Origin of the sequence: Aquabacterium fontiphilum, from assembly GCF_009909205.1 — a bacterium.
In the GTDB taxonomy this organism is placed as follows: Bacteria; Pseudomonadota; Gammaproteobacteria; order Burkholderiales; family Burkholderiaceae_C; genus Aquabacterium; species Aquabacterium fontiphilum.
The window spans coordinates 1-382,750 of sequence record NZ_JAAAPN010000002.1; the positions used below are offsets into that span (position 1 = coordinate 1).

The window sequence follows — 382,750 nt, forward strand, 5'->3', positions numbered from 1 at the left end:
GCAAGGTGGGCGATGTGATCGTGCGGGTGGACCCGCGCTACTACCGCCCCACCGAGGTCGAGACGCTGCTGGGCGACCCGACCAAGGCCAAGACCAAGCTGGGCTGGGAGCCCAAGATCACGCTGCACGAGTTGGTGCGCGAGATGGTGCAGAGCGACTACACCAGCGCCAAGCGCGATGACCTGGTCAAGCAGGCCGGCTATCAGGCTTACGACTATCACGAGTGAGCGGTGTTGTTTCGTTCAAAGCCGCTGGATCTGAGTCGAGGCGTCGGCGGGGCCGACGCCTATCGCCAGAGTGGTCGACACCAGATCAGGGTGTCGCACATGGTCTTCTGGTTTGCGTTGGTGGCCGCGCTGATCAGCGCGACCTTGCCGCCGTTTCGCTACTTCTTCCTGTTGACCCCGTTCCTCGTGGTGATTGCCTTGCTGGCAGACGGCGCGGGCAAGTTGCCTGAGGAGATGTGGGTCTATGTGGCGTTTCTGCTGGGTGGTTTGATCTTCTTGCCGCTGGCGGGCAAGGAGGGAATGCGTGACCTGTTTCTTGCCTTTGCGGGCATCAGCGTAGGCTTTCTGGCTTCGGTGCCCAAGATTCGTCTGTGGACGATTGCGCTGCTGACGTTCGGCAGCACGATGGCGTTCTTCGCCATGTTTGGCAACTGGCGCGATTTCCTTCAGTTCGACTTCATGGCCTCGCATTCGCCTTTTGAAAGCGCGACAGCGTTTTACATGGGCGCGTTTGCGGTGTTTGCGGTGTACAGGCGGCAGTGGTTGCTTTACCTCTTCTGTCTGGTGTGTACGGTCTTCTTCCTGAAGCGGATCGCGTTGGTGGGCGCTTTGCTGGTTGGTTTGCTGTTCTTGCTGGGCGAGAAGCGCACGCGATGGTTCCTCAATCCGCTGTTCATGGTGCCAGCCAACCTGTTGGTGATTGGGTTGACCATGGCCTATGCCCTGGGGGTGTTCGACTACGAGATCATGCGCTGGACCAACCAGAGCGCGAACGCGTTCGGGCAGGGGCGGCAGACTTTCCTGTCGGTGCCTTCGCGTGAGATCGTGGAAGAGTGGGGACGCTTTCTGGTGATGGGCAAGGGCGCTGGCGCGGTGTATGACCTGACTCTGTCTGTCGGCGTGATGGACGGGGCCGACAAGATCAACCTGCACAGCGATCTGATGAAGCTGCTGTATGAGTACGGGTTGCTCTGGTACATGGTCGTGATCGGGGTCATGTACTCGGTGCGCAGCTTCCGGGCCAAGCTGTTGGCGGTCTTCATCAATGTGCTGTTCGTCACCGACAACAGCCTGATCTACTACCTCTTGATCTTCTACATCGTGATGTGCGCCCGCATTGACCCGGCCGATCAGCCTGCGCCCGGTGCACCGGCGCAGCCTTCCAAAGGCGCCTCGTTGAAGGGCCGGCCAGCGCGGTCATGGTGATCTCGGTCGTTATTCCCCTGTACAACAAGGCCCACACGATCGACGCTGCCATTGCGTCGGTGGTGGCGCAATCGTTTCCGGAATGGGAGCTGGTTGTCGTGGACGACGGCTCGCGCGACGAGGGGCCGGATGTTGTCGCGCGGTGGGCGGCGGAGGATGGTCGCATCCGCCTGATCCGCCAGCCGAATGGGGGCGTGTCGGCTGCGCGCAATCATGGCGTCCGTGTTGCACGCAGCGAGCGCGTGGCGTTTCTCGATGCGGACGATGTGTGGCTGCCGGGGCATCTGGCGCAGCTCGACGAATTGGCCAGCAAGGTGCCCGATGCGCCCATGTGGGCGACGGCTTATCGGCTGCAGGACGATTCGGGTCTGGATCGGGTCGTGAGGCTGCGTGAGGATGGATCCGCGGACTGGTATTTGATCGACGATTACTTTCTCGAGTCGGTCGAGCGGGAGTTTCCGGTTCACAGTTCGGCGGTCATGGTGTCGCGCGCGGCTTTGCAGGCGGTAGGGGGCTTTCCGGTCGGGGTGGCATCGGGCGAGGACGTGCTGACCTGGGCTCGGCTGAGCTGTCTCGGTGCCTTTCCAATGGGACGCTCGGCGACGGCCATTTACATGGCACCGCCTGTGGCGCCGGACCGTCGCAGGGCGGCAGTGCGTCGGCCAGTGAGTCCATGTCCGGTCTTGGCAGGGCTGGATGCCTTGGCGGGCCGGCATCCCGAACGCGCGCGCAGCTTGGCGCTGTTCAGAGGGCTGTGGTTGCGGATTCGCTCGATGTCCCATTTGGAGCTGAATGAGCGTTGGTCGGCGCTGGTCGATGTACTGGCCGCCGCACGCTGCTCTGGCTTGCGGCGCAGGGATGTGTTGACCGTGCTGCTGCTGTGCATGCCGTATGGGCTGCGCACCCAGGCGCTGGCTCGCTCGCGCGGCTACCGGCCAGCCCGCTCGGGAGCCTGACGCATGCGGGTGTTGCTTGCGCACAGCTACTACCAACAGCATGGTGGAGAGGACTCGGTTGTGGAGGCCGAGTTGGCGTTGTTGCGCGACCATGGCCATGAGGTAGAGACTTGCTTCGAGCACAACAACTGCATGTCGGAGTTGTCGCCGCCTCAGGCAGCGCGGCGCACGATCTGGTGGTCGCAGGGGCACGCGGCCATGCGCAAAATGGTGCGTGCATTCAAGCCGGATGTGGTCCATGTGCACAACACGTTTCAGGCGCTTTCTCCGGCTGTGCTGCAGGCGGTTTCGGCAGAGGGGGTGCCCCTGGTTCAGACACTGCACAACTTCCGCCTGATCTGTCCGCAGGCGATGCTGCTGCGTGACGGCAAGGTGTGCGAGGACTGTGTGGGCAAGCTGCCCTGGCGAGGCGTGGTGCGTGGTTGTTACCGGGGCTCCGTGGCGCAAACAGCCGTGTTGTCGGGCATGCTGTTGGTGCACCGCGCGTTGGGCACCTATGCGAGCGAGGTGGATCGCTTCATCGCGCTGAGCGAGTTCAGCCGGCGTAAGTTGATCGAAGGCGGGCTGCCGGCGGACCGGATCGCGGTCAAGCCCAATTTTTTCGATTGGCCGGAGTCGCCGGTGGTGGAGGGGCGTGCGGGTGGACTGTTCATCGGGCGTCTGTCTCAGGAGAAGGGCATCGGGGTCTTGCTGGCTGCGCGCCGCGAACACGGCTTGTCTGATGTCACCGTGATTGGCGGCGGTGAGGCATACGAGCATGAGGTTGCCCAGGCGTTTGGGGCCGCCTACATGGGCTTTCAGCCACTCGATGCCGTCGTGGCGCGCCTGCGGCAGGCAAGCTTTCTGGTGCTGCCCAGCATCTGCTATGAAAACTTTCCTCGCACCATCGTGGAGGCGTATGCCTGCGGTGTGCCAGTGCTGGCGAGTCGCATGGGCGCCATGGCCGAGCTCGTCGATGACGGGGTTACCGGCTTGCTGTTCGAGCCGGGCGATGCCAGAGACCTCGCGGCCAAGGTGGCGTGGGCCCAGGCGCATCCCGCGGACATGCTGGCCATGGGCCGGCGCGCTCGCGCGGTGTACGAGCAGCGGTATCGACCTCAGGTGAACATGGAGGCGCTGTTGGCCATCTATGAGCAGGCGCGCGAGCATCGTCGACTGCGACAGGGGCGCCGTGATGGCTGAGGGACGGCGCCTGGGCGTGGTGGTCGAGAACGTGCTGTCGAACTACGCCTATGTGGGGCTGATGGCGGGGGTGACGCTGTTCTTGACGCCCTTGTATGTTCGTTGGCTTGGCGCGGAACAGTGGGGGCTGGTGGCGCTGTGTATCACGGTGCAGGCGGTGTTGTTTCTGCTGGATGCTGGTCTCGCCCAGGTGGCACCGCGAGAGTTTGCATCGGCAGTAGAGGATCGCGCCGCGCAGTGGCAACTGTTCGTGCGCTTTCGGGCACTTTATGGCCGCATTGCACTGGCGGCCTTTGTGGTGGGACAGTCCGCCGTGGGTTGGATGCTCGCGGATACGCAATTCGCGTCTGTGGCTGGCGCAGAGTTGGCGCTGCGGTTGGTGTTGTGCCAGTTTGCGTTGACGTTCCTGAACTCGGCGCCCATGGCCTTGTGGAACGGGCTGCAGGAGCAGCGTCGGGCAAACGTGCGCCAGGCGTCGTTCCTCGCGGGCAAGCATGCGCTGGCCCTGGGGATGGTGGGCGGGGGCTGGGCTTCGGCTTGGGCGTATGTGCTGCCTTTTGTGGTCGTGGGCGCGATCGAGGTGGGTTTGAACTACCGCGCGGTGCGCCGCCGCTATGCAGATGTCGCGGCGGCGAAGCCGGTCGAGTCAGTCGGCTCGGCAGGGCTGCTGTCCCGCATCGGCGGATTCGGGGTTGCGGTCCTGGCCGGGATGGCCACCACGCAGATCGACCGCGTGCTGATGGCGTCTTGGCTCACGGTGGATGTGTTTGGCGCATACGCCGTCGTGGTGACATTCGGGCTGGCGTTCATGAACCTTCAACAGCCCTTGCAGAAGGCCTTTCTTCCGAGAGTGGTCAGCGCAGGCGCGGGCTCGGCATCGACGCTGTTCTGGCTGACAGCCGTCCTGTGCGCCTTGCCTTGCTTGCTGGTGGCATGGCAGGCGCATCGGGTGTTGGTGCTCTGGCTGGGGGCTGAGTTGGTTCATCCCGACGCAGCCCGGGTGCTGGCCTGGGCGTTGGTCGGGGTGGCGCTGAACGGCCTGTATGCAGCCGATTACACGCGGATGGTGGCGGCCAATGCCTGGCGTGTGGTGTTGTTCATCAACCTGACGATTCTGGTTGGTCAGGCTGCGTTGCTGGCTTGGGCCGTGCCGCGATGGGGCATGGTGGCTGGCGGATGGTCCTGGGCGTTGTGCGGCGCCACACAGTTCTGTCTGGGGCGCTGGTGGGCGTTGCGGGAAGGTAAGGGGTCATGAAGACGTGGGTGCTGGTTCGCGGCGGTCTGGGCAATCAGATGTTCCAGGTGGCATATGGCGCAGCCTTGAAGGCCCGATATGGCGCCGAGGTGGCGTACGTGGACTTCTCGCAGGATGCGCGGGTGAAGCGTGATTGGGGGCTGGCTCCATTCGGAATTGAGCGTGTGACGCTGTCCCCCGCGCGCTGGCGGCTGGTGCGGTGGGTTGTGATTGGGGCGCGCCGGTTGCAGGACCGCGCCGGCTTGCCGGTGCCCGACCATGTCTGGGTCGAGCCCGAGGTGGGTGGTTGGCGGCCATGGCCCCGGCGCGCGCCGTGGCTGGTGGACGGCTACTGGCAGCAGGTGCGTTATCTGGAAGGCATGCTGCCTACGCTGCGGCGCTTGTTTGCGGTGGATCTGCGCGATCACGGGGCCAGTGTGACGGCGTGGCGGCAGGCCGCACGACCACTTGTGGCGCTCCATGCGCGCCGCGGTGATTACGTGTCAGACCCCGCCGCAGCCATGCACCTGGTATGCGATGTGGGCTACTACCGCCGAGCCTGGGAGCATCTGCGGCAGTCGGTTCCTGACGCTCGCCTGGTGGTGTTCTCGGATGACCCGCAATGGGCTCGGGCGAACCTGCAGTTTGCAGAAGACATGATTTTTGCCACGCCCGCTGCGGATCAGCCAGCCTGGGTAGACATGATGCGCATGCGTGCATGCGATCATTTCATCATCTCCAACAGCTCTTACAGCTGGTGGGCCGCCTTCCTGGCCGAGGGGCCCGACAAGCGCGTGGTGGCACCGGATCACTGGTTGGTCGGTGTGCCTACGAGCGGGATCGGAATTTGCCCGGAAGACTGGACCTTGCTGAGGTAAGGACAACCGACATGGCCTTGATGCGTCGAGCGTGGGAATGTGTGTTCGCCGTGCTGTTCGCCAGTGCGCACGCAGCGCCAGTGGATGTGGTCATCCGCGTTCCAACGGGCGGCGGCTCGGACGCCGTGACCAAGGCGCTCGCCGAGGCCAGGCAGGCACGGCAGAAGCTGCCCAGTGGGGCAACTGGCGCGATTCGAGTGGTGTTTCCAGCAGGCGAGTTTCCGATATTCGACACGGTGGAGTTGACGCCGGCAGACTCTGGAACCTCGGCCGTACCGTTGGTGTTGGAAGGCGCGCCATCCGGTGCCTCGCGCTGGGTGGGGGCCTGGCGGCTGCAGGATCCGCGGCAGGGGCCAGGCGGGCGCCTGGAGTACGCACTGCCGGCGTCCCGACGTACACCGGACTTCCGCGTTGGCGGGCAGTTCTTTGTGGGCGACCAACGCGCGGTATTGGCTCGCTCGCCCAACTTGGGTAGCCACTGGGTGGTCAAGGCACCAGCGTCCGCGGGCAGCAAGGCGGCTTTTGTGGCCGACAAGGCCGCTGCGGACGTGTTGGGTGCCTTGTCGGCGGACGAACGCGAGCGGGCGTGGCTACATGTCTACCAGTCCTGGACCACGGGCCGCCACAGGGTGCGATCAGCGGCGCGGGACGGGGGCACAGTCACGATCACCCCGGAGGCGAACTGGCCTTTCCAACAGTTTGGCGCGACGCAGCGCTACCTCCTCGAGAACGCGCCAAGCGCGCTGGATGCCGCTGGCGAGTGGCTGATGACTGCTGGGGCCGTATGGTATGTGCCCAAGTCGGCGAACGACCGCGGGACAACGGCGTACTTGCCGGTCAATGAGCGGCTTCTGGTGTTCAAGGGCGATGCCGCTCGCGGGCGGTGGGTGGAGCATGTGCACGTCAGGGGACTGCGCTTCGCCTACACGTACCAACCACTGTTGGGTGGTGCGGCGCAGGGCGACTGGCAGGGCGCCGTTCGTGTTCCGGCGGCCATCGAGATGCAGGGCACCCGGTTCGTCAAACTGCAGGACTGCGAGATCGCCCACACGGGTGGCTATGCCGCTTGGCTGCGCGATGCCGTGCAGCATGTGACCATTGAGCGCTGCGCAATGCGGGACCTCGGCGCGGGAGGGGTCAAAGTCGGTGAACCTGACAAGCCTGTGCCGGGCCGTCCGGCGACCGGATTCAACCGCCTGCTCGAGAACGTGATCACCGGTACCGGCGAGGTGTTTCCCGGGGGGCTGGGGGTCTGGATCGGTCATTCGTTTGGCAACGTGATCCAGGGCAACGTCATCGCCAACACGCGCTATTCCGGGATCTCGGTGGGGTGGCAATGGGGGTATGGGGCGGCCACTTCGGGCGACAACACGGTGCGGCGCAATGTGTTGTGGAACATCGGGCAGGGCGAACTGGCTGATTTGGGCGGCATCTACACCCTGGGCCGGGCACCCGGGACGGTCATCAGTGGCAACTATGTGCGCAGGGTGCGTGGCTTTCCTGACTATGGTGCCGGTGCCTGGGGCATTTATGCCGATGAGGGTTCGTCAGATTTTGCCGTGCGCGGCAATGTGGTGATGGAGGCCCAGTCGGGGGGCTTTCATCTGCACTATGGGCGGGATCTGACCGTTGCCGACAATTTCCTCCTGGGTAGCGGTGCGCCGGAGGTCAGTTGGACGGACGTTCGCCAAAGCGGTCCCTGGAGCCTGGAGAACAATGTGCTTCTGGGGAAGGATGATGCCGCGCTCAAGATCGCTGGGACGCTTGCCGGGTGGGTGGCTCGCGGCAACCTGCTGCCGGAAGGGCAGCAAGCCGGTCGTGGCGTCTGTAAAGAGGGCTGCCAGTCCCGGCCGGGCCTTCGCTTGATCGGCGGTGAGTCCGACGTGGCCGCGCTGGAGTTGCAAGGTTTGCCTCCGGAGCGCAACGCGGTGTTTCGCGAGGTACTCAGCCAGGCCCAGGCTCGCGTGGAAGCGGTCCGACGGGACCTTCCCGGCGTCATGCCGGGGGCAGGGGCGCGTGAGCTTCGGTTCGCGCCTCAGCCCCAGGTGCCCGGCGTGAGACTGGATTTTGCCGACATGCCGTTGGCCACCCAGCCTGCGCCCTTGCGGTACTCGCCTTCGGGGCGCCCCGATCTTGCTCAGGTCGCCATGGCGGAGCCCGGTCGAGGTCGCCACTGCCTGCGATTGACTGATGGGGTGCCCGGACTGGCGAGCTTCGATCCCCATGTGTTTCTGGATTACAAGGCTTCCGCCGGCACCGTCACGGTGGTGTTTGACGTGTGGGTGGACGAACTGACGCGGTTGGTTCACGAGTGGCGTGACGGCTCCGAGCCTTTCCGGACGGGGCCGAGCCTCACCTTGCGCGGCGATGGCTTGGAGGTGGCTGGCAGGACTTTGCTGTCTTGGCGACCACGCGCCTGGTACAAGGTGGCGGTGAGCGCCCGCACGGGCGGTGGGCCGGCACGATGGGAGCTCACCGTGACCATGCCGGATGGACAGGTCAGGAGATGGCGAGACTTGCCCACCGTTTCAGATCGCTGGGATCGACTCGCATGGATGGGCTGGGTGTCGTCCACGGAACAGGCGTCACGTACCTGTATGGCGGGCTTGGCTGTGTCGACCGGCCCTGAATGATGCTGGCCGGGCGCGCCGGCCCGTTGCGCTCAAAACTCGTTGACGATGCTGCCTATCAGCTTGGCAGGGCCCATGGCAACGACTCTGGAGAGTTGTTCGACGGCATGAATGCGCGTCTGGTTCTGCCTTGCAACAATGAGCGCGGCGCCGCATTTGGCAGCGCATACGGCCCCGTCTGTGCCCAATGACGCAGCGGGCGTGTCGACGATGATGCGGTCGAACTTGGTCTTGAGTTCGCGCAGCATGAGGCCGAAAGCAGGCCGCTCAAGCAACTCCAGCGGGTTCGGTGGCGTGGGGCCTACTGGCAGCACGAAAAGGTTGGGCAGCCCTTCGACCGACTGGATCACCTTGGTGGCCGCACGTCCGGACAAGATGGACGACAACCCTCCAGCACGGTCGGAAAGCCGGAAGACTTCGTGCAGGCGGGGGTTACGCATGTCTGCGTCGATAAGCAGCGTGCGGCCAGGAAGCTGAGAGAACGCTACTGCGATGTTGGCCGCGAAGTAGGTCTTGCCGTCTCCACTGTTGGGGCTGATGACACAGATGGCAGGTCGGGGGCCGTCTTCTTGGCTGTACACCTTCATGATGAGGTGGCTGCGAATGGCGCGGAACGCCTCAGCCTGATCGGTGAACGGCTTTGTGGCCACCACCAGTTCGGGATGGATGGCCGACTTGTTCTCGTTGGCGTACGGGTAATGGAACTGTTGTGCCAGCGCCCAGAGCACGTCATCGCTGTTGGCCAGCCCGAGAGCGACAGCCGCCTCGCCGAAACGCACCCCATTCTCACGCTGGTAGTCGAGGATGCGCTCGATCTGCTCAGGTGAGAGGTTGTTGGCCTCAGAGATGATCTCGCCAATGGAGCGCTCGCGCGGAACCTGCTCGGTGTCCTGAAAGCTGGAAGGTACTGCGGCGTCCATCGGGTTGCTGCGCGAAGGCTGAAAGTCTTTGTTCATGTTGGGCAGGCGTCAGGCGTGGTCGAGCGCGGTGCTGCCCGTACTTCGGTTGAGCATGATCCTGCTGTTTGCCTCCCGCGGCTGGCGTGACAGCCGCCCGAACAGGGATCGCTTGTTGCCAGGGGCCGGGATCACGCCGATGACAGGGATGTCCAGGGCCTGAACCAGATCGAATGGGCCACGCACCTTGCGATCAAGCAGTTCCATGCCGAGTGCGGCCATCATGCCAAGGAAGGTGCCGACCGTCATGGCCACCAGGGTGTTGATCAGCATCTTGGGCGAGGCGTGCGAAATGGGCTCGGTCGCGGCGCTCAGCAGCGAGATGCTGGACTGATTGGCGCTGCTTTCCAGATTGGTCTGGCTCAAGCGGGCCTGAATGGAGTCATAAATCCGCTGGGCGCTTTCAACCTCGCGCTCCATCACTTGCAGTTCACCGCGGTCTTCCTTCATCTTCAGGACGCGCAGTCGCTGTGCTTCGTACTCGGCCAGAGCCTGCGCTTCGCGAGCGGTGCTGACGCGATTGGACAGCGACACGCTGGTCGTGACCTTCGAGGTTTCAGAGCGCAGGCGCTGGTTCAGCGCTTCGATGTTGGCTCGGGCCTCGATGACTTGCGGATGGGCATCGCCAAATCGGGCAGAAAGCTCTTCCAGCCGCGCTTCAACGCGCGCCAACTCCGTCTTGATGGCCGAGACGACGGGGTTGCTGAGCACGTCGGTCACCCGATCAGGATTGGCTTGCGCGACACTGGATCGGCTGCCGGTTTCGGCCTTGAGCATGCGCAGGGCGGTGATCTGTGTGCCCAGATCGTTCAGCCGTGCCGTTTCGACGTCAAGCCGTTCTTCTGTGACGACGATGCCTTTTTCCTTCTGAGCCTGGGCCAAGCGGAGCTGCGCTGCCTCAAGCTTGTCGCGCGCCAGTCGTGCCCGTTCTTCGAAGAAATCTGCATAGCGTCGTGCGGGGTCGACGCGGAGTTGAACGGTGGAGTCGATGTAGGCGCGTGCAAAGGCGTTGGCCAATGCCGCCGAGAATCGAGGATCTGCTCCTTCGTAAACGATCTCGATGACGTTCGATTCACGAGAGGGGCGAACACGCAGGCCTTTGCCGATCAGATCGGCCACCCAGGCCACATAGTCGCCACGTCCTTTGGCCTCAGTCTCCCACTTGCGACGGATGTCGGGTGATTCGTGGAGCCGCATGGCCCTCACCACCCTTTGTGCGACGGCGGGACTCTTGATGATGTCCACCTGGGTAGCCAGGTAGGCTGCAGGCGGCAAAGCATTGAATGCGTTGACCGAAACAGGATCGGGACGGGCGTCCACCATCACTGTGGCGGTTGACTCATACGTCTTGGGCAGCCACCAACTCACCACCACTGTCAGCGCGATGATGCTGAACGCAACGCCGATCACAAGCCAGAGTCTGGCTCTGATCACGCGGACAAACTGATCAAAATTCATGCTGCTGATCCGCTGCGCGGACGGGTTACTTCGGCTGGGCGGAGTGGATGCCGGGCAACCTGAGGTTGCCCGGACGTTTCTTGTAGTGTCTGCCAGTTTTAAAAAGAAGAATCAGTTATTTCAGGCCGGACAGCCCCTTATTCAGTGCGTTTGCGTCAAGCGCGCCCGAAGCGGCGTCGCTGGCGGCCGGCGCAGTCAGCGGCGTGTCCACCGACTGGGGTGCCGAGGCAGCGCCCTCAGGAGCCTTTTCGGCAAACTTGCCCAAATATTCAATTTTCGCTGCTTCGCGCAGGGTCTTGATTTCCTTCTGGGCGAATTCGCGACGGCGTTCGACGGTCAGGTACTGTTCGATGATGGGTTTGGCTTGCTCGAAGTTGACGGGCTGCTGACGCGAGGCGACCACCAGCACGGCCTTGAAGCCATCTGGGGCGGTGATGTAGAGGGCCTCGCCGTCGTTGACCTTGGCCAGTTGGTCGATGATGGCCATGGGCAAGTTCTCGGCGGCCTGGGTGACCTGGTTGGCGTTGAACTTCACGCCGCTGGCCTTGAGAACTTCGCCGAACTCTTGAGGTGTCTTGGTGGCCTGCAGGGCCTTGATGAGCGGCTGATACTCTTCGGGCTTGCCCGGAATGGTGTACTCCTGCAGGGCGTAGATCTTGCGCTGCGAGAACAGCGCGGGCTTCTCGTCGTAGTACTTGCGCACTTCTTCCGGGGTGGGCGCGGAGGTGGCAGAGGCCGATGCGCGCTCGAGGTAGGCACGTGCCAGGATGCTGCGGCGGGCGGCGTCGAGGGCCTGGACGATCTGCGGATCGCGGTCGAGTTTCTGCTCTTCGGCCTTGGCAACGGCCAGCTGCTGGTCGATCAGGCTTTCCAGCACGCGGCGGCTGGCTTCTTCGGCTTGCTCGGGCTTGAGGCCTTGCTGACGCTCGAGCACCTGGTTGATCTGGTGAACCGTGATTTCGTCGCCGTTGACGCGAGCGGCTGCCTGGGTGGCCTTGGCGCCGGATTCGGATTTGTCACCACAGGCTGCCAGCGCGGCGGCAAGCACGATGGGCGCCAGGGCCAGCAGACGGGTAGGGCGTTGACGGGCAAAAACAGGCAGACGGCTGGACATGATCTTGGAAGAGGTTGTGTTGGTGAGAGAAGGGACTGACCATGGACGGGAACATGAAGTTCCCGCCGGCATGCATCCACGGGGGTAAACGAGGGTAGGCGCGCGATGTGTCAGTCTGGTGATGCCTGCGGCTGCCGGGGCGGCTGGGCCATCAGGGCGATGAGCCAACCCAGGGCGCTGCCAGCAAGGCTCCCTGAAAAATGCGCCCAGGGGGCCACATTTATAGCCGACTCGGCCGAAGCGATGAGCGTGGTTTGCCAGGGGTTTTCCATGAAAACCTTCAAGGCGAGCCCCCCCATCAAGAGGGTGCCCAGCTTGGGGCGGGCGCCCGGGTGTCGGTCGGCGAGGTGGAATGCGGCGAGCACGCCGACGCCTGCATGCAACACGCCGGACATGCCGATGTAGCGATTGAGCTCAGGCTCGGCCAGCATGCCGATGTGGGTCAGCGGCCAAGCCAGTGCCCAGGCCAGGCCGGCGACCGGCGGCATGCGCCCCAGTTGCCCGAGCCCGGCGAGTGCGACCAGTGCGATCAGGTTGCCGAGGTAGTGGGCCGCGCTGCCGTGCAACCAGGCGGCACTCCAGTACACCCAGGGCGGTTGCTGCCAGCCGCGATCAGGCTGCAAGGCGAGCGGGGCGGCCCAGGTGGGCCAGTCGGTCAGCGGCTGGTCGAGCGGCACCCAGCCCAGCAGGCTGGCAGGCAGGCCGAGGGCCAGGGCCACGGCCCACCAGGCCCACGGCAGGGAGTGGGGCATGCGGTGTCAGGCCGGCGCGCCGGGCGGGACGCCGAACACCGCGTGCCACAGGTGGACGACCGCTTCGCGGTGGACCTGGACGCTGGCGAGCTGGTCCGGGCCCAGCCGGGTCGGCGACTCATTGAGCCGGGCGCGGTGCTGGATGCGGCGCAGCATGCGGTAGGCCTGGCCGGCCGCCAGGCCGACGCCTTCGGGGAGCAGCCCGGCCTGTTCTGCGCGCTGCAACAGGGCGATGTTGCCGACGTTGTCGAGCAGGGCCGGGTGGGCGTGGCTGTGGGCCAGCACCAGGTACTGCACGACGAACTCGATGTCGATCATGCCGCCGGGGCAGTGCTTGACGTCGAAGTGGTCGCCCGGGCAGGGGTGGGCTTCGCGCAGGCGGTTGCGCATGGCAATGACCTCGTCGCGCAGCGCATCCGGGTTGCGCTCGGTGGCCAGCACGGCGCGGCGTGTGGCTTCGAAGCGGGCGGCCAGCGCCGGCTCGCCCGCACACCAGCGGGCGCGCGAGAGGGCTTGGTGCTCCCAGGTCCAGGCGGTGTTGCTGCCGCGCTGGCGCTGGTAGTCGTCAAAGGCGTGGAAGCTGGTGACCAGCAGGCCGGAGTTGCCGTTGGGCCGCAGCGCGGTGTCGATTTCGAACAGCTCGCCGGCAGCGGTGCGCAGCGTGAGCCAGTTGATGTACTTGCGGGCAAACGCCAGGTAGGCGTCGATGGCGGATGGCGCGTCGGGGCCGCCGCCTTCGTCGGCGTCCTGGGTTTCGTCGAACAGGAAGACGACATCCAGATCCGAGCCGTAGCCCAGCTCCTTGCCGCCGAGCTTGCCGTAGGCGATCACGGCGAAGTGGGGTTGGCGGCCCACGGCGTAGGCAGCCTGGCGCGTGGGCCGCTGTTGCAGGTGGCTCCAGGCCCAGCGCAGGGCGACGCTCAGCGTGGCGTCGGCCAGCGCGGAGAGGTCGTCGGCCACCTGTTCGACCGTCAGCAGGCCTTCGACATCGCGCACCAGGGTGCGGAAAACTTCGGCGTGGTGGGCGCGGCGCAGGGTGTCGAGCAGCGATTCTTCGTCGGCTTGGCCGGCGCGTTGCCAGGCCTGGTAGCGGTCTTCCAGTTCCTGCTCGTAGGTGGCCGCGTCGAAGCGGCCTTCCATGAGCCGAGGGTCGGCCAGCTCGTCGATGACGCCCGGGTGGCGCAGCAGGTAGCGCATGGGCCACTTGGCTAGACCGAGCAGGCGCAGCAGGCGGTGCAGCACTTCCGGCCGCTCGATGAGCAGTGCCAGGTAGCTGTCGCGGCGCAGCAGCGGGTTGAGCCATTCGACGAAGCGCACCACGGCTTCCGCGCCGAGGGCTTCGTCGCCGTCGTCGGGCTGCAGGGCCAGGCGGGTGGCGCGGCCGATGAGCTTGGCCAGGCGCAGCTTGGCGCCGTCCGACAGCATGGTGACTTTGCTCTGCGAAGCAAACAGGCGCACAGGCTCGGCCACGCCCTCGGGCAGTCGGCTGAGGAACTCCTCGGTGTCCACAGGCGCCGGGGGCTGGCCGCACCCCTTGCAGCCGCCGGCTGGCGCCTCGCGGCCGTCGTGAAGCAGGGCATCGAATTCGGTGGCCACGAGTTCACGCACGCGGCACAACGCCTCCAGCATGCGGCAGGTGCGGCTGAGGCAGTCCGGGCGTTCGGGCGGGCCCTCTTCGCGGTCGGTCACGCCCAGGCTGGCGGCGATCCAGGCGAGGTCGTCGTCGTTCGTGGGCAGCAGGTGGGTCTGCTGGTCATCGAGGAACTGGATGCGGTGTTCGACTCGGCGCAGAAAGGTGTAGCAAAGGGCCAGCTTGTCCGCGGTTTCGGCGGGAATCAGGCCGCGCGCGACGAGCCGGGGCAGGGCTTTGAGCGTGGAGCGCGTGCGGATTTCGGGGAATTGACCGCCACGCACGACCTGCAGCAACTGGACGGTGAACTCGATTTCGCGGATGCCGCCGCGCGAGAGCTTGACGTCGTTGGCGCGCTCGGGGCGGCCGGCCGCGCGCCGGTTGGCCTCGTCGCGGATCTTGCGGTGGAGCTGGCGCAGGCCCTCGAAGACGCCGTAGTCGAGGTAACGGCGATAGACGAAGGGCATGACCAGGTTGCGCAGGGCCAGGGCGCGGTTGTGGTGTGCGCCACCAGGCATGCACCGGCGCGGGGCGACGATGCGGCTCTTGAGCCAGGCAAAGCGCTCCCATTCGCGGCCCTGCACGAGGAAATACTCTTCGAGCATGGCCATGCTGACCACGGGCGGCCCGGAGTTCCCGTTGGGGCGCAGTGCCAGATCGACGCGGAAGACGAAGCCGTCTTCGGTGGTGTCGTCGATCAGGGCCGAGATCTTGCGTACGACCTGGCTGAAGTACTCGTGGGCGGTGATGCGGCCACGTGGGCCGCTGCCATCATCGATGCCCGCCGTCATGCCGTCGTCTTCGTAGACGTAGATCAGATCGATGTCGGACGAGACATTGAGCTCGCGCCCGCCGAGCTTGCCCATGCCGACGACCCAGAGGTCAATGCGTTCGCCCTGCTCGTTGAGCGGGGGGCCGTGACGTGCGTCGAGTTCGGCCTCGGCTTCGGCGAGCGCGGCGTCGAGCGTCGTTTCTGCCAGCTCGGTCATGGCCAGCGTGATGGCGGCCATGGGCGCGCCGGCTTCGATGTCCTGGGTGGCCAGGCGCTCCATGACGAGTTGCCGGGCCACGCGCAGGGCCGCCGGAAGGGCGTGCCCCTGCTGTTGGAGGTGGCTGATCAGGGCGAGGATGTCGGCGGTTCGCGGCACGCCTGCGCAGGCGGCTTCGAACGCGGCGCGCTCGGCTTCGTAGCGGCGTCGGATGCGCTGGACGTAGCGCGAGTGATGGGCCGGTGCCGAGGTGGGCGCCGCATCGGAAGGAAAATCAAACATGGAACCGAACTGCCGATGGGGGGGTCTGTGCTAGGGTAGTCGTTTGTCGATCCCGCAAGCAGCAAGGCAGATGGTAGAGCACCGCCGCCGCCCGTGATCTAGGTGGTTCGACTGACGTGTGACCCTGTTTCATGCCTGCAACTGTCTCTGAGACCGACGAATCGGTGCAAGCGCCCCGCCGCACGTGGCCGGCCCGCTGGGCCCGGGCGCTGACCTGGGGCAGTGCGCGCGCGGCCTGGCGCCTGACGCGCTGGGGTCTGCTGCTGGCGGGTGTGCTGGGCATGCTGGCCACCGTCGGGTGGATGGTGTTGCTCTGGGTGATTCTGCCGCGCGCGGGCGACTGGCGGGTTGATCTGGAAGAACAAGCCACACGGGCGCTGGGGGTGCCCGTGCAGATTGGCGCCGTGCAGGGCGCACGCCAGGGTATCTGGCCGACGGTGACCTTGCGCGATGTGGTGCTGCTGGATGCGCAAAAGCGTCCGGGGCTGACCTTGCCGGAGGTCTCGGCCAGAGTGTCGCTGGCCACGCTGTCGCCGTGGGCCTGGCTGGATGGCCAGCTTCGGCTGGGCGAACTGGTGCTGCGGGCGCCGGCGCTCGCGGTGCGCCGCGATCGCAATGGGCGCATCCATGTGGCGGGGCTGATGTTGCCTGAGGGGGGCACCGCGGACGGGGCAGATGATCGCCGGGGCTTGGACTGGGTGCTGACCCAGGCCCGCATCCGCATCGAAAACGGCCAGGTGGACTGGACAGACGCGTACCTGGGCGCGCCCACGCTGGCGCTGCGTGAGGTGGATCTGCGCTTGCGCAACCGCATGGGGCTGGGCCGCCGCTGGCACGAGTTGACGGTGTCAGCCACGCCACCGGCCGATGTGGGGCAACGCTTCAGCGCCCGGGCCGACCTGGCCCAGCCCTGGCTGACGCGGCCGAGCGACTGGCGGGCGTGGTCCGGTACGGTGACAGCACGGTGGCCGCAGGTGGATGTGCGGCGCTGGCGGGATCACATTCGCCTGCCCGTGGCCGTGCTGGCGGGGCGCGGCAGCCTGGCCGCTGACCTCACGATCGACCGAGGTCGCGCCGGGCAGGCCCGAGTGACGGCGCAGGTCAGCGGTCTGCGCCTGCGTTTGCGTGAAGGGCTGCCCGAGCTCGCCCTTCGTCAGCTCGATGGCACTTTGTTGATGGCGCATGCCGACGGCGAAACCGTGCTGGGCTGGCAGCAGTTGCAGTTCACGTTGGCCGACGGCAGCGCCTGGCCGCGCAGCGATGCCCGTCTGGCCTGGCGCGAGGCTGAAGGGCGTTTCCAGGCCAGTCGGCTGGACTTGGCTGTGCTGGCCGAACTGGCCGATCGGTTGCCGCTGCCGGAGGTCTGGCATAGACAGTTGGCCGATCTGGCGCCGGCTGGGGTCTTGCAGGACCTGGACTGGCGATGGCTGGGGCCGGCGCAGACGCCGACCACTTATCAACTGAACGCCCGCGCGCAGGGGTTGCGCCTGCAGGAAGGGGATGTCCAGAGCGGACGGCCGGGTCTGGCGCAGGCCGACCTCACTGTGCGTGCCACACAGGATGGCGGGGAAGCGACGGTGGCGATGCGCCAGGGGTGGTTGTCTTTCCCGGGCGTGTTCGAGGAGCCGCGCATTCCGGTCGAGCAGTTGCAGGCCGAGGTCAGCTGGCGCGCCAGCGGGCCGGCTGATGCCCGCGCGTGGGAGGTGTGGGTGCGGCGGGCTCGGTTTGCCAACGCCGACGCCAGCGGCGAGCTGGAAGGCCAATGGCGCACCAGCCGGCCCGGCGAGAACGCGGCAGACGGCCAGGCATTGGGCGGCCTGCCGGGCTGGCTGCGCCTGAATGGGCGCCTGGACCAGGCCCAGGCCACGCGGGTATGGCGCTACCTGCCGTTGAGCATCCCGGCGGACACGCGCAACTATGTGCGCCAGGCCTTTCTGGCCGGCGTGGGCGAGGGCGTGCGATTCGAGGTCGAAGGCCAGTTGCATGACTTCCCGTTCAAAGATGACGTCGGTGGGCGCTTTCGGGTGGATGTGCCGCTGCGTGATGTGGTGATGGACTACGTGCCGCCAGCCCTGCTGGGGCTGACGGCCGACGCACCGCGCGGCATCTGGCCGGCGATGAGCGAACTGCGCGGCATGCTGCGCTTCTCCGGGCAGCGCATGCTGGTCGAGCAGGCCAGTGGGCGACTGGCGAGTTCGGGCGGCGGGCGCTTCATGCTCAGCGGCGTGACGGGGCGCATCGACAACCTGGGCGACGACGATCCGCGCTTGAGCGTGGAAGGTGAAGGACGCGGTCCGCTGGACGATGCGCTGCGTTTTCTGGCGCGCTCGCCGGTGGGCGGCTGGACGGGGCATGTGCTGGATGACGCCCGGGCGGCTGGCAGCGCGGCGATGTCGCTGAAGCTGGACATTCCGCTCAACCGAACGGATGACACCACGGTGCGCGGCGAGGTGCGGCTTGCCGAGACTGACCAGGCGGCGTTGACCCTCAATGCCGGTGTGCCGGCGATGCGGCAGATCCGCGGCGTGATCGGCTTTACCGAGCGGCGCCTGTCGGTGAAGGCCCAGGCACAGGTCTGGGGCGAGTCCATGCAGGTACAGGGCGAGCGAGGCGACGATGGCATCACGCGATTCAATGCCTCCGGCCGCATGTCGGCGCAGGGGCTGCGCCAGGCCAGCGAGTACCCCATGCTGGCCCGCCTGGCCACGCGGCTGAAGGGTGATGCGCCGGTGAGCGTGCAGGTGCAGGTAGGCGAAGCGCGGGGGCGCCAGGGCTTGCCCCATGCAGAGGTGGTGGTGCGCTCGTCGCTGCAGGGCATGGCAGCCGACCTGCCGGCGCCCATGAACAAGCCGGCGCAGGCCGTCTGGCCACTGGAGGTACGCCACACGCAGGAAGACAGCGCGGGGCTGCGTGACGGCCTGGTGGTGGACCTGGGCAACCCGCGCGCGTTGCCGATGACGGCAGCGGCCATGCCGTGGCTGCGCGCGGATGTGCGTTGGGCGCGTGCGGCGGTCGGGCAGGCCGCTGAGTTGGAGCGCGGCAGCGTGATGCTGCTCCAGGCCGACGCCCAGGCGCCCACGCGCGTTCAGCCCCTGCCCGCTCGCGGTGTGGCTGCGCAGATCGTGCTTGACAGCCTGGACCTGGATGCATGGTCGACGGTGCTGGCCGGGCTGTCGCCATCGGGCACACCCGCGGCTGGCACGCCCGCCTCCGGCATGGCGCCCGAGGCTGTCTGGCTGCCTGACACGCTGAGCCTGCGCGCTGACCGCCTGACGCTGCGCCAGCGCACCCTGGACGACGTGACGGCCACCCTGGCCCACCCCAGCCCTGGCGTGTGGCGGCTGCAGCTGGACGCGCGCCAGGCGGCCGGTCAGATCGAGTGGTTGCCGGAATCGGGGCCGCTGGCCGAGCGTGGCCCGGCCGGGCACCGCCTGGTGGCGCGCCTGTCGCGTCTGTCCATTCCGCCGGCCGAGGCCCAGGCGCTGCAGCAGCAGGCCACCGAGCGCCTGATGGCCCCGGATGCCTCGCCCATGCCGGCGCTGGACGTGGTGGTGGAGCAGTTCGACTGGCGCGGGCTGCCGCTGGGGCGGTTCGAGGTCGAGGCCGTGAACCGCCGCGTGGCCAGCGGGACGCCCGTGGCCCTGCCGGAATGGCGCCTGACTCGGCTACGCTTGTCAGGGCCCGAGGCGCAGCTCAACGCCACCGGCAACTGGACCATGCTGGGCGCCCAGCGTGACAGCGCTGGCCGTAACCTGCCGCGCTCGGCGTTCAGCTTCACGCTGGATGTGCACAACGGCGGGGCGTTGCTGGCGCGACTCGGCTTGCCGCAGACAGTGCGTGGCGGCAAGGGGCAGCTGGCAGGCAACGTGGCCTGGCAGGGGGCGCCGCTCGAGCCGGACGCCGACTCCATGAGTGGCGAGATCAAGGTTCGCATCAACCAGGGGCAGTTTCTGAAGGTCGATCCGGGCGCGGCCAAGCTACTGGGCGTGCTGAGCCTGCAGGCGCTGCCGCGTCGACTGGTGCTCGACTTCCGCGACGTGTTCCAGGAGGGTTTCGCCTTTGACGCCATCGACGGCGATGTGCAGATCCAGCGGGGTGTGGCCCGCACGCGCAACCTGCGCATGCGCGGCGTGCAGGCCGTGGTGCTGATGGAAGGGCAGGCCAACATCCGCGATGAGACACAGGATCTGCAGGTCTACGTCGTGCCCGATTTCAACGCCGGAGGCGCCTCGTTGGCGTACGCAGCGATCAACCCCGTCGTGGGCTTGGGCACCTTCGTGGCGCAGATGCTGCTGCGCAAGCAGGTGGCTGACGCGGGCACGCAGGTCTTCCACGTGAGTGGCCCCTGGAGCGATCCACAGGTGGTGCGGGTATTGGGCCCCCGCCCGTCGGAGGGGGGAACGAACCCGGCACAATCGGGGTCTGCTGCAGGCTCGCCTTGAGTTGTTTGCCCCACAGGTGCCGTTCCGATGGTCTTGACGCGTCGTTCCCTTCTTCTGAGCATCCCCGTCTTGCCGGCTGCGCTGAGCGGCTGCGAGTGGGAGTCCCGCCCCAAGGTGCCCGATGTGCCATTCGTGCAGATCGACGGCAGCAAGCATCGGCTGGCCGATCTGACCGGCCGCGTCATGGTGATCAATTTCTGGGCCACGAGCTGCAGCACCTGCGTGCGCGAGATGCCCCACATCGTCGCGACCCACCGCCAGTTCCAGGCCCAGGGCCTGGAGACGCTGGCCGTGGCCATGCAATATGACCCGCCGGCCTATGTGATGTCGTTCGCGCGCAGCCGCGAGCTGCCATTTCGGGTCATCATGGACCACACGGGCGAGTTCGCGCGCTCGTTCGGCCCGGTTCAGCTCACGCCTACCACCTTTGTGGTCAACCGCCGGGGCGAAATCGTCAAGCGCTACATTGGCGAGCCGGATTTCGATGCGATGAACAAGCTCATCGCCAAGCTGCTGGCGGAGCCGAAACCGGCCTGATCAGCGCCCCGCCGGATCACATCACCCGGGTCAGCTCGTAGACCAGGGCAGAGGGCAGCGAGGTGGCGATGGCGTCGCGTCCCACACGGGCCATGCCGGTGTGGCTGACGGCTGCAATCTCGAAAGTGCGGCCTTCGTCGAGCAGTTCGATGAAGACGAATTCGGGTACCTCGCGGCGGATGCCGTCGAACAGATGCTCCAGCCGCGTGCCGCGCAGGGCGCTCTCGAACACGATGGCGTGTGGCAGGCCCTCCTGACAGAAGGCCTGTGCCTCATTGACGGAATGAACGAAGTCAAGCACCAAGCCCATGGCCTTGAGCGACTCGCGTACCTGCACGCGGACGTCGCGGCGGCTCGCCACCACCAGCACATGGCTGCCGGCCAGTGGCTTGGAGTTGACCGAATCGACGAAGTCGTGCGCGTCTTGTGCGTGCATGACCTCCTCGAAAGTGGCTGTCACGGTCGTGGGGAACTCGATGCTCACCGTGGCGTGAACACCATCGATCTGTCGCTCGACGATGAGGCCCAGTGTCCGGGCGGTTTCTTCCAGCAGATGCCAGTGCAGGGTGCTGAGCCGCTCTGTGAGGCCGTCCATGTCGGCTGTGGTGGGCTGGTCACTGGGCTGGTGCTGGATGCGGCAGACCAGGCGGGCCCGCTCAGGCCAGTTGCGCATCGTGACCTGCAGGTCAACCGCCCCGACGGTGGTGGGAATCCACCAGTCCACCAGCGCATTGAGCAGGGCAAACAGCATGGAGGCGTCGAGTCTCACCTCGGCCGGGCGCAGCGCCTGGGTCAGCCGGATGCCATGGGCGTGCAGTTCGCGCGCCCGGTAGGCCAGCACGCTCTGCAAGGTGTTGGTGAGGTGGACGCGCTCGTGCGACTGGCGGATGCGCCCAGATGCCAGGCGTGCCATTTGCTGACACAGCAGACCAGCCTGACGGGCACGGTCGATCTCGTCGCGCAGCGCACGCAAGCCCTGGCGGTCAATGCGGCCCGTGGTGTTGAGGGTGGTGACGCGCTCAAGTGCCGCCGTCAGCGGTTCGGCCAGTTCACGCCCGACCTGCGCGATCAGCGCCTGCCAGCGCAGCGCCGGGTCGGCCTCGGGGTCAGGCGACGCAGGCGGCGCAGCCTCGGTCGATGGCGTCATGGCCAGCGACAGGGCTTCGTGCAGGGGAGGGTCGGAGGGCAGATTCATGCGCAACGGGGCCGCTTGCATGTGCCGCGGCGATGGGGTGAGCACAAAGTGTTACGGTTCCGGCGCGTCCTGTCTATCCCATGCATGGGTGAGCCCCAGCATGCTGGCAGCCGCACAGACAGCGAGGTGAATGCATGAGAACAGGTAAATGGGGCCGGGCAGCTGGCTGTTGGATGGCTGGCGCGGCCCTGCTCGCGACGGCGGGGTGCTCGCCGGAACTGAACTGGCGCGAGGTGCAGGTGGCGTCTGGCCAGGGGCTGGTGGCCATGTTTCCCTGCAAGCCGCAGACGCACGAGCGCACGCTGACGCTGCCTGGCCTGCCGCAACCGGTCGCCGTCAGCATGCAGTCTTGCCAGACGGGGCAGACCACCTGGGCCGTCAGCCATGTGGAGACGGATTCGCCCCAGGCCATGGCCGACCTGCTGACGCGCTGGCCGCAATTGACACGCGAGAACCTGGCTGAGGCGGCGCGGCAACTGCCTGTGGCGCGCCAGGTGGCGGTGGAGGGGCCCACGCCGGTGACCGTGCCGGGCATGACACCTCAGGCCGCGGCGGGCGCATGGCGCTACGTGACCGAGCGGCCGGATGGCTCGGGCCGCCCATTCAAGGTCGAGGTGCAGGCGTGGCATTTTGCCCACGGCATGCACGTCTACCAGGCGTCCGTCTGGCGTCCGGCCGACGCACCACCTGACCCAAGTGGGGAGGATGTGGCGAAAGCCTTCTTCGATGGCTTCCAATTTCGGCCATGAGCCGCCGATAATCCGGCCCGTATGCCCGGTTTGCTGATCATTGCGCACGCCCCGCTGGCTTCTGCCCTGAAGCTGGCTGCCCAGCATTGTTTTCCGGATGTGGGGGGGCAGCTGCAGGCGCTCGACGTGCCGGCCAACCTGCCCCGCGACGAGCTCGAGGCGCAGGCCAGGCAGATGCTCGGCGCACTGGTGGAGGCAGACCCGCGCGGCGAGGCCCTGGTGCTGGCCGACGTGTTCGGAGCCACCCCATGCAACATCGTCCAACGTCTGGCCGATGGCGTGCAGGTCAAGGTCGTCACGGGCGTGAACGTGCCCATGCTGTGGCGCGCCCTGAACTATGCTGGCGAGCCACTCGACCAGCTCATCCTGCGCGCCGTTGCGGGCGGTACCCAGGGCGTGATGCAGGTGGCCAGCAGCCGTCCACAGAATCAGGCCATTCACCCCACCCATGATCAAGACCACCGTCACCATCAGCAATAAGCTGGGCCTGCACGCGCGCGCGTCGGCCAAATTCACCAAGCTGGCCAGCAGCTTCCCGTGTCAGGTGCACATGAGTCGCGGCGACCGACGCATCAACGCCAAAAGCATCATGGGCGTGATGATGCTCGCCGCCGGCATCGGCACGCAGGTCGAAATCGAATGCGACGGCGAGCGTGAACAGGAAGCCATGCAGGCGCTGGTGGACCTGGTGAACGACAAGTTCGGTGAAGGTGAGTGAGGGTTATCCCTGTTTTTTGATCGACGGTGCCGCGCGTTGTGGTGTGAGGCCGACACATGTTTTCACACCTGACCGAATAACGGGGCACAGTAAACCCCCACTTGGGTTTCGGCATTTGCTGCCGATACTCCCGTTTCCGATCTTTCTACACATTCGCTTTCAGCATCAAGGAGTACCGCTCATGACCTCCACCCGTGTTGGTTCGGCCCGCACCCATTCCTCGACCCTGCGCCTGGCTGCATGCGCCCTTGCCGCGCTGGCCTGCGCTTCGGCTGGTGCGGCCGAGAACGGCGGTCAGCGTTACTCAGCCGGCATCGGTGGCAGCGACATGACGGCGCCGCTGATGCCGGGCTGGTACTTCCAGGCGCCGGTGGTGGCGTATCACGCGAAGAAGATCAAGGGTGACAACGGGAAGCAGGCGACGGCGCACATCACCAACTCAGAACTCCTGCCGGGCGGTCCATACCGCGCCAAGGTGGGCCTTGAGGCGGACGTGCGCGCGGTTCAACCTCGTCTCACCTACCTCGACAACACCCGACTGTTTGGCGGCAACATCGGCTTCACGATGATGCTGCCGCTTGTTCAGCGCAAAGGCAACTTCACGCTGACGTCGGGCGTGCCCGAACCACTTAACTCCATCTTTCAGGTCCAGGCGGGGCTCAACGAGGTGGCCGATGGCCTGAGCGGCCGTGTCACCGGCATCGGCGATCTGGAGATCGGCGGCATCATTCACTGGGAACTGGCCGACAACCAGGCCATGACGCTGGTGAACACCTTCGTCATTCCCACGGGGGACTACAAGGCCGAACGCCGCTTGAATCCGGGTTTTGGCAACTTCTACACCTTCCGCCCGTCGCTGCAGTATTCCTACATCGGTGAGGGCTGGGATTTTGGCGTGCGCACGGTGCTGTCGTTCAACACGCGCAACAAGGACACCGGCTACCGCTCGGGCAATGTGGCCAACGTCGACTTCCAGTTGATGAAGTTCGTGACGGACGACATCCGTGTGGGCTTGCAGGGCTTTGCGGTCAAGCAGTTCCAGAGCGATTCCCAGGACCTGTCCGGGCTGTCCGGAGACCTGCAGAAGGAGATCATCAACGGCAACCGCATGCGCGGCTATGGCCTCGGCCCGGCTGTGGGCTGGCTCAAGGATGGCGGCGACATGATGGTGGAAGGCAAGTTCATCAAGGAATTCGGTGCGCGCAACCGTACCGAAGGCCAGGCTTTCTGGCTGACGGTGTCCAAGCCGCTGGGCCTGTGAGACCGTTGATCTGACTGCCTGCTCAGGCTACAGGAGTGGCGCCATGAATGCTCAAGCCTTGTCTGTTTGCGAGGACGCGATGCTGACGCGTCGTCAGTGGCTGTCGTTGGCCGCAGGGGCGGCCTGCCTGCCGTTGAGCGCGCCCGCCCATGCCGATTACGAGCTCGAGGGCGTTCGGCTGGAAGACTCGATGACCGCCTACGGGCAAAAGCTGGTGCTCAATGGCGCGGGTGTGCGACGACGGGGGTATCACAAGTCGGATGTGGTCGCCTTGTACCTGCCAGAGCGTCGCACCACGCCGGAAGCCATCTACAAGCTCGACGGCGTACGGCGCATCCAGCTCAACCTGCTGCGCGACCTGTCGTCGTCAACCATCAGCCGCGTGTTCCTGTCGGACTTCAAGCAGGTGGCCACGGACGAGGAGTTCAAGAAGCTCATCGAGCCGTTGGGCATGATTGGCGCGGCGTATGCCAACATCCGGCGGGTGTCCAAGGGCGATGTGGTCAATCTGGACTGGGTGCCCGGCCGGGGCTGGATGGCCACCCACAATGGCCGTCAGCTGTCGAGCGTCGATGGCGTACTGGCCATCAAGGACGAACTGGCCTACCAGATCTACCTGCGCATGTACCTGGGCAACGCGGCCTCGGCAGAGTTGCGCAACGGTTTGCTGGGGCTGACCAAGCTGGAGCGGGCGAGCTGATCCGGCGCGCCTGTTAGCGCACGCCATAGTGCGCCGCGAGCATCGCGGGCAGGGGTGAATCCACCAGATCGGCCATCAACCGCAAGGCATCGGCCGTGCGGTGGTCCAGTACGCCTTTGGGGCTGTGGTTGAAGGCCTCTTCAACCCACGCCTTCAGCAGCAGCGGGCGCATCATCCACGACAGTTCCTGCACGGCGGCCAGCGCATTCATGAGGCTGTCCGTGTCGGGCACGGGAGGCGGCTGACGTGATGACTCGGGCGCTTGCCCGCAGCGCGCCATCACGCCGGCATACCAGGCCAGGCTGGCTGCCGCGAGTTGCCCGTCGCTGCCTTCGTCGTGGGGCACGAAGCGGGCGAGGTAGGCTGTCAGTGCGCCCACTTGCTGGCGCGAGGTCTTGTCGAGTTCCAGCAGTCCCTGGCCTTGTCCGGTCACTGGCCTCGCAAACGGCTGGCGGGGTGTCTTCATGCCCAGCCTGTGGCGCAGCGTCAGCCACCAGAGGCGGTCGCGGGGGCTGACGCGACCGTCGGCCCGCAGCAGGTCGCGTGCCAGCACCACCACATCGCGCCGCTGCGCGAGATCGAGTTGGCGGATCACTTCCGTTACCCGCTCGAACTCGGGAAGGCGCATGGTGGGGTGCAACTGGGCCACGTCTTCGAGGATGCGGCTGGCGTGTTGCAGCGGCTCGGCCAATTGCATCCACAGCTTGCGTTCGCGAACGTTGGTGGGATCCATCATCAGCGCCAGCAGCACGAGCCGGATTTCCAGCGGGCCCTGACGCCGTTGCAGGCGTTGTTGCGCTTCGCGTTGCGCATGCGACAGCGCGGCCGCGCCCATGCTCGCGGCTTGAACCGGATCCAGGTGCGAGCGGGCCTCGCCGGGCTGCTGGCCCGACGGCAACGCGGCAGAGGCGCGCGCCGTGCTGGCCGGATCGGTCGATTCGACGCTGGCGCCGGGGACGGTGCCGTCGGCTGCCTGCATCACCCCGGCGGGAGCGCTGCCCGGGCGGCGTGGTGCGCGCGCTGCCTCACGGGGCACCTCGCGTAACAGTGGGGCCGGAATGGGCGGCAGGACGGTGCCGCAGATGCGCCGGATGCGTTCGGACAGTTTGGGGTGGGTGGCCAACCAGTGCACGCCTTCAGGCTCGTGCAACAGCATGGCGGCAATCATTGCGGTGGCCGGGTTGTGCATGCGCCCGGCCAGGGCCTGTTGGTCGTGCCAGATCTTGCGCAGCACGTTGCCCAGTCCGTCACGCGTGCGTGTGAACTGGATGGCACAGGCGTCGGCCAGGTGTTCGCGCTGACGCGAGACCGCGGCCTGCAGCACCCGGCCGGCCAGCCAGCCCAGCCAGCCCACGGTGGTGAACACCAGCCCCATGAGCCAGGGCAGCGGGTGGACGCGGCCCTGGTCATCGGCGGCCATCAAGGCCTGGCCATAGCCGTGGATGAGCGACAGTCCCCACACCAGCGCGATCGTGCGCATGGACAGCGGCAGGTCGCCCTCCTTGATGTGACCGAACTCGTGCGCCACCAGGCCTTGCAACTCGCTGCGGGTCAGGCGCTCGAGCGCGCCGCGGGTCACGGCCAGCGCCCGGTCGGCATCGTCCCAGCCGGCCACAAAGGCGTTGATCGCGTCCTCACGTGGCAGCACAAACACGCGAGGTGGGGACTGGCCGCTGGCCAGGGCCATCTCGTCGACCACGTTGAGCAGGCGGCGCTCCAGGGCGTTGTCGCCGTCGGTGACCTCGCGTCCGCCCATCCAGTGGGCCACGCGGACGCCGCCGCCCTCGCGCAGACGATGGGTCTCGACCCAGCAGCCGCCCAACACGAACAGCACGATCAGCAGGGTGTTGGTCTCGAAGAAAAGCGCGGGATAGCCTTGCGTGAACGGCAGGAAGAGCTTGTAGGCCAGGGCCATCAGCAGGTTGACGGCCAGCACCAGCGCGAACAGCAGCAGCGCGAACCACCCGAACAGCCGGGTGGTTTCGTCGCGTGCGGCGGCCTGGTGCTGTCTGAAACGCATGGCAAGGAGCAGGGGCCGGCGGCCGCGCTCAGAACTTTACGGCGACGGGGGCGCGCTCGGACTCGTGGGTGGTCGACTGCAGCATGTCGGCGGTACGGAAACCGAACAAGCCGGCCACCATGTTGGTGGGGAACTGGTGCGCTGCGTTGTTGTAGTCGAGCGTCGCGTCGTTGAACAGCTGACGGGCAAAGGCGATCTTGTTCTCGGTGTGGGTGAGCTCTTCGGAGAGCTCCTGCATGCGGGCATCGGCCTTCAGTTCGGGGTAGGCCTCGACCGTGGCCTGAAAGCGACCCATGGCGCTGCCCAGCACCCCTTCGGCCAAGCCCAGGCTCTTGATCGGCCCGCTTTCGTTGGGCTTGGACTTCACCATGTCGGTGGCCGCCATGACCTGCGCGCGTGCCGCGGTCACGCGCTCAAGTGTCTCGCGCTCATGCTCCATGTACTTGCGCGCCACCTCGATCAGGTTGGGGATGAGATCGTGCCGGCGCTTGAGCTGCACGTCGATCTGCGCAAAGGCGTTGCCGATCTCGTTGCGCAGGCGCACGAGTCGGTTGTAGGCGCCCACGGCCCAGAAGAAGACGAGCGCCACCAGGGCGATGAAGACGATGAGGGTGGTGTTCATGGCTCCCTTTGCGTGTTCATGTGCTCACGGCTGTTGTTGGCCGAGGTGCTGTGCGATGTACTGCGCGTGCCCCTCGGCGCGCAGCTGGCATGCCGGGCACGTGCCACAGCCGTAGCCCCAGGCGTGGCGGTGTGTGCGGTCGCCCAGGTAACAGGTGTGCGTGTGTTCGACGATGAGGGCGTTCAGCGCCTCGCCGCCCAGTTGCGCGCTCAGCGCCCAGGTTTGCGCCTTGGTCAGCCACATCAGCGGCGTCTCGATCGTCATGGGGCTGTCCAGCCCGAGGCTGATGGCCACCTGCAGCGCCTTGAGCGTGTTGTCGCGGCAGTCCGGATAGCCCGAGTAATCGGTTTCGCACATGCCGCCCACCAGCACGCTGGCTCCGCGCCGGTAGGCCACGGCGGCAGCGAAGTTCAGGAACAGCAGATTGCGCCCGGGCACGAAGGTGTTGGGCAGGCCGCTGGCCGTCATCTCGATGGCGCGCGCTTCGGTCAGCGCCGTGTCGGAGATCTGGCCCAGCAGGCCCAGATCGAGCACGTGGTCGTCGCCCAGCCGGGGCGCCCAATGCGGAAAGGCGCGAGCCAGCTCGGTGCGCACGGCGCCGCGACACGCCATCTCGATGCGATGGCGCTGGCCGTAGTCGAAGCCAATGGTCTCGACCCTCGCGTAGCGCGCGAGCGCCCAGGCGAGGCAGACAGTGGAATCCTGCCCGCCCGAGAACACGACCAGGGCGGTGCGGGGATCAGGCGAGGCGGTCTGCAACATGGGGGCGAGCATAGCGCAAGGCCGCTGGATACGACCGGATTTTGCGCCCTGAAACCGGCCGCTTTGCGGGAGTTGAGCGACAATAGCCGGTTTCCTGCCTTACGAGCTGGGCGCTCAGCCCATCAAGCACACCATGGCCGCATTCAACCAAGAGACCGTCACCCACGTTCATCACTGGAACGACACCCTGTTCAGCTTCCGGACGACGCGCGACCCCTCGTTGCGTTTCGCCAGCGGCCACTTCGTGATGATCGGTCTGGAGGTCGACGGCAAACCGCTGATGCGTGCGTATTCGATCGCCAGCGCCAACTACGAAGAGCACCTCGAGTTCCTGTCCATCAAGGTGCAGAACGGCCCTTTGACCTCGCGCCTGCAGCATCTGAAGGTGGGCGACAAGATCCTGGTGAGCCGCAAGGCCGTGGGCACCCTGGTGGTCGACGACCTCAAGCCGGCCGTCAACCTGTACCTGTTTGGCACGGGCACCGGCCTGGCGCCGTTCATGAGCATCATCCAGGACCCGTACACCTACGAGAAGTTCGACAAGGTCATCCTGGTGCACGGCGTGCGCTGGACGAGCGAGCTGGCTTATCACGACTTCATCAGCGAGGACCTGCCCAACCACGAATTGCTGGGCGACATGGTCCGCGAGAAGCTGGTCTACTACCCGCTGGTCACGCGTGACACCTTCCGCAACCAGGGCCGCATGACCGACGCCATCACCACCGGCAAGATGGCGACCGATCTGGGCCTGGCCCCGATCAACCCCCACACCGATCGCGCCATGATCTGCGGCAGCCCCGCCATGCTCAAGGACATGTGCGACATCCTGGACGCCCGCGGCTTCAAGATCTCGCCGTCTCAGGGTGAGCCGGGTGACTACGTGATTGAACGGGCGTTTGTCGAGAAATGAGCTGGCGCACCCGGCATACCGTCGGGTGATCCCAGTAGCGGTCGACCACGTAATGGAGCCCGGTGTTGACGATGGGCTCGACGAAGGTGACCGCCCCGGCAATCGTCACGCTGCCCGTGAGCGCGTAGGCGATGCCGAAGGAGCTGGCCATGTGGAGGACGCCGTAGGTTGCGGTTTTGGCCATGATGGACTCCATTCGTGCTGTGTCTGAGAATGGTTCTCATTGTGGCGAGGCGCGCGACAGGGATCCACTCGATTGATCTGATTGCATCAATAGGCTGAGCCAATCAAGCATGCGGCGCTCGGCGCATACCAGGAGACAGGCAGATGACACGCGTGACGCCCCGCATGTGGGCTGTTCTGAGCTGGGGAACCCCGGTCGTGGCCTTGCTGGCCTATCTGGCCTTCTGGCCGGTCGCCATCGAACCCCGCGCCTGGGAGCCCCCCCGCAACGCCGGCCACACCGGTGCGCACCAGACCAACGACAAGCTGGCAGCCTTGCGTCCGCTGCCGCTGATTGCGGGCCAGGACGGCCCTGAACACATCCTGGCGCACAAGGGCCTGCTCTACACCGGCCTGACCAACGGCGACGTGGTGCGCTTGAGCCCAGAGGGGCAGGAAGTGCGCGATGTGGTGGTGAACACCGGCGGCCGGCCGCTGGGACTGGCCATGGACGCAGAAGGGCGGTTGCTGGTGGCCGACGCCATGCGCGGCCTGTTGCGCGTGACTGGCGCTGGCCCGCAGGCCAAGGTCGATGTCATCCTCAAGGCAGTGGACCACCCCGTGCCGAACGACCCTGTGCGCTATGCGGACGCGGTCGAACTCGGCCCGGACGGCACCATCTGGCTGACCGATGCATCGCGGCGCTTCTCGGCGCGTGAACTCAACAGCACCTTTGAGGCCAGCGTGCTCGACATCCTCGAGCACAGCTGCACCGGTCGGCTGATTGCGCAGCACCCGGAAACCCTGGTCGCGCGCGTGGTACTCACAGGCCTGTGCTTCCCCAATGGCCTGGCTTTCACCGGCGACGGCAAAAGCCTGTTCGTGGCCGAGACGGGCACCTTCCGCATCGTCAAGCTGGATCTGGCCAAGCTGTCGCTGCTGCGCTCGCCCAAGGGCGCGCACGTGCCACCGTCGCTCGACGATGCGCTACGCCAGGGCGCAGCCAGCGTACCGATCGACAACCTGCCCGGCTACCCCGACAACCTGACCCGTACGCCCTCAGGGCGCATCTGGGTGGGGCTGACCAAGCCACGCAGCCCGGTGCTGGACTACGCCGCCAGCCGGCCTTGGGTGCGCTCGTTCACGCTGCGCCTGCCGCGCGCGCTGTGGCCGGTGCCCAAGGCCTACGGCCACATCATCGCGTTCGAGGATTCGGGCCGCATCGTCGACGACATGCAGGACCCGAAGGGTGGCTATCCTGAGACCACCTCGGCCACCGAGATCGACGGCAAGCTGTTCGTGCAGAGCCTGCACGCGCCGTCGCTGGCCTGGCTGCCCTACCGGGGGCCGGGCGTGCCGGTGCCGGCCGACGACGGCTCGGTGGAGCGCATCGTCGGCGGTGCGCCTCAGGCGCGCACTTCGCCCTGACCGAGCACGACAAACTTCATCGAGGTCAGGCCTTCCAGGCCGACCGGCCCACGGGCGTGGAACTTGTCGGTGCTGATGCCGATCTCGGCGCCCAGGCCGTATTCGAAGCCATCGGCAAAGCGGGTCGAGGCGTTGATCATCACGCTCGATGAATCCACCTCGCGGATGAAGCGCATGGCGTTGGGGTGGTTGGTGCTCAGGATGGCGTCGGTGTGGTGCGAGCCATAGCGGTTGATGTGGGCGATGGCCTCGTCCAGCGAGTCGACCACCTTCACCGCGATCACCGGAGCCAGGTACTCTTCAAACCAGTCTTGCTCGGTGGCGTCGACCACCTGGGCGCCCGCCACCTTGCCCAGGATGGCCTTGGCGCGCAGGTCGCAGCGCATCTCCACTCCCTTGGCCGCGAACACCGCGCCGATGCGGGGCAGGAAGGACTCGGCCTGCTGCACATGCACCAGCAGTGATTCGGTGGCGTTGCACGGGCTGTATTTCTGGGTCTTGGCGTTGTCCGTCACCTTGACGGCCAGATCCAGGTCGACCTCCGCATCGACGTAGGTGTGGCAGTTGCCATCCAGGTGCTTGATCACCGGCACCCGCGCCTCGGCGCTGATGCGCTCGATCAGGCCCTTGCCCCCACGCGGGATGATCACGTCCACATACTGCGGCATGGTGATGAGCTGACCCACGGCGGCGCGGTCGGTGGTCTGCACCAGTTGCACGGCTTCGGCGGGCAGCCCGGCTTGCGTGAGCGCGGCCTGCACCAGCTTCCACAGAGCGAGATTGGAGTGGATGGCCTCTGAGCCGCCGCGCAGCACGCAGGCGTTGCCGCTCTTGATGGCCAGCGAGGCGGCCTCGATCGTCACATTCGGGCGCGATTCGTAAATCATGCCGAACACGCCGATGGGCACGCGCATCTGGCCCACGCTGATGCCGGTGGGGCGGCGGCGCACATTGGTGATCTCGCCAATGGGGTCGGGCAGGGCGGCGACCTGTTCGCAGCTCTCGGCCATCGTCTCGATGACCTTGTCCGTCAGGCGCAGGCGGTCGACCATGGGGGCGGCCAGACCGTTCTTCTCGGCGGCGATGATGTCCGACTCGTTGCGGGCCTTCAGTTCGCCCGCGTGGCTGCGGATCTGCGCGGCCAGGGCCAGCAAGGCCTGGTTCTTGGCGGCCGTGGAAGCGGCGGCCATGGTGGTGGCGGCGGCGCGTGCGGCCTGGCCGACGGCGGTCATGTACTGCTCGACCGGTTGGTCGGCGCTGAGGTGGGTGGCGGTGCTCATGGTGCTAGATTGTCGCAAAGCCCGCCGCCCCTTGCCTACCGCCGCCGTGCCACAGCCTGATTCATCCGATTCGCCCCCGGCCCAGGCCAAGCCACACGCCTTGCGCCAGGTGATCCTGATCCACCCCGAGGCGCCCGCCAAGCCGCCGCTGGGCGCGCCATGCAACGGTTGCGGGGTGTGCTGCCTGGCTGAGCCGTGCCCGGTGGGCGTGCTGGTCAGTCGCCGGCGCACCGGGGCGTGCACGGCCTTGCGCTGGAGCAATTCCGAAGGCCGTTATCACTGCGGTTTGATGATCTGGGGTAATCCCGCATCGGTCAGCGCGGCAAACGATTGGCCGGATGGGAAAAAGGTGGGTTTCGCACCACATCGGGCCGCGCACGCCCTGTTTGCCAGCTTGTGGCACCGCTGGGTCAGGCGCATCATTTCTGCAGGCAGCGGGTGCGATGCCAGCCTGGAAGTCATCCGGGGAGACCCTGAATCTCCTCAAGATGAGGGGGGTAGTCCCCTCTGATCCTGGCATGGTGTTCGCCTGCGGTCTCTAGCATCGACTTCATTGATGGACCCCTGGGGAGCTCACCATGCGCAAGATGCTGCAACACACCGTGATGGCCGCGATGGCGGTCTGGGCGCTGTCGATGGTCCAGTCGCAAATGGGCGCGTCGACCGACACGCTGACGGCCTCGGCCGGCGTGTGGGTGGTGCGCTGAACCGCGGTCAGCGCCAGCCGAACATCATCGAACGCGCCAGCAGCCGCTTGGCGGGTGACAAGGCCTGCAGGGCGCCCAGGCCCAGGCCGCGGGCCGTGGCCAGGATCGGCGCAGGCCACGTGAAGCTTCGCGCCAGCAGGTCGGTCGTGGCCATCAGCGCCCAGCGATCCGGTTGACGGCGGCGCTCGAAGCGCGCCAACGCGCCGCGGACGGCCGCCGAACGTGTGCCGGCTGCCGCAGCCCCCGTGATACCGACCGCATCGGCCTGGCGCAGGGCCGCCAGCAACTCGTGCACATCGCGCATGGCCAGGTTGAAGCCCTGGCCGGCGACCGGGTGGAGCGTCTGGGCTGCGTTGCCAATGCGCACGATGGCGCCGTCTTCGACCAGACGACGGTGGGCCTGCAGGCCCAGCGGAAAGCCCTTGAGCGACGAGACCGCCTCAATCGGGCCCACCTCGGGATGGAACAGCGTGTTGAGCAGCGTCAGCCGTTGCGTCTCGTTAAGCTGGGCCACAGGATCGTCGTTCCGACCCACGCACCACACCAGGGCAGCACGTCGCCCGTGACGGCTGTCTGCCGCTGGCACACCGCCGGGCCCCATCAAGGGGCCGTCTGGCAGCGGGAGCAGGGCGGCCGGACCGCTGGGTGTGAAGCGTTCGTAAGCCACGCCGATGGGATGGTCAGCTGCCAGCCGCACCTGGCCGACCCAGGCGGTCTGCTCGTAGTCGCGCTGCAGGCCCTCGGGCCAGTTCAGTGCCGCCCGCTGGCCAAAAACCCCGCCCTCGGCCACGACGGCCACATCCACCGCCTCGGCGATGTCGGCGTCCACCTCGACGCCGTGTGCCAACGCCTTGAGGCCATGAACAGGCGTGCCGAAGCGCATCGCCAGGCGATGCGGTTCGAGCGCGCAGGCATCCAGCCAGGCGGCCTGCAGTGGCGCCACCAGCGTGCCGTAGCTGAGCACGGCGCCCAGTTGGGGCACGGCCTGCTCCAGCGCGGTGATGCGCACTTCGGGCTGCGTGCGCCCAGGCCACAAGACAGTGGGCTGTTGTTGCGACACATGGACGGTCAGGATGGGGGCGGTCTGACCCGTTGCGGCAATGGCGGGCCACACCCCCATGCGCTGCAGCTCCTGCACCGTACCCAGTGACAAGGCCAGCGTGCGCGCATCGGCGGCCACGTCGTGGTCAGCCGCGCGGGCGTCGAACACGGTGATGCGCGCCCGAGGCAGGGCGTGGCGAGCCTGCAGTGCCAGGCTGAGGCCGGCAGGGCCTGCGCCGATGATGGCCAGATGCAGGCCCTCGGGCCGTGTAGAGGGGGGCTGGGATGCGAAGGGCTGCGTGCGGGTCATGGCAATCAGATGCAGGCATGCGACGCGCGGGTTGGCGCCATGGGGGCATTGTCGGCCAGTTTCTATAATCCGCTGCCCGTCACGTTTGCTGTGCGGGTGGCGCCCCGCCTTTGTCCCTCTGACCGGCCTCTTCGCGTGACTGACACCTCGACCCCCGCTCTCTACCGCAGCCTCTCGGCCGATGACATGGCCGCGGTCGACCAGGTCATCCACCAGCGGCTGTCGTCGCGCATCGCCTTGGTCAACCAGATCTCGCACTACATCGTGCAGGCTGGCGGCAAGCGCGTGCGTCCCATGTTGCTGCTGCTGATTGCGCGCGCGCTGGGCTGCGACAGCACCGAGCGCCATGAACTGGCCGCCGTGGTGGAGTTCATCCACACCGCCACGCTGCTGCACGACGACGTGGTCGACGAATCCGATCTGCGCCGCGGCCGCAAGACAGCCAACGCGATGTTTGGTAACGCCGCCAGCGTGCTGGTGGGCGATTTTCTGTACTCGCGCGCCTTCCAGATGATGGTGTCGACCAACCGTCTGCGCGTCATGGCGGTGCTGGCCGAGGCCACCAACGTGATCGCCGAGGGCGAGGTGCTGCAGTTGATGAACATGCACGACCCGGACATCTCGGTGGACGATTACCTGCGCGTGATCGAATACAAGACGGCCAAGCTGTTCGAGGCCAGCGCGCGCCTGGGCGCCGTGATCTCGGACGCCTCGCCAGAAGTGGAAGAGGCTTGTGCAGGCTACGGCCGCACCGTGGGCACGGCCTTTCAGCTGATCGACGACCTGCTCGACTACGAAGGCACGACAGCCGAGCTGGGCAAGAACATCGGCGACGACCTGCGCGAGGGCAAGCCCACGCTGCCGCTGCTGGTGGCCATGCAGCGCGGCACGCCGGCCCAGCGCGAGCTGATCCGCCACGCCATTGAGCACGGTGAAGTCGAGAAGATGCCCGAGATCGTGGCCATCGTGCGCGACACCGGCGCGCTGGAGGCCACGCGCGAGGCCGCCCGCGAGCAGGTACAGCGGGCGCAGGCCCACCTGGCGTTGCTGCCAGACACGCCCTGGCGCCAAGCTCTGCTACAATTGTCGTTTGACTCGATTGGCAGATCCAACTGACGTCGAGCCAGCATCGGGGTGTAGCTTAGCCTGGTAGAGCGCTACGTTCGGGACGTAGAGGCCGGAGGTTCGAATCCTCTCACCCCGACCAGATCTTTTGACAAAAAGCCCAAGCGCATCACGTGCTTGGGCTTTTTGCTTTTGATCTCATCCAGGGCGATTCTGGATGAATTTCGGCCGTTTCGGAAATTCAGAAATTCGGGTTGCGGCTGCGCGCATCCGGATTATGTTTCTGAATCGCCGAAATAGTGATTGATAGGGCAGCCGAAAGGCCCTAGTATTTCGGAGAAGCAGAAAGGAAGTCCGAAATGACTGACGCCGTCAGCCGCACACCCCGCCTGTTGAAGTCAGCATCGCACCTGGGCCCAGTTGTGCGCGACCAGCGCAAATCACAGTCGCTGCGCATCGACGACGCGGCGGGCCTGCTGGGCGTGTCGGTGGACCTCATGTCCCGGCTCGAAAACGGTCAGGGCTCGGTGCGCCTGGACAAAGCCCTGGCTGTGCTGGATGGCCTGGGACTCACGCTCATGGTGTTGCCCAAGGCGCACCCGTGGGCGCGCGAGGCTGCTTCATCTGCAGCGCCGGCCAGCGCAGACAGCGCGTCGGTGGTGGCCGACGACAACAAGCCATGAGGCGGCCGGCATGACCCACGCCTTGCAGGTCTGGGCCGATGCGAGCCGGGTCGCCACCATCGAGCATGAAGGACGCGATGACCGCTGGGGCCTGGGCTATGCCCAGCCCTGGCTGAAAGATGCCCAGGCCTACCCGCTGTCACCGGCGCTGCCCCTGCTGCAGCCGGTGGGCGGCTACGCCTCCGCCTCCATCAAGCGCTTCATTGAGCACCTGTTGCCCGAAGGGCGCGCGCTGGATGTGGCTGTGACCTACAACGGTCTGGCCAGGACCAATGTCTTCGGTCTGATCTGGGCACTCGGGGCCGAGACCGCAGGCGCCTTGCGCTTTACCGGCGATGCGGCCCCAGCAGCACCCACTGCCGAACCCGTCCCGCGAGAGATCCCCCTGCCTGAGCTCGACCAGCGCATTGCCGAGCGGGAGCATGTGCCGCTGTCCGTATGGGACGGCAAGGTGCGCATGTCGGTCGCCGGTTTGCAAGACAAGCTGCTGGTCTACCTTGACCGGCCACTGCTTGAGGGCGGCAAGCTTTTTCTGGTGGACGGGCAGCGGCTGGCATCCACCCACATCCTCAAGCCCGACACGGGCAACCCGCAGACACCGCACCTGGCGGTCAACGAACACTTCTGCATGTCGCTCGCCCGGCGCATGGGTCTGCCGGCTGCGGAGGTGAGCCTGCTGCGTACGCCCCGGCCGGTGCTGGTTGTGCGGCGCTTCGACCGCGAAGTCGAGAATGCGGGTGACCGGCTGCACGTGCGCCGCCGGCACATCATCGACGCGTGCCAGGCCTGCGATCTGCCAGTGGCCTACAAATACGAGCGCAACCTGGGCAGCGCCGAGGCGGTGCGCCACATCCGCGACGGCGTCAGCTTCGAGCGCCTGTTTGGCTGCGCAGACCTCACGGCCAACAAGGCCGCCGCCCGGCTGGCCATGCTGCGTTGGGCGCTCTTCCAGTTCTTGATTGGCAACAGCGATGCACACGGCAAGAACTTCTCTTTCTTCGTCCTAGCCGGGGGCCTGCTGGATCCCACCCCCTGGTACGACATGGTGAGCGTGCTGCAGTACGATGGCTTCGACACCGAGTTGGCCATGGCCTACGGCGACGTCTTCCGCCACGCTGAGGTCTCGGCCTTTGCTCTGGCCGATTTCGCCGTGCGCTGCGGCATCGACCGGAGGCTGATGCGCCGCGAGGGACAGCGCCTGGCAAAGCTGGCCATCGTGCAAGCGGCTGCACAGGCCCAGGCGGCCGATTACGAGGACGAGGCCGAGCGGGCCTTTGTGCAAGGTATTGCCGCCTTCGTGGTTCGCCAGGCCGAACGCCTGACGCAACTGGTGGCCGACGCTGCGCGCTGGAAGGATGCGTACCTATGACGGTTTTACCTGGCGCGCTGCTGGCCGCAGCGACCGCGCTTTGGGGGCTGGCCGCTCAGGCCCAGGAGCGCCGGCCCGTTGAGGACACGATGGCCCAGCGCATGGAGGCGTGTACGGTGTGTCACGGGCCGCAGGGCCGCTCGACCGCTCAGGGCTACTTCCCGCGCATCGCAGGCAAGCCGGCCGGCTACCTGGCCAACCAACTGATCAACTTCCGGGATGGGCGGCGCCACAACGGTGCGATGGCCTATCTGGTCAAGCACATGTCGGACGACTACGTGCACGAGATTGGCCGTTACTTTGGCGGACTCGACCTGCCGTACTCCCCGCCGCAGGCCGTGACGCTGGAGCCCGCCTCGCTGGAACGGGCGCGGACGCTGGTGTTCAAGGGCAACGGGGCCCGCGGGCTACCGGCGTGTGTGCACTGCCATGGCGAGCGCATGACAGGTGCGTTGCCCGCCTTTCCGGGGCTGCTGGGCCTGCCGCGCGACTATCTCGTCGCGCAGTTGGGCGCATGGCGAACGGGGCAGCGCCATGCCGTCGCGCCTGATTGCATGCGGACGGTGGCCCAGCGGCTCACGCCCGAGGACATCACCGCCGTGGCGAGCTGGCTCGCGGCGCAGCCCATGCCCTCGGACAGCAAGCCGGCCGCTGCATCGTCGCTGCCCTCGCCCTTGCCCATGCCTTGCGGGAGCGGGCCCCGATGAGTGCGCCCCGAACCCGCAAACTGGCCGTGGCGGCGGTGCTGGCTGCGCTGACCGCCGTGGTGATCGGTGCGCTGGTGGCGCTGCTGAACGTCTGGGGCGAAGCGCCCGTTCAGAAAGGGCGGGCGGTGGACGCCCCGCGTTCTGACGCCAGCCTTGTCGCCAGAGGCGCCTATCTTGCCAAAGCAGGCAACTGTGCGGCGTGCCACACCGCACGCGGCGGCATGGACATGGCCGGCGGCAAGGCTGTTCCCACGCCTTTTGGCACCGTGTACGCGACCAACCTGACGTCCGACCGCGAGACGGGACTGGGCGACTGGTCAGCCAGCGAGTTCTGGCGTGCCATGCATCACGGCCGTTCGAAAGACGGTCGCCTGTTGTATCCCGCGTTTCCTTACCCCAGCTACACGTATGTCACCCGACAGGACAGCGACGCCCTGTACGCCTACCTGCAGAGCCTGCCCCCCGTGCGACAGGCCAACAGGCCGCACGCGTTGCGCTTTCCGTACAACCTTCAGGCTTCTCTTGCCGTCTGGCGCGCGCTGTACTTTCGACCCGGGCGCCATGAAGACGATCCCGGCCGCTCGGCAGCCTGGAACCGCGGACATTACCTGGTCCGGGGCCTTGGGCACTGCGTCGCTTGCCATGCCAGCCGCAACCAGCTGGGCGCGATCTCCAGCGATGTGGCGCTCGGGGGGGGGCTGATCCCCATGCAGAACTGGTATGCCCCCTCCCTGGCGTCGAAGCAGGAGGCTGGTGTGCAGCATTGGCCCACGCACGAGGTGGTGGCACTGTTGCAAACGGGTGTCGCGCCACGGGGCTCGGTGCTGGGCCCCATGGCGGAGGTGGTCCATGGCAGCACGCAGCACCTGAGCGCGGAAGACCTGCATGCCATGGCCACCTACCTGAAGGCGCTGCCGCAGCAGCCCGCCGTGCCCGTTACGGCAGCGCCTGCGCCGGAAGCCACCTTGCAGTGGGGCCGGCGCATCTATGGTGATCGCTGTGCGAGCTGCCATGGCGAGCGCGGTGAAGGGGGCAGGGGCATCTACCCAGCGCTCGCTGGCAACCGCGCCGTCACCCTCCGTGCGCCGCACAACGTCATCAAGGTCATCAGCCATGGCGGCTTTCCGCCCACCACCGCGGGCAACCCTCGGCCATTTGGCATGCCGCCGTTCTCGCAGGTCTTGAGTGGCGAAGAGATTGCGGCCGTGAGCACCTACATCCGGCAATCGTGGGGCAACCAGGCATCGGCCGTCGACGCGTTGGAGGTCTTGCGTCTCAACGAGCGCTGAGGGTGCTGGGCCAGATCTAGGGGAAGATGCCCCTTTGTTCCCGATCGTGACAGTCTGATACTGCTTGGTGCATCAGCGGAGCAACGCATGACCGAGCTTGGTTTCACCGATGGGTTCGCGATCACGGCCGGGTTGGTGCATGCCTTTGTGGCCGGGGTGTTTCTGCGCTTTCGCTCGGTCAGGCGCGAATGGGGACTGGGCTGGCTGGCGGGTGCGTATGCGGCGTCGGCCGTGTTGAACCTGCTGTACTGGCCCGTGTTGCGGCTGCCGATGGCCTCGGGCTTCGACACGTGGCATGGCTTGTTCCTGCTGATTGTCGGGGTGACGGCGATTGCGGCGCTGCTGGCCGGTGTGCGCCAGTACACCGGGCACGAGCGGCCAAAGGCCTGGGCGGTGTTTGCAACGGTGTGGCTGGGTTTTGTCGCTCTTGCGGCCAGCCGCATGCAGTGGGTCGAGCAGGATGCGCTGCCCGGCAACCTTGCGGGCTGCGTGATTTTTGTCTACATGGCGTGGTTGTTCGTTCAGGCGCGGCGGCGCGAGCCGCAGTCTGGCCACGGGTTGGCCGCCGCCATGCTGGCGCTGTATCCCTTGCTGGTATTGGGTGGCATGGCCGTTGGCATGAACCAGCACGATGTGCGGCAGTGGGCGGCGGTACCGTTTGCGCTGGCCGGTCTGGGCGTGATGTCGGCCACCATGGGGCGCTTGCGCGCGCAGGCGCGCGAGTTGACGGCCACGCTGGAATCCCGTGTGGCCGAGCGCACGCAGCAACTCAGCGAGATGATCAGTTCGTTGGAGTCGTTCAACAGCATGGTGTCGCATGACCTGCGCGGCTCGCTCGGCGGGCTGGCCGGGCTGAGCGACGTGGCACTGCAGGCCATCGACGCCGGCGACACCGCCCGGGCGCGTCAGGTGATCGGTGTCGTGCGCCGCGAAACGGGCCAGTTGGCGAGCCTGGTGTCGGATCTGTTGCTGCTGGCGCGTGCCTCACAAGGCGAGGTGCACAAACAGTCGCTCAACCTGTCGACCCTGGTGGGCGAGGCGCTCGAGCAACTGGCGATCAGCCAGGGCGACGAAGTTCGCCACCGTGTGTCGTGTGGCGAGATGCTGCCTGTGCAGGCCGACCCGGTGCTGTTGCGGCAGGTGCTGGTCAACCTGGTGGGCAACGCGTTGAAGTTCTCGCGGCAGTCGAGCGAGCCGCAGGTGCATCTGCAGGCGCGCCCGCAACAGAATGGCGTGGTGATCAGCGTGCAGGACAACGGCGTGGGCTTCGATCCGGCGCGCGCGGCGGAGCTGTTCGAACCGTTCAAGCGGCTGCACGCCCCGGGCCGGTTTGAAGGCAGCGGCGTGGGACTGACCATCGTGCGCCGCATCGTCGAGCGCCACGGCGGCCGGGTGTGGGCCGACGGCGCCCCGGGCCGGGGCGCCACCTTCTCGGTGTGGTTGCCGGCCTGAACCCGGGCGCCTGCAGGTCGCGTCCGCTCAGAAGCGCATCGTCAGGCTGACATGCAAGCTGCGCCCCGGGCCGGGCACTGCCGTGCCCCACGGCGGAGACGAGGCTGCCGTGGCCATCATCGTCGTGCCCTGGCCGACATAGGCGCCGCCTTGCGGCAGGGCGTACAGCCGATCGAACACGTTGTCGACGCCCGCGTCCACACGCACGTTCTTCCACTGGTGGCTGCCACGCAGGTTCAGCAAGGCGTAGCCGGGTGTGGAGACTTCGTTGCGCACGCTCGAGACGCGCCGCTTGGCGGCCACGCCGATGCCCTCGATCACGCCCTGCCACGCGCCCAGGCGATGGGTGAGCGCCAGCTTGCCGTGAAGCGGCATGATCTGGTAGAGCCCGTCGTCGGTTCGGCGGTTGGTGCCGCGTGCGTGGCTGAGTTGGCCGGCCAAGCTCCAGGCGCCCAAGGCGTTGCGGCCCAGGTCGGTTTCGCCTGACACATCGATGCCATAGAGGCGGGCCGACTGATTGGTGTAGCGCAGCGTGGTGAACTGATCGCGCAGTCGCACCGTTCGGGGCGCATTGGCCGTGCTGTCCCACTGCTCGGCATCGATGTAGTGGCGAATGACGGTGATGTATGGGCTGATCTTGAGCCAGTGGCGCCGGTCGGCGGTGTGCCAGTCCAGGGTGGTGCTGAGGCTGTGGGCGGTCTCGGGTTTGAGGTCGGGGTTGCCGATGTAGCCATTGCCGTCGCCGACCACGTTGTTCATCAAGGCCGCCATGGACCAGGTGGACCACGGGTAGGCTTCGTACAAGCTGGGTGAGCGGGTCTGGCGGGCCAGTCCGATGTCCAGGTCGACCTGGGCGCTGTGCTGGTGACGTGCCAGCAGGCTCAGGCCGAGGTGCCGGTCGGTGCGCTGACGGTCTCGGGCGTTGAACAGGGCGGCGTCGCGCGCCTGGTTGCCCATGCCGGCAGGGTTGTAGCCCTGCACGGCGTCGGCCTGCATGCGGATCTGGTCGGCGCGCATACCCGCCAGCACAGTCCAGGTGCGGCTGGGCTGCGCCTCAAGTTCGGCGTACACGCCGATGCGATCGCGCCGGCCGTCGTCGATGTTCTCGAAGGTGCCCGGCGCCATGGCCGAGCCCGACGGCGGCCACCAGTCGTCCAGCCGGAACCATTGCGCTTCCGTCCCGGTGCGCACGGTGCCTACCGCGGCCCAAGGCACGCTGGCCTGCAGGCGCGCGCCGGTGGTGCGGCTGCGGGTGAGCATGGGCATGCCGTTGGCACAGGTGGCGGTGCCGACGGGCGCACAGGGTGTGCCATTGACCGCCATCGGCCCGCCCGAGCCTGTGGGGGGCGACCCGCTGCCATACCAATAGCGCTTGTCGGGCCCGAAGTCCATGTCGTGGTTCACGGTTTCGTGGTGCAGTCGCGCCTCCAGTTGGCCCCATGTCATCTCGCCGATGTAGCGCAAGGCCAGGCGCGACATCTGGTTGTCGAGCAGGTCCATGCGCTGGTTGGGGTAGAGCTGGTAAGGCATGTCCTGGCGCTTCAGGCGTGCTTCGAGTCGGTGCGGGCCATCCTGCCAGCCCAGGTTCAGCAGGTGGTTGCGGCTGAAGTAGGCGGTCGAGCCGATCTCGTCGCGGGCCAGTTCGTGGCCTGCGCGGCCGGTGACGGTGGTGGCCTTGAACTCGCCGCCGGCTCGCTGGTTGTCGGCGCGCGCGAGTGCGCTGCCCGCGCTGATGTGCAGGTGTTCGGTGGCGTAAGTGGCTTCGGCATGGGCGGCCCGGCTGCCGTGGCTGCGCAGGCTCAGACCCAACTGGCCCTGTGTCAGCAGCTTGGTTCCCGCAGGCGCGAAGGCCAGTGGCGCGGCATCGACCTGGATGCTGCCGCCGATGGCATCCCCACCGGTGCTGACCGGCGCCACGCTGCGGTAGACCGTGATGGCATCGACCTGGGCCGGGTCGGTGTAGGACAGCGGTGCGTTCATGTGGTTGGGGCACGAGGCCATGGCATCCACACCGTCGACCAGGATGCGCAGACGGTTGTCGGCCAGGCCGCGGATGACGGGCAGACTTGAGAGGCCGCCCGCCCCATAGGTGCTGACCCCGGGCAGGGCGCTGAGTTGGCGTGCCGTGTCGCTGTGGCCACCGGCTGTTGGGGCGAGGCGGTGCTGGCCCACCGAGTGCGGGTCGCCCATCGTCTTGTTGGCGTGAACGCGGACTTCCGGCAGGGTGGGCAGGCTGGCCTGTGCGGGCGTCTGGGCCCAGGCGGTGGTCAGGCTGGAGCAGGTGGCGGCCAGGGCCAGCCAGGCGCGGGCGGACCGCGCCGAATCATGGTCGGTGTGCATGGTGGTGTCGATCGCTGTCGATCAGGTGCAGATCGGGGGCGGATGAGGGGGCTCACCCACGCTCAGTGGGCGCGCAAAGGCGGTGCGCCGGTCAGGCCGGCACAGCGCTGTCAGCGGCGGTCAAGCACCGGCGGGCGGGGCGCGGGCCTGGGCAGGTTCCCAGAGCCAGGCATCGACAGATGGATGAAGGCGTGCAGCAGGACAGGGCTGCGGCCCTGCCACGGAGAGACGAGGCGCAGGCACCTCGGGGGGCAACAAGGCCGCCGACCCGTGCGTCAGCAGGCACCAGATGCAGCCGGCTTGCTGGGCTGCGGCGTCTTCCGGGTGACCAGCATCGTCGGCACGCACCAGCACCATGCCAGTGCTGGTGCACACTTCGACCCAGGAGGCCCGGTCGCTGGCATGCACCACGGCCTGCGACAGGGTGGGCAGGCACGCGCCCAACACGGCCACCCACAGCGTGAGCCAGGTGATCCAGCGTCGAGTGTGGGCGGGCCTGAACATGGAGCGATTATAGGAAGCCGGCCTCGCCGCCCCGCGCACCCTTGTGGATCAGCGCGAGGTAGAAGCCATCCATCTCGGCTGTGGGCCACACCCTCAGCGTCTGCGCGCAGGCCTCAGGCAACGGCTTGTCCTGCCAACTGCCGATGCCGGGCCGCACGTTTGGCAGGGCCAACACCCAGGCAGGCGGCGGCAGCACCTCGGCGCCCGCACGCTTCTTGAGCAGGTGGGCCACGATGCGCTCGTTTTCTTCGGGCGCGTACGAACAGGTGCAGTACAGCAGTTGCCCCCCCGGCGCCAGGCCGTCGTAGGCGCTCAGGATCAGGCGCTCCTGCTTGCGGGCGCACTCGGCCACCTTGCGCAGGCTCCAGTGGTCGATGCTGTCTGGCGCGTCGGCGCGGAAGCGGCTTTCTGACGAACAGGGCGCATCCAGCATCACGCGCTGAAAGGTGTCAGGCTTGAGACGGCCAATCTCTCGCCCGTCCTTCAGGTAGCAGCGGGTGTTGGTGATGCCCATGCGATCGAGATTGGCCTTGAGGCGGTGGAAGCGCCCGCTGACGGGCTCGACCGCGCTGATCTTGCCGGCGTTGCCCATCATCTCGGCCATCAGGATGGTCTTGCCGCCTGGCGCGGCGGCCAGGTCGAGCACCCAGTCGTCGGCGGTGGGCGCCAGCAGGATAGGCGCCAACATGCTGGAGAGGCTCTGGATGTAGATGCGCCCATCGTTGGCCCACGGGCCATGGGTCAGCGCCTCGCGCTGCGCGGCCGGACACAGCCACGCTTGGACGCCCTGAGACTCCGCCCAGGCCACCGGCTCGGGCGTGAGGCCTGCGGTGCGCATGTCGGTCAGGGCGGAGGCGGCTTCGGCGTGCAGCGCGTTGAGCCGAAAGCTCACGGCCTTGGGTTCGGAGAATGAACGCCACGCCGCGTCCCGCAGCTCGGGCGGGCACAGCTGCTGAAAGCGTTCGACGAAATCGGCGGGCAGGGACATGGCCGCGCAGTGTGCCACGCCTCAGGCCTGGGACTCGGCAGGGCTGTGCAGCCAGCCCTCCAGATGCGGCCAGGCCCGCGGGATGATGAGCAGCGCCACCACGGCCGCAGCCACGTTGAACACCGTGTGCACCAGCGCAACCTGATGAGCCGCCGTGAGGCTGGACGCCATGATCAGCGAGATCACTGGCTGCAACACCGTGGCAAACAGCAGCACCCCCAGTACCTTGAATGCTGTGTTCAGCCAGGCGAGCTTGCGCGCCACGCTGCCCAGCGCGCTGCTGGCCAGCAAGGCCGTGGAGGTGGTGCCCACATTGGAGCCCACGAGCATCCACAGTGCCATCTCGATGGGCAGCACGCCCTGGCTGACGCTGATGACCGCCAGGCCGCTGACCACGCTGGAAGATTGCACCACGGCTGTGAGCAGCGCGCCGAACAGCAAGGCCAGCGCCGGCTCGGCCAGGTTGGCTTGCCAGTGTGGCAGCTGGGGGTGTTGCGCCAGCGGCGCCAGCGCCTGCGAGATCAGGTCGAGCGCCAGAAAGATCAGACCGAAGTAGAACAACGGTTTACCCCAGGCTCGCCAGGGGCGCGGCCCGATCAAGGACCACAGGCCACCCACCGTAAGGCAGACAGGCCCCAGGCCGACCACCTTGAACGCCACCAGCCAGGCGGTCAGCGTCGTGCCCACATTGGCACCAATCATCACCGCTGTGGCGCCGCGCGGGCTGAGCGTGTGCTTGTCGGCCAGGCCCACGGCCATTGAGGTCACGGCCGATGACGATTGCACCACCGTGGTGGCCAGCGCGCCCATCGTGGCGCCCAGCCAGTCGGATCGCGTCACGCGGTGCAGCAGCGCCCGCATGCGCTCGCCACCCAGTCGCGTCACCTCGTCGGAAAACGCAGCCAGCCCGTGCAGGAACAGCATGATGGCCGCCGCGACGCTGAAGACCCAGTTCCATTGGACGTCCATCTCAGCGCCTTCCTTCGGTGACGAGCGCGGTCAGCTGCTCGATGGCGTTGTCCACTGCATCGCGCACAGGATTGAGCACGGTCTGAGCGCCCATGGCGCGCAGCCTGGCTTCGTCGCCCTGCTCTCGCGACACCATGATGCAATGGCCCTCGAAGTGATGAGCCTTGAGCGCGGCCAGCAGGATGGCGTTCGCCTCCACCTCCGGCAAGGTGCTGACCACCCACCGGGCCTGACGCAGGGGCAGGGTTTCGAGAAAATCGGCGTCCATGCCGTCGCCAAAGCGGGTGGGCAGGCCGTGACGGTCAAGCTGCCGGGCACGCTCGGGGTCGAAATCCACGCCCATGACCCGCACGCCTGCACGGCGCAGGCCCTGCGCCAGCCGACCGCCATAGCGGCCCAGGCCGAAGACCAGAACATCCGGTGCCTCCTGGATGCCCTGTTCTGACTGGCCGGCGATGGCTTCCCGGTGCGGTGTCTGCCGCTCGAAGATGCGCAGCCAGGGACTCAGGCGTTGGTAGAGCGGCTGAGAGTACAGAATCATGTAGGTCGATGCCGTGATCGTCACCAGCCCCACCAGCGTCGTCAATCCCAGTGCCGAAGGGCCAACATGCCCCAGCGTGATGCCCATGGCCACGAAGACGATCGAGAACTCGCTGATCTGTGCGACGGTGAGTCCGGCGAGCAAACCCGTGCGCCGCCGGTAGCCCATGTAGCCCATGATGGCCATCACGATGAGCGGGTTGCCGATCAGCACGAAGAGCGACAGCACCGCTGCAGGGCCGACTTCGCTGCCCAGCTGGGACATGTCCAGCTTGGCGCCGAGATCCAGAAAGAAAAACAGCAGCAGGAAATCGCGCAGGCCGCTGAGTCGGGCGCTGATGGCGTCGCGGTAGGCCGTGGAGGCCAGCGAGAAGCCCGCAAGAAAGGCGCCAGCCTCTTTGGAGAACCCGGCCCACTCGCCAAGTGCCGCCAGGCTGGTGCCCCAGGCCACGGCGAAGATCAGCAGCAACTCTTGCGAGCGGGCCATCCAGCGCACCAGCGGGGGCAGCACATGCCGCATGGCCACGTACAGCAGCGCAGCGGCAGCCACCATCCGCCAGGCCAGTGAACCCAACACGCTGAGCGTGCTGGCGTCATCGCTCATGCGCAGGGCCGACATGCCCATCATGGCCAGCACGACGGCCAGATCCTGAACAATCAGAAAGCCCACGGCAATGCGGCCATGCAGCGAGTCCATCTCGCGCTTGTCCGACAGCAGTTTGACGATGATGATGGTGCTGGAGAAGGTCAGGGCCACGGCCACATACAGGGCTTCAAGCACCGGCCGATCCATGAGAAGCAGCAAGGCGAAGCCCAGGATGATGGTGAAGGCCAACTGCCCGATGCCAGTGGCCAGCGCCACGGGCCCGATGTGGCGGACATGCTGCAAATCGAGCTTGATGCCGACCAGAAACAGCAGCATCGCCACGCCCACCTGGGCCAGCAGGTCGAGCTGCTCATGGGCCGTGACCAGCCCCAGCACGGCCGGACCTGCTGCAATGCCCACCACGATGTAGGCAATCAGCACGGGCTGACGCAGCCACAGCGACATGGCGCCTGCCGCCGCCGAGATGGCCAGCAGCAGGGCGAACTCACCGAACAGCGTATGCAAGCGCCAACCTCCTGATCAAGGCATGTATGTTGACATGCCAGGAGGCGTCAGTTGTGGGTGCTGAAGACCTGGGTCGAGCCGTCGCGCGCCACCAGCAGGACGTCGTAACGCTGGTTGCGCCCGCCGTAGGCGGGGCCGTCCATGCCGGGCGAGCCCAGAGGCATCCCGGGCACGGCGAGGCCAAGGGCCCGCGGCCGCTCCCTGAGCAGGCGATGGATGTCACTGGCCGGCACGTGCCCCTCGATCACATAGCCTTGCACCCGCGCAGTGTGGCATGAGCCGTATTTCTGCGGCATGCCCAGCCGCTTGCGCATCTCGGCGTTGCCCTCGTCGATCACCTGCACGGCAAAGCCGTGCTGCGTGAGGTGGTCGACCCAGTCCTGGCAGCAACCGCAGTTGGGGTCCTTCCAGACCTGCACGGCGGGACGGGTGGCTGGCGGCTTGCTGCCTGGGCTGGCCCAGGCGTGGGGTGTGGCGAGCAGGGCGGCCAGTGCGCCCAGACGCGTGAGGCTGTCTCGTCGGTTCATTGTGTCTTCCTCGGTGTGACGGTGATGCGGCCCACCATGCCGGCCTCGAAGTGGCCGGGCAGCAGGCACGCGAAATCGAACGATCCCGGGCGGTTGAAGGTCCAGATCAACTCGCCGGTCTGGCCCGGGGCCACATGAACCATGTGCGGCTCGTCATGGTCCATCTCGGGAAAGCGTTTCATCAGGTCGGCGTGCTTGCGCAACTCGGCCTGGGTGCCGATGACCAGTTCGTGAAGGACCTGGCCATCGTTGTGCACACGCAGCCGCAGCGTCTCGCCCTGGCGCACCCTCAGGTGGTCGGGCGCAAAGCGCATGCGGTCGTTCATGCGGATGTCGACCACGCGGGTGACCTGTTCCGCGCGGCCGGCGATGCCCCACGGCTGCTGCTCGGCCGGTGCGCTGGTGCTGCGAGCCGGTGCATGCGGGACATCGGCTGGGGCGTGTCCATGGGCGGCGCCATGGGCCAGGGCTGAGGGGCTGATGAGCGCGCTGGCCAGGGCGAGCGCGAGAACGTGTGATGGGTTCATGGCGTGGTCTTTCAGTGGCCGTGGTGTCCGCCTTGATGGCCAGGCTTGCGTACCTTCACTTCGACATCGCCAGGCGCAGCCGGTGGTGCGGGCTGACGATGCGGGGCAGGCGCCGGGCCGGCGTACTCGTACGCCACGGTGCCGGCTGGGTGCTTGAACCAGCCCGGGTCGCGGTAGTCGCCTCGGGCCAAGCCCTTGCGCACCTTGAGCACCGAGAACATGCCGCCCATGCCGATGGCGCCGAACGGGCCCTGTCCGGCCATCATGGGCGCGGTGTTGTCGGGCAGGGGCATCTCCATCTCGGTCATGTCCTTCATGCCGCGCTCGCCCATGACCATGTAGTCGGGGATCAGCTTCGTGATCTGCCGGGCCACGCCGCTGTGGTCCACGCCAATCATGGTGGGCACGTTGTGGCCCATGGCGTTCATCGTGTGGTGGCTCTTGTGGCAATGGAAGGCCCAGTCGCCCTCCTCGTCGGCCACGAAGTCGAGCTGGCGCATCTGGCCCACGGCGATGTCGGCGGTGATCTCGGGCCAACGTGCGCTCTTTGGGGTAGGCCCACCATCGGTGCCGCTGATGACGAACTCGTGGCCATGCAGGTGCATCGGGTGGTTGGTCATCGTGAGGTTGCCGATGCGGATGCGCACCTTGTCCATGTGGCGCACCACCAGCGGGTCGATGCCCGGGAACACCCGGCTGTTCCAGCTCCAGATGTTGAAGTCGAGCATGGTCATGATCTTGGGCGTGGCACTGCCCGGCTCGATGTCGTAGGCATTGAGCAGGAAGCAGAAGTCGCGGTCAACCTCATTGATCAGCGGGTGCCGGCCCTTGGGGTGCGTCACCCAGAAGCCCATCATGCCCATGGCCATCTGCACCATCTCGTCGGCGTGTGGGTGGTACATGAAGGTGCCGGGGCGGCGCGCGACGAACTCGTACACAAAGGTCTTGCCCGGCGGGATGCCGGGCTGCGTCAGGCCGGTCACGCCGTCCATGCCGCTGGGCAGGCGCTGGCCATGCCAATGGATGCTGGTGATCTCGCCCAGCTTGTTGGTGACGAAGATGCGCACACGGTCGCCTTCGACCACCTCAATGGTGGGGCCGGGGCTCTGGCCGTTGTAGCCCCACAGATGGGCCTTGAAGCCGGGCGCCATCTCCCGCACCACCGGCTCGGCCACGAGGTGAAACTCTTTGACGCCGTTGTTCATGCGCCAGGGCAGCGTCCAGCCGTTGAGCGTGACGACGGGGTTGTAGGGCCGTCCGGTGTTGGGCACCAACGGGGGCATGGTGTCGGGGCGGGTCTGGATGACGGGCTCGGGCAGGGCGGCCATGGCCACCTTGCTGACCGCAGCGCTGCCCACGGCGGCGGTGAGGGCGCCGGCACCAGAAAGGAAGGCACGTCGGGATGTCATGTCGGTTTGGTGTTCGGTGAGATGTGGGGGATGTCGGGAGGGGCAGTGCCAATCAGTGCGGATCACCGCCCGCCGCCATGGCGGGCGCGCTGCCGCTCGACGGGGCCGACAGGTTCGGGCTGGCCACCATGGCGAGATCCAGGTCGGCCTGGGCCAGCCAGAAGTCGCGCAGCGCATCCAGGTAGGCCGCCACGCTGTGCACCTGGGCGCGTGCATCGGCCAGCAGGTCGAACACGCCGATCAGCATGCCGTTGTAGCGCAGCAGGTTCTCTTCAGAGATGCGCTGCTGTAACGGCACGACCTCGTCGCGCAGGTGGCGGGCAATGTCATGGGCCGTGCGATGGTTGACATAGGCCTCGCGCACCTCGGAGCGCGCGCGGATGGCCGTCTCGGCCGCGCGGTCCACCGCCTGCAGGTAGACCGCTTCGGCACGGGCCACGCGGGCGCCGCCCCAGTCGAACAGCGGCAACTCGAGCGACACCTCCCAGCCGGTTGTCGACGGCTCTTCATTGGAGCTGGCGCGGCTGGCGCCGACTTCCAGCACATTGATCAGCCGCGTCTGCCGGGTCAGGCCCAGGTTGGCTGCGGTGGATTGCGTGGCGGCGACTGCGGCTTTCACATCCAGCCGCTGGGTCATGGCTTCGCGCTCCACCTCGGGGCGTTCGGGCAATGTGGCCGGCAGATCGGGCAGGCGCTCTGGCAGCTTGAACGCGGTTTGCGCGCCCCACAGGCCCAGGGCGCGGATCAGGCGCTCGCGCGCGGCGTGTTCGGCGCGCTGTGCACGCGCCAGCCCGAGCGCGGCCTCGGCATGAAAGCCCTGTTCGCGCGCCTGCTGCAGCCGGTTGAAGTTGCCCACCTGGGCCATGCGCTGTGCCAGGGTGGCGCTGGCCTCGGCGGCCTGCATCACCTGCTGCATGTAGCGGCGACGCTCTTGCGCGGCCACGGCCTCGTAGTAGGCCTTGCGCGCCTCGGCGGCCACCTGCAGCGCCTGCTGGGCCACGCGCAACTGCGTCTGTTGCAGCTGCTGCTCGCTCAGGCGGCTGAGCGTGGGCATGAACACCAGCCGAGCCAGGTTCACGTGGATGCCGCGCTCGATCTCGCGCTCGTCGCCCTGACGGGAGCGCCCGAAGCTGAAGCCGGGGTTGGTCAGACGCGTGGCCTGTACCCGGTCGGCGTCGCTGATGCCCACCTCGGCATAGGCCGCTTGCAGCCCGCGGTGATTGAGCAGCGCGACCTGCACGGCGCGCTCGGCATCCAGCGGCTGGGCCAGCAGTTCGTTGACCCGGTCGGATGCGGCGCGGCGCTCGTCGGCCGTACGGGCCCATTGCAGCGGGCCGCCCGCCAGCTGGGTGGCGCTGTGGGCCGCGGTGTGGGCGCGCACGCCCTCCAGCCCGCCATCAGTGGCCAGGCTGGCGCAGCCCCCGAGCGCAAGCACCAGCGGCGTCAGCCCCCACAGGGCCAGGCGGCGTGTGCAGCCCGTGCGGCGCGTGGTGCTTGGCTCAATGGTGCGCATGGCCGTTCTCCTTCCTGGGGGCGGGCGCAGCTTGTGGTGCGTGATTCGGCGCAGGATCCGGCGCGGGATCTGTTGCGTGGGCCTCGCGGGCGTAGGCGCGCCAGCCGCCGATGCGGTTGACGCGCTCATTGGCCTGCTGCCAAGACAGTGGCGGCGTCGGCCCGAGGGCGCGGTAATGGCGCAGGGCCGATTCGTGGTGCAGGGCGGGCACGGGCGCATCGGCCCGGGTCGGATCGTTGGCGTGTGCCGGGGCAGGTGAGACGGTCAGCAAGGCGGCGCCACAGGCGCAGGCCAGCAGCCAGGCCTGGGCACGCCGGTTCAGGGCAGTTGCATGCATGGTGAACTTCGCCCGACCAAGTGAGGCTGGCCGGACAGGCAGGTGAGGGATGGCGGGAGGAGGGGGCGGGAGGGCGTGTGGGTGCACACGCGCCCGCGCCGTCGAACTCAGGCGGTGCGACGGGTGGGCGGCCGATCCAGCTGCCGCAGCGTGGCCGATTGCCAGCGTGTGGTGTCGGCTTCGGGCGGGGCGTGTGGCATGTCGGCTGCCACGGGAGCCAGCCAGATGCTAGGGGGGGCGGTGCCTGTGTTGCAGTGCGCGCAGGCGCTGCAGGTGTGACCGTTGTCGGTGCCCGCCTGGGGTGGCTGCGGCGCGGAGGTGTCCGCATCCGTGTCCGCGCCCTGGCCCGCCGCATGGTGCGGGCAGGCGTCGACGTCTGCGGCTGCTTCCACTGCAACTGCCACCACCGGCACGTGTACCTGCCCCTGGCAATGCGCGCCGCTGACCAGCGCCCAGCCCTTGAGGGGCAGGGTCAGGGCCAGCAGGCAGATCCAGCACAGACGCAAGACGCGAGACATCCGCTCAGCCTAGCGGCACGTGGCAACCGTGTCAAACCGGTGTAGAAAGAAGGCCATGACCACCGGGCACCCGCCACCATCACCGCAGCAGCCACCACGCTCGCCCGCGCGCATCGGTCTCGTGCTGGGCAGCGGCTCGGCGCGCGGGCTGGCGCACCTGGGCGTCGTGCGGGCGTTGGATGAGGCGGGCTTGCGCTGCCACTGCATCGTGGGCAGCAGCATGGGGGCGCTGGTGGGCGCAATCTGCGCAGCAGGCCAGCAAGACCAGCTGGCTGCCACGTTCCAGGCGTTCGACTGGCGCCGCACGCTGTCGTTCTTCGACGTGGTGCTGCCACGCTCAGGCCTGCTGGACGGCGCGCGGGTGAGTGAGTTGGTGCGCGAGCATGTCGGCAGCGTCCGCATCGAAGACCTTCCGGTGCGCTTTGCGGCCGTGGCCACCGACCTCATGACCGGGCAGGAGGTCGCGCTCCAGTCCGGCGACCTCATCGAGGCCGTGCGTGCCAGCATCTCGGTGCCGGGCATCTTCACGCCCGTGCGGCGCAACGGCAGCATCCTGGTCGACGGTGGCCTGGTCAACCCGGTGCCGGTCAGTGTGGCGCGGGCCATGGGGGCCGATGTCGTGATCGCCGTCGATCTGAACCACCAGATCGTGGCGGGCAAGAACTTCCGGCCACTGATAGACCGCACGCCCGTGACCCTGCCTGACGCTGCCCCCTGGCTGGCCAGTTACCGACGCGCCATGCACGAGTTGCGTGAGCGCCTGCAGGCCAGCGAGTGGGCCAAGGGCCTGGCCCTGGCGCGCGGCGTGGCGCCGGCCGCGCAAGAGCCGCAGCCCAGCATCTTCGAGGTGCTGCTGGCGTCGATCAACGTGATGGAGACGCGCATCACCCAGACCCGCCTGGCGCTGGAGCCGCCCGACTTGCTGATCCAGCCGCGGCTGGGCCACATCCGGTTTCTGGAGTTCGCCCGGGCTGACGAGCTGATCCAGATGGGTTACGACGCCGCGCAGCACGCACTGGCGCAGTGGCCAGGGCTGCGGACCCCCGACTGCTGAGCGGCTGCACGTCCCCGCGGGGCTCACAAGCCCAGACCGCGTCCGGCGCCCATCAGCGTGGCCGCACCGAGGATGGCGAACAGCGCGGCAGCGATGCCGTGTACGAGCTTCATCGGGATGCGCTCGGCCAGCTTGTCGCCTGCGAACACGGCCGGCACGTTGGCCAGCATCATGCCCAGCGTGGTGCCGATCACCACCCACACCATGTCGGCGTACTTCGCAGCCATCGCCACGGTGGCGATCTGCGTCTTGTCGCCCATCTCGGCCAGGAAGAAGGTCACCAGCGTGGCACCAAACACGCCCAGCTTGGACGACACATTGGTCTCGTCCTCTTCGATCTTGTCGGGGATCATCGTCCACACGGCCATGCCGATGAAGGACAGGCCCAGCACCCAGCGCAGCGTCTCGGGCTGCACCAGCCGCGTGAGCCAGGCGCCGACGGCGCCAGCCAGCGCATGGTTGATCAGCGTGGCGATCAGGATGCCAAAGATGATGGGCAGGGGGCGCTTGAAGCGCGCGGCCAGCAAGAAGGCGAGCAACTGGGTCTTGTCGCCGATTTCGGCCAGCGCCACGACGCCAGTGGAGATGAAGAGAGCTTCCATGTGGGGACACAGATGGGTGCTGGCCGGGACAACAGACGAATGACCACGATGCTTCTCCGGCCAGCGCAGGAAGCAGGGTGGTCAAAGGTCTTGCCAGGCAGTGTGGGCTGTCGACGCCATGGCCTGCGGGCCAAGTGTGTTGACGTCGACCTCGCAACGCAGCCGCAAGCGACTTGCAGCCTGTCGGTGCGAGCGGCTACTCCCCCATGACGGGGCAAAGTGTACCTCAGGGCTTGATGGCGACCTTCAGCACGCCGTCGCGTTGATGAGAAAACAGGTCATAGGCGGCGACGATGTCGTCGAGCTTGTACTCATGCGTCACCAGCACACCCAGATCGAGCCGGTTGGCTGCCAGCACGTTCATGAGCCGGCGCATGCGCTCCTTGCCGCCAGGGCACAGCGCGGTACGGATCTGGTGGTCGCCCAGCCCCGCGGCAAAGGCCGACAGCGGGATGGTGAGGTCTTCGGAGTAGACGCCCAGGCTGGACAGCGTGCCGCCCGGCTTGAGCACCCGCAGGGCCGATTCGAACGTGGTCTGCAGGCCCAGGGCCTCAATGGACGAATCGGCGCCCTTGCCCCCGGTGAGCTTCATCACCTCGTCGACCACATCGCATTGCTTGAAGTTGAGCGTGACATCGGCGCCCAGCTTGCGGGCGATGCCCAGGCGATGTTCATTGCTGTCGACCGCGATGATGGTGGTGGCGCCCAGCAGCCGCGCACCGGCCGTGGCGCACAGGCCGATCGGCCCTTGTGCGAACACCACCACGGTGTCGCCGATGCGGATGTTGGCGTTCTCGGCGCCCTTGAAGCCGGTGGACATGATGTCCGGGCACATCAGCACCTGCTCATCCGTCAGGCCATCGGGGATGGGGGCGAGGTTGGCCTGCGCATCGGGCACCAGCACGTACTCGGCCTGCGTGCCGTCGATGAGGTTGCCGAAGCGCCAGCCGGCCGTGGCCTTGTAGCCGTGGCAGCCGCACAGGCCCTTGGGCACAAGGTAGCTGCCGTCCTGTGCCGGGGCGCCATCCTGTGCGGCATACGAGTTGAAGTTGGGGCAGATGGCGCCGGCGATCACGCGCTGGCCTTCCTGATAGCCGACCACGGCGCTGCCGAGCTTCTCGATCACGCCCACAGGCTCGTGGCCCACGGTCAGGCCCCGTGCGACCGGGTACTCGCCCTTGAGGATGTGCACATCCGTGCCGCAGATCGTGGTGGTGGTGATGCGCACCAGCGCATCGTTGGGGCCGACGTCCGGAACGGGCTTGTCGGCGAGTTCGATGCGCCCGGGCTCGACAAACACGGCGGCTTTCATCATGGCGGTCATGGTGCGCTCCTTGTTTCGGCAGGAATGGCCAACTATAGGCAGGAGCGCCGTCTGTTTGTCATGTCAGTTGGGGCATCGCGCGCTATTCTTGTGCCAGATCAAACCAGCGGCTGCCCCCGTCTCGGCCACCAGCCGGGTCGGGCGCACAATGATCCCGCGGCGACACCTGAGGAGGCGCGTTTGAACGAGAGCACACCTTTCTTCGAGCCCGTGCGCTCGGTGGCCCGTCATGAAGTGATCACCTGCGATGCCGGCCTGTCGGTCAACGAGGTGGCGGCCATCATGCAGACCCGCAGCATCTCCAGCATCATCGTGAGCCGCGATGGCCAACACGCCGGCATCATCACCGACCGCGATCTGCGCGCCATGCTGGCCCAGGGGCTGGACCCGCGTACCACCCTGGCGGCCGACATCATGACCGGCCCGCTGATCACCATCAGCGAAGACCGACCGCTGTACGAGGCGCTCTATCAGATGAGCCGCCGCCGCATCCATCGCATCTGCGTGACCGACACGACCGGCCAGTTGATCGGCATGGTCACGGGCACCGACTTGCAGCGGCTGCAGACGCGCTCTGCGCTCGGGCTGGTGCTGGACATCGAGCGGGCCGGCTCGCTCGACGAACTGCGCGCGCTGCATGACGAGGTGCAGAAGATGGCCGTCGACCTGTTCCGCCAGGGGCTGCACATCGGTGAACTGGTGGGCACGGTGGCGCGCTTGAACGATCTGCTTCTGGTGCGCGTTCTCAAGCTGGTGCGACAGGGCTTCCCGACGCTCACCCGGCGATATGCCTTTCTGGTGCTGGGCAGTGAAGGTCGAGGGGAGCAGACCCTGGCCACCGACCAGGACAACGCCATCGTCTACGCCGACGACCTCTCAACCGAAGAGGTGGCCGAGCTGGAACGCTTCAGCCAGGCCCTGATCCAGGCGCTCATCGACATCGGCATCCCGGAGTGCACGGGGGGCATCATGGCCCGCAACCCCGAATGGCGGCGCAGCCTGCGCGACTGGCGCCTGACCGTGCACAAGTGGTACAGCACGCCGGTGCCCGACAACGTGGTGCATGGCACCATGTTCTTCGACATGCGTCGGCTGTATGGCGATCCGGCCCTGGCGCAGGAGCTACAGCAGGCGGTGATCCAGGCAGTGTCCACCAGTGCGCCGTTCCTGGCCCGCTCCGCAGCCAACATCGTGCGCTTCACGCACCCCTTTGGCTGGTTTGGCCGGATCGCGCTGGAGCTGCGTGACGGTGTACACACCTTCGACGTCAAGAAGAACGGGCTCTTTCCGATCACCGAAGGCGTCAAGGTGCTGATCCAGCAGCAGGGGCTGGTCGGCGGCAACACGCATCAGCGCATCCAGATGCTGGAGGACGCCAAGGTATTGACGGCCAAGCAGGCCCGTAACCTCACTGCCAGCTTCGACTTGCTGCTGCAGATGCGGCTGAAGGCCCAGTTCGATGCGCTGACGGCCGGCGAAACCCCGCACAACCATCTGAACTTCGAAGCGCTCGATCGCCTGCAGATTGGCCAGCTCAAGCTCGCGCTCGAGACGGTGGAGACCTTCGGGCGTTTCCTGGAGCAGCACTTCCAGCTGAGCGCGATGCGCTGAGATCGCAGCGCGCCGCCTGGTTCAGGCGTCGACGAGCTGGATGGCGGGCACGGCGATGCGTGCGTGGCGCAGCTTCTCACGCGGAGCCAGCACCTTGGCCTGACCCTGAAGCACGGTCTGGCCGTGCTGGTTCACCACCACGCAATCGAGTGTCACGCGCCGCTTGGCGTCGTCCTTGGCCACCACGGTGGCGGTGGCGGTGAGGCTGTCACCAGGGCGCACGGGCAGCATGAAGCGCAAGTCCTGTGACAGGTAAATGGTGCCTGCGCCGGGGAAGCGCGTGCCCAGCAGCGCCGAGATCAGCGACGCTGCCCACATGCCATGCGCAATGACGCCACCAAACGGCGTGCGGCTCGCGTACTCGGCATCCAGATGCGCGGGGTTGGTGTCGCCCGAGACGGCGGCGAAGGCGACGATGTCTTGCATCGTGAGGGTGCGCATCAACTGCTGGCTCTGGCCCAGCTGCAGTTCGTCATAGGGAATGTTTTCGACGAGGTCAAGGTCGTGCGAGTTCATGGACGTGTACGGCTGACAAGCCAGGCGGGTGCCGGGCTTGTCGCAAGGCAAGGTGAAGGACAGCGGAGGGCCATGCAACGCTGCCGGCGTGCTTGTGGTGCGCCTTGCGTTACCGTGTCAGGCTTCGGGCCGTGGATGCTGCGGCCACCTGAGAGAAATCATGGGACCATATTCTGACTGTTTCGGACAAGGGTGCGTAACGCGACGTTACTGCGGGTTGCTGCCGGTGTATGCCGAGCTGAAGTCATGCAAGTGAACACCGAGATGCCTGCTGGCTCGTTCTGGGCCGACCTGCGCGCTGCCCTGCGCGGCACCAACGCCGACTACGCGCGCATCCCGCTCAAGCGCGCGGTGTTTCTGCTCGCCATTCCGATGATGCTGGAGCTGGTGCTGGAGTCGGCCTTCGCGGTGGTCGACATCTTTTTCGTCGCCCAGCTCGGTGCCTCGGCGGTGGCCACGGTGGGGCTGACCGAAACCTATCTGTTCTTGCTGTATTCGGTGGCCATCGGCCTGTCAATGGCGGTCACGGCCGTGGTGGCCCGGCGCGTGGGCGAGCAGCGGGGTGACGAGGCTGCCTTGTCGGCCGTGCAGGCCATCATCGTGGCGGTGGTTGTCTCGCTGCCAGTCACCGTCGCGGGCATCGTCTGGGCGCAGGATCTGTTGCGCCTCATGGGGGCGGATGCCTGGGCCATCGAACACGGCTACCGCTACACGCAGTGGATGCTGGGCGGCAACGCCGTCATCCTGCTGCTGTTCGTGATCAACGCGGTGTTCCGCGGTGCAGGCGATGCGGCCGCGGCCATGCGCGTGCTGTGGGTGGCCAATGCACTCAACATCGTGCTCGATCCCATCCTGATCTTTGGCTGGGGCCCCGTTCCTGCGATGGGCATCGAGGGTGCGGCGATTGCCACCAACATCGGGCGCGGCGTTGGGGTGCTGATGCAGCTGTGGATCCTGGCGCGCGGCAGCGAACACCTGCGCGTGCTGGTTCGGCACTTGCGGCCTGACTTCGCCACGCTGGGGCAGATCGTGCGCACCTCGATGGGCGGCATCGGGCAGATGATTGTGGCGATGACGGCATGGATTTTCCTGATGCGCATCCTCGCCAGCGTGTCGACCGAGGCGGTCGCGGGCGCCACCATCGCGATGCGGGTCATGATGTTCACGCTGATGCCGGCCTGGGGCATGTCGAATGCGGCCGCCACGCTCGTGGGCCAGAACCTGGGCGCCGGCGAGCCGGATCGCGCCGAGGCCGCGGTGTGGCGCATCGGCTGGATGAACATGGTGTTCACCGTCGCCGTGTCCGTGGCCTTCTTCTTCTGGCACGACGCCATCATCCGGCTCTTCACGTCAGATCCGGCCGTGATCGCCATTGGCGGCGAGTGGTTGTCGATCCTGGCGTACTCCTACTTCGTCTACGGCTGGTGGATGGTGGCCGTGCAGGCCTTCAACGGCGCCGGCGACACGATGACGCCCACCTGGATCAACCTCGTCTTCTTCTGGCTGATCCAGATTCCGCTGGCCTGGGCCCTGGCCTTGCCCATGGGCCTGGCCCACACCGGCGTGTTCTGGGGCGTGTTCGTTTCGGAGACCAGCGTGGGGCTGTTCACGCTGTGGTTGTTCACCCGTGGGCGGTGGAAGACGGCCAGGGTGTGAGTGCGGCACATTTCAACTGGCGCCTGGCAGCAACTGGATGCGATGCGGTGCGATCCGTCGGTGCCGTAGCTTCTCGGCAGGGGCCAGCACCCGGGCCATCCCGGTCAGCACGGCTTCGCCGTGCTGGTTGATGACGCGACAGTCGAGCTCGACACTGCGTTTGCCCTCCTCCTTCGCCACAACGGTCGCCGTGACGGTGAGCGTGTCGCCCACGTGCACAGGGCGCAGGAAGTGAAGGTCCTGGTGCAGATAAATCGTCCCCGCGCCTGGGAAGCGGGTGCCCAGCAGCGCCGAGATGAGCGATGCGGCCCACATGCCATGCGCAATCACGCCATGAAATGGCGTGTGGCTGGCGTAGTCCGGGTCCAGGTGGGCCGGGTTGGTGTCGCCCGATACCGCGGCAAAGGCGAGGATGTCATCGGCCTGCAGCCTGCGTATCAGCGTCTGCTGCTGACCCAACTGCAGCTCGTCGTAGGTGAGGTTCTCGATCAGGTCCAGATCATGTGAATTCATCCCATGTCCTCCAGTTCAGTCCACGGCGTGCACGCCGGCGTCCACATACAGGGTCTGGCCCGTCATGCCACTGGCGGCGTCCGAGCAGAGAAAGGCGCACAGCTGGCCGATCTCATTCAGTGTGACCAGACGCCCGAGAGGCGCCTTCGTGATGGCGTTGGCCATCAGCGTGTCGAAATGGTCGATGCCCGCAGCCGCGCGTGTGAGGATGGGGCCAGGCGAGACAGCGTGCACGCGCACCTGCCTGGGGCCCAGCTCCAGCGCCAGATAACGAACCAAGGCCTCCAGCGCGGCTTTGACGGGCCCCATGAGCCCATAGTGCGGCACGGCCACCTCGGCGCCCAGATAGCTCATGGTCAGGATGGTGCCACCCCCCCTGGGCATGTGGGGTACGCACAGGCGTGCAAGCTCGGCCAGCGAATGGCATGAGATGTTCATGGCCCGCGCAAAGCCCTCACGGCTGCTGTCAAGCACGGGCCCATGCAGATCGGCCAGCGGCGCCCAGGCGATCGAGTGAACGACGAAGTCCAGCCCCCCGAGCGCGTCCACGGCTTGGGATACGGACTGGGCGAGCGCGTCGTCTTGCTCAACATTGCAGTTGATCAGCGGGATGCCCAGCGGGTCGACCAGCTCGGCTACCAGGGCGCGGGCCTTGTCGTTCAGACAGGTGGCGACCACCTTCGCGCCGGCGGCGTGCGCCGTGCGCGTGCAGCCCCAGGCAATGCTGTGTGCGTTGGCCAAACCGACCACCAAGCCCCGCTTGCCATGCAGGGACACCGCGGGTCTGGTCTCAATCAGCATGGCGCACTTTCACATACTCGCCCGGTGCGGGTGCAAGCGTGTCGCGCATGGCAACCACACGGGCAGCCACCTCGCCGTCGCTGTGCTGCCGCAGCCAGTCGGCCATTGCGGGCCACCATGAGCCTTCGCAATGCGTGGCATCGGCAAGCCAGTGATCCGGTGCCAGCCAGGGCTGTCCTTGCGGCCGGTGGCCCCAAGCGTGACGGCGATGAGGGTGGCCGGGCTCGCTGACGATGCCGGCGTTGTGCCCGCCAGAAGCCAGGATGAACGTGGTGTCGGTATCGGTCAGCAGGGTGATTTTGTAGACCGATTTCCAGGGCGAGACGTGATCCTTTTCTGTGCCGACCACCAGCATGGGGCAGTGGATGTCGATCAGCGCCAGGCGCTCGCCCAGCGCGCGTGCATGCCCCGCGGCCAGAGCATTGCGCAGGAACAGCTCATGAAGGTACTCGCTGTGCATGCGGGCTGGCAGGCGGGTGGCATCGGCGTTCCAACTCATCAGATCCATGCCCTTGTCCTCTTCGCCTAGCAGGTAGCGGCGTGTCTGACGGGCCCAGATGAGATCCTGTGCATTCAGCAGCTGAAAGGCTGCCGCCATCTGTCGCCCCGATAGAAAGCCACGCTGTTGCATGTCGTGCTGCAGGTGATGCAGCTGATCAGGGTCGATGAACACGCCGAGGTCGCCGGGCTCCGAAAAGTCCGTCTGGGCGGCCAGCAGGGTCATGCTGGCCAGATCGGGCAGGTCGTCGAGCTTGATGCGCGTGTCCGGCTCGCGCCGCACGCCGGCCAGCAGGCAGGCTGCCATCGCGAGAAACGTGCCCCCCAGACAGTAGCCCAGGCTGTGCACGCGCGCGGCCCCGGTCAGTCGGCGGATGGCCGCCATGCTGTCGATCAGGCCTTGCCTCAGATAGTCGTCCATGCCCAGTTCACGATCATGTTCGTCCGGGTTGCGCCACGACAGCATGAAGACCGTGAAGCCTTGATCCCGAAGGTAGCGCACCATCGAGTTGTGCGGCGACAGGTCAAGGATGTAGTACTTCATGATGCATGACGGCACAATCAGCAGCGGCTCGCTGACCACGGACGGCGTGCTGGGGGCGTACTGGATCAACTCGACCAGGTGGTTGCGCATGACCACGTTGCCCGGCGTGGTGGCCACATCGCGTCCGACGATGTGGCTCAGCGGCGGCAGCGCGGGCGATGACATGGGCGCGGCGTGTTCCGGGTCACCTCGACGGCTCAGCGTGTGACGAAGCAGGGCCTGCAAGTCGGCCAGCCACAGTTGCATGCCCTTGAGACGGCTCATCCCCAGCGTCTCGACGTCCTTCATACCGATTTCCGGATTGCTCCACGGCCAGTTGGCTGGCGACGCCATGTCTATCCACTGGCGTGTCATGAAGGCCATGAGCTGCTGATGATGAGGCTGCATGCCCTCCAGCCGCGCCTGGGCCATCAACCGTTCGCTCCACTGGGCGTACTGCTCCTTCATTGTGTTGAAAGGCCATTGCTGCCAAGCGGGATGGGCAAAGCGGCTGTCGGACGTGGCGCGTGTTGCATCGGCCAGGAGTGGGATCCCAGGAGCCGACGCACTCGATGTGGCCGCGTTCATCCAGTTCTGCATGCCTGCCGCCCCCGAAGCCCAGTGCAGCCACCAATCCGTGGCGGCCAGTTGCGCCGCGGTTGGAGACAGGCCCCAGGACCACGACGTGGTCACACCTCTCCACCAAGGCTGCGCTTGTCGGTGCCAGGCGCGAACCAGGGCGAGCATGAGCCCCGGCAAGGGCGGCGGATGGATGTCGGGCGGTAACTGCGTCATGGTCGGCTTTCCGTGGGTGAACGGCCATGGGCAGTGTTCTGCTCGGTTTTGACACTTTCATGGCAAACCATGCGAGTCGAAGCGAGCTTGATCCGGATCAACCTGTGCTGCACGGATGCCAGCAGATGCCCGGGAGGGACGCCGCTGTCACCAAACCGCAAAACTGCCCTTCCACCATCCGGCCATTCATGCACATACGTGAGCGGCGGCGGCCGGAGGAGGGACCTGGATGCTCAAGGAAAAAGCTGTCGAGGAGTTGGGCTCAGCCTCCTTGCTCCTGCCTGCGCGTGTGAAGGCGGCGCTGGCAGCCAATGACCGGCTCAAGCTCTACCTGACGCTGCTGCAATCAACATGGCAGCAGGCACAGACTGGCAAGCCCCAGGGCATGAGCTTTGAAGCAGAGCTGCGCAAGGCGGGTTGCCCGGACGCGGCGATGCTCGACGCAATGGGTGAGCACGCCTATCTGGACGATGACCGTCTCATTGCCACTGGCCTGCAACAGGTCTTCAAGGGGCTCGCGCAGGACCTGCAGACCATGGCACGCCCCGTGGTGACGCAGTTGGAGGATGCAGTCGAGTCAGGGCAAGCGTCCTTCTCAGCGCGCTGTTCGCATTGGCTGACCCGGCTGCAGGACCTGGCCGACGCGGACGAGCTCGCGCGCGATGCGTTGGCGGCGCTCACTCATGGCGAGCGCAAACGCGGCGATAGCCTGCACCTGCTGGTGATGGATCTGCACAAGCAGATCAATGCCTTGTCCCAGCAACTGTCGACCGAGCTCATCGACGGCGCGCATGTCTGGCAGATCCGGGAAGACGACCGGCCCTATGTCGAGGCCTTCATGCGCGGCCTTCATGAAACCGCCGCGCTCAAGTTTTCTCATCCAGGGCTGGACACGGCAGTGACCCGAGATGGCGACACGTTGCTGATCCAGAACGACATCGGGACCAATGATGCGCACGTGCTGGTCATTCAGGTGCGCGAGGATGCCATCGCGCTGACCTACTCCGACCTTCACCGTGGACGTTTCGATTTCTTCAGGGCACTGCTGGAGGAGGTCGGCTTTCAATGGACGGTAGACCTGCCCCATGTCACAGAGGGCCTTAACGAGGGCAAGCCTTATCAGGTCGGCCACGCGCGTTTCCAGGCCCTGGAGGCAGCAGATCTGTGCGAAGCCCTCGCTGGACTGGGCGCGCGCATCGTGTTCGTGATCGACTGGAACCGCGCCCGCAAGCGCCTGATGCTGTTCGTGAGCAAGCCGGTTGCTGTCAGTCTGCTGCAAGCAGCTGCCCGTGAGCGGTATGGGCACATGGGCTGGTTGCTGGCTGGCGGCGAGGCGCTGGTCTACGACACCATGCAGCAATTCGATGACAAGCTATTTCGTATTGGCGAGCGGCTCGACACGGCATTGGGCGAAGCGGCGGCACAGCGCTTTCTGAGCCAGTTGCTGCGTACGGCCAGCGAGATGATGCAGCAGGACTTGCCCGTGGCTGTGGTGGCCGACGAGGCGCGGTTGCTGCTGTCGCGTGCGGTGCGTCAGCGCAGTGTCGAGTTCGATCTGCTGGCCGATCACGCCGCCACCATGCATGCGCTGGCCGAGTCGCTGGAGGTGGCCCTGGAGGCCTGGCTCACTGGCAGTGAGCCGGCAGACGTCGCGCGCATTGGCTCGCGGGCCAAGGAATGGGAGCGCCGCGCTGACGAGCTGCTGATCAAGGCGCGCAGCAGGCTGGACCGCCGGCCGGTACGCAGCGCCTTTGTCGACATGATGTCGCACGCAGACGATGTGGCTGATGCGCTGGAGGAAGCGCACTTCGTGCTGGAGCTCATCACCCAGACGGCAGTGAGTGTGCCCGAGCCCGTTCATGCCGAACTCAAGGCGCTGGCGCTGGCGACGCTGGGCGCCATGCAGGACTGGGTACGTGCCGTCGAGATGGCACGCCATACCTACATGGAGAACGATGCGCGCGAGCAGGAGGCGCTGCTTCGGCTCATCTGGCAGATCCTTTACGCGGAGCGGCATTGCGACGTGCTGTTCAGGGGGGTGCGCCGCAGCCTGATCCAGCAGCGGCTCTCGGACGCCAACACGCTCGTGCTGCTGACCGATCTTGCCAGCGCGATGGAGCGCGCCACCGATGCGTTGCTTTGCTCAGGGCACGCTTTGCGCAACATGGTTCTTCAACGTTCCGAGGTGTTCCTGTGAAGCAGACTGCCGCACCGCGCGCGCCACGCTGGCCCGCACACCTGTATCTGATTGGCGACCCGCAACGGCCGGTGCCTGTTCGGGCCGATGCGCGGCAGATGGGCAACAAGGCCTACAACCTGGCCCGTATGGCCCATCTGGGGCTCAACGTGCCGGAGGCCCTGGTGCTGGGCACGGCTCACGCGCAACATCCCCACAAGGCGCTGCCCGATCTGATGCAGCATGGTCTTCCAGCCCTGGAAGCGTTAGTGGGAAAGCGGCTGGGCGATCCCCGAAATCCCTTGCTGTTGTCGGTGCGCTCGGGCGCTGCGGTGTCCATGCCCGGCATGATGGAAACGATCCTCAACATCGGGCTGTGCGACGACACGGTCTCGGGGCTGATCCGGCAGACCGGCCATCCACGCATGGTCTGGGATTCGTACCGACGGCTTGTGGCCTGCTACGGAGAGGTGGTCAAGGGCATCCCCGCAGATGCGTTTGACGCCATCCTCCCCGAGCTCGGGCGAGGCAGCGACGAGCGACAGCTCGATTTTGCCGACCTCCGAGAGTTGACGCGGCGCCATCTGCAGATCTACGAGGCCGCCTGTGGCCAGCGCTTCCCACAGTCACCAATTGACCAACTGCGCGAGTCCGTGCTGGCCATATTCGCCTCTTGGAATGCCGAGAAGGCACGCACCTACCGTGAGCTCAACCACATCGACCATCACATGGGCACGGCTGTGACCATTCAGCGCATGGTCTTCGGCAACAGTGGCCTCCATTCCGGGTCGGGAGTGGGTTTCACACGCAATCCGACAACCGGTGCGCATGCGTTGTGGGTGGATTTCTTGCCCAATGCACAGGGTGAGGATGTGGTGGCAGGCCGGCGTGCCGTGCTCGGCGCCGATGCCCTCGCACAGTGGATGCCCGATGTGTGGCGGCAGCTGCAGGACGAGACGCAGCTGCTTGAGAACGCCATGGGCGACATGCAGGACTTCGAGTTCACGGTCGAATCCGGCACGCTGTACTTTCTGCAGACGCGCCACGGTAAGCGCACCACCAAGGCGGCAGCGCGCATTGCGCTCGACTTGCTGGACGAACAGGTGATCGACGCACCCACTGCGCGGGCCCGTCTCAAGGGCATGCGCGCCGAGGCGCTTCAGGATCTGCGGCTGGCAGACGTCTCCGACCCGGCACAGGCGCCTACACCGGCGGCGCGCGCGGTACCAGCCTGTCCGGGCGTGGCAAGTGGCAAGCTGGTGCTCGATCCTGCGCGCGCGGTTGAGCTAGCCAAGTCCGGGCAGCCCGTGATCCTGGTGCGAAAAGACGCAGAAACCAGCGACGTGGCCGCGTTTCAAGCTGCACGAGGTCTGCTCACTCAACGCGGCGCCCGTACCTCTCATGCGGCGGTGGTGGCGCGCCAACTCGACAAGGTCTGCCTCGTAGCCTGCGAAGGACTGGCCGTCGACGAAGTCGAGGCCAGCATACGCTTGGGTGATGTGGTTTTGCCCGAGGGCAGCGTGCTCACGCTCGACGGTCATACAGGCTGCGTCTACATCGGTGAGATACAAACCGTCGGCGCGCCCGACGTGGAACTGCAGGCGCGTTGGCGGCAACTGATGGGGACGCGTTGACGGCGCCGCGCACGCGCTATGACAACGTGTGCGGCTCCAGGGGCGAGACGGCCTTGAACGCCGGCTTCGCAAACAGATAGCCCTGCATCAGATGGATGCCCGCATCGCGCAGAAAGTCCCGCTCTGCCGGCGTCTCGATGCCCTCGGCGATGACGTCAATGCGCATGTCTTCGCACAGGCGCACCAGGTTGCGCACGATGGCTTGCTTGGTCGCCGAGGTGTCGATGTGACGGATCAGATCCATGTCGATCTTGATCAAGTCGGGCTGAAAGTCGGCTAGCAGCTTCAGGCCGGCATAGCCCGCACCGAAGTCATCGATGGCCGTCTTGAAGCCGCAGCGCTTGTACTCGCGCAGGATTTCCGCGAACCAGGGGCCGTCTTCCACCCGTTCGCCTTCGGTCACTTCGAAGATGATGCGCTCGATGGGAAAGCCGTGTGCCCGTGCGGCCGCCAGTGTGGTCTGGATGCAAAGTTCGGGCTTGTAGATGGCATTGGGCAGGAAGTTGATGGACACACATTCCCGAATGCCCAATTGCGCAGCGCCCTTGATGGCTTTGACGCGGCAGGCCTGATCGAACCGGTAGCGGTTGGCATCCGTCACCTGGGCCAACACCGAGGCGGCGCTTTCACCGCCTGGCCCCCGCACCAGGGCTTCATGCGCGAACACCTGACGGGTGCGCACGTCCACGATGGGCTGGAAGGCAAATTCGAACGGAAACCCCACCCGTTCACCGCGTGCGCAGTCCTGGCAGTCCTGCGGGGTGCCGGCCAGCGGCTGAAAGCCCACCGGAAAAGTCGCATTGGTCATCGTACGCCCTCGGGTATGCGAAGGCATTCTGACATGCGCCCACGCCGCAGCGAATGACTGTCAAAAAAGAAAGGGCCCGGCGGTTGGCCGAGCCCTTGGGATTGGTGGGCCGGGGTCACTTGAATGTCGCGTCAGAACATCGATGGATAGGGGTTCTCGGAATATTTCGTTTTCAAGTTGCCCCCAAAGTTGCCCCCAGACTTTCCCCGCTGGGGGGCGTTTGGGCCGCCAGGGGAGACGCGCCGCGCCTCTTTTTGACGCCAGGGATGCATGCCCGGCCTGCCCTCTGAGGCCGACCCTATCCCCCCACCCCGAAAACTTGCGCACGCGTGAAAATGACGAACCGGTCGGTCCGTCCAGCGTGAAGCCCTCGACTTTTGACCCGCCCTCCCGTCGTGGGGTACCCCCTGTGCATTACGCGGTGCTGCACGGGAAGGGAACCGGTCGGTCAAGGCGGCAAGCGGTCCAGAGATTGAAACCCCCCCTACTACGGCGGGCATTGGTTCGCGGGTGACTTCCAATTTCGGTGGGGACAGTGGGGACAACTTGAAAATTTGGTGTAAGTCATTGATATATAAAGGAAAAGTTGTCCCCATGTAATCTGGGGACACCGCCCCGGCGGCTGGGGACAGTGGGGACAGGCGGTCAGCACCAAGGACACGGGCGGCGGGCCACGGCAGTCCTGGTGCTGAGCCTGCCCAGCCCGGGCGCGGAAGCACCCTCCTGCGCGGCCCATGCCGCCCCGCTTGTATCGACGGACATCAGGGTGCACGGGTATGACTCGCACGTGACAGGGTGGAGCTGGTCAGCACCAGGGGCAAGGGTAGGGGGCCACGGTAGTCCTGGTGCCGAGCCAGCCCAGCCCGGGCACGGAAGCACCCTCCTGCGCGGCCCATGCCGCCCCGCCTGTATCGACGGACATCAGGGTGCACGGGTATGGCTCGGGCGTGACTGGGCGGCAGGCGGTGAACACCAGGGGCAGGGGCGGCGGGCCACGGCAGTCCTGGTGCTGAGCCTGCCCAGCCCGGGCGCGGAAGCACTCCCCTGCGCGGCCCATGCCGCCCCGGCTGTATCGACGGACATCAGGGTGCACGGGTATGGCTCGGGTGTGATTGGCCGGCAGGCGGTGAGCACCAGGGGCAGGGGCGGCGGGCCACGGTAGTCCTGGTGCCGAGCCAGCCCAGCCAGGGTGCGGAAGCCATCCCCTGCGTGGTCCATGCCGCCCCACCTGTATCGACGGACATCGGGGTGCACGGGTATGGCTCGGGCGTGACTGGGCGGCAAGCGGTGAGCACCAGGGGCAGGGGCGGCGGGCCACGGCAGTCCTGGTGCTGAGCCCGCCCAGCCCGGGCACGGAAGCACCCTCCTGCGCGGCCCATGCCGCCCCGCCTGTATCGACGGACATCAGGGTGCACGGGTATGGCTCGGGCGTTATTGGATGGCCGGTGCGGGGCACCGTGGGTCCGGCCGGCATGGGGCGTGCACCCCAGACGCCCCCCATCCGATCAGACTTGGTTTAACTGGATGCAACGCCGCCACGCTATCAGCGTGTGGCCGCCCGTCCAAACCAAAGCGCCTGTATGTTGAGCGCCTCCGCAGGGTCGGCGGTCTGCGGAACAGATAGAAGGGCTGGCGGACGGCCTTTTTCTGGGCGGGGTAGATAGCCCACTATCACCAGTTCGCCGGCCTTGACCATGTTCCAACAGGTCCGCTGCGCCACTGTGTAGCCCACCTGCGCCATTACCGCCAAGTCGCGCCATGTGCCCGCACTGCCTTGCCGGTGCAACGCCTGCGCAGCGGCTAGCAGCGCGGCGCGTTCGGGGCCTACCGGGCGTCCCCCTCGCCCACCGCTCACACGTCCCCGCCGTCATCACCCAGCACGCTGGCTTTGAGGCGGTACACCCACGAGAGGCCTAGGCCGGGCAACCGCTCTTTGCGGGTGGGGCGCCCGCCCTTTTCGGGCACCAGGTGGCCGCGCTTCATTAGCAGATGGGCCATAGCGTTGTGGTCGAAGCCTTCACACAATCGACCCTTGAAGACTTCGGCCATGACGTAGAACTCTACCTGTGAGCCCTCTTCGACGTCCTGCACAAAATCGGCAACCCGGTTGTACTCGGCGCCGTCTGAGCTGCTGCGGTTGATGGGCTTGCCGTTGCTGTCCACCAGCCTGCGGAAGCCCCACCGCTCGGTGGGGTTCGGTGCCCGGTCATCCAGGGCCCGATGCCACCACGCGAAGTTCCCAGCCCCACGTTCAGACAGCAGGCGCTGTACCTGTTGCAGCATGTGGCGTTCTTCAGCATCGCCCAGCCCGCCACGCGACTGCAACCAGGCATCAAAGCACTGGCGCACACCTCGGGCCGCTTCACCTTCGGGCCAGCCCGTCACGCCCGCCGTGGTAGCCAGCTCGCCCGCTGCAGCCACCAAGGCAAACCGGCGCCCCACGCGTTGCACCTGGCCACTGGCAGCCTCTGGCACCCATTCATCTGTGTAGCGGTCAATCAGACCCCGCACCATGGTGCGCAACTCATCCGCGTGCAGCGTGGCCCATTCCAGGAAGGCCCGGCCTGCTGTGCCGTGCTGCAACTCGATGACCTTCCCCAGGTGGGCAGACAGGGCCGCACCGCTCGCCAGCTCGTGCAACTGGTTGAAGAGGCCCCGGCCCTGGCCAGCATCGGCGGGGATGTCTGCAAGGCGCAGCTCCTGCCCGGCCTTGCTGCGCTTGCCACCTTCGGCCATGTGCTGGGAAAGGCTGATCTCCCCAGCCGACAGGAACAGCAGACGCCAGGACAGGCGGGGCCGGGCCTGCCCGGTGCGGGTACTTCGTGCTTTGCCTGTCTCATTGGCCAGCATGTAGGCGCACTCGCCCGCGGTCTTCGGGTCCACCTGCGCCAGCTCATCTAGGATCAACAGGCCGTCACAGTGCTGGGCCGCGATGGCCTCAAGGGCGTTGTCTGTGCTGCGCCACCGCTGCATGTATGCCGGGCCACCCCAAACCGATGCGGCCATCTTGAGCGCCGTGGTCTTGCCACAGCTCGACCCACCACGGAAGTGAAAGCCACCGCTGTCCACCCCAGAAGGGCGCACCAGCACGCCGGCAAAGGCACAGGCCACCGCGAACACCAGCCGATCATTGCCCACACACAGGCGGGCCACAGCCTGGCGCCAGCCCTCCAGCGTGCCTCGCTGCTTGAACGGGTTTTCAGTGATGCCATCCACCTGGTAGACGATGCGCTCATCATCGCCGCCGATGGTTTCGCGTGGCAGCACGTAGGCGCGGCCATGCCAGCCCACACGATCAGCACAGCGGGCCATCTCTTGCGGCTGGCGGGTCTGCAGGTACTGCGTAAGCCGGTTGCGTGCATTGGCACCGCTGGCGATCAGCAGGCCCATGTTCAGCAGCGCGGCGCGGTACTCAGCCCCATCACCGGCCAGCATGCGGGCAGGCATGGCCCAGGTGCGGGGCCTTCCCATGGGGTCGGTGAACTCCAGCAGGTAGCCCCAGCCCATGCCGTCCTCATCACGGGTGCGGGCCGTCACGTCCAGGCGGCTACACACCCACTGCGGGGCCTTGCTGCGCCCGTCCTGGTCGGCCTCCAGGAACCACACGCCCTCATCATTGACCAGGAAGCGATCCCACACGGGCGGCACAGCCCCTGCCGGTGGCGTGTCGGGCCTGCCCTTGCTGCCAGCACGGGCCGGGGCCTGTGCGGCTTGCTGGTGGGCTTGCTGCGCCTCTTGTGCGTCACTCACGGCCTGTGCAATAGCCGTGGTCACCGCATCCACGCCCATGAGCTGGTGCAGGTCGTTCCAATCGGTTTGGCCTGCTGGCAGGCCCTGCGGGCACACGGCCAGGCCCTGGGCAGCACGGGCCGCTTCGGTGGCCTTTTCCCGGCCAGGGTTGCGGCCTGTGGCCTGTTCGCGTTCGTGGTCGTTGTCACCACAGACCACGATGCAGGCACCAGGGAAGGCGGCACGCATGGCCCGGCCCACCTTGGGCAGGTTGCCCCCGTCAAAGGCCACGCACACGGGGTGCCCCGTGGCCTGGTGCAGGCTGGCGCCCGTGGCCCAGCCCTCACACAGCAGCAGCACCCCGGCTCCCTGTGGATCACCCAGCCAGTGCATGAGACCCGTCTTGCGACCACCGGCCAAAAAACGCTTGTCGTGGCCCTGCCCATCGGGCCGGGGCTTGATGCGCTGCAGGTTCCACAGCTTGCCTGCCTCATCCCGCAGGGGGATCACCATGCAATCGCCCGGCTCGAAGCGAACGCCCAGCCCCTGCACGCCCTTGCGGTCCAGGTAGGTGCAATGGCCTTGCTCGGTGGCTTGCGCCCACTGTGCAACGGCCTTGGTGGCTGCATCGGCCTGGCGGCGTGCGGTCTCTTCGCGTTCGGCCTGTTCGCGTGCTGCACGGGCCTTGCGCTGCGCCTCGATGGCAGCATGGTCCAGCGGCTGGGCCTGCGGGGCGTCGTCCCACTTGAAGCCAAAGCCCTTGGCAATGTGGAAGAGGGTGCCAATCTGCACCCGGCCCCCACTCTTGAAGCTACGCCAGGTGTCGCGGGCATCGGTCGGGTTGTAGGCTTCGCTGCCCTGGCTCCAGGTGTCGAACAGATCGAAGCCAGCGGCCCCCAATTCAGCCTTGAGGGCCATACCCACCCGCGCCCACTCTTCGCGGGGCAGGTCGGGCGGAATGCAGGCCAGGGCAGCCCGGATCACTTCGGGCGTGATGGTGTGTTTCATGTGTTCTCGAATAGCTCGCCCTGTGCCCTTTGGGGCCGGGCCATCAGCCAGAAGCGGGCGACACGCCGGGTGCTGCGCCCGTCATTGCAGGCAACGCGGTGCACCTCACGCCGCAGGACGAAGCCCACTGCGGGGTGGCGCATCACGCTCAGCACCTTGGTGGCGCTGCCGGTGTCGCATGCGGCCTCGATATCGCGCAGCGTGGCCCCTGGGTTTTGCTCCAGGAATGCGGCCACGCGGGCTATCTGGTCCGCTCGGGTGTCAGGGGGCAGTTCTTGGAGCATGCCGCCCTCACTTGTCGCGTGCCGCCTGCCTTAACTGGAGCCGGTGCAACGCTGCTTGGTGCGCCCGTAGGGCGTCCTGTGCTTGCAGGTAGTCCCCAAATGAGGCCATGGCCGCCTCAAGGATCAGCAGCGCATCGGCGCACATCTCCGCATGGGGCTTGTGATCTGGCGTCCAGTCCAGCGCGGCGGGTTCGCCGTACTGAAGCACGGGCGATTGCTCGTTCCACTTGTACCCAGTGGCGTAGGCCAGCTTCACCGCGGCTACGGTCAGGCGAAGGCGAAGCACATCTTCTGCCACGCTGCAGGCTTGATAGGCGGATCTGGTGGGGGCGTTCGTTGTCAGCGCCAGAAAGTCAAGGTGAGACAGGGGCTTTGTCACTTGGCGCCCCCTTGCTCGATGCGCTGACGAATCCAGGCGTCCACCTCATCGGCGTTCCACACCGTCATCCGGTCGCCAAGTTTGATGCCCTTTGGGAACTCGTCCCGGGCGATCATGCGGTAAAGAGTGGGGCGACTAACCTCGACCCGCTGCAGCACGCTGGGAAGGCGGATCAATGCTGGCTTACCACTGGTGGACGCTGCGGCGTCCGTATCTTGATGGCTCATGGTCGATCAAGTGAGTTAATGACCGACTCATGATGGAAACCGCAGCGGAACTATCCGGCGGGGTTCGTTCCGCTTTTCTTTCTCTTCTCTCTGGCCTCAATTTCGCGGACATATCGAGCTGTGCAGCCGAAGATCCTTGCAACGATGCCTGCTGCAGCACGCCCATGCGTACTCTGAAGCTCACAGAGCTTTTTGTAGATGGCGTCGTGGTCTAGCAGTCGAGTTCGCCCTGGTGTCCCGTCACGTGCGGCCTTTTTGCCGTTTGCTTGGCTAAGCTTCTGGCCTGCCAGAATTCTCGGCACCCTCGCCCACATCCAATACGACGACAGATAGGCAATCCATCTGTACCAAGCATGGCGAAGTCTGGCGGCACAGTCCTCTGCATCTTCTGGAGACCACGGGCCAAACTCGATACGGTCGGCTATACGCTCAATCTGTTCCAGGAAGTCGAGAGACGGTTGCATTTCCATGCGCTCAGATCGCGCAATGCGTACGGGTTGACCACTTAGCTTTTCAAGTGCCTGCCGTCTTCTGTTGGATGTCGCGTCCTGCCATCGTTCTAGCTCTTCCACGTACCTGAGTACGGGCGCATGCAGGTTCTTGCGAAGACTCAAATGCAACCCATACGCCTCGCCATTGCCGCACCTTGCTGCCGTGAATGCCTCGGGTATCAAATCGCACACATGCTCCAGTTCGCCAACATCGCAGAGCTGCAGACACTCGCCAAAGCCGGGTGTCTTCACAACCTCGCGCAGGAGATCATCTAGCGGAGCTACGTGCGGCTTTTGCTGCCTCCTGCCCATCTTCTGTTCCGTTGGTTGTGGTCATTCTTGTTGAGCCAGGTTCAGCGACTTTGGCGGCATGCAGTGCCGTGGTGCACTGACCTGACCAGATTAGACAGGCTCAGCACATGGACGAAGTAACGGAGCCACTGCCATTCATCTGCATGGCCATTCCATCAGCTTTCTCTGCGATGCGTTCTAGGGAAGAACCAAGCGCCCGCAGCACCTCACCCGAAACATCATCAAACGTCCCCCAGTTGTTCACTGCGTCTACGTACTGCGCCAGCTCGTCTGCCAACTGAGGGTCAAGCACGCAAGCGTTACCAATGGCCACCAGCGTCCGTCGTGCTTCAGCGGCGAAGGCTGCAAGCTTCACGACTTGAGCCAGGCGGTAGACCTCCTGGGCCTGTGCATCGATTTGCTGGCTGAGTTTGGCGATATCGGCCAGTTCATTACCGGTCGCTTTGGCGGTGCTGTGGCCCTTCATTGCTGCACCTCCAGGTTGCGCAGTTGATTCAGGGCTGCCAAGGCCTGCACGGCCTTGCGGGCAGCGCCCGGCACGTTAGCTGCAGGCTGGCGCAGGTGATACAGGGCCACGCTCAGAGAGTTTTCAGCGTGTGCGAATAGCTGGGCTAGCTCCAGCTCGGTGACGGGCTTTGCCGTGGTGTCGGTCATGGTTTCAGGCTCCTAACTGAGACTTGAATCCACTCGCCATGTTTTGAAGCATGGAGGGTGGGCGGGATGTTCAAAACACGCAGTTAGACGTGCGGACGCCCTTACGGGTGGTCCCATCCCGCCCGCAACCAGCAGCGGCCCAAGGCTTGAGCCGCAAATGTACGGACGTGACAAAACCTCGCTGTCGGGGAGGCTGGCCGCTAACTGGAAGGTGTTTTGAAGCACCGGCCCTTTCGGGCTGAGTCGATTATGGCACGCACAGCGGCAAGGCCGTCAAGTCGTGCAAGCCGGGCCGGGGCAGGGCGGCCCCAGGGGAAAGCCTCCGCGCTGCAAATGGGAAAGGGGCAGGCGCAACCGAAGGGCGGCCGATGGTTCCTCAGTGGCTTTAGCGTGGAGGTGTACCCACTCTGTACCCTGTATGTCCCCTGCTTGTCCCCATAGCATCTGATGGGCTGAGTGGCCCTGTTCATCGGCATTCTGGCCCGACCGCGTGTCCTGTCCCCATGTCCCCGCAGCAAACGCAGGCCCTGCAGTTCATCAGGCGGGTTTTTGTGGTGTCAGCCACGCGGCTTTGCGGGCGCCTTTCGGGGTTTGAGCGGCATGCCCCGGCCTGGGGTCCGCATGCGCTGAGCTGTTTGCCTGATGATTTCATTCTCGACGTGACGCAATACGTCGGTGCCCAACATCACCCATGCCCGCCCGATCTTGGCGGCCGGGATGACCCCGTCACGAATCAAGTCCTCCACGGTTTTGGGGTGAACCTTGAGCACGTCGGCGGCCTCAACGAGGGTCAATGTGGGCTTTATGCAGGGCATCATGGCGTGCAGCTCATGCTGTTTTGAATGGCAGCACCTGCGCACCCTGGCGCAGGGTGTCTAGGTAGTCGGCCCACTGCTGCATCATGCTGCGCCGCTGGTCTACGAACTCGGTGCGGTTGTAGGCCCGGCCCAGGCTGTCCCGCACGGCGTGCGCAAGCTGCGCCTCCACTACCGATTCGGGCACGCCCAGGCGCTCAGCCATCAGCGTCCGGGCCATGGCCCGAAAGCCGTGGCCGCTCATCTCGTCTTTGGCAAAGCCCATGCGCCGCAGGGCGGACAACACCGCGTTATCGCTCATGGGCCTGCTGCCGCCGCGTGGGCTCGGGAACACGTACCGGCCCCGGCCCGTCAGGGGCTCCAGCTCGCGCAGCACGGCCACGGCCTGGCGCGACAGGGGCACCAGGTGAGGGGCGCCGCTGGCTTTCTGCTGCTTGGTGCGCTTCATACGGGCGGCGGGCACCGTCCACACGGCGGCGTCAAGGTCGAACTCTGCCCATTCAGCCTGGCGCAGCTCACCGGGCCGCAGGAACACCAGCGGGGCCAGCTTCAAGGCCGCACGGGTGGTGGGCAGGCCCTGGTAGTCGTCGAAGGCCCGCAGCAGCTCGCCCACCTTCCGCGGGTCGGTGATGGCCGCGTGGTGCTTCACGATCACAGGTTGCAGGGCGTCCCGCAGGTCTGCAGCGGGGTCGCGCTCACACCGACCGGTGGCAATGCCGTAGCGGAAGACCTGCCCGCATGCCTGGCGCACGCGGTGGGCTGTCTCGATGGCGCCCCGGGCCTCGACCTTGCGCAGCGCCTCCAGCAGCTTGGGCGCGGTGACTTCGGCAATGGGCGTGGCACCGATCCAGGGGAAGGCGTCTTGCTCCAGGCGAAGCAGGGTGCGAGCCGCGTGGCCGTCGGTGACGGCGGCGCAGTGCACGGCCTGGTGCCACTCGCGGGCCACTGCCTCAAACGTGTTCGCGGCCAGGGCGGTGCGGGTGGCCTTCTCTGCCTTGCGCTTTGCGCCCGGGTCAATGCCGGCCGCCAGGTCGCGGCGGGCGAGGTCGCGCCGCTCGCGTGCGTCTTTCAGGCTGGTGTCGGGGTAGGTGCCCAGGCTCAGGCGCTTCTCTTTGCCGTCGTGGCGGTATTTCAGGCGCCACCATTTGCCGCCGCTGGGCGCAACCTCCAGGTACAAGCCTCCGCCGTCGAAGAGGCGCACGGGCTTGGGGCCGGGCTTGGCGGTCTTGATGAGCACGTCTGTCAGGGGCATTTGGGGGCAACTCCGTTGAGGGTAACTCACTTGCCCCCAATGTTGCCCCCAGTTGCCCCTAGCTGTCCAGAGCCGCCGTGAGCTGCTATGGACAAAGAAAAAGCCCTAAGTCGTTGATTACTTAGGGCTTTTGAGCGGTTCTGAGATGTTCAGAAGCCTTGTGTTGGTGGAGCCGGGGGGAATTGAACCCCCGTCCGTAAGCCATCATCGAGCAGTTCTACATGTGTAGTCGTCTGTTTTGAGTCTCACCGACCTGATCGCGCAGCGACACGCTACCAGGCCAGCCAGTCACTTGATCTCGACCTGTACCGAGTGACCCGGCACAAGCCCAGCCTATGTGAATGACCTCTCAGCTGTTGTCTTGCGACTCAAGCCCGGCCCATAGGCCAACCGTTGAGAGGCTCACCGGTATTAAGCGGCGAGTGCGAACGATTCGTCGTTTGCAGTTAGTTTTTTTCCAGTGGATTTACGAGCTGACTGGTGCTCGACATGCCCTGTCCCGAATCCGCACCCACGTCGAAACCAGGTCGGCCCCAGGAAAAGTAGCCCCATTGTAGGCGGTTCGCGCCGCCGCTGTCGGGCCATGTCGTGAATGTGGGGATGGGGTGGGGCGTTTCAAGCCCCTGGGGTTTGCCCTTTTGATCTCGCGCAAAGTGACTTCATTCGTGTCCAGACGGCATCGGCGCCGATTCCTTGGTGTCGTCGCCCCGACCCGGCTGGCGGTTTCGCGCTCCTAGTCTTGAGCCCATGGTGTGCGCCACCCCCCCCCGACTGTCATCACCGGCGCACCCCTTCAAGGAGATCAACAATGTCCAAGTACCTCAAAGGTTGGTTGATGCCCGCACTGGGTGTGGGCTTCCTGCTCATGCTCGTCAAGGGCGGCTGGTGGATGTGGGCGCCGTTCCTGGCGGCCATCGTGTTCTTCATCGGGGCCGACCGCTGGTTGCCACGCGACGAATCGGAGCCGCCGCGCACGCAAATCACCTTGCTGCTCAACCTGCCGCTCTACCTGATGCTGCCCATGCTGGCGCTGTTGAACTTCACCGTGCTGTGGATGTTCGGCTCAGGCGACCTCTTCGGCTACGGCGCCTGGGTGAAAGACACTGTGGGCATCGATCTGTTTGCGGGTCGCGAAGCGACGACGCACTGGTTTCAGTGGGCCGGTTGCGTCGTCACCGTGGGGCTGATGAATGCCGTGGGTGGCACGGTCACCGGGCATGAACTGACTCACCGCACGGCGCATCCGTTCGACCTGTTCATGGGCCGCTGGATGCTGGCCTTTACCTGTGACACGTCGTTTGCGATCGAACACGTCTACGGCCACCACGTCAACGTGGGCACGCCGGTTGACCCGGCCACGGCCCGTCGCGGCGAGAGCTTCTACAAGTTCACCGTGCGCTCGACGATCATGAGCTTTGTGCACGCCTTCCAGCTGGAACGCGCCCGTCTCAAGAAGCTGGGCAAGTCGGTGTGGAACCCGTTCGCCAGCCCCTTTCTGCGCGGCAACATCGAGAACATCGCGATGTTCGTGGCGGCCTACCTGATCGCCGGTTGGCCGGGCGTGGGCTTGTGGGCGGCGATTGCCTTCGTGGGCAAGCAGTACCTCGAGATCACCAATTACTTCGAGCACTATGGTCTGGTGCGAGTGCCGGGCCAGCCCGTGCAGCCGCGCCACTCCTGGAACTCGAATCACTGGGCCAGCACGAACGTGCTGTTCAGCCTGGCGCGCCATTCGCATCACCATGCCGAAGGCGAGGCACCTTACTGGACGCTGTATGCCTATCCCACCGCGCCCATGCTGCCCCAGGGCTACCTCTCGATGCTGCTGATCGCGCTGGTGCCGCCCTTGTTCAAGAAGATCATGACCCCCGCGCTCAATGAGTGGGATGAGCGCCATGCGTCGCCGGCCGAGCGCAAGCTGGCCCAGGAGGCCAGCCGCCAAAGCGGCATGCGTGGGCTGAAGATCACCCACGCCAAGCTGGCCTGAACCGGGAGCCAGACCGTGTGGGCCAAACTGTTTCGACGCGCACCCGAGGCGCACACGCTGCGCCTGCAGCCTTCGGGCGAGGCGCTGAGCGTGGGCGCTGACGAGAGCCTGCTGCAGGCTGCGCTGCGCGAGGGCCTGCCCTTTCCGCACAACTGCCGTGTGGGCGGGTGTGGCGAGTGCAAGTGCCGCCTGGTTTCGGGCAAGGTCAAGGAACTGACCGACAAGAGCTACCTGCTGTCGGCCGAGGAACTGCAGCAGGGCTACATCCTGGCGTGCCAGAGCCGGCCCCGGTCGGATGTGGTCGTCGAGGTTGCCTTGCGTGAGGCCGTTGCGGCCCATCCGGTGGTGGAGACGACCGGGCGCATCACCGGCCTGCACCGGCTCACGCCCGACATCGTCCACCTCACGCTGACGCTGGTGCAGCCCATGCCGTTCAGCGGCGGGCAGCATGCCGAACTGTCGGTGCCTTGGGCGGCGGCATCGGACGATGCGGTGCGACGCTACTCGTTTGCCTCGGCACCCGACCTGGCCGATCCGACCCGGGTGGATTTCTTCATCCGCAAGGTGCCCGGCGGGCGCCTGAGCCCCTGGCTGGTCGACCAGGCCCGTCTGGGTGAGGTGCTGACCGTGCGCGGCCCGCACGGCCAGTTCGGTCTGCGCCCTGGAGAAGGGCCCATGGTCTGCGTGGCGGGCGGCAGCGGGTTGGCGCCCATCAAGGCGATGCTGGAGCAGGCTGTGGCCGATGGGCAGGCCTCACGCCCGCTGACCTTGATTCTGGCGGCCCGCACACAGGCTGACCTGTATGGGCTGGACGCCATCGATGCCATCCGGCGGCAGTGGGGTGGGCGCTTCCGCTTCGTGCCTGTGTTGTCGGCCGAGCCAGAAGGCAGCGGCTGGGCCGGGCTGCGCGGCATGGTGGCCGACCGGCTTGACGAGATCCTGGGCGAGCGCATCGGCGAACACCAGGCCTGGCTGTGCGGCCCGCCGCCGATGATCGACGCGTGCGAGGCGGTGTTGCGCCGCGCCGGGGTGCCCGACGCGCGCCTGCACGCCGACCGCTTCCTGGATGCCTCGCACCAGGCGCAGGCTCAGGTGCAGTCGCAGCCGCATGAGCGCGCCAGCGCCGGGCTGGCGGCCTGAGGCGAGGGATCCGCGATCAGCTGCGGTAGTCGGCGTTGATGCTGACGTAGTCGTGTGAGAGGTCGCAGGTCCACACCGTGGTCTGCGCCTCACCACGGCCCAGGTGCACGTGGATCGTGATCTCGCTTTGCTTCATCACGCGCTGGCCGTCTTCCTCGCGGTAGGAAGGGTTGCGGCCGCCGCGGGTGACGACGTGCACATCGTCCAGGTGCATCTCGATGAGGTTCTGGTCCAGGTCGTCGATGCCGGCGTAGCCCACGGCCGCGAGGATGCGGCCCAGGTTGGGGTCGGAGGCGAAGAAGGCCGTCTTGACCAGCGGCGAGTGCGCGATGGCATACGCGGCCAGCGCGCATTCGGCCTCGTCACGGCCGCCTTCGACGGTGATGGTGATGAACTTGGTGGCGCCTTCGCCGTCACGCACGATGGCCTGGGCCAGCGCCTGTGCGACCTCGATCAGCGCGGCGCGCAGCGTCTGCGCATCGGCCGAGTCCAGCGAGGTGATCTCGGCGTGCTGGGCCTGGCGGGTGGCGATCAACACAAAGCTGTCGTTGGTCGAGGTGTCGCCGTCAATGGTGATGCGGTTGAACGAGGCGTTGGCGGCCTCGGTCACCAGCGGCTGCAGCAGCGCGGGGGCGATGTTGGCATCCGTGGCCATGTAGCCCAGCATCGTGGCCATGTTGGGCTTGATCATGCCGGCGCCCTTGCTGATGCCGGTGATGGTCACGGTCTGACCGCCGATCTGCACCTGCTTGGAGGCGCCCTTGGGCAGGGTGTCGGTGGTCATGATGCCTTCGGCGGCCACAGCCCAGTTGTCGGCCTTCAGGTCGGCCAGTGCCGCGGGCAGTCCGGCTTCGATGCGGTCGACCGGTAGGGTTTCCATGATCACGCCGGTGGAGAAGGGCAGCACCTGCTCGGGGGCGATCTCAAGGTGGCGGGCCAGGGCAATGCAGGTCTGGCGGGCGCGGATCAGGCCGTCTTCGCCGGTGCCGGCATTGGCGTTGCCGGTGTTGATCACCAACGCGCGGATGTCGGTGTTGGCGGCCAGATGCTGGCGGCACAACTGCACCGGGGCGGCGCAATAGCGGTTTTTCGTGAAGACGCCGGCCACGGCGCTGCCTTCGGCCAGGGTCACGACCGTCAGGTCGCGGCGGTTGGCCTTGCGCACGCCAGCCATGGCGATGCCCAGCTTGACGCCGGGAACAGGGTGCAGGTCAGCGGGGGAGGGGGCGGTCAGATTGACGGGCATGGCAGGCGGGCTCCGGGGGACTCCACAAAAGACGCACGATTGTGCCGCAGTCCGGGCCGGCCACGGCGTGCCCGTCCGCCAGGCTCACATCGCCTTGAAGCGATGGGCATACAGGCGGCTGACCTCGAGTGTGGCGGAGTGGTCTCGCAGGTGCACGCGCATGCGGTGGTCCTGCCGGCTGACGCGTTCGATGGCCCGCGCATGCACGACCACGCTGCGGTGGATCTGCCAGAACAGCGCGGGGTCGAGCTGGGCCAGCAGGTCGCGCAGCGGGGTGCGGATCAGCTTGTCCGGTGCCTGCGGGTCGTGCTGAGCGGTGACGACGCGGACGTACTTGTCTGCGGCCTCCAGGTAGAGGATGTCGTCCACCGGGATCAGGTAGACGGACGACCCGGCTGCAGCCTGCAGGATGCGCAAGGGCGCGGCAGCGGCCTGTGGGGTGGCACGCAGGGCATGCAGGCTCGTGACCAGGGCCTGATCGTCTCCGTTCCCTTGCTCCCCGCCCTCGGCATGGTGGGCCAGCTGCGCCAGCCGCTGCTGCAGGCGCAAGCAGGTCATGGCCAGCCGGTCGCGCCGTACGGGTTTGAGCACGTAATCGACTGCCGCTCGCTCGAAGGCGGCCACGGCGTGGTGGTCAAACGCCGTCACGAAAACGATCAACGGCAGGGCGCGCTCGGGCGGCCATGATTCGATCACGCGCTCTGCCGCAGTGAGCCCGTCGAGCACGGGCATGTGGATGTCCAGAAACAGGACGTCGGGCAGCGTTTGCAGTGCGAGCGCGCAGGCATGCTGGCCGTCGCCCACGGTGTGCGAGACAGTCAGATCGGGCCAGAGCTGGTTGAGCAGGCGGCGCAGGCCCTCGGCCAGCACAGGTTCGTCTTCGGCGATCAGGGCGCGGGGCGTGGTCATGTGTCGTCAGGCTGGGTGCAAAGGCGCGGCGGCCTGTAGCGGCAGGCGGAGCGTGGCAAGTGTGTGGTCCCCGTTTCGGCTCAGGCGCAGCGAGGCCGCAGTGCCATATGCGGTGGTCAGTCGCTCGGCGATGCAGTGCAGGCCAAAGCCGGGTGACGCGTGGGCCGCATCCGGGGTGGGTGTGTCGCTGGGGCCCCAGTCCGATCCGCTGTCTCGCACTTCGATCACCAGCATGGCCTCATCACGATGGGCGCGCACGCGCAAGGTCCCACCTTGCGGCAGCGGATCCAGGCCATGCTTGATCGCATTCTCGATCAGCGGTTGAACCAGCATGGGAGGCAGGCGCTCGGCATGCAGCGCAGGGTCGACGTCCATGTCCACCTGCAGTCGCGCGCCCATGCGCACCTGCATCAGCGCCAGATAGTCACGCGCCTGTGCCATCTCCTGTTGCAGGGTGACCTCGCTGGCCTGGCTTGCATTCAATGTGGCGCGCAGGTAGTCGATCAGGTGCGCCAGCATGTCCTGCGCGGCGGCCGGCTGCGTGTCGATCAGGGCATGGAGGTTGGCCAGGGTGTTGAACAGCATGTGCGGGTGGAGTTGGGCCTGCAGCCGCTGCAACTGGGCCTGCGCGTGAAGGCGTTGCGTACGCTCGGCGCGAAGCTGCAGCACCATGGCCTTGACCCGGATGACGTCCACCAGAAAGATCACCAGCATTGAAAAGCCATGGAAGATCATGCCGATCAGCAGCGAAGCCTGCTGGGTGCGATGACCGGGCCAGGCGCCCGTGGCGTTCAGGTACAGCGTCCACAGCCCGTAGGAAAGGGGGGCACTCAGCAGGTAGACGGTCAGGGCCAGCGCCGCCATGAGTGGCCGGGGCAGCAGCGCGTAGACGCCATCGCGCTCGTGGCGTTGTCGGGCCGCTTCGCTGCGGTGCCAGTGGTGGCGCGCCAGCACGTACCACAGCGGAGCGGCCATGGTCAGCGTCGCGGCGGCGCCCATCAGATTGGCCGCGAGGTAGTGCACGAACGACAGCGGTGGGGCGCCCGGCAATGGGTTGGCCACCTCCAGTGCCTTGAAAAAGGTCGCGAACACCAGCGCCCACAAGGGCTGGATGCTGAGCAGGCGGCGCAGGTGCGGCCATAGCAGGACGCGCCAGTGCGGCACATGCGGTGTCGCGCTCACCAGTCGATCTCGGCACGTGTGGCGCAGTCGGGCGCCTGCGCATGCACGCTGCAGCGCACGCGTTTCATGAAGCGCAGGCCTTGCTTGTCGTAGAAGCCCCGCTTGCCCAGTTCCACGCGCAGTTGATGCTGCCCGCTCACGAAAGCCACGGCATCTTGTTCGCTCAGGTCCACCCAGGTCTGTGGCGGGATGTCGGCCTCGGCCTTGCGCACGGCGGTCAGCACGGCATCGCGCTGGTCCAGCCAGTGCCGGCGCGAGTGGGCGCCAAAGCCTTCGGGAAAGCGCTGCCGCTGGATGACGAGTTGCAAGGTGGTGAAGCCCAGCGGCAGTCGCGAGATGCCACCCTTGGTGCCCACGCCCTTGTCGATCTCCATCGCGCGGAAGGCCACAGCCGGCGCGAACAGCACGTCCAGCCCGCCGTTGTTGAACTTGGTCACGAAGTTGCGCAGGTCTGCCGAGACGGGCTGGGCGCCCATCATGTTGATCAAGTAGGCCTGGACCTTGTCGTGGTCGAAGGCGGGCATGCGGGCGCCGGCAAAGCCGCGCGTGAACAGCGTGCGGTCGCGCACCATGGTGTAGAGGGCCCCCGTGCTGACGATGCCAGCGATCTCGTGCCCATCCTGGATGTTCAACTTGGCTGCGGCGTCAGCCGCCAGGATCTGGATGGCCTTGTCGATCACGGTGTAGCTCGCGTCCAGGTCCACACGGCCATCTTTGATGATGGTGGCCGCTCCGCCATGGTCCAGCGCGGCGGTCACCGCGTTGTAGGGGCGTGTGCGCAGTGAGGTGGCGAGCAGTCCCTGGCACTGTCCCACCTTGAAGTCGTCGGCTGCGATGCGCTCGTCCGTGTAGGCCTTGACGGTGATGTCGGCGCCATGCTTGCGCATCACGAGGGCATACGTCCTGGCCGCATCGAAGATCTGGCCGCTGGTGCCCAGTGGGTCCCACACGCACACGGTCTGGGCCGCGTGCGATGTGGCCGAAGCTCCCAGCGCCCCCAGCGCCAACGCCAGGGACAGGACACGTCGGTGGGCGGCGCGGTGAGGTGTCGGGGGCATGGCGGGATCCTGATGTGATGGGTATGAGGCCATCGAATCTAGCGGGAAGGATGTGGGTTGACCACAGGCTTGCGATCAATGGTCGGCTGGTGTCGCCAACCGACCCAGGTTGGCGCTGAATGCGCGGCGAAAAAAAAGAGAACCCGGACGGGTTCTCTTTCTGGCGCAGATGCCGCACATGGCGCACATGCTGCGATGGCTGTGGTCATCACGCCATCAGCGCATCAGGCGACCTTGCCGTGGCAGTTCTTGTACTTCAGGCCGCTGCCGCAGGGGCAGGGGTCATTGCGCCCCACACGCGGCACGGCTTGCGCCATCGTGCTCGGGTCGGTTTCAGTGGCGACCGAGCCATCCTCGTTGGGATGGGTGTAGGTGACGTTGATGAAGCTCTCGCCCTGCTGCTCCAGTTGCTGGGCGGCGCGCTCGGCTTCTTCGCGGCTCTGAATGCGCACAGTCAGCAGCACGCGGGTGACGTCCATCTTGACCGTGTCGAGCAGGCGGCCGAAGAGCTCGAAGGCCTCGCGCTTGTACTCCTGCTTGGGGTTCTTCTGGGCGTAGCCGCGCAGGTGGATGCCCTGGCGCAGGTAGTCGAGTGCGGCGAGGTGTTCCCGCCAGTGGGTGTCCACCGACTGCAGCAGCACCATGCGGGCAAAGCCACCGAACTGTTCAGCGCCCACCAGGGCCACCTTGGCTTCGTAAGCGGCGTCGGCCGCCGCCAGCACGCGCTCCAGCACGTCGTTGTCGTCCACTGCCGTGGCGCCTTCGACCCACTTGACCAGGTCGACTTCGACCTGCCATTCCTCGCGCAGGTTGGCCTCCAGGCCAGGCAGGTCCCACTGCTCTTCGACGCTCTGCGCTGGCACGTGGGCGCGCACGACATCGGTGATCGCGCCCTTGCGCAGACCGTTGACGAAGGCGCTGGCGTCGGTGGCCTCGAGGATCTCGTTGCGCTGCTGGTAGATGACCTTGCGCTGGTCGTTGGAGACGTCGTCGTACTCCAGCAGCTGCTTGCGCATGTCGAAGTTGTGGCCTTCAACCTTGCGCTGCGCGCTCTCGATCGAACGGGTGACGATGCCGGCCTCGATGGCCTCACCTTCGGGCATCTTCAGCCGGTCCATGATGGCGCGCACGCGGTCGCCCGCGAAGATGCGCATCAGCGGGTCGTCCAGCGACAGGTAGAAGCGCGACGAGCCTGGGTCGCCCTGGCGGCCCGCACGGCCGCGCAACTGGTTGTCGATGCGGCGGCTTTCGTGGCGCTCGGTGGCGATGATGCGCAGGCCGCCGAGTTCCTTGACCTTGGCGTTCAGCGCCTGCTGTTCGGCGCGCAGCGCGTCGATCTTGATCTGCTTGGCAGCCTCGTCCAGGTTGGGGTCGGCCTCGATCAGCGCCACATCCTTCTCGACGTTGCCGCCCAGCACGATGTCGGTGCCGCGGCCGGCCATGTTGGTGGCAATCGTGATCATCCCGGGCCGACCGGCCTGGGCGACGATGTCCGCTTCGCGGGCGTGCTGCTTGGCGTTGAGCACCTGATGCGGCAGGTTCTCGCGCGTCAGCATCTGCGCGATCAGTTCAGAGTTCTCGATCGAGGTGGTGCCCACCAGCACGGGCTGGCCGCGCTCGTGGCAGTCCTTGATGTCGGCGGTGATCGCCTGGAACTTCTCTTTGGCCGTCTTGTAGACCAGATCGAGCTGGTCCTTGCGCAGCATGGGTCGGTTGGGCGGCACCACCACCGTCTCCAGGCCATAGATGGACTGGAACTCGAACGCTTCCGTGTCAGCCGTGCCGGTCATGCCCGACAGCTTGTTGTACATGCGGAAGTAGTTCTGGAAGGTGATCGAGGCCAGCGTCTGGTTCTCGGCCTGGATCTTGACGCCTTCCTTGGCTTCCACAGCCTGGTGCAGGCCATCCGACCAGCGGCGTCCTGACATCAGGCGGCCGGTGAACTCGTCGACGATCACCACTTCGCCGTTCTGCACGACGTAGTGCTGGTCCTTGTTGTAGAGGTGGTGGGCACGCAGCGCTGCGTACAGGTGGTGCATCAGCGTGATGTTGCCGGCGTCGTAGAGGCTTTCGCCCTCCTGCAGCAGACCGGCTTCAGCCAGCAGGGCCTCGGCGTTCTCGTGGCCGGCTTCCGTGAGATAGACCTGACGGGTCTTCTCGTCGGCTGTGAAGTCGCCGGGCTCGACCACGCCTTCACCCGTGCGCGGGTCGGCCTCGCCGATCTGGCGCTTCAGCTTGGGCACCACCGCGTTGATGCGCAGGTACAGCTCGGTGTGGTCTTCGGCCTGGCCGGAGATGATCAGCGGCGTACGGGCTTCATCGATCAGGATGGAGTCGACTTCGTCAACGATGGCGTAGTTCAGGCCGCGCTGCACCCGGTCACGGACCTCCATGACCATGTTGTCGCGCAGGTAGTCGAAGCCGTACTCGTTGTTGGTGCCGTAGGTGATGTCGGCGGCGTAGGCGGCCTGCTTCTGCTCACGCGAGGTCTGGGGCAGGTTGATGCCCACGCTCAGGCCCAGGAAGTTGTACAGCCGTCCCATCCACTCGGCGTCGCGGCGGGCGAGGTAGTCGTTCACGGTCACCAGGTGCACACCCTTGCCCGTCAGCGCATTGAGGTAGACGGGCAGCGTGGCGGTCAGCGTCTTGCCTTCGCCGGTGCGCATTTCAGCGATCTTGCCGTTGTGCAGGGCCATGCCGCCGAGCAGCTGCACATCAAAGTGGCGCATCTTGAAAACGCGCTTGGAGCCTTCGCGGACGACGGCGAACGCCTCGGGCAGCAGGGCGTCGAGCGATTCGCCCTTGGCCACGCGCTCTTTGAACTCGTCGGTCTTGGCGCGCAGTTGCTCGTCGCTCAGGGCCTCGAACGTCGGCTCCATGGCATTGATCTTGGCGACCGTGCGACGGTATTCCTTCAGCAGGCGCTCGTTACGGCTACCGAAAATCGAGGTGAGAAGCTTGGGCAACATGAAAAATGGATCCGCAAGGTGCGCGGCGCGCCATGCGCCACACCGGCCTCCGAAAGGGGAGGACCAAAGCCAAAAAGTGTAGCACCGGGGTGTGGCCCTCTCGTGTCGCCCGGTCAAGGGGCTTCACGGGGGTTTTCCACGTCGGACTGTCCGGTTTCACCGGGCCCGGCCGAGCAGGCACACCGCGGCCATGACGACCACCACCAGGGCGCCGGAGGGCAGATCCAGCATGGCCGACAGCGCCAACCCACACAGATAGGCCAGCGCACCCAGGCCAAATCCGTGTGCCAGGCGCCGGGGCGTCGTGGGCACCCGCTGCACGGCCAGCGCGGGCAGGATCAGGCTAGAGAACACCAGATACACCCCCACCAGCTGCACCGAGGCCGTCACCGCCAGCGCAAACAGCACATAAAAGCCTGCGCCGGCCCAGCGCGGTGGCATGCGCCACCACGCCAGCAGCAGCGCGGCCGTCAGCGCGGCCATGGCCCAGAGCTGGTCTGGCGTGACCCACAGGATCTGCCCGACCAGCAGGTCTTTCAGGTGCTCGCCCCCGTGCGGGTTGCCCGCCAGCAGCAGAATGGCCACGCAAGAGGTGACGACGAAGAGGGCGCCGATCAGCGCCTCTTGCGATTGCGGCCAGCGGCGCTCCAGCCAGTGCAGCAGCGCCGCGCCGGCCAGCGCAGCCGAGCCCGCGCAGACCTGTACTTCCCAGCCGTGGGGCTCGAAGCCGGCCAGTCCGGCGACCAGCACCCCCAGCCCTGCGATCTGGGCCACCGCCAGGTCGATGAAGACAATGCCCTTGCGCAGCACCTGCAGCCCGAGTGGCACGTGGGTGGCGAGCACCAGCAGCCCGGCCACCAGGGCCGGGCCGACGATGCTCCAGTCGACGGGGTGCCAGTGCAACGCCTCGGTCACTGCAGCGCTTTCAGCAGCCGGGCCACCGTGTCGTCAAACAACGTGAACAGGTTGGTCGCCTGCTCGTTGCCCCCCACGGTGTAAGGCAGCACCACAACGGGCAACTGCGTGCGCTGCGCCAGCCACTGTGCACTGCGCCCGTCGTTGTACGCTGCCCGGATCACCATGCGGGCCGGGCTGGCCTCCAGCTGTCTGACCACCGACGACAAATGCGCGCTGCTGGGCTCGACCCCGGGCTTGGGCTCGAGCGCCGCCACCTGCCGCAGCCCCAGCCAGGCCTCCAGGTACGGAAAGCCTTTGTGCTGCACGACCACCGGCGTGCCGCGCAGCGGGGCGGCCTGCTGTGTCCACCGTGCGGTGGCCTGGCCCCAGCGCTGCAGAAAGTCTGCGCCGCGCTGCTGGTAATGCGCGGCTTGCTGCGGGTCCACCGCGGCAAGCTGGCGCACCAGGGCCTGGGCCACGCGCTCGATGTTGCGCGGGTCGGTCTGGATGTGCGGGTTGCCAGCTGCGTGCACGTCGCCGTGCGCCCGGTCCACCTGCGCAGGCACCTCGCGCATGGGCACGTGGTCGGCCGCCATGAAATGCCCCGGTCGACCGGGCTGGATGCGCGGGTTGCCCGCCTGCTGCAGCAGGATGGGCAGCCAGCCGGCTTCCAGTTCGGCGCCAGTGCACACCAGCAGGTCGGCACGGCGGGCCGCCGCGATCAGGCTGGGCCGCGCCTCGATGCGGTGCGGATCCTGCAGCGCATTCGTGGCCCGGTAGACCTTGGCCTGATCGCCGGCCAGCTCGCTGACCAGCGCCGCCCATTCCGGCTCGCACGCGAAGACCTCGATGGCGGCGTGGGCGGCGGGTGCCATGCTGAGTGCGAGCGTGGCCCCTGCAAGCCGCGCAAGCCGCGCAGGCCACGCGATGCCGCGGCGCGGCAGGTGATCAGAACGCGTGCGCACCGTGGGCCCCCAGACTCATCTGGTACTGCAGGAAGATCTGCGTGTCCTTCACGCCCAGGCGGGCCCGGTCGTCGTTGAGCTGAACGCGCCAGCGGTGGAACTCGCTGGGCGACCAGTCCAGCATCAGGCTGGTGCGCTTGGGGTTGTGCTTTTCGCCGGCCAGATCCTCCAGGTCGGTCCGCACGCTGCCGCTGTTTAGCCGGTCATGGCGCAGGCCCACGCGCCATTTGGGCATGAACTGGTAGACGCCCTGCAGGTACCAGCCGGACTGGCTGCTGCGGTAGAAACCGTCAGCGGGCGGCACGTCGGGTTCGATCAGCGTGGCCGTGCCCGTCTCCTTGCGCCGGAAGTACTCGCCCTGCAGCTTGAACGCGGTGGACGATGCGTTGCCGTTGGGTGCCCACTTCCACACCCCATCAAGCACCCACAGGCGGCTCTTGCCGGTGAAGCTCATCTCTTCGCCAGCGTGTTCGTCGCCTTCATGTGCGTGCCCCTCAGTCCACGCGCGGTCAGCGGCCTTGGCACGCAGCCACGACAGCCCCAGTCGCCAGCTGTGGTTGTCGCCGATGTCGCCACCGGTGCGGGCAAACAGTGTGGTGGCGCCCAGTTGGTTGCTGTTGCGCTCGGAACCGGGGTAAGCCTTGCCGTTGCCCAGTTCGGCGCCCAGTTCCATGTATTGCGTGGTGGGCAGCACCCACTTGATCTGCGCGCCCTCCTGCTTGTACTGGCCCCCGAGAAAGGCCTGGTGCACGAAGGGCGCATCCACGAAGTCCCATGCGTGGGCGTGCTGCTCGTTCTGATAGCCCACCGCGCCAAAGAAGCGGCCGCCCTTGAGCGTGAGGCCGTGGGGCAGGCTGGTGGACTGGATGTAGGCCTCTTCGACCTCGGCCTCGTTCTCGTCGTTGAGCCCCAGCGTCAGCGCGCCCATCGCCAGGGTGTCGATGTTGGCGCGGAAGCTGATTTCGGACTCACCCAGGTTGAAACTGCGCGTGCCCGGGCCCACGCCATGGCCCTCGCCGCCGAGCTTGAAACCGCTGAGTTCCCAGGTGTCCGGGTCGCGCTTCAGGCTGGCGTAGGTGCCACTGAGGATGACCGACATTGACGGGTTGAAGCGGTTGTCCGTGTTCTTGGGCACCTGGGCCACAGCAGCGGCTGGGGCCTCGGTAGCGGGTTGGACGGGGGACTCTGTGGTGGCCCTGACGGTGGCGGCCGTCGAGCCTTGGCGGCTCGCGGCCTCGAGCCGGTCTTCCAGCGCCTTGATGCGCGCTTCGTACTGCTGACGCAGCTCATCGATCTGCTGGCGCAGCGTGTTGATCTCTGAGGCGGATTGGGCCGAGGCGCCCAGGCAGGTCAGGCCCGTTGCGAGGGCCACGAGGGTGTGTTTGAACATGTGAAGCCATCAGCCGCCTCATACATGGGCGGCTGCCTGTGTCTGAATGGGTCGATCAGGACGACGCGCGCGGCGTCACCCCGGTGAAGCAGGTGATCAGACGGTGGGACTGGGCGGGGCGCGCGAGCGCACGGCCCATCGTGGGGCCAGGTCGGCGGACGTCCATGGTGTGGCGGCAGGTGGGGGGCACTCCGCCAACGCGGCGTGCCACTGCGGTGCAGAAGAGGGCAGGGCGGCACCCAGCCCGTGCAGGCCCAGACACGCGCAGCAGATCCGATGCGCGGGATGGCCGTGCTCATCGTGGTCTGCGGCCGAATGGGCGTGCGACACGTCGGCCATGTCGGCCGCATCGGTCGCGTGGGTGCCGATGTGCGACAGCCCATGCACCCACGCGAGCTGCTGCAGCAGCAGCCAAGCGGCCACCAGCAGGAGCAGCCCGCTCCAGCGGGTGATGCGGCGTCGTGTCATGCGCCGTTACTGTACCGAAGTTTGGCCAGGGGTGCGGGTTTGTGCGGAGGCCACTGGCGTCTGGTTGAGCTTCAGAAAGCGGGCCGGGTTCTGGTGCACGCCGTCAAGCAAGACTTCAAAGTGCAGGTGCGGCCCGGTGGAGCGCCCGGTGCTGCCCACTTCGGCAATCTTCTGGCCGGGCTTGACCAGATCGCCGGGTTTGACCAGCATGCGCGACGCGTGGGCGTAGCGGGTGACCAGGTTGTTGCCGTGATCGAGCTCGATCATCTGCCCGTACTGCGGGTGGAACTCGGCGCTCAGGACCACCCCGCCCGCTGCGGCCATGATGGGCGTGCCCGGCGGGGCCGGGAAATCGAGCCCGGTGTGCAGCGCCCGGTGGGCACCGAAGGGGTCGATCCGGAAACCGAAGCCCGAGCCGATGGGGCCAGCCACCGGCGCCATGCTCGGCACCATCAGCGCATCCAGGCGCTTTTCGAACAGGCGCGATTCGATCAGCGTCAGCACGTCGGCCTGCTGTTCGCCATGGTGCTGCAGCGTGTCCATGTGGTTGCGCAGGCTGTCGACCGTCCAGGCGGGGGCGGTGCTGACGGCCTCCCGCAGCGGCGACAGCGGCCCACCCGCAGGTTGCGACGCCGCGCCGGCTGGCTCGACGGCCTTGAATTCTTCGGGCTTCATGCCTGCCGCAGCGGCCACGCGCTCGCTGACGCTTTCCAGTCGCATCAGGCGCGCCTGCAGATCGCCTACTTTGACGGCCATGGCATCCAGGTTCTCGCGCATGAAGCGCTCACGCCGGTCGCTTTCGTGCTGTTGCAGAAAGCGGGCGGCATCCGAGACAATGGGCCAGTTGGCGCGGGTGGCGTGCATCAGCAGCGAGTGGTAGGCCATCGCGCTGAGCATCATCACGGGCAAAATGAGCAGCACGGCCGCCAGCAGGACCGACCAGGGCGTGAACTGAATCACCCTTGGTCGTGCGAACACGCTGGTCGTGATGAGTATCTGCATCCGGCACCCCTTACAACGGAATCCACAAAGATGAGCGCGCCACCCCGATATCCGACGTTCGGTCGGAGACAGGCCCCGGCCACGTACCAGCCCTTGGTGCCGGACGTGCCCCGTGTGGATCAGGCGCTCGATCATGCCGAGCCCCTGGTGAGCCTCATGCAGCGGCTGCGTGCTTCGCAGCGATGCCTGGAGGTGGTGCGCTCCGTGCTGCCGCCTGCGATGGCGGCGCACGTCAAGGCGGGACCACTGGACGAATCGGGGTGGACCCTGCTGGCTGCCAATTCGGCCGTGTCGGCCAAATTGCGCCAGCTACAGCCGCGCCTGGTCGAGGCGCTGGCTGCGAAGGGGCACAAGGTTACCGCAATCCGTGTGCGGGTTCAAACCGGCTGATGTGACAGCGGTTGTTACAAGAGCGCCGGCGTCTGGGCCGCCCAGGCCTGGCGTTGCGCCGTGGCCTTGCCCTGAAGCACGAAGCCCAGCATGCGCTCGGGCTCGCTGGCAGAGACGAAACGGGCCTCCAGCGACTCCTCGGTTTCGGTTACCTGCCAATGGCCTTCGGTCCCGGCCGCGGGGGGGCACACCACTGTGGGGCAGGCAGGCGTCTTGACCACCACCGGCATGGCCGGATAGCTCACGGCGGTGCGCTTGCCGGTGAGGGTGGCGGCGAGGGCGCGGGCCTGCTGCATCAGCGGCATCACATAGGGCAACAGAAGGCTCTCGACCTCGGCGCAGTCGCCCAGGGCATGCACATGCGGCACGCTGGTGGCCATCTCACGGTTGACGCGCACGCCGCGTGCGATCTCGGCGCCGGCCTGCGCCGCCAGCTCGGTACGCGGCTTCAGGCCGATGGCCGAAACGACCAAGTCGGCGTCCAGTGTGCTGCCATCGCTCAAAGTGAGCTGCAAGACGTCACCCGCGCGGTGGACCGCGGTCACGCTGGTACCGAAGCGGAAGGCCGCGCCACCGGTCTCAAGGGCCTGTTGCAGGCGGGCGCTGGCGGCTTCGGGTAGCAATCGCGCGAGAGGGCGATCCGCAATGTCGAACACCGTGGCCTGGATGTCGCGGTGCAACAAGTCGTTGGCGAACTCGCAGCCGATCAGGCCGGCGCCGAGGATGGCCACACGCTTGACCGGCTGACCTGCGGGGCCCTTGTCCAGCGCGTCGACAAACGCGGCAAAGTCGTCCAGGTCGTTGACCGATACGACGGTGTCGACCGCATCGCCAGTCAAGGGCAGGCGGATCTGATCGGCACCGAGCGCCAGCACCAGGTCGCGGTAAGTCAGCACTTCGCCGCTGGACAGCGTGACCGTGCGGGCGGCGGCGTCCACGCCATCCACGCGCGTGCGGGGCAGTACCCGGGCCTTGAGCTCGTCGGCCATTTTCTCGGCCGGCTTCATGACCAGCGACGTGGCAGTCTTCTTGCCGGCCAGCGCGTTCGACAGCATGGGCTTGGAATAAAAGCCCGCGGCGTCGCGGCTGATGATCACCAGCGGCACCTCGGCGTCGAGCTTGCGCAACTCGCGCGCGAGGTTGTAGCCCGCCAGGCCCGCGCCGACGATGACGATGGGATCAGACATGGCCGCCCCGATCAGATCTCGACCATCTCGAAGTCGGACTTGCCGACGCCGCAGTCCGGACACAGCCAGGTGTCAGGCACGTCTTCCCACTTGGTGCCGGGGGGAATGCCGTCTTCAGGTGCACCAGCGGCTTCGTCATAGATGTAGCCGCACACAACACATTGGAATTTCTTCATGGGGATGCCAGAGGGCCGGGGCCCGGAAAACATGCAAAAAAACAGCCGCATTCTGATGCAAGTCAGATGCCATGTGGGGGCACGGGGCTGCCAGAAAGGTGATTTCGGCGACACGACACAGTCAGCCGGCGGCTGAAACTTGTGCGCAACAGGGGCATGTCGGGGGGCAAGGAAGCGTTGTGCTGCTTCTACAATGGCCCGATCTTGGCTGGTGAAAAGATGGATTCATGCGTCAGCGGCATCTCGCAATAGCATGTCAGGCGATTTCCGGGCTGGCTCTGGTGATGGCCGCCTTGACCGCCCATGGTCAGACTGGCGTTCGCCTGCTCTACGGTCAGGCCCCAGCCTCGGCGCCAGGCGCGCCGATGACGCCCTCACCAGCGCCCCTGCCCGGTGGCCTGGATCGCATGATGCCAGGCGGCCGTCTCGACACCACGCTCACCCCGCCCTTTGGCAGCTCGGCGATTCGGGGCGTCGATCCGGCGCTGAGGTCCGACTCGCTGTCGGGTTCGGCCCAACTGGGGCCGGCGGCCGAGTTGCCGGCCCTGCCGCCCAATGATTTCCAGCGGTTCGTGCTCGAAACCAGCGGGCAGGCGCTGCCGCTGTTTGGCGCCGACTTCTTCCGCCAGGCCAACCCCTTCCCCTCGGTCAGCAACGCGCCGGTCTCGCCCGATTACCGAATGGGGCCGGGCGACGAACTCCACGTCCGTGCATGGGGTTCGGTCGACATCGATGTGCGCACCACCGTCGACCGCGACGGCCGCATCCACATTCCCCGAATCGGGGCGGTCAGCGTGGCCGGCATCCGCAGCGCCCAGGCGGAGGATGTCGTCCGGGCCGCCGTGGGCAAGTACTACAAGGAATTCCAGCTCAGCGTCACGATGGGCCAGCTGCGCGCCATCACGATCTACGTGGTGGGCCAGGCGCGCAAGCCGGGCGCCTACACGCTGAGCAGCCAGTCCACGCTGGTGTCGGCGCTGTTTGCCAGCGGCGGGCCCAATCAGAACGGCAGCATGCGCCGCGTGCAGGTCAAGCGGGCAGACAAGACCGTCACCGAGCTGGATCTGTATGACTTCCTCGCTCAAGGCCACAAGGGTGCCGATGTGCGGCTGCAGGATGGCGACACCATTGTGATCCCACCTGCGCGCGGGTTTGTGGCGCTCAGCGGCAAGGTGGCCGTGCCCGCCGTGTATGAAATCGACAAGGGCGGCGACACCATCGGGTCGCTGCTGGCACTCACCGGCGGCCTGCCGGTGGTGGCCGACCCCAGGCGGGTGCAACTCGAGCGGCTGGATCCTGCACGCAAGCCCGCGCGCAGCGTCGAGGTGTTTGCGCTGGATGACGCCGGGCTGAACAAGCGCGTGCGCAGCGGCGACCTGCTGACCGTGTCGTCGGTGGTGCCGGAGTTCGGCAACACGGTCAGCCTGCGCGGCAACGTGGCTCAGCCCTTGCGCAGCCCGTGGCGAGAGGGCATGACGGTGCGCGACCTCATCCCCAGCAAGGCCGCGTTGATGTCGCGCGCTTCGGTGCGCAGGCAAAACGAGGTGCTGCTCAATGAAGAGGACAGGCGCCGTGCCAGCCGGGGGTTCAACATCGAGTCGCCCATGCCCGATGACCCACGCTATGTGGGCGAGCGCCGGCCCAATGAGCGGCCCGCCGGCGAGCGTGTCGCAGGCGACACGGCCGACACCCTCGCTGCCCGCATCGGAAATCTGGTTGACGAGATCAACCTCGACTATGCCGTCGTCGAGCGGGTCGACCCCAACAACGTCACCGTGCAGTTGATCCCGTTCAACCTCGGACAGGCCCTGCAGGATCCGGCGAGCCCGGAGAACCTCCCGCTGCAGCCGGGCGACATCGTCACCGTGTTTTCCGTCAACGACGTGCGCGTGCCGCAGGCCAAGCGCCAGGTGTTCGTGCGCGTCGAGGGTGAAGTCAACCGCCCGGGCGTCTACCAGATGACACCGGGCGAGGGCCTGCATCAGTTGATCAGCAAGGCTGGCGGGCTGACGCCAGATGCCTACCTCTTTGGCGCGGCTTTCTATCGCGAAGAAGTGCGCCGTAACCAGGCTGCGGCGCTGAACCAGTTGGTCAATCGCCTGGAAAGCCAGGTGCAGAGCCGTCTGAGCACGTCGGCCGCCAATGTCTCGGGCGCCGATGCGCCAGGCGTGGCGCAGTTGCGACTGCAGGCCGAGGTGGCCGCCCAGAAGGAGGCGCTGCAGCGCTTGCGCGAACTGCGCCCGACCGGCCGCATCATGCTGGGCCTGCAGGGTCTTGGTGCCCAGCCGGACCAACTGCCGCCGCTGAAGCTGGAATCGCAGGATCGCCTCGTGGTGCCCAGCCGGCCCGACTTCGTGTACGTGCTGGGCTCGGTCAACACCGAGTCGTCACTGATCTGGCGTCAGGGGCACAAGGTGCAGGACTACTTGGACCAATCGGGTCTGACCGGCGGGGCGGATCTGGACGAGCTGTTCGTCATCCGCGCCGATGGCAGTGTGTTGTCGAACGCAGGCGCCCGTTGGTTCAGCAGCGTGCGCAGCGCCACGGTGCTGCCGGGCGACGTGATCGTGCTGCCCGAGAAGACCAACCGTGAAAGCGCCTGGACCGTGTTCACGCGCAACGCCAAGGACATCACGCAGATCATCTACCAGTTCAGTCTGGGGGCTGCGGCGATCAAGACGTTGAGGGATTGATCGTGAGGCCGTCGAACGAGTTCAGCACACCTTCGCCTGAGCAACAGGGCGGGGAAGTCAACCTGCTAGACATTCTTTTGCTGGTCAAGCTGCATTGGCGCTTGCTCGTTGCGCTCCCGGTCGTTTTCAGCGTGGTGGGTTTCGGTGCGTCATGGTTGATGACGCCGCGGTACACGGCTGTTACCCAGATCATGGTGCCTCAGCCGAGTCAGGCGTCATCCTTGTCCATGCTGGCGAGCGGAGCCTCTGGCGGGCTTTTGAGCGCAGCGGCCTTGCCTGGGTTGAAGAACCCCGCTGATCAATGGGTCGGCTTGCTCAGCAGCCGTACCGTGGCAGACGCGCTGATCGACCGCTTCGAGCTGATGCAAGCCTATGGTGCGACATTGCGTATGCACGCCCGTGACACCCTTGCTGCCAGTACACGCATTCAAGGAAAGCGCGATGGCCTCATCCAAATCGAAGTCGACGACTCGGCGCCCGAGCGAGCTGCACAGCTGGCAAACGGTTATGTCGAGGCCCTGCAGCGGTTGTCCAGCAACCTTGCAGTGACCGAAGCGGCGCAGCGCCGGGTCTTTCTTGAAAAGCAATTGGCGCAAGCCATGGAACGCCTTCGCAAGGCGGAGGCGAGCATGCGCGGCGCGGGGGTCTCTGTTGATTTTCTCAAGCTGTCGCCGGATGCAACTGTCAACCGCCTGGCCCAGTTGCGTGCGGAGATTGCCTCCCGAGAGGTGCAGGTGGCGGTACTACGCGGGACGATGACCGAGTCCAACCCGGAGCTCCAGCGCGTGCTCGCCAGCCTTCGTGCGCTGCGCGGGCAGCTCGCTCAGTTGGAGCGGGCTGAAGCCTCGGGCCAGCAAGCAGCGGGCGAGGCAGGTATGCCTGCAGGCTATGCCGATGCTTACCGAGAGTACCGGTATCAAGAGACGTTGTACGACCTGCTGGCGCGTCAGCTGGAGATCGCCAAGGCAGATGAATTGCGCGAGGGCGCCATGCTGCAAGTGGTCGACGCTGCTCAGGTGCCTGAATGGAAGTCGAGTCCCAAGCGTGCGTTCCTGGCGCTGACAGCCGGGATGATCGGGCTGCTCATCGCACTTGTTTGGGTGGTTGTGCGTGTGGCGGTGCGGCACTATCGAGCCGACCCTGCAAATGCAGCGAAGCTCGAGCAACTGCGTGCCTGAGCAGATGACGGCACTGGCCGGCATGCATGCAGTTCTACATCAGCGTAGTTTGTCGCTGGGAATCGAGTACGGCAACGTACACGGTTTCTTCTCGGATGCCAAGGCGCACCCGCACGCTGAAGCGAAGGCCTTTGATGGCGGAGTGCGTGAACTCACCGGTGACTTGCGTGGGGCATCCGTGCGCATGGAAGACCGCGTGCAGATCGACTCGGACCACTTGTCCCGGCGTTTGACCTTCACCATGCTGGATGATGCCCGTCTATACGACCTGGTCAGCCGGTTTGTCGTGATCGACCGATCCGGGGTGCGTGAAGGATGGATCAACGGTCAGGCGGTTGGGCATCGTGCTCGCAGCGTCTATCACCAGTTCCCAGCTTCTGAGGCCGTTGTACCTGTGGGCCATGCCCACTGGCTTCGCGCCCGCTTTCGCGTTGAGGGCGAGCTGCCCCCGGGGATGGCGCACGTGGCCTACATTCGCGACGAGGCGAGTACGCATGAAGGGAACCGTTGGATCTTGCATCACCGCCTCATTGCCTTGCCACATGGGGACAACCTGGCGCTGAGAGGTTGCAACCCCCGATTCAATCGCCCTGTCCCTGCGGCGCTGAATCATCGGGTGCCACTGGCCCTGCGCCGCGCGCTCTACCGCATTCGTGAAGCCCGCTGGCCTCATGCGCCCATCATGGCCGTTGCGCATGCGCGGTGGCGTGCGGGCCAGCAGGTGACTTTGGTCACCGACCTCTGCTTGAGCCATGGTGACCGGCCTCAGTGACACGGCCAGGCGCGCGCGTTATCGGCAGGCTGCGCTCCGGCTCCATGCGTTTCTGGATGCGCAGTTGGATCCGGTTGGGGGCTATCCCGACAAGGTCACTTGGGGGTATGCCATGACAGCGCTTTTTGCGGTTCGCATGTCTCCCGATTCGCCTGGGTCGTTGGCGGACAAGGCATGCGACCATCTTGCTCGGCAGGATGTCGGCTCGGCTGAGTACTCGTGGGAGTTTGTCGTGCATGCGATGCAGAACGCGAGGAATACAGCGTCATCCGCGATGCCCCTGCCTCTGCTTGCGCACCGGGCAAAGGGCACGCGCATGTTCAACTGGTTCTTGCTCAGGCAGGCCAACCGTGGCTGGTTCCCGACCGCCCGCTGGTGGACGCTGTTCAAGCTCCGCCTTGCCAGGGCCATCTATACGACCCCGGACGGGTTTATCCAGGATGAGCTGTTGACCCGGTCGCTTCAGTACCACGCATTCTGCCTTTATGTCCTGTGCGAACTGGTGCAGCAGTACCCGAAAGCCGGCTTCCTCAAGGCGTGGCTGGTGGATGGCGTCCGATTCAGCGTGAAGCATCTCCTGCCGGATGGCAGTGCCTTGTGGCTTGGCAGGGGCCAGGAGCAGATCTTCGGGTACGCCGCGCTGATACGTGCCATGGAGTTCGTGCATGCCAGGCTAGAGCCGGTCCCGTCGCCCGCGTTGCTCCAGGTTCAGGAGCGACTGCTGTCATTTCAACGCGCCGATGGCAGCTTTCCATTGGTGCTGAGGCGAAGGCAGCCAGAACCTGAAACGGCCCGAAGCGCGGATGCCCCGCCCGGCTGGTATGGCTACAACACGCTGTACGACTATCTGCCCTTTCTCGGGCAAGCACTTGTACTGGCTTCCGGCGATGAAGGGAGTGTCTGATGCTGCACGCTCAGGTCCGGCAGCTTTCACCCCGGGTTACCGCGGCATGGGCGACGCCCACTTCAGGGTATGGCCATGTTGCAGACGAGCAGCCCTTGCCCTTCCTCACTGCAGACGGGCTCGAACTAACGCCGCGCTTCGGCGGTGAGCCCGGTCAGCCGGGCACGGAACGGGCCCAATTGGGCTTACCGTATGGTGTGCTTGACCAGGCGTGGCCGCTCCGTCAGCGGCTTTTCAACTGGCCTCGGCGGCGCGTCAACCTCTACTGGCGCGAGCTGTTTCGCACGCGCACGCCGGCAGACGGGCGTCTGCTGATTCTCGACCAGTTGTCGTTTCGATCCACACCAGATGGCTTTGAGGGAGCTTCACCCATTCTGGCGTTTCGCCGTGCCATCTCGGGCGGGCCAGATCATCTGACGGTCGTTGATCACTTGAGCTTCCGAACAGCATTGCGTTTCGCGCGCTTCGCGCCCGTGGTGGTGCCCTTGTTTGACGACTGGGGTGTGAATCAGTCAGATGCGCGTTGGCTTGATGCGCCCGGCATCTCGCTTGTCAGACAGGGCGTCCAGTGCTCTGCGGCAGGAGTGTCAACCGTTTGGGCTGAGGTCATCCCCGAGTTCCATGTCGACGCTGGGCAGACCGTGACGCGGCGCTATACATACCGGTGGGCTCTGCCATGAGTCGGTTTCGCCTGTCGCTGACTTACGGCGCGCTGGAGCAGATTGGCGTGCGCGTATGCGACCTGGTGGCCATGTGGTTGCTGATGCGCACCCTGCCCGAAGCAGATCTGGCCACCTACGGCGTGGCCACGGCATTGCTCTTTGTCTTCAGCCTCGTTCTGGTTACGCCCGAAGCCGCACTGATGCGCGACAAGAAGAAGTGGCAGGCCGAAGGTGCGCTGAAGTCCTACCTCAGCGGTATGCTGCTGTTTGCATGGCTGCGTGTGCTGGTGGTGGGCATGCTGGCATTCGGCGTTGCCGCCACGCATGGGCTGCACCAGACTTTCACTTATGCGTGCCTGCTGGCCTGTGGGGTCCAGTTGATCCAGCTCGCTGAGGTCGCCCGACTGGAACACCGTGTCGACATGGCTCATGCCACGGTGTTCAAGGTCGAGTTGTGGGCGAAGATCGGCTTTCTGGCATGCAGCGCGTTGATGTTTGTCCGGCCCGGCCTGCAGGTGTATGTGGGCATCTACATCGGCTGGTACCTTGTCGTCGCGCTCTATTGGCACATGCGCCTCGTCAGGAAGCATGGTTTGAGCTGGGTGCCAGCCTGGCGCCATCTGCCACGGGCCTTCGACGCGTTGCGTGCGTTCGCGTTCTGGCAGCATCTCTCGGGCGTGGTGACCTACGTGATGTACAACATCGACCCGTGGATACTCGCTCGTTTCGGTACACCTGTCAGCGATGTGGCCCTGTATACGGCCGTGCTGAAGATCTCTGCGCTGTTCTTCGCGGTGCCGATGTTTCTCCAGAACATGGTCGCCGTGTTTCTTGTCAACAGTGAGGCTGGTTTGGCGCGTGTTCAGCGGTTCCGCAAGATGTTTTTCGTGAACGCCGGCATCAGCGCCGCGCAGTATGCGTTCTTCATGCTTTTCGGCACATGGCTGGCGACCGTGTTCCGCGGACAGGATACGTCGGCTGAAGCCTTCCACGGGCTGGGGCTGGTCATCGGCCTGGGCGTGTTGATTCTGAACCTGGTGCGCCCTGTCATGGCCGATCTGATTCTTCATGCCAACATGCGAGCACTCCTGATCACCGCCTATCTGCCCGCGCTCCTGCTGTCGGCGGTGGCTTACGTTGCCCTGACTGCCTTGTATGGCATGGAGGGCTGTGCTTGGGCATCAACCCTTTCTTACACCATCTTTGCCGCACTGATTCTGGTGCATGGCTGGTCGAGTGACACCGTGAAGCAAACTTTTCGCTTGCGGGGCGGTCATGGCTGAGCGCTCACGCCGTTCATCGGGGGCCTGGATGGCCGGCTTGGTGCTCATCGCGCTCAGCATGGCTTTCATGCCCTTCACGCTCGAGGACACGTGGATCTTCCTGGCCATTGCCCGCGAGTTCCCGTCGCAGGACGGACTGAGAGGTGCCACGTCGTTGAGTTGGGGGATGCTCGCTGTCCTTGCGCAGGCTGTGGCGGGGCCATCCGATGCGACCTGGGTATTGAAGGTCTTCAGTGCGACATGTTGGCTGCTGGCCGGGCTGTGCACATTGCGCGCCGTGACGACAGTTCGCCCAGACGTTTCCGCGCTACGCATTGCCTTGGTATTCGGGTTGATGTCCCCCACCATATGGTCCTGGTCTGGCATGGACACGGCCTGGAGCATGCTGTGGGCTTCGGCCTGCCTGTGGATGCTGGCCGTCAGCCGCGTGGGACAGCACCGTCGCTTCCCTGCTGAGTTGACACTTGCCGCGTTGCTTGGCGCTGCATACCTGGTGCGCCCCGAAATGCTCTGGGTGGGGCCGCTGTGGTTGCTGTGGGTACGGTCCAAGGTGCCTGCCGCGCGCTGGGTGTGGCTGTGCGCAGTCACGCTTGCCATGCTTGCCGTGAGCGTATGGGGATACAACGGCCTGACGGGCAGCTTCACGCCGACATCGTCATCCAAGATTGGGCTGCCCGGCGTCGTGACGCTGATCAGCGTGGCTTGGTTCATCGTGCAGGCCGTTCCCCTGGCTGTCTCGGCCCGCGGCGCCCCTGCGCCCCTACGTGGTGATGCGTCACAGCTCTGGGTCGTCATCCTCGCTGTGGTCGCACTCCGGCTGGCCGAGCACGCGGTGCTCGGAGGAATCGACCATCGTCCGCTCGCGGTCCTCATGCCGTGCCTGGTCATGGCGTGGGCCTTGATCGCGCCCCATCGCCTCAGCAAGGCCGCCGCTGCGTTGCTGTGGGTGCCCATGATGGTGCTTTACGCGCTGAACGTGGATAACGCCCGGTGGTATGCACAACGAACAGAGGCCGTGCATCAGCAGGTTGTGCAGTCTTTGGCTGGGCTGCCTGGCGACTTGGTCGTCGGGACCGATGAGGTGGGGCTGGTGTCGTACAGATTCGGCATCTCGCGCGTACTCGACCATCACCACCTCATTGGGCGCGGGCTCTCCTCGCTACTGGATGCCGATGTCCTGGTGTTCACCGGCAACCTCCGTCAGGCGGACGCGATGGAGGCGGGCTTTCAGGCCGTTCAGACCTATTGTTTCGAGAGTCGGCCCACCGTTTATGTGCGGTCTGTCGGCATGACGCCTCGTGCTTACTGCAAGACGCTCTACCAAAGATGAACAAACTCCCATTTGGCGTCAGCGTGGTCATCCCGACTTGCGATCGACCGCACATGTTGCAGCGGTTGCTCCGGTCGATCACGTTCTCATCCGAGTACGAGGTGGAGGTCATCATCGTCGACGACGCCTCGACGGACGTGGTCGAATATCAGCGCGTGGTAGACGCATGGCGTGGGGTGTTTCCGTCATTCCATTATCTTCGGCTGCCCAGGCGGTCGGGCGCCCCGGTGGCGCGTAATGCGGGCATCAGGACGGCGCGGTACGAATGGATCGCACTGGTGGACGACGACGATGAGTGGTTGCCCGGCAAGCTGGATGAGCAGATGGGCGTGGCGAGACGAGTTTCGTCTGATGCAGGGCTCATCTATTGCTGGACCCGCGTTGTCAACGCCGACGGCGTCACGGAATCGGTCAGCCAGCCAGACGTCGAGGGCGACGCCGCGTCGTTTATCCTCAGGACGAATTTCATATTGTCACCTTCGGTGGTGATCCGCAAGGCCGCCTTCAACAAGGTGGGCATGTTTGACGAGGCGTTGCCGAGCTGCCAGGACTGGGACATGTGGGCGCGCATCCTGTGCGGTGGCTTCAGTTGCAGGGTCGTCAGAAAGGAACTCGCTGTTTATCATCGACATGGTGGCCCTTCAGTCGGGCTGTCCCCCCGTGCGCGCACCGGTTACCTCATGTTCCTGGACAAGCACTGGCGCCGCATGCTTCGTCATACCGGGCCGGTGAACTGGGCCCGTAAGCTTGTGCTCTACGTTCGCCTCTCACGGCATCGGGTATAGCTTTCCCAGGCACCCATGAACATCGCCATCGTCACCAACATGCTTGCACCGTACCGCATCCCGCTCTTTCGGGCGCTGGCGGCACGTCCAGAGGTGAGCCGTCTGACTGTGCTCGTGTGTGTGGACAAAGAGCGCGACCGCGATTGGACGGTCACATCGGAGCCGGGTTTCGAGGTGGTGCGCTGCTGGGGCCTTAGCCTGCAGCGCACGATCGGAGGCGATCGTTTGCGTGTGGTGCACCTCAGGTTCGGCGTGATGCAATGGCTGGCAACCCAGCGCCCGGATCACGTGCTCATCGGCGATGCTTCGTGGACGTCTTATCTGGCGACGCTCGCCTGTCGTGTCCTTGGCATACCTTACAGCGTCTGGAGCGAGATCACCCCCGTCAGCCGGGTCTCCGACGGCCTTGCGGGCCGCCTGCGACGGTGGATGTACGGTGGGGCGCACAGGTGTGTGGCAGCCAGCGGGGAGGCCGCTCGCTTTTTGGCCGGGCAGGGCGTGCCTGAGCTGCGCGTACGGCGGGCTATCAATGCCGTGGATGTGACGCAGTTGCAGACCGCCGCAGCGAGGTGGTGGCCAGAGCGCCACGCCGTGAGATCGTCCCTTGGCATCCCGCCGGATGCTTTCGTTTTTTTGTATGTGGGTCAGTTCATCGCGCGCAAGCGCGTGAAGGAAACCGTCGCCCTTCTTGAGCAGGCGGCCGCCAAGCGTCCCGTTCATCTGATTCTTGCTGGAAGCGGACCGTTGGAGCACGCGCTTCGCGAACAGACGGTAGCGTGTCAGCATCTCACCACCAGCTTTGTTGGTTTCGTGGAGGGCGATGCGCTGTGGCGTCTGTATGCAGCGGCGCATGCCTTGATTTTGTTGAGCGATGACGAACCATGGGGGATGGTGATCAGCGAGGCACTGGCCTGCGGCTTGCCGTTCTTTTCTGTTGCCACGGTGGCTGCAGCAGTTGAGTTCCACACCTTCGGCATGGTTTGCAATGGTCTGGCAGACGCCGCCAGCGCCTTGGAAGCGTTCTTGGAAAGCAACCCACTCGCACAGTCCATGGATATGCGCCCATCCTGCGCAGTGTCTGCCACGCCCGACAGCTGGGCTCGCGAGGTGCTGGAGGCACTCGCGTGAACATCGACTCGGAAGGCGTCGCATTGTCATTGAGGCGTGCGGCCGTGTTTTTTCTCGCTGGTTCGTTTGTGAACGACCTGGTGTTGCTCGAAGGCGTGACGCCCTTGTCCCTGGCCAAGCTGCTGTTTCTGGTCGGATTCGGCTTGCTGTTTTTGTTCGGATTGTCCGTGCGCCAATTGGGCAAGATCGACGTATTGGTGATGTTGTATGCCGGGGGGCTGGTGTTTCTTTCTGCGCTGCCAGCCAATGGTTATGCAAACGACTACGCTGCCTCCATTGCGCTTTCATTGGGCATAGGGCTGGTTGCGCACCTTGTCATCGCCTGCCTGAAGCACGAGGACTTGCGCTTCTTCCTGTCGAGCTATGTGATCTGGATGCTGTTTTCGGCAGGGCTTGGGGTGGTTCAGGCCGCAACCGGTGCGGGCTACATCAGCGAGCGCGCTTTCGAGTCGATCGTTGTTCCCGGCGTGTGGCGTGCGGCTGGGCTGAGTTCCGATCCCAACTACTTCGCGCTGATGTGCCTGATGGCACTTGTGATCTTGAACGCGATGCTGGAATGGCGTCGTTTCAGGTTCGCCGCGTCTGTGATCCTGTCGATCGCCGTGCTGCTTTCCGGGTCACGGGCAGGCATCCTCGTATACATGCTCATGGTCATGATCTGGACCTTTTCCGCGCTCAGGTTGTCATGGTTTCTGCGGCTCTTGGCAGTCGCCGTGGGCGCTGCTGCATTGTTCTGGTTGGCCAGCCTCAACCCTGCCTTGGGGCTCATATTCGACGCCGGGAATTACACAGAGGCAGCCGACAGGACCTCTCTGCAAGACCGGGGACTCCTTGCCGCGCTTGCACTTGATGTGTTCAGGACGCACCCATGGCTTGGTGCGGGCCTGGGGTCCGTCCGCGCTCATGAGCTGAACTTGTCTGGCAGTGTTTCGCACAATGCCTACCTGGAGATTGGGGCGGAGTCTGGGCTCGTCGGGCTTACGCTGTGGCTGGGGCTTTTAATGGGGCTCTATGTCGCGCTGTCGCGTGTGGAGCGAGATCGATCGGCGTTAGGCGGACGTTGGCTCGTTGTCGTGTTCGCTCTGATGAGTCTGACCCTTGTGACGGGTTCAACCCGGCTGTTTTTCCTTGTCTCGGGCGTTGCGTCTTGCTATGTCTGGCACGCTCGTGCTAAGTCTGTCCGTGAGAGGCTCACGGCATGAGGCTTCGGGTCTTCAATTTTTCCGACGTATATGGCGGGCAGGAGGTGTACCTCTGCACTCTCCTGAACTGGTTGCAGGCGCGCAATGAGATTCAGCACCTGACGTTTGTGGGGGGGCCAGCCTCGCTGATGAGCGCGCTCTCTGCAGTGCGCCTCAGCGACAGCACCCTGCAGCGTGAGGCGGCGCGTGAGGTGTGGCTGTTGAACGGCAACCGCGCGCTCTACCGCCAGGCATGGCGGCGTCGCGGCCCGGAAGTTCGCGTTTACGTCCAGCACAGCAGCATCGACGACCGACAGGCTGGCTTTGTGAAGTCGTTGATCCGCCGCCTGCTCCTGCGCGTGCTGCTCAGGCGGGTCGAAGTCGTGATTCGAGTCAGCCGGGCGTGCCTTCCTGACTCATACGCGCCAGGAAAAACCCACACGATTCCGAACGGTGTGGATCTGGCGCGTTTTCCATGTCGCAAAGCATGGCGGCTCGGGGATGATGGTGGGCCGCTGAAGCTCCTGATGGTGGGGGCGCTGACCGTCAACAAGAATCAGCGCCTGGCCGTTCGCTTGCTTGCTTCGTGGCCCAGTGCAACTTTGACGCTGGTCGGCGACGGGCCCGAACGTCTTTCGTTGCTGGCCGAGGCGGATCGGCTTGGGGTGGCCCAACGTATTCATTGGCTGGGCATGCAAGGGGATCCCGCCCCCTTTTATCGCGAGGCAGATGTCTGCTTGTTGCTGTCACGCTTTGAAGCCGCGCCGTTTGTGTTGCTTGAAGCCATGGCCAGCGGTACGCCGGTGGTGGCCACCAGCGTGGGCGGCGTTCCCGAGGTGCTTGAAGATGGCGTGAATGGAAGACTGCTGCCAGAGGCGACAGTGCCTGCGCTCCAGGCGGTGCTGGAGGGGCTACTGCGCGATCCATCTGCCTTGAAACGCCTTGGGCTGGCGGCGCGACAAACCATCGAGCTGCGCTACACCGTCAAGCACATGTGCGAGGGTTTCGTTGAGGCGGTGGGGGCGGCCTCATCATGATCCTTGCCATCGACGCCCGTTTGATGCTGGGCCATCCGCGTGGGATGGGCCAGTACGCTCGCATGCTTGCTCAGCCTGTCAAGCAGCAGGCCCGCCTGCTGGTGCCCTCCGGGCAAGCAGGCCTGCTGGCCGATGCCAACGGACTGGCGAAGGGGCACGCGTTGGATCCGTGGTGGGAGCAGGTGTGCTTGCCTCAGCTCGCGCGAGAAGTGCGGGCAACTCACCTGCTGTGCCCCTCCAATACGGGGCCCATCCAGCGTCTGCCGGGGTGCGCCAAGATTCTCGTGGTGCATGACCTGATCTACATGCTGGGCGCGCAAGACTTGCCGTGGTCTCGGTCGGTTTATCAGAGCCTCGGCCGCATCTACCGACGCGTGGTGGTGCCCCAGGCGCTGAAATCGGCAGACTGGGTGGTGACTGTGTCGAACCACACGCGCGTGCAGCTGACTGAGCAGCTGGGCGTGCCCCCTCGACGCATCAGGCTGGTGCCCAACACGGTGTCTGAAGACTGGTTCGTGGATGCGCCGCTGCCCGACGCCGAACGGGAGGGTCATTTGTTGTGTGTGGCCGGAGAGGCGCCCAGCAAGAACCTGCCAAGGTTGTTGCAAGCCTTCGGACATGTGGCGCGGCGTCTCGGTTCTGCGCCGCGCCTTCGGTTGGTGCTCGTAGGCGTCTCCCGGGCGCAGCAGCCCCACTTTGCCGCCCTTGCCGCTCAAGCCGGGGTGGGCCAGGCCGCGCTGGTGTTTCTGAACGACCTGCCCGCCGCGACGCTGCGCCATCTTTACCGTACCGCGTGGGGCTGTGTGGTGCCGTCGCTGTACGAAGGGTTTGGCATCCCGGCTCTGGAAGCCATGGCAAGCGGTACGCCGCTGGCTTGCAGTGATGCCACCGCGTTACCCGAAGTCACTGGAGGTCACGCCTGGCACTTTCCGCCTTTGGATGTGGAGGCCATGGCGCATCAAATCACAACCATGTGCCTGGCCGCAGACCGTGCTGGTCGCGCTCGGCAAGCACTGGCGTACGCAGCAGCGACGTTTCACCCGCTGACGGTGCAGCAGGACGCGCGCGGTTTCTGGGAAGAGGTTGGGGCATGACCCTGTCCAGGCCTCGTGTGTTGGTTCTGACTCCTCGGTTCCCGTACCCGGTGGTTGGCGGCGACCGCCTGCGCATCTTCGAATTGTGCAAGGTGCTGTCGCAACATGCGGATCTCACGCTGTTGAGCCTGTGCGAAACGAGAGACGAGCTGACGATGGCGGTGCCGTCGGATGGTGTGTTTCAGGGGGTCGAGCGCGTGTATCTGTCGCGCTGGCAGTCGCGTCTGAATGCGCTGCTGGCCTTACCCACGCTCACGCCGCTTCAGGTTGCTTACTATCGGAGCCGTCTTTTTGCTGATCGTGTCGCGGCGTTGATGCCGCAGCACGACCTGGTGCTGGCCCATCTCATTCGCACTGGTGACTACGTGAGGCGCCGGCCCGTCCCTGGCATTCTTGAGATGACGGACGCCATTTCGTTGAACTACCAACGGGTCAGTCAGGCCGGGGGCGCGCTGCGAGACTGGCGCTCCCTCGTGTACCGCGTGGAGGCGCGCAGACTGTTGCGTTACGAGCGAGCCGCGCTCAAGGATTTCGAGCGCGTCCTGCTGGTCTCTGACGTCGATCGTGCTTTTTTGCTCGGTGAGCGGGACGATCCGAACGTGCTCGTCTGTTCCAACGGGGTGGATCTGTCGCATCTGCCTTTCTGCTCAAGGGAGCAGGCGGAACCCGTCGTGGTGTTCATTGGCAACATGAACACCGTGCAAAACCTGGACGCGGCCATCTTCTTTGCGGCTGAGGTGCTGCCTCTGCTCAGGCGCCTTGGCCCATTCCGCTTTCGCATCATTGGCAGGATGGATGCGCACACGCAGGCCGTGCTTGCTGCCTATGAGGGTGTTGAACTCAGCCCCAATGTGAGCAGCGTGGCAGATGCCGCAAGCGGTGCGTTCGCGGCTGTCGCGCCCATGCGGTTGGGCGCTGGCATTCAGAACAAGGTACTGGAGTACATGGCTCTGGGCCTGCCATGTATCTCGTCCAGCGTGGGCTTTGAGGGTCTTTCGGCCTGCCCCGGGGAGGACTTGCTTTTGGCCGACTCGGCATCAGATTGGGCGCGCGGGATCGAGATGCTGTGGACGAGTCCCGAGACGCGCGGCCGGCTCGCTTGCTCAGCTCGCCGCTATGTTCAGGAAAACCACGACTGGACGGCCCGGCTGGCGCCTGTGGTCACGGCGGTGGCGCAGTTGTCTCAGAAGTCCGATGTCTGATTCTCCGCACAGGCGCGGCGCAGTCGACAGGCGTCAGGTCACCAGCGCGCGAGTGTCGTGCAAGGCATGTCCGCTGCGCAGCAGCCCATGGATGTAGGCCAGCAGGAAGAAGGTGCAGACCGTCGCGATCAGGGCACGCATGGTGTCCTGCATCCACACGACTGCGAGGGTCTGACATAGCGCCACCAGGGACCACAGCAGCGTACTGGTGATGCTGTGGGAGAGCCAGCGGCGCACCCCGGGCGGCGTGGGGTGCCTTGTTTCAATCGCGCGAAACACTAAATGGTGCAAATGCCCGGTATCCGGCATGCCCGTGTGCGCGCGGTTCAGCACCTTGCGCCGGTACATCGAATACACCGTCTCCCAGACCGGATACAGCAGCGACAACAGCACGGCCCAGGTCGACACTTCTGGGTTGCGGCTGAGCAGCAGCACGGCGCAAGTGGCCACCCAGAAACCAGCCAGATAGGCGCCGCCGTCTCCGAGGAAGATGCGCCCGAAGGGGAAATTGAACACCATGAAGCCAACCATGCCGGCCATGCCCCACAGGCACAGCCGCATCACCAGCAGGTCGTTGGTCTGCCACGCCATCGCGGCGAGGCCCGCCAAGATGATCACCACCGATCCGGACGCCAGCCCATTGAGCCCGTCGATGATGTTCACCGCATGCGTCATGCCGCCCACGGCGAAGCATGTGAACGCAAATGCAATCGGGCCGTAGACCATGAGGTCATCCAACAGCGGGGTGTCGAGCCGGGTGAGTTGCGCATCGGCGAGGTACACGCCAAGCGCCCCAGAGACAAAAGAAGCGATCAGGCGCGTGCGGACAGACACCCGCTTCGTCAGGTCTTCGACGATCCCGGCTACAAACACGGGGGTGGCGGCCGCGAGCAGCAGGATCACGGTGGGGTAGGTTTCGCCGTTGAGGTGATAGCCGACCACGATGCCGATCAAGAGACCCACCACGATGCCGAGACCCCCGATCCGGGGCACGGGAATGGTGTGCATCTTCTGTACGCCTTCCAGGTCACTGTCCAGCGACAGGCGCCCATGCCAGCGCTGCGTCAGCACCAGCACGGCACAGACCAGAAAGCTGGTTCCCAATACGGCCACTACGGCCCAGAACAGGGCGTCTGTCATGTGATCTTGCTACCGAAAGTCCCTGAGAACGCGGCGATGTTGCGTCGCACCAAATGCTACCTTGGCCCCAGTGTGATGCAAGATGCGTTTGGGCGAAACGTTTAGATTCAGGACAACAATGCCGAACTTCACCTGTTCGGACGATCTTGCGGCGTGGTTTGCGCAACACGGGTTCACCCCATTTGACTTTCAGCGTCAGGTCTGGCGGGAAATGGTGGCGGGGCGAAGTGGCCTGCTGCACGCGACCACCGGCTCCGGCAAGACGCTCGCTGTGTGGGGCGGGGCGTTGTCCGTGGCCGATCCCGCCGCCCGGGACATCCAGTGGCTGTGGCTTACCCCGATGCGGGCGCTGGCGGCCGACACCACCCAGGCCTTGAGCGCGCCAACGGCCGCGGTTGCGCCGGGCTGGCACGTTGGCCTGCGCACGGGCGACACCCCTTCGGCCGAGCGCGCCCGGCAAGACCGGTCCTGGCCACAGGTGCTGGTGACCACGCCCGAGTCGCTGAGCCTGATGCTGTCGCGCCCCGATGCGGCGCAACGTTTTGCCGGCCTGCAGGGCGTGGTGGTCGACGAATGGCACGAGCTGGTGGGCAACAAGCGCGGCGTGCAGGTACAGTTGGCGCTGGCGCGGCTGCAGGGTTGGCGCCCTGCGCTGCGCATCTGGGGCATCAGCGCCACCCTGGGCAATCTGGATGGTGCGCTTCGAGCCTTGCTGCCGCGTCATGGCGATGTGCGCCCCGTCATCATTCAGGGCCGCATTGACAAGCCGCTGCAGATCGACACGCTGCTGCCGGCGTCGCCCGGTGATCTCTCCTGGGCCGGGCATCTGGGGGCACCCATGGTGGCGCCTTTGGCGGCCGAGCTGGACGGCGCCTCGACCGCCCTGGTGTTCACCAACACCCGCTCGCAGGCCGAGCTCTGGTACCAGGCCTTGCTCGCCGCGCGTCCCGATTGGGCAGGCTTGGTCGCGCTGCACCACGGCTCGCTTGATGCCGACGTGCGCGCGTGGGTGGAGCAGGGCCTCAAGGAGGGCCGGCTCAAGGCCGTCGTGGCCACCTCGTCGCTGGATCTCGGCGTCGACTTCCTGCCGGTGGAGCGCGTGATCCAGATCGGTTCGGCCAAGGGCGTGGCGCGGTTGCTGCAGCGGGCGGGGCGCAGTGGTCATGCGCCCGGGCGCACCTCTCGCGTCACGCTGGTGCCCACGCACACGCTGGAGCTGGTCGAGGCAGTGGCCGCCAGGCGCGCGGCACTGGCGGGGCAGGTCGAGTCGCGCCAGTCGCCCCACTGGCCGATGGACGTGCTGGTGCAGCACATGGTCACGGTGGCGCTGGGGGGCGGTTTTGAGGCGGAAGCCTTGTGGCACGAGGTTCGGCAGACGGCCGCCTTCGCCGATCTGCCTGAAGCGGAGTTCCAGTGGGCGCTGGATTTCGCGGCGCGGGGCGGCGACAGCCTGCGCGTCTATCCGGAGCACCACCGCATTGCGCAGGGGGCGGACGGCCTGTGGCGTGTGCCCGAGCACGAGCCGGTGGGGCGCCTGATCGCGCGGCGCCACCGCATGCAGGTGGGCACCATCGTCAGCGACGCCAGCATGGTGGTGCGCTACCTCAACGGCCCCAAGCTGGGCTCGGTGGAAGAGGGCTTCATCGCACGGCTGCGCAAGGGCGACTGCTTTCTGTTTGCGGGGCGGCTACTCGAGCTGGTTCGCGTGCAGGAGCTCACCGCTTATGTGCGCCGGGCCGAGGGACGACGGGCCGCGGTGCCGCGCTGGCAAGGCGGGCGCATGCCCTTGTCCACCGAGATGGCCGATGCCGTGCTGGCCCTGCTGGGCGAAGCGGCCGAAGATCGTTGCTGGCATGAGCCCGAGATGGCCGCGGCCCGCCCCATGCTGGCGTTGCAGAACAAGGTCTCGCGCTTGCCGCAGCCTGGGCGGCTGCTGGTGGAGCAGCACACCTCGCGCGAGGGTCACCACCTCTGGCTCTACCCGTTTGCCGGCCGTCTGGCGCATCTGGGCCTGGCCAGCGTGCTGGCTTGGCGGCTGGCACATGCGCGCCCTAACACCTTCAGCCTGGCGGTCAACGACCATGGGCTCGAGCTGCTCAGTGCCGAACCCATGCCGCTGGACGAGGCCACCCTGCGCGAAGCCCTGCGGCCCGACCAGCTGGCCGACGACATCCTGGCCAGCCTCAACGCGGGCGAGCTTGCGCTGCGGCGCTTTCGGGAGATCGCGCGGGTGGCGGGGCTGCTGTTCACGGGCTACCCGGGCCAGGCCAAGAGCGCGCGACAGCTGCAGGCTTCCAGCGGTCTGTATTACGAGGTGTTCCGCCAGCACGACCCGGACAACCGCCTGTTGCAGCAGGCACAACGCGAGGTACTCAGCCAGGAGTTGGAACTGGTTCGGCTGCAGCACGCGCTGGTGCGGCTTCAGGGGTGGCAGATGGATTGGATCGTCTTGAAGCGACCCAGCCCCTTCAGCTTGCCGCTGATGGTCGAGCGCCTGCGCGAGCGCATCAGCACCGAAAAACTGTCGGACCGCGTGGCGCGGGCGCTCAAGGCCATGGGGGCGTCAACCTGACGCCTCACACCCCGTTGTCGTCCAGCAGGTCTTCGCTGGTTGGCTTGGCCTCGACGCGGTACTGCTCGCTGGCCCAGGCGCCCAGGTCGATGGCCTTGCAGCCCTTGCTGCAGAAGGGGCGGTAGGGGTTGTCCAGGCTGTAGAGGTGCATCTCGCCGCATGAGGGGCAGCGCACCTTGAGGCGCTTGGCGCCCGTTGCCGAAGAGCTCGTGTCAGCCATCCCGACCCGCCTCACGCGCACAGGGTGAGCTCGAACCCCGCATCGCTGTCGGCGGCCAGCTTGAGCTTGCCGTCGGTTTCCGCCCGCATCAGGCGAATGGACACCATGAGGCGGTTGGCGCTGACCTCGGGGATGAGGCCCAGGGTTTCGTCGATGCGCAGGCGCAGCAACTGGTAGTTGCGGCTTTCCTTGAGGCTTTGCTGATACTGCCCGCAAGGGGCGGCCACCATGTGCGGGTGCCCTGCATCCCGAAGCAGACCCAGCATCAGCTGGATGGCCTGCGCAAAAGGCGCGAGGGTGCCCACCCAGCCGTGCAGGTCGGCCTGGCGCTGCGCCGCCGGCAGATGTTGCCAGGCAAAATAGGCGGGCAGGTCGAATTCGCAGGTGCCGCCCGGTATGCTGATGCGGCTGCGGATGCTCATCAGCCAGTCGTTGGCCTGCAGGCTCTGGCCCGCCTTGCCGGCGAGGGACTGCAGGCTGCTGTAGGCCTGCTCAAGGCGGCCGAGCACCTCATCAAGCACGGCCTCCTGGATGGCTGGGTTGCCGCGGTAAGACATGAACTGGTTCTTGTAGCGATCCAGATCGCGCAGCAGGTCGGTCTTGAGGTCGGCGCGTGAGGCCACGTCCATGACCTCGAACACGGTGGCCAGCGCGTGGTGGTGATCCACCGGGTCTTCGCGCCACATCAGCACGGTCAGGCGCTGGAACAGGTGCTCCAGGCGCAGCATCGTGCGGATGCTCTCACTCAGCGGGTATTCGTAAATGATCAACGCGCCACCTGATGCGGTTCAAGTCCGGAGGTCAACCACCATTGTTCCACAGGCGCCAGAGCTTCTCGACCTCGTGGCGCAATTGCTGAAGGGTCAGTCCTTCGTTGAGAATGATGTGGTCCGCCAGTGCGCGCCGGACTTCCCGGCTGGCCTGCTTCGCCAGCACCTTTTCGACGGCCTCACGGGGCCAGCCCGAGCGCACCATGACCCGGGCAATCTGCGTTTCTGGCTCGGCGTCGACCACCAGGATGCGGTCGACGCGCTGGCGCCAGTGCGGGCCGGATTCGGCCAGCAGCGGGACGTCATACACCACGTGCTGATCGGGCAGCGCCAGGTTGGCATGCGCGGCCGCGTGCTGCTGGATCATGGGGTGAAGGATGGCTTCAAGCCGCGCCAACGCCATCGGGTCGGCAAAGGCCAGTTCACGCATGCGTGCACGGTCCATCGCGCCGTCGGGGGTGATCAAGTGATCGCCGAAATGCTGCGCGATCTTCGGGATGGCCGCGCCCTGCGGTGCGGTCAGGCTGCGCGAGATCGCATCGGTGTCGACCAGATGGGCGCCCAACTCGGTCAGCATCTGGCTGACCGTGGACTTGCCGCTGCCAATGCCGCCGGTGAGGCCCACCGTCAAGCGGCGAGGCGCCGAGGGGGCCCCAGCGCTCATGCCCAGCCCAGCCACTCCAGCACGGTTGGCGCGCCCGCGAGGGTCACCACCAGGCCGGCGCCTGCCAGAAAGGGGCCAAAGGGCACGTACACGCCTTCGCGCAGTTGGCCCGACACCTTCATCACGATGCCGACCACCGCGCCAATGATGGACGAGCCCAGCACAATGGGCAGGATCATGCTCCAGCCCAGCCAGGCACCCAGGGCGGCCAGCAGCTTGAAGTCGCCGTAGCCCATGCCTTCCTTGCCGGTGGTCAGCTTGAACAGCCAATAGACCGACCACAAGGACAGGTAGCCCGCCACGGCGCCCCACAGGGCGTCGGTCAGCGGCAGTGTCGTCCAGCCCAGCGCGGCCGCGATGAGTCCTGCCCACATCAGGGGGAGCGTCAGGTCGTCGGGCAGCAGGGTGGTGTCCCAGTCGATGAGGGCGGCTGCGAGCAGCACCGCCACGAAGCCGCACCACAAGAGGGTGGTCGGCTGGGCACCGAATTGCTGGCCACACAGCACAAATAGCCCGCCTGTGGCCAGCTCGACCAAGGGATAACGCAGCGAGATGGGCGTCTTGCAGGCCGAGCACTTGCCGCGCAGCACGAGCCAACTCAGCACGGGAATGTTCTCGTACCAGCGGATGGCGTGGCCACACGCCGGACAGCGTGAGGCGGGTTTGGACAGGCTGAGCGGCTCGGCGGTCGGGGGCGGCTGGCCCAGCATGTCGGCCGCGTCAGCCTGCCAGCGTGCCTCCAGCATGCGGGGCATGCGGTGGACCACCACGTTGAGGAAGCTGCCCACGCACAGGCCCAGCACGCCCAACCCCCACGGGGTGAGCACCACGTCCAGCAGGACGCTCAGAAACGGCAGGTTCGACAAGGCTCAGACCACCTGACCCAGCTTGAAGATCGGCAGGTACATCGACACGACGATGCCGCCGATGATGGTGCCCAGGATCACGATGATGAAGGGCTCAATCAGGCTGGACAGCGCCTTCACGGCTTCGTCCACCTCTTCTTCGTAGAAGTCGGCCGCCTTGCCCAGCATCTGATCGAGCGCGCCGGATTCCTCGCCAATGGCCGACATTTGCAGCACCATCACCGGGAAGACGCTGGTGGTCTGCATGGCGTTGGTCAGACTGGTGCCCGTGGCCACGTCCTTCTGCACCTGTTCGGTGGCCTCGGCAAACACGGCATTGCCTGCCGCACCCCCCACCGAATCGAGCGCTTCGACCAGCGGCACACCCGCGGCAAACATCGTGGACAGCGTCCGCGTCCAGCGTGCGACCGCCGCCTTGTACATGATGTCGCCGAAGACGGGCATTTTCAGCAGCAGGCGGTCCATGCGCTTTTGCATGACCTCGGAGCGCTTCCAGCTCTGCAGGAAGAAATACACCCCGCCGCCGATGGCACCAAAGATGGCCCACCAGTACTGCACGAAGATCTCGGACATCCCCATCACAAACAGCGTGGGGGCCGGGAGGTCGGCACCGAACGAGGTGAACACCTCTTTGAACGCCGGGATCACGAAGATCATGATCACGGCCACCACCACGAAAGCCACGACCAGCACGGCCACGGGATAGGTCAGGGCCGATTTGATCTTTTGCTTGATGGCGATCGTCTTTTCCTGGTAGGTCGCCAGGCGATCCAGCAGGGTTTCCAGGATACCGGCCGCTTCACCGGCTTCGACCAGGTTGCAGTAAAGCGCGTCGAAGTACAACGGGTGCTTGCGGAAGGCCGCCGACAGGCTGGTGCCGGTCTCGACATCGCCGCGGATGTCATTGAGCAACTTGGTGACACGGGGGTTGGTGCTGCCGCGCGCGACGATGTCGAATGACTGCAGCAGCGGCACCCCGGCCTTCATCATCGTTGCCAGCTGGCGCGTGAAGACAGCGATGTCTTTGGGCTTGATCGAGCCTCCGCCACTGGTGCGACGTTTCTTGACCTTCTGCACCAGGATGCCCTGGCGCCGCAGCGTCGCGCCGACCATGGCCTCGCCGCCGGCGCGCATCTCGCCGCGCACGACCTTGCCGGCGCGGTCCTTGCCTTCCCATTCAAAAATGAAGTCTTCTGGTTTCTTTGCTGCCGTGGCCATGTAGGCAAACTCCGTCTGAGGCAGGGGCCGGTCACTCGTTGGTCACTGCAATGACCTCTTCCAGGGAGGTGACCCCCTGTTTCACCTTGACCAGCCCGGATTCGCGCAAGTCTCGCACGCCTTCTGCCTTGGCCTGCTTAGCAATATCCATGGCTGTGCCCTGACTGAGAATGATGCGTTGGATTTCCTCACTGATGGGCATGACTTGGTAAATGCCCACCCGTCCTTTGTAACCGTTGTTACAAGATGAGCAACCTACGGCACGATACGGCTTCCAGCTGCCATCCAGTTCGGCCTCTTTGTAACCCGCATCCAGCAGCGCCTGTCGCGGGTACTCCGCCGGCGCCTTGCAGTTCTCGCACAGGCGACGTGCCAGGCGCTGGGCGGTGATCAGGATGACGGACGACGCGATGTTGAACGGCGCCACCCCCATGTTCATCATCCGGGTCAGCGTGGTGGGCGCATCATTGGTGTGCAGCGTGGACATCACCATGTGACCGGTCTGGGCGGCCTTGATGGCGATGTCGGCGGTTTCCAGGTCACGGATTTCACCGACCATGATGATGTCGGGATCCTGACGCAGAAACGCCTTCAGCGCGGCAGAGAACGTCAGCCCCGCCTTGTCGTTCACGTTGACCTGGTTGATGCCGGGCAGGTTGATTTCAGCCGGGTCTTCCACCGTGGCGATGTTGACGCCCGGCTGGTTCAGGATGTTCAGGCAGGTGTAGAGCGACACCGTCTTGCCCGAACCGGTTGGCCCGGTGACCAGCACCATGCCGTAAGGCCGCTTGATCGCCTCGACCAAGCGGGCCTTTTCTTCAGGCTCATATCCGAGCGCCTCAATGCCCAGCTTGGCTGAAGACGGATCCAGAATCCGGATCACGATCTTCTCGCCGAACAGCGTCGGCAGGGTGCTGACCCGGAAATCGATCGCCTTGTTGCCGAATTTCAGCTTCATGCGGCCGTCCTGCGGCACGCGCTTTTCGGCGATGTCCAGCTTGGAGATCACCTTGATCCGAGAGGCGAGCTTGTCCTTGATGGCCAGCGGCGGCTGCGAAATCTCGCGCAACTCGCCGTCGATCCGGAAACGCACCCGGTAGTTGTACTCGTAGGGCTCGAAGTGAAGGTCGGACGCGCGGGCATTGATCGCGTCGATCAACATCTTCTGCAGAAAGCGCACCACCGGCGCGTCTTCCACCTCGGACGACATGTCGGACGCTTCAGGAGCCGGCGAGCCGATGTCTTCGGTAACATCGAACTCGAAATCGGACGATGCAATGGCCGACAGCTGCTCTTCAGCGGTCGCCGTCATGCCCTCCAGGGCCTTGGCCAGCTTGTCCTGTTCGACCAGCACCCACTCGGGTGTGAGCTGCGTGGTGAACTTGATGCGCTCGATGGCTTCCTGATCGGTGGGGTCGGCTCCGGCGACAAACAGCCGATTGCCCCGCTTGGATAGCGGCAACACCTGGTACTGAGCCGCCAGCTTGTTGTCGACGATGCCCTTGGGAACGCGCTGCAGGTCGACCGCCGAAAGATCCAGCAGCGGCACCGACAAGGCTTGCGAGAGCGTGTGCGCCAGTTCGCTGGCCTCAATGGTGCCGGTCTGAACCAGGGTCGCGACAAAGCTGCGGCGCTGCTCTTTGGCCGTACGCAGCAGCGCCTCGGCCGATTTGGGGTCGAGTTTGCCGGCGTTGACGAGCACCCGGGCGACGCCGGAGAGCGTGCCTGGGGAGTCGGCGAGGGTGGACTCAGCGGCCATGGGGTGGAAATGCAGGCGTAAGCGTCATCAGGGATCAGATGGTAGCGCAGGCGGGGCTCGTTCATGGTGCCAGCTAACGAAGCAGGCAAAGTTGGAAAAAAGGCGCATCAGCCTTCCAATTGACGGTCCGTAGCGGCTTGAGCACCTTCCTGTTTGATCATTTGCCGCCGCGCAGCATCCATCGGAGCTTCTTGATCTGCTTTCTGAGGCCTCGGTACTTGGCCAAGTAGAGTTTGCGCTTGCTGGGCAGTCGGTAGCGTTTCCACAGATGTTCGGGAACGAGATACGCCTCTCGGCGAGCCCAGTCCTTCAGGGTCGGTGGGCGTCTGGAGAGCTGAAACGATGAACAGTAGTGGTTGAACAAGCGATCGACATGCATGGCTCGCCTGATCTCATATGCATCTGAGAAGACCCGTCCGGCGAACGCGTTGCTCTGGTGCATGCGGTATCCCACCCGCAAGTCGAGCAGATGGCGTTTGGATGCGCCGATCAGGCTTGCGCCCCACACGAGAATGTCATCGGCCCGTGTTCGCCATTCAGCTTCATGGGGGTAGGGCAGCAGGTCAAGATAAAGCTTGCCTCTGACTGACACGCATGAGGTGGGGGAGCCGATCCACAACTGCCACATGCGCGTGGCATAGCTCGAAACCTGCCAGGTGAAGTTTGGAGTGTTGCTTGCGGTTGCCTTGGCTGTGGTGAGCGGGCTTTGCACGGTATCGAACTTGTGCGGTTCGCAGAAGTAGAAATCTGCTGGCTCAGCGTTGACTTCTTCTGTCAGACAGGCCAGATAGTCGGGGGGATAAACATCGTCTGCGTCCAGCAGGCATACCAGGTCGTCCTTGTCGATGTATGGCACCACCGCGTTGAAACAGGAAAGCTGCCCGCCATTTGGCTTGGAAATGATTTTCATCTCGGGCCAATGCTGGGCGTATGCCCGAGAAATGTTCAACGATTCATCTGTCGATCCGTCGTCGACGAGCAGCACCCGGTCAAAAGGACGGGATTGCTGCCGCACGGAATCCAGGCACTCTGGAAGGTATTTGGCGTAGTTGAAGTTGTTGATGACGCAAACGCAACGCATAGGCTGTATGTATTTGAGAGTGCCGACACATGCGCAACTGGCGCCCCGGTCATCCTGTAAATTTTACGTTCTGGATACAAGGGAGCATTCATGCGCGTGTTGGTAACGGGAGGCGCGGGTCTTATCGGCTCGCATTTGTGTGAGCGCTTGTTGCGCGATGGGCACGAAGTGTTATGTGTCGACAGTTATTTCACGGGCTCGCGGCAAAACATTGCGCACCTGACGAATCACCCCATGTTTGATGTGCTGCGTCACGACGTCACAGTGCCCCTCATGGTCGAGGTCGATCGGATCTATCACCTTGCGTGTCCGGCCAGCCCGGTGCATTACCAGCGAGATCCCGTTCAGACGATGAAAACCAACATCCTTGGCGCCATCAACATGCTGGATCTGGCCAAGCGACTGGGTGCGCGCATCCTGCAGGCATCTACCAGCGAGGTTTATGGTGATCCCGACGTTCACCCACAGCCCGAGTCCTACTGGGGGCGCGTGAATCCAGTTGGGGTTCGCAGTTGCTACGACGAAGGAAAGCGTGGGGCGGAAACGCTCTTCTTCGATTTTCACCGGCAGTATGGCCTGGAGATCAAAGTCATGCGCATCTTCAATACATACGGCCCCCGCATGTGCGCGGACGACGGCCGCGTGATCAGCAACTTCATCATGCAGGCCTTGTCCGGGAGGGACATCACCATCTACGGGGATGGGCAGCAGACCCGTAGCTTTTGCTATGTTGATGATCTGGTGAATGCCATGGTGTCCTTTATGGATTCTGAACCCGGTTTCACCGGTCCGGTGAATGCCGGCAATCCTGAGGAGTTCACGATGCTGCAATTGGCTGAGCAGGTGCTCAACCTCACGGCGAGTGTGTCCAAGATCGTCTTCAGGCCGCTACCTAGCGATGACCCTCGTCAGAGGCGCCCTGACATCACCTTGGCGCAGCAGATGCTGGGCTGGCGTCCGACGGTGCCGTTGAGTGAGGGCCTGGTTCGAACGATCGAGTACTTCAGGCATCAATCTGGCCGGCGACGCTGACCGCACTCAGTGCGTGGCCTGTATGCGCACCATGCCCGCATACAGGCCGCCGAGGGCCATCAGAGCGTCGTGTGAGCCTGATTCCACAACGCGCCCTTCGCTCATCACATGGATCACGTCCGCGTTTCGGATGGTGCTGAGGCGGTGCGCAATGATGATCAGCGTCTTGCTGCCCCGTAGATCTTCGATCGATTTCTGGACCACGCTTTCGGACTCAGAGTCAAGCGCTGAGGTGGCCTCGTCAAAGATCCATATCGGGGCGTTGCGGTAAAGCGCGCGCGCGATCGCAAGCCTTTGTCGCTGGCCGCCCGACAGCTTGCTGCCGTTTGTGCCGATGTCGCTGTCCATACCGTCCGGCAGCGTGGCGACGTGGTTCCACAAATTGGCGGCCCGAAGGGCAGACTCGACGCGTTGCCGGTCAACGCCATGAGTGCTCGCATAGGCGACGTTCTGCGCGATGGTGCCCTCAAACAGAATGATGTCTTGCGAGACCACGGCAAAATTGCGCCTCAGGCTCGCCAGCTTGAGGTCGTTGATAGGTACGCCGTCCAGCGTGATCTCACCAGATTGCGGATGGGCAAAGCGCAGCAGCGCGCTGACCACCGTGCTTTTTCCAGCGCCGGACGAACCCACCAACGCCACCGTCTGTCCCTTGCCCACATGAAGGTCCAAGCCATTGAGCGCGGGGGCTGAGGCACCATCGTACCGGAGCGTGACCTGACGGAACGCGATCTCTCCGTCACTCTTGTCCAACGTCCGTGTGCCCGTGTCAGGCTCGCTCGGCGCGGCTGTCAGCTCAAAGGCGCCTTTCATCGCGACCATGGCGCCGCTGAGGGGGGTGAAGACATCGGTCAACTGGCGCATGGGGGAAATGGTCATCAGCAAGGCGGTGATGAACGAGACGAATTCGCCCACGGTAGCCTGCCCCTGACTGGCTTGCCAGATGGCCAGGGTGAGAATGATGGAGACGCCAATGGCCGCGAACACCTGTGTGACTGGCGTGATGAGCGCACTGGTGGAAACCTGCTTCATGGACATGCGACGGTGGTGCTGCGCGTCGCGCTCGAAGCGCGCCATCTCGATGTCTGCAGCGTCGAATGTTCGCACCACGCGCCAAGCGCGGGCGTTGTCGTCGACAGTGGCCACCAGCTTCATTTGTGCAGCGTACTGAGCTTCTCCCACTTTGAGGAGGCGCTTGCGGATGAGCTTGACGCTGAAGCCCAGCAGCGGCATGGTGATGAAGGCCAGAGCTGTGAGCGCTGGGTTCAGGTACAACAGATACGCCAACAGAAAAAGCAGTGTGGTGGCGTTGCGTACGACATTGACCGCCGCATTGCTCAGCGCCCGGGATGCCTGCTGAGGGTCATTGATGACCTTGGCTACCGCCTTGCCTGGGCTCAGTGTCGTAAAGAGACTGGCATCGGCCTTGAGCAGCGCGCGCATCAGGTCCGTGCGCAAGGCCAGCACCATCATGCTGCTGGCGTGGCTCATGACAAAGGTGCCTGCAAAGTTGAAGAACCCGCGGATCATGAACAGGCCGATCACCACAACAGGTACCAGCCACAACGGGTACTTCAGGCCTTCCTGGAACCCCGAATCGATCAGCACCTTGAACAGTGCCGGGATGACCGGCTCCACCGCAGAGCTCAGCAGGAAAAACACCAGCGCGGCGGCCAATGCGCGCCACTGGTGTCGCAGGTAGGTGAGCAGCTTCTCAAAGGTGGCTTTGTCGTCCATCGTGACTTCTGTCAACGCGCAGGCCAGTCAGAATGAACGCGACCCCGCGGGGGCGAATCCTACTGCAGGAAGGGCTCCGGAGCCGGATTGATGGACAGATGCGTGTGAACGGCGTGCCAGCGCCCGTCCAGTTCATGCAAGACCATGGTGGCGCGCCCTTCGCGCTGGAACGGCTCCCCGCTGTGCGCATCAAGTCCTTCACTCGACCATTGGGCGGCGATGCTGAACAAGCCGTGGCATCCCCATCCTTTGATGGACTCAGGGACAAACCGGAATCCCCGCGTACGGGGCCACACCGCACGCCATTGGTGGGCGACGAGTGCCGGGCGCCCCGTCACAACACTCATCACAGTACCGTAGCTGTGAACGTTGACGTCAAAGAGCTGCTCCGCCTCGTCAAAACGGAGTTGGCGGATATGCTGCTCCCAAGTTGTCAGCCACTCACGCACGTCAGCGGGCAGTTCGTCAAAGGACATCATCGAAGCATTTTCCATGGCTTGCTCAGCAAGGCGTCGACCTCAGGCGGTCGCCTCGACAACGCGTTGCCCGGTGAGAAAGTGAGTTCACAGAGATACGTGCGCCCATCGCTACCTTGGAGGAAATCAACACGTACGGCGGAAAATGGGCGCGCGACCTCACGCGCGAAATGAAGCATCTGCTCGCAATTGTCGGGGATGCGGTACTGCTTGACGGGTGGAAGCGCAGATTGCCAGGGCAGCGGCTGAAAGCTTGCGTCCAGCCAGGACGACTCTTGTGTACCGTCGGCGTGCTTGACGAACATGCCGACCATCGGAATGTGTCCATTGAGCACATAGAAGTTCCAGGAGATCGCGTCTTCCGTTCCGCACACGCTTCGTTCGATCAATAGCTTCGGCTCGAACGTGTTGTACCACCATTCCCCGTCATCGAATCCGAAACGCGAGCGTAGCCAAACCGATGCGCGTTCTTCCAGAGCCAACCGGAGTTCATCAGTCAAAGGATAGGTGATGCGTTCGAACATGCCGCAGCCCAGGTTCGCCTTGAGGTAGTAGATTCCAGGCGGGAGGGCATTGTTGTCCGGCAGTTTGGGAACGTTGCTTTGCCAGACAAGCGGTGCGCATTGCAATTGGTCCAGAAGGGACTGAGGAATGAACCGGTGCGTCGATAGCTTGTCGCCGCCGCATGGCACGGGGATCTCGCCAAAGAACTTGAACCAGAAGACTTTCTCGTTGAAGCCCATCGGTGACACGATGGACGGATAACGCCCATGCTTGCGTCTGAACCGACGCATCGCACTGGCCATGACCCACACGAGCTTCCCTGGCGGGTAGAAGTCAATGCCTCGCATGCGTCCCGCCGGAGGCGTGCGTCGCCAAGGAGAGTTTTCGCTTGAACGCAGGCGGTTCAGTTGGCGCAGCGCTTCCAGCGCATCGCCGGAGCGCAAGAGCTTGAATCGATGGTTAAGCCTCATTGGCGATATTTTAGTGAGCAGGCATTGCGCATGATGTAATTCGCATCCATCAGGTTCCTGCGGGCTTCGCCATTGTCCGACACTGTGTTGCTTCCGTTGATTACCGTGTACGTTCCCACCCGCAACCGACGGGCGCTGCTGGAGCGGGCGGTCCGTTCAGTTCTCGATCAAGACTATCCATCGTTTGAGGTGGTTGTCGTGGACGACGCCTCGGTCGACGATACGCCCGAGTTGCTGGCGACGTGGAGCATGCGCGAGCCACGCTTGCGGTGGTTTCGTCAGCCTCAGCCCCAGGGTGCGCCTGCCGCGCGAAATCTGGCGTTGCGCGCCGCGCGGGGCGAGTTCGTCACGGGCTTGGACGATGACGATGTGTTCTTGCCTCGCCGCTTGATGGCGTTCGCGGAGGCTTGGCCCCATGCAAGCAGGGGGCGATCCCGAACCTTTCTCTACGCGCAATCCCGTTTGCTGCTGCCTGCCGGTGTTTCAGTCAGTCGTCGGCCGGCCCAGGTGTCGATGGACGACCTGTGCAAGGGCAATTGCGTCGGCAATCAAATCTTTGTGCCCAAGGAGCTGATTCTGGCGGTCGGCGGGTTTCGCGAAGGGCTGCCTGCCTGGCAGGACCTCGATGTGTGGATGAGCCTGTTGCGAGCAGGCGCCCAAGGAGTACGGGTCAACGAGATCACCATGGAGGTCGATGGGCGGGCGCGGGCAGACCGCATCACCTCGCAGCATCGACAGTTGATCGAGGCCGCACGCGACGCGGTACTGGCCCACCACACCGGGCTGACAAGGTGTCAGCAACGCGATCTGTTCTTGCAGGCGCTCGGGCGCCACTATGGTTTTCCATTGCGTTGGCAGGATGTGCAAGCTGTTTGGAAGCTGGATCCTTCTCGTCACACGGTGCGACGCCTGCTGAGCGTCGCCTGGCGCATGCTGCGCGGCCGTTAACACGCGGGCACGGGATGGGTGGGCATCAAGATCAGCATAGCGCCATCGACCGAGATGGACTTTCTCGCGACGGCGACGACGCGATAACCCTGGTGGCGCATGAGTTCGCGCAGCATGGAGATGTCCTGGGTGTGAACCAGCTTCAGTCCGGTGGTTCCGGCTCCCGTCTCCAGCATGGCGTCGGACTTCTGGTCGTCGATCAGGTTGCCGGCTACCGTCTCGATGGTGATCGGTCTGGATGACACCAGGTGGTTGGCCAGCCCCGGAAGCTGAACCTCCAGCAGGTCCGTAAAGTAGCTGCCGACCTTGTTGAGGTGGACGTACAAGGACCTCGGATTGTCGAGAGACACGAGCGCGTTGCGCGAACGCGCGCCTCTCTCGTAAGCCAACGCGAGAGACAAGCGGTTGAGCAGGGTACCCAACCCGAGCGACTCCATGTCGGCGCGGACAATCAGCCTGAAAAGGTATGACGGCCGATCGGGATGGTCATAGCCTGCTTCGTAGACACAGGCGGCCAGGCGACCCGTGGCGTCGCGCAACAGCAGTACCTGCCCAAAAAGAATGTAGCGGTATGAATCGAAGGGGCTGATCTCGTCTGCAGTGGCGCGGTCGTAACGACTGCGGACGAGAGACTCGATCTCTTCAATGTCGTGAACCGCCGCTCGATGAAGAGCGAGCCGCAACTCCCGGAGGCGATCGAGTTGAGCCTGCCTCAGTTTCCGGAAGAACTCTGCCTCCGCCATGCCCGTTTCCAGAAACGGAAAGACGCGCTCTGGAGGGTGGCACAGGAAAGCAGGCTTACGCACGATGCTGCGCTCACCATATATTTGGGGGGAATGTAATAATTCTGTCATGAAGAGTCGGGTGGTGCGCCGGCATTCACTGCGCCAAGCGGTGACGGCCGTCGGCGCCCCTGCTTGCCCAACAGGAGGACACATGCAGTGGCGCCAAACGGACAGCATGAATGTAGACGTTGTCTACACCTGGGTGGACGGGTCTGACCGACTGTGGGCAGCGCGCAAGGCAGCGTTTCAGGCGGCTGCGGGACGTTCCGACCCGGCTGCCTGTCATGCGGCAAGATTTCGCAGCGTTGGCGAACTGAGGTACTCGATCCGCTCCGTACTGGCTTATGCGCCGTGGGTGAACCGCATTCATGTCGTCACGGACGGCCAACGACCGGACTGGCTGCGTGAGATCAGCCCAAAGGTGGGAATCGTGGACCACCGGGATATCTTTCTTAATCCCGCTTGGCTGCCCTGCTACGCCGCGCGGGGGATCGAATCGCAACTGCATCACATTCCTGGTTTGGCTGAGCGATTCATCTATTTCAACGATGACATGTTCCTGGGAAGACCGGTGACCCCAGCGACCTTTTTTGATCGGGCTGGGCGTCCTCGGGTCTTTACCTCGACACGCTTTCCGCGCGCCAGGCCCTGGCACGCCCGACCTGAGTTGCTTCCGGGCAATCTGGACGTGCTTCATAGTGGCTCGGTAGAGCAGAGTCGACTGAGGGTGATGAGGCAACTCGACAGGCTCATTTGCTACGAGGTTCGGCACCAACCCAAGGCGATCTCTCGCAGCCTGATGTTCGAGTTGGAAGATCAGTTTCCTGAGGACTTCGCTGCAGTGGCCTCCGCACGGTTCCGTGTTGCGACGACCATCAACCCGTTCTACCTGCACGCCTTCTACGGCATTGCCACGGGCAGGGCTCGCCCAAACTACCTTCGTGCCATTCGCGCGCGGCGCAGCTGGAAGGATCTGGCCATTCGCGGCCTCAACCTGGATGACAGTTGCTTTGTGAATCTCGGAGGCGACCAGGCCGGGGCGCGCCTGGAACGCATCGCGCACGCGCGCCCCAAGTTCATCTGCATCAATCAGACCGCGGAGACGACTGATCATGACTTGAGGGCGATGGGGTGGCTGATGCGTAGAATGTGGCCGCAAACAACGTCGCTGGCGTCGCTGGCAGTAAGAGGTGAAACCGGCATGCAAGGCGCGGAACATGATGCAAGGCTCACGGCCTGATCCTGAGCGGTTCAGGGCGCTGATGTGGCTGCTCTTGCTTGGCGTGGTCACGGTGGTCGGAGCCTATGAGGTCCGGCGGGGATGGTCCTTCACGCACTGGCTGTTCAGTTACGAACATGGCTTTTCCAAGCGGGCACTCGTTGGCGAGTTTTGGCGCAGCTGGGGCCTGCCGACAAGTCTTCAGCACTTTCAGTGGGCCGGTACGTGTGTGCTGGCCGTGCTGGTTGCGGTGCTGGCATGGGCATTCCTGGCTCCTGCTTGGCGATTCGGTGGGACCCATCGCGGACTATGGCATTTTGCGGCCGTGGCGCTGTGTTGTCCCGCAACGATCGCGAACGCAGCATTTGATCTCGGGCGCTTTGATCAGATCAACATGCTTCTGGCTCTGGGGGCTGTGGGTGCTGTGGCTTGGCGCAACTCGCTGTTGACTGCGGTTGTGCTGGTGGCTTTGATGGCGGTATCGATCCTGGTTCATGAGGCGGCGTTCTTCATGTTTCTCCCAGGGGTGCTGGCCTGTTGGTACTGGTTTTATCCTTCGAGGGCCACTCTGGCCAGGGTGCTGGGCGCAGGGGGGCTGTTGTCGCTGCTGATGGCTGCGGTGTGGATGCGTGGCCACATGTCCAGTCTGGACTTTCAGACTTACACCAAGCTGCTGACAGAGCGTCATGGCGCCTGGGTCAACGCAGATTCGGTGTCTGTGCTGTTCCGCAACACGGTCGGAGCGAACGTCGAGTTCACGGTGCGCAAGGCCGTGAGCTGGCGGTATGTGCGGGACCACATCTGGATGCTCCTGTTTTTGCTGGTGCCATTGATTGTTTTGTTTCGGCCCGTGTGGGCCACCGCACGCAAGCAGCTTCCAGTCTCGGCCAAGGCGTTGCTCGTTGCAGCGTTCTCGGGCCCCTTGTTGCTGATGGCGATTGGCCATGACTACTTCCGCTGGTGGGCGGTGGCGCTCACCAACGCGATGTTGACGCTCGCGGTGTTTGCGTGGCGGTATGGGCGTTTCCGGGATGCGCTGTCGTCTCATTTCGACAGTCGGCGACGAACGGTATGGTTCGTATTGGCGATGTTCATCGCTGTGGGGCCGCTGGGGATCACGCGTGCGTTTGAACGGCCGATATATAACAATGGCTGGGTGCGTCTGGCTCAGGCGGTCGCCGGCCAGTCGCAGCCCACCCCTGCTCCTGGCGCAACCGCAGTGGCCGGTAGCTCACCCTGACGCATCATGGAGTTGCGCGCTGCCCCTTGATGCGTGCATACATGGTGAGGATGCCCATTCGTTTGCGCAGCGAATCTTTGATGCGGGGGATCAGGCGATGGTCTCTCGATACATCCCGGCGGCCGGCCTCCGCGATGTCAGAGGGGCTGTCGCCGTCTTCGCCGACCAGCGGCGGGGTGACGACACCGATCGGTGTGTTCAGCAACCAGTAGCGGTCCAGTGCGGTGTCGATCGGCAGTCGGATGTCATTCAACTGCGTAAGCAACCGCCTTGCCCCGTGCCTGGACACAAGATAGCCTTGAGTGCCGCTGACGCTTTTCGTGGGCAGAACAAGACGGTGTGCGTGGTCGATGTCAGCGATGGTGTGCCCGACCTGCTTCTGTAGGGCAGACAGTCTTATCAGCGGAATCCGGGGTAGCCACTGGACGAGACTCTGTGTGACAGACAGAAAGTCGTGACCGATGATGGCATCGTCCTCCAGTACGACCGCATGATCATCATCGGCGTCGATTACCGTCTGCCAAGTTGCCAGGTGGCTCAAGTAGCAGGCCAGCTCTGTATGTCGCAGTCCTGATTGCATCAGCACGGCCTGATGGACGGCCCCGAAATCATGTGCGTGGCCGTCGACCGCTCGAACCCAGGTAGGCGAGAGGTTGAGTTCGCTGAGCTGTTGCTCGATGCCTGGGCGGCGATCGGGGCGTCTTTCCAGATTGATGACGTAGATGCGCATCGCTGTGTCAAGGGGGAGTGGGAGTGCTGCTGTCCCAGCAGTTGCGGAGGTGGGCCATGTCGAAGGGGAAGCGGAAGCGACCCCGGATCCAGTAACGTGGACCGTAGCGAGCCTCCATGTAGAACCGCTCGAAGACGCGGTCCGGCTTCGGCGCGCCGTGAAACTTCACGATCTGGGCGTTCTCGGCCATGGATCTGGCCGCTGCCCAATGGCCGGCGCCCTGCCGCATGGTCTTCTTGAAGCTGACGACATGGTCTTCTGGAAAGAAGGAGAGCGTGTGGCCGCGTGCATGCATGGCGCCAGCAATGAAGTCCTGATCGCCAGGAACCGCCTCAGGATATGTCCTGCCTTCGACGAAATCTTGATGTATGAACGCCAGCGATGTGTTACGGACGCGCATCACGCAGGAGTTGAGTTCGCTGGCAAACCAGTCACGCACGCCCACCAGGTCGGATCCGCAACGTTCGGCGAACTGAACCAGGGGGGCCAGCGAGTGCTGGATGATCACGCTGAGGTCCAGGTAGATGAAGTCGTGCCGGTCAAGGTAGTCGGGGTTGAACAAGGACAGCTTGTAGTAGGTGGGGTGCACCCCCGGGCGCCGGAACTCTCGCCAGGAACTCGCATCGATCTGTTGGATACGAGGATCGAGACGCCGTTGCTCATCGGTGATGCACAGAAGCTCAAAAGGAGCTGGTGCGAAGCGCTGGAGCATTCCGTACAGTCGGCTGATGCTGACATCGGCCTGCCCATTCAACGAACCTGTCGCCACGCAAACAAAAGTCAGCGGCCGTGGTGTGGTTTGCATTTGTACGAAAGTCTCGCTCTATGCCGTGAACGCGGCAAGAGATTGTAGGGACTTCGGCTTGCTCGCCCTGGCCGACATCACGAAACCGGCGACGCCATCCCGTATGTGCTCGCACTCGGACAGTGTTTGCAGGATGGCGGACAATGTCGGGTCTCACTTGCCCTGTGCACATGCTCATGACGTCGCTTTTCGCCCAGAACTTGGAGCAGCATCGCCAACTGTTCGAGACGCTGGATTGCTTGTCGCCTGCCGTGGAGGCTGCAGGCCTGGTGGCCGCTCGGGCATTGGAGGCTGGCGGCAAGATCCTCTTCTGCGGCAACGGCGGCTCAGCCGCCGACAGCCAGCATCTGGCCTCCGAACTGACCGGCCGTTTCATCAAAGATCGCCGCCCGTTGGCCGCGCTCGCCTTGACCACGGATAGCTCTGCGCTCACCTGCATCGGCAACGACTACGCGTTCGACGAGGTGTTCGCTCGCCAGGTGGCCGGTCTCGGCCGCCCTGGCGACGTGCTGGTGGCCATCTCCACATCGGGCAACTCGCGCAATGTGGTGCGCGCGGTGGATGAGGCCCGACGCATCGGCATGTCGGTGGTGGGGCTGCTCGGACGCGACGGCGGGGTGTTGAAGCCGATGTGCGATGTGGCGATCGTCGTGCCCAGCGATGTGACGGCCCGCATTCAGGAGGCGCACATCCTGATCGGCCACACGCTGTGCGGCCTGATTGAAGCAGAACTGGGGCTGGCGTGATACCGAGTCGAGCTCAACTGGCGGCCCACCGCGTGTTGGTGGTGGGCGATGTGATGCTGGACCGCTACTGGTTCGGTGCGGTGGACCGCATCTCGCCCGAAGCGCCGGTGCCCGTGGTGAAAGTGACGTCCGAGCAGGATCGTCTGGGTGGCGCGGCCAACGTGGCGTTGAACGTCAAGGCGCTGGGCGCGGGCGTGACCTTGCTGAGCATGGTGGGCAACGACGAACCAGGCCGGCGTCTCAAGACGCTGCTGGCCGAGTCAGGTGTGCCTTCTGTGCTGGGGCAGGATGATGCGCTACAAACCATCATGAAGCTGAGGCTGATCGGGCGCTCACAACAGCTGATCCGGGCGGATTTCGAGCGCGAGCCGGATCACGAGGTGCTCTCGCAGATGCTGGAAGCGTATGCCCGCGTGCTGCCCGATCACGACGTGGTGCTGTTCTCGGATTACGGCAAAGGCGGGCTGGCCCACATCCCCCGCATGATCGAACTCGCCCGCGTGGCAGGCAAGGCCGTTCTCGTGGACCCGAAGGGGTCGGACTACGCCCGCTATGCCGGCGCCACGGTGATCACGCCCAACCGGGCCGAGCTGGCCCAGGTGGTGGGTGCATGGCGAGATGAAGATTCGCTGCAGTCGCGTGTGGATGCGCTGCGGGCCCAGCTGGCGTTGTCGGCCCTGCTGCTGACGCGCTCGGAAGAGGGCATGACGCTGTTCGACGACCTGGGCGCACACCACGAGCCTGCGCAGGCCCGTGAGGTGTACGACGTTACCGGTGCGGGCGACACGGTGATCGCGGCCGTCGCGGCACTGATGGCGGCGGGTGTGCCATTGCGCGATGCCATGATCTGGGCCAACAAGGCTGGCGGCATTGTGGTGGGCAAGTTCGGCACCGCCCACGTCAGCTACGAGGAGCTGTTTGCATGAGCGTGTGGCTGGAAAAAGTGGTGGCCCGCGCTGATGCGGCAGAGCGTCTGGCGGCGTTGCCTCGCCCGGTGGTGTTCACCAATGGCGTGTTCGATGTCCTGCACCGCGGGCATGTGGCCTACCTGCATGCGGCCAGCCAGTTGGGCGGCTCGCTGGTGGTTGCGGTGAATTCGGATGCCTCGGCACGCCAGTTGGGCAAGGGGCCCGAGCGCCCCTTGAATCGCGCGGAGGACCGCGCGGCGGTGCTGGCCGGCTTGGCCTCTGTTTCCATGGTCACCTTCTTTGACGAACGCACGCCGGTGGAGCTGATCCGCGCGCTGCGGCCCGATGTGTACGTCAAGGGCGGCGACTACGACATGGAGACGCTGGAGGAGACCGCGCTGGTTCGCAGCTGGGGCGGCCAGAGCCTGGCCATCCCGTTCGTGGACGGTTACTCGACCACATCGCTGGTCAAGCGCATTCAGGGGCAAGGCGGCCGCAAGGCGGCGTTTCTGGATCGTGACGGGGTGATCAACGTGGATCATGCCTATGTGCATCGCTGGGAGGACTTCGCGTTCGTTCCGGGCGCCATCGAGGCCATGCGCGCGCTGCAGGATGCGGGCTATGCGCTCGTGGTGGTGACGAACCAATCGGGCATCGCACGGGGCATGTACACCGAGGACGACTTTGCGCGCCTGACCGAGCAGATGCGGCAGCATCTGCAGCAGGCCGGTGTCACGCTGACGGCGGTGTACCACTGTCCTCACCATCCCAACGGCACGGTGCCGGCCTATGCCGTGGCCTGTGATTGCCGCAAGCCGGAGCCGGGCATGATTCTGCGTGCCGCGCGCGAGCATGGTTTGTCGCTGGCAGCCTCGCTGATGGTGGGCGACAAGCCAGCCGACATGCTGGCGGCGCGCGCGGCCGGTGTTGGGCGCGCTTACCTGGTGCAGTCAGACAACGAAGAGTCGGTTGCCGCCTGTGACGAGGCGGATGCCATATTTGACAACTTGAGCGTGTGCGTCAGTCAAGTGCTGGCGGGTGCATGAGTCGCACGCCTGCCTGAGTGAATGCCCGGGCCATGTCGCGTGCTTCGGCGCGTGATTTGAAACGGGTGCGGTCCCACCCGAAGGCGCACACGGCCGTGTCTGCACCGTAGAGCTGCGCAGCAAACAGCAGGGCAGTCGAGCGTGTGCCCACCACGGCCTGATAGGACTGGCGGCTCATCCACAGCTCGACCGGTTCGGTAAGCTGCAGCACCTGGTAGTCTGCAGCGCAAAGCTCCTGATTCGGATCCTTGGGATGGCCTTTGTAATGCACTTCGTCAAAGCCCTGCGCCTGTAGCCATTGCCGGATCTCGGCGCTGACAGCATCCCGGTCGGCTGCCGCCATCAGACCGGCGCCCACCATGGGTTGACCGATGACCAGCGCGCGGCGCGATGAGTGCCCGCCGTCCTGCAACTCACGCGCTGCAACCAGCGGGGCCAGCGTGACCGTCTTGGCGGGGGGGTACTCATGGGGTAGGCCGGGCAGCACATAGATCCGGTCGCAAAACGGTGCGTCTGAGCCGATGCGGTCTCCACTGAAGCACCAGTAGTCCAGTTCGGGGGCGAGCAGCCGACGCAGCTTGCGTGTGTACTGGATCCCCCGCTTGCTCAGCGACAGGGGGTAGCGCCGAATGCTGATCACGCCGTCGGGCAAGATGCGCGCGGCCATGGCGCGGGCACCGCAGCGCCGTGGCAGGGCCCTGAGGAAGTAATTGATGGCTTCGGTATCGAACACCGCGCTGTGGATGTGCAGCACATCGCACGGGCCGATCAGTTCGGCCACAGTCCGGATGTTGGTGCGCAAGCGGCGGTGGCGTCCCATCGGGCCTGGGAGCGGATCCCAGCGCGGCCAGGGCATATAGACGCAGTCGTCCCAGTCTCCGGCCTGCACGATGCTGGCCAGGCCTTTCTTGTACCAGACGAGCACCTGACGGGCGCCCGCTTCATGTCGTTGGGCAATCTGCCTCGCCGCGAGGTACTGAAGCGGTGAGGCAACGAAGTACAGGGCGACGACGCGTGTGTTCACGATGAACGGTGGGTGGCGGCAAGCCGCTGGTAGACCGACAGATTGCCCTGGACCATAGCCTCGATCGAGAATCGCTCGATCACCCATTGACGACCGGCCTGCCCGTACTGTTGACGCAACTTGGCCGAGGCGAGAAGGGCGTCGAGTGCTCGCGCCAGTGCCGGGGCATCTCCTGGGGTGATCAATTCGCCGTTCAGCCCTGGCTGGATGATTTCGGGGATGCCGCCAGCGCGCCCGCCGACCAGCGGCACGCCGCAAGCCGCCGCTTGCAGCAGCGACACGCCCAGCCCTTCCATATGCGCCGGGTGCGCGAGCACGTCCAGGCAGGGCAGAATGCGGTCCAGGTCCTTGCGGAACCCGGGTAGCTGAACATGCTGGGACAGCAGCGGGTCGCTGGCGACACGGGCGGCGATGTCGTCGCGCAGCGGTCCCTGACCGAACAGCAGTACCTTCAGCCGGGGGTGGCGCGTCAGCACATCGGGCAGGGCTTCGAGCAAGGTGACATGGCCCTTGCGCGCGATGAACTGGGCCACCATGCCGATGGTGAGTTCGTCGTCTGCGATCTCAAAGGTGTCGCGGAACCAAGCCAGGTGGCTGCGGTCCGGGCGGTAGCGCTCGGTGTCGACGGCGCTGAGTACCAGGGTGAGCTTGGACGCTGGCACGCCTTCGGCCAGCAACACCTGGCGTATCCCATCAGAAATGGTGACGATGGCATCGTGCAGCCGGTACTTCAAGGCCACCAGCCAGCGCGGCTCGGGATTGTCCACACGGCGGCTCAGCACAACGGGTACGCCTTCGAGGCGGCCGGCTACGCCACCCCAGAGGTCACTGCCGCGGCGGCTGTGCAGGTGAACCACGTCAGGTCGCTCCGCGCGAATGAGCTTGCGCAGGCGCCCGACCAGACCGATGTCGGTGTCACCGCGCATGGTCATCTCGACGATGCGCGCGTGAGGTGCGGCTTCCGTCGCGATGGCACTGCCGGTGGGACAGGCCAGCACACACGTCACACCACGCGCCTTCAAGCCTTTCAACAGGAAGACGACTTGCAGCGCACCGCCGTACAGGTGCATCCCGGCTTCAACATGCAGGATCTTCATGCGGACAGCTCCATCTGCGTCAACGCGGCCTGGAGCACGCGCTCAGGCGTGATGCCCGTCATGCAGGTGAAGGCGCCGTTGCAGGTAGGGCGCCGCTTGCAGGGCGAGCAAGGCAGGCCGTCGTAGAGGATGCGTGTGAGCGGCGTGGGGCCCTCCCGGTAGGGCCGGGTGGAGCCAAACAAGGCCACGGTGGGGATGCGCAGCGCCGAACCCATATGGGTCAGACCGGTGTCCACGCCCACCAGCAGCCGCGCCTGGGCGATCAGCGCCACGCTTTCGTCCAGTTTCAGCGCACCCGCCAGGTTGAGCAGGTGGGGCTGGCCTGCACAAATGCGCTCGGCTGCCTCCCGATCAGCGGGGCCGCCCAGCACCACGGGCTGTAGACCTCGCGCGAGCAATTGCCGCCCCAACTCGGCCCAGGCCGCTTCGACCCAGTGCTTCTGCGGGCGTGTCGTGAATGGAGCCAGGATCACAAGGGGTCGATCCGTAGGAGTGCCCTGCCACGCGGCGTGCAGCCGCTCGCGCAGCACTTGTTGCGCTCGGACGCGCTCAGACGCGCCAACGGCCAGATCGTGCACGAAGCTGCCTGTCGGTGCCCCAAGGTAGTGGGCCAGGTATCGGTACTCAGAGCCCATCACGGGATCGGCGCCGGGCGTCGGCGTGACCACCTCATGCACCAGGCGGTGGCTGCCTTCGCGGGCGATGATGCTGACCCGTCGGGGGGCACCCGTGGCCCAGGCCACCAGTCCGCTTTTGAGCAGCCCTTGTGCATCCAGCACAAGGTCGAATCTCTCGGCTTTCAGGCGTGCTCGAAACGCGCGCATGGCCCGCCAGAGAGCCAGATAGCGCCGGGTCTTCCACATCGTTTCCCACTCTGCGCGTGGCCAGACGATGGTCTGCTTGAGACGTGGGTTGTGCTTGAGCAATGGCACGCACATGGACTCGCACACCCAAGAAATCTCGGCTTGCGGAAAGCGGGCTTGCAGCGCCGGTAGCAGCCCAGACGCCATCACGATATCCCCTAAGGCGGACAGGCGCACGATGAGGATGCGTTGGGGCAGTGGGGGCGGGGTCATGGGTTTACACCTCGCCAAGCAGCTTGCGGTAAAGCGCCTGGTATGCCCCGATGATGGCCTGCGGAGAGAATTCCTGCGCCAGTCTTCGATGTCCTTGCGCCACCATGGCCGTCATCAACGCGGGATCGTTCATCACGGTCGCCATACCCTCGGCGATGGCCAGCGGCTCATCGCATGGGACCACCCAGGCATCCTGCTGGTGTCGGGTCAGCTCCCTCGCGCCGCGGAAAGCCGTGGTCACGAGGGGTTTGCCGTAGGCCCACGCCTCCAGAATGACGTTGCCCAGTGTCTCCTCATCTCGGGACGGAAACATCACCATGTCTGCCAAATGAAACCAGGCAGAAGGGTCGTGCTGCCAACCAGCGAAATGAACACGGTCCTGCAAGCCCAGTTCTGTGACCTGACGGGTCAGCTCGGGCATCAGGTCCCCATCGCCGATGAGAACAAGGCGCGTGCGCCGGCCTGCCACGGTCGGCGGCAGATGCTTCATGGCTTCGATCAGGTAGCGATGCCCCTTGAAGCCCACCATGCGCCCGGCGGTCAAGATGAGCCAATCATCCGGCTGGACGTCAAGCTGTGCGCGGAGTTGTTGCAACTGTTTTGCATCAGCCGGTTTGGCCGGCTCGGCGAAATTGGTGATGTGGTGTACCCGCTCAGCAGGAAGCCCTCCCTGGATCATCCAGTCACACAGCGCGCGCGTGTTGCCCACCCAGGCGTGCGCGTGGGTGAAGGGGGGCAGGCGGTAGTAGCCGCCCAGGCGCGCGATGTGGACCCTTCCCCTTCCTGGAGGGAGGTGGGTCAGCCGGGTGGCCCGGCTCATGTAAGTCTGAACGATGGGCGCGTCGTCACGGCGCAGCAGCTGAGAGACTTCCCATCGAGACAAGGGGTCCCACACGGTGCGGAAGCCCACCTCGGAGTGCGGAATGCCGCGGAGGTGGGTGCTGGCCAGCTCCGAATCGCGCCGTACCACCGCGTGAACCTCTTCTCCTGCTGCCTGCATGGCCTGAAGGAACCGCACAAACCAGCGTTCGGCCCCGCCCATCTTGGCGCTGGCGATCAGGTGCATTGATTTCATGGGGACGACGTTCGGCGGGGGGCGGGTCCAAAGCCAAGACACCCCGCGGCCATCAGGCACGCGGGGTGTCTGGGGCCGACTGCTTTGCATGCCAGCCCAGGCCGAGATGGTAGCAGAGCGCCCTGCGGCTTCCCTGCCGATCGTTCGCGGTCAGACCGGCAGTGCCGGCAGGATTACCCGGTCGATCACATGCACCACGCCGTTGCGACACAGCACATCGGTGGCGACGATGTTGGCGTTCGGCCGTGCCGCTGCCTCATCGTCAATGCTCAGCGGCGACTGGATGATGGTGAAGGGCCGGGCTGCAACCGTCGGCGGGATGCTGATCGATGTCACGTTGGCCACGCCGCCGCTGAAGGGGATGTCAGCCGCACGCACTTCGCCAGCCAGCACGTGGTAAGTCAGCACCTGCGTGAGCAGGTCGGTGTCGGCCAACAGCGCCGCCTTGGAAACACCCAACTCGGCCAGCAGGCTGGCGAAGGCGGCGTTGGTCGGCGCAAACACCGTGAACGGGCCTGCACCTTTGAGCACGCCGGCCAGATTGGCTGCCACCACCGCTTCGACCAGGATGCTCAAATCTGGTGTGATCTGCGCGGTCTGCACGATGTCGAGCTCCGGCAGCAGCACCTTGTCGATGCGGTGGATCACGCCGTTGCGGCAGTGGATGTCGGTGAAGGTGATGTTGCTGGTGCGGCGTTGGAAATCTGTGATGACCAGGCGTCCGCCTGTGCGGTTGACCTGCAGCGTCGTGCCCTGAACGGTTTCGACGTCATCGCCCAGCGGGACCTCGGCGGCGCGCACCCGGGCGCCCAGCACGTGGTAGGTCAGGATGTCCGTCAGCAATTCGGTGTTGCTGAAGACGGCGTCCTTGCTCAAGCCGATCTCGCCGAGCAAGGCGACGAAGGCGTCGTTGGTAGGCGCGAAGACCGTGAAGGGGCCGGCGGACTTCAGGGTCGACACCAGACCGGCGGCTTCGAGGGCTTCGACAAGCAGGCTGAACTGCGGGTCGAGAGCCAGGCGCTCGACGATGTCGGCACCGTCATCGTCGCCCCCGCCGCAGGCGGACAGGAGCATGGCGGCGCCGGCGGCGGCCGAGAACTGAAGAAAACGGCGTTTGCTGAGGTGGGGCATGGTCTCTCCTTGAACGATTCGGTCATTAATATACCGATCAGTTCAAAAAAAGACAATGCAGATATTTTTGATCCCGCTTCGTTTCCGCGTCAGTCGTGTTGTCTCCTGATGGAGGTGGCCAGCAGGCCGAGCATGGCCAGCGCACTCAGCGCCGCGCCGGCGTAGAACGTGAACGCGGCGCCGAGTTGATCCCACAGCAGACCGGCGATCACGCTGGCGGCCAGCATGGCCAGCCCGCTGACGAGGTTGAAGAGGCCAAAGGCGGTGCCGCGCAGGTCGGCCGGGGCGTGGTCGGCCACCATGGCCGCCAAGAGACCCTGGGTCATGCCCATGTGAACGCCCCAGAGCGCCACGCCGGCCAGCACGGTGAGCCAGTGGTCATCAATCGCCAGCACCAGGTCGGCCGCGATCAGCACGGCCAGCCCCATGGCCAGCAGGGCGCGGTGGTCCATGCGGTCGGACAGCCTGCCAAAGGGGTAGGCCGTGGCGGCGTAGACCAGGTTCATCGCCACCATGACAAGGGGCACCCGGACGAGGGCCACCCCCGCCTGCTGGGCACGCAGAGCGACTGGCGCAGGCCGAAGGCCGCTCCACGAATCTCGGGCGGGGTGATGTCGGCCACGAGCGCATCGCGGTGGATCATCTCTGAAGAAATGTCCATCAGCATGCTGACCATGCCGAGTGCCCAGACGCCGGCCGGGATACGGGTGTGAGTGGGGTCGCGCTGTGTCGTCATGGCGTCGTGGCGTCTGTCCCGCAGGGGCGAGTGCAATGGTGCAACTCGATGGTGGCGTGAACGATCTCTTCGTGCACGGCCAGCCGGGCGCGCAGGTCGTCGGGCGTCAGCGCCGTATCGTGGGTGACGGCGGTCAGCGCGCAGGCATAGACATCGCGGCCCACGCGCCACACGTGCAGGTCGGTCAGATGGGTCTCGCGCCCCGGGTTGGCGTCTTCGATGACCTCGCGGATCTCCCTCACCACAGGCGCGTCCATCTCGCGGTCGAGCAGCACCTTGCCCGTTTCGATCAGCAGCCCCTTGGCCCATATCCCGACGAGCACCGCCCCAACAATCCCCATCAGCGGATCGAGCCAGCCCCAGCCCAGCATCCAGCCGCCGGCCAGCGCGAGCAGCGCCAGCACCGAGGTGGCTGCATCTGCGACCACGTGCAGGTAGGCCGAGCGCAGGTTCAGGTCATGGTGGGCGTGATGGGCGCCGTGCCCGTGGTCGTGCCCATGCCCATGGTGATGACCAGCGTGATGGCCATGGTCGTGTGCGCGCCCCAGGATCAGCGCGCACACCAGATTGACCACCAGTCCCAGCGAGGCTACCACCAGCGCTTCGCGATACTGGATGGTTTGCGGCCAGACGATGCGCTCGATCGAGCCGACCAGCATCAGCCCGGCCACACCCAGCAGGGCGATGGCGCTGGCAAAGCCGGCCAGGATCTCGATCTTCCAGGTACCGAAGGCAAAGCGCGGGTCGTGGGCATACCGCCTGGCCATGACGTAGGCACCGGCTGACAGGCCGATGGCCAGGGCATGCGAACTCATGTGCCAGCCGTCTGCCAGCAAGGCCATCGAGTTGAACCACCAGCCGGCCGTGATTTCGACGGCCATGGCGATCAGCGTGATCCACATCACCCAGCGTGTGCCGCGCTCAGCGGACGGGTTGCCGTGGTCGAAAACGTGGTCGTGGGTCCAGCGGGAGAGGTGATGGCTGGGCATGGTCGTGCGATCAGGCGTCATAGCGAGTAGCCCACGTGATGTTGCCATGCCTGGGTCGCCCAACAGGGAACGAAAATGTGCCAGAAAAGCAAAACGCCCAACCGATGAAGGTTGGGCGTCGTGTGTTCTGGTGGCCAAGGGCGGAATCGAACCACCGACACGCGGATTTTCAATCCGCTGCTCTACCAACTGAGCTACTTGGCCGTTGCTGCCGACTTGTCTTGCGACGCGTCATCAGCGAAGACTCAAACTATACATCAATTTGAGCCTGTTTTCTTCGCGCGGCCCAGATCCACGCCAAGTTGTTTCAATTTGCGGTACAGATGGGTGCGTTCGAGGCCGGTCTTCTCGGCCACGCGGGTCATGCTGCCACCCTCGCGTGCGAGGTGAAACTCGAAGTAGGCGCGCTCGAAGTCGTCGCGGGCCTCGCGCAGCGGTCGATCAAGCTGAAAGAGTTGTTCGTGCGACGGGCCGGTGGCGCCGTGCAGGCTGCCGTTCACACCGTTGTGGCCATGGTGGCCCGCATGCGCGTGGGCGACGTGACCCGTGTGGACGTGGCTGGTGGCGAGGCCGCCTGCATGGTGAGCAGGCGCCACGTGGGCCGGCATGGTGTGCATCGGTGCGGCTGCGCCGTAGCCACTGTGGTATGCCGATTGCGGCATGGGCGGGGCGGAGTGGAAGGACTCTGCCACGCTGGCGAACTCCGTGCGCACCCCATTGGCGCTGGCGTGGGCCGCAGCCGCACCTGCGTAAGCGCCACCCGGTTGGCTGGCGCCCTGCGTGTAGCTGCCATTTGCGTAACCGCCGTTGGCGTAAGACGGCGCAGCGGTGATCGGGGTGACGGTGGCCAGGTGCACGGGTGCGGCCGGGCGGCCGGCGGGCGCGGCGGGCTTGCTCAGCGCCTGCTCGACCGAGCGCAGCAGCTTCTGCATCGTGATGGGCTTTTCCAGGAAGGACTGGGCGCCAAACTTCGTGGCCTCGACCGCGGTGTCGATGGTGCCGTGTCCCGACATCATGATGACGGGCATCGTGAGTTGGCCGCTGGCGGACCACTCCTTGAGCAGCGTGATGCCGTCGACATCGGGCATCCAGATGTCGAGCAGGATCAGGTCGGGTTTGACGCGCTCGCGCAGGATACGGGCATTGGCCGCGTTCTCCGCGACTTCGACCGTATGGCCTTCGTCGCTCAGAATTTCAGATAGGAGGGCGCGGATGCCCGCTTCGTCGTCAACAACAAGAATGGTGGCCATGAATTTTTGGTGAGCCGCACAGGCAGGGGTGAGTGTGCCTTACGCTCGGTCGGAATCAGATGACAGCGGGGAAAATGATAGCGAAACTTGTGCCCCAATCTTCGTGCCCTCTTCCGAGGGATACCCTAGTTCGCCTGATTCCGCCGGTCCTGGGGCGGGTTCTGCGCGCCGATTGCGCAGTTTCACCTGGGCGCGGTGCTCGTCTGCGACCTTCTTGACGACCGCCAGACCCAAGCCGGTGCCGTGCGCCTTGGTGGTGAGATAGGGCTCGAACGCGCGCTTGAGCACCTTGTCCGGGAAGCCGGGCCCATTGTCGCGAACGATCAGGCGTACCGCCCGCACCTGGCCCTCGTCATTCAGGGGCGCATCGGTGCAGACCTCCACGCGGGCAGGCGCCTGATCGCTTGTGCCTTCCTGGCAGGCATCCAGCGCGTTCTGAATCAGGTTGTGAACGAGCTGGCGCAGCAGCGTGGCATCGCCTCGGATCATGGGCAGGTCAGGGCGCAAGTCCAACACCAGCGTGCCCTGATCCAGCGCCTGGCCGTAGAGCGCCGTGACATCCTGCACGAGGCGGTTGAGATCCAGCGGCTTGAGTTGCGCGCTGGGCAGCCGTGCAAAGTCTCGGAACTCGTTGACCAGGGTTTTGAGCGCCTGCACCTGCGTGACGATGGTGTGCACCGAGCGGGTGAGCAGCTGCCGCCCGGGTTCTTCGAGCTGGGGTTCCAGCTTCATCTGAAGGCGCTCGGCCGACAGCTGGATGGGCGTCAGCGGATTCTTGATCTCGTGGGCCACGCGGCGCGCCACCTCGCCCCAGGCCTGGGCGCGCTGGGCCGACACGACATCGGTCAGATCATCGAACACGATGAGGCGCTCGTCGGGTGGCAGGTCGGCACCGCGCACCAACAAGGTGAGGGTGTCGGCGTGCTGGGGCAGGCTGAGCTCGTAGGAGTCCTGCCACTGCTGGCGTTCGCCCGGTGTGGGGTCGTTGGCCTGGGCGTCGAAACGCTCGTTGAGCGTGCGCGCGAAGTCCTGCAGGCCGGGCACGTCTTCGAGTCGGCGCCCGATGTAGGCCGACATGGGCAGGCGCAGGATGCGCGTGGCGCCGGGGTTGACCAGCAGCAGTCGGCCGTCTGGCCCGAACACCAGCACGCCAGCGCTGAGGTTGTCCAGTACGGTCTGCAGGTGGGCGCGGGCGCTGTCGAGTTCCTGCACGCTGCGTTCGGCCAGGGTGCGGGCATCGGCGAGCTGCTGGGTCATGGCTGCAAAGGCGCGCGTCAGGCCGCCCAGTTCATCGTGCGAGGCAAAGATGGCCTTGGGGCGCAGGTCGCCGCGCGCCACCTCGCCCACGCCCTCTGCCAGCAGCAGCAGGGGGCGGGCCAGTTGTTGACCCAGTACCGCCGCCAGCAGAAAGGCGCCAAACACGGCCAGCACCAGCGTGAGTGTCAGTGTGCCGATGTACATGCGCCGCAGGCCTTCGCGGCCCAGTGAGCGCTGCTGGTACTCGCGGTAGGCCGATTGCACCTCCAGTGCATTGCGCACGATGTCGGGGGGAAGCGTCTGGCTGATCAGCAGGTAGCGTTTGCGTTGGCTCAGGCGCATGCCGTTATCGGGCATGGCGGCCAGCGCGATGATGCGTGCCGTCTCGGGCGGTGGTGCCCCCAGGGCGTCACCACCCTCGTCCAAGCCTTCGATTTCGACCATCACGCGGTCGGTCTGAGCGCGTTGCCGCCAGGCCTGCGGCACGCGGTCAGTTGGCAGACCGGAGACGCCCGGGGCTTCAGCGCTCAGCACGATCTGGCCGTTGTCGTTAACCAGCGAGGCATGCTCGGCACGCAGGCGTTCGCGTAACTGCTCCAGATCCATCAGGCTGGGGCCGCTGGTCCAGGATGTAGGCGGCAGACCATGCTGCTCGGCGGCCAGCCGTGTGGATTTGGCCAGGTCGGCACTCAGCGTGTCGAGCGTGCCGCGGGCGAGGTTCAGGCCGGCGTCCAGTGCGCCCTCAACGCGCACGTCGAACCAGGTTTCGATGCTGCGCGAGACGAACTGGTACGACACCGTGTAGATCAGCAAGCCGGGCAGCAAGGCCACCAGCGCGAAGATGCCGGCCAGCTTGAGCAACAGCCGGCTGCCGAACTTTCGACGCCTCAGACGCAGGGCCAATCGGCCCAGCGCCAGCACGATGACCAGGCTGAGCAACGCGGCCACCGCCACATTGCTCCACAGCAGCCACGCAAAGTGCGGCTCGAATCGCTCGCGGTTCTCCGTGGTCAGCACCAGCAGGAAGCCAAGTACCAGTGCGCCCCCGGCAATGGCCACGCTGGCGATGATCCAGGCCCAGCGGTTGAGCTTGATGGGGCTCATGGCCAATCAGTCGCTCAGGTCCACCTGGCGCTCGAGTTCCAGGTTCCAATTGGCCCGCCCACCCAGGCCGATCTGCAGCGGGCGGGGCAGCTCGTCGGTGTCGAGCCGGAAGCGGAACTCGACGTAGTGGTCATCCGCGTCGCCCCGGGGCCGATCGGCGACGCGCCACCGCGGGCTGCGACGCAGGGCATCCAGGGCTTCGTCCAGCGAGGCGTACTGGCGCGTGAAAGCGCCGATGCTGAGCCGCCATTGACGGGTCAGCGGCTGGTAGGCCAGGCGCCAGCGGCGCACGGCGCGGCCGAGCGCGCGGTCGGTCCAGTACCACCGGCGTCGGAAGACGGCGGCATCAACCACGAAGACCACCGAGATGCCGCGCTCCAACGCGTCCTTGAGATCGTCCGAGAGGTCGATGAGCACGTCGTAGTTGAGGACCACACCGTCGTCGTCGCGCCGGGCGCTCAAAGCGATCAGACTCAAGCCCGTGCGCGGCGTGGCCGCGCCGGCCGGCGTGGCGTGCGCGCCCCCGCCGACCGCCAGGGCCACGCAGGCCAGGGCGGCCGAGGCGCTGCATGCCAGCAGGTCTCGTCGGCGCATTGGGGGCATCACGCTCCTAGGCGGGTTTGGTCAACAGGGCGTAGAAGAACGCGTCCCCCCGGTCAGCCTGGGGGGCGTCGGGGTATTCGACCACAGGGAGCATGTGACCGGGCGCTGCATGGCGCCGGGCCTCTGGGTGGCGTTGCAAAAATGCGTCGATGCGGTCCTCACCCTCGGCACGGAAGACGGAGCAGGTGCAGTACAGCAGTCGCCCTCCCGGAGTCAGCAGTGGCCACAGGGCGTCCAGCAGCGCGTCTTGCGTGCGCGCCAGGGCCGCGATGTCGGTCTCGCGACGCAGCCAGCGCACGTCCGGGTGGCGCCGCACGATGCCCGAGGCGCTGCAGGGCGCGTCCAGGAGGATGGCCTCGAAAGGGCGGCCGTCCCACCAGGTTTCGGGTCGCGCGCCGTCGCCTGTGCTGACCTGAGCGTCAAGCTTCAGGCGTTCGAGTGTGTCGGTGATGCGCTGGGCTCGCACCCCGTCGATGTCGAGCGCCAGCACGTCCAGATCGGCCAGTTCGAGCAGGTGGGCAGTCTTGCCTCCCGGGGCGGCGCAGGCGTCCAACACCCGTGCGCCCGCGTGTAGTGGCGGTAGAACGCCCGGCTGAACCAGCAGGGGCGCGGCCTGCTGGGCGGCCCAGTCCTGCACTGACACATCGCCCTGCGCCCAACCCGGCAAGGCGTCGACCGGGCAGGGGCGCGGCAGCACGATGGCATCGGCCACGGGCGACGGCAAGTCGGTCCAGCCCGCTTCGCGCAGGCGCTCGGCGTAAGCCGGAGCAGACTGGTGGCGGCGGTTCACTCGCAGCGTCATCGGCGGCGTGCGCTGGTTCCACGCCAACAGGGCTTCCCAGTGATCGGGCCAGTCCTGCTGAAGGCGGCGCACCCACCACGCGGGGTGATTGTGTCGACCCGGGTCACGCGAACGGGCCTCGGCGATCAGCGCCTCCTGCTCGCGCAGCACGCGACGCAATACGGCGTTGACCAGGCCGCTGGCCGGACGCGCCCGGCGCTTGCAGGACTCGACGGCCTGGTCCACCAGGGTGTGCGGGGCGTAGGCGGGGGTGGTCAGCAGGGCCAGGGCGGTCAGCAGCAGCCCTTCGACCCAGGGGGCGGGCGGGCGCGGCACCAACAGGCGCATCAGCCCTTGCGCTACACCGAGTTCGCGCATGACGGTGAAGGACAGGGCCTGCACGCCCGGGCGCAAGCCGGCATCGCAACGGCCCAGTGCGTCCTGCAGCGACTGGCCCTGGCGGACGGCGGCCACCGCGTCGGCGCAGGCAGCCAACTGGGTGGCGAGCGCAGGCGCGCGGGGTGGCGTGCCCGGCTGGGCCGGGCGGGAGGGGGGAGGGCTGGCGCGCTTCATGGCGCGCAGTCTATCGGCATCGGCGCACGGACCGCGCGGCGACCGCGGCGGCGCGGCGCCGATGCCGGGCTGCCCTGGGTCAGGCGCCCAGGAAATGCCGGCGGTAGCGTGCCGGCAGGTCGCCGATGCGCATCAGCATCGGCAGATCGGCGGTGTTGAAGTCGGGATCCCAGGCCGGGGCGCCGAGCACCTTGGCGCCACAGCGCAGGTAGCCCTTGATCAGCGCGGGAGCCTCGACAGGCAGGTGGCGGTCGAGTTCATCGACCGGCAGCGGCAGACGCGGACGCACCTGCACATCGATCGGGGCCAGGTGGGTGTGGCGCAGCTGTTCCCACAGGCTGGCGGCGGCATGGCCGCCGTCGCGCATGCTTATGCTGGCGCAGCCGATCATGGTGTCCAGTTCATTGCGCACCATGAACTCGGCCAGCGCGCCCCACAGCGCCATGATGGCGCCGCCGTGGCGGTGGTCGGGGTGCACGCACGAGCGGCCCAGTTCCACCATCTTGCTGCGCAACGGGCGCAGGCGGGTCAGGTCGAACTCGGTTTCGCTGTACAGGCCGCCCACGCGCCGTGCTGCGTCTGGCGTCAGCACGCGGTAGGTGCCGATCACCTCGCCCGCCTCGCCGTCTTCGCCGTGCAAGCGCACCAGCAGGTGCTCGCAATAAGGATCGAACAGGTCGATGTCGTGGCCGGCGGGACTGCCCGGCGGCACGCTCAGGCGTGCGCCCATTTCTTCGGCGAAAACCTGGTGCCTCAGGCGCTGCGCAGCGCGAACATCTTCTTCAGTGCGCGCCCAAACGACCTGAAAGCCCGGCCGTGCGTGGCGGACCTCGGCGGGTGAGCCCGGGTGAAGTGACCTCCGTGCGGCCAGGGTGTCGGCCGATCGCGGGGTGGCCAGTTCGGCCATGGGCAGGGTGGGCAGGGGCAGGTCACGCATCGGATCCTCCTTCGGGTGTGAAGGCAGTGTGGTCCGATGGGGTGACGCTGGCGTGACGGTCGCATGACGGTTGCGTGACGCTGCGGTCCCCGGCGCACCCCAAGGCAAATCCGGACACCCACGCAGGGCGACGGCTGTTAGCATCCGGCATATGAGCATCCAGGTCTTCGGCTTGCCGGTATCGCGTGGTGTGGCCATTGGCCGCGCCGTGCTGGTTGCGTCCAGCCGGGTGGACGTGCCCCACGTCTTTGTCGATCCGCAGGACATCGACGACGAGGTGGCGCGGCTCGTGAGCGCCCGGGATCATGTCTCAGGCGAATTCGATGCACTCAAGCGCGACCTCCCTGCCGATGCGCCGGCCGAACTGGCTGCGCTGCTCGATGTCCACCAGATGCTGCTGCAGGACGAGGCGCTGATTGGCGCGGCGGCTGACTGGGTGCGCCAGCGCCACTACAACGCCGAGTGGGCGTTGTCTGCGCAACTCGAGGTGCTGGCCCGCCAGTTCGACGAGATGGAGGACGCCTACATCCGCGAGCGCAAGGCTGATCTGGAGCAGGTGGTCGAGCGGCTGTTGCGCCATCTTGCGCAAGGCGACGCAGCCCGCGCCCAGGACCCCCACCGCAACCCACGCGATTTCGGCGGCGAGGAGCCGCTCGTGCTGGTGGCCAGCGACATCGCACCGGCCGACATGCTGAACTTCAAGCGCAGCGTGTTCACGGGCTTCGTGACCGACGTGGGCGGCAAGACCTCGCACACGGCCATCGTGGCGCGCAGCATGGACATTCCGGCCGTGGTCGGGGCGCGGCAGGCCAGCAGCCTGATCCGTCAGGACGACTACATCATCGTGGACGGCGATGCCGGGCTGGTGATCGTCGATCCGTCGCCCATCGTGCTGGAGGAATACCGCTTCCGCCAGCGCCAGAGTGAGCTGGAGCGCAGCCGGCTGGCTCGCCTGCGCCACACGCCGGCCGTGACGCTGGACGGTGAGCGCGTCGAGCTGCTGGCCAACATCGAGATGCCCGAAGATGGCCAAGCCGCGCTGGAAGCTGGTGCGGTGGGCGTGGGCCTGTTCCGCAGCGAATTCCTGTTCATGAACCGCGGCGGCAACCTGCCCGACGAGGAAGAGCAGTACGACGCCTACCGGCGCGCCGTCGAGGCCATGAAGGGCATGCCAGTCACGATCCGTACGGTGGACATCGGCGCCGACAAGCCGCTGGAGGGCATGACCTCCAGCGAGCTGCGGCACGAGTCGGTGCTCAACCCGGCTCTGGGCCTGCGTGCCATTCGTTGGAGCCTGTCGGAGCCCAGCATGTTCCGCCGGCAGCTGCGTGCCCTGTTCCGCGCAGCCCACCACGGGCCGGTCAAGATCCTGATTCCGATGCTGGCCAGCCAGCGCGAGATTCGCCAGACGCTGGAAAACATCGCGCACGTGCAGCGCCAGTTGGCCGATTCGGGCAAGCCGTTCGGCAAGGTCGAGCTTGGGGCCATGATCGAGGTGCCGGCCGCTGCGCTGACGCTGCCCATCTTTCTGCGGCACTTCGATTTCGTGTCCATCGGCACGAATGACCTGATCCAGTACACGCTGGCCATCGATCGGGCCGACGAAGCCGTTGCCCACCTGTATGACCCGTGGCACCCGGCCGTGCTGCAGCTGATCGCCAGCACCATCACGCAGGCTCGCGCTGCCGGCAAAGGCGTGAGCGTGTGTGGCGAGATGGCGGGTGATCCGGCCTTTACCGAACTGTTGCTGGCCATGGGCTTGCGCAGTTTCTCGATGCACCCGACTCAGGTGGCCTCGGTCAAGCAGCGCGTGCTGCGGGCTGACACCCGGCGGCTGACCGGCCTGTTCGACGAGGTCATGGGATCGGACGATCCGGAGCAGGCCTGTGCCGATGCGCTGCGCGCCAGCACCGGCGGCGCGCCTGCGCCGACTCGCGCGCTGTCCATCGCCTGAGCGTGCAGCGAATCAGGCGCGGGTGCTCAGGGCTTCCCAGCGTTCCAGCAAGGTCATCAGCTCTTCGTCGATGGCCTGAACGCGCTCGTGCAGTTCCGCCACTTTGGCGCCTTCCTTGCGGTAGGCGTCCGGGTCGGCCAGCCGCGCGTTGAGCGCCTTCTGCTCGGTTTCCAGCGCGTCGATGCGCTCGGGCAGGGTGTCGAGCTCACGCTGTTCCTTGTAGCTGAGCTTGCGGGGCTTTGCGGCCGCCGGTGTGTCGGTGGTCGCCGGGGTCGGTGACACGGAGGGCGGTCGGACCGCCGCAGCGGCTGCGCCGCCATCGGAACGCGTGGCGAGCGCTTGCGCACGGCGCGACTGGGTCAGCCAGTCTTCCACGCTGCCTTCGTACTCGCGCCAGCGGCCATCGCCTTCGGCCACGATGGTGCTGGTGACCACGTTGTCCAGAAAGCGGCGGTCGTGGCTGACCAGGAACACCGTCCCGGGATAGTCGGCCAGCAGCTCTTCAAGCAGGTCGAGCGTGTCGATGTCGAGATCGTTGGTGGGTTCGTCCAGCACCAGCACATTGGCCGGTCGGGCGAACAGCCGCGCCAGCAGCAGCCGGTTGCGTTCTCCGCCGCTGAGTGTGCGCACCGGCGAATTGGCCCGCTGTGGCGAGAACAGGAAGTCGCCGAGATAGCCCATCACGTGCTTGCGCGTGCCGTTGATCTCGATCCACTCGCTGCCCGGGCTGATGAAGTCGGCCAGCGAGGCATCCAGATCGAGCTGGTCGCGCATCTGATCGAAGTAGGCCACCTGCAGGTTGGTGCCCTGCCGCACGGTGCCCGCATCGGGCTGCAGCTCGCCCAGGATCAGCTTGAGCAGCGTGGTCTTGCCGGCGCCGTTGGGGCCGATCAGGCCGACCTTGTCGCCGCGCAGGATGGTGGCACTGAAGTCCCGGACGATGACGCGTTCGCCAAAGCGTTTGCTGACCTGGTCGAGCTCGGCGACGATCTTGCCGCCGCGCTCACCCTGGGCCACTTCCAGCTTGGCGCGGCCCACGACGTCGCGGCGGGTGGCCCGGGCTTCGCGCAGGCCTTCCAGCCGCTTGATACGGGCCACGCTGCGCGTGCGGCGGGCCTCCACGCCCTTGCGGATCCAGATCTCTTCCTGCGCCAGCAGCTTGTCGAAACGGGCGTTGGCCAGGCTTTCGTCGTGCAACTGCTGGGCCTTGAGCTGTTCGTAGGCCGCGAAGTTGCCGGGGTAGCTGCGCAGCACGCCCCGGTCGAGTTCGACGATGCGGGTGCACACGGCATCCAGAAACGCGCGGTCGTGCGAGATCAGCATCACCGTGCCTTTGAAGCCCTGCAGCAGGTCTTCGAGCCAGGCGATCGCATCCAGATCGAGGTGGTTGGTGGGCTCGTCGAGCAGCAGCACATCGGGCGCGGCCACGAGCGCGCGAGCCAGGGCGACGCGCTTGCGCGTGCCGCCCGAAAGCCCATCGATGCGCAGGCTGGCATCCAGCCGCAGGCGCTGCAGCGTTTCGTCGACGCGCTGCTCCCAGTTCCAGCCATTGCGTGCCTCGATGGCGGTCTGCAGCGCGTCCAGATCTTCACCGGGTGCGTGGGCTTCAAAGCGCATGCGCAAGGCCTTCACGTCAGCCAGCCCGTCGCTGACGGCATCGAACACCGTGGCGCCGTCGGCAAAGGTAGGCTCTTGCGGGACGTACTCGAGGCGCAGACCGGCCTGACGCTGGATGTCGCCGTCGTCGGGCTTCTCAAGGCCGGCCACGATCTTCAGCAGCGATGACTTGCCCGTGCCGTTGCGGCCGATCAGCCCGACACGCTCGCCCGGCTCCAGCGCCAGATCGGTGTGGTCGAGCAGGGCCACGTGGCCGAAAGCCAGGCAGGCGCGAGAGAGGGTGAGCAAAGCCATGTCGCAATGTGAAAATTTCGCCGAAAGCAGCGCGGGTTGGCCGCCATTGTCGCGCCGAACCGCGGGCTGACCGGTTTCGTCCCCATCGGCTCGGGGGGCTGACCACCGAGGTCGAAGCGGCGACAATGCGCGCCATGTGTGCGTGGTGGGCTCTCTCCTTGCCACGGTGGCGACGGGCTGCGCGCGGTGGGGCCTGGTGCATGGCCGTGCTGTGCTGCTTGTGGCTCGTGGTCACATGGCCGGTGGCTGTGTACGCCCACGTGCATCCCCAGCCGGACGCCAGCGTTCACGCCAGTGCACACCCCCACGCGCCTGCGCCAGCGGCCCACGGTGCAGCGGCGCTCAGCCCGGCGGTCCGTGTGCCGGTGTCGGGCGTGTCGGTGCTCGGCGAGGCCTGCGTGGTCGTCGGCGCCGGCGGGCGGCCACCCGATGTCGAGGCTCCGTGGTTGCACACCCGGCTGCCGCATGAGTGGGAGCAGACCCATCCCGGTTATCGCGGCACCATGTGGTATCGCTTTCGCGTCCGCCTGGATCAGGTGCCCACGGACACCTGGGCGGTCTATCTGCCACGTGCGGTGATGAATGCCCAGGTATGGGTCAATGGGGTGGCCATGGCCTACACCGGTTCCATGGTCGAGCCCGTCACGCGCAACTGGTATGTGCCCCTGCTGGTGAACGTCCCGTCGAGCGCGTGGCAGCCGGGCGAGAACACCATTTACGTGCGCGTGGCCAGCGGCTACGTGAGCCGCCACGGGCTCGCACCCATCGAGATCGGGCCGGCCGCGCTGCTGGCCGAACGGCAGGGACAGCGTCGATGGGTGCAGGCCGACGGCGTGCTTGTGGCCAATATCGGCCTGTTCGCGCTCGGCATCGTGATGGCCATCGTCTGGCTGCGCGACCGCGAGCAGCTGCCCACCGGCTACATCAGCGCTGCGGCTCTGATGTGGAGTCTGGGAACGACGGTCATGGTCACGCCCAACCCCCTCACCCCGCTGGTGTTGTGGGAGAACCTGGCGTTCTTCCTGGTGGCCTGGTCACTCTTGATGATCTGCCTGTACTACCACCGCTATCCGGGTGGGCGGGTGGTGTGGCCCGAGCGCGTGGCGCAACTGATGATCGTGGTGGCGCCTGCCGCCGCGTTGCTGGCGCCTTCTGCACGCACCATGGGCCTGATCTTTGCGGTGATCTACGTGCTGGCCCTGTCCGGTTTTGCGCGTGCCGCTGCCCACATCGTGCGCCATCGCATCAAAGATGGGCTGTGGCTGCTGCTGGGCACGGTGCTGATGATCGGAGCGGCCACGCACGATGTGGCCATCCAGCTGGGCTGGGCCGCGTTTGATGCCGTCTACGTGCTGCCCTTCATCGCGCCCCTGAACGTGTGCTGCATCTTCATCACCTTGGCTGGCGACTACAGCCGTTCACGGCGGGCCTTGCGTGAGCTGAACCGCACGCTGACGGCCCGTGTGGCGCAGCGCGAGCGCGAACTGCGTGACAGCTTTGCGCGCCTGGCGGCCATGGAGCGGGCCCAGGCCGTGTCGGCCGAGCGCAGCCGCATTCTCAAGGACATGCACGACGGCGTTGGCGCCCATTTGAGTTCTGCACTTCGGCAGCTCCAGTCATCGACCGGCGAGCCGGTTGATTTGCCGCTGGTGACGCAGACGTTGCGCGATTCGCTCGACCAGCTCAAGCTGTCCATCGATGCCATGCATCTGCAGCCCGGTGATGTGGTCGGCCTGCTGGCCAGCTTGCGCTTCCGCATGACGCCGCGCCTGAAGGCCGCCGGCATCGAACTGGTGTGGGATGTGCCCGAGCTGGCCGCCTGGCCGCTGGGTACGCCCCCCGTCCTGCGCCACTTGCAGTACATCCTCTTCGAAGGTCTGTCGAACGTGTTGCAGCATTCGGGCGCCACGCGGCTGGTGCTGACGGCGAGGCTGGAGGGAGGGTTGCTGGACCTCAGCCTGATCGACAACGGCAGCGGCTTGACGGACGAGCATCCGCGCGGGCAAGGGCTTCAGAGCATGGTGGGGCGGGCGGCCGTGATCGGTGCGCGTCTGACTTTCCTGCGCCCTGCGCAGGGGGGGCTGGAGCTGAGGTTGACGCTGCCGTGGCAGGCCAGCGACTGGCGTGGTTTATCCTCGGCGGCATGACGGACGTTTCCGCAAGCGCCTGGCGCGTGGTGGTGGTCGAGGACAATGCGCACACGCGCCACTTCCTCGAGCAGTGCGTGCTGGCTCATCCGCGACTGCAGTTGGCTGCCTCATTTGGCACCCTGGCGCCGGCGCGTGCCTGGTTTGCAAGGCAGGGTGCCGATCTGCTGCTGGTCGATCTGGGTCTTCCGGATGGAAGTGGGCTGGATCTGATGCACCTCGTGCGCCGCCATTGGCCAGCCTGCGACATGCTGGTCGTGTCGATGTTCGGTGACGAAGAGAACGTCGTGGCGAGCATCGAGGCGGGTGCCGTGGGTTACGTGCACAAGGATGACGAGGCGACGGACATCGCCGAGACGCTGTTGGCGGTCAAGCGCGGTGCGTCGCCCATCTCGCCCATGATCGCACGCCATCTGCTGCGCCGCATGCAGCCGAGGGCGGGCGACAGCCCGCCGGCCACGCCCCGCAGCGAGCCGGCGTCCGGTCCATCGGTCCCCGCACTTGGCGTCACGCTCAGTCCGCGCGAACAGGAGGTGCTGGGCTACATCGCGCGGGGGTTCTCGTACGCCGAGATTGCACGCCAGCAGGGCATCACCGTCCACACGGTGCAGACCTACATCAAGAAGCTCTACGGCAAGCTGGCGGTGCATTCGCGCAGTGAAGCTGTCTATGAGGCCAGTCGCCTGGGCTTGCTTGGTCAGTTGGGCACCCGCCCGGACTGAACCGGTTCAGCTTGCGGCGGCGGCGGCCGCTTCCAGCGCGTCCACAAATCGCTGCGCCACGTTGAAGCCCGTCTGATCGGTGATCTCCTGGAAACAGGTCGGGCTGGTCACGTTGATTTCGGTCAGCCGGTCGCCGATGATGTCCAGCCCCACCAGCAGCAGGCCGCGCGCAGCCAGGATGGGGCCGAGGTGCATGGCGATCGCGCGGTCGGCCTCGCCCAGCGGCTGGGCCACACCTTTGCCGCCTGCCGCCAGGTTGCCGCGCACTTCGCCACCCTGCGGGATGCGGGCCAGCGCGTAGGGCACCGGTTCGCCATTGATCAGCAGCACGCGCTTGTCGCCCTCCGCAATGGCGGGCAGAAAGGCCTGCACCATGATGGTCTGTTGCCCGTCGTGCGTGAGGGTCTCGGCGATGCTGCCCAGGTTCAGCCCGTCGTCCTTCACGCGGAAGATGCCCATGCCCCCCATGCCATCCAGCGGCTTGAGGATGATGTCGCGATGCTGGTCGTGGAAGGCGCGGATGGCCGCGATCTCGCGCGTGACCAGCGTGGGCGCGATGTGTTCGGGAAACTCCATGATGGCCAGCTTCTCCGGGTGGGCGCGCAGCGCCTCGGGCCGGTTGAAGACCCGGGCACCCTCGCGCTCGGCCTGGGTGAGCAGGTGGGTCGCGTAAAGGTACTCCGCATCGAACGGTGGATCTTTGCGCATCAGCACGGCATCGGTCTGACACAGCGCCAGTTCGGTGGCGTCCATCTCGTCATACCAGTCGTGCGCGTCGCCTGTCAGCTGGATGCGGCGTGCCCGCGTGCTCACCTGGCTGCCGCGCCGCCAAACCAGCTCACGCGGCTCGCAAGCCCACAGTTCGTGGCCCCGGGTGGCCGCCTCGCGCATCATCGCGAAGGTGCTGTCCTTGTGGGTTTTGAAGGTGTCGAGCGGGTCAGCAATAAAGAGCAGCTTCATGGTTCACGGGGTGTCGGTCGGCTCGTTGTGCCGGGCCCGATAGTGTTCCACGAACAGCGTCAGCGCGCCGGCCACCAGCCCCCAGAAGGCCGAGCCCACGCCGAGCAGCGTCACGCCCGACAGCGTGACCAGAAACGTCACGATGGCCGCCTCGCGCGTGGCAGGCGCCGCCAGCGAGGTGGCCAGGCCGTTGGCGATCGTGCCCAGCAGGGCCAGACCGGCCACGCCCATGATCAGCTCGGCCGGAAAGGCTGCCAGAAGGCCGGCCACGGCCCCGCCCAGCAGGGCCATCATCAGGTAGAACACGCCTGCCCAGACGGCTGCGGTGTAGCGGCGCGCCGGGTCGGCATGGGCGTGCGGGTTGAGCACGATGGCCGCCGTGATGGCAGCCAGATTGAAGGCGTAGCCGCCAAAGGGCGCCAGCAGCACAGTGACGAGGCCCGACCAGCTCATCAAAGCGGACACCGGCGGGGTGTAGCCCATCACGCGGATGGCTGACACGCCGGGCACGGCCTGCGAGGCCATGGTCACGATGAACAGCGGCAGCCCCATGCCGAGCACGGCCTGCCAGGACCAAGCCGGTGTGATCCATACCGGCTGCGCGAACTGCACGCTCATCTGGGAGGTGTCCAGCAGGCCTTGCCATGCTGCCACCGCGGTGCCACACACGAGGACGCCCAGCACCGCGTAACGCGGCCACAGCCGCTTGCCCGCGAGGTAGATCAGCAGCATGCTGATGACCAGCGTGGGCTGCGCCGTGGCGCCAGCGAACGACAGCAGCGCAAACTTGGCGAGGATGCCCGCCAGCAGGCTGGCAGCCAGCGCCAGCGGGATGCGGTCCATGACGCGTGCAAACCAGCCTGTCACCCCGCTGAGCCACATCAACACGCCACACACGAGAAACGCGCCCACGGCCTCGTTGAGGCTCACGCCCGTGGCCGCACTCGCTATGACGGCGGCCCCGGGTGTGGACCAGGTCACGAGCACGGGGATACGGGTCCACAGCGACAGCCCGATGGACGCCAGCCCCATGCCCAGCCCCAGCGCGAAGACCCACGAGGTGACCTGATCGGGCGTGCCCCCCAGCGAGCGGGCGGCGTGAAAGATCAGGGCAATCGTGCTGGTGAAGCCCACCAGTGTGGCCACGAAGCCCGCCGCCACCGCCGCGGGCGAGGTGTCGCGCGCGACGGCAGCCCAGGCGGTCGCGGCACGCTGGGTCAGAGCTCCACCTTCGAGCCCAGTTCCACGACGCGGTTGGTCGGCAGGCTCAGGAAGTCCGCGATGCCGGCGGCATTGCGGTGCATGCTGGCAAACAGCTTCTCTCGCCACGGCGCCATGCCGCGCCCGATCGACGGGATCACGATGTCACGCGAGAGGAAGTAGCTGGTTTCCATCTCGTCGATCTGGATGCCCTGGTGCTTGAGCAGCTTCAAAGCCTCGGGGACATCGGGCTCGTTCTTGAAGCCGAAGTGCAGCATGATCTGCCAGCAGTTGTGGCCCAGCGATTCGACCTCGACGCGCTTGTCGAAGCCGATCCACGGCACCTCGTGCGATTTCACGGTCACGAACAGGTTCTGCTGGTGCAGCACCTTGTTGTGTTTGAGGTTGTGCAGCAGCGCGTTGGGCGTGGTGCCCGCGTCGGCGTTCAGAAAGACGGCCGTGCCGCTGACGCGCTGGGGCGGGCTGATGAACACGGCCTCCAGGAAAGGCTTGAGCTCGATCGCGTCCGAGCGCAGGCGCTCGCTGAGCAGATGGCGCCCGTCACGCCAGGTCATCATCAGCGTGAACATGATGGCGCCGATCATCAGCGGGAACCAGCCGCCGTCGGCGATCTTCAGCACGTTGGCCGAGAAGAACAGCAGGTCGATCACGAAGAAGAAGCCGGTGGCCAGAATGCACAGGGGCAGGGCCATCTTCCAGGCGTAGCGAATCACGAAGAAGGTCATGATCGTCGTGATCAGCATGTCGATCGTGACCGTGATGCCGTAGGCGGCGGCCAGCTTGGAGCTTGAGCCGAAGAACACCACCGCCAGCACGATACAGCCGTACAGCGTCCAGTTCACGAATGGGATGTAGACCTGGCCCGTTTCATTGACCGAGGTGTGCAGCAGCCGCAGGCGGGGCATGTAACCCAGTTGTACCACCTGCTTGGTGACCGAGAAAGCCGCCGAGATCAGCGCCTGCGAAGCGATCACCGTGGCGCAAGTGGCCAGCCCCACCAGCGGGTACAGGCCCCAGCGGGGCGCCATCTCGTAGAACGGGTTGCCCACGTTCTCGGGGTGGGCCAGCAGCATGGCGCCTTGCCCGAAGTAGTTGAGCACCAAAGCCGGCATGACCAGGCCGAACCAGGCCAGGCGGATGGGCTTCTTGCCGAAATGGCCCATGTCGGCATACAGGGCCTCGGCCCCGGTGGCGCACAGGATGATGGCGCCCAGCGACAGAAAGGCCAGGCCCGGGTGATCCAGGATGAAGCCCAGTGCCATGTGCGGGCTCATCGCCACCAGCACCGCCGGGTTGCGGCTGATGTGGATCAGGCCCAGCACGGCCAGCACCAAGAACCACAGCAGCGTGATCGGTCCGAAGAACTTGCCGATGCCGCCCGTGCCGTGCTTCTGGACCACGAAGAGGGCGGTCAGCACCACCAGCGTGACAGGCACCACGAAGCGCTCCAGACCGGGCGCAGCCACTTCCAGGCCCTCGACGGCCGACAACACCGAGATGGCCGGGGTGATGACCCCATCGCCGAAGAAGATCGCCGTGCCGAAGATGCCCAGCGCCAGCAGGCGATTGCGCATGGCCGGCTTGTCCTTCACGGCCGTGGAGGCCAGCGCCAGCATGGCCACCAGACCGCCTTCGCCGTTGTTGTCAGCGCGGAGGATCAACGTGACGTATTTCAGCGACACGATGACCGTCAGCGTCCAGAACATCAGCGACAGGATGCCCAGGATGTTCTCGGGGGTCAGCGGCAGCCGGCCGTGCGCGAACACCTCCTTGAACGCGTACAGGGGGCTGGTTCCGATGTCGCCGTAGACGACGCCAATGGCCCCCAGGGTCAAGGCGGCCAACTGCTTGCCGCGCATGGAAGCTTGTTCGGGGTGCTGCACAGATCAGGGAGCGAGTCGGTGAGGTCGCCATTTTGCGCCTGTTCGGCGCACTTTCCGGGCGAACCCGTGTCCTCGCCTCAGGTGTAGGTTTCGGCGTCCGGGTCGGTCGCTTCCAGTTCGTAGCTCGCGGCCAGCATCGCCAGTCGCGCAATCACCCCGTACATGTAGAAGCGGTTGGGGGCGCTGGCGCCAGGCTTCACGCCCGGACGGGGCAACTGGCTGGGTTCGGCAAAAGCCAGCGGCACAAAGCTCGACCCCGGGGCGTTGAGGTTCTCGTCGATGCCGCGCTCGGCGTGCACGCGGTAGAAGCCGCCCACCACATATCGGTCGATCATGTAGACGACCGGCTCGGCCACGGCATCGTTGATCTGCTCGTAGGTGGGCACGCCTTCCTGGATGAGCACCTTGCTGACCTCCTGGCCGTCCTTGACCACCGACATCTTGTTCCGGGTGCGCCGGTTGAGGTCCACCATGTCCTTGGCGTCGCGCACGGTCATGATGCCCATGCCGTAGGTGCCGTTGTCGGCCTTGACGACGACGAACGGCTTCTCGTTGATGCCGTATTCCTTGTACTTGCGGCGCACCTTGTTGAGCATGGCATCGACCTGGCTCTGCAGGCAGTCCATGCCGGTGCCTTGCTGGAAGTCGACTTCGTCGCAGACGGCGTACATTGGGTTGATCAGCCAGGGGTCCATGCCCATGAGCTTGGCGAACTTCTTGGCCACCTCTTCGTAGGCAGAGAAGTGCTGGCTCTTGCGGCGCACGGCCCAGCCCGCGTGCAGCGGTGGCAGCAGGTATTGCTCATGCAGCCCGCGCAGCACATCGGGGATGCCGGCCGACAGGTCGTTGTTGAGCAGGATGGTGCAGGGGTCAAAGTGCTTGAGGCCCAGGCGGTGGCGCGTGCGAATCAGCGGCTCCAGCGTCAGCGTGCTGCCATCGGGCAGGCTGAGGTCGGTGGGCTCGGTGATGGTCTCGTCCAGCGTGCCCAGGCGCACGTTCAGGCCCGCCAGCGTGAAGATCTGCATCAGGCGCGCCACGTTCATCAGATAGAACGTGTTGCGGGTGTGCCGCTCGGGTATGAGCAGCAGGTTCTTGGCCTCGGGGCAGATCTTCTCGATCGCGGCCATCGCGGCCTGCACGGCCAGCGGCATCATTTCCTGCGTCAGGTTGTTGAAGCCGCCGGGGTACAGGTTCGTGTCGACGGGGGCCAGCTTGAAGCCGGCGTTGCGCAGGTCGACCGAGGTGTAGAACGGTGGGGTGTGCTCCATCCACTCCAGGCGGAACCAGCGTTCGATGGCCGGCATGGATTCGAGCAGGCGCTGCTCCAGCTCGTTGATCGGGCCGGTCAGCGCGGTGATGAGATGAGGAACCATGGACGCATTTGCAGACGTTGAGCCCCCATTCTAGGGAAAGCCCAAGAAAAAGGCCGCCCGAAGGCGGCCTTCCCGTGACGCATGGGGCGTCAACTCATCATGGCATCACTTGTGATAGGCGGTTTCGCCGTGCGAGGTGATGTCCAGACCTTCACGCTCTTCTTCTTCCGACACGCGCAGGCCAATCACCAGGTCGACGATCTTGTAGGCGATGGCGGCCACCACACCCGACCAGATGATGGTGATCACGACACCTTCAGCCTGGATCAGCAGCTGCGAGGCGATCGAGAAGTCTTCGGCACCCGTGCCACCCAGGCCGGGGGCTGCGAACACACCGGTCAGCAGTGCGCCGACGATGCCGCCCACGCCGTGAACACCGAACACGTCCAGCGAGTCGTCTGCGCCCAGCATCTTCTTCAGACCGGACACGCCCCACAGGCACAGGAAGCCCGAAGCCAGACCGATCACGATGCCGCCCATCGGGCCCACCGAGCCGCAAGCCGGGGTGATGGCGACCAGACCAGCCACGGCACCCGAGGCCGCACCCAGCATCGACGCCTTGCCCTTGAGCAGCGACTCACCCACACACCAGGCCAGCACGGCTGCGGCAGTGGCCATCAGCGTGTTGATGAAGGCCAGGGTCGCGCCACCGTTGGATTCCAGGTTGGAGCCAGCGTTGAAGCCGAACCAGCCCACCCACAGCAGCGAGGCGCCCACCATGGTCAGCGTCAGCGAGTGCGGAGTGAAGGCTTCCTTGCCGTAGCCAATGCGCTTGCCCACCATGTAGGCGCCCACCAGGCCCGCCACCGCAGCGTTGATGTGCACCACGGTGCCGCCGGCGAAGTCCAGCGCGCCCTTGTCCAGCAGGTAGCCGCCAGCGCCCCACACCATGTGGGCGATCGGCAGGTAGCTGAAGGTGAACCACAGCACCGAGAACAGCATGACGGCACCGAACTTGATGCGCTCGGCGAACGAGCCGACGATCAGCGCGCAGGTGATGCCTGCGAAGGTGCACTGGAAGGCGATGAAGATGAACTCGGGGATCTTCACGTTGTCGGTGAAGGTGTCGGCCAGCGAGTCGACCGTGACGCCGCTCAGGAAGACCTTGGACAGGTCACCGATGATCAGGCCTTCGCCGCCGAATGCAAGGCTGTAGCCATAGACGGCCCACAGCACCGAGATCAGCGAGAAGACCACCATCACCTGCATCAGCACCGACAGCATGTTCTTGCTGCGCACCAGGCCACCGTAGAACAGCGCCAGGCCGGGGATCACCATCAGGATGACCAGCAGGGTGGAGACCATCATCCAGGCCACGTCACCCTTGTCGACGGTCGGCGCGGCTTCGGTGGTGGCTGCCAGGGCTTCCCCAGCTGGCGACTCTGTAGCAACGGCTTCGACGGCGGGGGCCGACACGGCTTCGGGAGCGGATGCCTCGGCGTCCTGGGCGAAGGATGTGCCCATCCAGCCGAAAGCCGCGAGCCCCACTGCGATGGACGCAAGGAGTTTTCTCATGAAATGCCTCTTGTAAGGTTCAGTCTAGAAACGGAGGTGGGGGCGGTCAGAGCGCGTCCTTGCCGGTTTCGCCGGTCCGGATGCGGATGACCTGCTCGAGTGCGGTCACGAAGATCTTGCCGTCGCCGATCTTGCCGGTGCGGGCCGACGCTTCGATGGCTTCGACAACCCGGTCGACGATGGCTTCATCGACGGCCGCTTCGATTTTGACCTTGGGCAGGAAATCGACCACGTACTCCGCGCCACGGTACAGCTCGGTGTGGCCTTTCTGGCGGCCGAAGCCTTTGACTTCGGTCACGGTGATGCCCTGCACGCCGATGGCAGAGAGGGCCTCACGCACTTCATCAAGCTTGAAGGGCTTGACGATGGCGGTCACCATTTTCATGGTTGTATCTCCGGTGAGGTTGGCAAAAAACTGGACCCACAGTTCACTGCATGAAGCGTGCCAGCGCGCCAATCTGGGGAGCAGTGCTGCCGCCGGCGCAGCGGCCGCACCGCTCGGGGGCTTGGCAGATGCCTTGCACAACCTTGGTGCCGCTGGTCGTGCTCGATCTTTTCATGATCCGGTTTGCACCGTATTGGTGCAAACGAGGTGCGGGCACTGGCCACTCGCCCCACTGGGGGAAGCGGGGCGGGCCCTCGGTTGCTAGCATGTGCCGCCATGTCGCTTGCCATCATCCGCAGCCGGGCCCTGGACGGGCTGTCCGCGCCCGAAGTCACCGTTGAAGTGCATCTGGCTAATGGCCTGCCGGCGTTCACGCTGGTGGGGCTAGCCGATACCGAGGTCAAGGAGGCACGCGAGCGCGTGCGCGCGGCGCTGAGCAACTGCGGGCTGTCTTTTCCCTACAACCAGCGGGTCACCGTCAGCCTCGCGCCGGCCGATCTGCCCAAGGAGTCCGGCCGTTTCGACCTGCCGATTGCGTTGGGCATCCTCGCCGCAATGGGCGAGCTCGACACGGGTCGCTTGCAGGGCCTGGTGTTCGCCGGCGAGTTGTCGCTTGGCGGCGCCCTGCGGCCTGTACGGGGTGCCTTGCCCATGGCCCTGGCCATGGCGCGCGAGTCTGGCGTCACGGCCGGCCTGGTGCTGCCGCATGACAGCGCGGTCGAAGCAGCGCTGGTGGAGGGCGTGTCAGTCTATGGCGCATCTCACCTGGCCGACGTGGTTGCGGCTCTGCGCCCGGACGCGGCGGCCCAGGGCGCCGAACTGGTGCGCATCGAGACGGCCGGCGCGGCGCCGCCTGGGCGGCGGGATGCACCATGCTGGCGCGACGTCAAGGGGCAGTCTGCGGCCAAGCGGGCGCTCGAGGTGGCGGCTGCAGGTGGCCATTCTGCCTTGCTGGTCGGGCCGCCTGGTACGGGCAAGTCCATGCTGGCCCAGCGCTTTGCCGGGCTGCTGCCCCCGCTGACGCAGGACGAGGCGCTCGAATCGGCCGCTGTGCTTAGCCTGGCGGGGCAGTTCGAGGCCGACCGCTGGCGTCGCCGGGTGTCGCGGGCCCCGCATCACTCGGCCTCGGCTGCGGCGCTGGTGGGGGGCGGCGTGCCCCCGCGCCCCGGCGAGATCTCGCTGGCACACCACGGTGTGCTGTTTCTCGACGAACTGCCCGAGTTCCCGCGTCCGGCGCTCGAAGCCTTGCGCGAGCCGCTGGAAACCGGTCACATCGCCATTGTGCGGGCCGCACGCCGGCAGACCTTTCCGGCGCGGTTCCAGCTGCTCGCAGCCATGAACCCCTGTCCTTGCGGCCACCATGGCAACCCGCTGCGCCTGTGCCGCTGCACGCCCGAACAGATTGCCCGCTACCAGGGGCGCTTGAGCGGGCCTTTGCTGGACCGCATCGACGTGCAGGTCGAGGTGCCCGCGGTGCCCCCGGAGGTGCTGCAGGCCGCGGCCGAGGGCGATGCGACCGAGGTGGTGGCGGCAAGGGTGGCGGACGCCCAGGCACGGCAACGTGCCCGCCAGGGGCGCTTGAATGCCCAGCTGGGCGGCGCTGAACTGGATGCCCAGCTCGATGCCGCGCCCGAGGCGGCCCGGCTGCTGGCGGCGGCCTGCCAGCGTCTGGGGTGGTCCGGCCGTGCTTACCACCGCGCAGCCCGTCTGGCGCGCACGGTGGCCGATCTGGCCGGGGCCGAGGGGATGACGGCTGCGCACATGGCAGAGGCCATCCAGTACAGACGCGGTCTGCCGGGGGGCTGAGTGGGAGTTCGTGCGGCAGGACGGGGCGGCGGGCAGCCCTCGGGCCGCGCTTGAACTAGACTGGTGCGCGATTCGGCCTGCGTTGTGCGGGCCCCTTCTCCGGAGACCCCTTATGTCCACTGATCTCGTTCGCCGTTCCCTGGTCTGGCCCGCCGTGATGGCGGCGTGTGCGATGGTGCTGGTGTCGGCGCCTGCGCGCGGGGGGGCGGCCACCAAACCGGCGGCGACCAGTACCCCGGCCGTACAGGTCGAAGGCGCCTGGGTGCGAGCCACTGTGAAAGGACAGACCGCCACGGGCGGATTCATGACTTTGCGCGCCAGCCGAGACCTGACCCTTGTGGGCTTCAGCAGCGATGCCGCGACCGACACTGAGCTGCATGAGATGGCCATGGACGGCTCGGTGATGCGCATGCGCGCCGTCGAGCGGTTGCCGCTGCCGGCGGGCAAGGCCGTCGTGCTCAAGCCGGGTGGTCACCACCTGATGCTGATGGGACTGAAACAGCCACTGACAGCGGGCAGCGAGGTTCGGGTGGAGCTGCACCTCGAGGACGCTTCTGGTGCGCATGTGCAGCAGGCTGTGACCCTGCCCGTGCGCGCGGGGCAGGGCTCAGCGGGCATGAAGGGAGGGGCCGAGCCTGCGGCCCAACCCAAGGGGCCGGGCGCCGGCATAGGCGGCGGGCATCACCACCATCACTGACACGCGCAGCTCGCGGCTGCGAAGCCGCCTCAGTGTTCTTCCAGGCGGCGCGGTGGGTAGGTGTCCCAGCCGTGGCAGCCTGGGCATTGCCAGAAGTGGTGCTGGCTTTCGAAGCCACAGGCCGCGCAGCGGTAGCGTTGCAACGGCTTGGCGGCTGTGGCCAGCGCCTGCTGCAGCCGCTCGATCTCGGGTTCGTCCAGCGGCACATGTGTGAGCAGCCGCTCGCGGATCAGGTCCTGCGCAGCCGACAACGAAGGTTGCTGCGCGATGTGCGTCATGATGGCTTGGCGACGCTGGGCAGGGTCATCCTGCAGGCTGTTCATGGCCGACAGCACGGCCACCGAGGGGGCCCGCTCGTACAGGGCCGCCAGACGAGTGCGGGCCTCCTGCACCTGCCCGAGAATCTGGGCGCATTGGGCGTAGTCCTTGGCCACCAATGAGAATGCGGCTGGCTGAAGGGCCATCAGCTCGTCCCATACCTGCATGGCCCCGGCATGGCGTTGCTGACGCAGCAGCCGTTGGCCCTGCATGACCAGCGGACGAGCTGCCTGCGGTGCGGCCTCGCGTGCGCGGTCCAGCGCCTGCTGCGCCTCTTCGTCGCGCCCGCGGGCATCGGCCTCCTGGGCGATCTCGCACCAGTGGTGAGCCATGCGCTGCGAAAACGAACCGGTGCCGCCCGACTCCAGCTGCCGAGCCACGTCGATGGCGGGATGCCAGTTGCGCGAGCGCTCGTACAGTGACAGCAGCGCCAGCCGCGCATCGGTCGCGAAGGCAGTGCCCTCCAGGGCCTTGAAGGCTTCCTCGGCCCGGTCGAACAGGCCCGCCTTCATGAAATCCTGAGCCAGGGCATGTTGGGCGCGTTCGCGCGCCTCGCGCTGCAGGTCGCCGCGTGCCAGCAGATGCTGGTGAACGCGGATGGCGCGTTCGTACTCGCCGCGACGGCGAAACAGGTTGCCCAGCGCGAAGTGCAGGTCAGCCGCCTGCGGGTCGTGCTGCACGGCTTCGATGAAGGCGTCGATGGCCTTGTCCTGTTGCTCGTTGAGCAGCAGGTTCAGCCCCTTGAAGTAGGCCTGGGGCGAGGCCGCGTCATCGCGCTTGAGTTGGCGCAGATCGAGCCGTGAAGCCACCCAGCCAAAAAAGAAGGCGGCCGGCAGCGCCAGCAGCAGCCATTGGTAATCGAAGTCCATCGGGTGTCAGCGGGCCGGTTTGCGCGGCGCGGGCATATCGGGCGGGAAGGGCAGCTCCGCGGGCGCCTCGGCGGTGGTCGGCGAGGCCGTCAAGCCTGCAGCGGACTCCCCCGTCGTGGCGTCAGCCGGTGCCACCGGCTCGGGCAGCAACAGGTCGCGCTGGCGTGCGCCGCGGCGATGGCGCCACCAGCTTGGCAACATGGCCAGCACCCCGGTCACGCAGCCCAATGCGAACACGATGAGCACCACGAACACCATGGGCGCCTGCCAGCGGTAGCCCAGGAACCAGCGTACCTCCACCAGATGCTGGTTGTTCAGAGCGAAGGCAAACAGCAACAGAAAGAGGGCTGCGCGCCACAACCAGTTCAGCGAGCGCATGCGTCTCAGTCTTCCTGGCCAGAGGCCGCTGCAGTGGGCGGGGCGTCGCGGTCGACGCCTTCGCGCAAGGCCTTGCCCGGCTTGAAGTGGGGTACCAGCTTCTCGGGAATGAGCACCTGCTCGCCCGAGCGGGGGTTGCGTCCCATGCGGGGCGGGCGCCGGTTGATCGAGAAACTGCCGAAGCCGCGGATCTCGATGCGGTGGCCGCGTGCCAGCGCATCGGACATGGCATCCAGAATGGTCTTGACCGCGAACTCGGCGTCGCGCTGGGTCAACTGGCCAAAGCGTTCGGCCAGTCTGGCCACGAGATCGGATCGGGTCATGTCAGGACGTGGACGGTCTTCGGCGGAGAGAAGGAAGCACAGGGGAGGCTGGGATGAGCATCGGCATCTGCAGAGAATGCCACGCTCATCGCAGCCCCCGCCTGCACCGGACCCGAAGGCCCGGGTGCGGCGGGGCATGCGTCTCGAGGAACCTCGAGACGCGGAGCCGGGATCAACCGTTGTTCTGGTCGAGCTTGGCCTTCAGCAGGGCGCCCAGGCTGGTGGTGCCGGAGCCTTCCTTGGTGGTGTCGGCGCGCAGCGACTGCAGGGCTTCCTGCTGCTCTGCGTTGTCCTTGGCCTTGATCGACAGCTGGATCGAACGCGACTTGCGGTCGATGTTGACGATCAGGGCGGTGACTTCGTCGCCTTCCTTCAGCACGTTGCGTGCGTCTTCCACACGGTCAGTGCTGATTTCCGAAGCACGCAGGTAGCCGGTGATGTCATCGGCCAGCTGGATCTCGGCGCCCTTGGCATCCACGGTCTTGACGGTGCCGGTGACGGAGGCGCCACGGTCGTTCAGGGTCGTGAAGTTGGTGAAGGGATCGGAATCCAGTTGCTTGATGCCCAGCGAGATGCGCTCACGCTCGACGTCAATGCCCAGCACGATGGCTTCGACTTCCTGCCCCTTCTTGTAGTTGCGCACGGCGGCTTCGCCCGGCTCGTTCCAGGACAGGTCGGACAGGTGCACCAGGCCGTCGATGCCGGCAGCCAGGCCCACGAACACGCCGAAGTCGGTGATGGACTTGATGGGGCCCTTGACCTTGTCGCCACGGTTGAAGTTCTGAGCGAACTCTTCCCAGGGGTTCGGCTTGCACTGCTTCATGCCCAGCGAGATGCGACGCTTGTCTTCGTCGATTTCCAGGACCATGACTTCCACTTCGTCGCCCAGGTTGACAACCTTGTTGGGGGCCACGTTCTTGTTGGTCCAGTCCATCTCAGACACGTGCACCAGGCCTTCGATGCCCGGTTCGATCTCGACGAAGGCACCGTAGTCAGCGATGTTGGTGACCTTGCCGAACAGACGGGTGCCGGCGGGGTAACGGCGCGACACGCCCACCCACGGATCGTCGCCCATCTGCTTCAGACCCAGCGACACGCGGTTCTTCTCGGCGTCGAACTTCAGGACCTTGGCAGTCAGCTCTTGACCGACCGTCACCACTTCGCTCGGGTGACGGACACGGCGCCAGGCCATGTCGGTGATGTGCAGCAGGCCGTCGATGCCGCCCAGATCCACGAATGCGCCGTACTCGGTGATGTTCTTCACCACGCCGTTCACGATCGCGCCTTCGCGCAGGGTCTCCATCAGCTTGGCACGCTCTTCGCCCATCGAGGCTTCAACCACAGCACGGCGCGACAGCACGACGTTGTTGCGCTTGCGGTCGAGCTTGATGACCTTGAACTCCATGGTCTTGCCCTCGAACGGCGACATGTCCTTGACAGGACGCGTGTCGAGCAGCGAGCCGGGCAGGAAGGCACGGATGCCGTTGACCAGAACGGTCAGGCCGCCCTTGACCTTGCCATTGACGGTACCGGTCACGAAGTCGCCAGACTCCAGTGCGGTTTCCAGCGACAGCCACGAGGCCAGGCGCTTGGCCTTGTCGCGCGACAGGATGGTGTCGCCGTAGCCGTTTTCGATGGCGTCCACGGCCACCGACACGAAGTCGCCCACTTGGACTTCGATCTCGCCCTGGTCGTTGCGGAATTCGTCGATGGGCACATAGGCCTCGGACTTCAGGCCGGCGTTGACCACCACGAAGTTGTGGTCGACGGCCACCACCTCAGCGGTGATGACTTCGCCGGTGCGCATGTTGGCGCGCTGCAGCGACTCTTCAAAAAGGGCGGCAAAAGATTCAGACATGGAGTTTCCTGTGCTGGGGTGAACCAGCGAAAACGCTCGGGCCGACAGGAACGACCAGAACGGGTTGGGTTGAAGAACATGACGCCCGAGCCGACGAGGAGCCGGCCTGATCGCTCACACCCCTGCCTGGCAGCAGGGGCCGGAAGCCACAGCCCTGTGAAACGGCCTGGAAGTGGCGCCCGCCGGTTCAGTGGCGAACGATCACGTGGGGCCAGCCCTCGACCCACCAGCCCAGCACCGTGTTGACCGATTCGTCAATGCTCAGCGCCGAGTTGTCGAGTTTGTGGGCATCTGCAGCAGGCATGAGCGGGGCGACTGCGCGGGTACGGTCCCGCAGATCGCGCGCTTCAAGATCTGCGCAAATCTCTTCTAGGGTAGCAGAAAACCCTTTGGAAATCAATTGCTTATGGCGTCGTTCAGCCCGCTGGGCCACCGAGGCGGTCAGAAAGACTTTCAGCGCCGCATCGGGGAAGACGACCGTGCCCATGTCGCGACCGTCGGCCACGAGGCCGGGCAGGCCGCGAAAGCCCAGCTGCAGGTCCATCAAGGCCTGGCGTACCGCCGGGTGGGCTGAGATGCGCGAAGCAGCCTGGCCGACCTCTTCTTGGCGCAGGTCGAGGCTGACATCGCGCTGGTCCACCCAGATGTGCTCGCCGTCGAAGCGCAGGCGCACGCTGTCGCCCAGTTGGCGGGCCAGTTGTTCCAGCGCCTGCGTGTCGTCCAGATCGACCTCATTTTCGATCGCCAGCAGCGCCGTGATGCGGTAGAGCGAGCCCGAGTCCAGAAACTGGTAGCCCAGCCGGGTGGCGAGTGCGCTGGCCAGGGTGCCCTTGCCCGAGGCGGTGGGGCCGTCGACCGTGATCACCGGGATCCAGTCCGGACGGGTTTCGGCCACCTTGAACAGGCACTCGAAGTAATCCGGGAAGGTCTTGCCCACACAGCGCGGGTCTTCGATGCGCACCGACACGGGGCGGCTCGGCTCGGCCGTGGGCGCCAGCGGGTTGAACGCCGCCAACGAGAAGCACATCGCCATGCGGTGGTCGTCGTAGGTGTGGATGCTGGCATGTTGCCACCGGCCCGCCTCGGGGGGCGTGACCTCGATGAAGTCTTCGCCTTCCACCACCGTGGCGCCCAGCTTGCGCAGCTCGCAGGCCATCGCGGCAATGCGGTCGGTTTCCTTCACGCGCCAGCTGGCGATGTTGCGCAGCCGGGTCGTGCCGTGGGTGTACAGGCCCATGACGGCCAGCGTCATCGCGGCATCCGGGATGTGGTTGCAGTCCAGGTCAATGGCCTGAAGCGGCCAACTGCCGCGGCTGACCTCGATCCAGTTCGGGCCGCTGCGCACGGCTGCACCCATGGCCTGGGCGGCTTCCAGGAAGCGGATGTCGCCCTGGATGGAGTCGCCCCCCACGCCTTCGATGCGCACGGGCTGTTCGGCGCCGGCAATGGCGCCTGCGGCGATGAAGTAGGAAGCCGACGAGGCATCGGCCTCGACGTGGATCACGCCAGGCGAGCGGTAGGCGCTGCCTTGCGGAATGGTGAAGCGCGACCAGCCCTCGCGTTGGACCTGGATGCCGAAGCGCGCCAACAGGTTGAGCGTGATGTCGATGTAGGGCTTGGAGATCAACTCGCCGACCACCTCGATCACCAGCGGCTGATGTTGCGACACCAGGGGCAGGGCCAGCAGCAGGGCCGTGAGGAACTGGCTGGAGACATCACCACGCACCTGGATGGGTTGGCGGAGGTTCAGCGTGCCGCCAGCCAGCCGCAGCGGCGGGTAGCCCTCGTTGCCAGTGCATTCAATGGCGCAGCCCAGCGGGCGCAGGGCGTCGACCAGGTCGCCAATGGGCCGCTCGTGCATGCGGGGCACACCACTGAGCGTGAACACGCCGCCTTGCGTGGCCGACAGCAGCGCCAGGGCTGCGGTCAGCGGGCGCATGGCCGTGCCGGCGTTGCCCAGAAACAGGTCCGCTTCCATGGCCTTGAGCCGGCCGCCCAGGCCCTCGATGTGGACGGTGTCGCCCGACTGCTGGATGTCGCAGCCCAGTGCGCGCAGCGCCTCCAGCATCACCCGGGTGTCGTCCGAGGCCAGCAGGTCGTGCACGATCGTGGTGCCCTGGCTGAGGCCGGCCAGCAGCAGCACACGGTTGGAGATGCTTTTGGAGCCCGGCAGGCGCACGGTGCCCCCGGCCTGCAGCAGCGGGGGGAGGTCAAGAAACGCGGTGGTGTACATGGAAGAGGTCGTTCGCGGCGAGAAGGGGCGGCGCCATCAGCGCGTGGCCCCGGGTTTGCCGCCCAGCGTCCACTGGCTGCGCGCGTCCGAGGCCGACTGGATGTGCTCCTGCAGCGCAGGGCCGTTCCAGTCCCGCATCTGCCGCTCCATCTGCTCCAGCGCATGACGGAACGCCTCGGATTGTTTCAGGATTTCTTCCCGGTTGGACAGCAGGATGTCACGCCAGACGGTCGGATCGCTGGCGGCGATGCGCGTGAAATCGCGAAAGCCCGGGCCCGCCAGCGAGAGGTACTCCTGACCGCGGGGCTGTTCGCCCATCGCGTTCATGTAGGCGAACGCCAGCAGGTGAGGCAGGTGGCTGACGGCGGCAAACGCAGCATCGTGGTGCTCGGGCGTCATCTTGAGCACCTGGCAGCCCACGGCCGCCCAGGCGTCGGTGGCCTTCTGCACCAGCGCCGCGTCGGTCTGGGGCAGGGGGGTGAGGATGACCTTGCGCCCCTGGTAGAGCGTGGCATCGGCATGCTCGATGCCCGCGACCTCGCGGCCAGCAATCGGATGGGCTGGCACGAACGACGGCAGCCGCTCCTTCAGCACGCGGCGGGCGGCATCGACCACATCCCGCTTGGTCGAGCCCACGTCCATGAACAGCACGCCCGGGTCCACCAGGTGGCGAATGGCCTTGAAGGTGTTCTCGCTGGCGGCCACGGGGACGGCGATCAGCACGATGTCGGAGCCCGAGACGGCCAGCAGGGCCGATTCGGCCATCACATCGATCACGCCCAGTCGGCGCGCTTTCTCGACGGTGGAGGGCGACTTGCTGTAGCCCACGACGCGGCGCACCATGCCGGCCTTCTTGAGGGCAAGCGCAAACGAGCCACCCATCAGGCCGCAGCCGATCAATCCGAGCTGGTTGAACATGGTGTCAGAGCGGGTCTACCGGAAAGGTGCCCAGCACCTTCACGAAACTGCACAGCTGGCGCAACTCGTCGACGGCCGCCGCCACGGGCGCCTCGTCCAGATGACCGGCCAGGTCGATGAAAAAGACATACTCCCACTGGCCGGAGCGTGCCGGGCGGGATTCGAAGCGCGTCATGGACACACCATGGCGCTTGAGCGGGGCCAGGAGGTCGTGCACCGCGCCCGGCCGGTTGTCGACCGAGACGATCAGACTGGTGCAGTCATGGCCGGTGGGCCGAGACGGCACATGCTGCTCCGGTCGCGTCAGCACCACGAACAGCGTGCGGTTGTGGGCCTCGTCCTGCACGGCGCGCTGCACCACATGCAGCCCAAAGATCGAGGCGGCGCGCTCGCTGGCCAGAGCGGCCACCGACGGGTCGGCCGCCGCCAGACGGGCCCCCTCGGCGTTGCTGGCCACGGGCCGGCGCTCGGCATGCGGCAGGTGCTGGCTCAGCCAGTTCTGGCATTGGGCCAGGGCCTGCGGATGGGCGCACACGGCGGTGATGCCCTCGCGCTCTGGGCTCAGACGCAGCAGGTTGTGGGTGACCAGCAGGCTGGTTTCACCGACGATGGTCAGTGGCGACTGCAGCAGCAGATCGAGCGAGCGGGCCACCACGCCTTCGGTTGAGTTCTCGACCGGTGCGACCCCGAAATCGGCTGAACCCGACAGGGTGGCGCGGAAGACCTCGTCGATGTTGGCGCAGGCAATCGCCTCGATCGACGAGCCGAAATACTTCAGCGCCGCCTGCTCACTGAAGGTGCCGACCGGCCCGAGGAAGGCCACACGCTGGCGCGCTTCCAGGGCCCGGCAGGCCGACATGATCTCGCGCCAGATGGGCGCAATGCTGTCGTTGAGCACCGGGCCGGGGTTGGCCGCCTTGACGCGCTCGATCACCTGGGCCTCGCGGTCGGGGCGAAACACGGGCGAGCCGTCGATCTTCTTGACCTCACCCACGGCGTGGGCGAGTTGCGCCCGCTCATTGAGCAGCGCCAGCAGTTGCTGGTCGACCGCATCAATGCGTACGCGCAGGTCGGCCAGCTGGGCGTCGACCGGCCGGTCGTCGGGCTGGTAAGGCTGCGAAGGCAGCGGAGAGGGCTGGTGCGCGTCAGCCATGGGTGGCGGCGAAGTGCTTCATGTAGGCGATCAGGGCCTCGACGCCCGCCACTGGCATGGCGTTGTACAGCGAGGCGCGCATGCCACCCACGCTCTTGTGCCCCTTGAGTTGCAGCAGGCCTTCGGCCTTGGCACCCGTCAGGAAGGCATCGTTGCGCGATTCGTCCAGCAGGAAGAAGGGGATGTTCATGCGCGAGCGGCCCTCGCGCGCGACCTTGTTGACGTAGAAACCCGAGTTGTCGATGTAGTCGTACAGCATGCCGGCGCGGCGGATGGCGCGCGCTTCCATGGCCGCCAAGCCTGTGACCGGGCCTTCGGGCGTCGGTTCGGTCTGGCGCAGGATCCACTGGAACACCAGCCCGGCGATGTACCAGGCGTAGGTGGGGGGCGTGTTGTACATCGAGCCGTTGTCGGCCACCGTCTGGTAGTTGAACGCAGAGGGCGTGATCGGCAGGGCCTGGCCCAGCAGGTCGTCGCGGACGATGACCAGCGTCAGACCGGAGGGGCCGATGTTCTTCTGTGCGCCGCCATAGGCCACGCTCACGCGCGACCAGTCGATCGGGCGCGACAGGATGTGCGACGAGCAGTCGATGACCAGCGGGGCGGTCGAGCCCAGCGCAGCCAGGTCGGGCAGCGTGTGCATCTCGACGCCGTGGATGGTCTCGTTGCTGCACACATGCACGTAGGCGGCGTTGTCCGACAGCTGCCAGCTCGAAGGGGACGGCAGGCGGGTGTGCTGGTCGGCCTCGTTGCTGGCCGCCACGTGCACATCGCAGTACTTGCGCGCTTCCTTGGCAGACTTTTGCGACCACGAGCCGGTGACCACGTAGTCGGCTCGGCCGCCACGCGACAGGTTCATCGGCAGGATGGCGTTCTCGGCGATGGCGCCGCCCTGCATGAACAGCACCTTGAAGTTCGCCGGGATGGCCAGCAGCGACCGCAGATCGGCTTCGGCCTGCTCGGCAATCGAGATGAACTCCTTGCCACGGTGGCTCATCTCCATGACGCCCATGCCGCAGCCGCGCCAGTCCAGCATCTCGGCGGCGGCCTGCTGCAGGACTTCTTGCGGCAAGGTGGCCGGACCGGCAGAGAAATTGAACGGACGGGTCATGCGACTGCGCAGTGCTTGTTTACTTCTTGGCGGCCGGCTTGGCTGCCGGCTTGGCGGCTGGTTCGTTGCCGCTCAGCTTGCCGCCGGTGGCCTTGTCCAGGATGTTGCGGATGTTGGTCTCAGCCGTCTGCAGGCGCGGTTGCACCTGCGGGCGGGCGTCGGCCACGACCTTCTCCAGCATCGCGTTGCTCATTTCGGGCAGGGCGGCCTGGTACTTCTTCAGCACCGGCGACTCCAGCATGGTCACCAGTTGCTTGAGCTCTTCTTCTGTGAAGCGCTCATCGAGCATGGGGGCCAGCGTGGTCTGGCTCAGCTTGTTGGCGCTGGCGCGCACGGCCGGTACGGCGGCGTCCAGGTACCTCTTGATCTCGGCGTCGACCTGCTTGGCCACGGCCTCGCGCTGGTCTTCCGGCACGGCTTGCGCCATGATCTGGCGCACGCTGGCGGCGATCTGCACAGCGGGGCGCTCGGCCACGTTGCGCGACATCTCTTCCAGCGCGGGCTGTTGCAGCGCCAGGATCTTCTGAACATCGGCCTTTTTGTCAGCGTGTGCCGACAGCGAGGTGGCCATCAGCGTGGCGGTCAGGGCGGCGGCGAGGGTGTGCTTGGTCAGGTTCATGTGAAGTCCTTGCGTCCTAGTTGGGCAGGCCCAAAACGGGCCCCGTGGCAGTTCGTGTCCGAAGCTCAGGAATCGGTTCCACTGCCCGGTGCAGTGTCTTCGATGTCGGCCCCGTCATCCTCGCCTGACGGATTGGCGTCGTTCTCGGCAATGCGCTGCAGGCCGATCAGCTTGGCGCCTTCGTCGAGCGCAATCAGTGTCACGCCCTGCGTGGCGCGGCCCAGCTCGCGGATCTCGGCCACCCGGGTGCGCACGACCACACCCTTGTCGGTGATGAGCATGATTTCGTCTTCGGCGCGGACCAGGGTGGCGGCGACCACCTTGCCGTTGCGCTCGGACTGCTGGATCGCAATCATGCCCTTGGTGCCGCGGCCGTGGCGGGTGTACTCGACGATGCTGGTGCGCTTGCCGTAGCCGTTCTCGGTGGCGGTCAGCACGCTTTGCGTTTCGTCTTCCGCGACGAGCATCGCGATCACGGACTGACCTTCTTCCAGCGTCATGCCGCGCACGCCCCGCGCCGAGCGACCCATCGGGCGCACATCGTCTTCGTCGAAGCGCACGGCCTTGCCGCCATCGCTGAACAGCATCACGTCGTGCTTGCCGTCGGTCAGCGCCGCGCCCACGAGTACGTCGCCCTCATCGAGGCCCACGGCAATGATGCCGGCCTTGCGCGGGTTGCTGAAGTCCGTCAGCGGGGTCTTCTTGACTGTGCCCATGCGTGTGGCCATGAAGACATAGTGGTCTTCAGGGAAGCTGCGGAACTCGCCGGTCAGCGGCAGCACCACGTTGATCTTCTCTTCCGGCTCGAGCGGGAACATGTTGACGATGGGTTTGCCGCGCGAGTTACGCGAGCCCTGCGGCACTTCCCATACCTTCAGCCAGTACACGCGACCCCGGTTGCTGAAGCACAGGATGTAGTCGTGGGTGTTGGCGATGAAGAGCTGGTCGATCCAGTCGTCTTCCTTGGTGGCTGCAGCTTGCTTGCCGCGCCCACCGCGCTTCTGGGCGCGGTACTCGCTCAGCGGCTGGCTCTTGATGTAGCCGGTGTGCGAGAGCGTCACCACCATGTCGGTCGGCGTGATCAGGTCCTCGGTGCCGAGTTCCTGCGCGTTGTGCTCAATGGTCGAGCGGCGCGCGCCGAGCTTGGTCTGACCGAATTCGGTGCGGATGGCGACGAGCTCGTCGCTGATGATGCTTGAGACGCGCTCGGGCTTGGCCAGGATGTCCAGCAGATCGGCGATCTGGGCCATCACGTCCCTGTACTCGCCAATGATCTTGTCCTGCTCCAGGCCCGTGAGGCGTTGCAGGCGCATCTGCAGGATCTCGCCAGCCTGCTCTTCGCTCAGGCGATAGAGGCCGTCAGCCTGCATGCCGTAGCTGGGCGCGAGGCTCTCCGGCCGGTACAGCTTGGGATCGCCCTCGACGCGCGAGAGCATTTCGCGCACCAGCGACGAGTCCCAGCTCTTGCTCATCAGGGCCTGCTTGGCCACCGGCGGCGTGGGCGAGGTCTTGATGGTTTCGATGAACTCATCGATGTTGGCCAGGGCCACAGCCAGGCCTTCGAGCACGTGACCACGCTCGCGTGCCTTGCGCAGCTCGTACACCGTGCGGCGGGTCACCACCTCGCGACGGTGCTCCAGGAACACCGTGACCAGATCCTTCAGGTTGCACAGCTTGGGCTGCCCGTCGATCAGGGCCACCATGTTGATGCCGAAGGTGTCCTGCAGCTGGGTCTGCTTGTACAGGTTGTTGAGCACCACCTCGGGTACTTCGCCGCGCTTGAGCTCGATCACCACCCGCATGCCGGACTTGTCTGACTCGTCCTGGATGTGGCTGATGCCTTCGATCTTCTTCTCGTTGACCAGCTCGGCGATGCGCTCGAGCAGGTTCTTCTTGTTTACCTGGTAGGGGATCTCGTCGACGATGATCGCCTGGCGGTCGCCCTTGCCGATGTCCTCGAAGTGCACGCGGGCGCGCATGACCACGCGGCCCCGGCCGGTGCGGTAGCCCTCGCGCACGCCCGACAGGCCGTAGATGATGCCGGCCGTGGGGAAGTCGGGTGCGGGGATGATCTCCATGAGCTCATCGACGCTGCACTCAGGGTTCTTCAGGGCGTGCAGGCAGGCGTCCACCACCTCGTTGAGGTTGTGCGGCGGGATGTTGGTGGCCATGCCCACCGCGATGCCGGCCGAGCCGTTGACCAGCAGGTTGGGCAGCCGCGTGGGCAGCACCAGGGGCTCCTTCTCGGAGCCGTCGTAGTTGGGGCCGAAGTCGACGGTTTCCTTGTCGATGTCGGCCAGCATCTCGTGCGCGATCTTGGCCAGGCGGATTTCGGTGTACCGCATGGCGGCGGCGTTGTCGCCATCGACCGAGCCGAAGTTGCCCTGGCCGTCGACCAGCATGTGGCGCAGCGAAAAATCTTGCGCCATCCGCACGATGGTGTCGTAGACCGCCGAGTCGCCGTGCGGGTGGTACTTACCGATGACGTCGCCGACGATACGGGCCGACTTCTTGTACGGCCGGTTCCAGTCGTTGTTGAGCTCGTGCATCGCGTACAAGACGCGCCGGTGCACGGGCTTCAGGCCATCACGGGCATCGGGCAGAGCCCGACCCACGATCACGCTCATCGCGTAATCGAGGTAAGAACGCCGCATCTCCTCCTCAAGGCTGATGGGCAGGGTTTCCTTGGCGAATTGCGTCATGCTCTGTGTGGCGGTGAAACCAGACCAAAGGCAGATTGTAATTGGCGCCTTCCTGTCGCCCTTGCGCAACAAGAAGTCGCGGCGCCCAAGCAGGGGGCGTGTCTTCCTTGAGCATTGAGGTGGCTATGGCACAATGTTTCACGTCCCTTGCCCTAGGGGGAACCCTTGACTGGAACCCCCGATGCGCGTCCTGCCCGTGCTGGGCTGCTTCGCAGCATGGCTGCTGCGTCTTACACATGTGAGGATCTAGATGAACAAACTGAATAAAGTGGCCGCCCTGTTCGCCTCCGTTGCCATGATGGGCGGCGCCGTTGCGCAAAACGTCGACAACTGGCGTGGTACGGACGGCACCGTGTGGAAGAACGGCACCAACGAATACTGCTGGCGCAGCAACTTCTTCACGCCTGAAACTGGCGTGCAAGGCTGCGACGGCGTGCCTGCTCCGAAGGCTGCCGTGCCTGCTCCGCAACCGGCTGCCCCCGCGCCTGCTCCGGCCCCGGCTCCTACCCCGGCTCCTGCTCCTGCAGCGCCCACCACTGAAAAGGTGAGCTTCGCTGCTGACGCGTTCTTCGATTTCGACAAGGCCGTGCTGAAGGCCGAAGGCAAGGCCAAGCTGGACGACCTGGCTGATAAGGTGCAGGGCCTGACCCTGGAGGTCATCATTGCCGTGGGCCACACCGACTCCGTCGGCAGCGACGCCTACAACCAGAAGCTGTCGGTGCGCCGCGCCGAGGCCGTCAAGTCCTACCTGGTGAGCAAGGGCATCGACGCAGCCCGCGTGTACACCGAAGGCAAGGGCGAGAAGCAGCCTGTGGCTGACAACGCCACCGCCGCTGGCCGCGCGCAGAACCGCCGCGTGGAAATCGAAGTCGTCGGTACCCGCACCGTCAACTGATCGAAAGAGCAGCCTCGGCTGCTCCTTGCTGGTCCCCGGTGATCAGCTGAACAAAAAGCCCCCCGCGTAAGCGGGGGGCTTTTTGTTTTGCCCGTGCATATGGGCCCGTGTTCCGTGACGGCTCGGGCGCGTGTCAGGCGCCCGTCTTCGGCCTCAGGCCAGTGCCACCGTCTTGCCGCTGAGACGCTTGGCCAGCTGGGTCGCCATGCGGTTGATCACCCCGTAAATGGACAGCTGCGGGTTGGCGCCGATGCTGGTCGGGAAGACCGAGCCATCATGAACCGACAGGTTTTCCACTTGCCAGTGCACGCCGTCCGGGCGCACCACGCCGAGTTTCTCGCTGCCGCCCATGCGGCAGCCGCCCATCACGTGTGCACTGCCGGCGCCCACCAGATAGTTCTTCATCTCGAGCTTGTTGATGGCATCCTTGGCCTCGGCCCAGCTGGCATACGGCCGGCCCTGCTCATGCCATGGCGTGACAGTGCGCGCGCCGGCAGCGAACTGCACCTCGGCCATCGTGAGGTAGGCGCGACGGAATCCGTCGAAGACGTAGTCGCTGATCGGGTAATGCAGCAAGGGCGACCCATCGGTGTTGAGCATGACAGTGCCTCCGACCGATTCCGGATGGAATCCATCGCGCAGCAGCGCCAGCATCATTTGCGTGTTGGGGTATTGCGCGAGTCGGTCAGCCAGTGTCTGACCGTAGCCACCCAGCAGGATCGATGCGAGGCCCGGGTGCAGGGGCGTCGCTTCCAGCTTGTAGCCCATGGGGCCGTCCAGCGGGCTGTGATCGATGAAGTGATCCGAGTAGATCGTCTGCGGGGCGCCGGTCCACCCTTCGATCCGCTCGGCGAAGACGCCGGCCGAGAAGGCCACGGGGTGGAGGAAGGTGCGCGTGCCCAGCAGCCCGTGCGGGTCCGGCGCCTTCGAGCGCTTGAGCAGGGCAGGTGAGTTGATGGCACCCCCTGCGACGACGTAGTGACGGGCTTTGACGCGCATGACCGCGTCGCTGGCCACTCTGCCGTTGATCTGGATGGGCACGCACAGCAGCGACTGAACTTGGCCCTTATCGATGACGAACTCCCGCGCGCGAGTCTGGTGGAACAGGCGCGCGCCGGCTTCCAGCGCGGAAGGAAGGGTGGTCACAAGCATGGACTGCTTGGCATTGGTCGGGCAGCCCATGCCGCACGAGCCGATGTTCCAGCAGCCCTTGACGTTGCGCGGGATCACTTCGGCAGAGATGCCGATCTTGTGAGCGCCCGTGCGCAGGAGTTCGTTGTTCGGGTTCGGCGGGGCTTGCCATTTCTCGATGCCGAGCCGGCGCTCGGCCTGCTCGAACCAGGGGTCAAGGGCATCGCGGCTGAAGTCCTGCAAGCCGAACTGCTCCTGCCAGTGTTGCAGGGTGGCGCGCGGCGTGCGGAACGAGCTGGTCCAGTTGATGACCGTCGTGCCGCCGACGCAGCGGCCTTGCAGGATGGTCATGGCGCCATCCATCGTGCGGCGTCCGGCGCCATCCTGATACAGCTCGGCGTAGGCCTGCGATTCGCGTTGCTTGAAGTCGCTGCTGCTGCGCAGCGGGCCTTCTTCGACGATGACGACGTCCAGACCTGCCTTGGTCAGCAACTCTGCGGTGATGCCGGCGCCCGCTCCACTGCCGATGATCGCGACATCGCAGGTGACCTCTGGCGGCAGGCCCTGCTCGCCGTTGACGGCCTTCCAGCCCCGCGCCAGGCCTTCGCGGATGGGATCGGGGAGCATGCTCATATGTTCATCGGGCCGGGGTAGCCGGTCAGTGTCCAGTTGTCGGGTTGGGTGAAGAAGGCCATGCAGGTGATGCTGCGCATGACCTGATAGGTCAGGCGGTGGCTACCGAGGTCGTGCAGGCGCATGCGCTCCAGCGCCTGGGCGATTTGCTCGTCGCTGGCGTCACGCCAGTTGCCGTTCACGCCAGTCAGCAGGTAGCGCGTGGGCCGGTTGCCCAGCAGCCCGAGCAGCGCGTTGACCTGCAGCAGCAGGGCTGGCGGCAGGCCGTTGAGGAAGGTTTCAAGCCGCTCCAGGTGCAGGTTCAGCATCTGTTCGCGTTGCGCGCCGTCGCTGGGCAACACCCCGCCCAGAAAGCCTCTCGACAGGCCGTGAAACACGTCCTTGCCGGCTTCCGTCAGGTGGCCCTCGCTGATGCCGCGGCTCCAGTAGACAAGGCCGCCAAGCCCGGCGCCCACGGCGCCGATGGCCAGCACGGTCTTCATGAACCAGCGGCGTTTGGGGGTCAGCGGATGGTTGATTGCAGGATCTGCCATGGTGTGTAGGGACGTTCCGCAGCGTTGAGGCAGCGGGAAACATCGGGTGTCACATGCGTACGCTGCATTGTGCCGCCACCCCGCTGCCACCACGCCGCTGACACGCCGGTGTCACATTCCGTGACAGGGTATTCGGCGTTTTACACGGCATTTCTGGCGTCGATCGACGCAGGGAATACCCTTGGTCACGACTGTTGCAGAATTCGTGCAGAGAACTGACGTGGTTTCTCCCATTTCGCGCGGGCCGGACAGACCGGGCCCGTCTGCCTTTGACGTCTCACAAGAGGATCAACAATGACCACTTCCAAGCCCTGGCTGGCGAATTACGAACCTGGTGTCCCGTCCGAGATCAACCCCGGGGAGTACAACTCGCTCGTCGAGTTGCTGGAGCAGGCCTTCAAGCAGCATGCCAAACGCGACATGGCCGCCTTCATGGGCGTGCACTGGAAGTTCGAACAGGTCGATGAGCTGTCGCGCAACCTCGCAGGCTATCTGCAGTCGCTGGGCCTGGCCAAAGGCGCGCGCGTGGCCCTGATGATGCCCAACGTGCCGCAGTACGTGGTTGCCATTGCCGCCGTGCTCCGCGCGGGCTATGTGGTCGTCAACGTCAATCCGTTGTACACGCCGCGCGAACTGGAGCACCAGCTGAAGGATGCCGGTGCCGAGGCCATCGTGATCCTCGAGAACTTCGCGACCACATTGCAGGAGGTGGTGGCGCGCACGCCGGTCAAGAACATCATCGTGGCAGCAATGGGTGACATGCTGCCCTTCATCAAGGGCGCGCTGGTCAACTTCGTGGTGCGCAACGTCAAGAAGATGGTGCCTGCGTTCTCGCTGCCCAACACCGACAAGTGCCGCACGGTCACCTTCAAGGATGCCGTGTCCAAGGGCGCATCGGCCAAGTACAGCCGCCCCGCGCTGAAAGCCGATGATGTCGCCTTCCTGCAGTACACCGGCGGCACCACCGGCGTGTCGAAGGGCGCCACGCTGTTGCATCGCAATGTGGTGGCCAACATCCTGCAGAACGAAGCCTGGTTCAAGCCGCAGCTCAGCAAGCTGGGCACCCAGCCGCTGGTGGCCGTGTGCGCCTTGCCGCTGTATCACATCTTCGCACTGACGGTGAACTACTTCATGGGCGCGCGTATGGGCTCGATGAACATCCTCATTCCCAACCCGCGTGACCTGCCGGCCGTGATCAAGACGCTGAGCGCGTACAAGATCAACCAGTTCCCCGCGGTGAACACGCTGTTCAACGCACTGGCCAACCACCCGGACTTTGCCAAGCTCGATTTCTCGGGTCTGAAGGTGTCGATGGGTGGTGGCATGGCGGTGCAGCAGGCCACCGCCGAGAAGTGGATGAAGTTGACGGGCTGCCCGATCGTGGAAGGCTACGGTCTGTCCGAGACCTCGCCGGTGGCCACGGCCAACCGTCTGGACAACAAGGCGTTCAACGGCTCGATCGGCTATCCCGTGCCCTCCACCGAGGTGGCCATCCTGGACGATGATGGCAACCATCTGGAAATCGGTGCGGTGGGCGAAATCGCCATCCGTGGCCCGCAGGTGATGGCCGGCTACTGGAATCGCCCGGATGAGACGGCCAAGGTCATGACACCTGATGGCTTCTTCCGTACCGGTGACATCGGCGTGATGGACGCTTCTGGCCTGGTGAAGATCGTCGATCGCAAGAAGGACATGATTCTGGTGTCTGGCTTCAATGTGTACCCGAACGAGGTCGAGCAGGTCGTCAACCTGCACCCGGGCGTGCTGGAGTGCGCGGCCGTGGGTGTGCCCGACGAGAAGTCTGGCGAGGCGGTGAAGCTGTTCGTGGTGCGCAAGGACACGACGCTGACCGAGGCGCAACTCAAGGCCTATTGCCACGAGCAACTGACCGGCTACAAGTGCCCGAAGTACGTCGAGTTCCGCACCGATCTGCCCAAGACCAACGTGGGCAAGATCCTGCGCCGCGAACTGCGCGACGAGAAGAAGGCCGCCTGATCGATTCGGCGCAGACCGAGGAGACGAGAAGCCGCCGGCGCAAGCCGGCGGTTTTTTTTCGACCGTCGCCGCGCGGTGGCGCGTTTCTGGGTGTCCGCCAGCACCAGGCAGCAGGGGCCGAGACGGGGCATGCCGGGGCGAGACCCCGCGCGCATCGCCGCGCGCGCAGACAACCCGCGGTCAGCCCTGAAGAAACAGGCCCTGCAGGTCGCTGAGGAAGTCGAAGCCTTTGTCGGTGGGCCAGGCGCGTTGAAGGTCGCGCTGCAGCAGGCCTTTGGCCTCGGCTTCAGCCAGCGGCGTCTGAATGCTGGCTAGGCTCATGCCGGTGCGTTCGGCAAAGCGGGCCAGCTCGAAGCCGTCGCGCAGGCGCAGCGCGTTCATCATGAACTCGAAAGGGCGGTCCTTCAGCGCCACAGGCGTCTCGTTCGAGCAGGCCTGGCCTTGCTCGGCTTTGTCCATGTAGGTCGCGGGCTCGCGCCAGCGGGTCTGCCGCACGATGCGGTCCGGGAAGCTCAGCTTGCTGTGCGCCCCCGCGCCGATGCCCAGGTAGTCGCCGAACTGCCAGTAGTTGAGGTTGTGCAGGCAGCGGTGGCCGGTGCGGGCATAGGCTGACACCTCGTAGCGCTGCAGACCCGCTTGCGCCGTGTGGGCCACCAGCCAGTCGAGCATGTCGAAGGCCGTGTCGTCGTCGGGCAGGTCGGCTGGCGGCCGGTTGCCGAACACCGTGTTGGGCTCCATCGTCAGGTGATAGAGCGACAGGTGGGGCGGGTCGAAATGCAGCGCGGTGGCCAGGTCCTGCTGCAGGTCGTGCAGCGTCTGACCGGGCAGCGCGTACATCAGGTCGATGTTGAAGGTGTCGAAGCAGCGTGCCGCTTCTTCGATGGCGGTGCGGGCCTGGTCGCCACTGTGCACCCGGCCCAGCGTCTTCAGACGCGCATCGTCGAAAGTCTGCACGCCGATGGACAGACGGTTGACGCCGGCTTCGCGGAAGGCCCTGAAGCGGTCGCGCTCGAAGGTGCCGGGATTGGCTTCCAGCGTGATCTCGCAGTCGGGCTCGAGGGTGAGGCGGGCGCGCACGTCGGCCAGCAGCCGGTCGATGCCCTCGGGCGAGAACAGGCTGGGCGTGCCGCCGCCGAAGAAGATGGTGTGGACGCGGCGGCCCCAGATCTGGGGCAGGGCCGATTCCAGGTCGCGCACCAGCGCCTGCAGGTAGCGTTGTTCGGTGGCGGTGTCCAGCAGGGTGCGCCCGCCCTCGGTGGCGGTGTCGCCGGGCCCGGCGCGCCGCACCTCATGCGAGTTGAAGTCGCAGTACGGGCACTTGCGCAGACACCAGGGCAGGTGGATGTACAGCGACAGCGGCGGCAGCGCCTGCAGGCTGCCCGGACGGCTCAGCGTGATCATGCGCCTTGCCAGGGCCAGCGCGGGTCGGCTGCATCGAGCGGGCCCCACTGGGTGGCGATCAGTTCGCGCATGCGTGTGCAGGCCAGTGCGCGGTGGCTGATGGCGTTCTTGACCTCGGGCGGCAGCTCGGCGGCGCTGGCGCCATGGCTGTCGATCCACAGCAGCGGGTCGTACCCGAAGCCGTGCGCGCCGCGCGGCGCGTCCAGCAGGGTGCCTGCCCAGTGCCCGGTGGCGATCAGCGGCTCGGGGTCGTCTGCGTGGCGCACGGCCACGAGCAGGCAGGTGAAGTGGGCACGCCGGTCCGCCTGGTCGCGCATCTGGTCGAGCAGCCAAGCGTTGTTGGCCGCGTCGATCTGCTCGCGTGGCAGGCCTTCGGCGATGCGCCCTGCGTCGACGGCATAGCGTGCCGAGCGCACGCCGGGCGCGCCGCCGAGCGCGGCCACACACAGCCCCGAATCATCGGCAATCGCTGGGCCCTGGCCTTCGCGTGCGGCATGGCGTGCCTTGGCCAGCGCATTCTCGATGAAGGTGAGGTGGGGCTCTTCGGCCTCGGCGATGCCCAGGCTGCCTTGCGTGAGCAGTGAGACGCCCAGCGGGCTGAGCAAGGCCTGCAACTCGTGGAGCTTCTTGGCGTTGTTGGACGCCAGGATCAGCGGCTTGGCCATGGCGTGGTGCTCAGCCCTTGTTCAGTGGCAGGGCCAGCGCGGCGGCCTGGGCGGCGATCAGCTCGCGGATGCCTTTGTCGGCCAGGGCCAGCAGTTGGTCCATCTCGGTGCGCGTGAAGGCCACGCCCTCGGCCGTGCCCTGCACCTCGACGAAGTGGCCGGCGCCGGTCATGACGACGTTCATGTCGGTGTCGCAGGCCGAGTCTTCGATGTACTCCAGGTCGAGCAGCGGTGTGCCTTCGACGATGCCCACGCTGATGGCGGCCACCGGGTGGACGATGGGGCTGTCGGTGATCAGGCCCTTGGCCAGCAGGCCGTTGACCGCGTCGACAAGTGCGACATAGGCGCCGGTGATGGCCGCAGTGCGCGTGCCGCCATCGGCCTGGATGACGTCGCAGTCGATGACGATGGAGCGCTCACCAAGCTTGGCCAGGTCGACCACGGCGCGCAGGCTGCGGCCGATCAGGCGCTGGATCTCTTGCGTGCGGCCGCTTTGCTTGCCGCGTGCGGCCTCGCGGTCGCTGCGGGTGTGGGTGGAGCGGGGCAGCATGCCGTACTCGGCCGTGACCCAGCCTTCGCCGCTGCCGCGCTTGTGGGGCGGCACCTTTTCTTCGACCGAGGCGGTACACAGCACCTTGGTGTTGCCGAAGCAGATGAGCACCGAGCCTTCGGCGTGGATGGTGTAACCGCGGGTGATGGTCAGCGGGCGCAGGGCGTCGGCGGCGCGGCCGAGCGGGCGTGAGTAGGCCATGTCAGGCTCCTTGGGTCAAACAGGTGATCGACGCCGCGCGTTGCCGGCGGCGTCGTGTGGCCACAGCGGGCGCGTCAGTTCTTCTTGGCGGCGCTGGCCGAGCGGCGGATCGCTTCGTTGATCTCTCGGATCGACCGTTCGATCTCGGCCTCGTCCAGGTCGTCAGCATCGACATTGTCGCCGGGCGCACCGGTGTTGCCGACGCTGGCCTGGATGGTCGAGGCGAAAACCTCCTCGCCCAGGGTTTCGGTAAGGATGGAGGGTTGTTCGTCGTTGCCGGCGCCTTCCCACTCCATGGCCAGCACGGTGACGTTGTCGCACTTGGGACCACCGTTGCGCAAGGCCATCTCGACCAGTTCAGGTACGGCGTCCGAGATGGTGCGTGCAGCCAGGTTGCGGGTGATCTCTTCGTCGTCCACCGTGCCCCACAGGCCATCGGAGCACAGCAGGATGCGGTCGCCCTCTTGCAGCACGAGGGGGCCGGCGGTGTCGACCACGGGCTTGCCTGGGCTGCCCAGACAGGTGAAGAGCACGTTGCGGTTGTAGCGCTCATTGAGCGGCACGACGGTCGACAGCGTGGCCTGCAACTCCGAATAGGAGTGATCGCGCGTGCGGGCGATCAGTTTTTCGCCGCGCACGAAGTACAGCCGAGAGTCGCCGCAGTGGGCCCAGTAAGCCGTGTTGCCCTGCAGGATGCACGCGACGATGGTGGTGCGCGGCGTGTCCATCAGGCCTTTTTCGCCGGCGTAGCGCAGCAACTGGTGGTGGCCTGCCATCACAGCATCCTGAAGGAAGCGGATCGGGTCGGCCAGCTTGGGGCGGGCGTCGCGCTGGTAGAGCGCGGCCATGGTCTGCAATGCCAGTTGCGAGGCCATTTCGCCCTCGGGGTGGCCGCCCATGCCGTCGGCCAGGGCGAACAGGCCCGAATCCCGCGTGTAGCAGTAGCCCATGCGGTCTTCGTTCTTCTCGCGGCCGCCCTTGCGGCTGATCTGGTAGACGGAGAATCTCATGCCACCCTCAGGCCTTGGCCCCGGACTTGAAGTTTTCGATCTGCAGGCGCACCCGCTCACCCAGCGACAGCTTGGAGTAGCGGCGCTCGGTCTCGCGGGCCAACTCCTTCTGAAGCGCAAAGACGCTCTGCGGACGGGCCAGCGGGTCGAGCGACATGCACCACTCGGTGACCTCAAGCAGGTTGTCAGAGTAGACGTTGCGCAGTCGCGAGAGCGACAGGCTGAGCCGGTCTTTCTCGATGCGCTGCGGGGCATCGTTCGGCGGATAGCCCTGCATGCAGGCGTAGATGCAGGCGCCGATGGCGTAGATGTCCGTCCAGGGGCCGAGCGAGCCGTCGCGCCGGTACATCTCTGGCGCGGCAAAGCCGGGCGTGTACATCGGCCGGATGAAGTTGCCTTCCTTGCTCAGCACCTCGCGCGCCGCCCCGAAATCGAGCAGCACCGCCTTGTTGTCATTGGTGATGAAGATGTTGGCCGGCTTGATGTCCAAGTGCAGCATCTTGTGCTGGTGCACGATGCGCAGGCCGCGCAGGATCTCGTCGAAGAGGCTGCGGATGGTCGATTCGCGGAAGACCTTGTCGCGTTTAAGGTCGCGTGCGGTGACGATGAAGTCCTGCAGGGTATCCCCCTGGAGGTAGTTCATCACCATGTAGACGGTTTCGTTCTCGCGGAAGAAGTTGAGCACCGACACCACGCTGGGGTGGGCGATCTGCGCCAGCGAGCGACCTTCTTCGAAGAAGCTCTTGAGGCCCAGGCGGTAGAGCGGCTGCTTGTCGGGCTTGACCCGCGGAATCAACTCGCCAGGCGAGCGTTCGGCCAGCGAGGCGGGCAGGTATTCCTTGAGGGCCACCAGGCGCTTGTCAGGGTCTTCGGCCAGGTAGACCACCCCGAAACCGCCCGCGGCGAGTTTCTTGACCACCTGATAGCCGCCCACGACGGTGCCCGGAGGCAACGGGGCAGGTTTCGGCTTTGACATAATTGGATTTTGTCTGGTGTCAAGTAACCATGTCAGTCTACTCCATGACCGGCTTTGCCAGCGCGGTCGCGTCGGCTACCGACCACGTCGGTGAAAACACGGATCTGGCCGATCCGTCGACGGTGTCACGGCGCGCGGCCTCGGGGGGCGTGGGGGCGGAGTTGCGCTCGGTCAACAGCCGGTTTCTGGATCTGAGCTTCAAGTTGGCCGATGAGTTCCGCGGGCTGGAGCCCGCCTTGCGCGAGATGCTGACGGCCGCGTTCAAGCGCGGCAAGATCGAGTTCCGATTGCAGCCTCAGCGCGCGGCGGATGCCGGTTGGCCGCAGCCGCAACCGGATCAGCTGCACACGCTGGCCCGGCTGGAGGGCATGGTGCAGAACTGGTTGCCCAAGGCACCGCCGCTGTCGGTCAACGAGGTGCTGAACTGGTGCCGCGCTGCCGCGCCGTCGGTTCGCCTGGAGGAGGTGGCCATGGAAGCTGCCCGCCAGTGCGTCGAGGCGCTGAAGGAGGCCCGCGAGCGCGAAGGCGCGCGCTTGGTGGCGGTGTTGCAGGACAAGCTCAAGGGCCTGAAGGCGCTGGCCGAGCAGGCCCAGCCGCTGGTGCCTGCGGCTGTGCAACGCCAGCAGGAGCGCTTCGTGCAGAAGTACCAGGAGGCGCTGCAGGCGGTGGGCGGCACGGTCACGCCCGAGGCTGCCCAGGAGCGCGCGCTCAGCGAGGCGGCAGCTTACGCCCTGCGCATCGATGTGGACGAAGAGTTGCAGCGGCTGAAGGCCCATCTGGACGAGATCGGCCGGCTGCTCAAAAAGGGTGGCGAGGTGGGCAAGCGGCTCGACTTTCTCATTCAGGAGTTGCACCGCGAGGCCAACACGCTGGGCTCCAAGGCGGCCGCGCTGGAGCTCACCCAGATCTCGGTGGACATGAAGGTGCTGATCGAGCAAATGCGCGAGCAGGTTCAGAACCTCGAATGAGTGCCGATATGCCAACCCAAACCCTTTCCAACGAGGTGCCTGACATGGATTACCCCGGCAACTTGTTCGTCGTGTCGGCGCCCAGCGGCACGGGCAAATCCAGTCTGGTGAAGGCCTTGCTGGAACTCGATTCGCGCCTGCAGGTGAGCGTGTCGCACACCACGCGCGCGCCCCGGGGGCAGGAGCAGCATGGCCGCGAATACTGGTTCATCAGCAAGGAGGCCTTCCAGCAGATGGTGGCGCGCGGGGAGTTCTTCGAGCACGCCGAGGTGCACGGCAACTGCTACGGCACCTCGCGCCAGGCCATCGAGGAGCGCATCCAGCACGGCGAGGACGTGGTGCTGGAGATCGATTGGCAGGGCGCCCTGCAGATCAAGAAAATCTTCCCCAACGCGGTGCTGATCTTCATTCTGCCGCCCAGCTACGAGGAGCTGCTGCAGCGCCTGAACCGGCGCGGCGAGGACAGCCCCGAGGTGATCGAGATGCGCATGCGCAATGCCCGCATCGAGGTGGCGCAGGCGAAATTCTTCGATTTCGTGGTGGTCAACGCGCTGTTCGAGTCGGCCTTGTTCGATTTGAAGGCCATTGTTCATGCGCAGCGGTTAAAATACGCTGCTCAGCTTCGTCACAAGGGTGCGGTTTTCCGCGCGCTTGACCTGTGCTGAGCCTTTCCTGACACCTCCCGGAGCGTTTCCATGGCCCGTATCACCGTTGAAGACTGTCTGCAGAAGATCCCCAACCGCTTCCAGCTGGTCTTGTGCGCCACCTACCGTGCCCGCATGCTGAGCCAGGGCCACGCCCCGAAGATCGAATCGCGCAACAAGCCGGGCGTGACCGCCCTGCGTGAAATTGCCGCCGGTCAGGTCGGCACCGAGATGCTGCGCAAGGTTCCGACCTGAGCGCTGGCTGCCGCGCCTGGCCACAGCTGGGCGCCGACATGAAGAAGGCCCGTCCTGGACGGGCCTTTGCCGTTTGTTGCACAAGGTCTCACACTGGCCTCATATGGTCCTGTCGGGCGCAAGGGCGCCGGAACCGCGTTAAAGTTTCTCCATGACCCTGGCCACCGATGCTGCGGCAGCCTCTTTCGCCGCGCTGACCCACAAGCTGGATTACCTCGACGAGGCGGACATCCGCCGGGTGCGCGACGCCTACCGCTTCGCCGACGAGGCCCACCTGGGACAGTTTCGCGCCAGCGGTGAGCCCTACATCACCCATCCCATCGCGGTGGCTGGCCTGTGCGCCGACTGGAAGCTCGATGCCCAGGCGATCATGGCCGCGCTCATGCACGACGCCATGGAAGACTGCGGCGTCACCAAGATCGAGCTGATCGAGCGCTTCGGGGCCCCGACGGCCGAGCTGGTCGATGGCCTGACCAAGCTGGACAAGCTGCAGTTTTCGACGAAGGAAGAGTCGCAGGCGGAGTCCTTCCGCAAGATGCTGCTGGCGATGGCCCGCGATGTGCGCGTCATCCTCATCAAGCTGGCCGACCGGCTGCACAACATGCGCACGATGGACGCGATGGCCGGGCACAAGCGCGCCCGCATCGCGCGCGAGACGCTGGACATCTATGTGCCCATCGCGCACCGGCTGGGCCTGAACCAGACCTACCGCGAGCTGCAGGAGCTGTCCTTCCAGTACATCAAGCCCTGGCGCTATGGCGTGCTGGCCAAGGCGGTCAAGAAGACCCGCGGCAACCGGCGCGACCTGGTCGAGCGCATCCGCAAGGAAGTCGAAAGCGCGTTTGCGCATGCCGACATGCACGTCGAGGTCTACGGGCGCGAGAAGACCATCTTCTCCATCTACAACAAGATGGTCGAGAAGAACCTGAGCTTTGCGCAGGTCAGCGACATCTTCGGCTTTCGCATCGTCACGCGTGAGCTGCTGGATTGCTACCGGGCGCTGGGCGTGCTGCACCAGCTGTACAAGCCGCTGCCGGGCCGCTTCAAGGATTACATCGCCATCCCCAAGGCCAACGGTTATCAGTCGCTGCACACCACGCTGGTCAACCCGGTGGGCACGGCGGTGGAGTTCCAGATCCGCTCGCAGGCCATGCACGCGGTGGCCGAGAAGGGCATTGCGGCGCACTGGATGTACAAAGAGCACAGCGAGCCGGAAGACAGTAGCCCACAACAGGCCGCCGTGTGGCTGCAGTCGCTGATCGACATCCAGCACGAAACCCGAGATTCGGCCGAGTTCCTGGAGCACCTGAAGATCGACCTCTTCCCCGAGTCGGTCTATGTGCTGACGCCGAAGTCGCGCATCGTGGCCCTGCCCAAGGGCGCCACGCCGGTGGATTTCGCCTACGCCATCCACTCGGGTGTGGGCGACCGCTGCGTGTCGGCCAAGGTCAATGGCGAGCCGGTGCCGCTGCGCACCGAACTGCGCAGCGGCGACGTGATCGAGATCGTCACCGCGCCGGGCGCTCGCCCGAACCCGGGTTGGCTGAACTTCGTGCGCACGGGGCGCGCGCGCTCCAAGATTCGCCACTACCTCAAGAACATGGAGGCAGAAGAGTCGCTGTCGCTGGGCCGCAAGCTCTTGAGCCAGGCCTTGCGCGCCGAGGGCCTGACATTGCCTGCCGGCGACGAGCAGAGCACGGGTCGCGAAGGCGAGCTGTGGCAGGCGCTGACGCGCTGGGGCGGCAACCGCACGGTGGACGAGTTGCTGGTCGACATCGGCCTGGGCCGCAAGATCGCGACCATGGTGGCCAAGCGGCTGGCGCAGTTCATGGCGGAATCCGGCGAGCGCCCGGACGCGCTCACCTTGAGCCTGGGGCGCTTCTCGGACGAGGCGCCCACGCAGGGCGCGGTGGTACTCGATGGCAGCGAGGGCGCCACAGTGCAGCTTGCACCCTGCTGCACGCCGGTTCCGGGCGATGCGATTGCCGGCTATCTGGGGCGCGGTGAGGGTCTGGTTGTGCACCGCCACACCTGTGGCGTGGGGCAGCGTTTGTTCGAGCGCGACCGCGACCGCTGGATCGATGTCAGCTGGTCCGAAGAGCCAACTCGCCTGTTCGAGACGGTGCTGCGCGTCATGGTCACCAATGGCAAGGGCGTGCTGGCGCAGGTGGCCTCTGCCGTCAGCCGCGCCGAGACCGACATCACCCACATCGAGATGGGCAATGAGCGCCTGGGCGAGACGGCCGAGCTGCGCCTGACCGTGTCGGTCCGCGACCGTGTGCACCTGGCCGATGTGATGCGTACGCTCAAGCGCTGTCCGTCGGTGCTGCGCGTCGAGCGGCTCTGCGCCTGAACTCAGTGCCCCACCGGCGGGGGCGGGTAGCGCACGGCCAGGATCTCCAGCCGCTCCAGACCCCCGGGGGTCATCAGCGCCACCTCGTCGCCCTCGCGAGCCCGCAGCAGGGCGCGCGCGATCGGTGACACCCAGCTCACCTCGCCTCGCAGGTTGTCGACCTCGTCGATGCCTTTGATCGTGATGGTGCGCTGTTCGCCTGCCTGGTTCTCGTAGGTCACCGTGGCGCCAAAGAACACCTGGTCGTTGCCGTGGTGCACGCTCGGGTCCACCACCTCGGCGATGTCCAGCCGCCGGGTGAGGTAGCGGATACGCCGGTCGATCTCGCGCAGGCGCTTCTTGCCATAAAGGTAATCGCCATTCTCGGAGCGGTCGCCGTTGGACGCGGCCCAGCTGACGATGTCGACCACCTTGGGGCGCTCCACGTCGATGAGGTTGAGCAGTTCGGCCCGCATGCGCTGGTAGCCGTCGGGCGTCATGTAGTTCTTGCCGCCGGCTGGCAGTGCGGGCAGGGCGACGTCTTCGTCGTCATCGGCCTCGGTTTCCTTGGTGAACGCTTTGCTCATGCGGGCGATTGTGCCCAAAACGCTCGCGCACTGGCAAAGCGCCACTTGTTCACGGCTTGCGCGCTTTTGTCATTTTTCGCGCGTTTCCGGGCCGCCGCACATCTCGCAAAAATGAAATACCTGCCGATATCCCACATGAGCCAGTCCACCTGGCATGCATTGGAGGTATGAACGATGTCACGTGTGATTCCGCTCGGTCCGGGCTCCCGCATGCTGACCACCCGTGAGGCCGCTCAGCGGCTGGGGGTGTCCCTGCGCACGGTGCAGTTGTGGGTGGAGGCCGACATCCTGCCTGCTGCCCGCACCCCGGGTGGCCATCGGCGTATCCCCTACAACGCGGTCGAGGCACTGGCCCTGAGTACCGGCCTGGGTGGTGATCCCAGCACGATGCGTGGCCGCCGCGACGGGGAAATGGCAGCACGCAGCCGCCCCATGGATGTGCTCATCGTCGCAGATGACCCGCAGTGGCAGGCGCAGTGTGACCAGGCGCTGGCGCCGTTCGGCTCGGCCGTGACCCTGCGTTATGCCGAGACCGGCTACCTGGCACTGCTACAGATCGGCCAGAAGGTGCCGGATCTGCTGATCACACACCTGGAGCTGCCGGGCATGGATGGCATGGCGATGCTGCACACGCTGGAGCGGGCCGAGTCGATTTCGGGCCTGCGGGTGCTGGTCATGACACCGCTGGACGACCATGAGCTGGCCCGTCGTGGCGGGCTGCCGCCTTCGGTCGAACGCATGCCATGGCCAGCCTCGGCCGAGGCCGTGGCGGTCCGCGTGGGCCGATGGTTACTGGGGCAACGGGTGTCCTGAGCCACCCGACAAGGCACGAGGAGGCCGATCATGAACGACGCATTCAGGCTGCTGTTTGATCAAGTCAAGAGCGGGGTGGTCTGGGTGCAGCGCAACGGCACCGTGCGCTACGCCAACAAGGCGGCGGTGCAGATGACGCCGGTGATGCTGGGTCAGCCCATGATGGACCCGGTGGCCGAGCGCACGGTCAAGGCGGCCGGTCAGGGCATGCTCACTTTGCCCTTCCCCTTCGAGTTGACCACGCAGGAAGCCCACCCGGACAGCATCCGCGCGGTGGTGATCAATGCCCCGGTCGGGCAGGACCTGATGGTCGTGATGAACAACGTCTCGGAAGAGCGTTGGTATTCGCAGGCCCTCGAGAACCTCATCGGCTACATCGAAGCCGAAATGGCCGAGCCCATCGAGCTGCTGTCACGGCAACTGCCACAGATCGAGCGCATGGCCAAGCAGCCTTCGCAAGGCGAGATCGAGCAGATGGCGCGCAACGCCCGCGCGTTGTCGAGCAAGCTGGGCAAACTGCGCGACCTGGTGGCGGTGTTTGGCGAAAGCGCCATCCAGCGAGACGAGCGTGTGCTGGTCAACGAACTGATCCAGGCCGCGCTGGTCGATGTGATCCACCAGGCCCGGGCACGCAACATCACCGTGGCCACCCAGGGGCTGGAAGACGAGATGCCCCCCGTCTACGGCAGTCGCCATTGGCTGGTGCGGGCCATGTCGGAGTATCTGGAGCAGTCCATCCGTAGCGCGCAGCCCGGCGGGCTGATCGAGCTGTCGGTTCAGGCAGTGGGCACTCGGGTGATCGTGCGGGCACGCAACCGCGGCCTGTTCGTCTCCAACCACGAACGACGCAGTGCCTTCGTGCCCTTCGGCGTGGGCGACAACGCCCGCCCGCAGGCCGAGCGCACCAGCATCGGCCTGGCGCTCAGCGAACGCATCGTGGCGCAGCATGGCGGCTCGGTGCGCATCGAAGACGAGTTCGACGCCGTGGATTTCGTGCTTGAGATCCCGGCCGGTGCCCCGGCCACCCAGGACGCCCAGCTGTCGGTGGAACAGGCCCAGCGGTATGCGCGGGATATGGCGCAACTGCTGGCACGCAGCATGAGCAAGCGGGTCGCTCCTGAAGCGCCTGCAAAGGAGTGAACCATGACACACCGCATCCTCATCGTGGAAGACCAGTCAGACATCTGCAAGCTGATCCGCATGACGCTGGAGTTCGGCGACTTCGAGATCCACGAAGCCCATGATGGCGAAACCGGCCTGAACATGGCTCGCGCGATCAAGCCGCATGTGATGCTGCTGGACGTGATGATGCCGGGGCTGCTGGATGGCTACCAGGTCTGCAGCCGCATCAAGGCCGACCCCGCCCTGCAGCAGATCCAGGTGGTGATGTTGACTGCGCGTGGGCAGGTCACCGACATCGCCGCGGGCGAGGCTGCAGGGGCAGATGCCTACCTGGTCAAGCCCTTCAGCCCGCTGGAGCTGATCGAGCGCGTGGAAGCCATCGCCGCTGCCTCGGTCTGACGGCCTGCCTTCACCCGCCATGGGGAGACTGCCATGGGCGATGCCAATGCGAACGACGAGCTGCCGGAGCAGGTGCTGCGGCTGATGGGCCGGCTGGAGCGCTTCACGGGCAAGATGTCGGTGACGCAGGCCGTCTCGCTGATCGTCTTGACCGGCGCGCTGGTCACGACCCTGATCACCGGGCCAGTCTGGCTGGCCGAGCAGCATCGCCAACAGGCGTCCTTCGAGTCGGAGGTGCGGCGCTGGCAGACGCAGTTGCAGGATCGCCTGGATTACCGGGCACTGATGCTGCACCAGATGGCGTCCATGGCCTGGCTTGCGCCGTCGGCGCAAGCGTCGGGCGATGTGGCGCCTGCCTGGCTGCCCCCTGCGGCGGTGATCTTGCCTGGATCTCCAGGTGGCCAGATGGACTGGCCGACCTTGACGGCTGGCTGGCGTCTTGCGCCCGATCAGGTTGCAGCGATTCACAGTTGCCTGTCGCGTGACCAGCGCGGCGTTCAGACGCGCCTGTGCGACATGGGCGGTGCAGGGGCTGATGAACTGGGTGTGCTGGCCGCCCCACTGCCCACCCAAGGTGGTGGCTGGCTGCTGTGGAAAGTCGCAGCCCGGGACGTGCTGCCCGTCGCGCCCAGAACCGCAGCGCGATGGCAGCTTACCGGGCGCTTCGTCAGCGGGGCGCAACTGCACGGCCCGACGAGCGGGCCGTATCACATGCAACTGACCGTCACGCTGGCCGGCCAGCCGATGGCCGTGAGCGTGATGGGCACCCCGGTATCACGCAGCTTGTCCGAGCAAACGTCCCAGTGGATGGGGGTGGCAGCGGCCGGTGTCGCGGGGTTGATCTTCACGCTCAGTGGCATTCACGTCTACTTGATGCTGATCTCGACCCGACGGCGCGCGCGCGAGATGGCTCGAGACATGAATCTGGCGTTGCAGCGCACCCAGTCGCGCAACCAGGTGGTGATGGACACGGCGCCGGATGCGATCGTGATGACCGATGCTCAAGGGCGAGTGAGCTGGTGCAACCAGGCCACCACGAGCATCTTTGGCCGCACCACCGAGGATCTGATGGGACACGCGGTGTCCGAGGTGTTGCCCAGTCTGGGCCACAGCGAGCTGACGGCCTGGTTCGAGCAACACGGGTTTTCGAACCGCGTGATCGGCTTTGAAACCGTGGGCCTGCGCAATGACGGGAGCACGGCCTTTCCAGTATCGGTGTCGGCCAGCCGGGCCGAACTCGACGGCGAGTGGATCCTGACTTTCATCGTGCGCGACACGACCGACGCCAAGTGGGCTGAGCAAGAGTTGCTGTTGCGCGACCGCGCCATCTCATCGTCGGCCGACGGGGTGGTGATCGTGTCCATGACGCTGCCCAACTCGCCCATCATCTACGTTAACCACGCCTTCGAGGAAATCACTGGCTATGAGGCGCATGAGGCGCTGGGTATGAACTGCCGTTTCCTGCAGGGCAGCGACACCGACCAGCCGGCCATCGAGGTCATACGGAAGGCGGTTGCCAGCGGAGAGGCTTGCCACGTGGTGCTGCGCAACTACCGCAAGAACGGCACCATGTTCTACAACGAGCTGGCGCTGTCGCCCGTCGCCAATGCCGAAGGGCAGATCACGCACTATGTGGGTGTGCAGACCGACATCACCGAGCGTATTGCGGCCGAGCAGGTGCTGCACCTGCGCACGGAGCGTCTCAACGCGGTGTTCGACCTCAGCCCGGATGGCTTTGTCGTGCTTGACAAGCGCGGCGAGGTCAGCATCGTCAACCCGTCGTTCGAGCGCATGACCGGCCTGATGGCGGGCGATCTGGTGGGGCTGTCGCGCGATGCCTTCGAAGAGCAGTTGATGGTGCGTTGTCACGCACCTGGCTCGGTCGAGGCGCATGCCGCCGGCATCATTCCGGCCTCCGACGGCGATGATGCGCAGGCGGTACGCCGCGAGGTGCTGCAGATGCACACGCCGTGCCCACGGACGCTGGTGCGCAGCGTGCGTCAGGGGGGACATGACAACGAGACGGTCATGTACTTCCGCGACATCACGCACGAGCTGGAGGTCGACCGCATGAAGAGCGAGTTCCTGGCGATGGCGGCGCACGAGCTGCGCACGCCGATGGTCAGCATCTTCGGCTTCACGGAGCTGCTGCTCAAGCGGCAGTTCAACGACGAGCGCCGCAATGACATGCTCGGCACCATCCACCGGCAGGCATCCGTGCTGATCAACCTCGTCAACGAGCTGCTGGATCTGGCGCGCATCGAGGCGCGACGTGGCAAGGACTTCAAGCGTGTGGCGCAGCCACTGCAGCCCCTGGTGCAGGCGGTGATCGATGGCCTGCTCGTTCACAACGACAGCCGCAAGGTGATGAGCGAGCTGCCAGCCGAGCCCATCTGGGTGGATGTGGACACGGAGAAGCTCTCACAGGCGCTGACCAATGTGCTGTCCAACGCCTACAAGTATTCGCCGCACGGCGGTGAGATCGAGCTGGATGTGGTCTGGCGGGACCGGGATGGCCGGCTGGAGGCCGGCATGCGGGTCACCGACCACGGCATCGGGATGACACAGGAGCAGTTGTCACGTGTGTTCGAGCGCTTCTATCGCGCCGACACCTCGGGCAACATCCCGGGCACCGGTCTGGGCATGACCATCGTGAAGGAGATTGTCGAGTTGCACGGGGGGCAGGTCAGCATCAACAGCGAGCACGGTGTGGGCACGACGGTGACCCTGTGGGTGCCGGTGCGACCGGAGGCGGCTGCCCTGGCCAGCCAGGTCACCTCCGAGCCTGCCGAGGTGAACTGATTCAGCGCGCAAAAAGAAAAACCGCAGCCCGAAGGCTGCGGTTTGCAAGATTGGCGCGGCTGGCAGGATTCGAACCCACGACCCCTTGGTTCGTAGCCAAGTACTCTATCCAACTGAGCTACAGCCGCGCGGACCTGTTTTCACAGGAGGTATCTGGCGCGGCTGGCAGGATTCGAACCCACGACCCCTTGGTTCGTAGCCAAGTACTCTATCCAACTGAGCTACAGCCGCGGCGACAGAAGACCGAGACTATAGCATGTTTTTGGCGGTCAACGCGTGTCTTCCGCCAGTGCGGCTTGTCGGAAACAGCGCATGGCTTCATCGGGTTGCTGGTTCTGCTCTGCCAGACGACCCAGGGCGGCCCACGCCTGTCGGCGCAGCGGGCCTGCGAGGTCGTTGTCGTTGGCCGCGGACAACAGCAGCGTGCGCGCCTTGCCCCACAACTGTCGCTCCATCAGTGCCAGACCCACGCTGAGGGCGAGCGCCGGGTTGCGCAGCGCCAAGGTGGCTGCCGCGTCCAGCCGAGGCAGCCAGTCGCTCTCCAGTCCAGCGCGCGCCTGCAGCAAGGCCCTTGCCATGGCGTCCTGCCCCTCTGCATGCAGGGAGCCCAGCTTGTCCCAGAAGGGGGCCAGCCATTGACGGGCCTCGGCCGCCGCACCCAACTGGGCCATGCGCTCCGCAGCGCGCGCTGCGACCAGCGGGTCCTTGCGGTCTTGCGCATCCAGCTCAAGCCAGAGTTGGCGCAGTTGGTCGGCGTCGCGCGCCTGATCCAGCGTCTCGAGCGCCAGCGTGCGCAACAGGCCCTCGGCGGCGACGGCCGTGAAGCCCTGGTGCTTGGCCAGCAGGCGGGCGGTGCGCAGCGCTTCGAGGGGCTGGCGAGCCAACCGGGAGGCCTGCAGCTTCATCCGCAGCGCCTGTGTGCGCCGGCCTACACCGGGGGGCAGTTCAGCCAGGTCACGCAGTGCTCGGGCAGCATCCCGGTCTTCGAGCGCACATTCGGCCGCAAGCAGCCGCGCGCCTTCCTCCGCGGCGCGGGCCCCCTTGGCCAGGCGGCCCAGTTCAACGGCGCGCTGCAAGTGTTCGTCGCGTCGGGCGCGGTCCTGTAGGCGGTGCAGGCTGCCGGCCGACAGCAGGTGAGCCAGTGCGGTGAACTCGGCATCCAGCTTCAACTCCGGGGTGTCCGCCTGAATGGCGACAGCGCGCTGACAGGCCTTGTGGGCCCGGGTGTAGCGGCCTGCCATGTACAGGGCCAGGGCGTCGCGCAGCGCGGCCTGAGCCAGTCGATCACGTTGGCTGAGGCGCCAGCGACGTGCCTTGTCGGGCAGCGTGAGCAGGCCACCCAGCCCGCGGATCAGTGTGTGGATGGCCAAAAAGGCCAACACCAGCGTCAGCAGGAACAGATTGAATGACACGTCGGCTCGCCAGCCCAGCCAGTAGATGCTGACGATGCCGTCGTTCTGCCCGAGGGCGGTGGCGGCCACCACGGCCAGTACGGCCAGCAGGATAAGCCAGACGATCGCGCGCATGCCGTGTGTGTCCTAAGGCGAAGGCGCCGCTTCAGCGACGCGCCGTGAGGGCTGCCAGGGCAGCCAGCGTGTCATCAGGGCGGGGTAGGTCGGTCTGACGTGCCTGCACGGCGACGTCGGCCACCAGGCTCGCCACCCGCTTGCCGCGGCGCGACTGCATGTCGAAGTAGCGTGGCATGCTGTTCTGAACGCCCTGCAGGTCGTTGAGCGCCGTGGCGGTTTGTCGGCTGAGCAGGGCCAGTCGGGCATTGAGCAGGCGCAGCTTGGTGTTCTCCCGCAGGAAGAAGGCCTCATCGGGTGCGAGCAGCATGCTTTCGGGTTGCTCGATGCGCGTGAGCCGAATCAGGCCGCGCGTTTCGTGCCACACCGACTGCGCCATGTCTTGGCTCCAGAGCCAAGCGCGTCCAGGCCATGAGGCCTCGTTGGCGTCAGCCGGGTTGGCGCGCGTGCCTGCCGGCTGCGCAGCCGGACGGCGCGCCGTGGGTTCGCGCTGCGACGGCATGGACAGCAGGGGCACATCGTCCACCAGACGGATGGCCTCGTCCAGCCGCTCGCTGAGCGACGCCAGGTCGGCCACGCGGGTGCCTCGCAGGCGCTCCAGATCCTTGTTGACCGCCCGCTTGACCGAGTCAAGACCGGCCTGCTGGACGCGGGCCAGACGCTCCGAGGCCGACTGAAGGGCCGCCAGCAGGGGTTCGGTGCTGCCGGTGAGGCTGGCCTGCTGGGTGGCAACCCGCAGGCTGGATTCGATCTCTGCTACCAGGTTCTCGTCGCGCGACAGGTTAACCGACCGAATCAGGTCTTCCACCTGGCTGCGCTGCAGCGCGACTTCCGCCACGCGGGCTTCCAGCAGGGTGGCGCGGGCCGCGGCTTCTCGGGAGAGTTCTTGCGCTTGCTTGGCCGCGACGCGGGCCTCGACGGCCTGGGCCTGGCTGTCTTGCTGCCGGCGCACCAGTTCCTGCTCGAGCGCCTTGACGCGCTGCTGTGTCTGCCAGGCCAGCGTGCCGGCTCCCGCGGCCGCGAGCCCGAGCACGAGCAGCGCGGCTTTCAGCCATCCTGGGGCACGTGCGTGCGGCACGGCCTGCACGCCGCCATCAGCCAGTGCAGGCAGGTTGGCGGTCGTCTGCACGCTGCCAGCGTGGGCATCGGAGTCAGGGCGGGTGGTGTCGTTCACAGTGGGGGAATTGTATCGATGCCGAGTGAGGATCCGGCATGGGGGGCCTTCAGAGCGGGCCGCCCTTCAGTTCGCGTGGTGTCCCGCCAGCGCGGCCACGGCCGCCGGCACCGGCTGACACACGGTCACGTGGCCAAATCCCAGCGCACGTGCCTGCTCTGCCACCCGGGGATGGGTGCACAGCGCATGGGCGCGTGACCAGTCCACCGCGGTGTCGAGGCCCAGTGCGGGGATGTGGTGGCCCTGCAGATGCTTGAGCGCCTCCGAGGCGCTGAACAGCCACAGGTGGGAGGAGGGAGCTGCGAGGGCCGCACGGGCCAGCGCCTGCTGTTCAGGTGTCCACGTGCCTGCCGCGCGCTGGTAGCAGACCAGTGGCTCCACCGTTGCTCCCCGGGCCTGCCATTGCTGCGTGAGCCAGGGGCGGCCGGCAGGCTGACCGTCCTGACCGCCGCACGCCAGCAGCACGTGGGCGCCAGCCCAATCGAGTGGCGCCAGCAGCGGCCAAAGATGCTCGGAATCGAACTGCTCGGCGTCCGCCTGAGGGGAGACGATCTGGTCGAGCGGCAGGCCGGCTGGTTCGCCGCAGCGCGCGAGCACGCGCCGCGTGCCAGGGCCCGGGGCCGCTGCAAGCGTGCCAGCCGGCCAGTGGGCCTCCGGGGGGCGGTGGGCGAAAAAGCCATGCACGGCCGCTGGGCTCACGAACATCACAAGCCGGGTACGCGCCAGTGCTCGCCACGCCTGGTTCACCGCCGCGGGGTCGCTTGCGGGCAGCGTGGCGATCAGGGGCAGCGCGCAGGCCTCGTGGCCTGCCTGGCGCAGCGCAGCCACCCACTCGTCGGCCTGCGGTTGCGGCCGGGTGACGAGCAGGCGAGGCTGGTGGCTCACAGCGCGGCCAGCCAGTCCGGTCCGGCCTGCTCACGCAGCGCGCGAGCCACGTTCTGGCCGAGTCGCTCGGCGGCGTGGTCATCGTCCACAGCCTCCAGCGCATCGGCGCTGACACAACCGGCCGCGTGAGGATGGCCCAGCAGCCCGCGCAGGCGCAACACGGCCCGGCCGGTCGCATCTGTCTGCCAGTCGGCATGGGCCGCCAGCGGCATCGAACAGCTGCCGCCCATGGCGCGCGAGACCGCTCGCTCTGCCAGACAGGCCAGCCACGTGGGCCGGTCGGTCAGTGTGGCAAGGGCCTGCTGCCAGTCGCCCCGATCGGCACGGATCTCCAGCCCCAATGCGCCTTGGCCGGCGGCAGGCAGCATCTCTTCTGTGGCCAGCACGCACCGGATGCGCTCGGCCAGCCCAAGGCGCTTGAGGCCGGCGGCAGCCAGCACGATGGCGTCGTACTGGCCCTCGTCGAGCTTGCGCAGCCGGGTGTCGAGGTTGCCCCGCAGCGGCTCAATGCGAAGGTCTGGCCGAATGTGGCGCAGTTGAACCAGTCGACGCAGGCTGGAGGTGCCCACGATGGCCCCTTCGGGCAGCGCGGCCAGACTGGCATGGCGGTTCGAGACGAACGCGTCGCGCGGGTCTTCTCGTACGAGGATGGCGGCGAGCTCGAAGCCTGGCGGCAGTTCCATGGGCACGTCCTTGAGTGAGTGCACCGCCAGGTCGGCGCGGCCTTCTTCCAGCGCAGTTTCAAGTTCTTTGACGAACAGGCCCTTGCCGCCGACTTTGGACAGCGCTCGGTCCAGGATCTGATCGCCCTGGGTGGTCATGCCCAGCAGCGTCACTTCGGTGCCCCACCGGGTATGCAGCAGGTCGCGCACATGGTGGGCTTGCCACAGGGCAAGCCGGCTTTCTCGGGTCGCGATGGTGCAGCGGGCGGGGCGGGAAACGGAGACGGTCATCCGGCGATGCTAACCCGAAGCGCGCCCGCGGGCGCGCAGGGCAGGTCAGGCCTTGTTGGCGGCCAGGGCGAGCTGGCGCTTTTGCGTCTGGTTGATGTAGAGCTGCAGCGTGCGCTCATGCTGGCGGTCGGCGCGCAACTCGCAGCCCAGCCGAATGCCCTGGCCGGTCGGCGCCAGCGGGGTGACGTGGTGAATGAACAGGCCGACCTCGAGCTCGGTCGCGTCGTCCAGCCGCAGCAGGGCGTGGCCGATGCGCACCCCCGGTTCGATGGGTGGCACATTGGCGGGCAACAGCAGCCCGACACCGGTGAGGCTGATGTCGAGCATGCGCAGGCGCAACTGCATGTCTGGCAGGGCCGGGTGAGGGAACGATGCCAGCGGCGACTGGCTGGCAAACGGCCGCACGCGGAAGGCCGCGCGGCGCTGGAAGCGGTAGACCACCGTCGGCAAGCGGGCGGTGATGACGGCGTCATCGCCCGAGCCCACCAGCATGGCCGCGTCAATGTCGAACTGCACCTTGATGCTGTCCAGGTAAGACACGGCCACCACCTCGCCGCCTTCGAGCAGCAACTGCAAGGAGCGGATGTCGCGCGGAGCGTCGAGCTGGACAACCCCGCGTGCGCGGTCCACGAGGCGCAGCATGGTCGTGCAGTGATGGCCCTGGGGGCCGCTCAGCGTGACGAGCGCATGCGCGTTGAGCAGTCGGCTCAGCAGGCCATCGACCTCGGCAATCGAGGTCAGGCGGAACTCATCCAGAGACGTGTCGTCCGGCATGCGCCACCGTGTCAATGCATCTTCTGCGGGTCGGTCTGGCCTTCGATCATGCGGCTCAGGTCATTGAGCCAGGGCTCGGCCAGGTTGCGGATCTCGGCGTCGTTGACCAGGATGCGCTGCATGATGCGGCTCTTGAGGGCGAGCTCATCGGTGTTGAGCGGATGCTGTTCAGCCGCGTGCTTGAGTTGGGAGATCAGCACGGCGCAGGCGCCTTCCAGCTTCACCACGGTGTCCCAGTCACCCGCGCGGGCGGCGCTGAGCATGTCGTGGCTGGCGTGTTCAATGGCTTCGTAGTAGCTGATCAAGTTGGCACCCAGGAGTTCTTCTTCGGCTGCGGCAAGGGTTTCGGGGGCGTTCATGCCTTGACCTCCATGCCACCTCTCACCACTTCGGCGTGAGCAGGTTGAATGGCGGCCCAGGCTTCCTTGACGGGCTGGATCAACTGCGCGCATTCGTCAAGAGCCGTGATGTCGTTGCGAAGGTTTGCTTGCGTCAGACGCAGGCTGATGTAGGTGTAGAGATCCCGCAGGTTCATCGCGAGTTCTCCGCCGGCATCCACATTGAGGCTGGCCTTGAGGCCTTCGTCGATGATGCGGATGGCGCGGGTCAGGGCCTGGCTCTTCTGGCCCAGTTCCTTGGCCTGCATCGCGCCGCGGGCTTCGGTCAGGGCATCCAGGAAACCGTCGAACAGCAGGCTGACCAGATGATGGGACGAGGCGCCGGTTACGCTGGTTTCGAGGCCAACTTGCCGGTACATCCCGGACAGCGCTTTCGCACCGGCGGGAATGGGACGAGAGAAGGGGCTGGCAGGTGCGTACATCTGTGTGCTCTGCATGGTGACGTTGATGTTTCTGTTATCGGCTTGCGGTGCCATCGCTTGACCCCTTGAGCCCTCAAACAGCCCTGTTCAGCCTGCCCTTATTCGAATCTTTTCAAACGCTTACGAAGACTTGTTGAGCTGCGCGAGCTGCTGCGAGACATACGATTGCAGCGCCGTCAGATTGCCCATGTTGGTATCGAGCGCGGTGTACTGCTTGCGCAGGCGAGCTTCGATCAGCGCCACACGGTCTTCCAGCCTGCTGATCTTCTCGTCGTTGCGTTTGATCGTGGCCCGCAGGCCGTCGGTCCGCGTGCTGATGGCGCCGTCACTGCCGACCACCTTGGCCGCAATCTCGCGGAAGCGCTGCGCGATCCCGTTGGCGGCCGGGTTGCCATCGTCGCTGTTGCTGAAGAATCGAGCCAGCTCGGGCAGCTTGCCCATGGCCGACTGCAGCTTGGTGCTGTTGACCTTGAGCGTACCGTCCTTGTTGAGCTCCAGTCCCACATCGGACAGGCGTTCGAACGCGCTGGTCGCACCGGTGCTGGTGCTGGCCAGGCGCCGGATCTGACTGAGCAGGCCTGTTGCAGTGGAATCGCCCTGCAGCGGCCCGGCGGTCTTGCTGGCTTCGTCATACAGGGTCTGCACGCGAATGAGGCCGACCAAGCTGTTGTAAGCCCCGACGAAATCGTCGATGCCCTTGCGCATGGCCGCCGTATCCTGGGCCACTGTCACTTCCACCGGCGAAGCGGTGACCCTGCTGACTTGCAGGCTCATGCCATCCAGCACGTCGGAGAAGCTGTTGGTTTCAGACGAGACGCTCAAGCCGTTGATGGTGGCTTGCGCGTTCGAGGCCGATTGCGTGCGCGTCATGCTGCTGGTGCCACCTGTGCTGGCATCGTAGGCCAGCGCCGAGAGGCCCGGTGATGCGCCTTCGGCGACCTCGACCTTGAACGCGTTGGACGCGCCGCTGGGGCCGCGCATGACCAGCCGGGTGCCGGCGGCATCGGTGATCAGGGCTGCCGTCACGCCCGCGTTGGCGGAGTTGATGCGGTCGCGGATCTTCTCGAGCGTGTTGTCGCCAGGTCCGATCTCGATCTCGATGGCCTGCGCGGCCGCCTTGGCCGCAAAGGTGATGGCGGGTGGCTCTCCCCCGTCGGATTCGTATGTGCCCAGGCTGATGCGCAGTGTGCCTTCACCGACCGGGGACGCCTTGCTGGCAAACGCCCCGGAGCTGACGAACTGGGATGTGGCCAGCGCGTTGACCTGGACGCTGTAGCTGCCAGTGGGGGTGCTGTTGCCAGTGGTAACCGACACTGCCGTGGCGTCGCTGCTGGTGGCGGTGGTGGCGCGCCAGAAGTCCGGACGATTCAACGCGGCCGAGGCGTCGCGCAGGGCCGCGAACGCGCTCTGAACACGGCCCCAGGTCGACAGCTTGGTGTTGAGCTTGCTGTTTTCGCTCTGGATCTTCTGTGCGGGGGCTTTTTCCAGCGCGACCAGCTTCGACACGACCGATTCCGTGTCGAAGCCCGCGCCAACGCCCAGTGAACTCAGTGTGGCCATGATGGGTACCTCTCCATCTGCAATGCACAACCGTCCGGGCGCTCAGACGAGACACCCAGACGACGTGGGAATCGGCAGCATGTGAAGAAACTTGAGGGGGTGACGCACTGGCGCCCCCTCTGCCGTCAGCGTCCCAGCAGGCTCAGCACCTGTTGCGGCAGCTGGTTGGCTTGCGACACCATGGCCGTACCAGCCTGCTGGAGGATCTGGGCGCGTGACAGATTGGCGGTTTCCGCTGCGAAATCGGCGTCCATGATGCGGCCGCGGGCGGCCGCCTGGTTCTCGACGTTGACCTGCAGGTTGGCGATCACCGCCTCGAAGCGGTTCTGAGCGGCACCGAAGGTGGCGCGCGCATCATTGATCTTGTCCAGCGCACCGTCGATCACGCGGATGGTCTCGTCGATGATGGTGCCATCCACCGGGGTGGTGCCGTCATCCTGGAAGCCGCCGATGGCCAGACCTTCCGCATTCGCGGCTGTGCTGCCGTCTTGGGCCACGTTCATCACCACGGTCTGAAGCACGTCCGCAATGGAGGCATCCGCGGTAGGGGGCGGGTTGCCCTCTGCGCCGAGGGTGGTGCGGCTGGCTGCCACCGGCGTCGTGTCGCCCGCGGTGTTGCTCACCATGTTGACCGAAGACAGCTCGATGCGGTCGTACTCGGTGGTGCCGGCGCCCACCTGGAACGACATCGTCTCTTCAGCCGAACCGTCAAACAGACGCTTGTTGTTGAACGAGGTGCTGTTGATCGTGCGGCTGATTTCCTTTTGCAGCTCGCGGAATTCTTTCTGCAGGTTGGCGCGGTCGCCATCGCTGTTGGTGGCGTTACGGGACTGGATGGCCAGTTCGCGCATGCGCTGCAGGTTGTCACCAATTTTGCCGAGTGCACCTTCCGCGGTCTGCGCCAGCGAGATCGCGTCGTTCGCATTGCGGATCGCGACATTCATGCCGCGTACCTGGCTGTTCATCCGTTCGGCAATCGCCAGGCCGGCAGCATCGTCTTTCGCCGAGTTCACGCGCAGACCTGAGGACAGGCGCTGCATGGACGTAGCCAGCGACGTCTGCGAGGTGTTGAGGTTGCGCTGAGCATTCAGCGAAATGATGTTGGTGTTGATCGTTTGGGGCATGGTGCACTCCTAAGAACTCATGACTCCCGGCCGAGAAGGCCGGCCTGCGGGATGCAGGCCAAAGTCGTCATGAACCGTTGCTTCGACCTGTTGCCGTCAGTATTCGGCAGCGGCGCGCTCGGCAATCCGGCGATGAAGTGCGGTTTCTCCGCCCATTTCCCAACTGATCAAAATGAAAAAGCCGACCCTGAGGTCGGCTTGTGGTGCGGGCGTCATCCTGGCCCGAGAGGCCAGGATGATGGCGTGCTCAGCGCAGCAGCGACAGGACCTGCTGGGGCAGCTGGTTAGCCTGGGCCACCATCGCGCTGCCGGCCTGCTGCAGGATCTGCGAGCGCGACAGGTTGGAGGTCTCGGTCGCGAAGTCGGCGTCCATGATGCGGCCGCGGGCAGCCGACTGGTTCTCGATGTTGACCTGCAGGTTCGAAATCACGGCTTCGAAGCGGTTCTGGGCTGCACCGAAGGCTGCGCGCTTTTCGTTGACGATGTCCAGGGCCTTGTCGATCAGGTTGATGGCATCAGTGGCATTGGACGCGGCGGCCTGGGTGTCGGAGGCGTTCTTGCCGCCGATGCCGATGCCGTCATCGGTGTCCCAGTCTTCCTTCATGATCGCAGCCATGATGTTCTGCTCGGCCGTCACCTTCTCGGCGTCGGTCGTGGCGTCGTCATAGGCGCTGGTCAAGTCGGCCACGGCACCAGCCGAGTCGCCGCCACCCAGGATCGCACCCTTGATGTCGATCGTGTCCTGACCGGCGGTGGTGCCTGCGCCCACCTGGAAGGTCAGCGTTTCATCCGAGCCGCTGGCAAACAGGGTCTTGCCGTTGAACTTGGTGCTGTTGACCGTCCGGCCGATTTCCTTTTGCAGCTCCAGGAATTCCTTTTGCAGGTTGGCGCGGTCGCCGTCGCTGTTGGTGGCGTTGGCGGCCTGCACGGCCAGTTCACGCATGCGCTGCAGGTTGTCACCGATCTTGCCCAGTGCGCCTTCAGCGGTCTGGGTCATGGAGATGGCGTCGTTGGCGTTACGCACGGCGACGTTCATGCCACGCACTTGGGCGCTCATGCGCTCGGCGATGGCCAGACCGGCGGCGTCGTCCTTGGCGGAGTTCACGCGCAGACCCGAGGAGAGGCGCTGCATCGAAGTGGCCAGCGACGTTTGCGAGGTGCTGAGGTTGCGTTGAGCGTTCAGCGAGATGATGTTGGTGTTAACTGACTGTGCCATGATGGGCTCCTTTCGATACCAAAACTGCCTGTTGACTGCGTCTTGAAACTGCTTGCCCGACGCTAGTCAACCCTGATGCCCCAAGAGGTCTGCGCCCGCTTGAAACGCCTGGCCGGCTAACCGGACCCCGGTACCTTGTCAAGCACCGTTGCTTGGGTTATCGAACGATCTGGTGTCGACTTGAGTGATTTATTTGCCGTTTTTGAGCCCGTCTTGCGGTGTGTGCTCGCGGCAAATGGGCGCGGTCTGATGTTGTCGGCAGCGTCTGCTGTCGACTTGAGGCCCCATCACACTTGTTTACGCACATCCCCCATGCCTGCGGGGGGAGGTGGATCAGAACAGCCTTGAGCCGGTGAGCCGCTCGTGCTCGCGCAGCGCGAAGCGGTCGGTCATGCCGGCGATGTAATCGGCCACGGCACGGTGGCGGTCTTCGCGCTGCGCAAAGCCGCTTTGCATCTCGTGGGGCTGCTCGGCGTACGCGTGGAACAGCTCGGCCACGACCCGCTTCGCGCGAGCCGTGGTGTCGTTGACCTGTTCATGGCGGTAGAGCTCACGAAACAGGAAGCGCTTGAGCTGGGTGCTGGCCTCGCGCATCTCGGCACTGAAGCGCACCAGCGGCGGGCACAGGCGCGCTTCATCGGCATTCAGCGGCATGTGCTCTGCGATGCGCGCCCGCGTGGCGTCGATGACGTCGTACACCTGCTGGGACAGCATGCGGCGAATCGCATCGAACAGCAGACGTCGCCCGCGCACCTGGGGGAACTCTTTCAAGGTCGCATCGCGAAAGCGCACGAACAGCGGCACCGCATCGAGCTGCTCCAGCGTGATCAGGCCGGAGCGCACGCCGTCGTCGATGTCGTGGGCGTTGTAGGCAATCTCGTCGGCCAGGTTGCACAGCTGGGCCTCAAGGCTGGGCTGCGTGCCGTCGATGAAGCGTCGGCCCACGCCGCGTGGTTCCTGGGCTTCGAGCATCTCGGCATGCTTGCGCGAGCAGTGCTTGAGGATGCCCTCGCGGGTCTCGAAGCTGAGGTTCAGACCGTTGAAGGCGGGGTAGCGCTCTTCAAGTTCGTCGACCACGCGCAGGGACTGCAGGTTGTGCTCGAAGCCGCCATGAGGCTTCATGCAGTCGTCCAGCGTGTCCTGGCCAGCATGGCCGAATGGGGTGTGACCCAGATCGTGCGCCAGCGCAACGGCCTCGACCAGATCCTCGTTCAGGCCCAATGACCGCGCAATCGAGCGACCCAGCTGTGCCACCTCGAGCGAATGCGTCAGCCGCGTGCGGAACAGGTCACCCTCGTGGTTCAAGAAGACCTGCGTCTTGTAGACCAGGCGCCGAAACGCCGTGCTGTGCACGATGCGGTCGCGGTCGCGCTGGAAGTCGCTGCGCGTGGGCGCGGGCGGCTCGGGATGACGGCGCCCACGCGTCTGTTCAGGATGACTGGCGTAAGGGGCGAGCCACATGGTGTGCGATCAGTGGGTGAGGGCAGGGCCCATTCAGCGGGTGTAGGTGGCGAGCACATCGCGCACCATGGCCTCCGGTGCGGGTCGCGTGCTGGCCTGCCCGAGCGGGCCGATCACGACGAAGCGGATCTCGCCGCCTTCGGCCTTCTTGTCGACCTGCATCAGCTCGAGATAGCGATCGGCACCCAGATCAGGCCCCTTGACCGGCAGACCGGTGCGCGCAATCAGGGCCTGGATGCGCTGCGCGGTGGCCTCGTCGATCAGCCCCAACCGGGCAGACAGGTCGGCCGCCATCACCATGCCGCAGCCGACGGCCTCGCCGTGCAGCCACTCGCCATAGCCCAGGCCGGCTTCGATGGCATGGCCGAAGGTGTGGCCGTAGTTCAGGATGGCGCGCAGGCCGGACTCTTTCTCGTCTTGCCCCACCACCCAGGCCTTGATCTCGCACGAGCGCTGCACGGCGTATTTGAGGGCCTGACGGTCGCGGGCGAGCAGGGCGTCCATGTGCGCCTCCAGCCAGCCCAGGAAGTCGGCGTCCGCGATGGGGCCGTACTTGATGACCTCGGCCAGGCCAGCCAGCAGCTCGCGCTGGGGCAGGGTGTCGAGCGTGACCAGGTCGCAGATCACCCGCTGCGGCTGGTAGAACGCGCCGATCATGTTCTTGCCCGCCGGGTGGTTGATGGCAGTTTTGCCGCCCACGCTCGAATCCACCTGGGCCAGCAAGGTCGTCGGTACCTGCACGAAGGGCACGCCCCGCATGTAGCACGCCGCCGCAAAGCCGGTCATGTCGCCCACCACGCCGCCACCCAGCGCGTACAACACCGTCTTGCGGTCGGCCGCCTCTTCCAGCAGCTTGGTGAAGACCTGGTTCAGCGCCGGCCAGTCCTTGTACTGTTCCCCATCGGGCAATTCGACATCCAGCACCTGCTTGTGCAGCGGGGCAATGGCGGCGCGCAGCCGCGCCGTGTACAGGGGGCCGACCGTGGTGTTGGTGACGATGAGCGCCTTCGACGAGCGGGGCAGGCCGGCAAAGGTGTCGGCTTCCTGCAGCAGGCCCTCGCCGATGAGGATGTCATAACTGCGGTCGCCCAGGTCGATCACGACCTTGCTGGTGCCGGCGGGGGCGGGGCGCGCGGGAGGAAGCGGATTCAGGGACATGGATGCGGTCAGGTCACGAACAAGGGCCGGTGATCAGGCCGTGTGCGACAGGGAGGGCATCCAGCCCGGACAGAAGAAGGGTGACGAGCCTTAACCCCGGCACTGAAGGCAAACGGTTAGGGCTGCTTCGTTCCCGACCTGACCCGGTTGGCCGCGCCCCCATGCGGGGAGGCCCGTCACCGTGGATTGTATGCGATGCGCCGCCAGCCCGTTTGTGGCTGGCCGTCAGGCGGGTGTGGTCTGTTGCGCCAGCCAGCACGACAGACTGGCCAGGTGCAGGTCGAGCGAGCCCTGGAGCGCGGTCATGGCGCGCCGTACGGCCGCAGGATCGGCTGTCGCCATGGCGGCTTCCAGCAGTCCGGCTTGCTCGGCCAGTGCCGTCATGCCCAGGTTGCCTGCAGTGCCTTTTAACCGGTGGGCGAGTTGCCGCCCCCGTTCGGCGTGCGAGGACCAGGCATCCTGGCAGCGCACCACGCAATCGGCCTGTTCGTCGCGGAAGCGGGTCAGCAGGGTGCGCAGCAGATCGGCACGGTCGCCGCACCGTCTGAGCGCGGCGTCGTAGTCAATCGACGGGGCCTGCGCTTCATACCGCGTGGTGGGCGCGCAGCCGGTCGCTTGCAAGGGAGCGGTTGATGGTGTGGCCGATGGGGCCTCCGGCTGGCGACGCGTGTATCGCAACACCAGGCGCAGCATGTCGTCTGCCTCGAAGGGCTTGCTCAGGTGGCCCACCATGCCGGCTTGTTCGCAGCGCAACCGCTCCTCGGGCAAAGCGTGTGCGGTCAGGGCCACAACGGGCAGATCGGCATCGATCATGTGCAGCAATTCGGTGGCCTGCAGGCCGTTCATCACGGGCATCTGCACGTCCATCAGCGCGATGTCGAAGTAGCCCGGGCCGTGCTGCTTGAGCTGCAGAAGGGCCTGTCGGCCGTCTTCGACGCAGTGCACTTCGGCCCCCTGCTGGTTCAGCAGCCCCACAAGAATGTCACGGTTGATGTCCACGTCGTCGGCGGCCAGGATGCGCAGCCCTTGCAGGTGAGCCACGCCAGGCCACAGTGCACCGGTGCCTTGCGTGGCTTCGGAGGGGGCCGGCGCGTCGGTCACCTGGAGCGGCAGCGTGAGCGTGAAGGTGGCGCCCTGGCCGAGCTGGCTGCGCAGCGTGAGGTCTCCGCCCATCAGGCGGGCCAGCTGACGGCTGATGCTCAGGCCCAGGCCAGTGCCGCCAAAACGCCGCGAGGTCGAACCATCGGCCTGCTCGAACGGTGAGAACACCCGCTCGTGCATCTCGGGATGCAGCCCCATGCCGGTGTCTTCCACCACGAAGTGCAGCTGGTCTTCCTCCTGGGTGAGTTGCAGGACAACGCCGCCTTCGTGCGTGAACTTGATGGCGTTGCTCAACAGGTTGATGAGGATCTGGCGAATCCGCAGGGGGTCGCCCAGCACGGCTGGCGGCAGGCCCGCGCCGGCATCAAACCGCAGGGCCAGCCCCTTGTCGCGCGCGCGCTGCGAGACCATCGTGAGCGCGTCCTGTGCCACCGCTTGCGGGTCGATGGCACAGCAGGCGATGGGGAGCTTGCCCGCATCGATCTTGGAGAAGTCGAGGATGTCGTTGATGACGCCCAGCAGATGCCGCCCGGCGTGCTGGATGCGTGTCAGCGCCTGCCGCACCGGGGGCGGGGCGTCTTCGCGCAAGCCGAGCTGCGTCAAACCGAGCATGCCATGCAGCGGGGTGCGTATCTCGTGACTCATGTTGGCCAGAAAGGCGCTCTTGACGCTGGCCAGCCGCTCGGCTTCGTTCTTGGCATCGGACAGCTCGCGCTGCAAGGCCTTCTGATCGGAAATGTCCACCGACAGGGTGAGCACGGCTTCGGGCTGGCCATCCGCGCCGGGCAGGGCCACCTTGGTGACCAGGTGGTCGCGTTGCTCGCCGTTGCGGCGCGTGCGCGACATCTCGTAGCGTACGCCCGGCGTGCCCGTCAGCAGCGCATCGTCGTCGCGTCGGATCTGCTCGGCCATGTGGGCCGGGAAGACCTCTTCGGCAGTGCGCCCCAGCAGTTGGCTGCGGCTCAGACGGGTGGCCTGCTCGAACAAGCGGTTGCACAGCTGGTAGCGCCCATGGCGGTCCTTGATCGTCAGGCTGACGGGCAGCGCTTCGATGATGGTTTCCAGGCGGCGCTGCTGCTGCATCACCTCGGCCGTGCGCTCGCGAACTTGTTCGGCCAGGTGGGCGCGGTGTTCGATGAGGGCACGTTCGGCCTTCAGCCGCGCGGTGATGTCGTGGCCGAACGCGACAACATGCGGCTGACCGTCCAGCGACAGCACGTTCAGATTGAGTGCCCACCACATGGGTTCGCCGTCCGCCCCGCGGCTGCGCCATTGCAGGTCGCGCGCGCCACTGCTCCATGTCTCGCGCACGGCCTGCAGCATGGCCTCGCGGTGGTAGGGGCCGTCGCTGAAGAGGGCCTGATCGGCCAGATCCTCCAGCGAGGCGACGCCATGGGCCTGCAATGCGTGGCGGTTGGCGTAGCGCAGCGCGCCGTTGTGCTGGTCAAAGATCATGATGGCCAGCGGGGCGTGGTCGAGCAGGGTGGACAGGCGCTGCTCGCTGTCGAGCAGCTCGGCCCGGGTGCGCTCCAGGGTGTCCACCTGAGCCTGCAGGTGACCCCGTGCGCCATCAAGCGCCCGTAGGGCCTCCCAGAACACCGTGCTGTAGCGGCTGATCAGCGAGCCAATCACCAGAAAGACAATGATGTTGACCACGGCATACGACGCCGCCGGCGGGATGTTGCCGCCGCGGATGCCGGGGATGTGCCCGGCGAGCTCCAGGTACAGCAGCGCCACGACGCCGGCGATGGCCATGCGCGTCCACCACAGGCCGATGCGGGGCCCCAGCGTGAACGAGATCACCGCAATCATGGCTGCCGGGATCACGGTGCCGGCCGAACCCACCCCCGTGCCCAGATAGACCGCGATCCCGAAGGCCAGCACATACAGGCCGATGGCGAAAAACACCACGCTGGCGCGCGCGCCCCGCCAACGGGCCAGTGCCAGGGCAATCAGGGCGATGACGGTAAGGATGATGCAACTGCCCAGCCGCGACTCCTGCATGGTGACCGACTGGTGCGGGATCACCGTCAGGGCGATCAGCAGCAGGATGCCACCCAGCGCCGAGATGGCCACCGCCACTCGGACGGATTTCAGAACCTCGCCGTCGATCCGCGACCGAACCTGTGCCAGCGTGGTGTCCAGCAGACCGTCATGCATCGCTGTCAGGCATCACCGTTGAGCTTGCGGATCAGTCGCTGCATGTGCGCATCGATCTGGTTGCTCTGGTCGAAGATGGACATGGCCTGTTCGAGGTGACGCTGTACCGTGTCCGACAGCAGCTCCTCCTGTGTCTCCGACAGCCCCAGATGGATGTAGGCATGCTCGATTGCGGTCCGCATGCGCTGGAACACCTGTTCCAGGTGCATGCGGTTGGCGTGCTGTTGTGCGGCGATGTCCACCAGCGTTTCGCGGGTGAGGGCGACGAGACGACGCGCGTGCTCGGCATCGTGGTGTTGATTCTCAGCGTCCAGCGCGCGCATGCGTGCCACCAGCCCTTCGGCCAGCAGCGCGACGTTGTCCTTTGCGCGGGCGAGGCGCTCGATGGTGTCGGGGTCGAATTGCGCCGGAGACGGCGATTGCGGCAGCCCGCGCACCAGCATCACCACGCTGCCGTAATGAAAACTGGTGTTGTCATGGCCGACAGGCTGGATGCTGGGCCCCTTGTTTTGCTCGATGTGGTCCAGCAGCGAGTTCTCCAGGGCGCTGCATTCGGCGCGCGCCGTGCCCGACCAGACGCCAGCGCGGCCGACCAGCCGGATGCAGCCATCCAGACCCATCTGGGCCAGCGTGTCGAAGAACGCGTCGGCCAGCGCACGGTAGGTCCGGCATTCAGCCAGTCGGCGCTGGAAGCTGAGCACCACGCCCACTTCGCCGTACAGGTTGGCCGTGCTCAACACCGCGTTCATCGCCTCGTCGAGCTGGCCGCTCAGCGCGCGCTGGCGTTCGCGCTGTTCGACGGCGTGCGCGATCTTGGCGTGCAGCTCGGCCACCTCGAATGGCTTGGTGAGGTAGTCGCTGGCGCCGACGCGGTAGCCACGCAGCCGCTCGTCCAGATTCACGCGGGCTGAGAGGAACAGCACGGGTAGCTCGGCCGTCTCCGGCGCGGCCTTGAGGGCCTGGCACGCGGTGTAGCCGTCCATGTCCGGCATGTCCACATCCAGCAGGACCAGATCAAAGGCGCGGGATCGGGCGGCCTTCAGCGCCGCCTGGCCGCCGGTGACGGCCACAACCTCATGTTGTGCCGACAACGCGGCGTCGAGCATGGTCAGCGTGACGTCATCGTCATCCGCCACCAGCAGTTTTGCACGGTCCATTGTTCCCTCCCTGGATCGGCCAGCCGCGTCGTGGCGGTGGCGCTCGCGTCGGGGCCTGCTGCCCCTGGAGGGATATCGTGCAATGGCGCGCCGGACTTGAGCCGCAGCGCTCCCCGCGGTTCAGCGCAGCTGCAACTCGTCTGCGCCGTATGTCACACCCAGCGGCTCGATCACCACCTGCTTGGGGCCGTCTTCCACGCGGCCGGCCACCCAGGCGTCGATGCCCAGGGTCTTCGAGATGGCCACCACGCGCTCGGCCTGGTCGGCCGCCACATACAGGGCGAAGCCGGCGCCCATGTTGAGCGTGCCGTAGGCTTCGTGGTCGTCCAGGCCGCATTCCTGTTGCATGAAGGCCAGCACGGGCGTCTTGGGCGGCACGTGGGTGATGCGGTAAGTCAGCTGCTTGGGGTGGCGCAGCAGCTTGCGCCAGCCGTGGCCGGTGACGTTGGCACAGTAGTTGGGGATGATGCCTTCTTTGGCCAGGGCCTCGGTCACGGGCGAATACAGCACCGTGGGCGCCAGCAGGGCCTCGCCGTAAGTCTGGCCGTTGCCGATGTCGGTCAGGTAGCCCTGGGGCAGCCGCTCGGCCAGCTTGCGCGCCAGCGACAGGCCGTTGGCGTGGATGCCGCTGGAAGCCAGGAAGACGATGGCGTCGCCCGCGCCCAATTTGTCGCCCACAGACAGGCGAGTCTTGGGGCTGATGATGCCGGTGCACGAGGCGGCCAGGTCCACGCGGCCGTCAGCCACGATGCCCGCCAGCGCGGGGGTCTCGCCACCGCCCCAGGCCACGTTGCAGACCTCGCAGGCCTTCTTCCAGCCCGCCACCAGCGCGTTGGCGCGTACCTTGTCGCCGAACCAGTCGGAGCCGCCGGCCGCCCAGTAGGCCTGCACGACCAGGGGCGTCGCGCCCACTGTGATGAGGTCGTTGACGGCCATGGCGATCGTGTCCTGCGCGATGCTGTCGTAGTAGCTCCGGCCCGTCAGCGCGGCCATCTCGTCGGCCACCAGGGTCTTGGTACCCAGGCACTCGACGATGGAGGCCAGGTACATCGGGCCCACATCGACCACGTAGGCCGATTCGCCGCGCGAAGCCAGCACCTCGCTGAAGCCATGGCTGCCCAGGTGAGCGCCCGTTTGGGCGGCGGCGCGCTGGGCGGCCACCTTCAGCGGATCGATCAGGTCGTAGTTGACGCCGGCCTGGTCGTAGGTGAGCGGAGCCTGGTTCGAAGACGGGTTCTCGGGCGTGGCGGCGGTCATGGGCAGTCGGCGTCTGAAAGCGGAAAACCCGCAATTATCCCGTACCGTGGCGCGCCCGTGGCGACAATCGGACGTCTTCCTGGAGTGTCTGCATGACCGGATTCCTTGCTTCTCTGTCCGCGGCCTTGCCTGTTCCCGTTCAGACGGTGGGCCTGCTGGTGCTGTCCAATGTCTTCATGACCTTTGCCTGGTACGGCCACCTCAAAAACCTGGCGCACAAGCCGTGGGTGATCGCGGCGCTCATCAGCTGGGGCATCGCGCTGTTCGAATACCTGCTGCAAGTGCCGGCCAACCGCATCGGTGTGCAGCACTTCAGCGTGGCCCAACTCAAGATCATGCAGGAGGTGATCACGCTGAGCGTGTTCGTGCCGTTCGCCGTGTTCTACCTGGGCCAGCCGCTCAAGCTCGATTATCTGTGGGCGGGGCTGTGTCTGGTCGGGGCGGCTTACTTCATGTTCCGGGGGTGAGCCCTGGCGCGGCGCGCCTCACTGGCTCATCTTCAGCGCCTCTTCGACCTGGTACTCAAAGTAACGCTGTCCGGAAAACGCAATGGTGGACATCAGCACCGTGGCGCCGACCAGCAGGGCCACGATGACACCCAGCACGGCGCCCCAGCCGCTGGCCGGTTGGGCGTCGGGCGGCGCATCCGGGTTGTAGCGGGCGTGCCAGCGCTCGTCTGGCATGAGCCCGAAGACGATGGCCTGCAGCATGGTGGCCGCCACCGTGAAGCCCAGCAGGGGCATCAGCACCCAGGCGAGGCGGTCATCCTGACCCAGCTCGGCCACGCGGCGCAGCCCCCAGGCGCCCAGCAGCGTGGGCACGGGCAGCAGCCAGCCCAGCCAGTCGTTCAGGCCGTGAAGGTAGAAGCGGTGCAGGCCAAAAGGCCCGCCGACGACGGCGGCCCAGGTGGCCAGGGTCTTGGATTTCAGGCTCGGCATGGTGTCTGCGAGAAAGAACTACACAAGGACGTTGCGCGACCACTATAATGCGCGGTTTTCTGGCCCACGCTGGGTGCGAACCCGGCGCGTATCTAAGTGGGCCGACCGACGTGGTCTTGTCCTGGTTGGGGTGCAGTGTGCGCTCCCGGGGGCAGGGTGCCACATAGACCGTCGCCCCGGTGTGTCTCCCTCGGGTGTCGGTGGTTTGATTCAACTTGAAGGACACATCATGGTCGTGATTCGACTCGCACGTGGCGGCTCCAAGAAGCGCCCGTTCTACAACATCGTTGCTGCCGATTCCCGCTGCCGCCGTGACGGCCGCTTCCTGGAGCGCGTGGGCTTCTACAACCCCGTGGCTTCCGGCCAGGCTGAATCGCTGCGCGTCGCCACCGACCGCATCGACTACTGGGTGAAGAACGGCGCTCAGCTGTCCGAAACCGTGACCCGCCTGCTGCGCGAAGCCAAGGCCAAGGCCGCTGCGGCCTGAGCCAGCACGCCAGCCCCATTCCGGCCGCATGAACAACCGCACCGTCTCTGATCGCCCTGTGCTCGAAGACGGTGAGGTGTGGCCGGAAGACGCGGTCGAAGTCGGTCGCGTGCTGGATGCCTGGGGGGTGAAGGGCGGCTTCAAGGTGTTGCCGTTTTCTTCCGAGCCCCAGGCCTTGTTCTGCACCAAACGCTGGTTTCTGCGTCCCGCAGAGGCTCAGCCCGGCGCCGCATTGCCGCGCCCGACTGCAGCCGCAGCTGCATCGGTTGCCGCTGCGCCTGCGCGCTTGTCGCGCCCCCGTTTTCTGAAAGTCCGGCAGGCACGTGAGCAGGGCGATGCCATCGTCGTCACGGCCGAAGGCATCGATGACCGCAACACGGCCGAGTCGCTCAAGGGTGCCCGTGTCTTTGTGTCGCGCGCCGCCTTTCCGACGCCAGACGAAGACGAGTTCTACTGGGTCGACCTGATCGGCCTGGATGTGTTCAACCGCGACGGCGCCGCCCTGGGTCGCGTGGTTGATCTGCTGGACACCGGTCCTCACTGTGTGTTGCGCTGCGAGTTCGCCGATGCCGATGGCAAGCCGGCCGAGCGCCTGATCCCCTTCGTGTCGGCCTACATCGACAGCGTCAGTTTGGCCGACCGCCGTATCGTGGCCGACTGGGGTCTGGACTACTGACCCGAGGGCCGCCCATGGCCGTCCGTTTCGACGTCATCACCCTGTTTCCTGAGCTGTTCGGGCCGTTTCAGCATGTCGGCGTCACGCGCCGGGCGTTCGAGCAGCGCCTGGTCGATGTGCACCTGTGGCCGCTGCGCGAGCACGCCGAAGGCGCCTACCGGCGGGTGGATGATCGGCCGTTTGGCGGTGGCCCTGGCATGGTCATGCTGGTGGAGCCCCTGGCGCGCTGCCTGGCCGCCATCCGCGCCGAGCAGGCCGCCAGCGGTGCCCCGCGCCTGCCCGTGCTGTTGTTCAGCCCCGCTGGCCGCCCCCTGACCCAGTCGCGCGTGGCCGAACTGGCGCAATCGCCGGGCTGCGTGCTGCTGTGCGGGCGTTACGAGGGCATTGACCAGCGCTTCATCGACGCCCACGTGGACGAAGAGGTCAGCCTCGGCGATTACGTGCTCTCGGGGGGCGAGCTGCCCGCGCTCACACTGATGGACGCCGTGGCCCGGCTGCAGCCGGGTGTGCTGCACGACGCCGCCTCGCACGAGCAGGACAGCTTTTCCAACGGGCTGCTCGACTGCCCGCATTACAGCCGGCCCGAGGTGTTGCGCCTTGCGGCGCGCGATGCGGCCGCATCGGGTGACGCAGGAGAGACGGTCGAGATGCCGGTGCCGCCGGTGCTGCTGTCAGGTCACCACGCCGAGATCGCCCGCTGGCGGCGCGAGCAACAACTGGCGCTGACGGCACGCCGTCGCCCCGAGCTGATCGAGGCTGCGCGGGCGCGCGGTGAGCTCTCGCGCAAGGATGAAGACTTTCTCCGCGGATTGACGCTATAATCTGCGGTTTTCCGATCCTCTACCCGGCCAACCCGATTTCTTCAGGCGCGGGCACGATCATCTAGGAGCCTCTGATGTCCAACATCATCCAACAGCTCGAGCAGGAAGAAATTGCTCGTCTGAACAAGAACATCCCCGAGTTTGCCCCTGGCGACACCGTGATCGTCAGCGTCAACGTGGTGGAAGGTACCCGCAAGCGCGTCCAGGCCTACGAAGGCGTGGTCATCGCCCGGCGCAACCGCGGCCTGAACTCCAGCTTCATCGTTCGCAAGATTTCGAGCGGCGAAGGCGTCGAGCGGACGTTCCAGCTGTACAGCCCGCTGATCGCCGGCATCGAAGTCAAGCGCCGTGGCGACGTGCGCCGCGCCAAGCTGTACTACCTCCGTCAGCGTTCCGGCAAGTCCGCACGCATCAAGGAAAAGCTCGCCTGATCGGCGGGCGCGTGGCGGTGCACCACACGGTCCCGCCACGGTTGCTGCGCTCCTTGCGCTCTCAAGCCGCTCTCGCGTTGGCGACGGCGGCTTTTCTCATGGTCGCTTCATGTCGCTGATCATTGATCCCCGTCGCGCCGATCTGCTCGGGCTGGACGAGCACCTGCCGCCCGTCGACTCGACCCGCTGGTCGCGCGACGCGCTGCTGGACCGCTTCCGTCGTCCGCCGGTTTGGCGGCCGGAGGTCGAGGTCGAGCGCTGGGTGCCCGCAGCCGAGCCGGTGGCCGCGGCCGTGCTGGTGCCGCTGGTCATGCGCGACGAGGCGGCGGTGCTGCTGACCCAGCGCACCTCGCACCTGCGCAAGCACGCCGGACAGATCAGCTTCCCCGGTGGGCGCAGCGAGCCCGACGACCCCACCCCCGTGGCGACCGCCTTGCGCGAGGCCCATGAGGAGATCGGCTTGGCGCCGGAGCGCGTGCAGGTGCTGGGCAGCTTGCCCACCTACACCACGGCCACCGGCTTCATCGTCACGCCGGTGGTGGGCCTGATCGAGCCGGCGCCCCATGAGCATCCGCTGCTGGCGCTGCAGCCCGATCCGGGTGAGGTCGAGGAGGCCTTCGAGGTGCCGCTGCACTTTCTGATGAACCCGCGTCACCACCAGCGCCGCGCGTTCGACTTCGCGGGCAACCAGCTGTCGTTCTTCTCCATGCCCTGGCAGTCAGCGGCTGACAAGGAGTACTTCATCTGGGGCGCGACTGCGGCGATGTTGCGTAATCTGTACCGATTCCTGTCTGCCTGATGCGGGTGCCCATTTCCGGCCATCGGCCGGCGCCCGTGGCAGCTATGATCCCGGCATGAGTTTCTTCGCGGTGCTGTTTGCGCTTCTGGCCGAGCAGCTCAAACCCCTGTCCAACCTCAATCCCATCCACCACGGGCTGGTGGGCTGGGTGCGCTGGGCCGGTCGCAATTTCGACGCAGGCGACGAGGTCCATGCCAAGGTCGTCTGGGGTGTGACCGTGGTGGCGCCGGCCGTGCTGGTGGCGCTGGTCTATGTGCTGATCGACCGCTACAGCACGGTGCTGGCCCTGCTGTTCGACGTGGCCATTCTGTATTTCACGTTGGGCTTTCGGCAGTTCAGCCACCACTTCACCGCCATCCGCGACGCGCTGGAGCAGGGCCGTGAAGACCGTGCGCGCGAGTTGCTGGCCCACTGGCAGAACCTGGACGCCAGCGAACTGCCCCGCACCGAGATCCTGCGCCACGTGCTCGAGTATTCGTTGCTGGCGGCGCACCGCCATGTGTTCGGCGTGTTCTTCTGGTTCGTGGCGCTGTCGACCGTGGGCCTGGGCCCGGCCGGCGCGGTGCTCTATCGCATGGCCGAGTTCGCCAGCCGCTATTGGTCGTACAAGAGCCAGGTCACCGGCACGCCCACGCACGACCGGCTCATGGGTCTGTCGCAAACGCTGTTTTCCTGGCTGGACCACGTCCCGGCCCGCCTGACGGCCTTCGGTTTTGCCGTGGTCGGCAACTTCGAGGACGCGGTGGATGCCTGGCGGCGCCACGCCGTGCTGTGGGTGCGGGCCAACGAGGGCACCATCCTGTCGGCGGCCTCCGGCGCGTTGGGCGTGCGCCTGGGTGGGCAGGTGGCACCCAGCGTGGCCGAGCAGGCACGCGATGTCAGTCGCACCATGACCCAGGGCGACACGCCCGACGTCATCCAGGCGCAAGGCAGCACCTTCGGAGCCGACCCCCAGCCGGCGCACTTGCGCAGCGTGGTGGGCCTGATCTGGCGTTCCGTCGTGCTGTGGATGCTGTTGCTGGCCTTGCTGTCGCTGGCCAACCTCATCGGTTGACGCAGCTGGCCTCGTCTCGCCGCCGGGCCCGCCGTCAACAGGCAGGCAGTGCGCGGGCCCGCGTGAGCCAGTCGCGCAGCGCCCCGACCATGTCGGCCTGGCTGAATGAGCAGCTTTCTTCGGTGAACAGCGCGGCGCTTTCCAACTGGCTCAGCACGCGCTCGAGCACTTCCAGATAGCGCGCCGGCAGTGCCGGTTGATGCGCGTGCGCGGCGTCGCGCCACTGGCGGGTCAACTCGCTGACAGGCAGGCTGCCGGCGGCAAAGGCATCGAGGGTGGGGGCCAGGGCGGCAAGGCGATCGGTCATGGCGTGACGGGGCGGGGGTCACCAGCGGGGCTGGCTGAGTTCATCGAACAAGGCGGTATACAGGCCCAGCCGCGTCGGGCTGATGTCGCCACGCGCCGCGGCGGCCTGTACGGCGCAGCCCGGTTCCTGGCGGTGTGTGCAGTTGTGGAAACGGCAGTCGGCCACGTGGGGCGCCAGATCGGGCATCAGGCGGGCCAGGTCCATGGGCGCGATGTGGTGCAGACCGAACTCTTGAAAGCCCGGCGAGTCGATCACGGCAGTGGTATGGGCCGCATCCAGCCAGTACCACAGCGAGCTGGTCGTGGTGTGGCGGCCGGAGTTCAAGGCCTGCGAGATCTCGCCCACGGCCGCGGCGGCGTCAGGCAGCAGCGTGTTGATCAGCGTGCTCTTGCCGGCGCCCGAGGGGCCGAGCACCAGCGTGGCGCGGTCTGCCAGCAGCGGCATGACCTGGCTGCGCGCGGCCTCAGCCTCCTGCTTGAGCGAGAGTTCGACCACGCGGTAGCCCATGGCGGTGTAGGGCGTCAGGCGCGCCCGGGCCTGCGGCGCGCCGGGCAGGTCAATCTTGTTGAGCACGATGGTCACCGGGATGTCGGCGGCCTTGGCCGCAATCAGCGCGCGCGTGAGCTGCACCTCGCTGAACACGGGCTCCACGGCGATCCACATCAGCAACTGGTCAAGGTTGGCGGCAAACGATTTGCTGCGCCATTCGTCCTGCCGATACAGCAGGTTGCGCCGGTCGTTGACCGCCACGATGACGCCCTCGTCACCGCCTTCGAGCGTGGGCTGCCAGATGACCCGGTCGCCCACCACAGCTTCGGATTTCTTGCCCCGTGGGTGACAGATCAGGCGCTGCCCGTCAGCTTGCTCGACGATGACGTGGCGCCCATGGGTGGCCACCACCAGGCCCGTCTGACCACTGGCCGGTGCGGCGCGTTCGCGGCCCTTGCGCCCCTGCGCGCCGTGCTGGCTGCGCTTCATGCAGCCAGGGCGTCCACGTGGGCGGCGCAGATGAAATCGTTGATCGACAGGCCACCGACCGAGTGGGTGGACCAGCTCAGTGTGCAGCGGTTGTAGCTCACCTGCATGTCGGGGTGGTGATCCTGTTCGTGGGCAATGGCGGCCACGGCGTTGACGAAGGCCATGGTGGCGTGGAAGTCGGCAAAGGTGAACGTGCGGGTGAGCACGGCGGTGCGGCCATGCCCTTCGAGCGACCAGCCCGCCAACTGGGGCAACAGCGCGGCCTGGGCATCGGGCGCCAGTGCGGGGCCGCTCTGGTGGCTGCAGCGTTGTTGCGCCAGCGGAAGGGGGGCGATAGGGGGCGTCATGGTGCTCACGTCGGTGCGGCCTGGGCCTTCATTGCGGCCAGGCGCTCGATGGCCGGAGGATGGGAGTAGTAGAAACGCACGTACAGCGGATCGGGCGTCAAGGTGGACGAGTTGTCCTTGTACAGCTTGATCAGCGCCATGGCCAGGTCGTGGCCGCTGGCCTGCTGGCAGGCATAGGTGTCGGCTTCGTACTCGTCGCGGCGCGACAGCGCCGAGAACACGGGCGCCACGAAGAACATCACCGGTGGCAGCGCCAGCATGAACAGCAGCAGGGCGAGCGCATCGTTGGGTGCCTGCAGATTGGGCATGACGCCCAGCCCCTGGTAGAAGCCGACCTGGTTGGACAACCAGCCCAGCAGCGCAAAGCCCGCCAGGCTGATGCCAAACATCATGACCATGCGCTTGAGCACGTGGCGGTGCTTGAAATGGCCCAGTTCGTGGGCCAGCACGGCCTCGACCTCGCCATGCGAGAGCTTGGCCAGCAGCGTGTCGAAGAACACCACTCGTTTGGCGCGACCCAGGCCGGTGAAATAGGCGTTGGCGTGGGCCGAGCGCCGGCTGCCGTCCATCACGAACAAGCCCTTGGACTGAAAGCCGCAGCGTTGCATCAGCGCCTGCACGCGCTCGGCGAGGTAAGTGTCCTTCAGCGGCTCGAACTTGTTGAACAGCGGCGCGATGAACAGCGGGAAGATCACCATCAGCAGCAGGCTGAAGGCCACCCAGGCCGCCCACGCCCACAGCCACCACAGGTCGCCCGCCGCCCCCATCAGCCACAGGATGAGCGCCGCAATCGGCCCCCCCAGCAGCACGCCGACCAGCACGCCCTTGAACTGGTCGCCCAGCCACGTGCCCCACGACATGCGGTTGAAGCCGTGGCGCTGCTCGATGCGGAAGGTGTTCCAGGCATCGAGCGGCAATTCGATGAGCCCACCGATCAGCAGGAAGGCCCCCACCAGCACCAGCTGATAGGCCAGACCGCCCCATTCGGGATACACCGCCTCGCGCACGACGCCGTTAAGCCAGCCCAGACCGCCCAGCAAGGTCCAGCCGAGCAAGACGGCGGTGGACACGGCGGTGTTGACCAGGCCGAAGCGCAGCTTGTCGAGCGTGTAGTTGGCGGCGCGCTGGTGGCTGCTCAGCGACACGTCCTGCGCGAAGGCTGGCGGTACGGCGTCGCGGTGCCGCGCGACGTGACGGGTCTGGCGGCCATCCAGCCACAACCGCGTCAACAGGGAGGCGACCACGAAGAAGGCAAAAATCAGGGTGACGGTGCTGGCATCCATGGAGCGAGAGTGTACGTTTGCCGCACAATCCGTTCATGACCGAAGCCTTTACCTCCGATTCGACGCCCGACGGGGCACCGGCCACCCTGGCCAAGAGCGACCAGAACCTGATCTGGATCGACCTCGAAATGACCGGCCTGAAGCCGGAGAGCGACCGCATCATCGAGATTGCCGTGGTGGTGACCAGCCCCGATCTGGCGGTGCGCATCGAAGGGCCGGTGTTCGCGGTGCACCAGACGGATGCTGTCCTTAACGGCATGGACGCCTGGAACAAAGGCACCCACGGCCGCAGCGGCCTGATTGACCGCGTCAAGGCGTCTACCGTCAACGAAGAGCAGGCGGCCAAGGCCGTGATCGATTTCCTCAAGCAGTACGTGCCGGCCAACAAGTCGCCGATGTGCGGCAACTCGATCTGCCAGGACCGGCGCTTTCTGGCCAACTACATGCCCACGCTGGAAGCCTTCTTCCACTACCGCAACCTCGATGTCAGCACGCTCAAGGAACTGGCCAAGCGCTGGAAACCGGGTCTGGCCGAGGGTTTCAAGAAGGCGCAGAAGCACACCGCGCTGGCCGACATCCACGAGTCCATCGACGAGCTGGCGTACTACCGCGAGCACTTTCTGGTGAAGTAAGGGCCGTGACCGTGATCGTCCGCTTCGATGCCCCGACCGGCGCCGGGACCATCGATCATCCTCGCCCGGATCGGCTGGAGCAAGGCAACCCGCGCCGCGAGACCTGGGCGCTGTATGAATCGGCCGACGGGGTGATGAGCAGTGGCATCTGGGCCTGCGAGGTCGGGCGCTGGCGCATCGTGTTTCCGCCCGGCAAGCACGAGTATTTTTTCGTGCTCGAAGGTCTGGTGCGCCTGCACGACCAAGACGGCGGCTACACCGAGGTGGCTGCGGGCCAGGGCGCCGTGATCCCGGGCGGCTTTGAGGGTGCGTTCGAGGTGGTGGCGCCCGTGCGCAAGCATTTCGTGGTGGTCACCCACCCGGGCTGATCGCGCCGTGCGCGGCCATCACGGCCTGCCCGATCACGTCCTGCGCCAGGGCCAGGCCGCGACCGCCCCGGCCAGCAGCTCGCCCAGGGTCGCGCCTGACGCGTTCACACCCAGCACGGCGGCGGCCTGCTGGACGGCGGCCACAGGGTCGCGCAGATCGAGCGCCTGCGCGCCGTTCTGCTTCGAGAGTTTTTCGCCGTTGTCACCGCACACCAGCGGGGTGTGCAGGTAGGCCGGCGTGGGCGCCCCCAGGCAGCGCTGCAGCCAGATCTGGCGGGGCGTGTTGTCGGCCAGGTCTTCGCCCCGCACGACATGGGTGATGCCCTGTTCGGCGTCGTCGACCACCACGGCCAGCTGGTAGGCCCACAGCCCGTCGGCCCGGCGGATCACGAAGTCGCCCACCGCGTCGTGCAGCACCTGGTGCTGCGCGCCCAGGCGCCGGTCTGTCCAGGCGATGTGGCCGTGCGGGTCGTCGGCATCCGGCACGCGCAGGCGCCAGGCGCGGGCTGGCCGACCCTGCAGCCCGCCTTGCTCGGGTCGGCAGGTGCCGGGATAGGTCAGTTCGCCGTGACGCGGCTTGAGTCGCCCCAGCGCCGCATTGGCGCGGGCGATGTCGGCCCGGGTGCAGGCGCAGCCATAGGCCAGGCCGGCGTCGACGAGGCGGTTCAGCGCCGCCTCGTAGGCCGCACCGCGCCGGCTTTGCCACATCACGTCGCCATCCGGGTGCAGGCCGCAGCGCGCGAGCTGATCGAGGATCAGCGCATCCGCCCCCGGCACACACCGGGGCGTGTCCACGTCTTCAATGCGCACGCGCCACTGGCCGCCGTGCGCGCGCGCATCCAGCCAGCTGGCGAGCGCCGCCACCAGCGAGCCGGCATGCAACGGGCCGGTTGGCGAGGGAGCAAAACGCCCCACGTAGGACACGCTCACAGCACCAGCCCCTCGTGCAAATCCAGCAAGGCGCGTCGCGTGGTGGCGCTGCCGAGCTGGTGCAGCCACCAGCTCAGGGCCATGCCGGGCGGCAGGTCGCCCTGGCGCCAGGCGTAGTGCGGCCGGGCGATGCGGGGCGGACAGTCCACCTGCTTGCACACCAGCCGGCCTGCGGCCACGTGGGGCCGCACGATGGGCTCGGGCAGAAAGCCGCAGCCGATGCCGCGCAACTGGGCTTCGAGCTTGGCGGCCATCGAGGGCACAGTGAGCACGTCCTGGCCCGGCAGGATGCCCACCGTGGTCGGCTCCAGCCCGCGCGCCGTGTCGGCCACGGCCACCACCCGATGTCGGGCCAGCTCGGTGGTGGACACGGGTTCAGGCGCCTGGACGAGTGGGTGGTGAGGGGCCACGGTCAGCACGAAGTGGATGTCGCCGATGGCTTCGGCGCGGATGCCGGGGATGGCGGCCCGGTCGGCCGCCACACCGATGGCCAGGTCGGCTTCGCCCGAGACCAGCGCTTCCCAGGTTCCGGTGAGCACCTCGCTGCGCATGCGCAGCCGGGTGGGCGGCGACAAGGTGTAGAAGGCCTCTATCAGATCGAAGACGGCGTGTGGCGCGATGGCCTTGTCGACCGCAATCGTGAGCTCGGCCTCCCAGCCGGAGGCCACGCGCTTGACCCGGTTGGCCACGGCGTCCATCTGTTGCAGCAGCAGTCGGCCTTCGCGCAGCAGCTCATCGCCGGCGGCGGTGAGTCGGGCCTGCCGGCTGCTGCGGTCGAACAGCAGCACATCCAGCGCGTCTTCCAGCTGGCGCACGCTGTAGGTCAACGCCGACGGCACCTTGCCCAGCTCGCGGGCCGCTGCAGCAAAGCTGCCCGTGCGGGCAATCGTCACCATCATCTGGAGCGCTTCGGGGGTGAGCACGTGGCGGCGGTCTTGCGGCATACGGGCATTCAATTGTTTTGAACGGTGCCGACAGTGTGCCTCAGCCCGAGCCGGGGCGGTGGTCCGTACAGTGAATCCATGGCCGCACCGCTGCCACCTCACACGAAAGGAGCCCACCATGATGACCCTGCGCCGCGCCGAAGACCGAGGCCATGCCGACCACGGTTGGCTGCAAAGCCATCACAGCTTCTCGTTTGCCGAGTATCAGGATCCGGCCCATGTCCAGTTCGGGCCGCTGCGGGTGATCAACGACGATGTGATCGCGCCCGGCGCAGGCTTTGGCATGCACGGCCACCGCGACATGGAGATCGTGACCTACGTGCTGCAAGGCGCCATCGCGCACAAGGACAGCCTGGGCAATGGCGAGACCGTGCGCCCTGGTGAGGTGCAGCGCATGAGCGCCGGCAAGGGCATCCTGCACAGCGAGTTCAACCCCTCGCTGCGCGAGCCCACACGGCTGCTGCAGATCTGGATCCACCCGACGGAAACCGGGCTGCGCCCTGGCTACGAGCAGAAGGCCTTTGCCGAGGCCGACAAGCGCGGGCGCCTGCGTGTGGTGGCCTCACCCGACGGCCGAGACGGCTCGGTGCGCTTTCATGCCGATGCGGTGATGTACGCCGGGCTGTTCGATGGCGAAGAGGCCGCCGAGCTGACGCTGGACCCGGCGCGCAAGATCTATGTGCACGTGGCACAGGGCGAGCTGGTCGTCAACGGCGAGCGCCTGCGCGATGGCGATGCCCTCAAGCTGGAGGGCGAATCGCGCCTGACGCTGGGCGCCGGTCAGCAGGCCGAGGTGCTGGTCTTCGACCTGGCCGCCTGAAGCGGCAGCACGGTCTGAACACGCGAGGCCCCGGCCATGTCAGTTCTGCTGCGCTTCCAGGCTGTAGGCCGCGTGGTCGTCCTGCCCGAGCTGCTCGACCAGCCAGGGCAGGGCTTCCTCCAGGCGCTCGTACAGCGTCCACGGCGGGTTGATCACGAACATGCCGCTGCCGTACAGACCTCGGCCATCCGCCTCGGCCCGCTTGACGCGCAGCGTGGCGTGCAGCCAGTCGACCTTGGGCAACTGGCCCGCCAGCGCCTTGAGCTGGCTGGGCAGCTGCTGCGATTCGCGGCGCGCCACCTGGGGATACCAGATGGCGTAAGTGCCGCTCGGAAAGCGGGGCACCATGTCGCGAAGCGTCTGCACCACGCGGCGGTAGTCTTCCTTCATCTCGTACGGCGGGTCGATGTGGATCAGGCCGCGGCGCGGAGGCGGCGGCAGGCAGCTCTTCAGCCCCGTGAAGCCGTCTTCGGCATGGATGGTGATGCCGCGTTTGACGTCGCCGAAATGCTTGGCCAGCAGGCTCAGCTCGGTTGGATGCAGTTCAAACAGCCGCAGGTGGTCGCCCTCGCGCAGCATCTGGGCCGCCAGTTGGGGCGAGCCGGGATACCAGCGCAGTTGCCCCCCGTCATTGATCAGGGCGACCTGATCCAGCAGCGCCCGCACGGCGCCAGGCATCGCCGGATCCTGACGCAGCGCCCACAACTGCGTGATGCCGCTGTCGGCCTCGCCGCTGGTGGTGGCGTGGCGCCCGCCCAGGTCGTACAGGCCGCTGCCCGCATGGGTGTCGACCACCCAGAAGGGCTTGTCCTTGTGCAGCAGGTGCTTGAGCGTCTGCACCAGCACGATGTGCTTGAGGGCATCGGCATGGTTGCCCGCGTGGAAGCTGTGTCGGTAACTGAACATGGGCCAAGGGTAGCCGGTTTACGGGCGGCGTCCCTGCCTGTCGTGTGACTTTTTTCTTTCCCGGACACTGGCGCGAGCCTGCGTCCCGCCTTCCTCCCCCCTCCTTGTCTGAAAGGACTGCACCATGAGCAAGAAGATCGTGATCGTGTACTTCAGCGGCTACGGCCACACCCGCCGCATGGCCGAAGCCGTTGCCCAGGGCGCGGGCGGCACCCTGCTGGCCGTCGATGCCGAGGGCAACCTGCCCGAAGGTGGCTGGGACACCCTGGCCGCGGCCGACGCCATCGTGTTTGGCTCGCCCACCTACATGGGCAGCGTGCCCTGGCAGTTCAAGAAGTTCATCGACGCGAGTTCCAAGCCCTGGTACAGCCAGGCGTGGAAGGACAAGCTGGCCGCCGGCTTCACCAACTCGGCCTCGATGAATGGTGACAAGCTGTCGACACTGCATTACCTGTTCACGCTGGCCATGCAGCACAGCATGATCTGGGTGGGCACCGGCCTGATGCCCAGCAACAGCAAGGCGGCCACGCGCAACGACGTCAACTACGTGGCGTCGTTCAGCGGCGCCATGGCGTCGACGCCCTCGGACGCGAGCGTCGACGAGATGCTGCCAGGTGACCTGGAAACCGCGCGCCTGTTCGGCCAGCGCGTGGCCCAGGTGGCAGCCCGCTTTCAGGCCTGAACCATGGCCCAGCACGACACTCCTGTGAAGCTGCTGGCCATCGCTGGCAGCGCCCGCGCCGGTTCGCTCAACCGTCAGCTGGCCGAGGTGGCCGCGCACAAGGCCCGCGCGTTGGGCGCCGCCGTCACGCTCGTGGACTTGCGCGCCCTTGACTTGCCGCTGTACGACGAGGACTGGGCACAGCAGCACGGCAAGCCCGAGGGCGCTCGGCGCCTGCGGGCGCTGTTTGCCGAGCACGACGGCCTGCTGCTGGCCAGCCCGGAGTACAACGCCCTGCCCACGCCGCTGTTGATCAATGCGTTCGACTGGCTGTCGGTCGTGCCGGCCGAATCGGGGGAGGGCGGGTTACCGGGTGGCACGGCTGTCACCGCCGGCAAGCCGGTCGGCCTGATGGCCGCGTCGCCTGGGGCGCTCGGGGGCATCCGGGCTTTGCCCATCGTGCGCACCTATCTGAGCACCAACTTTGCGATGGTGGTGGTGCCCGAGCAGCTGGGCCTGCCTCTGGCTGATCAGCATCTTGGCGAGCCGCACGCGCTGAAAGACAGCAAGCTCGACGGCATGCTGGATCGCGTGGTGGCGGCTGTGGTCCGCCAGGCGCGCTGGCGGCTGCAGGCGGCCTGAACGTCGCCTGGCTTCTCGTCCGCGTCAGCGGCCGCTGCCGAGAAACTCGCGCAGCGGCAGCAGCGTGGCCCGCGGGTCTTCCTCTTGGGGGATGTGGCCCAGCCCGGGCAGCATCACCAGCTTGCACTGTGCGATGTCACGGCAGAACAGGGTGCCCTGGTCGGGCGAGATCATCTCGTCCCGGGTGCCCCACAGCACGAGCGTGGGCTGCTGAATGCGGCGAATCAGCGCCGCATTGCTGCCAAACTCGGCCTGGTCCATGCGCTGGAACAGCGCGCGCCGGTTGCCCACGCGCAGCGCCAGCTCGAAATAGCGGTCGATCTTTTCGGGTGTGGCGCGGGCCGGGTCACCGAACACGCTACGCACGCTGGAGGCCACCAGCGACTTGGGCAGGATGCGCTCGGACACCCAGCGCAGCCACCGCGAACTCGCCACCTGGAACGCGATCGGCATGGACAACACCGAAGGTTGATAGCCGTCCGAGGCGATCAGCACCAGGCGCTCGACCCGGTCGGGCGCAAGCACGGCCGTCTGCCAGGCCACCTCACCGCCCAGGGCATTACCCACCAGCACCACGCGCTTGAGGCCCAGCGTGTCGAGCAGGCGCAGCAGAAAGCGGGTGTAGGCGTCGATGCGGTAATCGCCCTGGGGGCTGGGCCCGGTCAGGCCGAACCCGGGCAGATCGACGCTGATGACGCGGCGGTCTTGTTGCAGCGACTGTTGCCAGCCTTCATAGGTGTGCAGGCTGGACGACATGCCGTGCAACAGCACCAGCGGGGTGGGGTCGTCACGCGGGCCGGTGTCGCGGATGTGGACCTGCATGCCGTCGAGCTCCAGAAAGCTCGACGGATCGGCACCCCAGCGCGCCACGAGCGGGCCGATCTGACGGTCGGGCTCCCAGGTGGTGAACACGACGGCGGCCAGGCCGAGCGCAAACAGCACGGCCGTCCACCACAGGCGCTTGAACCACTTCATCGTTGCAGGGCGGGGCAGGTCATGCGGTCGAGCGGGCAGGCTGACGCGGTTTGTTCATCTTGCGCAGCTGGCGCATGATCAGCACCTGGTAGCTGGCGCCCAGCAGGCGCACGACCTTGTCGAGGAACTTTGCGTCCGGGCCGACCAGCACGCGGCGGGCGTTCTTCTCGACCGCCGTGAGGATCTGCAGCGCAGCCGAGTCGGCCGTCGTGGTGCTGATCATCTTGTTGGCGCGGCGTTTTTGCTGCTCCTCGGTCACGCCGGTGAGTTTTTCCATCACCGGGTCGACCTTGCCGGCCATCGCGATGTTGGTCGCGATGCCACCCGGGTGCACGCAGGTGGCGCTCACGCAGGCGCCTTCCATCTCCAGCTCCATGCGCAGCGCCTCGGTGTAGCCGCGCACGGCGAACTTGGTGGCGTTGTAGCAACCCTGGGTGGGCACCGACATCAGACCGAACAGGCTGGAGGTGTTGATGATGTGGCCTTCGCCCGAGGCCTTCAGATGCGGCAGGAAGGCCTGGGTGCCGTAGACCACGCCCCAGAAGTTGATGCCCACGATCCATTCGAAATCGCTGAGCTTGACGTGCTCCAGCGGGGCGGTCAGGGCCACGCCGGCATTGTTGAAGATCAGGTTGACCTTGCCATGGTCGCGCACGACCTGATCGGCCCAGGCGTAGACCGCCTCCTTGTTGGCCACGTCCAGCCGCGTGACCGTGACCTTCACGCCGTGGCGGCCAGCGAGTTCCGCCGTCTTGACCAACTCGGTTTCATTGACGTCGCTCAGCGCGAGATGGCAACCGCGGCGGGCCAGTTCGACGGCCAGGGTGCGGCCCATGCCCGATGCGGCGCCGGTGATGGCCGCGACCTTGTTCTTGAAGTCTTTCATGGTGGTGTCAGCGGGTGATCAGCGGGTGCATTGGGCGATGAAGTCGCCGCATTCCTTGAGGGTCTGGCGCGCTTCGGGCAGCACCAGCATCGTCGGCCACACGTGCGGCATCTTGGGCTTGAGGTGCAGCGTGCTGCGGACACCTTGGGCCTTGGCGCGTTCGTGCAGGCGCGTCGAGTCGGACAGCAGGATCTCGTGCTCGCTGGCGTAGATCAGCAGGGGCGGCAGGCCGGTCAGGTCGGCAAACAGCGGCGAGGCCAGCGGCGTGTCAGTGGGCTTGCCCGCCAGGTACAGCGCAGCGGCTTCTGGCAGCGATTCAGGGTTGAACATCACATCGGCGTCGGCCAGCGAGCGCATGGTCTCGCCCGAGCAGCTGAGGTCCGTCCAGGGTGAGAACAGCACGGCGCCCGCAGGCAGCGGCAGGCCCTCGGCCTTGGCCGCCAGCAAGCAGGCCAGTGCCAGCCCGCCGCCAGCCGAGTCGCCACCGAACACCACGTTCTTCGGGTCCACGCCCTGGGCCAGCAGCGCCTTCCACCAGGCCAGTGCGTCGTCCACTGCGGCGGGGAAGACGTGCTCCGGCGCCAGCCGGTAATCCACCGACAACACCTTGGCCTCGGCTGTGCGGGCCAGGTAGGCGCAGGTCGGGCGGTGGGTTTCGAGGCCACAGAAGAAGTAGCCGCCACCGTGGAAGTAGACCACCGTGCGCTTCGGGTTGGCCACGCTCAGCCATTCGGCCGGGCACAGGCCCTGGTCGGGCTGGGCCGGCACGGGCGTGTGGCGGATCTCCTTGGGCGGCGGCGGGTAGCGCCGGGCCATCTGGTTGATCTTGCTGCGCGCCTTCTTGACGTTGAGCGGGCCCCGCCCCGCGCGCTTGAACTGCCAGCGCAGGACGAGGTTGGTGAGGACAGCCTGGATGCTCATGCGCGTTCGGTGCGGTAAGGTTGAAGCCGGAAGCGGCGGGTCTTGAGACGGTACGCAAATGTAAAGCCTGGCCAGGCCGCCGTGTTGCGACCGCGTTCGTTGAGGTACCAGCTCTTGCAGCCAGAGTTCCACACCGTGCCGGTCAGCGCCTGCTGCACGTGGCTCACGAACTTCGCCTGGGCCTCGGGTTTCACCTCGATCGTGCGCAGGCGGCGCTCTTTCATGACCTTCAGCGCCTCGATGATGTAGTGGGCCTGCGACTCGATCATGTAGACCATCGAGTTGTGGCCCAGGCCTGTGTTGGGCCCCATGAGGACGAAGAAATTCGGAAAGCCCGCCACGGTGATGCCGAGAAAGGCTTCGGGGCCCTCACGCCACAGGTCGACCAGGTCCACGCCGCCCCTGCCGAAGATGGCACCTTTGGGTATCGGGTCCTGCACCTTGAATCCGGTGCCGTAGATGATCACGTCTGCCGGGTGCTCGCGGCCGTCCTGCGTCACCACGCCGCGGGCCGTCACCTCGCGGATGCCCTCGGTGATCACGCTCACGTTGGTGCGTGCCAGGGCAGGGTAGTAGTCGTTCGAGATCAGCAGGCGCTTGCAGCCCGGCGTGTAGCTGGGCGTGAGTTTGGCCTGCAGGGCCGGGTCCTTGATGTGCTTGCGGATGCGGTGTTTGCCGACCTTGGCGACCAGGCCCATCCACTCCGGCTTGTACTTGAAGGCCAGAAAGCGGGCCTCCAGCATCCAGTAGAGCTTGTTGCGCGCGATGCGCTGGCGCCATGGGTTGGCCTGGAAGTCGGCGCGCTCGCGCGGGGTGACCGGACGGTCCATCTTGGGCACGACCCATGGCGGCGTGCGCTGGAAGTAGCTCAGGTGCGCCACCTTGGGGGCGATCTGCGGCACGAACTGGATGGCGCTGGCGCCGCTGCCGATCACGGCCACGCGCTTGTCGTTCAGGTCCACATCGTGGCGCCAGGTGGCCGAGTGGAACTGCGGCCCTTCGAAGCGGTCGAGCCCAGGGATGTCGGGGTAGGCCGGGTTGCTCAGGCCGCCCATGCCGGACACCAGCACCTCGCCTTCGAAGACACGGCCGTCTTCTGCCCTCACGACCCACAGGCGCCGGGCTTCATCCCAGCGCGCACCGATGAGGTTGGCGTGAAAGCGGATGTGGCGCATCAGGTCGTACTTGCGCGCCACGTGCCGCAGATACGCAAAGATCTCGGGCTGTGGCGCATACAGGCGCGACCAGTTCGGGTTGGGCTCGAACGAGAAGGAGTAAAGATGCGACTCCACATCGCAGGCGCAGCCCGGATAGGTGTTGTCGCGCCAGGTGCCGCCGACTTCGCCGGCGCGCTCGAGCAGGACGAAATCGTCTTCGCCCATCTCACGCAGCTTGACGCCCATGCACAGGCCGGAGAAGCCGGTGCCCACCACGATGATGCGGTGGCGCGACGCTGGTTGGGTGGTGGGAGAAGGCGGCGTGGCTGTGGGGGCCTCAGGATGGGGGGCTGTCTGCCTCATGTCGTACAAGCAGTCCTTGATATTTGACAAAGTTTCTTGTCACAATATCTTTGACAATGCTTCGTGTCAACATAGGGCCATCTATGGATGCATCAATTCCCGACACCCCCGCCCCCAGCCGCCGCCGCTATGGCGGGGTGCTGCCCGAAGAGCGCCAGCGCCTGCGCCGCGCCAAGCTCATCGAGGGCGCACTGGAGGTGTTCGGAACGCGGGGATTCCATGCGGCCACTGTGCGCGAGATCTGCGTGGCCGCCCACCTGACCGAACGCTACTTCTACGAGTCGTTCAAGACGCTGCCACAGCTGTTCCTGGCCACCTATGCCGAGTTGCGTCACCAGCTGATGGCGCGCACGCTGGCGGCCTTGTCCAAGGCCGAGCCCACGCCGATCGGCATGCTGGAGCCCGCCATTCGCGTGTTCCTGGAGTTCATCGAAGACGATCCTCGCCGGGGGCGCATCATGCTGGTCGACTCGTTTGCGGTCGATGACCAGGTGGCCGCGCTCAGTGACGCCACCGCGCGCGACTACTCGGCCATGCTGCGTCAGCATCTGGACAAGCTGGTGCCCGATGTGAAGCTGACCGGGCCCATCAGCCTGGACTTGCTGGCCGACGGCATGATCGGCTTGAACGTGCTGCTGGCCGCCCGGTGGATGCAGGGCGGATTTGCCGAGCCCATCGACCAGGTGGTGCAGACCAATCTGCTGCCTTACCGGGGCCTGCTGTCGCTGGTGACGACACCGGCCCCGTGATGGGGCCAGCGGGGCGGATCGCAGCGCGTCGGGCCGTCAGACCTGGGCGGTGGCCTGTGACGTGGCCGTGTCCTTCATGCCATAGGCCGTGACCAGGCGCTGACGTTGCGCCGGCAGAAAGTTGATGCGCGCCGCATCGCCCCCGGTGGCCTTGACCACCCTGGGGTCCATCACCTTGAACCACAGCGGTGGCACATAGGCGATCAGGAACATGCCCGTGTAGCCCAGTGGCAGAAAGGTCGGGATGTCGTGGAAGCTGCGCAGCGACTGGTAGCTGCGGGCCGGGTTGGCATGGTGGTCCGAATGGCGCTGCAGCTGGAAGGTCAGGATGTTCGACAGCACATGGTTGCTGTTCCACGAGTGGTGGGGCTGGCAGTGCTCATAACGGCCATCGGGCTTCTTCTGGCGCAGCAGGCCGTAGTGCTCGATGTAGTTGGCCGAGGTCAGCATGAAGGCGCCCAGGAAGGCCAGCACCATCAGCAGCATCAGCGCCTGCGTGCCCAGCCAGGCCGTCATGGCGCCCCACACGATGGCGGTGCCGATCCAGCCCTGGATGATCTCGTTGTCCAGGCTCCAGGCCGACTTGCCCTGACGCGCCAGACGCTCGACCTCCAGATCCCAGCCTCGGAAATAGGCGCCGGGCATCTCCCGGAACATGAAGCGGTAGATGGTCTCACCCATCTTGGACGAGGCCGGATCTTCCGGCGTGGCCACGTGGCGATGGTGGCCACGGTTGTGCTCAATGCAGAAGTGCGTGTAGGCGCCGAGTGAGAGGTTGAACAGCGCGGCCTTGCGCGGCAGCCACTCTTTCTTGTGGCCGAGTTCATGGCTCATGTTCATCACCAGGCCCAGCATGAAACCGTTGATGACCAGAGTGGTGACCATGCCATACCAGGGCACGGCGTGGGTGGACAGAAACCACACGTTGAACAGCGTGGTGGCCCAGCCCACGGGGATGGCCAGATAGATCATCCAGCGGTAGAAGCTGCGCGACTCCAGGTCGGGCACAGCGGCTTCAGGCGGGTTGCTGGTGTCGTCGCCGATCAGCCAGTCCAGCAGGGGCACCAGCACGAACATCACCAGAAAGGGCAGCACATACCAGGCCGCGTGTTCATGGCCCAGCCAGGCGGCCATGGGGCCGGCCGCGACGATGGCGGGGATCAGGGTGGGCAGGATCCAAAGGGGCTTCTTTCGGTCCTGGTAAGGGACAGCCATCGGATCGGGCAGCACAGCGCTCATGTTTGGGTCTCCTCGGTGGGTGGGATGCCCCGATCTTGCGAAACCACACCCGAATGGGATACCGTCGCTGCTGGCAACTTATCGTCATTTGGTGACACGCTCTGGTGACACGCCCCGCCCCCTCTGCACCGACTTCCGCCCAGGCCGCCGACTGGCTGGCGCCCGCGCTGCACCCCATTTATGCCCGGCTGATCTGTGCCGAGATGCGCCGCCGTGGCTTTGATGAGGCACAGATCCTGGCTGGCACGCGCCTGAACTGGGCGGCGTTGCATGAAGGCCAGCGCCATCTCAGTCTCGATGAGGTCAGCCGACTCATTCGTCGCGCCATTCACCTGACGCAGGCGCCCTGGCTTGGCATCACCGTGGGATGGGGCACGCAGCTGTCTGCCCACGGGCCGGTGGGTGTGGCCGCCATGTCCTGTGACAACGTGGGCCAGGCCCTGGCGCTCATCCAGCGTCATGTGGGGCTGAGGCAGTCGCTGATCGCCCTGACGGTGCAGCCAGATGGGCAGGATGTCGCCCTGGTGGCGCAGGAGCGTCTGCAGGCCCCCGACGTGCGCGAATACATCCTGGGCCACTTGATGGGCGCCGGCCTGCGTCTGCTGGACACGCTGACAGGCCTGGACATGACCCGCCTGGCGCGGGTGGAGTTTGCCTTTCCCGAGCCACCGTGGGGTGAGGCCTACCGGCAGTGGGGGCCCGACGTGCGCTTTGGTGCAGAACACACCGCCTTGATCCTGCCCCTGCGTCTGCTGGCGCATCCCGGCCTGGCCCCCGATCCGCAATCGCACCGCATGGCCCTGCGCGAGTGCGAGCGCCTGTGGGCACAGCAAAACGACCCACGCGACAGGCTCGGGCCGGTCGGCGACCGCATTCTCAAGGCCCTGCTGCGCTGCGAAGGACGCTACCCGCGGCTGGACGAACTCGCTGAACGGGAGCATGTGTCACCCCGAACGCTGATCCGCAAGCTGCGCGAGGAGGGGCTGACCTACCAGCAATTGCTCGACCGTGTCCGTGAAGACCTGGCCTGCTGGTGGCTGCTGCACTCGGACAGCAGCGTGGATGCGATTGCAGACCGGCTGGGCTACCAGGACACGTCGAACTTCAGCCGCACCTTTCGGCGCTGGGTGGGCATGACGCCCAGCGACTTCCGGCGCTCGGCCCGCGCTCAGCCCACCTTCACACCTTGAATACGGCCACCGACTGAACCAGCTCGGCCGCCTGCTGGCGCAGGCTTTCGGCGGCCGCGGCAGACTCCTCGACCAAGGCGGCGTTCTGCTGGGTGGACTGGTCCATCTGTTCGATGGCCGTGCCCACCTGCGACACGCCTTCGCTCTGTTCGCGGCTGGCAGCACTGATGTCTGTGACGATGAGGCTGACGCGCTCGATGGCCTGCACGATGTCCTGCATGGTGCTGCCGGCTTGCTCGACCAGGCTGGCGCCCTGGGCGACCTGCTCGGTGCTGGCCGAGATGAGCGTCTTGATCTCGCGCGCCGCCTCGGCGCTGCGTTGGGCCAGCAGGCGGACCTCACCGGCCACGACCGCAAAGCCTCGGCCTTGTTCGCCGGCGCGGGCGGCCTCGACGGCGGCGTTGAGCGCGAGGATGTTGGTCTGAAAGGCGATGCCGTCGATCACGCCGATGATGTCGGCAATCTTGCGCGACGCCTGCGAGATGCCCTGCATGGTGTCAACCACCTGGGATACCACCGCGCCGCCTTGCTGGGCGACCTGGCTGGCCGACTGGGCCAGCGTGCTGGCTTCCTGCGCGTGGTCGGCGTTGTGGCGCACCGCGGTGCCCACCTCGTTCATGGTGCTGGCGGTCTGCTGCAGCGCGCTGGCCTGGTGCTCGGTGCGGGCCGACAGATCCTGGTTGCCCAATGCGATCTGGGTGCTGGCGGAGGCCACGCCTTCGGCGCTCAGCCGCACATTGCGCACCACGCTGGACAACGACTGCTGCATGCCGGCCAGATCGGCCAACAGCGGCCGGAACTCGTCATGGCTGGTGTGGTCGGTCGGGCCGGACAGGTCACCCTCGCGCACCCGTTGCGCGACCGCGCAGGCGTACGCCACCCGGCGCTTGAGCATGCGTCCGACCAGCCAGGCCGATGCGATCTGCCCCACCACGATCGCGGCGAAGGCGACCAGCAGCACCGCCAGCGTCGCCTCGACATCCGCGCGCACTTCCGAGATGTCCTCGGTGATGCGCTCTTTCTGATAGTCGACGTTGTGCTTGAGTTGAGCCAGCAGGGCGTTGCGAGCCGGGATGGTGTGATCCACCAGATAGGCAAAGGCCTCTTCTTTCTGGCCGGACTCGATCAAGGCAATGTTGGCCTCGCCGGCTTGCCAGAACGCCGCCATCAGCGGTGGGATGCCTGAGAAGTTGTCCTTGCCCGTTCGCGTGAAAAGACGCTGTTCGTATGAGCGCAGCAGTGCATCGATCTGGACTCGTTTGGACTGGATATCGGCAAAGGCAGCGGCGCGCTCCTGCGGCGTGCGGGAGAGTATGGCGTGGCGCAACTGCAGCGAAACGCGGGTGACGTTGAGCTCGAGGGCTGCCATGTCGCTGAGTTGCGGCATGCGCACCTCGGCGGTCCGCTCGGTTACGGCGATGGCGTCCTTGAGTTCGCGGTGTGAAAACAGGGCCACCAGGACCAGCGCGGCGGCCAGCAGCAGCGCGAGGCCAAGCAAGCGACCCGAGATGCCGAGATGAGAAAGGCGGGGCATGGTTGCTCCTGACAAAAGCCATACCGTGATATCGGCCTTTCCCTGTTGGAATTTAGGACACCCCTCTCAGGGGAGGTCACCAGTGTGCGAAAACCGATGACAGTGCAGGCATCTTCTGGCGAAAGAGTCACAGTCCGCGGTTCTTACAATCCTCGTATGGCATTCGTTCACCTTCGCGCCCACACCGAGTACTCCGTCGTGGATGGCACTTTGCGCATCGACGACCTGGTCAAGGCAGCGGCCCAGGACGCCCAGCCCGCTGTGGCTGTCACCGACCTCAGCAACCTGTTCGGCGCGGTCAAGCTCTACAGCGGGGCGCGCAAGAAGGGTGTTCAGCCCATTTTGGGCGCCGATGTCTGGCTCGAGCCGGAAGAGGCAGGCAAGGCGCCCACCCGGCTGCTGCTGCTGATTCAGAATCGCGCCGGGTACCTGCGGCTATGCGAGTTGCTGGGCGAGGCCTGGACGGCTCCCGGCCAGCGCACGCACGCCTGGGTGTTCTGGCAGTCGCTGGTGGCCAATAACGAAGGCCTGATCTGCCTGTCGGGGGCCGACCTGGGCCCGGTGGGCCAGGCCCTGCTGATGGGCGATCAGACCAAAGCCGAAGCGTGGGCCCGCAAGCTGGCCGAGGCCTTTCCGGGCCGCTTCTACATCGAGCTGCAGCGCGGCGGCCACGCCACCAACGAGCCCCACATCCGTGGCGCCGTGCCATTGGCGGCCAGGCTGCAACTGCCGGTGGTGGCCACCCATCCCATCCAGTTTCTGGCGCCAGATGATTTCGAGGCCCATGAAGCCCGTGTGTGCATCGCTGAAGGCGAAACCCTGGGTAACCCAAAGCGCGTCAAGCGCTTCACCAAAGAGCAGCACTTCAAGACGGCCGCGCAGATGGAGGCCCTGTTTGCCGACATCCCCTCGGCCATCGCCAACACCCTGGCCATTGCACGCCGCTGCTCGCTGACGCTGGTGCTGGGCAAGCCGCAGCTGCCCGACTTCCCCACGCCCATCATGCCCAATGGGCAGCCCCAGCCCATGGAAGACTACTTCCGTGAGTTGTCGCACCAGGGCCTGGAAGAACGACTGCTGCACCTGTTCCCCGATGCAGCCCAGCGGGATGCCGAGCGCCCGCGCTATGTGGAGCGCCTGGACTTCGAGATCAACACGATCCTGAAGATGGGCTTTCCGGGCTACTTCCTCATCGTGCAGGACTTCATCAACTGGGCCAAGAACAACGGCTGCCCCGTGGGGCCAGGCCGGGGCTCGGGTGCCGGCTCGCTGGTGGCCTATGCGCTGAAGATCACCGACCTCGACCCGCTCAAGTACAACCTGCTGTTCGAGCGCTTCCTGAACCCGGAGCGGGTGTCGATGCCCGACTTCGACATCGACTTCTGCCAGGGCAACCGTGACCGCGTCATCGACTACGTGAAAGACCGCTATGGCCGCGAGGCCGTCAGCCAGATCGCCACCTTCGGCACCATGGCGGCCAAGGCCGCGCTGCGCGACGTGGGTCGTGTGCTGGGCATGGGCTATGGCCATGTGGACAGCATCGCCAAACTGATCCCGGCGCCACCGGGCAAAACGGTGACGCTGGCCAAGCTGCCGCCCGACTTCGACCCCGAGAAGGCGAAGGTGATCTACGCGCGCCATGAGGCCCCCGAGCTGAACGAGCGCGAGAAGGCCGAAGAAGAAGTGGCCGCGCTGCTGGAGCTGGCCGAGCGCGTCGAAGGCATGGTGCGCAACATCGGCATGCACGCCGGGGGCGTGCTGATCGCACCGGGCAAGATCACCGATTTCTGCCCCCTGTACCAGCAGCCGGGCAGCGACTCGGCCGTGAGCCAGTACGACAAGGACGACGTCGAGCAGATCGGTCTGGTGAAGTTCGACTTCCTGGGCCTGGCCACGCTGACGATTCTGGAGACGGCCAAAGAGTTCATCATGGCCCGCCACCCGGACCAGAAGGACTTCGACTTCGCCAAGATCCCGCTGGACGACGCGGCCACTTACCGGCTGCTGTCCGAGGGCAAGACCGTGGCCGTGTTCCAGCTGGAATCCCGCGGCATGCAAGGCATGCTGCGCGACGCCAAGCCCAGCGTGTTCGAGGACATCATCGCCCTGGTGGCGCTGTACCGTCCGGGCCCCATGGACCTGATTCCGTCTTTCTGCGCCCGCAAACACGGCAAGGAAGAAGTCACCTACCCGCATCCGCTGATGGAGTCGGTGCTCAAGGAGACCTACGGCATCATGGTCTACCAGGAGCAGGTGATGCAGGTGGCCCAGATCGTCGGCGGCTACTCGCTCGGTGGCGCCGACCTGCTGCGCCGCGCCATGGGCAAGAAGAAGGTCGAGGAGATGCAGCACCACCGCGGCCTGTTCGCGGAAGGGGCGGCCAAGAACGGCATCAGCGAACAACTGGCCAACGAGATCTTCGACTTGATGGAGAAGTTCGCGGGCTACGGCTTCAACAAGTCGCACGCGGCCGCTTACGCCTTGCTGGCCTACCACACCGCCTGGCTCAAGCAGCACTACACGGCCGAGTTCTTCGCAGGCAACATGACGATTGCCAGCGACGACACCGACAAGCTCAAGATCTTCCACGACGACGCCACACAGAACTTCGGCATCCGCTTCACGCCGCCCGACGTGAACCAGGGCCAATGGCGCTTCATCCCCATTGACGACAAGACCATCTGCTACGCCCTGGGCGCCGTCAAGGGCACGGGGCAGGGCGCGATCGAAGCCATCGTGCGCGAGCGCGAGGCCAACGGCCCGTTCAAGAGCTTCTTCGATTTCTGCTGCCGGGTGGACCGCAAGCTGGTCAACAAGCGTGTGGTCGAGGCGCTGATCAAGGCGGGCGCCTTCGACACGCTCCAGCCCCGGCGCTCGGCCCTGCTGGCCAGCGTGGCCCTGGCCTTCGAGTATGCCGACACCCTGGCCGCCAACGCCGATCAGGGCGGTCTGTTCGACTTTGGCGACAGCCACGCGGCGTCGACCAACGAACCCGATCTGGTGCCCACCGAGGACTGGACCACCAAGGAGCAGCTGACGCTGGAGAAGACCGCCATCGGTTTCTACCTGACCGGCCACCTGTTCGATGAACACGAGCGCGAGGTGCGCCGCTTCGCCAAGCGCATCGGCGACTTGCAAGACAGCCGTGAGCCCCAGATGGTGGCCGGCATCCTCAGCGAGCTGCGCATCATCAACGGCCAGCGCGGGCGCGTGGCCATCTTCAAGGTCGATGACAAGACCGATGCCATCGAGGCCGTGGCCAACCAGGATGTGCTGGACGCCCACAAGGACCTGATCAAGGACGACGAGCTGGTGGTCATCCAGGGCAAGGTGCAGACGGACCGCTTCTCAGGTGGGCTGCGGCTGAATGTGCAACAGGTGTTCAGCCTGGCGGCGGCGCGCTGCCGCTTCGCCCGCTTTGTGCGCGTGGTCGACCGCGATGGCCGCCTGCCACTCGACGAGGTCTTGCGCGAGTTCCCCGCCCGGCGCGTGCCCGCGGGCGACCCCGGCCTGCCGGATCTGATCCAGGGCCTGCCCATCCGGCTGGTGGTCGAGCGCCATGTGGATGGCCTGTCGGCCCGCGGTGAGTTGGAGCTGGGTGACCAGGCCCGCGTGTTCCCCAGCGACCAGGCGCTGCGCCGCGCGCGCGAACTGATGCCGGGGGCGGAGCTGGCCCTGGTCTACGGCGAGGGCTGAGCGGTTGTCATCGCGCCCCTCTTGAGGGGGATATGCGAGCTTGATCGTCTGGCTAAGATTGGTCGATCCGTTTTGGATGATGTCATCTCCGTGTTGACCCGGGGTGAGAGGTCCGTCCCAGCAGTTGTGTGAACGTTGGTCGTCAGTCTATTGACGGGGCGCAATGAGTGTGCCTGATGACGCCGTTGGTCGCATGTCTGATGCTCACCGGCTGTTTCGGTGATGGCGAGGCGAGTGATCCAGAGCCTTCTGCAATAGCTGGCGATGTGGGCAATACGTCGGGTGTCGAGCAGCCCCCGTCCAAAAAGATCATCACGAGCGCCTCAGTCCTGGATTGCGCGGTGTGGAGGCCAACCGGATACACAGGAGCAGCTCAGTTACTGGGAAGGCACGTCCAAAGACATCGATGCGTTGACGGCGACTACCGAAGAACGCTTCAGGGCCTATTGGGCCGCTGAGCGACTCAAAAGTGGCGCCGTATTCCGTTAACCGGATGGCCGCGTTTGTGAGTTAGGCCGAGCGCCGTTTTTTCAAAACAAACCCAGGATTCATGATCGTGATCTTTCAGTGGTGTTCAGTCTGGCGTGTGTCAGCTATTCGATGGCTTGCCAGCTTGTTGCTGTGTGGGATGCTGGCCGGCTGCCTAGGTGGTGGCGATTCGAGCGATGTGCCGCCTGCGCAGGTTGGCGAAGTGGGCGACACCTCAGGTGTCGAACAACCCTCGTCCGAAAAGATCATCGACAACGAAGACCTCAGCCCCGGATTGCGTGGTGTGGATGCCAACCGCAACGACATCCGCGATGACATCGACCGGTTGATCGCGCAGAAGTACGCGCGCACCCCCGAGATCCAACGTGCGGCGGAGCAGAAGGCCAGGGCCTTGCAGCGGAACATGGAGGCGACGACGCGGGAAGAGGCGCTGCGTGCAGGGGATGCGGTCGAACGTGCGGCGGAATGTGCGTATCAAACGCTGCCCCGTGCCACCAGGGAGCAAGTGCAGTTCCGCGAGGACATGTCCAAAGACATCGAGGCCCTGACCGCTAATACCGAAGAGCGCTTCAGAGCCTACTGGGCAGCCAACCGCCTCATGAGTGGCGCCGTGTTCCGTCAGCCAGATGGCCGTGTTTGCGACTGAGCCACCATGAAAGCCCTGCGCATGTTCCTCTCCATTCGCTCTGCAGCCTCTGCGCTGTTCGTGGTGCTCATGGCCTGCCTTGGTGGTGCCGAGGCCGGTACCTGCCCCAGCCACCCCCATCAGGTGGTGGTGTACTTTGGCAACGGGATCAATACCAGCCCTGAGTCGGCCAGGCGGTCTCGTGACCTGCTGAGAGACAACCTCGGCACCACCTACAACGACAAAGCCCTCCGCTATGACACGGCCTACAACGCCACAGACGGCATGGTGGATGATCTCAAGCAAGCCGCCCAGCAGGCTGGAGTCCAGTGGACCAGCGACCTGGCGAACTGGCTGATTCGGGAGCGGCGCGCGCCGCCGTGGTTCAATCGTTGGCACCGCGCGCAAATCGAACGATTTACCCTGGGTTTGTTGCCTGAAGTGGACCAGCACGTAGACAGCTACCGCCATGCAATTACCCAGGGGCAAAGTGTCTTGGTGGTGGCGCATTCGCAGGGTAACTTTTACGCCAACGACGCGCGTCGGTTGTTGCAGTCACAACTCAGCCCCGAACAGCTCAGGCGCTTTGCCATTCATGGGGTGGCGGTGCCAGCCAACAACGTTGGCGGAGAACCTGGGCCCTACTTGACCAACCACCGCGACTTCATCACGGAGGTACCTGGTGCGCTGCCCGCCAATTTCACACTGCGCCGAGGTGCTGGTGGCGCGAGCGCTGATGATGTGGGAGCGATTCAGGCGCACCTTTTCAACGACACCTACTTGTCGGATGATTTCAATGTCAAACAGCCGTTGTTACAGGGTCTGCGTGCTGTCCTTGATCGATTTCAAGCGGAGCCTCCGGCGTTTTGCCAGGACGAGGTCAGGGCGTACATTTTGGGTCTGGTCGGAGGCAGCTACACGTGTTTTGCCATCGATGATCAAGGTGACGAAGTGCCAGTGGGTCAGGCCACCGTGGGGTCGGATGGGCGCATTTCCGTGCAGTCCAAAGGTATGTTCGTCGGGTCGTCTGGGCAGGTGACTGACGTGCCTAGCCTGACGCTCGCGTTTGACGTCACACACCCGGACGTCTTGATGGACATTTCCGGGCCTTCCCCTGCGAAGGGCTTCGCAATCAGCCTGACGCGGGAGTACGAAACGTTGCAGGGGGCGGACGGCCCAAGGCCGCTGCGCACCGCCGACCTCCAGTGGGGCGGGGCGGGGGAGTTCTTGGGCTTCTCGATCACAGAAGGTGACGTGTCTGGTCTAAACCAGCACAGCGTCAGTTGTGACCCCACGAAAAGGCGACCAAACCGTCAGATCATCCAACTGCCAGACCATGCGCAACTGTGGGCGGGCGCCATGCGCGTGCTGACGGGGCCGCGCCGGCTTCGTTTTGAGTCTGGGCAGTGCGTGAACATGAACACACTGCGACCGCTTCAGGGCCCAGTTGAGGTCGACATGAGCGCCCGACTGGTCCGGATTAATGAGGTAGAGATCGCTGGCTTGTGGCCGGGGCAACGGGATTCTGGTCTCGTTTTTCAGCGCGCCATGACGGGAGCAGGCACTTTTCACCGTGTGGATGATTTTCTTCCGCGGCTGGGCTTCTTACTTGGCGACGATCCTGCGGTGTCGTTACTCGCCGATGCTGCACGTGGGCTGTACGGTTTGACGGTTTCCCATGCCGATGCCAGTCTGAGCTTCAGCTGTTTCAAGCCAAGTCAAACTGAGCTATCCGCAGGTCGGTGATCTGCAGGTGGACTGGCTCACGATTGAGTCCAGGGTTCCGGCGGTTCCCGCTATGTCGACCCGGCACAAGGTGCCTCGCGCCGTAATGTTTGTGGACGCTGATCGTGGTTTCGCTGGAGCAACGCAGCCGAGGGCTTCGCGGCTCAAAACTGGTCGTCGGCCAGCGCGAGCGTGCTGGCAGCACCATTGACCACCCGGTCGCGCCAGGCAGGCGCGCTCACCAGCATGTGGTGGTGGTAATGCTGGGCCACCACCAGGCGGGCTTGCAGAAACGCCGCATCGGCGTCAGCACCCTGGCGGCGCAGCACGGCGCCTTCGGCCGCCCGGTTCATCAGCCAGCCTGCCACCACCGTGCCGCACAGGTGCAGATACGGCACGGCTGCCGCTGCCGTTGCTGCAGGTTGTCGGGCGGCCTGGGTCAGCAGCCAGTCAGTGGCCTGCGAGAGTGCGTCCAGCGCACGCTGCAGGCTCTGGCCGAGTTGACGCAGCGACGCGTCGGGGCTGTCGCTCTGGCGCTGCGCCTCGGCCGACATCGTGCGCCACAACGCCTTCATCGTGGCGCCCTCGTCGCGTACCAGCTTGCGGCCGATCAGGTCGTTGGCCTGGATGCCGGTGGTGCCTTCGTAGATCGTGGTGATGCGCACGTCGCGCACATACTGGGCCGCGCCGGTCTCTTCGATGAAGCCCATGCCGCCGTGCACCTGCACACCGTCGGCTGCGACCTGCTGGGCCGTCTCGGTGCACCAGCCCTTGACGATGGGGATGAGCAGGTCGACCAGCGCCTGTGCCTGGGCCCGCACCGCCTCGCTCTCGTGCGCATGCGCGCGGTCCATCTGGGCCGAGGTGAAGTAAGCCAGGCCGCGCATGGCTTCCACACGGCATTTCATGTCCATCAGCATGCGGCGCACATCGGGGTGGCCGATGATGGCAGCGTGGCCAGTCAGCGTGCGGCCCTGCACGCGGTCCAGCGCATAGGCGCGGGCGCGCTGGTAGGCCCGATCCGACACGGCCACGCCCTCCAGGCCGACGTTGAGCCGGGCGTGGTTCATCATCGTGAACATGTAGCCCAAGCCCTTGTGAGGCTCTCCGACCAGGTAGCCGATGGCGCCGGGTCCGTCGCCAAAGGACATCACGGCCGTGGGGCTCGCATGGATGCCGAGTTTGTGTTCGATCGCGCTGCACACCAGGTCGTTGCGCGCGCCCAGCGTGCCATCTTCGTTGACCAGGAACTTGGGGCACACGAACAGCGAGATGCCCTTGACGCCTTCAGGCGCGTCGGGCAGGCGGGCCAGCACGAGGTGGACGATGTTCTCGGCCATGTCGTGCTCGCCCCAGGTGATGAAAATCTTGGTGCCGCTGATGCGGTAATGATCGCCCTCGGGGGTGGCCCGGGTGCGGATGGCCGACAGATCCGACCCGGCCTGGGGTTCGGTCAGGTTCATCGTGCCTGTCCACTGCCCGGACACCATCTTCGGCAGGAAGCGCTGCTGCAGCGCGGGGCTGCCATGGCGCACCAGGGCCTCGACAGCACCCATGGTCAGCATCTGGCACAGCGAGAACGCCATGTTCGATGCCTTCCACATCTCCATCACCGCGGTGGACACCAGCGTGGGCAGGCCCTGGCCGCCGAATGCTGGCGCTGCCGGCATGCCGTGCCAGCCCGCTTCGCAGAACTGGGCATAGGCCTCGCGAAAGCCGTCCGCGGCGCGCACCACGCCTTGGTCCCACCGTGCGCCCTGCTGGTCGCCTGGCCAGTTCAGCGGGTCGAGCACGCCCGACGCAAACCGGCCCGCCTCTTCGAGGATGGCCTCGACCAATTCGGGCGAGGCGTCTTCATGGCCGGGCAGGGCGCAGACGTCCCTGAGGCCGGCCACCTCTTGCATCGTGAAGCGCATCTCGCGCAAAGGGGCGTGGTAGCTGGACATGGAAGCGGGCCTTTCTCAGGATGACAGAAAGCAGGGCAGTCCGCAGGGCGCTCATTCGATGGCGCTGGCAGACTTCATTTGCTGGCGCAACACGAACTTCTGGATCTTGCCGGTGGCCGTTTTGGGCAGCGGACCGAAGATCACGCGCTTGGGCACCTTGAAGCGCGCCAGGTGGTTGCGGCAGAACGCGATGAGTTCCTCCTGGCTCACCTCCTGGCCAGGCTTGAGCTCGACAAAGGCGCAAGGCACCTCGCCCCACTTGGTGTCGGGCTCGGCCACGACGGCTGCCGACATCACGGCCGGGTGGTGGTAGAGCGCGTCCTCGACCTCGACCGACGAGATGTTCTCGCCGCCCGAGATGATCACGTCCTTGCTGCGGTCCTTGATCTTGATGTAGCCGCTGGCGTCGCGCACCGCCAGATCGCCGGTGTGGAACCAGCCGCCGGCAAAGGCCTCTTGTGTGGCCTTCTCGTTCTTGAGGTAGCCCTTCATGACGACATTGCCGCGGAAGCACACCTCACCCACCGTCACGCCGTCGCACGGCACCGGTTGCATGGTGAGCGGATCCAGTACGGTCACGTCTTCCTGCAGCGCATACGGCACGCCCTGGCGGCCCTTCAGCCGCGCACGCTCATCGAGTGGCAGACTGTCCCAGTCGGCCTGTGGTGCGCAGATGGCCGCTGGCCCGTAGACCTCGGTCAGGCCATAGACGTGGGTGATGTGGATGCCGGCGGCCTCGCATCCCTCGATCACGGCGGCCGGTGGTGCGGCCCCGGCGATCAGGCCATTGACCGGGTGGGCGATGCCGGCGCGCAGCTCAGGTGGCGCGCTGATCAGCAGGTTGTAGACAATGGGCGCGCCACACATGTGCGTGACCTGGTGGGTGCGGATCAAGTCGTAGATCAGCTTGGGGTCGACGCGGCGCAGGCAGACGCTGGTACCGGCCACGAGGGCCAGCGTCCAGGGAAAGCACCAGCCATTGCAATGGAACATCGGCAGCGTCCACAGGTAGACGGCGTGCTGCGGCATCGACCACGAGATCGCGTTGCTCGCTGCGTTCAGGTAGGCACCGCGGTGGTGGGTGACCACCCCCTTGGGGTTGCCTGTGGTGCCTGAGGTGTAGTTCAGGCTGATGGCATCCCACTCGTCATCGGGCAACGACCACACATGCTTTGGATCGCCTTCTGCCAGCAAGGCTTCGTAGGTGAGCGCGCCCAGGCGCTCGCCGTGGGGGCCTTGTTCGTCTTCCACATCGACCACGAGCACGTCGTGGTGCCCCAGCATGTCCAGCGTGGTGCGGATCACGCGGGCGTACTCTGGATCCGTCAGCAGCACCCGGGCGTTGCCGTGCTCCAGCTGGAAGGCCAGCGCTTCGGCGTCCAGGCGTGTGTTGAGTGTGTTGAGCACCGCACCTGTCATGGGCACGCCGAAGTGGGCCTCCAGCATGGCGGGCACATTGGGCAGCATGACGGCCACGGTGTCGCCCTTGCCGATGCCGCGTTGGCGCAAGGCGCTGGCCAGGCGCCGACAGCGGGCCTCGGTCTGCGCCCATGTCTGGCGCAAGCTGCCGTGGATGATGGCCACCCGGTCCGGGTAGACGCGCGCAGCGCGCGTCAGGAAGCTGAGGGGCGAGAGGCTGACGTGGTTGGCCGGGTTCTTGTCCAGACCCATGGCGTAGGGATTGGCGCTGATCATGGTGTTCTCTGCGTGAGAAGGTGGATGATCGGGGAGGACTTTTTCACCACCCCCGATCGAATGTGACCAATGTTTGCGGGTCAGTTCCGGACGACGCCTTGCGGGTCACTGGCTTCGATGTCGGCTGTGTTGTCGGCCAGCATCGAGCGGTCCTGTTTGGAGCGCTGCGCTGCATTTGGCCGCTCGATCAGCCAGTACAGAATGAGACCGATGACCACGGCGTACACCGTCGACTTCGGGTCGGGCATGGCCAGGGTCACGGCCACGATGCCAGCCACACCTCGCTCGGTGGAGTTCTTGAGCTCCTCCATGCCGACCATGATGCAGATGTAGGCTGTGAGCACCAGGGTGAGCGACAACGCGATTGGCAGCACTGGCTTGAACACTGTCACCAGCGGCAGGATGAAGATGGCGATGAGTCCGGTGATCCAGAAGGTGCCGCCACCGCTGTAGATCGAGTCCATGGCCTTGCGACCCAACGCGTAGCGTTCTGCGATCGTGGCGTGTGCAGCGGTCCACAGCGGGCCGGCCAGGCCGGGCCAGGGCGCAAACAGGGCGTGCAGCGCATTGCGAATGGCGGTGACCAGGTGCACGCGGGTGACATTGAGCTCGATCTTCTCGTCGGTGCGCAGGTGGTCGACACGCTGACACAGCGTGAAGCCCACGAGGATGTCACCGAAGGCGATCACATAAGCAATCAGCGCGGTCGGAATGGCCAGCAGGAACATGTCGGCGCTGGGCATGCCCACGTTGAAGACCAGGAAGTTGGCCATCAACGCAAAGTCGGGCTGCGTGATGCCCCACTGCACATCGGGCAGCGGGTACTCGCTCACGGCCCAGCCCACCAGCATGGCCACGACCATGCCGGGGATCATGCCGAAATTGGAGATGGTCTTGGCCACGCGGCTGGTTTCGACGAAGTGCTTGAACGACAGCGAGAACAGCACGTAGGCCGACACGATGCAGCCAATCAACAGCGAGACGGGGGTGTTGTCGATGCGGCCCCCGGTCTTGAGTTCGCCCATCATGGCCGCGATGCCAGCACCGATGATGATCCCTGACTTCAGCGAGTTCGGAATCACCTTCACCAGCTTGTTGCCCAGCCCGGTCAGCCCCAGGAACAGGAAGATGATGAACACCAGGATCTGCAAGGCAATCATTGCCTTGACGGCCTCGGGTCCGGGCTCGAAGGCCTGCAGGTACAGCAGCACCACCGGGATGGCCGGCGTGATCCAGCCGGGCACGAGCGGCACGCCCATCAGCGCGGGCAGCAGGTAGCCGATACCGGCGACCACGCAGAAAGCCAGCGCGGCTTCGTACGGCATGCCCAGGTATTTCATCAGCAGGGGGATCATGCCCAGGCTGACCACGAACATGATCAGCCCCTGGATCATCTCGGGGAATTCCCAGCGGTAGTGAATGAACGGGAGGCGGATCTTGAATGGGCCCAAAGCCCAGAAGGGGTGTTCAGCCCCGTGCTCGCGCTGCAGCGCCATGGTGTGCTCCTGTGGTGTCAGGGTAAAAACGCAATCGACCTGTACAAACCCATGGATTAGGGTTTACACTGATCATGCTGGTCTCCGTGTGGGTGCCAGTTGGCGCAGCCGACGGGTGATCGTGCTGCGTGGCGCCGGGCCGCATGATCCGGGAGGACCTTTTCACCACCTCCCAGCAAATGTGACGAATGTTTGCAACCCGGGTGCGGGGTGGGACGGCGGGCAGGGCCGTGCCTAGAATCCACGGGTCATGAGCGACACCACCATCCCGAGCAGGCCCGACAACGGCAACTGGCGGCAGTTCACACTGCAGGCTGGTGTGGATCTGCTGGACCGCGGACTGTCGGTCTTCGATGCCGATTTGCGGATGGTGGCGTGGAACCGGGCCTTTCTGGAATTGCTGGATTTCCCGCCTGAACTGGCCTTCGTGGGCGCCAGCTTCGAGAGCTTCATCCGCTACAACGCCAGGCGCGGCGAGTATGGCGATCAGCCTGAAGATGAGGCCGTGCGCGAGCGCGTGGCGCTGGCCATGCAGTTCCTGCCGCACGACATCGAGCGCATGCGGCCAGACGGTCGCATCCTGCGCATCACGGGCCAGCCGCTGCCGGGCCATGGCTTTGTGACCCTGTACTCCGACGTGACCGAACAGCGACGTGCCGAAGAAGCCCTGCTGCAGGCCAATGCCGAACTGGAGTCGCGTGTGCTGGCTCGCACGGCCGAACTGCAGCGCAGCGAGCACCAGATGCGGCTGGTCACCGACTCCATCCCCGCGCTGATCGCCTACTTCCGGCAAGACCGAAGCTACACCTACATCAACCGCGGCTACCAGGACTGGTTCGGGCTGGATCCGGCGCGACCCGAGACGGTGAGCGCGCGCAGCTTTCTGGGCTCGGAGGTCTACGAGCGCATCCGGCCTTTCGTGGCCCGGGCGCTGACCGGCCAGCCCGTCACCTTCGACTACGAGTTACAGAACCGCGCCGGGCGCACGCTGGCCGTGCGCACCTCGCTGATTCCGGACCGCGCACCGGACGGCGAGGTGCTGGGTTGCTTCGAGCTCACCTTCGACATCACGCAGGAAAAGCAGTCGCAGGCGCTGGTCGTGCGTGCCCAGAAGATGAAGGCCATGGGGCAGCTCACTGGCGGGCTGGCGCACGATTTCAACAACATTCTCACCATCATCATCGGCAACCTGTCGGCGCTGGCCGACGCGCGGCCCGACGACCCCATGGTCAGCGAGTTCACGGGCCCGGCCATTGCGGCGGCCCGTCGAGGGGCGGAGCTGATCCGCGGGCTGATGACCTTTGCCCGACAGCAGCCGCTTCAAGCTGGCGCAGTGGATGCGTGCAGCCTGGCCGATGCCGTCGTGCGTTTGGTGCGGCCTGCGCTGCCCGCCAACCTCACGCTGGAATGTGATGTGCCGGACGAACCGGTCTGGATCTGGATCGACCCGACGCAGCTTGAGAATGCGCTGGTCAACCTGCTGCTGAACGCGCGGGACGCCACGCGGGGGCATGGACGCATCGACGTGGACGTGTCGGTGCAGACGCTGGATGTGGGCCAGGCCGATGCGCTGATGTTGAGCCCGGGTGCGTACGCGCGGCTGTCCGTCCAGGACGACGGGGTGGGCATGGACGCGGCCACGCAGGCGCGCATTTTCGAGCCGTTCTTTACCACCAAGCGGCCCGGCAGCGGGACAGGCCTGGGCATGTCGATGGTCTACGGCTTTGTGCGGCAGTCCGGCGGTGCGGTCGAGTTGCACAGTGCGCCCGGCGCGGGCACCACGGTGAGCCTGTATCTGCCCCTGGCCGACATGCCAGAGGATGACCTGCCGCTGGCTGAAGCACCATTGATGGCGGGTCAGACGGCACATCGCGGTGTGGCGCTGCTGGTGGAAGACGATGCCGACGTGCGCCGCGTGGTCCGCCGCAACCTGCTGGACCTGGGCTATGCCGTGCTGGAAGCCGCCCATGCGCAGGAGGCGCTCGACATCCTGGCCCAGATGTCGGACATCCGGCTGCTGCTGTCCGACATCGTCATGCCCGGCGAGGTCGATGGCGTGATGCTGGCCCGCCATGCACGCCAGCGCCACCCTGGCATGCAGGTCCTGCTGATGAGCGGCTACGCGCCCGACGTCGAGGCGTTGACCGATCTGCCCGTGCTGTCCAAGCCCTTCACCGCGGCCGAGCTGGCCGCTGCCCTGGGCGGAGGCAGCGCATGAGCGCGCCCAACCAGCCCTCCGTGTCGGTGCCCTCACAGCGGCCCGCCTTGATCTATGTGATCGAAGACGACGCGTCGATTGCACGGCTCGTGGTCTCGGTGTTGCAGGAGTTCGGCTTCGAGGCCGAGAGCCATGCCTCGGGGGCGGCGGCCCTGCGGCGCCTGCAGGTACGGCGGCCGGATCTGTGCATCGTCGACCTGGGCCTGCCCGACATGGATGGCATCGAACTGGTGCGCCAGATCAGCCAACAGACGGCCGCGGGCCTGCTTATTCTGAGCGGGCGCGGACACGCGGCCGACCGCATCATGGGGCTGGAGCTGGGCGGCGACGACTACGTCACCAAGCCCTTCGAGCCGCGCGAACTGGTCGCCCGCGTACGCAGCATCCTGCGCCGGCGGGCCGTGGCCCCCGGCGGCGTCCAGCCCGAGCCACGGCGGCTGGCGCGTTTCCCGGGCTGGACGCTGGATTGCGCCGCCAACACGCTGCGGTCTGATGAGGGCGTCGAACACGTGCTGGGCGTGGCCGAAGTGCAGGTACTGCGGGCCTTTCTGGAGCGCCCGCACCAGATCCTCACGCGCGAGCAACTGATGGGGCGGCGCAACCTGTCGCCCATGGACCGGAGCATCGATGTGCGCATCTCGCGCCTGCGCCGCAAGATCGAAGACGACCCGATGGACCCGCGCATCATCAAGACGGTCTATGGTGCAGGCTATGTGTTTTCCGCCTCGGTGACCTGGTCCTGAGAAGCCGCTTGCGGTGGCCTGAATACTGTATGAAAATACAGTATGCGCAAGACCCGCCCGCCCGTGGCGCCCTTCACACCGACCGCGCCAGATGGCGCACCGGACGCGCGGCGCCTGGCGGCCCCAGCCAAGGGCCGCGGCACGGCCACCCGGCTGGCCCATCGCTTTACCTCATGGCAGCGTGAGGCTGAAGACGATGGCTGGGCGCCGCTGGCGCCACAAGCCAGGGTCGTATCGACGGATGGCGATGGCGACAATGACAGCCGAGATGACGACGCCTGGGCGAGCCGCAGCGCGGTGCCAGGGCGCACCCAGGTCGTGGCCGAGCAGGCCCGCAGCATCCTGTCGCGCAACGACTCTCCCGACATCCCGTTCACGTTGGCGATCAATCCATATCGTGGCTGCGAGCATGGCTGCATCTACTGCTATGCGCGGCCCACCCACAGCTACCTGAACCTGTCCCCAGGCCTGGATTTCGAGACGCGCCTCGTGGCCAAGGCCAACGCGGCCGAGTTGCTCGCGCGTGAGCTCGCGCGGCCGGGCTATGTCTGCAGTCCCATCAACATCGGCTCGGCGACCGATGCTTACCAGCCCGTCGAGCGCGAGTGGGGCCTGACGCGTGGCGTGCTTTCCGTGCTCGACAGCTGCCGTCACCCGTTCACCATCGTCACCAAATCCGCCGGGGTTGAGCGTGACCTGGATCTGCTGGCTGCGGCTGCAGCGCGTCAACAGACCTATGTGATGGTGAGCCTCACCACGCTGGATCCGGCGCTCGCCCGCATCCTGGAGCCCCGCGCGGCGGCGCCGCATCGGCGTTTGCAGGCCGTGCGGCGCCTGCATGCGGCCGGGGTGCCGGTCGGCGTCAATGTGGCGCCCATCATCCCCTTCCTGAACGAGCCCGAGATCGAACACCTCATCGACGCGGCGGCCGAGGCCGGCGCCCAGGCCATCCATTACACCGTGGTGCGCCTGCCGTGGGAGGTGCGTCCGCTGTTCGAAGAATGGTTGCAGCACCATGTGCCCGAGCGGGCGGGGCGCATCATGGCCCGCATCCATGACCTGCAAGGCGGCCAGGCCTATGACGCCCGCTTTGGCCAGCGCATGAAGGGGCAAGGGCTGTGGGCCGACCTGATCCGCCAGCGGGTGCGCAAGGCGGCTGCCCGCCACGGCCTGGGCCACAGTGGCCCGGCGCTGGACACGAGCCGTTTTGATCCGGGCCTGCTGCAGCCGCCACCCGCGCAGGGCAGCCTGTTCTGAGCGCCAGGCACCCGCTCAGGCTTGGCCTTTGACGTAGATGGGTGCGAAGGCGTGTCGCTCGATGTCCCGAAGGGTCGGGTCTTCGCCGGCCCACAGTGCCAGCGTCGGGCCGGGCAGGTCGACGGCCTGCTCCAACTGCCGACACAGACCGTGGCGCTGCGCATCGCTCAGGCCCGGCAGTTCGAGCAACAACAGGTAGGCCACACGGCGCCCGTGGCCCGAAACGTCCCGGCAAACCAGCCAGGCGCGCGTCACGGCGGGCTCGCGGGCGATGACAGCCAGCGCGTCGTCGAGATCCAGTTCGTCCAGATCATGGCGCGACACGCGTTGCAGCCAGGGTGGCGTGAGCAGCGCATCCCACACGCTCTGGTCGCTGGCCTGCGCGTCTTTCACGCGTTGTCGCCAGCGGGTCAGTTGCTCCGGCGGTGTCGTGTGAATGTGGGCTTCCAGCCGCTGCACGGCCTGCCTGGCTGCCCAACTCTGGCGGTTGTCATCGCATTGCCACAGCGCTTCCAGCCAGCCAAGCTGCTCGGCCATGGGCGCATCCGGCCGCGTCTGCGCCAGTCCCATCAGGGCGCGCGCATAGCCTGGGCGCAGCGCCAGCGCACGCGCGTAGCGGCTGGCCAGGTGGCCCAGGGCGGTCGCGTCTGTCCAGCGGCGTTCACAGTCGGCCCACATCACCAGCTCTTGCGCGTTGAGCTGTTCGGCTCGCGCCTGCCACGCGTCGGCGCGGGCGCGCAGACGCTGCAAGCGGGCGTGGTGCGCCTTCCAGGCCGTGGCGTGGTCGCGGCACCATTGCTGATCAAAGTGCTGGATGGCCCGTTCAGCCTGCTTGCCCAGCAGCCCCAGGGCCGACCGCGTCGACCACGTCGGCAGGCTGGGGCTGGCTGACAGGGCTTCGAGCCGATCCTTCAGGCCAGGATGCGTATCGTCGAAGTTGCTCAGGCGCTTGAGGCCCTGGCGCAGGGCCTCTGCAGCTTGTGCGGCGTCGGGCGGGCTGACCAGCAGGTGGCGCATGGCCCTGAATGGGCCCTGTGGCAGCGCCTGAGCGGCGGCGCCCCGCCAGTGGCTGCGCCAGAACGCCCGCGCCAGCCAATCTCCCTTGACCTCGATCTCGACCAGTGCGGCGGCCGTTTCCGCAGGGCCCACGAGGCTCGCTGCGATGCGGTCGGCTTCGTACTCATCCTGGCGCGCCAGCGCAAAGGTCTGAGCCAGAAACCGGGGCACATACCAGTTCATGAAGCGGGCTGTCAGCCACGACGCCAGCCCTTCGTCTTGATCCAGTCGGGCGTTGAGCTGGGCCCAGCTCTGGCGGCTGCGGTAGACCCAGGCGGCAAAGCGCCCGTGGTTGCCGCGCAGGTGGCCGTATTCATGGGCCAGCACCGCCGTCAGGCGCGGTGCGTCCAGCGCCATCACCAGCGGCAAGCCAATGTGCAGCCGGTTGATGTGGCCGCCAAACAGCCCTCGCCGCGGCAACTGGGTGATGCTGGCGTTGAACGCATCGTCCAGATACACCTCATCCAGCCGGGGGGCGTTCACCTTCTTGCGGATGGTGCTCAGCAACTTGAACAGGGCGGGGGCGTCTTCGCGGCGCAGGCGGATGCCCTCGGGCTGGCCGTCCAGCCGCACCCACAGTGCGCGCAGGCTGGTCCACGCCAAGCCCAGCGCGCCGAGCGCCAGAAAGGCCAGTCCCCAGCGCCGCTGGCCGCCCAGCATGACCGGGATCACCCAGGCCAGCACGGCCACGGCGGCCAGCAGGCAGCCTGCCACCCAGGCGTAACCGAGCGCGGCAAACGCCGCCACCTTGCGTCGGTACCGTTGAGGCGCCTCGGCGCTCGCGTATTCGCTCAGCCGCACGTAATGGATGAACTCGGCCTGTTCCATCGCAGCCATTCCCTGTGTGTTTCGTGTGTGATGACATGCACCCGTGTGGCAAGAATTGCAGCACGGATGACGACGCGCGTCACGCCGGGCAAGCACCCGATTTGCACCCCAGTTCGTCGCTTGGTGGCGCGGGCGCGCGGGCGCACTAAAATCCGGGGTTTTGTCAGCTCTGCATCGCCCACCATGCCCAAGACCGTGAAAGCCACGAAGGCCGCCCCGAAAGCCTCGACTCAGGCTGCCCCCAAGGCTGCTCCTAAGGCTGCTCCCAAGGCGGCCCCCGCACCTGCCGCTGTTGTTCCCGCTGCTGCCGGCAAGGGCAAGCAGGGCATCAAGAAGGTCGTGCTGGCCTACTCGGGCGGTCTGGATACCTCCATCATCCTGAAGTGGCTGCAGGACGAGTACAACTGCGAAGTCGTCACCTTCACCGCCGACATCGGCCAGGGCGAAGAGATCGAGCCTGCGCGCGCCAAGGCGCTGAAGATGGGCATCAAGCCCGAGAACATCCACATCGAAGACCTGCGCGAAGAGTTCGTGCGCGACTTTGTGTTCCCCATGTTCCGCGCCAACGCACTGTACGAAGGCGAATACTTGCTGGGCACCTCCATCGCCCGCCCGCTGATCGCCAAGCGCCTGGTCGAGATCGCCAAGAAGTCCAAGGCCGACGCCATCTCGCACGGTGCCACCGGCAAGGGCAACGACCAGGTCCGCTTCGAGCTGGGCGCCTATGCACTGCTGCCGGGCGTGAAGGTGATCGCCCCCTGGCGTGAGTGGGATCTGCTGAGCCGCGAGAAGCTGCTGGCCTACGCCGACAAGCACGGCATCCCAGTGGACTTCAAGAAGCGCAAGGGCGGCGCGCCTTACTCAATGGACGCCAACCTGCTGCACATCAGCTACGAAGGCGGCGTGCTGGAAGACCCGAACTTCGAGCCGGAAGCCAACATGTGGCGCCTGACCGTCTCGCCCGAGAAGGCGCCCAACAAGGCCGAAGTGATCGAGCTGACCTATGCCAAGGGCGACGTGGTCGCCATCAACGGCGTGAAGATGAGCCCTGCCCAGGTGCTGACCAAGCTCAACGAGCTGGGCGGCAAGCATGGCATCGGCCGCCTCGACAAGGTCGAGAACCGCTATGTGGGCATGAAGAGCCGCGGCTGCTACGAGACCCCGGGCGGCACCATTCTGCTGACCGGTCACCGCGCCATCGAGTCGATCACCCTGGACCGCGAAGTGCTGGCCCTGAAGGACGACCTGATGCCCCGTTACGCCCGCCTGGTCTACAACGGCTACTGGTTCAGCCCCGAGCGCGAACTGCTGCAAGGCCTGATCGACAAGAGCCAGGAAACCGTCAACGGCACCGTCAAGCTCAAGCTGTACAAGGGCACCATCATGTGCGTGGGCCGTGAATCGGCCACCGACAGCCTGTTCGACCCGCAGATCTCGACCTTCGACGACGACGGTGGCGCCTACAACCAGGCCGACGCGGCTGGCTTCATCAAGCTCAACGCCCTGCGCCTGCGCATCGGCGCCAACGTGAAGGCCAAGCGTGCGGCATCGGCCCGCGTCAAGCCCGCCGTCAAGAAGCCTGCTGCCAAGCCCGTGGCCAAGACGGCGACACCCAAGGCAGCATCGAAGGCCGGCAAGACCAAGTGATCGACTTCAAGGAGTTTCAAGCATGAGCACCACCACCCTGGCCGGCACCGTCAACACCCAGGCCAACGTCTACTTCGATGGCAAGTGCGTCTCGCACACCGTCACCCTGGCTGACGGCACCCGCAAGTCGGTTGGCGTCATCCTGCCTGCCACGCTGACCTTCAACACCGGCGCCCCCGAGATCATGGAAACTGTGACCGGCACGTGCACGGTCAAGATGGCCGGCTCGGACGAATGGAAGACCTACGGCCCGGGCGAAAGCTACAACGTGCCGGGCAACTCGTCGTTCGAGATCAAGGTCGAGGGCGAGCCTTACCACTACATCTGCCATTTCGGCTGAGGTGTCTGCCCTTCGGCTGCGTGCAGCAGTCGGGCGCATGAAAAAAGCCGCTGAGAGATCAGCGGCTTTTTTACTGGGGGCTTGCGCCTCCGTTCGGCCTCAGAGCTTCGGCTCCGGGAGCGCGTCCGGATCGGCTTTGTCACAGGCCATCTGCATGGTGCCGATGAGCTCGTCATTGAAGTCGAGCAACTCGCCTTCCAGTTCACCCTCCTGGCGGTCAATCGCCAGCCGGATGGTGGCCAGCCGCTTGAGGTTGGGCTGCCAGATCACCCAGGCGCCGTTGAGCCAATCATGGTGGTAACGCGCGCCGGGCTGACGCAGCTTGTAGACCATGGTGTAGCTGGTCGGCGTCTGCGTGTAGAGCAGGCGCTCACCCTTGGGCAGCACGTTGGAGCGCGCGATCAGGGCGGTCGTGTTGTTGTCTCTCAGCGCCAGATCCAGATGTCCCGGTTTCGACTTGCCCGAGGCCGACAGCGTCCCGGTGCACCGCACAAAAAGATGGAACTCGGCGGCGTGAGTTGCCGGGGCCAGCGCGCCGCCGCCCAGCACGGCTGCGGCCAGTGTTGCGCGGAGTGTCTGCATGCGGCGGGACAGGGGGTGTCCGTGCCGCATCACTTGCGCGCGGTGGATTTGGTGGTTGCCGGCTTGGTCGCACCAGCTGCGGGCTTGGCGTCCAACTCTCGGGATGCGGCAGTGTCGCCGCCCTGGACGCCCAGACGGCCACCCGTCCCCAGACCGCCACGCACCTGTTGCGCCTTGTAGTTGCGCAGGGCCTTGACCATCTGGTTGAAGGAGTCTGCGAAGGCGGCGGTGATGACCTTGCCCTCAGGGGTCTTGGCGTAGCCGCCCGCACCGCCGCCTACGCCGCCACCGAATGCGGCGCCGAATAGCCCGAAATCGAAGTTGGAGGCGGTACCTTCGGCTGCCGAGATCTGGACCCCCGACCGGTTGTCCACCAGCAGCAGGGTGGTTGACGCTTCGTTCTTTCCGAGGTTGCCGGCCACAAAGCCCAGTACCCCACCGCCAAAGCCCCCCAGGCCGGCCCGACCGCCGCCGGTCTTGCCAGAGAACTGGATGGCCGGGCTCATGGTGTAGTCGGCAGCCACCATCTGACCCTTCTGGAAGTTGCTGCCCGCCCGGGTTTCGTCGCCACGGGCCAGTTCCCGCTCGCGCATCATGTTGTTCATGGCGCGGCCGCGGTCGACGATCACAAAGCAGTTCGACTGCTGGATCATCAGGCGCAACACCGGCACGGTCGATCCGAGGCGATGCTCCTGAAGTGAGCGGTACCACTCGGCGCCGGTGTCTTCTTCGATGGCCAGCGTGCCCAGCGCTTCAGGACAGCTTTCGAGCTGGCTGTTGCGGTTCTCGGCGGTTTCACCGCCGGCGGCGCCGCTGACCGTGCCTTTGTTGTCTCCAAGTTTGGGCGCCGTGGCCACGCAGCCAGACAGCAGTGCCGCGCCGATCAGCGCTGAAATGGACAGGGGCAGAGAACGCGCAGGCGCGCGCAGAACGGAGGGGCTCAACATCAATCAACTCCCGAAAGATCTCCTGAATGGCGCGGGATCTTGCAGGATCAGATGAGCGTGCGGCACCCCCAGAAGGGGGTTCAGATACATTCGCTTGCAAATGCCCGGGTGGCGGCGACGTTGGGTCGAGACACGTGGCCGAAACATACGGCACAGGCATACGGCTGAAGCGTGCAACCCGAACGGCTGCGACCTGTCACCACACGACCGGCTCGGGCTCCAGCCGAATGCCGAAGCGCCCATAGACGCTTTCCTGAATGGCGCGCGCGAGCGTGACCACTTCGGCACCGCTGGCGCCGCCGCGGTTGACCAGCACCAGCGCCTGCTTCTCATACACACCCGCCCGGCCGATGGATTTGCCCTTCCAACCGCAGGCGTCGATCAGCCAGCCGGCTGCGAGCTTGAAGCTGCCATCGTCCAGCGGGTAGTGCACGACATGCGGGTCGCGGCCGATGATGTCGCGGCACTGCTCGGGCGTGACCACCGGGTTCTTGAAGAAGCTGCCCGCGTTGCCAACCACGGCCGGATCGGGTAGCTTGGCACGGCGGATGGCGCAGATCCAGTCGAAGATCTGCCGCGCGTCGGGCGCCGAGATGCCGGTCTCGGCCACCTTGCGCTCCAGCTCCAGATACCCCAGCACCGGCACCCAGGGCCTTGGCAGACGCAGACGAACGTTTGTGATCACGCTCTTGCCAGCCAGCTCGTGCTTGAACACGCTGTCGCGGTAAGCAAAGCGGCACTGTGCGGCGTCCAGCGTCACCGTGCGCCCGGTGATCAGGTCGATCGCATCGAGCGAGTCGAAGCGGTCTTTGAGCTCGATGCCGTAGGCGCCGATGTTCTGAACAGGGGCAGCGCCGACGGTCCCGGGAATCAGCGCCATGTTCTCCAACCCTGGCAGACCATGGTCCACACACCAGCTCACCAGTTCGTGCCAGCCCACGCCGGCCCCCGCCTCGATGATCCAGGCGTCGTCGCGCGTCTCCAGGAGGCGGATGCCGGTGATTTCCATTTTCAGCACGCAGGCGTCCACGTCGCGGGTCAGCACCAGGTTGCTGCCGCCCCCCAGGACGAACTTGCGCGCGCGCCCCAGTTCCGGGTCGTTGACCACCCGGCGCAGGTCGGCCGCCGAGCGCACGCGCACCAGCGTGTGGGCGTTCGAAGGCAGGCCAAATGTGTTGAAAGCGCGCAGGCTGGCACCCCGTTCGATATGAAGATCGGAGGGAGGGGCAGCGGCGGGCAGGGCAGACATGGCAGAATTTTCGCAGACAAAGGAGATTCCATGCCCACTTTCGACACCAAGCTTGACCCGAACCTCGAATCCGTCGGCAACGCCGTGGACACCGCATCCAAGGAAATCGGCACCCGTTTCGATTTCAAGGGCACCAGCGCCGCGGTCGAGTTCAACAAGAAGGACAAGCAGGTGACCGTCTTCGGCGACAGCGATTTCCAGATCGACCAGGTGCGCGACGTGCTCTATAACAAGCTCACCAAGCAGAAGGTCGACATCCGCTTCATGGATGTGGGCAAGATGGAAAAGATCGGCGGCGACAAGCTCAAGCAGGTCATCACCGTCAAGGCCGGCATTGACGGCGATCTGGCGAAGAAAATCGTCAAGCTGATCAAGGACAGCAAGATGAAGGTGACGGCCAGCATCCAGGGTGATGTGGTGCGCGTGCAGGGCAACAAACGCGACGATCTCCAGGCCGCCATGGCGCTGATGCGCAAGGACCTGGATGATGTGCCCCTGTCGTTCGACAACTTCCGCGACTGAGCCCGCAGTGGTCACGCGCGCACGGCTGGGCTTGGCAGTGGCCCTGATCGGCTGCCTGGGGGCGGCCCAGGCTGCCAGCGTCGCCATGACGGGGGGCATGGGCAGCAAGGCCCTGCTGGTCATCAATGGCGGCGCGCCCAAGGCCCTCGCGGCGGGCGACACGCATCAGGGCGTGAAGGTCGTGAGCGTGGCCAACGACCGGGTCACGATCGAGGTCAACGGCCGGCGTGACACCGTGATGCTGGGTGGGGCTCCGGTCAGCGTGGGTGCTGGCGCGGTGGCTGGTGGGGGACGCGAAATCGTATTGCACGCCAGTTCCGGCGGCCATTTCGTGACTCAGGGCAGCATCAACGGCCGCAGCACCCGGTTCATGGTCGACACGGGGGCCACCACGATCGCCATGGGAGCGGACGAGGCGCGCCGGCTGGGCATCCAGTTCGAGAGCGGCGAGCCTTTCTATGGCAGCACGGCCAACGGCACGGTGCGCGGCTACCGGGTGCAGTTGCGCTCGGTGCGCATCCAGGAAGTCGAGGTGTTCGGCGTCGAGGCGGCTGTGCTGCCGCAACCCATGCCCTATATCCTGCTGGGTAACTCCTTCTTGAGCCGCTTTCAGATGAAGCGCGAGAACGAGCAACTCACGCTCAGCCGCCGCTTCTGAGCGGCCCACTTTCAAGGCTGCAAGGCGCCTTCCACATTTCATGGCCAAGAAACCCCGCTTGCCCGCCGGGCACGCCCCGCTGGATCAGATCCTGTTCGCCCAGGGCTTTGGCGCCCGCCGCACCTGTGAGGGGCTGATCCTCCACGGCCTTGTGCAGGTCAATGGCGAGGTGGTCGACGATCCCGATGCCGTCTTTCCTGAAGACGGGCTGGTGCTGAGCGTGGAGGGCCAGCCCTGGGTCACCCACGTGCGGGCGCTGGTGATGTTGCACAAGCCGCCCGGCTACGAGTGCTCGCTCAAGCCGGGTGCCTGGCCCGGGGTGCACAACCTGCTGCCGGCGCCGTTGCGACAGCGCGGCCTGCAGCCGGTGGGCCGGCTGGATCAGGACACCACCGGCCTGCTGTTGATGACCGACGACGGCCCGTTGCTGCACAAGCTGACCTCGCCCAAACACCATGTGCCCAAGGTGTACGAGGTGACCTGCAAGCACCCCGTGACCCAGGCCATGTGCGACAAGCTGCTCAAGGGCGTGGTGCTGGACGACGACCCCGAGCCGGTGGCCGCTGCCGCAGCCGAGCGGGTGGTGGCCGAAGGTGATGAAACCGGCGCCGAGACGCTGCACCTGCGCCTGACCCTGCTGCAGGGCAAGTACCACCAGGTCAAGCGCATGGTGGCGGCGGTGGGCAACCGGGTCGAGGGGCTGCACCGCAGCCAGATCGGCCGCCTGACCCTGCCGGCCGACCTGGCGCCCGGGCAGTGGCGCTGGATTGACGACCCCGCCGTGGTGCTGCCCTGAGCGGCTAGGCGGATAATCCACCCCATGCAAGTCTTTCGTGGTTTTCACCATGCGGCGCTCGCGCCTGCGTGCGCCCTGACGATCGGTAATTTCGACGGGGTCCACCGGGGGCACCAGGCCATGCTGGCGCTGCTGCGCAGCGAGGCCCAGCACCGCGGGCTGCCGGCCACCGTGCTGACCTTCGAGCCCCATCCGCGCGATTACTTCGCCCAATTGGCAGGCAAACCCGAGTTGGCGCCGGCCCGCATCGCCACCTTGCGCGACAAGCTTTATGAGCTGGAACGCTGCGGCGTGGACCAGGTCGTGATCGTGCCGTTTGACCAGCGGCTGGCCGCGCTCACCCCCGAGGCCTTCATCCAGCAGGTCATCGTCGACGGCCTGCGCGCGCGCTATGTGCTGGTGGGCGACGACTTCCGCTTCGGCGCCAAGCGGGCCGGTGATTACGCCATGCTGGATGCCGCCGGCGAAGCTGGCGGGTTCGACGTGGCCCGCATGATGAGTTACGAGGTGCACGGCCTGCGCGTGTCGTCGTCGGTGGTGCGCGAGGCCTTGAGCGCCGGTGACATGGCGCGCGTGGCCATGCTGCTGGGCCGCCCCTACACCGTCAGCGGCCATGTGGTGCATGGGCAGAAGCTCGGCCGCAGCCTGGATTGCCGCACGCTCAACGTGCGTTTTGGCCATGAGAAGCCAGCCACCACAGGGATCTTCGTCGTGCGCACCCACGGCCTGGCGAACGAGCCGCTCGAGGGCGTGGCCAGCCTGGGCGTGCGCCCCACGGTAACCGAAGCCGGCCGGGTGCTGCTGGAGGTGCATTGCTTCGATTGGCCCGCCGCCCTGGGCAGCGAAGGGGGCTACGGTAAAATCGTGCGCGTGGAACTCCTGCACAAGCTCCGAGACGAAGCCCGCTATGACGGGCTGGAGGCCTTGCAGGCGGCCATCCACAAGGACATCGCCGACGCCAAGGGCTTTTTCCAGGCGCAGCGCCGCCAGACCACCCGCGACCGAATTTGACGCGGGCGTCCGTCCGCATCAGCGCCAGCGCCCTCGGGCTGGCGTGCGGACATGCAGGTCTCGCCCGCCTGCGCTCCCTGCCTTGCGTCGGCCGTCCGTGGCCTGATGCCCTGCACATCGCCGAGTCCTGAAGCGGGAGTCGGCCTCTAGAGATTGCCATGAGCCAAGACAACCCAGCCAAGCCCGCCAACCCGAAAAAAGGCGGTGCCGAGGCGCCCGAGTCGACCTACCGCGCCACGCTGAACATGCCCGATACCCCCTTCCCGATGCGGGGGGACCTGCCCAAGCGCGAGCCGGGCTGGGTGGCCGATTGGGAAAAGAACGATCTGTACGGCAAGCTGCGCGCCGCGCGCCAGGGCGCGAAGAAGTTCGTGCTGCACGACGGTCCGCCCTATGCCAACGGCAACATCCACATCGGTCACGCCGTCAACAAGGTCCTCAAGGACATGATCGTCAAGGCCCGCCAGTTGGCCGGCTACGACGCCATCTATGTGCCCGGCTGGGACTGCCACGGCCTGCCCATCGAGAACCAGATCGAAAAAACGCACGGCCGCAACCTGAGCCGCGACGACGTGCAGGCCAAGGCCCGCGTGTATGCCGGCGAGCAGATCGACGGGCAGCGTGCGGACTTCAAGCGCTTGGGCGTGCTGGGCGACTGGGCCCACCCCTACCTGACCATGAACTTCGGCAACGAGGCCAACGAGATCCGGGCCTTGAAGAAGATCATGGAGCGGGGCTTTGTCTATCGCGGGCTCAAGCCCGTGTACTGGTGCTTCGATTGCGGCTCGTCACTGGCCGAGTTCGAGATCGAGTACATGGACAAGAAGTCCAACACGCTGGACGTGGCCTTCCTGTGCGCTGAGCCTGAGAGGCTGGCCGCCGCCTTTGGCGTGAGCAGCCTCGCCAAGGACGCCTTCACCGTGATCTGGACCACCACCGCGTGGACGATCCCGGCCAACCAGGCGCTGAACATGCACGCCGAGCTGAGCTACGCCCTGGTCGACACACCCAAGGGCCTGCTGGTGCTGGCCGAAAGCCTGGTTGAAAAAGCCACGGCCCGCTACGGCTTCGAGCCCGAGCAGGTCAAGGTGCTGGCCACCACCTCCGGCGCCAAGCTGGAAGGCCTGAAGTTCAAGCACCCCCTGGCGCATGTGGATGCCGGTTACGACCGCCTGAGCCCGGTCTACCTGGCCGACTACGTCAGCGCCGAAGACGGCACGGGCATCGTGCACGCGGCGCCCGCCTATGGCGTGGATGACTTCAACAGCTGCGTCACTCACGGCCTGAAGTTCGACGACATCCTCAACCCGGTGCAAGGCAATGGCGTGTACAGCGCCGACCTGCCTCTGTTCGGCGGTCAGCACATCTGGAAGGCCGTGCCTGTCATCCTCGAGGCGCTGAACGACGCCGGCCGCCTGCTGGCCACCAAAGAGATCACCCACAGCTACCCGCACTGCTGGCGCCACAAGACGCCGGTGATCTACCGCGCCGCGGCGCAGTGGTTCGTGCGCATGGACGAAGGCGACGGTGTGTTCACGGCCGACAAGGCCCCCAAGACCTTGCGCCAGACCGCGCTGGATGCCATCGACCAGACCACCTTCTACCCCGAGAATGGCCGCGCCCGCCTGCGCGACATGATCGCCAACCGCCCCGACTGGTGCATCAGCCGCCAGCGCAACTGGGGCGTGCCGCTGCCGTTCTTCCTGCACAAGGTGACGGGCGAGTTGCACCCCGATACGCCCGCGCTGATGGACCGTGCCGCCGCACTGGTGGAGCAAGGCGGCGTTGAGGCCTGGGCCAAGCTGGATCCGGCCGAATGGCTGGGTGAGCAAGCCAGCGAGTACAGCAAGTCCACCGACATCCTGGACGTGTGGTTCGACTCGGGCACCACCTTCTTCCACGTGCTCAACAGCGAGCGTGGCAGCCATGCGCTGGCCGGCCATGCCGACGGCCCCGAGGCCGACCTCTACCTGGAAGGCCACGACCAGCACCGGGGCTGGTTCCACAGCTCGCTGCTGGCCGCTTGCGCCATCTATGGCCGCGCGCCCTACAAGGGCCTGCTGACGCACGGCTTCACCGTCGACGGCCAGGGCCGCAAGATGTCGAAGTCGGTCGGTAATGTGGTGGCGCCGCAAGAGATCAGCAACAAGATGGGCGCCGAGATCATCCGCCTGTGGGCGGCCTCGACCGACTACTCCGGCGACCTGGGCATCGACGACAAGATCCTCGCCCGCGTGGTGGACGCCTACCGCCGCATCCGCAACACGCTGCGCTTCCTGCTGGCCAACACGTCGGATTTCAACCCCGACACCGATGCCGTGCCGCTCAGCGAGCTGCTCGAGATCGACCGCTACGCCCTGGCCCGTGCCTCGCAGCTGCAGGAAGACATCCTGGCGCACTACGAGCGCTACGAGTTCCACCCCGTGGTGGCCAAGCTGCAGGTCTACTGCTCGGAAGACCTGGGCGCCTTCTATCTCGACGTGCTGAAGGACCGCCTCTACACCACCGGCGCGAAGAGCCACGCACGGCGCAGCGCCCAGACCGCGCTGTGGCACATCACCCATGCGATGCTGCGCTGGATGGCCCCTTTCCTGAGCTTCACGGCCGAAGAGGCCTGGAAGATCTTCCAGGCTGGCCATGGTCAGACCGAGACCATCTTCACCGAGACCTACTGGGACTTCCGCGAGGCCGACAAGGACACCGAATTGCTGGCCAAGTGGACGCGCATCCGCGCCTTCCGTGAAGAGGTCAACCGCCAGATTGAAGAGGTGCGCACGCGTGGTGAGGTGGGCGCCTCGCTGCAGGCCAATCTGTTCGTGACCATCAACGCCGATGACGCCCGCCTGCTCGCCGATCTGCGCAGCCTGGGCGACGACCTGAAGTTCGTCTTCATCGTCTCGGGCGTGGAGCTGGCAGAAGGCCATTCGACCCAGATCGAGGTGAACCCGTCGAAGGCCGTCAAGTGCGAGCGTTGCTGGCACTACCGCGACGACGTCGGCATCAACCCTGCGCACCCGACCATTTGCGGGCGCTGTGACACCAACCTCCACGGCGCGGGTGAACACCGCGTGCACGCGTGATGGCCAAGAAGTCTTCTGCCGGCAACCCCGGCCTGCTGCCCTGGTTGGGCATCGCCTTCATCATCATCCTGTTGGACCAGTTCACCAAGACGCTGATCGTGGGCTACTTCCAGCTCGGCGACAGCCGTGAGGTCTTCTCGTTCTTCAACGTGGTGAGGGTGCACAACCACGGCGCCGCGTTCTCGATGCTGGCCGGAGCCGGAGGCTGGCAGCGCTGGTTCTTTGTCGGGCTGGGCGTGGTTGCCGTCGGTTTCATGCTTTACATGCTGCGTCAGCATGGCGGCCAGCGCCTGTTTGCCTGGGCGCTGACGCTGATCATGGGCGGGGCGGTGGGCAATGTGATCGACCGGCTCATACACGGCTACGTGGTCGACTTCCTCGACTTCCACTTCGCCTTTCTGACGCCCGTCTTTCATGGCGGGCACTTCCCCTCATTCAACATCGCCGACGTGGCGATCACGGTGGGGGCCATGCTGCTGATCGCCGACGAGATTCGCCGAGTGAGACAAGGCGGCTGAGCCCCGCACGGTGTGGGGATAAGCCCCGCATGGCAGTGTCAGAGGCCTGTGCTACGCTGAATGCAGCACATTGACTCTGACACCTGTTCACCATGCCTGGCCTGCTGCCCCACATCGATCCCGACGGACTGCTGGAGTTTTCGGTCGTCTACACCGACCGCGCGCTCAACCACATGTCCAAGCGCTTCCAGGGCGTGATGACTGACATCTCGGCCATGCTCAAGCGCGTGTACCACTCCCATTCCGCGGTGCTGGTGCCGGGCAGTGGCACCTTCGGCATGGAGTCGGTCGCGCGCCAGTTCGCGCATGACAAGCATGTGCTCGTGATCCGCAACGGCTGGTTCAGCTATCGCTGGACGCAGATCTTCGACATGGGCCGCATTCCGGCCAGCCACACCGTGATGAAGGCGCGCCGCATCGGCGACGGCCCCCAGGCGCCGTGGGCGCCGGCTCCCATCGACGAGGTCGTGGCCACCATTGCGCGAGAGAAGCCCGCTTTGGTGTTCGCGCCGCATGTGGAGACGGCGGCTGGCATGATCCTGCCGGATGACTACCTCAAGGCCGTGGCCGATGCGGTGCACGCTGTGGGCGGGCTGTTTGTGCTCGATTGCATCGCCTCGGGCGCGATGTGGGTCGACATGCAGGCCACGGGCGTGGACGTGCTGATCAGCGCACCGCAGAAGGGTTGGAGCAGCTCGCCCTGTTGCGCCATGGTGATGCTCAGCCAGCGCGCCCGCGAGGCCATCGACGCCACGCAGAGCTCCACCTTCGCGATGGATCTGAAGAAGTGGCTTCAGATCATGGAAACCTATGAGGGCGGCGGCCACGCCTACCACTCGACCATGCCCACCGACGCACTGGTGCGTCTGCGCGAGGCCATGGCCGAGACCGAGGCCTATGGCTACGAGAAGGTGCGACAGGAGCAGATCGCGCTGGGGCGCGAGGTGCGCGCGCTGACCGTGCGCCATGGCTTCCCGAGCGTGGCGGCCGAGGGCTTCCAGGCCCCGGGCGTGGTAGTGAGCTACACCACCGACCCAGACATCCAGAACAGCAAGAAGTTCCTCGCGATGGGCCTGCAGACGGCCGCCGGCGTGCCGCTGCAATGCGACGAGCCGGCCGATTTCCGCAGCTTCCGCATCGGGCTGTTCGGGCTGGAGAAGTGGCACAACGTGCCGCGCACCGTGCAACAGCTGTCGGAAGCGCTGGCGGCCGTGGCGCCGGCGCAGGCCGCAGCGGCCTGACACGCCACCGCCTCCTTGGCACAACCCGGCCGTGGTGGTCGGGCTTTACGCGACCCTTGCCGCGAGCCGGTTCGCCAGCGCTTAGCATCGGGGCTCCATACAGGAGCAGGGCATGCGTGTGACGTTGGCGGCGACTCACCTGCGCCGATGGCTGCCGTGGGCAGTGGTGGGTGCATTGGCGGTGGTGGCTTGGGGGCTGTGGGCCCAGGGGCGTGATGCGGGCGGCACGGGGCCGAAGCGGGCTGCAGCGCCCGCCCCGGTGCGCGTGGCCACCGTGGGGCAAGAAGATGTGGTCGCCGAGGTGCAGGCGGTCGGCATGGTGCAGGCCGCGGCGCAGGTCGTCGTGCGCCCACGTGTCGAAGGCCTGCTGGCCAGCGTGGCGTTTCGCGAAGGACAACTGCTGCGCCAGGGCGAGGTCATCGCCCGGCTCGATGACCGCGAGGCGCGCGCCGAGGTGGCCCGCTGGCAGGCAGAAGTCGACCGGCTGACGCACCAGCTCACACTCGCCCGAGCAGACCAGCAACGTTACGACGATCTGGCCAGCCAGGCGGCAGTCTCCACCCAGCAGCGTGACCAACAGGCCGCACAAACCCGCCAGATCGATGCCCAGCGCCGCGCAGCACAAGCCAGTCTGGCCGCCGCGAAAGTGCAGCTCGACCATACCGTGATCCGAGCGCCCATCAGCGGTCGCGCCGGGCTCAAGGGCGTGGATCCGGGCAATCTGGTGCGACCCTCCGATGAGCGCGGGCTGCTTACCATCACGCGGCTGGATCCAGTGCATGTGGTGTTTGCCGTGCCCCAGGCGCGCTGGCAGGCCGTGCGCGAGGCCTTGCAGACGCCGGGCGGCGACGCCGTGCCGGTGCGCCTGAGCGAGGGGCCGGAGGGCGCGCAGAATGCGACCGCCGGTGCGGCGGCGCCGCTCATGGGCCGCGTGCTCACGCGCGACAACCAGATCGATGCCGCCACGGGCACCTTGCGCCTCAAGGCCGAATTCGCCAACGCCGACGAGCGCCTGCTGCCGGGGCAGCCGGTCACCGTGCGCCTGCCGGTCCAGACCTGGCGCCAGACGCTGGTGGTGCCGGCCGCGGCGCTGCAGCAGGGCCTGCGCGGGCCCATGGTGTGGCGCCTGAAGCCGGGTGATGGCGCGCTGCAGGCCGAGCCCGTGTGGATCGAGGTGCGCTGGCAGGACGACGCGCGTGTGGCCGTGGTCAGCGGGCTGGCGGCGGGCGACCGTGTGGTGGTCGATGGTCATGCGCGACTGAAGCCGGGCGCACCGGTGCGCGTGCTGACACAAGAGGGTGCGAAAGAGGGGACGCAGGAGGGCCGCGATGGCGACAGCCGCTGAGCAGGCTGACCGGCAGACCAGCCCGCCGCCCGCCAGCCTCATGGTGCGTTGGGCGCACTGGTGTGTGGCCCATCCAGTCGCCACGGTGTTGCTGACGCTGGCGGTCGTGCTGCTGGGCGTGCTGGCGTTCCCCAGGCTGCCGGTGGCGCCGCTGCCCCAGGCCGAGTTTCCCACCATCCGGGTGTCGGCCAACCTGCCCGGCGCCAGCCCGGAAACCATGGCATCGGCCGTGGCCACCCCGCTGGAGGTGGCGCTCAGCGGCGTGCCCGGCATCCTCGAGATGTCGTCCACCAGTGCGCAGGGGCGCGTCAGCATCACGCTGCAGTTCACGCTGGACAAGAACATCAACGTGGCCGCGCAGGAGGTGCAGGCCGTGCTGACCAGTGTGCAGGGGCGACTGCCGGACGACATGCCCTCGCCCCCGACCTGGCGCAAGGTCAATCCGGCCGACAGCCCGATCCTGGTGCTCAAGGTGCAGTCCAGCGTGTTGTCGATGACCGAGCTCAGCGACCTGGCCGACACGGTGATCGCCCGTCAGATCGGCCAGATCGACGGCGTGTCCGAGGTCGGCATCACGGGTCAGCAGCGCCCGGCCATCCGCATCCAGGCTTCGCCCGCCGCGCTGGCCGCCCGCGGGTTGACGCTGGCCGATGTGCGCAGCGCGGTCAACCGCACCAGCCTCAACCAGCCCACTGGCGCGCTGGTGGGCAGTGAGCGCAGCGCCAACCTGCAGACCAACAACCAGTTGCGCGAGCCGGCCCAGTTCGCCGATCTGGTCCTGCGCAGCGCCGATGGGCTGCCGGTGCGGCTGGGCGACGTGGCCCGCGTGAGCTGGGGGGCGGAGAATGATTTCGTGCAGGCCTGGCAGGACGGCCGCGAGGGCCTCAACCTCATCATCCGCCGTCAGCCCGACGCCAACATCGTCGCCACGGTGGACCGCATCCTGGCCGCGCTGCCCGCGCTGGCCGAACGCCTGCCGGCCAGTGTTGACGTGGGCGTGCTCAATGACCGCACGCGCACCATCCGCTCGTCGCTGCATGAGGTCCAGCTCACGCTGGTGCTGACGGTGGTGCTGGTGGTGGCGGTGATGGGCGCTTTTCTGCGCCAGGTGTCGGCCACCATGATCGTGGCCACCGTGCTGGGCGTATCGCTGTGCGCCACGGTGGGGGTGATGTACCTGCTGGGCTTCAGCCTGAACAACCTCACGCTGGTGGCGCTGATCATCGCCGTGGGTTTTGTGGTGGACGACGCCATCGTCGTCGTCGAGAACATTCACCGGCAGATGGAAGCGGGGCTGCGCATGCCGGAGGCGGCCATCCGGGGTGTGGGCGAGATCGGGTTCACCGTGGTGTCCATCAGCCTGTCGCTGGTGGCGGCCTTCATCCCGTTGCTGTTCATGGATGGCGTGGTCGGTCGGCTGTTCTTCGAGTTTGCCGTCACGGTGGCGCTGGCTGTGCTGCTGTCTGTGCTGGCCGCCCTCACGCTGGCGCCGATGATGGCCGCGCGCATGATGCACAAGGCGCCCGCGCATACCGAATCAGGCTGGGTCGAGCGGCTGGTCGCGGCCTATGGCCGCAGCCTGGGCTGGGCGTTGCACCACCCGCGCACGATGATGGGCGTCTTTGCGTTGAGCGTGGCGGCTGCGGTGTGGGGCTACATCGCGATTCCGAAGGGCTTTTTTCCGCTTCAGGACACGGCCTTCGTGCTGGGCACCACCCAGGGTCCGCAGGATGCCTCGTTCGAGGACATGAAGGCCCGCCATGCGGCCCTGGCCGAGATCGTCTCGCGCGACCCGGCCGTGCAGGCCTATGCCCATGCCGTGGGCGCCACAGGGGGCAGCGATCACTTGTCGAGTGGGCGCTTTTGGATCGTGCTCAAGGACCGCAGCGACCGCGACGTGTCGGCCCAAGGCTTCATCGACCGCTTGCGGCCGCAGCTCGCTCAGGTGCCCGGCGTCACGCTGTTCCTGCGTGCCGCCCAAGACATCAACCTGGGCACGGGCCCGGCGCGCACGCAGTATCAGTACGTGCTGCGTGGCGCCGACAGCGCCGAGCTGGCCGAGTGGGTCAGCCGTCTGACGCCCCGCTTGGCGGAGATGCCGCAACTGCGCGATGTGTCGAACGATCTGCAGATGGGCGCGGGCCTGTTGAGGCTGGAGATCGACCGCGATGCCGCTGCGCGCCACGGCCTGACGGTCGACGACATCAGCCAGGTGCTGTACAGCGCCTATGGCCAACGCCAAATTGCCGAGGTCCAAACCGAGGTCAGCCAGTATCCCGTGCTGCTCGAAATCGATGCGGCCCTGCGCGGCCGCGCCGACAGCCTGGAGTGGTTGCATCTGCGCTCGCCGACCACCGGCGCCATGGTGCCGCTGGGGGCGGTCACGCGCGTGGCGCCGCGCAGCACCGGCCCGGTCAGCATCGGGCGCGATGGCATGCAGCCGGCCGTGACGTTGTCGTTCAATCTGGCGCCTGGCGTGTCGCTGGGTGAGGCCGTGCAGCGCATCGAGGCGGCTCGCGTCGAGATGGGCGTGCCGGCCACCGTGACAGGCCAGTTCCGTGGCGCGGCCCAGGCCTTTCAGGACGCGCTGGACAGCCAGCCCTGGCTGATCCTGGCCGCGCTGGTGGCGGTCTACATCATCCTGGGGGTGCTGTATGAAAGCTTCGTCCACCCGCTGACCATTCTGTCAACGCTGCCCTCGGCCGGCGTCGGGGCCGTGGCCTTGCTGTGGCTGGTCGACGAGCCGTTTTCCATCATGGCGCTCATCGGTCTGGTGCTGCTGATCGGGATCGTCAAGAAGAACGGCATCCTGCTGGTGGACTTCGCGCTCACGGCCCAGCGCCAGCAGGGCCTGCCCGCGCGCGAGGCCATGCATGCGGCGGGGGTGGCCCGCTTCCGCCCCATCATGATGACCACCCTGGCGGCGCTGTTGGCCGCGATTCCGCTGATGCTGGGTTTGGGCACGGGGGCGGAGCTGCGCCAGCCTCTGGGCTATGCGGTGGTGGGCGGTTTGCTGGTCAGCCAGTTGCTCACGCTGTACACGACGCCGGTGGTTTACCTGATGCTGGATCGCTTCGTGCGCCAACGTGCCCCGGGTCAACCCCCGAACCACGCGGTTTCACCAATGACGTGAATCCGTCACAGGCGTAACTTGGTGGCATCCCCAAGCGCTGGAGAGGATGCACCATGGGCACCACCACCCGTCTGTCGCCTGCTGTGATGTCGCGTCGACGCAGCCCGCGTCGCAAGGTGTCGGCCCGCCGACCTGCATCCTGGCCGGCGCAGCCCAGCGTGAGCGAGGCGGCTGAGCCGGTGCCTTCCGTGTTCATGACCCCGCTGGCCGAGGCGCCACTCAAGCCGGTGATGGGGCTGGCCGAGACACCCGGGCAGGTGGCCTGGTCGCCCGTGCTGGATGCCGAGCGTGACCCCGCCCGCGAGCCCAGCGTGCTCGACATGCCGCTGGCCGAACTGAGCTGGCGTGACCCGTTTCGCTGGCTGGCGCTGGGCTGGCAGGATTTCTCGCGCACGCCGGGCATTGGCCTGTTCTATGGGGTCTGTTTTGTGGTGATGGGCTGGCTGCTGCTGGCCGTCTTCAATTACGCGCCCGAGTACACGCTGGCGCTGTCGGCTGGCTTTCTGTTGATGGGCCCGTTTCTGTGTCTGGGCCTGTATCAGGTCAGCCGCAGCCTGAGCCAGGGGCGTCAGCCCAGGCTGCTGAGCTCGCTCACCGCCTGGCGCTTCAGCAGCGGCCAGCTGGCCATTTTTGCCGCCGTGTTGCTGGTGCTCGAGATGCTCTGGGGGCGGGCGGCCATGATCGTGTTTGCTGTCAGCTTCAGCGGTGTGCCCGATTTCAGTCTGCCGCTGGCCGAGTTGATGACCGAAGAATATCTGGTCTTCTTCACCGCCTACCTGGCCGTGGGCGCCGTGTTCGCCGGCCTGATCTACGCCATCAGCGTCATCAGCATGCCCATGATCATGGACCGGGCGGTTGACGCCATCTCGGCCGGCTTGGCCAGCATGCGTCTGGTGACCACCCAGCCCGGCATCATGTTGCTATGGGGCGCCCTGATCACCTTGCTGGTGGGACTGGCCATGCTGCCCGGCTTCCTCGGACTGCTGGTGGCTGCGCCGGTGCTGGGCCACGCGTCGTGGCATGCCTACGTTGCCGCCACGAAGCGGCCGGCCGACGCGCAAGACAACTCGCCTTGAATCAAAGCCCTGCTCTTTGAAAGGGCATGCATCCAGTGTGAATTCCGTCACGTAGCTGGAAGAGGTCGCGCATCCGCGCGGCTTTCACCATCACACATTCCAGCTAGGAGTTCACCATGAAATGGCGTATTGCGGCCCTGGCCGCGGCTTGTCTGTCCGTCCAAGTCCTGCCTGCCCACGCAGAGCGGCTTGTCGGTCTCACCACCACCAACCAGCTGATCCAGCTCGACAGCACGGCGCCCACCATGGGATTCAACGCTGTGCAGGTCAGCGGGCTCATGAGCAATGAACGCCTGCTGGGCATGGATTGGCGTCCCTCCGATGGCATGCTCTACACCTTGAGCAGCCTGGGCCGCCTGTACACGCTGGACGTTCAGTCCGGCGCGGCCACCCTGCTGGGCACGCTGAACGCCGGCAGCCCGGCGGCAGGCGGCGGGAGCTTCATGGGCTTGTCTGGTACCTCGTTTGGCATCGACTTCAACCCCGTGCCCGACGCCGGCATGAGCCTGCCATCGCTGCGCGTGGTCAGCAACGCGGGCCAGAACCTGCGCATCAACGTCAACGCTGGCAACGAAGGACAGACCTTCGTTGATGCCCCGCTCAATGGCGCGACCAGCACCATCGTGGCCTCCGCTTACACCAACAACGACACCAATCCGGCCACCGGCACCACGCTGTACGGCATCGATGCCAGGACGGGCGCACTGTTCACCACCGCGGCACCCAACGCCGGCACCATGACCTTTGTCGGCAGCCTTGGCGTGAACGTGATTGGGGTCTCCGGATTCGATGTGTCGCCCAGCGGCAAGGCCTACGCGGCGCTGACCGATGGCGACACCGGCCTGAGCCAGCTCTACCGCATCGACCTGATGACGGGGGCCGCCACCAGCCTTGGGGCCTTTGGCGTGGGCGGGAACGTGCTGCAGGCGCCGCTGGTCGGCCTGACCGCCATTCCCGCCGTGCCGGAGCCGAGCACCTGGGTGATGGCCATCGCTGGCCTGGCGCTCGTGGCGGGCGTGGCGCGCCGTCGTCAGGCCGTCGCCTGACGCACTCCGCCGGCTGCTGGTGTAATCGCAGGGTGTGCCATCTTCCCTGAAGGGATGCCTTGTCGATTGCCGTGCCGCCTTGGCGGGTGCTGACCTGCCTGCTCATCCCGCCTGTCATGTGGTCTGCCAATGCCGTGGTGGGCCGACTCATGGTGGGCGTGGTGCCGCCTGCCACGCTCAATGCCCTGCGCTGGGCGCTGGTGGCGGTGTTGCTGCTGCCCCTGGCTGCGCGTGCGGTCAGGCAGCCTGCAGATTGGTTGTCGCGCTGGCGCCACCTGATCGTGCTAGGGGCGCTGGGCGTGGGCAGCTACAACCTGCTGCAGTATCTGGCGCTGCACACGGCGTCGCCCATCAACGTTACCTTGATCGCGGCCACCTCGCCGGTGTGGATGATGCTGGTGGGGTGGTTGCGCCATGCACAGGCGCTGCACGCGCGGCAGGCGCTGGGCGCGGTCGCATCGCTGGCCGGCGTGGCCACCGTCATGTCGCAAGGGCGCATGGACACGCTCACGCACTGGCAGTGGGTGCCTGGCGACCTGTACATGCTGCTGGCCAGCCTGGCCTGGGCGATTTACAGCTGGATGCTGGCGCGCCCGCCGGCCCACCTGCGGGGCGCTGCGCGCCCCGACTGGAACTGGGCCGATTTCTTGTGGGTACAGGTCATGTATGGCCTGCTGTGGGCCGTGCTGGCCGCCGGGGTAGAACAGGCCCATGTGCCCGATGGGGCGGGGTGGGTCTGGTTGCGTGACCCGTGGGCCTGGCTGGCCATCGTCTTCATCGCGCTGGGCCCGTCGCTTTGGGCCTACCGCTGCTGGGGTCTGGCTGTGCAGGCGGTCGGCCCGACCCGCGCGGCTTTCTTTGCCAACCTCACGCCGCTGTTTGCGGCCATGTGGTCGCTGATGCTGCTGGGCGAAGGCCCTGCCTGGTATCACCCCGTGGCACTCGGCCTCATTGCGGCAGGCATCGCCCTGTCATCGCGCCGCGAGGGTGCGGCTGACAAACAGGTCGATAAACAAGGAGGCGACCAGGCCGCGGGCCCGCCCTGATCCTGCGCCAGACCGCGGGTTCAGCGCACGCGCCGCGGGCCACCGCCACCGAACGGCGGTTGACCGCGCCAGTAGCGCATCATCAGCCAGCCGCCCAGCATGCCACCAAGGTGGGCGAAGTGGGCCACGCCAGAGGCTGTGCCCGTGACGCCGAAGAACAGCTCGATGCCGCCGTAAATGGCCACGAACACCTTGGCCTTCATCGGGATCGGCGGGAACAGCGGCATGATGGTGCGGTTGGGGAACATCATCCCGAAGGCCAGCAACAATCCGAACAGGCCGCCCGAGGCGCCTACCGTCGGGTTGGGCGAGCCGCTCAGCAGCGAAATCACCAGCTGCGCGCCGGCTGCAGCCAGCACCGAGGCAGCAAAGAACTGCATGTAACGGCGCGGGCCCCAGATCCGCTCGAGCTCGCCGCCGAACATCCAGATCCCGAACATGTTGAAGAACAGGTGCATGATCGAGCCGTGCAGGAAGGCGTAGGTGCCGATCTGCCAGGGCATGAAGAAGGGGCTCTGCACCGGCCACAACGCCATGTAGGCCGACAACATGTGGTTGAGCGCGATGTCCAGGCAGAACACGGCCACGTTGATGAGGATGAGCGCCTGGGTGATGGGGGGCAAGGGTGGCATGCGGTGCAGCGGGTGAACGCAATGGAACCCGCATGATAGGCGCATCGGGCATTGGCATGCATTTCGCTGGGCTCTGGCAACATGTCCATGGTCTGTCATCAGGAGCGCGCATGCACGCCGACTTCCCCGCCTTGAACGTCGTTCACCACCCGCTGGTGCAGCACAAGCTCACCTGGCTGCGCCACGCCGACACCAACACCGATGTCTTTCGCAGTCTGCTGCGCGAGGTCAGCCAGCTGCTGGCTTACGAGGCCACGCGCGACCTGCCCACCGAGCCCATGGCCATCCAGACGCCGGTGGCGCCCATGGAGTCGCCGGTGATCAGCGGCAAGAAGCTGTGCATCGTCTCCATCCTGCGCGCGGGCAACGGCATGCTCGATGGCGTGCTCTCGGTCGTGCCCCTGGCGCGTGTGGGGCACATCGGCCTGTATCGCGACCACGCCACGCTGCAACCCGTCGAGTACTACCTCAAGCTGCCGGCTGACATCGCCGAGCGCCAGGTCATCGTCGTCGACCCCATGCTGGCCACCGGCAACTCGGCCGTGGCCGCCATCGACCGTATCAAGGCGGCGGGTTGCGGCCAGATCAAGCTCTTGAGCTTGCTGGCCGCGCCCGAGGGGGTGGCCACGCTGCAGGCCCACCACCCCGAGGTGCCCATCTTCACCGCGGCGCTCGACAGCCACCTCAACGAACACGGCTACATCGTGCCGGGCCTGGGCGATGCGGGCGACCGCATCTACGGCACGGTGTAAGGCGCACCATGCTCGACCTCATTGTTCGCGGCGCCAACCTGCCTGACGGCCGCACGGGCATCGACGTGGGCGTCTCAGCCGGACGCATCGTCGCGGTCGAGCCCGCCCTGTCAGCGCAGGCCGCCACCGAGCTCGATGCGCAGGGTCAGCTGCTCAGCCCACCCTTTGTCGACGCCCACTTCCACATGGACGCCACGCTCAGCCACGGCCTGCCGCGCGTCAACGCCTCGGGCACGCTGCTGGAGGGCATCGCGCTATGGGGCGAGCTCAAGCCACTGCTCACACAAGACGCCCTGGTCGAGCGGGCCTTGCGCTATTGCGACTGGGCCGTGGCCCAGGGCCTGTTGGCCATCCGAAGCCATGTCGACGTGTGCGATCCGCGGCTGCTGGCGGTCGAAGCGCTGCTGTACGTACGCGAGCGTGTCAAGCCGTATCTGGATCTGCAACTGGTCGCCTTTCCGCAAGACGGCCTGCTGCGTAGCCCGGGGGCACTGGATCACCTCACGCGTGCCCTCGACATGGGCGTGGACGTGGTCGGCGGCATCCCCCACTTCGAGCGCACCATGGCCCAGGGTGCCGAATCCGTGCGCATCCTGTGCGAGATGGCTGCCGAGCGCGGCCTCCGGGTCGACATGCACTGCGACGAAAGTGACGACCCGCTCTCGCGCCACATCGAGACCCTGGCCTGCGAGACCGTACGCCTGGGCCTGCAGGGCAGGGTGGCCGGCTCGCATCTGACCTCCATGCACAGCATGGACAACTACTACGTCAGCAAGCTCATCCCGCTGATCCGCGAAGCCGGCGTGGCCGCCATCGCCAACCCGCTGATCAACATCACCCTGCAGGGCCGGCACGACACCTACCCCAAGCGCCGCGGCATGACCCGGGTGCCCGAACTGCTGGCCGCGGGCGTGCCCGTGGCCTTCGGCCATGACTGCGTGATGGACCCCTGGTACAGCCTGGGCTCGGGCGACATGCTCGACGTGGCCCACATGGGTTTGCACGTGGCTCAGATGACTGGGCAGCAGGCCATGCGCCAGTGTTTCGATGCCGTGACGACCACGCCGGCGGGCATCCTGGGTCTGGCGGATTACGGGCTGGCCCCGGGCTGCCGCGCGGACTTCGTGCTGCTGCAGGCGCGCGACCCTGTGGAGGCCATCCGGCTGCGCGCCACGCGGCTGGCGGTGTTCCGCGGCGGCAAGCAGGTGGCCTGCACCCTGCCGCGCACCGCACAGTTGGCGTTGCCTGGCCGGCCAGCGGCCATCTCCTTCCAGCCATGAGCTGTGCTATCCTTTCAGGCTGACTGCTGTGCCCTGGTGGTGAAATTGGTAGACGCGCCGGATTCAAAATCCGGTTCCGAAAGGAGTGCCGGTTCGAGTCCGGCCCGGGGCACCACGCAGCAAGTCCACACCCGCGCTGGCCATGCGCGTGAGCCGCGTGACCATGAACTACCCCACCCTCGAAGACGCCATCGGCAAGACCCCGCTCGTACGCCTGCAGCGGGTGCCGGGTGCCGACAACGACGCGCGTGGCAATGTCATCCTGGCCAAGCTCGAGGGCAACAACCCGGCTGGTTCGGTCAAGGATCGCCCCGCGATCAACATGATCCGCCGGGCCGAAGCCCGGGGCGAGATCAAACCCGGCGACACCCTGATCGAAGCCACCTCCGGCAACACCGGCATCGCGCTGGCCATGGCGGCCGCCATCCGCGGCTACCGCATGGTGCTGATCATGCCGGAAGACCTCTCGATCGAGCGCGCCCAGACCATGAAGGCCTTTGGCGCCGAACTCATCCTCACGCCCAAGAGTGGCGGCATGGAGTACGCCCGCGATCTGGCCGACCAGATGGTGCGCGAAGGCAAGGGCGTCGTGCTCGACCAGTTTGCCAACCCCGACAACCCGGCGGTGCACTACGACACCACCGGCCCTGAGATCTGGGCCGATACGCAAGGCCGCGTCACCCATTTCGTCAGCGCCATGGGCACCACCGGCACCATCACGGGCGTGTCGAAGTTCCTCAAAGAGCAGAACCCGGCGGTGCGCATTGTGGGTGCCCAGCCGCAGGACGGCTCGCGCATCCCCGGCATCCGCAAGTGGCCCGAGGCTTACCTGCCCAAGATCTACGAACCCAGCCGGGTGGATGAGCTGGTGCTGGTCAGCCAGACCGACGCCGAAGACATGGCCCGTCGCCTGGCCCGCGAAGAGGGGCTGTTCTGCGGCATCTCTGCAGCCGGCGCCTGCTGGGCGGCGCTGCAGGTGGCGCACAATGTGCGCAACGCCACCATCGTCTTCGTGGTGTGCGACCGCGGAGACCGCTACCTCTCCACGGGCGTGTTCCCCGCCTGAATCCGGAAAGCCGTCATGGAGATCCACAAAGAAATCGACACCCGCGGCCTGACGTGCCCGCTGCCCATCCTGAAGGCCAAGAAGGCCTTGGCAGACATGCACAGCGGCGAGGTCCTCAAGGTGCTGGCCACCGACCCCAGCTCGGTCCGTGACTTCCAGGCCTTTGCCCGTCAGACCGGCAACGACCTCATCGAGCAGCACACCACCCAGGTCAACGGGCAGGACGAGTTCGCTCACCTGTTGCGTCGCCGCTGAGCGGCGGCGCGTCCCGCGCTTACTCGGCCAGCAGGTCGCCACCCTGTGGCGGTAGCAGGCCGAGGTGGCGATAAGCCGCGGCCGTGGCGATGCGCCCGCGCGGTGTGCGCTGCAGATAGCCCTGCTGGATCAGGTAGGGCTCGATCACATCCTCGATCGTCTCGCGCTCTTCGCCAATGGCTGCGGCGAGGTTGTCCAGCCCCACCGGCCCCCCGTCGAAGCGGTGAATGATGGCGTCCAGCAGCTTGCGGTCCATCACATCCAGGCCAATCGGGTCGACATCCAGCATCGCGAGTGCCTTGTCGGCCATATGTCGTGTGATGCGACCGTCTCCCTTGACCTCGGCATAGTCGCGCACCCGGCGCAGCAGGCGATTGGCGATCCGGGGTGTGCCCCGTGAGCGACGGGCCACCTCCATGGCGCCTTCCGGGTCGATCGGTGCGCCCAGCAACCCGGCCGAGCGCGTCACGATGCGCTGCAGCTCGCTGGCGGTGTAGAACTCCAGCCGCGCCACGATGCCGAAACGGTCGCGCAGCGGGTTGGTCAGCATGCCCGCGCGCGTGGTGGCGCCCACCAGCGTGAACGGCTGCAGATCCAGCTTGATCGAGCGCGCTGCCGGCCCCTCGCCAATCATGATGTCGATCTGGTAGTCCTCCAGCGCGGGGTAGAGGATCTCTTCCACCACCGGGCTCAGCCGGTGGATCTCGTCGATGAACAGCACATCGTGCCGCTCGAGGTTGGTGAGGATGGCTGCCAGGTCCTTGGGTTTCTCGAGCACCGGCCCCGAGGTCTGGCGCAGGTTCACACCCAGCTCGGTGGCGATGATGTGGCTCAGCGTGGTCTTGCCCAGTCCCGGTGGGCCGAACAGCAGCACGTGGTCCAGTGCCTCCTGACGCTTGCGCGCCGCGCCAATGAAGATCTCCAGCTGCTCGCGCGCCTTGGCCTGACCCACATACTCATCCAGATCTTTGGGGCGCAACGCGCGCTCCAGCGCCTCCTCGCCGCCGGGCGCCACCACGCCGCTGACCATCCGATCGGCTGCCAGGCCTTCCGGCTGATCCACCGCGGCGGCTGGGCGTTTGCCTTTGCGCATCGCGCCACCGGCCATGTCATCGGTCTGAATGCTCATGAGCTCATTATCCGCGCGCATCAACCTGTTGCCATCAAGCAACAATGGGCCGTGTGGACGTCCACATATGACAACCCTGTCATCAAAGCCCCGGAAAAACTCTGATGGAATGTGTGCAGTTTCGGCGAACGGGAATCATTCCTGCCCACAGGGCAACCCGGTCGAGACCCCTGGATCAACATTGGAGAAGTCAATGAAAAAGACCCTGATTGCTCTGGCTGCCGTCGCTGCCTCGTCTGCTGCTCTGGCTCAATCTTCCGTCACCATGTATGGCGTGGTGGATCTGTCACTGGAAAGCGTGAAGGGCGAAGAGTCCGTTTCCCGCGTGACCTCCAGCAACCACACCACGTCGCGTTTCGGCCTGCGTGGCACCGAAGACATCGGTGGCGGCCTGAAGGGCAAGTTCGTGCTGGAAACCGGGGTGGGCGCGGATACCGGTGCCAGCGGCAGCACCAGAGGCAGCTCGGTGTCCAACGCTCGCACCACTCGTTTCTTTGACCGCGCTGCGTGGCTGGGCCTTGAAGGTGGTTTCGGTGAACTGCGTCTGGGTCGCCAGGACACTTCGATCGGCGCCATCGCTGGCAACACGGCCATCACCGGTGCTCAGGCATACGATGATCTGGCCATCGTCGGTGTGTTTGCTGCGAGCAGCAACGCCTACCGTTATACGGACAACGCCATCACCTATGTGCTGCCCAAGCTGGCTCAAGGTCTGACCGCCCAGTTGCAGTACAGCACTGACGTGAACGGCACCGAAGTGGCGGACAGCGATGCTGGCAAGAACTATGGTCTCAGCGTGCAATACGCTGGCGGCCCGTTCGGCGCCGGCCTGGGCTATCTGCACGCCAAGGCAGACAATGACGAAGATCTGAAGCAGAAGGCGTTGCTGGCTTACGTGTCGTATGACTTTGGCGCGGCCAAGCTGACCGGTTACCTGAACCAGGACGACCAGACCAACGCCGACAAGAAGCGCAAGGTCTACGGTGTGCGCGTCGACGTGCCCGTGACGGAAGCCTTCAAGGCCCAGGTGTCGTTCTCTCAGGCCAAGGACATCAACTTCGGCGCGACCGCCGACAACGATGCCAAGATCCTGGCTCTGAAGGGCACTTACAACCTGTCCAAGCGCACCTCGCTGTACGGTCTGTTCACGCATGTGTCGAACGACGACGGCGCTCGCCTCCGCGTGGGTGGCTCCGACATCGCTCAACCGGACGCAGGCGACAGCTCGCGTGGTTTCGCGGTGGGTGTGGTTCACCGCTTCTGATTGGTTCCTACGGACCGACAAAGGGCCTTCGGGCCCTTTTTTATTGGTTTTGCGGACAAGCAAGCCCCTCTGTCGTCATTTCACGACACCTAGGTCAAACCCGGTGCGGTGATTCAGGGGAGAAAAGGACAATCCATTGACCCCTGAAACGCGGGGGGACCAAGGAGATACTTCATGCAAAAGACTGTTCTGACCCAAGCCGTTGCCGTGGCCCTCGCCACGTTCGGCGTGGGCGCTGCATACGCTCAATCCAGCCTGACGCTGTACGGTAACGCTGACGTCAGCGTTGACCACGTCAAGAAGACAGAAGGCGTTCGTCTGGTTCCGTTGAACCCCGCATCGCAGGGCGTGAAGTCCAGCGTGACCCGTGTGTCGCCCAGCGCCACGTCGCAGACGTCTTACGGCATCCGCGGTACCGAGGACATCGGTGGTGGCTTCAAGGCCTCGTTCGTGTTGGAAGGCCAGCTGTCACACGACACCGGCGCGCTGTCGCAGGATGGCCGTTTCTTTGGTCGCCAGAGCTACGTTGGCCTGACCACCCCGGTCGGTGAAGTCCGCCTGGGCCGTCAGTACGCCCCCATCTTCTACTCCACCGCCTTCGTGACCGGTGAGCGCTTTGGTGCAACCGACCTCTTCATCGAGGGCGGTGCCACCAACAACCTGATGGTGCGTCAGGACAACCAGATCAGCTACTGGCTGAAGGCAGGTGGTCTGACCGCGTCGGTGGCCTATACACCCAATGCCGGCGCCAACGACATCATCTCGGCGGCTCGCGGTGGCCAGGTGAGCTCCGCCAACGGCGGCATTCTGGGTAGCTCGGGTGCGGGTGGCGAGCGCGCCGGCAACAAGAACGGTCGCTCTGTCGGCTTCTTCGGTAACTACGCGTTCAACGACAACCTCAACGTTACCCTGGGCTACCACCGTAACGAGTTCGACGGCGCGGGCTTCGGTCTCTACAGCAGCGCGACCAACTCGACGACTGTGTCGACGTTCTCCCTGGACAAGTACAGCGCGCTGAACCTGGGCGCCAAGTACATCGTGCCGGGCAGCAACATCATGATCAGCGGTACCGCTGGCCAGGGCAAGTACGACATGACCGATGGTGACGGTTCCCTGAAGCTGCAGTTTGCGGCTGCGGGCGTGCGCGTGCCCGTGGATGCATGGACGTTCTCGGCTCAGGTGTCGCAGATCAAGTTCAAGAACTTCACCAAGGGTAAGGACACCGGTCTGATGCTGGGTACCGAGTACGCGCTGTCCAAGCGGACCTCGCTGTTCGCACGGTTCGTCCAGATCAAGGACGACGAAGGTCAGGCTGCAGACGCTGGTTTCCGCGCTGGTCCTGCAACCCTGGCTGTCGTGGGTGGTCCTGACGTGATCGCCACCTCGCTGGGCTTCCGCGAAACGCCGGTGTTCGCTGGCGCTGGCATCAACGCCGGCGGCAAGTCGACCTACTTCGGTGCAGGCGTGCGCCACACGTTCTGATCGCCTCGCGCGACCAGCAAAAAACCGCCTTCGGGCGGTTTTTTTTACGCCTGCGTGGCGAGCGCAGCAAGCGGGCCGGCGGCAGACGCCGGCCTGTCCCGCTCAGTCCACCAGCTTTTCCAGTTTGAACAGATCGGCCGCCTTCTCGCGCTCGCGTACCAGCACGACGCGCTCGCCATCCACCATCACCTCGGCTGCACGGCCGCGGGTGTTGTAGTTGCTGGCCATGGTCATGCCATAGGCACCGGCCGACAGCACGGCCAGCACGTCGCCGGGCTGTACCGCCAGTTGCCGGTCACGCCCCAGCCAGTCGCCAGATTCGCACACCGGGCCGACCACGTCCCAGGTTTCACCGGGCTCAGTGCGCTCATGCGTGTTGACGATGCCCATGTAGGCTTCGTAAAGCGCCGGGCGCATCAGGTCGTTCATGGCGGCATCGACAATGCAGAACTGCTTGTGCTCGCCAGGCTTGAGGTACATGACCTCGGTCAGCAGTACGCCCGCGTTGCCCACCAGGGAGCGGCCGGGTTCGAACAGCACCTCGCGGTGACCGTGGCCGCGTGCGTCGATCTTGGCCAGCAGCGCGGCGATCAGGGTATCGGCGCCGGGGGGGGTCTCATCGGTGTAGGTGATGCCCAGGCCGCCCCCCAGGTCCATGTGGTGCAGCGTGATGCCAGCCGCCTCGATGGCTTCAACCAGATCGAGTACACGGTCGAGCGCATCCAGATAGGGCGCCACCTCGGTGATTTGCGAGCCGATGTGGCAGTCAATGCCCACGACCTCAATGCCGGGCAGACTGGCGGCACGCCGGTAGGTTGCCAACGCTTGCTCGTGGGCGACGCCGAACTTGTTGCCTTTGAGGCCAGTGGAGATGTAGGGATGCGTGCCGGCATCCACGTCGGGGTTTACGCGCAGGCTCACGCGCGCGCGCTGGCCCATGCCTGCAGCAACCTCAGACAGCACCTCCAGTTCGGCCGTGCTTTCCACGTTGAAGCAGCGCACACCCGCGGCGATGGCCTGGCGCATCTCGTCACGCGTCTTGCCAACGCCCGAAAACACGACCTTGCTGGCTTCACCGCCCGCTGCCAACACGCGCGCCAGCTCACCGCCTGAGACGATGTCGAAGCCGCAACCGGCTTGCGCAAACGTCTGCAGCACGGCCAGGTTGGAGTTGGCCTTCACGGCATAACAGACCAGGTGAGGGCGACCGGCCAGGGCGCGTTGATAGGGGGCCAGCGCCGCCAGCATGGCACGGCGCGAGTACACGTACAGCGGCGTGCCGAAGCGGGTGGCCAGATCGCGCAGGCGATGGCCGTCAAGGCACAGTTCACCCGCATCGCGGCTCAGAAAGGGGGATCCAGGCAGGTTCATGGTCGGGTCGGGGGGGCAGGTTGCGCCGGTTGGTCTGGCGTGGTGGCGGCATGCGGTGCGCCGCCCGTCGGGGTGTTGGGCGATGACCGAGGCGTCTGGCCACCTTCTGGCTGGGGCAGGTACAGCGGGCCTTTGAGGCCGCAGGCGTTCAAGCCCAGGCTGGCGGCCAGCGCCACCAAGAGGGCTGCTCGCCGTCGTGGAGATGTGCGAGCAGGGTGTGCGTCACGCTGGCACATCCCTAGAATCCGGGCAGTGTTGTTCATGCCCACATTCTAAGGAAGCACCGATGTCCGCCCACGAGACCCCCTCTGGCTTGTCTGATGCGCAGTATGACGAGGCCATTCGCGCCACACTGGCCCGGCTGGAGCGCACAGTGGACGCCTGGCTGCAGGACGACGTCATCGACATCGACAGCGCCCGTACGGGCGGCATGATCACCCTGACCTTGCCCAATCGCAGTCAGCTCATCATCAACGCGCAGCCGCCCCTGCACGAATTGTGGTTGGCGGCGCGCAAGGGCGGCTTTCATTTCCGGCTGAGCACGGATGGGCGCTGGCTGGATACGCGCAGTGGCGCCGAGTTCTTTTCGCTGTTGTCGGACTGCGCGAGCGACCAAGCAGGGCAGCCGCTGCAGTTCGCCTGAGACGGGGCCCGCGAAAAGGGCCCCGCGGGGCTCGACTCCGTGACTCAGTTGTTGAACAGGTCGAGAATGTCGCGCCGCTCGCCCTCGCTGGGTACCGGCGGCGCATCGCGTGGTTCGCCTTCCTCCACCACGAGCTCGCGCACCCCGGTTGCGGGCGTGAATTCCTCGTAGTACCACTCGCCGCCCAGGTTCACGAGACCTTCGGGAGGCGTCGGCTCCATCACCGGCTTGCCACGCAGGGCGGTGCTCATGTAGTCGATCCACACAGGCAAGGCCAGCCCACCACCGGTTTCGCGGTCGCCCAGCTTGCGCGGCTTGTCGTAGCCGATCCACACCACGGCCACCTGGTGCAGCGAGTAGCCCGCGAACCAGGCATCCATCGAGTCGTTGGTCGTGCCGGTCTTCCCGTACAGATCAGGACGTTTGAGCGTGCCCTGCGCGCGCGCGGCGGTGCCTGAGCGGGTCACCTCCTGCAGCAGGCTGGACGTGATGAAGGCGTTGCGCGCGTCAATCGCGCGCATCCGCTCGTCCAGCGGCGACTCTCGGTGCTCGGCCAGCACCTGCCCCTGGCTGTCGGTCACCTTGACGATCAGTTCCGGATTCAGGCGATACCCGCCGTTGGCGAACACGGCGTAGGCGCTGGCCATCTGCAGGGGCGTGACGGAGCCGGCGCCCAACGCCATGGTCAGGTACGGCGGGTGGCGTTCGGCATCGAAGCCGAAGCGTGTCACCCACTCCTGGCCATACTGGGCGCCGACGGAGTGCAGCACGCGAATGGAAACCATGTTCTTGGACTTCGCCAGCGCCCGGCGCAGGCTCATGGGCCCTTCGAACTTGCCGTCGTAGTTCTTCGGCTCCCATGGCTTGCTGCCCGTGGCGCTCCCTGGGAAGAACAAGGGGCCGTCATTGACCATGGTGGATGGGGTGAAGCCTTTTTCCAGCGCAGCCGAGTAAATGAAGGGCTTGAAGCTGGAGCCGGGCTGGCGCCAGGCCTGCGTGACGCGGTTGAACTTGGCGCGATCGAACTCGAAGCCACCCACCATGGCGCGCAGCATGCCCGTTTGTGGATCAAGCGCCACGAACGCACCCTCGACCACTGGCATCTGCACAACGGACCACTTCTTTTGCCGATCCGGCATGACACGGATGATGGAACCCACCCGCACCTGTGTTTTGGGGTTGGCTTTGTCGCCCAGGCCGCTGGCGGCGGCGCGCACCGCATCCCCGGTCAGCTCGAGATGCTCGCCTGACTGCAGCGCAACCTTGAGTCGTCGCGCTTCGGCCTCCAGCACCACGGCGGCCACGATGTCGCCGCTGTCCGGATGATCCTCCAAGGCTTCTGCAATGGCCACATCCCACTGGTTGCGATCTGCGGGCAGATTCACATGACCTTCGGGGCCGCGCCAGACCTGGCGCCGGTCGAAATCCAGCAAACCCTTGCGCAACGCGTGGTAGGCCGCAGCCTGCTCGGCCATTGAAACCGAGGTGTACACATTCAACCCGCGGGTGTAAGCCTGTGAGCCGTAACGCTCGTGCACCAGCAGGCGTGCCGTCTCGGCAACGTACTCGGCTTCTGCCGGGATGCTGTCCTTGCGCCGGTAGCTCAGCTGTTCTTTCTTGGCTTGGTCCCGTTGCGCAGCCGTGATGAATCCGTTTTCGTACATCCGGTCCAGGATGTACAGCTGCCGCACGGTGGCGCGTCTCGGGTTGCGGATCGGGTTGTAGGCCGATGGGGCCTTTGGCAGGCCCGCCAGCATGGCTGCCTCGGCAATGCTGATTTCCTCCAGTGGCTTGCCGAAGTAGATCTCGCTGGCCGCCGCGAAGCCGTATGCCCGCTGACCCAGGAAGATGTGGTTCATGTAGAGCTCGAGGATCTGGTCCTTCGTCAGCTCGCTTTCAATCTTCAGCGCCAGCAGGATCTCGTAGATCTTGCGGGTGAAGGTTTTCTCGGTGGGCAGGTAGAAGTTGCGCGCCACCTGCATCGTGATGGTGGACGCGCCCTGGCTTCGGGCCTCTCCGAAGTTCGCCAGACCAGCCCGGATGACGCCGATGTAGTCCACTCCGTGATGCTCGTAGAAGCGCGCATCCTCGATCGCCAGCACGGCGTCCCGCATGACCTTCGGAATCTGCCGAATGCGCACGAAGTTGCGCTTTTCCTCACCGAACTCGCCGATCAACATGCCTTCGGCAGAGTACACACGCAGCGGCATCACCGGCCGATAGGCGCTCAGCCCGGTCACCTCCGGCAGCTTGGGGTAGGCCACCGAGAGTGCCGTGGCCAACAGCATGGCGCCAGCCAGGCCCGCCGCTGCCAGCAGTCCACCCGCGATCAGCAGGGGGCGGCCAAGGTACTGCCACCACCAAGTGTCGCGCAGCGCGCCGCGGCTGCGTGGCGAAGAAGATCGGGGCTCGGATGCGCTCATGGGGTTCGGCTCAATGCGGAGCCGTGATTATAGAAACCCCGGGGTTCTGACGCCCGGCCGATCTGCCTGCCCCAGCCCGCGGGTTTTTTGCGCGCGGGTTGCAACGGTTTGTAAGGCGTGTGCATCGCGCAACGAGCGCGGGATTTCTCCTGCTTTCTTCGCGTTCATTCACATTTTTTTTGCTGATACGATTCAACGGCTTTCTTTAACGTTCCAGCGCCTCTTTGGGCGCGTGGAGGATGGTGTGAGTTTTCTTGACACGCTCCTGGGCCGCAAACATCCGCCGATGATCGGGCTGGACATCAGTTCATCGAGCGTGAAGCTGGTAGAACTGAGTCAATCAGGCAATGGGGAATACGTTCTCGATCGATTTGCGTCCGAGCCTTTCGATAAGGGATGGATCGCGGATGGCCAGATTGAGAAATTCGACGAAGTCGCCGAGGCGGTGCGAAAAGTTGTAAGCAAAAGTGGCACACGTACCAAGCACGTGGCCATGGCCATGCCCCAGTCGGCCGTGATCACCAAGAAGATCATGTTACCGGCCGGCCTGCGCGAAGAGGAAATGGAAATGCAGGTCGAGGCGGAAGCCAACCAGTACATTCCGTTCTCCCTCGACGAAGTGAGCCTGGACTTCTGCGTGATTGGCCCCAGCCCGACCTCGGCGGGCGATGTCGAAGTGATGATCGCTGCCTCGCGCAAAGACCGCGTTCAGGACCGCCAAGGCCTTGCCGAAGCGGCTGGGCTGAAGCCTGCCGTGCTGGACATCGAGTCTTACGCCTCGCGCCTGGCCATGCAAAGACTGATTGCCTCTCTCCCGGGCGAGGGCAAGGACGCACTGGTCGCCCTGTTCGAGATCGGCGCAGAAAACACCAGCCTCAAAGTGCTGCGTGACAATGAGTTGTTGTACGACCGCGATCAGGCTTTCGGCGGCGCCCAGCTGACGCAGTTGATCTCGCGTCAGTACGGATTTTCTTACGAAGAGGCCGAGCAGAAGAAGCTGTCGGGAGACCTGCCCGAGGATTACCAGGGCGCACTGCTGGCCCCGTTTGTCGACAGCCTTTCGCAGGAGATCGGCCGTGCCTTGCAGTATTTCTTCACCAGCACGCCGCACCACAAGGTCCATTACGTGATGCTGGCTGGTGGTACCGCAGCCCTGCCCGGGTTGAAGGACCGGGTCACCGAACTGACCGGCTTTGCGTCGATGGTGGTCAATCCCTTCGAAGGCATGAAGCTGGGCTCTGCCGTGCGTGAAAGCAAGTTGCGGCGCGAAGCGTCTTCCTATCTGACCGCCTGTGGCTTGGCCATGCGGAGGTTCCTCGCATGATCCTCATCAACCTTCTTCCCCACCGCGAAGAGAAACGCCGGCTGCGCAAGCAGGCGTTCTTCGCCGGTCTGGGGGTCTCCGGCCTGGCTGGTGTGGCCATCGTGGTGTTCTGGTACGGCGTCCAGATGCAGATGATCAGCAGCCAGCAGGAGCGCAACGCGGTCCTGATGGACGCCATTGCCAAGCTGGAAACCGAGATCAAGGACGTCTCGACGCTCAAGGGTGAGATCGAATCGCTCAAGGCCCGGCAGCGAGCGGTCGAAGATCTGCAGACCGACCGCAATGTGCCCGTCCATCTGCTCAATGAACTGGTTGCCCAGACGCCCGAAGGCATTTACCTGACCGCCATCCGGCACAGCGGCGAAAGCGTACTGGTCAGCGGCATGGCGCAAAGCAACGAGCGCGTGTCCGAGTTCCTGCGCAACGCGAACAGCCGGTCGCCGTGGTTGGCGCAGCCCGAGCTGGTTGAGATCAAGGCCGCGCCCGCGGGTCGCGGTGCCAGCGAGTCGCGCAGGCTGTTCGAGTTTTCCATGCGCTTGACGCTCAAGCGGCCCCAGGATGTGGCGCCAGCAGAAGCGGCTTCGGGCGCGTCGGCGCCCGCTGCGCCGAAGGTGTGAGGTAGGAATGGCCAAACTGAACGCCAACATCGACCTGAACGCGTGGTTCCAGGACGCGCAGGACCAGTTCAAAGGACTCAATCCGAACGAGCCAGGGCAATGGCCAGTGCTGCCCAAGGCAGCAGCCTTCGTGGCAGCCGCCGCGCTGGTGGTGCTGCTCGGCTGGGCGGCCCTGCTGTCCGGCCAGCAAGAGGAGTTGCAGTCCGAGCGCGACCGTGAGCCGCAACTCAAAGCCGATTTTCAGAACAAGGTGACCCAGGCCGTCAACCTGGAGTTGCTGCGCAAGCAGCGTATCCAGGTCGAGGAGTACGTCAAGCAGATGGAAAAGCAGTTGCCCGGCAAGGCCGATATGGACGCGCTTCTGTCGGACATCAACCAGGCCGGTCTCGGTCGCGGCCTGGAGTTTGAGTTGTTCCGGCCTGGGCAGGTGGTGGTCAAGGACTACTACGCAGAACTGCCCATCGCCATTCGCGTGACGGGTCGCTACCACGACATCGGTGCGTTCACCGCCGACGTAGCCAACCTGTCGCGCATCGTGACCCTGCACGAACTGGTCATTGGCAACGTCGTGGCCAAGGATGCGTCGGGCAACCTCTACATGGAGGCCACCGCGAGAACCTACCGCTACCTCGACCCAGCCGAAGTTCAGGCGAACAAGGATGCGAAAGCCAAAGCGGGGGCCACGAAGTGATGACGCGTTATTCCCCCAGACTGCTGTGGCCGCTGTGTGTGTCGGCGGCCTTGCTCGCCGGATGCAGCGGGCATGAAGAGGAGCTGCAATCTTGGATGGCGCAGCAGCGTCAGCAGGTGCGGCCCAATGTGGAGCCTCTGTCGCCGCCGTTGCGCTTCAGCCCTCAGGCCTATGCCGGCGCCGAAGGGGCCGAGCCGTTCAGCGTTCAGAAGCTGACCGGGGCTCTGCGTCAGGAGGCCGCGCAGCCCAATTCCGTTGTGTCGGCTGAGCTGAACCGGCGCAAGGAGCCACTGGAAGCGTTCCCTCTGGACAGCATGACCATGGTGGGCAGCGTGAGCAAGCGCGGCGCACCTTATGCGCTGCTGCGCGTGGATAACCTGTTGTACCAGGTCAAGGCGGGGGACTACCTCGGCCAGAACTACGGGAAGATCATGAAGATCACCGAGACCGAGATCGAATTGCGAGAAATCGTGCAGGACGCCGCAGGCGAGTGGATCGAGCGCACCGCCACCCTGCAGCTGCAGGAGGCAGGACAATGATGACGATGCTGGAGACCCCCAAGATGAAACCGTGGCGCATTGCAATGGCTGGCCTGACCTTGGCCGTGATGTCGCCGCTGACCTGGGCCGCCGCGGCGATTCAGGCCATTACCAGCTCGCAGCAGGGCGGTGCCGATGTCATCCGCATCGAGATGAGCGAGCCGCTGGCGTCTCTGCCGGCCGGCTTCGTGGTTCAGGCGCCGCCGAGGGTGGCCATTGACCTGCCGGGTGTCACCAACGCGCTGGGCCGCAATCTGGTGGACATCAACCAGGGCAATGTTCGATCGGTCAACGTGGCGCAGGCCGGTGAGCGCACGCGTCTGGTGCTCAACCTGCGGCAGCCCTCCACCTACAGGGCCCAGGTTCAGGGCAAGACCCTGCTGCTGACGCTGGAGGCGGCTGGCGCAGCCCCGGCGCCTGTGGCCGCGGCTGAAGCGCCTGCGCAGGCCACGCCCGTGCGCGAGTCCGGGACCCGTTTCGCCTCGAACATGAACGCCGTACCGTTGGCGCTGCGTGACATCGACTTCCGCCGTGGTTCGGATGGCTCCGGTCGCGTGGTGGTTGAGTTGCCCAACAATCAGGTGGGTGTCGACATTCGCCAGCAGGGCAAGGCCCTCGTGGTCGAGTTTTCTGGCGCGAGCTTGCCAGACCGGCTGCGCCGCAAGTTCGACGTGTCCGATTTCGGTACGCCCGTGCAGGACATGACGGCCACGCAGATGGGTGAGCGCGTGCGACTGAACGTGACGCCGACTGGTGACTGGGAACACTCTGCCTACCAGAGTGACAACCAGTTCGTGCTGGAGGTGCGCGCCCGCAAGACCGATCCGAACAAGCTGACGCAGGGTCCCGGCTATGCGGGTGAGAAGCTGTCGCTGAATTTCCAGAACATTGAAGTGCGTGCGCTGCTGCAGGTGATCGCCGACTTCACCAACTTCAACGTGGTGACCAGCGACACCGTGACGGGCAATGTCACCCTGCGCCTGAAGGACGTGCCCTGGGATCAGGCGCTGGACATCATCCTGCAGGCCAAGGGCCTGGGCGTGCGCAAGACCGGCAATGTGCTGTGGATCGCCCCCAAGGACGAGATCAACGCCAAGGAGAAGATGGACCTGGAGGCCAAGGCCCAGGTGGCCGCGCTGGAGCCACTGCGTACGCAGTCCTTCCAGCTCAACTACACCAAGGCTGAAGAGATCGCCAAGGGCCTGACCGGCAACAACACGGGCGGCTCGGCCGGGGGCAACAACTCGACGCGCATTCTGTCGCCGCGTGGCAGCGTGATTTTCGAGACGCGCACCAACCAGCTGTTCGTCAACGACATTCCCAGCAAGCTGGAAGAAATCCAGCAGATGATTGCCAAGATCGATGTGCCCGCACGCCAGGTGCTGATCGAGGCGCGCATCGTCGAGGCCGACGATTCTTTCGGCCGCACGCTCGGTGTCCGACTGGGCACGCTCAATCGCAATTCAGTTGCCTCATCCGGGCGGCTCAATTTGGGTATCGGCGGTAACTATTCCGGTGTGGTCGGCTCGACTGGGCAGATTGCCACCGGAGGCACGGGGGGAACAGGCGGAACTGGTGGAGCTGCCACCTCCTCTATCGCCAACAGCTACTTCGTCAACCTGCCTGCTAATGGCTTGAACGGCTTCTCTGCTGCCACCATGGGCGTGTCGCTGTTCTCGTCGAGCGTGAACCATGCGCTGAATCTCGAGATCTCTGCATTGGAAGCCGATGGTCGCGGCAAAGTGGTTTCCAGCCCCCGCGTGATCACGGCAGACCAGGTCAAGGCGCTGATCGAACAAGGTACCGAGATTCCGTACGAAACGGCGACCTCAAGCGGCGCCACCGCGCTGGCCTTCCGCAAGGCCACGCTGAAGCTGGAAGTCACACCGCAGATCACGCCTGAGGGCAGCATCATCCTGGATGTCGATGTGAACAAGGACAGCGTCGGTCAGGAAACCCGTGCCGGCCCGTCCATCGACACCAAGCAAGTCAAGACCCAGGTGCTGGTGGAGAACGGCGGCACGGTGGTGATCGGTGGCATCTTCCAGCAAAGCGAGAGCGTGACGCAGCAGAAGGTGCCGCTACTCGGCGATATCCCCGGCGTTGGCGTGCTGTTCCGCAACAGCCAGCGTTCATCGCGTCGCTCAGAGTTGCTGATTTTCCTCACCCCGAAGGTCGTCTCGGATCGCTCAGGTCTGCGTTGATCCCTGTCTGTCTGGAGCAGTTGGTTTGACGGTCATTGCCCTGGTGGGCCTGCCCGGCGGCGGCAAGTCCACCGTCGGGCGTCAGCTTGCGCGCCGCCTGGGCGTGCGTTTCGTGGATGCCGATTCGACGCTGGAGGCGCGCTTCGGCATGCCCATCAAGGCCTACTTTGCCGAGCACGGTGAGGCAGCCTTCCGAGACGAAGAGGCCAAGGTCATCGATGAGTTGACTTGCGCCGGCCCCGGCGAGTCGATGGTGTTGGCCACGGGGGGCGGTGCCGTGCTGCGCCCAGAGAACCGCGAACACCTGCAGTCACGCTGCACGGTCGTCTACCTGCGGTCCACGCCCGATGAGCTGTTTCGCCGTTTGCGGCACGACACGCAGCGCCCCTTGCTGCAGGTGGCCGACCCGAAGGCGAAACTCAAGGCCCTGTACGATGAGCGACACCCGCTTTACGAGGCCGTGGCGCATTACAGCATCGACACGGGGCGCCCCTCTGTGGCCACGCTGGTCAACATGATTGCCATGCAGCTCGACATGGCGGGCCTGCTGCCCCTTCCCGGGGCGCAGGCGCCTCAGTCGGCGATCTGAGGCGTCAGGGTGCGCAGGTAGGCCGCAAAGCCGGGGCCGATCTGCGGGTGGCGCAGTGCCAACTCGACGTTGGCCTCCAGAAAACCCTCCTTGCTGCCGCAGTCGTAGCGTTTGCCCTCGTAGCAGTAGGCGTAGACGCGTTCGCTGGCCAGCAGTCCGGCGATGCCGTCCGTCAGCTGGATTTCGCCGCCCACGCCACGGGGTTGGGCGCGGATCTGATCAAACACCGCAGGGGTCAGGATGTAGCGGCCCGCCACGCCCAGGCGTGATGGCGCCGCGTCCGGTGCGGGCTTCTCGACGATGCGTTGCACATTGACCAGGCGCTCCGAGACGGTGTTGCCCGCCACGATGCCATAGCGCCGCGTGTGCTCGGCCGGAACCTCCTGAACAGCCAGGATCGAGCTCTTGAGCGCAGCAAACTGCTCGACCATCTGTTGCAGCACAGGCGGCTCTCCGACCATCAGGTCGTCGGCCAGCAGCACGGCAAACGGCTCGCCGCGCACCAGGCGCTCGCCACACAGCACGGCATGGCCCAGGCCCAGGCTTTTGGGCTGGCGCACGAACACGCACTCCATGTCGTCCGGCTTGATGGACTGCACGGTGCGCAGCAACTCCAGCTTGCCGGCTTGCTCCAGTTCGTACTCCAGCTCGAACGCGGTATCGAAGTGGTCCTCGATGGGGCGCTTGTGGCGACCGGTCACGAAGATCATCTCGCGGATGCCGGCGGCGTACGCCTCCTCGACCGCGTACTGGATCAGCGGCTTGTCGACCACCGGCAGCATTTCCTTGGGCTGGGCCTTGGTGGCAGGCAGGAAGCGGGTGCCGAGGCCGGCAACCGGGAAGATGGCCTTGGTGATCTGCATGTTGGTTCCGTACTGCTGAATCGGATCAGCCCAGGCGCTGCAGCTGTTCGCGCACGCGGGTGAGGGTGGCGCCGAAGTCGGCCAGGCGTTGTTTCTCCTGGTCGACCACGGCAGCGGGCGCGCGGGCGACGAAGCTCTCGTTGCCCAGCTTGGCTTCGGCCTTGGCGATCTCGCCTTCGAGGCGGGTGATTTCCTTGCTCAGGCGCGCCTGCTCGGCCGCCACGTCGATCTCGACATGCAGGGCCAGCCGGGCGTCACCCTGAACGGCCACAGGGGCCATCTGAGTGGCAGCCGCGAAGGCCGCCTCGTCCAGCACCTTGACCTCGCTGAGCTTGGCCAGGGCCTGGATGACCGGGGCGGCTTGCTGCATGAAGGCGGCGTCGCCCGTGGCGAGCAGCGGCATGCGCTCGGCCGGTGAGAGGTTCATCTCGCTGCGCAGGTTGCGCGTGGTGCCCACAATGGCCTTGAGCTTGGCCACCCAGGCGTCCGACTCGGGGCAGATGCGGCCCAGGTCGGCGCGCGGGTAGGCTGCCGTCACCAGCGACTCGTCGCTGCCGGCCTGCTTGCGCCCGGCCACGGGGGCCACGACCTGCCACAGCGCTTCGGTGATGAAGGGCGTGATGGGGTGCAGCAGGCGCAGCACGGTTTCGAGCACGCGGATCAGGGTGCGGCGCGTGGCGCGCGCAGCAGCCTCGTTACCCGACGCCTTGGCAGCGTTGAGCTGGGCCTTGGCGATCTCGATGTACCAATCACAGTACTCGTCCCAGACGAACTGGTAGATGGTGTTGGCGACGTTGTCCAGACGGAAGTCGGTGAAGCCTTGCTCCACCGCAGCCTCGACGCGCTGCAGTTCGCTCACGATCCATTTGTCAGCCGGGCTGAAATCCAGGTAGCCGCCCACGGCGCACACGCCGGGCTCGTGCGCCTTGAGGCCACAATCCTGGCCCTCAGTGTTCATCAGCACGAACTTGGTGGCGTTCCAGAGCTTGTTGCAGAAGTTGCGGTAGCCCTCGCAGCGCTTGGAGTCGAAGTTGATGGCGCGGCCCAGGCTGGCGAGTGCCGCGAAGGTGAAGCGCAGCGCATCGGCGCCATAGCCCGGGATGCCCTCGGGGAACTCCTTCTCGGTGGCCTTGCGGACCTTCGGCGCCGTCTCGGGCTTGCGCAGGCCGGTGGTGCGCTTCTCAAGCAGCGGCGCGAGTTCGATCCCGTCGATCAGATCGACCGGGTCGAGCACATTGCCTTCCGACTTCGACATCTTGTTGCCCTGTGCATCGCGCACCAGGCCATGGATGTAGACGTGCTTGAACGGCACCTTGCCCGTGAAGTGCTTGGTCATCATGATCATCCGGGCGACCCAGAAGAAGATGATGTCGTAGCCGGTGACCAGCACCGACGACGGCAGGAACAGGTCCATTTCCTTGGTCTGTTCGGGCCAGCCCAACGTGGAGAAGGGCACCAGCGCCGACGAGTACCAGGTGTCGAGCACGTCTTCGTCGCGCGTCAGTTCGCCCTCGTAGCCGGCGGCCTTGGCACGGGTGCGGGCTTCGTCTTCGCTGCGTGCAACGAAGATTTCGCCGTTGCTGCCGTACCAGGCCGGGATCTGATGGCCCCACCACAGTTGGCGACTGATGCACCAGTCCTGGATGTTCTTCATCCACTGGTTGTAGGTGTTGACCCAGTTTTCGGGCACGAACTTCACATCGCCCGATTCCACGGCCTCGATGGCCTGCTCGGCAATGGACTTGCCCTGGGCGCCGGGCTTGGTCATGGCGACGAACCATTGATCCGTCAGCATCGGCTCGATGATCTGGCCGGTGCGGGCGCAGCGGGGCACCATCAGCTTGTGCTTCTTGACCTCGACCAGCAGGCCTTCGGCGTCCAACTGGGCCACCAGGGCCTTGCGGGCCACGAAGCGGTCCAGCCCGCGGTAGGCCTCGGGGATCTCGGGTAGATGCGACACCACCTGCGCTTCCAGCGTGAAGATGGTGATCATCGGCAGGTTGTGCCGCAGGCCAACCTGGTAGTCGTTGGTGTCGTGGGCCGGGGTGACCTTGACGACGCCAGTGCCGAAGTCCTTGTCGACGTGCTCGTCGGCGATCACCGGCACCAGTCGGCCGGTGATGGGCAGCTTGACCAGCTTGCCGATCAGGTGCCTGTAGCGCTCGTCTTCGGGGTGGACCATGACGGCGGTGTCGCCGAGCATGGTCTCGGGACGGGTGGTGGCCACGACCAGGGTCTCATCGCTGCCATCGATGGGATAGCGGATGTGCCACATCGAGCCGTCTTCTTCCTCGCTTTCGACTTCGAGGTCGGATACGGCCGATTTCAGAATCGGATCCCAGCTCACCAGCCGCTTGCCGCGGTAGATCAGGCCTTCTTCATACAGCCGCACGAAGGTCTCGACCACCACCTTGGACAGCTTGTCGTCCATGGTGAAGTATTCGTGCTCCCAGCTGACCGAGTCGCCCATGCGGCGCATCTGCTGGGTGATGGTCGAGCCGGATTGCTCCTTCCATTCCCAGATCTTGGCCACAAAGTTCTTGCGACCTAGGTTGTGCCGGTTCTGGCCTTTCTCCTGCAATTGGCGTTCGACCACGATCTGCGTGGCGATGCCTGCGTGGTCGGTGCCAGGGATCCACAGCGTGTTGTGGCCCTTCATGCGGTGGTAACGCGTCAACGAGTCCATGATGGTCTGGTTGAAGGCGTGGCCCATGTGCAGGGTGCCGGTCACATTCGGTGGCGGCAGCTGGATGCAGAACGAGGGCTTGGACTCGTCAAGCGTGGGCTTGTACAGGCCGCGTTGCTCCCACAGCGGGCCATACAGGGCCTCGATCGGAGCGGGGTCGAAGGATTTGGCGAGTTCGGTCATGGCGTGCATTTTAGGCGGCGGGGCGACCTCGCCAGCTTTGCGTTTTGGTCACGAATGGGGATGCAACTGGAACTCATGGGCCTGATCTGGATCAAAGATGACACCAGCGGCGTGGCCGTCTTGCCGAAAATGGCTTGGCGTGGACGGATTGCGCCTCTAGGATGAATTGCATTGCCGCCCATGTCGGGCGCGACCTGCATCCCAGGAGGAAGCCCCATGTACGAACATCTGCTGGTGCCGGTTGACGGCGGAGACCTGTCACAGAAGTCAATGGACCATGCGATTGGCCTGGCCAAGATGCTGGGTGCGCGCATCACCGGGCTCACGGCCGAGCCGCCGCTGCCTGTCATGGTGGTGGAGACGGCGGCCGTGGCCTATGACGTCGAGACCTTTCAGGAGCACGAGCGTCGCTGCGAGCAGCACGCCCGCGAGTTGCTGGGGCGTTTTGCCGACCAGGCCCGTGCGGCCGGTGTCGAGTTCGATGGCCAGTTCGTGATCACGGACAACGTGGAGCAGGCCATCGTCGACGCCGCACAGGCGCATGCATGCGACCTCATCGTGATGGCCACCCATGGTCGCCATGGGCTGGACGCCCTGATCCACGGCTCGTTGACCAAGAGCGTGCTGGCGCACAGCAAGGTGCCTTTGCTGGTGCTGCATTGACCGTTTTTTTCACCCTGACCACAAGGAGCAAGCCATGAGCGAACTGACCACCGCCCAAAAAGAAAAGCTGATGTCGGACCTGAAGATGGTGATGGCGGACGCGGAAGCCTTGCTGGCGGCCACCAGCGACGATGCGCAGGCCGGCATGGCCGAATTGCGCGCCCGGGTGGCCGATACGCTCCTGCGGGCCAAGGATGGCCTGATTGACGCCCAGGAAGCCGTGGTCGACCGTGCGCGTGCCGCCGCCAAGGCCACCGACCACTACGTACACGACCACCCCTGGAAGTCGGTCGGCATTGCGGCGGGCGTGGGGTTGCTGCTGGGCATGCTCATCAGCCGGCGTTGAGTCGCGCAGGCATGGCCGACGACGCGCGTCCCGATGCGGGCCGCGGCGCTGCCGGGGGTTTGAAGACCTCGCTGCAGTCGCTGGCGGCCACGCTGATGGCCATCGCTCACACGCGGCTGGCCCTGCTGTCAGTCGAACTCGAAGCCGAGAAGCGTCGCTTGCTGGGCGTGCTCGCCTGGGGTGCGCTGGGCATCTTGCTGGGCGGCTTCGGGCTCGTCTTTCTCGCCGCGTGGTTGACGGTGCTGTGGTGGGACACCCATCGCTTGCTGGCGCTGGGGTCGTCGGCGTTGGCGTTCCTGGCCGTGGCGGCCGTGGCAGCGTGGCGCGTGCGCGCCTTGCTGGTGGCCTCGCATGAGTGGCTGGGCGGCACGCTGGCTGAACTGGAGGCGGACCAGCGCGCGCTCGCGGGCGCGGCTTCTGCCGAGGCGACGCCCCGTGATCGGGAGGACGTATGAGCCAGCGAGACGCCGAACTGGCGCGGCGCCGCGCCTCGTTGATGCGGCGCAGCGCCATGCTGCGCCTGCAACTGGGGCGGCAACTCGACGAGGGCCTGGCACCAGCATGGCGCACGGCCGACACGGCGGCGCGTGGTTGGCAATGGCTGCGTCGCAATCCGTGGGTATGGGCCGTTGGCGCCGTGGCGCTGGCTGTCTGGCGCCCAACGCGCGCGGCCGGGGCGGCCTCGCGTGCCTGGGGGGCGTGGGTGCTGATAAGGCGGTTCGCGCCGGTGCTGGCGCCTGTGCTGAGCACCTTGCTGCAAATCGGTGCCGGCCGCGCCGGCCATCGGAAGGGATGAGATGGATCTGACGTTCTACGGCGCCACCGGCACCGTCACCGGCTCCAAGTCGCTGGTGGAAGTCGGGGGGCTGCGGGTATTGGTTGATTGCGGCCTGTTTCAGGGCTACAAGACACTGCGCGAGCGCAATTGGGCGCCGCTCCCGTTCGATCCGCGCACGCTGGATGCGGTTCTGCTGACGCACGCCCACATCGACCACAGCGGCACCTTGCCCTTGTTGACGCGGCACGGCTACAAAGGCCCGATCTGGACGACGGCGGCCAGCGCCGACCTGTGCGAAATCCTGTTGCAGGACACGGCCAACCTGCAGGAGGAAGAGGCCCGCTACCGCAATCGGCACCGTGCCACCAAACACCACCCGGCCGAGCCCTTGTACACGGTGCAGGACGCGCAGGCTTGCCTCAAACGCTTGCGCGCCGTGCCGTCGAACGGGCAACTGGAGCTGGCCGATGGCGTGCAGGTGCAGTTCACGCCAGCGGGGCACATCCTGGGCGCAGCCAGCGTGCATGTGGCCTGCGAGGGGCGCTCGGTGCTCTTCTCGGGCGACCTGGGGCGTCAGGATGACCTGGTCATGTCGCCGCCAGCCACGCCACCTGGGGCAGATTGGGTGGTGGTCGAGTCGACTTATGGTGACCGCCTCCATCCTGATGTCGACCCGATCGAGCGTCTGGGCGACATCGTGCGCCGCACGGTGGCGCGTGGCGGCGTGGTGGTGGTTCCGGCGTTCGCTGTCGGGCGCACGCAAGGGTTGCTGTATGCGCTGTACCGTCTCAAGCAGGCGCGCGCCATTCCGGACGTGCCGGTCGTGCTCGACAGCCCGATGGGGATCGCGGCCACGCAGGTCTATGAGCGGCACCGTGACCAGCATCGGCTCACGCACGACGAGTGCGTGGGCATCCGCGAAATGACGCGCTTTGTGCGCAGCGTGGACGAGTCCAAAGCTTTGTTGCAGCAGCGCTACCCGATGGTGATCGTGGCCGGCAGCGGGATGGTCACTGGCGGGCGGGTGCTGCACCACCTGCTGCACTATGGCCCGAACGCGCGCAACAGCGTGGTGCTGGGAGGCTTCCAGGCGGGTGGCACGCGGGGCGCGGCCCTGGCGTCCGGGGCGACCTCGATCAAGCTGTTTGGTGAGTACGTACCCATCCGCGCCGAAGTGCAGCAGATCGAAGGGCTGTCCGCCCACGCCGACCAGCGGGGGTTGCTGGACTGGCTGCAAGCCTTGCCGCGCGCCCCTCACGAGGTGTTCGTGACGCATGGCGAGCCGCAGGCGGCCGACACGCTGCGTTTGCGCATCCGCGAGACGCTGGGTTGGAAGGCCCGGGTGCCCGACTACCGTGAACTCGTCCACATGGATTAACGGGCCCTGCGGCCCGGTCGCTGCTCAGTGCGTGGCGGTGTCCGCGGCCTTGAAGCGGGCGATGCGCTCGGCGTCTGCTGGGTGGCTGCTCAGCGCGATGCCGATCTGGCTGCGCTCGGTCTCGGCGTCTTCCTCGTCGGCCAGTCGTTCGAACAGCACGGCCATGATGCTCGGCCGCATGGCGTTGGCCCGCAGGAAGACGATGGCCACATCGTCGGCCTCGCGTTCCATCTGGCGCGAGTAATGCAGATGGCCGAGCAGGGCGGGCGCGCCCGCCAGCAGGCCGCTGACATCGCCCAGGGCCAGAGACGTGACCGCCCCGAGCAGGCTGGACTGGATCACCATGCGCATGCCATGGCGGGCTTCCACATGCCCGAGTTCGTGGCCGAGCACACCGATCAGCACGTCTTCGCGGTCCTTGAGCAGCTTGACCATGTCGTCGGTCACGACGATGGTGCCGTCAGGCAGGGCCAGTGCGTTCGGGCCGATACCCGAGTCACGAAACAGGATGCGCACCCCGGCGTGAGCGGGGTGCGGCCCGCCTTGCGCAAGCTGGTGCTTGCTCAGAGCCGCCTGGAACTGCGCACGCAGGTGTGCCTGGGTGGCTTCGGGCACCTTGCTGGGCTTGAGCAGGCCGCCTTCGAGGCTGTCGAGCGTCGATTGACCCAGGCTCTGGTCCACCGAGTGCGGCACGACTTGCAACAGCCCGCTGGCTGCCAGCGGCAAGCCCCACCGGTAGCCGGCCGCGGTCACCACGCACAACAGCAGCACGGCCACCAGTGTGGCGCGCCAGCTCTGCTGCGCCCGCACCACCCAGCTTTCGCGGCCGTGGTGCGTGCGCATCCAGGTGTCCCAGGCAGCGCCGTCGTCGCTCTGGATGCTGCCCCCGCTGGCGATGTGGGCGTTGCGCGTGCCGTGGCGCGTGCGCTCGGGCCAGTCCACGTCGCGCCAGGGCAGCCGCACCTCGCCGGTCGATGTCCGGAGCACGGCGTGCGGGCCTTCGCGGGTCAACACGGCGTCTTGGGCCCGGGCGCTGCGGCCATCGAAGTAGCGTACAGGCAACCCCGCGCCGGCCGCCGGCGGCTGGCTCACCATGGCGGGCTGGGCGGGCTGAGCCGGCTGCGTGTCGGCAAAGGCCTCGGGCGGCGCGTCGTGCATCAGAGGCCCACGTCGATGCCAAGCAGGTCTGCAGCCATGTCGCCTGCGGCGTCCTGGTAACGGGCCTGGGCTGCCACCACCAGGTCATCCGGATGCTGGCGGGTGTGGACGCTGACCGACTCGAGTTTGAGACGTGCCATGGCCACAGCTGCGAAGGGCCAGTACAGGCCCAGGGTCAGGCCCGTGAGCACGGTGTTCTTCATCATCAGCTTGGTCAGGCCCCACACGGGCACGTGGCTCTTGAAGCGGATCTGGCGGTTGCCGGTGCTGGTCCAGACCAGGTTCTGCATCTTGGCTGTGAAGTAGGCGGCGTACAGCGCCTGCATGATCAGCATCCCGATGATCACCACGGGCGTGATCATCATCAGGCCGGCCATCATCCCGGCCATGCCACCGCCACCGATGAGCGCGGCCAGCAGGCCCACGACCGCGCCAAAGGCCACGACCGATCCGAAGCCCACGGCTGCGGTGGAGAGGAACACCTTGGCCACGTCGCCACAAGTGGCCCGGAAGGTGGTTTGCCAGGGACCCAGCGCGTAATGGTTGTGCTGATAGGCCTTCAGGCGCCACAACAGATAGGGGCCGACGCCGACGGCCACCAGCACGAAAAGCAACAGGGCCAGCGCCTGGGGGCCGCCGGGGCGCTGGTTCTCACCCAGCCCGCTCAGGGCTACTGCCAGAATGATGCCGGCTGCCGCGATGGCGGCCATGGGACCTGCGAAGACGAGGTAGGCGTCGCGTAGCGAGCCGCGGAAGGCGAAGCGCAGGCCACGCCAACTGGTCTGTGCGAGACGGAACTGCAGCGAGGCGCGCAGCAGTGCGGGCCATACGGCCGCCAGGATCAGACCCGCGATGCCGCCGGCGAGATCCGACACGTTGCCGGCCAGGCCATAGACGAACAGCAGGGCGGCCATCAGCAGGAAGCCGCGCAACATCTGCTTGGGGTTGCCGTGGAAATCCAGCGGGTGGCCGGCGACCTCGGTGTGACCATAGAAGTAGCGCAGCTTGCGCACCTTGGCCCACGGGTAGTACAGCCCCAGCGTAACCAGCATCAGCAGCAGGTTGACGATCCAGATGCGAAAGTACTCGCTGCCTGAGCCCGTGAACTGCACGGGGAAGCTGTGCACCGAAGTGGGCTGACGCGACGGCGCGGCAAAGCCGGACCCGATGTGGGTGCCGCCCGGGGGCGAGTTGTCGGAGATGAGGCCTTGCGGCTGATCAGGGCCTGCGGTGGGCAGACCCATGGGGCGAGAGGGTGTGTGCATGTGGCTCCCTGAGGGCCGGCGAAGCGGCCGCGATGCTGTTGTCACGAACTCTGCAGCGGTTGACCCGCCAGCCCCATTTTGACCCAGCGCCTAGAATTTGCGGATGACCGAGCCCACTGCCCAAGCCACATTTTTTCCGCAATCGCAGCCGGGGGGCAATTCCCCCATGCTGGTGGGCCTCAACCCCGAACAGCTGGCTGCCGTGACGGCGCCGCCCGGCCCCGCGCTCATCCTCGCCGGCGCCGGTTCGGGCAAGACCCGCGTGCTGACTACCCGCATCGCCTGGCTGCTGCAGACGGGCCAGGCGTCGCCCGCAGGCATCATGGCCGTGACCTTCACCAACAAGGCGGCCAAGGAGATGCTGGCACGGCTGTCGGCCATGCTGCCGGTGAACGCGCGCACCATGTGGATCGGCACCTTCCACGGGCTGTGCAACCGCTTTTTGCGGGCGCATGCGCGCGTGGCAGGCCTGCCACAGGCCTTCCAGATTCTGGATACGCAAGACCAGCTCTCGGCTGTCAAACGGGTGATCAAGGGGCTGGGCTTCAACGAAGAAAAGTGTGTGCCCAAGCAGACGACCTGGTTCATTGCCAACGCCAAGGAAGACGGCCTGCGGCCCCAGGACATTCAGCCGCGTGATGAGCTGGGCCGCATGCAGCTGGCTGTCTATCAGGCGTATGAAGACCAGTGCCAGCGCGAAGGCGTGGTCGACTTTGCCGAGCTGATGCTGCGCAGCTACGAGATCATGCGCGACCACCCTGAGGTGCGCGAGCATTATCAGCGCCGCTTCAAGCACATCCTGGTCGATGAGTTCCAGGACACCAACCGCCTGCAGTACCTGTGGCTCAAGATGTTCGCGGGCGACCCGGCCGTGACCGGCAACAGCGTGTTCGCCGTGGGCGACGATGACCAGAGCATTTACGCCTTCCGTGGCGCGCGCGTGGGCAACATGACGGATTTCGAGCGTGAGTTCCGTGTGCAGCGCGTCATCAAGCTGGAACAAAACTACCGCAGCCACGGCCACATCCTTGATGCGGCCAACCAACTCATCGCTCAGAACAGCCGCCGGCTGGGCAAGAACCTGCGTACCGATGCGGGCCAGGGCGAGCCCATTCGTGTGTACGAGGCCGCCAGCGATTACGCCGAGGCGCAATGGATGGTGGACGAGATCAAGAGCCTGCGCCGCGAGGGCTGCGACCTGCACGAGGTGGCCGTGCTGTACCGTAGCAACGCGCAGTCGCGGGTGATCGAGTCGGCGCTGTTCAACGCAGGCATCTCATACAAGGTCTATGGCGGGCTGCGCTTCTTCGAGCGGGCCGAGGTGAAACACGCGCTGGCCTACCTCCGCCTGATCGAGAACCCGAACGACGACACCAGCTTTTTGCGGGTGGTGAACTTCCCGGCGCGTGGCATCGGGGCGCGCACCATCGAGCAGTTGCAGGACGCCGCACGACAGAGCGGCCGCAGCCTCAGCCAGAGCGTGACGGCGGTGCCCGGCAAGGCCGGCGCCAATCTGGGCGCCTTCGTGGCGATGATCGACGCGATGCGCGAGGTGACCACCGGCCTGACGCTGCGCCAGATCATCGAACACGTGGTCGAGGCCTCGGGGCTGGCCGATTTCTACCGCAGCGAGAAGGACGGCCAGGAACGGCTGGAGAACCTGGCCGAACTGGTCAACGCGGCAGAAGCCTTCGTGACGCAGGAAGGCTTTGGCAAAGATGCAGTGGCACTGCCGGCCGATCAGCCGGTCGGCGCGATGGCGCCCGGCCTGCCTGCCGCTGTGGCCCAGGTGGATGTGCTGCCCGACGCCGAAACGGGCGAGATCATCTCGCCGCTGCTGGCCTTCCTGACTCATGCTTCGCTCGAGGCGGGCGACAACCAGGCCCAGGCCGGGCAGGACGCCGTGCAGCTGATGACCATCCACGCGGCCAAGGGGCTGGAGTTCATCAATGTGTTCCTGACGGGGCTGGAAGAAGGCCTGTTCCCGCACGAGAACGCGATGAGCGACGTGGATGGCCTGGAAGAAGAGCGCCGGCTGATGTATGTGGCCATCACACGAGCGCGCCAGCGCCTGTACCTCACCTTCAGCCAGACGCGCATGCTGCATGGCCAGACGCGCTATCACATCAAGAGCCGCTTCCTCGACGAACTGCCCGAGGAAGCACTGAAGTGGCTGACGCCACGCAACCAGGCCTTTGGGTCGGGTTTCGCGGGGGCCTACCAGGAGGCATGGTCCAGCGGGCGGGGCATGGGCTCGATGGTGGGGGCGGGCGCGCAGCCTTATCGGTCAGGGGGCGGCGGCCGAACGGCGCCGGCCTGGCGAGGCGGAGCCCGCGAAGACAACTTCAAGGACCTCACCGCACCGTTGCCCAAAGCCATGGCCGAGGCCAAGTCGGAAGCGGGCCTGCGTGTGGGACAGAGCGTGTTCCACAACAAGTTCGGCGAAGGCGTCATCCTGACGATGGAAGGCAACGGCCCGGATGCGCGCGTGCAGGTCAACTTCGGGCGCCACGGCACCAAGTGGTTGATGCTCAGCGTGGCCAAGCTGACGCCCATCGAGTGAGCCGCGGGTTTGCGGCCTGCTGGATCACGCAGGGATTTGGTCCGTGTCATCTGCCTGCCGCGTGAACTTCGCTACAGTTGGACCATCCCCTGCATCAACTCACACACGTTCACCAGAAGGAGCTGCACATGGCCAAGTCCGACAAGAAATCTGCCGTGAAGGCGCTGCCCGCCAAAGGCCTGCCCATCGACATCGGCATTTCGGCCGCCCACCGCGAAGCCATCGCCAAGGGCCTCAACACGCTGCTGGCCGACACCTTCACGCTGTACCTGACGACCCACAACTTCCACTGGAACGTCACTGGTCCGATGTTCAACACGCTGCACAACATGTTCATGGAGCAGTACACCGAGCTGTGGAACGCGGTGGACCCGATCGCCGAACGCATACGCGCGCTGGGCTACCCCGCGATCGGTTCGTTCGCCGATTTCGGCAAGGCCACGAGCCTGCCTGATGCCCCGGTGGAGCCGCCCAAGGCCAAGGAGATGATCCGCATCCTGGTGGCAGGACATGAAGCCGTGGCCCGCACAGCCCGCAGCCTCTATCCGCTGGTGGACGAGGCCTCGGACGAGCCGACCGCTGACCTGCTCACCCAGCGACTGGACATCCACGAAAAGACCGCGTGGATGCTGCGGTCGATGTTGGAAGAGTGATGGATGGTTGGTGGAGTTGCATCCAGTTGCAACTTCCCCCCCATCAGATGGAATTGAACGCATAAGGGGCCGACCTAGACTTGCTTGCTTAAACAGGCAAAACCCAGGAAGGCCCCATGACCCCGCGCAACCCGCTGGCGGCACTGCTGCCGCATTGGCCGAACTGGCAAAGCCAGAGCCGGCTGTACCAGCTTGAAGCGGTGGGGCAAGGCGAGCTGCCCGGTGAGTTGATGGTCGAGCGCTTTGCGCTGCACGACGCGCTGTCCGAGCCCTTCATGCTGGATGTGCAGGTCTTGTCGCTTCAGGCCGATCTGCCCTTGAAGCGCCTGTACGCGCGCCCCGTTCGCCTGGGGCTCACGCTGGCCGATGGCAGCCGCAGCCACCGCAGCGGCTACATCACGCGCGCCAGCGCCCTGGCGGCCGATGGCGGCCTGGCGCGCTACAGCCTGCTGATCCAGCCCTGGCCCGCGCTGCTCGACCACACCCTGGCTAGCCGCGTTTGGCAAAACCGCTCGATCATCGAGATCGTCGACGACGTGCTGGCCGAGCACACCCGCGTGGCCGCCTGGCGCTGGTCGGATGAAGTGGCCGCCCACGTGCGCGACGGGCTGTATCGCCGCCAAGGCGGCCAACGCCCCTACTGCGTGCAATACCGCGAGACCGATCTGGCCTTCATCCAGCGCCTGCTGGCCGAAGAAGGCATCGGCTGGCGCGTGGAAGAAGACATCGGCAAGGGCAGCAAAGACGCGAGCGCTGGCCAGGCCCCTGGCGGCCACACCGTCGTCTTCTTTGCCCACAGCCATGCTCAGCCCGAAGACGCCACCAGTGCCAGCCCCGTGGGCGGGCGCGGCATCCGCTACCACCGAAGCAGCAGCCAGGAAGAGCAAGACAGCATCCAGGCCCTAGGCGCCGTGCGCCAGCTCGGCCCCACCGCCACCGTCGTGCTCAGCTGGGACAGCACCGCCCAACAGGCCCAGCACGCCGAGGTGCCCACCCACCACCAGTGGGGCGGCCCCGAGGCCCGCAGCCTGCACAGCTGGCTGAGCCAGTACGACCCGCACCACAGCCTGACCGCACTGGGCGCAGACCCCGCCGCCTGCGCCACCTTGCTGCAAGAAGCGCAGGAGGCCCGCTACAAGAGCTGGCTGGGCCGCGCCAGCGTGCGCACCCTGCGCCCGGGCACCTGGGCCGAGGTCACGCAGTCCACGCTCGATGCGCTGGCCGATTTAGGCCAGGGCAGCGCAGACGATCGCGCCTTCTTGTTCACCCATGTGCAGGCCGTGGGCATCAACAACCTGCCCAAGGACCTGGCCCAGGCGGTGCAAGCCAACCTCGGCCCCGCCGACTGGCCTGCGCTGCCCAGCCTGCCAGCCCAGCAGCTCACCGGCCCGGCTGACCCCGGTGCACCAGTCGCCAGCGCTGACCTCGAGCCCTTGATCGCCCAGGCCCAGGCCAGCGGCTACGCCTGCGCCTTCGAGGCCCTGCGCCGCAACGTGCCCTGGCGCCCCGTGCTGCTGGACGCCACCGGCACCCGGCCCCGCCCGCGCCCCACCGCGCTGGGGTTTCAGACGGCGGTGGTGGTGGGCCCCACCGGCCAGCCGCAGGCCCAAGGCGCCGACGAGCTCTACACCGACGGACAGGGCCGCGTGAAGGTGCGCTTTCATTGGCAGGCCAACCCCTATGCCCCGCCCCAGCGCGCGCAAAGCGATCACAGCTGCTGGCTGCGCGTGGCCCAAGGCCACAGCGGCGCTGGCATGGGCCAGCAGTTCATCCCCCGCATCGGGCAAGAGGTGCTGGTCGGCTTTCTGAACAACGACATCGACCTGCCCTATGTGCAGGCCAGCCTGTACAACGGCCAAGGCGAAGCCGGTATCCCGCGCACGCCCGGCGGGCAGGCCGCAGCCCACGACACCAGCGCCTACCAAGCCTCGACCGACCACCGCCCCAGCGCCCAGGGCAACCGCATCGGCAGCGGCACCGGCGGCCACAGCCCCGCCTGGCACGGTGGCGCCCCGGGCGCAGCCCAGACAGGGCAAGACGGCCAGGCCAACGCCGCCGCGCTCAGCGGTGTCAAGAGCAAGGAGTTCGGCGGCCAGGGCGCCAACCAACTCGTGCTGGATGACACCCCCAGCCAGGGCCGCATCCAGCTGCACACCACCCAGCACCAGAGCTGGCTGCAGATGGGCCACCTGCTGCACCAGGCTGACAACCACCGCGGCAGCTTCCGCGGCCTGGGGCTGGAGCTGCGCACCGACGCCTGGGGCGGCATCCGCGCCGTGCGCGGCGTGATGCTCAGCACCTATGGCTTGAGGAATGGCTTGGGCCAGACGGCGGAGCCCGCAGGCGACAACGCCGCCGGCATCGCGCTGGCCAAGCAGCTGCAGCAACTGGCCACCACCTTCGGCCAGGCCGCCACCACCCACCAGACCGTAGCCCTGGCCGCCGCCCAAGGCAGCCACGCTGCCAACCAGAGCACGCTGGACGACGCCCTGGCCCCGGCTGCCGCACTCACCAAGAGCCTGCAAGGCAGCGTCAGCACCACCAGCCTGCCCAATGCCATCGCCGATGCGGCGGACAAGGCCACAGCCACCGGGCAAGACAAAGTGCCCCACATGGCCGACCCCAACCTCGCCCTCATCGGCAAGGCGGGCATCGGGCTGACTGCCGGGCAAGACATCCATCTGAGCAGCGGCGACGCCACGACGCTGGCCAGCGGCGAAGACACCCACTGGGCCATCGGCGGCCAGGCCTGCATCCACACCGGCCAGGCCATCGGCGTGCTGGCCGGGGCCATTCAGGCAGGCAGCGAGGCCGCAGGCAAGGGGCTGACGCTGATGGCCGCCAGCGGCCCCATCGACCTGCAGGCGCAGGCCGGGCCGGCGCAGATCGCCGCCAAGCAGCGGCTGGAGTTGAAGACAGCCAGCGGGGTGGTCAACCTCGCCGCAGCCAAGAAGGTCACGCTGGCCGTCAGCGGCGGGGCGAGCATCACCATCGAGGGCGGGCAGCTCACCGTGCAGTGCCCCGGAACGCTGACGGTCAAGGCGAGCAAGCGGTCGATGGTGGGGGGCGGGACGATGTCCCTGAGCTTCCCTGCCATGCCCAAAACCGTCTGCGTGGAGTGTTTGCGCAAATCGCTTCAGGCCGCACCCGCCTTCACCCGACTGGAGTGAGCCCGTGATCAACCACTTCGCTGATGATTGCGTCGATCAACTGCTGACCATGGTGGCTGGCTCGCCGAACCCCTGCCATCTGCTGATTGACGGTGTATTCCTGGAATCCCTCCAATCGGTACTGAGGGGCTGGCCTTCGCCTATCTCGAACCAATGCGCGTTGTTCAATGAGCGAGCCAACGGCGACACCCAAACCCTCGCGGCGTCACCCTGGCTGCTGCCCATCGCTGGCGACGCGCCGGCGGTGCGCGAGCTGCTGGTACGCTGCGACCGGCTACCCGCAGTCACCCTGATCCGTTCACCCTCGAATATCACCACCCTGCTGGGTCGCCTGAAACGATGGACGGTCGTGAACTGCGGAGGCGTCCACTTCAACTTCCGCTATCCAGACACACGTCGCTTGCCGGGTGTCTTCAGCGTCATGACCAAAACGCAACGCAGCAGCTTGTTTGGTAACGATGCCTGGTCATACATCGGGCGAGATGGACGCTGGCATCACTTGCCTTCGTGCTCGGCCCCCATGGACGGTCGCACCACATCATTCGAGGACTCGGCTGACCCGGAGCTGACTGACGCACAGTTCGCAACCTTGTTGAGCGACAGCGAAGCGGACGAACAGCTGGCCGTCGTCTGGCTGGATCTGCCAGAGAACGCCCCAGCGCGCACGACCGCGTTACCTTCGGAGGTCCATGAGTGGACGAAGTCCGCGCTGGCGCAGGCAGACCGATTGACAATCACCGACATGCCCGAACGCACACGCCTTTGCGCATGGGTGCTTTCAGGTGATCCGACTGCGCGCTTGGCGAAGTTGATGCAGCAGACCTGCGGGCCCTTCAGTGCAATCGAAGATAACCTTGTGCGGGAAGGGATCTGACATGTCGCTGTTTTCCAGTTTGAACACGCTGCGACTGGTGCGTGTCACAAGCGCCTCGCTGTCCATCGTGCTGGCCTTGCTGCTTCCAGCAGCATGTGCACGCACGGATGACACCGTTGGTGTATCGGTCTCTGCCATCAACTACACCGACAAAGAACTCAACGGATTCATTTTTGAGCAACCTGGCAGCGAGACGAGAGTGGCCGGTGGCGTGCCTGTCAGACCCTTTCAAGGGGCGGGTCGAATGTGCTGCTTCAGTCTGCCAAAGACATGGCGTCCGGGCATCAAGGTACAACTTGAGTACGACTGGTGGCAGGGGGAAGACAAACCACGTCAGTACATCACCAAGGAGTTCGAGGTGCCGCCCTATCCTGACGGGCAGGTGGGCACGCTGTGGGCGCTTTTTTATCCCGATGGGAGTGTCGAGGTCGTTTCCAGCGACTTCGCGCCTGGTCACGACAAATGGCCCGGCAAGATCAACGGGGGGCCCATTCCCACGCTGGAGTACCGCCGCAAGGTTTGGCAAGAGGATTACGACCGACTCCAACAGCAAGCCAACGATTTTGCACACATGTCCACGAGCCCCTCCAACAAGGACATCGAAGAGTCTTGGAAGTTCGACATGGCGAGACGTCCTGAGGCCGTCCAGGGATTCAGAGGTCCTCAGGATCCTCGCTATATCGAGCAGGTTAGAACGCAGTTCGCTGAATCTTTTGAAAGCACGAAGCTGCGAATGCAGCAAATGGAGAGGGATCGCCCATGACCGTTGAATTGGTGTCGCCCTTCGAAGAAAGATGGGCAGATCTCTCAAACCCCAAGAGGTGCTTCTCAGTAAAAGAACTGCAGCTGCTTGAGAAGCAGTATGCCCCGCGCGAGGCTGTCCCCCTCTGCCAACCCGGCAAGTCCTGCGAGAACAACCTCTTCCTTGGATTCTTCTTTGATGGCACGCGCAACAACTACGCCAATAGCTTCAAAGCCAAGGACAACACCTTCTCTAATGTCGCTAGGCTGTTTGACGCCTTCCCTGGCGAAGTCATTGCACCCAAGGCGGTCATATCAACGGCAGAGCCTTGGCCCAGTATCGGATCGTTCAACAACTACCTCCGCATCTACACCCCCGGCGTCGGAACGCCTTTCGAAGAAATCAAGGACAGCGGCGAAGGACTGGATGCCACCATGGGCGCAGCCACCGCTCGCTGGGGCGAACGCCGCCTCGTCTGGGCCTTGTGCCAAGCCATCAATGCGGTGCACCTGTATCTGACCAAGGACACCTTCGTCAAACCGCAACAAGTGCTGCAACTGGCTGAGCAGATCCGGCTTGATGGCGAGCAGCTCCGGCACCAGCCCAGTCGCTGGCAGGTGCTGTTCTACGGACCCAAAGCCAAGGATTTTCTCCAGCGTCTGCTGGCGTCATGGCACCAGTCCATTCGCGCCCACATGCCTGAGTTGGTCACGGGCACACGTCCCCGAATCGACCCTGGCATCATCAAACATGTCTACGTCAGCGCCTTTGGCTTTTCGCGTGGCGCCACAGCAGCCCGCGCCTACACCAACTGGTTGCTCGCCTTGTGTGAAATGGACGCGCAACTCACGGGCCAGACAGGCTATACCCTGGGCGGGTTTCCTGTCACGTTCGATTTCCTCGGTTTGTTCGACACGGTGGCCTCAGTGGGCACCGCGGGCATCGCACCCAGCGGCTTCGGCACCGGTCACGGCGCATGGGCCGATCCTGAGCGGTCGCTGCGAGTCCCTGCCGACGTCAGATGTCTTCACATCGTCTCGGCCCATGAGGTGCGTCGTTGTTTCCCCTTGGACGCGATATCCGTGCGTGGCGCAATGTCCGCCAAACACCGCGAAGTCATCATGCCGGGGGTGCACTCCGACATCGGCGGCGGCTATGCCCCTGGCGAGCAAGGACGCGGAGTGGACCCGCAAGGCGCAGACATGCTGTCGCGTGTGGCGCTGGCCTTGATGTACCGAGAGGCCCGCTTGTCAGGCGCCCCCTTGAAGCTTGAGAAAGCGGCGCCAGTCGCACGGCAGCGCTTTGCCGTACACCCTGATGTCATCCAGGCACTCAATGCATACATCAATGCATGCACAGTGCGAACCGGCCACTTCCGCGACATCATGCGCGACCAGATGAGGTGGAGCATCTTGTGGCGTAAGCAATGGGCTGGCCGAATGGCACGCAGCGCCAGCGTTCAGCGCGCAGCGCAAGTGGACCGAAACGACATCGAGAGTGCGGACCAGGAGTTCGTCGCGGAGATCGCGGCCTTCCAGGCCTGGATGAAGGCACCTTCATTCACCAAGCAGGTGATGGTCTGCCCCAAGCCTGAGATGGGCATCTGCATCGACATGGAGCAAACGGTCAGCAACCTGCCCGGCATCGACCCCGAGCGGCTGCCCGAATGGCGCGATATCGCAGCGTTCTGGCACGAGACCGAGATCCCTGCTGCCATCGCTCATCTGCTCGAGAACTTTGTGCATGACTCCCGCGCCTGGTTCAAGCTCATGCCTGGCTCCACCGAGGCCGCTGATGTTGAGAAAGAACTCAAGCAGTGGGTCAAACTGTACGACAGCTATACGGCCATTCAGAAAGACCCTGTGGCACTTGGGTTGGCAGGAGGCTACGTACCGCAGCCTCTGAGCAAGGACAAGATCGAGTGGGTCAAGGCTTACAAGCAGAATGGCAAGATCCCACCGATGAAGACAACGGGACGCGAGCCTTTCGAGCTGGGGGCGGGCTACTTGCGCTTCCGACGCGTTTACTCGGGCGCCAGAAACTGGAGGCTGACACAGCAGTCTCCAGCCACACCAATCGGTGAGCCCATGACAGCGGTGAGCTAGTTCTGGGCGCCGATCGAGGTCGACCGTGAGCGATCCATCCCCCTACGCCATGTCGTTGCGCTCCTACCCCGGCGGCCACTGCTGGCGTGTCGAGGTCATGCGCAAGGGCGAAGTGTTTCGCAAATACTTCACGGCGGCCCGCTATGGCTCGGTCGAGCAGGCGAGGGTGGCGGCCGAGGCGTGGCGCAACATGGTTTGCGAGAGGCACCCGCTGCACACCGCTCAGGAAGTATCGCAGCGCTTGACGGTGCGAAACACCAGCGGGTGCCCGGGTGTGTACCGTATCCGAACCCGGCGCAAGCGCCCCGATGGCACGGTGCGCGAGCACTGGCACTGGGAAGCGCGCACGCCCAACGGGATCAAGCCGACCAAGAAGCGGGCTTTTGCCGTGGAACGCTACGGCGAGCAGGGCGCGTATGACCGCGCGGTTGCGGCCAGGCAGGAGTTTGTTCAGGCGCTCACTGGTTACTTCGTGGGTGGCTTGCTGACTTGGCACAAGGACGATCTGCCTGGGTTGGCACTCCGGCAAGGGGCTGAGTCGGCACCGACAGATGCCCCGCTCACACCAGCCCGTTGCGGATCGCGTACACCGTGAGCTCGGAGTTGTTGCTCAGGCCGAGCTTCTCCAGCACCCGTGCGCGGTAGACGCTCACGGTCTTGGGACTGAGCAGCAACTGCTCGGCGATGTCCGACAGGCGTTTGCCCGAAGCGATCATCACGAGCGTCTGCAGTTCACGGTCAGACAGTTTCTGGTGAGCTTCTTCCTGCGCGGGGGCTGTCAGGTTGTCCACCAGCATCTGCGCCATTTCGGGCGTGACGTACTTTTTTCCCTGAGAGACGGTGCGCACGGCGGCGACGATCTGCGCCGCGTCGCTGCCCTTGTTGAGGTAGCCGCTGGCGCCGGCCTTCAGGGCCCGCATCGCGTACTGGTCTTCCGGGTACATCGATACCACCAGCACCTTGACCGGGTTGCCTTCTTCTTTGAGCACGTGCAACACGTCCAGGCCGCTGCGCCCGGGCAGGTTGATGTCGAGCACGAGCACATCGCAGCGCTTGTCGCGCAGCAGCGTACGCAATTCACCGTAATCGGCTGCTTCGCCGACCACTTCGATGTCGTCGGCATCGGCCAGGGTGTCCCGGATGCCACGGCGGATCAGCGCGTGGTCGTCACACAGCATCACTTGGATCATAGTCTGCCCCATGAGGTGGGGTCGTCTGGGTCGGTGTCGGTGTCGGGGTCGGCGTCGAGATCAGGGAGCAGGCGATCAATGAAGCCATTCTCGGGGCCGGACAGGGGGACTGACAAGATCAGGGTTGTCCCGCCCGGGTTGCTGCTGATGTCCACCCAGCCGCCCACGGTTTCGGCGCGCTCGTGCAGGCCGCGGATGCCGAAAGAGCGGGCCTTGGCAAGGTCTTCCGTGCTTAAGCCTCGGCCGTTGTCGGTGACCTCAATGGACAGCACGCCCCCCGCCTGGGTCACGTCCACGCTGACCCGGGTGGCCTGCGCGTGCTTGGACACGTTGGTGAGCGCTTCCTGAGCGAAGCGGTAGGCCACCAGCGGCACACCGGGGGGCAGCACGATTTTTTCCTGGCTGGTGCGGAACGCCACCTGCAGCCCGGTGCGCTTGGCGAAGCGGTCGCTCATCCACTGCAGCGCCGCCACCAGCCCCTGCTCCAGGATGGCGGGCCGCAGGTTGTGCATGATGCGCTGGCTGGCCTCGTGGGCATGATTGACCGATTCGAGGGCCTGCTGCACGCGCTCGGCGATCTGGGGGTTGGGTGCATGGCGGGCAATCCAGGCCAGGTCGAACTTGATCGCCGTGAGCGCCCCGCCCACGTCGTCATGGATCTCGCGGGCAATGGCGGCCCGCTCCTGCTCGATGCTGGTCTGCAAGTGCTGCGCGAGTTCGCGCAGTTGCTGGCGCGAGCGGCTCAGCGCATGGTCTGCCCGCTGTTTGGCGATCCGGGTGCGGTTGGCCTCGATGGCCAAAAGCGCCGCCGGCGCCAGACGGGCCAGGTTGCTCTTGAGCAGGTAGTCGTTGGCGCCGTTGCGCATGGCCTGTACGGCGATGTCTTCGCCGATCTCGCCTGACACCAGGATGAACGGGATCAGCTTGCCGAGCGAACGCACCTTGTCCAGCGCAGCCAGGCCCGAGTAGCCGGGCAGGTTGTAGTCGGAGAGGATGAGATCCCACTCTTCGGCCAGGGCCTCGGTGAAGGCAGCCTCGGTCTCAACGCGGTGAATCTCGGCGCGGATGCCGCCCCTGTGAAGGTGGATGGCGACCAGGTCGTGGTCACCCTCATTGTCTTCCAGGTGCAACACGCGTAGCCGCACGGGTAAGGGTGCGGCTGCCGGGGTGGCTGGCAACGGGGCGTCGGGGAGGTGGGGATGTGGCTCCGGCACGTATGGACCTTCGATCTGGCGATTTGCGCCAAGTTTTCCCGCGTCATTGTCTCCACCTGACGCGCTGAAGTGGAAAAAATTCTAACAACCGCGCAGAACCGGCAACGGTCAGATGTCCTGGCCTAAGGATTTCCGGGCATCTGCCGAGAACCATGCTGTATCAGGCTGCCCCACCGGCTGGCCTGACCCGAATCTGGTTGAGTGGAGCCAAGATGAGCCACGACGATACCGTCGATCCCCCACATGGCGAGCTGTCCCTGCTGCTGGCCGCCGAGTTGCAGGACCATCTGATGACCGCCAGCAATGATCTGGAGCGGCTTCAGCGCTTGCTGGACGACGCCTGCGTGGCGTTGATGGACGGCTTTCATGCCTCCGCCGGCCAGCTGGGCGAGGTCATCGACCAGGGACACGACATTACTCCGAACCTGTTGGCGGTTCGGCAGCAATTGTTCAAGACCGTGACGGCGCTGCAGTTCCAGGACATGGCCACGCAGCTGATTGCCCACACCAACAAGCGCTTACGCAGCTGCGCGGACCAGATTGCCCGCGATGCACTTGGCGACGACGACCCTGACGGCGCGGCCGTGGTCGACGAAGGCCCCCTCAAACCCAATCCGGTGACCCAGGACGAAATGGACGCCGGATCGGTCGAGCTGTTTTAAAGATTCCGTCTCATCTGCCGAAATACGGTACGCCCACCTGCACCCATCGAAGCCCCGGAGAGCGTCATGCACTCGATCCTTGCCGTCGACGATTCCGCATCCATGCGTCAAATGGTCTCGTTCACGCTGAAAAGCGCTGGTTACAACGTGGTGGAGGCCGTGGATGGCCAGGACGCCTGGGAGAAGGCGGGCTCCCGCAGCTTCGACCTGGTGCTGACCGACCAGAACATGCCGCGCATGGACGGCATCAGTTTGACCAAGAAGCTGCGTGAAAGCCCCCAGTTCAAGAGCACGCCCATTCTGATCCTGACCACCGAGTCGAGCGATCAGATGAAGCAGGCGGGCCGCGCGGCGGGCGCCACGGGATGGCTGGTCAAGCCGTTCGACCCCAACAAACTGATCGAAGTGATCCAGAAGGTGATCCGCTGAACGCGGCAGTCTGATCCGCACCCAGCGCACCCCGACCCATCAGGAGCCAGACATGGCAGAGACCAGCACCGACCAAAGCTCTTCCGCGGGCATCGACCTCAGTCAGTTCTACCAGGTCTTCTTTGAAGAAGCCGGCGAGAACCTGCAGAACATGGAGCAGCTCCTGCTGGAGCTGGACATTGAGGCCGCCGACGACGAAGAGCTCAACGCCATCTTCCGGTGCGCGCACTCGATCAAGGGCGGTGCAGCCACGTTCGGTTTCACGGATGTGGCCGAGTTGACCCACCAGATGGAAACGCTGCTCGACAAGCTGCGCAGGCATGAGCTGGTGCCCACGCCGCCGATGGTGGACGTGCTGCTGCAGTCGGGTGATGCGCTCAAGGCCATGCTGGCCCGCCATCAGGGCTCGGGCGGCGAAGAGGTGGACACGACCGAGTTGCTGTTCGGCATCCGCGCGCTGGTGGACGGCGGCGCTGCCCCGGCTCCTGCTGCAGTGGCCCCGGCTGCGGTTTCCGCATCTGTCCCTGCGCCTGTGGCCGCGCCCAAGCCCGCCGCGATGCCGGTGGCCGCCGGGGCTGCGCCGGCACCCACGTCTGGCGACCGCACAGTGGAGCTGCGTGTGGGGCCACTGAGCGACCCGGCTCAGGCCGACAACCTGGTCGACCTGTTCAAGGAGATCGTCGACCTCGGCAGCATTGAGCCGCTGCCCGATGACCCTGCGCTGGCAGGCGTCCGCCGCTTCAAGGTCAAGACGGCGACCGAAGAATCTGAATTGCTCGATTTGTTCACCTTCCATGTGGCGCGGGAGCAGGTCAGCTTCGTGGCCATGGGTGGTGCTGCGCCCGCCCCTGCGGCCGATCCGGGTTATGGCTTCTTCGACGATGCGCCCGGCGCCGCACCGGCTGCACCCGTTGCGCAAGCCGCACCGCCCGAGAACAAGGGCTACGGCTTCTTCGATGATGCGCCCGGCTCGCCTCAGGCCGCATCGGCCGCCCCGGTGGCCGCATCCGAGCCGCCCGCTGCGCCCAAGCCCACGGCCGCTGCCAAGCCGGCGCCCAAGGCCGACAAGCCGGCCGCGGGCCTGGAGGCCTCGACCATCCGCGTCTCCGTCGAGAAGGTTGACCAACTCATCAACCTGGTGGGCGAACTGGTCATCACCCAGGCCATGCTGGCGCAGAACAGCCGCGGGCTGGATCCGGTGATCTACCAGCAACTGGTGTCCGGCCTGACCGACCTGGACCGCAACACCCGCGACCTGCAAGAGGCCGTGATGTCGATCCGGATGATTCCGATGTCGACGGTCTTCAGCCGCTTCCCGCGCATGCTGCGCGACCTGGCCAACAAGCTGGGTAAGAAGGTGGAGCTGGTCACCCAGGGTGAGGCCACCGAGTTGGACAAGGGCCTGGTCGAGAAGATCACCGACCCGCTGACCCATCTGGTGCGCAACAGCTGTGACCACGGCATCGAAATGCCGGCCGATCGGATCGCCAAGGGCAAGCCTGAGGTGGGCACGATCACGCTGGCCGCCTCCCATCAGGGCGGCTCCATCGTCATCGAGGTGCGCGACGACGGTCGTGGCCTGTCGCGCGAAAAGCTGCTGAAGAAGGCCCGCGAGAAGGGCATCGACGCACCCGACAGCCTCACCGATCAAGAGGTCTGGAACCTGATTTTTGCGCCGGGCTTCTCCACGGCCGAAGAGGTCACCGACGTGTCAGGCCGCGGGGTTGGCATGGACGTGGTCAAGAAGAACATCACCTCGCTGGGTGGCACGGTCGAGATCGACTCGGCCGAAGGCTACGGCATGCGGGTGGCGGTGCGCCTGCCGCTGACGCTGGCCATCATGGACGGCATGAGCGTGGGCGTGGGCGAAGAGGTCTACATCCTTCCGCTGTCGTCGGTGGTCGAGTCGTTCCAGGTCACGCCGGAGATGATCAAGACGGTGGGTGGCTCCGGTCGTGTGGTCGAAGTGCGCGACGAGTACATGCCGGTGATCGAGCTGGAGAAGGTCTTCAACGTGCCGCGCTTCGACTGGGAGCACAACAGCGGGATCATGGTGGTGGTCGAGGCCGAGACGGGCCGGGTCGCCATGCTGGTCGACGAGCTGCTGGGCCAGCAGCAGGTGGTGGTGAAGAACCTGGAAACGAACTACCGCAAGGTGAGTGACGTCTCGGGTGCCACGATCATGGGTGATGGCCGCGTGGCGCTGATCCTGGACGTAGGCAGCCTGGTGCGTCGGACCCGTCACTGAGCGCGGGCTGAGCGAGACAACACGGAGTGCAAGCCATGGGCATGATGGAAAAACTGGATGTGCAGGCGGATCTGGCGCGCGAGTACCTGACCTTCCGTCTGGGCAATGAAGAGTACGGCATCGATATCCTGAAAGTGCAGGAGATCCGCGGCTATGAGAACCCGACCCGCATCGCCAACGCGCCGCACTTTCTCAAGGGTGTGATGAACCTGCGCGGCACGATCGTGCCCATCGTTGACCTGCGCTTGCGCTTTGGCTGCGAATCGGCCGAGTACAACGGCTTCACGGTGTCGATCGTGCTGCACATCGGGCAGCGCACCATCGGCACGGTGGTCGATTCGGTCAGCGACGTGATGGAGATCCCCGCCGAAGCGATCCGCCCGGCCCCCGAGATGAACTCGGCCATTGACGCCACCTATATCCGGGGGTTGGCCCAGGTGGGCGAGCGGATGGTGATCCTGCTGGACATCGAGAGCATGCTGATGAGCCCCGACATGGGCCTCATCGACTGACGGGGCCCTGTGGGGCCCTTTTTCATGCCCGCTTCAGCGGGCAGTTTCATTCTCCCTGAGGACTGGAGGTTTCCCATGAAGAAAGCAGTCAGGCAGTTGTGTGTGGCCGCCGTGGCCGCGCTGGGCGTGGCATCCGTGTGGGCCAATGGCGCGTCCAAGGACGAGGCCGTGGCCATGGTGAAGAAGGGCGTGGCCTACGTGAAGTCCGCCGGCCCGGAGAAGGCCTACGCCGAGTTCAGCGACAAGGCCAATGCCACCTGGCGCGACCGAGACCTGTACCTGGTGGTCTATGGTCTGGACGGCACCGTGCACGCCCACGGTGCCAACAACAAGATGATTGGCAAGAACCTGATCGATCTGAAAGACATCGATGGCAAGCTCTTCGTCAAGGAGCGCGTCGAGCTGGGCAAGGCCAAGCCCTCGTTCTGGCAGGACTACAAGTTCACCAACCCCGAGACCAAGAAGATCGAGCCCAAGACCATGTACTGCGAGCGCCTGGCCGAGACGGTGGTCTGCGGCGGCGTGTACCAGTAAGCCTCGGGCGGTCTGTTTCAGAATCTGGCGGTGGGCGCCCGGTACACACTGGTCAGCTCGCCTTGCGGGCCGAACAATCGGGTGCGCCACGTGTCCTCCAGCGCAGCCGTCACCTGCTGACGAGGATGGAAGCGCCGCCGCCAGAACTTGGGCATGTGTCGCAGTACGTTGCTGATCAAAGCTCTCCGGCCGAAGAGTGCCTGGTAGCCGCGTCGGTTTTCCTGGCGATTGAACAGCTGCCCCTCCTTGATCAGCAGGCGCAACCAGGCAGCCATCACGGGCAGCAAGACGAAAATGCCCACCAGCCAACCCGCCTGTTTACGCTCCTTCTGGGTGCCACCAATCAACTCGAACACGTCGTAGGCCACGGACTTGTGTTCAAGCTCCTCCAGCGCGTGCCAGTACCAGAGCTGGAGCATCTGAGGATTCGATGACTCGGCCAGCCGTTGGTTGGTCAGCCATTCCTCCGCCAGATGGGCGGTGAAGTGCTCCATCATGGTCGTGCAGGCCAGTTGCAGGCGAGGCGAGAATCGCTCAAGCTGGCGCAGACCGAAGCGCACGTAGCGCGCCGGTAGGTCCACATCAAACCCGTGTTCACGGAAGACGTCGTTGAGGCGCTCGTGCTCACGCCCGTGCAGGGCCTCCTGCCCCATGAAGCCCGATACCTGGGCTTTGAGCACTGGATCCTGAATGCGATCCCGGAAGTGGCGCACCGACTCCATGAAGAACCGCTCGCCCGGCGGAAAGATTCCGGAGAAAACGACGAACAGCAGGCTGGCCAATGGGTTGCCGTCGTAGAAGAAATAGCGCTCGGTATCGCGGGGAAATTGGAAATCGATATGGCGGGGCGGGATGCCGACCTCGGCGCTGGTGAGCGGGCGGGTGGTCGTGTCTGGCATGGCGGGTTCTCCGGCTGGGCGCTCACACGTACGACTGACGTGCACGATAATCAGCGACAGTGTGTTCCGAATGTTTGTTCGGATTCAATTCGGATCACGTGTCCCTCGCCGCAGCCCGATGCCCATGCCCCGCATTCCCCGACAGCAGCGCGCCAAGTCCACCGTCGATTCCATTGTGGAGGCCGGCTTCATCAGTCTGAGCCGACATGGGCTGGCCGGAACGACCACCAAGCACATAGCCGACATTGCCGGCGTCAGTGTCGGTTCGTTGTACGAGTATTTCAGGAACAAGGAAGCCATCTACGAGGCCATGCAGGCCCGTTTTGTACGGGACCTGATCGGTGTATTGCAGCCCCTGACGCCGCGCATCGTGCGGCTGCCGTTGACAGAGGCCATCCCGGTCCTTTTGTATGACGTGCAGGCGCTGCTGCTGCGTGACGACCAGCGCTACCTGAGGTATGCCCGCGAGGTGTTCAACGCCGATGTGCGTTTTGAGCTCAACGATGTGTCTCGGTCCTTGGGCGACATCGTTGTGCAGTACCTGCTGCATAACCCGCAGTACGCCGGTCTGCAGCGACTGGCGGCCATGAGCTACATCTTCGTCAATGCCGGGATGTATACCGTGATCCGCCACATGTCAGATCCCAACCCGCCGGTGACGTATGACGATCTGGTGGATGGTTTGGCGCACATGGTCAGCCATTACGTCCGCATGGAGCGTCAGTTGGCCAGGCGACAGCAGGCGGCATCCGAGGGGGGCGTGGCCCATCGCCCGTGAGGCTCAGGGCGTCTGGAGAGCGTCGGCTACGCGCGCGTCAAGTTGCGCCAAAGGCACGGCAAGCCGGGCAGCCGCATCCGCGACGGTGCGCTGAGCCGGAGCCCAGACAGGGGCCGGCCAGCGGGCATCCCAGTCAAAACGGGCGATCACGTGCCAGTGCAGGTGCGGCACCATGTTGCCCAGCGACGCCAGGTTGATCTTGCTGGGCTTGAGGTTGTCGCGCAGGACCGTTTCGACCTTGGCCACCGCCCGCATGAGTTGGCTGCGCTGTTCGGGCGGCAGATCGGTCCATTCAGCCACGTGTGCGTTCCAGATGACGCGGTAGAAAGCGGGATGATCCGCGTCTTCGGCACGAATGATGCGCAAGTCTGGCGTACGCAAGATGAGCACGCCACCCGTTTGTTCGCACAGCTCGCAGCCGGGCACCTTGCTTGTCTCTCCACCCGACAACGCCAAGCTCACACCAGCACCCGTTCGATGCCACCGGCGTTGGCGCGATCCACATACTCGCGCATCCAGTTCTCGCCCAGGATCTGGTTGGCCATCTCGACGACGATGTAGTCCGCTTCGAGCAAGCCGTTCTGCGTGTCTTCGCCATAGCGGCTCAGGCCTTGCAGACACGCCGGGCACGAGGTCAGGATCTTCACGTTGTCCTTCGGCGCGATCAGGCCCTGCTCGCGCAGCGCCTTCTCACCCTTGCGGATCTCTTCTTCCTTGCGGAAGCGCACCTGGGTGGAGATGTCGGGGCGGTTCACGGCCAGCGTGCCGGCCTCGCCACAGCAGCGGTCCGACTTGATCACGCTGTCGCCCACGAGCGCCTTCACCGTTTTCATCGGATCCTGCAGCTTCATCGGCGAGTGGCAGGGGTCGTGATACAGGTAGGCGTCCTTGCCTTGCAGGGTGATGCCCTTTTCCAGCAGGTACTCGTGGATGTCGATGATGCGACAGCCCGGGAAGATCTTGTCGAACTGGTAGCCCTGCAGCTGGTCATAGCAGGTGCCGCAGCTCACCACCACCGTCTTGATGTCCAGGTAGTTCAGCGTGTTGGCCACGCGGTGGAACAGCACCCGGTTGTCGGTGATCATCTTCTCGGCCTTGTCGAACTGGCCGGCGCCGCGCTGCGGGTAGCCGCAGCACAGGTAGCCCGGCGGCAGCACGGTCTGCACGCCTGCATGCCACAGCATGGCCTGCGTGGCCAGGCCCACCTGGCTGAACAGGCGCTCCGAGCCGCAGCCGGGGAAGTAGAACACCGCCTCGGTATCGGCCGTGGTCTGCTTGGGGTCGCGGATGATGGGGACGTAGTCCTTGTCTTCGATGTCCAAGAGCGCGCGCGCCGTCTTCTTGGGCAGGCCGCCCGGCATCTTCTTGTTGATGAAGTGAATGACCTGTTCCTTGATCGGGGCCGGGCCATGCGAGGCGGGCGGGGCAATCGTCTGCTTGCGCGCCACCACCTTCATCACGTCGTTGGCCACGCGCTGCAGGGGCATGGCCACGTCCACCAGCGCCGAGCGGATCAGCTTGATGGTCTGCGGGTTGTTGGTGTTGAGCATGGCCATGCCTGCCGCGCCAGCCGGGCGGAAGCTCTTCTTGCCCATCTTGCTCAACAGGTTGCGCATGTTCATCGACACGTCGCCGAAGTCGATCTTGACCGGGCAGGGCGTGTAGCACTTGTGGCAGACCGTGCAGTGCTCGGCCACGTCCTCGAACTCGGACCAGTGCTCGATGGACACGCCCCGGCGCGTCTGCTCTTCGTACAGGAAAGCCTCGACCAGCAGCGAGGTGGCCAGGATCTTGTTGCGCGGGCTGTAGAGCAGGTTGGCGCGCGGCACATGCGTGGCGCACACCGGTTTGCACTTGCCGCAGCGCAGGCAGTCCTTGACCGAATCGGCGATGGCGCCGATGTCGCTTTGCTGCATGATCAGCGACTCATGGCCCATCAGGCCAAACGAGGGTGTGTAGGCCTCGGTCAGGTCGGCCGCGTGCACGTCGTCGCCCAATTGCTTCAGGGCGGCGCCGCGCAGCAGCTTGCCCTTGTTGAAGCGGCCTTCGGGGTCAACTTTCAGCTTGTAGGCCGTGAAGTTGGCGATCTCGTCGTCGGTCAGGAACTCGAGCTTGGTGATGCCGATGCCGTGCTCGCCCGAGATCACGCCGTCGAGCGAACGCGCCAGCTTCATGATGCGGGCCACGGCTTCGTGAGCCGTCTGCAGCATCTCGTAGTTGTCGCTGTTGACCGGGATGTTGGTGTGCACATTGCCGTCGCCGGCGTGCATGTGCAGGGCCACCCACACGCGGCCGCGCAGCACCTGCTTGTGGATGCGCTTGAGCTCGTCGATCACGGCCGCCAGCGCGGCGCCATTGAAGACCTTGGCCAGTTCGTCGCGGATCTCTTTCTTCCAGCTGGCGCGGATGGACCATGTCTGCAACAAGTTGAAGACCGTGTCCCCGACTGCCGGCGTGTAGCTGCCGTTGCGGTGCTGCTCGTAGCCCAGGGCCACCAACTGGTCTCCGACCTGGGCGAGTGGGGTGTCGAGGTGGTCGTACAGGAACTGCCACCGCTCACGCACCGCCTGCAGATGTTGCAGCGCGAAGCCGACCTTCTCGGCCAGGGCTTCGGGGCTGGGGAGTTCGGCCGGGTCTTCGACCTTGCCAAGCGGCAGGTTGCCGGCCTTGAACAGCGCCTCGAACGCATCCACCAGCGCGAGCTTGTTGCGCAGGCTCAGCTCGATGTTGATGCGCTCAATGCCCAGGGTGTACTCGCCCATGCGCGGCAGCGGGATCACCACGTCTTCGTTCACCTTGAAGGCGTTGGTGTGCTTGGCAATGGCGGCTGTGCGCTTGCGGTCGGCCCAGAACTTCTTGCGTGCGTCGGCGCTGACGGCCACGAAGCCTTCGCCGCTGCGGCCGTTGGCCAGGCGGATGACCTCGCTGGTGGCGCGGGCCACGCGGTCTTCGTCATCGCCCACGATGTCGCCGATCAGCACCATCTTGGGCAGGGTGCCGCGCTTGCTCTTGGTGGCGTAGCCCACCGCGCGCAGGTATCGGTCGTCGAGGTGCTCCAGACCGGCCAGAATGGCGCCACCCGGCTGCTTCATCTCCTCGAACATGAAGTCCTTGATCTCGACGATCGAGGGCACGGCTTCTGTCGGGTTGCCAAAGAACTCCAGGCACACCGTGCGCGTGTGGCTGGGCATGCGGTGCACGATCCAGCGTGCGCTGGTGATCAGGCCGTCGCAGCCTTCCTTCTGGATGCCGGGCAGGCCGGCCAGGAACTTGTCGGTGACGTCCTTGCCCAGGCCTTCCTTGCGGAACACGCGCCCGGGGATGTCGAGCTTGTCGGTGCGCAGGTGGGTCTTGCCGTCAGCCGCGTAGTAGCGCAGCTCGAAGTTGGCGACCTCCACATCGTGGATCTTGCCCAGGTTGTGGTTGAGGCGCACCACCTCCAGCCATTCGGCGTCGGGCGTGACCATGCGCCACGAAGCGAGGTTGTCCAGCGCGGTGCCCCACAGCACGGCCTTCTTGCCGCCGGCGTTCATGGCAATGTTGCCACCGATGCACGACGCCTCGGCGGAGGTCGGGTCGACCGCGAACACATAGCCGCCGCGCTCGGCCGCATCGGCCACCCGCTGGGTGACCACGCCCGCGCCCGTCCAGACGGTGGCCACAGGCTTGTCCACGCCGGGCAGGTTGACCAGCTCGACCTCGGTCATCTGCTCGAGCTTTTCGGTGTTGATGACCGCGCTCTTCCAGGTCAGTGGCACGGCGCCGCCGGTGTAGCCGGTGCCGCCGCCACGGGGGATGATGGTCAGGCCAAGCTCGACGCAGCCCTTGACCAGGCCAGCCATCTCTTCTTCGGTGTCGGGCGTCAACACGACGAAGGGGTATTCGACACGCCAGTCGGTGGCGTCGGTCACGTGCGAGACGCGGCTGAGGCCATCGAACTTGATGTTGTCGGCCTGGGTGACCTTGCGCAGCACCTTGGTGGCGCGGTCGCGCAGTGCGGCGACTTCGTCGAAGTTGCGTGCAAAGCGGTCGACCGCCTGGCGTGCGGCGTCCAGCAGTTCGCCCACCAGCTTGTCGCGGGCGGCATCAGCGGCCGGATTGCGGCGCTTGTTCACCTCGCCCAGGCGATGGTGCAGGGCTTCGATCAACTGGCCGCGGCGCTTGGTGTGCTTGAGCAGGTCGTCCTGCAGGTAAGGGTTGCGCTGCACCACCCAAACGTCGCCCAGCACCTCGTAGAGCATGCGGGCCGAGCGGCCAGTCTGGCGCTCGGTGCGCAGCAGGCTCAGCACCTCCCAGGCACGCTGGCCCAGTAGGCGCTGGACGATCTCGCGGTCCGAGAACGAGGTGTAGTTGTATGGAATCTCGCGCAGGCGGGGCTGGCCGTCGTCGTGGGCGTCGGCGGCCTGGGCGGTCATGTGGGTCAGCTCGGTGGGTGCATTCATGAGGACGCCAGTCGCGACAACCGGAAAAGGCCGGAAAAACGGTGAAACTGGCGCAGGCGCGGCTGGCGCGTGCTGCCTGTGGGGAGAGAATTTCGCGACTGAGGCGAGATGGTACCGCAGGCCACCTGGCCCTTCCCTGGAAAAGGGCACTTCAGTCCACCTTGTGGCGCCTTTTGGGGAGCGGGTGGCTTGCTATGCTGAACCACCTTTTTTGACTGGTTGGTAGTTTCATGTCGGAATGGCCCTATCCCTGCTGGATCGCGCACCGTGGCGCGGGCACCCTGGCGCCGGAAAACACCCTGGCGGCCTTCCGCATGGGCGCGGACCACGGTTTTGCGATGTTCGAGTGCGACGTCAAGCTCAGCGCGGACGGTGAGCCCTTTCTGCTGCACGATGCCGAGCTGGACCGCACCACCAACGGCCAGGGCGTGGCCGGGCTGCTCAGCTGGGACGCCCTGTCGCGGCTGGACGCCGGCAGCTGGCATGGCCGCGTGCACGCCGGTGAGCCGCTCCTGCGGCTGGAGGCGCTGTCGCGCTGGCTTCAGGCCTTGGGTTTGCTGGCCAATCTCGAGATCAAGCCCACGCCGGGCGAAGAGTCGCGCACGGGGCGCGTGGTCGCGCAGCATGTGGCCCGTCTGTGGGGCGGCGCGGCCGTCAAGCCGCTGTTGAGTTCATTCAGTGTGGACGCGTTGGCCGCAGCGGCCGCCGCTCAGCCCGAGTTGCCCCGGGCCTTGCTGCTGGACCGTTGGCTCGTGGACGGCATTGACCTGGCGCGCCAACTTGGCTGCGTGGCCATGGTGGTGCACCACGCCTTTCTCGATGCCAAGCGCATCGACGCCATGCACGAAGCCGGTTTCCGGGTGCTGACCTATACGGTCAACGAGTCCAATCGGGCCGACACGCTGTGGGAGGCCGGTCTGGACGGCCTGATCACCGACCGGGTGGATCTGTTCGAGCCGCAAGCGCGCCTGGGTGTGCACCCGGGGCGCTTCCTGCAGATTTCGTCGCTGGCCGACGCGGTCTGAGCAGTCGGTGGCCCTGGGCCCGCCGGGTGATCACCTCGGCCTGTGCCCTCAGGCCAGCGCGCTCAGCAGCTTGCCGTGGATGCCGCCAAACCCGCCATTGCTCATGCACAGGATGTGGTCGCCTGGCCGGGCCGCCTTGACCACCTTGGCCACCAGCGCGTCGATGGTGTCGGCCACCACGGCACGCTCGCCCATTTCCGCCAATGCCTCATGGGCATCCCAGCCCAGCCCGCCCGAGTGGCAGAAGGCCAGGTCCGCCTCTTCGAGCGACCAGGGCAGTTGGGCCTTCATCGTGCCCAGCTTCATGGTGTTGGAGCGGGGCTCGAACACGGCCAGGATACGGGCGTCGGGCCCGACCTTCTGCCGCAGGCCGTCCATCGTGGTGCGGATGGCCGTCGGGTGGTGGGCAAAGTCGTCGTAGACGGTGATGCCGCGCACCTCGCCTTTGGTTTCCATGCGGCGCTTGACGTTGGCAAAGCGGGCCAGGGCCTCGCAGGCCTGCTGGGGCGCCACCCCCACGTGCTCGGCCGCCGCGATGGCCGCCAGCGCGTTCATCTGGTTGTGCTCGCCCATCAGGGCCCACTCCACGCGCCCCACCAGCACGCCGGCCTTGAGCACGTCAAACGCATGCGGCTCGCCACGGGCGCGGAAGCCCGGGGTGTCGCCGCGCACGCCAAAGCGCGCCACGTCGCTCCAGCAGCCACGGGTCAGCACGCGCTCCAGTGCCTCTTCGCGGGCGTTGACCACCAGGCGGCCCGAGGCCGGCACGGTGCGCACCAGGTGGTGGAACTGCGTCTCGATGGCGGCCAGATCGGCAAAGATGTCGGCGTGGTCAAACTCGAGGTTGTTCAGCACCGCCGTGCGGGGGCGGTAGTGCACGAACTTGCTGCGCTTGTCGAAAAACGCCGTGTCGTACTCGTCGGCCTCGATCACGAACGGGAAACCGCCAACTGGGCGCGCGGCGCCATCGCCTGAAGCCTCGGTGCGGCCCAGCCGGGCCGACACGCCGAAGTTCTCGGGCACGCCACCCACCAGAAAGCCAGGCTCCTGCCCACAGGCTTCCAGAATCCACGTCAGCATCGAGGTGGTGGTGGTCTTGCCATGGGTGCCGGCCACGGCCAGCACATGGCGGCCTTGCAGCACATGCTCGCTCAGCCATTGCGGGCCGCTGGTGTAGGGCAGGCCGGCGTCCAGGATGGCCTCCATCAGCGGGTTGCCGCGGCTGACCACATTGCCGATCACGAACAGATCGGGCTTCAATGCGATCTGGTCGGCACCATAGCCCTCGATCAGGTCGATGCCCAGCGCCCGCAACTGGTCGGACATGGGCGGGTAGACGCCGGCGTCGCAGCCGGTGACCCGGTGGCCGGCTTCGCGGGCCAGGGCCGCCACGCCACCCATGAAGGTGCCGCAGATGCCAAGAATGTGGATGTGCATGGAATCAGAGCTTTCGGAAGGCATTCGCCGCCGCTGCAAGCGTGTCGGCGATGTCCTGTTCGGTGTGGGCGGCACTCACGAAGCCCGCTTCGTACATGGCCGGCGCCAGGTACACGCCCTGGTCCAGCATCAGGTGGAAGAAGCGGTTGAAGGTGTCCGTGCCCTTGGCCATGACCTGCTGGTAGTTCTGCGGCAGCTCATCTGCAAAGAAAAAGCCGAACATGCCGCCTTCGCTGTCGGCCGTCAGTGTGACGCCTGCGCCTGCCGCGGCCTGCACAAAGCCGTTCATGAGTTGCTGGGTGCGCGCGGTCAGTTGCTCGAAGAAGCCAGGGCGCTGGATCAGCCTGAGCGTGGCCAGGCCGCAGGCGGTGGCCACCGGGTTGCCTGACAGGGTGCCAGCCTGGTAGACCGGGCCCAGTGGGGCCAGCCGTGACATCACCTCGCGGCTGGAGGCGAAGGCGGCCAGCGGCATGCCGCCGCCGATGACCTTGCCGAACACGCTCAGGTCAGGCTGGAAGCCGGGGATCAGCTGCGCGTACAGCCCCTGGGCGCTGCCCAGACCCACCCGGAAGCCGCTCATCACCTCGTCGAACACCAGCATGGCGCCGTGCTGCGAGCACAGCTCGCGCACGCGTTTCATGAACGGCACGCTGGCGCGCACGAAATTCATGTTGCCGGCAATCGGCTCGATCATCACGCAGGCGATGTCTGCGCCCTGAGAGGCGAAAGCCTGCTCGATCTGCTCGATGTCGTTGTAGGTCAGCACCAGGGTGTGCTGCACCACCTCGGCCGGCACGCCGGCGCTGGTGGGATGGCCGAAAGTGGCCAGGCCCGAGCCAGCCTTGACCAGCAGGGCATCGGCATGGCCGTGGTAGCAGCCCTCGAACTTGATGATCTTGTTGCGGCCCGTGGCGCCACGCGCCAGACGGATGGCACTCATGCCGGCTTCGGTGCCCGAGCTGACCAGACGCACTTGCTCGGCGCTGGGCACCAGCTTCAGGATCTCTTCGGCCAGTTCGATTTCGCGCTCGGTGGGCGCGCCGAACGAAAAGCCGTCCAGCGCAGCCTTCTGGACGGCCTCGACCACCTCGGGGTGGCCGTGACCCAGAATCATCGGGCCCCAGGAGCCGATGTAGTCGATGTAGCGCCGACCCTCGGCGTCCCAGATGTACGGGCCTTGGGCGCGCTGGATGAAGCGGGGCGTGCCGCCGACCGCCTTGAAGGCGCGTACAGGCGAGTTCACGCCACCCGGGATGACGCGCTGGGCGCGTTCGAACAGCTGGGCGTTAGTGGACATTGCGGGTGGGGGTAGGGGGATGGTTCCCATCACTCGGGTCGCCGCCGAGGTCGGCGGCCAGTTCAGCTGCGCCGCCGTCTTCCGGTGCTTCGCCTGGCGGGAGGGCCCAGAAGAAGCGGTCCGGAACGACGCCGCCCATGCCCGGGCGAAAGCCTGCATCCAGCGATTGATCCAGGAAGCTCAATGCCTCGGATACGGCGGCATCCAGCGGGGTGCCGCTGGACAGCACGGCCGCCAGCGCAGCCGACAAGGTGTCGCCCGCGCCCACGAAGCTGGCTTCGAAGCGCTCGAAACGCTCACCCGCAATGGCACCCTCGGGCGAAGCCAGCACGTTGTCGATGAACTGGTCGGGCAAACGCACACCGGTCACGAAGACATAGCTGGCGCCATGCTCGGCGGCTGCCACGGCCAGCTCGCGGGCAGAGGGCTGCCGTTCGGCATCCCAGTCGGGGAGCAGAAAGTCGGTCAGCGTCTTGTGGTTGCCGGACAACACGAAGGTGCCCGGGAGGATGAGTTCGCGAAACGCGTCCAGGTAGGCCATCTGTTCGTCATCGCCCATCCACGAGAGGTTGGGCAGATGCGCCACAACCGGCACATCGGGGTAGTCGGACACCACTTCGGCCACCGCGCTGACCACGTCGGCGCTGCCGAGAAAACCCAGCTTCCAGGTGCTGGGTGTCACGTCTTCCAGCACCGATCGGGCCTGTTCGACCACGAGGTCGGCGTCCAGCGCCTGCGAATCGAAGACTTCCGCTGTGTCGCGGACGATGACGCCCGTACACACGGGCAGCGCGTGGGCGCCCATGGCCGCCACGGTGGCAATGTCGGCCCCGAGCCCGGAGGCACCCGTGGGGTCGCTGGCGTTAAAGCACAGCACGCAGGCCGGGGCCCCGCCGTCGGCGTCGGCTGTGGCGGGGGTGTCATCCGGGGCGTCGGAGGGGCTGGTCATGCGGGGATGGGGTGAACGTGTGAGAAAGCTGTCTACCTTGCCCACAAACCCTTGCATTTGCAAGGGTGTGGGCTGGCTACAATGGATTCATTGTATTCAAGCCGATTCGAAGCAACGTGAGCGAACTGAGGACCTGGATGTGCCTGATCTGCGGGTGGATTTACGACGAAGCCGCAGGGATGCCTGAGGAGGGCATTGCGCCGGGAACCCGGTGGGAGGATGTCCCGGTGAACTGGGTGTGTCCGGAATGCGGCGCACGCAAAGAAGATTTCGAGATGGTTCCGGTGTGATGTGCACAACGCAGGCAGCATGCGCTGGCCTGCGTTTGTCCGTCATGGGCCGCACCAAGACTGTGCACAAGGAGGACCGCATCCGTGTCAGATGCCGATCACGCTGAAGCCAGACCTGTCACCAAGGTGCTGGTGATTGATGACAGCAACACCATCCGGCGCAGCGCCGAGATATTCCTGAAGCAGGGTGGCTACGAGGTGGTCCTGGCGGAAGACGGGTTTGATGCCCTGTCCAAGGTCAACGATCACGAGCCGAACATCATCTTCTGTGACATCCTGATGCCTCGGCTCGACGGATACCAGACCTGCGCCATCATCAAGCGCAACCCGCGGTTCGCGCGTACACCGGTCATCATGCTGTCTTCGAAAGATGGCCTGTTCGACAAGGCGCGTGGCCGCATGGTGGGATCGCAGGATTACCTCACCAAGCCCTTCACCAAAGACCAGCTGCTACAGGCGGTGGCCCAGCACGCCGCCTGAGCTTTCACCGCAAGCCAGACGGTGCGTGAGACCCGAGACAGGGCGCACGCGCCAACCTTTGTGAGCCAGTCATGCCGATCCAGAAGATTCTGCTCGTCGACGATTCCAAGACCGAACTGCACGTGCTGTCCGAACTGCTGAGCAAGAAGGGCTACCAGGTCCGCACCGCAGAAAACGGCGAGGAGGCCTTGCGCCGCCTGCAGGAAGAGGTGCCCGATCTGATCCTGATGGATGTCGTCATGCCCGGGCAGAACGGCTTTCAGCTGACCCGAACCATCACCCGCGACCCCCAGTTCGCCAATGTGCCGGTGATCATCTGCACCAGCAAGAACCAGGAAACCGACCGTGTCTGGGGCATGCGTCAGGGCGCGCGCGACTACGTGGTCAAGCCCGTCAATCCTGACGAGTTGCTGGCCAAGATCAAGGCCTTCGGCTGACGCGCCCATGGCAAACAAGGAAGCCCTCAAGGCCCTTCAGGAACGGCTTGCGCAACGGCTGCAGGATGCCCGTCAGCAGGCGCCCGCGCGCAGTTGGCTGGCCGTCGACATCGCCGGCCAAGGCTTCCTGCTGCCGCTGGATCAGGCAGGCGAGATCTTCTCCCCCAGTGCGCTGCACGCCGTGCCGCACAGCCGCCCCTGGTTCCTGGGTGTGGCGAACTTGCGGGGGCAACTTCATGGCGTGGTCGATCTGGCCAGCTTCCTGGGCATGCCCCGCCTGCAGCCGGCGTTGCCGGCTGTGCCCGAAGGGCGCGACCCGAGCCGTCTCGTGGCGTTCAACGCAGCGCTTCAGGTCAACGCCGCGTTGTGGGTCGACCGGTTGCTGGGCCTGCGCAACGCCGCTGCGTTGCAGCTTGCGCCGCAGGGCGGGGCAGGCGAGAAGCCGGGCTTCATGGGGCAGACCATGCGCGACGATCAGGGGCGCACCTGGTATGAACTCAATCTGGCCGCGCTGTCGGCCGACGACGCTTTTCTGAGAATCGACGCCTGACCGGCCCAGAGGGCCCGCAGGGTGGCAACAAACGTTTGGAGTGTGGACACATGAGCATCCTGAGCCGCATCAAGGATCTGGGCAAGAAGCAGGACGAGGAAGAGGTTCAGCCCGACGCCTTGAGCACCGAAGGCATGGTGACGGCCAATGGCGCCCAGGCGGTGGACACGCAGTCTGCCGGGTCCACGATCTCTCCACCCTCCACGACGGCGTCGACCGACTCCATCATTTCGGAAGCTGCGCCATCCGAGTTTCCGCCGGATTACCTGGATGCCCGCAACACGGAGTTGGCGCCGGACGCCGCGTTGTCCGAGCCGCGCACGGGCCTGCCGCTGATCGGCCATCTGCGTCTGGACCGGCAGCAGCGCGCGCTGGCGGGTGCCTTGGCTGTCGGTGTGGTCGGGCTCGTCATCAGTGCGGTGCTGTCGGTCAACTCCGCCGACCGTCGTGCAGCCCAGGCCGGTGCGACCGGTCAGGCGCTCATGCAGTCGCAGCGTCTGGCCAAGTCGGTGTCACAGGCGCTGGTGGGCCGCGATCAGGCTTTCCAGGAGGTGTCCGAGAGCGCCCAGGTGTTGGCCACCAACGTGCGTGGCCTGGCTGAAGGCAACCCCGAAGCCGGGATTGCGCGGCTGGGCGGCGATGCGGCCGAGGCGTTGACGCCGCTGCTGCCGCTGGTGACCCGTGCCGAACAGAATGCCAAGTTCGTGCTGGATCAGAAGCAGACGCTGACCAAAGTGAGCGCCGCGCTGCGCGAGGTCAATGGCCAATCGTCCGAGTTGCTGGATCTGGCGGAAGGCATCGCCACAACCCGCATCGAGGGGGGCACGCTGACGGCCGCCGAGGCGGCTGCACTCAACCAGCTTGTGATGCTGACCCAGCGCATTGGCAAATCGGCCAACGAGTTTCTGACGGTGGAGGGCGTGTCCACTGAGGCCGTGTTCCTGCTGGGCAAGGACTTGAACGCGTTCAAGGAACTGGCCGAGGGCCTGCTCAACGGCAACGCAGATCTCGGCCTCACCGCAGCGCGCAATCCGGACATCAAAGCGCAGTTGCAAGACCTGCTCAAGATTTTCGAAGACACGCGCGCGCAGGCGTCTTTCATTCTGGGCTCGCTGCAGGGGCTGGTGGCCGCTCGCGACGCGCAGGTGGCCGTGATCGACGACAGCGAACCTCTGCGCAAGGGCCTCGAAGCCGTGCAGACGCGGCTGGCAGAGGGGGCCGGCATCGGTGGCATCAACGTTGCGCTGATCTTGCTGTCGCTGCTGGTCACGGGTTGTGCGGCCTACGGCCTGCTGCGCGTCTTCCTGACCGACCAGCGTCACCGCGCCCAGGTTGCAGAGTTCCAGCGCCAGGAGGCCGAACGCCAGGAGCGCGAAGCCAAGCGGGTGAACGATGCCAACCAGGCGGCCATTCTGCGTTTGATGAATGAGCTGCAACAGGTGGCCGAAGGTGACCTGACGCAACAGGCCACTGTGACCGAGGACATCACCGGCGCCATCGCCGACTCGGTGAACTTCACCGTGGAGGAACTGCGCACACTGGTGTCGCAGGTGCAGAGCACCGTGCAGCGCGTGACCGACACCACCGGCCAGGTGGAAGCCACGTCGACCGAGCTGCTGGCCGCCTCCGACGAGCAACTGCGCGAGATTCGCGAAACGGGCGAATCGGTGCTGCGCATGGCCGGCCGAATCAACGACGTGTCCGGACAGGCCCAGCAGTCTGCCGAAGTGGCCCGCCAGTCGCTGAGTGCGGCCGAATCCGGCTTGCTGGCCGTGCAGAACGCCATCGGTGGCATGAACACCATCCGCGAGCAGATTCAGGAAACCTCCAAGCGCATCAAGCGGCTGGGCGAGTCGTCTCAGGAGATCGGCGAAATCACCGAGCTGATCTCCGACATTACCGAACAGACCAACGTGCTGGCGCTGAACGCCGCCATCCAGGCGGCGTCTGCAGGTGAAGCCGGTCGGGGCTTCTCGGTGGTGGCCGAAGAAGTGCAGCGCCTCGCTGAACGCTCGGCTGATGCGACCCGCGAAATTGCTGCACTGGTGCGCACCATTCAGACCGACACGCAAGACGCTGTGGCCGCCATGGAGCGCTCCACGCAAGGTGTGGTCGAAGGGGCCCGCCTGTCTGACGCCGCCGGCACCGCACTGAACGACATCGACCGCGTGTCGCGTCGTCTGGCCGAGCTGATTGAAGAGATTTCCGATCAGGCACTGAAAGAGGCAGAAAGCGCCAATGTGGTGGTGGCCAACATCCAGCACATCTTTGCCGTGACCGAGCAGACCGGTGAGGGCACGCGCTCCACCACCCAGCTGGTGCGAGAGCTGTCCCGGATCGCCCAGGAACTCCAACAGTCGGTGGCCCGATTCAAGATTGCCTGATCCATGGACAGCCTGCACCACGACCAAGCCGCCCCGGCGGCCGACGACCTCAGCGCCCTGGCCTGGGTGCACGAGGAGTTGCGCCGCTCGCTGGATGCGACCAACAAAGCCTTGCAGCGCTGCCTGAAGGACCTGGCTGCGGCGCAGGCCTCCGACATCGACGCGCTGGATCCCTCCGTGCTGCGCACCGCACGTCAACAGCTGCACCAGGGTGTCGGTGCGCTCGAACTCGCGGGCCTGCCGGCCGGCGCGACGTTGCTGCGCGCCAGCGAGAACCTCGTGCAGAAGTGGGTTGCGCGCCCCCAGGCCATGGACGCCGACGGGGTGCAGGACGTCGAGCGTGCCTCGTTTGCGCTGCTGGACTACATTGCCCGCCGGCTGGCTGGCAAGCCGGTGACGGCAGTGGCGCTGTTCCCTCAGTACGAGGCCCTGATGGCGCGACTGGGCCAGGGGCTGCCACGCCCGTCCGACCTGTGGAGCCAGGACTGGCCCAGTCTGGCGCTGGAGTCGGTGCTGGCCCCGCCGGAGGCTGTGGCACCACGCGCCGCCGACGCGGTCACCATCGACGACTTCGAGCGTGGCCTGCTGAGCCTGCTCAAGCGCAACCAGCCTGAGGACGCGCGGGCGCTGGCCGAGTTGTGTGGCGCACTGGCCAAGGATGCCGATCAGCGGCGCGCTCACCGCGAATGCGCCACCTGGATGCTGGCCGCTGGCTTCCTTGAAGGGCTGGCGGGCCGCCACGTGCCGTTGGGGGTGCACGCCAAGCGCGTGCTGTCGTCGCTGCTCAGCCAGCTCCGGCAACTGGCCAAGGGACAGGGCACGCCGTCCGACCGGCTGGCCAATGAGTTGCTGTTCTTCTGTGCTCAGGCGGCCTCGGCGCCCGATGAGGCCGCCGACTCCATTCTGGCGCGTGTACGTCAGACCTTTGGACTGTCCCGTCATCGCCCGGTTGACCTTGACCAGCCCGCGCTGGGGCGCCACGACCCGAGCTGGATCCAGCAGGCGGTCAAGCGTGTCGCGGGGGCGAAGGAGGGCTGGTCTGCCGTGTGTGCAGGTGAGCTCTTGCGTATTGGCGGGCTCAACGAGCAGTTCAGCCTGGTGGGCGACTCGCTGCGTCGGCTTTACCCCGAAGGGGACGTCCTGGCCGACAGCCTGAGCCAGGCCATCCAGCAGACGGTGGCCGCGGCTCAGGCGCCCGATCCGGGCCTGGCCATGGAGGTCGCCACGGCCATCCTGTATCTCGAAGCCAGCCTCGAAGACGGCGAGTTCGACCATCCCGAGCAACAGGTGCGGGTCCAACGGCTGGCGCAGCGCATTGCGCAGGCCCGTGACGGGGGCGAGGGCGCGCCGCTCGAAGGCTGGATGGAGGACCTCTATCGGCGGGTCTCTGATCGCCAGACCATGGGCAGTGTGGTCGCCGAGTTGCGCACGACGCTGACCGAGTGCGAGAAGCAGATCGACCAGTTCTTCCGCGACCCGACCGAGCGGGCTCCCCTGGTGCCTGTGCCGGCGATGCTGCAGAGCATGAAGGGCGTGCTGGCCGTACTGGGCCTCGATACAGCCGTGCAGGCCTCGATGCGCATGCGCGACGATGTGGACCGCCTGCTGCGCGAAGACCTGGATGTCACGCAGGCCGGCGAGGACGGGGTGTTTGACCGCCTGGCCAACAACCTGGGCGCGCTGGGCTTTCTCGTGGACATGATGGGGGTCCAGCCCACGCTGACCCGCGCTCTGTTCACCTTCGACGAGGCGACCGGGGTGTTATCGCCGCTGATGGGGCGAGAAAAAAAAACACGTGACCTGACACCGGACGACCCGGTCGAGGCCGCCGTGCAACATGTGCACACGGTGCAACTCACCGAGGCCAAGGCCGTGGCCGAGGAGGTCGCACAGGTGCTGGAGGCCGAGGCGCCGGTCGCATTGATCGACGAGCAGGTGCAGCGCCTGGCCGACACGCCGCTGGTGCAAGAACAGCCCGAGCTCGCCGAGACGCTGGCGCAGGCACAGGCCGCTCTGACCATCGCAGACGATGAGGGCAGCGTGGCGGCAGCCAGGGAGCAGATTGAACTGGTCATCGCTGAGCTGACGGCAGAGCCCGAACCCGAGCCTGAGCCCGAGCCGACCCTGCCATTGCCGCCGCTGGTGCCTGAGGCCCCCGCGCAGCCGCAGGCAACAGGGCTGGAAGAGGACGATGAGATGCGGGCCATCTTCCTGGAGGAGGCGGCCGAGGTGGTTCAGGATGCGCGCCTGGCCCTCGACACCTTGGCCGGGACGCCCGACGACCCCACGGCGATGACGGCTGTTCGGCGCGCTTTCCACACGCTCAAGGGCAGTTCGCGCATGGTGGGCCTGAAGGACTATGGCGAGGCAGCTTGGGCGTGCGAACAGCTCTACAACACCTGGCTGGCCTCGCAGCATCCCGCTTCTTCGGATCTGATGGGGCTGACGGGCGAGCTACTGGATGCTTTCGGAGAGTGGACCGCAGACATTGGTGCCGGCCTGGACGGCGCCTGGCGTGGCCCGCGCATCTCGGCTGCTGCCGACGCCATGCGCGAGCACGGTCAACGACAGACGGTCCTGAACGACGCGGGCAGTTCTAGCTTGCTGACGCAAGCGGTCGATAACTTGCGTGACGATGCCACGCCAGCCGAATCGGCCCCCGCGGTCACCATCCTGCTGAGCGATTCCAGCGCCGATGGTGGCGGGGAGGGACCGTCCCAGGGAAAGTCCCCGGAGGGCACGGATGGCGAATCTGACATCGGTGCCCTGACGCTCAACCTCAATGATCTGGACGCAGGTCCTTCGACCGTGGTCGATGAGGTCGAGACGCTGTCCCCGGAGTTGCCGGTGACAGAGCCCCAGCCGTTGCTGGACAGCATGCCCGCCGACGAACTGATCGTGCTGGATCTGGAGGCCGATGCCACGCCTGCGCCTGATGAACTGGCTGGCGGGCCGGTGGACGCGTCCGGCGTGCCGGACGACGAGCAGGTCAAGGTCATTGGACCGCTGCGCATCAGCATCCCTCTGTTCAACATCTACCTGAACGAGGCAGACGAGCAGTCCCGCCGCCTTACCACCGAACTGAGCGAATGGGCTCTTGCACCCACGCGCCCGGTGTCGGACGAAGCCGTCGCCCTGGCCCATTCGCTGGCGGGCAATTCGGCAACTGTGGGTTACGCCGACCTGTCTCAGTTGGCCCGGCTGCTGGAGCATGCGCTGTCGCGCAGCCAGACCGTGGCAGGCGGCCTGCCGGAGTGCGCCGGCCTGTTCAACGAAGCGGCCGAAGAGATTCGGCGCCTGCTGCACCAGTTCGCAGCGGGCTTCCTGAAAGAAGCGCCGCCTGAACTCATCGAGCGCCTGACCCAGGCGGACCTGCTTGCCTCGCAGCGCCTGGAGGTGCAGGCGCTGGGAGGGGGGGCGGAGGAAGACGCGGACAGCGCTGACAGCGAGGGAGAGCGACCGCATTTGCGGCTTGTCCACGACGCGGACGCCATGGCAGCGGAGCCGGACTCGCAGGGCGATGCCGTGCCGCAAGCCCCGCCTGAGCCTGAGCCTGAGCCTGAGCCTGAGCCTGAGCCTGAGCCTGAGCCTGAGCCTGAGCCTGAGCCTGAGCCTGAGCCCGTATCCGGGTCCGAAGCCGAACACGAGCCGCTCGCACAGCCCGAGCCGCAAGACAGCGCGCTGCAGCCCCTGCCGCCCACGCCCTTGGCCGCCACGCTGGCTCATCCCGTCTGGGAAGACGACAGCGACATCGATGCGATCGACGCGGTCGACCTTGATCTCTTTCCCATCTTCGAGGAAGAGGCGCAGGAGTTATTGCCCCAGCTGGCCGTCCAGGCGCGCCAGTGGCTGGAGATGCCCTCTCACCCTGCTGCGGCCACGGCGTGTCTGCGCACACTGCACACATTCAAGGGTGGTGCGCGTCTGGCGGGCGCCATGCGCCTGGGCGAAATGGCACACCGCATGGAGTCGGCGGTCGAGCGGTTGCTGGCGTTGCCCACCCTGACCGAGGACGACCTGGCGCCGCTCGAATCCCGCGTGGACCAGTTGATCGACGTGTTCGAGGCACTGCGGCGTGCGCAGGCCGAGGCGCCAGCGGCGGTGTCGGTGCCATCGGTGGTCGACGAGGTGATGCCCCCTTCCGAGGCGACTCCCACGGACCCAACGGGCGACGAGTCTTCTGACCCACATGGGGCGTTTGTCGCCCCGGTGCCTCTGCCCGGTGCGGGCGATGCTGGCGGGGCGGGTGAGCCGGACCGTGCGCCCGATGGCGGCGAGGTGCCATGGGCACGTTTTGCGGCTGTGCATGGCGCATTGCAGCCTGTGGCAGACCTGATCGCCAAGACGCGCGAGCAGGCGGTCGCTCAGGCGGCCGTGCGGGTGCGCCCCCAGTTGCTGGACCGCCTGGTGAACCATGCAGGCGAGGTCGCCATCACCCGGACCCGCCTGCAGTCGCAGGTGGAGCAGATCCGAGGGTCGTTGACCGACCTGACCGATAACCTCGATCGCCTACGGCACCACCTCCGCGACATCGAGCTGCAGGCCGAGACCGAGATGAGTACCCGGATCGAGGCGGCCCGCATGGCGCGGCAGGATTTCGACCCGCTGGAGTTTGACCGTTACACGCGTTTCCAGGAACTCACGCGCATGATGGCCGAGTCGGTCAACGACGTGGCCACGGTGCAGCGCACGCTGCAGCGCAATCTCGAGACGGCGGAAGACCAGCTGGCGGCTCAGGCGCGCTTGACGCGCGATCTGCAGGATGACCTGTTGCGCACGCGCATGGTGGAGTTTGAAGGCCTGTCTGACCGCTTGTATCGCGTGGTGCGGCAAGCCGCCAAGGAGACGGGCAAACAGGTCCGGCTTGACATCGTGGGCGGTAGCACGGAGGTGGATCGCGGCGTGCTCGAGCGGATGACCGGTGCGTTCGAGCACCTGCTTCGCAACTGCGTGACCCATGGCATCGAAGCGCCGCAGGAGCGCCAGCAGGCGGGCAAGGAGGCCGCCGGGCAGATCACCGTCAGCCTGCGCCAGGAAGGCAACGAAGTCAGCATTGAGGTGCAGGACGACGGCCGGGGGCTCGATCTGGAGCGCATCCGTCAGCGCGGTGTGCGCCTGGGCCTGGTGGACGCCCAGGCTTTGCCCAGCGAAGCGGAGCTGACCCAGCTGATCTTCACTCCCGGGTTCTCTACGGCCGACCATGTCACTGAGCTGGCGGGGCGGGGCATCGGCATGGATGTCGTTCGCTCCGAGGTCAATGCGATGGGTGGCCGGATCGAAACCGCGACCCAGGCGGGCGCCGGCACCCGCTTCACGCTGATCCTGCCCCTCACCACCGCGGTGACCAAGGTGGTGATGCTGCGCTGTGGCGGCATGAACCTCGCTGTGCCCACCCACCTGATCGACATGGTGCGGCGCGCCCGACCGGCCGAGGTCGAGCAGGCCTACCGCACTGGCCTCTTCCCCTTTGGCGACCAACAAGTGCCTTTCCATTGGGTCGGTGCCCTGCTGTCGCACAGCCCGTTGGGGCAGGAGGCCGGCCGCAGCCTGCCCGTGGTGATTGTGCGTTCGGCCCAACAGCGCATTGCGATGCACGTCGACGAGGTCCTGGGCAACCAGGAAGTGGTCGTCAAGAACCTGGGGCCGCAGCTCTCGCGCATGCCGGGTCTGGCTGGCATGACGCTGCTGGCATCCGGCGCCGTGGCGTTGATCTACAACCCCGTGGCGCTCGCCACGGTGTACGGAGAAAGCTCGCGCCAGGCGACGGCGACCGCGCTGGGCGCCATGGGCGACGTCAGTGGCTGGCTTCAGCCGGGCGCGGCTCTGGCGCGCGCGGCGGTGAGCAAGGCAGACGAAGCGGCTGCGTCGCAGACGCCTGCAGTGCTGGTGGTGGATGACTCGCTCACGGTCCGCAAGGTCACCCAGCGGCTGCTCAGTCGTGAAGGCTACCGCGTGGTGCTGGCCAAGGACGGTCTCGAGGCGCTGGAGTGGCTGGCCAAGGAAACCCCGGCCGTGGTGTTGTCCGACATCGAGATGCCACGCATGGACGGCTTCGATCTTGTGCGCAACATCCGCGCCGATGGGCGCCTCGCGTCGCTGCCGGTGATCATGATCACCTCGCGCATTGCTCAGAAGCACCGTGACTACGCCACACAATTGGGTGTGAACCACTACCTCGGCAAGCCGTACAGTGAGGAAGAGTTGTTGGCGCTGGTGGCGCGGTATGCCGCCGTGGCCCCCGCGACCGTCATGTGATGCACGACCAGTCCCCTCTTGCCGTTCCTGACGGCCGCCCGGAAGCCAGTGACGCCATGGCTCACCTTGCTGCGCTGACCGCGCAGCGAGACCGCGAGTTGCTCGATGTGTCGCTGGCTCAGGGGGTGCTGGAATTGCTCGGGGCATGCAGCGCCGGTGTGTACCGCCTGGTGGGACGGGAAGATGAGCAGCGGCATTGGTATCAGTGCGGGCTGGCGCGCAAGGGGCAGATTGCGGTCAGCGATCCCGCCTGGATTGACCTGCACGATCTGCCGGACGAGGCCGCTTATCCGGTTCGCCAGCAGGCGCTGGCCGCGCGCGCGCTGGCCCAGGTCGAGGTGCATGCCACCCCGCTGGACCCCGGCCCTCACCTGACGGTGTTGCCCCTGCTGGTCGAGTTGGGCCTGCCCGGCGTGTTGGAAGTGCGCACCGAGCAGCCGCTGACGGCGGCTGCATTGCGGCCGATCCAGACTTTGTTGAAGGTGTTCGGTAACTTCCAGAATCTTCTGGAATCGAGCCAGCGCGATGCGCTGACGGGCTTGCTCAACCGGCAGACGTTTGATGCGACCTTCCTGAAGGCCTCCATGCCGGCCAGCAGGATGGGCGCTGGCGGGCCTTCGGATGATCGGCGGACGAACCCCGCGACCGGCTACTGGCTGGGCGTGGTGGACATCGACCATTTCAAGTTGGTGAATGACCGCTTCGGCCACTTGATTGGCGACGAGGTGCTGGTTCTGGTGGCGCGCATCATGCGGCAATCCTTCCGGCACTATGACCGGCTGTACCGCTTCGGTGGCGAGGAATTCGTTGTCTTGCTGCGCGGCGGCATCGAGTCGGATGCGCAGGGGGCGTTCGAGCGCTTCCGTCAGAACGTGGCGTCCTACCCCTTCCCCCAGGTCGGGCAGGTCACGGTCAGCGTGGGCTTCACTGAGGTGCGCCACCAGGACACGCCCAATGTCGCCTTCCAGCGCGCAGACGAGAGCGTCTACGTGGCCAAACACCAGGGGCGCAACCGGGTGCTGGGCTACGAAGGCCTGGTGCGCGACGGCGTGCTGAGATCCGGCGACGCCGTCATCGGCGACGTCGAGCTCTTCTGAACGCGCGCCGCTGATCAGCCGCGCGGGGCGGCGCCTTCCTTGACCACGGCAAACCGGGCCAGTGTTTCGGTTCGGGCCTCGTCGTGCTGCACGATGGGTTGCGGATAGTCCCGCCCGATCACCACGTCGTCACAGGCGGCCAAGTCGGCTGGCCGAGCGAGCCAGGGGGCGTGCAGCGCCTTGTCGGGCAACCCGGCCAGTTCCGGCACATAGCGACGGATGAACTTGCCTTGCGGATCGAAGCGCTCGCTCTGGCTCACAGGGTTGAAGATGCGGAAGTAGGGCTGCGCGTCGCAGCCGGTGGAGGCCGCCCACTGCCAGCCGCCATTGTTGGCGGCCAGGTCGTAGTCCAGCAACTTTTCGGCGAAGTAGGCCTCGCCCTTTCGCCAGTCGATGCCCAGATCCTTGGTCAGGAAGCTGGCTGTGACCATGCGCAGCCGGTTGTGCATGTAGCCGGTCTGGTTGAGTTGCCGCATGGCCGCGTCCACCAGCGGGTAGCCGGTCCGACCCTCGCACCAGGCCTGGAAATGCGCGTTGGCGCGCGCGCCATGGGCCCATTTGATGCGGTCGTACTCGGGCTTGAAGGCGTGTTCGACCACGCGCGGGTGGTGGAACAGGATTTGGTGATAGAAATCGCGCCAGATCAGCTCCGACAGCCAGCCCTCGGCACCCTCGGTGTCCTTTGATGCCTGCGACCTGGCCTGCATGCGCTCCCAGGCCAGCCCTGCCAGTTCGCGGATGGAGACGGTGCCAAAACGCAGGTGGGTAGACAGGTAGCTGGGCCCCTTGACGCCTGGGAAGTCGCGCGTCTCGCGGTAGCGGTCCAGACGGGGCAGGAAATCGGCCAGCAGGCTGGCGGCACCCGACATGCCGGTGGGCAGCACCAGGTCGTCCACCGGCTCGAAGCCGATCTCGGTCAGCGTGGGCACCGCCTGGCCAGCCGGGCGCCGCAGCGCCTCTGGCACCGGTGCCAGGTGACGCGCGTGCGCCTCGACGCCGTATGGTTTCAGGTAGAAGGGCTCCAGCTTCTTGAGCCAGGCGCGCTTGTAGGGGGTAAAGACGCTGTAGGGCGTGTCGTTGCCTGTCAAGACCTCATCACGCTCGAAGACCACGTGGTCCTTGAAGGTGTACAGCATGATGCCGTCGTCGCTCAGGCGCCCCCGCACCTGGGCGTCACGCGCCAGCGCCACCGGATCGTCGTCATGGTTGGCGTAGACGTTCTGCACCCCCAGTTCGCGAGCCAGGCGGGGAATCTCGGCGCGGGCCTTGCCGTGGCGCACGATCAGCCCGACATGCTCAGGGTGTGGCACGCCCGTGGTCAGCGCAAGCTGCCGCAAGCCCTGGTCCAGCTCGACCAGGCTTTCGCGGATGAAGGCCACGCGTCGGTCGCGGCGGGGCAGGGCGTCCAGGATCGCGGTGTCGAACACGAATGCGCACCACACCCTGCGGGCGCCTTTCAGGGCGTGAAAGAGCGCAGCGTGGTCGGTGTGGCGAAGGTCTCGCCGGAACCACACCAGCGCGGACAACATCGGCTCGCTCATGGTGATGCGTTGATTTAAGGGCGCAAGGGGGCAGGGCGTCTAAAATCCGGGTCATGTCTGCCGGCACCGCCTCATCCCCCATCGATCTGACCAATCAGTTTCTCATTGCCATGCCCAGCATGCGCGATGATCATTTTGCCGGCACGGTGGTCTACCTGTGCGAGCACAACGAGCGCGGTGCGCTGGGCTTGGTCATCAATCGTCCCACCGACATCGGGCTGGCCCACCTGTTCGACAAGGTTGACCTCAAACTGGCGCGAGCTGACTTGAGCGAGGCGCCGGTGTTCTACGGCGGGCCTGTGCAGACCGAACGCGGCTTCGTGCTGCACGAGCGACTGGACGAAGAGGGCGGTCACTACGCCTCGACGCTGAAAATCGACGGCGGCCTGGAGATGACCACTTCGCGGGACGTGCTCGAGGCCATGGCCAGCGGGGCAGGCCCGCGCAAGGTGTTCGTGGCGCTGGGTTACTCCGGCTGGGGCGCAGGCCAGCTCGAAGACGAGATCAGCCGCAACGGCTGGCTGACGGTGCCGGCCCAGACTGACCTCATCTTCGACACCCCTGTCGACGAGCGCTACGACCGCGCGCTGTCGCTGCTGGGCGTCGACCGCCATTTCCTGATGGGCGAGGCAGGCCACGCATGAGCGCGTCTCCGGCCGCGCGGGCACAGACCTTTCTGGCGTTCGATTTCGGTTTGAAGCGTGTGGGGGTGGCCACCGGCAACACCCTGCTGGGTCAGGCCCGACCGCTGCGCACGATTGCGGCCGAGGGCGACGCCCGGTTTGCCGCCATCGGCAAGCTCATCGAAGAATGGGCGCCTGACGCCCTGGTCGTGGGCGTGCCCTTCCATCCCGACGGCGCCGAGCATGAGAACACGGTGCGTGCGCGCCGTTTCGGGCGGCAACTGCACGGGCGGTTTCGTCTGCCTGTCATCGAAGTCGACGAACGTTACTCGACCACGGAAGCACAATCGGCCCAGGCGCGCGATCTGGATGCCGCCTCGGCGGCCATCATCCTGCAGCAGCACCTCGATGCGCTGGCATCGGCGGCCGTGATTCCTGACGAACCAAGCGAGGCCTGAGTGAACACCCCCCATACCCTGCGGCTGGACGCCGAAGCCCTGTACGACAACCTGCTGCAAGGCGTGCGCCGCCTCGTCGAGCCCGGCACCGTGCTGGTGGGCGTGTGGTCGGGCGGGGCCTGGCTGGCCGAGCGGCTGAGCCGCGACCTGGGCCTGAACGCGCCACATGGCGTCATCTCGTCGGCCCTGCACCGCGATGATTTCGGTTCGCGTGGCATGACGGCCACCAAGGCCGCGAGCACGCACCTGCCCTTCGAGGTCGATGGCCAGCGCATCCTGCTGATCGACGATGTGCTCTACACCGGGCGCACCACGCGGGCCGTGATCAACGAGCTGTTCGATTTCGGCCGGCCTGCCAGCGTGACACTGGCCGTGCTGGTGGATCGCGGTGGCCGCGAGCTGCCCATCGAGCCCGCCTTTTCTGCTGCCCGCATCACCCTGCCGGCCAACGAGCGTGTGTCGCTCGACCGCGCCGAGGACGGCCGCTTCCAGTTTCATTTCGAGAGGGTCTGATGTCCACCCCCGCCCCCTTCCGCAAACCGCAGCGCAACCCGCAGCTCAACAGCCACGGCGAGCTGATCCACCTGCTGTCCACCGAGGGCCTGCCCAAGGCCATCATCCACCAGATCCTGGACACGGCCGAAACCTTTCTGAGCGTCAACGACCGCGAGGTCAAGAAGGTGCCGCTGCTGCGCGGCAAGAGCGTGTTCAACCTGTTCTTCGAGAACAGCACCCGCACGCGCACCACCTTCGAGATCGCGGCCAAGCGCCTGTCGGCCGATGTCATCAACCTGGACATCGCGCGGTCATCGGCGGCCAAGGGCGAAAGCCTGCTGGATACCATCGCCAACCTGTCGGCCATGAGCGCCGACATGTTCGTGGTGCGTCATTCCGAGTCGGGTGCCCCTTACCTGATTGCCCAGCATGTGGCGCCGCATGTGCACGTGGTCAACGCCGGTGATGGGCGGCACGCACACCCGACGCAGGCGCTGCTGGACATGTACACCATCCGGCACTACAAGAAGGACTTCACCAACCTGACCGTGGCCATCGTCGGTGACATCGTGCATTCGCGCGTGGCGCGGTCCAACATCCACGCGCTGACCACGTTGGGCGTACCCGAGGTGCGCGTGGTGGGTCCACGCACGCTGGTGCCCGGTGACCTGCGCGAGATGGGTGTGCGGGTGTGCCACAGCATGGAAGAGGGCATCAAGGATGCCGACGTCGTGATCATGCTGCGCCTGCAAAACGAGCGCATGAGCGGCGGCATGCTGCCCAGCTCCGGCGAGTTCTTCAAGGAGTTCGGCCTGACGGATGCCAAGCTGGCGCTGGCTCGGCCGGATGCCATCGTCATGCATCCGGGCCCCATCAACCGCGGGGTGGAGATCGCCTCGTCGGTGGCCGATGGCAAGCAGAGCGTCATCCTGCCGCAGGTCACGTTCGGCATCGCCGTGCGCATGGCCGTGATGTCCATTCTGGCTGGTAACGAAGCATGAGCAGCAAGATCCTCATTCGCAACGGTCGCCTGGTCGACCCCGCTTCCGGCCTGGATCAGGTCGGTGACCTGGCCATCGCCGGTGGCCGCATCAGTGCGATTGGCAGCGTGAGCGCCGATTTCGCTCCCGACCGGGTGATCGATGCCACCGGTCTTGTCGTGGCGCCCGGCCTGGTCGATCTGGCGGCCCGCCTGCGTGAGCCCGGCTACGAGCACGAAGGCATGCTCGAGTCGGAGCTGGCGGCGGCGGCAGCCGGCGGCGTCACCAGCGTGGTGTGCCTCCCTGATACCGACCCGACGCTCGACGAGCCTGGCCTGGTCGAGATGCTCAAGCTGCGTGCGCGCAAGCTCAGCCGTTGCCGCTTGTTCCCGTTGGGCGCGCTCACGCGCGGCCTCAAGGGCGAGGCGCTGACCGAGATGGCCGAGCTCACCGAGGCGGGCTGCGTGGGCTTTTCTCAGGCCGAGGTGGCGGTGCGCGACACCCAGGTCCTGCAGCGCGCACTGCAGTACGCCGGCACCTTTGGCTACAGCGTGTGGCTGCGCCCGCAAGACCCCTGGCTGGGCAAAGGCGTGGCGGCCAGCGGCCCCGTGGCCACCCGGCTGGGGCTCGCGGGCGTGCCCGTGGCCGCCGAGACCGTGGCGCTGCACACCATGATCGAGCTGGTGCGCGCCACGGGCGCGCGGGTGCACCTGTGCCGCATCTCGAGTGCGGCGGGCGTTGAACTGGTGCGCCAGGCCAAGGCGCAGGGCTTGCCCATCACGGCCGATGTCAGCATCAATTCGCTCATGCTCACCGATGTGGACATTGGCTACTTCAACCCCGCCATGCGCCTGAACCCGCCGCTGCGCCAGGGGCGCGACCGCGATGCGCTGCAGGCCGGCCTGGCCGACGGCACGCTGGACGCGCTGGTGTCCGACCACACCCCGGTGGATGCCGATGAGAAGACGTTACCGTTCGGCGAAGCCACGCCGGGCGGGACCGGGCTGGAGCTGCTGCTCAGTCTGGCGCTGAAGTGGTCGGGCGCCGACGCGCAAGACCAACCTGATGCCGAGCGCCTTCGCCAGGCGCTGGCCGTGGTCACGCAGGGGCCGGTCAAGGTGCTGGGCGAGGCGCTGGGCTCCTTGTCATCCAGCGCGGGCCGGCTTGTCTCTGGCGGCGTGGCCGATCTGGTGTTGTTCGACCCGGCCGCACGCTGGCGCGTCGAGCCGGATCAGCTCATCAGCCAGGGCAAGCACACGCCGTTTGCCTTCCAGACCACCGGGTTCGAGCTGGCGGGTCGCGTGCGTGCCACGCTGGTGGCCGGGCAGGTGGCCTACGAGCAAGAGGGCGGCCTCGGCGCATGAGCGCAACGGCGCCCGGCTCCCAGCGCAGCGCGTCCGCGAGCAGCAGGGCGCCGCGCTCACGCTGGCCCCTGCCGCTGGCCGTTCCCGTTGCGACCTGGCGCCTGCTGAGGGTGTGGATCCATGTGCTGGGCGCGCTGGCGCGCACCTACACTGTCTGGCGGGCGCTGGATCGCCCTCGGCTGGAGGCGGTCACCCGTGTCTGGTCGGGGCAGTTGCTGGCGATCCTTGGGCTGCGTCTGGTGGTTCACGGCACGCCCCGTCCCGGCGCCAAGTTGATCGTGTCCAACCATGTGTCCTGGCTCGACATCGTGGCCATCAACGCGGTGGCGCCTTCCCGGTTCGTGTCCAAGGCCGAGGTGGCCCGCTGGCCGCTGGTGGGGCGCCTGGTGACCTATGCCCGCACGCTGTACCTGGTGCGCGAGCGCCGACGCGATGCCATGCGCGTCCTGGGCCTCATGGCGCAGGCCATGAAGGACGGGGACACCGTGGCCGTGTTTCCCGAGGGCACCACAGGCCCAGGCGACCACGTCATGCATCTGCATCCCAATCTGTTGCAGGCCGCCATTGACGCCCACGTGCCGGTCCAGCCCGTGGTGATTCGCTACGAAGACCCCTTCCACCGCTTCAGTCCGGAGCCCGCCTACGTGGGCGACACCAATCTGCTGCAGTCGCTGTGGTGGGTGGTCAGCGCGCGCGACGTCACGGTGCACGTGGGCTTTCTTGCCCCGCAAGCCGTCGCCCATGCGGACCGCCGCGCCCTGGCCGCCCGCCTTCATGAAGGCATGTCCGCATATCTGGAGCAGACTCCATGAGGGTCTGACGTTCTGGCGCTGTGCGTGAAGAATTGCACGTGGTGCAACAGCCTTTTCGGACAAAAGGTGTCAAGTAGTAACACTACTCTGACGACAACCGCTCAGCCTTTCGGCAAAGTGGTTGCGCACCCGGACTGACGCGCGTCGCGCATTCAGGCGCGGCGTCGGACGAGGTGGCGCACCGTCAACCCTGTTGAGGAGTCACTCCATGTCCGATAAATCCCTCCGGCGCCTTCCCCTGGCGGCCGCGGCCCTGCTTGTGTGCGTGAGCGCGCAGGCTGACTACACGTCTCCCGATGGCAAGTTCCACATGTCTGGCTTTGGCACGGTGGGCTACAGCCGCTCGTCGACAGATGACGTGCTGTTTAACTACAAGGGTCAGGGCGGCGGGTCCAAGAAGTCCGGCAGCTTCCATCCGGACTCCAAGATCGCCGTGCAGGGCACGTACAGCATCACTGACAAGGTGTCTGGCACGGCGCAGATCATGACCAAGTACAACGCCGAAGGCGACTATGTGCCGACCTTCGAGTGGGCTTTTGCCAAGTGGCAGGCGCTTCCCTCATTGGCTTTGCGAGGCGGCAAGATGGGCGCGCCCTTCTTCATGATCTCGGATTTCCGCGACGTGGGTTATGCCAACACCACCGTGCGCCCCCCTCTGGACGTCTATGCCCAGGTGCCTGTCAGCAACTTCGAGGGGGTCGATGCCACTCACCAGTTGTCCTTGGGCGCCATGACGCTGACCTCCAGTCTTTGGCTGGGTGAAGCGCGTGCCGATTACACCAACTCTTTGAGCAGCGCACCCGCCACCATCAAGATCAAGAATCTGACGGGCCTCAATCTGCTGGCAGAGTTTGACAACGGCATCTCATTGCGGTTTGGCCACGCGCAAGGCAAGTTGAGCATCGGATCGCCGTCGTCTGATCAGATCAAGGCGGGTCTGGCACCTGCGCTGGCGGGCCTGGCTGGTCCAGCAGTGCAAGCGCACGCCCAGGCTTTGGCCGCGGCCATCACCCAAGATGACGATGACGCGTCATTCTCCGGTGTCGGTATCTCCTACGACCAAAATGACTGGGTGCTGTCTGCCGAGTACACCAAGCGTCGCATCGATGGCGGTTACGTCGCAGAGACCACAGGCTGGTATGCCACGGTGGGACATCGGTTCGGTGCCTGGCTGCCCTACGTCGGGTATGGCAAGGTGAAGGTGGATGACCCGAACGCAGTGATGCCCAGTGGCCCGCTGCCGGCCAACAACCCCGCGGTCGTGGGTGTTCAGGCCACGCTCAACACCCAAAAGGTGAGTCAGAAAACTGCCACGGTCGGGGTCCGCTGGGATGCCAAGCCCGGACTGGCAGTCAAGGCCCAGTTCGACCGCGTCAGCAAGCCGGCGAACTCGTACGGTATGTTCCTGACCGCTGACCCTGTGGGAGACATTGCCGGCGGTAGCCAGTTCCTCAACGCCAAGAAGAACATCAACGTCGTGACCCTCTCGGTCGATTTCGTGTTCTGAACCGAAGGGAGTCCACATCATGAAACTCACACACACCCTTCATGCCCTGGCCGCTGTCGGCCTGCTGACCCTGGCCCAGGCTGCCAGCGCGCAGATCGCTGTGATCGTCAATCCCAAGAGCCAGATGGCTTCCATGACACAGGAGCAGGTCGCGGCCATTTTCCTGGGCAAGAGCAACCGCCTGCCTTCCGGTGCCACCGCTGTGCCAGCGGATCTGCCTGAGTCCAGCGCCGTGCGGGAGCAGTTCTACAGCAAGGCAGCAGGCAAGAGCTCGGCTCAGGTGAAAGCCACCTGGGCGCGGCTGACGTTCTCCGGCAAGGCAACGCCACCTCGCGAGATGTCCACGGCCGCCGATGTCAAGAAGCATGTGGCCAGCAATGTGGACGCGATCGGCTACATTGAGCAGTCGGCCGTGGATAACACGGTCAAGGTGGTGCTGGTCGTCGACTGAGAAAGGCCCGCATCAGCGAACAGGGGTGCCGATGTCCTGAGCATTGGCACCCCTTTTGCCATGGCGCAAGCTACAGTCATCTACGACACCTACAATCCCGCATCCTCTTACTGGTTCTCTCGCATGTCTGATTTTCTGTTGTCCGGGCCCGTCCACGACGCCCTGGTGAACTGGGCGATACAAGGCCTGGCCGACGCCAGCTGGTGGCAAATTGTTGCCTTCACCTTGCTGGTGACGCACATCACGATCGCATCTGTCACCATCTTCCTGCATCGTGCTCAGGCTCATCGCTCGCTCGAGCTGCATGCCGCTCCGTCACATTTCTTCCGCTTCTGGCTGTGGTTGACGACGAGCACGGTGACCAAGCAATGGGTGGCGGTCCACCGCAAGCACCACGCCAAGTGCGAAACCGACGAAGATCCGCACAGCCCGGTGGCCCATGGCATCCGCAAGGTGCTGCTGGAAGGGCGTGAGCTTTATCGCGAAGAGGCGCTCAAGGAAGACACGCTCAAAAAGTACGGCCACAACACGCCCGACGACTGGCTTGAGCGACACCTCTATACCCCGCGCAACAACTGGGGCCCGATCCTGATGCTGCTGATTGATGTGGCGCTGTTCGGCGCCATCGGCATCACCGTCTGGGCGGTGCAGATGTTGTGGATTCCCATTTTTGCTGCCGGTGTCATCAATGGCCTGGGGCATTTCTGGGGCTACCGCAACTTCGAAGCGCCGGACGCGTCCACCAACGTGTCGCCGTGGGGCATCCTGATTGGCGGCGAAGAGCTGCACAACAACCACCACACCTATCCCACATCGGCCAAGCTCTCGGTCAAGCCCTATGAGTTCGACATCGGCTGGGGCTACATCCGTCTGATGGAAATGGCGGGGCTGGCGAAGGTGCGCAAGACGCCGCCTCGCCTGCAGTTGGGCGACATCAAGCCTGTGGCCGACGCCAAGACGCTCGAGGCCATCGTGGCCAACCGGTATGAGCTGATGGCTGGTTACGCCCGCGAGGTGCGGCTGGCCTGCACGGCAGAGGTGCAGCGTTTGAAGGCATCGGGTGAGACTTCTGCCGCACGTCAGCTGGAACGCGTACGAAAGTGGCTGCACCGCGACGTGGCCCAAATGCCGGAAGGCATGCCCCAAGCGGTGGACCAGGCGCTCGCCGAGCACCCCAAGCTGGCCAAGTTGATCGCCATGCGTGAAGAGTTGCGGGCGCTGTGGACGCGTACCAATGTGTCCGCTGAGCAGCTCGTGCTGGACCTTCAGGCATGGTGTCACCGTGCCGAATCCAGCGGCATCGCCGCCCTGCAGGAGTTCTCCCACAAGTTGCGAGCCGCACACGCCACCTGATCCGCGCCTTCGCTCTACTCCAAGGGCCGCTGACGTCGTCGACGCAGCGGCTTTTTTCATGGCGTCGTCTCGTTCCCGGGCTCGCACCGCAATCACGTGTCGTGCTGCAGCGTGAACGATGTCGCGCGTTTGTCCGTTTTGGGCCGGGCAGACGCCGCTTTTCCGTTTCAGTTTTGCGTGCCTGTCCCGTAATCTGGGATGGACTTCGACAAGGCAGAACAAGATGGACGAAGCAGTGATGCGCCAGACCGGACTGCAGCAGCGGGGTGCGTCGACACAGAGCGGCGCAGGGGCCTCTCCGAACCCGATGCGCAAGATCATCATCATGGTCGGCGTGGCCATTCTGGTGTTCCTCGGCGTAACCACGCTGAGCGTTCAGAACTCGTTTCGCAGCAGCGACCAGCTGACCGGCGTGAAGGAAGTCTATTTCCCGGTGCTGCAGAAGATCGAGGCCAACATCGTGCGCCTCGACAAGATGGAAGAGCTGTTCATGCGCTCCGTCATGATTGGCGAGACCGATCCGCTTGACGAGGCGCAGGACTTCTATCAGCAGGCAGACGCAGCCTTTGTCGAGATCGAGACCATCTATCCGGCCCGTAAGGCAGACTTGGAGGCCTTGCGCAAGGAGTTCCGGGCCTACAACGAGCTGGCGCTGTCGACTGCCAAAGCCTTTCTGGACAAGGCCGACATCGACATGCCCACGCAGACGCGCCGCATGAACGATGCGCTGAACGCGTTGCGCGAGTCCATCAAGCGCTTCCGCGAATCCAGCTACGACAACTTCGTCAGCACGCTGGCCGACTCGCAGGCCACGGTCAAGCTCAATCTGTACATGGGCATGGCGCTGGGCGTGATGAACCTGTGTTTCATGGGGGTGCTGGTCTTCTTCATTCGCAACAACGTGCGCATGATGGCGGTCATCGCGGAGCAGAACGCGACCCTGGAGCGGCGCGTCGCCGAGCGCACATCGCAGCTGCGTCAGAAGACGAACGACATCCAGGCCATGTTGCAGAACATGCCGCAGGGCGTGATGACGGTGATGCCGGGTGGGGTCATCCATCCAGAGTACTCAGCCTATATGGAGGCGATCTTTGGCACCCGCGAGATTGCGGGACGCCAGGTGATGGATCTTGTGTTCGCCAACTCCAGTGTGGGCTCCAATGACCTGTCACAGGTGGATGCGGCGATCGGTTCGTGCATCGGCGAAGACGTGATGAACTACGAGTTCAACGCCCACCTGCTGGTCACCGAGTTTGACAAGACCCTGCCTGACGGCAGCGTCAAGAGCCTGGAGCTGAGCTGGTCGCCGATCGCCGACGACAACGATGTGGTCGAAAAGCTGATGCTGTGCGTGCGCGACGTCACCGAGCTCAAGCGGCTGGCGAGCGAAGCAGGTGCCCAAAAGCGCGAGCTGGAAATCATCGGGCAGATTCTGGCGGTCAGCCAGGAGAAGTTCCAGGAGTTCATCGACAGCGCCCACCGCTTCATCGCCGAGAACGAAACACTGGTCCGCGAGGCCACCGGCAAGGATGCGGACACCATCGGCCTGCTGTTCCGCAACATGCACACCATCAAGGGCAACGCACGCACCTACGGCCTGCTGCACATGACCAATATCGTGCACGAGACCGAGCAGGAGTACGACGCCCTGCGCAAGGACGACGACAAGCCGTGGGACGCGGACCACCTGCTGGCCCAGCTGGCTGCAGTCAAAGCACTGGTCGACGAGTACCAGAAGGTCAATGAGGTCAAGCTGGGCCGCAAGGGCCCGGGCCGCCGTGGCAGCGTGGAGCGCTTCCTCATGGTCGAGAAGGACCAGGTGGCCCGCGCGCTGGCCTTGATCGAGTCGGCCCACCAGGCAGAAAGCCGTGACGTGCAGTCCGTGCTGAAAGAGGTCGGGCAGACCCTGCAGCTCATCGGCACCGACAGCATGTCTCACGTGCTGGCAGGCATTGTCGAGTCCTTGCCTTCGCTGGCACGGGAGCTGGGCAAGGAACCGCCCAAGGTCACCATCGACGACCATGGCATCGCCGTGCGCAACCAGGTCACCGGTCTGCTGAAGAACGTCTTCACCCACCTGTTGCGCAATGCCATGGACCACGGCCTGGAAACGGCGGAGGCACGGCTGGCCGCCGGTAAGGATCCAGCCGGACACATCCACCTGACACTGGCGCTGGACGGCGACACGCTGACGATGCAATTGGGCGACGACGGTCGCGGGCTGGCTGTGGGCAAGATCCGCGAGAAGGCCATGGCCCGAGGTCTGGTCAGCGAGGGCGCGCTGCCCGATCCGGAAACCGCGGCCAACCTGATCTTCGCCTCCGGTTTCTCCACCGCTGAACAGGTGACCGAGGTATCGGGGCGCGGTGTGGGGATGGATGCCGTCAAAGGCTTCCTGCAGAAGGAGGGCGGCGACGTGGCCATTCGCTTCACCGGCGGGCGCGCTGAGGACGAGTGGCGCCCGTTCGAGCTGTTGATCACGCTGCCTGCCCGTTTCGCCGTGAAGACCGGTGTGGCCTGAGGGCTCATCCCACTTCACCTTCCTGTCGCGCAGCCGATAACGGGACAGACTGATTGGAATTCAGGACAAGGCAAAGGTTCAAGATGTGGCTAGACCTCGGATTGTTCTTGATCGGCGGCCTCGCTGGCTGCCTGATCACTGGCTGGTGGATGCGACGCATGCTGCGCGCACGCGGTGAACTGGTGCCGGCTGCCGTCGCCGCAGAACGTGAGCGGGAGCTGCTGGTGCGCATCAGCGAGCTCGAAGGCGAGCTGCGTGAGCACCAACAGACGCTGGAGTCCCGCCACGCCACGTCTCAGGCCGAACTCGCCCAACTGCGTGACAACCTGGAGCAGCAGCTTCAGCATGTGCAAAGCGGCGCAGCAGGTACGCGCGAGCAGGCCTTGGTAGCCTGCAACCAGCTCGCTGAGTCCATCACCAAGCTGCTGGGTCTGATCAAGACCTTCGAGCGCTGGCATGCGGACATGAGTGTGCTACTGACCCACAACCGCGAGATGCACGAGCGCAATGACGAGTTTGCCGCCATCGTCCGCCAGGTCGTCATCGTCGCGCTGAATGCGTCGATCGAAGCGGCGCGAGCCGGGGAGATGGGCAAAGGTTTTGCGGTGGTGGCCAATGAGGTGCGCGCGTTGGCCAATCGGGCTGAGGCCTTGTCGAATGACTACCGCAATAACCTCCATAAGAACGACCTGATCACCACCACGACCTTCCAGGACCTGCAGGCTGGCGGCAAGATGATCATTGGTGCCGTCACAGAGCTGCAGGTCATCAACAACCGGACGCGCAGCGCGCTCGTGACCGAGCTTGCGTGACACCCCATGATCAGTCAGCAAGCCAAGGACGCGTTCGAGTTCTTTGTGTGCAATGCGCTCAAGGGCGCGTTGGTGTCGGCACCGGACGACCGCTGCGAGGTGACGGTCATAGACGACCCCGGCGAGATCAAAGAGCAGAAGTTCGTGCTGTTGACGGTCTCGTCTTACCTCTTCCGCGCGATGACGCTGGTGCACTTTACGTTGGATGCGCCCACGCGCTTGCACTTGGCTGCCATCAACCGCGCTGAGGTGGGCAGCATGAGCCAGGATGACTTCTTGGACGTCATCGGCGAGGTGGGCAACATCTTCTGCGGCGCGCTCAACCGGGACCTGGCGCACCACTTTCCCTACCTGGGCATGTCCACACCCAATGTGCTGGACCGCCACTGCATCGACTACCTCGACGAGCTGGATGCGAGCTACATCCGGCATTTCCGTGTCGTCGTCAATGACGCGCTCACGCTGCATGCCAGCCTGTGCGTCTGCGATTTCGCCGACATCGATTTCCATGTCGACACCACCGCGGTCGAAGAGAGCAACGGCGAGCTGGAGTTGTTCTGAGCGTAGCTCGCATCTTCCATTCATCACGAGAGGAATCACCCATGGTCGAAGCCGCGCAACTGGTCAGCAAGGTCCTGGTACTGGACGATGACCCTGCCGCGACTCAGCGCATCAAGGCCTTCTGCGACGACAACAACCTGGTGGGCGTGAAGACGCAGTCAGCCAGCGTGATGTCGGTGCTGCGCTCCAACGTGGACCTGGGTGCGATCTTTCTGTCAGAGACCTATCGCAACGACGGTGAAGACGCGCTCGCGTTCGCGCGGGAGATCCACACCATTCGTCCTGAGTTGCCGGTGTTTCTGCGTCGCGAAGCCTTTTCGCGTCTGGATGATCTTTCCGAGCGCGACCAGACCTTGTTTTCCAAGGCCTACACGCTCAATGACATCGAGGCGCTGGTCCCGGTGCTGTCGGAAACCATCTTCAGTCTGGTTTACCCCAATGGGCTGGTGCGCGGCATTACCGAAATCACCAAGGCGGCACTCGAAAGCCAGTTCAAGGGCGTGGAGGTGCACACCGAGGCGCCCTACATCGTCCGCGATCGGATCATCTTTGGTGAGCTGTTCACGCTGATCCCGCTGGAGAGCAACTGGTGCCGCGGCTACATGATGCTGCAGACAGAAGAAAAGCCCCTCATCGGATTCGTCGAGCGCGACAAGACCCACATCGTTACCGATGCGGTCAACTTTCGCGACATCAATCACGTGCTGGGCGAGGTCACCAACCTGGTGTGGGGGTCGTTCAAGAACCGCTACATCGCTTTCGAGCCACTCGAAGGCCGGCAATCGCAGGTGCCCATCATCGTCAATCACCTGCACCGCTACATCTCATTTGGATCCGAGGACCCGCAGCTGTGCTTCAAGTACATGCTGACCGACACCGACGGTGGTGGTCCTTCGCTCGTGATCTATCAGCGCTTTGTTTTCAACCTCAGCTGGGCTCCGGAGAAATTCAAGGAGAACGAGGCCGTGGCAGAGGATCTGTTTGACTCGGGTGAGCTGGAGCTCTTCTGAACTGTTACTGCATGAGAGGTGAACACCATGGCACAAGTGCTTGTCGTCGATGACTCTGCCACCGTCCGCAACGAGGTCGGTGATTTCCTGAAAAAGAACGGCCTGGACGTGATCACGGCCGTGGACGGCCGAGACGGTCTGGCGAAACTCAAAGCCGATCCGCGCGTCAAGCTGATCGTCAGCGACGTGAACATGCCCAACATGGACGGCCTGACCATGGCCGAGAAGATCCGGGGCGAGTTGGGCAACAGCACGGTCAACATCATCATGCTGACCACCGAGAACACCCCGATCATGAAGGAGCGCGGCAAGGCCGCGGGCATCAAGGGGTGGATCGTCAAGCCCTTCAAGGGCGATGCCGTGATCGCCACATTCAAGAAGCTGGCCGAAGGCTGATTTTCTCGGCAGCTCGGCACGCCACATGCAAGACAAGCCCGCCTGGAAGGAGACACCACGCGGGCTTGTCTTGCGCCATCGCTTTGTCACAGGAAGCCGAATCATGATGTTCTTCCGTGTTTTGATGATGACCCTGCTGGGTCTGCTGCTGGCGCTGCCGGCAAGGGCAGCCGATGCCCGTCCGGGTTGCGACTCCTGTCGCATCGACGTGCGGTCGCTGGATGAGCCAGTCAAGCTGGCCGGGACGTGGCTGTTCACGCGCGATGACCGCCCCGAGAACAAGAATCCCGGCATCAGCACGCAGGACTGGAAGCTCGTCAAGGCGCCCGGCCCCTGGAAGGAAGCTTATGGCGACGGCAAGATCTTCACGGTCGGCTGGTACCGTGGCGAGATGCAGTTTGACCCGGCCCTGGTGGGTCAGGAGGTGGTGTTGCTGGTCAACACCTACATGGCGCGCATGAATGTCTACGTAGACGGCCAGGAGGTGTACCAGCGCCCCCGCAACATCAACGTCGAGCGCTATTACTCGATTCAGCCCATCCCGGTGCGCTTCAAGGTGACGCAGCCCTCGCATGTCGTCGCGTTCCGTGTAGAGACCCCGCTGATGACGGGCGTGTACCAGCTGCCGTTCGAGATGCATCGCTATGACCAGGCCGACACCAGCCTGGCCTGGTGGCAGATCTGGGGCGGTGAGGCCCGCACGATCGCGGCTTACACGATGCTGGTGTTCGGCCTGTTCTTCCTGCTCGTGTACTCCAAGACCCAGTACCCGCTTTATCTGATGGCTGCTCTGGCGGGTATCTTGATCTTCCCGTTCTTCGGGTCGCCAGGTGACTACTTCCTGAAGCTGTTCAGCCCCGAGGTGATGCTCTACTCGCACTACACCGGGCTGATGGGGGTGTTCATGTTCTACATGTTCGCCCAGTACATCGCCGGCCGCTTTCTTCCAAAGCTGAACTGGCTGTTCGGCGCGATCTATCTGGGCCTGTGTGTCACCATCGGCAGCATGATGTGGGTTCCCAATGTGGAGCTGTTCCAGAAGGTTCGCCCCATCCTCTTCATTCTGACCCTGGTCTCGGGCTTCATCGGGCTCGGCATTCTGAGCATGGCCTGGCGTGAGGGCAAGAGCGGCGCAGCCACTCTGGTGCTGGGCATCTGCGTGTTCCTCGTCACCGGCGTGAACGACGTGGCCCTGGCCCTGGGCAAGATCTCCTCTGTCTCGCTGATCTTCAGTGGCACGGTGTTCTTCGCCTGCACCATGATGTATGTGGCTTCCACCCGGTTTGCCAACACGTTCATGGAGAATCGCCAGCTGGTCAAGGACCTCAAGGTCATCAACGACAACCTGGAAGACCTCGTCTCCGAGCGCACCGAACAGCTGCGTGAGAAGACACAGGACATCGAGAGCATGCTGCAGAACATGCCCCAGGGGGTGCTCACGATCACCGGCCAGAACCAGGTCCACCCCGAGTATTCGGCTTACCTGGAGACCATTCTCGAGACCAAGGACATTGCCGGTCAGAGCCTGATGGCACTGATGTTTGCCAACACCAACCTCGGCTCGGACGCGTTGTCGGCGGTGGAGACCGCGGCGGGCGCCTGCATCGGCGAAGACGTCATGAACTTCGAGTTCAACAGCCACCTGATGGTGACCGAGTTCGACAAAACCATGCCGGATGGCCGGGTGAAGTCGCTGGCCTTGAGCTGGTCACCCATCTGCGACGACAAGGACACGGTCGAGAAACTGATGATCTGTGTGCGCGATGTCACCGAACTCAAGCGCCTGGAACAGGCCGCCAGCGAGCAAAAGCGCGAACTGGACATCATTGGCGAGATCCTGGCCGTGACACAAGAGAAGTTCTCCGACTTCATTGATGGCGCGCGCGGCTTCCTGGCCGAGAACCGCCAGCTGATCGAGCGCACGCAAACCAAGGACCTGGACGTGGTGGGCCTGCTGTTCCGCAACATGCACACCATCAAGGGCAATGCGCGCACTTATGGTTTCGTGAACCTGACCAACCTGGTGCACGAAGCCGAGCAGGCTTACGACGTGCTGCGCAAGGATGCGGAATCCGTTTGGGATGGCGCGGCCCTGCTGCACGCGCTCGACCAGGTGCAGGCCATGGTCGACGAGTATGCTCGCATCAACGAGCATGTGCTGGGCCGCAAGGGGCCCGGCCGCCGGGGCAGCGTCGAGAAGTACGTCATGGTCGAGCGTCACCAGGTTGCCGAGTCGCTGGCCATGCTGTCGAGCGTGGATCTGGACGATGTGGTGGCACTGCGTCGTGCACTCAAGCAGGTCGGCCTGACGCTCAGCCAGATCGGCACCGAGCGGCTGGATGCCATCCTCGCCGGACAGGTGGATTCGCTGCCCTCGCTGGCGCGTGAATTGGGCAAAGAGCCGCCCGTGGTCCGGGTGGACGACCGCCAGATCGTGGTCCACAACCAAGTGGCGCCGCTGCTCAAGAATCTCTTCACGCACCTGCTGCGCAACAGCATGGACCATGGCCTGGAGCCTGCGGACGTGCGCCGGGCGGCTGGCAAGCCCGCTGCGGGTCTGATCCAGATCGACATGGCGCTGGATCCCGAGCGCCTGCAGATCCGGTTGCGCGATGACGGCCGTGGGCTGGCGCTGGGGCGCATCCGTGCGCGGGCCATCGAGCAAGGGCTGCTGAGTGAGGATGAAGCCCGATCCGATGTCGAAGTGGCTCAGACCATCTTCCGCTCGGGCTTCTCGACGGCCGAACAGGTCACCGAGGTGTCGGGCCGTGGGGTCGGCATGGACGCCGTCCGTGGCTTCCTGCAGAAAGAGGCCGGCGAGATCGACATCCGCTTCCTGGATGACAAGGACGGGGCCGAGTACCGCGCGTTCGAGCTGGTGGTGACCTTGCCTGCGCGCTTTGGCACGCAACTCGACCACGCCACCGTCGAGCGCATGGCCGCACCGGGCGTGACGCCTGCCGTGGCTGGCTGAGCGCCGGATGCCGGCTTGGCCGGCATGCGTACATCCGGTCAACAAAAAACCCGCCTGGTCGCCCGGCGGGTTTTTTCATGCGGCCTGCATGTGCAGGCTGCGAGCCGAATCACTTCAGCTTCACTTCCTTGTACAGCACGTGCTTGCGTGCCTTCGGGTCGAACTTCATGAATTCCAGCTTTTCAGGCGTGGTCTTCTTGTTCTTGGCCGTGGTGTAGAAGTGGCCGGTACCCGCGGTGGATTCCAGCTTGATCTTTTCGCGTCCGCCTTTAGCAGCCATGGTTCAGTCTCCGATCACAGTTCGCCACGGGCGCGCAGGTCAGCCAGGACCTGATCGATGCCCACCTTGTCCACCAGGCGCAGGCCAGCAGCGCTGACGCGCAGGCGAACCCAGCGGTTCTCGCTCTCGACCCAGAAACGGCGGTACTGCAGGTTGGGCAGGAAACGACGCTTGGTCTTGTTGTTGGCGTGGGACACATGGTTCCCGACCATCGGGCCCTTGCCCGTGATTTGACAGACGCGTGCCATGACGCTTCTCCGTTCGCTTGTATGCGTAGTGTTGCGATCGGTGCCCAGAGCAGGGGTGCGGCTGACCTCGAGAGGCCCGGCGCCGCAAACGCCTGATGGATCACCCTTCCGGCAGCGTGTGCGCCCTGATGCGGTCGATCATATCGGCGCGCGACTGGCTCACCCACTCCGGGACGAATTTTGCGAAAACCGAGATTATAGCCAGTTTCCGCGTCTTTGGCAAAACGCCCGCATGCTCAGGCGCCGTTCTGCTCCAGGAAGCGCTGCGCGTCGAGCGCGGCCATGCAGCCCGTGCCGGCGCTGGTGATGGCCTGGCGGTACACGTGATCCTGCACATCGCCAGCGGCGAACACGCCCGGCACGCTGGTCATCGTGGCAAAGCCCTCGTGGCCGCCCTTGGTGATGATGTAGCCGTCCTTCATCTCCAGCTGGCCCTGGAAGATGTCGGTGTTGGGATGATGTCCGATCGCGATGAAGCAGCCCTTGAGTGCCAGCTCCTTCGTGGTGTCATCCTGCACGTTCTTCAGGCGCACGCCCGTCACGCCCGACTGGTCGCCCAGCACCTCGTCGAGCACGTTGAACAGATGCAGTTCGATCTTGCCAGCAGCCACCTTCTCCATCACCTTGTCAATCATGATGGCCTCTGCGCGGAACTTGTCGCGCCGGTGGATCAGGTGCACTTTGCTCGCGATGTTTGACAGGTACAGCGCCTCCTCGACGGCCGTGTTGCCGCCCCCGACCACACAGACCACCTCGTCGCGGTAGAAAAAGCCGTCGCAGGTGGCGCAGCCGCTCACCCCTCGGCCCATGAAGGCCTCTTCCGAGGGCAGCCCGAGGTACTTGGCCGAAGCGCCCGTGGCGATGATCAGGGTGTCGGCGGTGTAGGTGCCCGCATCACCGGTCAGTGTGAACGGCCGTTTGGAGAGGTCGACCGAGTTCACATGGTCGAACACCATGTTGGTGTGGAAGCGCTCGGCGTGTTGCAGGAAGCGCTGCATCAGGTCGGGGCCTTGCACGCCGTGGGCGTCTGCGGGCCAGTTGTCCACCTCAGTGGTCGTCATCAACTGGCCACCCTGGGCCAGCCCGGTGACCAGCGTCGGCTTCAGGTTGGCCCGGGCGGCGTAGATGGCCGCGGTGTAGCCGGCTGGGCCCGATCCGAGGATGAGGACTTGGCTGTGTTGGGGGGTGCTCATGGCGTGGCCTTTCTGGTGCAACTGGACAGCGGGGGGAACTGTGCGGCCTTCTGGGCACTACTTTCGCGACACCTCTTGGCAAGGCGTTCTAAAGTGCTCAATATTTCCGCATCACTGCCGAAAATTGTAGAGACAGGTTGTTTGTCACACGGGGAAGCAGGTGAAAAGTCACCCAACCTTCCAAATTTTCCTTGACAGGCCACAACGTCTGATGAACTGAGGAGCTGCCATGGCCATGTTGTCCAATCTTGATCTGATTCGCCGCGTACCGTTGTTTTCCATGTTGACCCAGGCGCAGGCGGAGTCCATCGCCGACGGCGTGGTGAAGCGGCGCTACCGCCGGGGCGAGTTGATCGTGGAGCGCGGGCGCAAGACCAATTCGCTGTTCATTTTGCTGACCGGCCGAGCGCGCGTGGTCGCATCGGACGAGCGCGGCCGCGAAGTCATTCTCGCCGTGCTCGAAGCGGGTGATTACCTGGGCGAGATGAGCCTGATCGACAACGAGCCGCATTCGGCCACGGTTCGCGCCGAGGTGCAGACCGACGTGCTGGTGCTGGGTCGCACCGAGTTCGCCCGTTGCCTGCCCGAGAATTCGTCGCTGTCTTACGCCATCATGCGCGGCCTGGTGCAGCGTCTGCGCAACGCCGACCGCCAGATCGAGTCGCTGGCGCTGCTGGACGTGTATGGCCGCGTGGCCCGCGCCTTGCTGGACATGGCCGACGAAGACCACGGTGAGAAGATCATCCGCGGCAAGGTTTCCCGTCAGGATCTCGCCAAGCACGTGGGGGCCTCGCGCGAGATGGTCTCGCGCGTCATGAAGGACCTGGAAGAGCGCGGCCTGATCGAAACGCAGGAAACCGGCAGCGTGGTGCTCAAGGACAGGCTGGCAGCCACTGCCTGAGCGTCGTCTGCCTGATGGTGGCCCCCGGCCCGCCGCTGTTGCGTTCGGCAACGCGGTGGGCCGTGTCGTTTGCGACACAATGCGGCCATGACCTTTCCTCTTGGCTCCATGACCGACGATGCGCCTGCTTCCCGACGCAAGAAGCGGGTGGCTGAGCGCGGTGTTGAAGCGGCGCCTCCGCTGCCCGCGCCCCCGGTGCGCTTGAACCGCACTGCCGGTCCCGTCGGGGCGCCCGTGGCCCCGCCTAGCCAGGACACTGGCCTGCGCGCGCAGGCGGCGTTGCTGGCAGGTGCGGTCGGTCTGGTCTTGCTGGTGCTGGCCCTGCTCACGCATGACCGTCTCGACCCCGCCTTCAGCACATCCGGCGAGCGAGTCATCGCTCAGAACTGGGTGGGTGCGCTGGGCGCCCATGCCTCCGATCTGCTGTTCGTGACCTTCGGTCTGTCTGCCTGGTGGCTGGCGCTGTTTGCAGGCCGGCTGTGGCTGTCTGCGCTGGCTGACTGGTTGCGCCGAGACGCCGCCGTGCCCGCGCAGGCCGGCGCCGCGCCAGTGCGGCCACGCTGGATGGCCGCGCTGGGCTTGGGGATGCTGATGTCCGCCAGCTGCGCGCTGGAGTGGTCGCGCCTGTATCGCCACGAGTCCGCGCTCGCAGGTGAGCATGCCGGCGGCGTGCTGGGCATGACGCTGGGGCAGTGGGGCACGACCTGGCTGGGCTTCAACGGCTCAGGCGTGTTCTGGGTGGCCATGCTCGTGGCCGGGCTGGCCCTGGCTTTCCGTTTTTCGTGGCTCACGGTGGCCGAGCGCATCGGCGAGCGGCTCGAGCGCCTGCGACAGCGGCATGAAGCACAGCGTGAGGTTGAGCACGACCTGCGCATCGGCGAGAAGGCCGCCATTGAGCGCGAACGCGTGGTCGAAGAAGTGCGCCATGAACTGCCGTCCGAGCCCGTGCCCATCATCATCGAGCAACCGGTGATCGAGGTGCCCAAGTCCGAGCGTGTCGTCAAGGAAAAACAGAAACCCCTGTTCGCCGAGATGGGCGACAACAAGCTGCCCCAGATCGACCTGCTGGATGCCGCCACCGGCCGCATGGAGACCGTGACGGCCGAGTCCCTGGAGATGACGTCTCGCATGATCGAGAAGAAGCTCAAGGACTTCGGGGTCGACGTGCGCGTGGTTGCGGCTTCGCCGGGTCCTGTCATCACCCGTTACGAAATCGAGCCGGCTACCGGCGTGAAGGGCTCGCAGATCGTCAACCTGGCCAAGGACCTGGCGCGCTCTCTGTCGCTGGTCAGCATCCGCGTGGTCGAGACCATTCCAGGCAAAAACCTCATGGCGCTGGAGTTGCCCAACGCCAAGCGCCAGATGATCCGCCTGACCGAGATCCTGGGCTCGCAGGTCTACCACGAGGCCCAGTCCATGCTGACCATCGGCCTGGGCAAGGACATCGTGGGGGCACCCGTCGTGGCCGATCTGGCCAAGATGCCACACTGCCTGGTGGCTGGTACCACCGGTTCGGGCAAGTCGGTGGGGATCAACGCCACCATCCTGAGCCTTCTGTACAAGGCCGAAGCGCGCGATGTGCGCCTCATCCTGATCGACCCGAAGATGCTCGAAATGAGTGTCTACGAAGGCATTCCACACCTGCTGTGCCCGGTCGTGACCGACATGAAGCAGGCCGGCAATGCGCTGAACTGGGCCGTCGGCGAGATGGAGCGGCGCTACAAGCTCATGTCCAAGATGGGTGTGCGCAACCTGGCCGGCTACAACAAGAAGATGGACGAGGCCAGGGCCCGCGGTGAACTCATTCCCAATCCGTTCAGTCTGACGCCCGACGAGCCCGAGCCGCTGGACCGCTTGCCGCACATCGTCATCGTGATCGACGAGCTGGCTGACCTGATGATGGTGGTGGGCAAGAAGATCGAAGAGCTGATCGCGCGCCTGGCCCAGAAGGCCCGTGCGGCCGGCATCCACCTCATTCTGGCCACGCAGCGCCCCTCGGTCGATGTGATCACCGGCCTGATCAAGGCCAACATCCCGACGCGCATCTCCTTCCAGGTCAGCAGCAAGATCGACAGCCGCACCATCCTCGACCAGATGGGGGCTGAGGCCTTGCTGGGGCAGGGCGACATGCTGTATCTGGCTCCGGGAACGGGCTTGCCCGTCCGCGTGCACGGCGCGTTCGTGTCGGACGACGAGGTTCACCGCGTGGTCGAGTACCTCAAAACCCAGGGCGAGCCCAATTACATCGAAGGCATTCTGGAAGGCGGTTCGCTCAGCGACGAGGGCAGCAACCTCGACGGCTCGCCCGCCGGCGGCGGCGATGGCGAGCAGGATCCGATGTACGACAACGCCGTGGCCGTGGTGCTGCAGCACCGCAAGGCCTCGATCTCACTGGTGCAGCGTCACCTGCGCATTGGCTACAACCGGGCCGCGCGTCTGCTGGAGCAGATGGAGAAGTCGGGCTTGGTATCAGCCATGTCGACCAACGGCAACCGCGAGATCATCACGCCGGCCCGCGGCGGCGACGGTGGCGCCACGGCCGCCCCGTGGGACAACTGACACGGGGCGGGCCGGCAGGGTATGCCGGTTGCTCGGGGAACCCCGAACGGCTGACACGATCACATCGCACATGACACATCAGAAGCATTTGCCCCGGCGCGCCTGCCTGATTCTTGCTGCCAGCGCCTTGGTGGGCTTGGCGACGCCGTCCCATGCGGTGGACGCCGGTGCCGTGCAAACCTTGCGCGGCTTCGTCAAGGAAGCCCAGTCCGGTCGTGCCGCGTTCACGCAGACCGTGATTTCGCCCGATGGCAAGCGCCAACGGCGCTCGACCGGCACGCTCGAATTCCAGCGGCCAGACCGTTTCCGGTTCGCGTACACCACACCATCCGAGCAGCTCATTGTGGCCGACGGCCAGCAGGTCTGGCTGCACGATGTGGATCTGGAACAGGTGACGGTGCGGCCGGTGGCGCAGGCCATGGGCAGCACGCCTGCGGCCATTCTCTCGTCCGAGGCGCTTGAGCGCGATTTCGTGCTCAAGGCCATCCCGGCGCCGACGGCAGGTGCGGTGTCCGCGACCCCGTCGCCAGCACCGGGGGCGCTGAAATGGGAATGGGTGGAAGCAACGCCACGTCGCAAGGACGGCGCCTTCCAGTCTGTCGAAGTGGGATTTGCCAACGGCCGCCTCGCGGCCCTGGACATCCTTGACGGGTTCGGCCAGCGCACGCGCCTGTCGTTCTCGCGTTTCGAGACCGGCGTGCGCTTTGCGCCGAACCACTTCCAGTTCACGCCACCCGCGGGGGTGGACGTGTTGCGTCAGCCCTGATCAGCCTTCGCGCTTGCCGAAACCGGCGCGCTTCGGGCCGCCGAAGCTCGGCTTGCCGCCCTGCTTGAAGCCTGGCTTGCCACCAAACGGCTTGCGGTCACCGAACGGCTTCTTGTCGCCGAACTTCTCACCGAACGCCTTCTTCTCGCCGAAGGGCTTGTTCTCGCCAAACGACTTGTTTTCGCCGAAGGCCTTGCGTTCGCCAAAGGTGCGTTCGCCCTGCGGCTGACGGTCACCAAACGGCTTGCCGAACGGCTTCTTGTCGTAGGGCTTACCGAAGGGCTTGTCCTGGCCGCGATCCTGGAAGCCACGGCCCGCATCGGCGCGCTGCTCGAAGCGCGGGTCAAAGCGCTGTTCGCCGCGTTGCTCGAAACGGTTGTCCGATCGGCTGTCAAAGCGGTTGTCACCACGGTGATCGCCGCGGTTGTCGAAGCGAGGCTCAGCTGCGCGATCGCGGAAGGGCGCCTCGCCGCGGCCGTCACGACGGCGGTCGTCAAAGCGGTTCTCACCCTGACCACGCGGGCCGCCAAAACGCGGACCACGGTCGTCACGATGACGTTGACCGGGCATGGGCTTGCCGAAGCGGCCGCCGGTCTTCTCAGGCGCGAGCTTGGTCTTGGGCTCCAGGCCGGCGATGACCGCCTCGGGAATGCGTTGCGTCGTGAAGCGCTCGATGCGGCGCACCATCGGGATGTCGCGGCGCTCGGCCAGCGTCAGGGCCAGGCCACTGCGGCCCGCGCGGCCGGTGCGGCCGATGCGGTGCACGTAGTCTTCGGCCTTCATCGGCATGCCGTAGTTGATCACGTGGGTGATCGTGGGCACGTCGATGCCCCGAGCGGCCACATCGGTGGCGACCAGCACGCGCAGCTGGCGCATGCGCAGCGCCTGCAGCACGCGGTTGCGACGGCCTTGCGGCATGCCGCCGTGCAGGGCTGCCACGGCGTGACCCATCTCGGCCAGGCGGTCTGCCAGCACATCGGCGTCGCGCTGCGTGCTGGTGAACACCACGGCCTGGTCCACTTCGCGCGACGTCAGCACGTGGTCCAGCAGGTCGTTCTTGTGGTGCAACGAATCGGCCACGTGCAGACGTTGCTCGATGTTGTCATGGCTGTCGGTGTGCGAGGCCACCGAGATGTCCTGCGGGTCGCGGGTCAGGCGGTGTGCCAGTTGGCCGACGTGCCCGGCGAAGGTCGCGCTGAACATCCAGGTCTTGCGCTCGGCCGGCGTCTGGGCAGCGATGGCCTCGATGTCTTCGATGAAGCCCATGTCCAGCATGCGGTCCGCCTCGTCAAGCACCAGCACCTCGAGGTTGTTCAGCACGGCAGCACCCGTACCCAGGTGGTCCAGCAGACGGCCGGGGGTGGCGATTAGCACGTCCAGCGGGCCCTTCAGCGCTTTGAGCTGGGCGCCATACGGCACGCCGCCCACGATGGTGGCCACACGCAGGCCTTGCACATGGCGGCCATAGGTCGTGGCCGCCTTGGCGACCTGCATGGCCAGTTCACGGGTGGGTGCCAGCACCAGCACGCGCGGGCCATGCACGATGCCCTTTTCGCGGCGCTTGGTGTTTTCGCCACGGGCGGCGAGCACCTGGGCCAGAGCCGGCAGCATGAACGCGGCGGTCTTGCCGCTGCCGGTCTGCGAGGCGACTTTCAGGTCGGCGCCACCCAGCGCGGCCGGGATAGCCAGGCTCTGAACAGGCGTGGGCGAGGTGTAGCCCGCATCTGCGAGCGCGCGGCACAGCGCCTCGGGCAGACCCAGGTCGTCAAAGCGCACACCCTCGTCTTGCGCCACTTCGGGCGTGGTGGCGGTGTCCATGGGGAGCCCCTGTTCGTCCAGGGTCACGGCTTCGCGGTCGGCGGTAATTTGGTTCGAGTTCGACATCACAACTTTCTCAAGCAAAAGCGGCCCAGCGACCTCACAAGGAGGTCGACAAAGGGCCATAACGCAGCGTGGTTCCAGCACGGAACGCGCGTCAGGGCAGGTCGCTGTGGAACGTGTCCAGACTTCGTGGCAAGGGGCCAGTCGTGCTTGCACGCTGGGGTACCCGGACGGGGCCACGTCGAGTCGGCTGAAAGCGACGGCATCGCCGCCAACCGGAACTCAAGACACGTTGAAATCGGTTGCGATGCGCTGTCTGGATGACAGGTGCAACCCGGCTTGAAAAAGGTCAGTGGGGATGAACGAATCTGCGGATCAAGCCGCAGAAGCTCGCATTGTGGCAGATCGGCGCGGTTTTGCCTAGGGGTTACCCTGTTTGCGGGGGCTGCTGCCAAAATGGGGGCATGCAAGAGACCCTCTCGCTCGACCTTCCGGAGCCGCCCGGTCGCCCCACGCGGGCTGATTCAGGGCCCGCCGGCCCTGCTGCGGACCCGACGACTGCACCGCTGGCCGAGCGCCTGCGTCCGCAGACGCTGGACGATGTCGTGGGGCAGGATCACCTGTTGGGCGCAGGACAACCGCTGCGTGTCGCGTTCGAGTCCGGTCAGCCGCACTCGATGATCCTGTGGGGCCCGCCCGGCGTGGGCAAGACCACGCTGGCACGCCTGATGGCCCATGCGTTTGACGCGCAGTTTCTGGCCATCTCGGCTGTGTTGGGTGGGGTCAAGGACATCCGGGAAGCCGTCGAACAGGCGCAGCTTGCCCGGCGCGCCGGACGCCGCACCATCGTCTTCGTTGACGAGGTCCATCGATTCAACAAGGCGCAGCAGGATGCTTTTCTGCCGCACGTCGAATCCGGCCTGTTCACCTTCATCGGTGCCACGACCGAGAACCCTTCGTTCGAGGTCAACGCCGCCTTGTTGTCGCGCGCCACGGTGCATGTGCTGCGGTCCATGGATGATGCGGCCATGGCGCGCCTGCTGGACAAAGCCCGCACGGCCATCGCCGGGCCGGCGCTGACGCCAGCCGCGCGCGAGCGCCTGATCGCATACGCAGACGGTGACGCACGGCGACTGATTAACACCTATGAAACCTTGGCCGGCTTGCTGCGGGGCCGGGACGAGGTCGACGAAGCCATGCTGCAGCAGGCCCTGGGCGAGCAGCTGCGACGCTACGACAAAGGCGGCGACCAGTTCTACGACACCATCTCGGCGTTGCACAAGTCTGTCCGAGGCTCCGACCCGGACGCGGCGCTGTACTGGTTCGTGCGGATGCTGGATGGCGGTGTCGACCCGCGCTACATCGTGCGCCGCCTCATCCGAATGGCCAGCGAAGACATTGGCCTGGCCGACCCGCGGGCGCTGCGCATGGCCCTGGATGCAGCCGAGACCTATGAGCGCCTGGGCTCGCCCGAAGGCGAGCTGACGCTGGCGCAGTGCGTGCTGTACCTCGCCATCGCGCCCAAGAGCAATGCGGCTTACATCGCCTACAAGTCGGCGCGCGCCTGGGTGCAGCAGGACGTCAGCCGACCGGTGCCCATGCATCTGCGCAATGCACCGACCAAGCTGATGAAAGAGTTGGGGCACGGCCACGGTTACCGCTACGCCCACGATGAGCCGGGCGGCGTGGCCGCTGGTGAGCGGTATCTGCCCGATGGGATGACGGCGCAGCGCTTTTACGAGCCCGTACCGCGCGGGCTGGAGATCAAGATCGGCGAGCGACTGGCGCAGCTGCGGGCGCAGATACAGGAAACATGACCAAATGCCCCCACAAGGGGGTATCGATTCGGATGCTGCGAGCATTCAGAATGCGCGCTCATGATCCCTAGCAGTGCCTTGACACAATTCGGCAGAGCCGCGGCGCTCGTTATCGCGGGAGCAGTTAAGGCGTTTGGTTTCGCCCCTTATGACCTGTGGGGCGTGGCAGTGCTTTCCTACGTCACGCTTTTCTATATCTTGGCGCGAAGTGAGTCAGTGGCGCGCACGGCGATTTACGCGCTGATTTTCTTCTGCGCGTCGCAGCTGTCGGGGCACCACTGGATACTTCACGCACTGAGTGCCGAGGTGGGATGGCCAGATACCTACTCAATCGTCGTGCTGTTCCTGCTGGCGCTCTACTTGGCGCTGCCGGTGGCATTGGCTTTAGCCATCTGGCGTGCGCTTTATCACAGTCTTAGGCGGCGTATTGCCTGGACTGTATGGCTTGGGGCCGCGGCATGGTTCCTGATGATCGGCGAGTTCGTGCGTAGCTGGGCTTTCGGCGGCTTTTCCTCGTTGTTCATGGGTTACGTCGCGCTGGAAACGCCGCTCGCGGGCGTTTTTCCTATTGGCAGCGTATGGGGAGCAGGGTGGGCCTTGCTCATCACCGCCTATGCGATCTACCTCTGGCTTGAGCCGAGAGCAGTTGCCCCGCTGGCCCTCAAGCTGGTCGTACTTGTCGTGGCGACCGTTTTGTGGGCTGGTGGCTGGTGGAGCGCGCAGCGTGAATGGGTGCACGTGGATGGCGCGCCGCTGCGTGTCACGCTTCTACAGACCGACATACCGCAAGGGGACAAGTTCAACGAGCAGAAGATGGGCCAACTATGGGCCCAGATCAAGCAGCTTGCCGCGCAAGCAGAGGGGCAACTCTGGGTGGCGCCAGAAACCGCCATACCGGTTCTTCTGGCAGACGTTCCAATTGACGTCCATCGGGCGATCAGTAGCCGGCTGGGGCGCCTTCAGGCCCGAGGCTACTTCGGCGCCCCAGTCGAGCAGCATGGGAGCCTGTACAACGCCGTGGTGGAATTTGGCGCCGAGGGGCCGACAGGTCTCGCATATCGCAAGGCGGTGCTGATGCCTTTCGGTGAGTACGTGCCCCGTGGCTTCGGGTGGCTGGCGCCTGCCCTGGACATCCCTCTGAAAGACCTGAGCCCCGCGCCAGACGACGCACCGGCTGACATGAGCTTCAGTGCCACGCGTCTCGCTTTCTTGGTTTGTCATGAAGACCTTGATCCAGCGCTTGGGCGCCGTGCCGCAGCGCACGCCGGCTTGATACTGAACCCCACAAATCTTGCCTGGTTTGATAGCTTGGCAGGCAAACAGCGTTTGCAGATCTCTCGTGTCAGAGCGGCAGAGGTGGGAAGACCGGTGCTGCGAGCGGCGAATCGCGAAGGGTCCGCTGTCATTGATCACAGGGGCCGCGTGTTGGTCCAGGCACCGGCGGGCGCCCGCGCATTGCAGGCCGAAGTGTGGCCCGCCCACGGATCAACACCGTTCTCGCAAGCTGGCCTGCTCGGGGTGCTTCTGATTGTTGCCGCTGCGCAGGCGACCCTTACGTTCGCTTACGGGTTTATCGCCGGAATCCCCAAGGAGGGGGAGGGCTCCCCCAGCTCGACCTCAATAGCATAGGCGTGCTGTTTTTAACACTCAACTTCGTACACCAAGGGGTCAACATGAGCAAGCAATCCGTTAAGAAGTCACAACGCGGTCAGGGCATGACTGAGTACATCGTCATCGTCGCACTGATCGCCGTGGCGGCTATCGCCACCTACCAGTTCTTCGGTCAAACCGTGCGCACACAAACCGCTGGTATGGCGCAGGAATTGGCAGGCCGCTCCGCCCAGCAGACGATCCGTGCTGCAGGCGACAACGCCCAACAGGCCGTCCAAGAGGGCAACCGAGCCAAAGGCCTCAACGCCTACAACAACGAAGCTGCTCGCTGAGTCAAGTGTCATGTCTTATTGATGTGGTCACCATGCATGCGTCCAACCCCCGCAGGGGTTGGTCCGTGAAACATGAGCGACGCCATCAACGCGGTCAGGCAATGGTCTTCGGGCTGTTCGTGCTGGTGGCGGGGCTGGCGTCTCTATTCTTCATGTTCAACGCGGGCCAGCTGGTTCATGACAAAGGCAAGCTGGTTAACACAGCTGATGCGGTCGCGTACAGCGCTGGGGTGATGCATGCCCGCGCGCTGAACTACGCTGCCTACACCAACCGCGCATTGTTGGCCAATGAAATGACGGTGGCGCACGTCGTCAGCGTGTCTTCGTGGCTCAGATTCATGGAGCGGCATGCGGTAATGGCCAACGCGTTCAACTGTCGCACGCCCTATAACCTTCCCTTTGCAGACTCTATGGCACGTTATGGGTTGGTGTGCATGGCGCTAGCCAACGCACAGCTCCAAATCAGCCAAGGGTCAATGAATTTTGGGTGGATTGCCGGCCCCCTTTTGGGGTTTGTCGAGGCATCAAAGCTAGCCCTCCAGGCAGGGCAGACCGCCATGCTGGCGCGGATGATTCCAGAGCGGCAACGCGTGATGCAGGAGGTGGCTGACGCCAACTTCAGAGACGACGGCGCAGTCGAGGTTCAAGTTCTGACTGACGACTACGCTCTGTTTGATGGCGCGCCTCTGTTGAGATCGAACACTGGCGACAGACGGGTTCGCTTCGCGGACGCTGCGCGACAAAGCGCATCTCGAGACAGCTTCATGAATAGCCGACGTTGGCGCGACGAAAGTCTTCTGCCAAGCTGTTTTGGCACAAATGGAATTCGGCGTAACCGGGTTGACCGTGCCGGGGGCACTTCGCTGATTGGACTTGATGAATGGAAGGCCATTGACTCGGCGTCGCGCTACACATATCGCCACGACAAACGTGGGAGGTGTGTGCAGCGCCGCGAGCAGGTCATTGCGGGGGGACGGGGGGCAGCCTACCGTGACGCTGACGTTGAGTCCAACAATCGAACTGCATTTGGGCGCTCCCGTGCTATCAACCCGCGTGCTAGTCGATCCGCTTCGTCGAGTGGCGATTGGCGGATTTATTCAGGCTTGCCAACCTTCTTGTCTTTGTCGGATCGTGCGCAGGCCTATTCGCCTACCAATGCCAATCCCGATCGCCGGGCGGTGAATGTGCGCTTCTCTGTGCGACTGGCCCGTCGCCCTGCAGAAATCCGAAACTCGGAAGGGCGGTCATTGATCCGATCGTCGCCAGACCCGGTCTATGGCATTAACAGCTACCGTGGCGCGCCGCTGCGCGGGCGTTATACGGCTGTCTCTACCTCTGAAGTGTTTTTTGATCGTCCTTCAGCTCGCCAAGATGGTCGGACAGAACTTGCCAACGCCTTCAATCCTTATTGGCAGGTCAGGCTGGTGCGATCCGAGGCGGCCATCGCAGCTGCCACGGCCCTGCAAATAAACTGAAAGGTGTGGCGAAATGTTTGCTGTGCCACTGATTTTTGCATGGAGGATGGGTGTCCCGGGCCTTTGCGTGGTTGCGGGAGCGCTGATCTCCGTCGCCGTTCCGTTTGGTGCCAATGCCACGACCGCTGCAGAGAGGCGCCTGCTTGCTATCGAGGCGCCACATGAGGCAGTCGTCTCGGGAACGAAAATGCGCGCTCACTGGGTTCGGCAGATCATTTTCCCGGGCGATGCCAAAAGCCGCGAGGGGGCATTGGAGTTGAAGCGGCAGTATGAGGAATGCGCTCGCACGGCATCACCTCGTGCCACAGTCAAGCCCGTCCAAGAGTGGCCCGAACGTTCGGCTTTCTCAATCAAAGACTTTTATCTCGCTGAGGGCGTATTTGTAGAGTACGGGTACTCTGTGAGCTACATGGTTGGGCCGACTGCAGATTTCGGGTGTCAGTTGGCTGAGGTTACTCAATTTGAGGCGCGTGGGCGCCTATTGTCCGAGAAAGGGCTGTGTTCCTTTGACTTGTCCTCCAAGAAGGCCGATGGTGAATGCAGGGCGCAATTGGCAAAGGCTTCTTCGACGCCCGCGGCAAGGGCGCGGCGCATAGTTCCTGCGCGTAACCCGGCCATGCCCGGCGCTGTGCTGGGGCTTTTTAGCGTAACCGAGGAAGTAAAGCGGGTTAACAGAGTGCCCTGTAGAGTGGTCAAAGCAAGGTTCGGAGAGAGTTCAATATCGCATTGCTTCGCCCAGATGGGAACCTTTAAAGGCTTTCACGCCGGCGCCCCGCGCCCGGATGACACTATTGCTTTGAGTTTGGAAGATGTCCACGAAGACGCATCGGGCGTTTATTTCGAAGGGCGCGCATTGAAAGCGGTTCCGGATATGCTCATCTCGGCGGCGGTTTTCTTTCCTTTCCTCAATGGTGGTTTCGACATCTCTGAGTCATCCTCCTTTTCAGGTGGTTTCTATTCCGATGATGAAGGCCCAGACGAGGTGGCTGAATGAGGCGTCGTCACCCTCATTATCCGCGGCGTGCGAAAGGTCAGGCACTCACAGAGTTCCTGGTTGCTGCGCTGGCACTCGTTCCGCTATTTCTGTTGGTGCCCATGATCGCGAAGTATCAGGACGTATCGCATAGCACACTGATGGCGAGTCGTTATGTGGCTTTTGAGGCCACTAATAGACACCCCGGCATCAGTTCATGGAAACCTGAGGCCCAGCTCGCACAAGAAGTGAGGCGGCGCTTCTTTAGCAACAGCGACGCACCCATCAAGACCGGTGATTCGGCAGGAAATTTTGACGCCCATCGGAACCTGATGTGGACCGATGGCTTTGGGAACCACCTGCTCCGGGACGTGGATAGGGACGTCACGGTGACGTTCGGCCCCTCTCGAAGCGCCTCCCATACCGGTGCTTTTTCCGCGGCGCGGGACGGGCGACCTTTCCTAGAGTTTGGCCGTTTCGGGCTTTCTCGCCAAGGAATCTACACAGCCAATGTGAGCGTGTCTCTTGCAAACCTTCCTGGCGGCTTGAGGTTCATCCAACCGTTCGACGACATCAATCTCGTGATCACTAGATCATCGAGTCTGCTGATCGACGGGTGGGCGTCTCCCTCCCCGCAGGAGACACAACAGCGCCTCACTAATACTGCAGTCAATCCTGGCAGAGCGTTGGCTAATTTTTCAACGTTTCTTGACCCTGTCGTGATGGCACTAGACGGTAGCGCGGTGGGTTTGGGAAATATCCGCGCTCCCCGGCTTGGTCAACTGGACTATTGGCGCGACGTGGTGCCTTCAGACCGATTGCGCTGACATCGTTCTCATGCTGAATAAACCCATTCGACGCACGGCAAGCGCGATTAGTCATTTTTTTTTCGTGATGCTCTTGACTGCGCATGGCATGGTTGCCGCGCAAGATTTGCCGGGGGGGCTCCCCATCTTGCCTCAGGATGCCGAGATATTTTCGGTTCCTGGCGAAACGACGGTGAATGGGAATCCTTCGCGTCTTTGGGGGTTTCGTAGTTGGCGAAAGTCATCTGACATTGCCGACATCTACCTGCAGCGATGGGGTGCGCCGCTTGTCCGAGAGTCGGTGGCCGGTTCGATAGTCTTAGGCAAGATGATTGGCAACGATTTCATCACAGTTAAGCTAAGCCCAACAACTTCGGGTGGCACTCAAGGAATTCTCTCTGTTGTGAATCTTCGGTCGGCAGGTTTCCAAAGAGATCGCCTGCTAGAGGAGGCCGAAACGTGGCGTAAGCGCATGGGGCCGGACGCTAGGCTGATTGATTTTTCTCAGTCAACCGAGGCAAACGCCCGGTCGCTGTTGTTCGTTTTTTCGACTGGCGGCACGCTGGAGGAAGCGGCGCGTAGAGCGACTCAGCATTTGCAAAGCCTTGGCTATGTTTTGGAGCGAGATATTAGAGACCCCATCAAAGGACGCGACGGGAATCAGCGTCACGGCAGTTCAGCGGTGCGTTTGTTCAAGCGGGCTGACGGTGCGGAAGCACAAATCACGGTGCACAGGCAGGAGGACGGGCGCACCTACTCGACGATCACCATGATCACAAAGAAATGAAGCATTCTTATCCTAACCCATCCGCGGACGCCTCGCGCAAACTCGCCATGACCTTCAGGGCCCGCGCCGCAAGGGGGCAGTCCATGATTGAATTTGTTGTCATTTGCGCAGCGCTGGTTGCTGCACTGTTCGTGCCGGTGATCGACGATGTCAGCGGTGGGCGCCGCCTGTCCACCGCCCAGTTGTTGATTGACAGCTTGCAGCAGGGGTACCAGAGAACCTCTGGTGCGCTGTCGTTACCGGAGTAAAGCTGTGATCAATAGGTTTAAATCGTTCCGGCCCAACAAGTCTGTTGTTGTACTGATCATTTCGGTCGTGTTGGGTTTGGTGGCGGCACTCGTGGCACGCTCGTACATGAGCAACAGAATTGAAGAAATTGAGTCTGGCTTCAAGGGCAAGCTGGTCGAGGTTGTGGTGGCCAAGGCGGATCTTGAGCGAGGGGCCATCCTGACGCCCGAAACCGTGGCGATCCGCCAAGTGCCCGTCGAATTTGCTCATGAACAGGCCATTACGCCCTCTAACTACGAGTCGGCCGCAGGTGAGACGTTGGCCTTTGGGGCCAAAAGTGGGCAGCTCATCCTGTGGCCCATGCTGCAAGAAAAGAAAGCGCCAGCGTTCTCTCATCGAGTTGAGGTCGGCCGTCGCGCCATGACGGTGCCTGTAGATGAAATCAGCTCCATTTCTGGCATGTTGGAGCCCGGCGACATGATCGACCTCATGGTGACGGTAGATCGGTCGGGGCGCAAGATCACGTTGCCGTTGCTGCAAAACGTTCAGGTGCTTGCTACGGGTCAGCGGTCGATCGATGACCCAAAAAGCGGAGAGCGCCGCGAGTATTCCACCGTGACGCTGGATACCACGCCAAAACAGGCGCAGCAGGTTATCGCTGCCCGAGAAGAGGGTCGTATCACTGCGCTGCTGCGGAACCCTCAAGACAAGGAAATGTTGGCGGAGGGCGCGACGAACCTCGACACGTTGCTTGGGCCGCAGGCGGCCGCACCCACTCAGTCTGCGAGCTCGCCTGCGAATTCAAAAAGCACCATTCCTGTTCTGTACGGGGGAACCAGTTCGAGCTTTACCCCTGAGCAGCTCAATCTGCGGTCCAGCGGCAAGCTGCTAGAGATTCTGAATTCCATCGGCGCGCGGGCAGTACAAGAATCCGGTGCCGACGCAGTCGCGGCCTCGGTCAAGGAAACAAAATGAGTAAGGCAGTCAGGTGCGGCAAGGCACTGATCGGTGTGATGCGCGCGGCGCCAGCAGTGGCCTGCGTTGTGGTGGGCGGGGGATGCGCTTTTGGCGCCTTTGCGCAGTCGCAGGTGGTGGCGCCCTCGGCGCCGAACACGCAAGGTAACGGCGTGGCCGTATCCGCCCCTGGCCTCGCAATGCAGAGTCGTGCTATTCAGCCAAACAGCAGGGTCAACGGGAAAAGGGCAGATCCAGTCGCAACTCAGACAGCCAAGGCCTACGCCCCCATCAAGACGTTCGAGGATGCCAAGGACGTGCCGGAGATCGAAATGTTCGTCGGCGAGTCACGTGTGTTGCCGGCGCCAGGCGTCGGGCGGGTTGCAGTTGGCAACGGCAAAATCATGACCGCTGCCGTCCTGGACAACAAAGAGATCCTGTTGTTCGCCAACGAACAAGGTACGTCCTCGCTGTTTATCTGGAACGATCAAGGCAAACATCAGCGCATCAAGATCAACGTGGTCTCTGGCGACACCTCCCGTGTTTCTCGAGAGATTGCGGCCTTTGTGTCTCGTATCGCGGGTGCAAAAGTGTCGGTCGTGGGGCAAAACGTGGTGGTAGAGGGCGATCGACTGAGCAATCAGGATCTTGAAAAGATCCGCAGGCTTGAGAAGCTCTACCCGCAGTTGCTCAACTTCACCCATCCTGACGGTTGGGAGAAGATGGTCATGATTGATGTCAAGGTCGTGGAGTTTCCCAAGAACTATCTTCGCGAACTGGGCTTGCGCTGGACGTCAACTGGTGGTGGCACGGTCGGCGCGATATGGGCGCCCGCACGGCGGGGTAATGACGGGCCGTACGTGGTTAACATCCCTCAGAGTGCCGGCGGCCTGCCCATCACGGGGCCCGACGGTGCCGCACCACGCTTGCCGGGTAGCCTGAATGCTGTCGCTGCGCTGAATATGGGGTTCAACGTGTCTCTGAACGCTTTGGTTCAGGATGGGCGCGCCACCTTACTGGCTGAGCCCCAGTTGTCAACCCGGAGCGGAAAGCCAGCCACGTTTGATGCGGGCGGAGAGTTTCCCTATTCTGTCGTCACCGCTGAAGGACCGTCGGTTCTGTTCAAGAAGTACGGGGTACTGCTCAGCATCAACCCCGTGGTAGATCGCGATGGCTTCATTCGCTCCGAGATATCTGCTGAGGTCAGTTCGATAGATCCTGTCGTGAGCACGCCATTTGGGCCGGCCTTGCGCTCTCGTAAGGTCGACACCCATTTCAACGTGGCCAGCGGCCAGACCATTGTGTTGAGTGGGATGCTGTCTGCTGAGAAGAGTGCTTCGGCCGACAAGTTGCCATTTCTCGGCGAGCTTCCTGTCATCGGTGCGCTGTTCAGCTCCAAACGCTTTGTCAATAACGAAACCGAATTGGTTGTATTTGTCACGCCGCGCATCGCTGATCCGCATGATGAGAAAGCCGCGTCGAGAATAGAGGGTGCAAGGGATCGTTTGGAGACCCAACTTGACGGCCGTACGCTGTTGGAGCCGCTTGAACCTTCGCGCCCCAGAGATGCGTCCCCTGCCGTTGAGCAGCCCAAGCCCTTACCAGACGCGTCTGCGTCTGCCACAACCGTAACGCCTCCAGTAGAGCGGGGCGGCAGCGTCCTGAGGGTGACGGGATCGGGGGTCGTCGTACGTGCGCAGCCGCACCCCCGCGCGCAGGCATTGACCGTTTTGGATCAGGGGCACCTGGTTCGCATGGCGGCCGATGGCGTGAGTGAAAGCGAGTCCGTTTATTGGCGAAGAGTGGTCGTGGGTTCGTTGGTGGGCTGGGTGCCAGCGCGGGCCGTCGAGCCGGTCGGGGCGGCGTTGGGTGCAATTCAACACGCGGGCAATGAGTCACCGCAGGGCAAGCAGATCGACGCCGCTGTTACTGCTTCGAACGCGCTGCCGCTGATCCAGGGGCCGGACAGTGGAAAACCGACCCGCAGCACCGAAGCTTTTCGCGTCGTCTTGTCCAGGCTGGCGCTTCGCGTGTCGCCCGACATCAATGCCATGGTGCTCACGCAGATTCCACAAGGATCCTTGTTGATGGCTGATTCGCGTGCGCCGGTCGGCCTGTGGCAGCCGGTGACATTCGATGGGCGCGAGGGTTGGGTCGACGTGCGTTGGCTTGAACCCGTGGCGAGGTGATCATGCTCATTCGTCTGACGCAAAGTGACGGCACGTCGCGCGACCTCGATGTGCCCGACGACAGCATCATCGGCAAGGGCGCGGAATGTGAAATCAAGGTGCCAGGCTGGCGCGTGGCGAAAGAACACGCGCGCCTCTTCATGACGCCTGCTGGGCCAGTAGTGGAGGACCTTGGTGCCTTTGGCGGCATCACTGTCAACGCTTCACGTATCGATGTGCAGTATGGGCCTTTGAAGCCAACCGACGTGATTGCTGTCGGTTCGTACAAGATCTCTGTCTTGGATGGCGGACAGCGTGCCCCAGCGAAAGCGCCGGCTCAGAATCACGAGCCTCGTGCCACAAGCGAGAAGTCTCGTTCGACGACGGCTCCAGCCAGGAACCGCATGGCGGCCGAGACCATTGCCGCATCACGAGAGCTAGCGCAAAAGGTTCAGTCCGAGCTAACCGGCCAGGCGGCTCCGATGTCTTCGAGCGACAAGGTCTACCCTGTTCTTGTGCCCGTGGACAGCAGGGTTCAAGAGCAAGAATTCGAATGGCGTCAGCGCATACACGCGTTGTTGCTTGAAACCATGGATATTCGGCGGCAAGATATCTCCCGAATGTCCGACGACCGGTTGAGGCAAGAAACTCAGGCCGTGATTCAGAAGCTGATTGAAGATCGGTCAGCCGAACTGCCGGCGTCGCTTGACAAGCGCTCTCTGTGTCGTCAAGTCCTCAATGAGGCGGTGGGGCTCGGCCCTCTTGAAGAATTGCTCGCTGACGACTCTGTCAGCGAAATCATGGTGAACAGGCACGACCAGATTTTTGTTGAGCGTTCCGGGCGGCTTGTGCGTCACCCAATGACGTTTACCGGCGATCGGGCCGTCATGGGGGTCATTGAGCGCATTGTTGCTCCGCTGGGGCGGCGTATCGATGAGTCCTCGCCAATGGTGGATGCCCGGTTGAAGGACGGCTCCCGGGTCAACGCGATCATTCCGCCACTGGCATTGAAGGGCCCAACGATTACCATCCGCAAGTTCTCGAAGCGTAAGCTCTCCGCAGATGACTTGGTTGGCTTTGGTTCGGTGAGTCGCGAGATGGCGGAGTTCATGCGCATCTGCGTCGCCGGGCGCAAGAACGTCATCGTTTCGGGTGGTACCGGCTCGGGCAAGACGACCTTGCTCAACATCCTGTCGAACTTCATCCCCCAGGGGGAGCGCGTCATCACCGTTGAAGACGCGGCCGAGCTTCAGCTCGGGCATGAACACCTGATCTCGTTGGAGTCCAGGCCTTCCAACGTGGAAGGCAAAGGGGGCGTGAGTATTCGCGAGCTCGTGCGCAACACCCTTCGCATGCGACCCGATCGGATCGTCGTCGGCGAGTGTCGGGGCGCCGAGGCCCTTGACATGCTGCAAGCGATGAACACAGGTCACGAAGGATCGCTGACCACGCTTCATGCCAACACGCCCCGCGATGCGCTGGCCCGTTTGGAAACCATGGTGTTGATGGCCGGTATGGACTTGCCGTTGGCTGCCATTCGGGAGCAGATTGCCTCTGCGGTGGATGTGATCGTGCAACAAACCCGTTTTTCGTGCGGCACACGGATGGTGACTCACATTGCCGAAGTGACCGGCATCGAAAGCGGCACCATTCAGTTGCAAGAGTTGTTCAAGTTTGTGCAGCAGGGGCACCACCCGGAAACCGGTCGTATCACGGGATACTTCACCGGCTGCAACATGGTTCCGAGCTTCTATGAGGAGTTGATCGCCGCGCGCCAGCCGGTCGATATTTCCATCTTCAAGCCCGCCGACGTGTTGGGGGCTCCGCCACCGGACAGCGACTTCGGCGACCTGGACTACGAAACGACAGCCAGTCGAGGAGCGCGACCTTGAGCGACGACGTCTTCATGCTGGTCGTGTCCGGTGTTGTTGCGCTGGCAGTGGGTCTGGTGGTGTGGCTGGCGGTGGACATCGGCACGGTCGGGCTTGCCAAGTACAGAGCCCAGTTCACCGGTCGGGTGCAGTTCCAGGCCCGAGAGTTCTTTCTTTTCATCGACCCACGACAGCTGTTCCTGATCAACGTGGGCGTTATGGCGCTCGCGGCGGTCATGACATGGCTTGTGACACGAAGCTTCATCGCATGCCTGGTTGTGCTGCTGGCACTCGGCCTGGCGCCCCGCTTTCTGTACGCGCTCATGCGCCAGCGCCGTTTGGACAAGTTTGAGTACCAATTACCAGATGCGCTGATGATGCTGGCAGGGGGCATGCGCGCTGGTGTGGGCCTGACCTCTGCGCTGCAGCAACTCGTTGCCGAGTCGCAGGCCCCCATCAAACAGGAGTTCTCTTTGCTTTTGCGCGAACAGCGTCTCGGCGTCACGCTGGAGCAGAGTCTGGCCAATCTTGCGCGTCGCATCCCCACTCAAACCACAATCCTGGTGGTGTCAGCCATGCGAATCGCCGTCGAGACCGGTGGTGGTTTGTCTGAGACCCTGGAGCGCACCGCCCACATGATTCGCAGCCGGCTCCAGATGGAGGGCAAGATCAAGGCACTGACCGCGCAGGGCAAGATGCAGGCCTGGGTGGTCGGTCTACTGCCTTTGCTGCTCATGCTCGTACTGGATCACATGGAGCCAGAAGCCATGAGCCAGCTATGGCATACGCCCATGGGGTGGGGGGTGCTTGCGATCGTGGCCTTCCTTGAGATCATGGGCCTGTACATCATCCGCAAGATCGTGATGATCGATGTGTGACTCGGGCTGGCCATGCAAGAAACTGAACAACTGATGATCCTCGCGCTGGTGGCTCTGGGCGTAGGGGGCAGCGTGGGCTTGTTGGTCTGGCTGGTCAGCAAACTGATTGTTGACGTCCCACCTGAAGACCGAGAGTACAAAGATCCTCCCCCTGTGGGGTTCAAGCTGACCTGGTTTCTGGTTCAAGCGTTGGCCTACTACATCAACCTATTCATGAGTGACAAGTCCCGACGTGGGGTCTTGAGGAAGTTGATGGCTGCTGGGCTTGAGTTCAGCCTGTCTCCTGCGCAATACCAAGCCGGTCGTCTGGTATGCGGCATGCTCACCGCGGGCGTCTTTGCGCTCGTCTGTAGCCTGTTCGACCAGTCCGGGGGCATCACTGCGAGCATCTATGGCCAAGTGGCATTGATTGGGGCTGTGCTGGGCTGGCTTTATCCTGCGCTGTGGTTGAGGGACCGCATCGCAGTCCGCAAAACTGAATTATTGAAAAGCCTGCCGTTCTTTCTCGACATGATCACCTTGTGTGTCGAGGCCGGCTTGAATCTTCAGGGGGCCATGTCTCAGGCCGTGGCGAAGGGCCCGAAGGGCGTGCTCCGTTCGGAATTTCTTCGTGTGCTCCGCGATGTGCGAGCGGGCAAGCAGCGCGCTGAAGCGCTGAGGGCCATGGCGGCGCGCCTCAGAGAGCCTGCCGTGACCAGTTTCACCCAGGCGGTGATTCAGGCTGAGGCCATGGGCATGAGCTTGGGGCCGGTGTTGAGGGCGCAAGCAGACCATCGCCGCTCGGAGCGATTCCTGCGGGCCGAGAAGAAAGCGATGGAAGCGCCCGTGAAGATGTTGTTCCCTTTGATTGCATTCATCTTCCCCTGCACGTTCTTGATCTTGTTCTTTCCGATCGTCGTCAAGTTCATGGATTCAGGCATCTGAGCGATATGAGCCTCGGTAGCCTTTATATAAAAACTGGGAAATCACATGGCAACGTCGTTGCAACGCGCATGGTTGCGCAATCGTGGTGGAGACACGCCGATTGACCTTCAGGTCGCAGACAGCTTCTGGTCTCGGTTTGTGGGCCTCATGTTTCGCCGGGCCCTCGGTATCGGATGCGGCCTGTTGCTGAAGCGCTGTTCCAGCGTGCATACGGCCTGGATGCGTTTCAGCATCGACGTGCTGTATCTCGATCAACAGGGAGTGATCTTGGGTGTTCGTCATGGGCTCAAGCCTTGGCGTGCCTCGGCCATCACGACGCAAGAGCGCCGCGGCTCTGCCGGGCCCGTTGACGTCTTGGAGCTGCCGGCGGGAACCGCAAGACAATTGCAGATCGGTTCTGGAGACAGGCTGATTCTCGCCCCGCAAGCTTCAGGCATCACGGCGTCTGCGGTTCCGATGCGGCAGCGTGGCGCCGCAATGGTCGAGTTTGCGGTCGTCGGCCCTTTGCTCATCCTGATCGGGCTCGCCAGCGTTCAATATGGCTTGATCTACAACGCCAAGAACGTCATCAACCACGCTTCGTTCATGGGTGCACGTGCCGGTGCCATGGCCAACGCCAAGATTGAAACAGTGCGCACCTCCTACATTCGGGCCATGGTGCCCTTGTACGGTGGCGGGCGCAATGCGCAAGAGATCGCTGCCTCCTTGGCACGTGCAACGCAGGATTTCGCGCTCCACAGCCGAATCGAGTTGCTCAACCCCACGCGCGAAAGCTTTGATGATTGGCACGACCCCAGGTTGCAGACCGTCCTCAATACCAATGGGAAGAGAGTGATTCCGAACCGGCACCTGGCGCGCAATCTAGGCGACCGCGCTGCGCTCGTTGCGCTGGGAAACAACCGCGATGTGCAGAACGTGAGCGGCTCACTGGTCAAGAATCGGTCCGGGCAGAGCCTCGCGGACGCCAACATGCTGAAGATCCGTGTCACGCACGGCTATCAACCCAGCGTGCCGCTGATGGGCATGATCTACACCAAGTTCCTGAAGTGGATGGACACAGGGCAGGACGCCTTCGCCACAGCCTTGCTCAATCAGGGACGTATCCCCGTGGTGTCCCACGTCATGGTGCAGATGCACACGGATGCCATCGAGGGCAGCAACATCTCCGCCCCGGGCATGGGCAACAACGGGCAGCCGCAAGATCCCGGCCCCCCTCCTCAGACGACGGAACCGCCCCCACGGTGTGTCACCATGGGGTGCTCGGATGTTCCTGAGCCAACCGATCCGGGTGGTGGTGGAGATGACGGGACGGGTGAGTGCACCACGTCGGATTGCCCGTCTTGCCCGATCAGACCCAGCGACGTCAATCTACCCAGCGACATCCTCTTTGAGTTCAACCAGGCAGAACTTTTACCTGCTGGCAAGCAAGAGCTTGATCGCGTGATTGAACAAGCCAAAGCGGCGGCGCGAGATGGGCAGTCCTTTGATGGCCTGACCGTGATAGGGCACACAGACCAATTGGGCAGCGACGCGGTCAACGACCCACTGTCTCGGCGCCGTGCTCAGGCTGTCGCTGATTACTTGAGGAACAACGGCTTCCCGGGCCAGAACATTCAAGTTGAGGGGCGCGGATCTCGTGATCCTGTCGTGCAGATGTCCTCATGTGCCAACTTGACCGGTTCTGCGCAGCAGGATTGCCTGGCGCCTAACCGGCGCGTTGTGTTGAAGTTCCCTGGAGCGCAGTGAGTCGATGATGCGAGTTCTGAATAAAAAAATGCAGGGGTTGTGCGACTGGTCACGCCGAGGCGTGTTCAGCGCTGTGATGCTGGCGGTGCTGACTTCACCGGTGTTGCACCAGGCGCATGCGGCGGAAGCCCTCACCACAAGCAGCAACGCGGGGCCAAGCGGGTCAAGTGGAGGGGCCCAATGCGGCCCTGCTGCGGGCGGCAGCCCGCGATGTGGTGAGTCGGGTCCGGCGAGTACGAGCGCCCAGCAAAGTCAGGTGGGTGCGGGCAACCCGATCAACGTGCTGACGGGCAACAAGTACCAGCGGGAGGTGGACCTGGCGCCGCTGCCTGGGGTGTTGGGGCTGGAACTGGTTCGGCACTACAACAGCGTGCACAGCACACCCACGACGCCCAACGGCTTGCTGGGCCGAGGCTGGAGGCTGTCATATGAAACCCGCCTGTATCCCAAGGGCCGGCAACTGGAGGTGGTGCAGGCCGATGGTTCGCGCCTGGGTTTTGGCCGTGACTGGCGCAACCCGGCTGTATGCAGCCCGGCCAACCCCGAGCATGGCAAGATCTTCATCGAAGGACAGGGCCCGCAGACCCGCTACCAATGGGTGTGGGCCGATGGCCGGCGCCTGAGCTTCAACGCCGCAGGCCTGCTGCAGCAGATTGTGGCGCCCAGTGGCGAGATCCTTGGTCTGCAGTACGACCCGCGCGGGCTGCTCATCAAGGTGACCGACCCGCAAGGCCGCAGCCTGCAGCTCAACTACCTCGATCGTGATCGGCGCGATGGCAGCC

The 382,750-nt window shown here is 65.5% G+C and carries 331 protein-coding genes, 5 tRNA genes, 2 other RNA genes, 3 pseudogenes and 1 riboswitch; of the genes and pseudogenes, 176 read left to right on the forward strand and 165 right to left on the reverse strand.

The features are described from left to right. The 7 genes from GTZ97_RS02070 to GTZ97_RS02100 form a co-directional block, all read left to right on the forward strand. Window positions 1-227, forward strand: a 227-nt coding sequence (locus GTZ97_RS02070; RefSeq protein WP_201748137.1) for a GDP-mannose 4,6-dehydratase, incomplete at its 5' end; no start/stop codon positions are given. 99 nt (window positions 228-326) lie between these two features. Continuing rightward, the gene (locus GTZ97_RS02075) at window positions 327-1,433 is read left to right on the forward strand and encodes a hypothetical protein (protein ID WP_161648871.1); all 1,107 of its coding nucleotides are present in this window, start codon (window positions 327-329) and stop codon (window positions 1,431-1,433) included. Continuing rightward, window positions 1,427-2,389, forward strand: coding sequence for a glycosyltransferase family 2 protein (locus GTZ97_RS02080; RefSeq protein ID WP_161648872.1), 963 nt, complete (start codon window positions 1,427-1,429; stop codon window positions 2,387-2,389). Before GTZ97_RS02075 ends, GTZ97_RS02080 begins: the two co-directional genes overlap by 7 nt. A gap of 3 nt (window positions 2,390-2,392) precedes the next feature. Beyond that, window positions 2,393-3,571, forward strand: coding sequence for a glycosyltransferase (locus GTZ97_RS02085; protein WP_161648873.1), 1,179 nt, complete (start codon window positions 2,393-2,395; stop codon window positions 3,569-3,571). Further along, complete coding sequence (locus GTZ97_RS02090) at window positions 3,519-4,826, forward strand: lipopolysaccharide biosynthesis protein (protein ID WP_161648874.1); 1,308 nt, start codon at window positions 3,519-3,521, stop codon at window positions 4,824-4,826. The genes GTZ97_RS02085 and GTZ97_RS02090 overlap by 53 nt, the downstream gene beginning before the upstream one ends. Then, complete coding sequence (locus GTZ97_RS02095) at window positions 4,823-5,683, forward strand: alpha-1,2-fucosyltransferase (protein WP_161648875.1); 861 nt, start codon at window positions 4,823-4,825, stop codon at window positions 5,681-5,683. Before GTZ97_RS02090 ends, GTZ97_RS02095 begins: the two co-directional genes overlap by 4 nt. An 11-nt stretch (window positions 5,684-5,694) precedes the next feature. Next, the gene (locus GTZ97_RS02100) at window positions 5,695-8,316 is read left to right on the forward strand and encodes a right-handed parallel beta-helix repeat-containing protein (RefSeq protein ID WP_161648876.1); all 2,622 of its coding nucleotides are present in this window, start codon (window positions 5,695-5,697) and stop codon (window positions 8,314-8,316) included. Window positions 8,317-8,345: 29 nt separating this feature from the next. Here GTZ97_RS02100 and GTZ97_RS02105 read toward each other — a convergent pair whose 3' ends face one another. The 5 genes from GTZ97_RS02105 to glnE form a co-directional block, all read right to left on the reverse strand. Next, window positions 8,346-9,269 (reverse strand): polysaccharide biosynthesis tyrosine autokinase, encoded by a 924-nt coding sequence (locus tag GTZ97_RS02105; RefSeq protein ID WP_161648877.1) that lies wholly within the window; start codon window positions 9,267-9,269, stop codon window positions 8,346-8,348. 12 nt (window positions 9,270-9,281) lie between these two features. Further along, window positions 9,282-10,727: a chain length determinant protein EpsF gene (gene epsF, locus GTZ97_RS02110; protein WP_161648878.1), complete on the reverse strand. Its 1,446-nt coding sequence runs from the start codon at window positions 10,725-10,727 to the stop codon at window positions 9,282-9,284. Between the two features lie 115 nt (window positions 10,728-10,842). Further along, window positions 10,843-11,841 carry an EpsD family peptidyl-prolyl cis-trans isomerase gene (locus GTZ97_RS02115; RefSeq protein ID WP_161648879.1) on the reverse strand — a complete coding sequence of 333 codons (999 nt, stop codon included), beginning with the start codon at window positions 11,839-11,841 and terminating at the stop codon, window positions 10,843-10,845. A 110-nt stretch (window positions 11,842-11,951) separates the two neighbouring features. Further along, entirely contained in the window at window positions 11,952-12,593 is a 642-nt protein-coding gene (locus GTZ97_RS02120) for a rhomboid family intramembrane serine protease (protein ID WP_161648880.1), read from the reverse strand. 6 nt (window positions 12,594-12,599) lie between these two features. Further along, window positions 12,600-15,494 (reverse strand): bifunctional [glutamate--ammonia ligase]-adenylyl-L-tyrosine phosphorylase/[glutamate--ammonia-ligase] adenylyltransferase, encoded by a 2,895-nt coding sequence (glnE, locus tag GTZ97_RS02125; RefSeq protein ID WP_161648881.1) that lies wholly within the window; start codon window positions 15,492-15,494, stop codon window positions 12,600-12,602. Window positions 15,495-15,625: 131 nt separating this feature from the next. Between glnE and GTZ97_RS02130 the strand changes: the two genes are divergently transcribed. Together GTZ97_RS02130 and GTZ97_RS02135 are read left to right on the forward strand one after the other, a co-directional pair. Next, window positions 15,626-19,936 (forward strand): YhdP family protein, encoded by a 4,311-nt coding sequence (locus GTZ97_RS02130; protein ID WP_161648882.1) that lies wholly within the window; start codon window positions 15,626-15,628, stop codon window positions 19,934-19,936. A 27-nt stretch (window positions 19,937-19,963) separates the two neighbouring features. Then, on the forward strand, window positions 19,964-20,473 hold the full coding sequence (locus GTZ97_RS02135; RefSeq protein WP_161648883.1) for a TlpA disulfide reductase family protein: 510 nt from the start codon (window positions 19,964-19,966) through the stop codon (window positions 20,471-20,473). 16 nt (window positions 20,474-20,489) lie between these two features. Here the strand turns inward: GTZ97_RS02135 and GTZ97_RS02140 are convergent, their stop codons facing one another. Next, window positions 20,490-21,668, reverse strand: a complete 1,179-nt coding sequence (locus GTZ97_RS02140) for an ATP-binding protein (protein ID WP_161648884.1) — start codon at window positions 21,666-21,668, stop codon at window positions 20,490-20,492. Window positions 21,669-21,802: 134 nt separating this feature from the next. Between GTZ97_RS02140 and GTZ97_RS02145 the strand changes: the two genes are divergently transcribed. The 5 genes from GTZ97_RS02145 (at window position 21,803) to GTZ97_RS02165 (ending at window position 25,096) form a co-directional block, all read left to right on the forward strand. After that, window positions 21,803-22,417, forward strand: coding sequence for a hypothetical protein (locus tag GTZ97_RS02145; protein ID WP_161648885.1), 615 nt, complete (start codon window positions 21,803-21,805; stop codon window positions 22,415-22,417). A 21-nt stretch (window positions 22,418-22,438) separates the two neighbouring features. Then, the gene (locus GTZ97_RS02150; RefSeq protein ID WP_161648886.1) at window positions 22,439-22,897 is read left to right on the forward strand and encodes a PTS sugar transporter subunit IIA; all 459 of its coding nucleotides are present in this window, start codon (window positions 22,439-22,441) and stop codon (window positions 22,895-22,897) included. After that, window positions 22,866-23,135 (forward strand): HPr family phosphocarrier protein, encoded by a 270-nt coding sequence (locus GTZ97_RS02155; RefSeq protein ID WP_161648887.1) that lies wholly within the window; start codon window positions 22,866-22,868, stop codon window positions 23,133-23,135. The genes GTZ97_RS02150 and GTZ97_RS02155 overlap by 32 nt, the downstream gene beginning before the upstream one ends. A gap of 181 nt (window positions 23,136-23,316) precedes the next feature. Beyond that, the gene (locus GTZ97_RS02160) at window positions 23,317-24,396 is read left to right on the forward strand and encodes a SphA family protein (RefSeq protein ID WP_161648888.1); all 1,080 of its coding nucleotides are present in this window, start codon (window positions 23,317-23,319) and stop codon (window positions 24,394-24,396) included. 43 nt (window positions 24,397-24,439) lie between these two features. Then, window positions 24,440-25,096 (forward strand): chalcone isomerase family protein, encoded by a 657-nt coding sequence (locus GTZ97_RS02165; RefSeq protein ID WP_161648889.1) that lies wholly within the window; start codon window positions 24,440-24,442, stop codon window positions 25,094-25,096. Window positions 25,097-25,109: 13 nt separating this feature from the next. On the opposite strand, the gene GTZ97_RS02170 is transcribed toward GTZ97_RS02165, so the two are convergent. From GTZ97_RS02170 to queC, 3 genes are read right to left on the reverse strand one after another with little or no spacing between them, the layout of a single operon-like run. Next, window positions 25,110-27,116, reverse strand: a complete 2,007-nt coding sequence (locus GTZ97_RS02170; protein ID WP_161648890.1) for a M48 family metalloprotease — start codon at window positions 27,114-27,116, stop codon at window positions 25,110-25,112. A gap of 28 nt (window positions 27,117-27,144) precedes the next feature. Next, a complete protein-coding gene (locus tag GTZ97_RS02175; RefSeq protein ID WP_161648891.1) occupies window positions 27,145-27,738 on the reverse strand; it encodes a LemA family protein in 594 nt (197 codons plus the stop codon). Between the two features lie 24 nt (window positions 27,739-27,762). Next, the gene (queC, locus tag GTZ97_RS02180) at window positions 27,763-28,500 is read right to left on the reverse strand and encodes a 7-cyano-7-deazaguanine synthase QueC (RefSeq protein ID WP_161648892.1); all 738 of its coding nucleotides are present in this window, start codon (window positions 28,498-28,500) and stop codon (window positions 27,763-27,765) included. A gap of 133 nt (window positions 28,501-28,633) precedes the next feature. Between queC and GTZ97_RS02185 the strand changes: the two genes are divergently transcribed. Continuing rightward, window positions 28,634-29,410, forward strand: coding sequence for a ferredoxin--NADP reductase (locus GTZ97_RS02185; RefSeq protein ID WP_161648893.1), 777 nt, complete (start codon window positions 28,634-28,636; stop codon window positions 29,408-29,410). Here GTZ97_RS02185 and GTZ97_RS02190 read toward each other — a convergent pair. After that, window positions 29,343-29,606: a DUF2061 domain-containing protein gene (locus GTZ97_RS02190; protein WP_330863526.1), complete on the reverse strand. Its 264-nt coding sequence runs from the start codon at window positions 29,604-29,606 to the stop codon at window positions 29,343-29,345. The two genes, GTZ97_RS02185 and GTZ97_RS02190, sit on opposite strands and share 68 nt — an antisense overlap. 131 nt (window positions 29,607-29,737) lie before the next feature. On the opposite strand from GTZ97_RS02190, the gene GTZ97_RS02195 reads away from it, so the two are divergent. Further along, a complete protein-coding gene (locus GTZ97_RS02195; RefSeq protein ID WP_236650974.1) occupies window positions 29,738-31,000 on the forward strand; it encodes an SMP-30/gluconolactonase/LRE family protein in 1,263 nt (420 codons plus the stop codon). On the opposite strand, the gene GTZ97_RS02200 is transcribed toward GTZ97_RS02195, so the two are convergent. Further along, the gene (locus GTZ97_RS02200; protein WP_161648895.1) at window positions 30,979-32,280 is read right to left on the reverse strand and encodes a glutamate-5-semialdehyde dehydrogenase; all 1,302 of its coding nucleotides are present in this window, start codon (window positions 32,278-32,280) and stop codon (window positions 30,979-30,981) included. The genes GTZ97_RS02195 and GTZ97_RS02200 overlap by 22 nt on opposite strands. A 578-nt stretch (window positions 32,281-32,858) precedes the next feature. On the opposite strand from GTZ97_RS02200, the gene GTZ97_RS16855 reads away from it, so the two are divergent. After that, a complete protein-coding gene (locus GTZ97_RS16855; protein WP_269089906.1) occupies window positions 32,859-32,987 on the forward strand; it encodes a hypothetical protein in 129 nt (42 codons plus the stop codon). Window positions 32,988-32,994: 7 nt separating this feature from the next. Here the strand turns inward: GTZ97_RS16855 and GTZ97_RS02205 are convergent, their stop codons facing one another. After that, entirely contained in the window at window positions 32,995-34,338 is a 1,344-nt protein-coding gene (locus GTZ97_RS02205) for an FAD-dependent monooxygenase (RefSeq protein ID WP_161648896.1), read from the reverse strand. A gap of 135 nt (window positions 34,339-34,473) precedes the next feature. Here GTZ97_RS02205 and ispB point away from each other — a divergent pair, with 135 nt between their 5' ends. The 7 genes from ispB (at window position 34,474) to GTZ97_RS02240 (ending at window position 40,903) form a co-directional block, all read left to right on the forward strand. Continuing rightward, the gene (gene ispB / locus GTZ97_RS02210) at window positions 34,474-35,454 is read left to right on the forward strand and encodes an octaprenyl diphosphate synthase (RefSeq protein WP_330863527.1); all 981 of its coding nucleotides are present in this window, start codon (window positions 34,474-34,476) and stop codon (window positions 35,452-35,454) included. 14 nt (window positions 35,455-35,468) lie between these two features. After that, window positions 35,469-35,545, forward strand: a tRNA-Pro gene (locus tag GTZ97_RS02215). Between the two features lie 217 nt (window positions 35,546-35,762). After that, window positions 35,763-36,086, forward strand: a complete 324-nt coding sequence (locus tag GTZ97_RS02220) for a helix-turn-helix domain-containing protein (protein ID WP_161648898.1) — start codon at window positions 35,763-35,765, stop codon at window positions 36,084-36,086. Window positions 36,087-36,096: 10 nt separating this feature from the next. Beyond that, the gene (locus tag GTZ97_RS02225; RefSeq protein WP_161648899.1) at window positions 36,097-37,455 is read left to right on the forward strand and encodes a HipA domain-containing protein; all 1,359 of its coding nucleotides are present in this window, start codon (window positions 36,097-36,099) and stop codon (window positions 37,453-37,455) included. Next, entirely contained in the window at window positions 37,452-38,162 is a 711-nt protein-coding gene (locus tag GTZ97_RS02230) for a c-type cytochrome (RefSeq protein ID WP_161648900.1), read from the forward strand. The genes GTZ97_RS02225 and GTZ97_RS02230 overlap by 4 nt, the downstream gene beginning before the upstream one ends. Further along, the gene (locus GTZ97_RS02235; RefSeq protein WP_161648901.1) at window positions 38,159-39,451 is read left to right on the forward strand and encodes a cytochrome c; all 1,293 of its coding nucleotides are present in this window, start codon (window positions 38,159-38,161) and stop codon (window positions 39,449-39,451) included. Before GTZ97_RS02230 ends, GTZ97_RS02235 begins: the two co-directional genes overlap by 4 nt. An 87-nt stretch (window positions 39,452-39,538) precedes the next feature. Next, on the forward strand, window positions 39,539-40,903 hold the full coding sequence (locus GTZ97_RS02240) for a sensor histidine kinase (RefSeq protein WP_161648902.1): 1,365 nt from the start codon (window positions 39,539-39,541) through the stop codon (window positions 40,901-40,903). Window positions 40,904-40,930: 27 nt separating this feature from the next. On the opposite strand, the gene GTZ97_RS02245 is transcribed toward GTZ97_RS02240, so the two are convergent. The 11 genes from GTZ97_RS02245 to GTZ97_RS02295 form a co-directional block, all read right to left on the reverse strand. Then, window positions 40,931-43,243 (reverse strand): TonB-dependent receptor, encoded by a 2,313-nt coding sequence (locus GTZ97_RS02245; RefSeq protein ID WP_161648903.1) that lies wholly within the window; start codon window positions 43,241-43,243, stop codon window positions 40,931-40,933. A gap of 120 nt (window positions 43,244-43,363) precedes the next feature. Continuing rightward, a complete protein-coding gene (locus GTZ97_RS02250; protein ID WP_161648904.1) occupies window positions 43,364-43,747 on the reverse strand; it encodes a DUF2946 family protein in 384 nt (127 codons plus the stop codon). A 7-nt stretch (window positions 43,748-43,754) separates the two neighbouring features. After that, on the reverse strand, window positions 43,755-44,735 hold the full coding sequence (locus tag GTZ97_RS02255; protein ID WP_161648905.1) for an RsmB/NOP family class I SAM-dependent RNA methyltransferase: 981 nt from the start codon (window positions 44,733-44,735) through the stop codon (window positions 43,755-43,757). A 21-nt stretch (window positions 44,736-44,756) separates the two neighbouring features. Further along, a complete protein-coding gene (locus tag GTZ97_RS02260; protein WP_161648906.1) occupies window positions 44,757-45,704 on the reverse strand; it encodes a Na/Pi cotransporter family protein in 948 nt (315 codons plus the stop codon). A 1-nt stretch (window position 45,705) separates the two neighbouring features. Continuing rightward, window positions 45,706-47,355, reverse strand: a complete 1,650-nt coding sequence (locus GTZ97_RS02265; RefSeq protein WP_161648907.1) for a cation:proton antiporter — start codon at window positions 47,353-47,355, stop codon at window positions 45,706-45,708. 47 nt (window positions 47,356-47,402) lie between these two features. Beyond that, window positions 47,403-47,882, reverse strand: coding sequence for a DUF411 domain-containing protein (locus GTZ97_RS02270; protein ID WP_161648908.1), 480 nt, complete (start codon window positions 47,880-47,882; stop codon window positions 47,403-47,405). Continuing rightward, window positions 47,879-48,409, reverse strand: a complete 531-nt coding sequence (locus tag GTZ97_RS02275) for a cupredoxin domain-containing protein (protein ID WP_161648909.1) — start codon at window positions 48,407-48,409, stop codon at window positions 47,879-47,881. The genes GTZ97_RS02270 and GTZ97_RS02275 overlap by 4 nt, the downstream gene beginning before the upstream one ends. 11 nt (window positions 48,410-48,420) lie before the next feature. Next, window positions 48,421-49,818: a multicopper oxidase family protein gene (locus GTZ97_RS02280; protein WP_161648910.1), complete on the reverse strand. Its 1,398-nt coding sequence runs from the start codon at window positions 49,816-49,818 to the stop codon at window positions 48,421-48,423. Window positions 49,819-49,870: 52 nt separating this feature from the next. Beyond that, window positions 49,871-51,331, reverse strand: a complete 1,461-nt coding sequence (locus tag GTZ97_RS02285) for a TolC family protein (protein WP_161648911.1) — start codon at window positions 51,329-51,331, stop codon at window positions 49,871-49,873. After that, on the reverse strand, window positions 51,318-51,668 hold the full coding sequence (locus tag GTZ97_RS02290; RefSeq protein ID WP_161648912.1) for a hypothetical protein: 351 nt from the start codon (window positions 51,666-51,668) through the stop codon (window positions 51,318-51,320). Before GTZ97_RS02290 ends, GTZ97_RS02285 begins: the two co-directional genes overlap by 14 nt. A 107-nt stretch (window positions 51,669-51,775) precedes the next feature. Beyond that, window positions 51,776-52,186: a hypothetical protein gene (locus tag GTZ97_RS02295; RefSeq protein WP_161648913.1), complete on the reverse strand. Its 411-nt coding sequence runs from the start codon at window positions 52,184-52,186 to the stop codon at window positions 51,776-51,778. A gap of 55 nt (window positions 52,187-52,241) precedes the next feature. On the opposite strand from GTZ97_RS02295, the gene GTZ97_RS02300 reads away from it, so the two are divergent. Continuing rightward, a complete protein-coding gene (locus GTZ97_RS02300) occupies window positions 52,242-53,240 on the forward strand; it encodes a patatin-like phospholipase family protein (RefSeq protein WP_161648914.1) in 999 nt (332 codons plus the stop codon). 23 nt (window positions 53,241-53,263) lie between these two features. On the opposite strand, the gene GTZ97_RS02305 is transcribed toward GTZ97_RS02300, so the two are convergent. Both GTZ97_RS02305 and GTZ97_RS02310 read right to left on the reverse strand, forming a co-directional pair. Next, window positions 53,264-53,842, reverse strand: a complete 579-nt coding sequence (locus GTZ97_RS02305; RefSeq protein WP_161648915.1) for a TMEM165/GDT1 family protein — start codon at window positions 53,840-53,842, stop codon at window positions 53,264-53,266. An 18-nt stretch (window positions 53,843-53,860) separates the two neighbouring features. Continuing rightward, window positions 53,861-54,059: riboswitch (yybP-ykoY riboswitch) on the reverse strand. Between the two features lie 9 nt (window positions 54,060-54,068). After that, on the reverse strand, window positions 54,069-55,166 hold the full coding sequence (locus GTZ97_RS02310) for an NAD(P)-dependent alcohol dehydrogenase (RefSeq protein WP_161648916.1): 1,098 nt from the start codon (window positions 55,164-55,166) through the stop codon (window positions 54,069-54,071). Between the two features lie 180 nt (window positions 55,167-55,346). Here GTZ97_RS02310 and GTZ97_RS02315 point away from each other — a divergent pair, with 180 nt between their 5' ends. After that, window positions 55,347-56,777: a DUF294 nucleotidyltransferase-like domain-containing protein gene (locus tag GTZ97_RS02315; RefSeq protein ID WP_201748138.1), complete on the forward strand. Its 1,431-nt coding sequence runs from the start codon at window positions 55,347-55,349 to the stop codon at window positions 56,775-56,777. Window positions 56,778-56,798: 21 nt separating this feature from the next. On the opposite strand, the gene GTZ97_RS02320 is transcribed toward GTZ97_RS02315, so the two are convergent. Next, entirely contained in the window at window positions 56,799-57,293 is a 495-nt protein-coding gene (locus GTZ97_RS02320) for a MaoC/PaaZ C-terminal domain-containing protein (RefSeq protein WP_161648918.1), read from the reverse strand. Window positions 57,294-57,539: 246 nt separating this feature from the next. Here GTZ97_RS02320 and GTZ97_RS02325 point away from each other — a divergent pair, with 246 nt between their 5' ends. Next, window positions 57,540-58,949, forward strand: coding sequence for an MATE family efflux transporter (locus GTZ97_RS02325; RefSeq protein WP_201748139.1), 1,410 nt, complete (start codon window positions 57,540-57,542; stop codon window positions 58,947-58,949). A 12-nt stretch (window positions 58,950-58,961) separates the two neighbouring features. Here GTZ97_RS02325 and GTZ97_RS02330 read toward each other — a convergent pair whose 3' ends face one another. The 3 genes from GTZ97_RS02330 to GTZ97_RS02340 are packed head-to-tail and all read right to left on the reverse strand — an operon-like array spanning window position 58,962 to window position 62,079. Next, window positions 58,962-59,462, reverse strand: a complete 501-nt coding sequence (locus GTZ97_RS02330) for a MaoC/PaaZ C-terminal domain-containing protein (protein ID WP_161648919.1) — start codon at window positions 59,460-59,462, stop codon at window positions 58,962-58,964. Between the two features lie 15 nt (window positions 59,463-59,477). Further along, complete coding sequence (gene fabI / locus GTZ97_RS02335; protein WP_161648920.1) at window positions 59,478-60,263, reverse strand: enoyl-ACP reductase FabI; 786 nt, start codon at window positions 60,261-60,263, stop codon at window positions 59,478-59,480. Beyond that, a complete protein-coding gene (locus GTZ97_RS02340) occupies window positions 60,253-62,079 on the reverse strand; it encodes a PHA/PHB synthase family protein (protein ID WP_236650976.1) in 1,827 nt (608 codons plus the stop codon). Before GTZ97_RS02340 ends, fabI begins: the two co-directional genes overlap by 11 nt. Before the next feature lie 229 nt (window positions 62,080-62,308). Between GTZ97_RS02340 and GTZ97_RS02345 the strand changes: the two genes are divergently transcribed. Together GTZ97_RS02345 and GTZ97_RS02350 are read left to right on the forward strand one after the other, a co-directional pair. After that, a complete protein-coding gene (locus GTZ97_RS02345; protein ID WP_161648921.1) occupies window positions 62,309-64,276 on the forward strand; it encodes a DUF47 domain-containing protein in 1,968 nt (655 codons plus the stop codon). After that, window positions 64,273-65,889: a PEP/pyruvate-binding domain-containing protein gene (locus GTZ97_RS02350; protein ID WP_330863528.1), complete on the forward strand. Its 1,617-nt coding sequence runs from the start codon at window positions 64,273-64,275 to the stop codon at window positions 65,887-65,889. Before GTZ97_RS02345 ends, GTZ97_RS02350 begins: the two co-directional genes overlap by 4 nt. A 16-nt stretch (window positions 65,890-65,905) precedes the next feature. Here GTZ97_RS02350 and GTZ97_RS02355 read toward each other — a convergent pair whose 3' ends face one another. The 10 genes from GTZ97_RS02355 to ssrA all read right to left on the reverse strand — a co-directional run bounded on the left by GTZ97_RS02355 (window position 65,906) and on the right by ssrA (window position 76,383). Then, window positions 65,906-66,697: an EAL domain-containing protein gene (locus tag GTZ97_RS02355; protein WP_161648922.1), complete on the reverse strand. Its 792-nt coding sequence runs from the start codon at window positions 66,695-66,697 to the stop codon at window positions 65,906-65,908. Window positions 66,698-68,548: 1,851 nt separating this feature from the next. Then, a complete protein-coding gene (locus GTZ97_RS02360; RefSeq protein WP_161648923.1) occupies window positions 68,549-71,434 on the reverse strand; it encodes a DUF927 domain-containing protein in 2,886 nt (961 codons plus the stop codon). Next, the gene (locus GTZ97_RS02365; RefSeq protein ID WP_161648924.1) at window positions 71,431-71,718 is read right to left on the reverse strand and encodes a hypothetical protein; all 288 of its coding nucleotides are present in this window, start codon (window positions 71,716-71,718) and stop codon (window positions 71,431-71,433) included. Before GTZ97_RS02365 ends, GTZ97_RS02360 begins: the two co-directional genes overlap by 4 nt. A 7-nt stretch (window positions 71,719-71,725) precedes the next feature. Further along, window positions 71,726-72,097 (reverse strand): hypothetical protein, encoded by a 372-nt coding sequence (locus GTZ97_RS02370; protein WP_161648925.1) that lies wholly within the window; start codon window positions 72,095-72,097, stop codon window positions 71,726-71,728. Continuing rightward, entirely contained in the window at window positions 72,094-72,324 is a 231-nt protein-coding gene (locus GTZ97_RS02375) for a helix-turn-helix transcriptional regulator (protein ID WP_161648926.1), read from the reverse strand. The genes GTZ97_RS02370 and GTZ97_RS02375 overlap by 4 nt, the downstream gene beginning before the upstream one ends. 903 nt (window positions 72,325-73,227) lie before the next feature. Continuing rightward, window positions 73,228-73,593: a hypothetical protein gene (locus GTZ97_RS02385; protein ID WP_161648928.1), complete on the reverse strand. Its 366-nt coding sequence runs from the start codon at window positions 73,591-73,593 to the stop codon at window positions 73,228-73,230. Next, window positions 73,590-73,781: a hypothetical protein gene (locus GTZ97_RS02390; protein WP_161648929.1), complete on the reverse strand. Its 192-nt coding sequence runs from the start codon at window positions 73,779-73,781 to the stop codon at window positions 73,590-73,592. The genes GTZ97_RS02385 and GTZ97_RS02390 overlap by 4 nt, the downstream gene beginning before the upstream one ends. A 557-nt stretch (window positions 73,782-74,338) precedes the next feature. Further along, window positions 74,339-74,599 (reverse strand): helix-turn-helix domain-containing protein, encoded by a 261-nt coding sequence (locus GTZ97_RS02395; RefSeq protein ID WP_330863529.1) that lies wholly within the window; start codon window positions 74,597-74,599, stop codon window positions 74,339-74,341. 10 nt (window positions 74,600-74,609) lie between these two features. After that, on the reverse strand, window positions 74,610-75,848 hold the full coding sequence (locus GTZ97_RS02400; protein ID WP_161648930.1) for a tyrosine-type recombinase/integrase: 1,239 nt from the start codon (window positions 75,846-75,848) through the stop codon (window positions 74,610-74,612). A gap of 164 nt (window positions 75,849-76,012) precedes the next feature. Beyond that, window positions 76,013-76,383, reverse strand: a transfer-messenger RNA (tmRNA) gene (ssrA, locus tag GTZ97_RS02405). Window positions 76,384-76,656: 273 nt separating this feature from the next. Between ssrA and GTZ97_RS02410 the strand changes: the two genes are divergently transcribed. Together GTZ97_RS02410 and GTZ97_RS02415 are read left to right on the forward strand one after the other, a co-directional pair. Next, complete coding sequence (locus GTZ97_RS02410) at window positions 76,657-77,835, forward strand: alkane 1-monooxygenase (protein WP_161648931.1); 1,179 nt, start codon at window positions 76,657-76,659, stop codon at window positions 77,833-77,835. Between the two features lie 15 nt (window positions 77,836-77,850). Continuing rightward, window positions 77,851-78,975, forward strand: coding sequence for a 2Fe-2S iron-sulfur cluster-binding protein (locus GTZ97_RS02415; protein WP_161648932.1), 1,125 nt, complete (start codon window positions 77,851-77,853; stop codon window positions 78,973-78,975). 16 nt (window positions 78,976-78,991) lie between these two features. Here GTZ97_RS02415 and argJ read toward each other — a convergent pair whose 3' ends face one another. The 10 genes from argJ to GTZ97_RS02465 form a co-directional block, all read right to left on the reverse strand. After that, the gene (argJ, locus tag GTZ97_RS02420; RefSeq protein WP_161648933.1) at window positions 78,992-80,221 is read right to left on the reverse strand and encodes a bifunctional glutamate N-acetyltransferase/amino-acid acetyltransferase ArgJ; all 1,230 of its coding nucleotides are present in this window, start codon (window positions 80,219-80,221) and stop codon (window positions 78,992-78,994) included. An 84-nt stretch (window positions 80,222-80,305) separates the two neighbouring features. Next, window positions 80,306-81,130, reverse strand: a complete 825-nt coding sequence (locus GTZ97_RS02425) for a LytR/AlgR family response regulator transcription factor (RefSeq protein ID WP_161648934.1) — start codon at window positions 81,128-81,130, stop codon at window positions 80,306-80,308. A 6-nt stretch (window positions 81,131-81,136) separates the two neighbouring features. Further along, window positions 81,137-82,312, reverse strand: a complete 1,176-nt coding sequence (locus tag GTZ97_RS16940) for a sensor histidine kinase (RefSeq protein WP_161648935.1) — start codon at window positions 82,310-82,312, stop codon at window positions 81,137-81,139. Next, window positions 82,309-83,370 (reverse strand): putative solute-binding protein, encoded by a 1,062-nt coding sequence (locus GTZ97_RS02435; RefSeq protein WP_161648936.1) that lies wholly within the window; start codon window positions 83,368-83,370, stop codon window positions 82,309-82,311. Before GTZ97_RS02435 ends, GTZ97_RS16940 begins: the two co-directional genes overlap by 4 nt. A gap of 224 nt (window positions 83,371-83,594) precedes the next feature. Continuing rightward, complete coding sequence (secA, locus tag GTZ97_RS02440; protein ID WP_161648937.1) at window positions 83,595-86,339, reverse strand: preprotein translocase subunit SecA; 2,745 nt, start codon at window positions 86,337-86,339, stop codon at window positions 83,595-83,597. A gap of 156 nt (window positions 86,340-86,495) precedes the next feature. Continuing rightward, window positions 86,496-87,254, reverse strand: a complete 759-nt coding sequence (locus tag GTZ97_RS02445) for a metal ABC transporter permease (protein ID WP_330863530.1) — start codon at window positions 87,252-87,254, stop codon at window positions 86,496-86,498. After that, a complete protein-coding gene (locus GTZ97_RS02450; RefSeq protein WP_161648938.1) occupies window positions 87,251-88,111 on the reverse strand; it encodes a metal ABC transporter substrate-binding protein in 861 nt (286 codons plus the stop codon). Before GTZ97_RS02450 ends, GTZ97_RS02445 begins: the two co-directional genes overlap by 4 nt. A gap of 73 nt (window positions 88,112-88,184) precedes the next feature. Beyond that, window positions 88,185-89,591, reverse strand: a complete 1,407-nt coding sequence (locus GTZ97_RS02455) for a coiled-coil domain-containing protein (RefSeq protein WP_161648939.1) — start codon at window positions 89,589-89,591, stop codon at window positions 88,185-88,187. A gap of 96 nt (window positions 89,592-89,687) precedes the next feature. Continuing rightward, window positions 89,688-90,059, reverse strand: a complete 372-nt coding sequence (locus GTZ97_RS02460; RefSeq protein WP_161648940.1) for a hypothetical protein — start codon at window positions 90,057-90,059, stop codon at window positions 89,688-89,690. Window positions 90,060-90,065: 6 nt separating this feature from the next. Beyond that, on the reverse strand, window positions 90,066-91,061 hold the full coding sequence (locus GTZ97_RS02465) for a M23 family metallopeptidase (protein ID WP_161648941.1): 996 nt from the start codon (window positions 91,059-91,061) through the stop codon (window positions 90,066-90,068). A 30-nt stretch (window positions 91,062-91,091) separates the two neighbouring features. Between GTZ97_RS02465 and GTZ97_RS02470 the strand changes: the two genes are divergently transcribed. Beyond that, window positions 91,092-91,451, forward strand: coding sequence for a DciA family protein (locus tag GTZ97_RS02470; protein ID WP_161648942.1), 360 nt, complete (start codon window positions 91,092-91,094; stop codon window positions 91,449-91,451). Window positions 91,452-91,465: 14 nt separating this feature from the next. On the opposite strand, the gene GTZ97_RS02475 is transcribed toward GTZ97_RS02470, so the two are convergent. Together GTZ97_RS02475 and GTZ97_RS02480 are read right to left on the reverse strand one after the other, a co-directional pair. Continuing rightward, the gene (locus GTZ97_RS02475) at window positions 91,466-92,638 is read right to left on the reverse strand and encodes an NAD(P)/FAD-dependent oxidoreductase (protein WP_161648943.1); all 1,173 of its coding nucleotides are present in this window, start codon (window positions 92,636-92,638) and stop codon (window positions 91,466-91,468) included. 11 nt (window positions 92,639-92,649) lie between these two features. Continuing rightward, complete coding sequence (locus tag GTZ97_RS02480) at window positions 92,650-92,814, reverse strand: rubredoxin (RefSeq protein WP_161648944.1); 165 nt, start codon at window positions 92,812-92,814, stop codon at window positions 92,650-92,652. Window positions 92,815-93,098: 284 nt separating this feature from the next. Here GTZ97_RS02480 and GTZ97_RS02485 point away from each other — a divergent pair, with 284 nt between their 5' ends. The 13 genes from GTZ97_RS02485 (at window position 93,099) to GTZ97_RS02545 (ending at window position 108,063) form a co-directional block, all read left to right on the forward strand. Then, window positions 93,099-95,507, forward strand: coding sequence for an SLBB domain-containing protein (locus GTZ97_RS02485; protein WP_161648945.1), 2,409 nt, complete (start codon window positions 93,099-93,101; stop codon window positions 95,505-95,507). A 2-nt stretch (window positions 95,508-95,509) separates the two neighbouring features. Continuing rightward, the gene (locus GTZ97_RS02490) at window positions 95,510-96,685 is read left to right on the forward strand and encodes a Wzz/FepE/Etk N-terminal domain-containing protein (protein ID WP_161648946.1); all 1,176 of its coding nucleotides are present in this window, start codon (window positions 95,510-95,512) and stop codon (window positions 96,683-96,685) included. Beyond that, the gene (locus GTZ97_RS02495) at window positions 96,654-97,457 is read left to right on the forward strand and encodes a hypothetical protein (RefSeq protein ID WP_161648947.1); all 804 of its coding nucleotides are present in this window, start codon (window positions 96,654-96,656) and stop codon (window positions 97,455-97,457) included. The genes GTZ97_RS02490 and GTZ97_RS02495 overlap by 32 nt, the downstream gene beginning before the upstream one ends. Further along, window positions 97,438-98,361, forward strand: a complete 924-nt coding sequence (locus GTZ97_RS02500) for a hypothetical protein (RefSeq protein ID WP_161648948.1) — start codon at window positions 97,438-97,440, stop codon at window positions 98,359-98,361. The genes GTZ97_RS02495 and GTZ97_RS02500 overlap by 20 nt, the downstream gene beginning before the upstream one ends. Beyond that, the gene (locus GTZ97_RS02505; protein WP_161648949.1) at window positions 98,361-99,041 is read left to right on the forward strand and encodes a hypothetical protein; all 681 of its coding nucleotides are present in this window, start codon (window positions 98,361-98,363) and stop codon (window positions 99,039-99,041) included. Before GTZ97_RS02500 ends, GTZ97_RS02505 begins: the two co-directional genes overlap by 1 nt. Then, the gene (locus GTZ97_RS02510) at window positions 99,038-100,306 is read left to right on the forward strand and encodes a lipopolysaccharide biosynthesis protein (RefSeq protein WP_161648950.1); all 1,269 of its coding nucleotides are present in this window, start codon (window positions 99,038-99,040) and stop codon (window positions 100,304-100,306) included. The genes GTZ97_RS02505 and GTZ97_RS02510 overlap by 4 nt, the downstream gene beginning before the upstream one ends. Before the next feature lie 67 nt (window positions 100,307-100,373). Further along, entirely contained in the window at window positions 100,374-101,636 is a 1,263-nt protein-coding gene (locus GTZ97_RS02515) for a hypothetical protein (RefSeq protein WP_236650977.1), read from the forward strand. Further along, window positions 101,633-102,421, forward strand: a complete 789-nt coding sequence (locus tag GTZ97_RS02520) for a glycosyltransferase family 2 protein (RefSeq protein ID WP_161648952.1) — start codon at window positions 101,633-101,635, stop codon at window positions 102,419-102,421. The genes GTZ97_RS02515 and GTZ97_RS02520 overlap by 4 nt, the downstream gene beginning before the upstream one ends. Before the next feature lie 15 nt (window positions 102,422-102,436). Beyond that, window positions 102,437-103,549 carry a glycosyltransferase family 4 protein gene (locus tag GTZ97_RS02525; protein WP_161648953.1) on the forward strand — a complete coding sequence of 371 codons (1,113 nt, stop codon included), beginning with the start codon at window positions 102,437-102,439 and terminating at the stop codon, window positions 103,547-103,549. Then, window positions 103,546-104,751 (forward strand): O-antigen ligase family protein, encoded by a 1,206-nt coding sequence (locus tag GTZ97_RS16945; protein WP_161648954.1) that lies wholly within the window; start codon window positions 103,546-103,548, stop codon window positions 104,749-104,751. The genes GTZ97_RS02525 and GTZ97_RS16945 overlap by 4 nt, the downstream gene beginning before the upstream one ends. Continuing rightward, window positions 104,748-105,767 carry a glycosyltransferase family 4 protein gene (locus GTZ97_RS02535; RefSeq protein ID WP_161648955.1) on the forward strand — a complete coding sequence of 340 codons (1,020 nt, stop codon included), beginning with the start codon at window positions 104,748-104,750 and terminating at the stop codon, window positions 105,765-105,767. Before GTZ97_RS16945 ends, GTZ97_RS02535 begins: the two co-directional genes overlap by 4 nt. Next, window positions 105,764-106,861, forward strand: a complete 1,098-nt coding sequence (locus tag GTZ97_RS02540) for a glycosyltransferase family 4 protein (RefSeq protein WP_161648956.1) — start codon at window positions 105,764-105,766, stop codon at window positions 106,859-106,861. The genes GTZ97_RS02535 and GTZ97_RS02540 overlap by 4 nt, the downstream gene beginning before the upstream one ends. Beyond that, window positions 106,858-108,063: a glycosyltransferase family 4 protein gene (locus tag GTZ97_RS02545; protein ID WP_161648957.1), complete on the forward strand. Its 1,206-nt coding sequence runs from the start codon at window positions 106,858-106,860 to the stop codon at window positions 108,061-108,063. Before GTZ97_RS02540 ends, GTZ97_RS02545 begins: the two co-directional genes overlap by 4 nt. A 33-nt stretch (window positions 108,064-108,096) precedes the next feature. Here the strand turns inward: GTZ97_RS02545 and GTZ97_RS02550 are convergent, their stop codons facing one another. Next, complete coding sequence (locus tag GTZ97_RS02550; protein ID WP_161648958.1) at window positions 108,097-109,203, reverse strand: MraY family glycosyltransferase; 1,107 nt, start codon at window positions 109,201-109,203, stop codon at window positions 108,097-108,099. Between the two features lie 118 nt (window positions 109,204-109,321). Here GTZ97_RS02550 and GTZ97_RS02555 point away from each other — a divergent pair, with 118 nt between their 5' ends. Then, window positions 109,322-111,775: a ligase-associated DNA damage response DEXH box helicase gene (locus GTZ97_RS02555; RefSeq protein WP_161648959.1), complete on the forward strand. Its 2,454-nt coding sequence runs from the start codon at window positions 109,322-109,324 to the stop codon at window positions 111,773-111,775. A 4-nt stretch (window positions 111,776-111,779) separates the two neighbouring features. On the opposite strand, the gene GTZ97_RS02560 is transcribed toward GTZ97_RS02555, so the two are convergent. The 7 genes from GTZ97_RS02560 to GTZ97_RS02590 all read right to left on the reverse strand — a co-directional run bounded on the left by GTZ97_RS02560 (window position 111,780) and on the right by GTZ97_RS02590 (window position 118,353). Continuing rightward, window positions 111,780-111,995, reverse strand: a complete 216-nt coding sequence (locus tag GTZ97_RS02560) for a DNA gyrase inhibitor YacG (RefSeq protein ID WP_161648960.1) — start codon at window positions 111,993-111,995, stop codon at window positions 111,780-111,782. An 11-nt stretch (window positions 111,996-112,006) separates the two neighbouring features. Continuing rightward, the gene (gene zapD / locus GTZ97_RS02565; RefSeq protein WP_161648961.1) at window positions 112,007-112,765 is read right to left on the reverse strand and encodes a cell division protein ZapD; all 759 of its coding nucleotides are present in this window, start codon (window positions 112,763-112,765) and stop codon (window positions 112,007-112,009) included. Between the two features lie 31 nt (window positions 112,766-112,796). Then, the gene (gene coaE, locus GTZ97_RS02570; protein WP_161648962.1) at window positions 112,797-113,429 is read right to left on the reverse strand and encodes a dephospho-CoA kinase; all 633 of its coding nucleotides are present in this window, start codon (window positions 113,427-113,429) and stop codon (window positions 112,797-112,799) included. Further along, window positions 113,426-114,259 carry a prepilin peptidase gene (locus GTZ97_RS02575; RefSeq protein WP_407926725.1) on the reverse strand — a complete coding sequence of 278 codons (834 nt, stop codon included), beginning with the start codon at window positions 114,257-114,259 and terminating at the stop codon, window positions 113,426-113,428. Before GTZ97_RS02575 ends, coaE begins: the two co-directional genes overlap by 4 nt. Window positions 114,260-114,298: 39 nt before the next feature. Then, entirely contained in the window at window positions 114,299-115,513 is a 1,215-nt protein-coding gene (locus GTZ97_RS02580) for a type II secretion system F family protein (protein ID WP_161648963.1), read from the reverse strand. Window positions 115,514-115,544: 31 nt separating this feature from the next. Further along, the gene (pilB, locus tag GTZ97_RS02585; protein WP_161648964.1) at window positions 115,545-117,272 is read right to left on the reverse strand and encodes a type IV-A pilus assembly ATPase PilB; all 1,728 of its coding nucleotides are present in this window, start codon (window positions 117,270-117,272) and stop codon (window positions 115,545-115,547) included. A gap of 157 nt (window positions 117,273-117,429) precedes the next feature. Further along, entirely contained in the window at window positions 117,430-118,353 is a 924-nt protein-coding gene (locus GTZ97_RS02590; RefSeq protein WP_161648965.1) for a glycosyltransferase family 2 protein, read from the reverse strand. A 90-nt stretch (window positions 118,354-118,443) separates the two neighbouring features. Between GTZ97_RS02590 and GTZ97_RS02595 the strand changes: the two genes are divergently transcribed. After that, window positions 118,444-119,385, forward strand: coding sequence for a UDP-glucuronic acid decarboxylase family protein (locus tag GTZ97_RS02595; protein WP_161648966.1), 942 nt, complete (start codon window positions 118,444-118,446; stop codon window positions 119,383-119,385). 6 nt (window positions 119,386-119,391) lie between these two features. Here GTZ97_RS02595 and GTZ97_RS02600 read toward each other — a convergent pair whose 3' ends face one another. From GTZ97_RS02600 to GTZ97_RS02610, 3 genes are read right to left on the reverse strand one after another with little or no spacing between them, the layout of a single operon-like run. Next, window positions 119,392-121,122 carry an ABC transporter ATP-binding protein gene (locus GTZ97_RS02600; RefSeq protein WP_161648967.1) on the reverse strand — a complete coding sequence of 577 codons (1,731 nt, stop codon included), beginning with the start codon at window positions 121,120-121,122 and terminating at the stop codon, window positions 119,392-119,394. Between the two features lie 59 nt (window positions 121,123-121,181). Further along, window positions 121,182-121,616 carry a YybH family protein gene (locus GTZ97_RS02605; RefSeq protein WP_161648968.1) on the reverse strand — a complete coding sequence of 145 codons (435 nt, stop codon included), beginning with the start codon at window positions 121,614-121,616 and terminating at the stop codon, window positions 121,182-121,184. Beyond that, complete coding sequence (locus tag GTZ97_RS02610) at window positions 121,598-122,545, reverse strand: ATP-grasp fold amidoligase family protein (RefSeq protein WP_161648969.1); 948 nt, start codon at window positions 122,543-122,545, stop codon at window positions 121,598-121,600. The genes GTZ97_RS02605 and GTZ97_RS02610 overlap by 19 nt, the downstream gene beginning before the upstream one ends. A gap of 132 nt (window positions 122,546-122,677) precedes the next feature. Here GTZ97_RS02610 and GTZ97_RS02615 point away from each other — a divergent pair, with 132 nt between their 5' ends. After that, window positions 122,678-123,520 carry a glycosyltransferase gene (locus tag GTZ97_RS02615; protein ID WP_161648970.1) on the forward strand — a complete coding sequence of 281 codons (843 nt, stop codon included), beginning with the start codon at window positions 122,678-122,680 and terminating at the stop codon, window positions 123,518-123,520. Here the strand turns inward: GTZ97_RS02615 and GTZ97_RS02620 are convergent. Further along, window positions 123,517-124,326: a hypothetical protein gene (locus GTZ97_RS02620; protein WP_161648971.1), complete on the reverse strand. Its 810-nt coding sequence runs from the start codon at window positions 124,324-124,326 to the stop codon at window positions 123,517-123,519. The genes GTZ97_RS02615 and GTZ97_RS02620 overlap by 4 nt on opposite strands. Window positions 124,327-124,456: 130 nt before the next feature. Here GTZ97_RS02620 and GTZ97_RS02625 point away from each other — a divergent pair, with 130 nt between their 5' ends. Together GTZ97_RS02625 and GTZ97_RS02630 are read left to right on the forward strand one after the other, a co-directional pair. Further along, on the forward strand, window positions 124,457-125,545 hold the full coding sequence (locus tag GTZ97_RS02625; protein WP_161648972.1) for a stealth family protein: 1,089 nt from the start codon (window positions 124,457-124,459) through the stop codon (window positions 125,543-125,545). Further along, the gene (locus GTZ97_RS02630; RefSeq protein ID WP_161648973.1) at window positions 125,523-126,764 is read left to right on the forward strand and encodes a hypothetical protein; all 1,242 of its coding nucleotides are present in this window, start codon (window positions 125,523-125,525) and stop codon (window positions 126,762-126,764) included. The genes GTZ97_RS02625 and GTZ97_RS02630 overlap by 23 nt, the downstream gene beginning before the upstream one ends. Window positions 126,765-126,768: 4 nt before the next feature. Here the strand turns inward: GTZ97_RS02630 and GTZ97_RS02635 are convergent, their stop codons facing one another. Together GTZ97_RS02635 and GTZ97_RS02640 are read right to left on the reverse strand one after the other, a co-directional pair. Continuing rightward, the gene (locus tag GTZ97_RS02635; protein ID WP_161648974.1) at window positions 126,769-127,494 is read right to left on the reverse strand and encodes a glycosyltransferase family 25 protein; all 726 of its coding nucleotides are present in this window, start codon (window positions 127,492-127,494) and stop codon (window positions 126,769-126,771) included. Between the two features lie 7 nt (window positions 127,495-127,501). Next, entirely contained in the window at window positions 127,502-128,299 is a 798-nt protein-coding gene (locus tag GTZ97_RS02640; RefSeq protein ID WP_161648975.1) for a hypothetical protein, read from the reverse strand. A 170-nt stretch (window positions 128,300-128,469) separates the two neighbouring features. On the opposite strand from GTZ97_RS02640, the gene GTZ97_RS02645 reads away from it, so the two are divergent. From GTZ97_RS02645 to gmhB, 4 genes and pseudogenes are all read left to right on the forward strand, one after another. Further along, the gene (locus tag GTZ97_RS02645) at window positions 128,470-129,045 is read left to right on the forward strand and encodes a D-sedoheptulose-7-phosphate isomerase (RefSeq protein WP_201748140.1); all 576 of its coding nucleotides are present in this window, start codon (window positions 128,470-128,472) and stop codon (window positions 129,043-129,045) included. Then, a complete protein-coding gene (rfaE1, locus tag GTZ97_RS02650) occupies window positions 129,042-129,971 on the forward strand; it encodes a D-glycero-beta-D-manno-heptose-7-phosphate kinase (RefSeq protein ID WP_161648977.1) in 930 nt (309 codons plus the stop codon). The genes GTZ97_RS02645 and rfaE1 overlap by 4 nt, the downstream gene beginning before the upstream one ends. After that, a pseudogene (gene rfaE2 / locus GTZ97_RS16615) lies at window positions 129,968-130,435 on the forward strand (D-glycero-beta-D-manno-heptose 1-phosphate adenylyltransferase); the annotation flags it as partial. The gene rfaE1 and the pseudogene rfaE2, both read left to right, overlap by 4 nt. A 27-nt stretch (window positions 130,436-130,462) precedes the next feature. After that, window positions 130,463-130,999, forward strand: a pseudogene (gene gmhB, locus GTZ97_RS02655) (D-glycero-beta-D-manno-heptose 1,7-bisphosphate 7-phosphatase); the annotation flags it as partial. On the opposite strand, the gene GTZ97_RS02660 reads toward gmhB, so the two are convergent. The 14 genes and pseudogenes from GTZ97_RS02660 to GTZ97_RS02725 form a co-directional block, all read right to left on the reverse strand. Next, window positions 130,974-132,023 carry a polysialyltransferase family glycosyltransferase gene (locus tag GTZ97_RS02660; protein ID WP_330863532.1) on the reverse strand — a complete coding sequence of 350 codons (1,050 nt, stop codon included), beginning with the start codon at window positions 132,021-132,023 and terminating at the stop codon, window positions 130,974-130,976. The pseudogene gmhB and the gene GTZ97_RS02660 sit on opposite strands and share 26 nt — an antisense overlap. Then, complete coding sequence (locus GTZ97_RS02665; protein ID WP_161648978.1) at window positions 132,020-133,120, reverse strand: glycosyltransferase; 1,101 nt, start codon at window positions 133,118-133,120, stop codon at window positions 132,020-132,022. The genes GTZ97_RS02660 and GTZ97_RS02665 overlap by 4 nt, the downstream gene beginning before the upstream one ends. Further along, window positions 133,117-134,196 (reverse strand): lipopolysaccharide heptosyltransferase I, encoded by a 1,080-nt coding sequence (gene waaC / locus GTZ97_RS02670; protein WP_161648979.1) that lies wholly within the window; start codon window positions 134,194-134,196, stop codon window positions 133,117-133,119. The genes GTZ97_RS02665 and waaC overlap by 4 nt, the downstream gene beginning before the upstream one ends. A gap of 4 nt (window positions 134,197-134,200) precedes the next feature. Continuing rightward, a complete protein-coding gene (locus GTZ97_RS02675) occupies window positions 134,201-135,271 on the reverse strand; it encodes a glycosyltransferase (protein ID WP_161648980.1) in 1,071 nt (356 codons plus the stop codon). Window positions 135,272-135,421: 150 nt separating this feature from the next. Beyond that, the gene (locus GTZ97_RS02680; protein WP_161648981.1) at window positions 135,422-136,402 is read right to left on the reverse strand and encodes a fasciclin domain-containing protein; all 981 of its coding nucleotides are present in this window, start codon (window positions 136,400-136,402) and stop codon (window positions 135,422-135,424) included. Window positions 136,403-136,491: 89 nt separating this feature from the next. Continuing rightward, a pseudogene (locus GTZ97_RS02685) lies at window positions 136,492-136,971 on the reverse strand (MFS transporter); the annotation flags it as partial. Continuing rightward, entirely contained in the window at window positions 136,905-137,138 is a 234-nt protein-coding gene (locus GTZ97_RS17050; protein WP_407926719.1) for a hypothetical protein, read from the reverse strand. The pseudogene GTZ97_RS02685 and the gene GTZ97_RS17050, both read right to left, overlap by 67 nt. Then, window positions 137,135-138,148 (reverse strand): CDF family Co(II)/Ni(II) efflux transporter DmeF, encoded by a 1,014-nt coding sequence (gene dmeF / locus GTZ97_RS02690; RefSeq protein WP_161648982.1) that lies wholly within the window; start codon window positions 138,146-138,148, stop codon window positions 137,135-137,137. Before dmeF ends, GTZ97_RS17050 begins: the two co-directional genes overlap by 4 nt. A 107-nt stretch (window positions 138,149-138,255) precedes the next feature. Next, a tRNA-Phe gene (locus GTZ97_RS02695) sits at window positions 138,256-138,331 on the reverse strand. A gap of 53 nt (window positions 138,332-138,384) precedes the next feature. Continuing rightward, complete coding sequence (locus tag GTZ97_RS16620; RefSeq protein WP_236650978.1) at window positions 138,385-139,377, reverse strand: response regulator; 993 nt, start codon at window positions 139,375-139,377, stop codon at window positions 138,385-138,387. Window positions 139,378-139,416: 39 nt separating this feature from the next. Then, entirely contained in the window at window positions 139,417-141,738 is a 2,322-nt protein-coding gene (locus tag GTZ97_RS02710; protein WP_161648983.1) for a sensor histidine kinase, read from the reverse strand. A gap of 6 nt (window positions 141,739-141,744) precedes the next feature. Next, the gene (locus GTZ97_RS02715) at window positions 141,745-142,332 is read right to left on the reverse strand and encodes a DUF4390 domain-containing protein (RefSeq protein ID WP_161648984.1); all 588 of its coding nucleotides are present in this window, start codon (window positions 142,330-142,332) and stop codon (window positions 141,745-141,747) included. 16 nt (window positions 142,333-142,348) lie between these two features. After that, window positions 142,349-143,695, reverse strand: coding sequence for a 16S rRNA (cytosine(967)-C(5))-methyltransferase RsmB (gene rsmB / locus GTZ97_RS02720; RefSeq protein WP_161648985.1), 1,347 nt, complete (start codon window positions 143,693-143,695; stop codon window positions 142,349-142,351). Window positions 143,696-143,774: 79 nt separating this feature from the next. Further along, window positions 143,775-144,632 (reverse strand): GNAT family N-acetyltransferase, encoded by an 858-nt coding sequence (locus tag GTZ97_RS02725; protein ID WP_161648986.1) that lies wholly within the window; start codon window positions 144,630-144,632, stop codon window positions 143,775-143,777. 151 nt (window positions 144,633-144,783) lie between these two features. On the opposite strand from GTZ97_RS02725, the gene ptsP reads away from it, so the two are divergent. Further along, window positions 144,784-146,586, forward strand: coding sequence for a phosphoenolpyruvate--protein phosphotransferase (gene ptsP / locus GTZ97_RS02730; RefSeq protein ID WP_161648987.1), 1,803 nt, complete (start codon window positions 144,784-144,786; stop codon window positions 146,584-146,586). Between the two features lie 12 nt (window positions 146,587-146,598). Here the strand turns inward: ptsP and GTZ97_RS02735 are convergent, their stop codons facing one another. After that, complete coding sequence (locus GTZ97_RS02735; RefSeq protein ID WP_161648988.1) at window positions 146,599-148,497, reverse strand: ATP-binding cassette domain-containing protein; 1,899 nt, start codon at window positions 148,495-148,497, stop codon at window positions 146,599-146,601. Window positions 148,498-148,631: 134 nt separating this feature from the next. On the opposite strand from GTZ97_RS02735, the gene GTZ97_RS02740 reads away from it, so the two are divergent. Continuing rightward, window positions 148,632-150,644 carry a sensor histidine kinase gene (locus GTZ97_RS02740; RefSeq protein WP_161648989.1) on the forward strand — a complete coding sequence of 671 codons (2,013 nt, stop codon included), beginning with the start codon at window positions 148,632-148,634 and terminating at the stop codon, window positions 150,642-150,644. Further along, on the forward strand, window positions 150,641-151,366 hold the full coding sequence (locus GTZ97_RS02745; RefSeq protein ID WP_161648990.1) for a response regulator: 726 nt from the start codon (window positions 150,641-150,643) through the stop codon (window positions 151,364-151,366). The genes GTZ97_RS02740 and GTZ97_RS02745 overlap by 4 nt, the downstream gene beginning before the upstream one ends. Before the next feature lie 6 nt (window positions 151,367-151,372). Here GTZ97_RS02745 and gshB read toward each other — a convergent pair whose 3' ends face one another. The 6 genes from gshB to GTZ97_RS02775 all read right to left on the reverse strand — a co-directional run bounded on the left by gshB (window position 151,373) and on the right by GTZ97_RS02775 (window position 158,703). Beyond that, window positions 151,373-152,326 (reverse strand): glutathione synthase, encoded by a 954-nt coding sequence (gene gshB, locus GTZ97_RS02750; protein WP_161648991.1) that lies wholly within the window; start codon window positions 152,324-152,326, stop codon window positions 151,373-151,375. Between the two features lie 3 nt (window positions 152,327-152,329). Next, window positions 152,330-153,547, reverse strand: coding sequence for a benzoate/H(+) symporter BenE family transporter (locus GTZ97_RS02755; protein WP_161649172.1), 1,218 nt, complete (start codon window positions 153,545-153,547; stop codon window positions 152,330-152,332). Then, window positions 153,544-155,406, reverse strand: a complete 1,863-nt coding sequence (locus GTZ97_RS02760) for a potassium transporter Kup (protein WP_161648992.1) — start codon at window positions 155,404-155,406, stop codon at window positions 153,544-153,546. The genes GTZ97_RS02755 and GTZ97_RS02760 overlap by 4 nt, the downstream gene beginning before the upstream one ends. 101 nt (window positions 155,407-155,507) lie before the next feature. Next, a complete protein-coding gene (gene gshA / locus GTZ97_RS02765; protein ID WP_161648993.1) occupies window positions 155,508-156,803 on the reverse strand; it encodes a glutamate--cysteine ligase in 1,296 nt (431 codons plus the stop codon). Window positions 156,804-156,908: 105 nt separating this feature from the next. Beyond that, entirely contained in the window at window positions 156,909-158,318 is a 1,410-nt protein-coding gene (locus GTZ97_RS02770; protein WP_161648994.1) for an ammonium transporter, read from the reverse strand. Between the two features lie 46 nt (window positions 158,319-158,364). Next, window positions 158,365-158,703 carry a P-II family nitrogen regulator gene (locus GTZ97_RS02775; protein WP_161648995.1) on the reverse strand — a complete coding sequence of 113 codons (339 nt, stop codon included), beginning with the start codon at window positions 158,701-158,703 and terminating at the stop codon, window positions 158,365-158,367. 276 nt (window positions 158,704-158,979) lie between these two features. Here GTZ97_RS02775 and GTZ97_RS02780 point away from each other — a divergent pair, with 276 nt between their 5' ends. Together GTZ97_RS02780 and GTZ97_RS02785 are read left to right on the forward strand one after the other, a co-directional pair. Then, window positions 158,980-160,509, forward strand: coding sequence for a YifB family Mg chelatase-like AAA ATPase (locus GTZ97_RS02780; RefSeq protein ID WP_161648996.1), 1,530 nt, complete (start codon window positions 158,980-158,982; stop codon window positions 160,507-160,509). A gap of 112 nt (window positions 160,510-160,621) precedes the next feature. Further along, window positions 160,622-161,206: a copper chaperone PCu(A)C gene (locus tag GTZ97_RS02785; protein WP_236650979.1), complete on the forward strand. Its 585-nt coding sequence runs from the start codon at window positions 160,622-160,624 to the stop codon at window positions 161,204-161,206. Window positions 161,207-161,235: 29 nt separating this feature from the next. Here GTZ97_RS02785 and lapB read toward each other — a convergent pair whose 3' ends face one another. The 10 genes from lapB to gyrA all read right to left on the reverse strand — a co-directional run bounded on the left by lapB (window position 161,236) and on the right by gyrA (window position 173,688). Continuing rightward, window positions 161,236-162,393 (reverse strand): lipopolysaccharide assembly protein LapB, encoded by a 1,158-nt coding sequence (gene lapB, locus GTZ97_RS02790; RefSeq protein ID WP_161648997.1) that lies wholly within the window; start codon window positions 162,391-162,393, stop codon window positions 161,236-161,238. Window positions 162,394-162,399: 6 nt separating this feature from the next. Further along, entirely contained in the window at window positions 162,400-162,771 is a 372-nt protein-coding gene (locus GTZ97_RS02795) for a LapA family protein (protein ID WP_161648998.1), read from the reverse strand. A 5-nt stretch (window positions 162,772-162,776) separates the two neighbouring features. Then, window positions 162,777-163,094 (reverse strand): integration host factor subunit beta, encoded by a 318-nt coding sequence (locus tag GTZ97_RS02800; RefSeq protein WP_161648999.1) that lies wholly within the window; start codon window positions 163,092-163,094, stop codon window positions 162,777-162,779. Window positions 163,095-163,266: 172 nt separating this feature from the next. Beyond that, complete coding sequence (gene rpsA, locus GTZ97_RS02805; RefSeq protein ID WP_161649000.1) at window positions 163,267-164,952, reverse strand: 30S ribosomal protein S1; 1,686 nt, start codon at window positions 164,950-164,952, stop codon at window positions 163,267-163,269. 187 nt (window positions 164,953-165,139) lie between these two features. Beyond that, window positions 165,140-167,185: a bifunctional 3-phosphoshikimate 1-carboxyvinyltransferase/cytidylate kinase gene (locus GTZ97_RS02810; RefSeq protein ID WP_161649001.1), complete on the reverse strand. Its 2,046-nt coding sequence runs from the start codon at window positions 167,183-167,185 to the stop codon at window positions 165,140-165,142. Between the two features lie 36 nt (window positions 167,186-167,221). Continuing rightward, on the reverse strand, window positions 167,222-168,103 hold the full coding sequence (locus tag GTZ97_RS02815; RefSeq protein ID WP_161649002.1) for a prephenate dehydrogenase: 882 nt from the start codon (window positions 168,101-168,103) through the stop codon (window positions 167,222-167,224). A gap of 4 nt (window positions 168,104-168,107) precedes the next feature. Further along, complete coding sequence (gene pheA / locus GTZ97_RS02820; protein WP_161649003.1) at window positions 168,108-169,256, reverse strand: prephenate dehydratase; 1,149 nt, start codon at window positions 169,254-169,256, stop codon at window positions 168,108-168,110. Then, entirely contained in the window at window positions 169,249-170,367 is a 1,119-nt protein-coding gene (gene serC, locus GTZ97_RS02825; RefSeq protein WP_161649004.1) for a 3-phosphoserine/phosphohydroxythreonine transaminase, read from the reverse strand. Before serC ends, pheA begins: the two co-directional genes overlap by 8 nt. Before the next feature lie 19 nt (window positions 170,368-170,386). Next, window positions 170,387-170,986 (reverse strand): DUF2059 domain-containing protein, encoded by a 600-nt coding sequence (locus GTZ97_RS02830; RefSeq protein ID WP_161649005.1) that lies wholly within the window; start codon window positions 170,984-170,986, stop codon window positions 170,387-170,389. Window positions 170,987-171,051: 65 nt separating this feature from the next. Then, window positions 171,052-173,688 carry a DNA gyrase subunit A gene (gene gyrA, locus GTZ97_RS02835; RefSeq protein WP_161649006.1) on the reverse strand — a complete coding sequence of 879 codons (2,637 nt, stop codon included), beginning with the start codon at window positions 173,686-173,688 and terminating at the stop codon, window positions 171,052-171,054. A 250-nt stretch (window positions 173,689-173,938) separates the two neighbouring features. Between gyrA and ompA the strand changes: the two genes are divergently transcribed. Beyond that, window positions 173,939-174,583 carry an outer membrane protein OmpA gene (ompA, locus tag GTZ97_RS02840; RefSeq protein ID WP_161649007.1) on the forward strand — a complete coding sequence of 215 codons (645 nt, stop codon included), beginning with the start codon at window positions 173,939-173,941 and terminating at the stop codon, window positions 174,581-174,583. A 153-nt stretch (window positions 174,584-174,736) separates the two neighbouring features. On the opposite strand, the gene GTZ97_RS02845 is transcribed toward ompA, so the two are convergent. Both GTZ97_RS02845 and GTZ97_RS02850 read right to left on the reverse strand, forming a co-directional pair. Then, a complete protein-coding gene (locus GTZ97_RS02845; RefSeq protein ID WP_161649008.1) occupies window positions 174,737-176,347 on the reverse strand; it encodes a GMC family oxidoreductase in 1,611 nt (536 codons plus the stop codon). After that, on the reverse strand, window positions 176,344-176,880 hold the full coding sequence (locus tag GTZ97_RS02850) for a hypothetical protein (RefSeq protein ID WP_161649009.1): 537 nt from the start codon (window positions 176,878-176,880) through the stop codon (window positions 176,344-176,346). Before GTZ97_RS02850 ends, GTZ97_RS02845 begins: the two co-directional genes overlap by 4 nt. 294 nt (window positions 176,881-177,174) lie before the next feature. On the opposite strand from GTZ97_RS02850, the gene GTZ97_RS02855 reads away from it, so the two are divergent. After that, window positions 177,175-178,875 carry a long-chain-fatty-acid--CoA ligase gene (locus GTZ97_RS02855; protein ID WP_161649010.1) on the forward strand — a complete coding sequence of 567 codons (1,701 nt, stop codon included), beginning with the start codon at window positions 177,175-177,177 and terminating at the stop codon, window positions 178,873-178,875. A gap of 180 nt (window positions 178,876-179,055) precedes the next feature. On the opposite strand, the gene hemW is transcribed toward GTZ97_RS02855, so the two are convergent. From hemW to GTZ97_RS02880, 5 genes are all read right to left on the reverse strand, one after another. Further along, window positions 179,056-180,276, reverse strand: a complete 1,221-nt coding sequence (gene hemW, locus GTZ97_RS02860; protein WP_161649011.1) for a radical SAM family heme chaperone HemW — start codon at window positions 180,274-180,276, stop codon at window positions 179,056-179,058. Then, window positions 180,273-180,941, reverse strand: coding sequence for an RdgB/HAM1 family non-canonical purine NTP pyrophosphatase (rdgB, locus tag GTZ97_RS02865; protein WP_161649012.1), 669 nt, complete (start codon window positions 180,939-180,941; stop codon window positions 180,273-180,275). Before rdgB ends, hemW begins: the two co-directional genes overlap by 4 nt. A 10-nt stretch (window positions 180,942-180,951) precedes the next feature. Beyond that, window positions 180,952-181,692, reverse strand: a complete 741-nt coding sequence (gene rph / locus GTZ97_RS02870) for a ribonuclease PH (protein WP_161649013.1) — start codon at window positions 181,690-181,692, stop codon at window positions 180,952-180,954. 74 nt (window positions 181,693-181,766) lie between these two features. Then, on the reverse strand, window positions 181,767-182,702 hold the full coding sequence (locus tag GTZ97_RS02875; RefSeq protein WP_161649014.1) for a PP2C family protein-serine/threonine phosphatase: 936 nt from the start codon (window positions 182,700-182,702) through the stop codon (window positions 181,767-181,769). Window positions 182,703-182,709: 7 nt separating this feature from the next. Beyond that, a complete protein-coding gene (locus GTZ97_RS02880) occupies window positions 182,710-183,678 on the reverse strand; it encodes a serine/threonine protein kinase (protein ID WP_161649015.1) in 969 nt (322 codons plus the stop codon). Between the two features lie 29 nt (window positions 183,679-183,707). Between GTZ97_RS02880 and GTZ97_RS02885 the strand changes: the two genes are divergently transcribed. From GTZ97_RS02885 to GTZ97_RS02900, 4 genes are all read left to right on the forward strand, one after another. Beyond that, complete coding sequence (locus GTZ97_RS02885) at window positions 183,708-184,646, forward strand: YicC/YloC family endoribonuclease (protein ID WP_161649016.1); 939 nt, start codon at window positions 183,708-183,710, stop codon at window positions 184,644-184,646. 44 nt (window positions 184,647-184,690) lie between these two features. Next, a complete protein-coding gene (gmk, locus tag GTZ97_RS02890) occupies window positions 184,691-185,311 on the forward strand; it encodes a guanylate kinase (RefSeq protein ID WP_161649174.1) in 621 nt (206 codons plus the stop codon). 30 nt (window positions 185,312-185,341) lie between these two features. Then, window positions 185,342-185,545: a DNA-directed RNA polymerase subunit omega gene (gene rpoZ / locus GTZ97_RS02895; protein ID WP_161649017.1), complete on the forward strand. Its 204-nt coding sequence runs from the start codon at window positions 185,342-185,344 to the stop codon at window positions 185,543-185,545. 151 nt (window positions 185,546-185,696) lie between these two features. Then, complete coding sequence (locus GTZ97_RS02900) at window positions 185,697-187,898, forward strand: RelA/SpoT family protein (RefSeq protein ID WP_161649018.1); 2,202 nt, start codon at window positions 185,697-185,699, stop codon at window positions 187,896-187,898. A gap of 2 nt (window positions 187,899-187,900) precedes the next feature. Here GTZ97_RS02900 and greB read toward each other — a convergent pair whose 3' ends face one another. Continuing rightward, on the reverse strand, window positions 187,901-188,464 hold the full coding sequence (gene greB / locus GTZ97_RS02905; protein ID WP_161649019.1) for a transcription elongation factor GreB: 564 nt from the start codon (window positions 188,462-188,464) through the stop codon (window positions 187,901-187,903). Window positions 188,465-188,674: 210 nt separating this feature from the next. On the opposite strand from greB, the gene GTZ97_RS02910 reads away from it, so the two are divergent. From GTZ97_RS02910 to GTZ97_RS02925, 4 genes are read left to right on the forward strand one after another with little or no spacing between them, the layout of a single operon-like run. Continuing rightward, window positions 188,675-189,277, forward strand: a complete 603-nt coding sequence (locus GTZ97_RS02910) for a helix-turn-helix domain-containing protein (RefSeq protein WP_161649020.1) — start codon at window positions 188,675-188,677, stop codon at window positions 189,275-189,277. Between the two features lie 30 nt (window positions 189,278-189,307). Continuing rightward, on the forward strand, window positions 189,308-190,417 hold the full coding sequence (locus GTZ97_RS02915; RefSeq protein ID WP_161649021.1) for a sensor histidine kinase: 1,110 nt from the start codon (window positions 189,308-189,310) through the stop codon (window positions 190,415-190,417). 3 nt (window positions 190,418-190,420) lie between these two features. Next, entirely contained in the window at window positions 190,421-190,798 is a 378-nt protein-coding gene (locus tag GTZ97_RS02920; RefSeq protein WP_161649022.1) for a response regulator transcription factor, read from the forward strand. Window positions 190,799-190,831: 33 nt separating this feature from the next. Further along, window positions 190,832-193,600 carry a PAS domain S-box protein gene (locus tag GTZ97_RS02925; protein ID WP_161649023.1) on the forward strand — a complete coding sequence of 923 codons (2,769 nt, stop codon included), beginning with the start codon at window positions 190,832-190,834 and terminating at the stop codon, window positions 193,598-193,600. 51 nt (window positions 193,601-193,651) lie between these two features. Here GTZ97_RS02925 and GTZ97_RS02930 read toward each other — a convergent pair. The 18 genes from GTZ97_RS02930 to GTZ97_RS03015 form a co-directional block, all read right to left on the reverse strand. After that, window positions 193,652-193,728: transfer RNA gene (locus GTZ97_RS02930), tRNA-Arg, on the reverse strand. A gap of 26 nt (window positions 193,729-193,754) precedes the next feature. Beyond that, a tRNA-Arg gene (locus tag GTZ97_RS02935) sits at window positions 193,755-193,831 on the reverse strand. Between the two features lie 38 nt (window positions 193,832-193,869). After that, the gene (locus GTZ97_RS02940) at window positions 193,870-195,126 is read right to left on the reverse strand and encodes a heme biosynthesis HemY N-terminal domain-containing protein (RefSeq protein WP_161649024.1); all 1,257 of its coding nucleotides are present in this window, start codon (window positions 195,124-195,126) and stop codon (window positions 193,870-193,872) included. A 31-nt stretch (window positions 195,127-195,157) separates the two neighbouring features. Further along, entirely contained in the window at window positions 195,158-196,300 is a 1,143-nt protein-coding gene (locus tag GTZ97_RS02945; RefSeq protein WP_330863533.1) for a uroporphyrinogen-III C-methyltransferase, read from the reverse strand. A 66-nt stretch (window positions 196,301-196,366) separates the two neighbouring features. Beyond that, window positions 196,367-197,185 (reverse strand): uroporphyrinogen-III synthase, encoded by an 819-nt coding sequence (locus GTZ97_RS02950; protein WP_161649025.1) that lies wholly within the window; start codon window positions 197,183-197,185, stop codon window positions 196,367-196,369. Further along, a complete protein-coding gene (gene hemC, locus GTZ97_RS02955; RefSeq protein WP_161649026.1) occupies window positions 197,182-198,138 on the reverse strand; it encodes a hydroxymethylbilane synthase in 957 nt (318 codons plus the stop codon). Before hemC ends, GTZ97_RS02950 begins: the two co-directional genes overlap by 4 nt. 45 nt (window positions 198,139-198,183) lie before the next feature. Continuing rightward, on the reverse strand, window positions 198,184-198,912 hold the full coding sequence (locus tag GTZ97_RS02960; protein ID WP_236650980.1) for a flagellar brake protein: 729 nt from the start codon (window positions 198,910-198,912) through the stop codon (window positions 198,184-198,186). An 11-nt stretch (window positions 198,913-198,923) separates the two neighbouring features. Beyond that, window positions 198,924-199,271, reverse strand: coding sequence for a flagellar protein FliT (locus GTZ97_RS02965; RefSeq protein ID WP_407926720.1), 348 nt, complete (start codon window positions 199,269-199,271; stop codon window positions 198,924-198,926). Continuing rightward, on the reverse strand, window positions 199,268-199,747 hold the full coding sequence (fliS, locus tag GTZ97_RS02970; protein WP_236650981.1) for a flagellar export chaperone FliS: 480 nt from the start codon (window positions 199,745-199,747) through the stop codon (window positions 199,268-199,270). The genes GTZ97_RS02965 and fliS overlap by 4 nt, the downstream gene beginning before the upstream one ends. A 105-nt stretch (window positions 199,748-199,852) precedes the next feature. After that, on the reverse strand, window positions 199,853-201,292 hold the full coding sequence (fliD, locus tag GTZ97_RS02975) for a flagellar filament capping protein FliD (protein WP_161649027.1): 1,440 nt from the start codon (window positions 201,290-201,292) through the stop codon (window positions 199,853-199,855). A gap of 125 nt (window positions 201,293-201,417) precedes the next feature. Further along, window positions 201,418-202,416 carry a flagellin N-terminal helical domain-containing protein gene (locus tag GTZ97_RS02980; RefSeq protein ID WP_161649028.1) on the reverse strand — a complete coding sequence of 333 codons (999 nt, stop codon included), beginning with the start codon at window positions 202,414-202,416 and terminating at the stop codon, window positions 201,418-201,420. Window positions 202,417-202,663: 247 nt separating this feature from the next. Then, window positions 202,664-203,632, reverse strand: a complete 969-nt coding sequence (locus tag GTZ97_RS02985) for a flagellin N-terminal helical domain-containing protein (protein ID WP_161649029.1) — start codon at window positions 203,630-203,632, stop codon at window positions 202,664-202,666. Between the two features lie 333 nt (window positions 203,633-203,965). Beyond that, complete coding sequence (locus GTZ97_RS02990; RefSeq protein ID WP_161649030.1) at window positions 203,966-205,093, reverse strand: deoxyguanosinetriphosphate triphosphohydrolase; 1,128 nt, start codon at window positions 205,091-205,093, stop codon at window positions 203,966-203,968. Window positions 205,094-205,126: 33 nt separating this feature from the next. Further along, window positions 205,127-206,251, reverse strand: a complete 1,125-nt coding sequence (gene aroB, locus GTZ97_RS02995) for a 3-dehydroquinate synthase (protein WP_161649031.1) — start codon at window positions 206,249-206,251, stop codon at window positions 205,127-205,129. Between the two features lie 79 nt (window positions 206,252-206,330). Next, window positions 206,331-206,429: signal recognition particle sRNA small type (gene ffs / locus GTZ97_RS03000), an RNA gene on the reverse strand. 47 nt (window positions 206,430-206,476) lie between these two features. Beyond that, the gene (locus tag GTZ97_RS03005; protein ID WP_161649032.1) at window positions 206,477-209,512 is read right to left on the reverse strand and encodes an ATP-binding protein; all 3,036 of its coding nucleotides are present in this window, start codon (window positions 209,510-209,512) and stop codon (window positions 206,477-206,479) included. A gap of 5 nt (window positions 209,513-209,517) precedes the next feature. Further along, entirely contained in the window at window positions 209,518-210,669 is a 1,152-nt protein-coding gene (locus GTZ97_RS03010) for a response regulator (RefSeq protein WP_161649033.1), read from the reverse strand. 120 nt (window positions 210,670-210,789) lie between these two features. Next, window positions 210,790-211,926, reverse strand: a complete 1,137-nt coding sequence (locus GTZ97_RS03015; RefSeq protein WP_161649034.1) for an AIR synthase-related protein — start codon at window positions 211,924-211,926, stop codon at window positions 210,790-210,792. A gap of 92 nt (window positions 211,927-212,018) precedes the next feature. Between GTZ97_RS03015 and GTZ97_RS03020 the strand changes: the two genes are divergently transcribed. Then, window positions 212,019-212,393 (forward strand): DMT family protein, encoded by a 375-nt coding sequence (locus GTZ97_RS03020; RefSeq protein WP_161649035.1) that lies wholly within the window; start codon window positions 212,019-212,021, stop codon window positions 212,391-212,393. 18 nt (window positions 212,394-212,411) lie between these two features. Here the strand turns inward: GTZ97_RS03020 and GTZ97_RS03025 are convergent, their stop codons facing one another. Further along, the gene (locus GTZ97_RS03025) at window positions 212,412-212,855 is read right to left on the reverse strand and encodes a hypothetical protein (protein ID WP_161649179.1); all 444 of its coding nucleotides are present in this window, start codon (window positions 212,853-212,855) and stop codon (window positions 212,412-212,414) included. Window positions 212,856-213,093: 238 nt separating this feature from the next. On the opposite strand from GTZ97_RS03025, the gene rpsP reads away from it, so the two are divergent. The 6 genes from rpsP (at window position 213,094) to GTZ97_RS03055 (ending at window position 217,132) form a co-directional block, all read left to right on the forward strand. Next, the gene (gene rpsP / locus GTZ97_RS03030; protein WP_161649036.1) at window positions 213,094-213,351 is read left to right on the forward strand and encodes a 30S ribosomal protein S16; all 258 of its coding nucleotides are present in this window, start codon (window positions 213,094-213,096) and stop codon (window positions 213,349-213,351) included. A 28-nt stretch (window positions 213,352-213,379) separates the two neighbouring features. Then, entirely contained in the window at window positions 213,380-214,027 is a 648-nt protein-coding gene (gene rimM / locus GTZ97_RS03035) for a ribosome maturation factor RimM (protein ID WP_161649037.1), read from the forward strand. Between the two features lie 14 nt (window positions 214,028-214,041). Beyond that, entirely contained in the window at window positions 214,042-214,848 is an 807-nt protein-coding gene (gene trmD, locus GTZ97_RS03040; protein WP_161649038.1) for a tRNA (guanosine(37)-N1)-methyltransferase TrmD, read from the forward strand. A gap of 74 nt (window positions 214,849-214,922) precedes the next feature. After that, window positions 214,923-215,279: a 50S ribosomal protein L19 gene (gene rplS / locus GTZ97_RS03045; RefSeq protein WP_161649039.1), complete on the forward strand. Its 357-nt coding sequence runs from the start codon at window positions 214,923-214,925 to the stop codon at window positions 215,277-215,279. Between the two features lie 109 nt (window positions 215,280-215,388). Further along, window positions 215,389-216,078, forward strand: a complete 690-nt coding sequence (locus GTZ97_RS03050) for a CoA pyrophosphatase (RefSeq protein WP_161649040.1) — start codon at window positions 215,389-215,391, stop codon at window positions 216,076-216,078. A gap of 55 nt (window positions 216,079-216,133) precedes the next feature. Next, on the forward strand, window positions 216,134-217,132 hold the full coding sequence (locus GTZ97_RS03055) for a CobD/CbiB family protein (RefSeq protein WP_161649041.1): 999 nt from the start codon (window positions 216,134-216,136) through the stop codon (window positions 217,130-217,132). Window positions 217,133-217,166: 34 nt separating this feature from the next. Here GTZ97_RS03055 and GTZ97_RS03060 read toward each other — a convergent pair whose 3' ends face one another. From GTZ97_RS03060 to GTZ97_RS03075, 4 genes are read right to left on the reverse strand one after another with little or no spacing between them, the layout of a single operon-like run. After that, window positions 217,167-217,439, reverse strand: a complete 273-nt coding sequence (locus tag GTZ97_RS03060) for a hypothetical protein (RefSeq protein WP_201748141.1) — start codon at window positions 217,437-217,439, stop codon at window positions 217,167-217,169. 18 nt (window positions 217,440-217,457) lie between these two features. Continuing rightward, complete coding sequence (rsgA, locus tag GTZ97_RS03065) at window positions 217,458-218,417, reverse strand: ribosome small subunit-dependent GTPase A (protein WP_161649042.1); 960 nt, start codon at window positions 218,415-218,417, stop codon at window positions 217,458-217,460. Continuing rightward, window positions 218,414-218,764 (reverse strand): 4a-hydroxytetrahydrobiopterin dehydratase, encoded by a 351-nt coding sequence (locus GTZ97_RS03070; protein ID WP_161649043.1) that lies wholly within the window; start codon window positions 218,762-218,764, stop codon window positions 218,414-218,416. The genes rsgA and GTZ97_RS03070 overlap by 4 nt, the downstream gene beginning before the upstream one ends. A 5-nt stretch (window positions 218,765-218,769) precedes the next feature. Next, the gene (locus tag GTZ97_RS03075; protein WP_161649044.1) at window positions 218,770-220,047 is read right to left on the reverse strand and encodes a M48 family metallopeptidase; all 1,278 of its coding nucleotides are present in this window, start codon (window positions 220,045-220,047) and stop codon (window positions 218,770-218,772) included. 35 nt (window positions 220,048-220,082) lie between these two features. Between GTZ97_RS03075 and orn the strand changes: the two genes are divergently transcribed. After that, window positions 220,083-220,679, forward strand: a complete 597-nt coding sequence (gene orn / locus GTZ97_RS03080; RefSeq protein ID WP_161649045.1) for an oligoribonuclease — start codon at window positions 220,083-220,085, stop codon at window positions 220,677-220,679. 5 nt (window positions 220,680-220,684) lie between these two features. Further along, complete coding sequence (locus GTZ97_RS03085) at window positions 220,685-221,047, forward strand: cupin domain-containing protein (RefSeq protein ID WP_330863534.1); 363 nt, start codon at window positions 220,685-220,687, stop codon at window positions 221,045-221,047. 33 nt (window positions 221,048-221,080) lie between these two features. On the opposite strand, the gene gluQRS is transcribed toward GTZ97_RS03085, so the two are convergent. Both gluQRS and GTZ97_RS03095 read right to left on the reverse strand, forming a co-directional pair. Next, the gene (gene gluQRS, locus GTZ97_RS03090; RefSeq protein WP_330863535.1) at window positions 221,081-221,977 is read right to left on the reverse strand and encodes a tRNA glutamyl-Q(34) synthetase GluQRS; all 897 of its coding nucleotides are present in this window, start codon (window positions 221,975-221,977) and stop codon (window positions 221,081-221,083) included. Beyond that, a complete protein-coding gene (locus GTZ97_RS03095; protein ID WP_161649046.1) occupies window positions 221,974-222,921 on the reverse strand; it encodes a LysR family transcriptional regulator in 948 nt (315 codons plus the stop codon). The genes gluQRS and GTZ97_RS03095 overlap by 4 nt, the downstream gene beginning before the upstream one ends. A gap of 118 nt (window positions 222,922-223,039) precedes the next feature. Between GTZ97_RS03095 and GTZ97_RS03100 the strand changes: the two genes are divergently transcribed. Next, window positions 223,040-223,741, forward strand: coding sequence for a pirin family protein (locus GTZ97_RS03100; protein WP_161649047.1), 702 nt, complete (start codon window positions 223,040-223,042; stop codon window positions 223,739-223,741). Window positions 223,742-223,780: 39 nt separating this feature from the next. Here the strand turns inward: GTZ97_RS03100 and GTZ97_RS03105 are convergent, their stop codons facing one another. Next, window positions 223,781-224,647: a 23S rRNA (adenine(2030)-N(6))-methyltransferase RlmJ gene (locus GTZ97_RS03105; RefSeq protein WP_161649048.1), complete on the reverse strand. Its 867-nt coding sequence runs from the start codon at window positions 224,645-224,647 to the stop codon at window positions 223,781-223,783. 124 nt (window positions 224,648-224,771) lie between these two features. Here GTZ97_RS03105 and GTZ97_RS03110 point away from each other — a divergent pair, with 124 nt between their 5' ends. Then, the gene (locus tag GTZ97_RS03110; RefSeq protein WP_161649049.1) at window positions 224,772-225,329 is read left to right on the forward strand and encodes a flavodoxin family protein; all 558 of its coding nucleotides are present in this window, start codon (window positions 224,772-224,774) and stop codon (window positions 225,327-225,329) included. A 3-nt stretch (window positions 225,330-225,332) separates the two neighbouring features. Continuing rightward, window positions 225,333-225,950, forward strand: a complete 618-nt coding sequence (locus tag GTZ97_RS03115; protein WP_161649050.1) for an NADPH-dependent FMN reductase — start codon at window positions 225,333-225,335, stop codon at window positions 225,948-225,950. A gap of 24 nt (window positions 225,951-225,974) precedes the next feature. Here GTZ97_RS03115 and GTZ97_RS03120 read toward each other — a convergent pair whose 3' ends face one another. From GTZ97_RS03120 to GTZ97_RS03135, 4 genes are read right to left on the reverse strand one after another with little or no spacing between them, the layout of a single operon-like run. Beyond that, the gene (locus tag GTZ97_RS03120) at window positions 225,975-226,925 is read right to left on the reverse strand and encodes an alpha/beta fold hydrolase (protein WP_161649051.1); all 951 of its coding nucleotides are present in this window, start codon (window positions 226,923-226,925) and stop codon (window positions 225,975-225,977) included. A 19-nt stretch (window positions 226,926-226,944) separates the two neighbouring features. Further along, window positions 226,945-227,811 carry an SDR family NAD(P)-dependent oxidoreductase gene (locus GTZ97_RS03125; RefSeq protein WP_161649052.1) on the reverse strand — a complete coding sequence of 289 codons (867 nt, stop codon included), beginning with the start codon at window positions 227,809-227,811 and terminating at the stop codon, window positions 226,945-226,947. 18 nt (window positions 227,812-227,829) lie between these two features. After that, complete coding sequence (locus tag GTZ97_RS03130) at window positions 227,830-228,732, reverse strand: alpha/beta hydrolase (protein ID WP_161649053.1); 903 nt, start codon at window positions 228,730-228,732, stop codon at window positions 227,830-227,832. After that, window positions 228,729-230,252, reverse strand: coding sequence for a flavin-containing monooxygenase (locus GTZ97_RS03135; RefSeq protein ID WP_161649054.1), 1,524 nt, complete (start codon window positions 230,250-230,252; stop codon window positions 228,729-228,731). Before GTZ97_RS03135 ends, GTZ97_RS03130 begins: the two co-directional genes overlap by 4 nt. An 83-nt stretch (window positions 230,253-230,335) precedes the next feature. On the opposite strand from GTZ97_RS03135, the gene GTZ97_RS03140 reads away from it, so the two are divergent. Continuing rightward, the gene (locus GTZ97_RS03140; RefSeq protein ID WP_161649055.1) at window positions 230,336-231,001 is read left to right on the forward strand and encodes a TetR/AcrR family transcriptional regulator; all 666 of its coding nucleotides are present in this window, start codon (window positions 230,336-230,338) and stop codon (window positions 230,999-231,001) included. Window positions 231,002-231,037: 36 nt separating this feature from the next. On the opposite strand, the gene GTZ97_RS03145 is transcribed toward GTZ97_RS03140, so the two are convergent. Beyond that, window positions 231,038-232,240, reverse strand: a complete 1,203-nt coding sequence (locus tag GTZ97_RS03145) for an alkane 1-monooxygenase (protein WP_161649056.1) — start codon at window positions 232,238-232,240, stop codon at window positions 231,038-231,040. A gap of 104 nt (window positions 232,241-232,344) precedes the next feature. On the opposite strand from GTZ97_RS03145, the gene GTZ97_RS03150 reads away from it, so the two are divergent. Continuing rightward, window positions 232,345-233,430 carry an AraC family transcriptional regulator gene (locus GTZ97_RS03150; RefSeq protein ID WP_161649057.1) on the forward strand — a complete coding sequence of 362 codons (1,086 nt, stop codon included), beginning with the start codon at window positions 232,345-232,347 and terminating at the stop codon, window positions 233,428-233,430. On the opposite strand, the gene GTZ97_RS16950 is transcribed toward GTZ97_RS03150, so the two are convergent. Further along, window positions 233,420-234,964, reverse strand: coding sequence for a methyl-accepting chemotaxis protein (locus GTZ97_RS16950; protein WP_161649058.1), 1,545 nt, complete (start codon window positions 234,962-234,964; stop codon window positions 233,420-233,422). The genes GTZ97_RS03150 and GTZ97_RS16950 overlap by 11 nt on opposite strands. A 156-nt stretch (window positions 234,965-235,120) precedes the next feature. Here GTZ97_RS16950 and dnaE point away from each other — a divergent pair, with 156 nt between their 5' ends. The 3 genes from dnaE to GTZ97_RS03170 all read left to right on the forward strand — a co-directional run bounded on the left by dnaE (window position 235,121) and on the right by GTZ97_RS03170 (window position 241,520). Continuing rightward, the gene (gene dnaE, locus GTZ97_RS03160) at window positions 235,121-238,660 is read left to right on the forward strand and encodes a DNA polymerase III subunit alpha (RefSeq protein ID WP_161649059.1); all 3,540 of its coding nucleotides are present in this window, start codon (window positions 235,121-235,123) and stop codon (window positions 238,658-238,660) included. A 550-nt stretch (window positions 238,661-239,210) separates the two neighbouring features. Continuing rightward, a complete protein-coding gene (locus GTZ97_RS03165) occupies window positions 239,211-239,795 on the forward strand; it encodes a hypothetical protein (RefSeq protein ID WP_161649060.1) in 585 nt (194 codons plus the stop codon). Window positions 239,796-239,801: 6 nt separating this feature from the next. Further along, complete coding sequence (locus GTZ97_RS03170) at window positions 239,802-241,520, forward strand: hypothetical protein (RefSeq protein WP_161649061.1); 1,719 nt, start codon at window positions 239,802-239,804, stop codon at window positions 241,518-241,520. A gap of 143 nt (window positions 241,521-241,663) precedes the next feature. On the opposite strand, the gene GTZ97_RS03175 is transcribed toward GTZ97_RS03170, so the two are convergent. The 3 genes from GTZ97_RS03175 to GTZ97_RS03185 form a co-directional block, all read right to left on the reverse strand. Then, window positions 241,664-243,445, reverse strand: coding sequence for an acyl-CoA dehydrogenase (locus GTZ97_RS03175; RefSeq protein WP_161649062.1), 1,782 nt, complete (start codon window positions 243,443-243,445; stop codon window positions 241,664-241,666). A gap of 51 nt (window positions 243,446-243,496) precedes the next feature. Then, entirely contained in the window at window positions 243,497-245,140 is a 1,644-nt protein-coding gene (locus GTZ97_RS03180) for an acyl-CoA synthetase (protein ID WP_161649063.1), read from the reverse strand. Window positions 245,141-245,220: 80 nt separating this feature from the next. Next, window positions 245,221-246,636 (reverse strand): solute carrier family 23 protein, encoded by a 1,416-nt coding sequence (locus tag GTZ97_RS03185; RefSeq protein ID WP_161649064.1) that lies wholly within the window; start codon window positions 246,634-246,636, stop codon window positions 245,221-245,223. A gap of 250 nt (window positions 246,637-246,886) precedes the next feature. On the opposite strand from GTZ97_RS03185, the gene GTZ97_RS03190 reads away from it, so the two are divergent. Genes GTZ97_RS03190 through GTZ97_RS03200 form a run of 3 tightly spaced genes read left to right on the forward strand, consistent with a single transcriptional unit; the run spans window position 246,887 to window position 250,854 of the window. Further along, a complete protein-coding gene (locus GTZ97_RS03190; protein ID WP_161649065.1) occupies window positions 246,887-248,854 on the forward strand; it encodes a PAS-domain containing protein in 1,968 nt (655 codons plus the stop codon). Further along, the gene (locus tag GTZ97_RS03195; RefSeq protein ID WP_161649066.1) at window positions 248,851-249,597 is read left to right on the forward strand and encodes a response regulator; all 747 of its coding nucleotides are present in this window, start codon (window positions 248,851-248,853) and stop codon (window positions 249,595-249,597) included. Before GTZ97_RS03190 ends, GTZ97_RS03195 begins: the two co-directional genes overlap by 4 nt. A 42-nt stretch (window positions 249,598-249,639) precedes the next feature. Further along, window positions 249,640-250,854, forward strand: a complete 1,215-nt coding sequence (locus GTZ97_RS03200) for a PA0069 family radical SAM protein (RefSeq protein ID WP_161649067.1) — start codon at window positions 249,640-249,642, stop codon at window positions 250,852-250,854. A 15-nt stretch (window positions 250,855-250,869) separates the two neighbouring features. Here the strand turns inward: GTZ97_RS03200 and GTZ97_RS03205 are convergent, their stop codons facing one another. Next, window positions 250,870-252,747 (reverse strand): M48 family metalloprotease, encoded by a 1,878-nt coding sequence (locus GTZ97_RS03205; RefSeq protein ID WP_330863536.1) that lies wholly within the window; start codon window positions 252,745-252,747, stop codon window positions 250,870-250,872. 174 nt (window positions 252,748-252,921) lie between these two features. Between GTZ97_RS03205 and GTZ97_RS03210 the strand changes: the two genes are divergently transcribed. Then, window positions 252,922-254,385 (forward strand): argininosuccinate synthase, encoded by a 1,464-nt coding sequence (locus GTZ97_RS03210; RefSeq protein ID WP_161649068.1) that lies wholly within the window; start codon window positions 252,922-252,924, stop codon window positions 254,383-254,385. Window positions 254,386-254,407: 22 nt separating this feature from the next. Continuing rightward, window positions 254,408-254,725, forward strand: coding sequence for a pyrimidine/purine nucleoside phosphorylase (ppnP, locus tag GTZ97_RS03215; RefSeq protein ID WP_161649069.1), 318 nt, complete (start codon window positions 254,408-254,410; stop codon window positions 254,723-254,725). A gap of 99 nt (window positions 254,726-254,824) precedes the next feature. Here the strand turns inward: ppnP and GTZ97_RS03220 are convergent, their stop codons facing one another. The 3 genes from GTZ97_RS03220 to murB all read right to left on the reverse strand — a co-directional run bounded on the left by GTZ97_RS03220 (window position 254,825) and on the right by murB (window position 257,503). Continuing rightward, a complete protein-coding gene (locus GTZ97_RS03220) occupies window positions 254,825-255,307 on the reverse strand; it encodes a hypothetical protein (protein ID WP_161649070.1) in 483 nt (160 codons plus the stop codon). Between the two features lie 29 nt (window positions 255,308-255,336). After that, window positions 255,337-256,254 carry a CsgG/HfaB family protein gene (locus GTZ97_RS03225; protein ID WP_161649071.1) on the reverse strand — a complete coding sequence of 306 codons (918 nt, stop codon included), beginning with the start codon at window positions 256,252-256,254 and terminating at the stop codon, window positions 255,337-255,339. A gap of 196 nt (window positions 256,255-256,450) precedes the next feature. Further along, window positions 256,451-257,503 carry a UDP-N-acetylmuramate dehydrogenase gene (gene murB, locus GTZ97_RS03230; protein WP_161649072.1) on the reverse strand — a complete coding sequence of 351 codons (1,053 nt, stop codon included), beginning with the start codon at window positions 257,501-257,503 and terminating at the stop codon, window positions 256,451-256,453. A gap of 30 nt (window positions 257,504-257,533) precedes the next feature. Here murB and GTZ97_RS03235 point away from each other — a divergent pair, with 30 nt between their 5' ends. The 12 genes from GTZ97_RS03235 (at window position 257,534) to GTZ97_RS03290 (ending at window position 272,975) form a co-directional block, all read left to right on the forward strand. After that, window positions 257,534-258,025, forward strand: coding sequence for a YajQ family cyclic di-GMP-binding protein (locus GTZ97_RS03235; RefSeq protein ID WP_161649073.1), 492 nt, complete (start codon window positions 257,534-257,536; stop codon window positions 258,023-258,025). Between the two features lie 7 nt (window positions 258,026-258,032). Continuing rightward, window positions 258,033-258,683: a TIGR02281 family clan AA aspartic protease gene (locus tag GTZ97_RS03240; RefSeq protein ID WP_330863537.1), complete on the forward strand. Its 651-nt coding sequence runs from the start codon at window positions 258,033-258,035 to the stop codon at window positions 258,681-258,683. Window positions 258,684-258,723: 40 nt separating this feature from the next. Further along, the gene (locus GTZ97_RS03245) at window positions 258,724-259,479 is read left to right on the forward strand and encodes a pseudouridine synthase (protein WP_161649074.1); all 756 of its coding nucleotides are present in this window, start codon (window positions 258,724-258,726) and stop codon (window positions 259,477-259,479) included. Between the two features lie 24 nt (window positions 259,480-259,503). After that, window positions 259,504-260,490 (forward strand): bifunctional riboflavin kinase/FAD synthetase, encoded by a 987-nt coding sequence (locus GTZ97_RS03250; protein ID WP_161649075.1) that lies wholly within the window; start codon window positions 259,504-259,506, stop codon window positions 260,488-260,490. A 158-nt stretch (window positions 260,491-260,648) separates the two neighbouring features. Further along, window positions 260,649-263,570 (forward strand): isoleucine--tRNA ligase, encoded by a 2,922-nt coding sequence (gene ileS / locus GTZ97_RS03255; protein WP_161649076.1) that lies wholly within the window; start codon window positions 260,649-260,651, stop codon window positions 263,568-263,570. Next, window positions 263,570-264,088, forward strand: coding sequence for a signal peptidase II (lspA, locus tag GTZ97_RS03260; RefSeq protein WP_161649077.1), 519 nt, complete (start codon window positions 263,570-263,572; stop codon window positions 264,086-264,088). Before ileS ends, lspA begins: the two co-directional genes overlap by 1 nt. Window positions 264,089-264,180: 92 nt before the next feature. After that, a complete protein-coding gene (locus GTZ97_RS03265) occupies window positions 264,181-265,329 on the forward strand; it encodes an aminotransferase class V-fold PLP-dependent enzyme (RefSeq protein WP_161649078.1) in 1,149 nt (382 codons plus the stop codon). 112 nt (window positions 265,330-265,441) lie between these two features. After that, entirely contained in the window at window positions 265,442-266,674 is a 1,233-nt protein-coding gene (locus GTZ97_RS03270; RefSeq protein ID WP_161649079.1) for an efflux RND transporter periplasmic adaptor subunit, read from the forward strand. Further along, window positions 266,658-269,807 carry an efflux RND transporter permease subunit gene (locus tag GTZ97_RS03275; protein WP_330863538.1) on the forward strand — a complete coding sequence of 1,050 codons (3,150 nt, stop codon included), beginning with the start codon at window positions 266,658-266,660 and terminating at the stop codon, window positions 269,805-269,807. Before GTZ97_RS03270 ends, GTZ97_RS03275 begins: the two co-directional genes overlap by 17 nt. Window positions 269,808-269,860: 53 nt before the next feature. Then, window positions 269,861-270,883: a DUF2189 domain-containing protein gene (locus GTZ97_RS03280; RefSeq protein WP_236650982.1), complete on the forward strand. Its 1,023-nt coding sequence runs from the start codon at window positions 269,861-269,863 to the stop codon at window positions 270,881-270,883. A 116-nt stretch (window positions 270,884-270,999) separates the two neighbouring features. Further along, window positions 271,000-271,929 carry a DUF4394 domain-containing protein gene (locus tag GTZ97_RS03285; protein ID WP_161649080.1) on the forward strand — a complete coding sequence of 310 codons (930 nt, stop codon included), beginning with the start codon at window positions 271,000-271,002 and terminating at the stop codon, window positions 271,927-271,929. A 59-nt stretch (window positions 271,930-271,988) separates the two neighbouring features. Then, window positions 271,989-272,975: a DMT family transporter gene (locus GTZ97_RS03290; protein ID WP_201748142.1), complete on the forward strand. Its 987-nt coding sequence runs from the start codon at window positions 271,989-271,991 to the stop codon at window positions 272,973-272,975. 20 nt (window positions 272,976-272,995) lie between these two features. Here GTZ97_RS03290 and GTZ97_RS03295 read toward each other — a convergent pair whose 3' ends face one another. Next, complete coding sequence (locus GTZ97_RS03295; RefSeq protein ID WP_161649081.1) at window positions 272,996-273,607, reverse strand: rhomboid family intramembrane serine protease; 612 nt, start codon at window positions 273,605-273,607, stop codon at window positions 272,996-272,998. A gap of 110 nt (window positions 273,608-273,717) precedes the next feature. Here GTZ97_RS03295 and upp point away from each other — a divergent pair, with 110 nt between their 5' ends. The 5 genes from upp (at window position 273,718) to GTZ97_RS03320 (ending at window position 276,960) form a co-directional block, all read left to right on the forward strand. Beyond that, window positions 273,718-274,359 (forward strand): uracil phosphoribosyltransferase, encoded by a 642-nt coding sequence (upp, locus tag GTZ97_RS03300; protein WP_161649082.1) that lies wholly within the window; start codon window positions 273,718-273,720, stop codon window positions 274,357-274,359. Between the two features lie 8 nt (window positions 274,360-274,367). Then, window positions 274,368-275,639, forward strand: a complete 1,272-nt coding sequence (locus GTZ97_RS03305; RefSeq protein WP_161649083.1) for an amidohydrolase family protein — start codon at window positions 274,368-274,370, stop codon at window positions 275,637-275,639. A 30-nt stretch (window positions 275,640-275,669) separates the two neighbouring features. Further along, a tRNA-Leu gene (locus tag GTZ97_RS03310) sits at window positions 275,670-275,754 on the forward strand. A gap of 48 nt (window positions 275,755-275,802) precedes the next feature. Further along, window positions 275,803-276,705 (forward strand): cysteine synthase CysM, encoded by a 903-nt coding sequence (cysM, locus tag GTZ97_RS03315; RefSeq protein ID WP_161649084.1) that lies wholly within the window; start codon window positions 275,803-275,805, stop codon window positions 276,703-276,705. Window positions 276,706-276,720: 15 nt separating this feature from the next. Beyond that, window positions 276,721-276,960 (forward strand): sulfurtransferase TusA family protein, encoded by a 240-nt coding sequence (locus GTZ97_RS03320; RefSeq protein WP_161649085.1) that lies wholly within the window; start codon window positions 276,721-276,723, stop codon window positions 276,958-276,960. Window positions 276,961-276,979: 19 nt separating this feature from the next. On the opposite strand, the gene ruvB is transcribed toward GTZ97_RS03320, so the two are convergent. Next, a complete protein-coding gene (ruvB, locus tag GTZ97_RS03325; RefSeq protein ID WP_407926721.1) occupies window positions 276,980-278,089 on the reverse strand; it encodes a Holliday junction branch migration DNA helicase RuvB in 1,110 nt (369 codons plus the stop codon). A 193-nt stretch (window positions 278,090-278,282) separates the two neighbouring features. Here ruvB and GTZ97_RS03330 point away from each other — a divergent pair, with 193 nt between their 5' ends. Further along, window positions 278,283-279,353, forward strand: coding sequence for a porin (locus tag GTZ97_RS03330; protein WP_161649086.1), 1,071 nt, complete (start codon window positions 278,283-278,285; stop codon window positions 279,351-279,353). 174 nt (window positions 279,354-279,527) lie between these two features. Further along, the gene (locus tag GTZ97_RS03335) at window positions 279,528-280,835 is read left to right on the forward strand and encodes a porin (RefSeq protein WP_161649087.1); all 1,308 of its coding nucleotides are present in this window, start codon (window positions 279,528-279,530) and stop codon (window positions 280,833-280,835) included. Between the two features lie 102 nt (window positions 280,836-280,937). On the opposite strand, the gene lysA is transcribed toward GTZ97_RS03335, so the two are convergent. Next, window positions 280,938-282,206, reverse strand: coding sequence for a diaminopimelate decarboxylase (lysA, locus tag GTZ97_RS03340; protein ID WP_161649088.1), 1,269 nt, complete (start codon window positions 282,204-282,206; stop codon window positions 280,938-280,940). Beyond that, window positions 282,203-282,469, reverse strand: a complete 267-nt coding sequence (gene lptM, locus GTZ97_RS17055; protein ID WP_407926722.1) for an LPS translocon maturation chaperone LptM — start codon at window positions 282,467-282,469, stop codon at window positions 282,203-282,205. The genes lysA and lptM overlap by 4 nt, the downstream gene beginning before the upstream one ends. 50 nt (window positions 282,470-282,519) lie before the next feature. Here lptM and cyaY point away from each other — a divergent pair, with 50 nt between their 5' ends. Further along, entirely contained in the window at window positions 282,520-282,849 is a 330-nt protein-coding gene (cyaY, locus tag GTZ97_RS03350; protein ID WP_407926726.1) for an iron donor protein CyaY, read from the forward strand. Between the two features lie 44 nt (window positions 282,850-282,893). On the opposite strand, the gene GTZ97_RS03355 is transcribed toward cyaY, so the two are convergent. After that, window positions 282,894-285,272: a penicillin-binding protein 1A gene (locus tag GTZ97_RS03355; protein WP_161649090.1), complete on the reverse strand. Its 2,379-nt coding sequence runs from the start codon at window positions 285,270-285,272 to the stop codon at window positions 282,894-282,896. Between the two features lie 244 nt (window positions 285,273-285,516). Here GTZ97_RS03355 and GTZ97_RS03360 point away from each other — a divergent pair, with 244 nt between their 5' ends. The 6 genes from GTZ97_RS03360 to GTZ97_RS03385 are packed head-to-tail and all read left to right on the forward strand — an operon-like array spanning window position 285,517 to window position 291,236. Next, window positions 285,517-286,596, forward strand: coding sequence for a pilus assembly protein PilM (locus GTZ97_RS03360; protein ID WP_161649091.1), 1,080 nt, complete (start codon window positions 285,517-285,519; stop codon window positions 286,594-286,596). Further along, window positions 286,593-287,213, forward strand: coding sequence for a PilN domain-containing protein (locus GTZ97_RS03365; protein ID WP_161649092.1), 621 nt, complete (start codon window positions 286,593-286,595; stop codon window positions 287,211-287,213). The genes GTZ97_RS03360 and GTZ97_RS03365 overlap by 4 nt, the downstream gene beginning before the upstream one ends. 7 nt (window positions 287,214-287,220) lie before the next feature. Then, window positions 287,221-287,904, forward strand: coding sequence for a type IV pilus inner membrane component PilO (locus GTZ97_RS03370; RefSeq protein ID WP_161649093.1), 684 nt, complete (start codon window positions 287,221-287,223; stop codon window positions 287,902-287,904). Next, a complete protein-coding gene (locus tag GTZ97_RS03375; RefSeq protein WP_161649094.1) occupies window positions 287,904-288,443 on the forward strand; it encodes a pilus assembly protein PilP in 540 nt (179 codons plus the stop codon). Before GTZ97_RS03370 ends, GTZ97_RS03375 begins: the two co-directional genes overlap by 1 nt. Next, the gene (locus tag GTZ97_RS03380) at window positions 288,440-290,647 is read left to right on the forward strand and encodes a type IV pilus secretin PilQ (RefSeq protein WP_161649095.1); all 2,208 of its coding nucleotides are present in this window, start codon (window positions 288,440-288,442) and stop codon (window positions 290,645-290,647) included. Before GTZ97_RS03375 ends, GTZ97_RS03380 begins: the two co-directional genes overlap by 4 nt. 25 nt (window positions 290,648-290,672) lie before the next feature. Then, entirely contained in the window at window positions 290,673-291,236 is a 564-nt protein-coding gene (locus GTZ97_RS03385) for a shikimate kinase (protein ID WP_201748143.1), read from the forward strand. Here GTZ97_RS03385 and galU read toward each other — a convergent pair. Both galU and GTZ97_RS03395 read right to left on the reverse strand, forming a co-directional pair. Further along, window positions 291,221-292,099 (reverse strand): UTP--glucose-1-phosphate uridylyltransferase GalU, encoded by an 879-nt coding sequence (gene galU / locus GTZ97_RS03390; RefSeq protein ID WP_161649096.1) that lies wholly within the window; start codon window positions 292,097-292,099, stop codon window positions 291,221-291,223. The two genes, GTZ97_RS03385 and galU, sit on opposite strands and share 16 nt — an antisense overlap. Before the next feature lie 25 nt (window positions 292,100-292,124). After that, complete coding sequence (locus tag GTZ97_RS03395; RefSeq protein WP_161649097.1) at window positions 292,125-294,968, reverse strand: valine--tRNA ligase; 2,844 nt, start codon at window positions 294,966-294,968, stop codon at window positions 292,125-292,127. 216 nt (window positions 294,969-295,184) lie between these two features. Between GTZ97_RS03395 and GTZ97_RS03400 the strand changes: the two genes are divergently transcribed. From GTZ97_RS03400 to GTZ97_RS03420, 5 genes are read left to right on the forward strand one after another with little or no spacing between them, the layout of a single operon-like run. Beyond that, complete coding sequence (locus GTZ97_RS03400) at window positions 295,185-295,631, forward strand: universal stress protein (RefSeq protein ID WP_161649098.1); 447 nt, start codon at window positions 295,185-295,187, stop codon at window positions 295,629-295,631. 34 nt (window positions 295,632-295,665) lie between these two features. Next, window positions 295,666-295,977 (forward strand): ElaB/YgaM/YqjD family protein, encoded by a 312-nt coding sequence (locus GTZ97_RS03405; RefSeq protein ID WP_161649099.1) that lies wholly within the window; start codon window positions 295,666-295,668, stop codon window positions 295,975-295,977. A gap of 11 nt (window positions 295,978-295,988) precedes the next feature. Then, window positions 295,989-296,432: a phage holin family protein gene (locus GTZ97_RS03410; RefSeq protein WP_161649100.1), complete on the forward strand. Its 444-nt coding sequence runs from the start codon at window positions 295,989-295,991 to the stop codon at window positions 296,430-296,432. Beyond that, a complete protein-coding gene (locus GTZ97_RS03415; protein WP_161649101.1) occupies window positions 296,429-296,773 on the forward strand; it encodes a YqjK family protein in 345 nt (114 codons plus the stop codon). Before GTZ97_RS03410 ends, GTZ97_RS03415 begins: the two co-directional genes overlap by 4 nt. A gap of 1 nt (window position 296,774) precedes the next feature. Further along, window positions 296,775-298,133 carry an MBL fold metallo-hydrolase RNA specificity domain-containing protein gene (locus tag GTZ97_RS03420; protein ID WP_161649102.1) on the forward strand — a complete coding sequence of 453 codons (1,359 nt, stop codon included), beginning with the start codon at window positions 296,775-296,777 and terminating at the stop codon, window positions 298,131-298,133. A 24-nt stretch (window positions 298,134-298,157) separates the two neighbouring features. Here the strand turns inward: GTZ97_RS03420 and GTZ97_RS03425 are convergent, their stop codons facing one another. Together GTZ97_RS03425 and GTZ97_RS03430 are read right to left on the reverse strand one after the other, a co-directional pair. Then, window positions 298,158-299,291 (reverse strand): M48 family metallopeptidase, encoded by a 1,134-nt coding sequence (locus GTZ97_RS03425; protein WP_161649103.1) that lies wholly within the window; start codon window positions 299,289-299,291, stop codon window positions 298,158-298,160. Next, entirely contained in the window at window positions 299,291-300,556 is a 1,266-nt protein-coding gene (locus tag GTZ97_RS03430) for a YjgN family protein (RefSeq protein WP_161649104.1), read from the reverse strand. The genes GTZ97_RS03425 and GTZ97_RS03430 overlap by 1 nt, the downstream gene beginning before the upstream one ends. Window positions 300,557-300,659: 103 nt before the next feature. Between GTZ97_RS03430 and GTZ97_RS03435 the strand changes: the two genes are divergently transcribed. The 7 genes from GTZ97_RS03435 (at window position 300,660) to GTZ97_RS03465 (ending at window position 311,258) form a co-directional block, all read left to right on the forward strand. Further along, window positions 300,660-303,119, forward strand: a complete 2,460-nt coding sequence (locus GTZ97_RS03435) for a UvrD-helicase domain-containing protein (protein ID WP_161649105.1) — start codon at window positions 300,660-300,662, stop codon at window positions 303,117-303,119. Between the two features lie 128 nt (window positions 303,120-303,247). Next, a complete protein-coding gene (locus tag GTZ97_RS03440) occupies window positions 303,248-303,772 on the forward strand; it encodes a Dps family protein (protein ID WP_161649106.1) in 525 nt (174 codons plus the stop codon). 116 nt (window positions 303,773-303,888) lie between these two features. After that, entirely contained in the window at window positions 303,889-306,942 is a 3,054-nt protein-coding gene (locus GTZ97_RS03445; protein WP_161649107.1) for a type VI secretion system Vgr family protein, read from the forward strand. A gap of 4 nt (window positions 306,943-306,946) precedes the next feature. Then, window positions 306,947-307,816, forward strand: coding sequence for a DUF4123 domain-containing protein (locus GTZ97_RS03450; RefSeq protein WP_161649108.1), 870 nt, complete (start codon window positions 306,947-306,949; stop codon window positions 307,814-307,816). A gap of 1 nt (window position 307,817) precedes the next feature. Continuing rightward, window positions 307,818-308,579: a DUF3304 domain-containing protein gene (locus GTZ97_RS03455; RefSeq protein WP_161649109.1), complete on the forward strand. Its 762-nt coding sequence runs from the start codon at window positions 307,818-307,820 to the stop codon at window positions 308,577-308,579. Continuing rightward, window positions 308,576-310,663 (forward strand): T6SS phospholipase effector Tle1-like catalytic domain-containing protein, encoded by a 2,088-nt coding sequence (locus tag GTZ97_RS03460; protein WP_161649110.1) that lies wholly within the window; start codon window positions 308,576-308,578, stop codon window positions 310,661-310,663. Before GTZ97_RS03455 ends, GTZ97_RS03460 begins: the two co-directional genes overlap by 4 nt. 25 nt (window positions 310,664-310,688) lie before the next feature. Next, window positions 310,689-311,258 (forward strand): AP2 domain-containing protein, encoded by a 570-nt coding sequence (locus GTZ97_RS03465; RefSeq protein WP_161649111.1) that lies wholly within the window; start codon window positions 310,689-310,691, stop codon window positions 311,256-311,258. Here GTZ97_RS03465 and GTZ97_RS03470 read toward each other — a convergent pair. Together GTZ97_RS03470 and GTZ97_RS03475 are read right to left on the reverse strand one after the other, a co-directional pair. Continuing rightward, window positions 311,224-311,853 carry a response regulator gene (locus GTZ97_RS03470; RefSeq protein WP_161649112.1) on the reverse strand — a complete coding sequence of 210 codons (630 nt, stop codon included), beginning with the start codon at window positions 311,851-311,853 and terminating at the stop codon, window positions 311,224-311,226. The two genes, GTZ97_RS03465 and GTZ97_RS03470, sit on opposite strands and share 35 nt — an antisense overlap. Further along, complete coding sequence (locus GTZ97_RS03475) at window positions 311,850-313,067, reverse strand: hybrid sensor histidine kinase/response regulator (protein WP_407926723.1); 1,218 nt, start codon at window positions 313,065-313,067, stop codon at window positions 311,850-311,852. Before GTZ97_RS03475 ends, GTZ97_RS03470 begins: the two co-directional genes overlap by 4 nt. Window positions 313,068-313,279: 212 nt before the next feature. Between GTZ97_RS03475 and GTZ97_RS03480 the strand changes: the two genes are divergently transcribed. The 5 genes from GTZ97_RS03480 to GTZ97_RS03500 all read left to right on the forward strand — a co-directional run bounded on the left by GTZ97_RS03480 (window position 313,280) and on the right by GTZ97_RS03500 (window position 317,452). Next, the gene (locus tag GTZ97_RS03480; RefSeq protein WP_161649113.1) at window positions 313,280-313,729 is read left to right on the forward strand and encodes a hypothetical protein; all 450 of its coding nucleotides are present in this window, start codon (window positions 313,280-313,282) and stop codon (window positions 313,727-313,729) included. Window positions 313,730-313,795: 66 nt separating this feature from the next. Next, window positions 313,796-314,158: a response regulator gene (locus GTZ97_RS03485; RefSeq protein ID WP_161649114.1), complete on the forward strand. Its 363-nt coding sequence runs from the start codon at window positions 313,796-313,798 to the stop codon at window positions 314,156-314,158. Window positions 314,159-314,210: 52 nt separating this feature from the next. Further along, complete coding sequence (locus GTZ97_RS03490) at window positions 314,211-316,406, forward strand: chemotaxis protein CheA (RefSeq protein ID WP_161649115.1); 2,196 nt, start codon at window positions 314,211-314,213, stop codon at window positions 316,404-316,406. A 35-nt stretch (window positions 316,407-316,441) separates the two neighbouring features. Next, window positions 316,442-316,918: a chemotaxis protein CheW gene (locus GTZ97_RS03495; RefSeq protein WP_161649116.1), complete on the forward strand. Its 477-nt coding sequence runs from the start codon at window positions 316,442-316,444 to the stop codon at window positions 316,916-316,918. Window positions 316,919-316,993: 75 nt separating this feature from the next. Continuing rightward, window positions 316,994-317,452 carry a cache domain-containing protein gene (locus GTZ97_RS03500; protein ID WP_161649117.1) on the forward strand — a complete coding sequence of 153 codons (459 nt, stop codon included), beginning with the start codon at window positions 316,994-316,996 and terminating at the stop codon, window positions 317,450-317,452. Between the two features lie 17 nt (window positions 317,453-317,469). On the opposite strand, the gene GTZ97_RS03505 is transcribed toward GTZ97_RS03500, so the two are convergent. Further along, window positions 317,470-318,351, reverse strand: a complete 882-nt coding sequence (locus GTZ97_RS03505; RefSeq protein ID WP_161649118.1) for a metal-dependent hydrolase — start codon at window positions 318,349-318,351, stop codon at window positions 317,470-317,472. Between the two features lie 124 nt (window positions 318,352-318,475). On the opposite strand from GTZ97_RS03505, the gene GTZ97_RS03510 reads away from it, so the two are divergent. Next, the gene (locus GTZ97_RS03510) at window positions 318,476-319,129 is read left to right on the forward strand and encodes a TetR/AcrR family transcriptional regulator (protein ID WP_161649119.1); all 654 of its coding nucleotides are present in this window, start codon (window positions 318,476-318,478) and stop codon (window positions 319,127-319,129) included. Window positions 319,130-319,132: 3 nt separating this feature from the next. Here the strand turns inward: GTZ97_RS03510 and GTZ97_RS03515 are convergent, their stop codons facing one another. Together GTZ97_RS03515 and GTZ97_RS03520 are read right to left on the reverse strand one after the other, a co-directional pair. Then, window positions 319,133-319,591: an HIT family protein gene (locus GTZ97_RS03515; protein WP_407926724.1), complete on the reverse strand. Its 459-nt coding sequence runs from the start codon at window positions 319,589-319,591 to the stop codon at window positions 319,133-319,135. Further along, complete coding sequence (locus tag GTZ97_RS03520; protein WP_161649120.1) at window positions 319,588-323,571, reverse strand: DUF3683 domain-containing protein; 3,984 nt, start codon at window positions 323,569-323,571, stop codon at window positions 319,588-319,590. Before GTZ97_RS03520 ends, GTZ97_RS03515 begins: the two co-directional genes overlap by 4 nt. Before the next feature lie 230 nt (window positions 323,572-323,801). On the opposite strand from GTZ97_RS03520, the gene ugpQ reads away from it, so the two are divergent. Then, window positions 323,802-324,596: a glycerophosphodiester phosphodiesterase gene (gene ugpQ / locus GTZ97_RS03525; RefSeq protein WP_161649121.1), complete on the forward strand. Its 795-nt coding sequence runs from the start codon at window positions 323,802-323,804 to the stop codon at window positions 324,594-324,596. Between the two features lie 48 nt (window positions 324,597-324,644). Here ugpQ and mpl read toward each other — a convergent pair whose 3' ends face one another. From mpl to thiD, 3 genes are read right to left on the reverse strand one after another with little or no spacing between them, the layout of a single operon-like run. Beyond that, window positions 324,645-326,033 (reverse strand): UDP-N-acetylmuramate:L-alanyl-gamma-D-glutamyl-meso-diaminopimelate ligase, encoded by a 1,389-nt coding sequence (gene mpl / locus GTZ97_RS03530; protein ID WP_161649122.1) that lies wholly within the window; start codon window positions 326,031-326,033, stop codon window positions 324,645-324,647. 4 nt (window positions 326,034-326,037) lie between these two features. After that, window positions 326,038-327,330: a glutamate-1-semialdehyde 2,1-aminomutase gene (gene hemL / locus GTZ97_RS03535; protein WP_161649123.1), complete on the reverse strand. Its 1,293-nt coding sequence runs from the start codon at window positions 327,328-327,330 to the stop codon at window positions 326,038-326,040. Next, a complete protein-coding gene (thiD, locus tag GTZ97_RS03540) occupies window positions 327,320-328,279 on the reverse strand; it encodes a bifunctional hydroxymethylpyrimidine kinase/phosphomethylpyrimidine kinase (protein ID WP_161649124.1) in 960 nt (319 codons plus the stop codon). The genes hemL and thiD overlap by 11 nt, the downstream gene beginning before the upstream one ends. A 137-nt stretch (window positions 328,280-328,416) precedes the next feature. On the opposite strand from thiD, the gene GTZ97_RS03545 reads away from it, so the two are divergent. The 7 genes from GTZ97_RS03545 to GTZ97_RS03575 all read left to right on the forward strand — a co-directional run bounded on the left by GTZ97_RS03545 (window position 328,417) and on the right by GTZ97_RS03575 (window position 339,772). Next, window positions 328,417-328,569, forward strand: coding sequence for a rubredoxin (locus tag GTZ97_RS03545; RefSeq protein WP_161649192.1), 153 nt, complete (start codon window positions 328,417-328,419; stop codon window positions 328,567-328,569). Between the two features lie 84 nt (window positions 328,570-328,653). Then, the gene (locus GTZ97_RS03550) at window positions 328,654-329,049 is read left to right on the forward strand and encodes a response regulator (protein ID WP_161649125.1); all 396 of its coding nucleotides are present in this window, start codon (window positions 328,654-328,656) and stop codon (window positions 329,047-329,049) included. 71 nt (window positions 329,050-329,120) lie between these two features. Then, window positions 329,121-329,486, forward strand: a complete 366-nt coding sequence (locus GTZ97_RS03555) for a response regulator (protein WP_161649126.1) — start codon at window positions 329,121-329,123, stop codon at window positions 329,484-329,486. Between the two features lie 7 nt (window positions 329,487-329,493). Beyond that, window positions 329,494-330,036, forward strand: coding sequence for a chemotaxis protein CheW (locus GTZ97_RS03560; protein WP_161649127.1), 543 nt, complete (start codon window positions 329,494-329,496; stop codon window positions 330,034-330,036). Between the two features lie 50 nt (window positions 330,037-330,086). Further along, window positions 330,087-332,420 (forward strand): methyl-accepting chemotaxis protein, encoded by a 2,334-nt coding sequence (locus GTZ97_RS03565; protein WP_161649128.1) that lies wholly within the window; start codon window positions 330,087-330,089, stop codon window positions 332,418-332,420. Window positions 332,421-332,423: 3 nt separating this feature from the next. Next, window positions 332,424-338,675 carry a hybrid sensor histidine kinase/response regulator gene (locus GTZ97_RS03570; RefSeq protein WP_161649129.1) on the forward strand — a complete coding sequence of 2,084 codons (6,252 nt, stop codon included), beginning with the start codon at window positions 332,424-332,426 and terminating at the stop codon, window positions 338,673-338,675. Window positions 338,676-338,731: 56 nt separating this feature from the next. Beyond that, window positions 338,732-339,772 (forward strand): GGDEF domain-containing protein, encoded by a 1,041-nt coding sequence (locus GTZ97_RS03575; RefSeq protein ID WP_161649130.1) that lies wholly within the window; start codon window positions 338,732-338,734, stop codon window positions 339,770-339,772. A gap of 14 nt (window positions 339,773-339,786) precedes the next feature. Here GTZ97_RS03575 and GTZ97_RS03580 read toward each other — a convergent pair whose 3' ends face one another. Further along, window positions 339,787-341,313, reverse strand: coding sequence for a cryptochrome/photolyase family protein (locus GTZ97_RS03580; RefSeq protein ID WP_161649131.1), 1,527 nt, complete (start codon window positions 341,311-341,313; stop codon window positions 339,787-339,789). Window positions 341,314-341,366: 53 nt separating this feature from the next. On the opposite strand from GTZ97_RS03580, the gene GTZ97_RS03585 reads away from it, so the two are divergent. From GTZ97_RS03585 to GTZ97_RS03655, 15 genes are all read left to right on the forward strand, one after another. Next, the gene (locus GTZ97_RS03585; RefSeq protein WP_161649132.1) at window positions 341,367-341,957 is read left to right on the forward strand and encodes a YqgE/AlgH family protein; all 591 of its coding nucleotides are present in this window, start codon (window positions 341,367-341,369) and stop codon (window positions 341,955-341,957) included. Next, entirely contained in the window at window positions 341,954-342,394 is a 441-nt protein-coding gene (ruvX, locus tag GTZ97_RS03590; RefSeq protein WP_161649133.1) for a Holliday junction resolvase RuvX, read from the forward strand. The genes GTZ97_RS03585 and ruvX overlap by 4 nt, the downstream gene beginning before the upstream one ends. After that, window positions 342,395-342,907: a bifunctional pyr operon transcriptional regulator/uracil phosphoribosyltransferase PyrR gene (gene pyrR, locus GTZ97_RS03595; RefSeq protein WP_161649134.1), complete on the forward strand. Its 513-nt coding sequence runs from the start codon at window positions 342,395-342,397 to the stop codon at window positions 342,905-342,907. It abuts the gene before it with no gap. Then, window positions 342,907-343,890 carry an aspartate carbamoyltransferase catalytic subunit gene (locus tag GTZ97_RS03600; protein WP_161649135.1) on the forward strand — a complete coding sequence of 328 codons (984 nt, stop codon included), beginning with the start codon at window positions 342,907-342,909 and terminating at the stop codon, window positions 343,888-343,890. The genes pyrR and GTZ97_RS03600 overlap by 1 nt, the downstream gene beginning before the upstream one ends. After that, window positions 343,887-345,233, forward strand: a complete 1,347-nt coding sequence (locus GTZ97_RS03605; protein WP_161649136.1) for a dihydroorotase — start codon at window positions 343,887-343,889, stop codon at window positions 345,231-345,233. Before GTZ97_RS03600 ends, GTZ97_RS03605 begins: the two co-directional genes overlap by 4 nt. After that, entirely contained in the window at window positions 345,230-346,045 is an 816-nt protein-coding gene (locus GTZ97_RS03610) for a lysophospholipid acyltransferase family protein (protein WP_161649137.1), read from the forward strand. Before GTZ97_RS03605 ends, GTZ97_RS03610 begins: the two co-directional genes overlap by 4 nt. Window positions 346,046-346,253: 208 nt before the next feature. Then, entirely contained in the window at window positions 346,254-347,552 is a 1,299-nt protein-coding gene (locus tag GTZ97_RS03615; RefSeq protein ID WP_161649138.1) for a hypothetical protein, read from the forward strand. Between the two features lie 19 nt (window positions 347,553-347,571). Beyond that, window positions 347,572-348,003, forward strand: a complete 432-nt coding sequence (locus tag GTZ97_RS03620) for a type 2 periplasmic-binding domain-containing protein (RefSeq protein WP_161649139.1) — start codon at window positions 347,572-347,574, stop codon at window positions 348,001-348,003. Window positions 348,004-348,126: 123 nt separating this feature from the next. Continuing rightward, window positions 348,127-349,356, forward strand: a complete 1,230-nt coding sequence (locus GTZ97_RS03625) for a DesA family fatty acid desaturase (protein WP_161649140.1) — start codon at window positions 348,127-348,129, stop codon at window positions 349,354-349,356. A gap of 223 nt (window positions 349,357-349,579) precedes the next feature. Next, window positions 349,580-351,877, forward strand: a complete 2,298-nt coding sequence (locus GTZ97_RS03630; RefSeq protein WP_161649141.1) for an ATP-binding protein — start codon at window positions 349,580-349,582, stop codon at window positions 351,875-351,877. Between the two features lie 158 nt (window positions 351,878-352,035). Continuing rightward, window positions 352,036-352,689: a methyl-accepting chemotaxis protein gene (locus GTZ97_RS16860; protein WP_269089908.1), complete on the forward strand. Its 654-nt coding sequence runs from the start codon at window positions 352,036-352,038 to the stop codon at window positions 352,687-352,689. Window positions 352,690-352,695: 6 nt separating this feature from the next. Beyond that, window positions 352,696-353,250, forward strand: a complete 555-nt coding sequence (locus GTZ97_RS03640; RefSeq protein WP_161649143.1) for a hypothetical protein — start codon at window positions 352,696-352,698, stop codon at window positions 353,248-353,250. A gap of 41 nt (window positions 353,251-353,291) precedes the next feature. Beyond that, complete coding sequence (locus GTZ97_RS03645) at window positions 353,292-354,260, forward strand: chemotaxis protein CheX (RefSeq protein WP_161649144.1); 969 nt, start codon at window positions 353,292-353,294, stop codon at window positions 354,258-354,260. Between the two features lie 27 nt (window positions 354,261-354,287). Next, a complete protein-coding gene (locus GTZ97_RS03650; RefSeq protein WP_161649145.1) occupies window positions 354,288-354,656 on the forward strand; it encodes a response regulator in 369 nt (122 codons plus the stop codon). Between the two features lie 103 nt (window positions 354,657-354,759). Beyond that, the gene (locus GTZ97_RS03655; RefSeq protein ID WP_161649146.1) at window positions 354,760-357,630 is read left to right on the forward strand and encodes an Hpt domain-containing protein; all 2,871 of its coding nucleotides are present in this window, start codon (window positions 354,760-354,762) and stop codon (window positions 357,628-357,630) included. A gap of 109 nt (window positions 357,631-357,739) precedes the next feature. On the opposite strand, the gene rpmG is transcribed toward GTZ97_RS03655, so the two are convergent. The 3 genes from rpmG to trxB all read right to left on the reverse strand — a co-directional run bounded on the left by rpmG (window position 357,740) and on the right by trxB (window position 359,351). Then, the gene (rpmG, locus tag GTZ97_RS03660; protein WP_109037199.1) at window positions 357,740-357,910 is read right to left on the reverse strand and encodes a 50S ribosomal protein L33; all 171 of its coding nucleotides are present in this window, start codon (window positions 357,908-357,910) and stop codon (window positions 357,740-357,742) included. A 14-nt stretch (window positions 357,911-357,924) separates the two neighbouring features. Continuing rightward, window positions 357,925-358,158, reverse strand: coding sequence for a 50S ribosomal protein L28 (gene rpmB / locus GTZ97_RS03665; RefSeq protein ID WP_161649147.1), 234 nt, complete (start codon window positions 358,156-358,158; stop codon window positions 357,925-357,927). Window positions 358,159-358,394: 236 nt separating this feature from the next. After that, window positions 358,395-359,351, reverse strand: coding sequence for a thioredoxin-disulfide reductase (gene trxB, locus GTZ97_RS03670; protein ID WP_161649148.1), 957 nt, complete (start codon window positions 359,349-359,351; stop codon window positions 358,395-358,397). 229 nt (window positions 359,352-359,580) lie between these two features. Here trxB and GTZ97_RS03675 point away from each other — a divergent pair, with 229 nt between their 5' ends. The 3 genes from GTZ97_RS03675 (at window position 359,581) to lolA (ending at window position 363,577) form a co-directional block, all read left to right on the forward strand. Then, window positions 359,581-360,252, forward strand: coding sequence for a Crp/Fnr family transcriptional regulator (locus tag GTZ97_RS03675; RefSeq protein WP_161649149.1), 672 nt, complete (start codon window positions 359,581-359,583; stop codon window positions 360,250-360,252). 87 nt (window positions 360,253-360,339) lie between these two features. Next, complete coding sequence (locus tag GTZ97_RS03680) at window positions 360,340-362,811, forward strand: DNA translocase FtsK (protein ID WP_201748144.1); 2,472 nt, start codon at window positions 360,340-360,342, stop codon at window positions 362,809-362,811. 70 nt (window positions 362,812-362,881) lie between these two features. Then, window positions 362,882-363,577, forward strand: a complete 696-nt coding sequence (lolA, locus tag GTZ97_RS03685; protein WP_201748145.1) for an outer membrane lipoprotein periplasmic chaperone LolA — start codon at window positions 362,882-362,884, stop codon at window positions 363,575-363,577. Here lolA and GTZ97_RS03690 read toward each other — a convergent pair whose 3' ends face one another. Further along, the gene (locus GTZ97_RS03690) at window positions 363,578-365,353 is read right to left on the reverse strand and encodes a DEAD/DEAH box helicase (RefSeq protein ID WP_161649195.1); all 1,776 of its coding nucleotides are present in this window, start codon (window positions 365,351-365,353) and stop codon (window positions 363,578-363,580) included. It abuts the gene before it with no gap. Between the two features lie 509 nt (window positions 365,354-365,862). Here GTZ97_RS03690 and GTZ97_RS03695 point away from each other — a divergent pair. The 15 genes from GTZ97_RS03695 to GTZ97_RS03765 form a co-directional block, all read left to right on the forward strand. Further along, a complete protein-coding gene (locus tag GTZ97_RS03695) occupies window positions 365,863-367,215 on the forward strand; it encodes a replication-associated recombination protein A (RefSeq protein ID WP_161649150.1) in 1,353 nt (450 codons plus the stop codon). A gap of 60 nt (window positions 367,216-367,275) precedes the next feature. Then, window positions 367,276-368,844: an apolipoprotein N-acyltransferase gene (gene lnt / locus GTZ97_RS03700; RefSeq protein ID WP_161649151.1), complete on the forward strand. Its 1,569-nt coding sequence runs from the start codon at window positions 367,276-367,278 to the stop codon at window positions 368,842-368,844. Window positions 368,845-368,888: 44 nt separating this feature from the next. Further along, complete coding sequence (locus GTZ97_RS03705; protein ID WP_161649152.1) at window positions 368,889-369,158, forward strand: hypothetical protein; 270 nt, start codon at window positions 368,889-368,891, stop codon at window positions 369,156-369,158. 65 nt (window positions 369,159-369,223) lie between these two features. Next, window positions 369,224-370,633 (forward strand): pilus assembly protein TadG-related protein, encoded by a 1,410-nt coding sequence (locus tag GTZ97_RS03710; protein ID WP_161649153.1) that lies wholly within the window; start codon window positions 369,224-369,226, stop codon window positions 370,631-370,633. 13 nt (window positions 370,634-370,646) lie between these two features. Then, window positions 370,647-371,627 carry a hypothetical protein gene (locus GTZ97_RS03715; protein ID WP_161649154.1) on the forward strand — a complete coding sequence of 327 codons (981 nt, stop codon included), beginning with the start codon at window positions 370,647-370,649 and terminating at the stop codon, window positions 371,625-371,627. After that, window positions 371,624-372,433 (forward strand): hypothetical protein, encoded by an 810-nt coding sequence (locus GTZ97_RS03720; RefSeq protein WP_161649155.1) that lies wholly within the window; start codon window positions 371,624-371,626, stop codon window positions 372,431-372,433. The genes GTZ97_RS03715 and GTZ97_RS03720 overlap by 4 nt, the downstream gene beginning before the upstream one ends. 10 nt (window positions 372,434-372,443) lie before the next feature. Next, window positions 372,444-373,199, forward strand: coding sequence for a hypothetical protein (locus tag GTZ97_RS03725; RefSeq protein ID WP_161649156.1), 756 nt, complete (start codon window positions 372,444-372,446; stop codon window positions 373,197-373,199). Between the two features lie 83 nt (window positions 373,200-373,282). Next, window positions 373,283-373,447, forward strand: coding sequence for a hypothetical protein (locus GTZ97_RS03730; RefSeq protein WP_161649157.1), 165 nt, complete (start codon window positions 373,283-373,285; stop codon window positions 373,445-373,447). A 4-nt stretch (window positions 373,448-373,451) separates the two neighbouring features. After that, a complete protein-coding gene (gene cpaB, locus GTZ97_RS03735; protein ID WP_161649158.1) occupies window positions 373,452-374,402 on the forward strand; it encodes a Flp pilus assembly protein CpaB in 951 nt (316 codons plus the stop codon). Continuing rightward, on the forward strand, window positions 374,399-376,570 hold the full coding sequence (locus GTZ97_RS03740) for a secretin GspD/PilQ domain-containing protein (protein ID WP_161649159.1): 2,172 nt from the start codon (window positions 374,399-374,401) through the stop codon (window positions 376,568-376,570). Before cpaB ends, GTZ97_RS03740 begins: the two co-directional genes overlap by 4 nt. 2 nt (window positions 376,571-376,572) lie before the next feature. Beyond that, complete coding sequence (locus GTZ97_RS03745) at window positions 376,573-378,441, forward strand: TadA family conjugal transfer-associated ATPase (RefSeq protein ID WP_161649160.1); 1,869 nt, start codon at window positions 376,573-376,575, stop codon at window positions 378,439-378,441. Continuing rightward, entirely contained in the window at window positions 378,438-379,298 is an 861-nt protein-coding gene (locus GTZ97_RS03750; protein WP_236650985.1) for a type II secretion system F family protein, read from the forward strand. Before GTZ97_RS03745 ends, GTZ97_RS03750 begins: the two co-directional genes overlap by 4 nt. 12 nt (window positions 379,299-379,310) lie before the next feature. Continuing rightward, window positions 379,311-380,222, forward strand: coding sequence for a type II secretion system F family protein (locus GTZ97_RS03755; RefSeq protein ID WP_201748146.1), 912 nt, complete (start codon window positions 379,311-379,313; stop codon window positions 380,220-380,222). A 45-nt stretch (window positions 380,223-380,267) separates the two neighbouring features. Further along, window positions 380,268-381,968 carry a DUF192 domain-containing protein gene (locus GTZ97_RS03760; RefSeq protein WP_161649161.1) on the forward strand — a complete coding sequence of 567 codons (1,701 nt, stop codon included), beginning with the start codon at window positions 380,268-380,270 and terminating at the stop codon, window positions 381,966-381,968. A gap of 256 nt (window positions 381,969-382,224) precedes the next feature. Continuing rightward, window positions 382,225-382,750: RHS repeat domain-containing protein (locus GTZ97_RS03765; protein WP_161649162.1), on the forward strand; the 526-nt coding region annotated here is incomplete at its 3' end.

Bases quoted from the DNA above. Each gene is read 5' to 3' on its own strand.
- GTZ97_RS03495 (WP_161649116.1), top strand. From the start codon at position 316,442: ATGGGCATGATGGAAAAACTGGATGTGCAGGCGGATCTGGCGCGCGAG.
- fliD (WP_161649027.1), bottom strand. From the start codon at position 201,292: ATGGCCACACTGAGTTCACTGGGCGTTGGCGCGGGCTTCGACACGGAA.
- ugpQ (WP_161649121.1), top strand. From the start codon at position 323,802: ATGTCGGAATGGCCCTATCCCTGCTGGATCGCGCACCGTGGCGCGGGC.
- trmD (WP_161649038.1), top strand. From the start codon at position 214,042: ATGGCCGTCCGTTTCGACGTCATCACCCTGTTTCCTGAGCTGTTCGGG.
- gshB (WP_161648991.1), bottom strand. From the start codon at position 152,326: ATGAAGCTGCTCTTTATTGCTGACCCGCTCGACACCTTCAAAACCCAC.
- GTZ97_RS03210 (WP_161649068.1), top strand. From the start codon at position 252,922: ATGCCCAAGACCGTGAAAGCCACGAAGGCCGCCCCGAAAGCCTCGACT.
- argJ (WP_161648933.1), bottom strand. From the start codon at position 80,221: ATGCCCGTCAATCTGACCGCCCCCTCCCCCGCTGACCTGCACCCTGTT.
- GTZ97_RS03715 (WP_161649154.1), top strand. From the start codon at position 370,647: ATGTTTGCTGTGCCACTGATTTTTGCATGGAGGATGGGTGTCCCGGGC.
- GTZ97_RS16855 (WP_269089906.1), top strand. From the start codon at position 32,859: ATGCGCAAGATGCTGCAACACACCGTGATGGCCGCGATGGCGGTCTGG.
- GTZ97_RS02915 (WP_161649021.1), top strand. From the start codon at position 189,308: ATGAACGACGCATTCAGGCTGCTGTTTGATCAAGTCAAGAGCGGGGTG.
- GTZ97_RS03195 (WP_161649066.1), top strand. From the start codon at position 248,851: ATGAGCGCGCCCAACCAGCCCTCCGTGTCGGTGCCCTCACAGCGGCCC.
- GTZ97_RS02735 (WP_161648988.1), bottom strand. From the start codon at position 148,497: ATGGCTTTGCTCACCCTCTCTCGCGCCTGCCTGGCTTTCGGCCACGTG.
- GTZ97_RS03320 (WP_161649085.1), top strand. From the start codon at position 276,721: ATGGAGATCCACAAAGAAATCGACACCCGCGGCCTGACGTGCCCGCTG.
- rplS (WP_161649039.1), top strand. From the start codon at position 214,923: ATGTCCAACATCATCCAACAGCTCGAGCAGGAAGAAATTGCTCGTCTG.
- GTZ97_RS03070 (WP_161649043.1), bottom strand. From the start codon at position 218,764: ATGACGCCCCCTATCGCCCCCCTTCCGCTGGCGCAACAACGCTGCAGC.
- GTZ97_RS02910 (WP_161649020.1), top strand. From the start codon at position 188,675: ATGCTGACCACCCGTGAGGCCGCTCAGCGGCTGGGGGTGTCCCTGCGC.
- GTZ97_RS02505 (WP_161648949.1), top strand. From the start codon at position 98,361: ATGCTGCACGCTCAGGTCCGGCAGCTTTCACCCCGGGTTACCGCGGCA.
- gmk (WP_161649174.1), top strand. From the start codon at position 184,691: ATGGATTACCCCGGCAACTTGTTCGTCGTGTCGGCGCCCAGCGGCACG.
- GTZ97_RS02355 (WP_161648922.1), bottom strand. From the start codon at position 66,697: ATGACCAATGCGACTTTTCCGGTGGGCTTTCAGCCGCTGGCCGGCACC.
- GTZ97_RS03705 (WP_161649152.1), top strand. From the start codon at position 368,889: ATGAGCAAGCAATCCGTTAAGAAGTCACAACGCGGTCAGGGCATGACT.
- GTZ97_RS02400 (WP_161648930.1), bottom strand. From the start codon at position 75,848: ATGCCCCTGACAGACGTGCTCATCAAGACCGCCAAGCCCGGCCCCAAG.
- upp (WP_161649082.1), top strand. From the start codon at position 273,718: ATGCACGCCGACTTCCCCGCCTTGAACGTCGTTCACCACCCGCTGGTG.
- rpmG (WP_109037199.1), bottom strand. From the start codon at position 357,910: ATGGCTGCTAAAGGCGGACGCGAAAAGATCAAGCTGGAATCCACCGCG.
- GTZ97_RS03615 (WP_161649138.1), top strand. From the start codon at position 346,254: ATGTCCGATAAATCCCTCCGGCGCCTTCCCCTGGCGGCCGCGGCCCTG.
- cysM (WP_161649084.1), top strand. From the start codon at position 275,803: ATGAACTACCCCACCCTCGAAGACGCCATCGGCAAGACCCCGCTCGTA.
- GTZ97_RS02815 (WP_161649002.1), bottom strand. From the start codon at position 168,103: ATGTTCAACCAGCTCGGATTGATCGGCTGCGGCCTGATGGGTGGCTCG.
- lysA (WP_161649088.1), bottom strand. From the start codon at position 282,206: ATGAACCTGCCTGGATCCCCCTTTCTGAGCCGCGATGCGGGTGAACTG.
- GTZ97_RS03415 (WP_161649101.1), top strand. From the start codon at position 296,429: ATGAGCCAGCGAGACGCCGAACTGGCGCGGCGCCGCGCCTCGTTGATG.
- GTZ97_RS02810 (WP_161649001.1), bottom strand. From the start codon at position 167,185: ATGTACACCACCGCGTTTCTTGACCTCCCCCCGCTGCTGCAGGCCGGG.
- GTZ97_RS03490 (WP_161649115.1), top strand. From the start codon at position 314,211: ATGGCAGAGACCAGCACCGACCAAAGCTCTTCCGCGGGCATCGACCTC.
- GTZ97_RS02850 (WP_161649009.1), bottom strand. From the start codon at position 176,880: ATGGCAGATCCTGCAATCAACCATCCGCTGACCCCCAAACGCCGCTGG.
- GTZ97_RS02185 (WP_161648893.1), top strand. From the start codon at position 28,634: ATGGCCGCATTCAACCAAGAGACCGTCACCCACGTTCATCACTGGAAC.
- GTZ97_RS02155 (WP_161648887.1), top strand. From the start codon at position 22,866: ATGATCAAGACCACCGTCACCATCAGCAATAAGCTGGGCCTGCACGCG.
- GTZ97_RS02520 (WP_161648952.1), top strand. From the start codon at position 101,633: ATGAACAAACTCCCATTTGGCGTCAGCGTGGTCATCCCGACTTGCGAT.
- GTZ97_RS03005 (WP_161649032.1), bottom strand. From the start codon at position 209,512: ATGCATGACGGTCTGCTGGACACCACGCTGGCACAGGTTCGGTCGCGG.
- rpoZ (WP_161649017.1), top strand. From the start codon at position 185,342: ATGGCCCGTATCACCGTTGAAGACTGTCTGCAGAAGATCCCCAACCGC.
- GTZ97_RS03140 (WP_161649055.1), top strand. From the start codon at position 230,336: ATGGATGCATCAATTCCCGACACCCCCGCCCCCAGCCGCCGCCGCTAT.
- GTZ97_RS02880 (WP_161649015.1), bottom strand. From the start codon at position 183,678: ATGTCAAAGCCGAAACCTGCCCCGTTGCCTCCGGGCACCGTCGTGGGC.
- GTZ97_RS03655 (WP_161649146.1), top strand. From the start codon at position 354,760: ATGATGTTCTTCCGTGTTTTGATGATGACCCTGCTGGGTCTGCTGCTG.
- GTZ97_RS02085 (WP_161648873.1), top strand. From the start codon at position 2,393: ATGCGGGTGTTGCTTGCGCACAGCTACTACCAACAGCATGGTGGAGAG.
- GTZ97_RS02960 (WP_236650980.1), bottom strand. From the start codon at position 198,912: ATGCCGGACGACACGTCTCTGGATGAGTTCCGCCTGACCTCGATTGCC.
- GTZ97_RS02195 (WP_236650974.1), top strand. From the start codon at position 29,738: ATGACACGCGTGACGCCCCGCATGTGGGCTGTTCTGAGCTGGGGAACC.
- GTZ97_RS03330 (WP_161649086.1), top strand. From the start codon at position 278,283: ATGAAAAAGACCCTGATTGCTCTGGCTGCCGTCGCTGCCTCGTCTGCT.
- GTZ97_RS03395 (WP_161649097.1), bottom strand. From the start codon at position 294,968: ATGACCGAACTCGCCAAATCCTTCGACCCCGCTCCGATCGAGGCCCTG.
- GTZ97_RS02200 (WP_161648895.1), bottom strand. From the start codon at position 32,280: ATGAGCACCGCCACCCACCTCAGCGCCGACCAACCGGTCGAGCAGTAC.
- GTZ97_RS02205 (WP_161648896.1), bottom strand. From the start codon at position 34,338: ATGACCCGCACGCAGCCCTTCGCATCCCAGCCCCCCTCTACACGGCCC.
- GTZ97_RS03010 (WP_161649033.1), bottom strand. From the start codon at position 210,669: ATGGACCGTGCAAAACTGCTGGTGGCGGATGACGATGACGTCACGCTG.
- dmeF (WP_161648982.1), bottom strand. From the start codon at position 138,148: ATGACGCCTGATCGCACGACCATGCCCAGCCATCACCTCTCCCGCTGG.
- GTZ97_RS02635 (WP_161648974.1), bottom strand. From the start codon at position 127,494: ATGCGCATCTACGTCATCAATCTGGAAAGACGCCCCGATCGCCGCCCA.
- GTZ97_RS02250 (WP_161648904.1), bottom strand. From the start codon at position 43,747: ATGTTCAGGCCCGCCCACACTCGACGCTGGATCACCTGGCTCACGCTG.
- hemW (WP_161649011.1), bottom strand. From the start codon at position 180,276: ATGATCACGCTGAGCCGTCCGGGCAGCCTGCAGGCGCTGCCGCCGCTG.
- GTZ97_RS03270 (WP_161649079.1), top strand. From the start codon at position 265,442: ATGCGTGTGACGTTGGCGGCGACTCACCTGCGCCGATGGCTGCCGTGG.
- GTZ97_RS03480 (WP_161649113.1), top strand. From the start codon at position 313,280: ATGAGCCACGACGATACCGTCGATCCCCCACATGGCGAGCTGTCCCTG.
- GTZ97_RS03145 (WP_161649056.1), bottom strand. From the start codon at position 232,240: ATGAGCGCTGTGCTGCCCGATCCGATGGCTGTCCCTTACCAGGACCGA.
- GTZ97_RS03095 (WP_161649046.1), bottom strand. From the start codon at position 222,921: ATGCCGCAAGACCGCCGCCACGTGCTCACCCCCGAAGCGCTCCAGATG.
- fabI (WP_161648920.1), bottom strand. From the start codon at position 60,263: ATGCTGATTGAGACCAGACCCGCGGTGTCCCTGCATGGCAAGCGGGGC.
- GTZ97_RS03400 (WP_161649098.1), top strand. From the start codon at position 295,185: ATGTACGAACATCTGCTGGTGCCGGTTGACGGCGGAGACCTGTCACAG.
- GTZ97_RS03740 (WP_161649159.1), top strand. From the start codon at position 374,399: ATGAGTAAGGCAGTCAGGTGCGGCAAGGCACTGATCGGTGTGATGCGC.
- rimM (WP_161649037.1), top strand. From the start codon at position 213,380: ATGAACAACCGCACCGTCTCTGATCGCCCTGTGCTCGAAGACGGTGAG.
- GTZ97_RS03585 (WP_161649132.1), top strand. From the start codon at position 341,367: ATGTCTGCCGGCACCGCCTCATCCCCCATCGATCTGACCAATCAGTTT.
- GTZ97_RS02875 (WP_161649014.1), bottom strand. From the start codon at position 182,702: ATGAGATTCTCCGTCTACCAGATCAGCCGCAAGGGCGGCCGCGAGAAG.
- GTZ97_RS03365 (WP_161649092.1), top strand. From the start codon at position 286,593: ATGATCCTCATCAACCTTCTTCCCCACCGCGAAGAGAAACGCCGGCTG.
- orn (WP_161649045.1), top strand. From the start codon at position 220,083: ATGACCGAAGCCTTTACCTCCGATTCGACGCCCGACGGGGCACCGGCC.
- ileS (WP_161649076.1), top strand. From the start codon at position 260,649: ATGAGCCAAGACAACCCAGCCAAGCCCGCCAACCCGAAAAAAGGCGGT.
- GTZ97_RS02630 (WP_161648973.1), top strand. From the start codon at position 125,523: ATGATGCAAGGCTCACGGCCTGATCCTGAGCGGTTCAGGGCGCTGATG.
- queC (WP_161648892.1), bottom strand. From the start codon at position 28,500: ATGTTGCAGACCGCCTCGCCTGATCCCCGCACCGCCCTGGTCGTGTTC.
- GTZ97_RS03505 (WP_161649118.1), bottom strand. From the start codon at position 318,351: ATGCCAGACACGACCACCCGCCCGCTCACCAGCGCCGAGGTCGGCATC.
- GTZ97_RS02390 (WP_161648929.1), bottom strand. From the start codon at position 73,781: ATGACCGACACCACGGCAAAGCCCGTCACCGAGCTGGAGCTAGCCCAG.
- GTZ97_RS03165 (WP_161649060.1), top strand. From the start codon at position 239,211: ATGATCGTGATCTTTCAGTGGTGTTCAGTCTGGCGTGTGTCAGCTATT.
- GTZ97_RS02555 (WP_161648959.1), top strand. From the start codon at position 109,322: ATGCCGAACTTCACCTGTTCGGACGATCTTGCGGCGTGGTTTGCGCAA.
- GTZ97_RS03015 (WP_161649034.1), bottom strand. From the start codon at position 211,926: ATGACCGCCGCCACGCCCGAGAACCCGTCTTCGAACCAGGCTCCGCTC.
- GTZ97_RS02560 (WP_161648960.1), bottom strand. From the start codon at position 111,995: ATGGCTGACACGAGCTCTTCGGCAACGGGCGCCAAGCGCCTCAAGGTG.
- aroB (WP_161649031.1), bottom strand. From the start codon at position 206,251: ATGTCCCTGAATCCGCTTCCTCCCGCGCGCCCCGCCCCCGCCGGCACC.
- GTZ97_RS02640 (WP_161648975.1), bottom strand. From the start codon at position 128,299: ATGCAAACCACACCACGGCCGCTGACTTTTGTTTGCGTGGCGACAGGT.
- GTZ97_RS02140 (WP_161648884.1), bottom strand. From the start codon at position 21,668: ATGAATCTGCCCTCCGACCCTCCCCTGCACGAAGCCCTGTCGCTGGCC.
- lptM (WP_407926722.1), bottom strand. From the start codon at position 282,469: ATGAACAACACTGCCCGGATTCTAGGGATGTGCCAGCGTGACGCACAC.
- GTZ97_RS02345 (WP_161648921.1), top strand. From the start codon at position 62,309: ATGCTCAAGGAAAAAGCTGTCGAGGAGTTGGGCTCAGCCTCCTTGCTC.
- GTZ97_RS16860 (WP_269089908.1), top strand. From the start codon at position 352,036: ATGCTGCGCGCACGCGGTGAACTGGTGCCGGCTGCCGTCGCCGCAGAA.
- GTZ97_RS02100 (WP_161648876.1), top strand. From the start codon at position 5,695: ATGGCCTTGATGCGTCGAGCGTGGGAATGTGTGTTCGCCGTGCTGTTC.
- epsF (WP_161648878.1), bottom strand. From the start codon at position 10,727: ATGAATTTTGATCAGTTTGTCCGCGTGATCAGAGCCAGACTCTGGCTT.
- GTZ97_RS02220 (WP_161648898.1), top strand. From the start codon at position 35,763: ATGACTGACGCCGTCAGCCGCACACCCCGCCTGTTGAAGTCAGCATCG.
- GTZ97_RS02510 (WP_161648950.1), top strand. From the start codon at position 99,038: ATGAGTCGGTTTCGCCTGTCGCTGACTTACGGCGCGCTGGAGCAGATT.
- GTZ97_RS02365 (WP_161648924.1), bottom strand. From the start codon at position 71,718: ATGCTCCAAGAACTGCCCCCTGACACCCGAGCGGACCAGATAGCCCGC.
- rpsA (WP_161649000.1), bottom strand. From the start codon at position 164,952: ATGTCTGAATCTTTTGCCGCCCTTTTTGAAGAGTCGCTGCAGCGCGCC.
- GTZ97_RS03520 (WP_161649120.1), bottom strand. From the start codon at position 323,571: ATGAATGCACCCACCGAGCTGACCCACATGACCGCCCAGGCCGCCGAC.
- GTZ97_RS03285 (WP_161649080.1), top strand. From the start codon at position 271,000: ATGAAATGGCGTATTGCGGCCCTGGCCGCGGCTTGTCTGTCCGTCCAA.
- GTZ97_RS02080 (WP_161648872.1), top strand. From the start codon at position 1,427: ATGGTGATCTCGGTCGTTATTCCCCTGTACAACAAGGCCCACACGATC.
- GTZ97_RS03225 (WP_161649071.1), bottom strand. From the start codon at position 256,254: ATGTTGAGCCCCTCCGTTCTGCGCGCGCCTGCGCGTTCTCTGCCCCTG.
- GTZ97_RS02305 (WP_161648915.1), bottom strand. From the start codon at position 53,842: ATGGAAGCTCTCTTCATCTCCACTGGCGTCGTGGCGCTGGCCGAAATC.
- GTZ97_RS03130 (WP_161649053.1), bottom strand. From the start codon at position 228,732: ATGAGCATCCAGGCTGTCCTCACCAACCTCGTCCTGCGCTGGCAGTTC.
- GTZ97_RS02485 (WP_161648945.1), top strand. From the start codon at position 93,099: ATGGCCGCCTTGACCGCCCATGGTCAGACTGGCGTTCGCCTGCTCTAC.
- ompA (WP_161649007.1), top strand. From the start codon at position 173,939: ATGAACAAACTGAATAAAGTGGCCGCCCTGTTCGCCTCCGTTGCCATG.
- GTZ97_RS02145 (WP_161648885.1), top strand. From the start codon at position 21,803: ATGAGAACAGGTAAATGGGGCCGGGCAGCTGGCTGTTGGATGGCTGGC.
- GTZ97_RS03435 (WP_161649105.1), top strand. From the start codon at position 300,660: ATGACCGAGCCCACTGCCCAAGCCACATTTTTTCCGCAATCGCAGCCG.
- hemC (WP_161649026.1), bottom strand. From the start codon at position 198,138: ATGACCGTCTCCGTTTCCCGCCCCGCCCGCTGCACCATCGCGACCCGA.
- GTZ97_RS02725 (WP_161648986.1), bottom strand. From the start codon at position 144,632: ATGCGTGACCTGCCCCTGCCCACCCTGCCCATGGCCGAACTGGCCACC.
- GTZ97_RS03645 (WP_161649144.1), top strand. From the start codon at position 353,292: ATGGTCGAAGCCGCGCAACTGGTCAGCAAGGTCCTGGTACTGGACGAT.
- trxB (WP_161649148.1), bottom strand. From the start codon at position 359,351: ATGAGCACCCCCCAACACAGCCAAGTCCTCATCCTCGGATCGGGCCCA.
- GTZ97_RS02925 (WP_161649023.1), top strand. From the start codon at position 190,832: ATGGGCGATGCCAATGCGAACGACGAGCTGCCGGAGCAGGTGCTGCGG.
- glnE (WP_161648881.1), bottom strand. From the start codon at position 15,494: ATGTTTGATTTTCCTTCCGATGCGGCGCCCACCTCGGCACCGGCCCAT.
- GTZ97_RS03235 (WP_161649073.1), top strand. From the start codon at position 257,534: ATGCCCACTTTCGACACCAAGCTTGACCCGAACCTCGAATCCGTCGGC.
- GTZ97_RS02135 (WP_161648883.1), top strand. From the start codon at position 19,964: ATGGTCTTGACGCGTCGTTCCCTTCTTCTGAGCATCCCCGTCTTGCCG.
- ruvB (WP_407926721.1), bottom strand. From the start codon at position 278,089: ATGAGCATTCAGACCGATGACATGGCCGGTGGCGCGATGCGCAAAGGC.
- GTZ97_RS02785 (WP_236650979.1), top strand. From the start codon at position 160,622: ATGTCCACTGATCTCGTTCGCCGTTCCCTGGTCTGGCCCGCCGTGATG.
- GTZ97_RS03675 (WP_161649149.1), top strand. From the start codon at position 359,581: ATGGCCATGTTGTCCAATCTTGATCTGATTCGCCGCGTACCGTTGTTT.
- GTZ97_RS02855 (WP_161649010.1), top strand. From the start codon at position 177,175: ATGACCACTTCCAAGCCCTGGCTGGCGAATTACGAACCTGGTGTCCCG.
- GTZ97_RS02535 (WP_161648955.1), top strand. From the start codon at position 104,748: ATGAGGCTTCGGGTCTTCAATTTTTCCGACGTATATGGCGGGCAGGAG.
- GTZ97_RS03280 (WP_236650982.1), top strand. From the start codon at position 269,861: ATGGGCACCACCACCCGTCTGTCGCCTGCTGTGATGTCGCGTCGACGC.
- GTZ97_RS02780 (WP_161648996.1), top strand. From the start codon at position 158,980: ATGTCGCTTGCCATCATCCGCAGCCGGGCCCTGGACGGGCTGTCCGCG.
- GTZ97_RS02625 (WP_161648972.1), top strand. From the start codon at position 124,457: ATGCAGTGGCGCCAAACGGACAGCATGAATGTAGACGTTGTCTACACC.
- GTZ97_RS03730 (WP_161649157.1), top strand. From the start codon at position 373,283: ATGATTGAATTTGTTGTCATTTGCGCAGCGCTGGTTGCTGCACTGTTC.
- GTZ97_RS02675 (WP_161648980.1), bottom strand. From the start codon at position 135,271: ATGAAATCAATGCACCTGATCGCCAGCGCCAAGATGGGCGGGGCCGAA.
- GTZ97_RS03640 (WP_161649143.1), top strand. From the start codon at position 352,696: ATGATCAGTCAGCAAGCCAAGGACGCGTTCGAGTTCTTTGTGTGCAAT.
- GTZ97_RS02150 (WP_161648886.1), top strand. From the start codon at position 22,439: ATGCCCGGTTTGCTGATCATTGCGCACGCCCCGCTGGCTTCTGCCCTG.
- GTZ97_RS03205 (WP_330863536.1), bottom strand. From the start codon at position 252,747: ATGGCTGCGATGGAACAGGCCGAGTTCATCCATTACGTGCGGCTGAGC.
- rpmB (WP_161649147.1), bottom strand. From the start codon at position 358,158: ATGGCACGCGTCTGTCAAATCACGGGCAAGGGCCCGATGGTCGGGAAC.
- GTZ97_RS03545 (WP_161649192.1), top strand. From the start codon at position 328,417: ATGTGCCTGATCTGCGGGTGGATTTACGACGAAGCCGCAGGGATGCCT.
- GTZ97_RS02775 (WP_161648995.1), bottom strand. From the start codon at position 158,703: ATGAAAATGGTGACCGCCATCGTCAAGCCCTTCAAGCTTGATGAAGTG.
- GTZ97_RS03190 (WP_161649065.1), top strand. From the start codon at position 246,887: ATGAGCGACACCACCATCCCGAGCAGGCCCGACAACGGCAACTGGCGG.
- GTZ97_RS03245 (WP_161649074.1), top strand. From the start codon at position 258,724: ATGGCCAAGAAACCCCGCTTGCCCGCCGGGCACGCCCCGCTGGATCAG.
- GTZ97_RS02450 (WP_161648938.1), bottom strand. From the start codon at position 88,111: ATGGCACCCGCCGCCCACGCCGCCATCGAGGTCTTCGCGTGCGAGCCG.
- GTZ97_RS02075 (WP_161648871.1), top strand. From the start codon at position 327: ATGGTCTTCTGGTTTGCGTTGGTGGCCGCGCTGATCAGCGCGACCTTG.
- GTZ97_RS02480 (WP_161648944.1), bottom strand. From the start codon at position 92,814: ATGAAGAAATTCCAATGTGTTGTGTGCGGCTACATCTATGACGAAGCC.
- GTZ97_RS02130 (WP_161648882.1), top strand. From the start codon at position 15,626: ATGCCTGCAACTGTCTCTGAGACCGACGAATCGGTGCAAGCGCCCCGC.
- GTZ97_RS03455 (WP_161649109.1), top strand. From the start codon at position 307,818: ATGTCGCTGTTTTCCAGTTTGAACACGCTGCGACTGGTGCGTGTCACA.
- GTZ97_RS03680 (WP_201748144.1), top strand. From the start codon at position 360,340: ATGACCTTTCCTCTTGGCTCCATGACCGACGATGCGCCTGCTTCCCGA.
- GTZ97_RS03570 (WP_161649129.1), top strand. From the start codon at position 332,424: ATGGACAGCCTGCACCACGACCAAGCCGCCCCGGCGGCCGACGACCTC.
- GTZ97_RS02105 (WP_161648877.1), bottom strand. From the start codon at position 9,269: ATGAACAAAGACTTTCAGCCTTCGCGCAGCAACCCGATGGACGCCGCA.
- GTZ97_RS02985 (WP_161649029.1), bottom strand. From the start codon at position 203,632: ATGGCACAGTCAGTTAACACCAACATCATCTCGCTGAACGCTCAACGC.
- coaE (WP_161648962.1), bottom strand. From the start codon at position 113,429: ATGAGCGCTGGGGCCCCCTCGGCGCCTCGCCGCTTGACGGTGGGCCTC.
- GTZ97_RS02425 (WP_161648934.1), bottom strand. From the start codon at position 81,130: ATGACCACGCCCCGCGCCCTGATCGCCGAAGACGAACCTGTGCTGGCC.
- GTZ97_RS02600 (WP_161648967.1), bottom strand. From the start codon at position 121,122: ATGGACGACAAAGCCACCTTTGAGAAGCTGCTCACCTACCTGCGACAC.
- GTZ97_RS02495 (WP_161648947.1), top strand. From the start codon at position 96,654: ATGCAGCGAAGCTCGAGCAACTGCGTGCCTGAGCAGATGACGGCACTG.
- pilB (WP_161648964.1), bottom strand. From the start codon at position 117,272: ATGGCCGCTGAGTCCACCCTCGCCGACTCCCCAGGCACGCTCTCCGGC.
- fliS (WP_236650981.1), bottom strand. From the start codon at position 199,747: ATGCAGAGCACACAGATGTACGCACCTGCCAGCCCCTTCTCTCGTCCC.
- GTZ97_RS03060 (WP_201748141.1), bottom strand. From the start codon at position 217,439: ATGACCGATCGCCTTGCCGCCCTGGCCCCCACCCTCGATGCCTTTGCC.
- GTZ97_RS02300 (WP_161648914.1), top strand. From the start codon at position 52,242: ATGACCACCGGGCACCCGCCACCATCACCGCAGCAGCCACCACGCTCG.
- GTZ97_RS03755 (WP_201748146.1), top strand. From the start codon at position 379,311: ATGCAAGAAACTGAACAACTGATGATCCTCGCGCTGGTGGCTCTGGGC.
- GTZ97_RS03355 (WP_161649090.1), bottom strand. From the start codon at position 285,272: ATGAGCGCATCCGAGCCCCGATCTTCTTCGCCACGCAGCCGCGGCGCG.
- GTZ97_RS03305 (WP_161649083.1), top strand. From the start codon at position 274,368: ATGCTCGACCTCATTGTTCGCGGCGCCAACCTGCCTGACGGCCGCACG.
- GTZ97_RS03250 (WP_161649075.1), top strand. From the start codon at position 259,504: ATGCAAGTCTTTCGTGGTTTTCACCATGCGGCGCTCGCGCCTGCGTGC.
- GTZ97_RS03725 (WP_161649156.1), top strand. From the start codon at position 372,444: ATGCTGAATAAACCCATTCGACGCACGGCAAGCGCGATTAGTCATTTT.
- GTZ97_RS02375 (WP_161648926.1), bottom strand. From the start codon at position 72,324: ATGAGCCATCAAGATACGGACGCCGCAGCGTCCACCAGTGGTAAGCCA.
- GTZ97_RS03745 (WP_161649160.1), top strand. From the start codon at position 376,573: ATGCTCATTCGTCTGACGCAAAGTGACGGCACGTCGCGCGACCTCGAT.
- GTZ97_RS02605 (WP_161648968.1), bottom strand. From the start codon at position 121,616: ATGGAAAATGCTTCGATGATGTCCTTTGACGAACTGCCCGCTGACGTG.
- GTZ97_RS03175 (WP_161649062.1), bottom strand. From the start codon at position 243,445: ATGTCCAGCTACCACGCCCCTTTGCGCGAGATGCGCTTCACGATGCAA.
- GTZ97_RS03440 (WP_161649106.1), top strand. From the start codon at position 303,248: ATGGCCAAGTCCGACAAGAAATCTGCCGTGAAGGCGCTGCCCGCCAAA.
- GTZ97_RS03075 (WP_161649044.1), bottom strand. From the start codon at position 220,047: ATGGATGCCAGCACCGTCACCCTGATTTTTGCCTTCTTCGTGGTCGCC.
- GTZ97_RS03470 (WP_161649112.1), bottom strand. From the start codon at position 311,853: ATGATCCAAGTGATGCTGTGTGACGACCACGCGCTGATCCGCCGTGGC.
- greB (WP_161649019.1), bottom strand. From the start codon at position 188,464: ATGAGCAAAGCGTTCACCAAGGAAACCGAGGCCGATGACGACGAAGAC.
- GTZ97_RS03695 (WP_161649150.1), top strand. From the start codon at position 365,863: ATGCAAGAGACCCTCTCGCTCGACCTTCCGGAGCCGCCCGGTCGCCCC.
- GTZ97_RS02525 (WP_161648953.1), top strand. From the start codon at position 102,437: ATGAACATCGCCATCGTCACCAACATGCTTGCACCGTACCGCATCCCG.
- GTZ97_RS03420 (WP_161649102.1), top strand. From the start codon at position 296,775: ATGGATCTGACGTTCTACGGCGCCACCGGCACCGTCACCGGCTCCAAG.
- GTZ97_RS02330 (WP_161648919.1), bottom strand. From the start codon at position 59,462: ATGAATTCACATGATCTGGACCTGATCGAGAACCTCACCTACGACGAG.
- GTZ97_RS03200 (WP_161649067.1), top strand. From the start codon at position 249,640: ATGCGCAAGACCCGCCCGCCCGTGGCGCCCTTCACACCGACCGCGCCA.
- lolA (WP_201748145.1), top strand. From the start codon at position 362,882: ATGACACATCAGAAGCATTTGCCCCGGCGCGCCTGCCTGATTCTTGCT.
- GTZ97_RS03485 (WP_161649114.1), top strand. From the start codon at position 313,796: ATGCACTCGATCCTTGCCGTCGACGATTCCGCATCCATGCGTCAAATG.
- GTZ97_RS02090 (WP_161648874.1), top strand. From the start codon at position 3,519: ATGAGCAGGCGCGCGAGCATCGTCGACTGCGACAGGGGCGCCGTGATG.
- dnaE (WP_161649059.1), top strand. From the start codon at position 235,121: ATGGCATTCGTTCACCTTCGCGCCCACACCGAGTACTCCGTCGTGGAT.
- GTZ97_RS03605 (WP_161649136.1), top strand. From the start codon at position 343,887: ATGAGCAGCAAGATCCTCATTCGCAACGGTCGCCTGGTCGACCCCGCT.
- GTZ97_RS02580 (WP_161648963.1), bottom strand. From the start codon at position 115,513: ATGGCCACGGCAGCAAAGAAACCAGAAGACTTCATTTTTGAATGGGAA.
- GTZ97_RS03115 (WP_161649050.1), top strand. From the start codon at position 225,333: ATGGCCCAGCACGACACTCCTGTGAAGCTGCTGGCCATCGCTGGCAGC.
- serC (WP_161649004.1), bottom strand. From the start codon at position 170,367: ATGACCCGTCCGTTCAATTTCTCTGCCGGTCCGGCCACCTTGCCGCAA.
- GTZ97_RS03335 (WP_161649087.1), top strand. From the start codon at position 279,528: ATGCAAAAGACTGTTCTGACCCAAGCCGTTGCCGTGGCCCTCGCCACG.
- GTZ97_RS02310 (WP_161648916.1), bottom strand. From the start codon at position 55,166: ATGACCGCCATGATGAAAGCCGCCGTGTTTGTCGAGCCCGGGCGCATC.
- galU (WP_161649096.1), bottom strand. From the start codon at position 292,099: ATGCAGATCACCAAGGCCATCTTCCCGGTTGCCGGCCTCGGCACCCGC.
- GTZ97_RS03180 (WP_161649063.1), bottom strand. From the start codon at position 245,140: ATGATCAGCGCCAATCCCTACGCCATGGGTCTGGACAAGAACCCGGCC.
- GTZ97_RS02550 (WP_161648958.1), bottom strand. From the start codon at position 109,203: ATGACAGACGCCCTGTTCTGGGCCGTAGTGGCCGTATTGGGAACCAGC.
- gshA (WP_161648993.1), bottom strand. From the start codon at position 156,803: ATGGTTCCTCATCTCATCACCGCGCTGACCGGCCCGATCAACGAGCTG.
- GTZ97_RS03295 (WP_161649081.1), bottom strand. From the start codon at position 273,607: ATGCCACCCTTGCCCCCCATCACCCAGGCGCTCATCCTCATCAACGTG.
- GTZ97_RS03120 (WP_161649051.1), bottom strand. From the start codon at position 226,925: ATGAAGTGGTTCAAGCGCCTGTGGTGGACGGCCGTGCTGTTTGCGCTC.
- GTZ97_RS02475 (WP_161648943.1), bottom strand. From the start codon at position 92,638: ATGTCTGATCCCATCGTCATCGTCGGCGCGGGCCTGGCGGGCTACAAC.
- ruvX (WP_161649133.1), top strand. From the start codon at position 341,954: ATGAGCGCGTCTCCGGCCGCGCGGGCACAGACCTTTCTGGCGTTCGAT.
- GTZ97_RS02940 (WP_161649024.1), bottom strand. From the start codon at position 195,126: ATGCGCGCGATCGTCTGGCTTATCCTGCTGGCCGTACTGGCCGTGGTG.
- GTZ97_RS03650 (WP_161649145.1), top strand. From the start codon at position 354,288: ATGGCACAAGTGCTTGTCGTCGATGACTCTGCCACCGTCCGCAACGAG.
- secA (WP_161648937.1), bottom strand. From the start codon at position 86,339: ATGTTGCCCAAGCTTCTCACCTCGATTTTCGGTAGCCGTAACGAGCGC.
- GTZ97_RS03510 (WP_161649119.1), top strand. From the start codon at position 318,476: ATGCCCCGCATTCCCCGACAGCAGCGCGCCAAGTCCACCGTCGATTCC.
- GTZ97_RS02095 (WP_161648875.1), top strand. From the start codon at position 4,823: ATGAAGACGTGGGTGCTGGTTCGCGGCGGTCTGGGCAATCAGATGTTC.
- lspA (WP_161649077.1), top strand. From the start codon at position 263,570: ATGGCCAAGAAGTCTTCTGCCGGCAACCCCGGCCTGCTGCCCTGGTTG.
- GTZ97_RS03580 (WP_161649131.1), bottom strand. From the start codon at position 341,313: ATGAGCGAGCCGATGTTGTCCGCGCTGGTGTGGTTCCGGCGAGACCTT.
- GTZ97_RS02800 (WP_161648999.1), bottom strand. From the start codon at position 163,094: ATGACCCGATCCGATCTCGTGGCCAGACTGGCCGAACGCTTTGGCCAG.
- waaC (WP_161648979.1), bottom strand. From the start codon at position 134,196: ATGACCCCGCCCCCACTGCCCCAACGCATCCTCATCGTGCGCCTGTCC.
- GTZ97_RS02270 (WP_161648908.1), bottom strand. From the start codon at position 47,882: ATGAACCGACGAGACAGCCTCACGCGTCTGGGCGCACTGGCCGCCCTG.
- GTZ97_RS02360 (WP_161648923.1), bottom strand. From the start codon at position 71,434: ATGAAACACACCATCACGCCCGAAGTGATCCGGGCTGCCCTGGCCTGC.
- GTZ97_RS02160 (WP_161648888.1), top strand. From the start codon at position 23,317: ATGACCTCCACCCGTGTTGGTTCGGCCCGCACCCATTCCTCGACCCTG.
- GTZ97_RS02280 (WP_161648910.1), bottom strand. From the start codon at position 49,818: ATGACATCCCGACGTGCCTTCCTTTCTGGTGCCGGCGCCCTCACCGCC.
- GTZ97_RS02290 (WP_161648912.1), bottom strand. From the start codon at position 51,668: ATGCATGCAACTGCCCTGAACCGGCGTGCCCAGGCCTGGCTGCTGGCC.
- GTZ97_RS02680 (WP_161648981.1), bottom strand. From the start codon at position 136,402: ATGCCCCACCTCAGCAAACGCCGTTTTCTTCAGTTCTCGGCCGCCGCC.
- GTZ97_RS02900 (WP_161649018.1), top strand. From the start codon at position 185,697: ATGACCCTGGCCACCGATGCTGCGGCAGCCTCTTTCGCCGCGCTGACC.
- GTZ97_RS02540 (WP_161648956.1), top strand. From the start codon at position 105,764: ATGATCCTTGCCATCGACGCCCGTTTGATGCTGGGCCATCCGCGTGGG.
- GTZ97_RS02240 (WP_161648902.1), top strand. From the start codon at position 39,539: ATGACCGAGCTTGGTTTCACCGATGGGTTCGCGATCACGGCCGGGTTG.
- GTZ97_RS02665 (WP_161648978.1), bottom strand. From the start codon at position 133,120: ATGAAGATCCTGCATGTTGAAGCCGGGATGCACCTGTACGGCGGTGCG.
- ppnP (WP_161649069.1), top strand. From the start codon at position 254,408: ATGAGCACCACCACCCTGGCCGGCACCGTCAACACCCAGGCCAACGTC.
- GTZ97_RS02920 (WP_161649022.1), top strand. From the start codon at position 190,421: ATGACACACCGCATCCTCATCGTGGAAGACCAGTCAGACATCTGCAAG.
- GTZ97_RS03055 (WP_161649041.1), top strand. From the start codon at position 216,134: ATGAGTTTCTTCGCGGTGCTGTTTGCGCTTCTGGCCGAGCAGCTCAAA.
- GTZ97_RS02410 (WP_161648931.1), top strand. From the start codon at position 76,657: ATGTCCAAGTACCTCAAAGGTTGGTTGATGCCCGCACTGGGTGTGGGC.
- GTZ97_RS03425 (WP_161649103.1), bottom strand. From the start codon at position 299,291: ATGCACGACGCGCCGCCCGAGGCCTTTGCCGACACGCAGCCGGCTCAG.
- GTZ97_RS03125 (WP_161649052.1), bottom strand. From the start codon at position 227,811: ATGAAAGACTTCAAGAACAAGGTCGCGGCCATCACCGGCGCCGCATCG.
- GTZ97_RS02845 (WP_161649008.1), bottom strand. From the start codon at position 176,347: ATGAGCATGCTCCCCGATCCCATCCGCGAAGGCCTGGCGCGGGGCTGG.
- GTZ97_RS02435 (WP_161648936.1), bottom strand. From the start codon at position 83,370: ATGCCCCCGACACCTCACCGCGCCGCCCACCGACGTGTCCTGTCCCTG.
- GTZ97_RS02175 (WP_161648891.1), bottom strand. From the start codon at position 27,738: ATGAACACCACCCTCATCGTCTTCATCGCCCTGGTGGCGCTCGTCTTC.
- GTZ97_RS02260 (WP_161648906.1), bottom strand. From the start codon at position 45,704: ATGGACGTCCAATGGAACTGGGTCTTCAGCGTCGCGGCGGCCATCATG.
- ptsP (WP_161648987.1), top strand. From the start codon at position 144,784: ATGAGCATCCAGGTCTTCGGCTTGCCGGTATCGCGTGGTGTGGCCATT.
- GTZ97_RS03445 (WP_161649107.1), top strand. From the start codon at position 303,889: ATGACCCCGCGCAACCCGCTGGCGGCACTGCTGCCGCATTGGCCGAAC.
- rdgB (WP_161649012.1), bottom strand. From the start codon at position 180,941: ATGGCCAAGCCGCTGATCCTGGCGTCCAACAACGCCAAGAAGCTCCAC.
- GTZ97_RS02590 (WP_161648965.1), bottom strand. From the start codon at position 118,353: ATGCGTTGCGTTTGCGTCATCAACAACTTCAACTACGCCAAATACCTT.
- GTZ97_RS02320 (WP_161648918.1), bottom strand. From the start codon at position 57,293: ATGAACTCGCACGACCTTGACCTCGTCGAAAACATTCCCTATGACGAA.
- GTZ97_RS02885 (WP_161649016.1), top strand. From the start codon at position 183,708: ATGTCAGTCTACTCCATGACCGGCTTTGCCAGCGCGGTCGCGTCGGCT.
- GTZ97_RS03405 (WP_161649099.1), top strand. From the start codon at position 295,666: ATGAGCGAACTGACCACCGCCCAAAAAGAAAAGCTGATGTCGGACCTG.
- lapB (WP_161648997.1), bottom strand. From the start codon at position 162,393: ATGGACTTCGATTACCAATGGCTGCTGCTGGCGCTGCCGGCCGCCTTC.
- GTZ97_RS02165 (WP_161648889.1), top strand. From the start codon at position 24,440: ATGAATGCTCAAGCCTTGTCTGTTTGCGAGGACGCGATGCTGACGCGT.
- murB (WP_161649072.1), bottom strand. From the start codon at position 257,503: ATGTCTGCCCTGCCCGCCGCTGCCCCTCCCTCCGATCTTCATATCGAA.
- GTZ97_RS02245 (WP_161648903.1), bottom strand. From the start codon at position 43,243: ATGCACACCGACCATGATTCGGCGCGGTCCGCCCGCGCCTGGCTGGCC.
- GTZ97_RS03380 (WP_161649095.1), top strand. From the start codon at position 288,440: ATGATGACGATGCTGGAGACCCCCAAGATGAAACCGTGGCGCATTGCA.
- GTZ97_RS02965 (WP_407926720.1), bottom strand. From the start codon at position 199,271: ATGAACGCCCCCGAAACCCTTGCCGCAGCCGAAGAAGAACTCCTGGGT.
- GTZ97_RS02980 (WP_161649028.1), bottom strand. From the start codon at position 202,416: ATGCCCCAAACGATCAACACCAACATCATTTCGCTGAATGCTCAGCGC.
- GTZ97_RS02770 (WP_161648994.1), bottom strand. From the start codon at position 158,318: ATGAGAAAACTCCTTGCGTCCATCGCAGTGGGGCTCGCGGCTTTCGGC.
- GTZ97_RS17050 (WP_407926719.1), bottom strand. From the start codon at position 137,138: ATGACGACACAGCGCGACCCCACTCACACCCGTATCCCGGCCGGCGTC.
- GTZ97_RS02120 (WP_161648880.1), bottom strand. From the start codon at position 12,593: ATGCCCCACTCCCTGCCGTGGGCCTGGTGGGCCGTGGCCCTGGCCCTC.
- GTZ97_RS02500 (WP_161648948.1), top strand. From the start codon at position 97,438: ATGGTGACCGGCCTCAGTGACACGGCCAGGCGCGCGCGTTATCGGCAG.
- rph (WP_161649013.1), bottom strand. From the start codon at position 181,692: ATGGCCTACTCACGCCCGCTCGGCCGCGCCGCCGACGCCCTGCGCCCG.
- lnt (WP_161649151.1), top strand. From the start codon at position 367,276: ATGATCCCTAGCAGTGCCTTGACACAATTCGGCAGAGCCGCGGCGCTC.
- GTZ97_RS02255 (WP_161648905.1), bottom strand. From the start codon at position 44,735: ATGTCCCTGCCCGCCGATTTCGTCGAACGCTTTCAGCAGCTGTGCCCG.
- GTZ97_RS03050 (WP_161649040.1), top strand. From the start codon at position 215,389: ATGTCGCTGATCATTGATCCCCGTCGCGCCGATCTGCTCGGGCTGGAC.
- GTZ97_RS03100 (WP_161649047.1), top strand. From the start codon at position 223,040: ATGATGACCCTGCGCCGCGCCGAAGACCGAGGCCATGCCGACCACGGT.
- GTZ97_RS03565 (WP_161649128.1), top strand. From the start codon at position 330,087: ATGAGCATCCTGAGCCGCATCAAGGATCTGGGCAAGAAGCAGGACGAG.
- hemL (WP_161649123.1), bottom strand. From the start codon at position 327,330: ATGTCCACTAACGCCCAGCTGTTCGAACGCGCCCAGCGCGTCATCCCG.
- GTZ97_RS02645 (WP_201748140.1), top strand. From the start codon at position 128,470: ATGCTCATGACGTCGCTTTTCGCCCAGAACTTGGAGCAGCATCGCCAA.
- GTZ97_RS03275 (WP_330863538.1), top strand. From the start codon at position 266,658: ATGGCGACAGCCGCTGAGCAGGCTGACCGGCAGACCAGCCCGCCGCCC.
- GTZ97_RS03105 (WP_161649048.1), bottom strand. From the start codon at position 224,647: ATGTTCAGTTACCGACACAGCTTCCACGCGGGCAACCATGCCGATGCC.
- GTZ97_RS02795 (WP_161648998.1), bottom strand. From the start codon at position 162,771: ATGCGCTCGCTGAACTGGTTGTGGCGCGCAGCCCTCTTTCTGTTGCTG.
- GTZ97_RS02190 (WP_330863526.1), bottom strand. From the start codon at position 29,606: ATGGAGTCCATCATGGCCAAAACCGCAACCTACGGCGTCCTCCACATG.
- GTZ97_RS02325 (WP_201748139.1), top strand. From the start codon at position 57,540: ATGCAAGTGAACACCGAGATGCCTGCTGGCTCGTTCTGGGCCGACCTG.
- GTZ97_RS02340 (WP_236650976.1), bottom strand. From the start codon at position 62,079: ATGACGCAGTTACCGCCCGACATCCATCCGCCGCCCTTGCCGGGGCTC.
- GTZ97_RS03460 (WP_161649110.1), top strand. From the start codon at position 308,576: ATGACCGTTGAATTGGTGTCGCCCTTCGAAGAAAGATGGGCAGATCTC.
- GTZ97_RS02460 (WP_161648940.1), bottom strand. From the start codon at position 90,059: ATGACACGACGCCGCATCACCCGCTGGAGCGGGCTGCTCCTGCTGGTG.
- GTZ97_RS03575 (WP_161649130.1), top strand. From the start codon at position 338,732: ATGGCTCACCTTGCTGCGCTGACCGCGCAGCGAGACCGCGAGTTGCTC.
- GTZ97_RS02225 (WP_161648899.1), top strand. From the start codon at position 36,097: ATGACCCACGCCTTGCAGGTCTGGGCCGATGCGAGCCGGGTCGCCACC.
- GTZ97_RS02990 (WP_161649030.1), bottom strand. From the start codon at position 205,093: ATGTGGCTCGCCCCTTACGCCAGTCATCCTGAACAGACGCGTGGGCGC.
- GTZ97_RS03560 (WP_161649127.1), top strand. From the start codon at position 329,494: ATGGCAAACAAGGAAGCCCTCAAGGCCCTTCAGGAACGGCTTGCGCAA.
- thiD (WP_161649124.1), bottom strand. From the start codon at position 328,279: ATGACCAGCCCCTCCGACGCCCCGGATGACACCCCCGCCACAGCCGAC.
- GTZ97_RS02545 (WP_161648957.1), top strand. From the start codon at position 106,858: ATGACCCTGTCCAGGCCTCGTGTGTTGGTTCTGACTCCTCGGTTCCCG.
- GTZ97_RS03370 (WP_161649093.1), top strand. From the start codon at position 287,221: ATGGCCAAACTGAACGCCAACATCGACCTGAACGCGTGGTTCCAGGAC.
- GTZ97_RS03185 (WP_161649064.1), bottom strand. From the start codon at position 246,636: ATGGCGCTGCAGCGCGAGCACGGGGCTGAACACCCCTTCTGGGCTTTG.
- GTZ97_RS02285 (WP_161648911.1), bottom strand. From the start codon at position 51,331: ATGCGCACCATTGAGCCAAGCACCACGCGCCGCACGGGCTGCACACGC.
- GTZ97_RS03555 (WP_161649126.1), top strand. From the start codon at position 329,121: ATGCCGATCCAGAAGATTCTGCTCGTCGACGATTCCAAGACCGAACTG.
- GTZ97_RS03610 (WP_161649137.1), top strand. From the start codon at position 345,230: ATGAGCGCAACGGCGCCCGGCTCCCAGCGCAGCGCGTCCGCGAGCAGC.
- GTZ97_RS02470 (WP_161648942.1), top strand. From the start codon at position 91,092: ATGAGCGCGCCACCCCGATATCCGACGTTCGGTCGGAGACAGGCCCCG.
- GTZ97_RS03375 (WP_161649094.1), top strand. From the start codon at position 287,904: ATGACGCGTTATTCCCCCAGACTGCTGTGGCCGCTGTGTGTGTCGGCG.
- GTZ97_RS02385 (WP_161648928.1), bottom strand. From the start codon at position 73,593: ATGAAGGGCCACAGCACCGCCAAAGCGACCGGTAATGAACTGGCCGAT.
- GTZ97_RS16620 (WP_236650978.1), bottom strand. From the start codon at position 139,377: ATGGCCACCATTCTTGTTGTTGACGACGAAGCGGGCATCCGCGCCCTC.
- GTZ97_RS03135 (WP_161649054.1), bottom strand. From the start codon at position 230,252: ATGAGGCAGACAGCCCCCCATCCTGAGGCCCCCACAGCCACGCCGCCT.
- GTZ97_RS03720 (WP_161649155.1), top strand. From the start codon at position 371,624: ATGAGGCGTCGTCACCCTCATTATCCGCGGCGTGCGAAAGGTCAGGCA.
- GTZ97_RS16950 (WP_161649058.1), bottom strand. From the start codon at position 234,964: ATGCCCCGCCTTTCTCATCTCGGCATCTCGGGTCGCTTGCTTGGCCTC.
- GTZ97_RS02170 (WP_161648890.1), bottom strand. From the start codon at position 27,116: ATGCGTTTCAGACAGCACCAGGCCGCCGCACGCGACGAAACCACCCGG.
- rsmB (WP_161648985.1), bottom strand. From the start codon at position 143,695: ATGAAGCGCGCCAGCCCTCCCCCCTCCCGCCCGGCCCAGCCGGGCACG.
- GTZ97_RS03625 (WP_161649140.1), top strand. From the start codon at position 348,127: ATGTCTGATTTTCTGTTGTCCGGGCCCGTCCACGACGCCCTGGTGAAC.
- GTZ97_RS02295 (WP_161648913.1), bottom strand. From the start codon at position 52,186: ATGTCTCGCGTCTTGCGTCTGTGCTGGATCTGCCTGCTGGCCCTGACC.
- GTZ97_RS02595 (WP_161648966.1), top strand. From the start codon at position 118,444: ATGCGCGTGTTGGTAACGGGAGGCGCGGGTCTTATCGGCTCGCATTTG.
- GTZ97_RS03265 (WP_161649078.1), top strand. From the start codon at position 264,181: ATGCCTGGCCTGCTGCCCCACATCGATCCCGACGGACTGCTGGAGTTT.
- GTZ97_RS02395 (WP_330863529.1), bottom strand. From the start codon at position 74,599: ATGATGCCCTGCATAAAGCCCACATTGACCCTCGTTGAGGCCGCCGAC.
- GTZ97_RS02115 (WP_161648879.1), bottom strand. From the start codon at position 11,841: ATGTCCAGCCGTCTGCCTGTTTTTGCCCGTCAACGCCCTACCCGTCTG.
- GTZ97_RS03170 (WP_161649061.1), top strand. From the start codon at position 239,802: ATGAAAGCCCTGCGCATGTTCCTCTCCATTCGCTCTGCAGCCTCTGCG.
- GTZ97_RS02465 (WP_161648941.1), bottom strand. From the start codon at position 91,061: ATGCAGATACTCATCACGACCAGCGTGTTCGCACGACCAAGGGTGATT.
- GTZ97_RS02740 (WP_161648989.1), top strand. From the start codon at position 148,632: ATGTGTGCGTGGTGGGCTCTCTCCTTGCCACGGTGGCGACGGGCTGCG.
- GTZ97_RS03600 (WP_161649135.1), top strand. From the start codon at position 342,907: ATGTCCACCCCCGCCCCCTTCCGCAAACCGCAGCGCAACCCGCAGCTC.
- GTZ97_RS02760 (WP_161648992.1), bottom strand. From the start codon at position 155,406: ATGCGCGGCAAGCAGTTGGCCGCCTTGACCCTGGGGGCCATTGGCGTC.
- GTZ97_RS02830 (WP_161649005.1), bottom strand. From the start codon at position 170,986: ATGAACCTGACCAAGCACACCCTCGCCGCCGCCCTGACCGCCACGCTG.
- GTZ97_RS02745 (WP_161648990.1), top strand. From the start codon at position 150,641: ATGACGGACGTTTCCGCAAGCGCCTGGCGCGTGGTGGTGGTCGAGGAC.
- GTZ97_RS03110 (WP_161649049.1), top strand. From the start codon at position 224,772: ATGAGCAAGAAGATCGTGATCGTGTACTTCAGCGGCTACGGCCACACC.
- pheA (WP_161649003.1), bottom strand. From the start codon at position 169,256: ATGGCTGACGCGCACCAGCCCTCTCCGCTGCCTTCGCAGCCTTACCAG.
- rsgA (WP_161649042.1), bottom strand. From the start codon at position 218,417: ATGAAGCGCAGCCAGCACGGCGCGCAGGGGCGCAAGGGCCGCGAACGC.
- rpsP (WP_161649036.1), top strand. From the start codon at position 213,094: ATGGTCGTGATTCGACTCGCACGTGGCGGCTCCAAGAAGCGCCCGTTC.
- GTZ97_RS03630 (WP_161649141.1), top strand. From the start codon at position 349,580: ATGGACGAAGCAGTGATGCGCCAGACCGGACTGCAGCAGCGGGGTGCG.
- mpl (WP_161649122.1), bottom strand. From the start codon at position 326,033: ATGCACATCCACATTCTTGGCATCTGCGGCACCTTCATGGGTGGCGTG.
- GTZ97_RS02710 (WP_161648983.1), bottom strand. From the start codon at position 141,738: ATGAGCCCCATCAAGCTCAACCGCTGGGCCTGGATCATCGCCAGCGTG.
- GTZ97_RS03020 (WP_161649035.1), top strand. From the start codon at position 212,019: ATGACCGGATTCCTTGCTTCTCTGTCCGCGGCCTTGCCTGTTCCCGTT.
- gyrA (WP_161649006.1), bottom strand. From the start codon at position 173,688: ATGACGCAATTCGCCAAGGAAACCCTGCCCATCAGCCTTGAGGAGGAG.
- GTZ97_RS03620 (WP_161649139.1), top strand. From the start codon at position 347,572: ATGAAACTCACACACACCCTTCATGCCCTGGCCGCTGTCGGCCTGCTG.
- GTZ97_RS03500 (WP_161649117.1), top strand. From the start codon at position 316,994: ATGAAGAAAGCAGTCAGGCAGTTGTGTGTGGCCGCCGTGGCCGCGCTG.
- GTZ97_RS03410 (WP_161649100.1), top strand. From the start codon at position 295,989: ATGGCCGACGACGCGCGTCCCGATGCGGGCCGCGGCGCTGCCGGGGGT.
- GTZ97_RS02455 (WP_161648939.1), bottom strand. From the start codon at position 89,591: ATGTTCAAACACACCCTCGTGGCCCTCGCAACGGGCCTGACCTGCCTG.
- GTZ97_RS02715 (WP_161648984.1), bottom strand. From the start codon at position 142,332: ATGCGCCGACGAGACCTGCTGGCATGCAGCGCCTCGGCCGCCCTGGCC.
- GTZ97_RS03760 (WP_161649161.1), top strand. From the start codon at position 380,268: ATGGCAACGTCGTTGCAACGCGCATGGTTGCGCAATCGTGGTGGAGAC.
- GTZ97_RS02275 (WP_161648909.1), bottom strand. From the start codon at position 48,409: ATGAACCCATCACACGTTCTCGCGCTCGCCCTGGCCAGCGCGCTCATC.
- GTZ97_RS03430 (WP_161649104.1), bottom strand. From the start codon at position 300,556: ATGCACACACCCTCTCGCCCCATGGGTCTGCCCACCGCAGGCCCTGAT.
- GTZ97_RS02230 (WP_161648900.1), top strand. From the start codon at position 37,452: ATGACGGTTTTACCTGGCGCGCTGCTGGCCGCAGCGACCGCGCTTTGG.
- GTZ97_RS02235 (WP_161648901.1), top strand. From the start codon at position 38,159: ATGAGTGCGCCCCGAACCCGCAAACTGGCCGTGGCGGCGGTGCTGGCT.
- GTZ97_RS03220 (WP_161649070.1), bottom strand. From the start codon at position 255,307: ATGCAGACACTCCGCGCAACACTGGCCGCAGCCGTGCTGGGCGGCGGC.
- GTZ97_RS02515 (WP_236650977.1), top strand. From the start codon at position 100,374: ATGCCCTTCACGCTCGAGGACACGTGGATCTTCCTGGCCATTGCCCGC.